This is a genomic window from Flavobacterium sp. ZB4P23, from assembly GCF_003970375.1.
Classification (GTDB): Bacteria; Bacteroidota; Bacteroidia; order Flavobacteriales; family Flavobacteriaceae; genus Flavobacterium.
Genome location: NZ_RYDK01000003.1, coordinates 1 through 350881, shown reverse-complemented (window position 1 = coordinate 350881; position 350881 = coordinate 1). Strand labels below are relative to the sequence as shown.

At 35.1% G+C, this 350881-nt stretch carries 302 protein-coding genes, 9 tRNA genes and 3 pseudogenes; 95 read left to right on the top strand and 219 right to left on the bottom strand.

Annotated features, from left to right (window positions below):
- Window positions 1-427 precede the first annotated feature (427 nt).
- The 4 genes from EKL99_RS07135 to EKL99_RS07120 form a co-directional block, all read right to left on the bottom strand.
- Window positions 428-1483: a virulence RhuM family protein gene (locus EKL99_RS07135; protein WP_126568624.1), complete on the bottom strand. Its 1056-nt coding sequence runs from the start codon at window positions 1481-1483 to the stop codon at window positions 428-430.
- Window positions 1476-3101, bottom strand: a complete 1626-nt coding sequence (locus EKL99_RS07130) for a class I SAM-dependent DNA methyltransferase (RefSeq protein WP_126568623.1) — start codon at window positions 3099-3101, stop codon at window positions 1476-1478. The genes EKL99_RS07135 and EKL99_RS07130 overlap by 8 nt, the downstream gene beginning before the upstream one ends.
- A gap of 166 nt (window positions 3102-3267) precedes the next feature.
- Entirely contained in the window at window positions 3268-3726 is a 459-nt protein-coding gene (gene tnpA, locus EKL99_RS07125) for an IS200/IS605 family transposase (RefSeq protein ID WP_126555909.1), read from the bottom strand.
- 166 nt (window positions 3727-3892) lie between these two features.
- Window positions 3893-6970, bottom strand: a complete 3078-nt coding sequence (locus tag EKL99_RS07120; RefSeq protein WP_126576653.1) for a type I restriction endonuclease subunit R — start codon at window positions 6968-6970, stop codon at window positions 3893-3895.
- Between the two features lie 697 nt (window positions 6971-7667).
- Between EKL99_RS07120 and EKL99_RS14660 the strand changes: the two genes are divergently transcribed.
- On the top strand, window positions 7668-8111 hold the full coding sequence (locus EKL99_RS14660) for an NAD(P)-dependent oxidoreductase (protein WP_231507396.1): 444 nt from the start codon (window positions 7668-7670) through the stop codon (window positions 8109-8111).
- 20 nt (window positions 8112-8131) lie between these two features.
- Window positions 8132-8533, top strand: coding sequence for an NAD(P)-dependent oxidoreductase (locus EKL99_RS14655; RefSeq protein WP_231507395.1), 402 nt, complete (start codon window positions 8132-8134; stop codon window positions 8531-8533).
- 110 nt (window positions 8534-8643) lie between these two features.
- Here EKL99_RS14655 and EKL99_RS07110 read toward each other — a convergent pair whose 3' ends face one another.
- Together EKL99_RS07110 and EKL99_RS07105 are read right to left on the bottom strand one after the other, a co-directional pair.
- On the bottom strand, window positions 8644-8871 hold the full coding sequence (locus EKL99_RS07110; RefSeq protein ID WP_126555918.1) for a CDGSH iron-sulfur domain-containing protein: 228 nt from the start codon (window positions 8869-8871) through the stop codon (window positions 8644-8646).
- A gap of 305 nt (window positions 8872-9176) precedes the next feature.
- The gene (locus EKL99_RS07105; protein WP_126576652.1) at window positions 9177-10589 is read right to left on the bottom strand and encodes a carbon starvation protein A; all 1413 of its coding nucleotides are present in this window, start codon (window positions 10587-10589) and stop codon (window positions 9177-9179) included.
- A gap of 686 nt (window positions 10590-11275) precedes the next feature.
- Here EKL99_RS07105 and EKL99_RS07100 point away from each other — a divergent pair.
- Together EKL99_RS07100 and EKL99_RS07095 are read left to right on the top strand one after the other, a co-directional pair.
- Window positions 11276-12352 carry a glycosyltransferase family 9 protein gene (locus tag EKL99_RS07100; RefSeq protein WP_126576651.1) on the top strand — a complete coding sequence of 359 codons (1077 nt, stop codon included), beginning with the start codon at window positions 11276-11278 and terminating at the stop codon, window positions 12350-12352.
- A gap of 135 nt (window positions 12353-12487) precedes the next feature.
- On the top strand, window positions 12488-12955 hold the full coding sequence (locus tag EKL99_RS07095; RefSeq protein WP_126561668.1) for a VOC family protein: 468 nt from the start codon (window positions 12488-12490) through the stop codon (window positions 12953-12955).
- Window positions 12956-13032: 77 nt separating this feature from the next.
- On the opposite strand, the gene EKL99_RS07090 is transcribed toward EKL99_RS07095, so the two are convergent.
- The 5 genes from EKL99_RS07090 to EKL99_RS07070 all read right to left on the bottom strand — a co-directional run bounded on the left by EKL99_RS07090 (window position 13033) and on the right by EKL99_RS07070 (window position 23284).
- Window positions 13033-14493 carry a peptidoglycan endopeptidase gene (locus EKL99_RS07090; RefSeq protein WP_126576650.1) on the bottom strand — a complete coding sequence of 487 codons (1461 nt, stop codon included), beginning with the start codon at window positions 14491-14493 and terminating at the stop codon, window positions 13033-13035.
- 661 nt (window positions 14494-15154) lie between these two features.
- Entirely contained in the window at window positions 15155-17422 is a 2268-nt protein-coding gene (locus EKL99_RS07085; RefSeq protein ID WP_126576649.1) for an aconitate hydratase, read from the bottom strand.
- 130 nt (window positions 17423-17552) lie between these two features.
- On the bottom strand, window positions 17553-20324 hold the full coding sequence (locus EKL99_RS07080) for a bifunctional aconitate hydratase 2/2-methylisocitrate dehydratase (RefSeq protein ID WP_126568619.1): 2772 nt from the start codon (window positions 20322-20324) through the stop codon (window positions 17553-17555).
- A 328-nt stretch (window positions 20325-20652) separates the two neighbouring features.
- Window positions 20653-21606 (bottom strand): MoxR family ATPase, encoded by a 954-nt coding sequence (locus EKL99_RS07075; RefSeq protein ID WP_126463136.1) that lies wholly within the window; start codon window positions 21604-21606, stop codon window positions 20653-20655.
- A gap of 250 nt (window positions 21607-21856) precedes the next feature.
- A complete protein-coding gene (locus EKL99_RS07070; RefSeq protein ID WP_126576648.1) occupies window positions 21857-23284 on the bottom strand; it encodes a peptidylprolyl isomerase in 1428 nt (475 codons plus the stop codon).
- Between the two features lie 771 nt (window positions 23285-24055).
- On the opposite strand from EKL99_RS07070, the gene EKL99_RS07065 reads away from it, so the two are divergent.
- The gene (locus EKL99_RS07065) at window positions 24056-25498 is read left to right on the top strand and encodes an alpha-amylase (RefSeq protein ID WP_126576647.1); all 1443 of its coding nucleotides are present in this window, start codon (window positions 24056-24058) and stop codon (window positions 25496-25498) included.
- Window positions 25499-25684: 186 nt separating this feature from the next.
- Window positions 25685-27274, top strand: a complete 1590-nt coding sequence (locus tag EKL99_RS07060) for a peptide chain release factor 3 (RefSeq protein ID WP_126463130.1) — start codon at window positions 25685-25687, stop codon at window positions 27272-27274.
- A 135-nt stretch (window positions 27275-27409) separates the two neighbouring features.
- Here the strand turns inward: EKL99_RS07060 and EKL99_RS07055 are convergent, their stop codons facing one another.
- The 20 genes from EKL99_RS07055 to EKL99_RS06960 all read right to left on the bottom strand — a co-directional run bounded on the left by EKL99_RS07055 (window position 27410) and on the right by EKL99_RS06960 (window position 45910).
- The gene (locus EKL99_RS07055) at window positions 27410-27775 is read right to left on the bottom strand and encodes a hypothetical protein (protein WP_126576646.1); all 366 of its coding nucleotides are present in this window, start codon (window positions 27773-27775) and stop codon (window positions 27410-27412) included.
- A gap of 291 nt (window positions 27776-28066) precedes the next feature.
- Window positions 28067-28378: a DUF3467 domain-containing protein gene (locus EKL99_RS07050; RefSeq protein ID WP_126455867.1), complete on the bottom strand. Its 312-nt coding sequence runs from the start codon at window positions 28376-28378 to the stop codon at window positions 28067-28069.
- A 2-nt stretch (window positions 28379-28380) separates the two neighbouring features.
- On the bottom strand, window positions 28381-32694 hold the full coding sequence (gene rpoC / locus EKL99_RS07045; protein ID WP_126561660.1) for a DNA-directed RNA polymerase subunit beta': 4314 nt from the start codon (window positions 32692-32694) through the stop codon (window positions 28381-28383).
- 326 nt (window positions 32695-33020) lie between these two features.
- Entirely contained in the window at window positions 33021-36833 is a 3813-nt protein-coding gene (gene rpoB / locus EKL99_RS07040) for a DNA-directed RNA polymerase subunit beta (protein ID WP_126463126.1), read from the bottom strand.
- Window positions 36834-37105: 272 nt separating this feature from the next.
- Window positions 37106-37474, bottom strand: coding sequence for a 50S ribosomal protein L7/L12 (gene rplL, locus EKL99_RS07035; protein ID WP_126455872.1), 369 nt, complete (start codon window positions 37472-37474; stop codon window positions 37106-37108).
- Between the two features lie 92 nt (window positions 37475-37566).
- The gene (rplJ, locus tag EKL99_RS07030) at window positions 37567-38079 is read right to left on the bottom strand and encodes a 50S ribosomal protein L10 (RefSeq protein ID WP_126455874.1); all 513 of its coding nucleotides are present in this window, start codon (window positions 38077-38079) and stop codon (window positions 37567-37569) included.
- A gap of 22 nt (window positions 38080-38101) precedes the next feature.
- Window positions 38102-38791: a 50S ribosomal protein L1 gene (rplA, locus tag EKL99_RS07025; RefSeq protein ID WP_126455876.1), complete on the bottom strand. Its 690-nt coding sequence runs from the start codon at window positions 38789-38791 to the stop codon at window positions 38102-38104.
- 3 nt (window positions 38792-38794) lie between these two features.
- Window positions 38795-39241 carry a 50S ribosomal protein L11 gene (gene rplK / locus EKL99_RS07020; RefSeq protein ID WP_126455877.1) on the bottom strand — a complete coding sequence of 149 codons (447 nt, stop codon included), beginning with the start codon at window positions 39239-39241 and terminating at the stop codon, window positions 38795-38797.
- Window positions 39242-39306: 65 nt separating this feature from the next.
- Window positions 39307-39858: a transcription termination/antitermination protein NusG gene (gene nusG, locus EKL99_RS07015; protein WP_126455879.1), complete on the bottom strand. Its 552-nt coding sequence runs from the start codon at window positions 39856-39858 to the stop codon at window positions 39307-39309.
- A gap of 10 nt (window positions 39859-39868) precedes the next feature.
- Window positions 39869-40066: a preprotein translocase subunit SecE gene (secE, locus tag EKL99_RS07010; RefSeq protein WP_126455881.1), complete on the bottom strand. Its 198-nt coding sequence runs from the start codon at window positions 40064-40066 to the stop codon at window positions 39869-39871.
- 17 nt (window positions 40067-40083) lie between these two features.
- Window positions 40084-40154, bottom strand: a tRNA-Trp gene (locus EKL99_RS07005).
- A gap of 66 nt (window positions 40155-40220) precedes the next feature.
- The gene (gene tuf, locus EKL99_RS07000) at window positions 40221-41408 is read right to left on the bottom strand and encodes an elongation factor Tu (protein ID WP_126455883.1); all 1188 of its coding nucleotides are present in this window, start codon (window positions 41406-41408) and stop codon (window positions 40221-40223) included.
- Between the two features lie 53 nt (window positions 41409-41461).
- Window positions 41462-41533 (bottom strand) — tRNA-Thr (locus EKL99_RS06995).
- Between the two features lie 51 nt (window positions 41534-41584).
- Window positions 41585-41665 (bottom strand) — tRNA-Tyr (locus tag EKL99_RS06990).
- 33 nt (window positions 41666-41698) lie between these two features.
- A tRNA-Thr gene (locus EKL99_RS06985) sits at window positions 41699-41772 on the bottom strand.
- A 90-nt stretch (window positions 41773-41862) separates the two neighbouring features.
- A complete protein-coding gene (gene hpf / locus EKL99_RS06980; RefSeq protein WP_126455885.1) occupies window positions 41863-42165 on the bottom strand; it encodes a ribosome hibernation-promoting factor, HPF/YfiA family in 303 nt (100 codons plus the stop codon).
- 31 nt (window positions 42166-42196) lie between these two features.
- On the bottom strand, window positions 42197-43093 hold the full coding sequence (locus tag EKL99_RS06975) for a tyrosine-type recombinase/integrase (protein WP_126463124.1): 897 nt from the start codon (window positions 43091-43093) through the stop codon (window positions 42197-42199).
- 68 nt (window positions 43094-43161) lie between these two features.
- Window positions 43162-43356, bottom strand: a complete 195-nt coding sequence (gene rpsU / locus EKL99_RS06970) for a 30S ribosomal protein S21 (protein WP_035670421.1) — start codon at window positions 43354-43356, stop codon at window positions 43162-43164.
- A 322-nt stretch (window positions 43357-43678) separates the two neighbouring features.
- Complete coding sequence (locus EKL99_RS06965) at window positions 43679-44848, bottom strand: acyl-CoA dehydrogenase family protein (RefSeq protein ID WP_126463122.1); 1170 nt, start codon at window positions 44846-44848, stop codon at window positions 43679-43681.
- A gap of 165 nt (window positions 44849-45013) precedes the next feature.
- Window positions 45014-45910: a helix-hairpin-helix domain-containing protein gene (locus tag EKL99_RS06960; RefSeq protein ID WP_126576645.1), complete on the bottom strand. Its 897-nt coding sequence runs from the start codon at window positions 45908-45910 to the stop codon at window positions 45014-45016.
- Window positions 45911-46169: 259 nt separating this feature from the next.
- Between EKL99_RS06960 and EKL99_RS06955 the strand changes: the two genes are divergently transcribed.
- A complete protein-coding gene (locus tag EKL99_RS06955; RefSeq protein ID WP_126554471.1) occupies window positions 46170-47648 on the top strand; it encodes an amino acid permease in 1479 nt (492 codons plus the stop codon).
- A gap of 73 nt (window positions 47649-47721) precedes the next feature.
- Here EKL99_RS06955 and EKL99_RS06950 read toward each other — a convergent pair whose 3' ends face one another.
- The 42 genes and pseudogenes from EKL99_RS06950 to recR all read right to left on the bottom strand — a co-directional run bounded on the left by EKL99_RS06950 (window position 47722) and on the right by recR (window position 95552).
- Entirely contained in the window at window positions 47722-47949 is a 228-nt protein-coding gene (locus EKL99_RS06950) for a PspC domain-containing protein (RefSeq protein WP_126451893.1), read from the bottom strand.
- Between the two features lie 89 nt (window positions 47950-48038).
- Complete coding sequence (locus tag EKL99_RS06945; RefSeq protein ID WP_126576644.1) at window positions 48039-49310, bottom strand: DUF2851 family protein; 1272 nt, start codon at window positions 49308-49310, stop codon at window positions 48039-48041.
- A gap of 118 nt (window positions 49311-49428) precedes the next feature.
- Complete coding sequence (locus EKL99_RS06940; RefSeq protein WP_126451891.1) at window positions 49429-49911, bottom strand: 3'-5' exonuclease; 483 nt, start codon at window positions 49909-49911, stop codon at window positions 49429-49431.
- 218 nt (window positions 49912-50129) lie between these two features.
- Window positions 50130-51491, bottom strand: a complete 1362-nt coding sequence (locus tag EKL99_RS06935) for a pyridoxal-phosphate dependent enzyme (RefSeq protein WP_126463118.1) — start codon at window positions 51489-51491, stop codon at window positions 50130-50132.
- A 208-nt stretch (window positions 51492-51699) separates the two neighbouring features.
- Window positions 51700-53658 carry a putative porin gene (locus EKL99_RS06930; protein ID WP_126576643.1) on the bottom strand — a complete coding sequence of 653 codons (1959 nt, stop codon included), beginning with the start codon at window positions 53656-53658 and terminating at the stop codon, window positions 51700-51702.
- A 258-nt stretch (window positions 53659-53916) separates the two neighbouring features.
- Entirely contained in the window at window positions 53917-55311 is a 1395-nt protein-coding gene (locus EKL99_RS06925) for an exopolysaccharide biosynthesis polyprenyl glycosylphosphotransferase (RefSeq protein ID WP_126561653.1), read from the bottom strand.
- 184 nt (window positions 55312-55495) lie between these two features.
- On the bottom strand, window positions 55496-56848 hold the full coding sequence (locus EKL99_RS06920; protein WP_126576642.1) for an O-antigen ligase: 1353 nt from the start codon (window positions 56846-56848) through the stop codon (window positions 55496-55498).
- Window positions 56845-57924, bottom strand: coding sequence for a glycosyltransferase (locus EKL99_RS06915; protein WP_126576641.1), 1080 nt, complete (start codon window positions 57922-57924; stop codon window positions 56845-56847). The genes EKL99_RS06920 and EKL99_RS06915 overlap by 4 nt, the downstream gene beginning before the upstream one ends.
- Window positions 57925-58005: 81 nt before the next feature.
- Window positions 58006-59124 carry a glycosyltransferase gene (locus EKL99_RS06910; protein ID WP_126576640.1) on the bottom strand — a complete coding sequence of 373 codons (1119 nt, stop codon included), beginning with the start codon at window positions 59122-59124 and terminating at the stop codon, window positions 58006-58008.
- 21 nt (window positions 59125-59145) lie between these two features.
- Window positions 59146-60138 (bottom strand): glycosyltransferase family 2 protein, encoded by a 993-nt coding sequence (locus tag EKL99_RS06905; RefSeq protein WP_126576639.1) that lies wholly within the window; start codon window positions 60136-60138, stop codon window positions 59146-59148.
- 2 nt (window positions 60139-60140) lie between these two features.
- Entirely contained in the window at window positions 60141-61688 is a 1548-nt protein-coding gene (locus EKL99_RS06900; RefSeq protein WP_197037220.1) for a glycosyltransferase family 2 protein, read from the bottom strand.
- A gap of 192 nt (window positions 61689-61880) precedes the next feature.
- A complete protein-coding gene (locus EKL99_RS06895) occupies window positions 61881-63098 on the bottom strand; it encodes a glycosyltransferase family 4 protein (RefSeq protein ID WP_126576638.1) in 1218 nt (405 codons plus the stop codon).
- Window position 63099: 1 nt separating this feature from the next.
- On the bottom strand, window positions 63100-63912 hold the full coding sequence (locus tag EKL99_RS06890; RefSeq protein WP_370453906.1) for a hypothetical protein: 813 nt from the start codon (window positions 63910-63912) through the stop codon (window positions 63100-63102).
- A gap of 218 nt (window positions 63913-64130) precedes the next feature.
- Window positions 64131-64520: an endonuclease domain-containing protein gene (locus EKL99_RS06885; protein ID WP_231507394.1), complete on the bottom strand. Its 390-nt coding sequence runs from the start codon at window positions 64518-64520 to the stop codon at window positions 64131-64133.
- 316 nt (window positions 64521-64836) lie between these two features.
- Complete coding sequence (locus tag EKL99_RS06880; protein ID WP_126561647.1) at window positions 64837-66270, bottom strand: MBOAT family protein; 1434 nt, start codon at window positions 66268-66270, stop codon at window positions 64837-64839.
- A 30-nt stretch (window positions 66271-66300) separates the two neighbouring features.
- Entirely contained in the window at window positions 66301-67392 is a 1092-nt protein-coding gene (locus EKL99_RS06875) for a glycosyltransferase family 4 protein (protein ID WP_231507393.1), read from the bottom strand.
- Window positions 67379-68782 (bottom strand): hypothetical protein, encoded by a 1404-nt coding sequence (locus tag EKL99_RS06870; protein WP_126563328.1) that lies wholly within the window; start codon window positions 68780-68782, stop codon window positions 67379-67381. Before EKL99_RS06870 ends, EKL99_RS06875 begins: the two co-directional genes overlap by 14 nt.
- 64 nt (window positions 68783-68846) lie before the next feature.
- Complete coding sequence (asnB, locus tag EKL99_RS06865) at window positions 68847-70559, bottom strand: asparagine synthase (glutamine-hydrolyzing) (RefSeq protein WP_126576637.1); 1713 nt, start codon at window positions 70557-70559, stop codon at window positions 68847-68849.
- Window positions 70559-71257, bottom strand: a complete 699-nt coding sequence (locus EKL99_RS06860) for a cytidylyltransferase domain-containing protein (protein WP_126576636.1) — start codon at window positions 71255-71257, stop codon at window positions 70559-70561. The genes asnB and EKL99_RS06860 overlap by 1 nt, the downstream gene beginning before the upstream one ends.
- Window position 71258: 1 nt before the next feature.
- Window positions 71259-72416, bottom strand: coding sequence for a UDP-N-acetylglucosamine 2-epimerase (neuC, locus tag EKL99_RS06855; protein ID WP_126576635.1), 1158 nt, complete (start codon window positions 72414-72416; stop codon window positions 71259-71261).
- 154 nt (window positions 72417-72570) lie between these two features.
- Entirely contained in the window at window positions 72571-73581 is a 1011-nt protein-coding gene (locus tag EKL99_RS06850; RefSeq protein WP_126576634.1) for an N-acetylneuraminate synthase family protein, read from the bottom strand.
- 70 nt (window positions 73582-73651) lie between these two features.
- Window positions 73652-74494 (bottom strand): annotated as a pseudogene (locus tag EKL99_RS06845) (glycosyltransferase family 2 protein); the annotation flags it as partial.
- Window positions 74488-74640, bottom strand: coding sequence for a glycosyltransferase (locus EKL99_RS14890; protein ID WP_126576632.1), 153 nt, complete (start codon window positions 74638-74640; stop codon window positions 74488-74490). The gene EKL99_RS14890 and the pseudogene EKL99_RS06845, both read right to left, overlap by 7 nt.
- 69 nt (window positions 74641-74709) lie before the next feature.
- The gene (locus EKL99_RS06835; protein ID WP_126576631.1) at window positions 74710-75594 is read right to left on the bottom strand and encodes a glycosyltransferase family 2 protein; all 885 of its coding nucleotides are present in this window, start codon (window positions 75592-75594) and stop codon (window positions 74710-74712) included.
- 7 nt (window positions 75595-75601) lie between these two features.
- Window positions 75602-76609, bottom strand: a complete 1008-nt coding sequence (locus EKL99_RS06830) for a glycosyltransferase family 2 protein (RefSeq protein ID WP_126576630.1) — start codon at window positions 76607-76609, stop codon at window positions 75602-75604.
- A 3-nt stretch (window positions 76610-76612) separates the two neighbouring features.
- Window positions 76613-77863, bottom strand: coding sequence for a UDP-glycosyltransferase (locus EKL99_RS06825; protein ID WP_126576629.1), 1251 nt, complete (start codon window positions 77861-77863; stop codon window positions 76613-76615).
- A complete protein-coding gene (gene wecB, locus EKL99_RS06820) occupies window positions 77860-78972 on the bottom strand; it encodes a non-hydrolyzing UDP-N-acetylglucosamine 2-epimerase (RefSeq protein WP_126576628.1) in 1113 nt (370 codons plus the stop codon). The genes EKL99_RS06825 and wecB overlap by 4 nt, the downstream gene beginning before the upstream one ends.
- The gene (locus EKL99_RS06815) at window positions 78893-79882 is read right to left on the bottom strand and encodes a glycosyltransferase family 2 protein (protein ID WP_231507392.1); all 990 of its coding nucleotides are present in this window, start codon (window positions 79880-79882) and stop codon (window positions 78893-78895) included. Before EKL99_RS06815 ends, wecB begins: the two co-directional genes overlap by 80 nt.
- A 20-nt stretch (window positions 79883-79902) precedes the next feature.
- Complete coding sequence (locus EKL99_RS06810) at window positions 79903-80922, bottom strand: glycosyltransferase (RefSeq protein ID WP_126576626.1); 1020 nt, start codon at window positions 80920-80922, stop codon at window positions 79903-79905.
- Entirely contained in the window at window positions 80923-82059 is a 1137-nt protein-coding gene (locus tag EKL99_RS06805; RefSeq protein WP_158616082.1) for a glycoside hydrolase family 99-like domain-containing protein, read from the bottom strand.
- Between the two features lie 22 nt (window positions 82060-82081).
- On the bottom strand, window positions 82082-82933 hold the full coding sequence (locus EKL99_RS06800; RefSeq protein WP_126576624.1) for a glycosyltransferase family A protein: 852 nt from the start codon (window positions 82931-82933) through the stop codon (window positions 82082-82084).
- Window positions 82923-83834: a glycosyltransferase family A protein gene (locus EKL99_RS06795; protein WP_126576623.1), complete on the bottom strand. Its 912-nt coding sequence runs from the start codon at window positions 83832-83834 to the stop codon at window positions 82923-82925. Before EKL99_RS06795 ends, EKL99_RS06800 begins: the two co-directional genes overlap by 11 nt.
- On the bottom strand, window positions 83828-84679 hold the full coding sequence (locus EKL99_RS06790) for a glycosyltransferase (protein ID WP_126576622.1): 852 nt from the start codon (window positions 84677-84679) through the stop codon (window positions 83828-83830). Before EKL99_RS06790 ends, EKL99_RS06795 begins: the two co-directional genes overlap by 7 nt.
- A gap of 3 nt (window positions 84680-84682) precedes the next feature.
- On the bottom strand, window positions 84683-85684 hold the full coding sequence (locus EKL99_RS06785; RefSeq protein ID WP_126576621.1) for a glycosyltransferase family A protein: 1002 nt from the start codon (window positions 85682-85684) through the stop codon (window positions 84683-84685).
- 81 nt (window positions 85685-85765) lie between these two features.
- Complete coding sequence (locus EKL99_RS06780) at window positions 85766-86563, bottom strand: FkbM family methyltransferase (protein ID WP_126576620.1); 798 nt, start codon at window positions 86561-86563, stop codon at window positions 85766-85768.
- A gap of 69 nt (window positions 86564-86632) precedes the next feature.
- The gene (locus EKL99_RS06775; RefSeq protein WP_126576619.1) at window positions 86633-87889 is read right to left on the bottom strand and encodes an ABC transporter ATP-binding protein; all 1257 of its coding nucleotides are present in this window, start codon (window positions 87887-87889) and stop codon (window positions 86633-86635) included.
- Between the two features lie 299 nt (window positions 87890-88188).
- Complete coding sequence (locus tag EKL99_RS06770) at window positions 88189-88650, bottom strand: UpxY family transcription antiterminator (protein ID WP_126458948.1); 462 nt, start codon at window positions 88648-88650, stop codon at window positions 88189-88191.
- Between the two features lie 220 nt (window positions 88651-88870).
- Window positions 88871-90262, bottom strand: a complete 1392-nt coding sequence (locus EKL99_RS06765; protein ID WP_126458943.1) for a nucleotide sugar dehydrogenase — start codon at window positions 90260-90262, stop codon at window positions 88871-88873.
- A gap of 121 nt (window positions 90263-90383) precedes the next feature.
- On the bottom strand, window positions 90384-91367 hold the full coding sequence (locus EKL99_RS06760; protein ID WP_126458940.1) for an SDR family oxidoreductase: 984 nt from the start codon (window positions 91365-91367) through the stop codon (window positions 90384-90386).
- Between the two features lie 228 nt (window positions 91368-91595).
- Complete coding sequence (locus EKL99_RS06755) at window positions 91596-94052, bottom strand: polysaccharide biosynthesis tyrosine autokinase (RefSeq protein ID WP_126576618.1); 2457 nt, start codon at window positions 94050-94052, stop codon at window positions 91596-91598.
- Window positions 94053-94067: 15 nt separating this feature from the next.
- Complete coding sequence (locus tag EKL99_RS06750) at window positions 94068-94859, bottom strand: polysaccharide biosynthesis/export family protein (RefSeq protein ID WP_126458934.1); 792 nt, start codon at window positions 94857-94859, stop codon at window positions 94068-94070.
- A 72-nt stretch (window positions 94860-94931) separates the two neighbouring features.
- Window positions 94932-95552 carry a recombination mediator RecR gene (gene recR, locus EKL99_RS06745; protein ID WP_126451855.1) on the bottom strand — a complete coding sequence of 207 codons (621 nt, stop codon included), beginning with the start codon at window positions 95550-95552 and terminating at the stop codon, window positions 94932-94934.
- Window positions 95553-96129: 577 nt separating this feature from the next.
- Here recR and EKL99_RS06740 point away from each other — a divergent pair.
- Window positions 96130-97638 carry a sodium:solute symporter gene (locus EKL99_RS06740; RefSeq protein WP_126576617.1) on the top strand — a complete coding sequence of 503 codons (1509 nt, stop codon included), beginning with the start codon at window positions 96130-96132 and terminating at the stop codon, window positions 97636-97638.
- Between the two features lie 99 nt (window positions 97639-97737).
- Here EKL99_RS06740 and EKL99_RS06735 read toward each other — a convergent pair whose 3' ends face one another.
- Window positions 97738-98106, bottom strand: coding sequence for a CoA-binding protein (locus EKL99_RS06735; protein ID WP_126458928.1), 369 nt, complete (start codon window positions 98104-98106; stop codon window positions 97738-97740).
- Window positions 98107-98248: 142 nt separating this feature from the next.
- Here EKL99_RS06735 and EKL99_RS06730 point away from each other — a divergent pair, with 142 nt between their 5' ends.
- Window positions 98249-98878 (top strand): MarC family NAAT transporter, encoded by a 630-nt coding sequence (locus EKL99_RS06730; protein WP_126451852.1) that lies wholly within the window; start codon window positions 98249-98251, stop codon window positions 98876-98878.
- Window positions 98879-98923: 45 nt separating this feature from the next.
- Here EKL99_RS06730 and ctlX read toward each other — a convergent pair whose 3' ends face one another.
- The 37 genes from ctlX to rpsL form a co-directional block, all read right to left on the bottom strand.
- Entirely contained in the window at window positions 98924-99859 is a 936-nt protein-coding gene (gene ctlX / locus EKL99_RS06725; protein ID WP_126458924.1) for a citrulline utilization hydrolase CtlX, read from the bottom strand.
- Window positions 99860-99934: 75 nt separating this feature from the next.
- On the bottom strand, window positions 99935-100849 hold the full coding sequence (locus EKL99_RS06720; protein WP_126576616.1) for a dimethylarginine dimethylaminohydrolase family protein: 915 nt from the start codon (window positions 100847-100849) through the stop codon (window positions 99935-99937).
- A gap of 61 nt (window positions 100850-100910) precedes the next feature.
- A complete protein-coding gene (locus tag EKL99_RS06715) occupies window positions 100911-102194 on the bottom strand; it encodes a citrate synthase (protein WP_126576615.1) in 1284 nt (427 codons plus the stop codon).
- 154 nt (window positions 102195-102348) lie between these two features.
- On the bottom strand, window positions 102349-103641 hold the full coding sequence (gene eno / locus EKL99_RS06710; protein WP_126458915.1) for a phosphopyruvate hydratase: 1293 nt from the start codon (window positions 103639-103641) through the stop codon (window positions 102349-102351).
- Between the two features lie 377 nt (window positions 103642-104018).
- Entirely contained in the window at window positions 104019-105119 is a 1101-nt protein-coding gene (gene carA, locus EKL99_RS06705; protein ID WP_126458912.1) for a glutamine-hydrolyzing carbamoyl-phosphate synthase small subunit, read from the bottom strand.
- Window positions 105120-105448: 329 nt separating this feature from the next.
- Window positions 105449-105940 (bottom strand): 50S ribosomal protein L17, encoded by a 492-nt coding sequence (gene rplQ / locus EKL99_RS06700; RefSeq protein WP_126576614.1) that lies wholly within the window; start codon window positions 105938-105940, stop codon window positions 105449-105451.
- A 63-nt stretch (window positions 105941-106003) separates the two neighbouring features.
- Complete coding sequence (locus EKL99_RS06695) at window positions 106004-106996, bottom strand: DNA-directed RNA polymerase subunit alpha (protein WP_126451845.1); 993 nt, start codon at window positions 106994-106996, stop codon at window positions 106004-106006.
- 21 nt (window positions 106997-107017) lie between these two features.
- Window positions 107018-107623, bottom strand: a complete 606-nt coding sequence (gene rpsD / locus EKL99_RS06690) for a 30S ribosomal protein S4 (RefSeq protein WP_073210389.1) — start codon at window positions 107621-107623, stop codon at window positions 107018-107020.
- 87 nt (window positions 107624-107710) lie between these two features.
- Window positions 107711-108094, bottom strand: a complete 384-nt coding sequence (gene rpsK / locus EKL99_RS06685; RefSeq protein ID WP_024981527.1) for a 30S ribosomal protein S11 — start codon at window positions 108092-108094, stop codon at window positions 107711-107713.
- A gap of 8 nt (window positions 108095-108102) precedes the next feature.
- Window positions 108103-108477 carry a 30S ribosomal protein S13 gene (rpsM, locus tag EKL99_RS06680; protein WP_091173715.1) on the bottom strand — a complete coding sequence of 125 codons (375 nt, stop codon included), beginning with the start codon at window positions 108475-108477 and terminating at the stop codon, window positions 108103-108105.
- Between the two features lie 2 nt (window positions 108478-108479).
- On the bottom strand, window positions 108480-108596 hold the full coding sequence (gene ykgO, locus EKL99_RS06675) for a type B 50S ribosomal protein L36 (RefSeq protein ID WP_008992256.1): 117 nt from the start codon (window positions 108594-108596) through the stop codon (window positions 108480-108482).
- Window positions 108597-108608: 12 nt separating this feature from the next.
- Window positions 108609-108824: a translation initiation factor IF-1 gene (gene infA, locus EKL99_RS06670; RefSeq protein WP_007136545.1), complete on the bottom strand. Its 216-nt coding sequence runs from the start codon at window positions 108822-108824 to the stop codon at window positions 108609-108611.
- Window positions 108825-108828: 4 nt separating this feature from the next.
- Window positions 108829-110175 (bottom strand): preprotein translocase subunit SecY, encoded by a 1347-nt coding sequence (gene secY, locus EKL99_RS06665; protein WP_126451844.1) that lies wholly within the window; start codon window positions 110173-110175, stop codon window positions 108829-108831.
- A gap of 13 nt (window positions 110176-110188) precedes the next feature.
- Window positions 110189-110641 carry a 50S ribosomal protein L15 gene (gene rplO / locus EKL99_RS06660; RefSeq protein WP_126451843.1) on the bottom strand — a complete coding sequence of 151 codons (453 nt, stop codon included), beginning with the start codon at window positions 110639-110641 and terminating at the stop codon, window positions 110189-110191.
- A gap of 11 nt (window positions 110642-110652) precedes the next feature.
- Complete coding sequence (rpmD, locus tag EKL99_RS06655) at window positions 110653-110835, bottom strand: 50S ribosomal protein L30 (RefSeq protein WP_027310825.1); 183 nt, start codon at window positions 110833-110835, stop codon at window positions 110653-110655.
- 12 nt (window positions 110836-110847) lie between these two features.
- Complete coding sequence (gene rpsE / locus EKL99_RS06650) at window positions 110848-111375, bottom strand: 30S ribosomal protein S5 (protein WP_035668102.1); 528 nt, start codon at window positions 111373-111375, stop codon at window positions 110848-110850.
- A gap of 6 nt (window positions 111376-111381) precedes the next feature.
- Entirely contained in the window at window positions 111382-111732 is a 351-nt protein-coding gene (gene rplR / locus EKL99_RS06645; RefSeq protein WP_113636694.1) for a 50S ribosomal protein L18, read from the bottom strand.
- A gap of 11 nt (window positions 111733-111743) precedes the next feature.
- Window positions 111744-112286: a 50S ribosomal protein L6 gene (rplF, locus tag EKL99_RS06640; protein ID WP_126451841.1), complete on the bottom strand. Its 543-nt coding sequence runs from the start codon at window positions 112284-112286 to the stop codon at window positions 111744-111746.
- Window positions 112287-112304: 18 nt separating this feature from the next.
- On the bottom strand, window positions 112305-112703 hold the full coding sequence (rpsH, locus tag EKL99_RS06635) for a 30S ribosomal protein S8 (protein ID WP_066081018.1): 399 nt from the start codon (window positions 112701-112703) through the stop codon (window positions 112305-112307).
- Window positions 112704-112843: 140 nt separating this feature from the next.
- Window positions 112844-113113: a 30S ribosomal protein S14 gene (rpsN, locus tag EKL99_RS06630; protein WP_007136553.1), complete on the bottom strand. Its 270-nt coding sequence runs from the start codon at window positions 113111-113113 to the stop codon at window positions 112844-112846.
- Window positions 113114-113116: 3 nt separating this feature from the next.
- On the bottom strand, window positions 113117-113668 hold the full coding sequence (gene rplE, locus EKL99_RS06625; RefSeq protein WP_126451840.1) for a 50S ribosomal protein L5: 552 nt from the start codon (window positions 113666-113668) through the stop codon (window positions 113117-113119).
- A 2-nt stretch (window positions 113669-113670) separates the two neighbouring features.
- A complete protein-coding gene (gene rplX / locus EKL99_RS06620) occupies window positions 113671-113985 on the bottom strand; it encodes a 50S ribosomal protein L24 (protein ID WP_035668111.1) in 315 nt (104 codons plus the stop codon).
- Between the two features lie 11 nt (window positions 113986-113996).
- A complete protein-coding gene (gene rplN / locus EKL99_RS06615; RefSeq protein ID WP_026717863.1) occupies window positions 113997-114365 on the bottom strand; it encodes a 50S ribosomal protein L14 in 369 nt (122 codons plus the stop codon).
- A gap of 2 nt (window positions 114366-114367) precedes the next feature.
- Window positions 114368-114628 (bottom strand): 30S ribosomal protein S17, encoded by a 261-nt coding sequence (gene rpsQ / locus EKL99_RS06610; protein WP_066081027.1) that lies wholly within the window; start codon window positions 114626-114628, stop codon window positions 114368-114370.
- A 17-nt stretch (window positions 114629-114645) separates the two neighbouring features.
- Window positions 114646-114831, bottom strand: a complete 186-nt coding sequence (gene rpmC, locus EKL99_RS06605; protein WP_091203666.1) for a 50S ribosomal protein L29 — start codon at window positions 114829-114831, stop codon at window positions 114646-114648.
- Between the two features lie 13 nt (window positions 114832-114844).
- Window positions 114845-115270 carry a 50S ribosomal protein L16 gene (gene rplP / locus EKL99_RS06600; protein ID WP_007803637.1) on the bottom strand — a complete coding sequence of 142 codons (426 nt, stop codon included), beginning with the start codon at window positions 115268-115270 and terminating at the stop codon, window positions 114845-114847.
- Window positions 115271-115289: 19 nt separating this feature from the next.
- Window positions 115290-116048: a 30S ribosomal protein S3 gene (rpsC, locus tag EKL99_RS06595; RefSeq protein WP_126451838.1), complete on the bottom strand. Its 759-nt coding sequence runs from the start codon at window positions 116046-116048 to the stop codon at window positions 115290-115292.
- 5 nt (window positions 116049-116053) lie between these two features.
- Window positions 116054-116464 (bottom strand): 50S ribosomal protein L22, encoded by a 411-nt coding sequence (gene rplV / locus EKL99_RS06590; protein ID WP_007136561.1) that lies wholly within the window; start codon window positions 116462-116464, stop codon window positions 116054-116056.
- A 6-nt stretch (window positions 116465-116470) separates the two neighbouring features.
- A complete protein-coding gene (gene rpsS, locus EKL99_RS06585; RefSeq protein WP_007136562.1) occupies window positions 116471-116749 on the bottom strand; it encodes a 30S ribosomal protein S19 in 279 nt (92 codons plus the stop codon).
- A 6-nt stretch (window positions 116750-116755) separates the two neighbouring features.
- Window positions 116756-117580 carry a 50S ribosomal protein L2 gene (rplB, locus tag EKL99_RS06580; protein ID WP_059114053.1) on the bottom strand — a complete coding sequence of 275 codons (825 nt, stop codon included), beginning with the start codon at window positions 117578-117580 and terminating at the stop codon, window positions 116756-116758.
- Window positions 117581-117589: 9 nt separating this feature from the next.
- Window positions 117590-117880: a 50S ribosomal protein L23 gene (rplW, locus tag EKL99_RS06575; RefSeq protein WP_126451837.1), complete on the bottom strand. Its 291-nt coding sequence runs from the start codon at window positions 117878-117880 to the stop codon at window positions 117590-117592.
- Between the two features lie 6 nt (window positions 117881-117886).
- The gene (rplD, locus tag EKL99_RS06570) at window positions 117887-118516 is read right to left on the bottom strand and encodes a 50S ribosomal protein L4 (protein ID WP_091173690.1); all 630 of its coding nucleotides are present in this window, start codon (window positions 118514-118516) and stop codon (window positions 117887-117889) included.
- On the bottom strand, window positions 118516-119133 hold the full coding sequence (gene rplC, locus EKL99_RS06565; RefSeq protein ID WP_126451836.1) for a 50S ribosomal protein L3: 618 nt from the start codon (window positions 119131-119133) through the stop codon (window positions 118516-118518). The genes rplD and rplC overlap by 1 nt, the downstream gene beginning before the upstream one ends.
- 155 nt (window positions 119134-119288) lie before the next feature.
- A complete protein-coding gene (gene rpsJ / locus EKL99_RS06560; RefSeq protein ID WP_011963470.1) occupies window positions 119289-119594 on the bottom strand; it encodes a 30S ribosomal protein S10 in 306 nt (101 codons plus the stop codon).
- Window positions 119595-119605: 11 nt separating this feature from the next.
- Window positions 119606-121762 (bottom strand): elongation factor G, encoded by a 2157-nt coding sequence (gene fusA / locus EKL99_RS06555; RefSeq protein WP_126451835.1) that lies wholly within the window; start codon window positions 121760-121762, stop codon window positions 119606-119608.
- 10 nt (window positions 121763-121772) lie between these two features.
- Window positions 121773-122249, bottom strand: a complete 477-nt coding sequence (rpsG, locus tag EKL99_RS06550) for a 30S ribosomal protein S7 (protein WP_035668130.1) — start codon at window positions 122247-122249, stop codon at window positions 121773-121775.
- A 73-nt stretch (window positions 122250-122322) separates the two neighbouring features.
- On the bottom strand, window positions 122323-122706 hold the full coding sequence (gene rpsL, locus EKL99_RS06545) for a 30S ribosomal protein S12 (RefSeq protein ID WP_007136570.1): 384 nt from the start codon (window positions 122704-122706) through the stop codon (window positions 122323-122325).
- Window positions 122707-122978: 272 nt separating this feature from the next.
- Between rpsL and EKL99_RS06540 the strand changes: the two genes are divergently transcribed.
- The 4 genes and pseudogenes from EKL99_RS06540 (at window position 122979) to rlmB (EKL99_RS06525) (ending at window position 130579) form a co-directional block, all read left to right on the top strand.
- Complete coding sequence (locus EKL99_RS06540; RefSeq protein WP_231507391.1) at window positions 122979-124595, top strand: hypothetical protein; 1617 nt, start codon at window positions 122979-122981, stop codon at window positions 124593-124595.
- 475 nt (window positions 124596-125070) lie between these two features.
- Window positions 125071-128328 carry a SusC/RagA family TonB-linked outer membrane protein gene (locus EKL99_RS06535; protein WP_126576612.1) on the top strand — a complete coding sequence of 1086 codons (3258 nt, stop codon included), beginning with the start codon at window positions 125071-125073 and terminating at the stop codon, window positions 128326-128328.
- 11 nt (window positions 128329-128339) lie between these two features.
- The gene (locus EKL99_RS06530; RefSeq protein WP_126458899.1) at window positions 128340-129779 is read left to right on the top strand and encodes a SusD/RagB family nutrient-binding outer membrane lipoprotein; all 1440 of its coding nucleotides are present in this window, start codon (window positions 128340-128342) and stop codon (window positions 129777-129779) included.
- 69 nt (window positions 129780-129848) lie between these two features.
- Window positions 129849-130579, top strand: a pseudogene (gene rlmB / locus EKL99_RS06525) (23S rRNA (guanosine(2251)-2'-O)-methyltransferase RlmB).
- Between the two features lie 130 nt (window positions 130580-130709).
- On the opposite strand, the gene EKL99_RS06520 reads toward rlmB (EKL99_RS06525), so the two are convergent.
- Window positions 130710-131495, bottom strand: coding sequence for a response regulator (locus EKL99_RS06520; protein WP_126458896.1), 786 nt, complete (start codon window positions 131493-131495; stop codon window positions 130710-130712).
- Window positions 131496-131802: 307 nt separating this feature from the next.
- Here EKL99_RS06520 and EKL99_RS06515 point away from each other — a divergent pair, with 307 nt between their 5' ends.
- From EKL99_RS06515 to EKL99_RS06500, 4 genes are all read left to right on the top strand, one after another.
- Window positions 131803-133800, top strand: a complete 1998-nt coding sequence (locus EKL99_RS06515; protein ID WP_126576611.1) for a PAS domain-containing sensor histidine kinase — start codon at window positions 131803-131805, stop codon at window positions 133798-133800.
- Window positions 133787-134869 (top strand): response regulator, encoded by a 1083-nt coding sequence (locus tag EKL99_RS06510; protein ID WP_126576610.1) that lies wholly within the window; start codon window positions 133787-133789, stop codon window positions 134867-134869. The genes EKL99_RS06515 and EKL99_RS06510 overlap by 14 nt, the downstream gene beginning before the upstream one ends.
- Before the next feature lie 595 nt (window positions 134870-135464).
- Window positions 135465-138584, top strand: coding sequence for a SusC/RagA family TonB-linked outer membrane protein (locus EKL99_RS06505; protein WP_126576609.1), 3120 nt, complete (start codon window positions 135465-135467; stop codon window positions 138582-138584).
- A 10-nt stretch (window positions 138585-138594) separates the two neighbouring features.
- On the top strand, window positions 138595-140166 hold the full coding sequence (locus tag EKL99_RS06500) for a SusD/RagB family nutrient-binding outer membrane lipoprotein (protein ID WP_126568127.1): 1572 nt from the start codon (window positions 138595-138597) through the stop codon (window positions 140164-140166).
- Between the two features lie 341 nt (window positions 140167-140507).
- On the opposite strand, the gene EKL99_RS06495 is transcribed toward EKL99_RS06500, so the two are convergent.
- Window positions 140508-141485 carry a polyprenyl synthetase family protein gene (locus tag EKL99_RS06495; protein WP_126576608.1) on the bottom strand — a complete coding sequence of 326 codons (978 nt, stop codon included), beginning with the start codon at window positions 141483-141485 and terminating at the stop codon, window positions 140508-140510.
- A 64-nt stretch (window positions 141486-141549) separates the two neighbouring features.
- Window positions 141550-142593, bottom strand: a complete 1044-nt coding sequence (gene rlmN, locus EKL99_RS06490) for a 23S rRNA (adenine(2503)-C(2))-methyltransferase RlmN (protein ID WP_126576607.1) — start codon at window positions 142591-142593, stop codon at window positions 141550-141552.
- Between the two features lie 80 nt (window positions 142594-142673).
- On the opposite strand from rlmN, the gene EKL99_RS06485 reads away from it, so the two are divergent.
- Entirely contained in the window at window positions 142674-143315 is a 642-nt protein-coding gene (locus EKL99_RS06485; protein ID WP_126458875.1) for an O-methyltransferase, read from the top strand.
- 128 nt (window positions 143316-143443) lie between these two features.
- On the opposite strand, the gene EKL99_RS06480 is transcribed toward EKL99_RS06485, so the two are convergent.
- The 8 genes from EKL99_RS06480 to EKL99_RS06445 all read right to left on the bottom strand — a co-directional run bounded on the left by EKL99_RS06480 (window position 143444) and on the right by EKL99_RS06445 (window position 150029).
- Window positions 143444-144019 carry a phosphatase PAP2 family protein gene (locus tag EKL99_RS06480; protein WP_126554537.1) on the bottom strand — a complete coding sequence of 192 codons (576 nt, stop codon included), beginning with the start codon at window positions 144017-144019 and terminating at the stop codon, window positions 143444-143446.
- A complete protein-coding gene (locus EKL99_RS06475; RefSeq protein WP_126451902.1) occupies window positions 144019-144420 on the bottom strand; it encodes a twin-arginine translocase TatA/TatE family subunit in 402 nt (133 codons plus the stop codon). The genes EKL99_RS06480 and EKL99_RS06475 overlap by 1 nt, the downstream gene beginning before the upstream one ends.
- 108 nt (window positions 144421-144528) lie before the next feature.
- Window positions 144529-146772 carry a M1 family metallopeptidase gene (locus EKL99_RS06470; RefSeq protein WP_126458869.1) on the bottom strand — a complete coding sequence of 748 codons (2244 nt, stop codon included), beginning with the start codon at window positions 146770-146772 and terminating at the stop codon, window positions 144529-144531.
- 59 nt (window positions 146773-146831) lie between these two features.
- Complete coding sequence (locus EKL99_RS06465) at window positions 146832-147338, bottom strand: DUF6702 family protein (RefSeq protein ID WP_126554539.1); 507 nt, start codon at window positions 147336-147338, stop codon at window positions 146832-146834.
- An 80-nt stretch (window positions 147339-147418) separates the two neighbouring features.
- Window positions 147419-148174, bottom strand: coding sequence for a hypothetical protein (locus EKL99_RS06460; protein WP_231507390.1), 756 nt, complete (start codon window positions 148172-148174; stop codon window positions 147419-147421).
- Window positions 148175-148191: 17 nt separating this feature from the next.
- Complete coding sequence (locus EKL99_RS06455; RefSeq protein ID WP_126458864.1) at window positions 148192-148440, bottom strand: hypothetical protein; 249 nt, start codon at window positions 148438-148440, stop codon at window positions 148192-148194.
- A gap of 115 nt (window positions 148441-148555) precedes the next feature.
- On the bottom strand, window positions 148556-149260 hold the full coding sequence (locus EKL99_RS06450; RefSeq protein ID WP_231507389.1) for a carboxypeptidase-like regulatory domain-containing protein: 705 nt from the start codon (window positions 149258-149260) through the stop codon (window positions 148556-148558).
- Between the two features lie 13 nt (window positions 149261-149273).
- Window positions 149274-150029 carry a hypothetical protein gene (locus tag EKL99_RS06445; RefSeq protein WP_126458858.1) on the bottom strand — a complete coding sequence of 252 codons (756 nt, stop codon included), beginning with the start codon at window positions 150027-150029 and terminating at the stop codon, window positions 149274-149276.
- Between the two features lie 148 nt (window positions 150030-150177).
- Between EKL99_RS06445 and pepE the strand changes: the two genes are divergently transcribed.
- Complete coding sequence (gene pepE / locus EKL99_RS06440; RefSeq protein WP_126576605.1) at window positions 150178-150885, top strand: dipeptidase PepE; 708 nt, start codon at window positions 150178-150180, stop codon at window positions 150883-150885.
- Window positions 150886-150940: 55 nt separating this feature from the next.
- On the opposite strand, the gene EKL99_RS06435 is transcribed toward pepE, so the two are convergent.
- The 3 genes from EKL99_RS06435 to EKL99_RS06425 form a co-directional block, all read right to left on the bottom strand.
- Window positions 150941-151013, bottom strand: a tRNA-Gly gene (locus EKL99_RS06435).
- A 45-nt stretch (window positions 151014-151058) separates the two neighbouring features.
- Window positions 151059-151131 (bottom strand) — tRNA-Gly (locus EKL99_RS06430).
- Window positions 151132-151888: 757 nt separating this feature from the next.
- Window positions 151889-152611: a murein L,D-transpeptidase catalytic domain family protein gene (locus EKL99_RS06425; protein WP_126563348.1), complete on the bottom strand. Its 723-nt coding sequence runs from the start codon at window positions 152609-152611 to the stop codon at window positions 151889-151891.
- Between the two features lie 189 nt (window positions 152612-152800).
- On the opposite strand from EKL99_RS06425, the gene EKL99_RS06420 reads away from it, so the two are divergent.
- The 18 genes from EKL99_RS06420 (at window position 152801) to rlmB (EKL99_RS06335) (ending at window position 178910) form a co-directional block, all read left to right on the top strand.
- Entirely contained in the window at window positions 152801-155194 is a 2394-nt protein-coding gene (locus EKL99_RS06420; protein ID WP_126576604.1) for a DUF5916 domain-containing protein, read from the top strand.
- 132 nt (window positions 155195-155326) lie between these two features.
- Window positions 155327-157732, top strand: coding sequence for a DUF5916 domain-containing protein (locus EKL99_RS06415; RefSeq protein WP_126576603.1), 2406 nt, complete (start codon window positions 155327-155329; stop codon window positions 157730-157732).
- Window positions 157733-157873: 141 nt separating this feature from the next.
- The gene (gene gpmI, locus EKL99_RS06410) at window positions 157874-159391 is read left to right on the top strand and encodes a 2,3-bisphosphoglycerate-independent phosphoglycerate mutase (RefSeq protein ID WP_126576602.1); all 1518 of its coding nucleotides are present in this window, start codon (window positions 157874-157876) and stop codon (window positions 159389-159391) included.
- A gap of 344 nt (window positions 159392-159735) precedes the next feature.
- Window positions 159736-160374, top strand: a complete 639-nt coding sequence (locus EKL99_RS06405) for a leucine-rich repeat domain-containing protein (protein WP_126458839.1) — start codon at window positions 159736-159738, stop codon at window positions 160372-160374.
- Between the two features lie 350 nt (window positions 160375-160724).
- Window positions 160725-161396: a TetR/AcrR family transcriptional regulator gene (locus EKL99_RS06400; protein WP_126458836.1), complete on the top strand. Its 672-nt coding sequence runs from the start codon at window positions 160725-160727 to the stop codon at window positions 161394-161396.
- Between the two features lie 29 nt (window positions 161397-161425).
- Window positions 161426-163084: a peptidase domain-containing ABC transporter gene (locus EKL99_RS06395; protein WP_126458833.1), complete on the top strand. Its 1659-nt coding sequence runs from the start codon at window positions 161426-161428 to the stop codon at window positions 163082-163084.
- A 6-nt stretch (window positions 163085-163090) separates the two neighbouring features.
- Window positions 163091-164437, top strand: a complete 1347-nt coding sequence (locus tag EKL99_RS06390; protein WP_126458830.1) for an HlyD family secretion protein — start codon at window positions 163091-163093, stop codon at window positions 164435-164437.
- Entirely contained in the window at window positions 164437-165825 is a 1389-nt protein-coding gene (locus EKL99_RS06385) for a TolC family protein (protein WP_126458827.1), read from the top strand. The genes EKL99_RS06390 and EKL99_RS06385 overlap by 1 nt, the downstream gene beginning before the upstream one ends.
- Window positions 165826-165868: 43 nt before the next feature.
- The gene (gene map / locus EKL99_RS06380; RefSeq protein WP_126568115.1) at window positions 165869-166687 is read left to right on the top strand and encodes a type I methionyl aminopeptidase; all 819 of its coding nucleotides are present in this window, start codon (window positions 165869-165871) and stop codon (window positions 166685-166687) included.
- A 77-nt stretch (window positions 166688-166764) separates the two neighbouring features.
- Window positions 166765-167139, top strand: a complete 375-nt coding sequence (locus tag EKL99_RS06375) for a GxxExxY protein (protein ID WP_126568113.1) — start codon at window positions 166765-166767, stop codon at window positions 167137-167139.
- An 84-nt stretch (window positions 167140-167223) separates the two neighbouring features.
- Window positions 167224-167988 carry a class I SAM-dependent methyltransferase gene (locus tag EKL99_RS06370; RefSeq protein WP_126568112.1) on the top strand — a complete coding sequence of 255 codons (765 nt, stop codon included), beginning with the start codon at window positions 167224-167226 and terminating at the stop codon, window positions 167986-167988.
- A gap of 252 nt (window positions 167989-168240) precedes the next feature.
- Window positions 168241-169506 carry a DUF5103 domain-containing protein gene (locus EKL99_RS06365; protein WP_370274147.1) on the top strand — a complete coding sequence of 422 codons (1266 nt, stop codon included), beginning with the start codon at window positions 168241-168243 and terminating at the stop codon, window positions 169504-169506.
- Window positions 169507-169587: 81 nt separating this feature from the next.
- Window positions 169588-169974 (top strand): Co2+/Mg2+ efflux protein ApaG, encoded by a 387-nt coding sequence (apaG, locus tag EKL99_RS06360; RefSeq protein WP_126451805.1) that lies wholly within the window; start codon window positions 169588-169590, stop codon window positions 169972-169974.
- A 164-nt stretch (window positions 169975-170138) separates the two neighbouring features.
- Entirely contained in the window at window positions 170139-171767 is a 1629-nt protein-coding gene (pruA, locus tag EKL99_RS06355; RefSeq protein ID WP_126458822.1) for an L-glutamate gamma-semialdehyde dehydrogenase, read from the top strand.
- A gap of 534 nt (window positions 171768-172301) precedes the next feature.
- Window positions 172302-175508, top strand: a complete 3207-nt coding sequence (locus EKL99_RS06350) for a SusC/RagA family TonB-linked outer membrane protein (RefSeq protein ID WP_126554566.1) — start codon at window positions 172302-172304, stop codon at window positions 175506-175508.
- A 17-nt stretch (window positions 175509-175525) separates the two neighbouring features.
- Window positions 175526-177178, top strand: a complete 1653-nt coding sequence (locus tag EKL99_RS06345; RefSeq protein WP_126458816.1) for a SusD/RagB family nutrient-binding outer membrane lipoprotein — start codon at window positions 175526-175528, stop codon at window positions 177176-177178.
- A 60-nt stretch (window positions 177179-177238) separates the two neighbouring features.
- Window positions 177239-178105, top strand: a complete 867-nt coding sequence (locus EKL99_RS06340; RefSeq protein ID WP_126458813.1) for a hypothetical protein — start codon at window positions 177239-177241, stop codon at window positions 178103-178105.
- Between the two features lie 70 nt (window positions 178106-178175).
- The gene (gene rlmB / locus EKL99_RS06335; protein ID WP_126458809.1) at window positions 178176-178910 is read left to right on the top strand and encodes a 23S rRNA (guanosine(2251)-2'-O)-methyltransferase RlmB; all 735 of its coding nucleotides are present in this window, start codon (window positions 178176-178178) and stop codon (window positions 178908-178910) included.
- Between the two features lie 54 nt (window positions 178911-178964).
- On the opposite strand, the gene EKL99_RS06330 is transcribed toward rlmB (EKL99_RS06335), so the two are convergent.
- The gene (locus EKL99_RS06330; RefSeq protein WP_126576601.1) at window positions 178965-179741 is read right to left on the bottom strand and encodes a rhomboid family intramembrane serine protease; all 777 of its coding nucleotides are present in this window, start codon (window positions 179739-179741) and stop codon (window positions 178965-178967) included.
- A gap of 236 nt (window positions 179742-179977) precedes the next feature.
- On the opposite strand from EKL99_RS06330, the gene EKL99_RS06325 reads away from it, so the two are divergent.
- A complete protein-coding gene (locus EKL99_RS06325; RefSeq protein WP_126576600.1) occupies window positions 179978-181255 on the top strand; it encodes a replication-associated recombination protein A in 1278 nt (425 codons plus the stop codon).
- Window positions 181256-181317: 62 nt separating this feature from the next.
- Here EKL99_RS06325 and EKL99_RS06320 read toward each other — a convergent pair whose 3' ends face one another.
- The 6 genes from EKL99_RS06320 to EKL99_RS06295 are packed head-to-tail and all read right to left on the bottom strand — an operon-like array spanning window position 181318 to window position 186037.
- Window positions 181318-182061 (bottom strand): hypothetical protein, encoded by a 744-nt coding sequence (locus EKL99_RS06320; protein ID WP_126576599.1) that lies wholly within the window; start codon window positions 182059-182061, stop codon window positions 181318-181320.
- 2 nt (window positions 182062-182063) lie between these two features.
- Window positions 182064-182753, bottom strand: coding sequence for a YjjG family noncanonical pyrimidine nucleotidase (locus EKL99_RS06315; protein WP_126576598.1), 690 nt, complete (start codon window positions 182751-182753; stop codon window positions 182064-182066).
- A 9-nt stretch (window positions 182754-182762) separates the two neighbouring features.
- On the bottom strand, window positions 182763-183458 hold the full coding sequence (radC, locus tag EKL99_RS06310) for a DNA repair protein RadC (RefSeq protein ID WP_126451795.1): 696 nt from the start codon (window positions 183456-183458) through the stop codon (window positions 182763-182765).
- A gap of 11 nt (window positions 183459-183469) precedes the next feature.
- Complete coding sequence (locus EKL99_RS06305) at window positions 183470-183928, bottom strand: GNAT family N-acetyltransferase (protein ID WP_126458793.1); 459 nt, start codon at window positions 183926-183928, stop codon at window positions 183470-183472.
- Window positions 183929-183936: 8 nt separating this feature from the next.
- Window positions 183937-185292 (bottom strand): UDP-N-acetylmuramate--L-alanine ligase, encoded by a 1356-nt coding sequence (murC, locus tag EKL99_RS06300; protein WP_126576597.1) that lies wholly within the window; start codon window positions 185290-185292, stop codon window positions 183937-183939.
- 37 nt (window positions 185293-185329) lie between these two features.
- Complete coding sequence (locus EKL99_RS06295) at window positions 185330-186037, bottom strand: lipopolysaccharide assembly protein LapB (protein WP_126576596.1); 708 nt, start codon at window positions 186035-186037, stop codon at window positions 185330-185332.
- A 143-nt stretch (window positions 186038-186180) separates the two neighbouring features.
- Here EKL99_RS06295 and EKL99_RS06290 point away from each other — a divergent pair, with 143 nt between their 5' ends.
- Together EKL99_RS06290 and EKL99_RS06285 are read left to right on the top strand one after the other, a co-directional pair.
- Window positions 186181-186996: a UDP-2,3-diacylglucosamine diphosphatase gene (locus EKL99_RS06290; RefSeq protein ID WP_126458781.1), complete on the top strand. Its 816-nt coding sequence runs from the start codon at window positions 186181-186183 to the stop codon at window positions 186994-186996.
- A gap of 80 nt (window positions 186997-187076) precedes the next feature.
- Complete coding sequence (locus tag EKL99_RS06285; protein WP_126458778.1) at window positions 187077-188069, top strand: glycosyltransferase family protein; 993 nt, start codon at window positions 187077-187079, stop codon at window positions 188067-188069.
- A 65-nt stretch (window positions 188070-188134) separates the two neighbouring features.
- On the opposite strand, the gene obgE is transcribed toward EKL99_RS06285, so the two are convergent.
- From obgE to hpt, 4 genes are all read right to left on the bottom strand, one after another.
- Window positions 188135-189136: a GTPase ObgE gene (obgE, locus tag EKL99_RS06280; protein ID WP_126451789.1), complete on the bottom strand. Its 1002-nt coding sequence runs from the start codon at window positions 189134-189136 to the stop codon at window positions 188135-188137.
- 82 nt (window positions 189137-189218) lie between these two features.
- Window positions 189219-190493: a hemolysin family protein gene (locus EKL99_RS06275; RefSeq protein WP_126554578.1), complete on the bottom strand. Its 1275-nt coding sequence runs from the start codon at window positions 190491-190493 to the stop codon at window positions 189219-189221.
- Between the two features lie 214 nt (window positions 190494-190707).
- On the bottom strand, window positions 190708-191280 hold the full coding sequence (locus tag EKL99_RS06270) for an adenylate kinase (protein WP_126458770.1): 573 nt from the start codon (window positions 191278-191280) through the stop codon (window positions 190708-190710).
- Window positions 191281-191293: 13 nt separating this feature from the next.
- Window positions 191294-191824, bottom strand: coding sequence for a hypoxanthine phosphoribosyltransferase (gene hpt / locus EKL99_RS06265; protein ID WP_126458767.1), 531 nt, complete (start codon window positions 191822-191824; stop codon window positions 191294-191296).
- Window positions 191825-192040: 216 nt separating this feature from the next.
- Here hpt and EKL99_RS06260 point away from each other — a divergent pair, with 216 nt between their 5' ends.
- Entirely contained in the window at window positions 192041-193192 is a 1152-nt protein-coding gene (locus tag EKL99_RS06260) for a 5-(carboxyamino)imidazole ribonucleotide synthase (RefSeq protein ID WP_126458763.1), read from the top strand.
- 107 nt (window positions 193193-193299) lie between these two features.
- Complete coding sequence (gene purE / locus EKL99_RS06255; protein WP_126458759.1) at window positions 193300-193782, top strand: 5-(carboxyamino)imidazole ribonucleotide mutase; 483 nt, start codon at window positions 193300-193302, stop codon at window positions 193780-193782.
- 50 nt (window positions 193783-193832) lie between these two features.
- On the opposite strand, the gene EKL99_RS06250 is transcribed toward purE, so the two are convergent.
- On the bottom strand, window positions 193833-194540 hold the full coding sequence (locus tag EKL99_RS06250; protein ID WP_231507387.1) for a hypothetical protein: 708 nt from the start codon (window positions 194538-194540) through the stop codon (window positions 193833-193835).
- A 190-nt stretch (window positions 194541-194730) separates the two neighbouring features.
- Here EKL99_RS06250 and EKL99_RS06245 point away from each other — a divergent pair, with 190 nt between their 5' ends.
- Both EKL99_RS06245 and EKL99_RS06240 read left to right on the top strand, forming a co-directional pair.
- On the top strand, window positions 194731-196758 hold the full coding sequence (locus EKL99_RS06245; protein ID WP_126576595.1) for a M3 family metallopeptidase: 2028 nt from the start codon (window positions 194731-194733) through the stop codon (window positions 196756-196758).
- Window positions 196759-197002: 244 nt separating this feature from the next.
- Window positions 197003-197485 (top strand): DUF2071 domain-containing protein, encoded by a 483-nt coding sequence (locus EKL99_RS06240; RefSeq protein ID WP_304984032.1) that lies wholly within the window; start codon window positions 197003-197005, stop codon window positions 197483-197485.
- Between the two features lie 256 nt (window positions 197486-197741).
- Here the strand turns inward: EKL99_RS06240 and EKL99_RS06235 are convergent, their stop codons facing one another.
- Window positions 197742-198461: a hypothetical protein gene (locus EKL99_RS06235; protein WP_370453904.1), complete on the bottom strand. Its 720-nt coding sequence runs from the start codon at window positions 198459-198461 to the stop codon at window positions 197742-197744.
- 240 nt (window positions 198462-198701) lie between these two features.
- On the opposite strand from EKL99_RS06235, the gene gcvP reads away from it, so the two are divergent.
- The 6 genes from gcvP to EKL99_RS06205 all read left to right on the top strand — a co-directional run bounded on the left by gcvP (window position 198702) and on the right by EKL99_RS06205 (window position 206173).
- On the top strand, window positions 198702-201551 hold the full coding sequence (gene gcvP / locus EKL99_RS06230) for an aminomethyl-transferring glycine dehydrogenase (RefSeq protein ID WP_126576592.1): 2850 nt from the start codon (window positions 198702-198704) through the stop codon (window positions 201549-201551).
- Window positions 201552-201828: 277 nt separating this feature from the next.
- Window positions 201829-202887, top strand: coding sequence for a 3-oxoacyl-ACP synthase III family protein (locus EKL99_RS06225; RefSeq protein ID WP_126576591.1), 1059 nt, complete (start codon window positions 201829-201831; stop codon window positions 202885-202887).
- 235 nt (window positions 202888-203122) lie between these two features.
- A complete protein-coding gene (locus EKL99_RS06220) occupies window positions 203123-203647 on the top strand; it encodes a methyltransferase (RefSeq protein ID WP_126576590.1) in 525 nt (174 codons plus the stop codon).
- Between the two features lie 90 nt (window positions 203648-203737).
- On the top strand, window positions 203738-204586 hold the full coding sequence (locus tag EKL99_RS06215) for a glycosyltransferase family 2 protein (RefSeq protein ID WP_126576589.1): 849 nt from the start codon (window positions 203738-203740) through the stop codon (window positions 204584-204586).
- Between the two features lie 79 nt (window positions 204587-204665).
- A complete protein-coding gene (locus EKL99_RS06210) occupies window positions 204666-205415 on the top strand; it encodes an ABC transporter permease (protein ID WP_126451774.1) in 750 nt (249 codons plus the stop codon).
- On the top strand, window positions 205412-206173 hold the full coding sequence (locus EKL99_RS06205) for an ABC transporter ATP-binding protein (protein ID WP_126451773.1): 762 nt from the start codon (window positions 205412-205414) through the stop codon (window positions 206171-206173). Before EKL99_RS06210 ends, EKL99_RS06205 begins: the two co-directional genes overlap by 4 nt.
- Before the next feature lie 172 nt (window positions 206174-206345).
- Here EKL99_RS06205 and EKL99_RS06200 read toward each other — a convergent pair whose 3' ends face one another.
- The 5 genes from EKL99_RS06200 to EKL99_RS06180 form a co-directional block, all read right to left on the bottom strand.
- Window positions 206346-208169, bottom strand: a complete 1824-nt coding sequence (locus EKL99_RS06200) for a S8 family serine peptidase (protein WP_126576588.1) — start codon at window positions 208167-208169, stop codon at window positions 206346-206348.
- 279 nt (window positions 208170-208448) lie between these two features.
- Window positions 208449-208760 carry a hypothetical protein gene (locus tag EKL99_RS06195; RefSeq protein ID WP_126576587.1) on the bottom strand — a complete coding sequence of 104 codons (312 nt, stop codon included), beginning with the start codon at window positions 208758-208760 and terminating at the stop codon, window positions 208449-208451.
- Window positions 208757-209164, bottom strand: a complete 408-nt coding sequence (locus EKL99_RS06190) for a hypothetical protein (protein ID WP_126576586.1) — start codon at window positions 209162-209164, stop codon at window positions 208757-208759. The genes EKL99_RS06195 and EKL99_RS06190 overlap by 4 nt, the downstream gene beginning before the upstream one ends.
- A gap of 191 nt (window positions 209165-209355) precedes the next feature.
- Window positions 209356-209955, bottom strand: coding sequence for a SprT-like domain-containing protein (locus EKL99_RS06185; RefSeq protein WP_126554893.1), 600 nt, complete (start codon window positions 209953-209955; stop codon window positions 209356-209358).
- Window positions 209956-209974: 19 nt separating this feature from the next.
- Window positions 209975-210652: an SDR family oxidoreductase gene (locus EKL99_RS06180; RefSeq protein ID WP_126515898.1), complete on the bottom strand. Its 678-nt coding sequence runs from the start codon at window positions 210650-210652 to the stop codon at window positions 209975-209977.
- Between the two features lie 131 nt (window positions 210653-210783).
- On the opposite strand from EKL99_RS06180, the gene EKL99_RS06175 reads away from it, so the two are divergent.
- Window positions 210784-211362 carry a GNAT family N-acetyltransferase gene (locus EKL99_RS06175; RefSeq protein ID WP_126576585.1) on the top strand — a complete coding sequence of 193 codons (579 nt, stop codon included), beginning with the start codon at window positions 210784-210786 and terminating at the stop codon, window positions 211360-211362.
- On the opposite strand, the gene EKL99_RS06170 is transcribed toward EKL99_RS06175, so the two are convergent.
- From EKL99_RS06170 to EKL99_RS06125, 10 genes are all read right to left on the bottom strand, one after another.
- On the bottom strand, window positions 211355-212335 hold the full coding sequence (locus EKL99_RS06170; protein ID WP_126576584.1) for a M28 family peptidase: 981 nt from the start codon (window positions 212333-212335) through the stop codon (window positions 211355-211357). The two genes, EKL99_RS06175 and EKL99_RS06170, sit on opposite strands and share 8 nt — an antisense overlap.
- An 18-nt stretch (window positions 212336-212353) precedes the next feature.
- Window positions 212354-213007, bottom strand: coding sequence for a hypothetical protein (locus EKL99_RS06165; protein ID WP_126576583.1), 654 nt, complete (start codon window positions 213005-213007; stop codon window positions 212354-212356).
- A gap of 4 nt (window positions 213008-213011) precedes the next feature.
- Window positions 213012-214061: an ATP-grasp domain-containing protein gene (locus EKL99_RS06160; protein ID WP_126458720.1), complete on the bottom strand. Its 1050-nt coding sequence runs from the start codon at window positions 214059-214061 to the stop codon at window positions 213012-213014.
- A gap of 22 nt (window positions 214062-214083) precedes the next feature.
- Entirely contained in the window at window positions 214084-214794 is a 711-nt protein-coding gene (locus EKL99_RS06155; RefSeq protein ID WP_126576582.1) for an NRDE family protein, read from the bottom strand.
- Window positions 214782-215270, bottom strand: a complete 489-nt coding sequence (locus EKL99_RS06150; protein ID WP_126458714.1) for a DinB family protein — start codon at window positions 215268-215270, stop codon at window positions 214782-214784. The genes EKL99_RS06155 and EKL99_RS06150 overlap by 13 nt, the downstream gene beginning before the upstream one ends.
- A 9-nt stretch (window positions 215271-215279) precedes the next feature.
- Window positions 215280-215486, bottom strand: coding sequence for a hypothetical protein (locus EKL99_RS14650; RefSeq protein WP_231507385.1), 207 nt, complete (start codon window positions 215484-215486; stop codon window positions 215280-215282).
- A gap of 186 nt (window positions 215487-215672) precedes the next feature.
- Entirely contained in the window at window positions 215673-216131 is a 459-nt protein-coding gene (locus EKL99_RS06140) for a YHS domain-containing (seleno)protein (RefSeq protein ID WP_126576581.1), read from the bottom strand.
- A gap of 2 nt (window positions 216132-216133) precedes the next feature.
- On the bottom strand, window positions 216134-216733 hold the full coding sequence (locus EKL99_RS06135; RefSeq protein ID WP_126458708.1) for a peroxiredoxin-like family protein: 600 nt from the start codon (window positions 216731-216733) through the stop codon (window positions 216134-216136).
- An 80-nt stretch (window positions 216734-216813) separates the two neighbouring features.
- Entirely contained in the window at window positions 216814-217491 is a 678-nt protein-coding gene (locus EKL99_RS06130; RefSeq protein ID WP_126458705.1) for a Crp/Fnr family transcriptional regulator, read from the bottom strand.
- Between the two features lie 99 nt (window positions 217492-217590).
- A complete protein-coding gene (locus EKL99_RS06125; RefSeq protein ID WP_126451761.1) occupies window positions 217591-218730 on the bottom strand; it encodes an acyl-CoA dehydrogenase family protein in 1140 nt (379 codons plus the stop codon).
- 88 nt (window positions 218731-218818) lie between these two features.
- On the opposite strand from EKL99_RS06125, the gene EKL99_RS06120 reads away from it, so the two are divergent.
- The 3 genes from EKL99_RS06120 to EKL99_RS06110 all read left to right on the top strand — a co-directional run bounded on the left by EKL99_RS06120 (window position 218819) and on the right by EKL99_RS06110 (window position 222489).
- On the top strand, window positions 218819-219889 hold the full coding sequence (locus EKL99_RS06120) for an anhydro-N-acetylmuramic acid kinase (protein ID WP_126576580.1): 1071 nt from the start codon (window positions 218819-218821) through the stop codon (window positions 219887-219889).
- 67 nt (window positions 219890-219956) lie between these two features.
- The gene (locus tag EKL99_RS06115; RefSeq protein WP_126451759.1) at window positions 219957-221183 is read left to right on the top strand and encodes a Glu/Leu/Phe/Val dehydrogenase dimerization domain-containing protein; all 1227 of its coding nucleotides are present in this window, start codon (window positions 219957-219959) and stop codon (window positions 221181-221183) included.
- Window positions 221184-221589: 406 nt separating this feature from the next.
- Entirely contained in the window at window positions 221590-222489 is a 900-nt protein-coding gene (locus tag EKL99_RS06110) for an energy transducer TonB (protein WP_126458693.1), read from the top strand.
- Window positions 222490-222707: 218 nt separating this feature from the next.
- Here EKL99_RS06110 and EKL99_RS06105 read toward each other — a convergent pair whose 3' ends face one another.
- Together EKL99_RS06105 and EKL99_RS06100 are read right to left on the bottom strand one after the other, a co-directional pair.
- On the bottom strand, window positions 222708-223103 hold the full coding sequence (locus EKL99_RS06105) for a biopolymer transporter ExbD (protein ID WP_126458690.1): 396 nt from the start codon (window positions 223101-223103) through the stop codon (window positions 222708-222710).
- A gap of 1 nt (window position 223104) precedes the next feature.
- Window positions 223105-223800, bottom strand: coding sequence for a MotA/TolQ/ExbB proton channel family protein (locus tag EKL99_RS06100; protein ID WP_126576579.1), 696 nt, complete (start codon window positions 223798-223800; stop codon window positions 223105-223107).
- Between the two features lie 129 nt (window positions 223801-223929).
- Between EKL99_RS06100 and EKL99_RS06095 the strand changes: the two genes are divergently transcribed.
- Both EKL99_RS06095 and EKL99_RS06090 read left to right on the top strand, forming a co-directional pair.
- Window positions 223930-225150, top strand: coding sequence for a folylpolyglutamate synthase/dihydrofolate synthase family protein (locus EKL99_RS06095; protein WP_126576578.1), 1221 nt, complete (start codon window positions 223930-223932; stop codon window positions 225148-225150).
- Between the two features lie 85 nt (window positions 225151-225235).
- Window positions 225236-225310 (top strand) — tRNA-Val (locus EKL99_RS06090).
- A gap of 113 nt (window positions 225311-225423) precedes the next feature.
- Here the strand turns inward: EKL99_RS06090 and EKL99_RS06085 are convergent.
- From EKL99_RS06085 to EKL99_RS06075, 4 genes are all read right to left on the bottom strand, one after another.
- Window positions 225424-226878, bottom strand: a complete 1455-nt coding sequence (locus EKL99_RS06085) for an NAD(P)/FAD-dependent oxidoreductase (RefSeq protein ID WP_126576577.1) — start codon at window positions 226876-226878, stop codon at window positions 225424-225426.
- Window positions 226879-227119: 241 nt separating this feature from the next.
- The gene (locus EKL99_RS14770) at window positions 227120-227245 is read right to left on the bottom strand and encodes a hypothetical protein (RefSeq protein ID WP_255416217.1); all 126 of its coding nucleotides are present in this window, start codon (window positions 227243-227245) and stop codon (window positions 227120-227122) included.
- Window positions 227242-228255 carry a UDP-glucose 4-epimerase GalE gene (galE, locus tag EKL99_RS06080; RefSeq protein WP_126458678.1) on the bottom strand — a complete coding sequence of 338 codons (1014 nt, stop codon included), beginning with the start codon at window positions 228253-228255 and terminating at the stop codon, window positions 227242-227244. The genes EKL99_RS14770 and galE overlap by 4 nt, the downstream gene beginning before the upstream one ends.
- Before the next feature lie 83 nt (window positions 228256-228338).
- Window positions 228339-229469: a DegT/DnrJ/EryC1/StrS aminotransferase family protein gene (locus EKL99_RS06075; RefSeq protein ID WP_126451752.1), complete on the bottom strand. Its 1131-nt coding sequence runs from the start codon at window positions 229467-229469 to the stop codon at window positions 228339-228341.
- 229 nt (window positions 229470-229698) lie between these two features.
- Here EKL99_RS06075 and EKL99_RS06070 point away from each other — a divergent pair, with 229 nt between their 5' ends.
- From EKL99_RS06070 to EKL99_RS06055, 4 genes are all read left to right on the top strand, one after another.
- On the top strand, window positions 229699-230952 hold the full coding sequence (locus EKL99_RS06070; protein ID WP_126576576.1) for a 3-deoxy-D-manno-octulosonic acid transferase: 1254 nt from the start codon (window positions 229699-229701) through the stop codon (window positions 230950-230952).
- Window positions 230945-231391 (top strand): GNAT family N-acetyltransferase, encoded by a 447-nt coding sequence (locus EKL99_RS06065; RefSeq protein WP_126562773.1) that lies wholly within the window; start codon window positions 230945-230947, stop codon window positions 231389-231391. The genes EKL99_RS06070 and EKL99_RS06065 overlap by 8 nt, the downstream gene beginning before the upstream one ends.
- Before the next feature lie 23 nt (window positions 231392-231414).
- Window positions 231415-233583: a S46 family peptidase gene (locus EKL99_RS06060; protein ID WP_126458666.1), complete on the top strand. Its 2169-nt coding sequence runs from the start codon at window positions 231415-231417 to the stop codon at window positions 233581-233583.
- A gap of 200 nt (window positions 233584-233783) precedes the next feature.
- Window positions 233784-233984 carry a hypothetical protein gene (locus tag EKL99_RS06055; protein ID WP_126576575.1) on the top strand — a complete coding sequence of 67 codons (201 nt, stop codon included), beginning with the start codon at window positions 233784-233786 and terminating at the stop codon, window positions 233982-233984.
- Window positions 233985-234146: 162 nt separating this feature from the next.
- Here the strand turns inward: EKL99_RS06055 and EKL99_RS06050 are convergent, their stop codons facing one another.
- From EKL99_RS06050 to mutS, 4 genes are all read right to left on the bottom strand, one after another.
- Window positions 234147-234494 (bottom strand): DUF1508 domain-containing protein, encoded by a 348-nt coding sequence (locus tag EKL99_RS06050; RefSeq protein ID WP_126576574.1) that lies wholly within the window; start codon window positions 234492-234494, stop codon window positions 234147-234149.
- 130 nt (window positions 234495-234624) lie between these two features.
- A tRNA-Leu gene (locus EKL99_RS06045) sits at window positions 234625-234710 on the bottom strand.
- 14 nt (window positions 234711-234724) lie between these two features.
- Window positions 234725-234797 (bottom strand) — tRNA-Gly (locus EKL99_RS06040).
- Window positions 234798-234945: 148 nt separating this feature from the next.
- Complete coding sequence (gene mutS, locus EKL99_RS06035; RefSeq protein WP_197037218.1) at window positions 234946-237582, bottom strand: DNA mismatch repair protein MutS; 2637 nt, start codon at window positions 237580-237582, stop codon at window positions 234946-234948.
- Window positions 237583-237740: 158 nt separating this feature from the next.
- Here mutS and EKL99_RS06030 point away from each other — a divergent pair, with 158 nt between their 5' ends.
- The 3 genes from EKL99_RS06030 to EKL99_RS06020 all read left to right on the top strand — a co-directional run bounded on the left by EKL99_RS06030 (window position 237741) and on the right by EKL99_RS06020 (window position 242529).
- A complete protein-coding gene (locus EKL99_RS06030; protein ID WP_126576573.1) occupies window positions 237741-238184 on the top strand; it encodes a DUF1573 domain-containing protein in 444 nt (147 codons plus the stop codon).
- A gap of 68 nt (window positions 238185-238252) precedes the next feature.
- Entirely contained in the window at window positions 238253-238789 is a 537-nt protein-coding gene (locus EKL99_RS06025; protein WP_126451746.1) for an RNA methyltransferase, read from the top strand.
- A 20-nt stretch (window positions 238790-238809) separates the two neighbouring features.
- The gene (locus EKL99_RS06020) at window positions 238810-242529 is read left to right on the top strand and encodes a T9SS type B sorting domain-containing protein (RefSeq protein WP_126576572.1); all 3720 of its coding nucleotides are present in this window, start codon (window positions 238810-238812) and stop codon (window positions 242527-242529) included.
- A gap of 10 nt (window positions 242530-242539) precedes the next feature.
- On the opposite strand, the gene folK is transcribed toward EKL99_RS06020, so the two are convergent.
- Window positions 242540-243676: a 2-amino-4-hydroxy-6-hydroxymethyldihydropteridine diphosphokinase gene (folK, locus tag EKL99_RS06015; RefSeq protein ID WP_126576571.1), complete on the bottom strand. Its 1137-nt coding sequence runs from the start codon at window positions 243674-243676 to the stop codon at window positions 242540-242542.
- A gap of 135 nt (window positions 243677-243811) precedes the next feature.
- Between folK and sppA the strand changes: the two genes are divergently transcribed.
- Entirely contained in the window at window positions 243812-245572 is a 1761-nt protein-coding gene (gene sppA / locus EKL99_RS06010) for a signal peptide peptidase SppA (protein ID WP_126576570.1), read from the top strand.
- Window positions 245573-245758: 186 nt separating this feature from the next.
- The gene (locus tag EKL99_RS06005; protein WP_126576569.1) at window positions 245759-248371 is read left to right on the top strand and encodes an AsmA-like C-terminal region-containing protein; all 2613 of its coding nucleotides are present in this window, start codon (window positions 245759-245761) and stop codon (window positions 248369-248371) included.
- A gap of 241 nt (window positions 248372-248612) precedes the next feature.
- Here EKL99_RS06005 and EKL99_RS06000 read toward each other — a convergent pair whose 3' ends face one another.
- On the bottom strand, window positions 248613-249407 hold the full coding sequence (locus EKL99_RS06000; RefSeq protein ID WP_126576568.1) for a DUF2797 domain-containing protein: 795 nt from the start codon (window positions 249405-249407) through the stop codon (window positions 248613-248615).
- 95 nt (window positions 249408-249502) lie between these two features.
- Between EKL99_RS06000 and EKL99_RS05995 the strand changes: the two genes are divergently transcribed.
- The 9 genes from EKL99_RS05995 to EKL99_RS14420 all read left to right on the top strand — a co-directional run bounded on the left by EKL99_RS05995 (window position 249503) and on the right by EKL99_RS14420 (window position 256414).
- The gene (locus EKL99_RS05995; protein ID WP_126554851.1) at window positions 249503-251026 is read left to right on the top strand and encodes a GH3 auxin-responsive promoter family protein; all 1524 of its coding nucleotides are present in this window, start codon (window positions 249503-249505) and stop codon (window positions 251024-251026) included.
- A gap of 254 nt (window positions 251027-251280) precedes the next feature.
- Window positions 251281-251952 (top strand): response regulator transcription factor, encoded by a 672-nt coding sequence (locus EKL99_RS05990; protein ID WP_126576567.1) that lies wholly within the window; start codon window positions 251281-251283, stop codon window positions 251950-251952.
- Between the two features lie 157 nt (window positions 251953-252109).
- The gene (locus tag EKL99_RS14425; protein ID WP_156063261.1) at window positions 252110-252286 is read left to right on the top strand and encodes a hypothetical protein; all 177 of its coding nucleotides are present in this window, start codon (window positions 252110-252112) and stop codon (window positions 252284-252286) included.
- Between the two features lie 12 nt (window positions 252287-252298).
- Window positions 252299-252505, top strand: coding sequence for a hypothetical protein (locus tag EKL99_RS05985; RefSeq protein ID WP_126554847.1), 207 nt, complete (start codon window positions 252299-252301; stop codon window positions 252503-252505).
- Window positions 252506-252708: 203 nt separating this feature from the next.
- Complete coding sequence (locus tag EKL99_RS05980) at window positions 252709-253350, top strand: hypothetical protein (RefSeq protein ID WP_126554845.1); 642 nt, start codon at window positions 252709-252711, stop codon at window positions 253348-253350.
- Window positions 253351-253390: 40 nt separating this feature from the next.
- Window positions 253391-253909: a redoxin domain-containing protein gene (locus EKL99_RS05975; RefSeq protein WP_126576566.1), complete on the top strand. Its 519-nt coding sequence runs from the start codon at window positions 253391-253393 to the stop codon at window positions 253907-253909.
- A 70-nt stretch (window positions 253910-253979) separates the two neighbouring features.
- Window positions 253980-254840, top strand: a complete 861-nt coding sequence (locus EKL99_RS14645) for a cysteine peptidase family C39 domain-containing protein (protein WP_255416403.1) — start codon at window positions 253980-253982, stop codon at window positions 254838-254840.
- Between the two features lie 29 nt (window positions 254841-254869).
- Window positions 254870-256129 carry a peptidase domain-containing ABC transporter gene (locus EKL99_RS14765; RefSeq protein WP_255416402.1) on the top strand — a complete coding sequence of 420 codons (1260 nt, stop codon included), beginning with the start codon at window positions 254870-254872 and terminating at the stop codon, window positions 256127-256129.
- Between the two features lie 135 nt (window positions 256130-256264).
- Window positions 256265-256414: a hypothetical protein gene (locus tag EKL99_RS14420; protein ID WP_156063259.1), complete on the top strand. Its 150-nt coding sequence runs from the start codon at window positions 256265-256267 to the stop codon at window positions 256412-256414.
- 64 nt (window positions 256415-256478) lie between these two features.
- Here EKL99_RS14420 and serB read toward each other — a convergent pair whose 3' ends face one another.
- From serB to EKL99_RS05950, 4 genes are all read right to left on the bottom strand, one after another.
- Window positions 256479-257711: a phosphoserine phosphatase SerB gene (serB, locus tag EKL99_RS05965; RefSeq protein WP_126576565.1), complete on the bottom strand. Its 1233-nt coding sequence runs from the start codon at window positions 257709-257711 to the stop codon at window positions 256479-256481.
- Between the two features lie 162 nt (window positions 257712-257873).
- Window positions 257874-259106, bottom strand: coding sequence for an ATP-dependent Clp protease ATP-binding subunit ClpX (clpX, locus tag EKL99_RS05960; protein ID WP_126515929.1), 1233 nt, complete (start codon window positions 259104-259106; stop codon window positions 257874-257876).
- A gap of 86 nt (window positions 259107-259192) precedes the next feature.
- Window positions 259193-259867, bottom strand: a complete 675-nt coding sequence (gene clpP / locus EKL99_RS05955; RefSeq protein WP_126458632.1) for an ATP-dependent Clp endopeptidase proteolytic subunit ClpP — start codon at window positions 259865-259867, stop codon at window positions 259193-259195.
- 408 nt (window positions 259868-260275) lie between these two features.
- Complete coding sequence (locus EKL99_RS05950; protein ID WP_126562747.1) at window positions 260276-261601, bottom strand: trigger factor; 1326 nt, start codon at window positions 261599-261601, stop codon at window positions 260276-260278.
- A 495-nt stretch (window positions 261602-262096) separates the two neighbouring features.
- Between EKL99_RS05950 and EKL99_RS05945 the strand changes: the two genes are divergently transcribed.
- Window positions 262097-262663: a hypothetical protein gene (locus EKL99_RS05945; protein ID WP_126568051.1), complete on the top strand. Its 567-nt coding sequence runs from the start codon at window positions 262097-262099 to the stop codon at window positions 262661-262663.
- Window positions 262664-262925: 262 nt separating this feature from the next.
- Here the strand turns inward: EKL99_RS05945 and EKL99_RS05940 are convergent.
- Window positions 262926-263459 (bottom strand): annotated as a pseudogene (locus tag EKL99_RS05940) (transposase); the annotation flags it as partial.
- A 237-nt stretch (window positions 263460-263696) separates the two neighbouring features.
- Here EKL99_RS05940 and EKL99_RS05935 point away from each other — a divergent pair.
- The 3 genes from EKL99_RS05935 (at window position 263697) to EKL99_RS05925 (ending at window position 267450) form a co-directional block, all read left to right on the top strand.
- Window positions 263697-264428 (top strand): TlpA disulfide reductase family protein, encoded by a 732-nt coding sequence (locus EKL99_RS05935; RefSeq protein ID WP_126576564.1) that lies wholly within the window; start codon window positions 263697-263699, stop codon window positions 264426-264428.
- A 341-nt stretch (window positions 264429-264769) separates the two neighbouring features.
- Window positions 264770-265309 carry a GNAT family N-acetyltransferase gene (locus tag EKL99_RS05930; RefSeq protein ID WP_126458604.1) on the top strand — a complete coding sequence of 180 codons (540 nt, stop codon included), beginning with the start codon at window positions 264770-264772 and terminating at the stop codon, window positions 265307-265309.
- 689 nt (window positions 265310-265998) lie between these two features.
- Window positions 265999-267450: an NAD(P)/FAD-dependent oxidoreductase gene (locus EKL99_RS05925; protein WP_126576563.1), complete on the top strand. Its 1452-nt coding sequence runs from the start codon at window positions 265999-266001 to the stop codon at window positions 267448-267450.
- Between the two features lie 482 nt (window positions 267451-267932).
- On the opposite strand, the gene EKL99_RS05920 is transcribed toward EKL99_RS05925, so the two are convergent.
- The 13 genes from EKL99_RS05920 to EKL99_RS05855 all read right to left on the bottom strand — a co-directional run bounded on the left by EKL99_RS05920 (window position 267933) and on the right by EKL99_RS05855 (window position 280334).
- Window positions 267933-268751: an MOSC domain-containing protein gene (locus EKL99_RS05920; protein WP_126576562.1), complete on the bottom strand. Its 819-nt coding sequence runs from the start codon at window positions 268749-268751 to the stop codon at window positions 267933-267935.
- A 45-nt stretch (window positions 268752-268796) separates the two neighbouring features.
- Complete coding sequence (locus tag EKL99_RS05915) at window positions 268797-271154, bottom strand: multicopper oxidase domain-containing protein (RefSeq protein WP_126576561.1); 2358 nt, start codon at window positions 271152-271154, stop codon at window positions 268797-268799.
- A 2-nt stretch (window positions 271155-271156) separates the two neighbouring features.
- On the bottom strand, window positions 271157-273691 hold the full coding sequence (locus EKL99_RS05910) for a heavy metal translocating P-type ATPase (protein WP_126576560.1): 2535 nt from the start codon (window positions 273689-273691) through the stop codon (window positions 271157-271159).
- Window positions 273692-273749: 58 nt separating this feature from the next.
- A complete protein-coding gene (locus EKL99_RS05905) occupies window positions 273750-273971 on the bottom strand; it encodes a hypothetical protein (RefSeq protein ID WP_126568041.1) in 222 nt (73 codons plus the stop codon).
- Between the two features lie 258 nt (window positions 273972-274229).
- Window positions 274230-274958 (bottom strand): DUF3347 domain-containing protein, encoded by a 729-nt coding sequence (locus tag EKL99_RS05895; protein ID WP_126563391.1) that lies wholly within the window; start codon window positions 274956-274958, stop codon window positions 274230-274232.
- Window positions 274959-275035: 77 nt separating this feature from the next.
- Entirely contained in the window at window positions 275036-275878 is an 843-nt protein-coding gene (locus EKL99_RS05890) for a hypothetical protein (RefSeq protein ID WP_231507384.1), read from the bottom strand.
- Window positions 275847-276374, bottom strand: a complete 528-nt coding sequence (locus EKL99_RS05885; RefSeq protein WP_126576559.1) for a heavy-metal-associated domain-containing protein — start codon at window positions 276372-276374, stop codon at window positions 275847-275849. The genes EKL99_RS05890 and EKL99_RS05885 overlap by 32 nt, the downstream gene beginning before the upstream one ends.
- 6 nt (window positions 276375-276380) lie before the next feature.
- Window positions 276381-276851: a TlpA disulfide reductase family protein gene (locus EKL99_RS05880; protein ID WP_126458574.1), complete on the bottom strand. Its 471-nt coding sequence runs from the start codon at window positions 276849-276851 to the stop codon at window positions 276381-276383.
- A 19-nt stretch (window positions 276852-276870) separates the two neighbouring features.
- Window positions 276871-277746 (bottom strand): DUF3347 domain-containing protein, encoded by an 876-nt coding sequence (locus tag EKL99_RS05875; RefSeq protein WP_126568038.1) that lies wholly within the window; start codon window positions 277744-277746, stop codon window positions 276871-276873.
- Window positions 277747-277898: 152 nt separating this feature from the next.
- Entirely contained in the window at window positions 277899-278270 is a 372-nt protein-coding gene (locus EKL99_RS05870; protein ID WP_126554815.1) for a hypothetical protein, read from the bottom strand.
- An 86-nt stretch (window positions 278271-278356) separates the two neighbouring features.
- Complete coding sequence (locus EKL99_RS05865; protein WP_126458568.1) at window positions 278357-278701, bottom strand: phage holin family protein; 345 nt, start codon at window positions 278699-278701, stop codon at window positions 278357-278359.
- Between the two features lie 54 nt (window positions 278702-278755).
- Window positions 278756-279514: an alpha/beta fold hydrolase gene (locus tag EKL99_RS05860; RefSeq protein WP_126576558.1), complete on the bottom strand. Its 759-nt coding sequence runs from the start codon at window positions 279512-279514 to the stop codon at window positions 278756-278758.
- Window positions 279515-279620: 106 nt separating this feature from the next.
- Window positions 279621-280334 (bottom strand): pyridoxine 5'-phosphate synthase, encoded by a 714-nt coding sequence (locus EKL99_RS05855; protein ID WP_126576557.1) that lies wholly within the window; start codon window positions 280332-280334, stop codon window positions 279621-279623.
- A gap of 113 nt (window positions 280335-280447) precedes the next feature.
- Here EKL99_RS05855 and EKL99_RS05850 point away from each other — a divergent pair, with 113 nt between their 5' ends.
- The 8 genes from EKL99_RS05850 to murI all read left to right on the top strand — a co-directional run bounded on the left by EKL99_RS05850 (window position 280448) and on the right by murI (window position 288792).
- Window positions 280448-281107: a CBS domain-containing protein gene (locus tag EKL99_RS05850; protein ID WP_126562596.1), complete on the top strand. Its 660-nt coding sequence runs from the start codon at window positions 280448-280450 to the stop codon at window positions 281105-281107.
- A 78-nt stretch (window positions 281108-281185) separates the two neighbouring features.
- Complete coding sequence (locus tag EKL99_RS05845) at window positions 281186-282070, top strand: NAD kinase (protein WP_126554809.1); 885 nt, start codon at window positions 281186-281188, stop codon at window positions 282068-282070.
- A 167-nt stretch (window positions 282071-282237) separates the two neighbouring features.
- Window positions 282238-282912, top strand: a complete 675-nt coding sequence (locus tag EKL99_RS05840) for a DUF6089 family protein (RefSeq protein WP_126554807.1) — start codon at window positions 282238-282240, stop codon at window positions 282910-282912.
- Window positions 282913-282916: 4 nt separating this feature from the next.
- Entirely contained in the window at window positions 282917-283657 is a 741-nt protein-coding gene (locus EKL99_RS05835; RefSeq protein ID WP_126458549.1) for an isoprenyl transferase, read from the top strand.
- Window positions 283590-286319: an outer membrane protein assembly factor gene (locus EKL99_RS05830; protein WP_126576556.1), complete on the top strand. Its 2730-nt coding sequence runs from the start codon at window positions 283590-283592 to the stop codon at window positions 286317-286319. The genes EKL99_RS05835 and EKL99_RS05830 overlap by 68 nt, the downstream gene beginning before the upstream one ends.
- Before the next feature lie 37 nt (window positions 286320-286356).
- Window positions 286357-287379, top strand: a complete 1023-nt coding sequence (locus tag EKL99_RS05825) for an OmpH family outer membrane protein (RefSeq protein WP_126554803.1) — start codon at window positions 286357-286359, stop codon at window positions 287377-287379.
- A gap of 21 nt (window positions 287380-287400) precedes the next feature.
- On the top strand, window positions 287401-287901 hold the full coding sequence (locus tag EKL99_RS05820; protein WP_126458540.1) for an OmpH family outer membrane protein: 501 nt from the start codon (window positions 287401-287403) through the stop codon (window positions 287899-287901).
- Window positions 287902-288012: 111 nt separating this feature from the next.
- Complete coding sequence (gene murI, locus EKL99_RS05815) at window positions 288013-288792, top strand: glutamate racemase (RefSeq protein ID WP_126458537.1); 780 nt, start codon at window positions 288013-288015, stop codon at window positions 288790-288792.
- 12 nt (window positions 288793-288804) lie between these two features.
- On the opposite strand, the gene EKL99_RS05810 is transcribed toward murI, so the two are convergent.
- A complete protein-coding gene (locus EKL99_RS05810) occupies window positions 288805-289320 on the bottom strand; it encodes a gamma carbonic anhydrase family protein (RefSeq protein WP_126458534.1) in 516 nt (171 codons plus the stop codon).
- Window positions 289321-289331: 11 nt separating this feature from the next.
- On the bottom strand, window positions 289332-290330 hold the full coding sequence (locus tag EKL99_RS05805) for a type IX secretion system membrane protein PorP/SprF (protein ID WP_126576555.1): 999 nt from the start codon (window positions 290328-290330) through the stop codon (window positions 289332-289334).
- 168 nt (window positions 290331-290498) lie between these two features.
- Here EKL99_RS05805 and EKL99_RS05800 point away from each other — a divergent pair, with 168 nt between their 5' ends.
- The 4 genes from EKL99_RS05800 (at window position 290499) to EKL99_RS05785 (ending at window position 293745) form a co-directional block, all read left to right on the top strand.
- Window positions 290499-291398 (top strand): NifU family protein, encoded by a 900-nt coding sequence (locus tag EKL99_RS05800; protein ID WP_126458528.1) that lies wholly within the window; start codon window positions 290499-290501, stop codon window positions 291396-291398.
- Between the two features lie 204 nt (window positions 291399-291602).
- Window positions 291603-291701 (top strand): dodecin domain-containing protein, encoded by a 99-nt coding sequence (locus EKL99_RS14885; protein ID WP_317125130.1) that lies wholly within the window; start codon window positions 291603-291605, stop codon window positions 291699-291701.
- A 511-nt stretch (window positions 291702-292212) separates the two neighbouring features.
- A complete protein-coding gene (locus EKL99_RS05790; protein ID WP_197037217.1) occupies window positions 292213-292833 on the top strand; it encodes a hypothetical protein in 621 nt (206 codons plus the stop codon).
- A gap of 66 nt (window positions 292834-292899) precedes the next feature.
- Window positions 292900-293745 (top strand): mechanosensitive ion channel family protein, encoded by an 846-nt coding sequence (locus tag EKL99_RS05785; protein ID WP_126554794.1) that lies wholly within the window; start codon window positions 292900-292902, stop codon window positions 293743-293745.
- A gap of 60 nt (window positions 293746-293805) precedes the next feature.
- Here EKL99_RS05785 and tsaB read toward each other — a convergent pair whose 3' ends face one another.
- The 4 genes from tsaB to EKL99_RS05765 all read right to left on the bottom strand — a co-directional run bounded on the left by tsaB (window position 293806) and on the right by EKL99_RS05765 (window position 298010).
- Window positions 293806-294474: a tRNA (adenosine(37)-N6)-threonylcarbamoyltransferase complex dimerization subunit type 1 TsaB gene (gene tsaB, locus EKL99_RS05780; RefSeq protein ID WP_126458522.1), complete on the bottom strand. Its 669-nt coding sequence runs from the start codon at window positions 294472-294474 to the stop codon at window positions 293806-293808.
- Window positions 294475-294571: 97 nt separating this feature from the next.
- Window positions 294572-295870 (bottom strand): efflux RND transporter periplasmic adaptor subunit, encoded by a 1299-nt coding sequence (locus EKL99_RS05775; protein ID WP_126562603.1) that lies wholly within the window; start codon window positions 295868-295870, stop codon window positions 294572-294574.
- A gap of 6 nt (window positions 295871-295876) precedes the next feature.
- Window positions 295877-297247, bottom strand: coding sequence for a TolC family protein (locus tag EKL99_RS05770; RefSeq protein WP_126562605.1), 1371 nt, complete (start codon window positions 297245-297247; stop codon window positions 295877-295879).
- A gap of 82 nt (window positions 297248-297329) precedes the next feature.
- Window positions 297330-298010, bottom strand: a complete 681-nt coding sequence (locus EKL99_RS05765; RefSeq protein ID WP_255416407.1) for an efflux RND transporter periplasmic adaptor subunit — start codon at window positions 298008-298010, stop codon at window positions 297330-297332.
- 240 nt (window positions 298011-298250) lie between these two features.
- On the opposite strand from EKL99_RS05765, the gene EKL99_RS05760 reads away from it, so the two are divergent.
- Window positions 298251-299660 carry a DUF4403 family protein gene (locus tag EKL99_RS05760; protein WP_126576553.1) on the top strand — a complete coding sequence of 470 codons (1410 nt, stop codon included), beginning with the start codon at window positions 298251-298253 and terminating at the stop codon, window positions 299658-299660.
- A gap of 33 nt (window positions 299661-299693) precedes the next feature.
- Here the strand turns inward: EKL99_RS05760 and EKL99_RS14880 are convergent, their stop codons facing one another.
- From EKL99_RS14880 to EKL99_RS05620, 28 genes are all read right to left on the bottom strand, one after another.
- Window positions 299694-299843: a hypothetical protein gene (locus tag EKL99_RS14880; protein ID WP_317125129.1), complete on the bottom strand. Its 150-nt coding sequence runs from the start codon at window positions 299841-299843 to the stop codon at window positions 299694-299696.
- 109 nt (window positions 299844-299952) lie between these two features.
- Entirely contained in the window at window positions 299953-300537 is a 585-nt protein-coding gene (locus EKL99_RS05750; RefSeq protein ID WP_126576552.1) for a DUF420 domain-containing protein, read from the bottom strand.
- The gene (locus tag EKL99_RS05745; protein ID WP_126554780.1) at window positions 300538-301224 is read right to left on the bottom strand and encodes an SCO family protein; all 687 of its coding nucleotides are present in this window, start codon (window positions 301222-301224) and stop codon (window positions 300538-300540) included. It lies immediately after the preceding gene.
- Window positions 301225-301235: 11 nt separating this feature from the next.
- Window positions 301236-301877, bottom strand: a complete 642-nt coding sequence (locus tag EKL99_RS05740; RefSeq protein ID WP_126458498.1) for a hypothetical protein — start codon at window positions 301875-301877, stop codon at window positions 301236-301238.
- 77 nt (window positions 301878-301954) lie between these two features.
- Window positions 301955-302305 carry a cytochrome C oxidase subunit IV family protein gene (locus tag EKL99_RS05735; RefSeq protein ID WP_126576551.1) on the bottom strand — a complete coding sequence of 117 codons (351 nt, stop codon included), beginning with the start codon at window positions 302303-302305 and terminating at the stop codon, window positions 301955-301957.
- A gap of 21 nt (window positions 302306-302326) precedes the next feature.
- The gene (locus EKL99_RS05730) at window positions 302327-303304 is read right to left on the bottom strand and encodes a cytochrome c oxidase subunit 3 (protein ID WP_126458495.1); all 978 of its coding nucleotides are present in this window, start codon (window positions 303302-303304) and stop codon (window positions 302327-302329) included.
- 42 nt (window positions 303305-303346) lie between these two features.
- Window positions 303347-303934, bottom strand: a complete 588-nt coding sequence (locus EKL99_RS05725; protein WP_126576550.1) for a cytochrome c oxidase subunit 3 — start codon at window positions 303932-303934, stop codon at window positions 303347-303349.
- Between the two features lie 3 nt (window positions 303935-303937).
- Entirely contained in the window at window positions 303938-304840 is a 903-nt protein-coding gene (gene cyoE / locus EKL99_RS05720; protein ID WP_126554776.1) for a heme o synthase, read from the bottom strand.
- A 105-nt stretch (window positions 304841-304945) separates the two neighbouring features.
- Window positions 304946-307099 (bottom strand): gliding motility protein RemB, encoded by a 2154-nt coding sequence (locus EKL99_RS05715; RefSeq protein ID WP_126576549.1) that lies wholly within the window; start codon window positions 307097-307099, stop codon window positions 304946-304948.
- A complete protein-coding gene (gene deoC, locus EKL99_RS05710; RefSeq protein ID WP_126554899.1) occupies window positions 307089-307832 on the bottom strand; it encodes a deoxyribose-phosphate aldolase in 744 nt (247 codons plus the stop codon). The genes EKL99_RS05715 and deoC overlap by 11 nt, the downstream gene beginning before the upstream one ends.
- Window positions 307833-308053: 221 nt before the next feature.
- Window positions 308054-308470 (bottom strand): VanZ family protein, encoded by a 417-nt coding sequence (locus EKL99_RS14875; protein ID WP_126454173.1) that lies wholly within the window; start codon window positions 308468-308470, stop codon window positions 308054-308056.
- The gene (gene gcvH, locus EKL99_RS05700; protein WP_126454175.1) at window positions 308409-308789 is read right to left on the bottom strand and encodes a glycine cleavage system protein GcvH; all 381 of its coding nucleotides are present in this window, start codon (window positions 308787-308789) and stop codon (window positions 308409-308411) included. Before gcvH ends, EKL99_RS14875 begins: the two co-directional genes overlap by 62 nt.
- 93 nt (window positions 308790-308882) lie before the next feature.
- The gene (gene sprA, locus EKL99_RS05695; protein ID WP_126576548.1) at window positions 308883-316049 is read right to left on the bottom strand and encodes a cell surface protein SprA; all 7167 of its coding nucleotides are present in this window, start codon (window positions 316047-316049) and stop codon (window positions 308883-308885) included.
- A gap of 26 nt (window positions 316050-316075) precedes the next feature.
- Window positions 316076-316657, bottom strand: a complete 582-nt coding sequence (ruvA, locus tag EKL99_RS05690; RefSeq protein WP_126458479.1) for a Holliday junction branch migration protein RuvA — start codon at window positions 316655-316657, stop codon at window positions 316076-316078.
- A gap of 101 nt (window positions 316658-316758) precedes the next feature.
- Window positions 316759-319035, bottom strand: coding sequence for an NADP-dependent malic enzyme (locus tag EKL99_RS05685; RefSeq protein WP_126554769.1), 2277 nt, complete (start codon window positions 319033-319035; stop codon window positions 316759-316761).
- 158 nt (window positions 319036-319193) lie between these two features.
- Complete coding sequence (locus EKL99_RS05680) at window positions 319194-319619, bottom strand: CBS domain-containing protein (RefSeq protein WP_126458474.1); 426 nt, start codon at window positions 319617-319619, stop codon at window positions 319194-319196.
- A gap of 72 nt (window positions 319620-319691) precedes the next feature.
- Entirely contained in the window at window positions 319692-321557 is a 1866-nt protein-coding gene (locus EKL99_RS05675) for a trehalase family glycosidase (RefSeq protein WP_126576547.1), read from the bottom strand.
- Entirely contained in the window at window positions 321554-322768 is a 1215-nt protein-coding gene (locus EKL99_RS05670; protein ID WP_126562617.1) for a sugar MFS transporter, read from the bottom strand. Before EKL99_RS05670 ends, EKL99_RS05675 begins: the two co-directional genes overlap by 4 nt.
- 39 nt (window positions 322769-322807) lie before the next feature.
- A complete protein-coding gene (locus EKL99_RS05665; RefSeq protein ID WP_126458466.1) occupies window positions 322808-323746 on the bottom strand; it encodes a carbohydrate kinase family protein in 939 nt (312 codons plus the stop codon).
- Window positions 323747-324943 carry a glycoside hydrolase 100 family protein gene (locus EKL99_RS05660; protein ID WP_231507383.1) on the bottom strand — a complete coding sequence of 399 codons (1197 nt, stop codon included), beginning with the start codon at window positions 324941-324943 and terminating at the stop codon, window positions 323747-323749.
- A complete protein-coding gene (locus EKL99_RS05655; RefSeq protein ID WP_126563410.1) occupies window positions 324927-326228 on the bottom strand; it encodes an MFS transporter in 1302 nt (433 codons plus the stop codon). Before EKL99_RS05655 ends, EKL99_RS05660 begins: the two co-directional genes overlap by 17 nt.
- 133 nt (window positions 326229-326361) lie before the next feature.
- The gene (locus EKL99_RS05650; protein ID WP_126576546.1) at window positions 326362-327276 is read right to left on the bottom strand and encodes a hypothetical protein; all 915 of its coding nucleotides are present in this window, start codon (window positions 327274-327276) and stop codon (window positions 326362-326364) included.
- A 14-nt stretch (window positions 327277-327290) separates the two neighbouring features.
- A complete protein-coding gene (locus EKL99_RS05645; RefSeq protein ID WP_126458457.1) occupies window positions 327291-328649 on the bottom strand; it encodes a vanadium-dependent haloperoxidase in 1359 nt (452 codons plus the stop codon).
- 33 nt (window positions 328650-328682) lie between these two features.
- Window positions 328683-331940, bottom strand: coding sequence for a VCBS repeat-containing protein (locus tag EKL99_RS05640; RefSeq protein WP_126576545.1), 3258 nt, complete (start codon window positions 331938-331940; stop codon window positions 328683-328685).
- Window positions 331933-335235, bottom strand: a complete 3303-nt coding sequence (locus EKL99_RS05635) for a VCBS repeat-containing protein (protein WP_126554758.1) — start codon at window positions 335233-335235, stop codon at window positions 331933-331935. Before EKL99_RS05635 ends, EKL99_RS05640 begins: the two co-directional genes overlap by 8 nt.
- Window positions 335236-335440: 205 nt before the next feature.
- Window positions 335441-336988, bottom strand: coding sequence for a RagB/SusD family nutrient uptake outer membrane protein (locus tag EKL99_RS05630; RefSeq protein WP_126458449.1), 1548 nt, complete (start codon window positions 336986-336988; stop codon window positions 335441-335443).
- Between the two features lie 11 nt (window positions 336989-336999).
- Complete coding sequence (locus tag EKL99_RS05625; RefSeq protein ID WP_126576544.1) at window positions 337000-339966, bottom strand: SusC/RagA family TonB-linked outer membrane protein; 2967 nt, start codon at window positions 339964-339966, stop codon at window positions 337000-337002.
- A gap of 724 nt (window positions 339967-340690) precedes the next feature.
- Window positions 340691-342697, bottom strand: coding sequence for a glycoside hydrolase family 65 protein (locus tag EKL99_RS05620; protein WP_126562651.1), 2007 nt, complete (start codon window positions 342695-342697; stop codon window positions 340691-340693).
- Window positions 342698-343020: 323 nt separating this feature from the next.
- Here EKL99_RS05620 and EKL99_RS05615 point away from each other — a divergent pair, with 323 nt between their 5' ends.
- The 4 genes from EKL99_RS05615 (at window position 343021) to EKL99_RS05600 (ending at window position 348457) form a co-directional block, all read left to right on the top strand.
- Complete coding sequence (locus tag EKL99_RS05615; protein WP_126562630.1) at window positions 343021-344610, top strand: glycoside hydrolase family 32 protein; 1590 nt, start codon at window positions 343021-343023, stop codon at window positions 344608-344610.
- Between the two features lie 49 nt (window positions 344611-344659).
- Window positions 344660-345988, top strand: coding sequence for a sugar porter family MFS transporter (locus EKL99_RS05610; protein ID WP_126454209.1), 1329 nt, complete (start codon window positions 344660-344662; stop codon window positions 345986-345988).
- A 2-nt stretch (window positions 345989-345990) separates the two neighbouring features.
- Window positions 345991-346878 carry a carbohydrate kinase gene (locus EKL99_RS05605; RefSeq protein WP_126562632.1) on the top strand — a complete coding sequence of 296 codons (888 nt, stop codon included), beginning with the start codon at window positions 345991-345993 and terminating at the stop codon, window positions 346876-346878.
- A gap of 550 nt (window positions 346879-347428) precedes the next feature.
- Window positions 347429-348457, top strand: a complete 1029-nt coding sequence (locus tag EKL99_RS05600) for a LacI family DNA-binding transcriptional regulator (protein WP_126458431.1) — start codon at window positions 347429-347431, stop codon at window positions 348455-348457.
- Between the two features lie 19 nt (window positions 348458-348476).
- Here EKL99_RS05600 and queG read toward each other — a convergent pair whose 3' ends face one another.
- On the bottom strand, window positions 348477-349397 hold the full coding sequence (gene queG, locus EKL99_RS05595; protein WP_126562634.1) for a tRNA epoxyqueuosine(34) reductase QueG: 921 nt from the start codon (window positions 349395-349397) through the stop codon (window positions 348477-348479).
- Between the two features lie 141 nt (window positions 349398-349538).
- Window positions 349539-350561, bottom strand: coding sequence for a Holliday junction branch migration DNA helicase RuvB (gene ruvB / locus EKL99_RS05590; RefSeq protein WP_126454217.1), 1023 nt, complete (start codon window positions 350559-350561; stop codon window positions 349539-349541).
- Window positions 350562-350881 lie beyond the last annotated feature (320 nt).

The following is a 350881-nucleotide window of genomic DNA, read 5'->3' as shown; positions in this document are numbered from 1 at the left end:
CATTTTTAATTATTTTGTTTGACCCGGAAAGGGTCGAACGTCTATAAAAAAACATACTCCAAATTGGTTCGACCCCAAAGGGGTCGGATTCTCTACAAACACTTTTGCTATAAACATTGGACTCCTTCGGAGTCGTATAAACCAATAAATTACTCATATCTCAACCCCTTCAAATTATTCTGAATTTCTACTTCTAATAAAACATTTTTAATTATTTTGTTTGACCCGGAAAGGGTCGAACGTCTATAAAAAAACATACTCCAAATTGGTTCGACCCCAAAGGGGTCGGATTCTCTACAAACACTTTTGCTATAAACATTGGACTCCTTCGGAGTCGTATAAACCAATAAATTACTCATACTTCAACCCTTTCAAATTATTCTGGATCCCTCTCCTTATTGATGCTGTTGTGCGATTATATCTTTTGTTATTCACTATCTGCATTGCCCAATTGTTTTTTAATTTCTTTGTCAAAATCGCTTTCAAAAAGGCGATCTTGAATGATTCTGTATTTTTCAAATTCGCTTTCGGCAAAAGTCTTGGCTATTTCAGCGGTTACTTTTCCTGCATCGGTAAGGATTTCGTGTTCATTAAATTGCAAAAAAGCGTCCAAACGCTTTGCCCAATCCTTCATGTACATTATTTTTTGTTTGTTGGCTTGCATTTCGGCATAATCCAGATACATGGTTACTATGCGGTTCAAACCGTCTAACTCTTCGCTATCCAAATAATTTTTGGCAATGCTTACATCTGTTTTTCTAATATAGCCGTCGGGTGCATTTTTCCAAGAAGTCAATCCCATATTTTGTTTGTTGGCATCAGCCCTGCCAGCAATAATTTCAGCTGCTGTTTTTTGAGTGATCGCCCAATGGAGTTTGTTTTGCACAACAGCAAAAAACTGTTTGGTTTCAGGACTGCTTATATCATAATCGGCACTACATTTGGCGTAGATATCTGTTATTTTTTGATAAAATCGTCTTTCACTCGACCGAATGTCTCTAATTCTAGCCAGTTGTTCTTCAAAGAAATCCTTACCAAATAATGTGTTTGGGTTTTTCAACCGTTCATCATTCATCGCAAATCCTTTGATAATGTATTCTTTGAGTACTTGTGTCGCCCAAATACGAAATTGGGTTGCTTGTGTCGAATTGACTCTGTATCCTACCGAAATTACCGCATCCAGATTGTAATATTTTACTTTTTTTTCTTGAGTTTTCCCTTCTATTGCGCCATGTGAAGTGGTATGTTCCAAAATGGAACTAACCCTATTTTCTTGTAGTTCTCCCGATTCAAAAACATTTTTAAGATGTTTAGTTACAGCAGGTCGTTGCACTCCAAACAACAGCGCCATTTTATCTTGTGTCAACCAAATGTTTTCATCCTTTAGAAAAATCTCCACTTTAACGCCTCCATTGGGCGTGTTGTAAATTAAAAACTCGGCAAAATAATTTTCTGGAACTGTTTTGATTATTTTTTTACTCATACTTCAACCCCTTTAAATTATTCTGAATTTCCATTTCCAAGATTATGCTTTCGCTGAAAAGTGTACTCAAATTGGTTTCAAAAGTTTTCATTTTGGCTTCAAATGCCGCTGGTGAAATATCGGTATATTCAATTTTTACTTCAAAATATTGTCCGGCACTCAACGAGTAGTTTTTGGCTTTGATGTCGTCATAGGAAACCACCACCGAGAAATCGTCCTTGGCTTCGTGCTGGTTAAAAGTGTCAATGATATAATCTTCTTCTTGTGGGGATAAAAGCGTTTTTTGGTTTTTGCCTTCTTTTACGGTAGTGCCCAGTTTAGAAGCATCCATTAGAACAATATCGCCTTTAGTGTTTGTTTTGTCTAGGAACAAAATAGAAACGTTGGTTCCTGTCGTGGCAAAAATATTACTCGGCATACTTACTACGCCACGCAGCATTTTTCGTTCCACCATTTGCTCGCGTATTTTGCGCTCAATACCACTTTGTGCCGTGATAAATCCAGTTGGTACTACAATCGCTGCTTTGCCTTTTGCGGTAAGCGAATACATAATGTGTTGTACAAACAACGGATAAATAGCCATACTGTCTTTCTTGGCTTTAGGAATATTGGGCATTCCTGCAAAAAAGCGTTCGTGGTTTTCTTTACTATCCAAATCCGCCACATAATCCGAGAAATCCAGCTTAAACGGGGGATTCGATACGATGTAATCAAACTGCTGCAGCCGTCCGTTTTTGTCTTTGTGGTACGGTTCGAGGATGGTGTTTCCTTTTACAATATTCGGGATGGAATGCACCAAATCGTTCAGAATTAAATTCAGTCGCAATAGGTTTGAGGACTTTTGCGAAATATCCTGAGAATACACCGTGCATTTGTCTTCACCAATCTGGTGAGCCAAGTTCATCAGCAACGTTCCGGATCCCGCCGAAGGGTCATAACAGGTTACATTGCTTACACTCTCACTAACCAAACAACGCGCCATGATTTTGGCTACGGCATGTGGTGTAAAATATTCAGCATATTTTCCGCCACTGTTGGTGTTGTAATCGCTGATTAAATATTCGAAAATCGTAGCGTAAAAATCAAACTTTTCATGAAAGATATTCTCAAAACTAAAGTTTATTAACTTGTTGATTATGGCTTTGCAAAAATCATCTCGCTTGTCCGTTACATATTTACTGATGTTTTCGAACAAGATAATTTTCTCGCCACCTTCAGTCAATACCGAGAATAATTCGCTGTTTTCTTTGGCGATATCCAGTAAGGTATTGTCAAAAATATCCGAGAAGTTGGCTTCATTTTGTCTTTCGAACAAACTGGAAATAAAATGCTTGGGTTGCAAGCGGGCGGTACTTTCGCTCATTTGCATCATCAGCATTTCGTAATCGTTGTCATTGTATGCTCTTAGAACCGCTTCCCAATTGTCGGCTTTGGCTATGTTGTCATCGAGTTGTTTTACTTCATGAACAAATTTGTCGTTCAAGAATTTATATAAAAATACTTGGGTGATAATCTTGAATTCGTTTCCGTCATTTCCCAAACCGTAATTGGCACAAACGCTTTTTAAATCGTCTATGAGGTTTTTGGTTTGCTTTTCAAACTGTATGGTGGTAGTCATTGTTATAATTATTTGAATCCTTAGGACTCGTTACTGTTTCATATTTTTACCCCGAAGGGGTTTTATGTTTGTAAAAAATAATCCGGCTGTTTGGTTCGACCCCGAAGGGGTCGTATGCATAACGCCTCATATTTTCTAAAAACATTTGACTCCGTTGGAGTCGATTCTATTCTATCCATTCAAATAGGTATTCATTTTTAAATTCAACTTGAAATTTCTCTAAAAAATCTATATATTCTTCTTTGAAACTACTTTTCCTGTGATGCTCTTTTTGATTGTTGATATATCCTATAACATTATCCAAAGAAGAATGACTATACGAAAAAGCCCCAAATCCTTCTTGCCATTCAAATTTATATCTACAAAATTCTTTTTCTTTTATAAAACTATTTGACGACTTTTTTATTTCTCTAACCAAATCGGACAAACAGCAAGTTGGCTTCATACCAATAAAAATATGAATATGATCAGGCATTCCGTTTATAGCCAACATTTTTTGGCCTTTGTTCTGAACGATTCCTGTAATGTATTTATATAATTCTTCTTCCCAAGTACTAGTAATTAATGCTTGTCTGTTTTTTACAGCAAACACAATTTGAATGTATATTTGAGAATAGGTACTCATAACTTTAAATTATTTATATTAGTTTATCCAGATACGAAATTGGGTTCCTTACAGCGATTTTACACGATAACCAACTGATAGTAAGAATATCTAAATTATAATGATTAGTAGGTTTTGTAGAAAAATCGAAAATTCCGATTTCAATAAACTCGCATTATAATTTCACTCATGATGCTGTTCTTCCATAAAACTCATTCATATATTCTTTTACTATCATTCCATTAATACGTTTGGTTGCAGTAGCATCCAGCGGGATGTTTTGTTTGTTTTTGAATTGGTCAATCACCAATCGCATCATCATTCGTTCTACAAAACTCTCGTTTTCCAGCATTTTCGAGTTTTGAATAATTTGTGCATCGACTGCTGCCTTCAATCCTTGCAAGGCTTCAAACAATTTACTTTCGCTATCCGTCAAAGGATCTTTTTCCATTAAGCGTTTGTGCAAGCGAGCGTATTTTTCGTCATTATCATACTTGGCCCGTAGCAATTGATTTTTTCGTTCTAATTCTTTGGCTTTGGTATAAATTTTTTCCAGCGCTGCAATGTTGCTTTCCATTTCTTCTTTGGTCACTTCATTCAAATTTTTCTTTTTGAATAAGCGTTCCAGTTCTTCTTTCAACGAAATAAATTCAGGTGCTTTTTGGTCGAAATTACCGCCTAACATTTCTCTGGTTTTTTGAAGAATGTTTTTGAGTTGGTCAGCCAATACCATTTCTTCCTCCTTGACTTTAACAAAAGCAAAAATAACATCTTCTAAGACAATGTTCAAAAGGTTTGAGGTATCAATATTGCTTTCTAAGGCTTCTTTTGCATTAATCAGTGCCAATCGATTATTAGCATCACGAGATAAAACGGTCAGCTTATGAAAATCAAGTTGTTCCAACAGTTCGTAATTCCCAGACAGTCGAATTAAATTATACAAACTCTTCGCATTATTCAGTACTCGTGTGATTCTTAGAATTTCACTTCGGTCATTGATTTGCGTAATTTGTTGCGAGAAAATCTCAGCGTTCATCGTATCAAAATGAAACAAGACGTCTTTAATTTCCTTTATTTCGGCATTAATTTCCTCTTGTGATTTAAAGATGTTGGAATAATGTTCCATTTCATCCCCTAATTCTGATTGCAATTCGTTGAAATAATCTTGGTTGGTCTTGTCAAATTCTTTTTGAATATCGGCAAAATCAACTACATAACCGTATCTGAACTCTTTGTAGGTTCTATTGACACGTGTTAAAGTTTGCAATAAATTGTGCGCTTTAATCACACGGCCAATGTATAATTTCTTTAATCGTGGTGCATCAAAACCCGTTAAAAGCATGTTGTATACAAACAAAAAGTCAATGGTTCCATCTTTAAATTCTTCTACTTTATTTTTGCGATCTTCTTTAGTGCCAATGTCATGAAGGATTACCGCAGCAGTGGTTACTTTGCTTTCTACTTTCTTTTTAGATCCATAACTTTCTGATGGTTCCGCAGCTTGCAACAACCCACTATTATTAGTATTATTTATAGCATATTTCGATTCGAATATTTCAAACAGCATTTTAGCTTGCTCGGAGGAATCACAAACCACCAAACCACCGATCGTATTATCGTTCATGGCAATTCTGGCTTTTTCGAAATCCTGAACAATATAGTCTAGCATCGGTTCCACAAACTTAGGATGCGCATATACAATTTTCTTGTCACCGTTACCTTTTAGGATTTCAATTTCTTCCAAGGCTTGTTTCAGTGTTAGCTTATAATTGGTTTCTATTTCTTCCCGAATTAAACGCAGCGTATATCCATCCGCTATGGAGGAATTGTAATAGTATTTATGAATGTATTCTCCAAATAAGGCTTTCGAATTGTAATCTGTACCTAATAACGGCGTTCCAGTTAAACCAATTTTAATCGCATTGGAATCCGATTCGTTAAGGTTGGCCAAGAAACTTCCTCTTGGGTTGTAGCTTCTGTGTACTTCATCTAAGAAATAAACGCGCTGTATGTTGAGTTGGTAATCCGTATTTCGAACTACATCAGGATCATCCTGAAATTTCTGGATATTAACAACCGTAATTTCCGCTTTACCAGAATTGTTATGAATTACACTGGTTGATTTAATATCTCTTGCAAATTCTTCTCTTGAGTTCACATTATGAACGACTAAGCCTCTGCTTTTAAATTCCTTTCCTGCCTGAATTAATAGATCCAGGCGATCTACGATAAAATAGAATTTTGGGATAATCTTTTTACTTTGGAAATAATCCGTTAGATATTTAACGTTGTAATATGCCAAAGCTGTTTTTCCGCTTCCTTGCGTATGCCAAATAATGCCTTTTTTCACTCCTTCTTCCAGTTTGGCTTCTATCGCTTTAGTGGCAAAAAGTTGAGGATATCGCATAATGTGTTTTTGCAAACCTTTTGATCCTTTGACATAGGCAATGGAATATTGCAGCATAAATTTCAAACGTTCTTTTTGAAACAACGATGTACAAATTCTGTTGGTGGGTGAATCTGGATTTTTATTCGTTATAAATTCAGGTGAGTTTTTAATACCAACGAGATTGTTATCCTTTAAAACTATGGTCTCATTCTCATCATCAAATGGTAAAAGAAGCGAAGCCATATCAAGTATTTTATCCTCTCTAAAATAATTAAATGATGGTTTCTCGTACGATGCTGTGGCATAAAAAGCCCCTTCAATTGGCATTGGCGAATTATCGTCATACTCCATATTATTGGAAAAAACCATCAATTGCGTACTATTGACAAACTTTCTGAATTTCTTATTTTGAAAACGTCTTTCAATACGTTTATGTTCCGCCAAAATACCATCTTGGTTATTCGGCTTTTTTACTTCGATAAAAACCAGTGGCATTCCATTAATTAACAGCGTAATATCCGGTCTAAACTCTTCGTCGTCTTTTTTGCAAGTGAGTTCCGTTACAACATTAAAAGTATTGTTCTCGAAATTCTCAAAGTCAATTAATCGAAATCCAGACCTTTGCGTAATTCTTTCGTAAAACGCTTTTCCTAAATCTTCATTATCGAGCAACAGGGAAACTTCATCTAACAATCGTTTTGCATCAGAATGCTCAATTCCAGGATTAATTTTAGAAATACTGTCTATAAAAACAGTAGTAAAAATGTTGGTGTTTTCATCCCATACTGCATTTTTCAACGAAATGTACGTATATCCCAAACGGGTTAAATGGAGTACCGTGGGTATTTTTACTCTGGAATCTTCGTTGAATGTCATTAAGGGATTGATTTTAAATTAAAATCTGATAATTCGAATGCTAAAGTATCGAATATTTAATTAAAATGAATGAGGGAAACCGTAAAGAGAACAATTTTTTAACTAAATCCAATCGCGTTTGATACGCTCTGCTTGCATTTGTGTAAATAAACGATTTTTTCATAAAACTTAACAATGCCTAAATTTGGAACTGTTGTATACTCCGAATTTTGTATTGACTCGAACAAAATAGAATTCTTTAACTCTATTTTTGGAATTGAAAGTGTTTTATTAAATGAAAAAAAATCTAAAAAATTTTCTTTTTCTGGAATTAAGATGAAATAAAACTATACGCCAAAGATTTGATATTAGAATCCTACTACAAAAAATTCAGCAAACGAGTGATCAAACTTTAAGTGAAGGAAAATGGCGTATTGCTCATGGAACAATTGGTGAAAACAAATAAAAAACAAAAACTTTTTTGGACGCTAACCAGAGCAACATCCAGAATTGCACGCTATAAACTACTGAGTTTTATATTGGAGTACCTGAATTTATAAAACCCGTTCACTTGAATGTTTATAATTATTACCGTTCCAACTGTTATTTTATGTTTCTTTCCAAAAATAAACGGTACTTTAGGGTCACTTTTCTAAGCGTATACACCCAACAATAAAGTCACATCTATAAAGAAAGATATCATTTAGCACTAATAAACATGAATAAAATACAATTAGGATGGATAGGCCTTGGCAACATGGGAAATCCAATGGTTATGAACCTACTCAAAGCCGGTTTTCAAGTATCCGTTTTCAATCGTACCAAAGAGAAAGAAGCACCGTTACTGGCCTCAGGAGCAAAATCAGCAAGCAGTTTGCACGAACTACTGCAAACATGCGACGTAGTTTTGACAATGCTGTCCAACGACGCGGCGGTAAAAGAAGTTTTTGAAGGACCAACAGGTTTATTATCTAAAGCACATCCTGGCAAAACCATCATCAATATGAGTACAGTTGCTCCGGAAACCTCGCGTTATTTGAACACCATTTGCAACCAACATCAGGTACATTTTATAGATGCTCCCGTTTCTGGCAGTGTGAAACCAGCACAAGACGGAACGTTAGTCATTCTTGTGGGGCTTCGGCTGAAGATTTCGAAATAGCCAAACCAATATTTGAGGTTTTGGGTAAAATTGCGATTCACGTAGGGGAACCTGGCGTAGCAAGTTCTGCTAAATTAGCCATCAATTACCTATTAGGATTAAATCTTCAAGGAGTAGCCGAAACTGTTTTATTTGCCGAGAAAAACGGCGTAAGCAAAGAAGACATGCTCAACATCATCAATCAAGGTGCTTGCGGCAACGGAATTACGAATATTAAAACACCTTCCATTCTGAACGATTCCTATCCTGCTGCATTTGCGTTGAAACATCTGGTCAAAGATTTAAGACTTGCCAAAGAAGCCGGACTCGATTCTCCGTTGATTCATCCTTTGTACGACAGTTATGCCGCCGCAGAGCAAGAAGGATTAGGTGATTTAGATGTGATGGCAATTATCAGTAGTTTAAAAAGTAAATCATTTTAAAACAGTAGTAAACTCAGCGAATAAATCATTGTGTATAATTCGTTTAAATAAAATCAAAAAAAGCTACACCCATAAGATGTAGCTTTTATTATTTAATTGTAAAAATGATATTACTTAATCTTCACCGGAGGCAAGTCGAATGCAGCTGATTCATGTTCAAAACCATTGCGGTGAGAACCATCACAAAAAGGCTTGTTTACCGATAGTCCGCAACGGCAAAGACCCAACGCCGTTCTTCCCTCTAATCCGTATGTTTTTCCTTCGCAGTCTGTTATTTCAAAATCGCCTTCTATTTTTATAGAACCATTGCGATTGATTGTTAATTTTGTCTTGCTCATAATGCAGTTTGATTTTTTTTGAGGCCAAAGATTGCAAAATATATGCTAACGGAGTACAAATTATCTCTCTTTTCTCAACCAAAAGACTAATTTACATTAGTTCTATATTATAAAAATCTAAGGTCCAATACGTGCCAAGTGAAAGGTATGAAAATCGTTTTACTGCTACACAAACAGCATTTGCTTAGCATAACCCGCTCTCTGTCCATACCCATTCAATATTGAATTATACCGATCCTGTTATAATTAGCATCATGCCGGGATTTACACTGCTTTCATACATCATACAACAGACTTTAAGGCAACTATAGTGTTGATTTCCTTTTTGTTAACACACTAAAAAACAATACCGTCAAAGCAATTGAGAATAAAATTCCTACTGTGTTAGAAATACTGATATCTAATCCAAAACCTATAGTAGGATCATAACAAAGGTAAGAACCAATGACAGAGCTGATGAAAAAAGCAGGCACTAGAGCTACCATATAGTTAGTTTTTCTTTGGTACAAATACACCGCACCAATCCATAGAGCAATCCCTGCAGTTACTTGATTGGCCCAAGAAAAATACCTCCACAACAATTCAAAATCCATTTTGGTTAAAATAAAGGAGATTACAAAAAGTGGAGTAGCAACCATAAAACGGTTTTTCAACAGCTTTTGATCAATTTTGAAATAATCAGCAATAATCATTCTTGCGGCTCTAAACGATGTATCACCGGAAGTAATTGGTAAAACAATCACCCCTAAAACTGCGATTGTCCCAGCAATAGTACCTAAGAACGTTACCGAAATTTTATTTACAACAGCAGCTGGACCACCGTTTTCAAGCAACAAACTAAGATCGTTTCCATGAAACAAACTCATTGCAGCTGCTGCCCAAATCATTGCAATAACCGCCTCAACAATCATCATTCCGTAGAAAATTTTCCTACCGTCTTTTTCGTTGTTTATCGTCCTAGAAATTATAGGGGACTGCGTGGCATGAAATCCGGATAAAGCACCACAGGATATAGTCAAAAATATTACCGGATAGTAGGGAATTCCTTTTGGATGCAGATTTTCTAAGGTTAGTTCAGGGATTGGATTCCCAAACATAAACATCCCGATACAAATACCCAAGGCACTTATCAATAGCAAAAAACCTAAAACCGGATATATCTTACCGATCACTTTATCAATAGGCAAAACGGTCGCAATAATATAGTACAGGAAGATTAAGAACACAATAATTAGATAAATGTCTGCATCATTTCCCACTAATTCATTAATCATTTTGGCCGGAGCCGAAACAAATACGGTACCGACTAAAACCAGTAAAAGAAGGGCAAAAAAGTTAACAACGTGACTAAAATACTTGCCCAAAAACCGAGACGCTAATTCCGGTAAATGTGCACCACCGTACCGCATAGAAATCATTCCCGTCAAGTAATCATGCACACCCCCTGCAAAAATGGATCCTAAAACGATCCAGATAAAAGCTGATGGTCCATATAGAGCTCCTAAAATAGGACCGAAAATAGGCCCCACTCCCGCAATATTTAATATTTGTATGAATGAGTTTTTGTTACTACTCATGGGAACAAAATCGATCCCATCAGTAAGTGCATTTGCCGGCGTCGTTTTGTTCTCGTCGATCTTGAAATTTCTCTCTACAAATTTACCGTAGATGATGTAACCAAAAATCAATAAAAAAATTGCAATAATAAAGGTAATCATAGTTTAAATAGTTTAGATCTTTTAAATATATGACATCAAACTTGGTATCCAAGGTAACGCACCAATAATTTAGATTTTTTTAACTAAAACAAACCTCTTTACATACTTATTCAGCTTTTTTTACGAAAAATGCAATTATAACGGCTCTTATTACGCTTTTTTAAGAATAGCTTAATTATTTTTACTCAAAAGAGAATTAAGGCCTTTCTACATCCTACATATATCCCTACTATTTCACAAAATTAAAATACACTTGCCACTCTTTGTACGAATTGATGTGGTGTGCCAATTTATAAAATACCGAGGTGATACTTATTGTTCTATTTTTACAACAATCTTCATTACAACAGAACCCCGACAAAAATCGTGTGTAATATAGTTTAGCTGGCAGACTTTGGCCAATCTGTATTTTTGTTCGAACCCATATATAAAAATACTTTTGAATTCAAAACTCATTTGAGTACCGCTTCACACATACACTTGGCTCATAGCTCATGAATTCACTGAACCAATCTATTATAATAAAGACTAGAAACAGCATTGTTTCGATCTAAATTGTACATTTGTTGCGTACCGAGTACCTTTTGAGGTGTTCCGATTGTTTACATTCCGGAACCGTACTATGCACCACTTGATTCCTTTGATAAATAATAGTAAAGTTCAATTCTAAATTCTATTTTAAACGCATGAGTATCTTAAAAAAAATAAATGCATTCCGAAGAATTGCAACACAAGGCCTAACTAAAAATATTGGTAATTCACAAAAGAATCAAAAAGTTGATTGGACTCAAAAAGTAGAGATCAAAAGAGTTTTAATTTCCAGACCCAACCACAGATTGGGAAATCTGTTGCTCATTACCCCACTTGTTCAAGATGTAATAGCTACTTTTCCGGACTGCAAGATTGATTTGTTTGTAAAAGGTGGTTTAGCACCAATTGTATTTGAAAAATATACCAATATCGATACCGTAATTGAACTTCCCAAAAAACCATTCAAAAATCTTGTTGAATATTTTAAGGTTTGGATACGAATTAAAAAACAAAAATATGACATTGTCATCAATGTGGATAAAAACTCCTCTTCGGGACGATTATCCGCTCAATTTGCAGATGCCAAATATAAATTTTTTGGAGCGCTTGATAAAGACATATCGTTAAATCATCCCGATTACGAGCATATTGCAAAATACCCGGTATATGAATTCAGAAACTTTTTGACCACTCTGGGATTCGCGGAAAACAAAAATTCAGTACCACCGCTAGATCTTAAATTGAGTCTTGCTGAACATGCTGAAGGTCAAAAAATAGTCCAAGAACTAGTCAAAAATGACAAAGAGACGATTTGCATCTTTACCTATGCAACAGATGACAAATGCTATTCAGAAACCTGGTGGGAAGAATGCTATGAAAGGTTAAAAACAGAATACCAAGAGTATAACATCATTGAGGTTTTACCCGTTGAGAATATTTCCCAAATAGGTTTTAAAGCAACTACATTTTACAGTAAAGACATTCGAGAAATTGCCTCCGTAATTGCAAATACTAAACTTTTTATTGGAGCTGATAGTGGGATCATGCATTTAGCCAGTTCAGCCCTAACACCAACAATTGGACTTTTTTCACGAGAAAATCAAAACATATATGCGCCTTATGGCACTAACAGTAGTGCAGTAAATACGAATACCAGCAGCACGCAGGAATTAATCAACGTGATAAATAGTATCTTGCTTAAACCAAATTATTCCACAAAATCAAAATTATAAAACAATTGCTTCAAGATACATCAATTGAATATAAAACGGCCTGATTCCCTTTTTTGAAGCCATTGCAGGCAGTAAACTTAGTCTACTTTGTGGACAGTCACCTAAAACTAAAACCGCTTAATTCTATTTAACACTATGAAAACCACATTTTTAGCCACACTATTATTCACTTTTGCCTGTACATCAAGTATTTATGCGCAAAACACTAATTCCTTTTCCCTGAAATTAGATCATATTGCCCTTTCCGTAAAAGACCTAGACCGATCGGTTGATTTCTACAAGAATATTTTACATCTTTCAGAAATCACAAACCTTACAAAAAAAGAAGGCATTCGTTGGGTTTCTTTAGGTGACGGAAAAGAATTACATCTCGTATCTACGATTAAAGAACCTGTAAAAATCAATAAAGCAGTCCACTTAGCCTTTAAATCTGCCAACTTTGACGCATTGATTTCGGCATTAAAAACCCTAAACATTACCTATTCAGATTGGCCGGGCACACTTGATAAAATTACTGTTCGAGCTGATGGTATCAGACAAATCTACATTCAGGATCCTGATGGATATTGGATTGAAATAAATAGTGAAGCACTTCCTAAATAATTAAGCCCTAAAAATACCAAAGCCTTTTCAGTTACCTGAAAAAGCTTTGGTATTTTATAATTTTTTTAAAAAGCGCTTTACTGCAACACTCGATTTATTTGAGTAAAGTTTTTTTCATAATATTTTTCTTTTGTAGAGGAAATGATAACACCACTGCTCACTGAGGCGTGAATGAATTTTATCTCTCCTTCACAAACCTCTACAACCATCCCTACATGATTAATTTGGCGCCTTCCATTTGTCTTAAAGAAAATCAAATCCCCTTTTTTAGCTTCTTCCGTATTAATCTTTGTTCCAAAACCGGATTGAGCTATTGATGTTCTTGGCAACTTAATATCAAATGCCTCAAAAGTAGTACACATCAAGCCAGAACAGTCAAACCCAGATTTTGTGGTTCCGCCCATGCGGTATCTGGTTCCTATATTTTCGGAGGCATGCTCAATCAATTGATCCAGAAAATCATGATTAAAAACAGGCTTGGTAAACGGGTGTAATTCCGGTTTAGTTTGCGCAATAACACCATTACCTTCAGCATTATTATTCTCTAATAGTACACGAGGAGACTGAATCATTAACTTGTACCCTATGGGAAGTTTTCTTTTCACATCTGGATTTTGTTTCTCTAATTCCTTAACCGTAATCCCATACTGTTTTGCAATGGAATACTTAGTCTCTTTAGGCATTACTTCCCGCACAATACGTTGAAAATCTTCCTTCTCTTCGCCCTCCGTTGATAGTACGGGTGCATCATTTTTTGACTGCAAAACTACGGTTGTTGTGATTTCCGGCACAACGGGACCAACAGATAAACTGGCTTTAGGTGCTGCTGTTTGCACCTTAATCTCTTCCTGCAATACTACAGCTATTTGAGTAACGGGTAACTGAGTCCAGGGAATATTGATTTTTTGTCCTACCCGAAGTGGTTTAACGCCTATTGCAGGATTGGCTTTGTCTAATTCTCCAATGGTGATTCCGTACTGTTTTGCAATGGAATATTTGGTTTCTTTTGATAAAACTTCCCGTATCAAAATTTCAGAAATTTGTTTATTAGTTGCTTCAGTGTCTAGGACTATTTCTGGTGTAAAAGTTGCTTTTTTAGATGGAGAAACAACCACTTTTGAGGTTGTAACTGCGGTTCCCGGAATGGTGATTTTTTGTCCTATTTGGAGTCCTTTAGCTTCTAGTTCAGGATTGGATTGGTTTAATTCTGCCAGAGATATTCCGTATTCCTTTGCAATTCCGTATGGAGTTTGTTTAGCAAGTACTTCGTGCTCTTTAGTAGCATATTTTAAGGGAGTATTCGTTTTTGTAGTGGTTTTTTTCAGACCTATAATTGGAATTAACAATACTGAATTAAGCTTTAAAAGATTCTTAGCTTTAGGATTTAGTTTGTAAATGGCGCTTTGTTTCACTTCATAGCGCTCAGCAATACTCGATATTGTTTCCCCTTTTACGATGGTATGTTTTATAATTTTTTCCTGTGAAAAAAGAACTATACTATTAAATAAAAAAAACGCTACAATTACTCTTACACTCATACTCTTCTCTTTCAAATTACTTATCCTATGTATTCCTCAAAAGCGATTTCGGGATATAATTATTAAATTTCGCTTTGGTTTATTTGCTTGTATTTTTTCTATTTATAAAAAAAGGGTGGAAAAACACCTTTTTTATAAAAAAAACCTGATTCTGTGTTTGTAAAATTTTGAATGATCTTATTCTAATTCATCGCAAGAACTCAAAAAGGAATCTTACAATACTATGGCACTACTGATCTAAAAAACAAGCCACTTAATGGAGTGCGAATCAGTATTACTAGCCGAAAAAAATCGATGAATTTTATTTCACAAAAAAGCTAATATAAGTCTTATAACTTAAGGACTTCTCTTTTTTTTAACTTTTAACGTCCAAAAAGAACATTTCATACCTTTTTTGTAATTTTTTAATATTTTTTTGAGTAAAATCTATTCTTTATTCAAAATAATAACACTGTTAGTTTGTCATAGCCCTGATGGAAGTGGAAAGCCTTTTGAAGTGAAATTACATTTTTTTTAGATAAAAAGAGCGACCAAAGGAAGTTCCTTTTTATCGTTAAAAAAAAGAAATTTCACGAAAAAGCTTGAAACGGAGAGCAGGAAATAGCTCCAAAAAAAAACTCCCAAGTTTCCTTGAGAGTTTTGAAATAAATTATTTAAATGCTTATGCTTTTCCGGCAGCAGCAATCAAGTTTAATGCTGAACCTGCGATGAACCAACCAATTTGTCCTGCGTTGTACGTGTGGTTTGCTAAGATAATATCTTTAGTTCCATCAGCGTGAACAAATTCTAATGTTAATGGTTTTCCTGGAGCAAAATCAATTAAGTCTGTGAAGTTGATGGTGTCATCTTCCTGGATTTTATCGTAATCCGATTCAGTAGCAAATGTCAATCCTAAAAGGCCTTGTTTTTTAAGGTTTGTTTCATGGATACGAGCAAATGATTTTACCAATACAGCTTTCACACCTAAGAAACGCGGCTCCATTGCTGCATGTTCACGAGAAGATCCTTCCCCATAGTTGTGATCGCCCACAACAATCGAAGGAACACCAGCTGCTTTGTAAGCACGCGCTACAGCCGGAACTGCATCGTAAGTACCAGTCAACTGATTTTTAACGGTATTGGGTTTTTGGTTGAATGCATTGATGGCACCAATCAACATATTATTAGAGATGTTATCTAAATGCCCACGGAAACGCAACCATGGCCCAGCCATAGAAATGTGATCTGTAGTACATTTTCCAAAAGCTTTGATCAATAATTTAGCCCCTGTAATATTTTTTCCATCCCAAGGCAAAAACGGAGCTAACAATTGCAAGCGCTCTGAAGTTTCACTCACAGAAACCTGAACTCTTGAACCATCAACAGCTGGCGCTTGAAAACCTGGATCTTCGGCATCAAATCCTTTTGGAGGTAATTCATTTCCTGTTGGCGCATCCAGCATTACTTCTTCCCCATTTTCATTAATTAAGGTATCCGTCAATGGGTTGAAACCCAGATCTCCGGCAATAGCCAAAGCGGTTACCAATTCAGGAGAGCCTACAAATGCCAAAGTGTTTGGATTTCCATCGGCACGTTTGGAGAAGTTACGATTGAAAGAGTGAACGATAGTGTTGCGCTCTTCTTTTTCAGCTCCTTCTCTATCCCACATTCCGATACACGGTCCGCAAGCGTTCGCAAAAACTGTTGCTCCCATTTTATCGAAAATATCGATAAATCCGTCACGTTCTATGGTATAACGAACTACTTCAGATCCTGGAGTAATGGTAAATTCAGATTTTATTTTTAAATTTTTATCTGTAACTTGTTTTGCCAATGAAGCAGCACGAGCGATATCTTCGTAGGAAGAGTTGGTACAAGAACCTATCAAACCTACTTCAATTTTCAAAGGCCAGTTATTTTTGATTGCTTCTTCTTTCATTTTAGAAATTGGAGTAGCTAAATCAGGGGTATAAGGACCGTTTAAATGGGGTTCTAATTCGTCTAAGTTGATTTCGATTACTTGGTCAAAATACAATTCTGGATTTGCATAAACTTCAGCATCACCTGTTAAGTACGGTGCAATTTTATCCGCTGCATCTGCTACATCAGCTCTATTAGTAGAACGCAAATAACGCCCCATGGAAGCGTCATAACCAAATGTAGAAGTAGTAGCACCAATTTCGGCACCCATATTACAGATAGTTCCTTTTCCAGTACAAGACATAGAAGTAGCACCTTCACCAAAATACTCCACGATAGCACCTGTCCCACCTTTTACAGTAAGAATACCGGCTACTTTAAGGATTACGTCTTTTGGCGCTGTCCAACCGGAAAGTTTTCCAGTTAATTTTACTCCAATTAATTTAGGAAATTTTAATTCCCAAGCCATTCCTGACATCACATCAACCGCATCAGCACCACCAACACCAATTGCTACCATTCCTAAGCCCCCTGCATTTACAGTGTGTGAATCGGTACCAATCATCATTCCGCCTGGGAATGCATAATTTTCAAGCACTACCTGGTGAATAATTCCGGCTCCTGGTTTCCAGAAACCAATTCCGTATTTATTAGATACTGAAGAAAGAAATTCAAACACTTCATTACTTTGTGTTTTTGCTCTGGCCAAATCAGTTACTGCATCCACTTTTGCCTGGATCAAGTGATCACAATGCACTGTTGTAGGAACCGCTACTTTAGTTTTACCGGCATGCATGAACTGCAATAATGCCATTTGAGCGGTTGCATCTTGACAAGCTACTCTGTCTGGAGCAAAATCAACATAATCAGCACCTCGGGTAAAAGCTTGTGAAGGCATTCCATCCCAAAGGTGATTGTACAATATTTTCTCCGTTAATGTAAGCGGATGGCCAACTATTTCGCGTGCTTTATCAACACGAGTAGTCATGTTGTCATACACTTTTTTAATCATTTCAATATCAAAAGCCATATCTAATTATTTTCTGTTATTATATTTTAGAACCACAAGGTACAAAAAAAATGAAGACCTATTAAAATAAAAAAAGCCTGAGTCTGTCGAAAGACCCAAGCTTTTTAATAGTATTAACAAAAATTAATTATTACCTAACCAATAACTTATGAGATGGTGCAAACTGCGTTAGATTTATACCTTTTACTGCAGCTTTGTATTCCTCAAGAGTTGGGGTTCTGCCTAAAATTGTAGACAACACAACAACCGGTGTTGATGAAAGTAACGATTCTCCTTTTTTACCTTCCGTATCTTCAACAACTCTTCCTTGGAAAAGGCGCGTAGATGTTGCCATTACAGTATCTCCTTTTGCTGCTTTTTCTTGGTTACCCATACATAAATTACAGCCTGGACGCTCTAGGTATAGAATATTTTCATATCCTGTACGTGCCTCGCCTTTAGGAGCATTATCATCAAATTCAAAACCAGAATACTTTTGTAAAACTTCCCAGTCTCCTTCAGCTTTAAGTTCATCTACAATATTATAAGTAGGAGGCGCAACAACAAGCGGTGCTTTAAACTCTACTTTACCGTGTTGCTCATCTATATTTTTTAGCATTTGAGAAAGAATCTTTAAATCGCCTTTGTGTACCATACAAGATCCTACAAAACCAAGATCTACTTTTTTTACACCACCGTAAAAAGAAAGTGGTCTAATGGTATCGTGCGTATAACGCTTAGAAACATCCGCGTTATTTACGTCTGGATCTGCAATCATAGGCTCAGCAACGATATCTAAATCGATTACAACTTCCGCAAAATATTTTGCATTAGCATCCGGTATCAAAGCTGGTTTATCACCTGATCTGATGGCTGCGATTCTATTATTAGCGATAGCAATTAATCCTTTAAGAACTTGGTTCTCGTTATCCATTCCTTTGTCAATCATGATCTGGATTCTGCCTTTGGCAATCTCTAATGATTCGATCAAAGTATCATCCTCAGAAATACAAATAGAAGCTTTCGCCTTCATTTCTGCAGTCCAATCTGTAAAAGTAAAGGCCTGATCAGCAGTGAGTGTTCCTAAATGAACCTCAATAATTCGTCCTTGAAATACATTCTCTCCACCAAATTGCTTCAGCATTTGAGATTGGGTAGCATGAACAACATCACGGAAATCCATATATTCTTTCATATCCCCTTTAAAGGTAACTTTTACTGATTCCGGAATTGGCATTGAAGCTTCACCCGTAGCTAGTGCAAGTGCAACTGTCCCCGAATCAGCCCCAAAGGCAACCCCTTTAGACATTCTGGTATGAGAGTCACCGCCAATAATAATCGCCCACTCATCAACAGTAATGTCATTAAGAACCTTGTGAATCACATCAGTCATTGCGTGATAGTTTCCTTTAGGGTCACGAGCTGTAATCAAACCAAAGTCATTCATGAACTTCATCAATCTTGGAATGTTTGCTTTGGATTTATTATCCCAAACTGATGCTGTATGACAACCGGATTGGTATGCACCATCAACAATTGGAGAAATCACAGTAGCAGCCATAGACTCTAATTCCTGAGAAGTCATTAAGCCTGTAGTATCTTGCGAACCTACTATGTTTACTGTAACGCGCACATCAGAACCTGCATGTAAAACTTTACCTGGTGTTGAACCAACTGCATTTTTATTAAATATTTTTTCTACAGCGGTAAGACCTTGTCCTTCAATAGAAATTTCTTTTGACGGAGCAAATACCGATACGATATCAATTCCTAAAGTCTTTGATGCAAAAGTTTGTAGTTTTTTTCCAAATACAATAGCGTAAGATCCACCCGCTTTAATAAATTCCATTTTCTGAGGCGTAAATGCCTTAGAAATATCAATTAATTCTTTATCGCCGTTATAGAGCTTCTTAGTTTTTGTATTTATGGTCAGCACTGTTCCTGTTGCAATAGAATAAACTTCTTCCAAAATAGGCTCACCATTTTCATTGCGGACTACCGTTCCATTTGCATCTGTTTTCTTAACCCAGTTTTGAAGATCCAGACCAATACCACCCGTCACATCAACAGTAGTAAGGAAAATTGGGGAAATACCGTTAGTTCCAGCAACAATTGGAGCTATGTTTATGAATGGGACATAAGGACTTGCTTTTTTACCTGTCCAAAGAGCCACATTATTCACTCCTGACATCCTTGAAGAGCCTACACCCATAGTTCCTTTTTCGGCAATCAACATAACACTTTTGTCTGGGTGTTGCGCTTGAAGCGCTTTAATTTCATCTTGAGCTTCAGGCGAAATCAAACATTTTCCGTGTAGCTCACGATCAGAGCGTGAATGCGCTTGGTTACCCGGAGAAAGTAAATCTGTCGAAATATCTCCTTCACCAGCAACATAGGTAACAACCTGAATTTCCTCAACTACCTCTGGCAGCTTCGTAAAGAATTCCGCCTTAGCGTAACTCACTAAAATTTCCTTTGCAAACGCACTACCGTTTTTAAATGCCGCCTCTAAGCGATCGGTATCAGCCTCATAAAGAAATACTTGTGTCTTTAGAACTTCTGCCGCCACTTTTGCAATTGTGATTTCATTTCCTAAAGCTAAGTCAAGCAAAACTTTGATTGAAGGACCACCTTTCATCTGTGATAATAACTCTAATGCAAAAGCTGGTGTTATTTCATTCACTACTGATTCACCAAGAACAATCTCCTTCAAAAAAGACGCTTTTACGCCAGCTGCAGGTGTTGTCCCAGGAACAGTATTATAAATAAAAAACGAAATTGAATCCTTGCGATTTGCGTTATTTGAATCTTTAATTTGCAAAATGATTTCGCTTACTAAATCAGCGCTATCAATTGGCTTTGGATTAAGTCCCTGAGTTTTTCTGTCTTCGATTTCTTTCAGATAATCGTTATAAATGTTCATAGTAAATTGTTTTCAATGTTAAAAGCTATTTATTTTAATGTACTCAAAATTAAAAGCCATGATGCGTAGTTTTTATTCACGTCGCAAATTTAGCTCTTTAAGATGATATTTAAAAAAAATTAATAGATGTGGTTTTTTCAAATGATATTATTACTAAATACTGATTTTTACCCTTTATAATTAAATAATTTTAAAAAATTTAACTATAAACTGATTAATCCCTAAAGAATTAATTACATTCTAACTAGTATCAGATCATAAAAACCATTATAACTAAGAAAACGTTGTAGTTCCTGTCTAAAAATAAGAACCGAGTACCAAAAAAAAGTCAAACCAACTTAGCAATTATCATTTCTTCGGTAATTCCTTCGGCATCTGCTTTGTAATTTTTAATAATTCGATGGCGTAAAATCCCGGTGGCTACCGCTTTCACATCTTCAATATCCGGCGAAAATTTTCCATTGAAAGCAGCGTTGGCTTTGGCTGCCAAAATCAAATTTTGAGATGCTCGGGGCCCCGCTCCCCAATCGAGATAGTTTTTTACAAACTCATTTGATAATGGATTTTCAGGACGAGTTTTACTCACTAATGTCACCGCATATTCAATTACATTATCAGCCACGGGAATTCTGCGAATCAAATGTTGAAAATCAATAATTTCTTGTGCAGTAAATAATGGATTGATCGTGTTTTTGATGTCTGATGTCGTGCGTTTTACTACTTGAACTTCCTCTGCAAAAGAAGGATATTCCAGCTTTATAGCAAACATAAACCGATCCAATTGAGCTTCAGGCAAAGGATATGTTCCTTCTTGTTCTATTGGGTTTTGCGTGGCCAAAACAAAATAAGGCAAGGCTAACTTGTAATTCTCCCCAGCAATAGTAACAGCGCGCTCCTGCATGGCTTCCAGCAAGGCTGCCTGCGTTTTGGGTGGTGTTCGGTTTATCTCATCTGCCAGAACAATATTAGAAAAAATAGGCCCTTTTATAAATTTAAATTGACGGTTCTCCTCTAATATTTCACTGCCCAAAATATCAGAGGGCATCAAATCCGGTGTAAACTGAATTCTTTTAAAATCAAGACCTAATGCTTGTGCCAGCGTATTTACCATTAATGTTTTAGCTAATCCAGGCACTCCTACTAACAAAGCATGTCCCCCAGAAAAAATACAAAGCAAAATTTGATCTACTACAGCATCCTGTCCCACTATGATTTTTGCGATTTCCTTTTTCAGCTCATTCCTTTTTTGAACTAGGTTGTGTATTGCTGCTACGTCTGACATTTATAAAAATTTAAAATTAAAAAAGAGTTAGCGTTATGAAATCATAAAACTAACTCTTTTTATTTATTTTATTGAAAAAAAAATGTTTGCGATTCCTCTCACATAAGTAAGTCGAAAGTTTAAAAGTCGTAAAGTCAAAAGAATTAACTTTAAGTAAAACAGCTTTAAATCAGATTTTTACATGATTTTATCCTGATTTTAAAATACGACATTATACCATGGTTATTACTTAATGTGTTCTTGTGGTAAATTATTTCTTTATCCAGTTGTTTGTAAAAGCACAATCTCTGTATTCTCCAATGATTTTGATATACGTTTCTTTAATTTTATCTCCAAACCATTTCCCAATAGCTGTAATTTGCTTGTCTTTCAAAGCTAAATCTTTAATTTTGATGTAATCATTTGCGTAATCAGCAGTATGCTCTTCTATTCTATTGGTCACGGTAATCAATTTGAATTTCTTTTTACCTTCTTCACCTTGGTCTAAAATGGGAAGTGAAATCTCGCCTTCTTTCAAATTTGACACTTGACTGTAAAAAGCGGGGTCCATTTTCGTCAATTCAAAACGGGTATCTTGCGTTTTTGGATTAATCAATGCGCCTCCATTGGCTCTTGTTTCTTTCTCGTCAGATAAAGTTCTTGCTGCTTCCTCAAAAGCAATTTCTTTATCTTCGATTCTTTTTCTGATCAAAGTGATTTTTTCTTTAGCTTCATTCAAAGCTTCCTCTGTTACAGTTGGACTCAATAATATGTGACGCAATTCTACTTCTTGTCCTTTTATCTTTTCTATGTAAATAATGTGAAACCCAAAATCAGTTTCAAAAGGAGCGGATATCTCTCCCTCAGCCAGACTGAAAGCTACTTCTTTAAACTCTTTTACAAAAGGGGTCTTCCTATTCATTTTATAATAGCCTCCATTTGCTCTTGAACCGGGATCTTGAGAATACAATACGGCTTTAGTTGAAAAGCTAGATCCTTCTAATATTTCTTTTTTAAACAAATTCAATCGATCAATTACCTTTTGTTTATCGGCAGCTGAAACTTTGGGAGTAATTATAATTTGTGACACTTCCATTTCTGCTCCAAAAAAAGGAAGATCAGCGGCAGGTATCTTTTTAAAGAAATTACGAACTTCTTCCGGTGTAATTTCTACTGCTTCAATAATTTTCTTCTGCATTTCTGACGTGAGCTTATTCTCTTTTAGAATATCTGAGAAATAGGTTCTGAATTCTTCTTCCGAATCTTTTTTATAATACTCCACCACTTTTTCCAGCGACCCGATTTGCTCTGTCATATAGCTCAATCGTTCTTCCATCATACCTTTTACTTCGGCATCAGTCACTACGATACTATCCTGAATGGCTTGGTGCGCATACAATTTATCTTCTAATAACTTCCCTAACATTTGGCATCTTGTAATGTCTTTTACAGAACCTCCCTGACTAGAAATTTCAAGATATGACTTGTCAATATCCGAATCTAATATAATATAATCTCCTACGGTACCAATAACCCCATCAATTTTTTGCTTCCCAGTAGATTGCGTTTTTTTAATAGGAACGATTACAGTATCCTTAATGATTTCTTGTGCCTGTAAAAGGCCACTGGAAAATAGCAAAAGAAAAAAAGGAAGAACAATTTTATTAATAATTTTCATTTGTATGTGTTTTATTGGCATTTTTCTAGTTTATTTTTATAATGAAGGATTTATATTCCCGACTTTAAAGTATGGCTTGTAAAAGCAATATTAATTTTTGCCAAATATACACTTTTAAGCTTCAGGAAATGAATTGCATTTGCATTCCTAATTACTTCCTTTTTTTTAAATTTAAAAGAGACAAAAATAACAATTCAATTATATAATACAAGTTTCCGTACTACTATTAACAAAAATTTATACACCCAATTATTCCCTGTTTGTTTCCGCTTCTAAATCCTAAAAAAGAGACTTTTAAAGACCTAAATAAAGGACTCCCTATTCCTTCATTTATGCTATCGAAACGGCAATCAATTATTTTCTTCTTTTTCCCAGCGCTTACTAATTATGAAACCTCTTTACTCGCGCATCTGCTGTTCCGTTCAAACAATCTAAAAGATAAAACTTTACCCTTTTTACTTCAAAAACAAAAATCCAGCTTTAAAAACCTCATTATAAGGATCCTTATTTAAAAAGTTCTCAACACTACAACGTTATCGCTACAAATTAAAAGCACTACTTTACGAGTCCTTTGATAATTTTTATAAATTAGCTAAAAATGATATTTATTTAAAAAATAAACTTAAAAAATATATTATCACTATTATTTAATGCTTTTTGTTTTGATTTAAATAAAATTATGATTTAAATCGCAATCTATTCTTTCATAATGAAGCAATAGACTTAAAACACATCCTAATCGATTTTAATTAAAATGTCCCAAATTTATTAACTACCTTAATTTATCATTTTATGAAAAAACCAAATTTCAAAATTTATTTATTGACCGCTTTACTTGCTGGCTTGTACTCTTGTAATTCAAATGATGATCTGGCAGACAATCCAACTGAAACGGCAACACAATTGAAAGTGGTTAATGTCACTAATCACGACGGACGGCCATTCAGCACTGGAGCATCAACTAATATACCAACTGGAAGATATGTTGCAAATCCCGGAGGTGGTGTAATGATGCAAGCTTTCTACTGGGACGTACCTGCCGGTGGAAACTGGTGGAATACTGTAAATACAAAAATAACAGATTGGTCAAATGCCGGCATTGGCTCTATCTGGCTTCCTCCGGTATCAAAAGCTCAAAATGGGCCGTTTTCTATGGGCTACGATCCTACTGACTATTTTGATTTTGGGAATTACAATCAAAATGGTACGGTAGAAACCAGATTTGGTTCCCGTGCTGAATTAGAAAGCCTGATTACAAAAGTACATTCTGAAAACATGCAGGTTTATGCGGATATGGTACTGAATCACAACAGTGGCGGACAATTAGAAAACAACCCTTTTACAGGAACACAAACCTACACAAACTTTACCGGTGTTGCTTCTGGAAAATTTCCAAGAACCAGTGCTGATTTCTATAAAAATGCGTACGGTAATAATGACGAAGGTTCCTTTGGGGGATTTCCAGATTTAGCCCATGTAGTACCAAATGTACAAGACTGGCTTTGGAAAAGAGCAGACGGAGTAGGGAAATACTATAAAAACACAATGAAATTTGATGGATGGAGATTTGATTACGTAAAAGGTTTTGCTCCGTGGGTCATAAAAGATTGGAATGCAAACGTTGGTGGTTTCTCCGTTGGTGAATTATGGGATTCTAACGTAAACATACTGAATGATTGGGCGAATAATGCCAACAGTTCCGTTTTTGATTTTGCGTGCTATTATAAAATGAACGATGCTTTCGACGGAAACAACCTAAATATTTTGAATGACGACATGATGTGGAAAAGAAACCCGCACAAAGCGGTTACTTTTGTCACCAACCATGACACTGATGAAATTTGGAAAAAAGAGCTAGCGTATGCCTACATCTTAACGCATGAAGGATACCCAACTATTTTTTACCGAGATTACGAAGAATGGCTTAATAAAACGAAAATGAATAACTTAATTTGGATTCATAACAACAAAGCTACTGGTAACACCTCTATTTTATATACTGATACTGATGAATACATCGCCCGTAGAAACGGATATAACGGCAATCCCGGATTAGTGGTTTACATCAATAATTCATCCACTTGGCAAGAACGATGGATTCAGACCAACTGGACTAATGCTCAAATCAAAGATTTTACAGGTAATTCAACTTGGCAGCCGACTACTCAAGCAGACAAATGGGTCAAAATACAGTGTCCCCCAAATGGATATTCCATCTGGTCGATAAACATGTAACCCAAACTATTTTAAAGGCTGTCTATTTTGACAGCCTTTTTTATACCTAATAGCGTCATAAGCTATCTAATAAAATTTAAAAAAATCGACTGAAATCCATTTTCAAAACCCACATCATTAATTAAGAGGATACATTTTTTTAATTGGCATTTATAAATAGTACTTTTGCACACTATTGATATAAATATGGGCTTTTTAGAAGAAATACAACGCAGAAGAACTTTTGGGATTATCTCACATCCTGATGCCGGAAAAACAACACTTACAGAAAAACTCCTCCTTTTTGGTGGTGCGATTCAAGAGGCAGGTGCTGTAAAAAACAATAAAATCAAAAAAGGCGCTACCAGTGACTTTATGGAAATTGAACGCCAGAGAGGAATTTCGGTTTCTACTTCAGTTTTGGCTTTCAATTATAAAGACAAAAAGATAAACATTCTCGATACGCCAGGTCACAAGGATTTTGCGGAGGACACTTTTAGAACCTTAACAGCTGTTGACAGCGTTATTGTTGTAATTGATGTTGCCAAAGGTGTTGAAGAACAAACAGAGAAATTAGTGGCCGTTTGTAGAATGCGAAAAATTCCAATTATCGTATTCATCAATAAATTAGACCGAGAAGGAAAAGACGCTTTTGACTTGATGGATGAAGTGGAACAAAAGCTAGGTTTAACAGTTACACCATTAAGTTTCCCGATAGGAATGGGCTATGATTTTCAAGGAATCTACAACCTTTGGGAGCAAAACATCAACTTATTTAGCGGTGACAGCCGTAAAAATATTGAAGAAACAATTGCTTTCTCCGATGTTAAAAATCCCGAATTAGAGAAAATTATCGGTCAAAAACCAGCTGACAGCTTGCGGGAAGAACTAGAGTTGATTGATGAAGTTTATCCTAAATTTGATCGTCAGGATTATTTAGACGGAAAACTACAACCTGTATTTTTTGGTTCGGCATTGAATAATTTTGGAGTTAGAGAATTATTGGACTGTTTTGTTCAAATTGCTCCATCACCAAGACCAAAAGATTCGGAAACCCGATTAGTAGATCCCAAAGAGGAAAAAATGACAGGATTTGTGTTTAAAATCCATGCCAATATGGATCCAAAACACAGAGATCGTCTGGCCTTTATAAAAATAGTATCCGGAACTTTCGAAAGAAACAAACCGTATTACCACGTGCGTCAGAAGAAAAACTTAAAATTTTCGAGTCCAAATGCTTTTTTTGCCGAAAAGAAAGAAATTGTAGACATTTCCTATCCAGGTGATATTGTTGGCTTACATGATACAGGAAATTTCAAAATTGGAGATACATTGACCGAAGGAGAAATTATGAGTTTCAAAGGAATACCGAGTTTCTCCCCGGAACATTTCCGATATATTAATAATGCTGATCCTATGAAAGCCAAACAACTGGACAAAGGAATCGATCAGTTAATGGATGAAGGTGTGGCGCAGTTATTTACTTTGGAAATGAACAACAGAAAAATCATTGGAACGGTTGGAGCCCTACAATACGAGGTGATCCAATACCGTTTAGAACACGAATATGGAGCAAAATGTACCTATGAAAATTTCCCCGTACACAAAGCATGTTGGGTAAAACCAAACGATCCAAAAAGCGAAGAGTTCAAAGAATTCAGAAGAATCAAACAAAAATTCTTGGCACATGATAAATACGGACAATTAGTATTTCTGGCTGATTCTGATTTCACAATTCAAATGACACAAAATAAATATCCAAATGTTAAGTTATTCTTTACTTCTGAATTTGAGTAATTCTTAATATAAAGTAAACCTGCCTAATGGAATTAAATGGTGGTCTTGAATAGCACAGACATAAAAAATAAAGGCATAAAAAAACGCTAATTTTAGAAATTAGCGTTTTTTTTATGTTTTAAAATCGCATTATACTCAAGCAATCATGTTTTTTAAATTTACCGCTTTTTTCAAGAAAGCCTTGATTAGCAGCCTATTTGGAGCAACTCCTGATGTGATTATTTGTTTTTTAGCGTTTATTCCTTCTATAGAAATTGTGCTATTAGGATCTTGTTTTGAACCCATAAACCACAATATAAAATGCATACTGTTAGAATTTGAAGCAGAAACTGTTGAAACATTCTCTTGTTTTGTAGTTGTACCAACTACTACTGTATTCACATCAACTAAATTTTTCTCAGTTTGTGCAAAAACAGAAATATTTATTACTAGAATAAAAACAAGCAAAAGGAAACGATTACTTCCTGCATTTTTAGTTGTTTTTAAAGATAAATAGTTCATATCCCTTACAATTTTACAATAGACAGAATGTGTTTTTTCTATCTCGAACACGAAAGTATATCATTTATAAATGAGTCGGAAATATTTTCGATGAAGTGCCATTATACCCGTTCAAAGTACAAATAGGTTCTGTAAAACACAGATTTGATGGTTGGATATACTAATTTATTCATAAAACCTACATACAAAAACAGCTAATTAACACCACGAATCAGAAATGAAATCAATAATTCTAGACTGAGAAAATAGCCTTAAATAAAAAAGGCTCCATTTCTGGAGCCTTTAAAGATATTATGCTTGTCCCGCAGGACCAAAATTAAGCGGAATCGGGGCTTGTTCAGTATCTTTTATTTCGCCATGAGCGACTTCAAAACGATGAATGTTTTCTCCGATTGCTTTCAACAATCTTTTAGCATGCTGTGGTGTCAAGACAATTCTTGCTTTTACCTTAGCCTTAGGTATGCCGGGCATGATGCTTACAAAATCTAAAACAAATTCAGAAGACGAATGATTGATTATAGCCAAATTGGAATAAATTCCTTCGGCAATTTTCTCATCCAACTCAATGTTGATTTGTTCTTGTTGTTGATTTGAATTACTCATACTTAATAAATATATTCTTCTTTATTAGCCATCATATCGTTGTAATCTTCTTTTGAACCTACAATTGTATTGTCATATTCTCTCATACCCGTTCCGGCAGGGATTCTATGTCCAACAATTACATTTTCTTTCAATCCTTCTAAGTAATCGATTTTACCTGCAACAGCAGCTTCGTTCAATACTTTAGTCGTTTCTTGGAAAGAAGCCGCTGATATAAATGATTTGGTTTGAAGAGAGGCTCTTGTAATACCTTGTAAGACTGGTGTTGCAGTTGCAGTAACGACATCACGAGCCACAACAAGATTTTTATCGGTACGTTTCAAAAGAGAATTTTCATCGCGCAACTCACGAGGCGTAATAATTTGTCCTTCTTTCAAAGCGCCAGAATCGCCAGCATCTTCCACGACTTTCATACCATATAATTTATCATTTTGAAAGATAAAGTCTTTTGTATGAATTAATTGATCTTCTAAGAACAACGTGTCACCTGGATCTTGCACTCTTACCTTACGCATCATCTGACGTATTACTACTTCAAAGTGCTTGTCGTTAATTTTCACCCCTTGCAAACGGTATACTTCTTGAATTTCGTTAACCAAATACTGTTGAACAGCGGCTGGCCCTTGGATTCTTAAAATATCATCCGGAGTAATAGCACCATCTGACAACGGTACACCTGCTCTTACAAAGTCATTTTCCTGAACTAGAATTTGGCTTGATAATTTAACCAAGTATTTTCTAATGTCACCAAATTTAGATTCGATAACTACCTCACGGTTTCCTCTTTTGATTTTTCCAAAAGAAACAACACCATCAATTTCAGAAACAACTGCTGGGTTTGAAGGATTACGAGCTTCTAACAACTCAGTAATTCTAGGCAAACCTCCTGTAATATCTCCTGATTTAGAAGAACGACGCGGAATTTTCACCAACACTTTACCGGCTTTAATTTTCTCACCATTTTCAACCATCAAGTGGGCTCCAACAGGTAAGTTATACGAACGAATCAATTCATTGTCTTTACCGTAAACCAATAAAGTAGGAATTAATTTTTTAGCTCTGGATTCAGAAATTACCTTTTCTTGGAAACCAGTTTGCTCATCAATTTCAACCATGAATGATTGACCTTGCTCTAATTCTTCATAAGCAATCTTACCGGTAAACTCAGATACGATAACCCCATTATAAGGATCCCATTTACAGATCACATCTCCTTTAACAACAGACTGGCCGTCTTTAACGAAAATACTTGAACCGTAAGGAATATTATTTGTACTTAATAAAATACCTGTTCTTTCATCGATTAATTTCAATTCAGAAGAACGAGATACTACAATATCCACTGCATTACCTTCACTATCTTCTCCTTTAACAGTTTTTAAATCTTCAATTTCCAGTTTACCGTTAAATTTAGTAACGATACTAGACTCTTCAGAAATACCACCCGCAACCCCTCCAACGTGGAAAGTACGTAATGTTAACTGTGTTCCAGGTTCTCCAATAGATTGTGCTGCAATTACACCAACAGCTTCCCCTCTTTGTGTCATTTTTCCGGTAGCAAGATTTCTACCGTAACATTTGGCACAAATACCTTTTAGTGCTTCACAAGTTAACGGAGAACGCACTTCTACTTTCTCGATAGGAGAAGCATCAATTGCTTTCATGATAACCTCTGTGATTTGCTCCCCAGAATGAACTAAAATCTCACTGGTCAAAGGGTTGATTAAGTCTTGTAAAGCGACACGCCCTAAAATTCTTTCTCCAAGTGATTCTACAATTTCTTCATTTTTCTTCAATGCTGAAACTTCAACACCTCTTAATGTACCACAGTCTTCGATGTTTACAATAACATCTTGGGATACATCATGCAATCTTCTTGTTAAATATCCTGCATCGGCTGTTTTCAAAGCCGTATCCGCAAGACCTTTACGCGCACCGTGAGTAGAAATAAAATACTCAAGGATAGAAAGACCTTCTTTAAAGTTAGAAAGAATAGGGTTTTCAATAATTTCACCACCACCAGCAGTAGATTTTTTTGGCTTAGCCATCAAACCACGCATACCGGTTAACTGACGAATTTGTTCTTTGGAACCCCTTGCTCCAGAATCAAGCATCATATACACCGAGTTGAAACCTTGTTGGTCTTCTCTAATGTTTTTCATTGCAAGCTCTGTCAATTGTGCATTCGCAGAAGTCCATACATCAATAACTTGGTTGTACCGTTCGTTATTAGTAATCAAACCCATATTATAATTAGCAGAAATACCTTGAACTTGTTCTCTGGCATCTGCAATTAATTTAGGTTTTTGATCCGGAATTCTAATATCACCAAGAGAGAATGACAAACCACCTTTGAAGGCAAATTTGTATCCCATGTCTTTCATATTATCTAAGAAGACCGCAGTTGTAGGTACATCGGTAGCGCTTAAAACGTGTCCGATAATATCTCTAAGGTTTTTCTTAGTCAATACATCATTGATATATCCTGCAGCTTCTGGTACTACTTCATTAAATAATACACGGCCTGCAGTAGTTTTAATAATTTGGAAAACTAATTCTCCTGCTTCATTAAAATGTTTTGCTCTAATTTTCACTGAAGCATTCAATTCTAATCTGCCTTCATTCAAAGCAATATTTACTTCTTCCGCAGAATAAAAAGTGATCCCTTCACCTAAAATTTTAAGCTCAGGAGTAGATAAACGTTCTTTGGTCATATAATACAGACCCAAAACCATATCCTGAGAAGGTACCGTAATTGGAGCACCATTTGCAGGATTCAAGATATTGTGAGAACCCAACATTAATAGTTGCGCTTCCAAAATAGCTTCAGGTCCTAATGGCAAGTGAACTGCCATTTGATCCCCATCAAAATCCGCATTAAATGCAGTACATACTAAAGGGTGCAATTGGATTGCTTTTCCTTCAATTAATTTTGGTTGGAATGCTTGGATACCTAAACGGTGCAAAGTAGGAGCACGATTCAGTAATATTGGGTGCCCTTTGATCACATTTTCAAGGATATCCCAAACTACAGGCTCTTTCTTATCTATTATTTTCTTAGCTGATTTAACCGTTTTTACAATTCCTCTTTCTATCAATTTACGGATAACGAAAGGTTTGTATAATTCAGCTGCCATATCTTTAGGGATACCACATTCAGACAATTTCAATTCTGGTCCAACAACAATTACCGAACGAGCAGAATAATCCACACGTTTACCTAGTAAGTTTTGACGGAAACGACCTTGTTTTCCTTTTAGGGAATCCGAAAGTGATTTCAATGGACGGTTTGATTCTGTTTTTACTGCAGATGCTTTACGCGTATTGTCAAAAAGTGAATCTACCGATTCCTGCAACATACGTTTCTCGTTTCTTAAAATAACTTCTGGAGCTTTAATCTCCATTAATCTTTTCAAACGGTTGTTACGTATAATTACACGACGGTATAAATCATTCAAATCTGAAGTTGCAAAACGACCTCCATCAAGTGGCACAAGCGGACGTAATTCTGGTGGAATAACGGGTACCACTTTCATAATCATCCATTCCGGACGGTTCTCACGGTTCAAGTTAGACTCACGGAAAGATTCCACAACTTGTAATCTTTTTAATGCTTCTGTTTTACGTTGTTTAGACGTTTCATTGTTAGCATTGTGTCTTAATTGGTAAGACAATTGATCTAAATCAATTCTTGCCAATAAGTCCATAATACATTCTGCTCCCATTTTGGCAACAAATTTATTAGGATCAAAATCATCAAGATATTGGTTGTCAGCAGGAAGCGTATCTAAAATATTTAAATATTCTTCTTCTGTCAAAAAGTCTAATCTTTGTACTGATTCACCTTCTGCATTTTTAGCGATACCTGCTTGGATTACTACGTATCTTTCGTAGTAAATAATCATATCTAATTTCTTAGATGGAAGTCCAAGGATATAACCAATTTTGTTTGGAAGAGAACGGAAATACCAGATATGAGCAATAGGCACAACCAGATTGATGTGACCTACTCTGTCTCTACGTACTTTTTTCTCCGTTACTTCTACACCACAACGGTCACAGATGATTCCTTTGTAGCGAATTCTTTTATACTTACCACAAGCACATTCAAAATCTTTTACTGGTCCAAAAATACGTTCACAGAAAAGACCATCACGCTCCGGTTTGTGCGTTCTATAATTGATAGTTTCAGGTTTCAATACTTCACCTCTTGATTCTTTCAAGATCGATTCAGGAGAAGCAAGTCCTATGGAGATTTTATTAAACCTTTTTACAGGGTTTTTATCTTTATTGTTATTATTTCTATTATTCATCATAGTTTTTACTATTGATTTATTTGCAATTAAAAAATTAATTTTATTTCAGTCTTAAAGTCAAATGTCATAAAGTTTTTAAAGCCACGGATGACTTTAGACTTTTAGACTTTCAAACTTTAGACTTAAACATTACCTCGAATTACTTCTCTAAACTTCAAATAAAAATTTTGAAGTGCTATTTATAAAACCAATTGGGTTTAAATAAAAAATCGGAACGGGTTACGGGTATAAATCCTAAAAACTCTTTTAAAAAAGTGTTCAGTATTCAGAATTTAGTGTTCAGTTTATCACTGATTACTAAATACTGAACACTGAATACTAAACTTCTATTCTTCTAGACGAATGTCAAGTCCAAGACCTTTCAATTCATGCATCAATACATTGAATGATTCCGGTAATCCTGGTTCTGGCATAGATTCACCTTTTACGATTGCTTCATACGTTTTTGCTCTACCGATAACATCATCAGACTTCACAGTCAAGATTTCTCTAAGTGTACTTGATGCTCCATAAGCCTCAAGTGCCCAAACTTCCATCTCTCCAAAACGCTGTCCTCCAAATTGAGCTTTACCTCCAAGTGGTTGTTGCGTAATCAATGAGTACGGACCTATAGAACGTGCGTGCATTTTATCGTCAACCATGTGTCCAAGTTTCAACATGTAGATAACTCCTACTGTTGCAGCTTGATGGAAACGTTCTCCTGTACCACCATCATATAAATATGTATGTCCAAAACGTGGTATTCCAGCTTCATCAGTCAATTCATTGATTTGATCAAGGGTTGCTCCGTCAAAAATTGGTGTAGCAAATTTTCTACCCAAGTTTTGTCCCGCCCAACCAAGAACTGTTTCATAAATTTGACCAATGTTCATACGTGAAGGTACACCAAGTGGGTTCAACACGATATCAACTGGCGTTCCATCTTCAAGGAAAGGCATGTCTTCATGACGAACGATACGAGCAACAATACCTTTGTTACCGTGACGTCCCGCCATTTTATCCCCAACTTTCAACTTACGTTTTTTGGCAATATATACTTTCGCTAATTTCAAGATTCCTGCTGGCAATTCATCTCCAACAGTAATAGTAAATTTCTCTCTACGTAAAGCACCTTGTAAATCGTTCAACTTAATTTTATAGTTATGAATTAAATCATTCACCATTTTATTAGTTGCATCATCAGCAACCCATTGACCTTTACTTAAGTGAGCAAAATCTTCAACAGCATAAAGCATTTTTTGAGTGTATTTTTTACCTTTTGGTAAAACTTCTTCACCCAAATCATTCATTACCCCTTGAGATGTTTTTCCGTTTACGATCAAGAAAAGTTTTTCCACTAATTTGTCTTTTAATTCAACAAATTTAACTTCAAACTCCATTTCAAGTGCTCCTAAAGCATCTTTATCTTGCGTACGTTTACGTTTATCTTTTACTGCTCTTGCAAACAGTTTTTTGTCTAAAACAACACCATGTAAAGAAGGAGAGGCTTTTAATGAAGCATCTTTTACATCCCCTGCTTTATCCCCAAAGATTGCACGAAGCAATTTCTCTTCCGGAGTAGGATCTGATTCTCCTTTTGGAGTAATTTTTCCGATAAGAATGTCACCAGGTTTAACCTCGGCTCCAATTCTGATCATACCATTTTCATCTAAATCTTTAGTAGCTTCTTCAGAAACGTTCGGTATATCGTTCGTCAATTCTTCGTTACCTAATTTAGTATCTCTAACTTCTAATGAATAATCATCCACGTGAATAGAGGTAAAAATATCGTCACGAACTACTTTTTCAGAAATTACAATCGCATCCTCAAAGTTGTACCCTTTCCATGGCATAAACGCTACTTTTAGGTTACGACCTAAAGCAAGTTCTCCATTTTGAGTGGCATAACCTTCTGACAATACTTGACCAAGAACAACTCTGTCGCCTCTTCTTACGATAGGTTTCAAGTTGATACTAGTACCTTGATTGGTTTTTCTAAATTTAATTAGATTGTATGTTTTCTCATCTGACTCAAAACTCACCATTCTTTCTTCTTCAGAACGATCGTATTTGATTGTGATAATATTAGCATCCACATATTCAACAGTTCCATCTCCTTCAGCGTTAATTAAAACTCTGGAATCCGAAGCAACTTGACGCTCTAAACCAGTTCCAACAATAGGAGCTTCAGGACGAATTAATGGTACGGCCTGACGCATCATGTTAGATCCCATCAAGGCTCTATTCGCATCATCATGTTCTAAGAAAGGAATCAAAGAGGCTGAAATAGAAGCAATTTGATTTGGAGCAACATCCGTATAATCCACTTTTGAAGGCTCAATTACTGGAAAATCACCTTCCTGACGGGCAATTACATTTTCAGCGATAATCTTACCTACTGCATCCATTTCTATGTTTGCCTGAGCAATCATCATTCCTTCTTCTTCTTCTGCACTCAAGTAAACAGGAGTAGACACTAGATCTACGACTCCGTTAGTTACTTTACGGTATGGAGTCTCAATGAAACCCATTCCGTTTACTTTAGCATAAACACCAAGAGAAGATATCAAACCAATGTTTGGTCCCTCAGGAGTTTCAATTGGACATAAACGTCCATAATGCGTATAGTGAACATCACGTACCTCAAATCCGGCTCTTTCTCTCGAAAGTCCACCTGGTCCAAGTGCAGATAATCTTCTTTTGTGCGTAATCTCGGCTAATGGATTCGTTTGATCCATAAACTGAGACAACTGGTTTGTACCAAAGAAAGAGTTGATAACAGAGGATAATGTTTTAGCATTAATCAAATCTATCGGTGTAAACACCTCGTTATCCCTAACGTTCATTCTCTCTCTAATGGTTCTGGCCATACGCGCCAAACCAACACCAAACTGTTGTGACATTTGTTCTCCAACTGTTCGTACACGACGGTTTGATAAGTGATCAATATCATCAATCTCTGCTTTAGAGTTAATTAATTCAATCAAATATTTAACAATCGTTATGATATCTTCTTTGGTCAAGACTTGCTTTTCCATTGGAGTATCCAACCCTAATTTTTTATTTATTCTATAACGACCTACTTCACCTAAGTTGTACCGTTGATCAGAAAAGAATAATTTATCGATAATACCACGAGCCGTTTCTTCATCAGGCGGTTCAGCATTACGCAATTGTCTATAGATATGCTCAACAGCCTCTTTTTCAGAGTTTGTTGGATCTTTTTGCAACGTATTATGAATAATCGCGTAATCTCCTTGATTAGCATCTTCTTTGTGAAGCAAAATAGATTTAACGTTAGAATCAATGATTTCTTCCACATTATCTTTGTCGATAATAGTGTCTCTATCAAGAATTATTTCGTTACGTTCAATAGAAACTACTTCACCAGTATCCTCATCTACAAAATCTTCATGCCATGTATTCAATACACGAGCAGCTAATTTTCTGCCGATATATTTTTTAAGTCCTGTTTTAGAAACTTTAATTTCCTCAGCAAGATCGAAAATCTCTAGGATATCCTTATCTCTTTCGAATCCAATTGCACGGAATAAAGTCGTTACAGGTAATTTTTTCTTTCTGTCAATATAAGCATACATTACGCTGTTTATATCTGTAGAAAATTCTATCCAAGAACCCTTAAAAGGAATTACTCTGGCAGAGTACAATTTTGTTCCATTTGCATGAAATGACTGCCCGAAGAAAACACCAGGAGAACGGTGTAATTGAGAAACAACTACACGCTCAGCACCATTAATAACAAAAGTACCGCTTGGCGTCATATATGGAATTGTCCCAAGATAAACATCCTGAACAATAGTCTCAAAATCTTCATGTTCTGGATCTGTACAATATAGTTTTAACCTAGCTTTTAGGGGTACACTATGCGTAAGACCTCTTTCTATACATTCTTGAATTGTGTAACGTGGCGGATCTACAAAATAATCAAGGAATTCTAATACAAAGTTATTTCTTGTATCAGTAATTGGGAAGTTTTCCATGAAGGTATTGTAAAGCCCTTCGTCGCCTCTTTCGTCAGATTTAGTTTCTAATTGAAAAAAATCCTTAAACGATTTAACCTGAACATCTAGAAAATCTGGATAATCAGGAATATTTTTTGTAGAGGCAAAATTCAATCTTTCAGTTTGATTTGTTATCATCAATGGACAAAATTTTGATTAGAAAAGTAATTTTTTTGTATAAATAGTAATTTATTTATACCTTTTTTTTTAAACCATTACATCTTTAAAAACCAATTTAAGATAACTACTTTCTTATTATCTGTTAATTTTTTTTCCTCGTAATGGATAAAATGAATCTATTTTAAAAGACTAGTATGTACTAATACAACGTAGCCTTTTGTTATACGAAAAATGGTTTAGGTCTTTGGATGACTCCAAGACCTAAACCTTATTTTCAAAACTAGAGTGAACTATTTAAGTTCAACCTCAGCTCCAGCTTCTTCCAAAGATTTTTTAAGCGCTTCTGCTTCATCTTTAGTTACACCTTCTTTAACATTGCTTGGTGCGCTGTCTACTACATCTTTAGCTTCTTTCAAACCTAAACCAGTAAGTTCTTTAACTAATTTTACAACTGCTAATTTAGAAGCACCTGCTGCTTTCAAAACCACTGTAAATTCTGTTTGAACATCTTCAGCAGCAGCTTCGCCACCACCTGAAACTACTACAGCTGCAGCAGCTGGTTCGATTCCGTACTCATCTTTTAATATTGTTGCTAATTCGTTAACTTCTTTTACCGTTAGGTTAACCAATTGTTCTGCGAATTGTTTCAAATCTGCCATTTTTTCTATCGTTTTAAAATGATTTGTAAAAAATATAATTTATTTATTGTGCGCGTTTTATGTAATAAAATTAGAGTAAAACTCTTCTTTCATTATGCCTCCACTTCCTCTGTAGCCTCTTCGCTTTTGGCAAATTGGTTTTGAAGAGCAGAAATAACTCTTTGTGCTGGTGACTGCAATAATCCAATAAGTTCGCCGATAAGCTCTTCTTTAGATTTAATAGTTGCTAATGCATCTAATTGATCGTCTCCAATATAAATTTCAGAGTTGATATAAGCTCCCTTTAATACCGGTTTAGCTGATTTTTTTCTGAAATCTTTTATTATCTTACCCGGAGCGTTTGCTATCTCAGAAATGAATATAGCACTATTACCAGTCAAAACTGAAGGTAAATCTCCATAATCATTAGCTGATGCTTCCATTGCTTTTGCAAGCAATGTATTTTTAACTACTTCTAATTTTATACCTGCTTTATAACAAGCTCTTCTTAAGTTCGTAGTTGCTTCTGCATTCATTCCAGAAATATCAGATACATAAATAATATTTGTACCAGCTAACTGTGCAGTTAAAACTTCAATCGCGATTGATTTTTCTTCTCTAGTCATACTAAAAATTTTTAACTACCAATTATACTGCCTTAGGATCCAATGCAATTGCAGGACTCATAGTGCTAGTTAGGTAAATACTTTTGATGTAAGTTCCTTTAGCCGCAGTTGGTTTAAGTTTGATTAATGTTTGAATAATTTCGTGAGCATTGTCAACAATTTGTTCAGCTCCAAAAGAGACTTTACCAATTCCTGCATGCACTATACCAGTTTTGTCAACTTTAAAGTCAATTTTACCAGCTTTTACCTCTTGAACAGCTTTTGCAACATCCATAGTTACAGTACCTGTTTTAGGGTTAGGCATTAAACCTCTAGGTCCTAAAATACGACCTAATGGACCTAATTTACCCATAACAGAAGGCATTGTGATAATTACATCAACATCTGTCCAACCGTCTTTTATCTTTTGTAAATAGTCATCAAGACCTACATAGTCAGCACCAGCTGCCAAAGCTTCCGCTTCTTTGTCCGGAGTAACCAATGCTAATACTTTAACATCTTTACCAGTACCATGAGGCAATGTTACTACACCTCTTACCATTTGATTCGCTTTTCTTGGATCTACACCCAAACGAACTGCGATATCAATAGACTCATCAAATTTTGCAGAAGCAACAACTTTTATTAATGCCGCAGCATCTTTAAGAGAATATAATTTGTTCTTTTCAATTTTTGAAGCAGCCTCTTTTTGCTTTTTTGTCAATTTTGCCATGTCTTACCCTTGTTTTAGAGGAGAATCTCCAGTTACAGTTATACCCATAGATCTAGCCGTTCCTGCGATCATGCTCATAGCAGATTCGATAGTAAATGCATTCAAATCCACCATTTTATCTTCGGCGATTGTTCTAATTACGTCCCAAGTAACGTTAGCTACTTTTTTACGATTAGGTTCACCTGAACCAGATTTTAGCTTTGCAGCTTCCAATAATTGGACAGCAGCAGGTGGTGTTTTTACAACAAAATCAAAAGATTTGTCTTTATACACTGTAATTTGCACAGGGCAAACTTTGCCGGCTTTATCTTGAGTTCTTGCATTAAATTGCTTACAGAACTCCATGATATTAACACCAGCAGCACCTAAAGCAGGTCCAACCGGTGGCGATGGATTCGCAGCACCTCCCTTAACTTGTAGTTTAACTACTTTACTAATTTCTTTAGCCATTTTTTAAAAATTTAACACTACAATCTTTGGAAGCGATTGCAATGGATATTATAGATGTAACAAAATTATACTTTTTCAACTTGCATAAAACTCAATTCTAATGGTGTTTTTCTTCCGAAAATTTTCACCATTACTTCCAGTTTACGCTTTTCTTCATTAATTTTCTCCACAGTTCCGTTAAAACCATTAAAAGGACCATCAACAACCTTAATCGTCTCACCAATATTGAAAGGAATAGAACGTGTATCGGTATTAACCGCTAATTCATCTACTTTACCTAACATTCGATTCACTTCGGAAATTCTCAAAGGAACAGGTTCCCCTCCTTTAATCTCTCCTAAAAAACCAATAACACTTGTTATTGATTTAATAATATGAGGTATTTCACCAATCAGATTAGCCTCTATCATGACGTATCCTGGAAAATAAACCTTATCTTTAATTATCTTTTTTCCCTCTTTTACAGTAACTACTTTTTCAGTAGGAACCAAAACCTGTGACACATAATCACCCATCCCAAGTCGTGCGATTTCGGTTTCGATATAAGCTTTCACTTTATTTTCTTGACCACTTACCGCCCTAACGACATACCACTTTTTAATATTATTATCTGCCATAACAAAAAAATTATGCTTTTATCCAGTTAAAAAAACCAGCCAAAGCTTTTGCGAAAATTTCATCTACTCCCCAAGTTGCCAAAGCGAATAATACTGAAAAAACAGCCACAACAATCGTTAGACGCTGAACCTCAGCCCAAACCGGCCAAGTTACATTTGACTTTAATTCCTCAAATGCCTCTGATATGTAATTAACAACTTTTGTCATTATGATTTATTTTTTTGCACGGGCGGAGGGATTCGAACCCCCATCAACGGTTTTGGAGACCGCTATTCTACCCTTGAACTACGCCCGTTCGTTAATAAAAGCCAGTAACAACTTTACGGAGTTACTGGCTTTATACTTTTTTATCCTATTTGGATTATGCTACAATTTCAGTTACCTGACCTGCACCTACAGTTCTACCACCTTCACGGATAGCAAAACGTAAACCAACACTTAATGCAATTGCACTAAGCAACACAACATCAATAGTTAAGTTATCCCCAGGCATAACCATTTCTACACCTGTAGGCAAAGTAATGATCCCTGTTACATCCGTTGTACGTACATAAAACTGTGGACGGTAGTTATTGTGAAATGGTGTGTGACGACCACCTTCTTCTTTTTTCAAGATATAAACCTCAGCTTTAAAAGTAGCATGTGGTTTAACTGAACCTGGCTTACAGATAACCATTCCTCTTTTGATGTCTTCTTTTTGAATACCTCTTAAAAGAATACCTACGTTGTCTCCAGCTTCACCTCTATCAAGGATTTTACGGAACATCTCAACTCCTGTAATAGTAGAAGTCAATTTTTCAGCTCCCATACCAATGATTTCAACTGGATCTCCTGTATTAGCAACACCTGTTTCGATACGACCTGTAGCAACAGTTCCACGACCAGTGATTGAGAACACATCTTCAACAGGCATCAAGAAAGGTTTTGCAACATCTCTTACCGGCTCTTCGATCCAAGAATCTACAGCTGCCATCAATTCAAGAATTTTTGGTACCCAAGCTGGATCATTATTCAATCCACCTAAAGCTGAACCCTGAACAACAGGACCATTATCTCCATCATATTCATAGAAAGATAACAAGTCTCTGATTTCCATCTCAACTAATTCAAGTAATTCCTCATCATCAACCATATCCACTTTATTCATGAATACAACCATTCTAGGAATACCTACCTGGCGACCTAAAAGGATATGCTCACGTGTTTGTGGCATTGGCCCATCAGTAGCAGCTACAACAAGAATAGCACCATCCATTTGAGCAGCACCTGTAACCATGTTCTTTACGTAATCCGCGTGACCTGGACAGTCAACGTGAGCGTAGTGACGATTAGCAGTTTCATACTCAACGTGAGATGTATTAATTGTAATACCTCTTTCTTTTTCTTCTGGAGCATTATCAATTTGATCAAATGATTTTGCTTGACAATACCCTGCATCAGACAATACTTTTGTAATTGCCGCAGTTAATGTCGTTTTTCCGTGATCCACATGCCCAATTGTTCCAATGTTTAAATGGGGCTTGTTACGGTTAAAATTTTCCTTTGCCATTTTACTTAATTTTAAATCTTGTTATATATTAATTTCTATTTCCTACTTACTTGAGCCAATGTCGGGAATTGAACCCGAGACCTCTTCCTTACCAAGGAAGCACTCTACCCCTGAGCTACACCGGCAGAGAATTAATTTTAAATGTTGCATTTTAAATTAATTTAAAACTTTCATCGTGGGGAGAGCAGGATTCGAACCTGCGAAGTTTACACAGCAGATTTACAGTCTGCCCTCGTTGGCCGCTTGAGTATCTCCCCTACTTTTTATATTGCCAGACCTTTACAGTCTTGAGCCGGCGGAGGGACTCGAACCCACGACCTGCTGATTACAAATCAGCTGCTCTAGCCAACTGAGCTACGCTGGCGAATCAATAAAAAAAGTCCGCTATTTCTAACGGACTGCAAATGTATAGATTTTATCTCTCAATCAAAACTTTTTTTAAAAAAAAATCATATTAAATATGCGAACTTATTTTTTCTTTCCTTTTTACCAATAATCGTTCTAAAGATTCAGCAGAAAGTTCTAAGGCTTCTTCAAAAGTTTTACATTGCTTTTTAACTAAAAAATCATCCCCAGGAACATTCATTTTTACCTCAGCAATTTTATTTTCTTTATCACTAGTCTTCTCCACTTTCAAAAAAACATCGGCGGACACCACCTTGTCATAATATTTTTCTAACTTGTCCATTCTTTCTTGAACAAAATCTACTAGCTTTTTGTCAACAGTAAAGTTAACTGCATGAACACTTACCTTCATAATCATTTTTTTTAGTTAAACATTTTACGAATCATTTACGTCCTCGAGGATGCGCCTCTTTATAAATATTTTTAATTTCTGACAAACTGCTATGGGTATAAATTTGAGTTGAAGCCAAACTAGAATGCCCTAACAATTCCTTTACTGAATTTAAATCCGCACCATTATTTAATAGATGTGTTGCAAAAGTATGCCGCAGGATATGTGGACTTTTTTTTACTTTCTCAGACACACCACTAAAGTAAGAATTTATTAGCCGATACACAAAAGAATCATTTAATTTTAATCCTTTTTTTGTGAGAAAAAAATAAGCATTATCAGCGACTATTGCCAACAAAGCTCTTTCCTTTAGGTACAAACAAAACTGAGCCGCCAGTACCGGCAAAACAGGAAGGATTCGTTCTTTACTTCGCTTGCCCAATACTTTAATTGTACTATTGGATAAGTCAATATTTGCTATTTGAAGCTGAATCAGCTCTGCGCGTCGCATTCCGGTAGTATACAACAAATCGATTATGAGTTTATTCCTCACTTCTTCAAATCCAATTGTATTTTGCATTTGATCTAAAACATTCAAAACTTCCTTTTCAGAAAAAGGAACCTGCAAAACCCTCGAAGCCTTCAATGCTTTATGCCCTGACAATGGACTAACCCGAATCTGCTTTGTTTTCAACAGGAATTTGTAAAATGCTTTTAAAGACGCTATTTTTCTATTAACAGAACCATTCGAGACCCCATCATCCACAAGTACTACAATCCAACTCCTGATTTGACTATACCCTGCCTGCTCTATGCCTTGCTCCTCAAAGTGAATTTTGTTGAATGATTCAAAAGAAGCAATATCCGCACAATATGCCGTTAGGGTATGAGGAGAATATTTTTTCTCCAACTGTAGATAATCCCGAAAAGCGTCTTTATTAGTAGTCATAAAAAAACCGTTAGCATCAAAGTTATACAATTTTGATGACTAACGGTATTTTATTTAATAGATATTGACTAACTCTCTAAGTTATCTCTCATATTTTGGATATAAGCCGCTTTTTGAATTTTGATTCTATTTGTAACTGAAGGCTTAATAAAAGCAGTACGTGCTCTTAGTTGACGAACAGTTCCTGTTTTATCAAATTTTCTTTTGTAGCGTTTTAATGCTCTATCGATATTTTCTCCGTCTTTAATTGGTATAATTAACATAATATAGACACCCCCTTTCTTTAAGTGTGCAAAAGTAAACATTATTTTGAATTGGAAGTCATTAATTATGAATTTATTTGAGCATGCTTGCAAAAAATAAATTCCGTTTCACGAATAGGCTATCATGTGCTGCCAGCTATTCGCTATAATCTTATTCATTGCGAGGTATCGGGGTAAAATTCGCAGTACTATCCTTGACATAAAAAGAAGAGTCAATTTGTGTATTGACTCTTTTTTTTATAAAATACTTACTTTATTGAATCTAAAGCATCCCGTTAAGCAAAACTTATTCGCTCCAGAAACTACCTAATCAAAGTCTAAACTACTTTACCGCTGGCACATAATTTTGATTATCAATAATTAATTTTCCTAAAATCTCTTTAAGAATTTCTGAAGTTCCTCCGCCTATTGGCCCTAAACGACTGTCCCTAAACAAACGTGCCAATGGATACTCCTCCATATACCCATAACCACCTAACATTTGTAAACAACTATAAATAGTATCATCTGCAACTTTTGTAGATTTCAGCTTAGCCATAGTGGACTCTTTTACGACGTATTCCCCTTTGTCTAAACGAGCGACAGCAGCATAGTTAAACACCTTACAGTGTTCTACCTCTGTTGCATGCTCAACAAGCGTATGTCTTAGTGCTTGAAACTTACTTATTTTTTTTCCAAATGCCTCTCTATGCGACATATAATCTATTGTATAATCTATTGCATATTCAGCTCTAGCATGTGCATTTATCGCCATGATTAAACGCTCCAAAGCAAAATGCTGCATGATGTAAGGAAATCCTTTCCCCTCTTCACCCATTAAGTTTTCTGCTGGGATCTCTACGTTGTCAAAGGCAATTTCAGCAGTATCAGATGCTCTCCAACCTAATTTATCTAGTTTGACAGCCGATATCCCTTTTAAACCAGTATCCATCAAAAAGATGCTAATCCCTTTGTTTCCAAGTTCAGGATTAGTTTTTGCTGCAACAATATAATAGTCTGCATAAACACCGTTTGTAATAAATGTTTTGGAACCATTAATAATATATTTATCTCCTTTTTTTACGGCATTAGTGCGCATCCCCGCAACATCACTACCCCCAAAAGGCTCTGAAATACATAAAGCTCCTATTTTCTTTCCAGCGATACTTGGCACTAAGTAATCTTGCTTTATCCTTTCGTCACCCTCAGCATTCAAATGGGTCATCGCTAAATACCCATGAGCCCACATGGCAGCAGCAAAACCTGATGACTTAATTTTTTGCAATTCTTCGAGAAAAATAACAGTATAAAATAAATCGAGATTCAGACCGCCATAAGCCTCTGGGTAGGCAATACCAAAGTACCCCATCTCGCCAAATTTTTCCCAAATAAAACGTTCTATTGTACCCGTTTTTTCCCACTTTTCGATATGCGGAACAACTTCTTTCTGCAGAAAATCTTTTAAACTTTCTCTAAATGCATGGTGTTCTTCCGTAAAATAAATTGAATTCATATAGTATATTTTTCTTAACAAATAGTATTAATTGAAGCATAATAAAGCAGTACTATTTCAAATTTCGTTTTTAAACGATTAAAAATAATCCGCTAATAAAAAAGTAACACCTCTATTTTAAAAGGCAATACAATTCTCTTGTCCGGGGCTTAAAATCTGACACTTCTAATTAAAGTCCAAATATAAGTCAATTATTTTTGCTTTATCAACAGGAAATCCCTTAATTTTTATTAAATCCTCAATATTATTAAAATCCCCCTTCATGCTTCTATAAGTTATAATTTCTCTGGCCAGTGCATACCTAAAATAATAAAACTGAGAAAGCTCCTTTAAAGAAGCGGTATTGACCTTGATTTTTTTAAATTGAGGCAGCGCCAAAACTTCAAAATGAGTATTCAAATTCTCAATTACTTCTGGTGACAACCCCCAAATATCCTGCATTTGATCCATAGAAACAAATCCGCCCAACGTTTCTTTTTGTTTTAAAATGCGAATAGAAATGGCCTCACCTATTCCATAAATTTTTACCAAATCTTCTTTTGTTGCCCTATTGATATCAATGACTAGGATTTTTTCTTTTTTGGCGAAAGCTGGATTTGAATATTTTTTATATGTAATAAATTTAGTTTTCTGTTTTTTAGCAAGCACCCAATCCGGGAATTTAAAATAAGGCGCTAGCACATTTAACAATGAGTCTGAAACTTTAGTCACGTTCTGAAACTCCTCAGGAGAATTTACATATTTGTTTTGTTTTCTATAAGCGAGCAAACGATCAATTTCCTGAAGAGACATTCCTAATCTATATCCTTTATAATCTGTGATAAAATTGGGATTAAAAAGATACACATTGGGCTTTTTATTTGCAGCTTCCATAGTAAGGGAATCCATTGTAGTTTGAAGAGAAAGCCATTTTTGTTTTTCAGGATACACTTTAGATACCGCTCTAAAATCAACAAAAAAATAAACCAGCTGCAGGACTACACTAATTACAAACAAAAAGAAAATACCGGTTCGTTGCTCCTTAGTGAACTTAAAATAAGTTAGAATCGTTTTAAAACTCATGGGGGTACGTATCGATTTGCTAGCATTAAAAATAATTCTAAATTTATAAATTAAATCAAGACCGTTCGCTTTCTGTAGATTTTTTTTCAAAAACAAATTAATACCCGCTACAAGCCTATTTGACAAAATAATTTCACCGGGAATCAATATTAAAAAAGACGACAAATCATTTTTTACAACTTAAAATTCAATTATTGTTTTTATTTTTTATAAAAAACAATACATTTGGAGCTTAATAACAAACAAAACCATATAACCCATGTCAATTTGGAAAACTAAACCCCTTTCGGTATTGCTAAATGAAGCATCAGAATCTGAAAAAGGATTAAAAAGAACTTTGTCTTCACGTTCATTAGTAGCGCTAGGAGTTGGAGCAATTATCGGAGCAGGATTATTTTCTTTAACAGGAATCGCAGCCGCAGATAATGCAGGACCCGCAGTAACGCTATCCTTCGTCTTAGCAGGGATAGGCTGTGCCTTTGCTGGATTGTGCTACGCTGAATTTGCCTCTATGATCCCAGTCGCAGGAAGTGCTTACACCTATTCTTATGCCACAATGGGAGAATTTGTTGCTTGGATTATTGGATGGGATTTAGTGCTTGAATATGCTCTTGGAGCCGCAACAGTAGCAGTGAGTTGGTCTCAATACGTAGATAAATTCCTCGCCAATTATGGACTCAATATTCCCCAAGAGATACTCCATGGACCATGGGATGAGAAACCAGGATTCATTAATTTACCCGCCATATTAATTATATGTGCCCTTTCTCTACTATTGATTAGAGGTACAAAAGAATCAGCTTTATTAAACAATATTTTGGTTATTTTAAAAGTAACTGTTGTTATTGTATTCATAGGTATCGGATGGGGTTTTATTGACGGAGCGAATCATACTCCATTTATCCCTGTAAATGAAGGCGAAGCCCTTTTAAGCTCAGGAAAGATGACATTTTTAAATTTCTTTAGTAGCGATTACTTTGGTCATTACGGTTGGAGTGGTATTCTAAGAGGTGCAGGAGTTGTGTTTTTTGCATTTATAGGATTTGACGCTGTTTCTACTGCTGCACAAGAGGCAAAAGATCCACAGAAAGGTATGCCAATTGGTATATTAGGGTCGCTCATAATTTGTACCGTTTTATATGTTCTATTTGCTTTTGTTTTAACTGGTTTAGAAAACTACCTTAACTTTAAAGGTGACGCAAGCCCTGTCACTACAGCGTTTGCTAAGACAGGTTATACATTCTTAAACTCAGCATTAACAATTGCGATTATTGCAGGATATACCTCTGTAATGTTAGTGATGTTGATGGGGCAAAGTAGGGTTTTCTACAGTATGAGTATTGACGGATTATTACCTAAATTTTTTAGTACATTACACGCAACAAATAGAACACCATACAAAACAAACCTACTTTTCATGGTTTTTGTTAGCATGTTTGCAGGATTTGTTCCTGTGTCAGACTTAGGTCATATGGTAAGTATAGGAACATTATTTGCGTTTGCTCTTGTATGTATTGGAGTTGTTGTAATGAGAAAAACTAATCCCGATGCAGTAAGAGGTTTTAGAGTGCCATTTGTACCAGTATTTCCAATTCTAGGAGTTATCATCTGTCTAATCTTGATGGCTGGATTACCTATTGAAAGTTGGGAAAGACTTGCCATTTGGATGATTATTGGAGTTGCTATCTATTTTGCCTACGGTAAGAAAAAAAGTAAACTAAACAATCCGGATAAATAAATTTACAGCATACAAAAAAGGGATTCTAGAATAGTTTAACTATTTTAGAATCCCTTTTTTTATTTAACTCTTTTTACAAATCAAAAACCGAAGTGCGTTTTGCACGAATTAAATCTTTCAACCGCATCCAAAAAGCCAAAGTTAAATACACGGCAAACCACAAGCCAGCTGTAACAAATGACAAGTAAATAAAAAATAGTCGGACGCTACTGGCACGCATTCCTAAGGTATCTGCTAAGCGGGAGGAAACATGAAAACCGTGTTTCTCAAAAAAGAACTTAAGCTTAATTACTGCTGACATTTTTCAGTTAGTGTATTAAATTCGTCAATCGCATATTTAAAAAACAAATTTACAACATTCTCCAGTAAACAAATCCAAAAATAATTGAATTAATTTTTTTTCAACAATTCCATTCCCACGGCACATTCTAAGCATTTACCTGCGTTGCAATACTCCATTTTTAATTGCAGTAATGATTGGGTATCAAAAGCACTTGCAGCGAGAACCCCAAAAGACTTGAATTTATCTATAATGGCATTTTTCTCCGGAGAAACTTCTTCTAACAGACGAATTAAATCCTCTGAAATTTCTTTTCCCTGACTTTTAGCAAAAGCAAATTGTAACGGAATTATGGTATTTATGACGATCAAATCGATGAAAGATTTTGAAAGCGATTTCCTTTTCTTTGGACTTTCTTTATCAAATTGGTAATGATTCAACCAATATTCAGAAGTCGAAACCTGAAACAGGTCGTAACTACTTTTTAATGAATTCAAAACACTTATTTTTGAAAATAAATGTACCTGACTGTGGTATAAATTCGCCAATTGAGAAAGACGTATCGTAGGAAAATTATCCGGGCGATGCTTAAAAAACTGGACTGGTACCTGGCCACCTTGCTCCAATTGGTATTTATGTATCAAGTAAAAATACCTAAATTTTAAATCTTTGAAATAAGTATCCTCCTTATCACAATCCAATAACCCTGCGGTTCCAAAAATTAATGCTTCCAGATTCTCAATTTCAAAACTTTCTTTTCTAAGCACCGAAAAAGGAATGTTTACTGCCATTTTAAAAAAGAGTTCTCCATTGGTATTTAATCCAAAATTTTTAGCCAAAAGGCAAAACAACACTGCTTCCCAATCGTGATTAGTTTGTTCTAACAAATCAAATATAGATTTTGCTTTTCTTTCCAGACGTTCAAAAAACAGACGTTCCTGCCAATTTTTAAAGACAAACCCATCAATTTTATTAATTTGCTTTTCGCAAAAAATCCATGATTTGGGTGCCATTAAAGATTGGTAATTTTCAAGGGTGGCCTTATCTACATATTTTTTGAGTTCCAAAACCGGAATTTCGCTGTTATTGCTTCTAAACACTTCCGTATCATGCTCCCAAACCACATGTAAAATAACGTTTTCATATCCTGAATCCTGTTCATGATGATGCACATACCAGTCTGACGATTTAAGATGAATTTCGACATTTCCTGCCCATTTTTGATTTGCAATCGTTATTTGTGCATTAAAAAAATCAGGACCGGCCAGTTCAAGATATTGGCCCACAGTAACAATTGTGATTTCCTCTCCATTGAAAGTTTTCAAATTCAAAGTATCAAATTTCTTGAATTTCCACAGGTAATGGAGGAAATCTTCTTTCATATTGAAAATATTAGATTGAAGACTAATGTAGTAAAAAAAAATAGCAAATTATCTAAAACAAAAAAAATCAGAAATTTCCCTAAAATACCGAATGCTATTTTAGTAAAATAGGATGTTTTTATTTCAACAAATACAATTTGGCACAAGCCCGAGCATCAGATAACGCTTCGTGATGATTCAAAGCGATATTCATTTCCCGGCAACAATCGCTCAATTTAGTTGGTTTTAATCCTTTGGCTTTGTATATTTTTACGGTACATTCCCAACGAGAGGCAATATTCAAATCCGCATACTCTAAATTATAAAGAGCCATTGATTTTGCCAAAACATTCCGGTCAAAACTTTCATTGTGAGCTACAACCATCCTGTTTTGCAACCGTTTTTTAATTTCAGGATATACCTGGGCAAATGACTTAGCATTCATGGTATCCCGCGGATAAATCCCATGCACTTGAATGGTAAAAGGAGAATATAAATTATTTGGTGGTTTGATTAAACTAACAAACTCATCTGTAATTATTCCATTTTCTACGGTTACAATTCCTACAGAACACGGATGGTATGCGGTTGCTGTTTCAAAGTCTATAGCGGTGAAGGTCAATTTGATTTCAGATTTAGGGTTAACGATATTTGATTTCAGATTTACAAAAATACTGTCAATTATAGAAGTTCAATGTATTTGTTACCTTTTTTTTAGATGTTCTTGCAAACTTTTAGATTCCAAAAATTTTACAGCAACAAAGTAATTAAACCAAAAAACCTTGCAGGTTTTTTGATTCTTGTTGGAGTATAATTAGGAAATAAAATCCAGTTTTAATCTTATTTTATCGACCCAATAATATCATATTTAGTTATAATATGGTGATTTCCATTCTCTAATTCAATCAAAACGGCTTCATTCTCTTTCGTGAATAATCGAGAAACTTCTTCAATAGGAGTTCCGTGTTTCACTATTGGAAAAGGTTTTCCCATTACATCTTTAATCGGTTTATCAGCTACATTTTTGTCGGCTACGTAACTTTGAAACAAATCACTTTCATCAACAGAACCTACAAATCCGGTGGTATCAATGACAGGAATTTGAGATATTTTGTATTTACGCATTCTTTCTATGGCGTGTGAAACTAATTCTTCGGTACGCACCACAATCAATGGTTTGTCGATATGATCTTTGATTACATCCTCCGCCTTTGTGATTTCTTCTTCTAGAAAACCGCGTTCCCGCATCCAGTCGTCATTGAACATTTTACCTACATAACGGCTTCCTGAATCATGAAAAAGAACCACAACTACATCTTCCGGTTTAAAATGTTCTTTGAGTTGCAACAATCCTTTGATCGCCGCACCAGCAGAATTCCCTACAAATATTCCTTCTTCAAGTGCAATTTTACGGGTATAAACCGCCGCATCTTTATCCGTTACTTTTGTAAATCCGTCAATCAAAGAAAAGTCTACATTCATGGGTAATATGTCCTCACCAATCCCTTCTGTGATATACGAATAGATTTCATTTTCATCAAAAATTCCTGTTTCATGGTATTTTTTAAATACAGAACCATAGGTATCGATTCCCCAAATTTTAATGTTTGGATTTTTCTCTTTCAAATATTTCCCAACTCCGGAAATAGTTCCTCCAGTGCCTACCCCCGATACAAAATGAGTAATTTTACCACTTGTTTGCTCCCAAATTTCCGGTCCCGTTTGCTCGTAATGCGCGATAGCGTTTGAAGGGTTGTCGTATTGATTCACATACCAGGAATTAGGCGTTTCTTTGGCCAATCGTTTAGAAACCGAATAATACGACCTTGGATCCGTAGGTTCTACATCCGTAGGACACACCACAACTTTAGCGCCTACGGCACGAAGAATATCCATTTTTTCTTTGGACTGTTTGTCTGAAATTACACAAATTAGTTTGTATCCTTTTATAATGGCGACTAATGCCAATCCCATTCCTGTATTCCCGGAAGTTCCTTCAATAATAGTTCCGCCTGGCTGTAAACGGCCATCAGCCTCCGCATCTGCAATCATTTTTACAGCCATTCTGTCTTTTACGGAATTTCCTGGATTGAACGTTTCCACCTTAGCAAGTACTAAGGCCTCTACTTCGGCAGTTACTTTATTGAGTTTCACTAATGGGGTGTTGCCTATGGTACCTAATATATTTTCTGCGTAGCGCATTGTATAATAAATTTAAGATTGTAATTTGTTGTAAATACTGCTACAAAGATAGTATTTTGTTATAAATTAATCTTGTTTACGGAATTTTGCGTTCGTGATAATAGCGACATCCTTTCCTTGTTTGCTGCCAAGCAAGGAAAGATATAGCGGATAGCGCGATAAAACGCCCAAAAAAAATGACTTAAAAAATTGAAATTTTAAAGAGCTATTAATTAAAGAAGTTCCAAATTAAACCAAATCGGATCGTGAAATCACGCGATGGATTATTGGGGGAGGCATGAAAATCATTGCCAGTGAGTGCCGAATTAAAATGTTCCGCTTTCAAATAGATCCTTGTTCTTTGAATTTTTGCATTGATAAAAAAATCAAGGTTAGGATGATTGCCGATTTGTTTGTCTTTTTGCACAAAAAATTCTCCTATGACCGGATTGTATTCATTGGCATAATAACTGGAAAAGTAATTGAGTGAAATCCCTGTTTGCAGAAATAAGGCTTTTTTAAACAAAAAATTCGAGTAGTAAAACGTATTTCGCGTTACAATTTCAGGCACGTTCAAGATGGCATCTTGTTGTTCTGTTTTTTGATATAAAACTGTATTATCTAACGCAAATTTTCCAAATTTTAATTCTCTGCTGATTTTGATCGATACATAATTTATTGTGCTATTGTATTGTGCCGGCGCAACAATTTGTGTGTTATCTGTTTTTTGCTGCGCAGTTGATGCTTCGGTAAAATACAAATGATCATTCAACACTGAAAACTGCAATTCTGCATCTAGCCAAGGAGAAATGGCATTAGCTTTTATTGTGTTTATTTTTTCATTCTTAAAATCATTAGACCAGTTGTACTGCACGTAACTGCTCTGGTGCAGATTGTAATTGTTATTGGGTAGTTTGTTTATGTTTTGATACTGAAATGCAAATTGAATTTCATCAGTGAGCTCATACTTCAATTTAGCATCTAAATTTGAAAGCGACTGGTTGGTAATAGATCTGGAATAAGAAAAAATACCGTTCCAATTGTTTTTTCGGTATTCATATTGACCTCCGGCACTATTAATGTTCTGGCTCAAGAAACTTGGGACTGTTTTCGCATCAAATATTAGGATCTGATTGTAATAATAATTAGATCTGAAATCGTCAGCAAAAAACTGAAATTTACCCAATGTTGTATTTTCATAAATCAAACCAATTCTATTGTACATCTTGTTGTAACGCGTTTGATCATTGATCCCGCTGTTTGCAAAAGAGTCCCCAAACCGGTCAACTATTGCCCCTCCTACGGCAGATGCTACTGTGGCCTGATTGTATTCAAAGAACTTATTTTCGTAATTAAACTGATGCGCGAGATACGCGTTATTGTCTCCTTTTTTTGTGTTAATTCTAAAATTGTGATCCACAAAAATTCTTTTTCCTTTCAGAAATGATTTGGCGTCATTAAGATACACTTCAAATCTTTGTCTGTTATCGTAGTTTGGATCACCACTTTCAAAATCATTAATAGTCGTAATTCCACCGTTTTCTTCATTTAAAATATCTTGATAGGTATAATGTGCATTAGCAAAATACCGTTTATTTTTAGTGTTGTAACTGGTGGTGAACCTGAAATTTCCTGTACTTGAGAGCTGATTGATGTATTCTCCTTCTGAACGTAGTCCTCTGTAGGCTATCGAAAAATTTAAATTTTTTGAGGTGTTCAGGGTAATAAAGGCATCTACTGACTGCCCCTTTTGTACGGTTGTTTTAAAATATAATTCGGTAACAGGAGTTGCTACAGAGCTGTAACGGATTTGGTTTGCCTCCAAAAAATTAAAATGCTTTGCTTTAAAACCAAATTCGGGAAATACAACTACATCCGTCAAACCGTATTGTAAGGTATTGTATGTTTGTCCATCATTTGCAAAAGGTAAAAGTCCAAAAATGTCTTTTCGCAAATAGTTGTGGCTGTATTCTTTTTGAATATTGAGAGACGTGTCAATGTAAGTGGTATCCCGTTCTAAAGTGATGAACCGATACATATCAACAGTAGCCACTTTTTGTTCTTTTTGTTTATTGACCGTATCTGACGCACTTTGGTATTTACTGGCAGTATCTGTATTAGTAATATTTTTTTGAGAAAACAGCAGCATGGGCACTGCTAAAAAACAAAATAAAAATAATATTCTCATTTGACAGGATCTAATTAGTCGGTTACGTATACAGTTTTAACTCGGCAAAGATAAATGATAAAAACCTATAAATAAAAAAACATCTGACGGAAGTATGTGTTATACAAGAAAATTACTCGCTGTCAATTTACTCTTTCGGGACAGTTTTAAAGGGACCTGCAAGCAACAAATTTTCAGAAAACACTCCTTTTTCGTAGCATTTTGCACTACAAAACGATACATTAAACAACTGTCTAATAATAATAATAATAATAATAGCTACTGTCCTCTATAAAACAACACCGTAGTGATGGTCTTGAAAGCAATGTTCAAATCCAGGTAGATGCTGCGGTGCTTGATATAATACAAGTCATACTGCAGCTTGATCAGACTATCATCAATGGTTTCCCCATACGTATAATTGACCTGTGCCCAGCCAGTAAGCCCTGGCTTGATGATGTGTCTGGTTTCATAAAAAGGCATTATTTCTGCAATTTCTTTTACAAAAATAGGACGCTCGGGACGCGGACCTATAACAGCCATATCTCCTTTTAGTATATTGATAACCTGAGGAAACTCATCGATTCTGGTTTTACGCAGAAATTTCCCAAAAAGCGTCACTCGGGAGTCATTCGTAGCGGTAAAAACGGCACCGTTCGATTCGGCATTTTTAACCATTGTCCGGAACTTTAAAATTTTAAATACCGCCCCATCTTTGCCTATCCGTTCTTGTGAATAAAACAACGACCCTTTATTTCCTATTGCATTTCCAAACAAAATAAGCGGACACAAGAACACGCCTACAACAAGTCCAGACAAGGAAACGGTTATTTCAAATATTCGCATAACAATCAAATACAATTTATTCTGATTGCTTCGGCTAAAAGGAAAAAAACGATAAAAATCCCGTGACATGTACTGCACTGGTATGCGCTGGGTTTTACTTTCATATACCTGTGTATATTCCCGTATAATATTCCCAGCCTCTAATAAATGAAGCAATTGTTGGTACAAATCTGCTGTAATACCTCCCGTTTTTTGGGAAGCAATCACAATTTCAGAAACTCCGTTTTCATTCACAAAAGAGAACAAATCCTCTCTTTTGATGTGCTGCACATAATGGTATTCTTCCATTTGTTGTTCACTGGAATCTAGATTAACAAACCCAATTATTTTATAATGCGGATCAATATTTTCAAGTCCTAAAATCAACTCCTGTACCTGCTCCTGATCACAAATCAAGATTGCTTTCTGAAAAAATCGATTAGAGGCCAAAAAGGTTACATACAACATCCTCCAGAAAAACAACGATAAGAATACGACCAGAAAAAACAATAGAATTTGAAGGCGGTTTGAGGGCAGTTCCGGAGAAAAAAACGGCGTCAGTAAATAGACTAAAACAGTTGTTGAAACGGTAATAAGAGTACTTTTTAACACCTGAAACTCGTTGCTAGCCACCTGAAGATTATACATTTCAAAAATAGCTCCAAATACATTTAGGTAAACTGCCAAAACGATTGTCCAGTAATAATTAGTAGCTGAAACTTCAAAATAATCAAAAGCAAATACCTTTCCAGTTGCATATAAAGCCGTCAAAACAAAGAGAACATCAAAAAGTCGAAGAATCATCTTTCGTTCTGATATTTCAAAATGCATTTTGTCAACTGAAAACATGATAGGTATTTATGGTACGGGTGCAAATTTAATTTTTTTGTTCCAAATTAAACTTATAGTAGCACCTCTTTTTTTTAAGAACATCCACTTTTAACAAAGTGATTTTTTTAAGAGCTGCGAATTCCCTAAAAAAACCATGAAAAATATTGAAACGAATACGCACCACTTTCTTTATGGTTCTTCTCTACTCTTCTTTTACAACACTCTTTCTTCTGGGCAATCCCAACTGCACATTGAGTAAGGACAACGAGTATACAAAGGCAGGTGCGGCGGTACGCATGGCGGCATGATTAATGGTTAAAAACCAGAAGGCAACAAAACACAATAAAAACATATTGAACTTGTTTTCCAAGTACAAAACCAAGGGTGTAAAAAACAAAATCAGCAATGCTATTATCCCTAAAGACCCATGCTCGGCCAGCATCCGGGTAATTTCGTCGTGGGACAACACTTTGATCCCCGTTTCATCCTCCCGTACTTCCACTCCTTTTCCAACTCCTACACCAAAAATAGGGTTCTTCAAAAACGTATTGATCTCATTTAGTGCCACATCTTCCCTGCCGGTAAACTGGCTCTCTTTAGCCCTTCCTGCGGCATCTTGATTGGCATAGCGCTTGTCAATAAGGCCGCCCGTCTGAAAGGAGGTGAAGGTCCAAGTGACAAACATTGCAAACACTAAGAATACGATAATATAATTCAATTTTGCCCTTCCGCCAAAATTAGATTTAAAATACAAGAACGCCAGCAACAAAACAATCATCAAGAATCCGGTAATCATTCCTCCTCGGGAGAAAGTAATGATTCCTCGATAAGTGATATTTAACGCAAGGATCAGGTTGATTATAATTTGGAATTTTGTTTTAGAATCCAATATTACTCTGGAAAAAAAAATAAACATCCCCAGTCCTAAAACCGTAGCCACCTGATTGGGGCCATACCCTCCAGAAGTTTGAAAATTAGATTCGGTTCCCGTTATGACTTCCTGTAAATCTGGTGTATAAAAAATCAGATATGCCACACAACTAATAATAGGAAGACCCATGCTCAGCAGGATTGTATTCATCTGATCCAATCCAATCTTTCGCCGAAAGGTGTACAAAGAAGCCAGTCCCAAACAAACGGGACCCGAAAGGTTAAAGGCAATCGCTTTGCGAATATTCGTGTTAAAATTCAATACAAAAGTCGAAATAATAACACCGGGGATTAGTAACAATAGAAAGATCCAATACGGAATGGCTCCTTTAGAAAAACCGCTGTAATACATCCCGATAAGAACAAAGAGTACAACCCCGTATTTGGAAATTTCATAGAGTGGATTTCCACCGGTCATTCGCAAAAAGACTTCGCTCCCTACCACATAAGCCGCAGCAATCAGTGCTTCGTTATTTCTGTTTTGTTTTTTTACGATATAATAAATTCCAAAAATAAAAATAGAATAGCCGTATATTTTTGCTGTAAAAGGCAACAAATACCCCAATGCACCCACCACCACATGGAAAAGAATTAAATAGAGATAGGATCGATCTTCGTTTTTCATTTGTAACTATTTTGCAACCAATTTAAATACTGTGCGATAACCGCTGTTTCTGAATTGTGATCCAATACTGTTTGATATAGCGCACGACCAAATTCCAGTTGCAGCCTCTCACTATCGATTAATACAACCAATGCCTCATAAAAGATAGACTCCTGTTGTGCCGCAACAAGAAAACCGTTTTTGCCATTTACAACCAGAGAAGCTATTTCTCCTACTTCAGTGACTACTACCGGTTTTTTATGCCAGCCATATTCCAAAAGCGCCACTGGTAGTCCCTCAGATTGTGACGTTAGGATCCCGATTGTCGCTTGCTGCAAAATATGGGCTACATCTTGTTGGGTACCGTAAAGGAACACCTTTTTTTCTAAACCAAAAGCACGGATTAAATTCTTAATTTTCTGGGAATAGGCATCATTAAAATCTTTTCCAACCAAATGAAACGTCCACTCAGGATGGGAAATCTTTAGTTTACAGGCGACTTCCAATACTAAGAAATGATCTTTTTGTGCTCTCAAATTAGCCAAACAAACAATCTGCTTTCCGGGAATTCCCTTCAAAAAGGTCTCTGCTTTACTCTTCTTTGCTTCCGATGGAAAATTAGGCAAATAAATGGTGTTCCTGAAATTCAATTTTTGTTCCGCCCAAAATTTTAATTTTTGATTGACGGTAACAATACCATTAAAAAATGGAGCGGTGAGTCGTAAAGCACCCAATGGTCTTTTTGATAAAAATTCACTATCGCCATAATGATCGTGCCAAATTAACTTAATCTTAGGATACGTCAATTTAAGTAATACCGCAGTAAAAAATGATGTACCGTGTGCATGTGCGATTGTAATTTTATTCTGTTTTACAAATGATTTCAATTTTAAAACTGACCTTAAGTCGAAAGTGTGTTTTTTATTTAAATACAAATAAGAAACATCCGCATCAATTTGATGGAGCAGTGGCCCTTCATTTCGGGTGACGATCAAACCTGCAAATTCAATTTTTTTCGCTAGCGCATTGGCATAACTGATCGCCATACGCTCCGCTCCACCTGCCTCGAGTGAATCTATAATTTGAATGATTCTCATGTTGTTGTTATCACTTATGTTACATATTAATCTACTCCCAATAGTAGCAAACCCACTCAAAGAGACGAGTTAAACTCAGCATCAACGTGCCAGTAATTTTTTAATTTCCGCTTCGAAAAAATCCATCGTATAGCCCCTGGACCATTCTGCTCCTCTGGTTTGTTTGTAATCAAAAAGGCTTTGGTTACTCAAAACCGATTCGATTTGCAAAATATCTTTTTCAAGATCCATTTCCAGCAAAATCCCTCTGTTCCCATAATCCAGCATAAAAGGCACACATGAAACAGCGGTTGCCAGAGGAACACAACCCCAAAACTGACCCTCGGCAATCACTTTTGGCCACCCTTCACTCTCTGAAGGCAACACTACAAAATGACTGTCCTGATAGGCTTTTTGCAGGGTTTCTTTGGATTGATTTCCTTTCAAAAAAACAATGGACTCGAGCTGATGCGCTGCAACATACTCCTCTAAGACTTTACGTTCTACTCCTTCCCCATACAGTCGCAAACGCACTAAATACCCTTTTTGATGCAAATTTTCGATCAATTGAACAGCATACAGCGGATGCTTCCCATGGACTAATGTACCTGCAAAAACAAAATCGACCACACCCTGTAACACTTTTGGAACCACTGCCAATTTATCTTTTTCAGAATAGGTAGCCGTAAAAAAAGGTTTAATATTTCCAGAACTGCCCTTCCACTCGCCATACACTAAAACCTGCATGTTTCGGGTCAAAAAAGTGTTGCTTAAAATCCATCGTTGCAGTTCGTAGGTCCAAGGGTGCTTGGATTCAGGATCCCAATTTCCGGCATATTTAGCTGTTTTTGGAGTATTCGGAAATAAAATTTGAACAAAACAACCCAACAACCCTATGTTTCCAGGACACCGTAAATGAATGTGATCAGCAGATTTCATGGCTTTAAATAAAACCCAAAGCAATCCGGGAAGTTTAAATAAAGTAAGTAAAATAGCTTGTATCGATAATAAATCAAAACTTGGAACAGGAATAAAGTGTATGTTTTGATGCTGGTAAGAACTGTCAATGGCTGTTGCTTTCCCTGAAAAAAAGGGAGCCACAATCACTACTTGTGTTACATGGTTGCCCCAAACATTCATTTCTCTTACGTAGGGAGCGTACGCATAATATAAATTATTCACTTTCGAATGCGGCACGTGGGTAATGATTACGAACTTCATATTTAAAATACTGTTTATATCTTATTTTGGTTTTCTTATCCACAAACTCCACCAACCAACGGTTCTGCCTACTGCCTCTGTAAAAGCTTCTTTTTTACTACTGCTGGTAAAGGTATTGCTAAACCGAATACCAGTCAAAAGTAATGTAATTGTGTGCCATTTTAATTGATGTTCTAATGTTGGCTTAGGATTTTTCGTTCTCCAGACATACCAACCATTTCGCACGACCATTTTACCATATTGATATTGATTGGGTCTTCCTGCGGTATCGTGATAATGATACAATCTTGCAGCAGTGCTCAAGTACAATGCCCCTATTTTAGACACTCGTAAAGAAAAGTCGGCATCCTCATACAATCCATAACCTTCAAAATAAGTAGAAAAATGCAACGTATCAAACACCTTTTTTCTGAAAGAGGAAACACCTCCCATCAACATTTCAACTTCATACGTTTTACCACTCGGAGGCAAAAATCCCACACTACGACCGTGTGAATATAAGGAAGAATAACCCGGTGGACAATCACTGTCTAATCCTAATTTTTTTCTTAACACGAATCGGCTGCCATCTTTTCTTTTCCATCCATCAAAATAAAATTCATCACTTTTGGAGTGATACTTTTCACCAACAAATTCCGTTTTAGTTTCATCAATAATGTACCCGCCAACACCTAAAGCCTGCGGATAAACCTTATACGTTTGTAACAGTTCTTCAAAATAAGTAGCCGTCAAAACAATGTCATCGTCTAAAAAACAGATTATTTCTATATCAACTGCTACTCTTTCAATTCCGTAGTTGCGTTGCTTAGTCAGACCACGATGTTGTGGTGGAACGACGAAATATTTTAAATGATCAAATCGATTATTCTCTATCATTACCGATGTATCCTGATTAGTTGACCCATCGATGATCATAATTTCATCTGGATACTTTGTTTGCTCTTTCACAGACTCTAATAGCTGTAATAAAGCTTCGGCACGCATGTACGTACAAATTAGTAATGAAAATTTCATTGTTATTGGTGTCTAATTCCTAAATTCTGCAATTTTTGTGCATAAAAAACCGACTTCTTAAATTGAATATTCTTGTAAGGAAATCGAAATAAACGATACAAAAAAGCAACTTTAGAACCCGTAAATAGATAATAGGTAAAATGTTTATACTTATACTCTCTCAATTGTTTAGGACTGTAATGCTTCATTATCCCATACATAATTGTTGGACTAGGAACCGGTTTTATGTTTTTCACAGGAGCATCCAGTTCCCAGGGCTGTGCTTTCCTTTTTTTTCCAACAATCTTAGCTTGAGTTCCCCAAAAACGATAGCCTCCGCTGGGTGGTTTTAAATGTAAATTAGCAGCAAATGGATTAGCTAAAACAGTTACTCCGATTTTACTTAACGACATTCCAAAATCACTGTCTTCGCCATAACCGCCATCAAAATTGACATCATTACCGACCAACTGATTTACAAACTCCCGTTTGACACAAGAATTCGCATTGCTAAACATTTGAGTACAGCCCGCAATAAATGGGGGTCGACTCAATTGTTCCAACTTAAGAGCCAAATCCTCTAAATTCTGTTGGTGGTGATCCGCACGGATATCCAGTCCGTTGCAGGCTCCAACCGAATAGGTTTGTAAGAACCGAATGTGGTTTTCGATGAAATCCGCAGGGATCCGAATATCATCATCCCCAAAAACAATATAATCCCCCGTGCATAGAGCAATCCCCTCATTTCTGGCCCTACAACTACCCTTTGTCTGTTGCCAAATCACTTTTAATTCAAAGGGATACTGCTTTTGTTCGTAGGCCGTTTCATCTCTGTCGCTCAAGGGAGTGGCATCTACAACAATAACCTGGGTCGGTTTATAGTTTTGATTAGACAAATCATCTAACAGTTGTAAAGTGTATTCTTGACGGAACATCGTAGGTATAATATAACTTACTGTAGGATTACCTTGAATAGCAAGAAGCACCCGAGAAGGAATTCTAGCCGTTATGTCCCTTTTTTTATAGGTATTCTTGACTCTGAACAAAGTAATCCATTCTGAAATTTTCAAGAAACCTAATCTGTAAATCATAAAAATGGCATGGCTTATTTTATAATTTTTCCTAAAAAAAAGATGACGATCTCTTCTTGAAACTATCACCTTTTCTATAGCCGCATTTGTAAATAAATTTTTTACATATAATGGAACTCCTCCCAAAAAACGGTTGCATCGAAATCCAAAATCTAAAGCCTGCATTTGAATATTTTCAAAATCGGTATCAAAACCTTTTGTGAGGTCCCAAACTGATTTACGAACTGCAAAAGCATTGGGATTAATCCTCCAACTGACACATTGATCTAATCCATCAAAATCATTCAAATACCAAAAGAATACAGCAGTCTGATAGACCAATTCAGGGAAAGCATTTTTATAGCCCTGCTCAAAAGAACTATGCCAAATATCGCCTGCTCCAGTAGACAATAGCTCCAATTGTGAAAAATCAGGAGTACCGGCATACAATAGTACTTCACCTGACGTCGTTGTATATTCTTTTAATTGTATTCTTCCCATTTATCGTTTAAACTTAAATCTACCCGTTGGGTGTAATTAATAAAAATTTCAATTAATCTTAAATAAAAAAATTGAACCACACTTCGACCCGTTAATCTCTGTTAGCATCCTACGTTTTAATAATCCTTTCTATCAGGTCGGAAGTACATATTGAGCGTAGACGAATTGTAGTCGAAGTCATGCTTTTTTAACTTAGCTGTCTGATTCTAACCTAACACAAACTTTTTTATAAAACACTACACTCTGTTGCGCCACTTTCTCCTTACTAAATTTTTCTTTCACTTTCTTTTCTGCCGCTAAACCAAACGCTTTTTGCAAAACAGCATCATCTAACAGTTGAATAATTTTTGTTGCGTATTCCAAATGATTTTTAGGATGTACTAAAAACCCATTGATACCGGCATCAATCACTTCTTGTGCCCAGCCAATATTTGAGGCTACAATAGGTTTTTGCAGCGCCATGGCCTCAATCCAAGACACGGGCAAAGCCTCGGCAAAAGTAGGAAACACGCAAATTGTTACCGTACTAATATGCTTTTTGATGTCCTGATATGGTACAGCCCCTAAATAAGTCACATTGAGCAGCGCAGCTGGAGAAAATATTCCTTGCATCATCTGCCAAGTGGAAGAATTCCCTGATATGATATCGGGAACATCTTTCCCTAACAAAATCAATTTAGCATTTGGATTTTTAGCGACCACTGCATTAAAAATAAACGGCAACTCTAACAATCCTTTTTTACGAATTAAACTCCCAAAATATAGAATCGTGTTCTTGTTTTCTTTGTTTTTATCATCCGGACTAAACGCATCAAGATCAATACCATTCGGAATAATCGTAAATTGCTTGTTTAAACCAAAGACCGCATTCGTAGTATCGGCCGTAAACTGACTTACTGAAAGCAAGCCATCTGCCTTTTTCAATGCTCTTTTTTCATGAAATTTATTAATCCACTTTACAGGCCGCCGATCCAAGTGACAAAAATAAGTATCCGAGCCATGCAACCGAATCACAACCTTACATTTTTTAGGAGAGATAAAAGAGGTGATTCCCGTCCAATCCGGAGCTTCTACCACATCAATTTTTTTATCCTCGTATAAAGTATCAATAATATTCTGCAGTTTTTTCCGGGTCAAATACCACGACAATCCCTTAAATTTGACATTCCTGATCTGCTGAATACAAATACCACTGTCATAAAAAACAGCTTCTTCTTTTTGGGCATACACTAAAACGCGTACCGAACAGCCTTCTGCCAAAAGTCCCATTGCCAGATTTTTAATACTGGTACCTATTCCGCCGGAGCTTCCTGTTTTTGGGTGTGGATATTCCGGGCTTAAAAAAGCTATTTTCCTCACCTCAACCTTCTCCAAAATAAAGGGAGCCACTGCTGAATATTCGTTTCCCATCTTATCTATTAAAAAAATCTTTTATAATTACACTGGTAAACCGTCGTGCTCCAGTATCATTCAGATGCCCGCAGGACGAAAAATACTGATCTCCTTCTACCGTATTTTCATAATTGTAAATTTCAGGATAGCATTGTTGCACTTTTTCAAAATAATTTAATCCTTTAGTATTGGTGCACATCGGGGTCATGACAGCTATCAAATTGATGTTGTTGTCCTTGCAAAGCTGTTTAATTTCTTCATAATATTTGTTCCGTAACGGTTTTAAATTAGTCAGATTGTTTTTCATGTTACCCTTTTTTTTGACTAACGGATAATATCCTAAATGAGCCAAATTTGTAGTAGGCTCTTTCGATACCGTTTTATAGAGTTCTCTAAACCCAATCTTGGAATCAAATGCAACATACCTGTAAAAAGGAATGTAATACAATTCTTTAAAATCGGCCTCTTTTAAAAAATGATTTCTGATTGTTTTAGAATCATGGATAAAGGGAAGAAAACGAGAAGAAACACCCTCATCTCGCTTTTCATTTGATAAATTCAAATCGGCCTCGAGTATCACATTTTTTATAGTATACTTTCGTTCCACCATTAATTTTAACAGTAGGGATGCTTCAAACAAATGTCCTCCGCTCATCCCAAAATTAAATGTTTTCAATCCTTTTTCTTCAAACATTGGAGCCACAAAATGATTGTTGGCTCTGGAAGATCCTAAAATTACCACATCATACTTGCGCGCTGCTGAATTGTAAACATAATCAATTTTCCCTCTATTCGACGACTGTACATAAACTGTTGTGTATAGAAAATCCAATACTACTAACAGTAAAAATAGTAGCACGAGGGTTTTGACTGTAAAAATTAAAAACTGCTTCATTGTTGTTTTGTTCTGTATTGTATTTATAGTTTTATTCTAAATAATTTCTTTTTCCGTCCCCATCCCTAAAGGGTGGGAAAAAGAAAGACTACGACCTACTAATCAAGAGCATTCTAAATTTCCGGTTCCCTTTAGGGTCACGGTAAACCGGAAATTTATCCCGCAGCAATAAACGCTTTTATTTTATCTATAACTTCCGGCAACTGCGCTAGTACTTCCTCATTTGTAAATCGGATTACTTTTAATCCTTGAAATTCAATATGCTTTGTTCTTTCTTCATCTAATAGCTGTTGTTCTTCAGTCAGATGATATCCTCCATCAATTTCAATTACTAACTTTAAGGCATGACAATAAAAATCGGCAACGTAAAAACTAAGAGGATGCTGCCTCCTAAATTTAAATCCCTCTATTTGATAGTTTTTAACTGCTAACCAAAGTTTTTCTTCCGCTTCTGTTGCATTATCTCTTAATTTCTTTGCATTTGAAAAAATTTTCGGAGATGCACCTTTCCACATATTCTCAGACTGAAGCGTTTTTTTATCCATAACTCAAACTATATTTTTATTTCAAAAACTCAAGATTCCTTTAGGGTTGGGGTAAAACGAAAATCAACCTCTCCTATTCCTTTTTCCTTCCCCATCCCTAAAGGGTGGGAAAAAGAAAGACTACGACCTACTAATCAAGAACGTCCTAAATTTTCGGCTCCCTTTAGGGTTGGGGTAAAACGGAAATCAACCTCTCCTATTCCTTTTTCTTTCCCCATCCCTAAAGGGTGGGAAAAAGAAAGACTACGACCTACTAATCAAGAGTATTCTAAATTTTCGGTTCCCTTTAGGGTTGGGGTAAAACGAAAATACCACACTAAAACTGAAAATAAATAAATTCTTTATAATCGGAATACGTTCCTAATGCCACAATTGCTGCAAGGCATAATCCCAACTTTAAATAACTGTAGCGTCCAGAAATAGGTTCCACTTGCGTTCGGCTATTCCATTCCACAACAATAAAAGCAAGTATTAAAATGATGATTTCATAATTGTATCGCTCGTTATCCAAATACTGTGATGCAAAATTTCCATTGGTAAAAATACGCCCAATATATTCAAAAGCATCTCCTATCGATTTTACCCGGAAGAAAATCCATGCCAGGCAAGTTAATGCGAATGTACTGATAATGCTAAAGAAAACTGTGACGGAGGCAAAATCCCAATGCAAGGACACTGTTTCCATATTAGATCGATTCCGCTTCAAGAGCAACAATGGCAAAAAATACAGGGCATTAATAAAACCCCAGGCAATAAAAGTCCAATTGGCACCATGCCAAAAACCACTGATTAAAAAAATAATAAAGGTATTGCGGATTTTCATTCCCATACCTCCACTGCTGCCTCCCAAAGGAATATATACGTAATCCCGAAACCACGACGAAAGAGAAATGTGCCAGCGCCGCCAGAACTCTGCGATATCACGAGAAAAATAGGGGTAGTTAAAATTGCGCAGCAAATCGATTCCAAACAATTTAGACATTCCCAAAGCCATGTCAGAATAACCCGAAAAATCCCCATAAATCTGGAAAGCAAAATAAACGGCCCCAAGAACCAACGACAAAGAATTCATGGATTCATAATTATCAAAAATCGCATTGGCGTATGTAGCGCAGGTATCCGCAATTACCACTTTTTTGACCAATCCCCAGACAAACTGAAAGATTCCTTCTTTGGCTTTTTGATAGTCAAAACTGCGTTTCACTTTCACTTGTGGTAATAAATGTGTGGCTCTTTCAATGGGTCCCGCCACAAGCAGTGGAAAATAACTGACAAACAACGAGTAATCGACAAAATTATATTCTGCCTTAATTCTTTTTAAATAAATATCAATGACGTATGATAATCCGTGAAACGTATAGAAGGAAATACCCACCGGCAAGATCACGTTGAGTAGTAAAGGACTCGTTTGTAACCCAAACCCATTCAACAACTCCGAGAAAGAATCTGCAAAAAAATTATAGTATTTAAAAATTCCCAGGAAGCCCAGATTTACACTGATACTCAGCCAAAACCAAAATTTCCGACTCCGTACCGTCTTGGCCTTTTCTATCCGAATACCGGTATAATAATCTAAAAACGTCGAGAACACCAACAGGAACAAAAAACGCCAATCCCAACAGGAATAAAAATAATAGCTGGCTATAATGAGCACTGCATTTTGAGCACTTTTGGTTTTATTACAAACAAACCAATACAACACAAATACGATTGGCAGGAAAACGGCAAAGGATAAGGAATTAAAAAACATACGTACGGGAACGGATTTGACGGTGTAAAATTAAGATTTATTCTCTAATACCAATGCTAAATGGTACTCGACCATTCTTGCCAGTGAAAAACGGTTTTCAATGAGGGTTCTGGTATTCGTTTCAATTCTTTTATGACCCAAATAAACGGCTTCAAGAATATTCTTTAGAGCCATAACATCTTTTGCTTTATAAATAAACCCATTTTCCCCGGAAACAATAACCTCCTCATTACCACCAACATTTGTTGTGACTACAGGAACATTGGCAGCTAAACTCTCTAATATCGATAAACTGAAACACTCCATGTGGGTAGGTTGCAGCATATAATCATATTCCGAAAATAACGCTTTCAGGTTAGAAATGCTGCCCATAAAAGCAAAACAATGGGTTACATCATAGTATTTCATCTTTTCAACCAAAATACTTTTATAAGGCCCATCTCCGTAAAGATCAATTTTAATTTCCTTCTGTATCGATGTAGGAAGCAGTGCGACAGCAGCAATTAAATCCTGAATCCCTTTAGATTCACGTAGGTGAGATGCCGTCAAAAAGATGGGATGCAATGTGTTTCGATTCATTCGTTGTAAAATATTTTCTAGCACAACCCCGTTATAAATAGTCAATGTCTTCTTTTTCAAATGAGAACCAAAATCATGAATAATTTCATTGACGGTATAATCAGAAACCCCTATAAAAACAGCAATATATCTGGAAAATAAAATTCCTTTGATTCTTTTCTCGATTCTCTTTTTTAAAGGATAGCCGGAAAGAGGTCTTGGATTATGATCCACGGCAATTATTTTAGCGCCGCTGAACTGCTTTATTTTATAAAAAAAAGGAGTACATAATTCGACAAAATGGGTAATGATATGCGTGTACGCTGTTGCATTGGTGGTACAAAAACTAAGAAAATGATTTTCTACGGATTGATATCCACTCTCAAAAATCGTTAAAGTAACATATTCGCCATGATCGGACTGATTCGGAAAAAACCAATCTACCTGAATATTATTTGCTGCACATTTCTTGTCAAACGCCCAAAAAAAGTAATCCATTCCGCCTACTCTTTCGGGTAATAGTTCATAATTACAAAGCACTGCTATTTTTTTATTTTCGGTCATTCCATTGTGATAAAGTTGTAGCAATACGCTGACTGGTTCCGTTTAATTTTTTGCTTATTTGTAAGTCAATCATAGCCTTTCTTTCTTTAGTTCGTGCCAAAGGATTGATTAAAGCCTCCTTGATTTGGTCAATTAATTCGGTTGGATTTTGAGCGATGGTCACGGATTGGCTCTCGACTACTTTTTTGAAATGATCATATCCTAAAAAACGTTGGTCATCATACAAACCATTTTCAGGATTTCCAAAAACAGTATTAATTACCGCTTTGTCAAATAACATAAAATCTAAACTCATTGTAGAGCACATGTTAATATTCAAATCAACATATTCCAACAAAGAACGTAAATCCATGATATCCTCCTCACTAGGAATGCGTTGAGACCAGCTTTCAGCATGATTCTCCCGAGTCAAAATCCATTTGGGCGTATTCCAGATAATTTCAGGAAACTCTTTTTGTATCGCAGCAAAACGCTCTGGTTCTTCTGCTGGAGAAGTCCGTACAACAAGTTGACATGGAATTCCTATTTTATTTTCTCGCATGGCATTGGCAATAGTCCGAATCACAACAGGATCATTCGCTCCGATACTGGCATCAGCACAACTGAAACAAATTATTTTCTGACTCTCCTTTAAATTAAATTTAGCATAAAAATCTTGTTTTTCTGTTTTGTATTTGTCCATCACATAAGGCTCAAATTGAGGTGTTCCCACCACTCTTACCTGTTCCTCTTTTACATTCGGATAAAAATACAACAGTTCCTTTTTCATTAAATCACTCCAAACCAAAAAATAATCAAAAGTCCCTAACATTCTTCCTTTGGAGGCTAAATTATCCCAACTGAAAATAAAACTGCTGACTGGTATTTGAGATTGGATAGCTGCATATAAAAAAGGGGCTAAATACGAGGGTCTTTGATGGGTGAAAAAAACATGAGTCGGTTGGTCTTCTTGCAATAATCGAAGATACCCTTTTGCTATTCTATGTTTAGAAAAAGACAAAAACTGTAATTTTTCTACAAACAGAATACTGGCAGAAGAGTGCACTCTCTGCGTAAAAAAATAAATAATTTTGACTAAAAGAGATCGGGCAGAGATTGTTTTGGGATACCCGGATTCCAGGTTGTCTTTCATACCATAAAAAGACTTATAGTGTTGTAGATGAGCTAGCTCTTTCCATTTCCTGAAAAACCAGGTCCATTTGCCTTCTACAAAAACATCCAATTCTTTTATAGTACTTGTAGACTGTAAATCCGCAGGATAAGCACTGATAGGCAACCCCGAATAAATGATAATAGTATCAAATTGGAGTCTGGCTTCTGTTAAAAAGTCACTCATTACAAAATTCCGGAATCCAACGCCATCAGTGATTACTATACCTAGTTTCTTCATTAAATTTTTTTTTATTTAATATCGTAATATCGTTTTTTATTATACCTGAAAAAAGAAATTGGAATTACTCCTTAGTTGTGCGAACCATTTCAAACAGACTAATGCACTGCCAAATATGAAAACTAGATTGGATATTACCTTCAACGTAGCGCTCTAATTCTTTCTTTAGTTCTTTTATATCAAACCATTTTGAATATTCTGAATTTTCGATCGACGCAAAACATTCGGTTACCCAATTCTTCAAATCATAAGCCAACCATTCCCTTTGTGGCGTTTGCAAAGGTCTTTTAGGTGCAAAAACCAAATCATTCACCAAATATTCTGAGGCGATTTCTCGTAACATAAATTTAGTTATTCCGTTCTTTATTTTAAAATCCAATGGTAATGAAAAAGCAAATTCTACTAATCTATAATCCAAAAAAGGTTCTCTTAATTCCGTGGAAAATAGCATCGAAATTCGATCATTAAATCGTAGCGCTCTTGGGATTTTCGTATAAAACAAATCGCGATATTGCTTATTTAACAATTCATTATCAAAAGGTTTGGGATAGTTTGGTTTTTCGGATTTTGCCAAAAAAGTATCCGAAAGCATATACCTTTTGAATGGTGAATCCGTAACTCCTTGAATGGTTGTGTCGTTTTCTTGGACGTAATAATCATAGCCCGCCCATTGTTCATCCATCCCTTGACCATCGAGTAATACCAATACGTTATCTTTTCGAGCTTGTTCGAAGATTTTGGCGTAAGCCAAGGTTGGAACTCCACCAAAAGGCTCGTCTTGTTGAAATGCTACTTTTTTAGTAAAATCGGGAACTTCATCTGCTTGAAACAGAATTTTAGTTAACGGGTTACAGGTTTTGGCTACCATTTGTTCTACCCAAGGCAATTCATCGTAGTCAGGATTATTCGTGTAAAAAGTATAACCATTAATTTTAGAATTATCCTTTTGAAGATTGACTAAAGCCAATAATACGGAACTATCCAATCCACCACTAATATTAAATCCAACAAGAACATCGGATCTAAAACGCAAATTAATACTATCTTTTAAAAGAGTAACATAATGTTCTTTGGCCTGCTCAAAAGTTAAATTCTTAGGTTGCTTTGCTACTTCTTCTTCAAAAAAGTACCATTTTTTTAGGATCAATTGCTGGTTTTGAAATTCTAAAAAATGGCCGCCGGGCAATTGCAAGATCTCCTCCCAAAAAGTTTCGTCGGGATTTCCATAAGAACCATAAGCAAAATAAGAAGCCCAGACTTTTTCGTTTGGAATTCTTGAAATACCCGCAGCGTGAAGCGCTTTTATTTCTGATGAAAAATAAAACGAGTTCTTTTCTTTACAGAAAAAAAAAGGTTTGACACCAAATCGGTCTCTTGCAGCAAATAATTTTTTGTCTTGATTATCCCAAATAGCAAAAGAAAACATACCGTTCAATTTTTGCAGGCAGTGATGCCCGTAAACAAGAAACGAAGCTAGTAAAACTTCGGTATCGGAGTCCGTTGTGAAAGTATAGTGTCCTTTCAATTCGGCTTTGAGCTCAATATAATTATAGATTTCACCATTAAAAATAAGAACATACCGACCAGAAGGATCCAAAAAAGGTTGATTGGATTCTGGGGATAAATCAATAATCGCCAATCGATTATGTCCTAAAGCAGCAAAATTCTTATCACTATATTTTCCTGTGGAGTCAGGACCTCGATGGTGTTGACTCATCAGCATGGCATCCAACTGATAGGCTTCGAAATTCCCAATTATTCCCGCAATACCGCACATTATTTTTGATTGTTTTTTATCATTTGCTCCGCCCTATCCCAATCGGTTAACGTATCAATATTTACATAAAATTCAGGAGTAGATTCGATGAATGAAATACTTTTTCCGTACAAAGAATGTTGTTGCAATAGCACTTCTGTTTTCATTATGTAAATACTTCCGTCTCTATGATAGGCATTGGGGAGTTCTTGTCTTCTGCTGATTATTTGATCTTCTCCGGTAGAGATTTTTAAATTTCCTTCGGAATTAAGTTCAAACGTCCAATGCGGATTATATTCATGTGGCACTTTTTGAACAGAAACTAGAGAATCACAATCGCTTGTAATGAATTTTTGAATAGCATCATCTAAGAATTCAACAGTTCTAATAGGACTTGTCACTTGAAGTACACAAACAGCATCAAAGGAGATGTCTTGTTTATCATACCATTCTAAAGCATGAATAATAACATCTATAGTAGGTGTTGCGTCTTGGGCTAATTCCTCTGGTCGTATAAATGGCACTTGAATTCCCAAGCTTTTAGCCACCGTAATTATTTGTTGATCATCACTGGACAAAATCACAGCAGTTAACAGCTTTGATTCCAAAGCAATTTCAGCAGTATATTGCAATAACGGTCTCCCGTTGAGCAATTTAATGTTTTTTCCTGGGACTCCTTTAGAACCTCCTCGTGCTGGGATAATACCTAAAATTCGCATTTTAATACATTATGGTTTTATGAAACTGCAAAGGTAATTTTTGTAATAATTCCGCTATTTGAACACCCGAATTCCCATCTCCATAAATAGCAGACGAGACTGATTTGCCTTTTTTTATAGCATCTAAAATAGCTACTTCTATTCGTTCTTGTGAATGTATAACATCAATACTGTTTCCGCCTCGTTCCCTTTTATTTTGACGAGACCCTATATTAACCACAGGCACCCCTAAAAAAGCACATTCCCGAATACCTGCGCTTGAATTACCAATCAAACACTCGCTGTGTCTCAGCAATTGCAAAAAATCTTTGCCTTCCATATTTTTAAAGAAATGCACATTTGGCAATTGATGCTGCTCTCTAAAAGCACGAATGCCTGTTGAAGTTCCGTCCGCTCCTGCATCCACATTGGGCCAAAACCAAAGGGTTGGTTTATTCAATTTATAAATCGCTTCGAGTGTTACTTCAATATGTTTCCGTGAATCTTGATATTCTGTCGTTACCGGATGTTGCATAACTACTAAATAACCACTCGATAAATCCGGTTTGGCACCTACGCCTCCATATTTCTCATACGGATCAAAAGGAAGTACTTTGCTCTGCAAGACCTCTTCTGCCAAATCGATTGAGGGACACCCTGTATTAAAAACCATCTCAGGATTTTCCCCTAATTTGATGACCCTTTCTTTCGCATTTTCGGATGCCACAAAATGATAATCGGCCAATTTAGTAATGGCGTGACGGACCTTTTCATCAATATTACCGGTAACTTCACCGCCCTGAATGTGCGCTAAAGGAATATTCATATAAGAAGCCGCAATGGCAGTAGCCATCGTTTCAAATCGATCGGCAACTGTTACAACAATATCCGGTTTTAAATTATCAAAAACAGTCGACAATTCCAATATTCCAATTCCGGTAGTCTTTGCAGCGGCAGTCAAATTTTCTCCTTCTAAAACATTAAATACTTTAGCGGCAATGACAAACCCATCTTTTTCAATATAATTGACAGCAGATCCGTAGCGATCCAACAGAGCGGAGGCAGCCACTATCAATTGTAATTCTAAGTCCGGATGTTGCTGAATAGCGGTCAAAACTGTTTTTACACGGCTGTAAGAGGGTCGCGCAGTAACTACTACGGCTATTTTTCGTTTTGGCATTTTAAGTATATTATTCTTCGGTTTAAAAATAAACAAAAAACAGTAAAGGTAAAAAAGTTATGGCTTTAACCTCACATCAGTTCGAGCATTTTAAAGGTAGATAAATATTTATTTTAAAAGTAAAAGATTTGTTTTAAAATAGTATATAGAACCCTTACATAAACAAATCTGTCTCATTCAAAAAATCCCATTGATTCAAATCCCGATTCAAAACCTTCCCTATTATTTCTTGAAATCGCATAGCGTCGATTCCAAACCCTTTTGGTTTTTTAGCTTCTAAGTCATCAAAAGTAACAACATGATTTTTGGGCAATTTTTTATTGACTGCCAATGATTTTTCGAAAATTTGTTTGAGTTCCGAAAAATTAGTATTGTTATTTTTATCAATAGGATGCGACAAAGCGACACTTATGTTTCGAACAGCCAAGACTAAATTCTTTGTTTCCAGAATCGTTAACGAGGCTTTGGCATCCGGACCAAAAAGTTGTCGGTCAAAAACAACATGAAACTCCAGAATACTCGCTCCCAGCGCTGTTGCGGCAATACTCGTTTCTATTTTAGCAGAATGATCTGAAAAACCAACCGGAACATCGTATCTATTTTTTAATTCCTGAATCACATTCAGCCCATATTCCTCCGGCTGTGTAGGATACGCACTAGTACATTGCAATATAGAGAAATTGACTTTTCGGTCTTTTAAAAATTGTACTGTTTGGTCTAACTCAGTATAAGAACTCATCCCGGAAGACAAAATTACTGATTTCCCTGTAAGTGCAATTTTCTCTAAGATCAAGAAATTGTTTACTTCTCCGGAACCGATTTTATAACTGTCAACTCCAATTTCTTCCAGCCAATCCACTGCTAAATTGCTAAAAGGGGAACATATAAAATCAAGCCCTGCACGGTCACAATGTTGCTTGATACCTTTCCATTGTTCCAATGAAAAACCCATTCGTTTCCAATAATCAAAACGGGTACTGTCCTCCAAAGCAAACGGCACTCGGAAAGGTTCATATACACTGCTTTCCGCTTCAGCAATGTGCATTTGAAATTTTACGGCATCAACTCCTGTTTGGGCAATTGCATCAATATAGGAATATAAAATACCCAAACTTCCCTCATGAGCTTGACCTATTTCGGCTATGATATACAATTTTGAAGACATAATTTTTATTTTTAGCTTTCTTTTTTGAATCGATTTAATGATATAAATTTCAAGAAAAAAAGAAGTTTTATTATTGAATGAGGGATTTATTTAAATAATTTATTGCTTTAAACATCCCAATATTTTTTATTCTATTAAGTTTACACCTATAAACTATAGAAAACACTTTAAAAAGTAATCTTTCTTTAAATGTAATATAATTGTACTTTACAAAGAAATTTAGCATTTCTCTCTTTTGTTGATTCACCTTCTCACTTTGTAAAATAATTTTATAAATAATTTTAACAAAACGAGAGAAATTATCTTTTAATTTCTTGTCTTGAGCTATTCTACAGTTATAATTTTTTAACAAATAACTTACACTCTCAAACATCCTATCAATGCTTTCTGTTGTATTGTTTTTCCCCCAATTTGGAATTCTATAGAAATTATCTATTTCTTTAATTCTTTTAAATTTCACATCACTATTAAATAATATTTCAATATGAAAAATAATGTCTTCCAATAAGTGTAAATCATTTCTAAATTTATTATTTTCTACATATTTTTTTTTCCAAATTGGACTCATTGTCTGCCATGGAAATTGATGCTTTAAGAATAATGACAAATAATTCTCTCTGTTTTCAATTATAGGATCTATATTGAAAACATCTTTCTTATTGAATATATTATTATCAAAAAACTGGGTAGAAAACACTAAAAAATCATTATCTGGATATTGTTTAAAATATTTGATTCGATTTTTCAAAGCATTACTTGCTAAAATATCATCTGAATCCAGAAAAATGATAAATTCTCCTTTTGAGATATCTACTCCGTAGTTTCTACAAGAACTAACACCTTTTATTAAATCAATAGGTCTTTTAACATATTTAAAACGATTATTTTTTGTTATATATTTTTCGATTAATTCATCTGTTTTGTCATCCCACCATCATCAACAACAATGCATTCCCAATTTGAGTATGTTTGATTTAAAACACTGTCAAGTGTTTCCCCAATAACATACTCTCTATTGTAAGTTGGAATTATGACAGAAACAATTGGATTACAATCCATTTAGTGTTAAATAATTAAATTAATATTTTTAAATAAAACCTAAAAAACAAATATTTTATGTCTAAGGCATTAATATTTGAGAGCTAATAAATATTGTATTTTATTTATTATAGTCTCACTTATTGGTTTTCTATATTTTAAAATTTTACGAATATTTAATAAAACTTCAAAAATTACATTAAAAAATATTTTAAAACATTTAATATCGCTTAATGCATATTTTATAAAGTTATGCCAATATAGTTTTAAAATTTTAACTACGGGAAATGGATAATAGACTAAATAATAATAAGTAGTGTTTTTTAGTTGCTTTCCAAATCTAAAGTAATTTTGTCCCATAAGTTTTCGTTCTTCTCTATCAACTCGATGATTCACTTTAATTTTATTTGAATACATAATATCAAAACCTTTAGATAAAACTTCTATAGCAACGCACGATTCCTCTCCATAAATATCAATCCAGACCGGAAAACCATTGGTAGCTTTATAAACATCTTTACGGATAGCAAACCCACAGCCTATAAATTCATTGGTTAAATATTCTTCCGTTATCGAGTTAACCTGACTCAAAGCTTCTTGATCAGATCCAAAAACACCTTTTATTTCCTGAAAGGCAACAATGCCAACAGTAGGATATCTTTTAAAAACAGTAAGAGTTCTTGTAATAAAATCGGACTGTAAAGGATGGGCATCATCATCAAAACCTATTAAAAATTGTCCTTTGGCTTTTGGATATAGTTGATGCCTGGCAGCAGAAGCTCCTATGCTTTTTTCAGAAGAAAACCATCCAACCCAACAGAATTTTTCTTCTAATATCTTAGAATTATCAATGCAACCATCAAGAAATACCAAAACTTCATTCTCAGAAAAATCAATTATCTGAGCTAAAATATTTAACGTATATTCCAATTCAGATTTTCTATTTTTAGATACAATTAATATAGATGTTTGCATAAAGTGTTTATCGGATTAGGCTTTTTATTAATTTTATTTTACTCATGAACTTCACCTCTTTTATTATTACAAACCAGATTAAAGGATTAAATCTATTTACTGTTGATCGTTTCCAATAACTTAAAATCCTTCTGGCTAATGAATACCTAAATTTCTTTCTGTCATCAGGGTCCATCTGTAACTCTTTTAAATACAAAGTATTAAATTGAATTATCAAGAATTTAATTTTCTTAATAAAATCTGCTGAAGACAATAATTTATTTCCGTAATAATATTCATACACTTCGTCAACCGAAAGTATAATATTAAAATCAGCCCAATATCTAGAAATGATTTTTGATCGTTCTTTCAAATGCGTTGTTGCTTTATGGAAAGAACGATGGTTACTGTCTTCTAAAACACGATACTTCATTAAAAAATCAGGTAAATTAGCTACTTTACACTTTTTTACTGCCCGACTCCATAAGTCCCAATCTTCACAAGTTTCAATAGTTTCATCATATCTTATATTCTGTTGCTGTAAAACAGCACTTCTAAAAACAATAGATGAATGACCAAAGGAAGCTGTAAAAAGCAAATAAACCTTAATATACTCATTGTTTAAAGGATATTCCCATTCTGTTGCAGGATTTTTAGTAATGTCTTTCAGCCAATACCCTTGTGTTCCACACAGAAGAATTTCTTGATTTCCTTCCAAAAAATTAATTTGTTTTTGAAATCTTTCAGGAAATGCCCAATCATCAGCATCCATTCTAGCTATATATTCGTAATGTGGAAGCAATTCATCCAACCCTTTATTCAATGTTTTAGCAATACCTATATTTTCTACATTTTTTTTATAAAAAACTCTACTATCATTATATCCTAAAACAATTTTCGTGGTATTATCTGTTGAGCAATCGTCATAGATATATAAATCAAAATTTGAAAAAGTTTGATCCAAAATAGAATCAATACTCGATTTGATATAAAGTTCAGTATTATATGTAGGCAATAAAACAGCTAATTTTTTCATCTTTTAAACAATATTATTATTTTCCAAATTATTAATAATTTGTTTTAAATAATTAACCGATAGATAATCCTGTAAATCAACTCTATTTAAGAGAAGCTTATCTGGATCTACTTTCCATAAATAATATAACTGTTCTATAAGTTCCGAAATTTTAAGACAATCATCTACTTCGGACCAATATTCATAATCAACACCTAATAGTCTTTTAACTTCGCTAAGATAAGGTGACAACGAAAGAATCGTTTTATTAGCTTCAACACAATGTGGAAACTTTGCGGGTAGAAATGGGCTAATTTCTGATTTCGCTTCAATAATTATATTCACGGAAGTATTTTTTTGAATATTATAAACGTCATCAAAAAGAAAACTTTTATTATAAACTATCAGTTCAGGAATGATTTTTTCATAGTTATCAAGCATTGCCGAATAGTTTGAAGAAGGCCCTAGTAAAAGAAGTCTAACCTCATCCCTAGCATCTTTGTTTTTATCAAAAAACAACAGTAACCCTTCAATCAAGCCTTCAGGAGATCGCGGTTTCATTAAATTTCCTGCATGAAGCAGATTGAATTTTAACGGATCAAAATAGGATGGAAAATCTTGATTTTGAATTTCATATCTAGCATTTTGGTGCGGAATCACAACTCCCGTTTTTAAAAAATTAGGATAAAAACTCCCCATCCACTCCAATAATAATTGACTAGGAAAAGCACTATATTTTGCTTTTTCGGAAACTTTTGCAAAGAATATCTCTTTTTGTTTGTAGCTAGATTCAACCCAGGTATAAGGTCTTGGATAAAAGTGAAACGGATAAGGATCGTGTATGTAAGCCATCCAATTACGATGTAATTCAGGACATTTTAAAACTGCATAATGTGGTCTAAAACTTCCCCCTTTGCTTAATGTAAGTACTAAATCCGGTTCAAAAGTCATTTTTTTTAAACATTTAATGATACTGCTCGTATCATTAAAGAAGGTAAAGGAAAAACCAAATATCTTCTCTAATAATGGCGCAACACTAATATTAAAACTTCTGCTCAAAATCCTTTGCAGTCGACTCAAAAAATACAGAGTACTGTACTTTATCTCTGTAATTGCAATACACTGTATTCCTTCTAATTGAATATTTTTCAAAGTATAATGAAACACGAAAACCTCGAAACCCGCCTCGGCTAAGTTATTAATCAAAGCTACATTGGCTTTTGAACCACTGCTGTCTTCTATGTTGATGGAATCAACAACTATCAGTATTTTCATTTTAATAGTGTTTTTAATAAATATGCTGCTGTTTTTTGGCAGGCATCACCGGCTCCATAAGGATTGATGGAATGCCCAAATCCCGTGAATCCGTCTAAAAAAGAACAAATAGTAGTACTGATTTTTTGCTGATCGGTACCTACTAAAATAGAAAATCCGGCAGTAACCCCTTCAGGTCTTTCTGAAACATCACGAGTAACCAAAACAGGTTTACCTAAGGAAGGGGCTTCTTCCTGAATACCACCGGAATCTGTGACAATCAACAAAGATTGTTGCATCAACCACACAAAAACGGGATAGGAAACCGGTGGTATCAAATAAATATTTTTAGTGTTGGACAATTTCTCATATACAACATCTTTCACTTTGGGATTTAAATGTACAGGATAAACTATAGTAACATCATCCCGTTCTGAAACAGATAAAAGCGCATCACACAGGTTCTCAAAACCTGCTCCAAAATTTTCTCTGCGATGCCCTGTAACCAGAACCATTTTTTTATCGGTAGGAAGCAAACGTTTCAATCGTTCAATTTCAGGATTGATGTAATCTTCTGCTCCAATTTTTTCAACGGTCCACAATAGCGCATCAATAACGGTATTTCCAGTTTCGACGATAGCAGTTGGCAGAATGCCTTCATTCAGTAAATTCTGTGTGGCTGCAGCGGTAGGGGTAAAATGAATATCGGCTATTCTGCTGGTCAACTGCCGGTTCACTTCCTCCGGAAAGGGCGCCTTTTTATTATACGTACGTAAACCAGCTTCTATATGTCCTACGGTTATGCCATTATGAAAGGCGGCCAACGCCACCATCGATGAAGTTGTTGTGTCTCCATGGACCAAAACCAAATCTGGTTTTGCATCAGCAAATACGCCATCCATCTTTAACAAAATACTAGCACTTAATCCGTTCAAGCTTTGATTGGGTTGCATCAAATCTAAATCATAATCGGGAGCAATAACAAAAAATTCCAACACTTGATCCAGCATCTCTCGATGTTGTGCCGTGACACAGACTTTTACATCAAAATTATTTTTTTTCAATTCGTGATACAGCGGTGCCATTTTTATCGCTTCCGGACGTGTGCCAAAACAAAGTAGAATTTGCATGGATTATTTTTTTATAATTCTTTTTTTTTAATTTAGTAATTTTAAACCGTAACGGCAAAACAAAATAAAATAGCCGCCATTTTAAATAATTATATTCGCTAAATTCTAATACCTTCATTAGTTTATCAAATAAACCATACTCTTGATATCCACGAGACATAGCGACAAAATAACGGATTACTGAATAGTTTATTAAGCTCATTTCTTTTAGATTCTTTATAACCAATAAAATGGCATCAATATTGGATTGTGTTCTTTTAGGATCTAATCTAAAATACTGACCAGTCATCGAATTACTATGTTTCCTTGCAAAAAACAATGTTTTCTCAATAGATATTCCTGTTACTCCAGTAGATAAAATTCTAGAATATAATTCCCATTCTTCTGCATGAAGCAAATGTTCTGTATATCTATTTTGAAAGAAACACTCTTTTTTCCAAAGAACTGCACAAGAATTAAAAGGGAGGTCTTGATTCAATAATCTAAAAACATCCTTTTTATCAATAAAAAATGTTTTGTATTCTGTTGAATAATCAAATGTATGATCAAATTTATCATAAAAAACTTCTCTTATGTATCTACAAAAAGAAACCCCATTACGAGATAATTCCAGAATACATAATTCTAAATTTTGCGGATGTACTATATCATCATCATCAAAAAATATAATATAGTCACCTTTCGCTAAGTCCAACCCGTAATTGCGTGTCCCAGGTAATCCTTTATGATAACTATCAGGACGTTTTAGATACTCAAACCGATTGTCTTTGGCTAAAATTGAAGCAATAACCTCTGCTGTATTATCAGTCCCACCATCATCAATAATCAAACATTCCCAATCCTTGAAAATTTGATTTTGTATTGAATGTAATGTTTCTTCAATAAAAGAAGCTCTATTGTATGTTGCCATAATTATGGTAACTAGTGGTCTCATTTATGTGTGTTAAAAAACGAATACTTTATTAATGTCTTGATAGAATTTTTATCTAAAAAAAACAAATATTTTTTTATTATATACAATGATTTTATAAGATAAATTTGTGAATCTTTTTGATTAATCATTATTTGAATTGTTTTATTTAAAAAAACTCTTTCTAACAATATTTTATTGATAAAATTATTATTCAATAAAAGTTGTTTCTTAAACATTTTAAGGACTAAATCATTTTTAATAATCCAATTAAATTCTATTTTTTGATGCGTCATAACATTTGTACAGAATTCAGAAAGTATTGTATTTTGCCTATCCATTATTAAAAAACAAAAATTATCATACATTTTTTTTATATTCTGCAAAAATATTTTTTCTTTTTCATCATTTATATAAATTTGATTGGTTAAACTATTTTCATGCTTTCTATAATTATAAAGTGTTTTGTTTAAATGGCTATATTTACTATGGATAATCGCCCGTAACCAAAAATCATAATCTTCAATCAAAAATAATTCTTCGTTGTAACCATTATTTCTCTCAAAGACTTCCTTCTTATAAAGAAAACATGAACCGACAAAATTACCGAAAATTATATTTTCAAAATTTAAAAAATTGACTTCTCTTACTTTTATTGCCTCATAATCAATTAATAAAACATCACTATAAACTATATCAACTTGCTTTTCTAAAAGACTTTTTAAAAGCTCTTCAATTGCATTTGCTTCATAATAATTATCATCACTTGTCCAAGTTATAAAATCACCTTTAGCTACTACATGACCCACATTTAGACTCGCAGGAAGCTTTATATTTATTGTATTATTTATGATTCTAACTCTCTTATCTTTTTCGGCAAATCTATTAATTATTCCTGATGTACCGTCAGTTGAACAATCATTAACAATAATTAACTCAATATTTTGATAAGTCTGGTTCAGACAACTTTCGATAGAGGATGCTAAATACTTTTCACCGTTATAAACAGGAAGTACAATACTAATTAAATTTATTTTCAATTATCTTACTATTATCAAATTATCCTTTACTCTTTTTACTGCCTTAAGCCAATCCAATCCATATTTTGCATCAGGTTCTAAGTGATTTCCTTCAGCCCATTCATTCCACGATTTTATAATGATAAATGGAGGATTGGTAGGTTTTTTCAGCAACTCATCTAATGCAATTTGTAAATGTTGTTGCCAAGCTTCAGGGGTTGCATTCTTAAAAATTAAAGATTTTTTACCGCTACGAGCTGAATTATCCCAATTAGGAAAAACACACGTTATATACTTATCATGAGGAAATTTTACATTAAAATGAGATACTCCTTTTTTATAATCAAACACCAACGGTTTGGTTCTTACTCCTATTTTATAAGATCGCGTTAATTTATCTTTGAGTTTATTTTCTATTTTTCCAAAAAAACTTTTTGTTTTAAAAATAGATAGCTTGGCGTATCGCATTTTAAAAAAAACATCTAAACCTACCTGACCATAAAAACTCGGGTTTTTCAAAACATAATCCGGATTTGAAATTACTGTAGAAATCAAATATATGCCATCGAATCCTGCTTGTATTGCCAATAAATTAAATGTTTCTGTAAATACCTCTAAATCGGGTATATCTTCTATTCTATAAATATGAAACATCGGCTTTTTTCCAATCTTTATATAGCGGTCATCTTTAAAAAAAGGAAGCAAATATTCGAAATAAGTTTTATATCCCATTTCTCCTTGATACGTTTGTTCTATCAGAACTTCTGGATTATCTAATCCGTGCCAAATCCCTTTCCAAGTTTCATTGGCCCAACAAAAACAAAACGGTAATGTAATATCTTTATTTTTCAACATTTGTTCAGCTGGTTGTTGCAATAACATTTTACCATCTCCAAACCAATATTGATAGTAGATAAAACCATCTACACCATATTGTTGTGCCAATTGTGCTTGTTGGAGTTGAACTTCTGGCAAACGTAAATCATAAAATCCTAAATCAGCCGGCAAAATAGGTTGCTCATGCCCTTTGAATAGCGGTTTCGCTTTCGCTACATTAGTCCACTCTGTAAAACCTTTTCCCCACCATGCATTATTCTCAGGAATAGGATGAAACTGTGGTAAGTAATACACTAAAAATTGTATTTTATCTTCGGGCATCTCAATCGGATTAAAATAATAATTAATTATTTTTTGGTTTTTTATACTTCCCAAAAATAGAAAATCCAAAAAAAACAGAACAAAAAACATCAATTGCAAATTTTTCGCTCTTTAATTTATGCTCATATTCATTTTTATTTTGAAGTAGTTCTTGTTTCATTTTTTTAAAAGACCCATAATACTTCACAAAAAAATCTGCGTGCTTCACACTCAAATAGTCCGATAAATAATCTGCATTTTTATCATTAATAGTATTCAACATAGAATTTGATTTAACTCGATAATAAAAACCAACTTCTTTAATTCTTTTAACGTTACCACCATTCTTAAGCATAGCGATCCAAAACTCCCAATCTTCCCAACCAAAAATCATATTAACATCATATCCGCCAACAAATGCCCAGTCTATCTTGCGATATAGAGCGGTACAAAAAATCAAATTGTTTTGACTCAGGTTGTACAAACTAAAATCTGGTAGTTCCCAACGTCCACTCTCATCACCAAATTTTTCTGCAAAACAATACACCACTTTAAGAGAGTTATCATTTTCAAACACTTGTATTGCGTGCGCTACGTAATCCGGACTAATTTTATCATCAGCATCTAGGGGTAAAATAAACTCTCCTTGAGCCAAAGTAATCCCTGAATTTCTTGCTGCACTAAGTCCTGAGTTTGATTTTTGAATATACTTAATTCGGTTGTCTTTTGCTGTCCAATACATTGCAACGGTTTCTGTCGCATCTTGTGAGCCATCATTAACAATAATGCATTCCCAATTCGAGTATGTTTGATTCAAAACCGAAATTAAACATTCATCCAAGTACTGTGCTTGATTGTAACAGGGTACAATAATGGAAACTTTTTTATAGCTCATCGCGTTTCAAAACAGTATTTAAAAATCTTTTTAATATTTTTTTAAAATCTTCATAACCAAACCATTTTACATAATAAACAAACAAAAAAAACCAATCTGCAGAAGTTAATTTTCTTGTTTTAAGAATATCATTCTCGTACCTCCTTAAAAAAAGTAAACGCTGGGAGTGTTCATAATAATTGAGCTTCTCTTTTATTAATTTTTTATAAAATAAGATTTGAGAATTATTTTTTAACCAAAAATTATCTGTTTTCCCAGAAATATTTGAACTTGATAAACGAATATACACCACACATTCATTTATGGTAAAAATAGACTTATTATCCGAAAAATCAAGCCACGCCTGATCATCGCTATTCCATGCCACTGGATAATTATAAAAATGATATTTATTATATGTTTTTTTAGAAAAAACATATTCTGACAAAGAACTACGAGTGAGATGATTGAATTTTCTTAAATAAGCATCAGTCGCTTTTTCCCATATAGGATGTTCAAATTTATCTGAAATTTTATTATTTTCTTGAACAACTATTTTAGAAGCAAACCTAACTACTTCAGCTTTTTTATAAAAAATATTATAATTTTCATGCCAAGAAGCAACTACCGTATTTTCTAGATAATCATCATCTCCAAGAATCATAAGCCATTCTTCATTTTTACTTAAGGCAATACATCTTTCCCATTGCTCTGTAAGTGAAATTCCTCCTAATTTTTTTTCAAACCGATGATATGTAAAATCAAATTTATCTTTATAACCACTTAATAATACCAATGGATTTTCAGGACTGGCATCATCTCCAATATATACTTTAAAGCGTTTATCTGTTTGATTAGATAGCGATTTTAGCGTTTCTTCAAAGTAAGTAAATTTATAATACGGAATAATTATAGCTAACATCTTTTTCTGTTTAATACATTTCTCCAAAATTTAATATGATATTTAATATTGGGATACAAACAAAAAAGTTTCCACCAGATTAAATAAGCAATATTAAATTTTTTAAATTTTACAGATTCTTCAATGAAATTTATTGCATTTGCAATTTCAGTCCCTTTTTTTATAGTACTTGATTCATTTTTTAAAGGCAAACTATTTTTATACTTTTTATGAATTTTGTAAGTTGATTTAACCCACTGTGCATTTATATTTCCTGTAGAATAATGCTCAATAATAACTTGATTTGTTACAACAACTTTATATCCTCGTTTTTTATATTCAAAAGAAATATTTAGATCATAATTATGGAAGCCTTTCAAAGTAGTATCAAACAAAACATGCTCATCTTTTCTCATAGCCATAAAAATACCATCAATTACTACAACCTCAACTAAAGCATCATTATCAAATCCTGATATCATTTTTTCTTCTTTCTTATCTGCATGATGTTGAATTATACAAATGACTTTCTGATCCTCTGGGCAGTTCCACCATGGTGATGGCATTTTTGTTTTTAATTTAGCTCCCGCCACTCCAATCAATCCTACTTGATTGTCATTCTTAAAAACACCCTCTATAGTATTACCCCAACCAATAGTATGAATTAAAATATCATCATGTATAAAACATAAATAATCTCCCGTGCTCTTATCAATTCCTAAATTATAAGCCTCAAAAATGGAATATGTATTCTCAGAATTATCGATAACAATCAATTCATATTCACAACCAACCGTTTTTTTGATATTATCGGATAAGTCGTTACTGATTATTTGGGTTCGGCAACAGATTATAATTGAAATCATTATTTATTTAATCCTTAATTTAAAAAATCTGTTACACTTCAATTTAAAATTCTTTTTGAAATTATATTTTTTAATAAAAATATCTATCACTGAAAATAAAATTAGTCCTCCTTTTATTTTTCTACCCTTTTTATAATAAAACATTCCCCGTTCATATTCCAATTTTTTAATAATACTTTTATTAATTTTAAAAACAGGCACGTAATTATGAGGCTTATTTATAGATAGAAAATCAAACATTTTTTTTCGCATTAAAAAATCTATCTCAATAATTGTTGCCCAATTTAATTTTTTAACTGCATTAGCAATAACACTTTGTGAATGATATCTAAAATTATTCAAAGATTTATTAATATACGATATTTTGTTATTGTTGATTAATTTAAAATAAAACAACCAATCTCCGCATGTTCTCATTCCTGGATCCATATCCAATGTACCTAATTGAACGGCACACTCTTTACTAAACAAAACTCCACTGATATTTGGAATCACATTTTTATAAATTAAAAAACGTTCTATGAATTCGTTTCCATCCATTACAAAACTTGTTAAAAACAATTCAGCATCCAAATTATCAGTATGATTTAGCCAATTTCCTGTAATCTTGCCGGTTTCATCAGCTCTATTGGATTGGCAATAAACCAACATTATTTCAGAATCTTGAAGAACGGATTGTATTAATTCTTCCAAAAAATTTAGTTCGCAAAAATCATCCGATTCAGCGATCCAAATATAATCGCCTTTAGCTAATTCTATTCCTTTGTTCCATTGTATAAAAGTATTTCCAGAATTAATTTCATTAAAAACACAATGACTTACTTTTGGATTTTTAGCATATTTTGCGAGAATTTTTCCACTGGAATCAGTGCTACAGTCATCTAATAAAATCACTTCAAAATTAAGATACGTTTGATTAAAAATACTCTTCAAACGTTGTTCCAAGTATTTATCGTGATTGTAACTAGGGACTATCACTGAGACTAGCGGTAGGCTATTTTCCATTTATTTTATTTTTTCCAGAAACGTTTTATAATAACTTGTTATAGAAAATAGCTTTGAAATTGTAAAAAAATCAACCTAAAATTATTTTTTACTTTTATAAGCAAAAATATTTATTGCCATATCAAATTTTTCACAAACAAGAACATTATCAATAAATGGTCTTTGTTGTGAAAAAGATTCTTTTAAATGATATCTAAATCCTTGTCTTTTTAAAATACTCAAAATATCTTCTAAATGTTGTTCATCCTCATAAAAACTATGATACTCTATAAAAATATTCTCAACATTGAATAATACATCCTCACAATCTTTCAAAATTAAATATTCTGCTCCTTCAATATCAATTTTAAGCATATCTATCGGTTTATCTAAAAAAGATTTTAGTCTTACCGATTTGATAATTTTGGGGGTTTGATTTTTATATTCCGTTCCGACACGACCACCTAACCCATAATCGGTATAAAAGGAAAGTTCTGTTTCCTCTGTCCATACAGCATTTTTATACAACTTAATGTTTTTGATTTCTTGTGAAATAATATTTTTATCCAAAAAAGGCAAAACTGTTTCATCAGGTTCAAATGCAATAATTTCTGCATTAGGATATTTTTTTGAAAAATACAAAATACTTAAACCCATATTAGCGCCACAATCTATAATAACTGGACACTGATTATTTGTTTTAAATTCGTAGATGTTTTTAACAAATAATTCTATATAAGTATCATAAAAAGGTCTGCCATAATGATAATAAAAAAAATTGCCATTTAATTTTATCCTACCTTCCATTTTATCAATACTACTTAAAAGATTTCTTTGAAAAGAAGAATACCAAAAATAATATTTGATATGTTTAAATATAATCTTAATTGTTTTTTTCATTTTATTTTATCAATGCTTTTAAACCAATTAGGTCTTGAGACAGAATTACAATTTATAAAAATTTTTCATCTAAAAAATAGAATCCCATTTCCCTTTTCCAAATACTTGTCCGTAATTGTATAATCCATGAATGCTCAAACTAGATTTTTCATCTAAAATCTCAAACAGACAAACTTCATTTACTTCATCAATTCTTAATTGTTGAGGGACATGTATAAACGCATTTAAAAAATACTCGCCTCTTACCAAAAATTCTGCTTCAATAGTTAATCGTATTTTTTCAGATTTAATCAGATTGGTTTCATATGAACATACTCTTTGACCATTCTTGCTGACAATTGTACAAAACATTTTGTACCGATTATTATCTTTTATTTCAAATTTTGAATTCAATTTAAAATCAATTACAATATTTTGATCATAATAAAAACGGCTTTCTAAGTTTCCTCCCTCATTATTGATATTTATTTCATCTATTACAATTTCGCTAAAGTCTTTCGAAATATCTCTTTTATAAAAAGATTCAAAATTTGAAGAAACATTATGATATAAATCAACACTCTCCTCAATCCCCCCATCAAACACTACCTTCCCATTCTCTAACACAATTCCCCTCGTACACAAGCTCTTCACCGCCGCCATATTATGACTCACAAACAAAACCGTTCTGCCGCCAGTTCTGGAAATATCCTGCATCTTGCCAATCGCTTTCTTTTGGAACTCGGCATCTCCCACGGCTAAAACCTCATCTACAATCAAAATTTCAGGCTCCAGAAATGCGGCTACAGCAAAAGCCAGTCGAACATACATTCCGCTGCTATAGCGTTTTACGGGGGTATCAATGTAGCGTTCGCAACCGGAGAAATCAATAATTTCATCAATCTTGGAGGTTATTTCTTTTTTGGTCATCCCTAAAATAGCCCCATTGAGATAAATATTTTCCCTGCCGGTCATTTCGCCATTAAATCCGGTTCCTACTTCGAGCAAGGAAGCCACACGGCCTCCAAACTTAATGCTTCCCGTTGTAGGTGCTGTAACGCGGGATAATATTTTGAGCAAAGTAGACTTTCCTGCGCCATTCTTGCCAATAATCCCAAGAATCTCTCCCCGTTCTACTTCAAAATTAATATCCTGCAATGCCCAGACATAATCACTCGTACCTTTGGTACTGCGGTCATTGGTGTCGCCAATTTTGAGATACGGATTTTCCTTGCCACGCACTTGATGCCACCAGCGGTTCAAATCATGCGCCATAGTACCCGTTCCTACCTGGCCCAGTCGGTATTGCTTGGAGATGTTTTCGGCTTTTAATATAATGTCTTTCATTTTTTGGAATCTTTTTTTTAAATGGGCCTTTTAATGAGCATTAGGTTGTACTATAAACGAACTTCACTACTCACTAATTGCCGCAATTAATTACTATAAAGATTCGTCAGTTCGAGTGGAGTAGCAATTTGCGATAGAAAATTGCGGCGAAGTATCGAGAACTCTTCCGTTTTTCAGGCTTCTCGATACAATTTAGAATAGTAAAGCATTCGCATTACTCTTCTAAATTACTCGAAGTGACGGACGAAACAGCTTATTCTTTTCTCTATTTTCTTCTCCTCACTTCGCACACTAAAAACTCATCGTTTCATTTTCAACACACATCCTAAAGATTCCAAAACCAGCACATAATGGGTATTGGTCATTTCCTGAACTGTGGCTTTTTGGTCGGCAAAAGGTCCCGATTCTAATTGTATCGTTTCCCCAATTTGATATGAGGCCACAGTGAGATCAACACAATCCGAAGTGTTGAGCCATTTCTTGATGACTTCAATTTCTTCATCACGCACAATTGCTGGTTTTCCTAACCAATACAAATAGCGGACTGCACCAACGGATTGAAACACCAAATTCCGTTTCGAATCTTCTAATTGTACAAAAACATAGGAATTAAAAAGAGGTACTTCCACTTTTTTCTTGCGGTCAGACCATTGTCGCATTTGGGTTACCAAAGGACAGTAGCATTCCACACCTATCTTTTGTAATTGTTCTGCCACTTTTTTTTCCCATTTGGGTTTTGTATACACTACATACCAATTCATCTTTTATCTTGTATTGCCATAAAATTAATTCTCCCTATCCGAATTCAGAATACACTTTTTGAATTATTTATTTAAAAACGGTTCTCAATACACGACACTTCGAGTGCGAAGCGTAGCGAGACGTTTTGTTCTATTTCATTACTTGAAAACTACTAGCAATCCGCTGAGCACAATCAGCTTTTAAATGTTTAATCGTTTAATCGTTTAACCGCTTAACCCCTCACGAACCTATCGCCTGATACACAAAACCAATCGCTTTTAATTCCGGGCCGTTCAGCAAATTTCTACCATCAAAAATAAAAGCGGGTTTTTGCATCGAATCATATATTTTTTGCCAGTCGTAGTGGATAAATTCATCCCACTCTGTCAGTATCGCAATAGCGTGTGCCTGCTGACAGGCTTCGTACGGGTCCAAAAAGGAACGCACACTGTTCGCATTCGCCTCTGCATTTCTGGTTTCCAAATAATTTAAATCCCCCAAGATCTTCTTGTTAGAAACTTTAGGATCATACACCGCAATTTTTGCGTGTTCATTGATCAAATCATCAGCTACATAAATTGCTGCTGATTCTCTGGTATCATTCGTATCTTTCTTGAATGCCCAACCCAAAAAAGTAATTTTCTTATCGGAAACCGTATTGTAAAGCGTTTGAACTATAGAATTGGAGAAACGTCTTTTTTGATGGTCATTCATGATAATAACTTGCTCCCAATAATCTGCAACGGCATTCAAACCATAGGATTTTGCAATGTACACTAAATTTAAAATGTCCTTTTGAAAGCAAGAACCTCCAAAACCAACGGAGGCTTTTAGAAATTTAGATCCAATCCTGCTGTCCATTCCAATCGCTTTAGCGACTTCATTGACATCGGCTCCCGTTTTCTCACACAGTTCTGACATGGCATTGATGGAAGAAATACGTTGTGCCAAAAAAGCATTGGCGGTAAGCTTAGACAATTCAGAAGACCAAACATTAGTGGTCAATATTTTAGCGGCAGGCACCCAATTCGAATAGACATCGACTAAGGCCTGAATCGCTTTTTTACCTTCCTCCGAAGGATCGCCTCCAATAAGAATCCGATCCGGATGCAACAAATCAGTAACAGCTGTTCCCTCTGCTAAAAACTCAGGATTTGACAGGATTTGAAACTGTACTCCATTCCCGGTATTATCAAGTATACTCTTAATTGCTTCTGCAGTTCGCACCGGTAGTGTCGATTTCTCCACTACTATTTTATTATCTTTGGCTACACGTGCAATTTGTCTGGCACAAAGCTCTATGTATTTTAAATCAGCCGCCATACCTTTTCCCTTACCATACGTTTTAGTGGGGGTATTCACGGAGATAAATATAATCTGGGCTTCGTCTATGGCTTTATCAACATTCGTAGAAAAAAACAAATTCCTTCCCCGAGCCTCGGCAACAATAACGTCCAATCCGGGTTCATATATAGGAATATTGGCCGTGTCGGTATCATTCCAAGCCGCAATGCGCTCTTCGTTCAAATCGACTACTGTAACTTGTATCTCCGGACATTTTTGAGCAATAACCGCCATCGTCGGACCACCAACATACCCAGCTCCAATGCAACAAATTTTTGTGATTTTCATCTATATATTTTTTTATTTTTTTTAATCCCAGTACAGACGCGATTTATCGCATCTCTACATTTCGCAATGCATCAAATCCGCAATGTAGATCCGATTTATCGCGTCTCTACGGTATACGGTATTACGATAAATTATCCCAATACCAGTGCACCGCCTCTTTCAATCCTTCTTGCATACCAAATTTTGGATTGTATCCCAGTAGGGCTTTTGCTTTATCAATACTAGCCAGGGAATGTGGAATATCACCCGCTCTGTTAGGACCATACACTACAGTAACGTTTGCAATTTCAGAATCGTATTTTGTTAAAAAATCTTTCAAATAGCCCACTAAATCATTCAACGTATTCCTATCGCCACACGCCGTGTTATACACCGTATTGATCGCTTCTGGATTTTGAGTTAACATCGCCAACTCATTCATTTGAATAACATTGTCAATATAAGTAAAATCGCGGGAATAATTCCCGTCACCATTTATTTTTGGGCTTTCGTGTTGCATGAATTGCATCACAAATTTCGGGATAACGGCTGCATAAGCGCCATTGGGATCTTGCTTCCGTCCAAAAACATTGAAATAACGCAGTCCTATGGTCTCTAAACCATAGGTTGTGCTAAAAATTTCGGCATACAATTCATTTACATATTTTGTTATTGCATACGGAGAAAGCGGCTTCCCAATAGTATTTTCTACTTTGGGCAACGCTTCTGAATCGCCGTAGGTAGAGGAACTTGCCGCATACACAAATCGCTTCACTTTTTCGTCTCTTGCTGCCACCAGCATGTTCAAAAATCCGGATACATTCACGTCATTCGTGGTCACCGGATCATTGATAGAACGGGGAACAGATCCCAAAGCCGCCTGGTGCAGCACATAATCTGCGCCTTTGACTGCTTTTTGACACTCTTCCGGATTCCGAATATCGCCTTCTATCAAACGAAAATCAGGATGGTTTATGCAGTCTTTTAAATTATGCAGGTGCCCGGTGGCAAAATTATCCAGGCAAACCACCTTATAGCCTTTAGACAAAAAATGGGCACACAGATTAGAGCCTATAAATCCCGCTCCTCCAGTGATTAACACTGTTTTTTTTATATCTTCTTTCATTTGATTTTTCTGTATTAAAAAAAATAAACCACTATAAACTAAAAGTTCATAGTTTTTGTTGGCAGACTTAAAGTCTACACGGTGGTATCCCTTATTTATTTGCCACGAATTTCACAAATTATCACGAATTAATTTGTGAAAATTTGTGAAATTCGTGGTAAAAGTTTTTGAATCTAAAAAGTAAATGCCCTAAAATGCATCGTTTTAACTATATCTGTAATCAATAAATTACTTTCTGGGTCTATTAAGTATTTTCTGAGCCACTCTTTCATACATACTTTTGGGTTTGTCTTCTTCGTAATAGTCATTGGTATAGGTACCGTATCCGTAGCCATACCCATACCCCGTTCCGTATTTAGCTTTATTCTCCAGACCATTCAAAATTATACTGGCATTATTTAATTCCCCTCGTTTTATACGATTATTCAACAAGGTAATCATGTCTTTTTTAGTAAAATTCTGCCTCACAATATAAAGGGTAACATCACAATATTGTGCTAATTCTAGTGCATCTGACACTAACCCTACCGGAGGTGTATCTAATATTATATAATCGTATTTTTTCTTTAATTCTTCAATCAGCTCTCCCATTCCGTCACTCATGATCATCTCCGATGGATTGGGAGGAACCGGTCCGGAGAGAATCACATCCAGAAAAGGAATGTGGGTGTGATTTATAATTTCATCAACCGTTTTTTGCTTGATCAGGTAATTTACAATCCCGGCTTCATTAGATAAATTAAATTCAGTAGCCAGTTTTGGTTTTCTTAAATCAAGGCCAATAACAACTGTTTTTTTCTCGCTCAGGGCAAATACGGTAGCGATATTTATGGAACAAAATGTTTTTCCCTCACCACTAACGGAGGAGGTTATCATCAGTGTTTTGGCACCATCTACATTTTGTTGTTTGTACAAAAACTGGAGCGAGGACCGAATGGCTCTAAAAGATTCCGACAACGATGATTTAGGCCTGTCAAACACTGCTAAATTTGTATTTTCTTTATTGACACCGACTACGCCTATCAAAGGAATTTTTGTCAACTTACTGATGTCCTCCGTATTTTGAATCGAATTATTGACAAAAAAAATGCCAAATACAAAAATCAACGGAACAAGTATTCCCAGAAATAAGGCCAATATATAATTGACGGATGTTTTAGGGCCTATTAATCCGCCGTCAATATCCTTTGCGGGATCTATAAACTGAACATCCGATAGATTCGCTGCTTTGACAATATCTGCTTCACTTCTTTTTTGAAGAAAGGTGCTGTAAATATTATCACTCAAATCATATTTTCTTTTGATTTTAACGAGCTCTTGCTGGTCTTCCGGGAGTTGTTTTATGGTACTTTCGGTTTCATTAATTTTACTGCTCACCATCGCTAAATCATATTGCAGCGAAGCTTTTGCAGTAGCTATATTTTCTAACAGTACATTTTTGACCGCCTCCATTTGATTGTCAAAATCCTTAAATATCTTCTCGCTTTTTACGGCATAGGCCATTTCGGATCTTTGGGTAGACAAGGCGATCAATTTTGAAACATTAACTACAATATTAGGATCTTCTATTCCCGCTACAGATGGCGCTGGAAGTTTTGCATAATTAGTGCTGTTTTTCAAATAAGCCTTTAACGAATTGTAATAGGACAGTTTACGGGTCACTTCATCTTTGACTACATCAAATTCCAGAATCTTATCCGAGAATTTAGCACCACCCGCTTCAATATCATAAATATTTTTATCTTTTCTAAATGTTTTTAGCTCTTTCCCGGTTTCTTTGAGCTGGGATTCCATGGCAATAAGTGTACTGTCTATAAAAGCAATCGTATTGGTAGCAAACTGGTTTTTACTATCTAACTGTCTTTTGATCAGCATTTCAACAGTCGAATTCAAATATTCGACCATTCTGGCTTTATTAGTACCCTGCATTCCCAGGGTAATTATAGAACCGCCTTTATCATCTGAGCGCAAACTGATCCCTTTATATCCAGCTACTGTTCCGTCAAAATCATTAAACCGCACAAAATATTCATTTCCTTTGTAAAAACCGGGATTGTCTTTTATTTGTAATTTCCAATTCAAAAAGGGTAATGAAACAGACTCTCCTACTTTGTATCTTTTTACAAAATCACCAATTTCGACTGCTGTATTGCCATAGGAATTATTGGAGTACGTGACGACCGAGACGTTTTGATTCCCAAATGGAATTCTGATTTCATATTCATTTTCGCTTAGAAACGTAATTCCAATTAAATTTCCTGCTAACTGCCCTTTCGATTTATCAATATTTACATAGAATGGAACTGCTCCGTAGGCATCTACCATATTGTATTCGCCCTGAACTAAGTAATCAATATAATACTGCAGTTTATCTACCACTAACTCATTGTGTGATCTGGATTGCAGTGTTGTAGAGATGGATTGAACCTGATCAGAGGTACCGCCCCAATTAAAAACCAAACTGGTATTAGAAGTAAAAAGAGGGTTACTTTCCTCCTTTATGGCAATGAGGGTCTCCATGCCATATATTTTTTCTTTACGGATGTTGACCTGATAGGCAATAGTAAAAGTGATTATTAAACTAAGTAAAAACCACTTCCAATAACTTCCGATTTTCATTAAAAATCCCTTAAAATCAAAACTGACTTGATTTTCAAAAATCGAAAAATCTTTTATATCTAACATTTTCTGAATGCTGTTTTAATTTCTTAATAGTAGAAAGGTCGTTGTGGCCAAAGACAGCAACGTAATAATAGTTCCTAAGGATTCAATTCCTGTTTTCCCGGTTCCCCAGGTTTTTTGCTTGAGCGGTTTGATATAAACATAATCATTAGGTTGTAAGTAATAATAAGGCGATTGCATCACATTGATGTCCGTCAAGTCCAGATCATGCATTTGAACTCCTGTTGGTGTTTTTCGCATGATGGTAACTGCTTTTCGGTCTCCTGTTATAGAGATATCTCCGGCATTTGCAATGGCTTCCATTATATTTACCTGCTCTTGAAATAATGTTTTTGTTCCCGTACTGCCAATTTCCCCGTTGATCGTATATCTAAACCCCGATAATTTTACGGTTACAAAAATATTAGCTTCGGCATTAAAATACTCCGCTAACAATTGCTTTTCGATTCTCACTCTGATTTCATCCAGCGTGTAACCAATAACATTTAATTCTCCTAAGACCGGAACCCTTATGTTTCCATGATCGTCTACTGTAAATCCATCAAAATACAATGCGGATTCTGATTTTCCTACAGAACCGACTTCGCTTGTAGGACTAAAAATAGCAACTAATTTAGGATCTATCGCTTTTATAGTAATACTCAACACATCATTTGTTTGCAACCGATAAGGCTTAGATCCTACCACAGCAATAGTAGATTCTTGTGCTGAGGTATCCTTTTTCTGAAGATAAATTAAATCTTTAGTAGGGATGCAGGAAAAAAGCAACACACTTATAACTAACAACAAACAGAGTACCGACTTGCTCATTTACAATATTTTTAAGCGACAAATATAACTTTTCATTTACGATTTAAAAAGCAACATTATTCATTAAACAAATTAATTATTTTTAAAAGTCTTTTCAAAAGGAACTCTTTGCAAAATACTCCTGCCCAGGGTAACTTCATCTGCATATTCCAGCTCATCTCCTACTGAAATTCCTCGGGCAATTGTTGATATAATAATCCCGCAATCCCCAATTTGTTTGTAAATATAAAAATTGGTAGTATCTCCCTCCATTGTGGAGCTTAACGCAAATATAATCTCATTGACACTACCGGATTTTACTTTTTCAACTACAGTATTGATGTTCAACTGACTGGGGCCCACGCCGTCAATAGGTGAAATTTTACCGCCCAAAACATGATAAATTCCTCTGAATTGTCCTGTATTCTCGATCGCCATAACATCACGGATATCCTCCACAATACAAACAATTTGATGATTTCTGTTTTTGTTGGCACAAATTTCACACAACGCACTGTCCGATATATTATGGCAACTCGCACAATACTTTATATCCTCCCGCATTGCCACCAAGGCTTGCGCTAGAAATCCTGTTTGCTCTTTGGGCTGTTTTAATAAATGCAACACCAGTCGCAGTGCAGTTCGCTTACCAATTCCTGGCAACTGAGACATTTCATTGACTGCCCTTTCTATTAATTTTGAAGAAAATTCCATAACTGCAAATGTAGCAATTTGTTTATTTGTTTAATCGGTTATTTCTTGAATCGATTGTATACTTTAGTTATTCGATTTTAGTCCGCCGTTTTTTCTACTATTGGGTGCAATGTCATCAAGACTGCGCTGTTTCTGCCCTCACTTCGAGTACTTTTGAATAGTAATGCGAAAGCGTTACTGATTAAAATTGTGTCGAGAAGCTATCAAAACGTTAGGATTCTTGATGCCTGGTGGAACTTTTTCCTGTCGCAAATTTTTCTCAACTCGAACTGATGAAAAAAACTTAATGCCATTTTTATCGAGTGCAGTCGATAGGCAACAAGGGTTCTCGGCTACACCCAAACTGACAAATAGAGTCGCTTGCAAAAGCCATTATATAAAAAAGAATCCTTTTTCAACAGAAGTGCTTTGGACGTAAAGCAATACTTTTAGTAGGCGATATTAAAATAAAATCGTTTATAATGTTGCATACAAACCAATTAAGCAGTAGCTATTCGTGATATGCCAAAGGGAATCCGGATCCAGAAATGACTCATTAAACAAAAAATCGTATTTTGCTGCCTGTAAACTCAAAAAAATGACACCATTCACCATTCTATCGTTAATTGTAATCTACTTCGGGATTTTATTTTTGATTTCCTATTTTGTAAGTAGAAAAGACAGTGGCAATGAGGCTTTTTTCAAAGCCAATAAAAACTCAAAATGGTATTTAGTGGCTTTCGGGATGATTGGGACTGCGCTTTCCGGGGTAACTTTTATTTCGGTGCCGGGAGAAGTGGGTGCGCCAAACGGAGAACAATTCAAGTATTTTCAATTTGTTCTGGGAAATGCCATTGGCTTTATAGTTATTGCAAAAGTGCTGTTGCCTCTATACTACCGGATGAATCTGACTTCGATTTACGGCTATATCGAGCAGCGATTGGGGTTGTATTCCTATAAAACTGCCGCAACAATTTTCCTGATCAGCCGAACAATAGGCTCTGCGTTTCGATTGTATCTTGTGGTGATCGTTTTACAGCGCTACGTTTTTGACTTTTACAACATTCCCTTTGCCTTTACCGTGCTGATTTCGCTGGCTTTAATTTTTGCATATACCTATCGTGGCGGACTCAAAACCATTATCATTACGGATACCTTACAAACTTTTTTCTTAGTGACCTCTGTTTTTATGACTCTTTTCTTTATTTGCAGAAGCTTGAATTTAAATGCTTTTGAAGCTTTTGAAACCGTAAAAAACAGTAACTATTCGAAAGTATTTTTCTTTGAGGATTTCGTGTCGAGTAAGTTCCATTTTATCAAACAAATTCTGGGAGGGATTTTTGTAACCATTGCCATGGTAGGTCTGGATCAGGATTTAATGCAAAAAAACCTGAGTTGTGCCACCATTGGTGAAGCTCAAAAAAACATGTTCACATTTACCGGAATATTTGTACTTATCAATATATTTTTCCTGAGCGTAGGTGCGCTACTGTATGTTTATGCCGCTAAAAACGGGGTTGAAATCCCCACCGATTTAAACACCGGAAAGCCCAGAACCGATTTGCTTTTCCCGGAAATTGCTTTTAATCACCTGGCTCTGATACCTTCAGTTATATTCTTATTGGGATTGACGGCCGCAACTTTTGCTACGACTGACTCTGCATTAACAGCGCTTACGACTTCGTTTTGTGTGGATTTTTTAGGAATGGACAAAGCGGAGAATCTGAACAAACCTAATGTAGTCCGAGACAGACATCTGGTTCATGTTGCGTTTTCCTTTTTGATGTTTCTGGTCATTATTTTCTTTAATTCCATAAATGACAGTTCCGTAGTAGGAATGATTTTCAGGGTGGCCTCCTACACGTATGGACCACTTTTAGGATTGTATTGTTTCGGGCTGTTTGCACAGTCAAAAACGGTCAAAGACAAACTGGTCCCGATAATTTGTTTGTTGTCTCCTGCACTCACATACCTTATCAGCGAACATTCAAAAACATTGTTTTTTGGATACGTCTTTGACAATGAGCTGATCATTGTAAACGGGCTTATTACTTTTCTTGGATTGTGGTTAATTAGCAAAAAAGCGGCTTCAGAAACACGATTTTAGTTTTAGCCCAGATGGCAGCGGCATCCTTTTCTTGTCCCGTTTTAAAAACGGGACAAGAAAAGATATAGCGAACAGCTGGAGGTAGCTCCAAAAAAAATATTAATACTGGTTAGTAGTCAATAATACTAAGGTACAGGCTATTTCTACTTTGATATCATTCAGCTTCAGCAATTGGTACAATTCTGGATTTTCAGTTCCCGGATTAAAAATAACACGTTTAGGTTTAGCCTCGACGATATAATTGTAATAATCGCGCTGACGTGCAGGGTTCAAATAAAGGGTAACGGTATCTATATTTTTTATGGGAATGGCTTTGGTCTGGATTTTCACACCGGCCACTTCACCAGCATTTTGTCCTAAAGCAAGCACCGAATGTCCTTTGTCTACCAACATAGTGATCGCTTTGAAGGCGTATTTCTCTGGTTTAGTAGTTGCTCCCAGAACTAGTGTTTTTTTATTCTTTGTCATTTTCTATAAGTATATGCAGCAAAAGTAATCAAAAAGGTTTGTCCGTTTCGGAATTTTCAAGTTTAGTTATCAATGCAATAAAAACATTTCCCTAACATTAAAAAGTAAAAAAAGAGTATTTTTACACCCTTAAATATAAAATATGGATCTTTTTATTTATCTGTTTGTCGCACTTTTCTCCGTGTTGAACCCTATTGGTACTGTTCCTATTTTTGTAGGACTTACACAACATGACACAAAAAAAGAACGTTCCAGGATTTCATTGTGGACAGCGATAAATGTGTTTATCATCTTAATTGTCTCTTTTTTTATTGGGCAATATATGCTGATTTTTTTTGGCATTAGCATCGATGCGCTTCGAATTGCCGGAGGACTTATCATAGTAAACTCGGGATTTTCATTGCTCTCGGGACAATTTAACAAAAAGAGGGGGATCACCAAAAAAGCAGAAAACGATGCTCAAAAAAGAAATGACATCGCTCTGACTCCACTAGCTATCCCTATGCTAGCCGGACCTGGATCTATTTCGCTGCTGATTGCTTTTTATCAGGAACACAATACAACTAGCGAAATTATCATTTCATCCTTTGCCATTCTTGCTATCGCAGTTGCTATTTTCATCATCTTGAAAAGTGCTCATTATTTAGCAAAAATACTTGGAGAATCCGGAATTGTAGCGATCTCCAGAATCATTGGTTTTATTGTAATTGCTATAGGAATCCAATATATTGTAAGTGCGATTATCAATATTATTAAAGGCAATTTGATCTAAGATTAAATTCAGGCAAAACGCAGTGTATTTGCCTGAATTGTACAATTATTTTCTTGGCAAAAAGATCTCAGCCATCATACATCTGGCACTGCCACCCCCACATGCTTCAATAGTATCCAGGCTCGAACTCAAAATTTCAGCATGTCGCTCCAGTTGTTCAATTTGTTTTGAAGTCAAACTCTGATGTGCAGCAGCACTCATCACTAAATATCGTTTGTCCTTTGCCCCACGAATTTCAAGCATGTTTCCTGCAAAAGTATTCATTTGGGCTTCCGTAATTAAAATGATTTCTTTCCCGTTTTCTTTTAGGCTATCCAGGACCATTTTACGTTCTTTTTTATCATCAATACACTCCGAACAAATCACAGCAAAAGTGTCCCCCAGACACATCATCACATTGGTATGGTAGATCAATTTTCGTTCCGAACCGACGGTTTGAAATGCTTCAAAAATAACTGGAGCATAGTCAAAATCCTCACAGAATTCGATAAACAACTCTTCATCAGCCCTTGGTGACAAAGCGCAATATGCTTTAGCATTAGTTCTATCCAAAAGCAAACTTCCTGTTCCTTCCAAATAGAATCCATCTTCCTCTGCCGATGTATAATCAACAATATTATGAATCACAAATCCTTTGTCTTCCAGAACATCTAAAATATCTTCGCGGCGCTCGTGACGGCGATTTTCAGCAAACATAGGATATAAAGCCACATCTCCATTCTCGTGAAAAGAAATCCAGTTGTTTGGAAAAACACTATCTGGTGTATCTGGATTCAGGGTATCATCAACAACCGTAACATCAACCCCGACTGCTGTTAGTTTTTCGACAAAAGCATCAAATTCTTGTTGTGCTTTAGCGTTTACCGTTGCAGGCAAAAGACCGTCTACTACTTTTTGGTAATAATTATTTACTGCCGTTTGTTCGTTCATTCTAAACGCTACTGGGCGAATCATCAATATCGAATTTGTTGTTTGTTTCATGGGTTTTTGTGTTTTATTTTTGTGGTAGAGACGCACTGCAGTGCGTCTCTACCACAATACGTTTTTAAAATTGAATTAATCTCGAATCAAAGGCAAGGTCGAACAGCGCAATAGCCCTTCTTGTTTTGCAATTTCGGCATAAGGAATTTCTTCTACCAGAAAACCGTTTGCTCGCAACCAATTGTTCAGTCGGGTGAAATTTCTTTCGGAAACCACAACAGTGGTATCGATAGAAAAAATATTAGAATTCATGTGATACATTTCGTCTCTAGTGACGTGAAATAAATTTTCTTTCCCAAAAAGATTAACCAGAAATAAATAATCGGCTTCTTCTCGAAATCCATTTTTGTATATAATCCCTTTATTAATTCCAACAGGCTGAAAACAACAGTCTAAATGCAAGGCATTATCCCTTGCTTCAATTTTAGACTTTACTAGGTCAAATCCCTTTACAATTTTAGTAGAAAACAGGTCTTTGATGTACTGCACACCCTGAAGATTCGTCCGTGCTGTAATATAATCCTGGTAATCACTCCCTTTATAAGTACCAACGAAGACATAGTCATTCCACAACATCACATCTCCTCCTTCTATGTGTACTTCTTCTGGGGGGCGCACTACTTTTTGAGGATCAATTTGGTCTATTACGTACTGAATCGCGTCTAATTCCCGCTCGCGATCCGGCAATATATTCGATTTTACAAAAACATCTCCAATTACAAAGCCAATATCTCTGGTAAATATTTGATTGTAATTTTCAATCATTTCAGGACGAAACACCGTTACATCATATTTTTCAAAAACCCGATTGAAGGCTTCCATTTCTCGAACCATATCTATCTCGATCGGATAAGTCCCTGCCAATATATGCTCTAACGATTTTGGATCATAGGCCTCTTCTCGTTTTGGCGTTGGCCCGTTATGTACTGCAGAACCCAAAACAACTGCCCTTAGTCTTGAAGTTTCATTATTTACATTTAATTCTAACATGTATCTTTAACTTTTAGCAAATATAAAAAAAGCTTCACAAATTTGTGAAGCTTTTTATCTTTTATCTTTTATCAGAGGTCTTGAATTCTCGCAAAGGATGTCCTGTGTAAATTTGTCTTGGTCTTCCGATAGGCTCTTTATTTTCTCGCATTTCTTTCCATTGTGCAATCCAACCCGGCAAACGCCCTATGGCAAACATAACCGTAAACATATCGGTAGGAATTCCTAGCGCTCTGTAAATAATTCCAGAGTAGAAGTCTACATTAGGATATAAATTTCTTGATTTGAAATACTCATCTTCCAAAGCCGCTGCTTCTAACTTTTTAGCAATAGCAAGAATTGGGTCTTCAACTCCTAAAGTTGCTAAAACTTCATTTGCTGCTTTTTTGATGATTTTTGCTCTTGGATCAAAGTTTTTATAGACTCTATGTCCAAAACCCATCAATCTAAAAGGATCATTTTTATCTTTGGCTTTAGCCATATATTTATCTGCATCACCGCCATTTCTATGGATTTCTTCCAGCATTTCAAGAACTGCCTGATTGGCACCTCCGTGCAAAGGACCCCAAAGAGCTGAAACTCCGGCAGATATTGATGCAAACAATCCCGCATGTGAGGAACCCACCATTCTAACGGTAGAAGTGGAACAGTTTTGCTCATGATCGCCATGAAGTATAAACAACTTGTCTAATGCATCTACTACCACAGGGTTTGGCGTATACGGCTCTGTAGGCAATTCAAACATCAAATGCATGAAATTCTCCACATACCCTTTAGTGTTATCATAATAATTCAAAGGATAACCCATACTTTTTCTGTAGGTCCAAGTGGCAATAACCAGGAATTTCCCCATGGTTTTACAAACTGCTTCATACATTTCTTTTTCATTCTCTACATTAACCGATTTAGGGTTGAACGCAGTCAATGCACTCGTCAAAGCAGCTAAAACACCCATTGGATGGGCTGTTTTTGGAAAACCATCAATGATGTTTTTCATTTCTTCATTGACCAGCGTGTATTTTCTGATATCCGTTTCAAATTGCGCCAACTGTTTAGTATTAGGCAATTCTCCAAAAATTAAAAGATAAGACACTTCAAGAAAATCAGCTTTTTCTGCTAAATCTTCAATAGCGTATCCTCTGTAGCGAAGAATTCCTAATTCTCCGTCCAGAAAAGTAATATCACTCTTACAAGAACCTGAATTTTTATAGCCCGGATCAAGAGTAATTATACCGGATAAATCACGTAATTTGTTAATATCGATGGCAACTTCATTTTCGCTACCTACTACTATAGGCAGTTCAATTTTTTTTCCGTCGATTTCTAATGTTGCTGTTTTTGACATAATATATTTGAAAATAAACTTTTAAAATAATAATTTATCAAATCTAGGGAATTAAACACTAATTAAAAAGAGAATAATACAATGAAAATGTTAAATATTACCAAAAAAAAGCCATTCACACGAAGTGAATGGCTAAAAAAGATAGTATTAGAACTTATTTTATTTTAAAAGCGTTTTTTCCCGGAAAATAAGCGGTATCGCCTAATTCTTCTTCAATTCGCAATAATTGATTGTATTTAGCCATACGGTCTGAACGAGAAGCAGAACCGGTCTTGATTTGTCCACAATTTAATGCTACTGCTAGATCTGCAATAGTATTATCCTCCGTCTCTCCGGAACGGTGTGACATTACCGAGGTAAAGCCTGCGTTTTTAGCCATATTGACCGCTGCAATAGTTTCAGTCAAAGTACCTATTTGGTTTACTTTAACCAAAATTGAATTTGCAATTCCTTTTTCGATTCCTGTTGACAATCGTTCCACATTAGTAACAAATAAATCATCCCCTACTAATTGTACTTTATTACCAATTTTATCCGTCAGGTATTTCCAACCATCCCAGTCATTTTCATCCATTCCGTCTTCGATAGAGATAATAGGGTAATTAGCTGCTAATTCAGCTAAATAATCAGCTTGCTCCTCTGAAGTTCTAATTTTACCCGTTTCGCCTTCAAATTTCGTATAATCGTATTTTCCGTTTACAAAAAATTCAGAAGCCGCACAGTCTAAAGCCACCATGATTTCGTCTCCAAAAGTATAACCAGCAGCCTCAACTGCTTTTTTGATCGTGTCCAATGCATCCTCTGTACCACCGGCAAGGTTTGGCGCAAAACCACCTTCATCACCAACAGCTGTACTTAAACCTCTATCATGTAATACTTTTTTAAGGCTATGAAAAATCTCAGTCCCCATTTGCATTGCATGCGTAAAAGAAGTTGCTTTAACTGGTATGATCATGAATTCCTGAAACGAAATTGGCGCATCAGAATGTGAACCTCCATTGATGATATTCATCATAGGAACGGGCAATGTATTCGCAGAAACGCCGCCTACATATCGATACAAAGGCAATCCTAATTCATTTGCTGCCGCTTTGGCAACAGCCAAAGACACACCCAAAATTGCATTTGCTCCCAAGTTTGATTTATTAGGCGTGCCATCTAAATCAATCATCATTTGATCAATAACATTTTGTTCAAAAACGGAAACTCCAAGAAGTTCTTCCGAAATAAGGGTATTCACATTTTTCACCGCATTCAAAACTCCTTTACCAAGAAAAGCTTTTCCTCCGTCACGTAACTCCACTGCTTCATGTTTACCGGTAGAAGCTCCAGATGGAACTGCTGCTCTTCCTAAAACACCATTGTCTGTAATTACATCTACTTCAATTGTAGGATTTCCTCTTGAATCAAAAATTTGTCTTGCGTGAATTTTGATAATTATACTCATATTTTCTAATTTTTATTTAGTAATACAAATATATTCTATCTTTTGTAATGACATTATGAAAATAATGAATGTTATTAACGAAAACGTTATAATTATTTTAGAAATAACACTTTTCTACTTTATTAAAATTTTATTTTGCAGTATCAAATTAATTTTACTTTTTTCATTATATATTCGTGAAATTATATTCACTTTTGAAAGTGCTTTTTTTCTTTAAAATTCACAGTCAAGATGCGTATTGCATCGAGACAGCGCAAAATAGGACTAAAATATCATAGATAGTAGTATAAAAATTTTTTTCGCATAAAAAAAGGCCTGACTTTATGATTAAAGTCAAACCCTTCTGTTTTAAAATTTTCACAATTAAATAACTGTCTTTATCCTTTAATATTTTCAATAAACTGATCAAATAAATACGACGAATCATGGGGCCCAGGACTTGCTTCAGGGTGGTATTGAACAGAAAAACAATTTTTGTTTTTCATGCGCATCCCTGCAACAGTTCCATCATTAAGATGAAGATGCGTAATTTCAAGATTTGGATGATTGTCCAATTCCTCTTTATTAACCGCAAAACCATGATTTTGAGAAGTTATTTCCCCTTTTCCAGTGATGATATTTTTTACAGGATGATTTATTCCTCTGTGCCCATTAAACATTTTATAAGTAGAAATTCCATTAGCAAGACCAATTATTTGGTGTCCAAGACAGATTCCAAATAAAGGTTTATCATTGTCAAGAATTTCTTTAGCCACTTGAATCGCACCCGAAAGAGGCTCAGGATCCCCAGGACCATTAGATAAGAAGTATCCATCTGGATTAAATGCAGCTAAATCCTGATACGAAGAATCAAAAGGAAATACTTTGATATAACAATCTCTTTTAGCCAGATTACGAAGGATATTCATTTTTATTCCTAAATCAAGTGCTGCGATTTTATACGTTGCCTTCTCCTCACCAAAAAAATAAGGTTCCGTAGTAGAAACTTTAGATGCTAATTCTAAACCCTTCATATCAGGGACTTTTGATAAAGCAATTTTTAGTTCTTCTACAGAGGTATCATCTGTACAAATTACAGCATTCATAGCACCGTTCTCCCGAATATAACTAACCAGGGCACGCGTATCTACATCAGATATACAGATCAAGTTTTGTTTAATAAAATAATCTTCTAGACTCCCTGAAGCATCGGAACGAGAATAATTAAAGCTAAAATTTTTACAAACCAACCCGGCAATTTTGACACTACCTGATTCTATTTCTGAATCGTTTACTCCATAATTTCCAATATGAGCGTTCGTGGCAACCATTAATTGTCCAAAATAAGAAGGGTCAGTGAATATTTCCTGATAACCTGTCATTCCGGTGTTAAAACAAACTTCCCCAAAGGTAGTTCCGCTGATTCCAATAGATTTACCATGGAATATGGTTCCGTCACTCAATAAAAGAATGGCACTTTGTCTTGTTGTATATTTCATTCGTTGCTATCTAATGTTATTTTTAATAGTCTCATGGAACTCGCAAAGCGGGTTTCATATATAGTTAAATATTGTGCAAATTTAATTGTTTAAAGCAATGGATGCAAGTTTTTGAAATTTATTGTATAATAAAAATTCTACCCTAGAGCCCTGATGACCTTGGAGCGTCTGGAGGCATCTTTTTGATTTTTCTTTAAAAGCAAAAGATACAGTGAACAGCAAGACAATTCACAATTAAATAATACGTTTTTTGTTCCGAAAAAATCAAAAAAAAAGGATAAACTATAAATAGCTTATCCTTGATTTTTATTGAATGATTATTTTCATAATTACTCAGCAGCTGTCTCTGCAGTTGGTTCACTTTCAGCAGCTGGAACTTCAGTAGCCTCATCTGCTTTTTTAGCTTTCCCACCACGACGGCTTTTTGCTTTTTTAACTTCTTTTTTACCACCATTGTAAAGTTCATTGAAATCTACTAACTCGATCATTGCCATATCAGCATTATCTCCTAAACGATTCCCAACTTTAATGATACGCGTGTATCCACCTGGACGGTCTCCTACTTTAGCAGCTACGTCTCTGAACAAGTCAGTTACCGCATATTTGCTACGTAAGTAAGCAAAAACGATACGACGATTGTGAGTCGTATCTTGTTTTGATTTTGTTATTAAAGGCTCAACGAATTGTTTAAGCGCTTTTGCTTTAGCAACAGTAGTGTTAATACGTTTGTGCTCTATAAGAGAACAAGCCATATTAGCTAACATAGATTTTCTATGTGCAGTCTGTCTGCTTAAGTGATTGAATTTTTTTCCGTGTCTCATGACGTGTTTTTTTATACTTTCATCTTGATGCTATCCATTTTGGAGATCAAAATATGAAGTAATTTATTCTTTATCTAGTTTGTATTTTGCTAAATCCATACCGAAGTTCAAATTTTTAACTGCAACAAGTTCATCAAGTTCAGTTAAAGATTTTTTACCAAAATTACGGAATTTCATTAGGTCATTTTTGTTGAACGATACTAAATCACCAAGTGTATCAACTTCAGCCGCTTTCAAACAATTTAATGCTCTTACAGAAAGATCCATATCAACAAGCTTAGTTTTAAGCAATTGTCTCATGTGTAATGACTCTTCATCATACGATTCTGTTTGTGCAATTTCGTCAGCCTCGAGTGTAATTCTTTCGTCAGAGAACAACATGAAATGGTGAATCAAAACTTTAGCAGCTTCAGTAAGGGCATCTTTTGGATTGATAGAACCATCAGTTTTAATTTCAAAAACTAATTTTTCATAATCTGTTTTTTGCTCTACACGGAAGTTTTCAATTGCATATTTTACATTTTTTACCGGAGTAAAAATTGAATCTGTAAAAATAGTTCCAATTGCAGCATTCTGTTTTTTGTTCTCTTCAGCAGGAACATATCCTCTACCTTTTTCGATCGTTAAATCGAAATTAAGTTTAATTTTAGGATCTAAATTACAGATAACTAGTTCTGGATTCAAAACTTGGAAACCTGAAATAAATTTTTGAAAATCACCAGCTGTTAATTGATCTTTACCGGAAACAGAAATAGTAACTGATTCATTATCAATATCTTCAATTTGTCGTTTGAAACGTACTTGTTTAAGATTAAGGATAATTTCGGTAACGTCCTCAACAACTCCTGAAATAGTAGAAAACTCATGATCTACACCTTCAATACGAACAGATGTAATAGCATAACCTTCTAATGCTGAAAGCAAAACTCTTCTAAGTGCATTACCAACGGTCAATCCGTAACCCGGTTCTAAAGGTCTAAATTCAAATTTACCTTCAAAATCGGTTGAATCGATCATGATAACTTTATCGGGCTTCTGAAAATTAAATATTGCCATAAATTTCGACTAAGTCAATTATTATTTGTTGTACAACTCTACGATTAATTGTTCTTTAATGTTTTCTGGGATTTGAAGTCTAGCCGGTACAGAAACGAAAGTACCTTCTTTGATATCATTATTCCAAGTAATCCATTCATAAACATGACTTGAATTAGACAAAGAACGTTCGATTGCTTCTAAAGATTTAGATTTTTCACGAACTGCAACTTTATCACCAGGTTTAAGGTGGTAAGAAGCTATATTTACAACGTCACCATTAACAGTGACATGTCTATGAGAAACAAGTTGTCTAGCTCCTCTTCTTGAAGGGGCAATACCCATTCTAAAAACAACGTTATCTAATCGTGCTTCACATAATTGTAAAAGAACTTCACCAGTAACACCTTTAGTTGCTGATGCTTTTTTGAATAAACCTCTGAATTGTTTTTCTAAAATTCCGTAAGAATATTTAGCTTTTTGTTTTTCCATTAACTGGATAGCAAATTCAGATTTTTTCCCTCTTTTTTTAGCCATCCCGTGTTGTCCGGGTGGATAATTTCTTTTTTCGAACGCTTTATCGTCTCCGAAAATTGCTTCGCCGAATTTACGGGCGATTCTTGTACTTGGACCAGTATATCTTGCCATTTTAAATTGTTTAAGATAGAGATTATGAATTCAGGTCTTATCCTTCGATAATCGGTATTCTATCTAGGTTATACTAAAAAAATATTATTAAACTCTACGTCTTTTTGGAGGACGACATCCGTTGTGAGGCATTGGAGTAACATCGATAATCTCAGTCACTTCAATTCCACCGTTATGCAAAGAACGGATCGCAGACTCACGTCCGTTTCCTGGTCCTTTAACATACACCTTAACTTTTTTAAGTCCTGCTTCAAGAGCTACTTTACTACAATCTTCTGCTGCCATTTGGGCTGCGTATGGAGTATTCTTTTTAGAACCTCTAAAACCCATTTTACCAGCTGAAGACCAAGAAATAACTTCACCTTTTTTGTTTGTCAAAGAAATGATGATATTATTGAAGGTAGCAGAAATATGAGCTTCTCCCGTTGATTCAACGATAACTTTACGTTTTTTTGCAGTTGCTTTAGCCATATTACTTATTATTTAGTTGCTTTTTTCTTGTTGGCAACAGTTTTTCTTTTACCTTTTCTTGTTCTGGAGTTATTCTTAGTTCTTTGTCCTCTTAATGGAAGACCAGTTCTGTGACGAATACCTCTGTAACACCCAATATCCATTAGACGTTTGATGTTTAAAGAAACTTCTGAACGCAATTCTCCTTCAATTTTGAAAGTGGACACTGCTTCACGAATCGCTCCGATCTCATCATCATTCCAGTCTTGAACCTTTTTATCTTGGCTTACTTGAGCTTTTTCTAAAATCTCAATAGCTCTACTATTTCCTAATCCGAAGATGTAGGTAAGTGCTATAACACCTCTCTTATTTTTTGGGATATCTACCCCTGCTATTCTTGCCATAATTATCCTTGTCTTTGTTTAAATCTAGGATTCTTTTTGTTTATTACGTACAATCTCCCTTTTCTTCGCACAATTTTGCACTCGGGACTTCTCTTTTTTACTGAAGCTCTAACTTTCATTTTGAATATCCTTTAATATCTATAAGTAATTCTTGCTTTTGACAAATCGTAAGGGCTCATTTCTAGTTTCACTTTATCACCAGGTAATAATTTGATATAATGCATACGCATTTTTCCAGATATATGTGCGATTACTATATGTCCATTCTCTAACTCTACACGAAACATTGCATTTGATAATGCTTCAATGATCGATCCGTCTTGTTCTATTGCTGATTGTTTTGCCATAAAGTTAAGCTACTGCTTTTCTATTTTTACCACTTTTCATTAAACCATCATAATGCTTATTTAGCAAATATGAATTGATTTGCTGCATTGTGTCAATGGCAACACCTACCATAATTATCAATGAAGTACCTCCGAAAAACATTGCCCAGGATTGTTGAACATCCATAACACTTACAATTATCGCCGGGAACACGGCAATCAAAGCAAGAAATAAAGATCCTGGAAAAGTTATTAAAGACATCACCTTATCAAGATAATCAGAAGTTTCAACTCCTGGTCTGATACCCGGTATAAAACCACCGCTTCTCTTTAAATCATCAGACATCTTGTTAGTAGGAACTGTGATTGCAGTATAAAAGAAAGTAAATACAATTATTAACGTTGCAAAAACTAAATTATACCAGAAACCAAACATATTACTAAAAGCGCCAACGATTGACTGCGAAGCATCTGATTTAGACAGCCCTGCCAAAGCAGCTGGAATGAACATAATTGCTTGAGCAAAAATAATTGGCATCACCCCAGAAGCATTAAGCTTTAAAGGGATCCACTGTCTATTTCCACCTAACATGTCTTGTTCAAAATCCCCTGAAGTAGTACGTCTGGCATATTGAACAGGAATTCTCCTAATCGCCATAACCAACAATACACAACAAACAATAACCAATAACCAAATGATAATTTCGATAACTAACAACATCGGACCACCGTTATTATTAGTCACTCTCGTGGTAAATTCTTGGATGAATGCCTGAGGCAATCTTGCCAAAATACCCACCATAATCAACAAAGATATACCATTTCCTATTCCCTTATCTGTAATTTTTTCTCCTAACCACATCGCAAAAATTGTACCTGTGACTAAAATAATTACTGACGAAAATAAGAATTCAAATGAATTGAATCCCAATAAAAATGCATTACTAGGTAACGTTCTATATAAATTGTAGATGTAAGTAGGACCTTGAACCAAGGTGATACCAATAGTCAACCAACGTGTAATTTGATTAATTTTTTTTCTACCGCTTTCTCCATCGCTTTGAAGTTTTTGCAAGTATGGAACCGCAATTCCCATCAACTGAACAACAATTGAAGCAGAAATGTAAGGCATTATTCCTAAGGCAAAAACAGAAGCCTGTGAAAAAGCTCCTCCAGTAAACATATCAAGAATTGAACCAATTCCTTCTTTAGTTTGTCCGGCTAAATTACCCAACTGTGTAGCATCAATACCTGGTAAGGTTACTTGAGCCCCAAAACGATACACTAAAAGCAAACCCAATGTAATTAGGATTCTATTTTTCAGTTCTTCGATTTTCCAAACATTACTAATTGACTCAATAAATTTCTTCATATTAATTGAAAAATTACATTGTTACAGCTTCTCCACCAGCAGCTTCAATAGCAGCTTTTGCAGTAGCAGTAAATTTGTGAGCGGTTACTTTTAATTTTGCTGTCAATTCACCTCTACCTAAAATCTTAACGATTTCATTTTTAGTAGCTAAACGATTAGCAACATAAACTGTCATATCAACAGTATCTTTAATAACACCATTATCAACTAATAGTTGAAGTGTATCAAGATTTACACCTTCGTAATCTTTACGATTGATGTTTGTAAAACCAAACTTAGGCACACGTCTTTGAAGCGGCATTTGTCCCCCTTCAAAACCAATCTTTTTAGAATAACCAGAACGAGATTTGGCTCCTTTGTGACCTCTTGCAGAAGTACCACCTTTTCCAGAACCTTCTCCTCTACCTAATCTTTTATTTTGATTGTGTGTAGCACCTTCAGCAGGTTGTAAGTTACTTAAATTCATAACAGTATTTGTTATTTAGCTTCTTCAACAGAAACTAAGTGTTTAACTTTATTTATCATCCCAAGGATTGTAGGGTTTGAATCATGCTCTACAACTTGTCCCATTTTACGTAGACCTAAAGCTTCCAAACCTCTCTTTTGAGTAAGAGGACAGTTGATTTTGCTTCTAACTTGTTTTACTAATAATTTAGCCATAATTTCCTTGAATTAACCTTTAAAAACTTTTTCTAAAGAAACGCCTCTTTGTTTTGCAACAGTATAAGCACTTCTCATTTGTAATAAAGCATCAAAAGTTGCTTTTACCACGTTGTGAGGATTTGAAGATCCTTGAGATTTAGATAATACATCATGAATTCCTACTGATTCAAGAACTGAACGAACAGCTCCACCAGCAATAACTCCTGTACCATGAGAGGCAGGAATTAAGAATACACGTGCACCACCAAATTTACCTTTTTGTTCGTGAGGAACTGACTGACCATTCAAAGGAATTTTTACTAAATTTTTCTTAGCATCTTCTACTGCTTTCGCAATTGCTTCAGAAACATCTTTAGATTTTCCTAATCCGTGTCCAACCACTCCGTTTTCATCACCTACAACTACAATAGCAGAAAAACCAAAAGCTCTACCACCCTTTGTAACCTTAGTAACACGATTTACACTTACCAAACGATCTTTTAATTCAAGACCACTTGGTTTTACTAACTCTACATTCTTGTATTTACTATTAGACATACTATATTAGAATTTAAGTCCAGCCGCTCTTGCGCCTTCCGCTAATGATTTAATACGTCCGTGATATAAATAACCTCCTCTATCGAAAGTTACTACGTCTATCCCAGCTTTTAAAGCTTTTTCAGCAACTAGTTTTCCAACTGCTGTAGCAACTTCAATGTTCGTACCGTTACCTATTTCTTTTTCTCTTGAAGAAGCCGCCAATATAGTAACTCCGTTTACGTCATCAATAAGTTGCGCGTAAATTTCTTTGTTACTTCTAAATACAGATAGTCTTGGATTAGTAGCAGTACCACTAATTGTTTTTCTAATTCTGAATCTAATTCGTTGTCTTCTTTCAGGTTTTGTTAATGACATAATCTTATTTTTTAAGCTGATTTACCTGCTTTTCTTCTTAATACTTCCCCTACAAACTTAACACCTTTTCCTTTATACGGCTCAGGCTTACGGAAACCTCTGATTTTCGCAGCTACTTGCCCTAAAAGTTGTTTGTCAAATGATGTTAATTTCACGATAGGGTTTTTACCTTTTTCAGATATTGTTTCTAAAGTCACTTCTGGAGCAATTTCTAAAACAATATTGTGAGAATAACCAAGTGCTAAATCTAATTTTTGTCCTTGATTTGAAGCTCTGTAACCAACTCCTACCAATTCTAATGACTTAGTAAAACCATCTGTTACACCGATAATCATGTTATTGATCAAAGATCTATACAAACCGTGTTTTGCTCTTTGGTCTTTGTGATCAGAAGATCTTTCTACTTGAACTAGATCCCCTTCAACTGTAACAGTAACGTCCGAAAACTCCTGAGTTAGTTGACCATTTTTTCCTTTTACTGTAATAATACCATTTGCAACTTCAACAGTTACACCAGCAGGGATTACAACCGGACTTTTACCTATTCTTGACATCTTATTATAGTCTTTAAATTAGTATACGTAACAAATTACTTCACCACCTACATTCAATTGCTTCGCTTTTTTTCCTGTCATCAACCCTTTAGAAGTAGATACAATAGCGATGCCTAATCCATTAAGGATTCTAGGAATGGTAGAAGAACTTGAATATTTACGTAAACCTGGTTTACTAATTCTTTGGATATCTTTAATTACGGACTCTTTAGTATCTTTATCATACTTCAAAGCAATTTTGATTGAACCCTGAACAGCGTTGTCTTCAAATTTGTAACTCAAGATATAACCTTGATCAAATAAGATCTTAGTTATTTCTTTTTTTAGATTAGATGCAGGAATCTCAACGACTTTGTGGTTTGCAGCCACAGCGTTTCTAACTCTCGTCAAATAATCTGCAATAGGATCTGTATACATGTGTATTGATTTGCGGCAACGGTTTTCGACAAAGTATTTGTCGAACCTGAAACCAATTTATAAATTTCTATAATCACAAATTTCAAATTACGAATTACTTTTTAAAAGGTAATTCATAATTTGAAATTCATAATTGAATTTTACCAAGATGCTTTTTTAACACCTGGTATCAATCCGTTATTTGCCATTTCACGAAATGTAACACGTGAAAGACCGAATTGACGCATATACCCTCTTGGTCTACCTGTTAATTTACAACGATTGTGCAAACGAACTGGTGAAGCATTTTTTGGCAACTTTTGCAAACCTACGAAATCTCCAGCTTCTAACAAAGCTTTTCTTTTCTCAGCATACTTAGCAACTGTTTTTTCTCTCTTAACCTCGCGGGCTTTCATTGATTCTTTAGCCATGTCTTAATTCTTTTTAAAAGGTAAACCTAGTTCAGCCAATAATGATTTTGCTTCCTTGTCTGTTTTTGCAGTAGTTACAAAAGAAATATCCATACCTGAAATTTTGTTAACTTTATCAATATCAATTTCCGGGAAAATGATTTGCTCCAAAACTCCAAGGTTATAATTTCCTCTTCCATCAAAACCAGTAGCTTTAATACCACTGAAATCCCTTACACGTGGTAAAGCTGAAGTAATAAGTCTATCTAAAAACTCATACATTCTTTCTCCACGCAAAGTAACTTTTGCTCCAATAGGCATCCCTTTTCTCAATTTGAATGACGCAACGTCTTTCTTTGAAATAGTAGATATTGCTTTCTGTCCAGTAATCTTTGTCAACTCATCAACCGCGTAGTCGATTAGTTTTTTATCAGATACAGCTGCACCAACTCCTTTACTTAAAACGATTTTTTCCAATTTTGGAACTTGCATTACGTTTACGTATCCGAATTCCTCTTTAAGAGCAGCAATTACTCTGCTCTTATATTCTTCTTTTAGTCTAGGTATATACTCCATTACTATAGTACTTGATTAGATTTTTTTGAAAATCTTACTTTCTTATCTCCTTCTACTCTAATACCAACTCTTGTTGTTTCCTTAGTTTTAGGATCAATTAAAGAAATATTAGATATTTGTATAGAAGCTTCCTTCTTTACGATACCACCTTGAGGGCTTTTTGCACTTGGTTTCGTATGTTTCGATACCATGTTAACACCTTCAACAATCGCTTTGTTTTTCTCACGGTAAACACGTAATACTTTACCTTCAGCACCTTTATGGTCTCCAGCAATTACTCTTACTATATCACCTGATTTTATTTTTAGCTTTATCATCTTAAAACGAATTAAAGCACTTCTGGTGCTAATGATACAATTTTCATGAATTGTTTTTCACGAAGTTCTCTTGCTACCGGACCAAAAACACGAGTTCCTCTCATTTCACCAGCAGCATTCAATAACACACATGCGTTGTCATCAAACCTAATGTATGAACCATCGGCTCTTCTTACTTCTTTTTTGGTACGTACAACAACTGCAGTCGAAACAGCTCCTTTTTTAACGCTTCCGTTGGGAGCAGTATCTTTGATAGAAACTACAATCTTGTCACCAACAGAGGCATACCTTCTTTTGGTACCTCCTAAAACACGGATAGTTAAAACTTCCTTTGCTCCAGTATTATCTGCTACTTTTAGTCTTGATTCTTGTTGTACCATAATTATTTAGCTCTTTCTAAGATTTCAACTAACCTCCAACATTTGGTTTTACTTAAAGGACGCGTTTCGCTAATCCTTACCGTATCTCCAATGTTACAGTCGTTCATTTCGTCGTGTGCGTGATACTTTTTAGTTTTCAACACGAACTTACCGTATAATGGGTGTTTTACTTTACGCACTTCTGCAACAACAATAGATTTATCCATTTTGTCCGAAGTTACAACACCAACTCTTTCTTTTCTTAAATTTCTTTTTTCTTCCATCTTTCAGCAGACTACAGTTATTGTCTTTTAGTAAGTTCAGTAGCTAATCTTGCAACTGTTCTTCTTACACTTCTAATTTGAAGTGGGTTCTCAATTGGTGAAATAGCGTGAGCCATTTTTAGATCAGCGTATGTTTTCTTAGTTTGGCTAAGCTTTTCTTGCAACTCTGCTGCAGAAAGATCTTTTATTTCTGATTGTTTCATAATATAATATAGATTATGCTTCGAAATCTCTAGCAACGACGAATTTAGTTTTTACTGGAAGCTTTTGAGCTGCAAGACGTAACGCCTCTTTAGCAACTGACAAAGGAACTCCTCCAACTTCAAACATAATCCTTCCGGGTTTAACAACGGCAGCCCAATACTCAACTGCTCCTTTACCTTTACCCATACGTACCTCAAGAGGCTTCTTAGTAATTGGTTTGTCTGGAAATATTTTGATCCATAACTGCCCTTCTCTTTTCATAAAACGAGTTGCAGCGATACGTGCAGCTTCTATTTGACGAGAAGTTAAGAACATTCCATCTTCATGTACAGATTTAATACCAAACATTCCATTAGAAAGTTCATGTCCTCTTTGAGAATTCCCTTTCATTTTACCTTTTTGTACCTTACGGTATTTTGTTCTTTTAGGCTGTAACATTTTTCTTTAATTTAAAAATTTACTTTCGTTTACGAGCGTCTGGTTTACCACCTTTATTAAAAGGCTTTCTGTCTCCTCTAGGAGAATCGCCACCTTTACCACCAGCACCAGATTGTTTTTTGTCCATTCCGGCAAGTGGAGAAAGATCTCTCTTTCCATAAACTTCACCTTTCATGATCCACACTTTGATCCCCATTCTACCATAAGTAGTATGAGCTTCTGCCAAAGCATAATCAATATCAGCTCTGAAAGTTGATAGAGGAATTCTACCTTCTTTGAAACCTTCTGAACGAGCCATCTCAGCACCATTCAAACGACCAGAAATCAAAACTTTGATACCTTCTGCGTTCATACGCATAGAGGCGGCAATTGCCATTTTGATTGCACGTCTGTAAGAAATTCTGCTTTCGATTTGACGACAGATGCTGGTAGCAACTAGATACGCGTCAAGCTCAGGTCTTTTGATTTCAAAGATGTTGATTTGAACCTCTTTGTCAGTAACTTTCTTAAGTTCTTCTTTCAACTTGTCTACCTCTTGTCCACCTTTCCCGATAATAATACCCGGTCTGGCTGTAGTGATAGTAACGGTTACAAGTTTCAAAGTTCTCTCGATGATTACTTTTGATACACTAGCTTTTGATAAACGAGCATGGATGTACTTTCTGATTTTATAATCTTCGGCAAGTTTATCACCGTAATCATTTCCACCATACCAGTTTGAGTCCCATCCTCTGATGATACCAAGTCTATTTCCAATTGGATTTGTCTTTTGTCCCATCTTTATTAAATTGCTTGTGTGTTATTAATAGATCCAAGCACGATTGTAACGTGATTAGAACGTTTTCTTATTCTGTGTGCACGACCTTGTGGAGCTGGACGAAGTCTTTTCAACATCATTCCACCATCTACTGTAATCGTTTTTACAAATAAACCTGCTTCTTCCATATTAGCGTCAGGGTTTTTTGCTTGCCAGTTGGCAATTACAGACAAAACCAATTTTTCTAATTTTCTTGAAGCTTCTTTAGAACTAAATCTTAAGATGTTCAATGCTCTTTCTACCTTCTGACCTCTTACCAAGTCCGCTACTAAGCGCATTTTTCTAGGTGAAGTGGGGCAGTTATTCAATTTTGCGAAAGCAATAGACTTATTAGCCTCTTTTCTCGCATCTGCTGTTTCTCTTTTACGAACTCCCATTGCTTCTTATTTTTTACCTTTATTTTTTGCTCCAGCATGACCTCTAAAAGATCTAGTTGGTGAAAATTCTCCTAATTTGTGACCTACCATGTTTTCTGTTACGTAAACTGGTACAAATTGACGACCGTTATGAACTGCGATAGTTTGCCCAACAAAGTCTGGAGTAATCATAGAAGCTCTAGACCATGTCTTAACAACTCCTTTGTTTCCACCTGCAATGTTTTCTTGAACTTTCTTGTCTAACTTATAATGAACGAAAGGTCCTTTTTTTAATGAACGTGCCATATCTTATTATTTCTTTCTACGTTCTACGATATACTTGTTACTCGGGTTTTTCTTAGAACGAGTTCTATAACCTTTTGCTGGTATTCCATTTCTTGAACGTGGATGTCCACCAGAAGAACGACCTTCACCACCACCCATTGGGTGATCGACAGGATTCATCGCTACAGGTCTTGTTCTAGGTCTTCTACCTAACCATCTTGTTCTACCAGCTTTTCCTGATACAACTAATTGATGGTCTGAATTAGAAACCGCTCCAATTGTAGCCGAACAAGTCAACAAGATCAATCTTGTTTCACCAGAAGGCATTTTGATTGTTGCGTATTTTCCATCTCTTGCCATTAATTGAGCAAATGTTCCAGCAGAACGAGCTATTACAGCTCCTTGACCTGGTCTCAATTCGATACAAGAAATAACAGTTCCTAATGGAATTCTACTTAAAGGTAAAGTATTACCAATTTCAGGTTGAGATTCTGGACCAGAAACTAATTTCTGACCAACTTTCAATCCGTTTTGAGCAATAACATACGTTTTCTCTCCATCAGCATACGCTAACAAAGCGATAAATGCAGTACGATTCGGATCATACTCAATTGATTTTACCGTAGCAGGAATTCCTTCTTTAGTACGTTTAAAATCAATGATACGATATCTCTGCTTGTGACCACCACCCGTATAACGCATGGTCATCTTTCCTTGACTATTTCTACCACCAGAGTTTTTTATCGGCGCTATCAAAGAGCGTTCCGGCTTATCAGTTGTAATGGCGTCATAACCATTCACAACTCTAAATCGCTGACCTGGGGTAATAGGTTTTAATTTTCTTACTGACATTTTTCTATCTTAGATATTGTTGTAAAAATCAATTGTTTCTCCTTTTTGTACTTGAACAATTGCTTTTTTAGTTGCATTCGTCTTTCCACTTATTAAACCACTTTTAGTGTATTTAGTAGTTCTATCTGGCCTTACATTCATCGTATTGACACTTAAAACAGTTACTCCATAAGCAGCCTCAACAGCTTTCTTAATTTGCACTTTGTTTGCTTTTTTATCAACAACGAATCCGAAGCGGTTTAAAACTTCACTTTCTTTGGTTACTTTTTCCGTTACTATAGGCTTAATTATGATGCTCATATCCTATTATTTACTTAAATTTTCTTCAATTATCTCCAAAGAACTCTCTAAAAGCACTAAATTATTAGCATTTAATATAGCATAAGTACTTAGCTCTAAGCTACTTACTACGCTAGAGCCTTTTAAATTGCGTGATGACAAATATACATTTTTATTTACATCACCCAACACAAACAGGGATTTTTTATTTTCTAACTCTAAAGCTTTCAAAACGTTGATGAAATTTTTAGTGTTTGGTGTTTCAAAATTAAAGTCTTCAAGAACGATAATATTCGATTCTTTAGCTTTAATAGAGAAAGCAGATTTTCTAGCCAAACGTTTCAAGCTTTTATTCAATTTAAATGAATAGCTTCTTGGTCTTGGTCCAAAAACTGTTCCACCACCTTTAAACAATGGATTCTTTGCACTACCCGCACGAGCAGTACCAGTTCCTTTTTGTTTTTTAATCTTACGCGTACTTCCCGCTACTTCAGCTCTTTCTTTAGCTTTGTGCGTTCCCTGTCTTTGATTAGCAAGATATTGCTTAACATCAAGGTATACTGCGTGATTGTTTGGTTCTATACCAAATACTGAATCAGAAAGTTGCACTTTTCTTCCAGTATCTTTTCCGTTGAAATCTAATACTTTTGCTTCCATTACTTCTGAATGATTACATAAGAGTTGTTACATCCAGGAATACATCCTTTAATAACAAGTAGGTTCTTTTCAGCCACTACTTTTAAAACTCTAAGGTTTTGAACTTTTACATTGTCTCCTCCCATACGTCCAGCCATACGCATTCCTTTGAATACTCTGGATGGATAAGAAGACGCTCCTACAGAACCCGGCGCTCTTAAACGGTTGTGTTGACCGTGAGTTGCTTGACCAACACCACCAAAACCGTGACGTTTAACAACCCCTTGAAAACCTTTACCTTTAGATACACCTTGCACATCTACAAATTCTCCTTCAGCAAAAATAGAAACATCAATAAGATCCCCTAATTTTTGTTCTGTTGCGAAATCTTGGAATTCAACGACTTTTTTCTTAGCTACAGTTCCCGCTTTTGCAAAGTGACCTAAAGCCGCTTTTGTGGAATGTTTCTCGTTTTTGTCATCGAAACCAAGTTGCAACGCTTCATACCCGTCAACACCTTTGGTTCTGACTTGGGTAACAACACATGGTCCAGCTTCGATTACTGTACAAGGAATATTCTTCCCGTTTTCGTCGAAAATGCTAGTCATGCCGATTTTTCTACCAATTAACCCAGACATAATTATTAATTATTAATTATTAAATATAAATATAGAACGCAGCTTTTAACCAAATCCTATTTTTTAAGTGGGTGCAAATGTATAACTTATTTACACACAAACCAAAAAAATAATTTTCGATTAAAAACAGCGTCCTTTTCTTACTAGTAAGCTACTTAAACTTTGATCTCTACTTCAACACCGCTAGGCAATTCCAGTTTCATCAAGGCATCAATAGTTTTTGATGAAGAGGAATAAATATCAATCAATCTCTTGTATGACATTACTTCAAATTGCTCTCTTGCTTTTTTGTTAACGTGTGGAGAACGTAATACTGTGAAAAGTTTTTTGTGAGTTGGTAATGGTATTGGACCTGTAACAACTGCTCCTGTACTTTTAACTGTTTTTACAATCTTTTCAGCAGACTTGTCTACTAACATGTGATCGTAAGATTTTAGTTTTATTCTGATTTTTTGACTCATTTTCTTAAAGATTAAGCGTTTCCTTTTGCTTTTTTGATAACTGCTTCCGAAATATTCGAAGGAGTTTCAGCGTAATGTGAAAATTCCATTGTTGATGTTGCACGACCTGAAGATAAAGTTCTTAAAGTAGTAACATAACCAAACATTTCTGATAATGGCACATCGGCTTTAATGGTTTTAGCACCCGCTCTATCACCCATATCATTTACCTGACCTCTACGACGGTTGATATCACCTACGATATCTCCCATGTTTTCTTCAGGTGTAATCACTTCCATTTTCATGATTGGCTCTAATATAACAGCACCAGCTGCTTTAGCTACCTCTCTATACCCCATTCTTGCTGCAAGCTCAAAAGAAAGTGCATCAGAATCCACAGGGTGGAAAGACCCATCCAATAAAGTTACTTTCAAACTATCTACTTGATATCCTGCTAAAGGACCAGTTTTCATAGCTTCTCTAAAACCTTTTTCTACAGATGGTATATATTCTTTAGGAACGTTACCACCTTTGACAGCATTAACGAACTGCAATCCAACAGGAGCTTTACCATCAACTTCATCAGCTGGCTCTAATCTAAATACGATATCACCGAATTTACCACGACCACCAGATTGTTTCTTGTACGTTTCTCTGTGTTGAGCAGACTTTGTAAATGCTTCTTTGTATTCAACTTGAGGCTCACCTTGGTTTACTTCAACTTTGAATTCACGTCTCATTCTATCAACTAAGATGTCCAAGTGAAGCTCACCCATACCTGAGATAATAGTTTGCCCAGAAGCTTCATCTGTTCTAACCGTAAATGTAGGATCCTCTTCAGCTAATTTAGCCAAAGCCATACCCATTTTATCTACGTCAGCCTTAGTTTTAGGTTCAATTGCAATACCAATAACCGGTGCTGGAAATTTCATAGACTCAAGAATAATTGGGTGTTTTTCATCACACAACGTATCTCCAGTTTTGATATCTTTAAATCCAACTGCCGCTCCAATATCACCCGCTTCGATATAATCGATTGGGTTTTGTTTGTTTGCATGCATTTGGTAAATACGAGAAATTCTTTCTTTATTTCCTGAACGTGTGTTCAAAACGTAAGAACCCGCATCTAAACGTCCTGAGTAAGCACGGAAGAAAGCTAAACGACCTACGAATGGGTCAGTAGCAATTTTGAAAGCTAAAGCAGCAAATGGCTCTTTAACATCGGGCTTACGCAATATTTTAGTTTGATCTTCTTCTAACAATTCAGCATCATCAGGATGAATTCCTTCAATACCATCTTTATCCATTGGAGATGGCAAATATTTACATACTGCATCTAACATGAATTGAACTCCTTTATTTTTAAAAGAAGAACCAGCAATCATAGGAATGATAGCCATATCCATTACAGCAGCTCTCAATGCAATATTGATTTCTTCCTCTGTAATAGAGTTTTCATCTTCCATGAATTTTTCAAGCAAAGTCTCATCATAATCAGCTACTGCCTCAATAAGAATCGATCTGTACTCCTTCACTTCTTCAAGCATATCCTCTGGAATAGGCACAATATCATACGTTGCTCCTAAACCTTCTTCATGCCATACTATAGCTTGATTTTTAACTAAATCCACAACACCTCTGAAATCATTTTCTTCACCAATAGGCAAAGTGATTGCAACTGCGTTTGATTTCAACATATCTCTTACTTGTTGACAAACCATCAAAAAGTTAGATCCTTGTCTATCCATTTTATTAACGAATCCAATACGTGGCACCCTGTATTGATCTGCCAATCTCCAGTTCGTTTCTGATTGTGGCTCAACACCATCAACAGCACTAAATAAGAAAACCAAACCATCAAGAACACGCAAAGAACGGTTTACTTCAACTGTAAAGTCAACGTGTCCCGGTGTATCGATAATATTGAAGTGATAAGGAGCTGTTTCAGATAAAACTTTACCTTGTTCAGTTGGAAAATTCCATTCACAAGTTGTAGCTGCAGAAGTAATTGTAATACCTCTTTCTTGCTCTTGTGCCATCCAGTCCATTGTTGCAGCACCATCGTGTACTTCACCAATTTTGTGTGATTTTCCAGTGTAGAATAATATACGCTCTGTTGTTGTTGTTTTACCAGCATCAATGTGAGCAGCAATTCCTATGTTTCTTGTATATTTTAGATCTCTAGCCATTTCTTAAGAATTAAAATCTAAAGTGAGAGAATGCTTTATTAGCTTCTGCCATTTTGTGAGTATCCATTCTTTTCTTAACAGCAGCTCCTTCTTCTTTAGCCGCAGCTAAACATTCTGAAGCTAACCTCTGAGCCATCGATTTTTCGTTTCTTCTTCTAGAATAAAGAATTAACCATTTCATCGCCATAGAAATTTTTCTGTCTGGACGAATTTGCATCGGAATTTGGAATGTAGCTCCACCTACTCTACGACTACGTACTTCTACGTGAGGCATAACATTGGTTAAGGCATCTTTCCAAATTTCTAATGATGGTTTCTCCGCATCTTGTTTTTTAGACTCAATGATGTCAATTGCATCATAAAATACTTTAAACGCTGTCGATTTTTTTCCATCCCACATTAAGTTGTTCACAAAACGTGTTACCAGTTGGTCATTAAACCTAGGATCTGGTAAAAGTGGTCTCTTCTTTGCCGCTCTTTTTCTCATGTCTTTTTTTTAATAAAACGTCATACTAATATAGTCGCGACGAATCGCGGCTTTACAAGAATAACTTTTTAAATTACTTTTTTGCTTCTTTTGGGCGTTTTGCTCCGTACTTAGATCTTCTTTGCGTTCTTCCTGCTACTCCTGACGTATCAAGGGCACCACGAACGATGTGATATCTAACTCCTGGCAAATCTTTTACCCTTCCACCCCTAACTAATACTATCGAGTGCTCTTGTAGATTGTGTCCTTCACCAGGGATGTAGGCATTTACTTCATTACCATTTGTCAAACGTACACGCGCTACTTTACGCATTGCAGAGTTTGGTTTTTTTGGTGTTGTAGTGTAAACACGCGTACAAACCCCTCTTCTTTGAGGACAAGAATCTAAAGCAACCGATTTACTCTTCTTAGTTATCTGAGTTCTTCCTGTTCTTACTAATTGTTGAATTGTTGGCATAATTAATACTAAAAATTTCTTATTATATTAAATTCCCGCTTTTTACGGGGTTGCAAATGTAGAAAATATTTTTTATTCTACAAACGTTAATCCACTAATTTTCAATAAGATTATTTTATCATTCGATTTTAATCGCAAAAAGCAGATATTTACATTCTATTTAATAAAACAAAATTCACTTGAAGCACTTCCTTATTTATATTCTCCTTTTTAATTTGGGCTTACACTGCTCTGCTCAAAGCTTTCGGGTACTCATTACAGGAAAATCAATATTGGAAACAAAGACAATCGACTCTTTAAAATATAACCCAAAACACACTAACACAAAATCAATTGAAATTGAATTAAACAGGCTGTCCGAAGATCTTTCAAGAATTGGATACATTGACAACATTACCGGACCACCAATCCAAATAAATGACTCCAGTTATCTTGCTAAAATACATTTAGGAGAAAAAATAAAAGCGATACATATATATATAGGTAGCAACAAAAAACCAAACCTTCCTATACTTTTAAAAGAAGAAGAAGATACTATTATACTACCTTACCCAGAAATAGATTTTTACTTGCGTAAAAAAATACAAGAACTAGAACAAAATGGGTTTGCATTAGCTAAACTAAAGCTGACAAACATCAAAAGAATAAATACCGTTTTGTACGCCAATTTAAAAATAGAAACCGACAAAAAAAGAATCTTAAATGCGATAACCATAAATTACGAAGACACAAATTCAACTACAAAATTCCCATCCGGACATTTTGCTCAACTAAACAGAAAATACAAAACAAGCATTTTTAACCAAAAAGTACTCGATCAGATTTACACTAATTTTGAAAATTTTGGATTCATCAGTCAAATAAAATATCCGGAAATTCTATTTACAAAAGATACCACAAAAGTATACGTATATCTTCAAAAAAGAAAATCAAACACATTTGACGGTTTCATTGGATTTTCTAACAATGAAAATCAAAAAATCACATTAAATGGGTATTTAGATGTACAACTCCAAAATATTTTAGGCACCGGCGAACAACTTTCAGTCTATTGGAAAAGCGATGGTAATAACCAAAAAACATTTAAAGCGAGTGTTGAATTGCCCTATTTGCTAAAAACTCCAATAGGCCTAAAAGCACAAATTCAGCTATTCCGACAAGACACGACCTTTCAAAACACTAAAACCGCAATAGACCTGAGCTACTTCATCAATTACAACACTCGGTTTTATTTAGGATACCAAAAAACAGAATCCAGCGCTATCCAAAATTTAAACAATAATCCAATTAGCGATTTCAATAATTCGTTCCTAACGTCAAGTTTTAATTATATCAAATTAAACGCAGCCAATTCTATTTTTTCAATAAAATCAAGTCTCACACTACAATCCGGAATAGGAAGCAGAGTTCTTTATACCCTATCCGAAAATACAACAAAAAGCAACCAGTTTTTTATAAACATTCAAGGTGTACACAACTTTAACCTGAATAAAAAAAATTCCATCTATGTAAATAGTCTAAATTATTATCTACAAAGCAATAATTATGTCACAAACGAATTATATCGTTTTGGGGGATTCAACAGCGTAAGAGGTTTTGCTGAAAATAGCCTGCAAGCCTACCTCATGACTTCACTACTCACGGAGTATCGCTATATTGTATCTCCCAATCTTTACGTTCATTCAATTTTAGATTACAGTATTTACAAAGATAAATCCGCAATAGACCAACAAGACAAAAAAGAAAACTTAATAGGCATTGGAATGGGATTGGGATTACTAACAAAAAATGGATTATTCAAATTAGCACTTGCCAGTGGGAGCTCCACAAATCAACCAATAGAAATCAACAATACAATTGTACACATCAGCTATAATGTCACTTTTTAAAACATTAGAAACAGATTACACGACTTTTGTTCTATTAAAAAAAGTCAAGATTAAAAAAATAATAATCAAAAAACATTGCGAACAGCATCTTAAATTAATTTCTAATTTACTTCAAAACTTAAATAAAAGAATTAGAAAACATTTTTTGACATGGCAAACAGTTTTCGTCTCTATTTCTTTGCATCCAGTAAGGCACAATATCCAGCCCATACTTTTTTTAACAGAACATTTACACTACAGACAAACATAGCAGTAAAAAAAAATCTAGATATCCGCAAACAATTATCTTCCTATTTAAACAATATTATGTTTTCATGAGATATCTCCTGATTTTTGTTTAAAAAAAACAAAAATATTGACTAATTAATAGTAATTATTGAAAATATTAAATTATTGTTAAATTTTAACGATAAATAATTAGGAATATTAACAAATTATTAAGAGATTTGCTAAACTAATTCAAAATATTTATAAAATGAAACTAAAGTTCAATGGATTCTTTGTACTACTTGTAGTACTTATGGCGCAGCTTACTTTTGCGCAAGAAAGATCTGTTTCAGGTGTTGTTTCTGATAATGCAGGATTGCCAATACCAGGCGTGAGTGTATTAGTGAAAGGAACAAATACTGGAACACAAACTGATTTTGATGGGAAATTTTCTATCAGAGCAACACCAAGCCAAGTCTTGGTATTTAGCTACATTGGGATGAAAACCAAAGAAGTAGCAGCTAGTTCTACAAACCTAAAGGTTAAATTAGCTAGTGAAGCCATGGAGCTTGAAGGTGTTGTTGTAACAGCTTTGGGGATTAAAAGAGAGAAAAAATCTCTAGGTTATGCTACTCAAGAAGTTAAAGGTGACGCTGTAGCCCTAGTAAAAAGTTCAAACTTTGTAAACTCGCTATCTGGTAAAGTTGCAGGTTTAGAAATTAAAACTTCAGGAAACTTAGGTGGGTCCACACAAGTAGTTATCAGAGGAAATAACTCAATACAAGGAAATAATCAAGCATTATTTGTAGTTGATGGTGTTCCAATAGATAACAGCAACTCAAACACAAGGGATCAACAAGCTGGTAGAGGTGGATATGACTACGGTAATGCTGCATCCGATATCAACCCTGATGATATTGAATCTATTAATGTTTTAAAAGGAGCTGCTGCAACTGCACTTTATGGTTCTCGTGCCTCTAATGGTGTTGTAATGATCACTACTAAAAAAGGGAAGAGTCAAAACGGTATTGGAATCACTATTAGTTCGAGTTTAACTTTAGGGAGAGCAGACAAAGAAACTTTGCCTAGATATCAAAATAAATACGGAGCTGGATATGGTCCTTATTATGACTCCGCTGATGGATATTTTGGATTGGCTGACGTTAACGGAGACGGTGTTGATGATTTAACAACTCCTTTTACTGAAGATGCTTCTTATGGAGCAGCATTTAACCCATCGTTATTAATTTACCAATGGAATTCTATTTATCCTCAATTAACTGAAACTTTCGGAAAAGCGACTCCTTGGGTTGCTGGTAAAGCAACTCCAAATTCTGTATGGGGTACTGGAAGTACTGCTGTAAACTCTGTTTCATTAGATGGCGGGGATGATAAAAGTTCTTTTAGATTAGGTTTTACCAACTTATTACAAGAAGGCAACTTACCAAACAGTGGTATTAAAAGAAATACAATCTCTTTCTCAGGAACTCATAATTTAACTGAAAAATTAAAAGCTTCTGCAAGTTTTAATTTTATCAAAACTGATGGAAAAGGGAGAAATGGTACAGGTTATTCTTCTACAAACGTAATGCAACAGTTTAGACAATGGAATCAAATGAACGTTGATTTCGACGAACAAAAAGCTGCTTATTTACTTACAAGAGAGAACATCACTTGGAATCCAAACTCTTCTACTAATTTAAAACCCATTTATTCAGATAATCCATATTGGACATTCTATGAAAATTATCAAACAGATACAAGATCAAGATACTTTGGTAATATAGCATTAGATGATAAATTAACTAATTGGTTGAGCATAATGGGTAGATTCTCTTTTGACACCTACAGTGAATTACAAGAGGAAAGAACAAATGTTGGAAGTGCAGACGTATCTAAATATTCAAGAAACAATAATAATGTATCAGAATACAACTACGATTTAATGTTAAACTTCAATAAAGATTTAACTGAAAAATTAAATTTAGAAGGCAACATAGGTTATAATGTTAGAAACAACATTAGAAACAGTATTTTTGCAACTACTAACGGAGGTTTAAACAAATCGCGTCTTTATTCACTTTCAAACAGTGTTAGTCCAATTCTTGCACCGCAAGAATATGAAGCAAGTAGTATGGTTGACGGTGCTTACATAAGAGCTAGTTTAGGTTATGATAATTTTGCTTACTTAGAAGGAAGTTACAGAAGTGACCGTTCATCAAATTTACCAAAACAAGATAACAGATACGGCTATTACTCCGTTTCTGGAAGTTTAGTTTTCTCTAAATATATTAATGTAGACTGGTTATCCTTTGGTAAATTAAGAGCTAATTACGCTGAAGTAGGTAACGACACGACACCATACAGTGTGTTCAACACATTCGATATTGGAACTCCATTTAACGGAACTGGTATTGCTTCAAATCCTGGTGCTCAAAATAATTTGGACCTTTTACCAGAGAGACAAAAAAGTTATGAATTTGGTTTAGAAATGACTTTCTTTAAAAGACGTCTTGGATTTGATGTGTCTTATTACAATGACTTAAATATCAATCAAATTACAAGTATTCCATTATCAACTGCTACAGGATATAATTCAGCAGTTTTAAATGCTGGAACAATCGAAAACAAAGGACTTGAGGTCCAGATTAATGGAACACCACTAAAAACAAATGATTTCAGATGGGATTTAAATTTGAACTGGTCTCAAAATAAGAGTTTAGTTGTTGAATTATTGAACGGTATTGAAAATTTACAATTAGCTTCATTACAAGGTGGCGTTTCTATTAATGCTACCCCTGGACAACCTTACGGAACCATCAGAGGTAGTGATTTTATTTATGCTGATAATGGCCAACCAATCGTTAACCAGACAGGAAGCGGATCTAGAATTGGTACGTATCAAAGAACAGGTGCAAATAACATAGTTATTGGAGATATCAATGCTGATTGGAAAGCAGGCCTTAACAACAGTTTCACATACAAAAATTTCAATTTAAGCTTCTTAATTGACATGCAAAAAGGTGGAGATGTTTTCTCCCTTGACACATGGTATGGTTATGCGACAGGAATGTATGATTTCTCAGCTGCCAATAATGAATTAGGCAACCCTGTTAGAGATCCAATTGTTGGAACACCAGGAAACTATGGAGCTAATAGTGGTGGATTTATTTTACCAGGTGCGGCTCCTGATGGAACACCAAATGCAGTTAGAGCTAATGGAAGTGTATATACAACAGCTTGGGGCTACGCTAGAGCCCCTAATAAACTTCATGTTTATGATGCGGGTTACGTGAAGTTACGTGAGGCAAGTTTAAGTTATAACTTTAGTACTAAAACATTAAAAAATTCTCCTTTCACTAATATTGTTGTATCGTTAATTGGAAGAAATCTATGGATTATTGATAAAAATACTCCATATTCAGATCCTGAAGCTGGTCTAAGTTCTGGAAATGTTCAAGGATACCAATCGGGAGCTTATCCATCAATAAGAGAAGTCGGAGCAAGTCTTAAACTACAGTTTTAAAAAATTAAATTATGAAAAAAATAATATTAACAACATTAACTATTATTACTTTAATGGTATCATGTCAATCTGACGACCAATATGAAGATAAAAATAGAGATCCAAAGAACCCTACTCAGGTTAGTTCAGATTTTTTATTCAATGCTGCGACCAAGAGTTTGTTCGATCAGATGACCAGCACCAATGTAAATACAAATATCTTTAGGATGTTAGGTCAACATTGGACTGAAACAACGTATGTAGATGAAGCCAATTATGATTTCAATACTCGTAATATCCCACAAAACCACTGGTCTGAAATGTACCGAGATGTTTTATTGGATTTAGCAACTGCAAAAACAAATAATGATGCAGATACTGCAATATCAGAGGCTACCAGAAAAACAAGAAATGCTCAAATTGAGATTTTGGCAATTTATACTTGGGCGCAAATGGTTGAAACTTTTGGAAACATTCCATATACTCAAGCGTTGAATGCAGGTAAATACGTATTACCCAAATATGATGACGCAGCGACAATTTACAGCGATTTGCTTACTCGTTTAACTGCTACAATTCCAAACTTATCTAACACCGGTTTTGGAGCAGCAGATAATATTTACGGAGGAAATACAGCTAAATGGAAAAAATTCGGTAATTCATTGTTATTAAGAATGGGAGTAAGAGTTGCGGATGTTTCGGCAATGACTGCTCAATCAACTGCTGCAATTAAATCGGCTGTTAGTGGTGGAGTATTCACATCAAACGCCGATAATGCTGCTTTAGCTTATTCCAGTGCTACTCCCAATACTAATCCAGTTTGGGTTGATTTAGTACAATCAGGAAGATCGGATTTTGTTATTGCTAATACATTAGTGGATAAAATGAATGATCTTAATGACCCTAGAAGACCTTTTTACTTCGATCAAAATAAAGGGGCAGGTGTTTACGAAGGCGGACCTTATGGTGATAATAATGCTTTTTCATCTTACACTCATGTAAGCGCAAGAGTAATAGACCCAACTAATCCAGCATCGTTAATAGATTATTCAGAAGTTTGCTTTTACTTAGCGGACGCAGCGGAGCGCTCTATATCAGGAACACCTGCTACAGCTGCTGATTTTTACAATAAAGGTATTACTGCATCATTTGACTATTGGGGAGCTCCAAATGCAGCTAATTATTTATTAAGTACTAAAGTAAATTATGCCACAGCACAAGGAACTTGGAGAGTAAAAATTGGCACCCAACTTTGGTTAGCTATGTATAACAGAGGTTACGAAGCATGGACTGCTTGGAGAAGTTATGATTTCCCTGGCTTTAACTTACCAGCAGTATCTGAAGATCCAGTTCCAACGAGATACACCTACCCTATTAATGAACAAAATTTAAATAACGCCAACTATACTGCTGCATCTGCCGCAATTGGAGGTGATAAACAAACAACAAAACTTTTCTGGGATAAATTCTAGTTATCACTTAATTCAATTATTAAAACCACCCCATTTTTTGGGGTGGTTTTTTTTTATATCTTTTGCATGATAGAAAAAGAACATAAAATATTTGAGATTAGAGCGATAATTGAAGCTATATAAGCGGGTGCAACAGTAGACAACGTTTATATTCAAAAGGAAGCAAGAAGCAAACTAATGTAAAACTTAATGAAAGTGATGAAGCGCAGAAACATCAACTTTTCGTGTGTTCAAGTTGAAAAACTAAACAGATTGACTCCTAACAATCATCAAGGTGCGGTGGCAACTATCCCGACAATTTCCTTTTTTGAATTAGAATCTTTGATTGAATCCGTAATAGAGAATGGAAAGAAACCTTTGTTATTAATTTTGGTAAATATCGGATGCCCATAATTTTGGTGCTATCAAAAGAACGGCCGAATGTACAGGAGTAAATGGAATCATCGTTCAAAAAGCAGGTTCAGCACCAATAAACGATGATAAGGTAAAACATCTGCAGGCGCCGTTTTTAATATTCTTATTTGTACCGTAGGACGCATCAAAGACACTATTTTTTTGTTGCAGGCTACTGGTATAAAGAACGTTGTGGCCATTGAGAAAACAGATCAATATATATGACATTTTACTTAATGAACCCGTAGCGATTATTATAGGATCTGAAGATCGTGGTGTAAATCCTTCGTTTCTTGAAATTGTTGATAAAAAAGCAAAACTTCCAATGGTTTGGAACCATTAGATCATTAAACATTTCGGTAGCCTGTGGTGCTTTCTTATGTGAAGCGACAAGACAACGATCTTAGAATTTTTATTGTAACAACCTCTTCTAAAGAAGAGTTATGACTTCGGTAAATTCATTTTTTTTACTTGTAAAAAGTCCAGACCTTTATTAATAAATTAAAAAAACACAACAATTAATTATTCCTTATTTTCTTAGTTATTCTCCAGCAATTTACTGTCATTATGGATGGATTTTATATAATCTCTGGGCGTCAGATTACTATATAACTTAAAACTAGTGGTAAAATATGAAAATGAATTAAATCCTGTTTCATGAACCAAGAACTGTATGTTTCTTTCTCCAAGATGGATCAGCTTAATGGCGTAATCCAATCGAAACTCTCTCATATATTGGCTGATGTTCTTATTTGTCAGTTTTCTGATTCTTTTATCTAAAGTTGATTTACTAATAAAAAGCTGTTTGGACAATTCATCTATATCAACATTCAATTTCAAATTATTCAACAAATGTTCATTTACACTCGTAAGAAAATCTTTTTCAGATAATTTTATAGTAACTTTTGAAAACGGATCTGGTTTGAATTTTTTTTCTATATTATTTTTGAATTCAAGTAAATTATTGACTTTAAAAATTAACTCTCTAACCTTAAAAGGCTTTACTATAAAATCATTGACTCCGTTTTCAAGTAGCTTATACTGAACGCTATCGTCTATATTAGCAGTGATTATTACAAATGGAACTGCGTTTAGTTTACCATTTTTTTTTATATTAAAATACAAATCTTCTCCATTCATATTAGGCATCATCAAGTCACTAATAATAATATCGGGTATGTGTTTGTTTAAGTATAACAGTGCATCAATACCGTCTTTGAACCAGTTCACATTAAAACCACTCAGGCTCAATAACTCCGAGATTGAGTTGCCAAGCGCTACATCATCTTCAATCAATACTATTCCGCTTTTTTGATTTATCATGCACCTAAATTAACTATTTTTATTTTAAATTATTGTTATTATTTTTTAAATCATTAGGACTAGTATTCATATAAATTAAAATTAAAATATCTTTATTTATGATTAAAGAACTACACCTCGCAAATGAAGCAATTACACCTAAAAAATCTAACAAAAGAGACCGATTGATTTACAATTATTTTTTTATCTGATAAAATAATTTTGCGCATACAACAGAAAGGCGTATGCTTTATTAGAAATAAATTAGTCTTAATAAAATTGATTTATTATATTGAAAAAATCAAATAAATAAAACCGTCTTAGATTGATGAAAAATCTCTTAATAAACATTTCTAAAGTCACTAATACTGTATTAAAAAAACACTCCATAAATGACGCCTTAGACTTATACTTAAGCGACATTGCCAAAGAACAACAAATCGACAGCTATACTATTTATAAGAACAAAACAAAAAACGGCATAATAACCTTTCATTCTGTCAATAAAAGACCAGATAATGAAATTAACAATCCTAATCAAAACGACCATAATTACGATAATTTTTCAGAACTTTATGAAATATTATCAAAAAACAAGTCTTTGCATGGTCTTGCCAGAGACAATAAAAATGTGATTTCTAAAAAATATATGGAAACAAAAGGAATAAAATCCTATTTATTTACCCCTATATTTTCGGAAACTACATTCTGGGGCTGGATCAGCTACACCATATGCAAAGAGGAAAGAAAATGGCAAGAGGAACAAATTAAAACCTTACACACAGTTACTAAAAATATTGGAGACAGGCTTTACAAAGATAAAATTAATATAAAATTAAAAAAAACTTTGGAAAGATTTGATTTTTACATGGCCGGTTCAAATCAAGCAATGTGGGAATGGAATATTAAAACTAAGAAAACAACCTACTCTCATAATTGGGAAGGAATGTTAGGATATACTGAAGAAGAAATCATACAAGATAAAGAATTATGGCAAAAAAGCATTCACTCAGAGGACATGATTCAAATTGCAATCGATTTAGAATATTTTGTTACGCAAAAATTAAATCGGTATGAAGGAACTTCAAGAATGATTCATAAAGACGGACATATAATATGGATAAAATATTCCGGAATACTTAAAAAAAATAAAAAAGGAAAGCCGACAAAAGTCATTGGAACACATACTGATATTAGTGAGATTAAAGAAAAAGAAAACCAATTAGAGTTGTCCGAAGCTAAATTTAGATTCATTGCAGAAAATACAACCGATATAATTTGTCAACAAAAAATGGACGGAAGTTATTACTATATTTCAAATTCTTCAAAAGAAATAATAGGATATACACCTGATGAATTAATAAACAAAAAAATATTTGATTACATCCATCCTGACGATCATACAGACATGTTGAATTATTATAAAGCGTTTCTTAATTGCAGTAAAAACAAAACGGTAACGTATCGTTTTAGAAAAAAAGACAATGCCTATATATGGCTGGAAACCACTTTAAAAACAATATTAAATCATGAAAACATAATCATTGGTATACAAACTTCCAGCAGAGATGTCAGCGATAGAATTAAAGCCACCGAAGAAATCAAGATAGCATTTGAAAAAGAGAAAGAACTTAACGAAATGAAATCTAGGTTTATTACAATGGCGTCTCATCAATTTAGAACCCCTTTGACGGTTATTTATTCCAATGCGGAACTCATTGAGCTTAAATTAGATCATTTTGACAAACACACACACCAATCCTTAGAAAAAATAACGTTACGAATAAAAAATGAAGTAGATCGAATGATCGAGTTAATGAACAACATATTAATTTTTGGAAAATACGAATCGGAAAAAATTCAAAAAACAATAAAAGTTCTAGATTTTAATACATTCATTAACTCCTTATTAAATCTTTATTTTAATAATCAACATCACAAACGCAAAATTCAAGTTAAAATAAAAGGTGAAAAACATTTTTTTATTACTGATGAAATCTTAATGACTCACATTCTAACGAATCTAATTAATAATGCCTTTAAATATTCCAAAGGAAAACCAGACCCTTTACTCCTTATAACCTATTTAGAAAAAGAACTAGAAATAGAGGTGATTGATTTTGGAATTGGAATTCCCGAAAATGATATTCAATATGTATTTACATCCTTTTTTAGAGCTTCAAATACAACGGCAATAACTGGTTCCGGATTAGGATTAGCAGTTGTAAAACAATTTACAGATTTTTTAAACGGTAAAATAGAACTAAAAACTCAAGAAAACATTGGAACTCGAATAAAATTAATTTTCCCTTATGAAAAAAAATAATATCCTTTTAGTTGATGATGACCCAAATATTAGAGAGACCATTGCTGAACTTCTAAGGTATGAAAATTACGAGGTAAAAGTTGCCTCTAATGGCCAAAACGCTTTAGATCTACTAGAATACTGGATTCCTGACTTAATTATATGCGATATAATGATGCCCGTAATGGACGGACATGTATTCCATAAAACAATCTCAGAAAACCAATCTTTGAGCCCCATTCCTTTTATTTTTCTGACAGCAAAAAAAGAAAATAATTTGATGAGAAAATGCCTGTTAAAAGGCGTTGATGATTTTTTATCAAAACCATTTAAAATCAAAGAGTTAATAAAAACAATAGATGTAAAAATAGAACGATTTGAAAAAATAAAGAATGCCAATAATAATTTATATATTGGCAAAAAAAATCATTTTGCACATGAAATAAACACCCCTCTTTCCGGGATTTTAGGTTCAATAGAATTGCTCATGGATGCTACAGAAAACTATAAAAAAAATGAAATCGCTACATTTTATGATTCAATAAGGGTCTCTGGAGAACGATTAAACAGAACAATGCAAAACTTAATACTCTATCAAAATCTTAAAAACAATACAATCGAGTTTGATCACCAGTCAAAAACTGAAATAGCGACGACATTTGTAAATACTACAAGCAAAATTTTTGAGATTTATGATAAAAAAAACAATACAATTAATTTCAAAATAGATGAAGCTACTATAAAAATTAGTCAAAGACACTTAAAATTCATCCTATTTGAATTAATTGATAATGCATTGAAATTTTCTAAAAAGGATCCTACAATTATTGTTTCCGGCCAAAAATATAATGAGGAATACTATGAACTGGTTATTAAAGATTTTGGCATAGGGTTTAGTTCTGCTGAATTAAATAAAATTGGTGCTGCGCAACAATTCAAAAGAGAAGAGAGAGAACAACAAGGATTAGGCATGGGCCTTTATCTAAGCAAAACAATTATAAAAAAAATAAATGGTGTTTTCAGTATTGTTTCAAAAGAGAATGAAGGCACTACCATTAAAATATTCCTTCCATTAGACTCTAATTGCTGATACACATAGCAAGCATCCTGCAGTTTCTCAACTAATAAAAGACCATTAGTATCCGCTAAATCTGTTTAAACTACCTAACCTCTTTCGTATTTTTGTTTGATTTAATACTGTATTTTTTTAGGATAAATAAAACAAGACAAAGACATCTTTAGTACTTAAAACTTCGATATTATTAAAAAAAAAAGCGCAATAAGTATCGTTACTTGCAATCTCCAAGGCAGTATGAAAATAAAGCCCTAATTATTAATTCATTAGGTATCTTCATACAAATCAGTTTTTCAATCCTAGTAATATAACTGTGCCGAATACCGTTCTTTTTCGAAGCAAAAAACTAATAATATTTAACTACTCCTTCCATTCCCATATATAATATCTAGATTAAGCATCCGCAAAAAATTATCATAATATTGAGATCAATAGGTGCTTTTTTATGATAAAAAACACAATTATACTTGATTTATTTTGAATAAAAAAATTGAATAATTAATAGTATTTGTTCAATATATTGAATTATCGTTAACATTTAATAGGTTTTAATTAGGAATGTTAAGAATTTATTAAGAATTTTGAAAATCTAATTCAAAAATATTTTAATATGAAATTAATGTTTAATAGCTTTTTGGTGCTGGCAATAGCACTGATTTCGCAAGTTACATTTGCTCAGGAAAGAATGGTTTCCGGGTTGGTTTCCGACGAAAGCGGATTACCAATTCCAGGAGTTAACATTCTGGTTAAAGGAACCACAAACGGAATTCAGACTGATTTTGACGGTAAATTTCAAATCATGGTAGCACCAGAACAAATGCTGGTTTTTTCCTACATTGGAATGATCGGTAAAGAAGTCTTAGCTTCATCAACTAATTTGACAATCAAACTGAAAGATGATGCTGTACAATTAGAAGGCGTTGTAGTTACAGCCCTTGGAATCAAAAGAGAAAAAAAATCACTAGGATATGCAACTCAGGAAGTAGGCGGTGATTTACTGTCTCAAGGTGGTCAAAACAATGCAGTATCAGCTCTTTCTGGAAATGTGGCAGGGGTTCAAGTAGTTGCACCATCAACAATGGGAGGCTCCTCAAGAATTATCATGAGAGGTATTGGATCCGTAACCGGAGAAAACAAACCTTTGATTGTGATAGATGGTATTCCTTTAGACAATGGTAATTATAACGACTCCAATACCGAAAGAGGAGCCGGAGGTAGGGATTATGGAGACGCTTCTGCGGATATTAATCCAGACGATATCGAATCCGTTACGGTATTAAAAGGAGGTCCTGCTGCCGCACTTTACGGGAATAGAGCCGGTAACGGTGCCATTTTGTACACTACAAAATCAGCTAAAAAAGGAAAAGGTGTAATCGAATTCAACAGTGGAATCACTCTCGAATCGATCAACATCATGCCAAACCTTCAAAACTCTTATGGTGGTGGTAATTCAACTACTTTTGGAACAGCTAACATAAACGGAACCACATACAACGTTCCTGATTATGGAACAGATGAAAGCTGGGGACCTAAATACGATCCCAATTTAAAATACCTTCCCTGGAATGCTTTTGATCCTGAATTTTCTAATGATTTTCTAAAAGAAAGGTCATGGGTTGCACCTGCTAACGATGTTCGTTCTTTTTTTAGAACTGGTGTAACACGCAACAACTCGATCTCTTTCATGAAAGCAACCGAAGATTCTAATATCAGAGTTTCCTATGCGAACCAAAGTACAGACGGAATCGTTCCAAATAGCAGACTGTCCAAAAACACCTTCTCTTTTAATGCGAGTACTAAAATAACGGATAAATTAAAAGTAGAAGCTATGGCTACCTATACGTTGACCAAAGGTTTTAACAGACCCGAACAAGGATATGGAGACAATAGTTTAGGACAAAAATTCTTTCAATGGGGACAAAGACAATTGGACTACAATGAATTAAAGGATTACAAACTGGCCAATGGCGACCAAAGAACTTGGAACAGAAAAGGTTTTGACGATGCTACACCTAATTATTCTGACAACGCCTATTGGACCATCAATGAAAATACATCCGAAGACAAAAGAAACCGGCTTTTTGGAAACGCTAAATTGACATATAACATCACTGATGAATTATATGTAGTAGGAAATGTGTATGCTGACACTTATACTTTTAGAGTAAGTGAAAGAGTCGCTATAGGCTCACAGGCTCAATCGAGTTATACGGATCAAACCAGAACTTTAAGTGATTTCAATTATGAAGGAAGAGTCCATTTTGACAAAAAAATAGGAAAATTTAGTGTTAATTCGTTTTTAGGTGCAAACAGAAGAAATTATTCCTTCAACTCCATTCGCGGAGAGTCTGTAGGAGGATTAGTATTGCCAGGATTGTATAACTTATCCAACAGTTCTGAACAAGCTCTAGCTACTAATGAGCAACAATTCATGACCACTAATAGTCTTTATGGTTTTGCTTCGGTGGGATATGACAACATGTTATTTCTTGAAGTTACGGATAGAAATGACTGGTTTAGTACCACTAGCAAATCCGTAAACTACGCCTCGGTAACGGGTAGTTTTATTTTTTCTGAACTGACTGATATTGATTGGTTGGATTTTGGTAAACTAAGAGCAGGTTGGGCACAAGCCGGAAACAGCACATCACCTTACCGTCTTCAAAATTATATTGACGTTTATTCTCCTTTTCAAGGTGATCCAAGATATAGTACGGCTTTAAGCTCTAATAACGCTGATCTTGTACCTGAATTGAAAACTACTAAAGAAATTGGTCTGGAATTCAGTTTATTCAAAAAAAGAGTAAATTTAGACGTATCCTATTATGACGTAATTACAACTGATTTAATTACACCGATACAATTAGAAACGAGCACAGGATTTAGCTCTAAACTGATTAACGCAGGTAAATTACAAAACAGAGGTATCGAAACTACCTTGAACATTAACCCGATACGAACTGAAGATTTCAACTGGGACATCACTTGGAACTTTGCTAAAAATGACAACAAATTAGTCGAATTATTCGAAGATGTAACGAGTTTACAATTAGCACAAGGGCCTTTTAGAGCACGTTTATTAGCTGTTGTAGGTCAAAAATACGGTCAACTCTACGGAACTGACTTTGTATATGACAACAATGGGAACAAGCTAGTGGGAGCAGATGGAAATTACGTAGCCTCTGAACAAAAATCACTCGGATCTATTATACCGGATTATAACATGGGAATAAGAAATGCTTTCCGGTATAAAAACTTTAGCTTGAGTGCTTTAATTGACATTCAAAAAGGTGGTAGTTATTTCTCTACTACTCACATGTGGGGAACTTATTCTGGAATGCTTGAAAATTCTGCAGCAAACGGAATAAGAGAAAATGGAATTGTTGTAGATGGTGTTTTGGCTGACGGAACACAAAATACACAAAATATTCCTGCAAGAACATGGGCACAAGCACATTACAACACTGTAGATGCTCAAAATGTTTTTGATGCTGATTACATCAAATTAAGAGAAGTATCTTTTGGATACAACTTGCCAATCAAAAAAGAAGGCCCTTTTAGCAGTATTAAACTATCTGTTTATGGAAGAAACTTATTTGCTTGGGGATTGGCCTGGAAAGGAATGGATCCAGAAATGGCTTCATACGGAAGTGGCAATACACAAGGTATCGAAGGAGGTTCATTGCCTTCTACCAGAACCTACGGAATGAACCTGGAATTTAAATTCTAATAAAAAAATCATGAAAAAAAGAATCATATCTGCCTTAGCATTTATTGCTATACTTGTAACCACAAGCTGCACCGCTGATTTAGAAGAAATCAACAATGACCCAAACAGACCGGTATCCGTACCTAGCTATGGAGTATTCAACTTTGCCAATAAAGCCATTATGGACGGAACCAGAGGCCCATTCTCTTCTGCTAGAATGACTTTACCATGGGTTCAATATTCGGCACAGACAAATTACACAGAAGAGGATCGTTTCCAATTCAGACAGGAAACCAATACTGCTTTATACAACTCCTATTATTTAGCTGCCAATAATTATAAGTTAGTCATAGATTTGAATGTAGATCCTGCAACAAGAGCTGAAATGTCATCTTATGGAAATAATGACAATCAAATAGCTGCGGCAAGAATAATGCTGGCGTATACTTTTTCTCAATTAGTAGACACCTATGGTGATGTCCCTTATTACTCTTACGGAAATAGTGATGCCGATTTTCAAGCTTTGCAATTAGAAAAAGGCATTCTGAAACCCAAATATGCCAGTCAGCAAAAAATATATGCTGATATTCTAAAAGAATTACAAGAAGCATCTGAAATGATTGTAGCTACTGAAGTAGTTTTTACCCGAGGGGATCAACTTTTTCAGGGAAATGCTCAAAAACTAAAAAGATTCTCTAACTCCCTGCGCTTACGAATAGCAAACAGAGTAAAAGGAGTTGTTTCTGGTGCCGAAGGTCATATTACTGATGCAATCGCTTCGGGCGTTATGCTTTCAAATTCAGATAATGTTGGCTTGACTTATCAAAATGATGCCATCAATCCTAGCCCACTCTATATTGCTTTTTTTATAAACAACAGAGATGATTTTACGATTTCTAATACTTTTGTAGACTTATTAAAAGGAACTTTAGGAAACAATGGTGCGGATCCAAGGTTGCAAAAATATGCAGCTCCAATAACTGCATCCTTAGAAGATGTGGGTAACAACTTGTATACAGAAACTGATGATTTAGCCCAATATATCGGAATGCCATATGGAATTCCTAGTGCATCAGCACCATCACAGTTACCTAATACATCGCGATTTAGTTCTAATATTCTTAAAACTAATTATACTGAATACTTTATGGAATATGCGGAAGTTGAATTTTTATTGGCCGAAAATAACAATTGGAACAATACAAATTACACCAATGGCGTAAGAGCTTCCATGGAACGTTGGGGAGTCACAGCAGCTAAAATTAGTACCTACTTAACGAACCTGGCACCACCATCAAAAGAAAATGTATTGACTCAAAAATACATAGCGCTTTACATGCAGCCTACAGAGGCCTGGTCAGAACACAGACGAACTGGATTCCCTAATACAATCTTGAAACCAGGCGGTACTTATGCCTTGAATAATCCTTTTGAAGGTGCAACAACCTATACCTTTAAAGCTTTAAACAATTTGACAGAAATGCCAAGTCGCCTTAATTATCCCGTGAACTCCCCTCAGTTAAACGGCGAAAATTATCAACAAGCATCCTCTAATATAGGTGGTGATTTACTAACCACTAAATTGATTTGGGACAAAAATTAATTCTCATTTAATTTTTTTTAAATAAAAAAATAATTTTTAAACAGTAGTAAACAAATGTTCGCTACTGTTTTTTTTTTTAAAAAGTTCCTTTGACACAGATTAAGCTTTCTATTTGAATTACGCTCCGTACTATCAAATTCGGCTCATGCCGTGCTTATGTCCTCCAATCCACTGCGTAAGTTATAAAAAAAAGACAAAGTAAGACTGTCATTTAAAAACTAAACCCTTTGCAAGTTTGAAACGCAGCAAGAGTTCTTAAAAAGAAAAACACTGCCAAAATTTTAGGTTTAAAAAAATTAATAAAATGGATAGTTAACGAGAAAAAATAATTTTAAAAAAAGTTATTTTTTTCTTTCAATGACATAATTTACCATTAAAATAAGTGCCTCTTTAAATTCAGAATTGGGATAGTTATCCAAAATCAAAAGGGCTTCTTGCTGAAATTCGATCATTTTTTGTTCCGCATAAAGCAATCCGTTATTGTTTTTCACAAAAGCAATCACTTCTTTGACGCGTTTTTTATCTTTATTATGGTTTTTTATGGAGTTGATCAACCACGTTTTTTCTTTTGAAGTACACGTATTCAGAACATGAATAAGTGGCAATGTCATCTTTTGTTCTTTGATGTCAATTCCGGTTGGTTTACCAATAGCTTCCTCCGTATAATCAAATAAATCATCTTTTATTTGAAAAGCCATGCCTATGAGTTCTCCAAACTTGCGCATGTTTTCAACCTGGACTTCATCTTCGATAACAGATCTTGCGCCCAGAGCACAACAGGCAGCAATAAGTGTAGCTGTCTTTTTCCGAATGATTTCATAATAGATATCTTCTGTAATGTCAAGTCTTCGGGCTTTTTCAATTTGGAGTAATTCCCCTTCACTCATTTCACGTACTGCTACGGAAATAATTCGGAGTAAATCGAAATCACCATTGTCTATAGAAAGCAACAATCCTTTGGACAACAAATAATCCCCAACAAGTACGGCAATTTTATTTTTCCAAAGCGCATTTAGCGAGAAAAAACCTCTTCTGCGGTTGCTGTCATCTACTACATCATCATGAACTAATGTAGCGGTATGAATAAGTTCAATAACACAAGCGCCGCGATATGTACGCTCGTTTACAACTCCTGCCGAAACCATTTTGGCCGTCAAAAAAACAAACATGGGACGCATTTGTTTTCCTTTTCTATTGACAATATAATACGTGATTCTATTCAACAAAGCCACTTGAGACGTCATCGATTCGTAGAACTTTTTTTCAAAAAGTTCCATTTCATCAAAAATGGGCTGTTTAATTTTAGAGGTCACATTCATTAGAATTCAAAGGTACATTATTAACCTGCCATTATTTTGATATTTCCATAAAAACCGAATCCTTTTACGCTTCCTTGTTTGCTAATTGTCCGCAGGCAGCATCTATATCTTTACCGCGACTTCTTCGCACTTTTACAACAATTCCGGCAGCCTCAAGCGCTTTTATGTACGCCTCTATTGATTCATCAGAGGCTTGTTGAAACTCCCCATCATCAATGGGATTATATTCAATAAGATTCACTTTGCAAGGAACATATTTACAAAACTTTACTAAGGCCTCTATCGAAGCTTTATTGTCATTTATATCTTTCCAAACAACATATTCGTAGGAAATTTTGCTTTTTGTTTTTCGGTACCAATACTCTAATGATTCCCGCAACTCTGCCAATGGAAAGTTTGCGCTAAACGGCATGATTCTGGAACGAATTTCATCGATTGCTGAATGTAGCGAAACGGCCAACTTAAACTTCACCTCATCATCCGCTAATTTCTTAATCATTTTAGGCACTCCTGAAGTAGAAACCATAATGCGTTTAGGCGACATTCCTAACCCTTCTGGAGAAATAATCATTTCAATAGCTTTCAAGACATTGTTATAGTTCATAAGAGGTTCTCCCATTCCCATGAAAACGATATTTGATAACGGATGATTGTAATACAAACGGCTTTCTTTATCAATGGCTATTACCTGATCATAAATTTCCGCTGGCTCCAGATTTCGCATTCTTTTTAATCGCGCTGTAGCGCAAAAATTACAATCCAAACTACACCCCACCTGACTGGAAACACAAGCTGTAGTCCTGGTATTAGTAGGAATCAAGACTGATTCCACCACCAACCCATCATGCAAACGTACAGCATTTTTTACCGTTCCGTCTTCACTGCGTTGCATTGTATCTACTTTGACATGGTTGATCACGAAGTGTGTTTCAAGCATAGCACGCGTTTCTTTAGACACATTAGTCATATCCTCAAAACTATGCGCGCCCTTGCTCCACAACCATTCGTAGACCTGATTTCCGCGAAAGGCTTTGTCTCCGTTAGTGATAAAAAATTCGCGTAATTGTTCTTTGGATACCGCTCGTATGTCTTTTTTCTCGATTTGCATGGTGCAAAGTTAATGACAATTTGTTGATTTGTTGATTTGATAATTTGATAACTTTGTCACAAATTGAAAAAACTCAACTAATGCATTTCATTTCCCAAGAATTAGAAGATTATATCGAGCAACATTCCGAAAAAGAGCCTGCTTTATTAGCGGCACTAAATAAAGAAACCTACCAGAAAATTTTATTGCCACGCATGTTAAGTGGTCATTTTCAAGGTCGGGTTTTGAGTATGCTATCAAAATTGATTCGACCTATGAACATTCTGGAAATTGGGACTTATACCGGGTATTCCGCTTTATGTTTGTGCGAAGGCATGCGGGAAAATGGTCAATTGCATACGATTGACATCAAAGAAGAATTAGTTGATTTCCAGCGCAAACATTTTGACAAGTCATCTTGGGGAAAGCAAATTGTACAACATTTAGGTGAAGCAACAGCCATAATCCCAACTTTAGAACTGCAATTTGATTTGGTCTTCATCGATGCTGATAAAGAAAATTATCTGAATTATTTTGAAATGATTGTTCCTAAAATGAATAAAGGCGGCGTTATCCTATCCGATAATGTTTTGTGGAGCGGAAAAGTTCTGGAACCCTTACAAACCAATGATGTGAGTACAAAAGTATTACAAGCCTACAATCAATTATTAAAAAATGACCCCCGTATAGAAACTGTTTTATTGCCTATTCGTGATGGATTGACAGTGAGCAGAGTGCTTTAGTTAGCAATCTTTTTTTGAAACCAAATGCCTTAGCCCCGGCAGGAACGACATCTCCCGATGTAGAAAAACAAGATCTTTAATCGTAGTTTTATATCGGAAATACAGTCTAGAGCAGGAAACGACTCCTGCTACTTGATAGGATTAACTGGGAAATATTTTTTCTGTGCTATTGTATATCCTTTAAACATAAGTGTTCCAAAAATAACGCCACATAAATAGCCGGATAAAATATCCAATGGATAATGCAATCCTAAATAGATTCTACTGTAGGCAAAAACTAAAGGCCATAAGAACAGAAAGGCCATATATTTAGTCGTTTTTTTGAGAACAAAGTATAAAAAAACGCAAACAGCCATTGTGTTTGAGGAGTGACCCGAGAAAAAACTAAAGGAATTGCGGACTTGCACAATACGAATAAAGGAATTGATTTCCGGATTATTACAGGGACGCAATCGTTGAAATCCGTTCTTGAATAAGTTCGTTGTCTGATCTGTAATTGTCACTAAAAGAGCTGCAAACAACAATACATATAAGGTTTGCTGTAGGCCTAATTTTTTATAAATGAAATACAACAAAAGCAAAAAAAGCGGAATCCAATTGAATTGACTGGTGATAAACAGCCAAAACCCATCATAAGTGGTCGAACCTAAACCATTCAAATAAACAAATAACTGGGTATCAAGGGATACTATTTTTTCTATCATTATACCTGACGTTTTATGGGACCTGCGGCATCTTCAATAATTTCTTTTGTTGTGTTGATCTGCGAAGTTGTTTCTTCCCGTAAACTCTCAGTAGTTTTATTAATTTCGGTCGATACGCCTTCTGTAATGTTTTTAAATTGCGAGGTATCCCCCATCAAATTGTCCTTTGCCTTATTGATTTCAGTCGTAATATTACCTCGAAAATCGCTCAAAGATTTGGTGTCAAACCCATTCGCCTCTGCTCCTTTTTGAATTTCGCTTTTTATATCGTTAGTTGCATTTTTCAATTGCGCCATTGCTTTACCCATCGTACGTGCCATTTCAGGTACTTTATCTGACCCAAAAAGCATGAGCACTATAAACATAATAAATATTAATTCTCCTCCGCCTATGCCAAACATATTTTTTGTTTTAGTTGCTACAAAGATACCTAATTTTGAAACTTTGCGTTTTAATTTTTTCATAAAAAAAGACTCTTTTTAGAGTCTTTTTTTAGCAGTACCGTTTATTTAATCAAATTTAGACTTCACTTCTTCTTTTGGCCACGTGTTATTGGTTACATCAATATCAGCTGTTTCTAATTTTGGATCTATCTGGATTTTTTTGATTGCTTTTTCAGTTGCATACACTTTCTTAGCCGTATCATTGTTTTTTCTCCAGATTTGCGCAGGATATTTGAAGGTTTCTTTTGTATCATCTTCATAGGTTAGCTCAACAATGATTGGCATTAACATACCGCCTGGCTTGTTGAAATCTACTTCATAGAAATACTTTGGCGATTTAAGTTTAGCTTTTTCATCTGCAGTAAAATTTTGATTTACATACTCCGAAAGTAAATTTACATCTGCAATTGCCAATGCTTTTTTATCTTTAGCGGACAATTCTTCACTTGTTTCTGGGACTAAATAAAGGAAGGGTCCTTTTTCTTGTCCAAAACGACCTCTTCGTACTGTGGCGTCTTTTAAATCTTTCGTGGGAGTCAGTGAAACATAATATTGTTTAACTTCCTTGATACCTATATCTACAAAATCCGTGGAGTAGAACCAACCTCTGAAAAACCAATCTAAATCTACTGCAGAAGCGTCTTCCATAGTTCTAAAAAAATCTTCTGGTGTTGGGTGCTTGAATTTCCATCGGTTTGCATATACTTTAAAAGCATGATCAAACAACTCTCTTCCCATGATAGTTTCTCTAAGGATATTTAAGCCTGTTGCTGGCTTTCCGTAGGCGTTTGCCCCAAATTGAACTATTGTCTCCGAATTAGACATAATAGGCTCCAAGAATTTTTGATCCCCGCTCATGTACGGAACGATCTTACTTGCTGGACCACGACTGGAAGGAAAATTAGTTCCCATTTCTTGCTCTGCCATATACTGCATAAAGGTATTCAATCCTTCATCCATCCAGGACCACTGACGTTCATCAGAATTTACAATCATAGGAAAGAAATTGTGTCCTACTTCATGAATTGTTACACCTATCATTCCATTTTTTATGCGATCACTAGTAACACCTTTTTCATCTGGACGTCCGTAATTCCAACAAATCATTGGATACTCCATTCCTTGATCTTCAGCAGATACTGAAACTGCTTTAGGATAAGGATAGTCAAAAGTATGCGCTGAATAACTCTTCAGCGTGTGTGCTACGGTTCTTGTTGCCGTTTCTCCCCAAAGTGGATTGGATTCTTTTGGATAAACTGAAATTGCCATTACCGTTTTATCATTCAATTTAACGGCCATTGCATCGTATATAAACTTTCTAGAAGTAGCAATACCAAAATCTCTCACGTTTTTAGCGCTAAATTTCCATGTTTTTTTCTTATCTGAAAATCCTTTTTCGCTAGCTTCCGCCTCTGCTTGCGTAACAACAACTACAGGTTTGTCGTACGTTTTTTGTGCTAACTCATATCTTTTTAGTTGCGCCGCCGTAAACACTTCACTCCTATTCATAAGATCACCCGTAGCTTCCATAATATGATCTGCAGGTACCGTGATGTTCACATCAAAATCACCAAAAGGCAACGTAAACTCTCCCGTTCCCCAAAATTGCATATTCTGCCATCCTTCAACATCATTGTATACTGCCATTCTAGGATAAAACTGCGCAATTACATATAATTTATTTCCTGATTTTTCAAATAATTCATACCCTGATCGGCCGCCTTCAGCTCTGTAATTATTGATATTATACCACCAATTGATTGCAAAAGAGAATTTCTCTCCTGGTTTCATAGGTGTCTCTAAATTAATACGCATCATGGTTTGGTTGATCGTAAAAGATAACGGATTTCCTTTCGCGTCTTTTACAAAGTCAATATTAAAACCACGCTCTAATTCTTGTTTTAAAAACTTATTTGTGAAGTTTCCCGCCGGAAAAACCTGTTCCATTCTTTGGCTTTCTGCTAAAGGGGTTTGCGAATTTTTAGCGGATTGATTTTGGTCTAGTTGTACCCACAAATATTCTAAGGTATCAGGTGAATTATTATAATACGTAATAGTTTCAGAGCCTGTTAGCTTAGAATTTTTGTCGTCTAAATCAATATTGATTTTATAATCAGCTTGTTGCTGGTAATAAGCAGGACCCGGAGCTCCTGAAGCCGTACGAAATAGGTTAGGCGTAGCTAACAAATCATACATTTGACTAAACTTATTGGTATCGTACTTTCCGGTTTGTTTTGGCGATACCGTAGTCGATTTTTCTTGCGCAACTAACAACGCAGGAAGAAATAAAAATAAAAATATTTTTTTCATAGTAAATTTATGGTTCTTTAATTGTGTGAAATTAGCATTTTAAATAGCCGTTTCAAAATTTATTCATACTTTAAAACTCCAGTTGATACAGAATCTGTAAACAGCATCGTGTTTTTAATCCCAAAAACCTTAAAATGCATGATGTTTTGCTGCTCGTTATTTCCTTCAATAAGGACTGTATTATACACTTCAAGAGTCGTTATTTTTGGAATATCTTTTATGCTCAAATAACAAATAAGCACATCGCCTTCCATTTCTTTACTCAAAAGATACATCGTGGTGGGATGTCCATTTATTTTTATGGAAAACTTTTCGGTGAAATACTTTTTCAATAAAACCAAATCCGCAGCGGTTTCTTTCTCAGAACCCAAGTTGATTTTTTTACTGTACTTTTTTCCGATAGCACTATTCAAATCATCTACAAAAATACGCGAGGTGATTTGGAGCATTTTCTTTTCGGGAGCGTAATTCACCTGATACAATGCCACGTAAAACTTGTGCATACTGAACGAAGTTAACGTCAAAAATATCAGTCCAAAAAAGGAAATTAAAATTATTTTTTTCATTCGAAGATTCTATTTGTTTTTTATCGGAAAATGGTATCGCCATTCTTCAATCTTATTTGTATTCTGGAATCATGGCGATTTCATTTTTCAAAAGTAGTAATTCTTTTAAACTCTTCGTTCTTGGTAATTAAGAAATCAATCAGCAAAAACTCATCTTCTTGTTTCAAAAGGTTTTTTGCTTTTGGATCACCCTCACAATAATCCAGAAAAAGACCTATCTCATCCTTTTTCAACCTCAATGTATTGGTAAAAAAATAAGCATCCATTCCTTTCGAGACTACATCCGAAAAATCTACATTTGGATTTAAACCTGCTTTATCTTCGGAATCTTTCTTAAATAATTTCGAAACCATTTTGAACACTCTGACAAAATCCATTCCGTTTTCTATAGTTCCGTCTGACGGCATTGTTCTATTAATAGGAGATGATTTTTCGTCATCTACAAATTCCATATCTACAATGCGCTGCGAACCTCCTACTATGGGTTTAATTTCGGCTTTTCGTTTCACAATAACTTCATTGAGCAGCGTAGTTTGCGTCTCTAAATTAATTACAAACAACGATTTTTCAAAATCTTTTTCCGCAACAACTATCTTTTTAGACTTGAATAAACTACTTGAAACAAGCAACGTATCTTTCGCTTTCGCCAAAATATCAAAAAAGCCCTGATTACTTATAAAAGTTCTGGTTTTTGAATTTAAATTAAAAACATACCCGTGATCCACTAAAGCAGATTCGTTAATAAACTGACCATGTAAAGACTTCCTGCTTTCATTTTGACCAAAAGAAAATTGGCAAAAGAAAATTAAACAAATGATTTTTATTCTTGTTTTCATTGTAATTTTTTTTAGTATTATTTTTTTAAAGACTGTTGTCTATTTTCTTTGGCAAGTATAGCTTTATATTCTTCGGCCAAAGCTACCATAAAAAAAGTAGTCTTTTGTTTGTTTTTGGAGGCTAAAACTTCCAAAAAAATTTCATTTTCTACTATAAAATATTTAAAACCAGTAACGTAATCACTTGTAATCCCCAATTGAACCGTAAAATATTCTGGATTGTACAATTCAGAAATTAATTTGATATCGTTTTCTTTTTTCTCCAAAACAACTAATTTCTTAAGCCGTTTCGTTCTCCCATTGATCTTGTTTAGCAGCTTTTCATGGTGCGTTTGTCCAAAAGAAATTTGGTTTAGTAAAAATAACATCCCCGATAAAACACTATTGATTTTCAAGGGCTATTATTTCGTTATAATTTGCAGCAAGGCTTACAATTAAATACATAACCAATGTTTTATTTTTAGCGCGCAACGCATCTGCAAAAGCTACATTATCCACACAATAATATTGAAATCCTTTGATATAATCCGAGGGTATTTTTAATGTTTGCGTATAGTACTTATCCTCAAAAAGCCCATCAATTCTCGCTAGTAACTGTTCTTTCTTCTCAATTATAATTTCTTTTTTCAACATGGCTTTTCGTCCAGAAATAGTATTGAGCAATCCATCAATTCCTCCACCGGAAGTTGCGGTGTATAATTTCCTCTCAGCAGGCGTATATTTCTTTTGACCGTAGGGAATAATCCCTAAACTCTCTGCTGAAATAGAAGATTCACCGACTACAACCTCATTCAGAACAATGCTTTTTGGGATCATTATCACTGAAAAAACCGTTTCTAATACATCTTGTTTATTAATTTTTCGGCGTAATGTTTCCAGATTAACGGCAGTAAAGACTAAAACGTCGCCTTCTTTTGCAGGTATAACAAAAAAGCCATTACCCTGTGACACGGTTGCTTTTCCTGTTGATATATTTACAATATTAATGCGGTCAACAGCAACAGAATCCGAAGTGATTTTTCCTCGAATTTCCTTTACCATTTCTACCTGTCCAAAAGTGGCTTGAACTACGAGAAAGAATAACAACTGTAAGGTATTTTTAATTTTCACTGGCAATTATTTCTTTATATTTTATAGCTAATTCCCCCATCAAGAAAGTGGTCATCGTCACATTTTTAGATTTCAGAACAGCCACAAATCGTTCGTTTTCAAGGCTGTAATATTCAAATCCTTTGACATACTCAACCGGTATTTTTAACTTACTCACAAAATAGTCAACGGCAAACAGGTTCTCTAATTGCCTCAAATAGGATTCTTTCTGCTCCACTTCAAGTTCTTTTTTCAGCATTTTTGTTCTTCCTGAAATCCAGTTCAATAACGGATCTGCTGACACGGACCCTCCCATCATGCTACCCACATTAGCACTGGCATTAAGATTGCTGGCAGTATATAATTTGCGTTCTGCAGGGGTGTAAATTTTTTGCTCTCTAGGAATTATCCCCATTGATACTGCATTGATCCCATTTCGAACAATAACTTCCCGCAATTGATTCGCAATAGGTGTCATTTTTTCAAAAAGAATCCCTTGATCAAAATGGACTTGGGTCAAAAGTATTTTGGTATCTTTGAACTGCACTGCTGAAAACAACAACGTATCACCAACGGCAGCCATAATAGAAAAGTTACCATCCTGACCCGTAATAGAAGTCTTCTCTGTTTTTTTATTTATGACATAAACCCCTTCCGGAACAGAAACATCAGCTGTCACTTTTCCGTTCAGTTGTATTCGGCTTCCTTCTTGCGACATCGCCGCTGTTGTTGCAAAAGCCAAAAACAAATACATAATTCTAATCATCGTTCTTGAAGTCCTTATTGACTTATCGTAAAAGTATCTTAATGCACTCCAAATTAATTACTAATGCCTTGGTAAAAAAATGTTAATTAAAAATTTGAAATAAAAAAGCCTGATTTAATACCTTTAGCGCAAATTATGTATCAAAAAAATGAAAAACATCCTAATTGCAAGCACATCTACTCTTGCAAACGAGAACTATCTGGACTATTTATTACCAGAATTACAAGTGCATTTTCAAAACTGTAATACAATTCTCTTTATTCCTTACGCCAGACCTGGTGGGATCTCTCATAAAGAGTATACTGCAATGGTACGCTTGGCTTTCGCCAAAATAAATAAAGAAATAATTGGAATTCATGAGTTTGAAAACACCAAATTAGCTGTAAAAAAAGCAGAAGGAATTTTCACAGGAGGTGGAAATACATTTGTTTTAGTATCACAATTATACAAAAACAACCTTATGGAAACCCTCACTGATGTGGTAAAAAACGGAACTCCGTATTTTGGAACAAGCGCAGGAAGTAACATTTGCGGATTAACGATGCAAACAACAAATGACATGCCAATAGTTTATCCCCCAAGTTTTCAAACGCTGGGATTGGTTCCTTTCAATTTGAATCCGCATTATTTAGATCCGGATACTACTTCAACACACATGGGCGAAACTCGCGAAACCCGAATTAAAGAATACCATGCATTTAATACTGTTCCGGTTTTAGGATTGAGAGAAGGAAGCTGGCTGGATATAAAAGGAGATTCAATCACCCTGAAAGGCAATCTGACCGCACGATTGTTTCGACAAAATCAAAGTCCTGAAGAACTAGAAAGCGGAACTGATTTGAGTTTTGTAAAGTAATCCTAAAATAAATGACACAAAAAAAAGCCAAAACAATTATGTTTTGGCTTGAAAGAGCGAAAGACGAGGCTCGAACTCGCGACAACCAGCTTGGAAGGCTGGAGCTCTACCAACTGAGCTACTTTCGCATGACAACAGTAAAATAAAATTTCAAACTAAAATTTGAAATTCAGAGCGAAAGACGAGGCTCGAACTCGCGACAACCAGCTTGGAAGGCTGGAGCTCTACCAACTGAGCTACTTTCGCATTAACAACGGTGCAAATATAATTAATAAGTTTGCTTCAATGCAAGTTTTTTTCTTAAAAAGTCTCAAACTTACTCCGACAGTCTTTTTTTAAAAGAGGATTCAAATCATAAAGAATTTAATATGAAAATATTATATCCTTATAGCACTCAAAAAATACTTAAAAAAAATAAAGCAAAATATCAAAAAAAGGGCTGTTTGGAGACTTTTTCAGTACAATATCCTAAATTTAGGGAGGAGAACTCGCTAGAAAACGGTCGTTTTGACGAAGATACTTGAGCAACAACTTGCCGTTTTGAATAGTATGTTGCTATAATCTCTTAAAAATAGCCCTCGTATTCAAGGCTAAAAATGATTTATTTACCAAAATAAGCAATTTCAAATATGGGTAATGACCATTCTAAAACAGGTTCAAACAAACTGGTTTAGGCAAAAAACGAATTGTTACCGGAGAAAAACGGCATCTCAAACAGAAACCAAATGTAATTTAGTTCAACGACCCAAAAGAAGTCCTTGGCTTTTACAAAAAAACAGAATATTTTACAAAGGAGTTAATAGTAACGGAATATTTACTGAACGACGGATTCAATTGGAATCTGGAATAAATCAAAGAAACGTTACAGAACGAAAGAACAAAATTTGTCAAAATCAAAAAAAAAGTCGCCTTTCATCTCTTATATTGGACTGCTTGGAGCGAGAACAATAAATTGATTTTTAAAGATGATAGCGATACTTTTGATGCTGCTTTATACGGCAAATTACAAAACTGATTTGGATCCAAATTTTGACACTCTTGAAGGATGATAAATAAAGAAACAGGATTTATCTTTGATAACACTGATAATTGCTTTAGACAAGGTTACAGGAACAGCAGGACAACCCAAACTTCTTCCTAATCTTTGATTATTTTTTATAAATGAATTAGAAACATACTCTGCTGCATGCATCACCACGCCTCTTGCTCTGGCATTATCATTTACTCCTTTTTCCAGACCATCTAATCGAAGTGACATCCCATGTTTACCAGCGTAAATTTCACCTGTCGAATAAAAGCCTAAACTACTCTTAAAGGATTCCGCAGTATTTGAAAAATTAGAAGCAAATTCATCGCCCGTATTTCTACCATGTGCAACCAAAGAATTAAATAAGACCTCACCGGTACCCAGATTAATCACCCAGAGTCTTTTAATATTAGAAGACAAACTAAAATCAATTAAGGTCAAAATTTCCTTCTTGACTAATCCTTTTTCTTTCAACAAATAGTATCCTTTTAGCGCTTCGGAGAAACTTTCTAATTTAGGCAGTGCAAATTTATTGGAATGCAAATTATTATATGCCACTGTAATATTATCGTCTAAACTCGGTTTCACAGCTTCAGCGTAAATCACTGGCGTGTGTGTCTTTGGTTCAGGAAAGTTGTTTTTGATTGGCACAAACGAAACTAGCAGCAAAAAAATAGTAAGAAATATGTTATAAATCATTGATTGTCTTTAAGTTATGGACTAATTGAGGATTGCAAACGTACGTTAAAAATCAAGCCAGAAACCACTTTTTAACAAAGTTTATTCTAACTCTAACGAAAAAAGTGACAAAATATTGAGTAATAAACTTAAAAAAAATACCATTTATATGTTAATTTTACTATTTTTGTTCAATTATCCTTCAGATTTATGTTCAAATTACTACCTATCACTTTATTATATTTCATATTCTCTAGTTTGAATGCACAAAGTCAAAAAAAAACGCTTCAGGCAAAACCCACCACAGAAAACATTATAATTGACGGAAGATTTAATGAGGAAATATGGAAAACCGCCGCAGTAGCTTCGGATTTTATCATGTTTGAGCCTGATAATGGCAAACCAATCAGTGCGGATAAAAAAACAGAGGTGAAAATATTGTATGACAATAATGCCATTTACATCTCAGCACTGCTATATGATGACGAACCTGATAAAATTCAGAAAGAAATTACGAATAGAGATATTTTTGGCGTTTCCGATCATTTTTCCGTCTACATCAACGGATTCAATGATGGCCAGCAAGATTTTCGTTTTTTTGTAAGTGCGGCAGGCGTACAAATGGACTGTATAGCAACGGAAGATTTTGAAGATTTTAGTTGGGATGCCATTTGGGACAGCCAAGTAACGCTCACTGAATTTGGCTGGACTGTAGAAATGAAGATTCCCTACGCCGCTTTACGATTTTCCAAAGCGGACAAACAAATCTGGGGGTTAAACTTTATGCGGGAAATCAAGCGCGACGTACAAAAATATACATGGAATAGGATTGATACTAAAATTGGAGCCGTAATTCCGCAAGCGGGAATCATGCAGGGAATTGAAAATATAAAGACACCGACACGACTTTTTTTGATTCCGTATTCATCGGCGTATTACCAACAAAGTGCGATAGGCTCTGGCATTACTTTAAAAGCGGGCTTGGATATCAAATACGGCATCAATGATTCCTTTACATTAGATGCTATTTTGGTACCTGACTTTGGTCAGACAAAATTTGATAATGCAATATTATATTTAGAACCATTTGAGCAACAATTAGAAGAAAACCGGCCTTTTTTTACAGAGGGAACCGATCTTTTTAACAAAGGTGGTTTGTTTTATTCCAGACGAATTGGCGGAGGATCCACTACAGAATTACTCCTTGATAATCAAGAAGAAATAACAAATTATCCCAGCACCGTAAACTTACTGAATGCCGTAAAAATATCCGGCCGAACCGAGAAAGGATTGGGAATTGGATTCCTGAATGCCGTTACGGAAAAGACTAAAGCTACTATTTTAAACAACGACACCGGCCAAATTAGAAAAGAAGTAATTGAACCTTTGACTAATTATAATCTGTTTGTAGTGGATCAACGTTTTAACCAAAACTCATCTGTTTCTTTTATAAATGCAAACACCACCAGAAATGGCGATTTCAGAGATGCAAATACCTCTGCATTGTTATTTGATTTGAATACAAAAGCCAATACCTATAGTTTGTATGGCGATTTCAAATACAGTTCCATCAAAACGACTGAAGATTACGACGGATTTAAAACAGAAATAGGATTTGCCAAAACGAGTGGGAAATATCGGTATGGATTTTCTGGAAAATACGTCTCCGAAAACTATGACATCAATGATTTAGGAATCAATTTTTATTCTAATTACCACAATGCCTATGCAAATGGAAGCTACAGAATTGTAAATCCGACAAAACTATTTAATACCTTCAGAATCAATCAATATGTCAATTTTGAAATAGACAACACCTCCGGTAAGTTACAGACTGGTGCTTTTGGAACAGAAACTAAGGCCACAACATTAAATAACGACGCTTTAGAATTTGTAGTAGAGTTTTCTCCATTGAAAACCTATGATTTTTATGAACCACGAGAATATGGCAAATATGTATTTCTCCCGGAAAAAGTTTTTGCAGCAGTAAATTTCACGTCTAACGACAACAATCCTTTTACATTAGTACTCCAGCCTTCCTTCACAAAATACAATGAAAAGAACCGAAACGTTTATGGGTTGTATATAAGTCCAAAATACCGATTTAACGACAGGCTTTCCATTACCTACATATTGGATTATTTTAATAAAACCAATGATCGTGGCTGGGTAGACTCAGGCCCTACGGGGATAATTTTTGCAGAACGCAGCAGAGAAACTGCCCAAAATGATTTTACCGGAAAATATGCGATCAACAATAGAATGACTGTAAACCTAACCGCACGCTATTATTGGTCCTATTCAAAAAATCATAAATTCCTTACCTTACAAAACTCCGGTTATTTGACTCCAAACAATACCTACGCACAAAATAAAGACAGGAATTTTAATTCTTGGAACTTCGATTTATCCTATTCCTGGTGGTTTGCTCCAGGAAGTGAAATCTCTGTTTTGTACCGGAATTTTGGTATAGAAAGAACAGATATGGTGGAAAAAGATTTGTCTGCAAATCTTAAAAATATATTCAACAGTGACCTGACCAATGTGCTTTCTATTAGCATCCGCTATTTCATAGACTACAATGTGATCAAAAATAAATTTTAATTTTTTTGAATCAAACTGTAACATTCCACTGAAAAGAAAGTCTAGTAGAATAAACTATTGTGTGAATTGGTGCATTTTCACTTTGAAACTATTTTAGTTTTTCTAATTTTGTTGCAACCATTGAACTATTTCATGAAGAATTCTTTCTTATTTTGTTTTTTAGCACTCTCTTTTATTGGCTACAGCCAAAAAAAAGTATTACACACTAAATTTATTTCGGATAAAATTACTATCGATGGAAACCTAAATGAAGCGACATGGCAATCCGCAGCAATAGCGACTGATTTTATCATGTTTGAACCTGATAACGGCAAAAAAATTCCTGACAATAAAAGAACAGAGGTTCGCATAGTGTACGATAATGATGCCCTGTATATTGGTGCTACTATGTATGATGAAAATCCTGATAAAATCCTGAGAGAAATTACCCAAAGAGATAATTTTGGCACTGCTGATCTATTTGGCGTTTTTATAAATGGTTTTAATGATGGGCAACAAGATTTTCAATTTTTTGTCAATGCAGCAGACGGTCAGGCTGATTGCATCATGACAGACACCAATGGCGAAGATTATTCCTGGGATGCCGTATGGAATAGCAAAGCAGTAATTACGAAAAAAGGCTGGATTGTAGAAATGCGAATTCCCTATGCAGCCTTGCGATTTTCGGGAGAAAAGAAACAAACTTGGGGACTTAATTTCTTTAGGGAAATACGACGAGACCGTCATAAATACACTTGGAATTTCATCGATTCTAAATTAGGCACCTTTACCCAGCAAACCGGAATTCTGGAAGGAATTGAAAATATAAAACCACCTACCCGACTCTTTCTTTTGCCGTATTCTTCCTTTTATGTAAATGCAAACAGCCAAGAAAAAACTATCGGGACACTCAAAGGCGGATTGGATTTGAAGTACGGAATAAATGATGCTTTTACTCTGGACATGATCCTTGTGCCTGATTTTGGACAAACAAAATTTGATGATAAAATTCTAAATCTCGGTCCTTTTGAACAGCAATTCAACGAAAACAGACCTTTTTTTACAGAGGGAACGGATTTGTTCAGCAAAGGCAATCTACTATATTCCAGACGGATTGGGGGAACGCCCTCCTACAAACTAAATAAAAATGAATCGTTTGCGGAAGCCCCAAATATTAGTCTTATTAATGCCTTTAAAATTTCGGGACGAACTAAAGACGGATTAGGAATAGGAATTTTGAACGCTGTTACTAAAAATACCCCAACGACTATTTTCAACAATGAAAGCAGGGCATTAAGAACTGAACTTGAACCTCTGGCTAACTATAGTGTATTGGTTTTAGACCAGCGCTTTCGCAAAAACTCCTCAGTTGCATTTGTAAACACCAATGTAACTCGGAACGGACATTTTCGTGATGGGAATGTTACGGCATTAGTTTGGGATTTGAATACAAAAAAGAACACCTACAACATTTCGGGAGATTTTAAGTACAGTTACATAAATGATACAGAAGAGAAAACAGGGATTAACTCCCAATTGAATTTCTCTGAAACCAGCGGAAAATTTCGTTACGGGCTGGGCGCTGATATCACAACTAAAAATTTCGATAACAATGATTTAGGAATCAATTTCGAGACTAATTATTATAGCATTTATGGCAATTCCAGTTATCGAATATTGAATCCAACGAAGTATTTCAACACTTTTAATGCTCGAATAAATATGTATTCCCAATTTCAAAAAGAAACTGGCAAAGTGCAGTCCAGCAACATCAGCTTTCAGATTAACTCAAATAACAAAAAAAATCATTATTTTGGAATGGGAATTGATGCCAATCCATTAGAAACATTTGATTATTATGAACCCAGATCGGCAGATCGATTTGTAATAAAACCAACCAAAATTGGTGGCTTTGTTTATCTTTCTTCAAATTATAATAATCCATTTGCAATTAATTTTAACCCTTCATTTGCAATTTTTGATGAAACCGGAAGAAACTCTTATGGGTTTTCTTTAGGTCCGAGATACCGATTTAGCGATAAATTATCTTTGAATTACAATTTCAACTTTTTGAGACAAAACAATAACAAAGGGTATGTAGACAGTGTGAATGACGACATGAATGCAACCACACCAAACACAATTGTTTTTGCCAATAGAAATGTAATTACGTATTCTAATACTCTTTCAGGGAAATATTCATTAAACAGTCAGATGACTTTTAATCTCTCAATACGTCAATACTGGTCGTATGCTGAAAACAAAAACGCATTGTCATTGCAACAAAACGGCAGATTGGCTAATTTCATGGCCTACACTAGCAATAAAAATTCCAGTTTTTACTCCTGGAATACGGATTTATCCTATTCCTGGTGGTTTGCCCCCGGTAGCCAAGTGTCCGTTCTCTATCGAAATAATGCAGCTGCATTTGAAAGAAATATTAATAAAGAATTTGGTGAGAATGTGACTAATTTATTGAACAACGAAGCACTAAGTCATGTTTTTTCGATAAGCATTCGCTATTTTATAGATTACAATGAGGTTAAGAACAAATTCTAAAATACGTTTATTTCAAAAAAGTCCCTTTTCTATAGCAAAATAATCATTATTTGCAGGTGATCCCCTTAGAATGAATAATAGTGTTTTTTATTCATTCGAACCTTTTTAGAAATGTTTTATCTTTGTTTAAAATAAATTTCCATGAACAAAAAAGTAATTCTTATGATTCTGGATGGTTGGGGAAAATCTCCTGACCCAAAAGTTTCTGCAATCGACAATGCCAATATCCCTTTTATTAATAGCCTATATAAAAATTACCCCAGTGCTCAACTACGAACTGACGGTTTAAATGTTGGACTTCCTGAAGGCCAAATGGGAAACAGTGAAGTAGGACACATGAATCTTGGCGCAGGTAGAATTGTATATCAGGATTTAGCTAAGATTAACCTTGCTGTTGCAAATGAAACTTTAGCAAAGGAGCCCGTTTTAGTTGATGCTTTTACGTATGCCAGAACACACAATAAAAAAGTACATTTTTTAGGCCTAGTTTCTGATGGTGGTGTACACTCACACACCTCTCATTTGCGCGGTTTGATTGATGCTACACAACAACACGGATTACAAAAAGTTTTCGTTCATGCTTTCACGGACGGTCGCGATGTGGATCCAAAATCCGGTACACATTACATTCAGGATTTACAGAATTATATGGCGAATACTACTGTAAAACTGGCTTCGGTTGTGGGACGCTATTATGCAATGGATCGGGACAAACGCTGGGAAAGAGTAAAATTAGCTTACGATTTATTGGTAAACGGAATTGGGACACCTACCACAAATGCAGTAGCTTCTATCCAAGAAAGCTATGAAGTCAATGTAACGGATGAATTTATTCACCCAACAGTTATGGTGGATGAACTAGGCAAACCTGTAGCAACCATAGAAGATGATGATGTGGTTATTTTCTTTAATTTCAGAACGGATAGAGGAAGAGAACTAACCGAAGTATTGACACAAATAGATTGTCATGAGCAAAACATGCACAAACTCAATTTGTATTATGTGACGCTAACCAATTATGATGAAACCTACAAAAACATAAAAGTCGTATATAACAAAGATAATATCACGGAAACCCTTGGGGAAGTTTTAGAAAAAGCCCATAAAAAGCAAATTCGTATTGCCGAAACGGAGAAATATCCTCACGTGACTTTCTTCTTTTCTGGCGGGAGAGAACAGCCTTTTCTTGGCGAAAGCCGCATCCTGAAAAACTCTCCAAAGGTAGCCACGTATGATTTACAACCGGAAATGAGTGCCTTTGAATTAACAGAATCTTTAGTTTGTGAACTAGAGAAAGAAGAGGTAGATTTTGTTTGCCTAAATTTTGCCAATGGGGATATGGTAGGACACACCGGAATTATGAGTGCTGCCATACAAGCCTGTGAAGCCGTTGATAAATGCGTAGCAAAAGTAATCACAACTGCATTAGCGCATAATTACACTACCATTGTCATTGCAGATCACGGGAACTGTGAAACGATGATCAATCCTGATGGAAGTCCAAACACCGCACATACGACTAATCCCGTTCCCATTATTTTAGTAGACAACGACTTGAAAACCATTCATGATGGAGTTCTTGGCGACATTGCTCCAACAATCTTGGAATTAATGGGAGTGGAAAAACCTGCTGTTATGACCTGTCATTCCTTACTTTAAGGATACTAAGTAAGTCGAAAGTTTAAAAGTCGTAAAGTCTAAAGAATTAACTTTAAGTAAAACCGCTTTAAATCAGATTGTTACATAATTTTATCCTGATTTTAAAATACGACATTATACCATGGTTATTACTTACATACAAATGTCCCAATAAAAAACTACTTGATTCAAGTAGTTTTTTATTACAAAAAAAAGTTAAATACTTTTATGTTTGATAGCGTTACTATTATATTTGCAAACAAGAAACAATCACTAACAAGAAAGCATGAATTCTACTGTACTTGTGTTCAATAGCAAATAAAAGATGGGTAATAACCCTACGAATCAAACTAAATTCAAACACAATGAAAATATTTTACACAATCACCCTTTTTTTAATGACCCAAATAAGTATTGGGCAAATCGTTGATTCGATTCAAATCAAAAAAGAGTTTACTAATATAGAACAGGCTTTAAAGGAGCCCGAAAAAGTGTTCCGCCTAAATTTGAGTAATCAAACCTTAAAATTGGACAGCCTTAACTGGTCAAAATTCATAAATCTTGAGTACTTAAGTTTGAAAAATGATCATTTAACGGTAATTCCAAAAGAAATAACACTACTAAAAAAACTTAAAGTACTAGAATTAAGCGGAAATGATTTTTCAGTATTGCCAGAAGATTTTTGGAAGTTAAAAAGCTTAGAAGAACTTTTTTTAAACGATGAAACAAATTTAAATTTAGAGGCGAATATAGAAATAATGAGCAAAATGAAATCTTTACGAATATTACATTTAGAAAATGACAATTTAAACAATATGCCATCATCCATCAGTAGTTTAAAAAATTTAGAATTTTTATATTTGAACAACAATCAATTTAAAGAAATTCCAAAAGAAATCAAACAATTAAAACACTTACAATTACTCGAAATAAAAGATAATAAAATTATGGTTCCAGAGCGGTCTACAGAAAATTTGAATTTTGGTTTTAGAGTAAATCTATAGAACAGGCAGAAAAAACAGAGTAGCAACCATTCACGGACTGAACGTTTTAGTATGGTGGCCGTATTAAAACGAGTAGTTGCTACATTTTTATTTGTTTTTAACAAAAGTAAAGAACTTGGGCAGTACAAAAAACGACTAGCTCTATTGCAATTTATTCAGTTCGTCTGAATGATCCTGCTAATTATGGTGCGCTAAGCATCCGCTTTAACCAAATATAGGATCTGAAATTAAAGAAATTATCCCTAGAAATTAGAGAATAAATGTATCTAAATTCAATGCTTACAATATATTTAGTAAAACACTTTTTTATAGCTGGTAATGCTACTATATTTATATAAAATTTCAATAAAATGAATACGGTTCTCTCCAATTTAAAAATACAAATCAACGAAAAAATCTATGTAAAGGATCCTGAGACATCAGCTTTAGGAAAAAAAATCATAGAGCAAAGTATCCTTTTAATCCATGAGATTGGCTTTGATAATTTTACTTTCAAGAAATTAGGAGAGAAAATCAAATCTAATGAAAGTTCCATCTATCGGTATTTTGAGAACAAACATAAATTACTGGTTTATTTATCGTCCTGGCATTGGAGTTGGATGGAATACAAGCTAGTTTTTGCAACCACAAATGTTTTGGATCCCAAAGAAAAACTCAGAAAAGCCATTACAATTGTTACTGAAAAAATAACGAATGACAATAGTGCCTTATACATTAACGAGGCCGTTCTAAATAAAATTATCATTTCAGAATTTACTAAAACGCTACATACCAAAGAAATCGATCAGGAAAACAAGGAAGGTTTTTTCTTGATTTACAAAAGAGTAATCAATAGAATTGTGGCTATTGTAAAAGAAGTAAATCCGGAATACCCCTTTTCAAAATCCCTAATTTCAACAATTGTTGAAGGAAGTTTGCACCAACATTTTTTAATGGATCATTTAAAAACCATCACAGATTGTACTGATTCTGAGAGCACCACTGATTTTTATCAAAATCTTGCAGAAAAAGTTTTAAGTTAAAAAAAAAAAAAAAAAAAAACACTCCCATTATGACTCCCTTAAAACGATTTTACAATCTACTTGAATTAGATAAAAAAGACGTCTATCAAATATTTTTTTACGCCATTTTTGCCGGACTACTCAGTTTGTCCCTTCCACTGGGAATACAGGCAATTACAAATTTTATCCAATCCGGAAGAGTTAGCGCATCATGGATTGTGCTAATCATTTTAGTCATTTTTGGTGTGGCATTAGTGGGTATTTTATCCATCATGCAATTGCGGATTACGGAAAACTTACAACAAAAAATATTTGTACGTTCCTCTTTTGAGTTTGCTGCACGACTGCCTAAAATAAAATCAAAAGAATTATACTACAGCTATCCGCCGGAGCTAGCCAATCGTTTCTTTGACACAATGATAATTCAAAAAGGGACTTCAAAGTTACTAACTGATTTCTCTGCAGCATTGTTACAAATTGTTTTCGGGATAATATTATTGTCCTTATACCATCCTTACTTTATCATATTTGGTGTTTTACTGCTTGCATTGCTGTATTTTATTTTTAAATTTTCTTTTAAATCCGGACTGGAAACGAGCTTAAAAGAATCTAAATTCAAATACAAGGTAGCGAGTTGGCTACAAGAAATAGCTCGCAATAATTTTAGTTTTAGAAACGAGCTAAATTATGATTTTGCTTTAAAAAAAACCAACATGATTGTAACCGATTACCTGGTGTATCGAGATAAACATTTTAATGTGATCAAAAAACAATTTACGCATTTGATTATTTTCAAAGTCATCATTACCGGAAGTTTACTATCCATCGGTGGATTCTTAGTTTTATCTCAACAAATGAATATTGGCCAATTTGTAGCTGCTGAAATTATTATTTTATTAGTTATCAATTCCGTCGAAAAAATAATTATTGGATTGGAAACTTTTTATGACGTACTCACATCTATTGAAAAAATTGGAGAGGTAACGGACTTAGAATTAGAAAATTCTTCCATTGTTAACAGCGACATCTGTTACAATAAAATCTCAATGGAAATAGAAAACCTTACATTCAAATTTCCAGATTCAGAAAAAGAAATTTTAAACTCTATTTCATTAAAAATAGAACAAGGAGACCGAATTGTAATAAATGGAGAAAATGGCTCTGGAAAAACAACTTTAATTAGGATATTATCCGGCTTATTGCAGCCTACCAGCGGTTCCTTTTATGTAAATGACGATACTTTTCGTAAAATAAACATAAAACAATACCTCTCGCAAATAGGAAGTGTCATTTATGGAGAGAAACCTTTTGAGGGAACCTTGCAAGAAAATATTACTTTTAACGATCCTTCCGTCAGTTCCGAAGATATAAAATGGGCGGTAGACGGAGTACAACTCACCTCTTTTATCAAATTGTTCCCTAAAGGATTAGACACCCGAATTTACCCAGAAGGACGACAATTATCCTCGTCTAACGCGCAAAAAGTACTATTAGCCAGAAGCATCATTCACAAACCCAAAATACTTTTTTACGAAGACCCAACTGACACCATGGATGAAAAAGTAGCTAATGAAATTATAGATTTTATTACATCCGATAAAAATAAATGGACGATTATCGTATCCTCAAAAAACCCGTATTGGGAAACCAAATGCAATCGAAAAATCACGATGAAAAATGGGCATATTCAACTTGATTTAAAAAAATAATTAGTCATGCTAAACATTTCAGACAACAAAATAAAACTGCAACAGCTAGACCAATACGAAGCGGTCAAAAATCTAACAAACAGGCCGCATTATAAAATTTTAAATAAAATTATAGCGGGTGTTTCCATAATTGGTATAATTGCACTTTTCTTGCCATGGACTCAAAATATTTCTGGTACTGGAGCTGTTACCACCTTAAAACCAAGTCAAAGACCACAATCTATCCAAAGTATAATCTCCGGTCGAATTGAAAAATGGTACGTTCAGGAAGGCGATTTTGTCAAGAAAGGCGACACCATACTCTTTATCTCAGAGATCAAAGAAGATTATATGGATCCAAATTTAGTGCAAAATACCAAAAGTCAGATCGATGCCAAAAAACAATCTTTGCAATCTTATGGGTCTAAAGTAAGCACGCTTTTAGAACAAATTCAAGCCATTGAAAGGGAGAAAGTCTTAAAACTAGAACAAGCACAAAACAAAATAAAACAATCGGTTTTAAAAATAGAAAGTGACAGTATGGATCTTGTTGCGGTAAAAACCCAACTAAAAATTGCAACTACACAATACAATCGATCCGTACAATTGAACAAAGAAGGCTTGAAACCGCTAACTGATATTGAAGAAAAAAGATTAAAACTGCAGGAAGTTGAAGCTAAAATCATCACTCAAGAAAACAAGTACTTAATCAGTAAAAACGAGTTGATCAATGCAAAAGTAGAAATAAACCGAATAAGTGCGGAATATACCGAAAAAGTTTCTAAAGCAAATAGTGAGAAATTCACAGCGCTCAGCAGCCAGTTTGAAACAGATGTTCAAGTCTCTAAACTGGAGAATCTATACGCAAACTACAGCATCCGTAATGGAATGTATTACATCAAAGCATCCCAAAACGGCTATATCAACAGGGCCTTGCAATCCGGCCTTGGGGAAACAGTGAAAGAAGGCACTCCAATAGCCACTATCATGCCCTCAGATTATGATATCGCTGTGGAAACATTTGTAAATCCAATCGATTTGCCATTATTAGCGAAAGGTGAAAAAGTACGCGTTTGGTTTGATGGATGGCCTACTATTGTTTTTTCAGGATGGCCTAATATGTCTTACGGAACTTTTGGAGGTGAAATTGTAGCTATTGAAAATTTCATTAGCGTCAATGGAAAATACCGAGTTTTGATTGCTCCAGATAAAAACGAAGACAAATGGCCTGTTCAATTAAGTATTGGTGCTGGTGCGCAAACAATCGCTTTATTGGACAATGTCCCTGTATGGTTCGAGCTGTGGAGAACCTTGAACGGATTTCCGCCTAATTATTACAAACCTTCGCCTACAATAACAACAGAAAAAAAATAATGAAACAGATATTTTTAGCATTTTTATTCTTCGGGCTTTCTGCGGGTGCTCAAGAAAAAATATCCAACGAACTGACCTTTACTGAATTTCTGGGGTATGTAAAAAAGTACCATCCCTTAGTGAAAAATGCCAATTTAGAGATCAGTAAATCCCAAGCTAATTTGATGATGGCCCGTGGTGGTTTTGACCCAAAAATTGAAGTTGATTTCAGTGAAAAACAATTCAAAGGCAGCGAATATTATTCCATTTTAAACAGCAGTTTCAAAATACCTACATGGTATGGCATCGAGATTAAAGCGGGCTTCGATAATAGTGAAGGCGTGTATTTGAATCCCCAAAACACGCTTCCCAATCAAGGATTAACTTCGCTAGGAGTGACCATTCCGCTTGGGCAAGGTTTGTTTATAAATCAAAGGATGGCTGATGTTCGAAAAGCCAAAATGCAAATGCAACTGAGTCTGGCAGAACGAAAACTGCAGGCCATTGTGGTTTTATATGATGCTTCATTGGCGTATTTCAATTGGAAAAAAAACTTCAACGAAGTTGCCTTGTACCAGGAATACAACCAGAATGCACAAATTCGTTTCAAAGGAATTCAATCGTTAATCATTCAAGGGGACAAACCCTCCATTGATAGTGTTGAAGCAGGAATTATTGTAAAAAACAGAAAGCTGAGCCTGGAAGATTCAAACCTAAAATTGGCTAAAGCCAAGTTAGAACTGGCAACTTTTCTTTGGCTAGAAAACAACATTCCGCTGGAATTATCCGATGCCTTAATTCCTGAAATACAATTAGAATTTACCATTCAGGAAAGTTTAAAAACCAATGCCTTATTGAATTCAGATTTCTCCATCACCAATCACCCCAAAATAAATGCATTGCAAAGCAAAATTGATATGCTGAATGTGGAACGAAAACTAAAAGCCAACATGCTTTTGCCTAAAATTGATGTGGGGTACTCTTATATTTCAGAACCCAGTTATATTGACAACTATCAATTTGAGGATTATAAAATTGGATTGGATTTCTATTTTCCTTTATTTCTTAGAAAAGAACGCGGTAGTTTGAAACTGGCAAAATACAAAGTACAGGAATCTGAATTTGTATTGGATTTGGAAAAAGTGCAGTTGACTAATAAAATCAATGCCCAAAAACTAGAAATCAAATCACTCTTAAAACAACAGGAGTTAATCAAAGATTTAGTGCAAGACAATCTCATCATGCTAAATTCAGAGGAACGTTTGTTCTCTTTTGGTGAAAGCTCGTTGTTTTTAATCAATATCCGGGAAAATAATTTAGTTACGGCACAACTTTCGAAAATAGCATTAGAAAACCGTTTTTACATCTCTAATTCGGACCTTTTTAAAATCATGGCCAATCCGGATTAAATACTTATAAAATTGTATTTTTGCAACTTGAAAAAATGAAATTATGATTATTATAAAATCCCGTGAAGAAATAGAATTAATGCGCGAAAGTGCGCTGATCGTATCAAAAACATTAGGAATGATTGCTTCTGAAATCAAAGAAGGAGTTACCACATTATACCTGGATAAATTAGCCGAAACCTTCATTCGCGACCATGGAGCTGAACCAAGTTTTCTTGGCTTATATGGTTTTCCAAACTCCCTTTGCATGAGTCCAAACGCACAAGTAGTCCATGGAATTCCAAATAACAAACCATTAGAAAGCGGGGATGTAATCTCGGTAGATTGTGGAGCTTACAAAAATGGATACCATGGCGATCATGCGTACTCTTTTGAAATTGGCGAAGTGGCTCCGGAAACTAAAAAACTATTACAGATAACCAAAGAATCCTTATATATCGGAATCCGAGAATTTAAAATAGGAAACCGCGTGGAAGATGTGGGCAATGCCATTCAAAAATATACCGAATCATATGGATACGGTGTCGTACGGGAATTAGTGGGTCATGGCGTAGGACAAAAAATGCATGAAGATCCTGAGATGCCTAATTATGGCAAAAAAGGAAGAGGCAAACTTTTTGTAGAAGGGATGGTTGTTGCCATTGAGCCGATGATTAACATGGGAACTAGAAACATCAAGCAACACAAAGACGGCTGGACAATCACGACAGCTGACGGAAAACCAAGTGCCCATTTTGAACACGACGTAGCCATTATCGATGGAAAACCAGAAATTTTATCCACTTTTGCTTATGTTTATAAATCGTTAGGAATTGTAAGTACAGAAGAAAATGAGTTTAGACGAGAGCCTTTAATATTGTAACTATTTAAATGGCAAACACGAATTTCACGGATTTACACTAATTCATATCATACTAAAGATTACTATCGTTATAAAAAATGGAAGAAATTTACCTAAAAGAAGAATCCTATAAAATCATTGGTCGCTGTATGGAAGTACATAAAATTTCAGGTAAAGGCCACAGTGAGAAAGTATACGGAGATGCTTTAGAGTATGAATTCAAGAAAAATGAAGTCCTTTTTAAACGAGAATCAAAGTATAATATAGAATACAAAGACATCATCTTACCTAGTTACTATTTTGCTGATTTTGTCATTTACGACAAAATTATTTTAGAAATAAAAGCCATACAAAGTCTTTCTAGTGGAGAAATAAAACAAACATTAAACTATTTAGCAGCTTCACAAAATAAACTTGGACTACTTGTTAATTTTGGTGAAGACAGTCTTAAATATAGAAGAATAATTCTTTAACAACCTACGATTCATAAAATTCATTTTACATCATCTTAAGTTCGTGTAAATTTGTGAAATTTGTGTTTTAATTTATTCCAAATTGTGAAAAAACTTTTCAAACTCGTACTAAATACAATTCCCCGTCCATTACTTATTCGTTTAAGCTATGTTGCTAGGCCAGTTTTGGCATTGGCTTTGAAAGGGAATTCCTTTACAGATCCAATTGACGGAAGAAGCTTTAAAACTTTTTTACCTTACGGTTACGGAACACAAAGAAATAATGTGCTTTCACCAAGTACCCTTTCATTAGAGAGACACCGTTTATTATGGTTGTACTTAAATGAAAAAACTGATTTTTTTACGTCTCCAAAAAAAGTTTTACATTTTGCACCGGAACAAGCTTTTTATAAACTGTTTCGAAACCAGAAAAATCTAGATTACACGACAACCGATTTGTTTTCACCGTTAGCAGATGTGAAAGCAGACATTTGTAATTTACCTTTTGAGGACAATCAATACGATGTTATTCTGTGCAATCATGTTTTAGAACACATTCCGGATGATACCAAAGCAATGCAGGAACTGTATCGGGTTTTGAAACCGGGCGGAATGGCAATTTTACAAATTCCACAGGATTTATCCAGAGCCACCACTTTTGCAGATGATTCTATTACGGATCAAAAAGAACGTGCTAAAATATTTGGTCAATACGATCATGTCCGTATTTATGGCCGCGATTATTTTGATAAATTACGAAGTATCGGCTTCAAAGTAATCGAAGAAGAGTATACTAATAAAATTGCACCTGAATTAGTAGAAAAATATTGTTTGGCCAAAGGGGAAATTATCCCGGTTTGTTTCAAATAATTCAAAGTATAAATTTACACCATAAAAAAACCTGCTAAAGTTACTTTTTAGCAGGTTTTTAGTTTATTAGTGCGTCAGTTTATTTTTTTCATAAGCCGTTTATTTGTAATAAAAATAATCAGTTAGTCTTTAAGACCGGAACGAATTAAAACGATTTTGACAGCTATTACTTTCGAAATAATTAATGTAAAAACTAGATGAACCAAAGACAAAAGGTAATTGCTATATTTACACAATCTTACGTTTTATAAAATGGAAAACCCTTTGCTCAAAATAGCCGCTTTTATGCTTACTGCATTTTATTCCTGCGTTTCTTTGGCACAAATAGAAAAAGAAGTTGCTCCGCCATACCACATTAAAACCATTTCATTTGTTCAAAATGACCAAACTATAATTCCAATTTTAAAACTAGGCGAAGGATTTCAATTGCAATTTGATGATCTTTTTGGCAATGAAGCCAATTATTATTACGAAATAATTCATTGCGATTACAGCTGGAATCCAACGGCAATACCTAAAAACGAATATTTAGAGGGTTTTGACAACCAAAGAATTCAGGAGTACACCAACTCTTTTAATACTTTACAAATCTATTCGCATTACAAATTAGCCATTCCAAATCAATTTACGCTCCAATTAAAAATCAGCGGAAATTACATGATAAAGGTTTTAGATGAAAATAAAGACATCCTGTTTTCGAGAAAATTTATTTTATACGAAGATCTGGTCACGGTTCCCATTCAAGTAAAACGAGCACGAACAATCAGCACTATCGAATTGAAACACAATTTAGATTTTGCGATTAAATCCAATTCCATTGTTTTCCAAACTCCGTTGCGGAATGTCAAACTGTTATTACTTCAAAACGGACAACTAAATAGCGGTATAAAAAATATAATTCCGCAGTATACGATAGGAAATGATTTGATCTACAAATACGATACTGAAACGCAGTTTTGGGCGGGAAATGAGTTTTTGTTTTTCGAAAATAAAGACATCAGAGCCGCAAACAACAACATTGGTCGGGTAGACTTTGACACCCCTATTTATGGTTCTTTTTTATACACTAATGCTGCTAGAGCCAATTTTCCGTATTCTTTTACCCAAGATGTTAATGGGGCTTTTGTAGTCAAGAATATAAGCGCTGCTGACAGCGAATTCGAAGCGGATTATGCCTGGGTCTATTTCAGTCTTTCGGCCCCCACTTTCAGAATGAATAAAAATATTTATGTTGCCGGTATGTTCAATAACTACGCATTAATCCCTGAATATAAAATGGACTATAATCCTAAAAAAGGGCTTTATGAAAAGGCTATTTTAATAAAACAAGGGTTTACAAACTTTCAATACCTTGTTGCGGATGACAAAGGAGTTCTGGATCCAGAAAATGCGATAGATGGCAATTTTTATCAAACAGAAAATGAATATACCATAGTAGTCTATTACAGAGAAAACATAGGTCGTTATGACAGGGCTGTGGGCAAAGGAATGGCAAATTCAATAAACACCATCAATTAAAAAAACTTTCATAAAATTCAACAAAACGATACCCTTTTTTTGTAAATTTGTTAGTATTAAACTCCTACACACCCATTTAATATGGTTTCTCAAATAACAAGAGGTATAAAAATTTCAGTATTGACTAGTTTTGAAGGTACGTACGTTAAGAACTACAAGCTTCATTTTGCATTTAGTTATGAAATTACTATTGAAAACCACAGTAAAGATTCCGTTCAATTGATCTCGCGTCATTGGGAAATTTATGATTCCTTAAATGATATCGAAATTGTTGATGGCGAAGGGGTAATTGGGAAAAAGCCTGTTTTAAAACCTGGCGAATTTCACACCTATAGTTCCGGTTGTCTATTATCATCCCCTTATGGTGCGATGAAAGGGTATTTTAACATGATTAATTTTACCTCAACAAAAAACTTCAAAGTCATTGTACCTACCTTCCGATTGTGTGCTCCCTTTGCTTTAAATTAATTTTTTTCGCTTAAAATATTCCTTTTTCTTATTCCTATTTTATCAATTTTAAAATTATCCTTTGTACTTTTGCAGTACAGTAATTTTTTGATAAAATATCGAGTAATTTATTTTTTAATTTTCTAATCTTAATCTCTTCAAACAGATTATCAAATTACAATATCATGCTAAAAGGATTTTTTCATGCGCCAAAAGCAGTAAACGAACCAGTAAAAGGGTATGCGCCAAATTCACCTGAAAAAGCCGCCGTACAAGCCGCTTATACTAAAATGTGGAATTCTAAAATTGACGTACCATTATATATAGGAAGCGAAGAAATTAGAACAGGGAATACCAAAACAATGTCAGCGCCTCATGACCACAAACATAGTGTAGGAACGTATCATCTTGCCGAAAAATCACATATCGAGAAAGCTATTGCAAATGCATTAGAGTCAAGAACAGCTTGGGCTAACATGGCTTGGGAACAGCGCGCAGCCATTTTCCTTAAAGCCGCTGAATTAATTGCTGGCCCTTACAGAGCCAGAATTAATGCCGCAACCATGATTGCTCAGTCTAAAAATGTTCATCAGGCCGAAATTGATGCGTCATGTGAGCTAATTGACTTTTTGCGTTTCAACGTAGAATTCATGACTCAAATATATGGAGACCAGCCGGCATCCACCTCAGATATGTGGAACCGTCTAGAGTACAGACCTCTTGAAGGATTTGTATATGCGATCACGCCTTTTAACTTTACTGCAATTGCCGCAAATCTTCCAGCAAGCGCCGCAATGATGGGGAACGTTGTAATCTGGAAACCAAGTGATAGTCAAGTTTTTTCTGCGCAAATTATAATCGAAGTGTTCAAAGAAGCTGGTGTTCCTGATGGAGTTATCAATGTAGTTTTTGGAGACCCTTTAATGATTACCGATACCATTCTGGCAAGTCGGGATTTTGCTGGAATTCACTTTACAGGTTCCACTCACGTATTCAAAGATATCTGGGCAAAAATTGGAACAAACATTCACCATTACAAAACGTACCCAAGAATCGTGGGGGAAACAGGCGGAAAAGATTTCATCATAGCGCATTCAAGCGCTAACCCTAAACAAGTTTCTACGGGAATTGTTCGAGGCGCATTTGAATTCCAAGGGCAAAAATGCTCTGCAGCCTCTAGATCTTATGTCCCACAAAGCTTATGGCCCGCTGTAAAAGAGCAAATTATTGCGGATGTAAAATCAATGAAAATGGGATCTCCAGAAGATTTTAGTAATTTTATTACTGCCGTTATTCATGAAGGCTCCTTTGATAAATTGGTCAGTTTTATAGACCAAGCCAAAAAAGATACTGATGCGGAGATTATCGTTGGTGGGAACTATGACAAATCAGTTGGATACTTTATTGAGCCAACGGTAATTGTAACGACTAATCCTCATTATACCACCATGGCAACTGAATTATTTGGACCAGTTATGACTATTTTTGTGTATGAAGATGCAAAATGGGAAGAAACACTAGAATTGGTAGATACAACGTCTGAATACGCATTAACAGGAGCCGTTTTCAGTCAGGACCGTTACGCCATTGAAGTGGCGACAGTGAAATTACAAAATGCTGCCGGTAACTTCTATATTAATGACAAACCAACGGGTGCCGTTGTAGGGCAACAACCTTTTGGCGGAGCAAGAGCTTCAGGAACCAATGACAAAGCAGGTTCTCCATTGAACTTATTGCGCTGGGCTTCTCCAAGAACAATCAAAGAAACTTTCGTTACTCCGGTAGATTACAGATACCCTTTCTTAGGAGAATAGCTATAATGAGGAATTCACCTCACCAAACAATGTATTTCATAAAAAATCCCAAGATTCAAAACAATTGAATCTTGGGATTTTTTTTAGGACTAGACGTTAACACCAAAAAAACGCTGTTATCCAATAAATACTTTTCCAAACTGATTGCCCCTTTGAAAACTATTTATAAACCACCCCAATTACATCCTTTGGATTGTTTTTGTTACTTTATTAAAAAAGCGCAATGAAACTTTAGCGATTTTTGACTTCCCTTTTATTTTTCAGACAAATCGAATTCTATCTTTTCAAGAAAACAGACTGGCCTTTATCGAAAATAATTTCAATTAATTGATTCGTCTTTGGAAAGAATTAATTAGCCCAATAAAATAAAAAACAATACTAAAATTATAATTAGTTCAATTTTTTGGCTTTAAAAAGAAACAAAAAACATTTTTTAAGGTTAATTACTATTATATAAAATAAAAAATTAAGATAAGATTAGGATTTTTAACTTAAAATTTAGATTTTTGAAGAATATAACCAAAAATCATAACTATGAAACTAAAGTTTAATGGATTCTTAGTACTACTACTAGTACTTGTGACGCAATTGACCTTTGCACAAGAACGATCTGTTTCAGGGATCGTTTCTGATAATGCAGGAATGCCTATCACGGGAGTCAGTGTATTAGTAAAAGGGACTAAATCAGGGACACAAACTGATTTTGACGGAAAATTTTCAATCAAAGCTACATCAAGCCAAATCTTGATTTTTAGCTATATTGGAATGAAAACTCAGGAAAGAGTAGCAAATTTCGAGAACTTGAAGGTTAAACTTATGGAAGACTCACAAGCTCTAGAAGAAGTCGTAATTACATCTCAAGGTATAAAAAGAGAGAAACAAGCAATTGGTTACGCAGTTAGCCAAGTTAAAGCAAAAGATCTAGAACAAAGGTCAGAAGGTGATATAGCTAGGGTTTTAAGCGGAAAGGCTTCAGGAGTGCAAATCATTAATGGTAGTGGTATTTCTGGTTCCGCAACAAACATCAACATTAGAGGTAACTACTCTGTTAGTGGATCATCTCAACCATTATTCATCGTTGATGGAGTTCCTTTTAGCTCAGACACGAATGCTAATGGTTCATTCATTAATGGTAACTCTGGTTCAAGTAGATTCTTGGATTTAGATCCGAACAACATTGAAAACGTAAGTATCCTAAAAGGATTTGCAGCTGCAACACTTTACGGAACTGAAGGTAGAAATGGTGTAATTTTAATTACTACAAAAAGTGGAAGTTTAAAAAAAGGACCTAAAAAAACAGAGATTTCTGTAAGTCAATCCCTTTTTGCTAACGAAATAGCATCTTTACCAGATTACCAAAATAAATTTGGTAACGGATTTGACCAAGCTTTTGGTAACTTCTACAGTAACTGGGGTCCTGGATTTTATCCAAATGGTATTGGTGGTTACACAAATCCAAATTCTGGAATTGCTGCTGATGGCACAATCAAACACCCATACGACAGAGCAAACTTAAATTCTGCTTTTCCAGAATATATTGGTAAAAGAGTACCTTATTCTGCAAAACCAAACAACGTTAAAGATTTTTTTAGAACAGGTATAGTTGCTAGTACTTCTGTTAATATTGCTGGAGCTTCAGCTGACGGAAAAACTAGTTTCAACTTTAACTTTGGTCATTTAGAAGATGAAGGATTTACACCTGGTAACAAATTAGGTAGAAATTCAATCTCTATTGGTGGTAAGTCTGCTTTAAGCAATAAATTTACAATTAGCGGAACTTTAAACTATTCAAATACTAATTTTAAAAGCCCACCAGTTGCTTTAAGTACAGGCTCAGGAGCTTCAGGAACAGGTTTGTCTGTGTTTTCAGATGTGTTTTACACACCTCGTAACGTAGACCTGATGGGATTACCTTTCCAAGATCCTATTACAGGAGGAAGTGTTTATTACAGAAATGATGGTGGAATTGTAAATCCAAATTGGACAGTAAACAATGCTTTCACATCACAATTAACAAATAGAGTTTTTGGTAATTCAGCTTTGAAATACGACATTAACGACAATTTGAACATAACGTATAGAGTAGGTATTGATAATTATACTGAAAGAAACGTTTCAGGAACTAATAAAGGTTCTGGAGGAGCATCTACCTCTGGACCGGTTTTAGGAGACTACAGAACATTTGATAACCTTAATACAATATGGGATCATAACATATTAGTAACCGGTCAGTACACGCTTACTGATAATTTAGGACTGAATTTCAGTGTAGGGGCAACTTCCAGATCTACTAAATATGACCGTCAGGGAGTTAATAGTGTAGAGCAATTAGGATTTGGAGTATTTAGACACTTCAACTTCAAAACACAAACGCCAATTCAGTACTCAGAAAGCCGAAATATTGCAGGTATCTATGGTCAAGTTGAACTTGATTATAATAAATGGGCTTATTTGACACTTTCTGAAAGAAAGGACTGGGTATCTAATACAAATATTAATACTTTGGATTACCCAAGTGCGAGTTTAGCGCTTATTCCAACAAAAATATTCTCTGAAATAGCATCAGATAAGGGTTTAAATTATTTGAAATTAAGAATGGGTTATGGTACCTCTGCTGGATTTGCAACAGGATATCCAGTTTCAAACAACGTAACATTAGCTCCAAGAGGAAACATAAACGATGCAGGAACTACATTTCCTATTGTATCAGCTTCAAATAACTTAGGAAATCCTAATTTGAGACCCGAACTATTGACTGAGATTGAACTTGGTTTTGATTCCAAATTTCTGAGTAATAGAGTAAGTTTAGATTTTTCTTATTTCAAAAGAAAAACAAAAGATTTAATTACCGACAGACCATTACCTCCAAGTTCTGGATTTGGATCAACAAAAACAAATATCGGTCAAATTGACGGAGAAGGTTTTGAAGTTGATTTAGGTGTAAGCGTTATAAATCACGCAAACAATGGATTTAACTGGGATGTTAGTGCTAACGTAACTAAATCTAAATCTATCGTTACTTCTTTAGGCCCTGACACAGAACAAATTGTTTATGATGGATATTCTAACTTAGGTAACGCTGCAATTCCTGGGCAACAATTTGGTATAATTGTAGGTAGTAGAATTCAAAGAGATGCTAATGGAAATAAAGTTGTAGAAAGTACTGGTTTGTATAAAATCGAACAAGGTATCTTTAACATTGGTAATCCAAACCCTGATTATATATTAAACGTTTCTAATAGTTTTTCATACAAAAATTTTAATTTTGGATTTTTAATTAATTATACAGCAGGTGGAGATATGTTTTCACAAACAATCGCAACTTTGTTAGGTAGAGGTCTTACAACTGATACAGTAGATAGATTAAATACATATATTCTTCCTGGTGTAAAAGCTGATGGATCTGTAAATGATATTCAAATCAACAATTCAGATAATTATTTCAGTAATATTATAGCTGGTGCTGACGAAATGAAAATTTATGACGCAACTGTAATTAGACTTTCTGAAATATCTTTTGGATATAACATACCACGTAAATTATTAGATAAAACCCCATTTGGAGCTCTATCTATATCTGTATCAGGTAACAACTTGTATTACAATGCTATAAATACTCCTAAAGGAATCAATTTCGACCCTAACGTAGCTGGTCTTGGAGTAGGTAATGGTAAAGGATTTGACCACTTGAATGGCCCAACGGCTAAAAGATATGGTTTTAGTATTAAAGCAAGTTTCTAAATTTAAAAATAACAATTATGAACAATACGAAAAAAATAGCAAGTGTAATAATTTTGTTCTTAGGGGCATTATTATACTCTTCTTGCGAGACAATAGACATGGATATGAAAGAGGATCCAAATGCATTATCTGTTGACAAGGCAGATGTGGATTTCTATTTAAATGGTGTTCAACGTTCTTTTGCACTTAACATGCAAGCTTATGGTAGAACAAGTATGGAAGTAACAAGGATGACTAATATGTTTGGTAGAAGTTATGAAAATGCTTATAGCCCTGCTACATTAGACTCAAAATGGGCAGTTTCTTATCAAACAGTTTTAAAGAACATCCAATTAATGAATGTTAAAGCTGCAGAAAAAGGATTGAAACGCCATATTGGTATGGGACAGGTATTAGAAGCATACACTATTGTTAACTTAGTTGACTTTTTTGGTGATGTCCCCTATACTGAAGCTTTATTAGGAGCTACTAATCTAAATGCAAAAGCAGATACTGGAGCTTCAATTTACAATGCTGCTTTAGTTTTACTAGATAAAGCAATTGTAAATTTTTCAGAAACTAGTCCAACAACAACTACTTTCAATGATTTTTATTACAATAAAGATTGGACTAAGTGGATTAAGTTAGCTAATTCTATTAAGATGAAAATCTACATTCAAAGAAGATTAGTTGACCCTTCAGCTATCGCTAGTTTTAATACTATTGTAGCAACAGGAAACTTTATGCAAACTGCTTCAGATGATTTCCAATTTGACTGGAATTCAAATGTTAACAACCCTGATGGAAGAAGTCCTTTATACAGAGACAACTATTTAACTACAGGTACTTCTGAATACCAATCAAACTGGTTTATGGATTTAATGCTAAGTGACAAGTCTATAGCTGACCCTAGAATGAAATTCTACTTCTACAGACAGTTAAACGGACAATCACCAATTGACCCTACTACATTAAAATGTTCTATTGAACCAGCTCCAGCTCACTACGTAGCCGGAGGTTATACTTACTGTACTGTAGCTAATGGATACTGGGGCAGAGATCATGGAGACAATTTTGGTATTCCACCAGATGCTGACAAGAAAACTGCTTATGGAGTTTATCCTGCAGGAGGTCGTTTTGATGATAACACATTTAAAACTGTAAATAACTTAAGTGGAGCTAAAGGAGATGGAATTACACCAATATTACTAAGTTCTACTATGGATTTCTACAGAGCTGAAGCTGCGTTATACGGAGGTATAGGAAGTGCAAAAGCATTTATTTTATCTGGAGTTCAAAAATCATTCACTAAAGTGAGAGCTTTTATATCTAGAGATGCTGGTGCTATAGTATCAACTGTACCTGCTACAACAAGAGATGTAACTTATATGAACGAAGTTGGAAATAAATTTGATGCTGCTACTTTAACAGGTCAAAGAGAAATTCTTGCGAAAGAATTGTTCATCTCGGTTTTCGGAAACGGAACAGATGCATACAACTTTTATAGAAGAACTGGATTCCCTCAAAGAATTCAACCAAATCTAGAACCAAATCCTGGGCAATTTATAAGATCATTTTTATATCCAGCAAATGAATCTTCTTCTAATTCAAATATGAAGCAAAAAACTAGCGTTTCAGCAAGAGTATTCTGGGATAACAATGCTACAACTGGATTTCCAATTGGTAACTAATAAATATTAAACATGAAAAAATATATAAAAAACTTAACGTATTGCTTACTTGCAATGGGCATGGTACTATTACAATCTTGTAGTAGTGATGAAAGTACTGCAGACAATGTACTTGCCAACACTACAAGAGGCGCAATTTTAAGAACTTTAAAAGTAAACCAATCTACTTTTAATTTCTTTGATACAACTTCTAAATGGTCAGTAAATATTGAAGAACAAGATAGTAAAAATGGAGATCTTCTATCAGAAGTTAGATTGTATGTAAAACACACTAAAAATGGAGTAACAAGTGCCGAAAAATTAGTGAAATCATATTCCGCAACAGCCTTTCCAAAAGGATCTAATAATTTACCTACAGGTGAAGTAAGTGCTACACTTGCTGAGACTCTGGCTAAATTAGGGCTTACAACCGGAGGTTACACTACATCCGATAAATTTACAATGAGATTAGAATTAGTGTTAACGGATGGTAGAACATTTACTAATACTAACTCTTCTAGTACAGTTGTAGGTGGAGTTTACTTCTCATCAGGATTTGTATATTCAGTTCAATTCTTTTGTCCATTAGCTAGTGCAGCTGCTTTCAATGGTAACTACAAAGTAACCGCTGATGCTTGGGCTGACTACGCAGTTGGAGATATAGTGCCTGTTCAATACGTATCCACTGATGGATTGTATACATTTAGAATTAGAAATACAAACAATCCATACTTAAACAATCCTTCGACATCCTATATGATAGTAACAATCAACCCTTCAAATGCAGTGGCAACTGTTACTGCTAATGAGCAGTTCGACTACACAGGCTGGATGAAGGTAACAGTGACTGGATCAGGATCTGTAGGTTCTTGTACTGGGGACATTAACTTAAGATTAAACTTCAGTGGATCGTCACAAAATCAAACTTTTACCTTAGTTAAAATTTAGATTAAATAAATTTCCATATATCTAAAACCACCATCATTACGATGGTGGTTTTTTTTTATATATTTGCACCATGGAAAAAGAACATCAAATATTTGGGATTAGAGCTATAATCGAAGCCATACAAGCAGGCGCAACAGTAGACAAAGTCTACATTCAGAAGGAAGCGAGCAGCGAACTGATGAAAGACTTAATGAAAGTGATGAAGCGCGGTAATATTAACTTTTCTTATGTTCCGGTTGAAAAACTAAATAGATTAACGCCTAATAACCATCAAGGTGCAGTGGCAACCATATCCCCTATCTCCTTTTTTGATTTAGAAACGTTGATTGAATCTGTAATTGAAAACGGGAAAAAACCATTGTTCTTAATATTAGATCAAATCTCTGATGCGCGTAATTTTGGCGCTATCATCAGAACTGCTGAATGCACCGGCGTAAACGGTATTATTGTCCAAAAAGCAGGCTCAGCTCCTGTGAATGGTGATACGGTAAAAACCTCTGCAGGAGCTGTATTCAATATTCCAATTTGCAAAGTAGAACACATCAAAGATGCTATTTTCTTATTGCAAGCAAGCGGTATCAAAACAGTTGCTGCAACTGAAAAAACAGATCAAAACATCTATGATATCTCTTTGAACGAGCCTGTTGCCATAATTATGGGATCTGAGGATCGTGGTGTAAACCCATCTGTATTGAAGATTGTTGACGAAAAAGCTAAACTTCCCATGTTTGGAACTATTGGTTCTTTAAATGTATCCGTAGCTTGTGGTGCTTTTTTATACGAAGCGGTAAGACAGAGAAGTTAATTTCCAAACCCTTCCCAAAGAATAGGGAACCAAAACAAATTCACTAAAAATGAATCAAGACTCCCGTTTTGATTCATTTTTTTTATGCGCTACAACAGTGTAACAAATCGGGAGACTACACCAATAAAAAGAAGCAAATTCCTCAGGCTCGTCTCTCGGAAGATTTACAAAATTACCGTTGGCATCAAAACGCTGCATGAATTTATCCGCCAAGGGATCATAATCCGGATGTTCCCAATCATACTTAAGGACTTTTTTATACTCTGGAGTTTTATATACTAACGTAAGAAGGAATCCAGAGAGCAACCCTCCCAGGTGACCTTCCCAAGAAATAGACTTATTACCTGGAATCTCAGGACTTGGAAAAACATACCAAACTAAACCTCCATAAACAACAATCACGGCAAGAGACAAGGCTATTAATCGATTGTACTTTGTTTGAATTCCCTTAAAAAAAATAAAACTAAACAACACATAAATCAAACCACTGGCTCCAATATGGTAATTCTCCCGACCAATAATCCACGTGATAAATCCAGACAATAGAATTCCATACCCAACAACCGCCAACGATTGTTTCGCATAGAAAAATTGTAAAGCGACCAATAATACCAATACAGGTATCGAGTTGTTGTACAAATGCTCTATATCACTATGAATAAAAGGACTGAACAAGATTCCTTGCAGACCTGAAAATGTTCGAGGGTAAATACCGTTTTGGACAAAGTCAAAATCAAATCGGATTTCGAGCCAAAAGACAAACCACAGGAATACTACAAAAAAAAGAGGCAGTCCAATAACTAAATTCGTGAATTTAAAATGTTTGTCCATGAATCCTACTTGTTTATACTATCATCTTAATTCAAAAACTTCTCCAAAAGCAATTTAATGCAATTTTGTCATAGTACAACCCAAGAGTAAAATTAAACACATGAATTCCTAGCCCAGATGGAAACGGCATCCCACGCTTTTTTGCGTGGATATAGTGTACAGCTGGAAATAGCTCCGAAAAATAAATTTGACAATCATAAATGGGCTTAGATTAAAAAAAATATTAATTTTGCACAATGGAAGCACCACTTGCAGAGCGCATACGACCACAAAAATTAGAAGAGTACATTAGTCAATCCCATTTGGTTGGACCAAATGGTTCCTTGACACAACAAATTACAAAAGGAATTATCCCTTCCTTAATTTTTTGGGGACCACCGGGCACTGGTAAAACTACTTTAGCGCAAATTATTGCACAGGAATCAAAACGACCCTTTTATATTTTGAGTGCCATCAATTCCGGTGTGAAAGACATTCGCGAGGTGATTGAAAAAGCAAAGCAAAGTGGGGGTTTGTTTACGGCTAAAAACCCTATATTATTCATTGATGAGATTCATCGTTTTAGCAAATCCCAACAAGATTCGTTATTGGCTGCGGTAGAAAAAGGGTGGATCACCCTAATTGGTGCCACAACAGAAAACCCTAGTTTTGAAGTTATTCCAGCACTATTGTCTCGATGTCAGGTGTATGTTTTGAACGCTTTTAGCAAAAAAGACTTAGAAACACTTCTGGAACGCGCCATAAAAACAGACGCTTATTTGCAGACCAAAAACATTAAACTAAGAGAAACAGAAGCCTTATTGCGCCTTTCCGGTGGCGATGGACGTAAGCTGTTGAATATTTTTGAACTTGTTGTACATGCATCCGAAGAAGACGATGTTATAATCACTAACGAACGTGTTTTTGCTTTAGTACAACAAAATACCGTTTTGTATGACAAAACTGGCGAACAACATTATGACATTGTTTCAGCTTTTATAAAATCCATTCGGGGAAGTGATCCAAATGGTGCTGTGTATTGGCTTGCCCGCATGATTGAAGGCGGTGAAGATGTTAAATTTATTGCTCGTCGAATGCTTATCCTGAGTAGTGAAGATATAGGAAATGCCAATCCAACTGCTTTTATTATGGCCAATAATACCTTTCAGGCGATTGCCACAATTGGATATCCGGAAAGCAGGATTATATTAAGCCAATGTGCCGTTTATTTAGCCACTTCCCCTAAAAGTAACGCTTCGTATCTGGCCATTGGAACTGCGCAACAACTTGTAAAACAAACTGGCGATTTACCGGTACCAATTCACTTGCGCAACGCGCCCACTAAATTAATGAAAGAATTAGGGTATGGCGAAGAATATAAATATGCACACGATTACACAAATAATTTTGCAGAACAAGAATTCCTTCCTAATGAACTGTCCAACAATCCCATTTATATTCCCGGAAATAACTCCCGAGAAAACATCACAAGAGAATTCTTAAAAAACCGCTGGAAAAATAAATATGGCTATTAAAACACAAAAAGGGATACACCGCAGTACATCCCTTTTAGAAAAATAATTAATTTATAATTGCACTAAAACTTTACCGCTATTTTTTCAGAATATAATTTGTCGTTTTCATAATACTCAAAAAACCATTGGTTGTTCTTAGCAATTAAAACACCTTTAATATCTCCTTTGAAAGCGATAAAAGATTCGGCACTAGAGGTTTTAAAAACTTTCATAACAACTTTTGGAGAACTATCAATCAACTGGAAACCGGTTGTCGTAGGCTGAGCATAAAGCAAATCCATTTCTTTTTCATCAGATACTGAGTCGCTGACTACTTTTTGAGCCAACACCACCGGAGCGGCCAAGGGCTTGGTAACTTCTGGCTCCATAGTTGTATTTATAGTACCGTTATATTTATATTGCAACTCATTAACGGATTCAAAAGCTTTGTTAAGCGCTTCGCCATACGCAGTTTCATATTGTTTCTCCTTGCTTTTCCCCACTGCAGATTGGAAAATTATTTTCCCGTAACAATCCTTAAGTGTCACAAATAACTTAGTCATCAAAAAAGCATTTTCTTTAACAACATCCATATACAACAAACTGCAACGGTCACTGTAGTCACTTGGAATGGCTTCTTTGCTGTAAAAAGCTTCAAAACCGGCTTTGTTTAGATAGAATTTAGACATTGTTGTCAGTCGATACTGATTCTCTGTTTTGAGGAAATCGTACTTAACGGGAATAATCACAGCTTTATAATCGTTTACCGATTGAGAATAGGAATAACTAACAACTAATATCAGCAGGAATACTAATGATTTTTTCATCTTTATAAATATTTTTTAAGTTCTAATAAATGGTTAATTTGTATGATGTGCTGTTCTACCTGAACTTTACTTTCATTAAAGAAAATAGCTTGCAGTCCCGCATCCAGTGCTCCTTGAACATCCGCTTCTAGACTATCACCAATCATGATACTTTTTTCTTTTTTGGCTTTGGCCAAATCTAAAGCGTAATCAAAGATAATGGGATTTGGTTTTTTTACCCCAGCCATTTCTGAATTAGTTATGGTCTGAAAATAGCTTCCAATTTTTGAATTGTTCAATTTTTTAAATTGCACTTCCGCAAAACCATTGGTTATAATATGCAAATTGTATTTAGGTTTTAAATACTCCAAAAGTTCCACTGTCCCATCAAAAAGATGATTGTTGTCCGGCAAAAACCGAATATAATCATCCGCAATAGTCTCTATTTCTTCATCTGAAATAGTATAACTCAACGCATCAAACGAGTGTTTCAATCGATTGTACCGCAATTCCTGATGGGTAATCTTATCGTATTGATAAAGTGCCCAACACGCTTGGTTAATTGGAACATATTTTTCAATAAACTCCTTGATTGCTATCGTTGGATGATTTCTGTTAAAAATAGTCTCAAAAGTGAGCTCTGAATTTTTATCAAAATCCCAAAGGGTATGATCTAAATCAAAAAAAACGTCCTTTATATGTGTTTGTTTCATTTTGTAATTTTAAAATATCCCTTCATCTGCAAAGCTGAAATAACTGGTTTCAGTTATAATAAGATGATCTAATACTTTTATTTCTAAACTATCACCTGCCAATTTCAATTTTCTTGTAATTTGTTTGTCGGCATCACTAGGAATCAAGGTTCCGGAAGGATGATTGTGACACAAGATCAATGCTGTAGCTCCGATTTCGAGTGCCGTTTTGAAAACGATTCGCACATCGACCAATGTTCCGGTGATTCCGCCTTTACTCAATTGGGATTTCGACAGTACCTTATTGGAGTTATTCATATAAATAATCCAAAATTCTTCGTGTGGTAATTCCCCAATAATAGGCTGCATGATTTCGAAAATGATTTTGCTGGAAGTAATTTTTGTCAATTCCACAACCTCTTCGCCTCTTCTGCGTCTTCCTAATTCTAAAGCAGCAATAATAGAAATGGCCTTTGCCTCTCCTATTCCTTTAAATTGCATGAGCTGAGACAGTGATAATTTTCCTAAGGCATTCAAATTAGTATCTACGCTTGCCAAAATCCGTTTACTCAAATCCACCGCTGACTCATTCCTGCTGCCGGAACCTATCAAAATAGCTATCAGTTCCGCATCACTCAAAACACTTTTACCTTTCAGCATTAGTTTTTCACGTGGTTTATCGTCTTCGGACCAATTGGTAATAGGAAAAAAGGAATTTTCAGCCATTCGCTTGTTGTTTAAATTTGTTTGCGCATGCAAATACTATTTTCTAAACCCACATAAGGCTCATAATTATCAACAATAACATATCCCGCTTTTTGATACAAAGCAATGGCTTCCTTTTGCTTGTATAATGTTTCCAAAACAGAAAATGATGATCCAGAATCCTGCGCCCAAAGTTCCAATTCTCGTAAAATAGTTTGAGCCAATCCCATTCCTCGCACCTCAGGAGAAACAAACATACGTTTTATTTCAATTGTATTTTTATCATATTTTTTAAAACAACCGCAAGCAACAGCTTCGTTTTTTAGATATACAACAATAACATTTGGGTTTAATTCCAAAATATTATTACCCCAATAGTCGGTTTTTAATTCGGGATAACGCTCCCATAAACTTTTATCTAAAGCGCTAATAAGAGCCATAAAATCAGGATTTTCGCTTGTAGTCTTAGCAATTCTTATAGAATCTTTCATAGCATTATTTACTTTACCAATTCCTTTACTTCATCAAAATTCAATCCGCCGTAATTACCGGAACTCATCAACAACAAAGCCGAATTTTCAAGGTTTAAATTAAACAAATAATCCGCGAAATCTTTTGGATTGGTATAAATAATTAAATCTTTTCTGTTAAAAGCAGTAGCAATTTGCTCGTGTGTTACTTCCTCCAATTGTTTGATTTTTACGGCATCGGGCGAATAGAAAACTACTGCTGTATCAGCATATTCAAGTGCGCCTTCATATTCTTTCAAGAATTCTGCATTCAAGCTACTATAAGTGTGAAGTTCTAAACAGGCCACTAAGGTACGATTTGGATATTGTTCTTTTACCGCCTTAGTCGTTGCCGCCACTTTACTTGGGGAATGTGCAAAATCTTTATAGGCCACTTTTGTTTTACTCTCCGCAATTTTTTCTAATCGTTTTGATGCACCTTTGAAACTGGCAATGGCTTCATAAAAATCAGCTTCATCAACACCCATATTCTGGCAAATCCATTTGGCACCAGCCAAATTATTAAGATTATGTGCTCCAAAAATTTCAATTGGCATGTCGCCTTCCGGAGTTTCCAGCAGTGTCACACCCTCATTAACAGTATATTTGGGGGTATGATAGGCTAATTTTCGGATTGGATTTGTAGCCGCTTCTGCAACACGTTTTACTTCAGTATCATCTTCATTATACACGAGAATCCCGCCATTGGTAATTTTGCCAATAAAAATTTCGAACTGCTCCACGTAATTTTCATACGTGGGAAAAACATTGATATGGTCCCAAGCAATCCCTGAAATTAGAGCAATATTCGGTTGGTATAAATGGAACTTTGGTCTTCTGTCTATCGGCGAGGACAAATATTCATCTCCTTCTAAAACGATAAAGTCATTCTCTTCCGTAAGATGCACCATTGTATCAAATCCTTCCAGTTGAGCGCCAACCATGTAATCTACAGCAATGTCATGGTAGTGCATTACATGCAAAATCATCGAAGTTATAGTTGTTTTTCCATGAGAACCACCAATAACCACACGTGTTTTATTTTTAGATTGTTCGTATAAAAACTCCGGATACGAATATATTTTGAGTCCTAATTCCTGGGCTTTCAATAATTCAGGATTATCTGCTTTGGCATGCATACCAAGAATTACAGCTTCAATAGCTGATGTTATTTTTTCAGGAAACCAGCCTAATGCTGGCGGTAAAATCCCTTTTTTGTCTAATCTAGATTTTGACGGTTCAAAAATGGCGTCGTCACTTCCCGTAACTTGATATCCTTTGTTGTGTAATGCTAAAGCCAGATTGTGCATGGCGCTACCTCCGACAGCTATAAAATGTGTACGCATTAATTGTTTTAATTTAGAGTTTTACAGTTCAAGTGAATTAAAAACTACTTTGAACCTTTTTGTTATTATAGGATTCTAAAAGAGATTTTGCCTTTTCAGTTTCATTCATTTTATCATTATATAAGCTAACCAGCTTTTGGTAACTTATTTTTGAACCACCAGCCAGAATTGCTTTTTTATACTGCTGTTCCGCACCTTTATATCGTTCGAAATATTCCTCAATATGACCTCTTGACAAATATCCATCAACAGGAGATAATCGCAATAATTCATTAGAATATTTTACTGCCTTAGTTTCACTCCCACCAATAATACCTGGCAATTGAATATACAATTCTATTAAAGCCCAACGCGCCTCTATATGTTTTGGATTCAGATTGATGGCTTTTTCAAAGGAGGCTTTAACTTCAGCAATCATCCCAAGCGCCTTAAATTTACTGCTCTCTTTAGCTCTCATTCCCATCGCACCACCATATTTATAATAATAATTGGCTTCTGATGGTTTTACTGTTTTTAGCTTTTTATAATAGGTAATTGCTTTTTCCCATGAATTATAATAACCGGCAATATCGCCTAAATACTCTATCGTCTTCAAATCTGAAGGATTCGTTTTTAGTATTGATTCAAATATTGTTTGTGCCTGCTCATACTTTTCCTCTTTGAAGAGTTTTTGCGCTTTTTCAAAATTGGATTGTGACCAAATCATAATAGGAAACAATAAAAAAACTAGTATACTATGTTTCATGCTTCAAAAATAAGGAAAATTTAAAGTATTAAACAGCTTTTTTAATCTTAAAAAAGTTAACAAATCAATATGTGTAGCGTGTAATAATAATATATACGAAACATTATCATAACACAGAGTAATTAATTTCGTCAAAACAAATTATGAAAAGAAAGAGAAAAATTCCTTTAGTCGTATTGAGCGATGTACACTTAGGAACATATGGTTGTCAGGCCAATGAATTACTACAATATTTAAAATCGATTCAGCCAAAAATGTTGGTTTTAAATGGAGACATTATTGATATGTGGAGTTTTAGCAAAAGATATTTTCCTGCCTCACACATGAATGTATTGCGACAAATCATAAAAATGTCGAATCAAGGAACTCGAGTTATTTATATTACGGGAAATCATGATGAAGCTTTAAGGAAATATTCCGATTTTATTTTAGGGAATTTTGAATTGGCAGATAAATTGATCCTGGACTTAGATGGAAAAAAAACCTGGATTTTTCACGGGGATGTTTTCGATTCTTCTACGAAAGGTTATGCTAAAATTTTAGCTAAACTTGGCGGAAAAGGCTATGATTTATTGATTTTGATAAATAGTTTTATCAATTGGGTTTTAGTGCTTTTGGGAAAAGAAAAAAGAAGCTATTCTAAAATGATTAAGGACAGTGTAAAAAAAGCCGTCTCTTTTGTGTCAAATTTTGAAACTACAGCCGCCGAAATTGCTATTCAAAAAAAATACAGTTATGTAGTTTGCGGACACATTCACAAACCCCAAATGAGGGAAGTACAAAATGAACATGGAAAGGTTATGTATTTAAACAGCGGTGATTGGGTCGAAAACCTTACCGCATTGGAATACAAAAAAGAAAAATGGAGTATTTACCAGTATAAAAAAACGGACTATATAGACCATGAGAACAAAGAAGATGCAATTATAAATGACATTGTAACCAAAATTTTATCTTAATAACCCTGAGGAAAAATCATCTTATCCTAATAAATCCATATTTAAAAGAAATCAGTTATAATCCAATCTAAATAACAAACATGAAAATATTTTATGCTATTCAAGCCACTGGCAACGGTCATATCAGTCGAGCTATGCAACTTTATCCTTATTTACAAAAATTTGGCACTGTAGATTTCTTCATGAGTGGAAATAATGCTAGCCTAAAAATTGATTTACCAGTAAAATACAAAAGCGACGGTTGCAGCTTGCACTACAGTAAATGTGGTGGCTTGAACTACTGGAATATTGCAAAAAACATTAGGCCAATACAGATGTTCAAAGATGCAAGCTCTCTACCTTTAAAAAATTATGATGTTGTAATAAATGATTTTGATTCAATTACTTCTCTTGCTTGTAAATTACAGAAAGTACATTCGGTACAATTTGGACATCAAGCTAGTTTTGCGTCAAAATTGACACCAAGACCAGAAAAAAAAAGCCTTATGGGAGAAATAATTCTAAAACATTATGCTCCTTCTCCACAGTATATTGGACTGCATTTTGAGAAATACGATTCTTTCATTCTCCCTCCAATTATTAAAGATGAAATCATACAAGCCGAACCAAAAGACTTAAAACACATAACGGTTTATTTACCGTCTTTCCAAAAAGATTGTTTAGAAAAAGCGTTTAATAAACGCTCCGAAATTAATTTTCACTGGTTTTTGAATGATGTAAAACTCAAACATACCATTGGCAACATCACGTATTATCCTGTAAATCAAAAACAGTTCAATCAAAGCTTAATCAACTGTCATGGTGTCATAACCGGTGGTGGATTTGAAACACCCGCAGAAGCATTGTATCTTAGAAAAAAAATACTCAGCATTCCTATACGAAATCATTATGAGCAGGAGTGTAATGCTGCAGCACTAAAAAAAATGGGGGTTCCAGTAGTTTATGAAGTAGGTGATAATTTTGATTTAATCATAGAAAACTGGCTTAATAAGGATACTCCTACGCCTAATATACTAGCTAATACAGTCCCTGACACATTACAGTTCTTATTTGACACCTACAACAGTAACTAATTCTTAAATTATGGCAACAAAAAAGGTGTTCTAAAAGAACACCTTTTTTGTGAAATTTATGAAAATTAGTCGTTCAACATTTTCCACAACTTGTCTTTTAATTCTGTCAAACCTTGTTGAGCCACAGAAGAAATAAACATATACGGAACATCCTTGAAAGCAACGTCTAATTCTACTTTTAGCTCTGCTTTTAACTCATCATCAAGCATATCGCATTTAGAAATCACCAGCAAACGCTCTTTGTCAAGCATTTCGGGATTGTATTTTGTCAATTCATTTACCAAAATATCATATTCCGCTTTGATATCCGGAGTATCCACTGGAACTAAGAACAATAAAGTTGAATTCCGTTCAATATGGCGCAAGAAATAATGTCCAAGACCTTTTCCTTCGGCTGCTCCTTCAATAATTCCGGGAATGTCTGCAATTACAAAAGATTGAAAATCTCTGTAGGCTACAATACCAAGATTTGGTTTCAAGGTAGTAAACGGATAATCGGCAATTTTTGGTTTTGCAGAAGTCAAAACTGACAATAATGTTGATTTTCCTGCATTAGGAAAACCTACCAAACCTACATCAGCCAGCACTTTTAATTCTAAAATAACATCCATCTCTGCTCCAGGCAATCCCGGTTGAGAATATCTGGGGGTTTGATTTGTCGAGCTTCTAAAATGCCAGTTACCTAAACCACCTTTCCCACCGCGAGAAAGAATTTGTTTTTCACCCTCATCAGTAATTTCAAATAATATTTCTCCCGTTTCTTTATCCTTTACAACAGTACCCAGCGGCACTTCGATAAATTTATCGTCACCATCTGCACCGGTACTCCTGTCTCCACTTCCATCTCCACCATTACCGGCTTTGATATGTCTGGCAAACTTTAGGTGAAACAATGTCCAAAGTGCTTTATTTCCTACCAAATATACATGGCCACCACGACCACCATCACCACCGTCAGGGCCTCCTTTTTCAATAAATTTTTCTCTGTGCAAGTGCGTAGATCCTTTTCCTCCTTTTCCGGATGAAACATATATTTTAACATAATCTACAAAATTCCCTTCAGTCATTTTTTTTTGTTTAAAAGTTTATAGTTTAAAGATTAAAGATTAGCGGCACACTAACTTTACACATTAAACTTTAAACCAAATTTTAACCCTTTAAGGCTTTCACCATCACTTTATCAATCTTGACGCCATCCATATCGATAACTTCTAACTCAAATTTTTGCCAAATTAATTTCTCTCCTTGTTTGGGTATATGAGATAGTTCCGTCATTATTAATCCACTCACCGTAGTAACTTCATAATCATTGATTAGTTCATCTAACTCAAAGTACGTCAAGAAATCGTGCAACGAATAATGTCCGTCAACCAGCCATGTTCCATCTTCTCTTTCAATTAACTGAAAATCATCTTTATAAAAATCCGAAGCATCACCAACCAGCGCTTCCAGAATATCATTCAGTGTAATAACACCCTGAAAAACACCATATTCATCAGATACAAATGCGTAATGTATTCCGGTTTTTTTAAAATTCTCTAACGCTACATACGCCGTGGTTTGCTCCATCATAAAGGGAGCTTCGGTCATAATATCAGCCAAATTGAAATTTTGGTTCTCAAAATGGGCAAAAATATTTTTTAGGTTAACAACCCCTACAATATCATCATAATTCTCACCGTAAACAGGATAAATAGAATGCAACTCTTTAAGCATAAACTCTCTAACCTGTTCTTTATCTGCATGAAAAGGTAGAAAAACTACTGATTTTCTATGTGTCATCAAAGAATTTATTTTCCGATCACCAATATGAAAAACGCGTTCCACAATATCTTGCTCTATTTCCTGAACTTCGCCTCCTTCAGTTCCTTCTTTGATAATCGCTCTAATTTCTTCTTCTGTAACTTTGCCGTCAGCTGTTGGTTTTATTTGTAAAATACTCAACAAAAATTCCGTTGAATGCGTCAACATCCAAATGAATGGAGCCATAATTACCGAAATAATTTTCATGGGTAATGCCACTGTTTTTGCAATGCTTTCCGGATGATTTAAACCAATTCTTTTTGGCAGTAATTCTCCTAAAACCATAGAAAAAAAAGTTAAAACCACTACAACAATCCCAACAGAAACAGAATGGGCATACGGTTTGAGTATCTCGAAATTATTGATGTAAGTTTCGACGTCAAATGTGATTTTATCCCCACTATAAATACCGGTTAGAATCCCTATCAAGGTAATTCCTATTTGTACGGTTGATAAAAATTTGTTTGGAGAATTGGCTAATTCCAATGCAATTTGAGCATTTTTATTCCCTTTTTTTGCAGAAGTTTCTAATCTATTTTTACGTGCCGAAATCAATGCGATTTCTGACATGGAAAAAATTCCATTAAGCAGTATTAGAAAAAATATTATTAGTATTTCCAATTTCTTAGTTGATTCGTTTGTGTATTAAAATGTGATTCCTCCATTTTTTGTTTTGAAATCGGTTGTTTGTAACCTCAATTTTATGGCCCAGATAACAGTGAAAATCCCGCAAAAAAACCTTTTTCTTGTCAAAAAAGAGCGACCTAAGGAAGCTCCTTTTTAGGACTTAGAAAAAAAAATTTCGAGGACTTACAACGTACCACTGGAACTGCTCCTATAAATGATCAATAACGTTACTTACTCTTTGGGTAATTTCTGCAATGGTACCAATTCCGTTTACTGCGTGAAATTTCCCTTGTCCCTGATAATAATCCATTAATGGCACTGTTTTTTCGTTGTATTCCTGGTAGCGATTTCTGATCTTTTCTTCGTCTTGATCGTCAATTCTGCCACTTGTTTTTCCTCTTTCTAACAATCGTTGTACCAGGATTTCGTCATCAGCTTCGAGTGCAATTGTTGCGGCAACAGTCGAACTAATTGAAACAAGAAATGCATCTAAATCTTTGGCTTGTGATAGTGTTCTTGGATATCCGTCAAATAAAATTCCGTTTGTGTCTGGATGTTTATTTACCTCATCAATCAACATTTTTGTCGTCAATTCATCCGGTACTAAATCCCCTGCATCCATATAAACTCTTGCTTGTTTGCCTAATTCTGTGTCGTTTTTTAAATTAAAACGAAATACGTCGCCCGTGGAAATATGCGTTAATTTGTACTTGTCTTTCAAAAATTCTGCTTGAGTTCCTTTTCCTGCTCCTGGTTTTCCAAATAAAACAATGTTAGTCATAATGTGTTGGTAATTATTCTTTTAGTTTATATACTTCGGATAAATTTCTTCCTAAACCATCATAATCCAAACCAAAACCTACAATAAATTTATTTGGGATTCGAATCCCAATATAATCTATTTTGATATCTTTTGTGTATGCCTCTGGTTTGAAGAAAAGTGTCGCTATTTTGAAATGCTTTACATTTTGTTTTTTGAATAATTCTTTGAGTTCCACTAAAGTATTTCCGGTATCTACAATATCCTCTAGTATGATAACGCTACGTCCAGTCAAATCCTGATTTAATCCGATTAATTGTTTTACCTCATTTGTGGTAGAAGTTCCTTCATAAGAAGCCATTTTTATAAAAGATACTTCACATGGTTTTTTATACTGTTTCATAAAATCAGAAACGACCATAAAAGCTCCGTTTAATACACCTACAAAAACTGGTATTTCATCAGCGAAATCATCTTCTATTTGCGCCACCATTTTAGCAATGGCAAAATCAATTTCTTTAGCAGAAATAAACGGAACAAATTGTTTGTCGTGAAGTTGTATCATTATTTTCGTTTTTAAAATAATGTGCAAAGATACAGAATTCGGATTTGTGAATTGATAAATGAGAATTAATTTGTAATTTTAAGTAAATTTCACATAAAAGGACCTCAAAATGTATTGAAAGCAACAAAAGTTATAATAAAAATTCCGAAGAAAATAAAATTGTGTTTTCGGATTCCATCATTATAAAGTATCTTTGCTCAAACATACAATTACACCATGAATTATTTTTCTTCTGATTTCAAATTAGGAATTCTCGGTGGCGGACAACTGGGCAAAATGCTATTGTTTGACACCCGAAAGTTCGACATACAAACCTATGTTTTGGATCCAAGTGATGAAGCACCTTGCAAAATAGCTTGTGACCAATTCTTCAAAGGGGATTTAATGGATTTTGAAACCGTATATAACTTTGGTAAAAAAGTAAGTGTTTTGACTTTTGAAATCGAATTAGTCAATCTGGAAGCTTTGGTAAAACTAGAAGAAGAAGGGTTAAAGGTATTTCCTTCGCCAAAAACGTTGAAACTCATTCAAAACAAAGGAATTCAGAAAGATTTTTACATTCAACATGCCATCCCAACCGCAAATTACAAACGATTTCACAATTTAAAAAGTCTCGTTGTTGATATTCTGGATTCGAAAACAAAACTACCGTTTGTATGGAAATGTACGGAATTTGGTTATGATGGAAATGGCGTAAAAGTGATTCGACACATTTCGGATTTGGATAATTTAGCCAATGTAGAATGCATTGCCGAAGAAATGATTCCGTTCAAAAAAGAATTAGCTGTCATCGTTTGTCGCAATCCTTCCGGTGAAATAAAAACGTATCCTGTGGTAGAAATGGAATTTCATCCCCAAGCCAACCAAGTAGAATATGTGATTTGCCCAGCTCGAATTGATGATACAGTAGCCGAAAAAGCAAGAGCTATCGCATTGAATGTTTCTAAAAAATTCAATCATGTGGGATTATTAGCCGTAGAAATGTTTCAAACCGAAGACGATGAAATCCTTGTGAACGAAGTGGCTCCACGCCCGCACAATTCAGGTCATTACTCGATTGAAGCCAGTTATACCTCGCAATTTGAAAATCATTTGCGTGCCATTCTAGATTTGCCTTTAGGGAATACAGACAGTAAAGTAGCCGGGATCATGGTAAATCTAGTGGGCGAAGAAGGTTTTTCAGGAGATGTAGTCTACGAAAACATCGAAAAAATACTGGGATGGAATGGTGTTACGCCACATATTTACGGAAAAAAACAAACGCGTCCCTTTAGAAAAATGGGACACGTAACCATCGTAAATGAAGACATCAACGAAGCCCGAAGAATTGCTGAGGATGTAAAGAATACGATTAGAGTGATAAGTTAATTAAAAGATTGAAAAAATTAAAGATTGAAAAATTCAAAAAATTAATTAAATTGAATTTCTCAAAAATCTTTAAATGCTTAAATCTTTAAATCTTTAAATAAGAAACAATGAAAGTAGCCGTAATAATGGGAAGCATCTCAGATATGCCGATCATGCAAGAAGCCATAGATATCCTAAAAGCATTTGAAATCGAAATTGAAGTCGATATCGTTTCGGCACACCGAACGCCTGAAAAATTATTTGATTTTAGCATGAACGCACATACTCGCGGTATTTCTGTGGTTATTGCCGGTGCTGGTGGCGCGGCACATTTACCCGGAATGGTCGCTTCAATGTCGCCACTTCCCGTAATTGGCGTTCCTATAAAATCCAGTAATTCAATCGATGGCTGGGACAGCGTTTTATCCATTCTGCAAATGCCAGGTGGCGTTCCCGTAGCAACCGTAGCCTTAAATGGCGCCAAGAACGCAGGTATTCTTGCCGCTCAAATCATAGGAAGTCACAACAAAAGTGTCCTAGAGAAAGTAATTAAGTACAAAACCGGATTGAAAGAAGCCGTCAATATCGCTTCCCAAAGCCTCCAAAAATAAAAAAAGCTCCATTACGGAGCTTTTTTTATGAATTCAAATAGTGAAATAATTTATTCTGCATCAACAACAATTTCAAGAACTCCTTCAAATTCTGATGCAATAATGTCCTCTCTGCTTAACCAGTATTCAGAAGTTGTAATCGTATAATTCACATTATCCGTGGTCTTAACATCCCATAAAATATCTTCCGCTTCCGAAAAAGGGACGTTTTCAGTCATTGGCAGATCGAACAATCTTTTGATCAAATTACTGCCAGACAAACCGTTGTTTAATAATTTCAGAATATTTTCTTTAGTCAATTCGCTTTCATTTTCACCTTCGACCGGGACCAAACTGCATTCAACAATCGTCGCTTTTGCATTAGGAAAAGTACCGTTGTAAGCTTTGAAAAGCAATTGATTGATATGAAACAATGTTGAATGCAATCCAATTTCGGGATATTCTTCACATACTTTATCTAAAAGCATATCGTTTGAAATTTGCTGAATTTGACCTTCATTCAAATCTTCTGATAATTTGTATTCCAATAGTATTGCAGCGGCATCTTTTGGTTCGAAATCACTTATTGCCATAAACAATAATTCCCTTAAACTGGCAGCATCCCCATCAGCAGCATCCGGATAATCAAACTTTCCCAAGAGTTTTATATAATCCTCATTTGTCCAATATTCTTCAACCTCATCAACAGTATTCGCTCTATTTATTGTAATTTGATAATTCATCTTTTCTTTTAGTTTATTATATTTTTTTCGATTCATTTTTTACAAAACCAATCATTTTTTACAATTTAAGGCTTTATTACTGCCAAATGAAATAAATAACATTTAAATAACACTTTTGAATCCGCTATTTTGGCCCAAATCAATTCCTTGGACAAACACATTTTTTTTATTAAATCCGTACCTTTGATTTCTTTAAACATCAAATTATTTTTATTACAAAATACAAATGAGCATCCTAACACACCCTTTCAATACAAAGTACAATACTGCACCTTTTTCGAAAATTAAAAATGAAGATTTCCTTCCTGCTTTTCAAAAAGGAATCGAATTGGCAAAAGCCGAAATCGATGCGATTGTACAAAATCCGATAAAACCCACTTTCGAAAACACGATTGAAGCATTAGCGTTCAGCGGCGATGTTTTGGACCGAATCTCAAGCATCTTTTTCAACTTGAATTCAGCCGAAACCAATGACGAAATTCAAAAAATCGCTCAGGAAGTTTCGCCTCTGCTCTCTGAGTTTGGCAACGATGTGCGTCTTAATCCGGATTTATTCGCACGAGTAAAAACAGTGTATGAGCAACGAGAAAAACTGAATCTCAATCCGGAGCAAACCACGCTTTTAGACAAAAAATACAAAAGCTTTTCCAGAAATGGAGCGAATTTACCGGAAGATAAAAAGAATCAATTGCGAGAAATTGATAAAGAATTATCAAAATTGAGCTTGCAGTTTGGCGAAAATGTTTTGGCCGAAACACAGGCCTATCAACTGCATATTACTAACAAAACAGATTTAGCCGGTTTGCCAGAGGGAACTATCGAAGCCGCTCGTTCATTGGCTAAAAGCCAAGAAAAAGAAGGATGGATTTTCACATTGGACTATCCTAGTTATGTTCCGTTTGTGACCTATGCCGACAATCGGGAATTACGCATGGAAATGGCAATCGCTTTTGGTGCCAAAGGTTTTCAAAATAACGAATTTGACAATCAGGAAATTGTACTAAAAATCGCCAAATTGCGTTTTGACAGAGCGCAAGTTTTAGGTTATGCTACGCACGCTCATTTTGTACTTGAAGAAAGAATGGCCGAAAGTCCGGAGAAAGTAAAAACCTTCTCGAATGATTTATTAGAAAAAGCCAAACCGGCAGCTTTGAAAGAATTTGCACAATTGACCGCTTTTGCAAAAGAGCTTCACGGAATCGAGCAACTTCAAAAATGGGATGGTGCGTATTATTCGGAGAAATTGAAGCAGCAATTATTCAATTTGGATGATGAAATTTTAAAACCGTATTTTCAATTAGAAAAAGTTTTGAACGGTGCTTTTGCAGTAGCGCAAAAATTATACGGAATTACTTTTGAAGAAGTTTACGAAGTAGATAAATACCATGAAGAAGTAACAACATACGCAGTAAAAGATGAAGACGATCAATTAGTTGCGGTGTTTTATGCTGATTTCTTTCCAAGAAAAGGCAAACGAAACGGAGCTTGGATGACTTCTTTTAAATCGCAATATGTTAAAAAAGAAATTAACGAAAGACCTCATATTTCTATTGTTTGTAATTTCACGAAACCTACCGAAACAAAACCATCCTTATTAACTTTTAACGAGGTAACAACTTTATTTCATGAATTTGGTCACGCGTTGCACGGAATGTTAGCCAACACGACATATCCAAGTTTGTCCGGTACTTCAGTATATTGGGATTTTGTGGAATTACCAAGTCAGATTCTGGAAAACTGGTGTTACGAACCGGAGGCCTTGGCGTTGTTTGCCTATCATTATGAAACCGGCGAAATGATTCCGATGGAATTAGTCCATAAAATTAAGGAAAGTGCCAGTTTCCAGGAAGGAATGGCAACGATGCGTCAATTGAGTTTTGGGTTATTAGATATGGGCTGGCATGCACAAGATCCATCTAACATCAAAGACATCAAATCTTTTGAAACCGAACAATTTGCAGCCACACAATTGTATCCTGAAGTAAAAGAAAATGCGATGAGCACTTCTTTTTCACACATATTTCAAGGCGGGTATTCCTCGGGTTATTACAGTTATAAATGGGCCGAAGTGCTGGATGCTGATGCTTTTGAATATTTCCAAGAAAAAGGTATTTTTAATAAAGAAGTGGCCACCAATTTCAAAGAAAACATACTTTCAAAAGGCGGAACAGAACACCCTATGATTTTGTACAAACGCTTCAGAGGACAGGAACCAAAACCGGAAGCTTTGTTACGAAGAGCAGGATTGGTTTAGAAACAAACTTATTGGAAATCCGAAGTAACAGGCTTCGGGTTTTTTCAATAGTATTTCACATACCTACAAAAAATTAAAACCAACAAAAAAATGAGTTTCTTATAAGCCGAGTGGAATAATTTAGCCCTGAATTAATTATATGGTCAATCCGGAAATTCTAGAGAAATATGTCCCAAAAGGAACATAAATCGATTGATGGAACGGCAAATGTTATGTTAGTTTTATTGGTTTCTTGTTCGAAAACGTGCGCGTTTTAGGAATGAAGATCCCGTTTCTTTCTGATTTTGAAGAGGTCAATCTTCGTTTTTACGTTAAGCGTTTTGAAAATGGTGTATGGAAAAGAGGTGCCGTTTTTATCAGCGAAATTGTCCCTAAACTTGCCATTTCATTTGTCGCTAATACGTTTCACAATGAGCATTACCAGACGTTACCCATGAAACATACGTTGAAAGTAAATGAAAACTCCAGAGAATTTATTTACCAATGGAAAGTAAAAAACAAATGGAATACGATTCAGGTAACAACCCAAAAAAATCCCATTGCAATTGCACCGGATTCCGAAGCTGAGTTCATTACGGAGCATTATTTTGGGTATACCAAAATCAACGAAAATGCAACTTTTGAATACGAAGTCACGCATCCCCGATGGCAACAATTTGAAGTAACGAAAAACGAGTCAGTAATTGATTTCGAAGGCGTTTACGAAAAAGAATTACTTACGGATTAATTAACTACAACGAAACGGTTACCTGGCGCGGTAAATATTTTGGTTTCTAAAAACCCCTTATTCCTTTTATCCTCGAAAGAAACAAAGTATTAAAAGCTTTGTCTGAAAATAAACAGTAAAAACCAACACACTACGTACACAAAGACCAAACTACTTCAAAAATTCTCAAAAATTATCTTTAATCAACACTAGAAAAATATCCTATTCACCAAATTAATACTATTATTAGTGAACGTACTCACCAATTAAGTGCTTTTTAAAATAATAAAAGTAACAACCACCAAACTATCGGAATGCTTTCAACACAAAAAGAAGTATAATATTTTGATCGTTTTTCATTGGCAAAAATCAAAAATAATGAAATCATCAGTACTAAAATGAAGTTTACAATCAATTGATCTTTATCTAAATTACTTTTAAAAAATTCCAATAAATAAAATGGAATCAAAAGTAACAGTCCCAATATTTTGGTACGGTTTGCTCCTATTTGTTGGGGTACGGTTTTAAGATGCGGATCGTCATGTACCATATCAATGATTTCAAAAACAAGCACCAATACAAAAATCAAGATAAAGCGTTGCATGCATTTTAGATAGAAATCTATGGTTATTGGGATGCCCGCATCTAAAATTGGGAGTCCTAGCGTGACACCCACCCAACACAATGCTACGATATAAATTTTGACACCAGCCCAATTTCTTGCATTTTTTTTATTTGGAAAAAAAGGAAGCGTATACAACAAGGTAACACTCAAAAAAACAATAGCGGTAATTTGCGTCACTCGTTCCAGCATAAAGAAATAATAGCCTACAAATAGAAGGGAGCAAAAACTAAACAAAGCAATCCCTTTTAGTTCCTTGCGCATTTTTATCTTTTTGGATCGAGCCAAAGCATCGTATTTCACAAAATTATACCCCACAATAGTTCCAAAAAAAACAAAATTAGCAACTGGTTCACCTACTGGAATGTGGAACATATAGTGCGTCATTCGGACCAAAGCATAACACGATAAACCCACGTGAATACTACTATTAATATAAAAATCGAATATTTGTTTAAAAAACCTCATTAGACAAAATTAATCAAAGTGTTAATAAGAACGGCTTTTAGTTGAAAAATTCACAGAAAATCCGATTAAAAAAGGCCATTAATAGCATATTAATATTTAATTTTACAGCCTTTTAAAACAAGAAACACACAACCTATTTTATATACAATGAAAACAGACGCTTTTGCATTAAGACACATTGGCCCTAGAGAAAATGATTTAGAACACATGTTAAAGACAATTGGGGCAGCAACGCTGGAACAATTGATTCAGGAAACGATTCCAAGTGACATTCGTTTAAAATCTGATTTAGATTTAGAACCTGCAATGACCGAATATGAGTTTGCAAATCACATTCAGAAATTAGGAAATAAAAATAAAGTTTTTCAATCCTACATTGGTTTAGGATACAATGCCGCAATTATTCCTGCAGTGATACAAAGAAATGTATTTGAAAATCCAGGATGGTATACTGCCTATACGCCGTATCAAGCCGAAATTGCGCAAGGCCGTTTAGAAGCCATTTTGAATTTCCAAACGATGGTTATCGAATTAACCGGAATGGAAATTGCGAATGCCTCTTTATTAGATGAAGGAACTGCAGCCGCAGAAGCAATGGCACTGCTTTTTGACGTTCGCTCCCGGGATCAAAAGAAAAATAACACCAATAAATTCTTCGTTTCTGAAGAAATACTACCCCAAACTTTATCCGTTTTACAAACACGTTCCACGCCAATTGGTGTCGAATTAGTACTAGGAAACCATGAAACATTCGATTTTTCATCGGACTATTTTGGAGCAATCCTTCAATATCCGGGAAAATTTGGGCAAGTACATGATTATACTGCCTTTATCGCTAAAGCAGCTGCAAACGAAATAAAAGTAGCTGTTGCCGCTGATATTTTGAGTTTGGCTAAATTGACACCACCCGGAGAAATAGGCGCTGCTGTTGTTCTTGGAACAACACAACGTTTTGGAATCCCGCTAGGATACGGTGGTCCGCACGCCGCTTATTTTGCAACAAAAGACGAATATAAAAGAAGTATGCCAGGAAGAATCATCGGCGTGACAGTTGATACGGATGGAAACCGCGCCTTGCGTATGGCGTTGCAAACCCGTGAGCAACACATCAAACGGGATAAAGCGACTTCTAACATTTGTACCGCTCAAGTATTATTATCCGTTATGGCCGGAATGTATACCGTGTATCACGGACCAAAAGGATTGCAATATATTGCTAATAAAGTACATGCTTCAGCAGCGACATTGGCAAATGCACTAGAAAAATCTGGTTTCCAGCAAATGAACACTGCTTTCTTTGACACCATTGTCGTCAAGGCTGATGCTAAAAAAGTAAAAACAATTGCAGAAGAAAACGAAATTAATTTCTATTACATTGATGATAATACGATTTCAATTTCCTTAAACGAGACGACAAGCATTGCTGATTTGAATAAAATTATTGCTGTTTTCGCTTCTGCAAATGGGACTCCGCTTACACTGATTGAAACGTTATCAAAAACCAATCATTTTCCTGAAAACGTAAACAGAACATCAACGTTTTTACAACACGATGTTTTCAATAAACATCACTCAGAAACAGCTTTGATGCGTTACATCAAAATGTTAGAAAGAAAAGATTTAGCGTTGAATCACTCGATGATTTCATTAGGGTCTTGTACCATGAAACTGAATGCCGCTTCAGAGATGTTGCCTTTAAGCATGCCACAATGGAACAATATTCACCCGTTTGCACCGCTTGATCAAGCGCAAGGATATCAGGAAATGCTCGCAAAATTAGAACAACAATTAAATGTAATCACTGGTTTTGCCGGAACAACATTACAACCTAATTCAGGTGCTCAAGGCGAATATGCCGGATTAATGGTGATTCGTGCGTACCACCAGTCAAGAGGAGATCACCACAGAAACATTGCTTTAATTCCATCATCCGCGCACGGAACAAATCCTGCATCAGCAGCGATGGCAGGAATGAAAGTAGTGGTAACTAAAACATTGGAAAACGGAAATATTGACGTAGAAGATTTACGCGAAAAAGCAGTTTTACACAAAGACAATCTTGCCTGTCTGATGGTAACCTATCCATCGACTCATGGAGTTTTTGAAAGTGCCATTAGAGAAATCACACAGTTAATACACAATAACGGAGGCCAAGTATACATGGATGGTGCGAATATGAATGCGCAAGTTGGATTGACAAATCCTGCAACTATTGGCGCTGATGTATGTCACTTGAACCTACATAAAACATTCGCGATTCCTCACGGCGGCGGCGGACCAGGAGTAGGACCTATATGCGTTGCACCACAATTAGTGCCGTTTTTACCTACTAATCCTGTAATTCCAACTGGTGGAGAAAACGCGATAACAGCAATTTCTGCCGCACCTTGGGGTTCCGCATTAGTGTGTTTGATCTCTTACGGCTATATCTGTATGCTAGGAGCCGAAGGGTTGAAACAATCTACTCAATATGCCATTTTAAACGCCAACTATATTAAAGAGAAACTAAACGGTCATTATGATACGTTGTATTCTGGAGAAATGGGTCGTGCCGCACACGAGATGATTTTAGAATGCCGCCCTTTCAAACAAAAAGGAATTGAAGTTACTGATATTGCAAAACGCTTGATGGATTACGGTTTCCATGCACCTACGGTTTCTTTCCCAGTGGCAGGAACATTAATGATTGAACCTACAGAAAGTGAAAACCTGGAAGAGTTAGATCGTTTTTGTGATGCCATGATTGCAATCCGTAAAGAAATTGAAAACGCAACATTAGAAGACAAAAACAATGTTTTGAAAAATTCGCCCCACACATTAGCCATGCTAACTACTGATATCTGGAATTTTCCTTACACTCGGGAACAAGCCGCTTTCCCATTAGATTATATTGCCGAGAATAAATTCTGGCCAACCGTACGAAGAGCAGATGATGCCTATGGAGACCGAAACTTAGTTTGTTCCTGCGCACCAATTGAAGCCTATATGGAAAGTTAAACCACTACAAAATGTCTCGAGAAATCGAGACATTTTTTTTGCGCAAAAAAATTATCTGACCAGAAGCAATCTTTTGATAAAAAAAATAAAAAAGCAGTTTTTTAACTTAAAAGAAGTAAGAAATAAAAATCGCATCAAAACATTCCTTTTACAATAAAAAATTCAATATTTTAGCCAATAAATTATTATTTCACAATTATATGCATGCATAGTAAATATTGTGACTGTACTAATTTTTTAATGATTAATTTAGCATAAATTATGGAAAATTAACGCAATGAAAATAAAAATAGCTGGAATAGGAAGTTATATTCCTGAGAAAAAAATAAGCAATACAGATTTTGGCGAACATGTTTTTTTAAACGAGGATGGAACCGCTTTTGGTTATCCAAACGAAGTAGTCATTAATAAATTTAAGGGAATTACCGGAATTGAACACCGGCGCTATGCAGAGGATCATTTAAACTCCTCCGATCTCGCTTTTTTTGCCGCTCAAAAAGCAATAAAAAATGCTGGAATTGATCCTGAAACAATAGATTACATCATCTTTGCTCATAACTTTGGCGATGTAAAATACGGCACAAGCCAGTCCGATATGCTTCCAAGTTTAGCCACACGTGTCAAACACAAGCTACAAATAAAAAACCCAAAATGTGTTGCATACGACATCCTTTTTGGCTGTCCCGGATGGATCGAAGGCGTACTTCAAGCCAATGCTTTCATCAAATCCGGTATGGCAAAACGCTGCTTGGTTATAGGTTCAGAAACGCTTTCCAGAGTAGTCGATGCGCATGACAGGGATTCCATGATCTACTCAGATGGTGCTGGCGCTTCTATCATTGAAGCTTCAGATGATGACACCGGTTTGTTAGCGTATGAAAGTGCCACCTATGCAAATGACGAAGCCAACTATTTATTCTTTGGAAAATCCTACAATCCTGATTTAGATCCGGACATTCGCTACATAAAAATGTACGGCCGTAAAATCTATGAATTTGCATTAAATCATGTCCCTGCAGCCATGAAAAGTTGTTTAGACAAAAGCGGACTAGGTATTGATGATGTCAAAAAAATTCTTATCCATCAGGCTAACGAAAAAATGGACGAAGCAATCATACAGCGTTTTTACAAATTATACGACAGAACAGTTCCTAAAGACATCATGCCCATGAGCATCCATGAACTGGGAAACAGCAGTGTTGCTACCGTTCCAACTCTTTTTGACCTGCTCATCCGAGGCAAAATAGAAAATCAGGAAATACACAAAGGAGATGTTATGATTTTTGCCTCTGTTGGAGCAGGAATGAACATCAACGCCTTTATTTACCGATATTAATTCTTTTTAGGAAATTGTAATCAGGAGCTAATCCGGCTGTCCTTTACAATTCCTCACTACAAAACTTGTTTTTCTAAGGTGCAGTAAAGCTTCTTTTAGTCGCTTTTTGCACCTTGAAAAACTACATTTTGAAGCTCCGGGATTTTCATTGCCATCCGGGCTAAAAAACAATCTTCAAAAACACATTTATTACTATATTTGTGCCTTCGTTCCCCAGCGGACAAATCAAAAAAACATGTACGAAAAAACGTTTCCCAATAAAAGATTCAAACATACTTTAGAATTTCTAAAAAAACATGTCTCCTCCTCAGAGACCATCTTAGACTTAGGCGTTGAAAACCCTTTCTCTAAAATCATGAAATCCGAAGGATTTACAATTACAAACACAACCGGAGAAGACTTAGACAAGGACCAATCCGTATTTTTAAGAGAACAAAAAGAGGTTGTAACCGCTTTCGAAATTTTTGAACATTTACTAAATCCTTTCACTATTTTAAACGAAATAAAATCGGATAAACTTTTTATTTCTATACCATTGCGACTGTGGTTTTCTCCAGCTTACCGCAGTAAAACAGACCCCTGGGATAGGCATTACCATGAATTTGAAGACTGGCAACTCGATTGGCTATTAGAAAAAACAGGCTGGAAAATAATAGACCGGCAAAAATGGACCAATCCCGTTAAAAAATTTGGAATTCGTCCCTTATTAAGAAAGTTAACCAACCGATATTATATTGTTTACGCTGAAAAAATCAAATAGATTAACGATTTCTGATTTCTGATTTCAGATTAACGACTTGCAACAAATCGTTAATCTGAAATTTAAAATCTAAAATCTAAAAAATTTTAAATGAATTATTACATTGTTATTCCGGCCCATAACGAGGAAGCATTTATTGCTTTAACGCTAAATTCTTTGATTTCGCAAACCATTTTGCCCAAAAAAGTAGTCGTAGTCAATGACAATTCTACTGATAAAACAGCCGAAATCGTTATGGCTTTTGCCAAAGAAAATCCGTTTATCACATTGGTCACTAAAACCTCCCAAGCAATTCATTTGCCGGGAAGTAAAGTTATTCAGGCCTTTCACAAAGGTTATGAAACATTAGATGAAAATTATGACGTAATCGTGAAACTGGATGCCGATTTAATTCTGCCCAACAACTATTTTGAAACTATTTTAAACATTTTCAAAAAAGATGCAACAATAGGAATGGCAGGCGGATTTGCTTATATCGAAAAAAATGGCACATGGATTCTGGAAAATCTTACTGACAAAGACCATATTCGTGGCGCATTCAAAGCCTATAGAAAAGCATGCTTCGAGCAAATAGGCAATTTAAAACCGGCAATGGGTTGGGACACCGTAGATGAATTACTATGTAAATTTTACGGATGGAAAGTCATTACGGACACTTCATTACTGGTAAAACACCTAAAACCAACTGGCGCCAATTACAATAAAACTGCACGTTACAAACAAGGCGAAGCATTTTATACTTTAGGCTACGGCTTTTTAATCACTTCCATCGCTTCGGCAAAGCTGGCAATAATGAAGAAAAAACCGCTACTATTTGTAGATTACATCAGCGGTTATTGGAAAGCTAAAGTAGCTAAAACTCCATTATTAGTTACAGAAGAACAAGCAAAATTCATTAGAAAATATCGTTTAAAAAAAATGAAGGAAAAGCTTTTTTAGCTTCCAAAATCAAAAACTGCTAAATTGAAAGATATAACTCCTTACAATTTTTGTAATTTAGCCCATATTCGCAAAACTTATGATGCTCATTCGATATATAACACAGATAGGAAGATACTTCCTAATGCTGAGAGAAATTTTTAATAAACAGACCAAATGGTCTGTGATGAGAAATTTAATTTTCAAGGAAATTGATGACCTAATCATTGACTCTCTTGGTATTGTTGCCTTTATCTCTTTTTTTGTTGGAGGTGTAGTTGCTATACAAACTGCTTTAAATCTAACTAACCCATTAATTCCAAAATATCTTATCGGTTTTGCGACACGACAATCCGTAATATTAGAATTCGCACCCACTTTTATCTCCGTGATTATGGCCGGAAAAATGGGTTCGTTTATTACCTCCAGTATAGGAACCATGAGGGTTACCGAACAAATTGATGCCTTAGAGGTGATGGGTGTAAACTCCTTAAATTACTTGGTTTTTCCTAAAATAATCGCCTTATTATTATACCCATTCTTAATAGGAATTGCTATGTTTCTGGGAGTTCTGGGAGGCTGGATGGCAGGCGTTTATGGTGGTTTTATCTCTAGTACTGAGTTTATAAATGGCACACAGATGGATTTCATCCCGTACCACATTGTTTATGCATTCATAAAGACACTGATATTTGCCATGTTACTGGCCACAATCCCCTCTTTTCATGGCTATTATATGAAGGGCGGTGCGCTTGAAGTAGGTAAAGCCAGTACCGTTTCTTTTGTTTGGACATCAGTTTCCATAATACTATTCAATTATATACTAACACAGTTGTTACTAGGATCATGATAGAAGTACAAAACATAGAAAAATCATTTGGTGGAAATAAAATTCTTAAAGGTATTTCTACGGTTTTTGAAACCGGAAAAACCAATTTAATTATTGGACAAAGTGGATCCGGAAAAACAGTTTTGCTCAAAAGTCTTTTAGGCATTCATACTCCGGAATCTGGAACAATTTCATTTGATGGCCGAATTTACTCGGAATTAACGTCTGACGAAAAACGAGAACTCCGCACTGAAATTGGAATGGTTTTTCAAGGAAGTGCTTTATTTGATTCCATGACTGTAGCTGAAAATGTTGGCTTCCCATTAAAAATGTTCACTAGAGACAATAAAGCAAAAATTCAGCAGCGCGTAGATTTTGTATTAAAAAGAGTCGATCTTACTGACGCCCATAAAAAACTCCCTTCGCAAATTTCAGGAGGAATGCAAAAACGCGTTGCTATTGCCCGCGCTATTGTAAACAACCCCAAATACCTGTTTTGTGATGAACCAAACTCGGGATTGGATCCAAATACAGCTATTTTGATTGATAATCTTATCAAAGAAATTACAGAAGAATATAACATCACAACGGTCATAAATACACATGATATGAACTCTGTCATGGAAATTGGAGAGAAAATTCTATTCCTAAAAGATGGTTTAAAAGCCTGGGAAGGAAACAAAGAAGAAATTTTTAGAACCGATAATGAGGCTGTCGTTGCCTTTGTTTATTCCTCTAATTTATTCAAAAAAGTAAGAGAAGCGTATTTGAAAGAGTGAAACAATCGTTCAATGTTATCCTTCTTTATTTTGCAATTTCTAATTGCAAAGAGACCTCATTATTGATTTTTAAAAATGAAAATCAATCAACTAAAGTACCTGATACACAAAAAAAATAGCGGTAATTAGGATTGCCCTAAAACCGCTATTATTTAGAATGAATTTATAAACTCTATTCAACAATCACCTGATGCCCTTCTATTTGCCCATCGATATTTATATTCAGGACGTAAATCCCTTTTGGTAATCCGGCAACATTTATTGTTGCAATATTATTGACAATTTCGACCTTTGCTTTTTTGTGTCCCATCAAATCATACAGTTCGGCAATGATTTTTGAGTTTGTAACAGGCTTCATACTTTGATCTCTTAACTCAATATTTACAAAATCACTTGATGGGTTAGGATATATAGTATACCATGAAGATCCTTCTGGATTAGCCATTCGTGGTATTTGACCTCCACCACCTGAGCCATGACTTACCTGTATTGTTTTTGCCCCACCACAACCACAGGCATTTTTACCCATAAATTGTACTAAACCCGCATTCTGGGTGTAACCTGTAAAAACCTGAATTGAATTTGAATCACTATAATTCGTCAATTTTTGCCAGTTCTGACCAAAATAATCAAACGTATTTACAGTATCATACGGATAAGGTAGCCACCATTCATAAGAAGTCGCCCCTTGAGAAGTACCGCCACTATAATTTACCAATGCTCCAGTAGTGACTGTGGTTGGTCCTTTTAAAAATGTTGGAAGACTAGGTTTACCCACCCAAATAGTTTTGGTTACCGTCAAACCATTTTGAAAAGTTGCTGTAACAGTGCCTTCGCTATTGAAAGATGAATTAGCAATAACACTTACTGAGTTGTTTGTTTGATTTGTGAGTGTTAAATTTGATGTAGAAGTCCAAATTGTGTTAAATCCATTTATGTAGTTTTGTATAGTGTAAGTATTGCTAGTTGACGCACATATATTTGAATTACCTACTATACTGAAATTTATAGTATTCGACACTGCCTTTAAAGCATTAATTCTACCATAACCAACTTCATTGTTCCAAGTTCCATTTGGTTGACCTGATATACTTGAAGAATAAGAATATCCATTTATTTTATCTGTTGAACTCTCTAAAATCTGACGTGCTTCAATACCTGTTAAACTTGGTTTAACAGAAAGAATTAAAGCGACAACACCGGCTACGTTTGGACATGCTGAAGAAGTGCCGTTAAAATCCGAGATATAGTCGGCCGTACCGTATCCCGAGAGACCTGATATATCGGTAGTAAAAATTTGCACTCCAGGAGCAATAACATCAATTCCAGTACCGTAATTACTACCCCACCTAGTCTCTCCGTCGCAAGATGTTGGTGTTTTTCTTTGATCACACATAGAACTAGCACCAACTGCAATAACATTAGGCAATGTTGCAGGATAACTAACAGCAGTATTCTCATTTCCTGAAGAGAACAAGACGATACAACCTTTACCATTTCTACCATTTGTAACCGCATTATTAATTGCGTTTGTAATAGTAGTCGAAGGACTACCACCACCCCAAGAATTACTTAACACATCCGCACCGTTTTGAACCGCCCAACTAATACCATTAGCAATCCAAGTGTCACTTGAAATCCATTTTCTTCTCTGATCACCGAGAGGATAACCATTTGTATATGCAATTCTCACAGGTAGAATTTTTGAATTATAAGCAATTCCTGCAACGCCAAGATTGTTGTTTCCTACAGCTGCTACAATACCTGCGCAAGCAGTTCCATGTGAATCATCAGTTGTTATATTTGGCCCACCATTGGAATTTCCACCTGTAGCATCGTATCCAAGTAATAGATTAGCCATTAAATCAGGATGATTCAAATCAACACCTTCGTCAATAATGGCAACTTTTATATCGTTGCCAGTAGTATAGCTCCATGCCTCTTCTACATCCATATCTGCGTCAATAACACCTCCATAGTAACCTTGATTATTCACTGACCATTGTGATGAGTATAATGGGTCATTAGTGTGAGGGGCAAGCAATCTGATAAAATTCGGTTCTATGTATTCAATTCTATTATCTGCTTGAAGTTTATCAATAGTTTTGAATAAGTCGTAAGTGCTTAAAGATTTTGAGGAAATTAAATAGAGATTTTCTATTAAAGAATTGGGTTCAAAACCAAAATCTAAATCCTTTATAACATCCTGAATGTTTACGTTGGGTTTTAGTTTGATGTTTGCTTCGCCTTTTGCAATTTGCTTAGTTCCATCTCTCTAAATTAAAACGGGTTCAATTCTCTCAAATTGGATTGAAATCTGAGTTTTCATTTGATTTTTTCTTGAAGTAAAATCACCCGTTAAATTTTTGAATTTCACAATTGCAGAGTTGTTGTTCAATTTTTGAAAATCGTTTTCAGATTTATTTTCAAGTAACTGTGTGTCGTTAGGTGAAAATTCCGTATAAAATTCATCTTTAGAGATTTCGAATTCTATTTTCTTACTTTTATCAGTATAGTTTATTTTTTCTTGAACTTTTATAGAAAAATTAAAGGAAAGAAAGGTTAGTATAAGTATTAGTTTTTTCATTGTACTTCAATTTTTGTTAAAACAATATTTTCATAAGTTACATCAGCAACATCAAACGTTTTTTCGCAAATTTCTTTCAGGTGTCCTGAAAATTTTATATTCAAGGTTTGACCATTGCTTTTAAGATTTAGTATTTGTTGGTTTAGAATCTCTTCGTTACAAACAATCATTTTGTGTACACAGTTAACGCAATTTTGTTCTGTATAACCTATCCAAAATTTATCGTTATAATAATTGTCGTTTTGGTCAAGTTGTTTTTTATATGATATTTTACCAATCAAGTTCGCTGATTCAGGAATTGTTGTTCTAATTTCCGAATCACACCCACAATCAGGAGTTTTATCGTCTTTACTGCAACTACTTATTGTGAATAACGTTGCAAATAGGAATAGTAGATTTTTCATGGTTTAAGCTTTTTTGTAAAGGTGGAACAACAATGTAAACGTAAGATAAAATTTACATTAAATTACCATAAAAACTAATTGATTTTACAAAAAAAAGAATGCTGCATTAATAATCAGGTTATTAATATAGCATTCCCTTGAGAGTATTCCCAATTAACACTAGACATAAAAGAAATAGTGAGTTACATTCATCAACCCGGCAACAACTCCACCTCAGCATTTGGGTTGAATAAATAGGTTCTTCCAGAACTCATTTCTAAACATTCGAAACGCTTGGTTCTGATCGCAATTTTCTTGAAAATCTTTCCGTTTTGGATTCTAAAAACACTACCGTACGGAATTTCAAACACATAATTTTTGTCATTTTGCTGGTCAAATTGTTTCAAGGCTAATGCCAAAGCAGCATCAGTATCGCTGCTGGCTGTAGGATTTTTGAAATGTCTAGCTAACAAAGGCAACAATTGATTTGGGAAAATTTCTGGTCGAATATAAGGAATCATCAGCCTTTGAAAAGAATATTTCCACTCGTTTCCATGCGGTTTAATATTTCTACCGAATTTTTCAAACGCAACCAAATGTGAAATTTCATGAATCAAGGTAATCAAAAACTTGTATTTATTGAGATTTGAATTTACCGTGATTTCATGCTTTCCGTTTAAGCCTTTTCGATAATCACCATGACGTGTCTGACGCTCGTTGACAATCTTAAGATGCACTTGATTAGCAACAATAAGTTCAAAAACGGGTTTTACCGCATGCTCTGGAATAAATCTGGCTAAGGTTTCGCTCAAAATAGACGTGAATTATAAATTAAGGATTCGTAGAAGAAACTTGCAACACTTTACCATTGAAATATTTATTTCCAGTCAAAGTAAAATCATAAATATAATTCGCCATTTCGCCCGCTGATATTGGCGCTTGATATCCCGGAAAAGCTTCTGCCAACATTTCTGTTTGCACGGAACCCAAAGCCAAAACATTGAAAGAAACCCCGCGGTCTTTATATTCTTCGGCTAATAACTCTGATAACGTAATCACGGCTCCTTTACTTGAACTATACGCCGCTAATCCGGCAAACTTTAAACTTCCCTGAATCCCACCCATAGAACTTATGGTTACTACATGGCTTCCTTTTTGCAGATAAGGCAGGCAAATTCGAGTCAAATTAGCCACTCCAAAAACATTGACCTTATAGATGTTTTCGAAATCTTCCTGAGTCGTTTCTGAGAAAGGTTTCAACAATAAACTTCCGGCGTTATGAATGACTGCATCTATTTGTTTCCAAGACTTAGAAAGGAAATCACTTACTTTCACTAATTCAGATTCATTGGACAAATCAACTGAAAGACAGATAATATTCTCGTTGCCCAATAAAGCTTGAGGAATCTTTCTGGATATGGCTAGTACTTGGTGTCCCGCATTGGCAAATTGCAATGCCAATTCAAATCCTATTCCTCTACTCGTTCCTGTGATGATAATATTTTTCATGTAGCAAAAATAAACAAAAACGACAAAAAAGTAAGGCTTTAGGCAAAGGATTGTTGTTACAATAAAAATTAAAAATTTCAGGAATTTTACTTATTTTTGACAAACCAAATTAACATCAGATTTCAAGAAAAATGACCGAAAGCATACAATTCGAAACTGCAAAAATGAGTGACATTGATGATGTATTGGTATTACAAGAATTGTATCTTGTAGTAAATTTATCCGAAGAAGAAAAAACTTCTGGATTTGTTACTACGCCATTTTCAATACTACAACTAACCGAAGTTATTCAAAAATCAGAATTATTTATTGCCAAGAAAAACAACAAAATCATTGCTTACATTTTTGCAGGAAGTTGGGAGTTTTTCCAACAATGGCCCATTTTCAATTACATGAGCTCCTTGTTTCCTGAATTACACTTTTTAGATTTTAAAATCACCACAACAAATAGTTTTCAATACGGACCCATTTGCATTCACAAGGAATACCGTGGCAGGGGATTGATCAAACCATTGTTTGAATTCATGAGAACACACATGGCACAAAAATATGCGTTGGGTTTGACATTTATCAATAAAATAAATATCCCGTCTATGAAAGCGCATACCGAAAAACTGAAATGGACCATTATTGGGGATTTTCAGTTCAATAATAATGACTATTCTATATTAGCGTATAATATGAATCAGCCGGTTTCTAAAACTATTTAAGCAATACGATTTCTTGTGTTGGCGTATTTGCCATTTGCGTTACAGCGGGTAATAATTCTTGAATAAAAGAAGTCATGTGAGGAATATCCATCGCTTTGAAATCATCCGAAACATGATGATAAAAGTCAAAATTTTCAAAATCGAATGTACTCACTGATTGGCAAGGCACATTAAAAACATCATAAAAAGAGAAGTTATCGGATCTGTAAAATAATTTATATTCGGCTTCTTTTGGAAGAAAACCTATCGTATTTTTTCCAGTATATTCATTGATTTTTCCTGCCATATTGGATTTATCAAAACCAGTAATATAAGCTAGATACGCTCTTTTCATTGGCACACCAATCATTTCAATATTGAATTGAGAATACAATTTAAAATCTTGCGCTTTCAGTTTTTTGGCTAAATGCTTAGAACCTAATAACCCTTTTTCTTCTCCTGCAAAAAATACAAAAAGAATACTTCGCTTATTGTTTTTGGTTATGCTAAAATATTTTGCCATTTCAGCAACTGCAGTTGTTCCTGAAGCGTCATCATTGGCACCATTGTTTATAAAATCTCCCTTCACTCCTTTTTTATCCAAGCCAATATGATCGTAATGTGCGCTTAGCATTATAAATTCATTTTTAAGAACCGGATCGTTCCCTTCAACAAAACCGACGATATTAAAAGCGGTTCCCTTAAAAGTGGATAATGTATCGCGATACGATTTGAAATAAGGTTTTACATTGTTGTCTTTAAAAAACTGCTCTAAATAATCCGCCGCTTTTACCATTCCTTCTTTTCCGGTTTCCCTTCCTTCCAGTTCATCCGAAGCTAAATATTTTAATGTTTTAGCAACGTCATTTTCTGATACTTTATAGTCAATATCAACTGGGTTTTTTTGCGTCTTACTAGCTGTTTGGGCAATAATAACTTGAGTTGACAGACAGCCTAAGAAAATTAAAAAAAGAGATAGGAATGCTTTTTTCATGATATTGAGATTTCTATTTTATAAAAGGGTTTTATTTCGATAATATTTCTTGTAGACTTTACCCATTTGAACAAGAGCCAAAACCACAAAAAATGACGGAATTACTACTGGCATTACATATTGATAAAAACTGGTTGTGTTTTTAGATAAGGTATTTAATATCAAAACTAAACTTAACATCCCAAAAAATGTGCCTACCAAAGTTCCTGCAATATAATACAGTTTGAGCTTATTTACAATGGAAATATAATCCCCATTTATCAAATAGAGATTCCAGCCGGTCCAAAACGGCACTTGAAGAAAATTGATACAATTCAACAATACACCAATAAGGAAAGGAGAACACATAGCATAACTCTCTAAAATCCCTTGTTCTTCCATTATTTGACTGGAATTAGCATAAAAAGAATACCCTAAAATCAACAGAAAGAGAACGGCAAAAAAATCAATAATTTTCATTAATTTTTTATTGTTTACTAATTGCTTTGCGAAAATTAAAGTGAGATAAATTACAACCATCTCTACGAAAATCACTCCTAATAAAAAGAAAACCAAGCTATTCATTCCTAGCTTTGAATAGATTTCAAAACCAATAACATTCAAATAACCCAAGGGTATCGAGCCGATAAAACTCACTAAAAAACCAACAAAAATGTTCTTTAATGCCTTCATTATTTTAGAAATTTACAATTTTATAGCTTTGTTTCAGATGCATTCTGTATTCTTTCATCCCCTCTTTATGCCCTAAATATGGAGTGCCATTTTTATGGTTTGCCACACTTATTTCGTACATGTAGGTAATGTGACGCGCAAGTTCTTTCCAGGCAAAAAACAAAGAATTTTTTGGATCATAAATGTGGGTGGGCTCACTTGCAGCTCCATTCAGCTCCACAACTGAAAAATTCAATCCTTGTTCTAATTCTTCAATAGTATTGTACATCACATCCATTCTCCCAAAGTAGAAACCAGGAATTTGCAAACACATTTCGTTAATAGTCTGTGTCAATTTTGGTGTGACCCAATGGCTTCCATCAATGAATTTTGCGCCTCGTGCATGATTCCCATACGGCACCAGATTCAATTTTTCTCCTTTTGGAAGAATCTCGAGTAGTTTTTTTCCGTATTCTTGTTTCAAAACCTTTAATTGCAGTTCGTATCGCGGATTTTCTTTGATTAATTCTTCTACGGTAGAGAATCCGGTTCCGGTAATAATCAGAAATTCTTTAGAAACAATTCCAGTAATTCTACCGGTTTTTTCATGAGGATAACGCACATAAAAAATCCCGACTTCATTGTCAAACGGAATTAAATCCTGCACTACATAATCAAAATTTGCTTTTTCAGCATATTCTTTTAAATCTTGAACATTGTTAATTTTTTTGACTCCGGAGCCTCGCAGTCCAATATCTGGTTTTGCAATCAAAGGATATTTTATTTTTGATACTTGAATCGTCTTTAAAATTTCTTCAAGAGTAGTTCCTTCTTTTATTAATTCCGTTTTTGGGTAATAGTGTTGTGGAATCAAATTGTAGATTTGTTTTTTGGACTCCATCATAAAACCGCCATTTTTTATGGTTGGATTAGACGCATTAAAGAAAAAAATAGATTTTGCCTTGATGGAATAATAGGACCAAAGAAAATAAATTGGAATATACACAATCTGGAAAGGCCAGTATTCCCAATGCGTAACTTTATAAAAAAATAGTTTGATTCGCCTGTTCGTCATAACTCGGGTCAATGTGTACGTATTAAACGGTGATAAATGAGGTCGAAAAATCCTGTTGCGCAATCAAATCGTAATGCAATATAGCAACTTTATTTTTTTCAATAACTGCTTGTGTAATGCTCAACGTTTTCATTTCGTCATTTCTATTGATAACCAAACCATTTTCATCATTTCCTTCTTCGGTGTAGCGATGAAAATCGTGCATTTTTGATTCGGAAATTTCAGGATTCTCCTTCATAAAAGTGTGAAACCACTGCAAACGTTGTTCACGCATGGCTAATGGATATAACGTTGATGAAGACCAAATATGGTTTTTACGTATGTCTAAAGATATTGTTTCTTTCTTTTTTCCGTTCCAGCGCAATTGAAAAAGAGCGTTGTTTTGAAATAAAACTAATGTAAAAGGTTCAATGTTTTCCAAATCAATTTCGCTCCAGAAATCCTTTGGAGATAAGCTACTGATCATCTCTAAAACAATCAAGCCACGGCTTTTTCGATATGGGAGCTGTACTTCATGCTTTTCATCCGCACCGTTTAAAAGCACCAAAATTACTCCGTCAGCATTAGCCACAAACCACGTTCCTCCTGCTTTTGGATCCTTTGGGAAAATAATATTTTTCCCGTTTACGGTATAACTTTTTGGAGGTATTGCACTGGGTCTTACTGTTTTTTCATCCCGATTGGAGGTAATGATAATTGTATCATTCGTTGCTACAAAACTTACTGTGCACATTGATTTCTGTATTCGATGGTAGATCGGGCAACTCCAAAATTAGGGTCAATAATTACTGTTTCACATTGTAAAATAGCTACTTTTATAAGTGCTTGATGGTGAATGCAATGTTCTAGATTATACAGTAATTCTCTGAAATAATTACTCTCAATTCGGATTTCCTCTCCATCAATAACTTGCAACAACTCGATATTTTTGTTTTTCTTGTTTAAATTTTGTTGAATCAAGACGATGTTTTCAATAGCAAAAGTCGTATCCGTTTGAATACGGGAATTTCGTTCTCTTTTGTCATAATTCACAATGCCTGAATCATATTGATTTTCTAAGCACTGAAACATTTCAAGAATATGTCTGGTATGCTCCCCAATAGTTGCATTACTTAATTCCGCACAAGAATTTGAATATTCTTTTTGCGACAATTGATTCAGCAAATCAATCAGTTCGTTTAAACTATTATTAATAGAAGGTAGTAGCATATTTACGTTTTAATTCAACAAATTCATCACTTTAGTTCTGTCATTAATAATTAAAGTAGCGCAACAAAGAAAGGCAATTAGAGCCAAAATAAAAAGTGTCCCACCATCATTTTTAACTTCAAGCCTAAGCACAAACAGATGGGCAAAAACCGCACCAACCATAATTCCGCAACCCAATACAGCGTCAAACAAGAAAGTTCTTGGTATTAAGATCAAAATTACCACAATCAACTCGGCAATTCCAGTGCCAATTCGTCCATAAGGTTCTACCCCATAGTAGAAAAAACAGAAACCGATTCTTCACTCCCCGTAAATTTGAAGTTCAGCGTTTGGACTAAAATTACTGCTGTCGTAAATCTCAGCAATCAGAAAAACAGAGATAGTTTCATGATTTCTATTTTTTTAATTCACTATTTTATTCCAATTTACATCGGCCTTCATCATCAATCCAGATTCATTCTGGTTCCAGCTTTTCAATGTATTATTAAAAAAAGCATTGTAAAACAAATACAACTTCCCATTCTTTATTTTGAAAGTCTCCGGATTTATAGACACTTTTTCATTAGAATCTCCCATCGCAAAAGCACACCAACCTCCGTACTGCGGTTCAAATTTTGAAGGATTCTTTAAGAAATAGTCTTTATTTACTGGCATCGAAAAATAATAAACCACGCCTTCATGCAATGCTGTTATTTCTTTTTTGCCTTTCACTGCTTTTCCTTGTTTGAAATAAGCCACAGGATCATATCCTTGAATAGCCACATTTTTTTCAAGATTAAAATGATCCATTCGTTTGCTGTCGTTTTGTGCAAAGCCAGAAAAAGCAAACAAAACGGTTAGAACAAACAGTACCTTTTTCATGATTATTTACTTAACGATTTTGCAACGGCTATCAACAAATCATTTGAAATTCTGTTTTTGAAATTTGGAGTAATGTACTCAAATTCAATTTCCGCATTTACATTTAAAATAAACACCGCCGGAACAGGCAAAAAAGAACTATTTACTCCTTCAGAATCTTTATTGAGAATGGCTTTATAATTTTCTGGTGCTTGAAAAGCAATCCCAACCGCCTTCGACAATTCACCTGCACTGTCTGACAATAACAAATAATTTAACTTTTCTTTATCATCTGTACCTTTCAAGCTTTTTGGAGCATCGGGACTTATTGCGATAATTTGATATCCTAAATCCAACAATTCTTTTTCGGCTTCGGCCAAAGCGGCTAAATGAGCATTACAATACGGGCACCAACCACCACGGTAAAAAACTAAAACCGTTCTTTTCTTACTGATTAATTCCGTTACATTAACATCCTTATTTTCTACAGATTTCAAAGTAAAAGTAGGAATTTTTTCTCCAATAAGCAATGGAGCGATTTCTGTGGCTAATTTTGGTAAATTATTTTGAGCGTAAGCGGATAATCCAATTGTAAATAAGGCCAGACAAATTATTTTTTTCATAGTGTTACATTTTTAAGTTGTAAAACTACTGTACTATTTCGAACTGATTTGTCGGCTATGTTACAGTTCCACTAAATTAATTATAATGCACTGATGTCCGTTATAATAATTTCTCTCCTGCTGTAAACAATAGTACCATTCGTTTCCATTTCATTCAGTAATTGTGTAGTTGTCTGCCTCGAAGTGCATATAATTTGGGCAATATCATTTTGGGTCAGGTAATTTTCAATAACTACTTTATCACCTATTTTTTTTCCTTCTTTCTCAGCCCAATCTTTCAGGAACTGAAACAATCTGGTTCTGGCGTCTTTAGAAATCAAATTAGAATAACTGTTCTTAATGCGTTTCATCTTTAATCCTACAAACTTGGTGTAAGACAACGCCAGACTTGGATTTTGCAATAATAAATTTTCAAAATCCGACATTAGAAAACTACAGATAGCCACATCATCCGAAAGTACTTTTGCATATTCATTAGAGTGGCTGTCGGCTTCCAAAGCCAGTTCCCCAAATAAATCTCCTTTTTGAATAATATCTTTAATTGTTTCATTGCCGTCTTCATCAACTGCCACAATTTTTATATTCCCTTTTTTTAGAAGAAAAATTCTTGGCAAATCCGAAGAAGAAAAATAAATAATTTCGCCTTTCTGTGCTTTTTTAAAACCGGTGATGATACACAATTCCCTGATTTGTCCAAAACTCAACGTCCGGAATAATTTATGATCGCGCAAATACCAATATTTTAAATCTTCGTACATAAAAAAAAATTTTCGTAAATGTATTGAAAAAATGATTTGAAAAATAAAACCCTTTCAAATCATAACTTGAAAGGGTTTGTAAAATAGTATGCAATATAATTATGAAACTAATGTTCTTGAAATTACAATTCGTTGTATTTCAGAAGTTCCTTCGTAAATTTGAGTAATTTTAGCATCCCGCATCATTCGCTCCACATGATATTCAGCTACATATCCATTTCCGCCGTGAATTTGAATAGCTTCAATTGTAGTATCCATTGCCGTTTGAGAAGCAAATAACTTAGCCATAGCACCCGATTGCGTAATATCTTTCCCTTCGTCTTTTTCAGAAGCTGCTTTTAGAACTAGCATTTTTGCCGCCATAATTTGAGTAGCCATATCCGCTAATTTGAAAGCGATCGCTTGATGTTTGAAAATTTCCTTTCCAAAAGATTTTCTCACTTGAGAATATTTCAATGCTAATTCGTACGCTCCGGTTGCAATCCCTAATGCTTGGGAAGCAATCCCTATTCGTCCTCCGTTTAAAACTGCCATAGCAAAATTAAACCCAAAACCATCTTCTCCAATTCGGTTTTCTTTCGGAACTTTCACATCAGAGAACATCAAAGAATGCGTATCTGAACCACGAATTCCCATTTTCTTTTCTTTAGGTCCAATATCAAAACCCGCCCAACCTTTCTCTACGATAAAAGCATTGATTCCTTTATGTCCTTTTTCAATATCTGTTTGAGCAATTACAATATAGGTTGACGCTGAAGAACCATTGGTTATCCAGTTTTTAGTCCCATTCAACAAATAATGATCCCCTTTATCTATTGCCGTTGTTTTTTGAGATGTGGCATCTGAACCCGCTTCTGGTTCTGACAAACAAAATGCTCCAATTACTTCCCCTTTTGCAAGCGGAACCAAATATTTCATTTTTTGTTCTTCATTGCAATATTTTTCAAGGCCAGCACAAACTAATGAATTATTCACCGACATAATTACTGCCGCAGAAGCGTCAACTTTTGAAATTTCGGTCATAGCCAAAACATACGAAATACTATCTAAACCGGATCCACCATATTTAGGATCCACCATCATTCCCATGAAACCCAAATCAGCCATCATTTTCACCTGTTCAGTAGGAAACTTTGAATGTTCGTCTCTTTCTATAACTCCGGCTAACAGTTCTGCATTTGCAAAATCGCGTGCCGCTTGCTGAATCATTAAATGCTCTTCGGTTAGATTAAAATCCATATTTTTATTGTAAATTAAATGTTCTTAAATTTGTCGTCAAAAGTAATTATTAAATATTAGATTTCAAACGATTTCGTAAATTTAGCCAATGTTTAAAGAAAAGTATACAATTATAGGAGTCATGTCCGGAACTTCACTGGACGGCGTAGATTTGGCATATATTGTCTTTACTGTCAAAAACAATGAATGGGACTTTCAAATCCTGGAATCCGAAACAGTTCCGTATAGCATTGATTGGTTAAACAAATTGAAAATAGCTGTCGGTTTTTCTGAAACTGCTCTCGAAAAATTAAACCAAGATTACACGCAACTTCTGGCTGCTATCATTTCTGATTTCATCGAAAAACATGAAATAAAAAATCTCGATGCCGTTTGTTCCCACGGCCATACTATTTTGCACCAACCCCAAAACGGATTCACACTTCAAATTGGAAATTTGCCGGAAATTGCCCCTTTAATTAGCCAAACGGTTGTTTGTGATTTCAGAGTTCAGGATGTGCAATTGGGAGGTCAAGGTGCCCCTTTGGTTCCTATTGGCGACCGCATTTTATTTTCTGAATACGAGTATTGCATGAATTTAGGCGGTTTTTCGAATGTGTCGTTTGAACAAAACAACAAAAGAATTGCCTTTGATATTTCACCGGTAAACACTGTTTTGAATTTTTATGCCAATCAACTGGGATTAGATTATGATGACAAAGGCCGTATTTCGAAAACAGGAATTTGCAACAAAGATTTAGTACAGGAATTAAATGCGTTGGATTTTTACCAAAAGAAACATCCTAAATCGTTGGGTTTTGAATTTGTAAAAGAAACCGTTTTACCTATTATAGAAAGCTATTCCATTCCCATAAAAGACAAATTACACACGTTCACGGAACACGTGGCGCTGCAAATTGCGGTGGCTTTACCCAATAAAAAAGGAAGCCTTTTCATAACTGGCGGTGGCGCTTACAATGATTTTCTGATGGAGCGCATTCAATGTCATTTACCGGAAATGAAAATTATTATTCCATCAACTAAAATTCTGGAATTTAAAGAAGCGTTGATTTTTGCATTACTCGGCGTTTTAAAATTACGAGGCGAAATAAATGTATTGAGCAGCGTTACAGGTGCAAAATCAGATCACAGTTCGGGAATTATTTATTCTCCAAAATAAAACTAAAAATACAGATTTCACATTATTCTATTTTTTATATTTGCCAAAATTAAATATATCGCAACAAATGAAAGATTTATTAAAGAAATTCGAAAATAAAGAACCTGAAATAGTTTTCCATTGGAAAGATGCTGAAACAGAAGCTGAAGGATGGACAGTCATCAATTCGCTACGTGGTGGCGCTGCCGGTGGCGGTACTCGTATGAGAAAAGGGCTGGATATGAATGAAGTGTTGTCTCTGGCAAAAACCATGGAAGTGAAATTTTCGGTTTCCGGGCCAGCTATTGGCGGCGCTAAATCTGGAATTAATTTTGACCCGAATGATCCAAGAAAAAAAGGCGTTTTACAACGCTGGTATAAAGCCGTTTCTCCATTATTGAAAAGCTATTACGGAACCGGTGGCGATTTGAATGTGGATGAAATTCATGAAGTAATTCCCATGACGGAAGAATGTGGCGTTTGGCATCCTCAAGAAGGCGTTTTCAACGGTCACTTCAAACCGACAGAAGCAGATAAAATCAACAGAATTGGACAATTGCGTCAGGGTGTGGTGAAAGTGATTGAAAATCCAAAATTCTCACCAGATGTTTCCAGAAAATATACTATTGCTGATATGATTACAGGTTATGGCGTTGCCGAAGCCGTTCGTAATTATTACACGATTTATGGTGGCGATGTAAAAGGAAAGAAAGCTATCGTACAAGGTTTTGGAAATGTCGGTTCAGCTGCCGCATTTTACTTAGCCGAAATGGGTGCTAAAGTAATTGGTATTATCGACAGAGATGGTGGATTAATAAAGGAAGAAGGATTCACTTTTGAAGAAATTAGAGCTTTATTTTTGGCCAAAGACGGAAACAAACTGGTGGCCGAAAACATGATTCCTTTTGAAGAAATCAATCAAAAAATATGGACAATCGGTGCTGAAATATTCACTCCATGTGCCGCCTCGCGATTAGTCACTCAATCTCAAATTGACAGCTTAATTGCAAATGGGCTTGAAGTAATTTCATGTGGTGCAAATGTTCCCTTTGCTGACACAGCAATATTTTTCGGTCCAATTATGGAAGATGTAGATCATAAAGTGAGTTTGATTCCTGATTTTATTTCTAATTGTGGTATGGCTCGTGTTTTTGCTTATTTCATGGAAAAGAAAGTACAAATGACGGATGAAGCTATTTTTCAAGACACTTCAGAAATTATTAAAAAAGCGATTGAAAAAGCGCATAATTTGAATCCAAGTAGAACAAATATTAGCGCCACTGCTTTTGAAATAGCATTGAAGCAGCTTACTTAAAATACAATCGTATTCTTTAACCCGTTGGGTGTAATTCAATTTGTTTAATTTTTTAACCACATAGAAACATAGATTTTTACTTTATGGAAGGCGTTTCACTTTTTAGTAAAAACCATGGCTAGGTGAACTCAAGAATTGGGCTATATGACTCTTTTTTTCTATGTTTCTATGTGGTTCGATTTTTTTAAAATTAATTTGAATTTTTATTAATATTACCCAACTCATTATTCTTTAATCTCGGAACTGATATTAAGAAGATTTTATAATATATTTAATCCCTTTTCTTATTTTTAGTTTTAAGCGAAAGCGATCTTATTTATATTCCGGCAGTAGCTTTTTACTCTTAACAATTTTTAGTACTTTTCAACGTTTTTTAGTAATACACTTTTTTAAATTTAAAACACAAATGAGTTTCACCATTTTATCAGATCAAAAGAAATCGTTAGCACTATCCATTCTTTTGTATGCGACAATGTTGTTAATTTTATTTTTTATCCGTTTCTGGCCTCCTGCAAACATGGATGAACTTGCTGGTGGCGGTGGTGGCGGTGGCGTTACAGTAAATTTTGGCGACAGCGATTTAGGTTCGGGTGCGAATTATAAAAGCGAAGTTTTGGAGGTAAAAAACCAAACCAGACAAACGCCTGCTAAATCAACTCCAGAGGAAGCTATTTTATCTCAGGAAAACAGCACTGAAGAAAGTGTTGTGATTCCGACAAAAGAAAAAACTAAAAAACCAACAGTAGTTATAAAAGAAGCAGCAAAACCAGTAGTTGTAAAACCTAAAGTTTCTAACAATACCAATAATGCTTTATCCAGTTTCATGAAAGGCTCCAATAAAGGCGGAGATGGCGATGACAAAGTAGCCGGAAACAAAGGAAAAGCAAACGGAAGCCTGAGTTCAAACGGTTATTATGGAACGGGTGGTTCTGGAGGAGGAACAGGCGGCGGAAACGGTACTGGAAGCGGAATAGGAACTGGCAGTGGCTATGGTTCCGGAAGCGGGGGTGGAACCGGAAGTGGCTCTGGCGGCGGAGTGGGATATTCGTTAGGAAACAGAAAAGCTGTTTCTAAACCCGCACCAAAATATACGTGTAATGAACAAGGCAAAGTTGTAGTTGAAGTATCTGTAGACAGATCCGGACGGACAGTAAATGCCGTTGCTGGTGTTAGAGGAACCACGAATACCGCAAAATGTTTATTAGACCAAGCACGAATTGCAGCAATGAGCACGAGATGGGATGCCAGCAGCGATGCCCCGGAAAAACAAGTCGGTAAAATTGTTTACAATTTCAATTTGAATTAGAGCAATTAGGAAGCGTATCTTTTTATCATTGCGAGGAATAAAGTAATGACAACTGCGTAACATCAGAGATACAACTTTGCGTAAGGGATAGTAGCAAGTACCGAAGTACTGCGGATAGCCCGACCGCAATAGAAAAAGGGGCCAATCAACACTATGCTGATTAGCCCCTTTTTCTATTGCGGTCACGCCCAAATAATCCTGTAAATAAAATGACGGTATTACTTTGGACTGGTAGCAATCACAAACTTCAAATTGTTTTTGACTCCTATTTGCAGTACATCAACTAAGTCTTGTACTTGCAAATTGAATGGAATGCGAACAATAACCGTTTGATCCTTCTCTAAATTCATCTTAGACATTAAGGTTGTTTCGAGTTCTTCAAAGGAAACCGCTTGCTTGTCTATGTAGAATTTTTTATCCTCAGTGACAGATAAACTAATGTATTGCTTATTTGTTTTCTCGTTCGCCTGAGCTTTTGGCAAGGTCATCTTGATCACATTAGGATTTGCCAACGTTGATATAATCAAGAAAAACAACAACAGGAAAAACATAATATCACTTAATGACGATGTGGCTACCTCAGCATGAAATCTTCTTTTTCGTTTTATAGACATGTTACGATCTTTGAATAATATTTACAAACTCCAGGATTTGTTTTTGAATTTTTAAAGCAAAATTATCAATCTTGCCGTTTAATATATGATATCCGCTGTAGGCAATGATACCAACGATTAAGCCCGCACCACTACTGATCATTTTTTCATACAATCCCCCGGAAATATTACCGATACTAATATTTTCAGTAACTGAAATACTATAAAATATTTTAATTACTCCAGAAATAGTTCCAACAAACCCTAACGTAGGTGCGATTCCGGCTATAAGGCCTAAGTGACCTAACTGCTTTTCCATTTCTCCTATTTCGATATCTGCAGCACGATCCATATTAGATTCAATTTCAATAATTGGTCGCCCAATAACCAGAATTCCTTCTTTTATGATATTTCCTGAAGCCGTATTATTTCGTTCTGCAATAGATCGAGCTAAATCAAGATTCCCTGAATTAAGATTATCACGTACATCGCGCATCAAAAGAGTATCAATTTTTGATGCTTTATTGATATACAAATAGCGTTCTATAATAAGATAAAAAGTGTAAAATAATAGAATCCCGATTGGGATAAGCCACACGCCCCCTTTTAAAAGGAATCCTAAAGTGGATATTTCGGCATTTGGAGCAATTTTTTCAATTACTACGTTTGAAGCAGCGTTGGTAATCGTGTCGGCCTGTAATTGTATAAAACTAAACATATAATATTATTGTATTTTAATCATTAATTCTAAAAATTATTTCAATTTTGCACTAAAGATACTTTTCGATGTACTATTAAACTAAAAAAAACGAAAAATATTTCAAACAATTACTATTTTATTACAAAAATGAACTACCAGGAAACCACCAATTGGATGTTTAACCAGCTCCCGATGTACCAACTTCAGGGCGCCTCGGCGTACAAGAAAGATTTAACCAATGCGCATTTACTCACAGCACATCTTGACAATCCTCAAGAAAAAATAAAATGCATTCATGTTGCGGGAACTAATGGAAAAGGCTCTACTTCGCACATGTTGGCATCCATACTTCAAGAAGCTGGGTATAAAGTTGGCTTGTACACTTCCCCACATTTAAAGGATTTTAGAGAACGTATAAAAATTAGTGGAAAGGATATTTCCGAGGAATTTGTTACTAATTTCATCCATGAACACAAACATTTTTTTGAATCCAATGACATGAGTTTTTTTGAAATGACCGTTGGTTTAGCCTTCGATTATTTTGCCAAAGAAAAAGTAGACATCGCTGTTATAGAAGTGGGAATGGGCGGACGATTAGACGCTACCAATATTATCACTCCATTAGTTTCGGTGATTACCAATATAGGATTGGACCACACGCAATTTTTGGGCAACACACTTGAATCAATCGCTTTTGAAAAAGCGGGAATTATCAAACCCAACCTTCCCGTGATAATAGGAGAATACACTCCTGAAACCCGACCTGTTTTTTTGGTTAAAGCCAAAGAATGCAATTCGGAAATCTATTTTGCTGCTGATTTAATTTCAGAAACCTATCCCTCTGATTTAATTGGCGATTATCAAAGGCACAATAAAAAAACAGTATTAGAAACCATCACCGTTTTAAACAATCAGAACGAATTTAAAATCACTTCTGAAAATGTAAAATCCGGCTTATTGAATGTGGTGAAAAATACCGGACTGCAGGGAAGATGGCAACAATTAAGAGAATTCCCCAAAGTTATTTGCGATACTGCACATAACAAAAATGGACTGGAAATTGTGTTGAATCAAATCCAAAAACAAACTTTTGAAGCATTACATATTGTTTTGGGAGTTGTAAATGACAAAGATTTAAATGAAATCCTGCCTTTATTTCCTAAAAAAGCAATTTATTATTTCTGCAAACCCAATATTCCTCGTGGGCTGGATGTTCTAATTCTAAAACAAAAATCGGCTAGCTTTGACCTAAAAGGGGAAATATACAATTCTGTTTCAGAAGCTTATCATACCGCACTGAAAAATTCCGGAGCAACTGATTTTATATACATTGGTGGAAGCACCTTTGTAGTAGCAGAAATTTTATAATTTTTTTGGTTTTTACTTGCAAATCTAGAAAAGTGGCGTATATTTGCACACGCAATAACGGAAACGAAAGTAACCAAGTTGTTTAGGGCGATTAGCTCAGCTGGTTCAGAGCACCTCGTTTACACCGAGGGGGTCGGGGGTTCGAACCCCTCATCGCCCACAAAAACTCCATTATTTCTAATGGAGTTTTTTTATGTTTACTACTTAACGGAACACTTCGTTTAGAATTAAAATTATTTCCGCAATACACGCAACCATCTCTGCAAGTTATATCTAAGTGTCTTTTTTCTTTAGACTCCGTCCTCTGGGCGCATTACCCTCTTGAAGCACGATATCAGAATGTAAGAACTCTGCAGCTGTAGCTGAATCCTGCACTTTGATCCCACTGCGTTCTAACATTTCCGCTTCAAACTTCGTTAACACACTTTCCCTTATTCCACCTTTTCTCCATTGAGATAAAGGACTACATCCCTTTGATATTTCACGAGCCAGCGAAAGTGCATCTAGCAAGGCTTGATTTGCCCCCTGTCCTTTGAAGGGACTCATCGGGTGAGCCGCATCACCAATCAAAGTCTCTGCCCCCCATTTCTCCATCATTTCTGACTGGAGCAATTCTCGATCATACACAGGATAGCCAGAAATCTGCGCATCCAGGGTCGCCGCTAAAATCTGAGGAATGGGATCGTGCCACTGCGTTCTACGACACGCTTCTTCCTTGAGTGCTTGAGGTCCTTGAGCGCTTAATGTCTTAGCCTCTTGTTCTGGCATTGGGAAGCTAAGTTGCCACATCACTGAGTCTGACGTATAAGGCATGATGTAGATCCGCTCATTGCCATTGGCGGTTTGAAATACAGTTGCAGAGTCTAGTAAATGGCTTGTACGATCTTCGAGACGGCTTAAAGGACAAATTCCCAATATCACAATACAACCTAGGTATCGTAATGGAGTAATATCCTCCCCAATCAGTAGCGTCCGTACCGAACTACGAATGCCATCGGCTCCAACCACAAGATCTGCTTTGTAGTTCTTTATTTTCCCGTCTATTTGAAAGCTTAAATCAACACCATCCTTACATGCCACAAACGCTACCAACTGATGCCCCCATTGTACTGCATCCTGTCCGCCGAGTTGCTCTAGTAAGGCTAAACGCATCGATTGTCGTGCAATATGTACATTGGAACGCTTGGGAGATGTTTTCGTATCTGACGGTATCCATTTTCTGACTCCCCATTCCCCAATCACTTTTCCTTCTGCAGTATGAACCAGATGTCTTGTTGAAATCACTCCTTCTTTTAAAGAAAAAATACCTAATCCCTCGATCGCTTTACTCCCTTGTTGCAAAGTAAGTCCGTAGCCCTGAGAGCGAGCATCAAAGTTACTGTCGCGTTCAAATAGCGTAAAAGGAATCCCGCGGTGCAAACAAGCCACCGCTAGAGCTACTCCTCCTATACCACCACCGATAATAGCAACGTGTGGGAAGTTTTTTTTATCCGCAACCGGGTGACTATCCGAATGAACCAAACCGGATCCGTAACAGTTCAAACAGGAGTATAAGTGACCTTTGGGATACACTGGAGCCGCTCCTTCGCCTTTTGTTTTTTCAAATAGATCAAATGCTAGTTGATAGCGGAGTCGCGCTTTCTTGCTGATCCCACGACTTTTTTTGCCACGTCCCTGACATTCCGGACAAATAGCCCAGCATGCTCCTTCATCTTCCTCTTTTTTCACTTCCTTTTTATTTCACTTGATGTTGACTCTTCGCTACACGAACACGAAGCTAATACTATTGCTGTTGGGCTATTAATAAAGTACAGAACCTGTCTTTCAATACTTTCATATAATTTAACATGAGAAATTTATATCTTCAATGTTTTACCGCTTGTGGTAGTTTTGCAACTTTAATACAAAAAGATAGCAATACAAAAGTACTTTTTCCAAATTAAACCAAAAAGGATTTCTCTGAGTCATTTTATTCAAATCCTACCTGAAATGATTCACAAACAAATCTGCAGGAACCCCAAAAATCAAAACCTTCAAGATCAAATGATTTTGAAGGTTTTTGATTTTTGGCATGAAGCGGGTGTGATTTTTTCACCTCCTAATCTTCTGTTCCCATTTCCAGGCACTTGCCATAGCTTGTTCCAGCGTGGATTGTGCTTTCCATCCCAAAATAGTATTGGCTTTATCTGTATTGGCGTAAGCTGAGGTAATGTCTCCTTCTCTGCGACCTACAATTTTATAAGGCAATTTTTTACCACTTACTTTTTCAAAAGTATGAATAACCTCTAATACTGAGCTGCCGGTTCCGGTTCCCAGATTAAAGGTTTCTACTTTAGCCGTATTTTTTTTGTTCAATAAGCGCTGTAGAGCAATTACGTGGGCTTTCGCCAAATCAACTACGTGAATGTAATCGCGTACTGCCGTTCCATCTGGAGTAGGGTAATCATCACCATAAACCGAAAGTTCTTTTCGCAATCCAAAACCGGTTTGCGTAATAAACGGCACTAAATTCTGAGGAACTCCAATAGGCAATTCTCCAATTTCAGTAGAAGGATGCGCCCCAATTGGATTAAAATAGCGTAATAATATAGCATTGATATTAGTAACTTTGGCAGTATCAGTAATGATTTCTTCTCCTATTTGTTTCGTGTTCCCATAAGGAGACATGGCGGTTTGAATAGATGCATTTTCCGTAATTGGCATGGTTTCGGCCTGACCATAAACCGTACAAGAAGAACTAAAAATGAAATTTGCTTCCGGTTTTAGCTGTAATTCCTGCAAAACATATACCAGTGTATTGATGTTATTTTCATAATACAACAACGGATTCTCAACACTTTCGCCCACTGCTTTTGAAGCTGCAAAATGAATGACCCCTGAAATATCAGGGTGCCTTTTAAAAAAATTCTGCACTTTTTCTTTTTCGCGCAAATCTAATTTTTCAAAAGCCGGAACTTTTCCCGTAATATTCTGAATTCCGTCCAAAACACTCAAGGAAGTATTCGATAAATTATCTACAACGACAACTTCAAACCCTTCGTTTTGCAATTCCACTACGGTGTGAGACCCTATGAACCCTAACCCACCTGTGACTACTATTTTCATGATTTCTAATTTTGTACAGACGCAATAAACTGCATCTAATCGTTTATAAAAAAGATGCGATGAATCGCGTCTCTACAACAATATTATTTTAAATATTGTAAAACCGAATCCGTGATGAATTTAATTTGCTCGTCATCTAATTCAGTATGCATTGGCAACGAAAGCACTTCCCTGACTAGCTGATTGGTTACCGGAAAATCTTCTTCATTGTAACGGGAATCAGCGTAGGCTTTTTGTAAATGCAACGGAATTGGGTAATAAATAGCACAAGGAATTCCTTTTTCCAATAAGTGCTGCATCAAGCCATTTCTGTCAGCATCAATGATTCGTAACGTGTACTGATGAAAAACGTGACAGTCACAAATTGAACAAATAGTTGGTGCAACGATATTTTTATGCCCTTCAAAAGCCGCAGAATATTTCCTGGCTGCATCTTGTCTGGCTCTTCCATACTCATCTAACAAAGGCAACTTTGCGTTCAAAACGGCCGCCTGAATACTGTCTAATCGGGAATTTACGCCTACTACATCATGGTGGTATCGCTCATACATTCCGTGATTTACAATTCCGCGAAGTTTGTGCGCCAAAGCATCATCATTGGTAAAAACAGCTCCGCCGTCTCCGTAACACCCAAGATTTTTTGAAGGAAAAAACGAAGTTGCTCCTACGTGTCCAATCGTTCCCGCTTTCTTTTTAGTGCCATCCGAAAATTTACAATTGGCACCAATCGCTTGCGCATTATCTTCGATAACGTATAAGTTATATTCTTTTGCAATCGCCATAATCGCTTCCATATTGGCGGCACGACCAAACAAATGTACCGGTACAATCGCTTTTGTTTTTGGCGTAATCGCTTTTTTGATTCCTTCGATAGAAATATTCATATTATATAGATCCACATCGACTAAAACCGGTATCAATTGCAACAAAGCAATTACTTCCACTGTGGCTGCAAAGGTAAAATCGGCAGTGATTACCTCATCGCCTGGTTTTAAATCCAGTCCCATCATGGCAATTTGCAACGCATCAGTTCCATTTGCACACGGAATTACGTGTTTTACATCCAGATATTCTTCTAATGATTTTTGAAATTGATGAACTTGAGGTCCATTAATATAAGTATTAGTATCTAAAACTTCCTGAATAGAAATGTTAACGGTATCTTTTATTTTTTCATATTGACTCTTTAAGTCAACCATTTGGATTTTTTTCATTACAATTTTTGTTTAATGTTCGAAAGAATACCATTTCTTAATACAGTAAATACTTTCTTAAATCGAAGAACAAAAATAGCTATTTATGAGTTGAAACCAATACAACCTACATTAAAAAAAGATATCATTCAAATGAACTAAAAATGACATTCCTAACAACCAAAATTTAAATATTGCTGTGGAAGAAATTAAAATAAAGAAACCGTATTTTAGCCCAAAAATTTTAATCATGCTTTTTCTCTATACTTTAGTGGTTCAATTTGCTGGTTTTTTATTAAAAATCACAGCACTTTTCAGTCCAAAAATGAAACTTTTCATGGATGGCAGGAAAGTAGTTTTCCCTATTTTGGAACAAAAAATAAAACGTACTGACAAAACAATTTGGTTTCATGCCGCTTCTTTGGGTGAATACGAGCAAGGTTTACCCGTGCTCGAAAAGATAAAAAAGCAGTTTCCTTTGCACAAAATCGTGCTTACTTTTTTCTCTCCTTCGGGTTATGAAGTCCGTAAAAACAATACAGTTGCTGATGTTACAGTTTATTTGCCTTTGGATACCAAGAAAAATGCACAACAATTTTTGAATCTCGTTCATCCGGATTTAGTGTTTTTCATCAAATACGAATATTGGCCCAATTATTTATTTGAACTCAAAAAATCAAATACTAAAACCTACCTGATTTCTGGAATTCTTAGAAAAAATCAACTGTTTTTCAAGTGGTACGGCGGCTTTTACAGAGAAGCGCTGGATGCCTTTACCTACTTTTTTGTTCAAAATGAAACTTCCAAAAAATTACTGCAGCAGTTAGGCAAAACAGACGTTGCTGTTTCTGGCGACACCCGATTTGATCGAGTGGCTACAATTTTAGAAAAAGACAATTCGTTGGATTTTATCTCTGATTTTAAAAACAACACACTCACTATTGTCGTGGGAAGTTCGTGGCCAAAAGATGAAGATTTAATAGTGAATTTTATAAATTCGAATACTTTCAATGTCAAATTTATTATTGCGCCACATAATATAAAGGAGGAACAAATTCAGAATTTAAAAAACAGCATTACCAAAAAAACTGTTTTATTCTCTGAAATGGAGACTGTAGGGACAAGTCGCGACTTGTCCCTACAGGATTTCGATGTTTTTATCATTGACATCATTGGTCTTTTGACAAAAATATACAGTTATGCGGATATTGCCTATGTGGGTGGCGGTTTTGGGAATCCCGGCGTTCATAATGTCTTAGAACCGGCAACTTTTGGTGTTCCAATCCTTATTGGCCCCAACTATTCGCATTTTGCAGAAGCAATTGCTTTGGTCAATATGGAAGCCTGTGTTGCCGTCAACAACCAAAAAGAATTGGACGAAGCCCTTGAAAACCTGATTCATAATGATGATATCCGACAGGAGAAAGGTCATATATCCAGCACTTTTGTACAAATGAATAAAGGCGCCACCACCATTATTTTAAACCATATTTTGAATGATTGAATTTAAACCTCTGGTTGCTACTGATATTGAAACCATTGTCTCGCTGATGCAGGAATTTTATGCCATAGATAATTATCCCATTTCTGTTGATGTGTCCAAAACTTTATTTCAAGAATTTATTTCCAATGAAAATTTAGGAAAAGCATGGCTCATTATATCCGTCAACGAAATTGTGGGCTATCTTATTCTAACCTTTGTTTTTAGTTTTGAACACCAAGGAAGAATTGCTTTTTTAGACGAATTGTATGTCACCGAAAAAGCACGTGGAAAAGGGATTGGTAACGAAGCCATTGCATTTATTACAACTGAAAGTCGTAAACTATCGTTACAGTTGCTTTATCTAGAAGTGGAACCGCACAATGAAAAAGCACAAAAATTGTATCTCGCCAGCGGTTTTGAATCGCACAACAGACAATTAATGAAGTACAAAATCATATAAAATTACACTCTAAATTTAATACTATGAAATTTTTAAAATTATTCTTAGTCCTATTTGTCATTCAGATGCAAGCCCAGCAAGGCGGCATGTGGATTCCTTCGTTGCTAAAAGGAATGAATGAAACTGAAATGAAAAATCTGGGCATGAAAATGTCCGTCAAAGACATTTATGATGTAAATCAATCCAGCATCAAGGATGCTGTACCTCATTTTAACGGTGGCTGTACCGCTGAAGTTATTTCTCCAAAAGGACTAATCCTGACCAATCATCATTGTGGATTTTCTCAAATTCAATCGCATTCTACCGTTGACCATGATTATCTGACAGATGGTTTTTGGGCATACAAAATGGAAGATGAATTACCAAATGAAGGTTTGACAGTTACTTTTATGGTAAAAATTGAGGATGTAACCACATCGATTCTGGAAGGTACTGCTTCCCTTAGTAGTGAAGCCGAAAAACAAAAGAAAATTCAAGAGAACATTACGGCATTGTCTAATTTGTTGCCAAAGGAAAATTGGCAGGAAAATAAAATTCGTACGTTTTACGAAGGCAATCAATACATGCTTTTTGTCACGGAAACCTTTACGGATGTGCGCTTGGTTGGCGCTCCACCTACTGCCATCGGAAAATTTGGTTCTGACACTGACAACTGGGTTTGGCCACGTCACACTGGTGATTTTTCTTTGTTTAGAATTTATGCCGATAAAAACAATCGTCCGGCTGCATATTCAAAAGACAACGTGCCTTACACCCCCAAACACTTCTTGCCTATTTCACTGGATGGCGTAGCCGAGGATGATTTTACATTGGTTTTTGGATACCCGGGCAAAACAAACGAATATTTACCCGCTGTTGCAATTGAGCAAATTATAACCGAACTGAATCCTGCAAAAATCGAAGTCAGAGACAAAGCCCTGAAAATAGCTGATAATTTTATGCGAAAAGACAACGCCATCAAAATTCAGTACGCCTCAAAATATGCAAGTACTGCTAATTATTGGAAAAAATGGATTGGCGAGACACAAGGATTAAAAAAATCAAATGCAGTTACTGTAAAAAGAGAATCTGAGAAAACGTTTCAACAAAAAATAACAAAAGCAGGCAAAGAAAAAGAATATGGAACAGTATTGGCTGATTTTGACAAAAACTACACAGAAATAGCTCCTTATGCGCTAGCAAGAGACTATTTTACGGAAGTAGTTCTGCGCAATACGGAATTGCTCAGTACTGGATACAAGTTATACCAATTAGAACAAGTGTATAAAGCCAAAGGAGAACAATCTTTTACAGACCGAAAAAATAATTTAATACCCGGATTGGCTAATTTTTATAAAAACTTCAATTCAACTGTAGATGAAAAAGTTTTTGAACAATTGATCGAATTGTATGCGACAAAATCTCCAAAACAATTTTTACCGCAAAGTTTGGTCAACGTTAATGCAGGGAATTTGGCCTCGGAAATATATACTAAATCCAAACTTCAAAATTATGCCGGCCTAATAGAATTGCTGTCAGGTGACGCCGGAACTGTTTTAACAAATTTAAATAACGACCCCGGATTCCTGTTAGTTAAAGAAATAGCCGATAAATACGCTAAAGAAGTAGCTCCAAAATATGACGAAATCAACGTGAAGATTACAGCACTGCAACGTACTTACATGAAAGCGCTGTTAGAATTAAACACGGATAGCAGGATTTTTCCAGATGCCAACAGTACTTTGAGAATAACCTATGGAAAAGTAAAAGGATATGAGCCTAAAGATGCTACTGTATACACTCCAATAACCTATTTAGAGGGTGTTATGGAAAAATACATTCCGGGAGATTATGAATTTGATGTTCCTGAAAAACTAGTGAACCTCTACAACACAAAAGATTATGGCCCGTACAGCGAAAATGGTAAAATGCCAGTTTGCTTTATTGGCACCAATCATACTACCGGGGGCAATTCAGGAAGCCCTGCGATTGATGCTTCCGGAAACTTAGTAGGACTTAATTTTGACCGGGTCTGGGAAGGAACAATGAGCGACCTCTATTACGACCCCAGTATCTGCAGAAATATCATGGTAGACATCCGCTATGTTTTGTTCATTATCGATAAATACGCAGGTGCAAAAAATTTAATCACCGAATTAAAATTAGTTCACCCCAAGAAAACCAACTCCTTGAAAAAGAAAAACTTAAAATAAAAATAGCAAAAAAAACGAGAGTATAGCACCAATATTAAACGTTTCTTAAATATTTACTTTGACTGGCACACTATTTGCTTTTTATCCTAGCGTGCATAAAAAATAATATTTTTTAAAAAAAAAATAAAAAAATATTTTACATATTAAAAAATTTATATCTTTGCCAAGAATTAATAATTAACCTTTTATATTAAATTAAGATGAAAAAAGTATTTTTAAGTTTAGCTGCTGTTGCTGTTTTGACTGTTGTATCATGTAAAAAAGCTGACGCTCCTGCTGAAGACGCTGCTGCTGTTGTTGATTCTGCTGCTATGGTAGTTGATTCTGCTGCTGTTGTTGTTGACTCTGCTGCTGTTGTTGTTGATTCTGCTGCAACTGCTACTGAAGCTGCAAAAAAATAATTAGAACTCAAATTCTAAAAATTTTAAAGCCATCCGCTATGCGAGATGGCTTTTTTAATTTGCAAAACCTCCTCTTTCGAGAAACAGATTTTCAAAAGCAAAAAAGAGGGTCTTGGCTATTAAACCAAGACCCTCTTTTTTGTAGATTCCTTTATTGAGAAATTAGGCTATAAAAACAAAATCATTCCCCGAAAAATCTAGTATTTCCGAAATTGAGCCATATCGAACAATTTCATCAATTCCTTTTTGCAAACGCAACGATGTGGTATATTTTCTACTTGTTGCAAAATGATTACCACTTACTATCAATTTGAAATAGAACTTCCCACCGGAAGACTTAAACTTTAAAAAGGCGGCAGTTTCAATTGCTGCTTTAAATTTTTCAATATCTTCTTCACACTCAAATTTCAGTTCATAACTCAAACTTGTAAAAACTATTTTCCCCTTTCTGGAAGTAAAAACAAATTTATATTCGTCATTATATCGTTTACTTATTACGAAAGCTCCCATAGTTTATTAAAATAACAAAAATTCAAATTATGAATCACGAAAAAGCAAGGAGTTGATATTGGTTCCAACAGATTTAGTTTTATTAAAAACCATAAAACAAAAAAAAACCGCTTCAGTTGAAGCGGTTTAGTACTCAGAGCGGGACTTGAACCCGCACGAACATTGCTGTTCACTGGATTTTAAGTCCAGCGTGTCTACCAATTTCACCATCCGAGCATTATGTGGTGTCGAGCGAAAAACGGGGCTCGAACCCGCGACCTCGACCTTGGCAAGGTCGCGCTCTACCAACTGAGCTATTTTCGCATTTTCAATTCTTAGAAAGAACCGCGATACTTGTTCTGTATTGCGGATGCAAATTTAAGACATTTATTGAATTACACAAGCCTTTTTTATGAAAAATTCACAGATTAAAGTTAACGTTCTGATAACCTAAACTTTAAAACAAATAAAATCATTTTCTAGTCAGCATTCTTTTAATTTCATTGAGTTTCATCAGCGCTTCCATAGGCGTAATGGTATTGATATCGAGATTTAGGATCTCTTCTTTGATTTCCTCCAATAAAGGATCATCCAGATTAAAGAAACTCATTTGCATTTGCTCCGCCTGTTCGCCTTTCAGGCTCGAGCCATCTTTTGCAGCTTTAATTCCGTTCAGTACATCGCTGGAATGATTCTTTTCTAATTTTTTTAAAAGCTTCTGTGCTTTCAAAATAACGATTTGAGGCATTCCGGCCATTTTTGCCACATGTATTCCAAAACTATGGGCACTTCCTCCTTTTACTAATTTTCGAATAAAAAGCACGGTATCTTTCAATTCTTTGACAGCAACATTATAATTCTGAATTCTTGGCAGTGATTCACTCATTTCATTCAACTCGTGATAATGCGTTGCAAATAATGTTTTGGGTTTTGAAGGATGTTCGTGTAAGAACTCCGCAATTGCCCAGGCGATTGAAATACCGTCATACGTACTCGTTCCTCTCCCAATTTCGTCCAAAAGGACTAAACTCCTATCCGAAATGTTATTCAAAATGGAAGCTGTTTCATTCATTTCGACCATAAAAGTAGATTCTCCCATCGAAATATTATCACTTGCTCCTACTCTAGTGAATATCTTATCGACAATTCCCATTCTCACGCTGTCTGCAGGGACAAAACTCCCCATTTGACACAAGAGTACAATCAAAGCGGTTTGACGTAAAATGGCTGACTTTCCAGACATATTTGGACCCGTAATCATAATCAGTTGTTGCGTTTCTCTATCCAAGAAAACATCATTAGCAATATAAGGCATGCCAAGTGGTAATTGTTTTTCGATAACAGGATGTCTTCCGTTTTTAATTTCCAGTTCGAATGTTTCGTCCAGTTCCGGACAAACATATTTATTTTCGATAGCCAATTGGGTAAAAGAACACAAACAATCCAGTTGCGCTACTAAATTAGCATTCATTTGAACGGGTTTTATATACGTGGCAATCCAACTCACCAATTGTTCAAATAACTCTACTTCTATCTTATGAATTTTCTCTTCGGCACCGAGTATTTTAGTTTCGTATTCTTTTAATTCTTCCGTAATATAACGCTCTGCATTAACCAAAGTTTGTTTCCGAATCCACTCCGCAGGAACTTTATCTTTGTGCATGTTCCTGACTTCGATGTAATAACCAAAAACGTTGTTGAAAGATATTTTCAACGAGGAAATTCCTGTCAACTGTGATTCGCGTTTTTCGATTCCGTCCAAAAATTCCTTTCCGGAAGTTGATATTGCCCGCAAATCATCTAACTCTGCATTGACCCCTTTGGCAATCGCATTCCCTTTGGCAATAGCCACAGGAGCATCTTGATTGAGAATCGTTTTTATCTTTTCACGCAACAATTCACAGTTGTGCAAACTATCACCAATTACTTTTACAGCTTCCTGCGGGCTTTCCAGTGCCAAGGTTTTTATTGGAATAATCGCATCTAATGATTCTTTTAGATACACAACCTCGCGAGGCGAGACTTTTCCGGCGGCAATTTTCGAAATCAAACGTTCCAAATCAGAAATTTGCTTGATTTGATTTTGGATGTTTTTCAGGACGTCCTGATTATCTTTTAAATACGAAACTACTTCATGTCTACTTTTTATTTTAGCACTGTCTTTCAGTGGCAATGCCAACCAACGTTTCAACAAACGTCCCCCCATTGGTGAAAGCGTTTTATCAATAACATCTAGCAATGTCACCGCATTGGGATTGTAACTATGGTATAATTCCAGATTGCGAATCGTAAAACGATCCATCCAGACATAAGCATCTTCGGCAATGCGTTGAATCGAGGTGATATGCTGCACCCGATTGTGCTGCGTCTCGGATAAATAATATAAAATCGCTCCTGAAGCAATAATTCCTTCTTTCAGGTCTTCGATTCCAAATCCTTTCAAAGACACCGTTTGAAAATGCTTGGTTAAGGTCTCGAATGCATAGTCTTCTTTGTAAATCCAATCCTCCAGATAAAAACTATGATAGTCGTCTCCGAAAATCTCCCGAAAATCATTTTTATTATTTTTTGGAATCAGAACCTCGCTGGGATTAAAATTATGTAAGAGTTTGTCAATATATTCCGCATTGCCTTGTGCCGTCAAAAATTCACCGGTAGACACATCCAGAAATGAAATCCCTATGGATTTATTGGCAAAAAAAACAGCTGCTAAAAAATTATTCGTTTTAGACTGTAAAACCTCATCATTCATGGAAACACCGGGAGTTACAAGTTCAGTCACGCCGCGTTTCAGGATGGTTTTAGTCAGTTTTGGATCTTCGAGCTGATCACATATCGCTACACGAAGTCCTGCTTTTACTAATTTTGGCAAATAGGTATTCAAGGAATGGTGCGGAAAACCGGCAAGAGCCGTCTCGGTTTCAGAGCCCGCTCCACGCTTGGTCAATACAATTCCTAATATTTTAGAGGCACGAACAGCATCCTCCCCAAATGTCTCATAAAAATCCCCAACACGAAACAACAAGCACGCATCCGGATACTTCCTTTTGATCTCGTTGTACTGTTTCATTAACGGAGTTTCTTTAACTTCTTTATCTTTAGATGCCAATTGTATTTGTGTTTAAAAATGAAAAAATATCAGCGAATTTATAGATTTTAAAGCAAATAAATAACCTCCTTAAAAAATTAACCTTTTTTTTAAGAAATATTTAAGGCCTAATTTATTTATTTTTTTTAGATTTGTGACTCTATTAAATTGAAACACACATGAAAAAAATAATTGCCTTCGCATTACTAGTGGCTTTAGGAATAACGACTTCTAATGCACAAGAAACATCAAAAAAGATAAAAGCGACTAGCGCCACACTTGCCAAAGTAAATGGAGCAGGAATGGTTTTTGTAACTGAAACCATTGATTATGGTACTATAGCACACAACGCTGAGGGCCGCCGTGAATTTGTATTCACTAACAACGGTAACAAGCCCTTAATCATAACTAATGCTCAAGGTTCTTGTGGTTGCACCGTGCCAACGTATCCAAAAGAGCCAATCGCCCCGGGTGCAAAAGGAGTTATTGGAGTAAAATATGATACTTCAAGAGCAGGTCAGGCATTTACAAAAACAGTTACGTTGACAACAAATGCTACTGTTCCTAATAAAACATTGACTATAAAAGGAAACGTTTTAGCAGCACAACCTGCAAAAAGCTAAAATTTTAACGAATACATTAAAAAGCTTCCATTCATTTCGGAAGCTTTTTTTTTGAATACTTTACACACATGAGAAAACTCGAAAATAGTGAACTGGATCGAAAATCCGTTGAGGGTTTTAAACAATCTGAAAAAACACCCCTTATTTTGGTATTAGATGACATTCGAAGCCTGCATAATATTGGCTCTGTTTTTAGAACTGCCGATGCCTTTTTAGTCGAGAAAATATTTTTATGTGGCATCACCGCCACACCGCCACACAAGGAAATCCATAAAACAGCCCTTGGTGCTACTGAAACAGTAACTTGGCAACATCAGGATAATGTTCTTGAAGTTATCGAAAAATTAAAAACAGAAGGCGTTATCACGCTAGCTATAGAACAGGTACAAAGTGCCGTTTTTCTTCAAAATTTTAAAGTTAAAAAAGGAGTGAAATATGCTTTGGTTTTTGGGAACGAAGTCTACGGAGTTTCACAGGAAGCGGTTGCATTATGCGATGGCTCCATCGAAATCCCACAACTAGGCACCAAACATTCTTTGAATATTTCCGTAAGTGCCGGCATTGTGGTTTGGGATTTATTTCAAAAAATGAATTGGCCAAAATAGAAAATTAGTACTTTTATAGAATGAAAACAACTGTTTTTTTTAAAATAATTCTAGCACTTTCACTTTTCATAACAAAGACAGCTTATGCAATTGATCCCCCTGTAATTAAAGCAACAGGAAATCAAATTTATTGTCCAGGAACCTCATTAAATATTGTAAAAACAATAAATATTAGTTTTGACCCCGATGAACCAACTACTGATGCTGTTACAATTCAAATTTCTTCTGGGTATACTGCTGGAGATTTATTAACGCTAACAGGTTCTCACCCATCTGTTTCATACAATTGGATTGTATCAGAAGGAATGCTGAAATTGTCAAGCACAACTGGAGGCAAAATTCCTTATGCTGATTTTGAAGCTGCAATCAAAGATATTAAATTCTACAATAACAATACTTCTCCATCAGGAAATAGGACTTTTTCAATCAGCTTAGGAACAGGACAACTTAGTTACTTGCCCAGCAATGGTCATTATTATGAATATGTTGCTTCTTCTGGCATTAATTGGACAAGAGCCCGAAATGAAGCCGCAGTCAAAAGATATTATGGCCTACAAGGTTATTTAGCCACTTTAACAGTCGCTGATGAAGCACAATTAGCCGGAGCTCAAGCACCAGGAACAGGATGGATTGGCGGAAGTGATGCCGAAACTGAAGGAACATGGAAATGGGTTACTGGACCAGAAGCAGGAACTACTTTCTGGATGGGAAAAAATAACGGAACAACAACAGCTCCTTTTTATTATGCCAATTGGAACTCACCTAACGAACCAAATGACTCCAGAAATAATGAAGATTACGCTCACATAACTTCTTCGGCAGTAGGAAACCCAGGGACTTGGAACGATCTTCCGGAACAAGGAGATCCACCAGGGAACTACTACCCTAATGGTTACATAGTTGAATACGGCGGTATGCCCGAAGATCCTGTACTTCAAATTTCAACAAGTACTACAATTACAATCGCAAAAATTACAACGACAACACCAAGCCCTATTTGTGCTTCAGCGACATGTACACTTCAAGCAAGTTCTACAACTGGAACAATAAACTGGTATGATGCTGAAACAAATGGAGTTTCTCTTGGGACTGGTAATAGTTTTACAACTCCTCCACTTTATACCACCACAACCTATTATATTGATAACGGCTGTACTCCGAGAACTCCAATTATAGTAACTGTAAATCCATTGCCGATTGCAAATCCGGTAATAATTCCTAGACAATGTGATGACAATCAAGATGGAATAATCACTTTTAATACTGCTGTTCTTGAGACAACTTTATTAGGAAATCAAACAAACATAACCGTCACTTATTTTGACCAAAATAATAATCCGCTAAAAGATTCAAACGGAAATTTGGTAACTAGTCCCTTTCCTGCTAGTTTCACAACAACATCACAAACCATAAAAGCTGTTTTGACAAACAATTATTCTTTACACTGTTCTAAAGAAACAACTATTAAATTTATCGCAGACGATTTACCCGAAGCTTTTGCCGTTCCTGCATCCTTAACCACAACTTGTGATGACGAACCAAATCCATTAAATCAAGATGGTAAATTTGCTTTTGACACTGCTACATTTGAAGCTTTCATTCTAAAAGGACAAACCGGAATGATGGTTAACTATTTTGATAAAAATGGATATCCATTATCAAGTCCACTCCCAAATCCATTTGTAACTGCAACTCAAAATATTTTAGTAACAGTAACAAATACAGCAAACACAAACTGCACCGCAACTACAACTTTGAATTTTGTTGTTAATCCTTTGCCAATTGTCAACGATGTTACAATTATTCAATGCGATACTGACTTGATTTCTGACGGAAAGACTCTTTTTAATTTGACAGTAAATAACAAACTAATTTCCGCAAATTATACCAATGAACTTTTCACTTATTATACTTCACAATCAGGAGCTAGTAGTGGTTTTTCAACCGATTTAATTTCAAATGATTTGGCTTTCGAAAACACAACAGCATCGACAATGAATGTTTGGGCGAGAGTTGCCAATAAAATTAGCGGTTGTTATAGCGTTGCCAAATTAACATTAAAAGTCCCAGCTACCAATCTTCTTTCTTCCTATAAAATCACAGTTCCTCCTGTTTGTGATGATTTTTTAGACGTTATTAACAATAATAGAGACGGAATTGCAACTTTTGATTTCTCTTGGACAAAAGCCACTATACAAACTCAACTCCCCATAAATCAAGTTTACACTATAAACTATTTTAGAAACCAAGCTGATGCCTTAGCCGAACTCAATGTGATTGCGGATATTTCAAATTACAGAAATATTGGTTATCGCGATTCTCAAGATATTTGGGTCCGGGTTGAAAGTAGTCTAGATAACGCTTGCGTTGGTTTAGGGCCTTATATTACTCTAAAAGTCGAGGCTTTACCTATTGCTAATTCTGTTGCAATTCCAAGACAATGTGATGATAACAACGATGAAATATTTTTATTCAACACTTCCTCACTTGAATCTGATTTATTAAAAGGCCAAAACAACGTAACGGTTACTTATTTCGATCAAACCAATAATCCTTTGAAAGATGCCAACGGTGATTTGATCATGAGTCCATTTCCGGTAAATTTTCTTTCCACTTCGCAATCCATTAAAGCTGTGATAACTAATAACACGCCGCAACAATGTTTTGAGAAAACTATAATAAATTTTGTCGTAGATGTTTCTCCAAAAGCATTTTCTATTTCTCCATCTTTGATAACAGCTTGCGATGACGAAGCGAACCCAATAAATCAAGATGGGAAGTTTGCCTTTGACTCCTCAACATTCGAATCCACCATTTTAGGCGGACAAACAGGAATGATTATCAAATATTATGACCAAAATAATGACCTTTTACCAAGTCCATTGCCTAATCCTTTTATAACAGGGACTCAAAATATTACAGCAACAGTAATAAATCCACTAAACACTTCTTGTACTACCACCACAACTTTAAATTTTGTTGTTAATCCAATACCAAAAATTAACTTGAATGCCAATGGTAGTGAAAATGAATTGGTTTGTTCTAATCTTCCCAGTTTTTTTGTAACTCTGGATGCTGGGATTCAGGATGGGTCTCCCACAAGCAATTACACCTACATTTGGTCAAAAGACGAAACTATCTTGATTGGTGAAATAGCCCCAATTCTTTCAGTAAACACCGAAGGAAATTATGCTGTCCAAGTAACAAATAGGTCAGGTTGCAGTAGAATTCGAGCCATAAAAGTTACCGCTTCTGATTTGGCACATATCAAAAGTATTGATATTGTAGATTTAACCGATATAAATACAGTAACCATAGAAGTAACAGGCAAAGGAAGTTATGAATACAGCATTGATGAACCCAATGGATTTTGGCAAGACTCCAACTTCTTTACCAATGTTCCAGCTGGAGTTCATATTGTTTATATTAATGACAAGAATGGATGTGGTCCTGTTTTTCAAGAAATTGTAATTGTAGGTGTGCCAAATTTTTTTACACCAAACGGTGATAGCTATAATGATTATTGGAATATAAAAGGAGTGAATGAAACTTTTAATTCAAAATCCATCATCTACATTTATGACAGATACGGAAAACTTATAAAACAATGGATTCCTTCAGTAAATCTGGGTTGGGATGGCACTTTTAACGGAATCCCTTTACCTGCAGATGATTATTGGTTCACCTTAAAACTGGAAGATGGCAGAGAAAAAAAAGGTCACTTTTCGCTAAAAAGATAATTTTCAAATTTTAAACCTTAATTTTCTTTTGGATTTCTTCTAAAATATACAAATAATCTGCTTGATTTTTTACGAAATCCCGATCAGAAACATCAATAATCAGCACATTCAAATCGGTTTGGGATTTAATGTAATCCAGATAACCACTGTTGATTTTATCCAAATATTCAGCCGGGATTTTTTGTTCGTAGCTTCTGCCACGTTTCTTAATATTTTGTAGTAGTCTTTCGGAATTTTGATACAAATAAATATACAAGTCCGGTTTTGGCATTTCTCTGTAAATGATATCAAAAAGATTGCGATACAGGCGGTATTCGTCCTCGGCCAATGTTATTTTGGCAAAAATCAACGATTTAAAGATATGATAATCGGCAACCAGAAAGTCTTTAAACAAATCAAATTGTGCTAAATCATCTGATAATTGCTGGTATCTATCTGCAAGAAATGACATTTCAAGTGGAAACGCATACCGGTTTTGATCTTTGTAAAATTTAGGTAAGAAAGGATTGTCTGCAAAACGTTCCAATACTGTTTTTGCATTAAAATCCTCAGAAATTTTAGTAGCCAAAGTTGTTTTTCCTGCTCCGATATTCCCTTCAAAAGCAACATAATTAAATTGCTCCAACGGAACATTCTGCAAAGGATTCACTAAATTCTGAACGACTGTACAAACACTTTCATCTGGAGACAAAGCCAATAATTCCGAAATATTTTTTTGAAGAATGGGATGCTTCCAATCTAAATTTAAGTCCTGCACGGGTAACAAAACAAAATTCCTGTTCTGCATTAAGGGATGTGGAATTTGGAGTTTTTCAGTAGCAATAACTTCCGAGTCGAAAGCAATCATATCTACATCAATTGTTCGTGATTGATACCCCTGCGCCTTTGTTCGCAAACGTCCCAATCGTTTTTCCACTTTTAAAATCTGTGTTAGCACTTTATGAGCCGAATTAAAAGTATGCAAAACCAATGCACAATTATAAAAAGCATCACTTTCAAAACCCCAAGCAGGAGTTTCATATAATTTAGAAACTTTGATTACCGTCCCTATTTCCTTATGTATTACTTGTAAACAATGTTCGATATTTTCCAATCGATTCCCCTGATTACTTCCTATCGATAAAATGACCTGATGCTGTGATTTCATAATTAGATGCAAATTAACTAAAGAATTTTAGAATTAGCAATATATTTGTATGCGGTGTTGCTAATCAAACTTGGGATTTTCCCCACGGCTTGTAACATTTCAATGTTTTGTACGACTTATAAAAAAAATATAATTATGAAATTTTTAGGAAATGTATTAGCGACTATTATAGGTATTTTTGTTTTCTTCATGTTATTCTTTTTTGGAATAATCCTTGTTGGAGCCATTTTTGGCGGTGAATCTGAAGGCGTTACGATAAAAGATAATACTGTTATTGAACTGAATTTAGAAGACATACAGAATGATTATGCCGGAAAATACAAAGATCCGTGGATGACTATTTTTTCAGAAAACAAAAAAGTAGGTTTATCTGATATTATCAATGCCGTTGAAGCAGCTGAAACGGATGATGATATCAAAGGAATTTCTATATTGAACAATGTTTCATCGCTAGGAATGGCTCAGAGTAAGGCCTTGAGAGATGCTTTGGAACACTTTAAAAAATCAGGAAAATTCGTCATGGCTTACGCCAACTCCTATTCGCAAAAAGAATATTACTTAAATTCTGTGTCCAGTCCCATTTATATAAATCCTGTGGGAGATATGGATTTCAAAGGACTTTCTGCTGAACTTATGTTTTTTAAAGACTTTCAGGAAAAATCAGGGCTAAAAATGGAAGTAATCCGCCATGGAAAATACAAAAGTGCTGTGGAGCCGTTTTTAGAAAATAAAATGAGTGATGCCAATAGAGAACAAACGACAGCTTTACTGAATTCTGTTTGGAACTCCATCACCACTGACATTGCTAAAAGCAGAAACATCTCTGTGGCTAAATTAAATGAAATTGCCAACGGACTTCTTGCAAGAACTCCGGAAATGGCAAAAAACCAAAAATTAGTAGATATCATTGCTTATGAAGATGTGTACCATAATGCCATACGAAAAGTGCTTAATGTAACTACAGATAAGGAATACAACAAAGTATCTGTAATTGATTATGCACAGAAAATCGCTACCACTTCCCAAAGTTCTGACAGCACGGATGAAATTGCCATTATTTATGCCCAAGGAGAAATTATGGGTGGCGAAGGAGATGTCAATGTGATTGGTGAAGGTTCAATGCGTCGCTCGTTACAAGAAGCTCGAAAAAACAAAAATGTAAAGGCAATTGTCCTTCGCATTGACAGTCCGGGCGGAAGTGCTTTGACCTCAGATTTGATCTGGAGAGAGATTGAACTGACTAAAAAAGTAAAACCCGTAGTCGTTTCTATGGGTAATTATGCGGCTTCAGGCGGGTATTATATTGCGTGTAATGCCAACACTATATTTGCTGAAGCGAACACAATCACTGGTTCCATTGGTGTTTTTGGAATATTGCCAAACTTTACGCCATTAGCCACTAAAATAGGAATATATACGGAACAGGTTAAAACACATGAAAATTCCGCCAATTACAGTCCTTTTGTTCCCATTGATGAAAACTTCAAAGCAGTTACGCTGGAAGGTGTGGAACACATTTACAAAACTTTTGTAACCCATGTGGCTGAAGGACGCAAGATGACATTTGCACAAGTAGATGCTATTGCGCAAGGTAGAGTTTGGACAGGTTCAGAAGCCTTGAAAATTGGACTCGTAGATAAAATTGGAGGATTAGACGATGCTATTGCGAAAGCGGCTTCCTTGGGGAAAACAAAAAATTACAGCACTCAAAATTATCCAGAATACGAGAAAAACTTTGATGATCTTTTAGCAAATCTTCCTTTTGCAAAATCGAAAGCAGATTTTATAAAAGAAGAAATAGGGGAAGAAAATTATCGTATTATGCAGGAAATTAAAAAAATACAAATGCAAAAAGGCGTTCAAGCCTTAATGCCGTTTGAAATTAACATGCATTAAAGAAAAAGATAAAGCTGCTATTAAATCCGTTTTTGCATTTGCTTAAACGGATTTTTTCATACAATATAGTTAAAGTATTGTTTATAAAAACACCATAAAAGTTACACTGTCCTAAAAATACTATTTTTGTAAAGGAATACAAGGCACCATTTTTGCCAAAGATATAAATCTAAAGACATTCAAATCATGCTAAAGAAAGTTTTAAAAATCATCGGAATACTCGTTATCCTGCTCGTCTTGACTTTATTTGCAGCTCCTTTTCTGTTTAAAGACCAAATAAAAGCCAAAATTTCTCAAGTCATCAATGAAAAAGTAGATGCCAAAGTCACCTTTGCGGAAGCGGACTTAAGCTTATTCAAAAATTTTCCTAATGCAAATGTAACACTGGAAAAACTAGTCATCATAAACAAAGCTCCTTTTGAAGGCGACACATTGCTATCACTGGGCGAATTGAATTTAAAAATGTCTATTAAGGAACTTTTTAAAGGCAAAAATGAAGCGATAGTTATTGACGGAATCACTTCGAAAAACGGATTAATAAATATCATTTTCAATAAAGACGGACTAGGGAATTATGACATTGCATTGAAAGAGAAAAAAACGGCAGCCGATGGAACAAGCAGTCCGTTATCCTTAAAAATCCAAGAGTATAAAATCGAAAATTTCAAGTTTCGTTATTTTGACGAAAGTTCAAAAATAAAAATGGTTGTCGACAGTTTGAACCACGAAGGAACTGGAGATTTTGCAGCCCAAAAATTAGATTTGGTAACCAAATCTACTGCAAAAATATCGCTGGATATGGAACAAGTCAATTACATGAAAAATGTTGCTTTGACTCTGGACGCCGTTTTGGGAATCGATTTAGAAAAAAGTAAATACACCTTCAAAGAAAATAAAGCGTTAATCAACCAATTGCCGCTGGAATTTGATGGATTTATTCAAATGGTGGAAGCCGGTCAACAGTATGATTTAAAATTTAAAACGCCTACTTCCTCCTTCAAAAATTTCTTGGGAATAATTCCTGCAGCCTATGCCTCACGCTTAGACAACGTAAAAACAACCGGTGATTTTACGGTGGCAGGTTTTGCAAAAGGTTTGTATTCTGACACAACAGTGCCAAAATTTAATATAGAAATCGCTTCCCATAATGCTTCCTTTAAATACCCTGACTTACCAAAAACGGTTCAAAACATCATTATTGACACAAAAATCACCAATGAAACCGGAATTTTAAATGACACGTATGTCAATATTGACCAACTTTCTTTCAAGATAGATCAAGATGTTTTTAATGCCAAAGCCAACATCAAAAACATTACTCAAAACGCACTAGTTGATGCCATGTTAAAAGGAACTATCAATTTGTCCAATCTTTCTAAAGCGTATCCTATAAAACTCGATAAGCCATTATCCGGGATTTTAAAGGCTGATGTGACTACAAAATTTGATATGCAATCAGTAGAGAAAAGTCAATATGAAAACATTAAAAATGCGGGAACCATGAGTGTATCGGGTTTTAATTATGCGGATGAAAACGGCAAAACCATGAACATCAGCAATGCCTTGATCCAATTTAATCCTAGTCAAGTCAATTTGAAAGAACTGAATGCGACTACCGGAAAAAGCGACATTAGTGTAACGGGGGTATTAGAAAACTTTTACGGATTTATATTTAGAAATCAAGAATTGAAAGGAAACTTTTATATGAATTCTAAACAATTGGCCATTAACGATTTTATGACAACTGGTGAAACGACTAAAACGGCAACTAAAAAAGCAGATGCCATGAAGATTCCTGCTTTCTTAAATTGTACGCTTACCGCAAAAGCGACTACGGTGCTATATGATAATCTGACTCTGAAAGATGTTTCGGGAAAACTGATTGTGAAAGATGAAAAAGTGACTTTAGAAAATGTAAAAACATCTATTTTTGGGGGAACTATTGCGGTGAATGGAGCTGTTTCCACAAAAGGAAAAACACCGGTTTTTAATATGGATTTAAAATTAAATCAAGTCGATATTGCGCAATCCTTCAACCAACTGGATCTGTTGAAAAAAATTGCTCCAATTTCCGGAATCATCAACGGGAAATTAAATTCAAGCATCAAATTGAACGGGAATCTTGATGCAACAGCACTGACTCCTGACTTGAAAACCCTTACTGGAGATTTACTAGGACAACTGCTTTCCACGACTGTAAACTCAACTAATTCGACTTTGCTGACCGCTTTAGGTGCTAACTTGAAATTCATTGACGTCAGTAAAATCAATTTAAATGATTTGAAAGCGGCAGTTACGTTCAAAGATGGAAAAGTAAATGTAAAACCTTTTGATATCAAGTACAAAGACATCAAGGCAACCATTGGAGGAACGCACGGTTTTGACCAAAGCATGAATTATAATTTAAAATTTGATGTTCCCGCTAAATATTTAGGTTCAGAGGCCAATGCTTTAATAGCAAAATTATCTGCTGCAGATGCGGCAAAATTAGAAAGCTTTCCGATAAATGCTGTATTGGTGGGTAATTTTACAAATCCAAAAATCACAACGGACATCAACAGTGCGGTAGCTAAATTGACCACTCAACTCGTAAACCAACAAAAAGACAGACTGGTAAAACAAGGAACGTCTGCTTTGACGGATTACATCAATAAAAACAAAAAGCCAGGAGACACGACAAAAACGGCCACTCCTAAAATTCCGGTAACTAAGGAAGAAGTAAAATCTAAGGCCGCAGCATTATTAAACGGATTTTTTAATAAGAAAAGTAAAGCAGTAGATACGACAAAAGTAAACTAAAGTAACTTTACAAAATATAATAAAGAGGATTTTAGGTGATGAAATTCCTCTTTTCTTGGCTAGCAATATTGGGTTTGTGATTTGTAATTTGTCTGCATGGTGTTTTCGTGTAGCTGTACGTGCGTAAAGGATGGTAGCGGCATCCTTTTATGAAGCGCAGCGGAGTAAAAGATACAGCGGACAGCCTGACCTTTTTTTAAAATTTTTATTTTAAAAAAGGATACGCCCAAAATTATATTACTTAAACCGCAATTGTAACCATATACCCTTCGGAACCACGGACATTAAAAACGGTTCCGTCTTCAAAAAGTAAATATTGCCCTTTTATTCCGGTAAGTTTCCCCTGAAACTGTGATATTTTATCTAAGCTCAAACTGTTTACCTTATTTGGATACTGCAAAACCGGGAAGTGCATCTCATACAAATCGTTTTTTTGCGAATAAAAATATTCCTGAACTTCGGTTGGAATAAGATTCTCAACCTTCAATCGTTCTGCGATTAAGTCAATTTGCTCCACATTGTTAGTCAGCATTTTTCTCCAATTGGTTTTATCGGCATAATAATTTTTCAATGCTACCTCCGTAATTCCTGCTAAGTATCTATTAGGGACTTCTACAATAGAAATGGCTTGGGTTGCGCCCTGATCAATCCATCGGGTTGGCACTTGCGACTTGCGGGTAACACCTACTTTGACTTCGCTGGACAAAGCCAGATACACAATATGCGGTTGCAATTGTACTTTTTCTTCATACGCTAAATCCCGATCCTGAATTCCAAGATGGGCAGTGCTTAATTCCGGTTTCATAATCCAATCGCCAACAGCTGCACTGGAATAGAAACAATCATAACAAAATCCCTGACGGAATATTTTTTTCTTCTTGCCACAATTCAAACATTGATATCCCACAAAATTGATTTCCAGTTCTTTATTCAACAACTGATTCACGTTTAAAAAACTATTCTCAAAAACCAAGTAATATTGAATTGGATTTCCAAATTCAGTTTGCATTTTTGTAAGTACACCTTCGTATGTCATTGTGATTAAAGTTTCCCGTTTAACACATCTAGTTAAACAAATTTTGTTATTTTTGGTAAAGTTATAACTCATAATTCATAATTCATAATTTAAAAATGCCACTAACCATAATCAATTCGTTTGCCTCTTGGGTTCTCAAACAAAGAATCCATCAGATCGAACTTTTCCTGAAATATCCAAACGAGGTTCAGGAAGAATTGCTCATGAATTTAATTCAGTCATCTAAAAATACTGTTTTAGGCAAACAATATGATTATGCTTCGATTCATTCCTATGCCACTTTTGCCGATAGAATTCCGATCTCTACTTACGAAGAATTACAACCATTGATTGAAAGAACCCGTAAATGTGAGCAGAATGTTTTTTGGGAAACACCGATAAAATGGTTTGCCAAATCCAGTGGAACCACAAATGCCAAAAGCAAATTCATACCCGTAAGCAACGAAGCCCTGGAAGGATGTCATTATAAAGGTACTAAGGATTTGTTGTGCTTGTATTTGAATAATAATGAAGATTCAGAACTGTTTCTTGGAAAAAGCCTGCGTCTTGGCGGAAGCTCTCAAATCTATGAAGACAACAATACGTTCTTTGGAGATTTATCTGCGATATTAATCGAAAACATGCCTATTTGGGCTGAATATAGCAGTACCCCGAGCAACAAAATTTCCTTGATGAGCGAATGGGAAACCAAAATTGCTGCGATTATAAACGAAACAAAAAACGAAAATGTAACCAGTTTTGCTGGAGTTCCTTCCTGGATGCTGGTTTTAATGAATAAAATGCTCGAAGAAACCGGAAAAGGAAATCTATTTGAAATTTGGCCAAATTTGGAAGTTTACTTTCACGGCGGCGTAAATTTTGAACCATACCGGGAACAGTACCAAAAAATACTCCCAAAAAAAGAATTTAAATATTACGAAATATACAATGCTTCCGAAGGTTTTTTTGCCATTCAGGATTTAAATAATTCCAGTGATTTATTATTGATGTTGGATTACGGAATTTTCTATGAATTCATCCCAATGGATACTTTTGGGACTCCGGATCAAAAAGTTATTCGATTAGCAGATGTGGAATTGTTCAAAAATTATGCTTTGGTCATTACCACCAATTCTGGTTTGTGGCGCTATTTGATTGGTGATACTGTTCGTTTCACCTCATTGAATCCATACCGAATTCGGGTAACGGGAAGAACCAAGCATCACATTAATGTTTTTGGTGAAGAATTGATGGTTGAAAATACCGATCAGGCTATTGCCAAAGCGTGCAAACTAACCCAAACGGAAGTGGTTGATTACACCGTTGCGCCTATATTTATGGAAGGCAAAGAAAAAGGTGCTCACGAATGGATGATTGAATTTAAAAACCCTCCTGCTGATGTATCACAATTCCAGAAAGCACTAGATGAATCCATACAATCTTTAAACTCCGATTATGAAGCGAAGCGTTACAACAACATGACATTAAATCCGCTTGTGATCAATGTAGCACGAAAAAATTTATTTTACGACTGGCTAAAAGATCGTGACAAACTAGGCGGACAACACAAAATTCCAAGACTTTCTAACCAAAGAGATTATTTAGAACAACTGAAAAGCATGCAGTTTCAAACTGTGTGAAAGTATTTATATAAAAACATCTTACGAATAAAACAATAGTCGTGACTTTAAGTCATTGTTCAATTTACCAAATTCATTATTACATTGAAATATTTTGTAAATAACTAAAAAAAATAACAATAATGCACACAAAAACGTGAGCATTATTTAAAATTATTGAGCAAATACTAAAAATAATAAAATTAAAACTCTAAAAATATTTGTAAGTATTATCTATTAAGTTAAATTAGCCTTTTTACAAAGTAAACGATTTAATGACAAGACCAAACCTACTCTTAGTTGACGACCATCCTATTACAATTGATGGATACGTCAATATCCTAACTACCAGTAAGGATCATGATACACTTATTGATTTTACTACAGCCTATTCCTGCGAAGAAGCTTATGTAAAAATCACAAAAAGGTATTTATCGCAAAAAACATTTGACCTTGCTTTTTTGGACATTAGCTTACCTCCTTATGAAATTAAAAACATTCAAAACGGCATTGACCTAGGAGCACTAATTCGTCAGTATTTCCCTAAATGCAAAATCATCTTATTGACAATGCACAGTGAACCTTTGTTAATACATAATGCCATTAAAAAAATTAACCCGGAGGGGTTTATTTTAAAAAATGATATTAATGCACTCTCCTTAGTAACGGCATATCTGTCGATAATGCAAGGACACAAATTTTATAGTGCCACCATAACCAAAGTTCTCAGTCAGGCCATTCTCAAAAAATTAAATTTTGATGCAATTGATTGTCAAATTTTGGAACTAATTTCTAGAGGAATAAAAACCAAAGATATGACGAAACACCTAAATCTTTCGCTTAGCGCCATCGAGAAAAGGAAAGCGGCTATCAAAAACAAACTGTTAAAAGACAAAAGATCTGATAAAGAACTTATCGAACACGCTATAAAAATTGGATTACTTTAAATTAATGAATAAAACCGTAAGCTGTCTTAAGATAAAGGAAGTAAGTTTGAAAAAACCTAACAAGATAAAATTAAGTGCACGTAATTAAAGATTTCGTTAGTAAACTATTATTAACCAATTAAATTATAACTTTATGAAAAAATTAGAATTAAATCAGATGGAAAGTCTGGAAGGGGGAGTTAAATGTTCTCACAAATGGGCAGGTTTTTGGGCAGGTGCAGTCACTTACAGCTGGCTGGCAGGTCCAGTGGCTGGTTTAGCAATCTCATCAGTTGCAGTTGTTGGCTGGATGGCTACAGAGATTGGATGTGGTGATGGAGGAAGTTTTAATTAAATATTTAGAATTATGAGAACTTTAGAATTAAAAGAACTAGAATTAGTATCAGGTGGAAGTTGGATAGATTTTGCAGATGGCTTTTGTATGGGTATGTCTGCTGGTGCTGGTTTAGTGAAGTTAGGAATCATAGCAGCTACAGGCACAGGAGCATCTATAGCGGGTGGAATTTTATTAGCTTGCGGAACCTATGGTGCAGTCAGGTGGGCAACTAGTTAAAATGTAATTTATCAAACAATAATCTCTTAAAAAAATAAGAGATTATTGTTATACACAAAATAATTCCAATCAAATGAAAAAAATTTATAGTATAATTATAGTTTTTATTTTAGTTTCAATATACTTTGCTAGTAAAGATAGTCTAGGAAAAAATATGTGTTTTTTAATCACTGCTTGTTTGCTTTTATTTTCATTTTTAAAATATGATGAGCAAAATAAAAAGTAAGTATATTTTTCTAATTTTAACTTTATTAACTTTATTTAGTGGATATATTTTACAATCTATTTTAAATGTTGATAAATTAATATTTTCAACTCTTGGAGAAAATTTATCTAATGCAGAATTAGAAAATTTAATGGATTTTCAAAATAAGTGGGAATGGGTATCTTATTCAATAATCCCGTTGTTTCTATTAATCAAAAGTTTATTAATCACTTCTGCACTTTATATTGGAACTTTTTTTTACGGCAAAATAAAAGTAACATTTTTGCAAATATGGGATGCAGTACTAAAATCTGAGTTTGTTTTTATATTGGTCCCTCTATTTAAAATCATCTGGCTTTATTTTTTTCAAACAACTTACACCCTTGAAGATATCCAAAATTTTTTCCCATTATCAGCATTAAACATTGTCGGTTATAAAGGATTAGAACCTTGGTTGATTTATCCTTTTCAAGTTCTTAACGTGTTTGAGTTGGCCTACTGGCTCATTCTTGCTTATTTTATTGGCAAAATTACGGAGACCAATATGGATCGTGGTTTAAAAATTGTGGCTTCTAGTTATGGTAGTGCTTTATTACTATGGGTAGTAGTGATTATGTTTTTTACTTTGAATTATTCCTAAGCCCCTACTCCCCCAAAAAGGGGAATTGATATTTTAAACTATGAAAAAATACCTTAAAATAATAATACCACTAGTATTTGTAAGCTTACTGGCTTTTATGGGTTACAAAATAGTTGCTAAAATCAACCATAAAAAAGAGATCGCAGCAAACATAAAAACCATTCCCGCTTTTCAATATCAGAATTTAAAGGGAGAATCCTTTTCTAATAAAAATTTAAAAACGGACACCCCTACAATTTTTATTTATTATAATAGTGAATGCGAGTATTGTAATGAAGAAACTAAAATGATTCAGGAAAGCGTATATAAATTTAGACCTTACCAACTTGTCTTTATTTCATTTGAGAAACCAGAATTGATAAAAACATTTGCTCAAAAACACAATCTTTTAAATTATGATAACATTCATTTTGTTTGTGATACTAAAGTTACTTTCGCTACTACCTTTGATGTTCAGTCTTTACCTTGTTTAGTTTTATATGATAAAAATCAACAACTAATTGAGAAGATAAAAGGGCAAACCAAAGTAGAAACGCTTGTAAAGAAACTTCAAAAATAAAATGCGATTCCTCCTTCGTTGGATTCGAGTAAAGCGAACAGGCAAAGCAATGACAAAAAGTGAATAAAAAATGATCCTAAAAAATATCGAAAAAACCCATACACTGCAGCTGGATCAGTCTGATTGTGGTGTTGCTTGCTTGTTGTCAATCTTAAAATTATATGGTGGCCTACAGATTATAGAAAAGTTACGCGAATTAAGTGGAACTACTAAACAAGGAACAACATTACTTGGTTTATATCAAGCTGCCAACCAATTGGGATTTGATTCTGAAGGCTGCGAGGCCGATATACAAGCGCTTATTGATCACAAACAACCGGCTATTCTTCACGTTTTGATTGAAGAAAAACTACAACATTATGTAGTTTGCTACCAGTATGATGAACAAAAAGGATTCTTGATTGGCGATCCTGGGAAAGGACTTTATTATTTATCCACTTCTGCATTAGACAAAATTTGGGTTTCAAAAAGCTGTTTAACATTAGCCCCAAATGAGAATTTCATAAAAGAAAGCGCAGTTAAAAATGATAAAAAAAAGTGGTTTTTAGATCTATTGGAACCTGATTACAAACTGCTTTGGATCAGCGTTCTGCTTGGAGTGTTTGTGGCAGGTTTAGGAATGGCAATGTCTTTATTTTCTCAAAAACTAATTGATGACATTTTGCCCTCGCACAATATCAACAAACTAATTTCCGGAATTGTATTATTGGCTATATTGCTTTTGGCACGAGTTGGAATTTCGGTGCTGAGAGAATTTTTTCTACTGCAACAATCTAAAGATTTCAACAATCGCATCAATAATCAGTTTTTTTCCTCTTTACTACATCTTCCAAAACCTTTTTTTGATACTCGAAAAATAGGAGAATTAGTAGCTCGATTAAATGATCCGCAAAGAGTTCAAAGAGTTATTAAAATGTTGGCGAGTCTTTAGTTATTGATGTTTTGGTTTCAATGATCTCCTTGATTTTCCTGTTTGGCTATTCCTGGAAAATAGGTTTAATTTCATTATTAACCATGCCGGTTTACTTTTATATTATCTATAGAAGCAACAAAGCCATTATCGATTCTCAAAAAGAAGTGATGCAAAGTTACGCCTTTAACGAGAGTAATTATATCAACACGATTCAAGGAATTTCAACTATAAAAAACGACAATAAACAAGTTGTTTTCAGTAAAACTAACGAATTGATTTTTGACAATTTTCAAGAAAAAATATTTCATTTAGGTAAAATAAACATTCGCTTATCATGGCAATCAGGACTGGCAAGTGTTTTCTTTTTGACAGGAGTTTTAATTTACACTTCGATTCAGGTTTTTAACAAAGAAATTAAATTAGGTGAGTTAATGGCGATCCTTGGTATTGTTGGCTCTTTGTTGCCATCAATTGCTAACCTAGCCTTAATTTCAATTCCTATCAATGAAGCTAAAATTGCTTTTAACAGAATGTTTGAATTTGCTTCAATTGAGAAGGAGAAGGAAGACGGAATTCAAATAGATGAAATTAAAAGTGTTTCTCTAACTAATTTGTCTTTTCGTTTTGCGGGACGAAGCGAATTATTTTCAAATGTTAACATTGCTATTGAAAAAGGAAAACTAACTGCCATTGTAGGAGAAAGTGGTAGCGGAAAAAGTACCATTGGTCAAATCTTACAGCGTTTTTATAATTTTGAAAATGGAACTATTACGATTAATAATCAGTACCAATTATCCGAAATTGAGTTAAAAAGCTACCGTAAATTGATAGGAGTTGTTCCACAAGAAATTAATATTTTTAACGGGAATGTAATTGACAATATTTTATTAGGTTCAAATGATAGTCCCGCAAACATTATCGGTTTCATTACTGAATATGGCTTTGATACTTATTTTAATCAATTACCACAAGGATTGACCACAATAGTTGGTGAAGAAGGCATTAATTTGTCAGGAGGACAAAAACAAATCATAGCCTTAGCTCGAGTCCTATATAAAAAACCGCAACTTTTGATTCTTGATGAAGCCACCTCAGCAATGGACAGGAACACTGAGAATTTCTCAATGGCATTATTAGCAAAAATAAAACCTAATTGCGCCATTTTTTTTATTTCACATCGCTTGAACACCTTGAAAAAAATTGCAGATAAAATTTATGTACTCGAGAATGGGACTCTCTCGACAAAGGGAAATCATGAAGAGTTAATGGAAACTGCTAATTTTTATAGTGATTATTGGCAAGAGTAACATTAATTGCGTATATTGATTGTCAATGAACGCCCAACCTGGGCGGACAACACAAAATTCCAAGACTTTCTAACCAAAGAGATCATTTAGAACAACTGAAAAGCATGCAGTTTCAAAGCGTATAAAAATGATGAGATGAAAAAAATTCTTTATATCCTGTTGACAGGAATTTTATTGAGTTCCTGCGGACCACATAGAATGCGTTGTGGCGCCAGAGGAATTTGTAAATCTTCCGAAAAACAAACACTGGAAAAACCTGAAAAAATATTTAGCATTAAAGTATAAAAAAAGCTATCCAAAAATCATTTTTTGGACAGCCTATTTTTATAATTATTAAAGTATTTTACTCCTAATCCATCATATCAATATGTCTGTCGTGATAGCCTAACAGGTACAAAACACCGTCGAGTCCTAAGCTGGAAATAGAACTTTCTGCTTTTTCTTTTACCGTTGGTTTGGCATGAAAAGCAATTCCTAAACCTGCCAAATTCAACATAGGCAAATCATTGGCACCATCACCTACCGCAATAGTTTGGTTGATGTGTATGCCTTCCTTATCAGCAATTGCCTGAAGGTATTCCGCTTTCTTTTTACCATCCACAATTTCACCTAAATAGTTACCTGTCAATTTTCCGTCTTTAATTTCCAATTCATTCGCATGAACATAATCAATACCTAATTCTTTTTGCAGGTACTTCCCAAAAAACGTAAAACCTCCGGACAATATAGCGGTTTTATAACCGTAATATTTCAAGGCCTTCATCAAGCGATGTGCACCTTTAGTAATAGGCAGATTCTCAGCAACTGTTTGCAGTACCTCTTCACTCAAGCCTTCAAGCAAGGCCATGCGTTGCTTGAAGCTTTCGCTAAAATCGATTTCACCATTCATGGCTGCTTCTGTGATTGCTCTAACTTGCTCTCCCACACCCGCTAACTCTGCCAGTTCATCAATTACTTCGGTTTGAATCAGCGTCGAATCCATATCAAAACACACCAAACGGCGGTTTCTTCGGTACATATTATCTTCTTGAAAAGAAATATCCACATCTAACGTTCTGGAAATTTCCATAAAACTGGCGGTCATAAACGTTTTGTCGACAATCGTTCCTGTAACCGACAATTGTATGCACGAACGAGGGAATTCTTCTTTCTCAAGAATAGATACCCTGCCGGTTAATCTTTTAATTGCATCAATATTCAAATTTTGGTTGGATAGTATTTTGGTTACTGCCGCCAATTGTACAGCCGTTAAGGTTTCTCCTAAAACATTGATGGTGTAGCGTTGTTTGCGCTGCGCTTTGACCCAAATTTCGTAATCTGCAATGGATATAGGAATAAACTTGACTTTGACACCCAATTCGTATGCTTTAAATAACAAGTCTTTTAAAACTGGACCAGACGAAGAACCCGCTTTTATTTCAAATAAAATACCTAAAGAAAGCGTATCATGAATATCCGCTTGTCCAATATCTAAAATAATAGCATCATAAGTAGCCAAGATGGATGTTAAACCAGCAGTGACTCCCGGTTTATCTTGTCCAGAAACTTTTAATAAAATTACCTCTATCTCGTCTTTTTGCATTTTATATATAATTGATTTAGAATGTACAAAAATCGACAATCTGACGTTGATAAAAAATAATAATGTTCCTTTTTTTGAACAATAACAAATAGTGTAATTTCTCCATAAAAAAACCTGTTCAAATGAATGAACAGGTTTATATTTTTAAGAAAAATGCATTTTTTACGATGCAATCTCCAAACGCTTCAATAAATTTTTATTCAACGTTTCTTTAGCATAAGTTACGTCAATTTCTAATACTTTATCATCAGAACTAGGCAATTCATACATCGCATCGGTCAAGATAGCTTCACATAACGAACGCAATCCACGAGCGCCTAATTTATATTCTAATGCTTTATCAACAATAAAATCCAGTGCTTCATTGGTAATCGTGAATTCAACATCATCCATCAAAAATAATTTCTCGTATTGTTTGATTAACGCATTTTTAGGTTGTGTCAAAATTGCACGCAAGGTTTCTCTATCTAAAGGATCCATGTGTGTCAAAACTGGCAAACGACCAATAATCTCCGGAATCAAACCAAAATCTTTGATATCCTTTGGAATAATGTATTGCAACAAATTGTCTTTGTCAATATTGTCCACATTTTTTGAAGTAGAATAACCCACCGCTTGACGGTTCAATCGTTTCGAAATTATTCTTTCGATTCCATCAAAAGCACCACCGGCAATAAACAAAATGTTTTGTGTATTTACCTCCACAAATTTTTGGTCCGGGTGCTTGCGCCCTCCTTTTGGTGGTACATTCACAACCGTTCCTTCCAATAATTTCAATAATGCTTGTTGCACCCCTTCACCAGAAACGTCACGCGTAATAGACGGATTGTCACTTTTACGTGCAATTTTATCTATTTCGTCAATGAATACAATGCCGCGTTCTGCTTTGGCCACATCATAATCAGCAGCTTGCAAAAGACGTGTCAAGATACTTTCAACATCTTCCCCAACATAACCTGCTTCAGTAAGAACTGTCGCATCAACAATCGCTAAAGGCACATCCAACATTTTTGCAATGGTTTTAGCCACCAATGTTTTTCCTGTTCCAGTTTGTCCCACCATGATGATGTTACTTTTTTCAATCTCAACCTCATCGTCTAATTGCTGTTGCATCAAACGTTTGTAGTGATTGTAAACCGCAACCGACATCACCTTTTTAGTTTGATCTTGTCCAATCACATATTGATCCAAAAACGCTCTGATTTCTTTTGGTTTCTTTAAAATCAAATCTCCAACCAGCTTTGAACTTCCACTAGATTTTATTTCTTCAAGAACAATCCCGTGCGCTTGTTCAATACATTTATCACAGATATGTGCATTGATCCCAGCAATCAATAATTGGGTTTCTGGCTTCTTTCTTCCACAAAACGAACACTCTAATACTACTTTTGCCATTTTTATAGTCTAATGTCATAAAGTCAAAAGTCGTAAAGTCTGAGCAATGCTTTTGACTTTCCAACTTTTGACTTTCGACTAATAATTTATCCTCTTACTAAAACTTCATCAATCATTCCGTATGCTTTTGCTTCTTCGGCGATCATCCAATAATCACGTTCGCTATCCGTATGAACCTTATCGAAAGTTTGTCCGGAGTGGTGAGAGATAATTTTATACAACTCATCTTTAAGTTTCAACATTTCACGTAAGTTGATTTCCATATCCGTTGCTACTCCTTGCGCTCCACCTGATGGTTGGTGAATCATTACTCTTGAATGTGGCAATGCCGAACGTTTTCCTGCTGCACCGGCGCATAAAAGCACTGCTCCCATGGAAGCTGCCATTCCGGTACATATCGTTGCTACATCTGGTTTAATGTATTGCATCGTGTCATAAATTCCTAATCCTGCGTAAACGCTTCCTCCTGGAGAGTTCAAATAAATTTGAATATCTTTAGAAGCATCGGCACTTTCAAGGAATAACAATTGTGCTTGAACGATGTTTGCAATTTGGTCGTCTATTCCTGTTCCAAGGAATATAATTCTGTCCATCATCAATCTGGAGAAAACGTCTAATTGTGAAATATTCAACTGACGTTCTTCAATGATATAGGGAGTCATATTTTTAGGAGTCATTGCGCCTACGATTTTATCGTAATACATAGAGTTTACGCCGTGGTCCTTTGTAGCAAATTTTTTAAATTCTTTACCGTAGTTCATATTTTTTTGTTCTAAGTTTTACGTTATATCTTGTCTATTTCTTTTAATGCAAAGGTCATACCTATTTACAAATGATGTCAATATGTCTTATTTGTAGCCCAGATGGGAGTAAAAAGCTTTTTGAATTCCGTTTTTAAGTTTTTTTATTCTTGCAAAGCGACTGAAAGAAGCTCTTGCAGGAATTTAAAAAACTAAAACGGAAGAAAAAACTTGTAACGTACAGCTGGATTGGCTCCCGCAACTAATTCAAACAAAAGAGCGCCAAAAAATATTTTTTCTGACGCTCAAATATACTTATTTTTTATTGTTTTGCATTTGTAACAGAATCTTAAAATTTGAAACAACTAACGAAATTGTTTCCGTCTTTTCAACTTTTGACTTTATGACATTTGACTTTACGACTAAAATTTATTCTCCGTAAGACGCTGCAATAAATTCGTCGTACGTTACTTCTTTAGTGGTAGGATTTGCTTTTTCTTTGAATAATTCCAATAATTTGTCAGCAACAACTTGGTCCGAAAGTCTTTTCACCTCGTCTTGGTTTGACAAAACTCTTGCTACAATTCCTTGAACTTCTTCGTCAGTAGGATTTGTTTGTCCGAATTGTGCCATTTGCTGACGGATGTTTTTTGTAGTGAATGTTTTCAAGTCTTCAAAAGTGATTTTGATGTCAGATTGAGCCATTGCTCTACCTTCGATCAATTGAAAACGCAATCCTTTTTCAGAACGTGCATATTCAACTTCAGCCTCCTCAGGAGATAATTTTTTCTCCCCTACAGTTTGCAACCATTTTTTAAGGAATTCAGAAGGTAAATCAAATTTGGTGCTTTCGATTAAAAACTCCGTTACATCCCCTAATAATTTTTGATCCGCTTGTTGCGCAAATTGAGTTTCGGCATCTTCTTTGATTTTCGCTTTCAATTCTTCAAGTGAAGAAACAGTTCCAGCACCAAACAATTTGTCGAACAATTCTTGGTTCAATTCTGCTAATTCAGCCGTGTTGATCGCTTCGATTGTGAAGTTCACTTCAACCTCTAATCCGTGAACGTCATCATGACTTACTTTCATCACGTCCATCAATTGGTGGTCGTCTTCAAATAAACCTTTAGTATTTACAGTCACAACATCTCCTGCTTTTTTACCGATGAATAAATCAAAAGTCGCTTTGTCTTTAAAAAGATCAGCAGCAATAGTCGTTGCGTTATTAATTCCTTTTTCTTCGTTTGTAAAAGTTCCCGTTACATCTGAATCTGCAGCAACAACTTCTTGAGGAATTGCAGTTCCAAATTGTTTTTGGATTCTTTCCAACTGGCCTTCAATCATTTTATCATCCGCTGAAACCACATATTTAACGATGTCATTTTTAGCTTCAAGATCCAATTCGAAATTAGGAACCAATCCTATTTCATATTCAAAAACCAATTCTTCAGCACTCCAGTCAAAGTCTTCGTTTACTTTAGCAAGTGGCGTTCCAAGAAGGTTTAATCTTTCTGATTGTACGAAACGCTCCAAAGCTAAATCTACCACTTTCTGAACCTCTTCCTGTTTGATTGCTTTACCGTATTGTTTTTCAACAAGATCTTTAGGCACAGCTCCTTTTCTAAATCCTTTAACCGTTGCCAAAGGCATTTTTTCGTTTATTCTTTTTGCAACTTGTCCTTTGTAATCCATGTGAACAACAGTCATTACAATTGTTTCCGTCACAGCGTCTATTGCTACTCTTTTGATATCCATCTTCTTCTTTAATTTACATAATAAAATTGGGTTGCAAAATTATAAAATTTTTGCAACCCAAACAAGTTTTTAGTCCCGAACCTTCGGGATTGAATTTTAGGCAGTTATTTGACAAAATCACAGGTTGGAAAAGGAAACTAATTTGGGCGTGTCCCTCCAGATTGCTTCGTCGTCCCTCCTCGCAACTACGGGTCAGGCTGTACGTTCCCGCTTTTTATCGCCTGCCAAAAAAAGGCAGCCCATAAAAGAGCTCCACTGCCATCCTTCACGCGGGTCGTAGGATTCAAAATTATGACGTGGGTTTGATAGTTTGTAAGAAAAAATTTTAATATATTTGAAAACAGATAAAACGAAATAAAATAGCGTAAAGCCAACCCAAATTGAATGTATAAGCGCTACTTTGTATCGGGTATATACAAGTTGGGCAATATTTACTCACAGAAAATCAGATTAACCATTTAAATTAATACAAGAAGAATCAACTAATATCTAAAAATGAAAATAAATAAAAGGAATCTATCAATCTTAATTATTACAAATATATTATTTAGTTGTTCGACACCGTCAGCTTCAATGAAAAGTGAAATGAATACTTTCTCCAAAGAAGGTATGATTACAGGAAGTTTTTCTCTTGAAAACAGAAAAACTATTTCACCAGTTTATAAAATAAACTATGTGCAAATAGAAAGCGAAACATCAACTAATATGTTTGCAGATAAATTGAATGAAAAAAAAACAAACTTTCTTTACAATCCTGGTCAAATTACTTTTGGAAGTACAAATGGCGATTTTACAGAAGATGATAAAAATGTTTACCTTTTCAACATTGTTAAAACTGCAGGAAAATATAGAATCTATGAAATCGAAGCTTTTTTAAATACTGGTTATATGCAATCAACAAAAAAAATACCTGTTGATATTAAATTTGAGATTATGGCAGGAAAAATAAAATATTTAGGAGAAATAAACTATAACGTAAAAGAGAATATCATTAAAATAATAGACAATATTGAAAGAGATCGACTAAAATTTCAGGAAATAAATCCTAATATTAAATTTTAAAACATCGCCCAACAGCTAGGGTTCGTTGCGTGCGCAGCACAAACAATGAATTATAATCACCGAATACCAACAAAAATAAATTCAATGAGGTAAACCCGGGTTGAACGGAACCGATTCCACGTCCGTCAACCTATGCACTTATCGTAAAGATTTTAGAGAGAATTACAAGAGGCAAGCGAGCCTCTTTTTTTTTGGAGTGTTTTCTGCTTGGTTTTTTTCGTGTGTTCCTTCACTTGTGAACATAAGTTCCCTTACCCGTAATTTAGTTTTTACAAGGAATGGTGTTTTGGCTACCGCCAAGATACCAAGCCGGTGGACCACGCTGGTCAAAGACTGCTATTCGGTGTAAATTCCCTGTTTTACAACACGGACACTTAGGCATAAAGGGCTTCTTTTCTACTTTTTCTAAAACTTTTACCTTAAGTTTTTCCTGTAAAAGTTTCAGCTTTTGTCGCTTCCAAGTGCTGCTCAAAAAACCGTAATGCCGGATCTTAACACCCGAGCCCAAAGGGCGAACTGACGAAGTAAAACGTTTGGGCAAAATATGCAACGCAAAACGCCTGATAAATTCATGATGCGTGAGTGTCATTTGTTTTTTCACACCCGCTACTCGGTAATCCTTATAAGTAAAAGTCACGTTTTCATTGTCAATGTTCTTGATTCGATGGTTGCTAATGGCGATTTTATGGGTGTATCTCCCCAAATATTCCACCACTGACTTTGGACTTCCAAAAGGCGTCTTAGCAAATACAACCCAAGGCTTGCGCCACAATTCTTTCCGGATTTGTTCGTATTCTGTGCAAATGGATTTATATTTTGGGATACTAAGAGCAATATTTAACCCTTTTTACGGACTGTTTTATTTTAATAATCATAAAGCGAGTTTTGCCAGAACGAGTTTTAATTGTAGTTTAAATAACATATATTTACTCACTGTTTAACCAAATACAGTTCGTTTAGAGGGTTTTAGACGAACTGACGTTAGTGGCAATCTGGCAGAATCACACACAAATTTTTAAAAATAAAATTAAATATGAAAAAACATTTTCTAACAATTTTGACATTATTAACTTTTTCAGTTCATGCGCAAAAAGCGAAGTATTACGCAAATCCAAAAGTTATTCTGAACGAAAAGGAATATTTAGCAAATAGAAATACGGTTTTAGAGCAAATGAAATCGTTTGCTAAAGACATGAAGGTTTTTGAAGAAATAGACCTAAAATATCAAAATAAAGATTCTATTGTTTATAATTATATGTGGCATTTTACGCAAGACGTTAAAGCAACAGAGAAAGAAATAAATATAAAAAAGGCATTAATAGGTAAAGTTTATCCATTTAAAAATGAAATAACAATTGATGGAAAATCAATAACTTTAAATTCCTTAAAAGGTAAACCTACATTAATTAATTTATGGTTTACGAATTGCGCACCGTGTATTGAAGAAATACCTGTGCTGAATAAAATAATGAACGACAATAAAGACAGGTTTAATTTTGTAGCAATAACCTTCGATAACAAGGAAAAAGTTAGCAAATTATTACTCAAAAGAAAATTTAATTTTACACATATTGTAAACTCACTAAAACTCACTAAAAAATTGGGCTTTGAAGGTTACCCTGTTAATATATTTTTAGACGAAAATGGAATTATTAAAGAAATTACAGGAAATGCACCAGTGATAGAAAATGAAAAAGGAGAGCAAACTATGTCTGAAGGAAAGGAGTTTATTGCAATTTTAGAAAAGTATATAGAAAAGAAATAAAGCCAGCCCCCGCTCGTGCCCGCAAACAAAAGTACGAAAAACAAAAGGACAAATTTCATAAGTGACACGAGCGGGGATTTTCACTGCCATCCTTCACGCAGGCTATGGTACACGACAATATGCGGTTGTTTTGATAGTTTGTAAGAAAAATTTTTAATGTATTTGAAAAACAGATAGGCACTGGCACTTGTCAGACAAAGCAACCCAATTTAGGTTAGATTGAGATGAATTTATTAGTGCTATATACTAATTTAAGGACAGTCGAAACAAAAATCACTCAGAAAACAAATAAAAAACTGAAGATTTCACCCAAAATTTTAAAATTAGAATAAAAACCTGAAATGAATAACTTAAATTTTAATACGGAAAGATTGAATTTGCGAACAATCGCGGAAAGTGACATTGATAACATTCACAAATTACATAGTTTGGCTGAAACTGATGAATTTAATACATTAGGAATTCCAAATAATATTAACGAAACCAAAATTATTGTCGAAAATTGGATTTTTAATAATAATTTGGAGAATAACAAGCATTTCTCTTTTGCGGTCGAATTAAATGGAGAAAAAGAATTTATCGGATTAATTGGAATAAATTTAGGAAAAGAAAAGTATAGAAATGCTGAAGTTTGGTTTAAATTTGATTCCAATTATTGGAATAAAGGTTATGCTACAGAAAGTTTAAAAAAGATAATAGCTTTTGGTTTTGAAACATTAAAACTTCACAGAATTGAGGCAGGTTGCGCGATCGGAAATATTGGCTCAATAAGTGTTTTAGAAAAAGTTGGAATGTCAAGGGAAGCGCATACAAGAAAATTGTTACCTCTAAAATCAGGTTGGTCTGATAATTATGGATATGCCATTTTATGTACTGATTAAAAATAAAAATCTCCGCTAGCGCAAGCGCAATGTCATTAAGTTAAGATTTTATACCAGCTCCGAAAAGTGTTCATTCAAAGCATAACTTTGTCGTAAAAGCTGCGTAAAAGTCTCTGACTTTGCGCCCACAATAATGAGCAAATAATAAATTGATGTAAAGTGTTACCGGCATTAATTTAAAATTAATTCAGAATAACCCGATGGCTCGGAAATACACTCAGTTTTCTCTTTAACAGAAAGCGGTTTTGCAAACCGTGCCCATTCCAATTGGTAATTATAACACTTAGTCGGTAGGTAGCCGAAGAAATAAAGCTAACAAAACCATAAAAAAACTGACATTAAAATGTAAAAGCTATGCCGTTTTAAGGATATAGCTTTTCTGACTTGTTTTATCTGCATGCGCCGGTGACCACGGTTTACAAAACCGCGCTAACCTTAGTGACGACATATCTGATAGACCTGGAAATTTTAAAAGCCAAATTACTAGTTGGACAAAAGAATGACCTCAACGCTACATCGTGTTTATTGAAAAATAAATCTGTCGTTTAATCCTAATAAAAAACCCTTCTTTTTCACTTCAAAAGGTTTTCATAGCAATTACAAACACCGTTATTTAAGAAAAAGTAATGGTGTTTTTTTATTGCTACAATTTTGTATTTTGCAACAGCATTTAATTCTAAAATAAAAACATGAATACTAATCATATCGATATTATTATAATAGGAGCGGGTTTATCCGGTATTGGCGCCGCGTGTCATTTGTCACGTAAAAATCCAGACAAAAACTATATTATTTTAGAGGCAAGAGCGGAACTTGGAGGTACCTGGAGTTTGTTTCAATACCCTGGAATCCGTTCCGATTCGGATATGTATACTTTTGGGTATTCCTTCAAAACATGGGAGGATCAAAAGTCTTTCGCCGACGGACCTTCTATATTAAAATACCTCAATGAAGCCGCAGACGAATATAAAGTGCGAGAGCATATCATCTACAATCAACGCGCTCTTTCTTATAACTTCGATACAGAAAAAAAATCATGGACGGTCACTACCGTAAATACCGTCACGGAAGAAGAAACAGTTTATAGGTGCCAGTTTATCTTTAGCTGTAGCGGCTATTATAATTATAACAAAGGGTACACTCCTGAATTTAAGGACCAATCCCGTTTTGAAGGTAAAATTGTCCATCCTCAAAAATGGCCTGAAAAATTAGATGTTGCCAATAAAAAAGTGGTTATAATTGGCAGCGGCGCCACTGCTGTGACCATCCTTCCGGAGCTTGCCGCCGAAGGTGCACAAGTTGTCATGCTGCAACGATCGCCAACCTATATTGCTGCTTTACCCAATAAAGACAAAATTGCTGCTCGCCTCAAAAGCCTGTTCCCAAAAAAAGTAGCTTATAGACTGATTCGTTATAAAAATATTTTTTACGCTATTGTCTTTTTTAATCTGTGCAAGTTCTTTCCAGAGGCAATGAAAAAATTCATTATAAAAGGGGCCGAAAAGGCTTTGGGTAACTTTCCCGTGGACCCTCATTTTATACCCAATTACAATCCATGGGAACAACGTTTTTGCATTGCGCCAAACGGAGATTTTTTTAGAGCCATCAGAAAAGGGAACGCAGCGGTAGTTACGGATCATATCGATTGTTTTTTAACAAATGGGATTTTACTAAAATCGGGGAAGACACTGGCCGCCGACATTATAATTACCGCAACTGGACTTGATTTAGTGGCGTTTGGAGGCGTAAAAATTCAACTGGATTCGCAACCTTTTGATGTTTCTAAATCTTTTGTCTATAAAGGCCTCATGTTAAGCGAACTCCCCAACTTCTTTATTTTTGTTGGCTATACCAATGCTTCGTGGACGTTGAAAAGTGACCTTACCAGCGAATATATATCTCGGGTTTTAAATTATTTGGACAAACACCATTATAAAGCGGTGCAGTCAAAAGTAGTCGAGACAAATTTAAAACCGGTTCCACTACTCAACCTGAATAGCGGCTACATTAACAGAGCAGCGAATACGCTTCCTAGTCAGGGAAACAAAGCACCTTGGCGTATTTACCAAAATTATGTGCTGGATTATAAAATGCTTCGCTTGGATGCCGTTAAAGACAAACGACTTACGTTTTTCAAATAAAAGAGGTTCAAGAGTACAGTAAAGAATTGGGTACTAATAATCCGGAAGTAAACGGTCTTCGAGCTCCAAAATCCTAATAAAACCTGAGAACGTTCAACAACATATCAATAATGCAAATTAAATAGATTGTCAAAGTATTTAAAACACGTTTGGAACAATCTAAACGCCCAATTCTTTGGCTAAAAGAAAAATCATGCTATTATTACTGCATTGATGATCGAAAGGTCAAACGGAATGAACGTGGAAGATCATATGATTAACGGAAACCAAAATCACACGGAATAAAAACATAAAAAAAATTGATTTGATTGTTTGTACATACGTTGTAACACACAAGAGATGAACAAGAATAGTATTAAAAGTCGGGTTGCTCTGCAGCGTCTCCCGACTATTAATACTATTTCAGTAAGCAATAAATTTGAGTAAAAAATCTGGAAACTTAGTCAACGGATTACCTCATATTCACGAAAAGAAAAGGCCATTTAAATAGAAATCAAAATGGTAATAGCATCACCAACAGTAACAAGACCAGTTCCAGAACCGATCAAGTTTTGTCCAAACAACACATTATTTCCCGATGTCCTGTATTTTGCCAAAGTCCGCAAAGGATCTTTTCCTGATGTCACTCCTTTTTCTTGGTCTACAGTTGTCATTACGCATCTCCCGCAAGGTTTCACTCCAAAAAAAGTCAGCTCACCTATTGTGAATTCTTTCCAAGAATCCTCTTCATAAGCGTCAACTCCTGTAACAACAAAATTAGGTCGAAACCGATTCATCGGCAGTGCTTTTTTTAAACGGGAATTCAAATCATCCAATGACGATTGACCAATCAACAAAAAAGGATAGCCATCCGAAAAAGAATTAATATCAGCTTGCGTAACGGCATATTTAGCCTCTACTTTTCGGTGACTTTCCTCAGGCATGTATACCAAACGAGCCGAAAATCCCAATATTCGAGAAAACCAATCTGAAACAACCGAATCTACTTCATACGCCTGAATGGAGTCCTCCCAGACCATCACATCAATTTTAGTTTCGGCTTCCGAAAAAGATTGCTGCAGCGGAAGTTGTATTGTTTCTAATTGCACGCGATGTGTAATCTTCAGGAAATCCCCTATAATTTCAGGTAGAAAAAGAGCTAATTCCGGATGTTCCCTTTGCGACAGAAACATTCCGTTTTCATCAATCAACAACCAACGGCGGTCGTGTTCCAAACCACGATCGGTCACTTGAGCTTTTTGCAATTTAATTCCACCTAATGATTTTACAGGATAAATCCAGATTTCTGAAAGTTGTACCATAGCACTCTATTTTTCCCAAAATTACAAAAACAAAGTATTCCGTTTTTAATAATTCAAACTCAATCCAAAACCCATTCCCATATCGCTGTCATAATGCGTGGTAATTCCAAAATTTCTCTTGACTATATACCGCAATCCCGCCATGTATTCTTTGTCCGTATTCCACATTAAATTCATGCGCAATCTTTTAGAAACCGGAATATCCATGCGTTCAAATTGCAACCTGAAATTCCCGTCGGTATACACTTCGGCTTGCGCTTTAATCAGCATTGGCATGGTATATTCGACTCCGGCACTAAAAACGGCGCGATTGTCTTTGGTATTGGTTTGCCCAAAAAGATTCTCTTCCATTGCTCCCATTTCCATTTTTCGATACCGCCAGTCAAAACCAATGAATGGCATTAGCCACTGCATTTTCCCTAAATATCGTCCAATATGCGTTTCCGTTTCATACCCGTGATGATCGGTATAACCCAAACGCCATTCGGTACCAATACTCCAACGCGTGTTTTGAATCATCAGCATTCCATCGTTCCCATTGGTGGCAAAATCATTTTCAGCCATCACATGGAAGGCTCTGTCATCGGCAAATAATTTGCGTTGCGCTAATTTTGGATTTGGAATCAAAGGATTGGGCTCTTGATTTTCATAACTAAAAACGCGACCCATTCCCGCCATCATGTGATAGAGAATGTGACAATGAAAAAACCAATCGCCTTTGACATTCGCATTAAACTCAATCGTATCGGTTTCCATCGGCATAATATCGATGATGTTTTTCATGGGAGCGAACTCTTTCTGACCATTCAGGACTCTAAAATCATGCCCGTGTAAATGCATCGGGTGGCGCATCATGGAACCATTGAAGAGTACAATTCGAACATTCTCTCCTTTTTTAATTAAAATTTTATCGGCTTCAGAAACCACTTTATTGTCCAGACTCCACACGTAGCGATTCATATTTCCTGATAATTCAAACCGCAGTTCTTTTGTCTCCCCAGTCCCCGAAGGGGGAGTTGGAAGCGTTGTTTTAGTAGGTGATTTCAGCATGGCATAATTTAAGGTAGTAATATCAGATAATGCATTACTATTATAATCTTCCTCCGTCATTTTCATACCATCCATCTTCGGAGCGGTTGCCTCCATTTTCATTTTTCCCATATCATGAGACGAATGATCCATCTCCACTTCTTGTTGTGTTCCTTCTTTAGAATCTATAGGCCCCGTGATTTCAGGATACATTACTACATTCATATCCATTTGGTTCAGTGACATTTTCATTCCCATATCATCTAAATCGCCATTCATTTTCATCATGCCGTTCATCATTTTCATTCCTTCAAAATATTTTAATTTTGGCAAAGGCGACATCAGTTGCTTGATTCCATCTCCTAAATACAACGAAGCTGATTTAGTTCTATCTTCCGAAGTAACTAAAAATTCATACGCCGTTTTATCTGCTGGAATCGTTACAACAACATCATACGTTTCAGAAACAGCTACGATTAATCGGTCGACTTCAACTGGTTCCACATCGTTTCCATCACTGGCCACCACGGTAATTTTTCCACCGGCATACGTCAGCCAAAAATAAGTAGAAGCGCCACCATTGGCAATCCGCAACCTCACTTTATCTCCCGCTTTGAACTTCCTCAACCCAGACCCCTCTCCAAAGGAAAGGGGAGAAGAAACGCCATCTATTTTACTTTCATTTTTGCCGTTGATCAAAAACTTATTGTAATACACATCGCTTACATCCATCGCATTCATTCGTTTCCATTCGTTGGTAATTTTTGTCTTAAAATGTCCTGCTTTTATGGCTTCGGCATAGCTCTGGGTAGTTCCTTTTTGAATTGCAAACCAATCGGTTGCATTGTGCAGCATCCGATGGACATTTTTTGGATTTAAATCCGTCCATTCACTCAAAATGATTGGAACGGTTGGTAAATCATCAATTCCTGCTCTAAAAGTTGGATCCTCATTTCGTTTGTTCATAACAAAGGAACCGTACATCCCAATTTGTTCCTGCAACCCCGTATGACTGTGGTACCAATGTGTTCCGTGTTGAATAATTGGAAACGTATATTTATGGGTGGTATGCGGTTTTATTGGCATTTGAGTCAAATAAGGCACGCCGTCTTCTTTATTGGGTAAAAACAATCCGTGCCAATGCAGTGAAGTATCTTCATTTAATTCATTGTGTACATAAATTTCGGCAATATCGCCTTCGGTAAACGTGAGTGTCGGCATGGGAATCTGTCCGTTTACGGCAATCGCTCTTTTGGGTGTATCGCCAAAAGTGACAATCGTATCCCGAACATATAAATCATACCGAACTACTTTTTGCGCTTCAGCATTCCAAGCAAAAAGCAAGAGTATAATTATTATGGAGTATTTTTTCATAATTAAAATTTTAAATTACGCAATCGCAACGCATTTGCAATTACTGAAACAGAGCTGAAACTCATGGCCAAAGCCGCAATCATTGGCGAAAGCAACACGCCAAAAAACGGATACAAAACACCCGCTGCAATTGGAATTCCAAGCACATTGTAGAAAAAGGCAAAGAATAAATTTTGCTTAATATTTCGCATCACCGCATGACTTAAGTTTTTGGCTTTGACTATTCCTTGCAAATCGCCTTTCACTAACGTTATTTTGGCACTTTCGATAGCCACATCTGTTCCTGTTCCCATGGCAATTCCTATGTCGGCTTGTGCCAAAGCCGGCGCATCGTTGATTCCATCACCTGCCATGGCTACAATTTTCCCTTCGGCTTGCAATCGTTTAATTTCTTTGAGCTTGTCTTCAGGCAAACAACCCGCTTTATACGAACTCAAATGCAACTCCTGAGCCACTGCTTTTGCCGTATTTTCATTATCACCGGTAAGCATGATTACCTCAACTCCCTGACGCATCAGTTCTTTTATACCTGTGATGCTTGTGGCTTTGATGGCATCTGTAATCGAGACAAATCCCACCGCAATTCCGTCAATTGAAATATAAGAAACCGTTTTTCCGAGTTTCTGTTCGGCGATAATTTTATTTTCTAATTCTTCGGAAATCGTGGCATTTACCTGCTCCATCAATTTTTTATTTCCGAGTGCCACTTTTTTATCGACTACGGTTCCAATAACTCCTTTGCCGGAAATCGCTTCAAAATCCTTGACTTCGATTAATGAAACTGCTTTCGCTTTCGCAAAATTGACTACGGCTTGCGCCAAAGGATGTTCGCTATACTGATTTAAAGAAGCAATACTTTGCAACAAAGAATCTTCTTCATTATTTAAAGAGAATACTTTTTCAACAGAAGGCTTTCCTTCCGTAATGGTTCCTGTTTTATCGGTAATCAGCACATTTACTTTATTCATATTCTCTAACGCTTCGGCATTTTTTATCAAAACTCCAGATTGCGCTCCTTTACCAACACCAACCATTACGGACATGGGCGTGGCCAATCCCAAGGCACACGGACAAGCAATAATTAATACTGCAATCGCATTGATAAATCCATACACCATTGCGGGTTCAGGACCAAATTGTGCCCAAACAAAAAAAGTGATTATGGAAACCCCAACTACAATTGGTACAAAATATTTAGCGATTCTGTCCGCTAGTTTCTGGATTGGTGCTTTAGACCTACTGGCAGTGTTGACCATTTGTATAATTTGCGAAAGCACCGTTTCCGAACCTACCTTTTCAGCAATCATCACAAAGGATTTATTGCCGTTAATGGTTCCGGAGCTAATACTATCGCCTGTTTTTTTATCTACAGGAATAGGTTCACCTGTTATCATCGATTCATCAACAGTACTTTCTCCATCGGTAATTTTTCCATCCACCGGAATTTTATCTCCCGGTTTTACCCGCAATAAATCTCCTTTTTTGATATCATGAATCGAAATCACTTTATCCCCTTCATTGCTAACCAAAACAGCTTCGGTTGGCGCTAACTTCAATAATTCTTTTATCGCTCCACTGGTTTGACTGTGCGCTCTGGCTTCGAGTAATTGCCCCAATAAAACCAAAGTTAATATCACCGTTGTAGCCTCAAAATAAAGATGAACCGCTCCGTTATCCGTTTTAAATTCATCCGGGAAAATAGCGGGAAAAAACAATCCAACCAAACTAAACAGAAAAGCGACTCCAGAACCAATTCCAATCAACGTAAACATATTGAGATTCCAAGTAACTATAGATTTCCATGCACGCTCAAAAAACATCCAACACGCATAAAAAACGACAGGAAGTGAAAATAATAATTGTACCCAATTCCATTTTTCTAAATCCATAATTTTCATTATTGGATTATTCGGAATCATATCTGACATGGCAATAATAAAAATGGGAACTGTAAAAACTACCGCTATTTTCATTTTGCGGACTAAGTCATTGTACACTTTGTTTTCTTCAGAAGCGGTGGGTTCCATTGGTACTAAATCCATTCCGCAAATGGGACAGGAACCGGGACCGTCTTTGATTACTTCGGGATGCATCGGACACGTGTACCTTGTTTTTGCAACACTCAATTCGGGAACTTTTTCCAGATTCATTCCGCACACAGGGCAACTTCCCGGTTTATCATAGACTTTTTCCCCCTCACAATGCATCGGACAATAGTATTTGCCTTGCGCAGTAGCGGGTAAAATTACGGTTGATTTCTCTTGTGGTTTATTCGAACTGCAACATGACTTCTCAATTGGTTTTTCAGTAATTCCATGAGAATCAACACCAGTATTCATTTCTATGGTGTAGTTTCCAGCGCCAGTTAAAACCTCTTGTAATTGAACTGTGGAAATGTGTTGATCCATTGTTATAGTCGCTATTGGCGGATTCAAAGTAACTCTCGCTTGAATTCCATCAATAACATTCAATGTTTTTTCTACTTTGGAACGGCAACCGTCGCAAGACATTCCAGTGACTGTATAAGTATGTTTCATAATGTTGAATTTAAAAAAAATCGGTTCTATAAAAGTATAGAACCGATTTAAAAAAACTTTAATGTTGATGATTCTCTTCTTTTGTATCACTTGCTTTTGGAGTCATCTGCATCCCACATTTTGGATATTTTACAGATTTATCACTCATTTCTTTCGGGTGCATTGAACAAGAATACATTGCTTTATGGGTTTCCTTTTGGGAAGATTTCACCACTTCTTGAGCTGATGCTATGGAATTCACTGCTAAGAATACGCTTGGTACGATAATTAATGTTTTCATTTTTTCTATTATTAAAATATTTAGCTAAACATTCATTGCTACTAAACAAAGGTACATAACCTTCTATTTTAACTTGTTGTAGAATTTTGGAAATGATTTGTAAGTTTTACAACCTATCAATTTGCAATCTGTTATTTTCTACTACTTCGACTTCTCCTAACTTCACCGAAACAGGAAAAATTCCAAGTTTTTCGAGCTCGGATTTCACAACCATTATACAGCGACCACAAACCATATTTTTGACATAGAATTTCATCGCTATTGAACGGTTCCTATTCTCCTGCCACAATTTAGCATCTCCGCACCAAAATAGGGATTAATCACGTCTTGGGTTTCACTGATCCAATACCCGTTTTTTCCTGCTCCATACATGGGACAGTAATCCTGATATACGGTTTGTTTGGTTCCAAAGGCTTTTATCAAATCAAAAACATCTTTGCTCAATAACGAAAAATACGTTCTTTGATGCTCCATTTTACCGGCATTATCCCCAATATGTTTGACATTTACTTTGGCATCCGCCACAAAAGCATTGTATTTATTTTTTAATTTGGTGTCTAATGAAGTTGCGCTGGAACTATTCAATATAGTATGCAAATCTTTTGCCGCGATGGCTGCTCCTTTTGAATCGTCTTTGGTTAATGCATTTTTAATTTTGAGATAATTAGATACAATAGCATCGGTTGGAAAAGTCATTTTATCAGCACTCTCCGTTTTGAGCACAGCACCGGATTTTGCCCTGTTTTCAACAGGAGTTAGCTCTTTTTCAGTAGGGATTGTTTGCACCACTTTCTCGGTTAATTCCATCCCGCATTCTGAACATTCTCCACCGGATGCACCAGTAACTTCCGGATGCATCGGACAGGCATATAATTCCGTAGCTTTTTCTGTTTTTTCAGAACTTGTAGCTGCTGCTTCTTTGTTTTTCTGGTCACAAGAAACCGTCATAAATACCGTTATTAAGGACAAAAGCATTATTTTTTTCATTGTGTTTTTTTTATAATTACAAATTTACTTTTATTTAAAATCAATTATTCATTGTTATAAATTTAAGCTTTATCTATTTATTTTATGATATTAAAAAAATTATATTCTAAATTTAAATAAATTCCATTGGGTGCTGTACGCATCATAGAACTCATAATTTCCCTCCGGTAAGCCAAATCCAAACGGGCTTGACTATTGAAAATAAATTGTATTGCCGGAACCACATCAAGATACGATTTTCCATTTTCATTGATCGTTTGCCCAACAAATTCAACCATCAGGTTAATATTTGTTTGTTTAAAACTGGTGTATTTTTTGGGATACATCAGTTTGCCAAAAGACAAGGTATAATTCGTGGCGTTATTGCCTAATTCACTTGGAAAAGGATAATTTGGTTTATTATCAAATGCCTTTTCAAAACTTACCGACGAACTAATTGCTACTTTTTTTATCAGTTTCGTGGCTACTAATCCGGTCTCAAAACCCGTATTGTGCCCCATTATTTCAATTTGATCCTGATGAATATCTGCGTTATTAAAACTATACCTTCCAAAAGCAGCCAAACGAAAATGACTGTTTAAATCATCTGTCGAGAAAAACCGGTATTTAGCATAAAAACCACCTCCTTCTGTAACCAATTGACTGTTTCTATTACTGACAAATGCGGTAGCCCTAACCATCAAATTTTTATTCAAACCATAGGTTACTTCCGGCATCAAATGATAGTTGTACTCTTGACTAAATTGCTCCTCAAAAAGGGATTGTGACAGTCTTACACTCAATGAATTTGCAGGGATATTACTGGCTGGGTCCGTAACAACAAATAATTCTTGGGCTTGCATTTGAGCCGATATCAGGAATAGGACAGCAAAGCGTAAATAACTCATATTAAATTGTTTTAAGGTGAAAATTATTTTCATTTTCAACCATATAACTAGGGTATTTCGACAATGTTTTAAGTGTTTTTTTATACTCTTTTTGAGTAACAAAACCTTTATCAACCACTTTTAACTTTGTTTCCCCGTTCATTGTCTTTGCTTTCACATCAACAAATATAAAGGTGTGTTGACCCTTTTTCAATGCTAGGTTGTCTTCTATTTTTAAATTATCGAAAGCCATTGTCAACACCATGGATCCCACAAAAAAACCAGCTTTTTCGACACTCGTTTTTAAAGTTTTTGGACTTATTGAATTATTTTCCTTCAAATAAACGGTAAACGTATTCGTATTTAGTTCTGTACTGACGCTGTCTACTTCAGTCATGGCCTTTAGCTGTTTGTTAATTGCATTGGAACACATGGAACACGTTAAACCCGTTGCAATTATGTCTGCTTTTGAAATTTGAGAATAGGACTTCATGCTTGCCATCAAAACCAAACAAGCAATACCAATGAATTTTATATTTATATTTTTCATCTTATTTTATTTTTTTATTTGCATTAAAATTTGTTCTTCTGTTGGATTTACAGCAACCAGTTTCCCTGTTGCATCAAAAAGATAGGCACTAGGCAACTGCTCTACGCCAAAGACTATAGCCGATGGCGCATCAAACCCTTTGGGATCAATCAACTGCTCATATTCTAATTTGTCTTTTTGAATGGCACTTATCCATTTCGCTTGATCCGTATCCAGGGATATCCCTATAATTTCGAAATTTTCTGTTTTATACTGATTGTAAAAAGGCACCAGCTTTTTATTGGCCATTCTACACGGTGCGCACCAAGAAGCCCAAAAGTCAATTAAGACGGTTTTCCCTTTTACAGAAGCCAAACTTACAGTGGCCTCTTTATTATTTTTAAGTTCAAAATCAGGTAAATTATCTCCAATTTTCATCTGGGCATTAGCCGTTGAAAAACTGATTATTACACTTACTACCAGAATTATTTTTTTCATTTTATTTTCCTTTAAATAATTATTGAAGCGTCTCTACCGTTTTTCCACAAGTCATCATTTGCGAACCGTAATACGGATTCTTAACGGCATTTTCTTTGCTCAACCAGTTGGCTCCTTTACCGCCATTTGCCATAGGACAAAACTGGAGATAAACCGGAGTCTCGTATTTAGCCACTTTTATCAATTCATACATCGATTTTGATAAATCCATGAAATGATCTCTCTGATGAGAAATATCTTTTGTATCACCAATATGCTCAGAATGTTCTTTTAAGTCATTCAAAACTTTCATCCAAACAATATGTTCTTCCGATTTTAGTGTTTCCATCTTCACGGAATTGATTGCCGTTAATAAATCCTTCGCTTTCAAGGAAGTACTGTTTCCGTCTGTTTTCACTAAAGCATCTTTTAAAAGAAAATAGCTATCAAAAACAGCTTTTAATGTAGTATCTACTTGTTGTTTTGGAACTGCATTATCTGAGTGATTGGCGTGGCCTGCATGATTTTCTGTAGTGACGGTTTCCATTTTCGTTGCTGGAGAAACGGCTACTTTTGCTTCTCTTTCATATTGGCAACAGCCATGTAGTTTGTCATAAACAGCATCTGGAGCAAGAAACTTATCACTGTCATACCCTGCTAAAGCAATGCGTTTCAGGATTTCGTCTTGACTTGTTTTAGTCGAGTCATACGTGAGTGTTGCCATTTTGGTGTCTTTATTCCACTCGACTTTCGCTGCTTTTTTCAGGTTACCTGTAGTTTCTATGGTGCTTTTACACATCTCACAGTTGCCATATATTTTTACCGTTTCTGTTGTAGCATTTTTAATTTGCGCATGGCTTATTGTGATTGAAAGCAACAGAGTAGTTGCCATCAATATTTTTTTTATTGAATTCATTTTGATATTATTTTGAAGTGAATTAGTCGCAAAACATTGAAAACAACAGCTTATTTTGCTCTGTTTTTTGAATTGTAATTGACTACGTTTATTGGTTTTTAAAGCATATACTGCTTTGAACAAGACAGTTTTTTGGCTGTCAAAAAAGAAATTTAGCTTATTTTAGGTGGAAGCCAAATAGAACGGAAATGGGATGAGATAAAGATTTCCGAGTAATAATAATTTTGTTTTTCAGTAGAAAAACTAAAAATTTGCTTGTTTAATTCCGTGTTAAATATGGATGTTAAACCCAAATGAATTGCTGTACTGCCACAAGAAATACTCTTGCAAGCACCGTTACAACCATCATGCAACCCTTTATTTGATTTTTTTTCTTTATTACAACAGTCTTTTTGCTCCGTTTTTGAAGAGAATTCTTTTTTGCAACACGATTTCTCTGCTTTTATTCCACACGCAATAGCTACGCTTGGAGTCATAAAGAACCCAAGCGTAACTAGTAACAATATGTAAAAATTTTTAGACATAGTATCGTTTAAATAAAGTACAAAGATATTGATTGATTCTTAATTTCAAATGCATTACGTCATAAATACGTGTTAAAAATAGCCTATTATTTTCCCTCGCCTAGAATTCCATTCATTATAGACTGCGATACGGATAATATAATACTAAAAAACAAGGCAGTCCAAAACGTATCTACGCGAAAACCGTCCACAATTTTTGTACACAACAAAATCATCAGTGCATTAATAACCAATAAAAACAAACCTAAAGTTAGTATCGTTACCGGCAAAGTTAGTATCACTAATATTGGCTTGATAAATATATTAAGTAATCCAAGAACAATTGCCACAATCAAAGCCGTGGCGAATCCATCTACACGCACACCCGGCATAAAGTTCGCAATAAGCAATACTAAACCAGAGGTAATAAGAATTTTGATGAGTAAATTCATAAGTTTATCTTTTTAAATTTTAATAAATGTAGTGAAAATTAGAAACCATCTCCTTTATTTTAAAAAAGAAGTGACTTTTTGATAGAACTCAGCTGGATTTTCGGCATGAAGCCAATGCCCTACATTAGGAATCGTTTCAATATTTGAATCCGGGAAATGCTGTTTTATAATTTCAAAATCGCTGTCTATAATATAATTTGATTTTCCGCCACGAATGAACAAGGCTGGTTTCTCGAAAACGGAATTCTTAGGCAACGGAATTCCTATTTCATCCATTTTTGTATTGAAAACTGCCAAATTAAATCGAAAGGCAAGTTGCCCGGGCTCTTGCCAAAACAAATTCTTCATCAAGAATTGTCTGGTTCCAAAATCAGGAACAAACTTCTCCATGATTTCTTCGACATCACTTCGACTTGGTTTTTTTGAAAAATCAACCGCATTCAATCCCGCCAAAATATCCTGATGATGCTGCGGATAAAATTTTGGTCCTATGTCCGCAACAATTAACTTATTAACTAATTCAGGATGCAACGTTGCCAGAAACATGGCTATTTTCCCGCCCATCGAGTGTCCTAAAATATTGATATTTTCTAATTTATGAGCTTGACAGTACTCGTAAACATCCTGCGCCATAATTTCGTAGGTAAAATTCTCTGAGTGCAGGCTTCGTCCGTGGTTGCGTAAATCGAGAATATGAACCTGAAAATCAGTTGCGAATTGCGTTCCGAGTGTTTTCCAGTTATCGGACATCCCTAGAAATCCGTGAAGAATTAAAAGTGGCTGTCCTGATCCTTCTATTTTTGAAAAAAGCATATAATTTTAGATTTTAACGTTACGATTTAAATTAAAAACCATTAAGAAAGTAAAGCTATTAAGCTTAAAACTTAATCCATCATAATTTCTTAATGGTTAAAAAAAACTATTTTAATTTTTGCAAATACATATTCACCACATTGTCTAATCCCAGATAAATAGCTTCGGAAATCAGCGCATGACCAATAGAAACTTCGAGTAATCCCGGGATATTTTGTTTAAAAAATTGAATATTATCCAAACTCAAATCATGACCTGCATTGATCCCTAATCCAAGCGCATTGGCTAGGATGGCAGCGTGTGTGTATGGCATAATTCCGTTTTGATTTCCTAAACTGTATTGGTGTGCGAATGCTTCGGTATACAATTCAATTCTTTCGGTTCCAATTTTTTTTGCACCTTCAATCATTTCGAGAACAGGATCTACAAAAATGGACGTTCTAATTCCGTTCCGTTGAAACTCCTGAACAATTTCAGTCAAATAAGAAGCATGCTTTATGGTATCCCAACCAGCATTAGATGTTATGGCATCTACAGCATCCGGAACTAGAGTTACCTGAGTCGGTTTTATTTCCAGAACAAGGTCGATAAAGGTTTTTTCTGGATTTCCTTCTATATTATATTCCGTAAAAACAGTCGTTTTTAAATCCCGTGCATCCTGATAGCGAATGTGGCGCTCATCCGGACGGGGATGTATGGTAATCCCTTGCGCTCCGAACTTTTGAATGTCGGCAGCTACTTTTAATAAATCAGGAACATTTCCTCCACGAGCATTACGTAAAGTAGCTATTTTATTGATGTTTACACTTAATTTTGTCATTGGAACCCTTTTTGATTAAACCAGTACTATTTCTTGAAGCAAAAATACAAAGTAAAACTTAGGAGTTTTTGCTTATTTTTGATTATTTTGCATGAAATATTTTTGCCTTATTTATGATCGGAATTACAGACTATATAACCAATGATTTTAAAGCGATTAACAACCAAGATACTATTGCGGTTGTTCAAGAATTCTTCAATGACGTCCACTTTTCACATTTCCCAATAATCGAAGAAGGGGTGTATCTGGGCAGTATTGCCCGCGAAGATCTAGAAACTTTTGACAGCACTAAAAAAGTATCTGATTTTCGCTATTCACTGGAAGGGTTTTTCACAAGAACTAATACAGTATGGCTTGATGTGCTGGAAGTTTTTGCAAAAAATCAGACTAATTTAGTTCCGGTTTTAGACGAAAACAACACCTACGTGGGTTATTATCAAATAGAAGACATCATGAAGTTTTTTCATGAAACTCCTTTTTTAAAGGAACCCGGTGGCGTTATCGTTGTCAAGAAAGCCGCTTTAGATTATTCTATGAGTCAAATTACCCAAATAGTCGAAAGCAACAATGGTAAACTTTTAGGTGTATTCGTCTCCGAATTAGATGTTGAGAGTGTTGAAGTTACCTTAAAAATAACGTTAGGTGCTATTAATGAAATAATACAGACTTTCAGAAGATATGATTATGAAATTATATCCGAGCATCAAGAAGACAATTACATCAATAATTTGAAGGAACGCTCTGATTATTTAGACAAGTACCTTAATATATAGTGCTCGTTTAACCGATTATTTGTTTAATCGATTAAATACTAAAACAAACATATCAACATTAAACGATTACACAAAAAGATGAAAGTAGCGATCTACGGCCAATATTATCAAAACAGTACCGAACCTATTATAAACGACATCTTTGTTTTTTTTAACAAAAATAATGTAGAGATGATTATTGAGTCTCATTTTTTGCTGATGCTCAACGAAAGGAAAATTGTAGAAAAAAAATACAAAACCTTCACATCCCACACTGAACTTGATTCTAGTTTTGATATGCTCATCAGCATTGGAGGAGACGGAACTATTTTAAGAGCGGCCACTTTAGTGCGGGATTCCGGAGTTCCTATTTTAGGAATAAATGCGGGAAGACTAGGTTTCCTTGCAACCGTCCAAAAAGAGAATATCGCAACATTCATGCAATTTGTCATTGACAAAAAATACACCATCTCAAAAAGAACATTACTGAGCGTAACCTGCACGCCACCAAATGAATCCATCCAAAAAATGGATTTTGCCATGAATGAAATTACGGTCAGTAGAAAAGACACTACATCGATGATTACGATAGACACGTACTTGAATAACGAATTTTTAAATTCATATTGGGCCGATGGGTTAATTATATCAACACCAACAGGATCTACGGGGTATTCTTTGAGTTGTGGCGGTCCAATCTTGACACCTGATGTAAAAAGCATCGTCATCACCCCAATTGCTCCCCACAACCTAACGGCCAGGCCTCTTGTTGTTCCGGATGAAACAGAAATTAGACTAAAAGTTTCCGGAAGAGAGGAAAATTATTTAGTGTCCTTAGACTCCAGAGTTACCTCGGTAAAGAACGAATCCATACTGACCTTAAAAAAAACCCCCTTTCAAATCAATATGGTAGAAATACCCGAAGAAACTTTTTTAAAAACCCTTCGAAGCAAATTACTTTGGGGACAAGATAAGCGTAACTAAATCATTTTAATAAATAATATACGATTCTATGTTTTTTTTTCGTTTGAATAAATAAAATACTCACTTTGCGCAATTTACTTGTCAATTAATCAAAAAAACACACATTTAACTGAATGGGTATTGAATCGTATTGATTATTATTATATTTGCACGCAATTTTTGATTGAATGAACAAGATTTTCTATTTATTGTTTTGCTTACTCCCATTTACGAACACCCAGGCTCAGATCCACGAAATTGGTGTTTTTGCAGGTGGAAGTAACTTTGTAGGCGATGTTGGTCCTACGACTTACCTTGCGCCAAACGAACCTGCTTTTGGGGTTTTATACAAATGGAATAAAAGTCCAAGACATGCTTACCGATTTTCATACATGCAGTCAAACATAAATTCAGATGATTCAGATTCAAAAGAAGCAGCAAGAAACCAAAGAGGATATCGTTTTGAAAACAATCTAAAAGAAGTCTCTTTAGGACTTGAATTCAACTTTTTTGACTTTAATCTTCACGACTCTCGAACTAAAATTACACCTTATGTGTTTTCAGGAATCAGTTATTTCCTGAGCAGGTACAAATTGACAGACACGCAAGCAGGTACAACAGCAGAAGGCAGATCAGAAAGAAGAAAATCAATAGCGATCCCGATGATTTTAGGAATCAAGTCAACGCTATCTCCCAGTTTAATATTGGGATTAGAAACCGGAGCACGGTATACGCTGACCGATGATATAGAAGGAAGTTATAATGGGAATTTTGGAAATATAAATAATAATGATTGGTATGTCTTCACAGGCGTTACGCTAACGTATACCTTTGGAAACAAACCCTGTTATTGTGCAGAATAAAAAAATGAATTTACTAGACACTATAGATGCAACGAACCTACCAAACCATTTGGCTATCATAATGGATGGTAATGGTCGTTGGGCAAAACAAAAAGGACTCTTACGAGCTTTAGGTCATGAAAGCGGGACAAAATCAGTAAAAAAAATAATTGAAGCCAGTGCTAAACTAGGGATTGATTTTCTAACACTCTATGCTTTTTCTACCGAAAACTGGAACAGGCCCAAACTGGAAGTAGAAACCTTAATGAAGGTACTCATCAACTCCTTAAAAAAGGAATTAAAAACCTTACAAGAAAACAATATAAAACTGAATGCTATTGGTAATTTAGAAAAATTACCAAAATCTGCACAAAAAGAGCTCCTCGACGTTATTAGTAAGACAAAAGACAACACGCAAATGACACTAACCCTAGCGTTAAGCTACGGTTCCAGGGAGGAAATTGTCACTGCTGTAAAAAACATTTGCAGTAAAGTTAAAAATAATATAATTTCAATAGACACTATTGACGATTCCATTATTAATGAGCATCTTTACACGCAAAATTTACCTGATGTAGATTTATTAATACGAACTAGTGGAGAGCATAGAATAAGTAACTTTTTGTTATGGCAAATTGCCTATGCAGAATTATATTTTACTGATGTATTATGGCCAGACTTTAAAGAACAAGATTTATATGAGGCTATCATTAGTTATCAAAAAAGAGAACGTAGATTTGGAAAAACAAGTGAACAAATTAAATAATTATTTAGTGTTAAATAAAAGCATCAGAATAGCCCTCACCGTTTTAATTTTAGGAAGTTTTACACAAGTTAAAGCACAAGAAAGAGTTCCTTTTGATCAAGGAAAAAAATACATCTTAGGAGATGTAACAGTTGTTGGCGATATCACTTTCAACACTCAAACTGTAGTTACTTTTGCTGGTCTGCAAAAAGGACAATCGATAACTATTCCTGGTGAACAAATAAGCAGCGCCATAAAAAAACTAGGAAAACTGGGCTTGTTCGATGAAATTTCATTTTATATCAATAGAATAGAAAATGACAGCATCTATCTTGATTTGAATATCGTGGAATTACCTAAATTGAGTGGTGTAAAATTTGTAGGTGTAAAAAAATCAAAAACGGAAGCTTTAATTAAAGACAACAGCCTTAACAAAGGGAAAGTAGTCAATGAAAATTTAATTACCACTACAAAAAACTACATCGAGAACAAGTATAAAAAAGATGGGTATTACAACACCAAAGTAAACATAAATACTGCCAAAGACACAGCTACGATAAACCAAGTCAACATGGTTATCAATGTAGACAAAGGAAATAAAGTAAAAATACAAAAAATTGATTTTGTAGGAAACACAAAAATATCCGATAAAGTATTGCGTAAAGCAATGAAGGATACCAAACAAAAAAACTTCCTGCGTGTTTTAAAAGGCTCTAAATTCATAAAAGAAAAACACAAATCGGATTTAGAAAACGTAATCGCTTCTTACAAAGAGAAAGGCTATAGAGATGCCAGAATACTTTCGGATTCTGTTACCTATGACAAAGACAAAAAAGCCTTAATGATTAAAATAAATGTTGAGGAAGGAAATAAATACTTTTTTGGAAACATTAAATTTTTAGGAAATACCGTTTATCCGGATCAATATCTAAACAGAATTTTAGGTGTCAAAAAAGGGGAAACCTACAACGGAGTACTTCTGGAGAAAAGAATTGCAGACAAATCAAAACCTGACGGAGAGGACATCACGAATTTATACCAAAACAGCGGTTATTTATTTTCTAATATCAATGCTGTAGAGGTAAGAACCGCAAATGATACCATTGACTTTGAAATCAGAGTTACTGAAGGACCAATTGCATACTTCAATAAAATTACAGTAGTAGGAAATGACAAGACCAATGACCGTGTAATTTACCGGGAATTAAGAACCAAACCAGGAGAGAAATATAGCAAAGAAGAGTTAGTACGAACCATTAGAGAGATTGGCCAATTAGGATTTTTTGATCCGGAAGCCATCGATCCAAAATTCAAGAATGTAGATTCAGGAGCAGGAACTGTAGACATTGAATACAATCTGGTGGAGAAAGGATCCAGCCAAATCGAACTTCAAGGTGGTTACGGTGGTGGTGGTTTCATTGGAACATTAGGACTTTCTTTTAATAACTTTTCAGCCAGAAACTTACTCAATAAAGAAGCCTACAAACCGCTTCCTATGGGAGATGGTCAAAAAGTATCGTTACGTTTACAGGCCAGCACCTTTTTTCAAACGTATAGCGTCTCGTTTTCCGAGCCTTGGTTTGGAGGTAAAAAACCCGTATCTTTTAGTACCTCATTGTCATACAGCAAACAATTTTTGAATAATTTTATAACACAAAGAGCCGATAAAAGTAAGAGTTTTAATATCATTACATTGTCCGTTGGCTTGTCAAAAAGATTAACGGTGCCGGATGACAACACGTATTTATCTCAATCCGTAAGTTACCAACATTATGATTTAAATAATTACAACACTGGATTATTTACTTTTGGAAACGGGTCTTCCAGAAATTTAGCGTATACTATAGGACTAACGCATACCAATAAAGGATTCAATCCTATATTTCCAACGTACGGTTCTGAATTTAGTTTAACCGCTAAATTTACACCACCCTATTCATTGTTGAATGGAATAGATTATGCCACACTAGGCGATAAAGAAGAATACAAATTAAAAAACACTGTAGACCGACAAAATGTGCCTGATGGAAATGGGAATATTGTTCAAATTGGAGATTATATTGACACCAACGGAAACAAAGTGACCGATTTTAACCTGGCGGCAACAAACATTAGTAAAGTAGATCAAGAGCGATTTAAATGGTTGGAATATTATAAAATAAAGTTTAAAGCGGACTGGTATACTAAGATTTACGGAAAATTAGTCCTTAGAACGTTGACTGAATTTGGATTTCTTGGAGCATACAATCAAGACAGAGGTTCAGTTCCGTTTGAACGATTTTATCTTGGGGGTGACGGACTGGCTAACTTTTCTATGGATGGTAGAGAAACCATTCAGTTAAGAGGGTATCCTAATAATTCATTGACACCCGTAAATAGCACAGGAGATCAAATTGGAGCTACGGTTTTTAACAAATTTTCAATGGAGTTACGCTATCCAATAACATTAAAATCATCCGCATCAATTTATGCTTTGGCATTCATGGAAGCAGGTTCGTCATTTAGTGATTTCAAGAGCTATAACCCTTTTGCCTTAAATCGTTCCGCAGGAGTTGGATTGCGTGTATTCATGCCCGCATTTGGTTTATTGGGAATTGATTTTGGCCATGGTTTTGACGCTCTGCCCGGACAAGCAGAACCAAACGGATGGGAAACTCACTTTATTATTGGACAACAATTCTAAAAAATTGATTTAAAATTTTTCTAGTACGTTACTATTTATGAGAAAACAATTTTTATATCTTTTTTTAATTTTAGCAGTTGCGCAGACTATGAAAGCGCAAACTAGAGGAACCAAACTGGGCTATATTGATATGGAATACATTTTACAGAATGTTCCAAATTATACCGAAGCAAAAGTTCAATTAGAGCAAAAAGCCCAAAAATGGAAACTAGAAATTGAAACTAAAAAAATTGAAATCAATAAATTGAAAGATGCGTTAAAAGCCGAAAAAGCACTATTAACCAAAGAACTCATTAGCGAAAGAGAAACAGAAATTAGTTTCCTCGAAAATGAAAATTTAGACTATCAACAAAAAAGATTTGGACCCAATGGCGATTTGATCCTACAAAAATCTATTTTGGTAAAACCAATACAGGATCAAATTTTTACTGCCGTTCAGGATATTGCTGAAGCAAAAAAATATGATTTCATCTTTGATAAAGCCTCTGATCTTACCATGCTGTTTGCAGCAAAAAGATTTGATATCAGTGAGCAAGTTTTACGCGTATTGAACCGTACAGAAAAAAGAGAACAACTGACAAAAAAACAACTTCAGGAAGAAGAAGCCAGAGAAAGCAAGGAAGATGCGTTAGATGAAAATCCTACCTTAGCCGATAGACAAAAAATCCTGAACGATAAAAAAATAGCCCGAGACAAATTGCTTGAAGACCGAAAATTACTTCAAGAACAAAGAAAAAAAGAATTTAACGACAAGCGAAAACAAATAATAGCTGACAGAGAAGCTAAAAAAATTGGCACGGTTTCTGCAAATGTCAAAACAATTGACACCGTTACAGCACCATCAGTAAGTGACTTAAAAAAAGAAAATGCTAAAGAAACTGTTGAATTAGCCAAACAAAAACAAGCTGATGCCAGAACTAAAACATTGGAAGATCGTAAAAAAGTCATTGAAGATCGCAGGAAAGCTTTAGAAGAAAGAAGAAAAAAAATACTGGAAGACAGAGAAGCTCTCAAAAAAGCAAAAGAGGAAAAAATAAAAGAAAATACAAACAATAATTAATTACTAAATACTTTAAAAACGATGAAACAAATCAAAACCCTATTAATTGCTGCCCTTGTTATTTTAGGAGCAAATCAAACAATTACTGCACAAACAAAAACAGCACATGTAGATGTAAGTGAAATTATGACAAAAATGCCTGCAATGTTAGATGCTCAAAAACAATTAGACAAATTGAGTACTACGTATGATGCTGATTACAAAAAAATGGTTGAAGAATACCAAGCTAAATTAAAAAAGTACGAAGCAGAAGCAGCAACAGTTACTGAAGTTATAAACACAGAACGTTCTAAAGAAGTTCAGGACATGCAAAAAAGAATTGTTGACTACAGAGACAATGCTCAAAAAGAATTGCAACAAAAAGAATCTGATATCGTAAAACCATTAATGGAAAAAGTAAGAGCTTCGATCCAAAAAGTGGGTAAAGCAAAAGGGTATCAATATGTTTTAGACGGTTCAACTCTTTTACTTGCTGATGGTCCAAACTTGACTATGGATGTAAAAAAAGATTTAGGTTTCTAAAAAAAAGAACAAAATTCAAAAAAACTGCTCACCTTATATTAGGACAGAGCAGTTTTTTTTGTTTAACAAATATTCTAGGAAATTAAAATTTCAGCGCGTAACTTTGTTTCTATGAACAACAACGATCAACCTATAGGGATTTTTGACTCAGGAATAGGTGGCACCTCCATCTGGAAAGCAATTCACAAACTACTTCCAAACGAAAAAACCATATACCTTGCCGATAGCAGGAATGCACCTTACGGACAAAAAACAAAAGAGGAAATTGTTGCATTAAGCATGAAAAATACCGAATTTCTGCTTGATATGAAATGTAAATTAATTGTAGTTGCCTGCAATACGGCAACAACTAATGCCATTCAAGAATTAAGATCTAAATATAATGTTCCTTTCATAGGAATAGAACCTGCGATAAAACCAGCAGTCACTCATTCAAAAACACAAATAATAGGAATTCTGGCTACACAAGGCACACTAAACAGTGAACTTTTCAATAAAACCACTGAAAAGTACCAAGACACTAAAATAATTGAGCAGGTGGGACATGGATTAGTGCAATTAATTGAAAATGGAGAGATCAACTCGCCCGAAATGACCACATTACTTCAAGCCTACCTGATTCCTATGATTAATGCCAATATTGATTATTTAGTATTAGGTTGCAGTCACTATCCGTATCTGATTCCTCAAATAAAAAAAATCCTTCCCAAACACATTCACATTATAGATTCCGGTGAAGCAGTTGCCAAACAAACTCAAAACATATTGCGGGAAAATATAGGTTTCGCATCATCACAAAACAACGAACCTATTTTTTATACCAACACCAATCCAAAAGTATTGACTGAAATTTTAGAAAACAAGTATACGGTAGAACAGGAAAATTTCTAAAACGGCTGAATATTACTCCTCCTTGAACCAACTGGAATACATAACATAATTATTCGAAATGCGTTCAATTTCTCCTGCAAAATCGGACTGATCTATATCCTTAACTTTTCTAGCGGGAACTCCTGCCCAGATTGTCCCTGAGCCTACAACAGTGTTCTGAGTAACAACAGCACCGGCAGCTACAATAGAATTACTTTCGATAACACAATTGTCCATTACTATCGCCCCCATTCCAATCAATACATTGTCGTGAACCTCACAACCATGCACGATTGCATTATGTCCAATAGAAACATTATTTCCTATGAGTGTAGGATGTTTTTTGTACGTACAATGAATAATAGCACCATCTTGAATATTGACTTTGTTTCCAATTTTAATACAATTAACATCGCCTCTGATAACAGCATTAAACCATACACTACAGTTGGTTCCAAAAGTAACATCCCCAATAATAGTGGCATTTTCAGCAACATAACAATCCTTCGGAATAGAAGGTGATTTACCGTTGACAGATTTTATTAGCATGATAAGATAAATTAGTTAATTGCCGGACAATTGCAATCGTATTTTACAGGTTTACAAAACAAATCAATCCCAAGGGTAATTTGGTGGTAACCACCATTATCAAATTTAACCGCTCCAGACAATTGAGAATACGTATAAGCGACCATAAATTGATCAAAATTCACACCCACAATTGGTGTTATGTATTGCAGTTTTTGTTTGGAAATTGTATTGCCATCAAGATATTCTGCACCATCAAAACTTCTTCGATAGGACAATCCACCCCAAACTCTACCAAAATCTAAATTTTTATATGCTTTCAAATTAAGGTCAATTGATTTCTCTTTTGTTTGATCCACCAATTGGAATAAAACAGAAGGCTCCCATAAAATTTGATCTGAATTACCAAAAATATACCCTGCACTGAATAAAAACTTCCTTAAGTTATCACTTTCATATTCCGTGTAAATATTCCTTCTCGTTTCAATTGCGTTTTTTACTGTCGCATGCGCGTAAAAATCTAAAAAATTATAGGATATTCCAAAGTCCACGTTAAAATAAGAATCTTTTTGCACCACGGTTCCGTCAATTATTGGATCAAAATCCCCTGACTGCAAAAAAGCGGTTTCATCTAATTGACTTTGTATCAATCCACCACTAATCCCGAAAGACAATTGATTTAAATCAATTTCGTCTCTAGAAAACATAAGGTGATACGCATACGTCAATTTTATTCCTTTTTGAGAATGATACCCGTTTTTATCATTAAAAAGTATAAAACCCGCTCCTGCTTTTTCACCTACTTTACCATTAAAACTAAGTGTTTGTAATTCAGGCGCGTCCTTCTGATCGAACCATTGCTTACGACCGGTTAACCTAATTTTAGCACAATTTGGCGCTCCGGCCATAGAAGGATGTATCAAGTAATAATTGTCTGACAGATAATCTGAGTACACCGGTATTCCTTCCTGAGAAAAGGAATAATGTGACATCAAAAAAATAATGGCTAGAAATCTAATCTTATTATACATTCAAATACTTTTTAGTAAAACGGATGCGATCAAAAAACAATATAAATTATTAAAAAAAAGCAAAAGCCGAATCAAACACGTAAATTAAAGTTAATTTATTCATTAAAAAATCAAATATAGGTATTCGTAGAAAATAACTTTAGTAAATTTGTAAAAAATTCAAAACTGATGAACAAAGTTACCATAAAAGAGACCCAAAATCCAACTATATTAAAATTTGAATTTAACGATTTCATCACTCAAAATGAAAGTTTTGAATTCAAAAATATAGACGAGGCAAAAACATCCCCTTTAGCACAACAATTATTTTACCTGCCTTTCGTAAAAACAATTTATATCTCCGGGAATTTTATTGCCGTTGAAAAATATAATATTGTTGAATGGGATGATGTCAAAGATGCTGTGGCGCAACAAATAGAAAAATTTGTAAATGATGGCGGATCAATCATTACTATAGAAGAAAATAAGTCTAAAAAACAACCGGTGACCGTGTATGGCGAAACAACTCCTAATCCGTCAGCTTTGAAATTTGTAGTTAGCAAAATACTCACTAAAAACGCTATTGAATTCAAAAATATCGATCAAACTGGCGCTTCTCCATTGGCAAAAGAACTGTTCAAATTCCCTTACGTAAAAGAAATTTTTATTGATGAAAATTACATCTCCGTAACTAAATACGAAGTCAATGAATGGCAAGAAATTACCTTAGAACTAAGAAGTTTCATCAAGCAATACATAGAAAATGGAGGAACTGTTTTAGATGAAAATTATATTGCCACGGTAACTGCAGAAGAAAAAATAAAAGTAAAAGAATTTGACACCCTGGATGTCACTTCGCAACAAATCATTAATATATTAGAAGAATATGTAAAACCCGCAGTACAAGCTGATGGTGGAAATATAGCCTTCGATTCCTATAATGAAGCCGACAAAACTGTAAAAGTGATTTTACAAGGTGCTTGTAGCGGATGTCCTTCTTCTACATTTACTTTAAAAAGCGGGATAGAAAACATGTTAAAAAGCATGTTAAATGACGAAAGCATCAAAGTAGAGGCAATAAATGCATAAAAAGGAAAAATAATTCAAAACATTGATTTAAATATAGTTACGTTAAAAAAATGTATTTTAAATTGAAAATACATTTTAATCTTTAACTTAATACCTAGAAATCAGGTCAATATTAAAAGTAATTGAAATTCTTTGCAGTTCTGAAACAAGTTGGCAAGATGGAGCTCGAAAAGAATAGCCAAAGCCTGAAAATCTGTAAAACACATGCGGTCCGTCTATGTCCATGACCAAAGCGTAACCATCAGTAATGGTGTTATAACAGAATTTAGAATAAATCTAAAATTAACTTTCGAACACGAATAGAGTAGCTAAAAAAATCAAAGCGTTTCATCAGAAGCGCTTTTTTTTAGGAGCAATTTCCCGTTATCCGTTACAATCTTTTTCTTTTTAAAGAAAAAAGAAAAAGGATTTCCACTTCTACCGGGGCTAAAAAAATTTCCATGAATAAATTCCATTTTGAAACCAGTCCCTATTTATTACAACACCCCAAAAATCCAGTAAACCGAAAACTCTGATTTCAAAATCATTGGCACCAATCCTAGAAAAAGACAAACCCAACATTATAAACACCGCTAATTTCCCAGCCATTAACAACCAACCTGTACGGCACTACTGCAGCAATAACAGGAATACAAAACTATCAAATTATCTTTTTTACAGGCACGCATCTCAAACCAAGAAAAGCTGTCATCCTTGAGTCAAAACTATACCTGTTCAATGCCAAATACTGATTATCAACAAATTATTAATGATTTAATAAAGTAATCATAGAAAAAAATCACTACTATTGTAAGACCAATCAAATAGAAATACCATGGGACTAGCATCATTTTTTAAAAAATTATTTGGCTCAGCCAAAGAAACGACTAATGAATTAGCGAACAAAGCAGAAACTAGTTTTGATCACGCCAAAAAAACAGCGGCACCTTACTTAGAAAAAGCAGAGAATTTCGTAGCAGAAACATTTGAAAAAACAAAAGAAAGCGCAACACCCTATTTTGAAAAAGCAGAACTTTTTGCTGAAGATACTTTTGAAAAAGCAAAAGAAACGGCAGCGCCAATTATAGAAAAAGCAGAACACTTTGCCAGCAATACTAGAGAAGTATTAAGCGAGTATTCAGCCAAAACCGGAGAAGCTCTTGGGGATTTAGTAAATAGTATAAAAGAAAAAACTGATGCAACTGCTGACAAAGCATCAGATATGGCCATTGAGAAAAAAACAAGCGTATCTGAAGTTATTGATACCCTAAAAGAAAAAGCAAGCGAAACTGCTGACAAAGCAGAAGACTTAGCCAGTGATGCAAAAACAACCGCTTCTGAAGTTGTTGATACCCTAAAAGAAAAGGCAAGTTCCCTTGCACATGATGGCGATGAAGAACTAAAACAGAGCAAAAAAGAAACCATAAATAAAATAGAAGAAGAAGATGCCGATTAATTTATTCGTATTTTTGTCTTTCAAACTTAACCTTCTCCTTTTGAGAAGGTTTTTTATTACATAAAAATGAATTTAGATCCAGACCAACTTTCTAGTTACGCTAATACTTTTTTAAAAGTATTGATAGATTATTCTCCAAAATTGATTTCTGCCTTTATAATTCTATTTGCTGGACTTTATATCATCCGCCTCATCAATAGATTCATAAGAAGAATAATGGTGAAAAGGAATCTAGACCCTACACTGACAAAATTTCTGGCAGATATCTTACTTTGGGTTTTGCGGATCATCTTATTTGTTTCTTTCATCTCAAAACTTGGGATTGAAACGTCTTCCTTCGTGGCTATTCTTGGCGCAATGGGACTTGCTGTAGGCTTATCTCTCCAAGGATCACTCTCCAATTTTGCAGGCGGCATGTTGATTATTCTCTTTAAACCCTTTAAGGTTGGCCATACAATTGAAGCCCAAGGGGTCATTGGAACTGTTAACGAGATACAAATATTTGTAACCAAATTAATCACAGCTAACAATCAAACTATTTTTATACCCAATGGATCTTTATCAAATGGAAATATCATAAATTATTCTTTACAAAGGATCAGAAGAGCTGATTTGACAATTGCTATTTCTTATGATACGGATATTAAAAAAGCACGCGAAATGATCACGGCAGTTCTAAAGAACAATCCAAAAGTGCTTGAAACACCTGCTGCTGAAGTATCCGTAAAAAACCTCACCGACAGCGCCATCCAAATAGCGGTAAGACCTTGGGCTACAAATGAAGATTTTTGGGGTGTTTATGCCGATACATTGGAAAACTGCAAACAAGCGTTTGATACTGCTGGAATTATTATTCAGCCTTATGTTAAGGAGTCGTCAAAAAAGAATAACACGGAGAGTAATGAAATATAATAATAAAGGCAGAAGTTACGACACTATTATTTTAAAACCCAGATTCCACAAAAGCAATAACTATTTTTTTGAAGTCGTAATCAAAAAATCTTTCAAATAATAAGGCTCAAAGTACGCAACATCAACGGTGTCACTTACTTTGAATTTCTCATAACTCAAAGCGCTCATTTCTTTGGCAGAAGGATATTTAATCTCCTCTAAAAAAATATGATTTTTTTTAGTTAAAACCAGCTTGCATTTCTCGGCACAATCTCCAACAAAATAGATGGATTCCTGCAAATCTTCAAATGAATTCTCCGTAATTATTTCGGCAAGAACTTCTCGTTTTTTTTCTAAATTCGGGTTAAAAACAGCACTATATACTTCCATTCTTCGCGCATCAATCATGGGAATAATCAATCCGCTGGAAACTGTAACCTGCGATGCCAACGCTTGCAAAGTATCAATAGCAATCAATGGGATGTTCAGTGCATAGCAAAGCCCTTTTGCTGCCGAAACCCCAATTCGCAAGCCAGTATATGAACCCGGTCCCTGACTTACGGCAACAGCGGATAAATCCTGAAGCGTAATTCCGGCTTCTTTGATAATTTCCTCAATAAAAACATGCAATCGTTCCGCGTGGGAATATCCTTCTTCTGCTATTTCTTTGCAGAGAATCGTTTTTCCTCCTTTTGCAAGAGCTACCGAGCAATTTTTAGTGGCGGTTTCAATATTTAATAAGTAAGACAAGCCGTTTAAAGTTTAAAGTTTAAAGTTCCTCTCGAAACCTTTAATTTGTTTTATTTTTGAATTACAAAATTCGCATTATTTATCCTGTTTTTCGCTTTTATTTTTTCTTAATTTCCTTATCTTTTTTCAGCATCACTTTATCTCCTGAATTCAGTTCCTTAGCGACTGTAGAGTATGGCCCAGTAATGACCACATCACCTTTTTTAAGACCTGTCAAAACTTCAATATTAGTATCATCCTGAATTCCGGTTTTAATAACTCTAATTTTTGCTTTATCCCCTACTTTTACAAACACACATTCGTATTTTTTATCACTTTTAGGCGCTGCTCCTTTTTGTTCTTCAGCTGGATCTGCCACTTTAATCTCTTTGACTGAAGCCGTATCTGACTTTATAACAACAGCACTTATAGGCACTGTCAGTATATTTATTTTTGTATCGGTAATAATATCAACCGTTGCGGTCATTCCTGGTCTAAAAGGGGAATATGTTTCTGGTCTCCCTTTAAGTAAATCTTGATAAGATTCCTTCAAAATTCTAACTTTTACTTTAAAATTAGTGACCTGATCAGCTGTCAAGGCGGAACTGGCTGAATTAGAAATACTAGTTACCGTCCCTTTAAATTGTTTTTTTAAATAGGCATCTACCTCCACATTTGCTTCGTCTCCTACTTTAATTTTTACAATATCATTTTCATTGACATCCACTTCCACTTCCATATTATTTAAATTGGCCACTCTTAAAATCTCCGTTCCGGTCATTTGTTGCGTACCCAAAACGCGCTCGCCCAGCTCTACATTCAGTACTGAAATGGTTCCGTCAGCGGGTGCATAAATGGTGGTACGCCCTAGATTATCTTTAGCCTCATTTACGGTTGCCGCAGCACTTTGAACATTAAAGTAAGCCGTTTGTTTTGATGCTTTAGCAACTTCATAAGAAGCAACTGCTTTATCCCAATCTGATTTTGAGATAATGCCTTTTTCAAATAATATTTTGTTTCTCTCGTAATTTGATTTGGATTCTTTAAAAGAGGCCTCCGCCTGACTCAAAGCAGCTCGTGTGCCTGATAAATTAGAAACGGAACGATTGTATCCTGAAGTATACAAATCCGGATTTATCTTGACCAATAAATCGCCTTTTTTAACGGCCTGTCCTTCTTTTACATTCAAAGAAATAATTTCGCCTGAAACCTCCGATGAAATTTTAACTTCAATTTCTGGTTGAATTTTCCCGGTAGCCGATACGGTTTCAATAATAGTTGAGGGATTGACCTGGGCGATTTCAATTTCTGTTCCCTCATCTTTATTTCCTATAACACCTGCTTTTGAAAGCGTTACTAACAATACAATAGCTGCTACTGAAACACCTAATACAATATAAATTGTTTTTTTTGACATGATAAATTAGTATTTGATAATTGGAATTCCAAAATAGAATTCTAGTATTTTGATTTTAAAAATATAATCGTATTTGGTTCTAATAATTTCTGATTGTGCATTCGTCAGTAAGGTTTGTGATTGATTAAAATCAAATGAATTCATCAAACCTACATCATATTTTTCTTTGGCATAATCGTAAGCGCCTTGTCTCGCCTCAAGTGCCACAACTGAGGATTCATAGGCATTTAGTGCGCCTTTAGCATCTGTAAAGGCAGTAAAAACATTACGCTGCAAATCTAAATCCTGCTGTTCCACTGCAATTTTTGACCGTTCTAAACTTACTTTTGAACGTTCTACATTGTTCCTCACCGAAAACCCATTGAATATCGGAATCGACAATTGTGCTCCAAAAGACTGTCCTTTATTACTATTAAACTGTTCGAAAAACGGAGCTGAATTTTTAGTGCCAATTAGATTCCTCATACTATCAAAGAAAGGGACATCAGCATAAGAAACTCTGCTATTAAAGCTGTAAAAACCTTGTAAAGTAGGTTGAAAAGCTCCTTTGGCAATCTCCAGATCTTTCTGTGCAATCTCCAGATTTGTTCTGGCAATTTTCAGTTCAGTTCTGTTTTCCAATGCTTTGTCATAAATAGCAGCTGGAGTTTGTACCATTATATTATTTTTATCTCTAATGTCAGTATCATCTACTACATCAAAATCTTCAAACTCTTTTAATTGCAACAACTGCGCTAAACTTAATTTAGAAATTAATAAAGCATTATCTGCAGCAATAACATTTTGATTGTTCAATGCTACTGTAGCTTTGATATCTAATAAATCCCCACGAGGAATTGAACCTGCTTTAACTAATTCTTCAGAGCGTACATATTGTTTTTCATTAATTTCCAACTGTTCTTTTTGTACTTTTAGATTTTCTTTATTAAAAAGAATCTGTAAGAAAGCGTTGGCAACATTCAGGGCAATATCCTCCTGCATTTTGAGCAATTGGTATTTAGCCGCCACAATTGAAAGATTAGCTCTTCGAAGTGTATTTTGATTTTGCAGTCCTTTATAAATATCCACTCCAACATTGGCTCCAGCCGAAGTAAACTGCGTCGTTTGGTTCTGCAAAAGCCCTGTTGTAATATCCTGATTCAAACCAATGTTCCAGGAATGTGATGCATTTGCATTTAAAGACGGCAGAAAATTTCCGATGGCTCCTTTTTTATCAATAAGAGCTGTTTTACTATCTAATTCAGATTGCTTGATGGAAATATTGTTTTGAATGGCATATTTCACGCATTCCTCGAGGGTCCATTTTTTGGATTGCGCCTGAATAGACAAACTGAACAGCGTGATAAAAACGAAACTGATATAACTATTTTTTTTCATATATTTTAGATGAAAGTGTAACAAAGGTACTACACATATTTAACATTTTTTAAAAAACTGAATTTCTTTTTTAAGTACAGATTTAGGGTTTCACTTCTTCGCTTTTTAAGACTTGATTCCAAACTTTAATCGTATCGGAAGCTTTAATTCCACTTTTGATTTCGACATAAATACCATCGCTGATACCCAAGATTAACTCCTTTCTTATAAATTCCTGCGTCCCCGTTTGAATCTCTACGTATGGTTTTTGTGTCTTCTTATCAAATTGAATCAGCGCCTCTTTCAGTGCCAATACCTTATCCACTTTTTCAAGTATAATTGACACATTTACTCTCAAACCAGCGCGAATAAAAGTGTTCTCACTATTGGCTAATGATGCTTTGATTTCAAATTGGATGGCACCATTTTCAGTTTTACCTTTTGGAGCAATGTATTGCAATACGGCGTCAAATTTTTTGTTCTCGATAGCGCCAATGGTAATTTCGATGGGTAATTTTTCTTTTATTTCGCCCACTTCTGACTCGTCAATTTTTCCCACAAATATCATTCGGCCTACATCTGCAACACTTGCAATTGCTGTCCCTTCATTGAAGTTATTACTTTCAACAACCTGATTCCCTACTTTTACGGGAACAGTATCTAAATTGTAATTCCCGGAATCTGCCTCATCCAGAATTCCAAGTATGTTTAATCGTGTTAATTTCCCTGAACCAGGGGAACCCATAATGGCCACTAGCTCGCCTTCCTTGATATTGAAATTAATCCCTTTTAAAACATGTAGATCAGAACTTCATATTTTATACGATTTGTACAGGTCTTTAATTTCAATCATAATCTGGCAATTTTAAAACACTATTTAATTAGTTTCAACAGTAAATTATACGGAAATAAAAAGAATGACTTCAAGGATTTTAACCATAAGACTTCGTTGCAGATAAAATGTTACACTTTAATCTTAAAAAAGAATAGTTTTATTAATTTTACCGCTTTAAACCCGAATTAAATGCCAAAAACGCTATCAACCCTGCTTACACTCTGTTCTATAATTTTATTTTTTAGCTGTTCGTCAACAAATCAAATTGAAGCTTTGAAACCTGAGCCTGACGACGCAACACCATTAGTCTATGAAAATACTCCGTCCTTTATCAACTTGCCCATCAGTATCAAACTGAAAGAAATTCAAAACCAAACCAACACTCTAATGAACGGCTTGATTTACGAAGACAACAACATTGACGATGATGGCATTGAAATGAAAGTTTGGAAATTGGAACCAATAAGTATCGTGAATGACCCGGAGAACTCAGGAGAAAAAATAAAAACTATTTTACCCTTAAAAGCGGTTGTGAAATACCGAATTGGCACTAAAAAAATGGGTATTGAATTGTATGATACGCGGGAATTCAACCTGAATGGCGTGATCACTTTAGTAAGCGAAATTAGCTTAACCAATTGGAAACTGAATACCACAACCCAACTGCAATCATTGGACTGGAATGAAAGCCCAACGATGCGTGTTTTTGGAAAAAATGTTCCAGTTACCTATTTAATCAATCCTGCTATCCAATTATTTAAATCCAAAATCGAAAATAAAATTGATGCCGCGATTGCGAAATCAATGGATTTCAAGCCGAATGTGTTGACCGCTTTAGAAAAAATTTGCATCCCTTTTCAAATGAGTACAACTTACAACAGTTGGCTTCGTATTGTTCCTATTGAAATTTATTCTACAAATGCCCAACTAAAAAAAGACACTTTTGTGTTGCAAATGGGGATGAAATGCAACATGGAAACCATAATAGGACAAGAACCTGATTCTAAATTTGATGGTTCAAAAATTATTTTAAAACCAGTTACTAAAATTCCAGAAGCCATCACTGCAAATATCATTGCTGTTTCGACCTATCAGGAGGCTTCAAAAATAATGACCAGGAATTTTGCAGGCCAAGAATTTAGCTCAGGACCAAAGAAAGTAAAAGTGCAAAATGTAGCAATTTGGCACAAAACCGGAAAAATGATTATTGCGCTAGAAATAACAGGATCTGTAAACGGAACACTCTATTTGTCCGGATTACCCAAATATAATGAACAAACAAAAGAGATCTATTTTGATCAATTGACCTATGCTTTGGATACCAAAAATAAATTGATGCGCACTGCTAGTTGGCTTGCACAAGGATTTGTATTGCGAAAAATGGAACAATCTTGCCGATATTCCTTGATACCAAATCTTGAAGAGGGTCAAAAAAATATACTGCCTTATCTAAAAAATTATTCTCCAATGCAAGGCGTGTTCATCAATGGAAAAATGGAAAACATTCAATTTCAAAGAATCCAATTGACAAATCAAGCCATCTTAGCCTTTATAAAAGTAAAAGGAACCATCAATGTCGCTATAAACGGCCTGAAATAATTTTTCCATTTTAAAAAAAATAAAAAGTGCAGTTTAACTGGATTTGTTTTTTTTCATTCGATAAATAGCGTAACCAATCCCTGCAACCAGAAGATAAGGAATTACCATTAAATATACAATTCCGTCATTAACCGCCGCTGCTGTAGTGGTATTTCCTTCACTCGTCAATGCCGCGCGACACATCGCACATTGAGCCTTTACAGAAGACGAAAAAAGAAAACAAATTAGTACAAATATAGATACAGACCACTTTCTGATTATACTCTTGGTTTTTGAAATCTGACTTTTACTTTTAATATACATAATAAGGGGAAATCATTAAATAAACAATTACTCCGGTAACGGCGACATACAACCAGATTGGGAAAGTAATTTTGGAGATCTTTTTATGACTTTCAAAATTTTGTGCTAATGCTCTAACGTACGTAATTAAAACCATTGGAATAATCGCAATCGATAAAATAATATGCGTGATTAAAATCAATAAATAAACGATTCGTAATGATCCTATAGCTACTCTTTCAGAATCCTCTAATATAAGATTATGGTTAGAATCTCCAAAAACAGCAGAAACGGACGTCATGTGATAGGCAACATACATTACCAAGAAGGCAATAGACAATGCAATAGCGCCTGTCATCAACCTTTCGTGTAATTTTCTTTTTCCGTTTTTAATTGCTACTACGGCTGCTACTAACAAAATCGCAGTAACCCCATTAGTGGCAGCATAAATGGGTGGCAAAAAAGAAAGAGGCGCTACATTATATCCCAAATCTTTTAATTTGACCCCAAAGAGTATAGCCACAACTACTGGTATTAGTACCGATACCGCTATAATTAGCGTATTGTATTTTTTTTCTAAAGAACTGTTTTCCATTTACTCTTTTAATAAAATATTAATATCCTGTTGGATGTTCCTTACTCCTTTTTTATCTAAACCATCGTAATATAAAATTGGATTCCCAAAATCATCTTTTCTACAACGAATATTTCCATTCTTATCAATCAAGGCAAACAATCCTGAATGCTCGAATCCACCTGCTGCTTTATTATTTTCCCCAGCATAAAGATTAAATCCCTTATTGGCCAGATTAAAAATGTAGGCTTTATCCCCGGTCAAAAAATTCCAATTCGTAGATTTTACTCCTAAAAAGTCTGCATGCTCTTTTAATACTTCTGCAGTATCGTGCTCTGGATCTATAGTAATAGAAACGATCCCAAAATTAGGATTTCCGAAAAAACTTTTTTCAATAAGAAGCATACTTTCATTCATCTTTGGACAAATAGTAGGACAAGTTGAAAAGAAAAACTCTAAAACATAGACCTTTCCTTTGTAGGTTTCATTCGTTATTTTTTTATTGTCTTGATTTGTCAATTCGAATTGTGGGGCTGGACCAATTTTAGTTAGCTTCTCACCTTCTATAACTGCTGGCCTCACACTGTCAAGACGGTCGCCCTGAACCACTTTGTCATTTTTAATTCTATCTACAATTTTTGGAATCGCATAGATGCCAAAAATCAAAATAATAAACGAAATACCGATATATGATTTATTCTTAAACATAAACTATAAATTTAAATTTTTCTACTGGCATTCTTATTTTTCTTCAGAGCAGCGCGATATTCATACAAAATGACTTTAAAATCATCCAGCATTTCATTGCTTAACTCAGCGGGGTGAAACGTATTATACCCCTCTTTGGTATCTTTTACTAATTTCCTCCCTCGAAGATTGCGTTCTTTATCGATGATATACACTTTGGGAGTCCCTAACTTTTGGTCAAGGTTCTCGATCAGTTTTAATTGCTTGTGATACGCTTGAATTTCTTCAGCTGAGGCAAACACAAAACGCCATTGTGCCATATCTGTAAAAGCGGACAAGGCATCAACTACTTTCTTCGCATCTTTCTCAGTCCCTATAGGGCAAATTACTACGAACTGGACATCTTTAAACTTATGATACGTTTGATAAATTTTCTGATTTAGGTTAAAAAGGTTGCCTCGGTTTATCAAAAGATCTGTCCCTGAAAACCCCAGAACGGTAACCTTATCATTTAAACTGATTTTTCCTCCGTCTAAAGTAGACCAATCTCCAAAATCAGCTGTTTTAGGGGTTACAATAGGAAGTTTTGTAAAACTGTTTACACCAGAAGCAAAAAAGAGGTACGCAACGATGGGTAAAATAAAAAGAACAAAAAGAACACTATTTTTTTTCATTGTGACAATGCTATTTATTAAAGTACAAAAATAAAAAAAGGCACGCAATGCGCACCCTTTTTTGAATTAATATCGTGTTAAAAATTCCATTTAATCGTGGAATTTTTAAAAACATCATGAATATAATCTCCTTCTGTCAAAAGAATGAAAAGCAGGTAAATGATCAAGAAAATTAAAGGCAAAACAACTGCACTTCTTAAACTACTTTTTTCACCCTCCATGTGCATGAAGGCCCAAACTATATAGTACGCCTTATAAATTGTAAGGCCATAAAATATCCAGTTAAGCAAATTCATACCCATAAAATTATTCATGTGAAGAACTTCAGGTTTCAAAATCCCAAGAATAACTTCTATTATGGTAACGGCAGATAATATTCCGAAAACTTTCCAGATTCTACCTATGTTAGATACGTGTACGTGTGACATGATAATTACTTTTTTTGAAAATTAAACAAGATAGAAAACGGTGAATACAAACACCCAAACTAAATCGACAAAATGCCAATAGAGCCCCACTTTTTCTACCATTTCGTAGCTACCTCTTTTTTCATAGGTTCCAATTAATACATTAAAAAATATAATAATATTAATTATTATTCCTGAAATAACGTGAAAACCGTGAAAACCAGTGATAAAGAAAAAGAAATCAGCAAATAATTTACTTCCATATTCATTTCTGACCAGATTTGCGCCTTCCACAACATAATGTGCCTGACCCAATCTAGATACGGATTCTTCTCTAGAAAGAATTGTTTTCTGTTTGGTTGCGGTCATCACTTCTGTTCGAATCAAAAGTTCAGGATGTGCTTTGAAACCGGCTTGAACCTCGGCTACAGAATAGGAAGGCAATGATGGCTCACTCATAAACCATTTGGCTTTATTTGGAGTCAATTGCTCTCTTTCTTCGTGCAGATTGGCAGCAAAATCAGCCAAAGCTACACGATTTCCGTCTTTATCAACAAACTGAAGCAAACTACCTCCTTTTGTTTCAATAGCGCCGTATTCGCCTTTGATGAAATTTTTCCATTCCCAAGCTTGAGACCCTACGAAAATCAAACCTCCAATAATAGTTAAAAACATATAAAGGATTACTTTATTTTTTTTCATTTGATGCCCTGCGTCAACGGCCAAAACCATAGTCACAGATGAAAAGATCAAAATAAAAGTCATTAATGCTACATAATACATCGGAGCAGATACCCCGTGCATAAATGGAAAGTGTGTAAACACTTCATCAGCCAACGGCCATGTCTCAATAAATTTAAATCTAGAAAAACCATACGCGGCTAAAAATCCAGAGAACGTTAAAGCATCCGATACGATAAAAAACCACATCATCAATTTGCCATAACTTGCCCTCATTGGCTCATTGCCGCCTCCCCAAGTTTTCTCTTCACTATTTGCAGTAGTAACTGTCGCTTCCATAAAAATTATTCGTTAAAAAGTTCCCAAATTTACGTTTTTTTCTTATTTAAAGAAATATAAAAACAAAAACAAATAAACCCATAATAGATCCAAAAAGTGCCAGTACATTGCACCTAGTTCTATACCAAGGGTTTGAGATGAATTGTATTTTTGTTTAAAATGATTATAAATTATAATTAGTAGTGAAATCACACCGCCAGCAAGGTGAATCAGGTGTACAACCGTTACAACATATAAAAAAGTAGTCGTTATTGAGCTTCCACTTCCCGTGAAATAATACCCGCTTTCGACTATTTCTCCAAAACCTGCAAACTGCAAAAAAACAAACAATATTCCTAATGCTAAAGTAGCTAAAAGAAACATTGTAGTTCGTGTTTGATTGTCTTTTTGAATCGCTTTTTTGGCTAGGTAAAAAGTCACACTACACCCTATAATTGCCGCAGTGCTATAGTAAAAAGCAATTGGCAATTGAAAATTCTTCAACCAGTCGGCTCTTGATTTACTCACTACAAAAGCACTCGTTAGTCCTGCAAACATCATAGTCATACTCACCATAGCAAACAACAAAATCAATTTATAGGATCTTGCCGTTCTTGATTTTTGCTCGGCTGCTGTCATTATCATTTCCATAATTTATCTTAAAAATTTATCAAATATATAGACTAATTGTAACAAAGTAATATAGGCTACACTAACTAACATCAAAGTTTTAGCCGCTTTTGCGGTTCGTAATTTATACAATCGAACGGCATAAAAAAGCATCCAAATACCCAGTAAAAATACAACAATTGCTGCAATTGGCGTGATAAAAAAACGTCCCGTATACCCTAAAACCGGCAATAAGGAAGCCAAAATAAGCCACACTGTATATAGAATAACCTGCAAAGCGGTTCCTTTGTCTTTCTTTCCCGTTGGTAACATAAAGAACCCTGCTTTTTCATAATCTTCGTATAGAAACCAACCAATAGCCCAAAAATGTGGAAATTGCCAAAAAAACTGAATCAAAAACAAGGTTCCTGCCTCTATTCCAAATTCTCCCGTTGCCGCTACCCACCCCAACATAAAAGGAATTGCACCCGGAAATGCCCCCACAAAAACGGACAATGAAGTCATTGTTTTTAATGGCGTATAAACACTTGTGTATAAAAATATGGAAATAGCACCAAACATGGCCGTCTTCGGGTTGATCGTATAAAGCATCGCAATTCCTATAACGGTAAGCAAACTTGCTACCAGCAATGCAGTGCGTTGAGACATTCTTCCCGTTGGAACCGGACGATTTTTGGTCCTGTCCATCAAAGCATCTAAATCTTTTTCAATTACCTGATTAAAGACATTCGAAGCGCCCACCATACAATACCCGCCTACAGCTAATTTGAACAACACCGCCCAATCTAAAGAGTGCAAATCATAAATCCCAAGCATAAATCCTGCAATAGATGAAAATACGACACTAACGGCTAAACGAGCCTTAGTGATTTCGCGGAAATCGATATAAATAGATTTTAATGAAAGGGTACTTTGTGTTGTGCTCAATGCTAAAGATGATTTGCTTTGTAAAAACTTTTGCAAAAGTAGGGTATCAAAAGGGATTTGACAAAAAACAATTCATAAAAAACTTTTTTAAAATGAAAATGAAAACTAATAGTCAAAATACCAGTTAAAAATATCAGCTCTTAATCCTAAAGTTAGCCAATTAGTGCTCTGATTGAAAGTTGTTGCCGTATTTTTTGAAGGGTCGAAACTCCTGTAAATATAGCTTCCAAAAAACTTCAGGTTGGTTGCCGGATTGACTAAATATCCCCCTTGAAAGTCCGCAATAAAAACAGCTGTTTTATTTCCTTGACCCACTTTTACACCACTGTCAAACGGCCTGTTTTCATCATAATCCTTGTAAATATTTCCTCCATAATTAAAAACATCTTCTGTTGTACCAAAATCCAGGCCTCGAGTTCCCATAGTAACTTTTGCGTCAGCAAAACACCTTCCTTTGTGGTATCGGGCAATTGCAATAAATTCCTTAAAATTTCCGCCCCACTGATGTCCTATACTTTGATTATTATGTCCATAATTTGTGATTGGAGCACTATGAGAATATACATACGGACGAACATGATTGTACTCTAACTGCAATAGTAAATTATCTACTTTGAAAGCATCAAAATATTTAATTCCAAGTTGGTATCCGTATTTATTTTTCCAGCTGTTATCCCGTTTTTTTACATCACCAAGCGAAAATTCATCGAGAACAAACTGTCCGTATAAGTTAATCTGGTTGCTCCATTTGTATTTATAAGTCAATCCTAAAAGCGCATTTCCGGTTCTTGCTGACGAAGCAAATTCGACCGCACGATAAAAAATTATGGGATTCACAAAACTCATGTCAAATCCTCTCTCATTGGTATTTGTCCAAATCACAGATTCGAAGAAACCTAGATTCAGCCTGTTCGAAACATTCCAACTCAAATAATGGTTGGCCATAAACTTCGTAGCGTAGGTTCTTTCCAGCGTAGCGTCCGGGCGAACGTCTTTAAGCCACATATAAGTATTGGTATATTTTATTTTCCAAAAATTAGTATTCAATTTAAAATAAGGATAGGGACTGGCGCCATCACTTTCTAACAAAGAGCGATAACCATCCCCAATAAAATTTCTTCCGTAACCCAATTGCATATCAATATGTTTGCTGGGCGCAAAAGTCAAATTGGCTTCGGCCAAAGGAAAATCATACGAATCCGTTTTGAAATCTTTTGCAATTCCGATTCCCGGAATAATCGCAGGATTACCTCCATCCGGTTTGATTGACTCAGCATACCGATTGTAATAATCCGCAAAACGACCCTGACTTTCAAAAATGGTTGTGGTAAAATTGAGTTGTTTTCCTATACCACCACGAAAATTTATCCCCCGTGTATTTACATAAGTATAAGAAGCCTCCGTTTGGGTAGCCTTCCCAAGCTGCAGGTCAAAAATAGGATTAACTGTAAACCAATAGCCTTCCCCTTGAATTGCAACTGTACTCTCATTCCATAGTTTTCTGGCCCACCAGCCGGAAACATTCTTTTTCAGCTTTTCATTGGCTCCTTTTAAGTCATAATATTTTGACACCTCCGTGTATGTATATGGTTTTGATGCCGTATGATTATTGCTCCCCACTTGATTTAACGAAGCATCAAATTGCGCATAATAACTGTGTGAAAAGGGCACATTCAAATGGCTATCAAATTCAGGGTTATTAAATTTTTTATACACGATGCTATCCAGTTCTGTTACCTTTTTATTGCTACTAGGCAGGAATTCGGCTTTCGCCAAAGCTTCAGCAACAACTTCTTCCCTGTTTTTTAAAGGAATTGCAATCGTCATTGTAAACTTATTATAGGTGGGGTTGCCGTTGTAGGTTGAGGGTTGAATTTTAGGCAATTTTGCAAAAACTCTTTTGGTTTCCTTTATCAGGTCTTGCGCTATGGCATCTACATAAATCACTTTAAATACCCCCGTATTATCTACTTCAAAGAGCACTTTTACCGCTCCTTGAAAATCATTTTGGACTAGGTGCTCTGGAATTTCAAAGTTTTGAAAAACAAAATCCTGAACCTGATTATAGAAACACGTTTCTAATGTTTTGGATTGCAAGTTTACACAATCTGGAAAAACAGGAAATCGTTCGGCTGAATTTCCTGACTCTTGCAGTAAACTATTAATCTGCTGAGCGTTTGTATAGAAAGAAGACAGGAACAAAAGCATTACAAACACTGTTTTTTTTACCTCAATTTCCTTTATAAATCTAATATTCATTGTGTGAATTTTGACCGTTAGCAATCATTTTAGCTCCCGAAGTTCCTATTCGTCTTACGCCTAATCGGATCATTTCAACAGCTTCCTCATACGTCCGCACTCCTCCGGCAGCTTTTACCGGTAAAGGCGACGCATTTTCGAGCATCATTTTTATAGCAGGAATCGTAGCGCCATTGGGCAGATTATTTTCCGTTTTATAAAATCCGGTTGAAGACTTCACAAAAATCGTAGCGAACAACTCTTGCTGAAAATTAGAAACAATAACATTTTTAATCAAACTTGATAATTGGATGATTTCTTTATCATTGAGCGCTGCAACTTCAATAATCCACTTTACAACTTTCTTTTTGGCCAATCCCAATTGCGTGCACTTTAGAATTTCATCTTTGACCAAGTCAATTTCACCATTTTTGAAGGCTTCATAATTACAAACAAAATCCAGATCATCAGCCCCATTATCTATAGCCTGTCCGGCCTCAATCAACTTCTGTTCAATTGAAGATTTGCCCTGCGGAAAATCAATTACAGTTCCTATTTCCAGATTTGAATGTGCCGAAAGAATCATTTTTCTAGCTAAAGGAACCATCTCGGGACGTATCATAATGAGTTTAAAGCGTTCCTCAATGGCTTCCTGAATAAATCCCTGAGCCACAAGCGTATTTTCTTCATGACTGAGACCCGCTTGTACCGCAGTTTTCAAATAGGTTGAGTCTAAATATTGCTTGATATCCATAGCGATTTTGATTTCATAATTATAGTGAACTCTGACTGACAAAAATACATTTTATATGCACATGAGCTTAGTGCTAGATCGTACAATTTAATTATTTTTGATACTACAACTGATACTTTCACTACCTTAAAAATAGTAAAAATCCTGTTCCGTAAAACCGCAACTCTTCTAGTGCCTAAAACATAAAATCCCACAAGAAGTGGGACTTTATCTTTATGTTTTTATTTCTTAAACAGCACCGCGATTGCTACTGCCAGCACCGCTCCGGATGTATTTGCTGAAACATCATATATGTCTGCATGTCTGGAAAGGGTAAACAACTCTTGTGAAATCTCGATTACTATTCCAAAAAAAAAGGAAAACAAAAAAGAAAACACTAACGGTTTTAAACTATTCGAACTGCTTATCTGTTTTTTTAAAAACAAATAACAAAATGACGTTAGTACAAAATGAAAAAAAGCATGGACATATTTATCTATATTTGACACATTCCCAAGAGGGACATTGTTCAATTGTATTAAACAAAAAAAGGCAATAATTCCAGCCCATACAATAGCTGCCCACAAAAATAGTTGCTTATGCACCAATAATTTCTTTATACGAATCACTCGAAAGAAGCGAATCAAATTCAGCAACATTAGTTACTTTAATTTTTACCATCCATCCGGCGCCATAAGGATCTGAGTTGACACTTTCCGGAGTGTTCTCTAGTGCGTCATTAAAAGCGATAATTTCTCCTGAGAGAGGAAGAAACAAATCAGAAACCGTTTTAACCGCTTCCACAGTCCCAAAAACCTCATCTTTCTCTAAAGTCTGATCTAAAGTTTCCACCTCAACATACACGATATCACCTAATTCTTTTTGCGCAAAATCAGTGATTCCTACTGTTGCAATATCCCCTTCAAGGCTTACCCATTCGTGATCTTTTGTGTACTTTAAATTTGCTGGTATGTTCATATTATTGTAATTGATAATTATTAAATGATAATTTGAATTTTATGTGACAAATGTAGCAATCTCAATTCAAATCTGGTTTAGATTTAAAGAAAATTAATTCCCAAAATTATACCGAAGTGTAAACCCGGAACGAACATTTGTCAGTGGAAAAGAAGTCGAGATTACTGCTTTAGAAAAAGAATGATCGTAATAGAAAATAGCCGTAAGGTTTTTACTAAAGGAATAATCAGCTTTTACGGTAAGTGACCACAAATTTTGACCGCCTGCCAGCTGATTGTTGTTATAATCCAAGTACCTTACAATGGTTTGATTGTTCCGATAGGACAAATCTGCTTTCAAATTAATATCGCTTTTTATTATTCCTGTGGGATTATCTGCGAGTCTGGAAGAAAAAATAACATCTTTGAAACGGTAGCCTAGCCCAACCACATATTCAATTCCTTTGACTTCGGTCAATAAATTATTATCAAAACTCATGGATAACGCTCTGTCTTTTTTGATTTCGGCCAATACTTTCAAGGAACTTTTCAGTTCAAAATCCATTCGCAACAACGGATTAAATTGCTCTACTAAATTGATATTAGACATGATGGTTTGATTAAAAAAATTACCACTTGCATCGATTCCTTCTGGTGTTTTGTCGTATTCAAAATTTGATCTGAATGCATTTATCGTATATGAAGCCCTGTAATTATGCTGCAGGGAGAATCGTTTGAAATTCTTTTTAAAAACTTCATAACGCATCAGTCCATTATATTTCACAGCCCAGTTTGGGATTGGAAAATTTCTAAAAATTCCCAGCGAAACAGCGGAAGCATCTCCCCCGGAATAAGCAGCTAAAAACGCTGGTAACAATACGGCCTGATTATTTTTTCCATAACCCAAAGGGAATCCTTCCGGATCCAGGTTACTCGGATTATTAATGTCGATGCCGCGCTGTGTTGCCAGTCTATTTGCCACAGTAAGCCTGTTTGATCTAAAGTCATCAAATGCAGCTGATATATTTTCATCACTACCCGAAAAGGAAGTTTTTATCAGAACGGTCGATATCGAGAAAATCCCGGCAGTGTAGGGAGATCTTGCGTTATAAACGCCATCGGTAACGTCATATTGTTCCGAAAAATTTTCAGAGTAGGCCCGGTCTAAAGTCAAATCAATTTTTAAATCCGGCAGTAAATCTACATTTGCTGTAGCTTTAAATAATTTATTTGTCACTCGGGAAAAATTTTGGTTGAAATCCGGATAATTGGTCAGCCATCCATTTTTTGCTGCTTCAAAGCGAACATCATCCTGACTTCCAAAAATAAATCCTAACGATGGTCTTGAAGAACCCAGAAACCCCACGCTTGGTGTGTATCCCGGCAAAACGGTACCGCTATTGTGTGTATAGGTCATCTGAATGTTTTTGACACTAGTCAACATCCCAATCAAACCATCTACAAATGGATTGTTTTTTGGAGCTTGGTTTGCATTCCTATTTACTATTTTTTCTCCCGGTTTTGGAGCAGTCATTCTAGGTTTAGATACTGTCTTAGTACTGTTTTTGGCAAGTCCTAAATATTTATACAACAAATCCATATTGAATGTTGCATTCAAATTATTGGAATTTGCATTTTGAACGGTATTTCCCAGATTATAATTAGCGCCTTCAATTTGTATTTCTGACAAAGCATTAGAAGTACGCTGCCAGCTGTAATCACCGGTATAAGAATACGTTGCTTTTACAAAACTGAACAACGGAATTTTATTAATTGGAATTTCATAATTCAAAACCAGTTGTTGCATGTGTTGATTTGGATCTCCCATGTCCCAATAACTATCCCAAATTGTAAACGTATCAATAGGCTCATTATTCTCGTTCAAATAGCTTTTTACAATATTGCTGGATGAAGCGGTATAGTTTAATTTCAGTGATTTTGTCAAATTATAATTAAATCCATATTGGTAATTAAAAGCAAAATTTCTACGATACAACGGATCAAGTCCTATGCCTTCTACCTCAACCTGTCTGAATTGCTGACGGTTGTATTGTCTAATAATATTGCTGTTAAACGAAATATTTGAAGGCAAATAATTAAAATTAAAATCACTCAGTAACTTCCAATAATTACTGTTTTTCATGAACTTAGTTTTCTTGAACGGCTCCACTGATTTAGGCTGAAATGTGTACGCATAATCTACAGAAGAGTTTACCTGTTGATCCACATAATCTTCGATTTCAAAATCATGTCTTTCTACTTCATTAAAAGATTGCGAAAAAGTAAAGTTTTCCGGGTCGTAAACATGCTGTTTTTGTTCCGGACCACGTTCTTTTCTAACCCCGATAAAGTTTATGCTTTTGCGTTTTGTATAATCAATAGCTCTACTGGCAATATTATCTCTTTGATTTTGATCCGTGGTTTTATCCAGTAACTGTTTTAGTTTTATATCTTGATTAAAAGGATCGTATTCCGGCGTTATTGTTTCTTCGCCTATAGCGTAATTAAAAGGCAGGTTAATCTGCCATTTTGGAGGCAGTAATTTTCCTAAATTCACATTAGCAACAATAGTATACTGTTGCGTATCTTCTCTGCTTCTTTCATTTGGGCCTTGCTCCAATGCTCCAAAACCAATAGTGCTTTTTCTACCGGAAGCTGAAACAGTGGCGAAATCAGCTAAATTTGAATCAATATTCAACACTGCGGCCATTCCGCCTTTGTTATCCATATCGGCCAGGCGAAGTTCATTAAACCAAACTTCTCCTTTAATATCGTTGCGGGCATCATTGTTTTTTACCCCAACCATTAAGGTTCGCACTAACCCAAAATTAGGATTCCCCTTAACTCCTATTCTTAATTTATTTATTTTATTGCCCAGGGAGGAATCCAATTCATCTTCATTTTGATAATAAATCCCATCTAATGGCAGTGTGGCAGGATCGATACTCATAGCCAGAATCTTCAATTGCGTTAATAAAGCAAGTGACAAATCAATTTCATTCTCTGCGGGCCAAACTGTTTCGGCACTCAAAGGTGAGCAATCAGAATTAGATGCTGATGATGGCGTGGTGACTTTTAAAGGAATTTCAATTTGGTAAAAATTCTGGGTAAAATCATTTCCAAAACGAATGAAACCTACCATTTGATTTTCTTGAAGTGCAATTTCGTTTGGTAAAGATTCTGCATGCAAAAACATTTTTAATTTCTTGAATTGGCGCATATCAATACTAACGTTTTTAAAAACGGCTCTGGAGTCTAATGGTTCCAGTCCGTTTCCGGATACCCGCAAGGCTAATGATTGTTCGTTTTGATTAATTACCGTGTTGTTATTAAACAGTTGTTCACGCGTTACGCCCGGTGGAGTAATGTAATTAACAGGACATCTTTGGTTGTTTTCCTGAACATTTACGGCTAAAACATCTAAATTAGTATTGTCATCGTCTATGTTAGTATCATTAAAATCAAGGGTATTGGTATAGCGTCTCCATTCTCCTCGAACTAAATCCAAGGCTCCAAAACGAACCGTTACTTGATCTTCAAAACCGGTCATAAACATTCTCATGAAACGAATAGATCTAAAATCGGAAATATTTCCTATTGTGTTTTCAGGTTGCGAAACCGGAATTTTAAACTGCAGCCATCGGGCCTCTGTATTTGAACCATCGGGCAAGGTCACTTGCGTATTTCTAATATCCGTAATGTAATTTTGTCCCACGGCCATATTGGGCTGGACAGTAATGCTGTATTCATAATACGCATTAATGGTATTCATCGTATTATCCTTATTGATATCCTCGACATCAGGAAGAGTGGTAGACCCTCTGTTAGGATCATTGATATCTACTGTTGAGTTGCCATCAGTACCGTTGTACATTTTGTATCGATCAATAATGCCGCCTGATGCATTCAAGTAAAAAGTATAGTCATCTGCCGCTGGATCCAGCTCAGAAGCAAAATTAGTATATACTGATCCTTCATTAGCATTAGACAAACCATCTAAACCAATGTCTTGATTTTTTCTATTATCAACATTTGTGTCAAAAGCATAAATCAATGATTGAGAAGCCGGGACATCGCCCCATATTGGCTGTGGATTTGCCACTATCTGATCCGGTCCTAATCCGTTTTCATATTGTTTTCTTCCATCTTTCAGGACATCCTCTGATATCTCTCCTAAGTTGAAGTATATTTTACCCGTATTTGTTTGTGCTGCCTGACCATTTCCTACATACGGATCTAAAATCCAAAACTGGATGTATTCCACATTTCCTTGTTCGAAATTAGTCGAATTTAATGCTCGCATGATTCCACCAAAATTGTCTTTGGCATTTGCACCAACATTTAGGCTGTTGTTATATGGCCCCCGTTCTAAAGGATAATAACTTAAATCTAATGTGTTTATCACTTGTGATTGTCCTTGGGCGATATCTGTCAGGGGATACAATTCCTGACTAAAGATTCTTCGGGTAGAATTAAATGAAAGGTCTTCATTAGAAACACCGGATGGTTTTTGTGTATAAAATATCGGATCTATAGAATACCATGATAATTTGGCTCTTTTAAACCCGTAACTTAAGTCATTGGCACTGGCATTAAAGTCATACGCACTAGTTGTGTTTTTTTCTGGGGTTGATGCAAGACTCCAAGAATATGGGCTTCGCATATCAATAGTAGATTGAGTTCCTTCAAAATCATCTACATAAATCGTAGATTCACCCTGAAATTGATCTGCTTTAGGCGAATCCGGTTTCAAGAAAGCAACTTCGCCTCGTATAGAAAGATTAGAAGGCACATCCGTATCCAGATTGGGTAATTTATTTACCAATCGAGTCAAGAATGGCACTTCGGTTGAAAAATTAGTATTAAATCCAAAAATAGTATTGTTGACCGATTCCTGTCCAAAACTCGATTTTTGAGTAAATGGCCTTTCGCTCATTTTCAAAAAAGTGGCTCCAACCACAAAATTATCAGCAATTTTATGCTCTACATTTACACCCATAAACCGCCTGGTTTGCTGGCCAAAAACAGAGTTGTTTTCCAATGACACCTCAATAGGCGTATTAGAGGCTTGAAGTGAAGCATCTAAAATCTGTACGCGACCCAATTGATAATTGACACTGTAGTCAATTCCTTCTACCAGAACCCTTCCTGCTGCGGTCACTACAACAGAACCTCTAGGAACATTAAAAGCGCCAATTGGTATTCCATCACCACCTGTAGATTTGTATTTCCCTCTTAATAAGAACTTATTTTTCTCACTATCCTGCAAAGCCCCTGATTGGGTGTTGCGGTACATATTGCGGAACACATATTTTTTCTGATTCTCATTATAAGAACTTACATTGTTATAATTTTCTATTAAAGCGGGGTTTGCTAATTTAGAAAACAATAATTCTCCAAACGGTTCTTTTGTGGTAAAAATAATTCTTCCGTTTTGAGCATCTATAGTCAGCCCTGGCATAAAGTCAAAAAAACCATCACCTCCGGCTTGCGGATCATTATTGAAATTTAATTTGTCTAAATTAAAGACTTTCAACAATGGTGTGCTGGTAACAGTATAATCTTTTGGAGGAATTTCATTTTTATTGTTAGCATCCGGAAAAGGACTTCCGGATACTTCCGTAATATAGTTTAGAGGCGAAGGATCCGTGTAGAGAATATTAAATCTGAAATCTTCTTGTTTCAATTGATAGCCCCCTTGAATCTGATAGATATTTTTCATCATCAGGTTCCAAATAGGGTTTCTAACGTTAGTCAAATTACTTTTCAGCATTTTCAATATCAAACTTTGCGAGATAACCGCTTGATTTGAGGAACCATTCCCCGTAACCACCGTTGCATCTACTCCATCATTACCAAATTCCCCCACTTGATAGACCTGATCGCCTATGGTATATTGATACGCCACTGCCAGAACCTCATCATTTGCCAGTCGTTGTTGCAATGAAATATATCCTAATTGTGAATTAAAAGTATATTCATTTGGATTCAGTTTTCGAGCATTTTCTAGTTTAGAATAATCCTGTGCTTCACTTACTGTCACATTAAAACCGGAGTTTGCCGTTACAATTTCACGTATATTGGGATTCAGCAAACCTCCTCCTGTAGTAATTTGTGCAGGATCATAATCATTATTTGAATTGTCAGCAGGAGAATCTAAGGGATTATTAAAAATACCTGTTGATGGATCTAAAACAACTACTTCGTTGTCTGCCAAACCCGATAATTGTCCTTCCCCTAAATCCTGAAGTGCAATAATATTTCTAAGGTTATTATTCGTGGTCGTGACACGGTTTTGCTTATTGGTTACCCAAATTTCGATTCGGGAGATCTGAACTCTACTGTCAATAAAAGGATAATTTGCCAGGGATTTATCATACCTGTTTCTGAAATATTGGGATAAGAAAAAATGCCTGTCACTATCATAATCTAAGGCAAACATCTCAAAATCTTCAATTGTGCCTCCACCTTGAGCGATTAAACTTTTAGTCTGCGATTTTTGTTCCGAAAAAACACCGGTGACTGTTGTTTTCCCAAACTGTAATTGTGTTTTTACACCAAATAGACTTTGTGCTCCACGGATCAAGGAACTATTCAATGGCATGCTGACATTACCCACTTCAATTTTTTGAATAATATCGTCCTCTGATGGTGCATATTCCAGCTTGATCAGGTTTTGAAAAGCAAATGTTGACTGCGTATCATAATTTACATTTACATTGAGCCGAGTCCCTACCTTTCCCATCAAGCTCATGCTAATTCTTTGATCAAAATCAAATGAAGTAGTAGTCCTGTTTCTCGGGGAAAATGAGGGATTGTCTTGTTTGGTATACCGCATTCCTAAATCCATTTCAACAGATCCGGTAGGTTTTACATCAATGGTATTGCTACCAAAAACAGATTCAAAAAGCCCTGATTTTACGTAATATCGAGGTAATAAATCTCTTTTAGCAATTTCACTTCCTTCCTTTTTTCCGTCAATAGCGTCTACTTTTTTCTTGAAATAATCCCGCATGGATTCCTTCAAAACAAGATTTTCATACTCTTTTGGTGTTAAAATAATAGGGTAATTAATAGAAAAACCATCCACGGAATTTGTATAGATGTACCTGTCAGTTACAGGATCATAGGTATATGCCGAAAGGACACTTTGAGGATTTTTTAACTGTACCTTCCCTATAGAAAATCCGGTTTTTACGGTATCCTGAACTGCCTGAGTTACTTGTGCATTTGACATAAAACCACAAAATAAAACAAGTGAAAAAATACAAATTTTATGCATACAACTCGTGTTTCTTGAATCCCTTTTTATAGATTTTTCAATGCTTTTTTGATGATTGTTTCCACTGTGGCGTCCGGATCTTCTTTAACAATTTTTTCTATAATTTTTTCCGAAGTTTTTCGTACAAAACCTAAAACTTCCAAAGCTGATAACGCTTCATCTCGATTTGTATTGTTCTGTGACATAGAAACTTCATCTAAGTCGTATAATTTTAATACTTTCTCTTTTAGATCCAGTATGACTCTTTGTGCTGTTTTACTTCCAATTCCTTTTATAGACTGAACAGTAATTACATCCGCAGTCGCAATTGCTTGTATGATTTGTTTAGGATCTAGCGAGGAAAGCATTGTTCTTGCTATGCTCGCTCCTATTCCTGAAACGGACAATAACATTTTGAATATTTCTCTTTCTGACTTTTCCATAAAACCAAAAAGTGTATGCGCATCTTCTTTTATCTGAAGATACGTATACACTTTTATAAAATCTGTACTAGGAAGTAACGAATAGGTATGTAAGGAAATATTTACGTGGTAACCTACGCCACCACAATCAATAATTATGTGAGTGGGTGATTTCTCAACTAGTTTCCCTTGTAAGTGTGCTATCATGAATTAACAATATGTTAACAAATATAACAAAATTAGCATACTATTTTAGTAAATTCATTAATTTAACTTTGTTAGCTTCTTGACGCTTTTCTGAATTTAATTTATTTTTTCTTTTGTTTTTCCTGAGCATCAATCACAGCAATAGCTGCCATGTTTACCATTTCCTCAACACTGGCTCCCAATTGAAATATGTGAACAGGTTTTCCCATCCCTAACATGATTGGCCCAATAGAATCTACTTTATTTAGTTCTTTCAACAGTTTATAGGTGATATTAGCCGATTCCAAATTGGGAAAAATAAGGGTGTTTACTTTTTTGCCTGCCAATTTAGAAAACGGAAATTTCTCTTTCAGCATTTCTGGATTAAGGGCAAAATCAGCCTGAAGTTCTCCATCAATAATCATTTCCGGATGATTTTCATGCAAATAAGCAACCGCTTGTCTTACTTTAGTGGCACTTTCATTTGAGGAAGATCCAAAATTAGAATAGGAAATCATGGCAATGACTGGCTCTACTCCAAACATTCTGGCGGTTTTAGCTGTCATAACTGCAATTTTTGCCAAATCATCTGCTGATGGATTAATATTTATAGCCGTATCAGATAAAAACATTGGCCCACGAGCCGTCATCATCATATTAGTAGTAGCCACCAGCGAAGCACCAGGTGCTTTCTCGATAAGCTGTAAAATAGGTTTTACCACCGTAGGATAGCTTCTGGAATATCCTGTTACCAATGCATCAGCTTCGCCTTCATTGACCATCATAGCCGCAAAATAATTTCTTTCGCGCATCAGCTTCTGAGCATCTAATAATGAGATTCCTCGTCTTTGTCTGGAGGTCCAGTATGTCGTGGCAAACTTATTTCTTCGACCTTCTTCTTCAGTGATTTTCGGATCAATAATTTCAACATCGGCATCAAAGCCAATTTCTGCTTTCAATTCTAAAATAATTTCTTTATTCCCCAATAAAACTGGAAAACCTATTCCTTCTTCCAATACTATCTGGGCTGCTTTCAAAACATCTAAGTGATCTGCTTCGGCAAAAACGATTTTTTTAGGATCCATTTTAGCTCTATTGGTAATCAATCGAACCATTTTATTATCATTCCCTAAACGCTCTAAAAGTTCCTCTTCATACTTGACCCAATCCGTTATAGGATTCAATGCAACCCCAGAATCCATTGCTGCTTTAGCTACCGCCGGAGCAACAACTATAATCAATCTTGGGTCAAAAGGAGAAGGTATAATATAATCCCGTCCAAATGTTAACTTTTTAGCCCCGTAAGCGATATTCACTTGTTCAGGAACGGACTCTTTCGCTAAAGCTGCCAGCGCTTTGACTGCAGCCATTTTCATGGCTTCATTTATTTTGGTCGCACGCACGTCTAAGGCACCCCTAAAAATATAAGGGAATCCAAGAACATTATTCACTTGATTAGGATAATCAGACCTTCCAGTAGCCATAATCACATCTTTTCGAGTTGCAATGGCTAAATTATAATCAATCTCCGGATCTGGATTTGCCATAGCGAAAACGATAGGATTTACAGCCATTCCCTGTAACATTTTAGGGGTCATAATATCTCCTGATGATAACCCTAAAAAGACATCAGCACCAACTAAAGCTTCTTCAAGACTGATAGGTAAAATGTCTTTGGCATATTTTAATTGTAAATCAGACAATTTCGGATTGTCTTTGGTCAACAATCCTTTGCTGTTATACATTAGGATATTTTCTAGTTTTACACCCAGTAAAATATATAAATTTGCACAAGCAAGAGCGGCTGAACCTGCTCCTGAAACTACCAATTTTACATCTTCTACATTTTTGCCGGCCAGCTCAAGGGCATTTAGCAATGCTGCCGAAGAAATGATGGCTGTACCATGCTGATCATCGTGCATCACGGGTATATTAAGCTCTTCTACAAGCCGTCTTTCTATTTCGAAAGATTCCGGTGCTTTGATATCTTCCAGATTAATACCCCCAAAAGTTGGCGCTATGTTCTTTACCGTCTGGATGAATTCTTCTATATCTTTTGTCCCAATTTCAATATCAAATACGTCGATATTGGCGAAAATTTTAAACAACAATCCTTTTCCTTCCATTACTGGTTTTGACGCTTCCGGACCAATGTCTCCCAATCCTAAAACTGCAGTTCCATTAGTAATCACTGCAACTAAATTTCCTTTTGCAGTATATTTATAAACATTGTTTACGTCTTTAGCAATTTCTAAACACGGCTCAGCTACACCAGGAGAATAGGCCAAAGATAAATCTCTTTGTGTTGCATATTTCTTGGTGGGAACTACTTGAATTTTACCAGGAGTCGGCTTTGCGTGGTATAATAATGCTTCTCTTCTTTTGCTATTCTTTTCCATTGTTTTTAGATTTTATTCTAGCGCGTAAAGATAGGGGTCTAGATTTAAAAAGAGAGGACTTTTCTCCCATTTTTTTGCATAAAAAGGTCTGATTTGATTCCAAAAAAAAAGCTACACGTAATGCAGCTTTAAATAATTATTATTTTTTTGAATCTTTTTTATTGGGTAATGTAGGAGTTTAAATGTTGAATAGTCTCTTTTTGGATCTCGATTATAGCCTTTACCACATCACTTATTGAGATAATTCCAATTACAATTTCATTTTCCAAAACGGGCAGGTGACGCACTCTTTTGGCACTCATCAACTCCATGCAGTACTCCAAATTATCCGATGGACTTACTGTAACCACATCCGTCTCCATGATTTCATAAACAAAGGCTTTTTTTGAAGATTTTGCTTTCAGAACAATTTTCCGAGCATAATCTCTTTCAGACAGCACACCTTTCAAAATCGTATCTTCAATAATAAGAATTGCTCCGATGTTTTTTTCACTCATCACTGACAATGCTTCGTAAACAGTGTTAGTGGAAAGTATGGAATACACTTCCTTCCCTTTAGTACTTAAAATTTGATTAACTGTCATAATTGATTCATTTAGTGAATCATAAAGTTAAAAAAAATATGCATTCAAACAACAAAAACTTTTTTTTAAGCTCTAAAATATAGCATCAGGAGAAACCAACGCTCCTAATTTAGCTTTTAATTCTTCATTCAAAATTTGTAATCCATATTGATAGGACGCATTCACCCAGCCAAAACCTTCCTTTGCGATGTAATCAAATTCAGTCCCTACATTACCATATTCGGCAAAAACTTTATGGGAACTGATTTCCAAATCAAATTTTTCCGGGATTGTTCCATTATAATCCACTGCATTTCTAGTAATCAACCACAACCATCGGTACACCATTTCTTGTGCTTTATCTAGATAATTATAGTTAATCAATCCTTCCCACAGCAACATTTGGTGCGGTGCCCAACCAAAAGGATAATCCCATTGTCGTTGCGGCACCTCTTTTGAAGCATTAGCAATACTAGCCTTAGTGCTTCCTGTAATTCCACCTGTTTTCACAAATTGCGGCAAAGCAATTTCCACTAATTTTTTGGCCTGATTTTCATCACATAACCCAGCCCACAGAGGAAAAAATGTTGTCGCCGCTTCAAACGGGAACTGCTTATGGCTCACAAAATCATAATCAAAATACATACCTGCGTCCTCGTTCCAGCACAATTCATTCATTTTATCTTTACGGGAAAGTGCTTTTTGCTCCCATTCTTCTGAAGTGTAAAGGATCTCGCCACTTTGAAAAGCATTACTAAAATATTCTTTTATCAAGTAAGCGACATCTTTTTCATATTTGTAAAGAAAACTATTGACATCTACTGAATTCAAATTAGTACACGTATTTATCAGGCGGTTTGTTGTATCATGCCCGCTTTCTCTCATGCTTCGATCATGAACAAAATAAATGTCCAGTTCGTCATCAACAAGCGTTCGCTGTAAATATTGTTTTTCAAATTCTCGAATAGGTAAATTGTATTTTTTAGCATACGGCTCTAAAACATCATCAAAATGCCCCGGTTCTACTTCAAATGGCATTCCAATTCCATCAGCTTTATACCTGTTTAAACCTGTTGGGGTCAAGCGATTTCCTTGCACCATCCAAACTGTATTGTACTCCAAAATGACCGTTTCCAAATGACTTGTTAACCAGTCTACACTTGGTGTTTTCTTTTTTGCAATTTCGATTAGCAAAGAAGAATACAAAGGCGGTTGTGTTCTGGTCAAATAATAACTTCTATTCGCATTCAGAATTTTACCATACTGTATAATTTGGTATTTAAAATTTTCAGCAATTGCGATTGCTTTGTCTAATTGACCATCTATTAACAAGCCAACGCCAATAAAATAGCTGTCCCAACCATACATTTCGTTGAATCTTCCACCAGGAACAACAAAAGGCACACCTTGCAGACTGTATATTTTTTGTTCCAAAGCCAAAGCCAGAATTCCTGGTTTTTCATTTAAAGTTTCCACATATTCCACCGAATAATTCTCAGGCAGAATTTCAACTTTAAAATTTGGCAATTCTTTTTCTAATTCTTGAAAATAAGCAACTCCCGTTTTGTCTTTGGCAGCAACATAAAGTGTTGCCACATCACTGGACGTTTTTTCATCTTCAATAATTTGTTTCAACCCTTTTTTATCAATGGTACGAGTCAGTTCCTCCCAATAATCATCCTTGATTTTTCTTGAAATTCGGTGAACTGGATTCTCTTGAATGCGACTCAAATCGACTTCACCCAATACTGAATTCGCTTCCTTAAGCTGCGCTAATTCCTGTAATAAATTGGACAAATGATATGTACCTATGATAGCCACTTCCTGTTTGGTGTTTTCGTCAACCAAAACAAATTTTTTAGGCCCATTGTCGTCTTTCGTGATTTTTTTATCCTGATCTGTATCCTCTTGAAGCAATAGTTCTTGGAATACTTTGTCTATATTGAGTATGAATTTCATTGTTTAGCGGTAAGTTTTTTTAAAATAAAGAAAGAAACAAGCAGTAATGACATTGGAATTAAAGTGTAATAAAAGGCGTTTTCAGGGCCTTCATTTTTAAATAAGTAACCAATAACTCTAGAGCCCAAAGTGCCACCAAGTGCTGAGAAAACCACAATTAAACCAGTCATAGAACTGTGTAATTTTTTTGGCAAGGCACTTAAAACTACTGAATTTAAAAGCGGATAAATCGGTGCAATAAAAAGTCCTACTAACGGAAATGCAAATCCTATCAAAGGAATATCGCTTAATGAATTGATTTCTTTGACATTCAATCCAACTGTTTTAGGAAGTACAAAAATCACAATGAGCATAGCTGCTATAATACAAAAACTGAGTACCCAAATCCAATTGACTCTTTTAGTAATTACCCCAGCAACAAGTCGGCCTACAGCCAATGAAATAGCCAAAATACTCGCCATCATGATACTGATATTCTCCGGAAGATGCAACACCTTATTATTGAAAGTAGGCAACCAAGACATAATTCCCTGCTCAATCATTACAAATAGGAATGCGCTGATTACAAAAACGATGGTTAACAGTTTCGCAAATAATTTGAACATTTGTTTGAAGTCATCAGCTAGATCAACGCCCGGAATTTCAATTTTATTTTCGAATTTAGTAAAAAATAAAAAACCAAAAGACAATAACGAAATACCGGCCAATAACCAATACACGTTCAACCAAGCATCTGGATTCGCATCTGAATTAAAAGCCGGAAACAAGAAATACGCTAATGCAATCCCTATCATAAACACGCCTTCAATGCTACTCATCAAACTATTGTGTTCGTGTTGATTGGTTGTTATGGTTCCAATAAGTGAATACACCGATACTTTTATCAATGCAAAAGAAACGCCCACGGTAGCAAAAAGCAATTTGGCCGTTCCAAAAGAATTTCCATAATACATACTGACGCAAGCTGCTGAAACCAAAGCCAAACCAATAAGCATAGCTTTCTTATATCCAATTCTGGGTAAAAACGAAGCGATTAAAAACGAAACTATAGCAATGGGCAAATCCTTGTATGCTTCCAGAACACTGGCTTGAAATTCATCTACACCATAATTTTTTTGCGCCTTTAATATCACAATTCCCACGCTGTTCAGCAGAATTGCAAATACAAAGTAGTTGAGATACATAGCTAATTTTATAGTGCTTTTTTTCATGTTTTATCTATTATAACAATTAATTTTTATTCAAAGACATTACAAATCGGAATTTAAATATTCCTGAATATCTATTCCTTCTGGCAATCTGCCTACATTCTGAAGTTTCAATACTGCCAGTTTCTGTGCAATAGTTATTGTTTCTTCAAAGTTTTTATTCAACAATTGTGCATATAAAAAACCCGTCCAGAAAGCGTCTCCTGCTCCTGTGGTGTCTTTAATATCTTCTACCGGCAATGCTTTTTGATGAAACCTTCCATAGTCAACATTAGACAATACTACGCCATCTTTCCCTTTTGTCAAACAAATCGTTGAAGCGCCCAAGCTATGAAAATAATCAAAAATAAAATTTTCGGTTTTTTCTTCCGCAAAAAGACGGTAACAGTCATCTTCGCTTAATTTTACCAAAGGATTTGTTGACAAATAATCCTTTAAAACCTCACTTGCCTCTTCCCGATCAGGCCAAATTCTCTCCGAAAAATTAATATCAATACTCGTTTGTAATCCTAATGCTTTCGCTCGTTTGGCACTTTCCACAATAGTGGTCCGAGCTGGATTTTTGCTTAAAGCAAAACAAGTCGTATGGAAAATTTTAGCACTTTCCAGTAAATCATTCGGTATTTGACTTTGCTCAATCTGACAATCTGCTTCTCTGTACGGAATAAAATCCGGCGTACTTGTCGATTTTGAAACAAATATTACAGACGTCGGATGACTTTCTGATATTCTAATTTGTGACGTAATGACATGATTTGCTTTTAACTTTCGAACAATATATTCGCCTAAACCATCTTCTCCACAGGTGGCCACTAATACTGATTTCAGACCCAAACGCGCAGCATTTACGGCCAAATTTGTTGGCGAACCGCCCAGAAAACGATGGTAATCTTTGGTTCTATTTATAGACGTATTCATTTCATGACCAATAAAATCAATCAAAACTTCGCCTGCACATAATATGTCTATTGACTTTTTCACTTAAACTAAAAATTTAAAATTTGTATGTACACTTTGGTGCAACAGCACCGTTGCTGCGCCACTCCAAGCGCAAAAAGGAACGCCGTTTGGCTCTTTGGTTTCGCTATTAAAATTTTCGTAGAAACTAAAATTTTCAATAGCGTTGGCTTCATTTATAGCCGTTAAAAGCGCCTCTGCTTCCTTATTATTTCCTTTCGAAAGCAAAGCCAGACCATAAAAGCCATTGACCATGGACCAACTTCCACCGTTATGAAACTCATTAGGGTAATTTCTGAACTCGTATTTGCAATTGTTTTTAAGCAAATTCCAGTCTAAATCAGTTTCTTGTATTGGTGGCCAAAAAGCAGGTAACAACTGCAATTTCATTTCGTTTTTGAGTGCAATTGAATATTCTAAAATTGAATTTTGAAAATCTTCGGAACCAATGTTTAAGTACAAAGCCAGCGAATTTGCAAAAGCATCAAACTGTGTTTTGTAACCAGCCGGTGAAAAAGAACACGGCATGTATTTTTGGAAGTTCAATTCATTATATGCACGTTCGTGGTATTTTTCACCAACTGAATTTGGAGTGAAATTAATTTCTAGTTGCGCTGTTATTGTTTCAATCTTTACGGTAATATCCTCGTCATGTGCAAAATGATTGTAACTTTTTAAGGCCCAAATTCGGAGTAATTGATCATACAAAACATAGCCGTCCGTAATATATTCATCCGCCCAATTTCCTGATAATGGCACATACAAAAGGCCTTTATTGTTAAATTCCCAGGATTCCAGGAGCGCAAAACACTTTTCAATTTCAGTATCGTATTTTGCTACAAAAGTAATGTCCTTTGTATAATACGCATATTGGCAGATCCCAATTACAAACCAAGTCACGGCGTCGACTCTTCCTGCCAATCCGCCATAACTAACCTCAACTTGCTCGCCAATTGTCATCACGTTAGACGGAATAGTGCCATTTTGATGTTGATTACTAGCTAATGTTTCTAATGTGTTACGGAATGTTTCGATCAATTTTTTATCTCCCGAGGCCAAAGCCGCCAATCCACAAATCACTCCATCTCGGGCCCAGACTCTTTTATAGTTGGAAATATTTTGAGCACTGGCTAGAAATCCTTCAGAAGAAGACACTTTCTCAAGCAACTCCATTGCTTTTGTATAATTCAAATCACTGTTCATATTATTGTCTTGAAACATTTTTACTTTTAATCAAAAGAGTACAAAAAGCACCGATTAGCATCAGAACACCAGCAAAAGTAATGGCTTGGCGAGCATCATTGTCTAAGAAATTCTTTAAAATATAACCAAAAGAGAGATTTTGGATAATCATTGGAATAACAATCATCATATTAATAATACCCATGTACACTCCATAGCGCTCTTTTGGAATAACAGCAACGACCATCAAATATGGTATTCCCATCATACTGGCCCAAGCAATTCCGTAACCAATAATTACTGCAAAAAATATGTATTGATTTTGCACCATTGGAAACCATAAAAAAGAAACGGCTCCAAATAAAAGACAGACAAAATGAATCATTTTTGCACCGTATTTTTTAGCTAATATTGCCAAATAAAAGGCAATTGAAAAAGTAACTATAAATCCAAAAGCACCAATTAATCCGTTCCATTCTACCGCTTTTTCATAGCCCATTGTATTCATCGGAGTTACATTCCACACGGACAAAGCAATACTTTTCGAATTATTTTGCCAATAGCACATCATGGCATACCATTGAAACAAATACACCAGAAACAGTTGCCACATGACCGTTGGCATTTCTAAAACTGCTTTGTAAATATCGATAAAAGGCGAAAAAATATTTAGAGGTTCTGCTTTTAAGATAGCTAATTCTTCTGCTGTTGGCGGGATTTCTGTAGTTTTACCCATACTCCACCAAATGGAAGTTACTGAAAGAATTGCTCCTAAAAAAAAGGAGGCATAAATCCACGTTGGTAGCGATCCTGTATATCCTACAAAAATAATTGGAAACAGAAAAAGGGAAATATAAGCCAAAAACTGTCCGAAACCAGTAAAAAAACTTTGCGCCTGAAAACCTGTTGGTTGTTGTTCTTCATCCAGCGTATCCGCAATAAAAGCCCGGTACGGTTCCATAGCAGTATTGTTACCAACATCCAGAATCCAAAGCAAACCTGCAGCCATCCATAAGGAACTGCTAAATGGGAATAGAAATAAGGCGATACTACAAATTATGGCTCCGATAAAAAAGTACGGTTTGCGCCTTCCCCACCTTGGATGCCACGTTTTATCACTCATTGCGCCAATAATGGGTTGAATCAATAAGCCCGTTAAGGGTCCGGCAAGATTTAAAATAGGAATTTGATCCGGACTTGCATGTAAAAAATCATAAATAGGATTTACGGCACTTTGTTGCAAGCCGAAACTGTATTGTATGCCGAAAAAACCAACATTCATATTGATTATCTGCCAAAATTTTAATTTTACTTTAAAGCTCATTTTGGTTGGTTGATTTATTAATTTTATCTAAAAATAATTTTAATATTGCCAATTAAAAACAGATTAAAAACAAAAACGTTTTCGGAAGACCCGAAAACGTTTTCGATTATTTTAAATCAACGACAATCAACCTTTATTTTGAAGCAAAAGGAATGATGATTTTTGTTTCCCATTCTGATTCTACACCCCCATTAAAAGGATTTGAAAGAAAATGCTCTAATGGTTTATTCTCTAATTTATAGCCATGTAGTTTCGCATAATCCAACAACGTAAACCAAGATCTGTCTGAAGTTCTGAAATTACCAAAATATGTTACCTGAAGACCCTTTAACGCCGGTATAATTTTAAATTTGACATCACTATCCGGAACATATTTTGTATTTTTGGAAATCGGAAAACAATAATTAAAACTAATAATTTCTTTATCTTGATTCCAATCAGTAACTTCCAAATAAGGACGATAACCGATTATTTTTATTTTATTTTTATCTAAATAACCTACAATTTTAGCATCAAATTCAATCATAGTCTGTGCTTTTTCTTGCAAAATACTTTTTAAAGAAATGTAAGCTACATATATTTCTTCAGATGATCTTTTACCGTCTATTCTTATTTTAAAATCGTCAATATGATCTTCAAGTCCCATTTTAAAAGATTTTATTTTCTCTATTTGTTCCGTCCTAAACTTGGTTGAAACAAAGGGAGCTGTTAATCTATTGTAAAAGGAATGATTTAAATCTTTTATTCCAACAGTAATACTGGTCATAGAATCGTTTACTGATTTCATATTCCAAGTGTATTCCATTTCTTTATTTCCTTTTTTCATCTGATGTTTGATGAAATCAAAATTTCTTTTTTCTAAAACAGTATAAAATTCATTTTGATTTTTAGTCTGTGTTGTTGTCCACTCTATAATTCCTTGAGAAATAGTTCCTGTTGCAGCATTAACTTTAAAAGTAATAGTATAATCCGATTGCTTTAATAAAAAATACCATCCTAAAAAAGAAAATAAAACGACAGCCGATAACCACTTTAACTTATTATTCATTGTATGAATTTGATTTATTTAGATTTGAAAAATTTGATTTTACTATTAATATATGTCCCTAGGTTTGTACCTTGAACTACCCCATTTTCAATTGCGGCTCTATAATGAATGCCTCCATACAACCTACTAATAGAAGCTTCTGCTGCAGCTTGCTTAAACGATTTAAAAGGTCTTTTAGGCAACCCAAAAGAAACTTCTGAGTCATCGATATAACTAAAATTATCTCCAAAAATAGAGGTTAGAATAATTGCCGAACACGACGAAACTACAGAGTGTCCACTTACATATTCCGGAAAAGGAGGTGTTTGTAATTGTGGTCTCCAGTTTTCATCAATGTTTTGATTGATATACGTTTCAGGACGCACAACATTACTCCTATACTTTTCATCCCAACAACTAATGAAGCTCTCAAAAATTCCGATAGATGTTATAGTGTAAGCAAAAACAGTAGTTTCAAAATCTGATTTCGATTTTTTTAAGGCTATTTTAGTGATATTAATCCAATGTGCATCCGGTGTATTTTTCTTCTTTGCAAACATCATGTGTCCCTGTATGACTGTAGCATAGGGATTACAATCCCAAAAGGAAGCTATAGCCGATTCCTCAGGAATTGGTTTGCTTGGATTTTTTTCGACTTCAATTAATTTTTCAGAAATTAAATTTCCGACATCATAGGTTTCTTTTGCCTCTTTATAAAAAGCAGAATTTTTATCCGTAGAATAAGGATGAGGTGGGATGGCTTTAAATTGAGAGGCTGAATCCATAACCAAAGTTCTTATTTCGCCCCAATGAGGCTCCACACCATCCATATAAGAGGGCGGCGTTGGTTGCCATCGGCCGGGTTGATCTGCATACACTGAAAACTTAGGAAAAGTACGCGTTTGTTTATAATTATCTTTCCCCATCCACATTTTTATTCTGTCTACCACTCTTAAAGCGTACGCTTTGGAAACATCAAATTCTTTTTGATTTTCAGCGCTCCATTTTTCATACAAACTGTCTCTATATTTTTCTATAGCTTCCTCAGAAAAAATCAATTCTTTACTCACTTCAATATGGGCAATAAGCGCTGCCAAATTTTTATTCACTCCACTTTTCGGATCTAGTTTAGGAATAGAATCCAGTCCTTTTAACTGCCCTTGTAAACTTTCGTATTTCGTGCTATTTTGTGCCATAATCTCGTAAGCTGCAACATTGGGATAAACATAAATTCTACTCGCTACTGGAGGAGAAAATATGTCATGAACCATAATTCCTGTTACTGTATCTACTGCAGCACAAAAATCAGCTGATGACACTTTAATTGGCATCTCTTTGCCACAAGAGGTCAAAAAGAGCATTATAAGTCCTAGAAGATAAATTTTAGAGTTCATTTTATAGGGTTTAAGTGAGTTGTTTTCATTAAATTAGTTCTTAGCTGAAGGCATTTCGTACAGCTCTGCCTTTTTATTATTGATGGTAATTAGCAGGTATTTTTTGCCTTTAAAATTGATAATCCCCAGATGCTTAACTGCTTTTTGAGTCAGATCAATTCCAATTTGATGCCCTAACAAGATGGTTTTTTCATTCTTGATTAAAGCACCGGAAAACCCATCAAATCTACTGTGATATGGAGTCACTCCAAAGTAATTTCCCGCAGCAAAAACTTCTTCCCTAGCATCTGAATCAAAATTAGATTTCACAAAACTGGTGATAGGCGCTACTTGCATTTTATTGGAAAATGGAACAAAAATAAATTTACCCTTGTCATTTCTTAAATACCCCGATTTTAAATTATGAACTTCATACAATTTTGCTTTGTCTAACATTTTGGGATCAAAAACTTCCTCTAGTGTTTTTCCAGCAAAGGATTTATAGCTATTGAATTTCTTTTTCAACATTCCACTGAATTCTTCAGCTAATTCATCTAAACCTATTGTAGTATAGTATTTTCCGTTTTTTTCGATCGCAACAATTGTTTCAAAAGTGTCATTCGTATCAAAATCATCGTAATACATTTTCATAGGGAATTCCGGAGAGGCTTTGAATTTTGAATTCATTCCCCAGTTTCCAACCAAATAGTCTTGATCACCATCATGGTCAATATCAAATGCACAAATAGACTGCCATAACCCATTCTGATTTCCTGGTAAAAGACTTTCTGTAACCTCTTTAAAGCTTCCTTTTATATTGGCAAAAAATTTAGGTTTCATCCATTCCCCTACTACAATCAAATCTAAGTTTCCATCATTATTAAAATCAGTAACCAACGCATCAGTAACCATTCCAATTCCTGCGAAAATTTTACTTTGAACTATCGAAAACACACCTTTATTATTATTTAACAAGTAACAATCTGGCATTCGCCCGAAACTATTATATTTAGAATTATTTCCGACAAACAAATCTAAATCGCCATCTTTATCATAATCAATTGTTTTAATAACAGAAGCATTCATTGCCTTTGTATCTGGAAAAGCACTTTTAATTAGCGTATTTCCCAAATACAATCTATGAATTAGATCAGCAGCATATTGTCCACTTCCAGAAGCAACTATTAAATCATTTTGCTTATCCCCATTGAAATCAGCAATCACCGCCGAGGCATCTTCATAAATGGAATCTAAGTAAATTGAATTGAATACTTTTTTTGAAAATCCTTTTCCATTTTGAAGGTAAATTTCGGCTAACTTCCCTTGTGATCCTCCAAAGAAAACATCTTCTTTACCATCATTATTCAAATCTCCAACAACAGTTGCCGGTCCACGATCAGAACGTTGATATGGTATTAATTTTTGAGCTGTAAAATCAACAAAGTCATTTTCTAGATGTGTAAAATCGATTCCTAAATTGATTTCTGATTTTTTAAAAATAGGCAAAATAGCTGGATGTAATTTTGCATAATTAAATACTTTACGCCCCGAATTAGCTTGGATTGTAAGCGTCTGATTCGTTTTTACATTTTTCAGGGTTTGGATCGTTTTATCCGGCCAAATTACCTGAATAGAATCTACTTGCTTTATTTTTCCGTAACCAAAATGAATTATGGGTTCTGAACTCGATTGAAAACCACGTGTAGTCTGAATTTCTTTAAATTGTTTTTTGCCTTTTACAAACGAAATCACTTTACTTCCTATTCCGAAAGTATTCTTTCCTCCAAAACGCAATTTTAATTTTAAATAATTGGCTTTATTATTAGTCCTGTTAATATAAATGGAAGCCACACTATTCAAATTATTGGTTACAACATCCAAATCACCATCATTATCTAAATCGGCATAAGCACCACCATTTGAAATAATGGAATCGTTTTCTATCCATTCATTAGATTTGTTTTTAAATTGCAAATCTTTAGCTCCTTGAAACACATAATTGGTTACATTGCCTTTAGGCATTTTCTTTAGCGCTTGTTTATCCAATAACTTAGTTGTATTAAGTTTGGTTTTTACATGATCATTTGAAAAATACTTTATGTAATCCAAATCATTTGGCCGTTTCGGAATTCCATTACAAATAAAAATATCTTGTTCACCATCTTGATCATAATCAGCAAATAAGGAGCTCCAACTCCAATCTGTTGCCGCTACCCCACTCAACAAAGCTGTTTCTGTAAAATGTTTCCCTCCCTGATTAATTTGCAACATATTTCTGGTATATTGATAATGATACCCTAATTTTTCTGTTCTAACCTTCAACATTTGAGGATTATCGTCACCCGATGAAGATTTTAAGACTTTTTCATCCTCAGGCAACATATCCAATGTAATTATGTCCGGAAAACCATCGTGATTGATATCAGCGACATCTATTCCCATCGAAAATCGACTAATATGACCAAAATAATTCTTCATACTTTCTGTAAATGTCCCATCTCCATTATTTAAGTAATAATAATCATCTTCATGAAAATCGTTACAAACATAAATGTCTGGATTGCCATCCAAATTAAAATCAGAAATCGCTATTCCTAAACCATAGCCATTAGCACCTCCAAAAATACCCGCTTGTGCGCTTACATCAACAAATTCGCCATCATCATTTCTAAATAGTTTATCTCCACTTTCATAATTTCTTTTATTTCGAATATCAGCTTTGCCATAAGAAGCTTCCGAATGAATCGCATGATTTAACAAATACATGTCTAAATCACCATCGCCGTCGTAATCAAAAAACGCTGCCGAAGAACTGTAATTATCAAGATCTAATCCGTATTCTGAAGCACTTTCAGTGAAGGTATTATTTTTATTATTAATAAATAATTCATTATGACCTTCAAATCCATTGATTCCTACCACTGCACAAACATAGATATCTAAATACCCATCGCCATTGACATCGGCCATAATAGAACCCGTTTTCCAATCACTTTCCCCCTCTATGCCAGCTTTCACAGAAATATCCTCGAATTTATTGTCGCCCTTATTGAGATACAACTTGTTTTTCCCTTGATTGGACGTAAAATAAATATCTACTAAACCATCATTATTAATATCACCCAGAGCGACCCCGCCTCCATTATAATAATAGAGATAATCTAAAATCGAAATATTTTTTGATTGATCTAATTGATTATTAAACTTTACATTACTTTCTTCGGGCGATAGTTTTTCAAATAATAGATTTTCATTCTTTGAACAACTAATAAATAGCAATGACGCTAGACCTATTTTAAAAAAATTATTCATTACTTATAAATAGTTTTGGAGTATTATTATTGAGTACTGCTAAAATAGCTATCGTATTATTTTTGTTTTTAACTATTTTAATCTTTTGCACTTCTCCAGTTAAAAAGAAACCAGAATTAGCATAAGGAAGCCAAGTAAAATCACCTTTTTTACTCCCTAACAAAACACTTCCATGATTGGCATCTAATCGCCCAAATTGCGGTTTAAATTCATATTGATTTCCCCCAAGTATGATATCTAAAATTCCGTCCTTATTAACATCCACGACACAAGTAGTATTTACAGATGAAAATTGCACTTCTTTTGGTAATATTTTTATTTCAAACTGACCATTACCCTTATTAATAGCAACAACACTTTCCTGAATCACAGCCGTTTTTTGTAAAGAATTGCCGACTACATCTTGAGCAAATATTTCTTGAACTGATTTGTTCGCATAATCAGCATAACTTAAATTTTTCTTTTTAATAGATGGAATCTGTTTTGCCAATTCTTGTTTTAAATGAATTGGCATATCTTTTCCTTCAATAGTACGAGTAGTAATTTGTTCAATAGTTCCATTATTGTCAAAATCATTGACAAATAATTTCATAGGATTTTTAGCAGAAGCTTTATAAGTTGTATTAGTTCCTTTATTCCCAAAAATAAAATCTTTTTTACCGTCATTATTCAAATCCACACAATTTATTGAATTCCAAAAACCTGAATAACCAGTCAAATTTGATTTAAAAATAGCCAAACGTCTTCCTGTATTTTTAAAGATTTGTGGAGCCATCCAATCGCCTACTACAATCAAATCTTTCTTAGAATCATTATCAATGTCTTCCCAAACCGCATCAGTAATCATTCCAGTCGAGTTGAGTTTGAAGGCTTTTTTATCGATAATATTTGTAAAATTTCCTTTGCCATCATTTTCTAATAATAAATGTTTTGGGTCAATACCATAGACTCCTGGAACACTTCTACTCCCCACAAAAACATCTACATCCCCATCACTATCAAAATCACAAGGTGCAATAACTGATACATTATTAGTTGTTGGAATGGTAGTTTTACTTTTTATGAAAATCCCTTTGCCATTATTCAAATACAAACGGTTTTTATAATTGGCTTGATCCGATTTCTCATTTCCGCCTGAACCTACAAATAAATCTAGGTCTCCATCATTATCAGCATCAAAGAAGCTAGCCGCTGTATCTTCAAAATCAGCATCTACATCCAAATCTTTTTGAACTGTGACGCCAAAACTATTGTCTCCTTTGTTCAAATAAATTTTTCCTGATTGTCCTTTAGCACCTCCAATAAACACATCATCATTCCCATCACCATTAATATCTCCTACGGCAAGTGAAGGTCCCTCTTGTGATAGCATTCTAGAGATTAATCCTTCATAATCAAAATCGATGTAATCATTTTCCTTATGAGTAATAAAGTTTGACTTCACCTCTTTAAACAAGGCTTTTGACTGTGTTTTTTTAAAGATATACTCTTTTTTAGCATTACCAATTGATAAATTAATAGTTGAATTGAGAATTACTTTTTTTATCGTTTGCGATTTTCCATTTGGCCAAATTACCTGTAATGAATCTATTTTTTTAGTTCCAATACCAAACGTCATTACATAATCAATAGAAGATTGAAATCCTCTTGAAGGAATTAACTCTTGTCTTATAATTTCCTTACCTGAATATAATTCAACTACACTACCGATAGCAAATTTATTTTGATTATCTCCTTTCAATTTTACCTTAACAAAATGATTTGCTTTGTTTTTCTCTGAATTATTTCTGTAAACAAAGGATTCCATATTTACATTATTCACTACTAAATCTAAGTCACCATCATTATCTAAATCACCATAAGCCGCACCATTAGAGAAACTTGGCGTATCCAAACCCCAATTTATCGCATTATTTGTAAACGTCAGATTATGATTGTTTTTATAAGCGTAATTTGAGATAGGCGTGCTTGGCATCTTGGCTATAATGGTTTCAATATCTTCTTTTTTACCTGTAACTACCATTTTCTGCAAAAATTCATTTGCAAAAAAGTCCATAAAATCTTGATTTGTCAAGTCATGATAGATCCCATTACAAACATAAATATCTTTATACCCATCATTATCCATGTCAAACAACAAGGCTCCCCAACTCCAATCCGTTTTAGCCACGCCTGCATAATTAGCTATTTCAATAAATTTATTATTGTCATCATTAATCTGTAAAGTATTGGACATATATTGATTAAAAAAATCTAAATTCAATTTTCTAGTCAATAAATCATAGTTATCAAAACTAGTTGTTGTTTTTAAACGGGCATCCCCTTCTGGCAACATATCAGTTGTAAAAACATCAGATTTACCATCATTATTAACATCCGCTAAATCTGCCCCCATAGAAGATTGACTTATATGGGTTGCCCAACCTTGAATTTGTTCGGTAAACGTTCCGTTTTTATTATTGATGTATAAATAATCTCTTTCATAAAAATCATTTGAGATATAAATGTCTGGATATAAATCGCCGTTAACATCCCCCACAGTCACTCCTAAACCAAAACCAATCAAACTACTAAAAATACCCGCTGATTCACTAACATCAACAAATTTCCCATTGTCATTACGCATCAATTTATCACCACCTCCTTTAAGGATTTCAGCAACATCCCAGTCTTTATCTCGTAATTCTCTTTTATTAGAATAATTTAAGGTCCCAACCGGAATAAAGCTGTTATTCAAAATATAACAATCTAAATCCCCATCCTTGTCATAGTCAAAAAAGGCCGCATGGGTTGTAATTCCAGTATCCGCAAGATTGTATTCTGCCGCTTTTTCTGTGAAAGTAGTATTCCCGTTATTTATATACAACTGACTTTTTCTTATAGCATCAATATTACTTCCTGCATCACAAACATAAATATCTAGCAAACCATCACCATTGACATCCACCATTACTACACCCGTTGACCACGCTTTTTCACCTTCAATCCCTGATTTTGTTGAAATGTCTTCAAATTTAAAATTGCCTTTATTCAAATACAACTTATTTGTGCCTTGATTAGAAGTAAAAAAGACATCCGCCAAACCATCATTATTGATATCACCAATTGCTACACCGCCACCGTTATAGAAATTACGATATTTAAAGATATTCATATTCTTACCATTTTTCACCTCATTCTGAAAACTAATACCCGTTTCAGAAGCGTCTAATTTAGTAAACAAGGAATCCGAATTTCCTTTAGAACAACTTATAAAAATTATAAATAGAAAAAAACTCGCAATACACTTCAACATCTTAAAAATGAATTAATTTAAATAAATATAAGCACGCAATTTATGTTTTTTTCAGTTTATAAAAAAATTAAAAAGAGCCAAAAAAAGTGTGAAATAAAACAAAAAAAGAGCTTCATAAGAAGCTCTCAATTATAAAAAATTAAGAGAGCAATAAATCGCCCTCTTAATAACTAACTCCAAATATAATTAACAGTAAACAATACTTTTAATATCCAGGATTTTGTTTAATATTAGGATTCAACAAAGCTGTTGTTGGTACGGGTAACAATACTCTATACGCATCAGTATTCTTCATTGTAGCTCTAGCAGTAGTATAAGTTCCAAAACGAATCATATCATTTCTTCTCCAACCTTCTTCCCACAATTCTGTAGCTCTAGCTTTATCAATGTTAGCCAAAGTCGACAAATTAATTACAGTGGTAATTCCTTGACGAGCTTGTAATTGAGCAGCAATAGAAACAACAGTACTTGTGCTTGAACCACCTCTTGTTATAGCCTCCGCTTTCATCAATAAAGCATCCGCGTAACGGAATAACACATAGTCATTTTCCGGTTTATCCATATTAGACACATCTGGAATGTATTTTTGTGGACGAATACCCCATCTTTCTAACCAGCTTTGAGAAATGATTCTACCATCTGCTGGCAAATTTGCCAAATCACTTTGAAAATTTAAAGGTAATGAACCATTTTGAGCTCTTGTTGTTAGAGGAGTAACTCCTCCTTTATCATATTGCAGTCCTTTACGCAGTCCTAGAGGGCTCCCGAAAGCGGCAATAATAGCCGGATCATTATTATTAATACGTCTATCTGACGGATCAAATTTATCGTAATACTCCTGCAATACAGAAAATCCGTTCCAACCACTTGGAACTTGATTGTAATGGTTTCCCATATACCACCTTGTTCTAATAGCGCCCATATCAACACCATTAATATTTTTGGCTGTAAAAATTAACTCCGGACTAGTATGATTTGCTGGTTTAAAGTTATCCCAGTAATCCGAAGCTAAAGTAGTAGCGCTAGAAATAGCATCAACGTATTGAATTACTTTATTCATATTAGCCACATTGTTCGCATTAAATCCTGTATGACTTGGCGAATCAAATACCGCTTTATTCAAATAAATTTTAGCTAACAAAAAGTTTGCTGCATCTTTACTTGCAATTGAAGGATCAGAAGTGTTTTTTGCAGGAAGATTAGGCAACGCTTCTACAAGCAATGCAATAATTTTAGCTGTCGCTTCAGGAGAAGTCCAAACCTTAGGAAAATCATCTGGAGAACTACCTGCTTCTCTGTATGGAACTTGACCAAACATATCAATAGCATTGTAATAATAATAAGCTTTCAAAAATTGAGCTTGCGCTTTCTTGTCAGCCGGAATTCCCTGTATAGCTAATGCTAAGTCACAATTATAAACACTTGATAGCATCTGTCTCCAAGAAGTATTTATTTCTCTACTATTTGCGTCCCATGTATGAAAATGATCTTGCAACCACGCTCCACCGTCACCCCAGTCACCTGCACGTGTTGGCACAATAACAAAATCTGTAGAAACCTCTTGTATTGCAAATACTCCGTCTTGTCCCTCAAATTGTCGCAATCCATTATAAGCTGAAGTCAAAACTGCATCAGGATCCGCTTTTGAAATTTCAGTTGCATCAGGGATTTGTTCATCTAAATTAGTACAACTAACGCCAAGAACTAATGCTCCAGCAAAAATACCGTACTTTATAAAATTATTTTTTTTCATTTTTATTCTAATTAAAATGTTACGTTAAGACCTACTGACAAAGTTCTAGCTCTCGGATAAGATAAATAATCTATACCTGCAGAAGGGACACCATTTAAAGATTTGTTAGTATCAACTTCCGGATCAAAACCTGAATATTTAGTAATTATAAATAAGTTAGAACCGTTTACATATAAACGAGCAGACTTCACTTTAAAACGCTCTAAAACATCTCCTTTAACAGTATAACCTAGTGTTAAATTACCCATTCTAATAAAGTCCCCTTTTTCAAGGTATTTAGTAGATGGTGTATTAGCATCAGATCTTGATTGAACTGAATTTGCAACTTCTGGAGTTACGTTTTTACCTCCCAATTGATTTTGATAGAAAAGGGCTACATTAGTGTTGTTGAATAAATAATTACCGAAATTTCCATATAATGATGTTGAGAAATCAAAACCTTTGTAGGCCAAACTTGATGAAAAGCCTGCAGTCATTTTAGGTAAAGGCTGCTTATCTAACAATTTTACAGCGCCTCCATCTGCATATTGAGAAATTCCATTTGCATCATATCCTGTGAATGTTGGAAGATAATAGGTATACAATGGATGTCCATCTTGAATTCTTTGAACATATGCATCACTCAGACCTTGCCCGTGAATGGCCCCAACGTTGTACACGTTTGCGGCACCCAGATTTTCAATAGTATTTGACAAGAATGCCACGTTACCAGAAATATCCCAAGTTAAATCATCTGTATCAATTACCTTGTATGACAACGAAACCTCGACTCCTTTGTTTATTAAGTTAGCTGGTAAATTAGTATATTTGATACCTTGAGGTGAAGGCTGCCCTGAAGTTGAAGGGATACCAACAATTAAATCAGTAGTATTTTTGTTGAAATAATCAACAGATCCTGTTAACTTATTATTAAGCAAAGCAAAGTCTGTCCCTACTCCGTAAGAAGTTGTAGTCTCCCAAGTTAATTGAGAATTCGCATTGTTTACAACATTAAATTGATTTGGACCATTGTATTCAATTATACCTACAGAAGAGTTTCTTGGAAATTCAGTATTACCTGTTTTACCAATATTTCCTCTTAATTTAAAATCATTAACTAACCCGTCTTTTCCATCAACTAGTTTGTAAGCCAAACCTAAAGAAGGGAAATTTCCGTATTTTTTACCCGCTGCTGTTTTAGAAGAACCATCACGTCTTACCGTTAAATCTAAATTCAATTTATTATAGAATGCTAATGATGCTCTGGCAAAAACAGATTGCATATCAACTAATCCTTTATAAGAACCAACTCTTGTTTCTGTTGGGATTCCACCTTCCATATTTTCTAATAAATTAGTTTGTGTAGCAGCAAAACCTTTTGCAGATACATAAGTACCATTAGATGCATAGTTATAGTACGAATATCCAACAATTGCATTCAAGTTAATATTTTTTGTAATATCTTTTGTGAATGTTAAATTGTGTTCAATAGTTTTGTTTACTCTTTGATCATTAGAAACTGTCGCTTGTCCTCTGTACGTTTTCAAATCCGCAGGATTAGTAGCCGTTGCAAAATCTTGAATATTTAAATCCGGAGTAGCTTGTTGCTTTACAGAAGAATTAGATGTCTCAATACCAACAACCATGTTGTATTTCAAACTATTAGTTAATTTCACAGTAGTGGTTAGACTACCTAATAATTTAGACAAATCACCATTATTAGAGAACGAATTCATCAAATGAACAGGATTAAGATAATCACCACTCACTCTTGTGTAACCGCCTGACTGTGCTGGGTCATAAACTGAACGCGTTGGGTTCCAATACAATGCAGCACTTAATAAGTTACCAATATATCCTGTATCGTTAGTAATCAAACCTCTACGATCTTTGATATTAGAATAAGCGATACGAGTTTCTAATATCACTTTACCATCAAAGAAATCATTTGAGTTGTAAAAACTTGCAGAAATTTTATCTAAACCAGTATTTCTTACGATACCGTCAGTATTAGCCATACCTAGAGAAACTCTAGTACTAGAATTGTCTGTTCCACTTGAGAAAGACAGGTCATGATTTACAGTATTACCTGTTTGCAATACTTGTTTTTTCCAATCGAATGCTCCGCCAAAATGATTTGCTGTCTGACCTGGAGTTGCCGCAATAAATTCATCAGTAGATAAAACATCGAATTTTGAAGCATAAGAAGAAGTAGTGTAAGAAGTAGAATAAGTTAATTCTGGCACTTTAGACTTTCCTTTCTTAGTTGTAATAATAATTACCCCATTAGCCCCTCTAGCTCCATAAATCGCTGTTGAAGAGGCATCTTTCAAAATTGACATACTTTCGATATCATTTTGATTAATGAAACTCAATGGATCTTTGGCGCTCATAGAGCCTAAATTCATATTAGCACCACCTGCTGATACGTCACCTCCGGCTAAAGGCACCCCATCTACAACAATAAGCGGTCCGTTACCCCCGCGTAAAGTACCATTACCACGAATTCTTATTGAATTTGCAGCACCTGGCTCTCCACTTGAAGAAGTAATTTGAACACCTGCAACTTTACCTCTCAAAAGTTCAGCTGGATTGATAGCAGCAACATTATCAAATTTTTTAGAGCTAATTTGATCTACAGCACCCGTTGCATCTTTCTTTTTAACCGTACCGTAGCCAATAACTACTACTTCTTTCAGTTCTGCAGAATCTTCTTTTAAGACTACACTAATAGTACTCTTACCTGCTACATTTACCTCTTGAGATTTAAGACCAATGTAACTAAAAACTAAAACTGCATTTGAGCCTACATTTTTGATCGTAAATTTTCCATCGAAATCAGTTTGTGCTCCATTTGTTGTTCCTTTAACTAAGACAGAAGCCCCTGGAAGCGGACCGCTGCCATCAGATACTGTACCAGACACATCTTGCGAATATGTCAAGCTTGTACACAGCATCGTTAGAAACACCATCAAGCCTTTAATTAGACTATTTTTCATACGTAATAAATAAGTTGGTTAATAATTTTTTTTAATGGTTTGTTTAAATATTAACACCAAACATAATTATAAATTTATGATAATATTAAGATATTACTAAACTATAACGTTTTCGTTATGCCGAAAACGTTTTCGATTTTAAAATTAATACTTTAAAAAATTAATACTAAAATTATACTAAACACAAAAAAAAGATACTAAAAAACATATTATTATAATTTAGTGGCTTTTCCACTTCAAATCAATTGTATATTACTCAATAGAAAAGCTTTTTACAAACTAAGATTACGAATTACTCATCATAATGAAGTTTTTTATACCAAATCGATAATCCAAAATAAGCCGCGTCAAATGTCTAAAAATAGTACGCCATACCTATCAATACTTCGTTTTTTACTCCGTGTTTCAACGGCTAAAAAAATCACATTTACTAAACGTATGAAAATGTAATTGCCTTTAAAATATAAATTCGGAATAAATTACATAATTAAACCATTTATCACTTCATCCTATTTATTTTATCTAAATAATCAGTCCTAAAATAGTAAAAGCAATCATGCAGCTTTTTCTGTCGAAAATTTAAATTGAATAAAACCCAATGGCTTCTAAAAACAAAAAAACCACGAATACTATAACAATCTTCAAAATAGATTGCTTGTATATTCGCGGCAAAAATTATTTAAAGTAACCCGTTGGGTGTAATTACACCCAACGGGTTACTGTATTATTTGATAACAATTGTTTTATTATCCACTCCCAGTCCAATAATCTTAAGTGATTTCCATTGTTTTGGCAGCAGTCCCTTGTTGTATTTCAATCCCATATCCGTTTGTTCCACTCCGCCAAAACCATAAATAACGGCTTGAAGCATTGCTCCGGCTCCAGTAGCAAAATAAGGGTTATTACTATTGGCTGATTCCGAAAATACGCCAAAAGGAGGCCGACTGTTAGGTAAATACGATTTCACAAAATAACTATAGGCTTTATCTCTATCTCCCAATCGAGCATATAGAACCGATAAAACTCCGGAAGCCATAGCTGGACCATCTTTTTTATCAATTTTTTCGGCGTAATATTCCAAATCTCTTTTTATTTGTTCTTTGTCTGTGATTGTATGCAAAGGATATGCTAATAAGTTGACATCTGCCTGTTTGATCATTTGTCCTTGATATCCTTTATAATTTTGAGTAATCCCATCCTTTTTATGAATCACTAATTTCTCTGATACTGCTATCCATTCTGGATTGATCGGCTCATTTAAAAGTGTCGCTGCTTTAATCGTATTTTTCAAAGACTCGATCGCTGATGCATTGGTAAAAGCATTGTCATCTACATGTTGCGCATACTCATCGGCACCAACTACATTCAAAATAGAAAAACTTGCGTCTTGATTTTTAACTACTCTGCTTACCCAGAAATCGGCTGTTTCTTTAAGAACCGCCCATTCTTTTTTCAACCAAGAAGTGTCTTGTGTATAGGCGTAATAATTCCAAAAAGCTATCGAAACATCTGCTGTGATGTGCTGTTCAAAAATACCTGTCAAGGCCCAAGTTGGTGTTGCTTCTTCTCCTGTATCATCAGATTCCCAAGGATACATTGCTCCTTTGTACCCATAAATAAAGGCTTTTTGTTTTGCTTTTTGCAAACGATCTGAGCGATAATCCAAACATGATTTTGCCATATCAGGTTGCAGTGCCAAGAGCGTTGGATACATCCAAAGTTCCGTATCCCAAAAAATATGTCCGTTATAGCCTTGAGACGACAACCCCATAGGCGCAATACTTTGTCTGGTTCCTGGACGTATATAAGAATACAAGTTATACAACGCGAAACGCACCCGTTGTTGCGCATCCAGATCGCCTTCAATTTGTATGTCACCCGTTTTCCATAATTCAGCCCAAGCTTGTTTGTGACGGTTCAATAATTCATCAATTCCTTCCTGCAGCGCATAAATAGGTTGTCTTTCGGATTCGTTCAAAGGATCCGTAACATCCTTGGAAGTGCAAATTCCTCCTGCAACCGCAAAACGGTATTTTTGGCCTTTGATCAATTTTTTAATAAACCCAACTTCATTTCCGGTTTGTTTTAAGGTTTCGCTTTCATCATCAAAAAGAAAAGTTGTTGAAGCGGCCACTGTATATTTACCGGTTAGCGTTTTAGCTGTAGTACCAAAAACCGGCATTAAATACTGATTGTCCTTTAAGACCCGAAACTGACTTTTTGCCTCTTTCAGTTCATCAGGAACAACCATGTAATTGTTAGCGGTAATTTCTATATCCTTAATAGGAGTAATTTCGACAATTGCCATCGCTGAAAAAGGAACAGCTCTATTAGCCAAAATCGTGTAATTAATTGTGGCTAAATCTTTAAACGAAAAGGAAGTGGTACTCATTCCTTCTTTCATTGAAACCACTTGACTCCAATTATCGATATTGTCTGATTTGATTTCTTGCCTATTGATATTCAAATGCAGATTCAAAAACTCTATTCCGCGTACTATTCTGCTGATCCCATTTTCAGGACTTCCGTCATACACGCCATTCAGGATAATTTCTTTTGTTTTGAGAGGTGTGTCGTCAGTCACGATTCCTATTTGACCATTGGCCATGGCAACTCCAAAATAATTCTCTCTGGAATTAGCATATAAGTGCCATTCGTCTGATTGGGCTTGACCACAAACCCCAGTACTAACTAAAATCATGAAAACCAATATTTTAACTGTTGAATTCATCATATAATATTTTAATAATATTTTCAAACATATATAAATTATTCGTTAAAAATGTACATCGATCCAGATAGTAGGTGAAATACAAATCGAAAACGTTTTCGACTCATCAAAAACGTTTTTGGTCGATTCCAAATCAACAATTACAAATTATAATTCTATTTTTATGAAGATAAGTAATAACCATGGTATAATATCGTATTTTAAAATCAGGATAAAATTATGTAACAATATGATTTAAAGCTGTTTTACTTAAAGTTAATTCTTTTGACTTTACGACTTTTAAACTTTCGACTTACTTACTATACTAATTAATCCTTTTTTTAATGAAGTTCACAAATAAAATCACCTATTTTTTTATACTATTGGGAGTCTCTTTATCCTTGTTTTCCTGTAAAAAAGAAACTAAAAATGATGTTATCACCATTGATGCTTCTGGAAAATTAGCAGTAGATTCCTCTAAAAAATACAAAGAACCTTTTAGACCGCAATTTCATTTTTCTCCGGAAAAAAAATGGATGAATGATCCTAACGGAATGGTTTTCTATAAAGGGATTTATCATTTATTTTACCAATATTACCCAGATGATATCGTTTGGGGACCAATGCATTGGGGACACGCCACAAGTACAGATTTAATCCATTGGACACACCAAAAAATCGCTTTGTTTCCTGACAAATTAGGAATGATATTTTCAGGAAGTGCCGTTGTAGATTTAAAAAATACTTCTGGTTTGGGAACAAAAGAAAATCCACCAATGATTGCCATTTTTACCTATCACGACATGGCAGGCGAAAAAGCGGGCAAAAGAAATTATCAAACGCAAGGATTGGCATATAGCTTAGACGAAGGCGAAACTTGGCTCAAATACAATGGAAATCCAATCATAGGAAATGTTGATCAGAAAGATTTTAGAGATCCTAAAATGTTCTGGAATACCGAAACTAATCTTTGGAATATGGTATTAGTAGCAGGAGATCATGCACAATTTTATACTTCCAAAAATTTAATTAATTGGAAATTTGAAAGTGAATTTGGTAAAAATATAGGAGCTCATGGCGGTGTTTGGGAATGTCCTGATCTTTTCAAATTAAAAATTGCCGGTTCCAATGAAGAAAAATGGGTTCTACTCATTAGCATCAATCCCGGTGCACCACTTGGTGGTTCAGGAACACAATATTTCATTGGTGATTTTGATGGAAAAAGTTTTAAAACCACCCAAAAAAACATCAAATGGATTGACAATGGTACTGATAACTATGCCGGAGTCACGTACAATAATACGCCAGAAAACAAACGGATATTCATAGGCTGGATGAGCAATTGGCTGTATGCCAGAAATACGCCTACCAAAAACTGGAGAAGCGCCATGACGTTGCCAAGAGAACTTTCGCTTGCAAAAATCAATGGCGATTATGTCCTAAAAAACGTTCCTGTGGAACAATTCAAAAAACAAGAGACCATAGCCTTTTCTAAAGATGAAATTATCCTAAAAGCGAATCAAAAAACTACATTTAATTACCAATATTTAAATCAATCAGCAGTACAATTTAATGCTAAAAATAAAAATTTAAAATTGGTTTTTTCCAATGATGTAAAGGATTCTTTGGTCATGAATTACGATGCGAAACGAAAGACTTTTTCTGTTGACAGAAGACATTCCGGCGTAGTCAATTTTGAAAAAAGTTTTGGAGAAGAAATACACAACACCAAAATTCCAAATATAATTTCTGAGGCTATTGATTATCAAATCATAGTAGATTGGTCCTCAATAGAAATTTTCCTCAACGGTGGCGTTTACAGTTTCACAGAACAAATTTTCCCTAACAAACCATATACCAAACTAACCATTCAATCCGATGAAAATCAAGAAATTAAAAATTTTAGTATTGCTGAAATAAAAGGAATCTGGTAATAAAATTCATTTATAATAACCAAAACCACTAACTAAAAAAAACAGAATAATGAATAACAAAAAAATACTCTATTGGTCCATTATCGTTGCCTTTGCAGGATTTCTATTTGGATTTGACACCGTCGTAATTTCAGGAGCAGATAAACAATTGCAACAACTATGGGGTTCTTCTGATTTGTTTCATGGATTAGTAGTGATGTCATCCGCATTATGGGGAACGGTTATTGGCGCTATTTTTGGTGCGTTTCCAACGAATATTTTAGGTCGGAAAAAGACTCTAATAATTATAGGATTACTGTTTTTGGTTTCTTCCATTGGAACTGCATTCGCAAATGATCCCATTTTCTTTTCCGTTTTTAGATTTCTTGGCGGAATTGGTATTGGCGCTTCAACCATTGCTGCTCCAACCTATGTTTCTGAAATTGCTCCTGCAAAAGACCGTGGAAAACTGGTTGCTTTGTACCAATTCAATATTGTTTTTGGGATTTTAATCGCCTTTACATCCAACTACTATTTGCAAGATATAGGAGAAAATGCCTGGCGATGGATGTTAGGAATACAAGCGTTTCCATCTTTCATTTACACACTTCTGGTATTTGGAATCCCGGAAAGTCCGCGTTGGATTTTAGAATACAAAAAAGACAGACAAAAAGCAGTCGCTATTTTGAAACAAATCAATAGTGACGCAGCAGTAGAAGCGGAAATTGCTGCTATAGAAAAAGAAACTGTTCAGGAGGGGAAAAACGAATCTATTTTCATGGCTAAATATAGAAAACCATTGCTCTTAGCGTTTTTTATTGCCTTTTTCAATCAGCTCTCCGGAATTAATGCTTTTTTATATTATGCGCCTCGAATTTTTGAATTGGCAGGATTAGAAAAATCTGCCTCTTTTTTGAGTAGTATCGGAATTGGGATAATCAATTTAATATTTACCATGATTGGAATCTCGCTAATAGATAAATATGGTCGAAAAACGCTCATGTATTTGGGTTCGGTAGGATACATTATTTCTCTAGGATTAGTGACAACCGCCTTTTATTTTGAATGGAAAGGAATGGCTGTTCCGTTATTTTTCTTTTTGTTTATAGCCTCACACGCCATAGGTCAAGGAGCCGTCATTTGGGTATTTATCTCTGAATTGTTCCCGAATAAACTTCGAGCTGCCGGAACCTCTTTTGGCACTTCTGTACATTGGATTTTAGCAGCATTAATCCCATCATTCATTCCGTTTTTGTTTAAAGAGATTGGAACAACAACCGTTTTTGCCGTCTTCTGCATAATGATGGTTTTCCAATTGCTTTGGGTATTTACAAAAATGCCGGAAACCAAAGGGAGAACATTAGAAGAACTATCTGAAAGTTTGTCAAAAAAAGAATAATTATGACCAAAAAAATAATCTGTTTCGGGGAAGTTTTATTTGACGTTTTCCCAACGCACCAAAAAATCGGAGGAGCGCCATTGAACGTGGCGCTGCGTTTAGCATCACTTGGTATTGATGCTCAAATAATAAGCCGGGTAGGAAATGATGAAATCGGAAAAAAACTCCTTGCCTTTGTTAAAAAAAATGGAGTTGTTACCGATACGATTCAAGTTGATAAAAACGCTTCTACCGGACAAGTTATTGTTCAATTAAATGAGAAAGGAGCTGCTTCATACACAATCAATTATCCGGTTGCTTGGGACAAAATTATATGTATTCCGGAAGACGAAATAATGGTCAAGAAAGCAGATGCACTAGTTTTTGGGAGTCTTGCATGTAGAGATTCTGTTTCGCACGATTCCTTATTAGAAATAATTAACTATGCAAAATATGCCGTTTTCGATGTTAATTTACGTGCTCCTTTTTACACTAAGGAACTACTGATTAATTTGATGATGCAGTCAGATTTTATAAAATTTAATGATGAGGAATTGTATGAAATAAGTGCTTTTATGAATTCACCATACCATTCATTAGAGCAAAATATTCTATTTATTGCTACACAAACGAATACAAAACACATTTGCGTTACAAAAGGAAATCATGGTGCGGTGTTGTATTACAATGAAAAAATGTACTACAATAGTGGCTATAAAATAGATGTTGTAGATACCGTGGGTTCCGGAGATTCTTTTTTAGCCGGATTGCTTTCTAAACTATTAAAGGATGCCGATCCCCAAGAAGCAATTGATTTCGCTTGTGCAATAGGAGCCATTGTAGCCAAAAATGAAGGAGCCAATCCCAAAATTTCAAATAATGAAATTAGTGCCTTTATGAATCCATGCTAGTTTAGCGAAACTGATTTTTAACAATTACAACAACCCAAAAAAAACCCATGCATCTGTAAATCAATCATGAAAAGATTGATTTACAGAAATTTTTTAGGATAACAAAAAAGTTATTGTTCTTTTTTTTAGGGTTTTAAACAAAAGTATTGAACTTTGAAAAATCCCATTATCAACGAAATAGCCACTCAATTACGGATTTCTAAAACCCACGTTTCAGAGTCATTGAAGGAATGCCGAAATCTATTAAAGAAAACAATTCCCTTCTGGTTTTAAGTACATTAAGATCGGAACACGTATAAATGAAAGAACGTCAACCTAGGATGTTCCCGCCTTTACTAAAAATGGCAGATCCAATTAGTTTATGTAACGAATGTGTAATAATTTGTTTTATTATTAAAAAATTACAGAAATAAGATAAAAATCAATACCTTGGTAAGGAATATTTGAACTTATAGTCTTTTTTATACCTATGTCAAAGACTGAAAAAGGACGCACAGCAAAGTTACTATAAACACCTTTTCTTAAAATTAAATACGTAGAAATTCGATTCATGAAAGACATTACTCTTAAGGAAATTGCAACAAAACTGGGAATTTCAATAACGACTGTTTCAAAAGCGCTTAAAAATTACCCTGATGTTAGTGAAAAAACTAAAAAAGCAGTAATTGAACTTGCCCAGCAATTACACTACACTCCTAATAGTTTTGCTGTAAATTTAAGAACAAAAGAATCAAAAACCATTGGTCTAATTATTCCTGAAGTTGTACATCATTTCTTTTCGAATGTGGTCAATGCTATCATCAACGAAGCTGAAAAAAACGGCTATTTAGTAATCATTTTACAATCAAATGAGACACTGGCTTTAGAAAAAAAACAAGTAGAACTGCTTATAAACAAAAGAGTTGACGGAATCATCATGTCCTTATCAAATGAGTCCAATAATGATGATCATATAAAAGAAATAATGAATAGAAATATTCCTTTTGTTATGTTTGACAAAATAGCAAAGCTTTCTAAATGCTCGAAAGTAATAATTGATGACCAAAAAGCGGCCTTTAATGCAGTGCAACACTTAATCGACACTGGTTGTAGAAAAATAGCACACATTAGAGGGCCATTGAATCCACAAAATTCAATAGATCGGTATATTGGATATAAAAAAGCATTAGAGAAAAATAACATTCCTTTTGACACAAAATTAGTTTTTGCATGTGAAAATGTGACTTTTGAAGAAGGAAGATATTTTGCTAAACAGATTATTCAAGAGCATGCTGATATAGACGGCATTTTTGCTATAACAGATCTGGTAGCAGTGGGAGTATTAGACTATTTTAATGAAAACAAAATCAATGTCCCGGAACAAGTAGCGGTAATTGGTTTTAGCAATTGGTTTATATCGCAAGTACTGACTCCAAAACTTAGTACTGTAGATCAGCCAAGCCATGAAATGGGAATTGAATCTTTTAACTTATTGTTAGAAGAAATGAATTGTCATAAAGAAGGAATTCCTTTTACTCCAAGAACTGTTGAATTAGAAACAAGCATTATTGTTAGAGAATCTTCTACAAAATTCAAATAAATTAAGTTTCAAAATTTCGTTACTGTAAAAAATCAATATTCCTTTTTAATCCTTGAAACTTGGCTCTTTTAATTGGTGAGTTTTTAAAAACAGCTTTAAATGTTTCTTCAGTAATTTCTATCCAATCTTTTTTGGACAAGGACAGTAATTCTGGATTTGGGTTAAATAAAGGTTCATTATGTGCTTTTGAAAACTTGTTCCAAGGACAAACATCCTGACACACATCGCATCCAAAAGCCCATTCATCAAATTTACCTTTCATCTCCTGAGGGATATTTTCTTTTAATTCAATTGTAAAATAGGAAATGCATTTGCTGCCATCTACTACATAAGGCGCAACTATTGCCGCTGTAGGGCACGCATCTATACAAGCTGTACACGTACCACAATGATCGGTTGTAGGATTGTCATAGTCTAAATCTAAATCGATAATGAGTTCCGCGATAAAGTAAAAAGAACCTACTTTTTGTGTCAATAAATTACTGTTTTTGCCTATCCAACCCAAACCACTTTTGGCAGCCCAAGCTTTGTCAAGGACTGGAGCAGAATCTACAAAGGCCCGACCAGAAACATCTCCGATTGTAGATTGAATAGAAAATAAAAATTCTTTGAGTTTTTCCTTGATCACAAAATGATAATCCTGACCGTACGCATATTTTGAAATCTTATAAGAATCTGTATTTTGCAGGTCTTCTGGATAATAATTTAACAACAGTGAAACTACACTTTTAGCATCCTCAACGAGTAAAGTTGGATTTAAACGCTTGTCAAAATGGTTTTCCATATAGTACATTTGGCCATTTCTATTGTTCTCCAACCAGTTTTCTAACCGCGGTGCTTCTTGTTCCAAGAAACCAGCTTTAGCTATTCCACAGGATAAAAATCCGAGACGTTTCGCTTCAGATTTGATAAATTGCGTGTATGTCGCTTTTGTATTAATATAGTTAAAAAATAGAAGTTAATAAACGGGATTCCAAGACCTGATAGCATCGGCGTCTCCCGATTAACAAAAACTACGGCTGAAAAAGCCTTGTTTTCTATATCGGAAATACAGCGGAAAGCGGGAAACAGCTCCTAAAAATCAGAATAAACCGCCTTGATTGTTTGTTTTTAATTTCCCTAAATGTTGATATGCTTTATCGGTAACTTCTCTACCTCTTGGCGTACGCATAATAAAACCTTCCTGAATCAAAAATGGTTCATAGACTTCCTCGATTGTTTCACTGCTTTCAGATACGGCTGTCGCCAAAGTAGATAAACCTACAGGTCCGCCTTTGAATTTATCGATAATTGTATTTAGTATTTTATTATCCATCTCGTCCAGGCCATGAGCATCTACATTAAGTGCTTTTAAGGCGTAACGGGCAATTTCTATATCGATAGTGCCATTCCCTTTTATCTGGGCAAAATCACGCACACGCCGTAACAATGCGTTCGCGATGCGAGGAGTTCCACGACTACGACCAGCTATTTCTATAGCTGCCTCCATGGATATAGGCATTTTAAATATAGTAGCACTTCTTTCTACGATTGTGGTGAGTAACTCAGTGGTATAATATTGTAAGCGGGAAGAAATTCCAAAACGCGCTCTCATAGGAGCGGTTAATAAACCAGAACGCGTGGTGGCTCCAATTAAGGTAAATGGATTTAGATTGATTTGGACGGTTCTTGCATTAGGTCCAGATTCAATCATGATATCAATCTTAAAATCCTCCATAGCAGAATACAAATATTCTTCTACTATTGGACTCAAACGATGAATTTCATCAATAAATAAAACGTCTCTTTCTTCTAGATTAGTCAGTAAACCGGCTAAATCTCCAGGTTTGTCTAAAACCGGACCGGAAGTAATTTTGATTCCCACTTGCAATTCATTGGCAAGAATATTGGCTAATGTTGTTTTTCCTAAGCCAGGTGGACCATGAAACAGCGTGTGATCAAGTGCTTCATTTCGTTGATTTGCAGCCTGAACAAAAACTTTCAGATTTTCTAATATTTGGTCTTGTCCTGCAAAATCATCAAAAGAAAGTGGTCTCAATTTTTTTTCAAGATCTAGCTCTTCTGAATTGTAACCATTTGCTGTTGGGTCTAAATTTTCATTCATATAACAAAGATAGCAAAGCAATATTGAATTATAAATTTAAATTTCAAATGCTATAAATAAAAAAGCAATACTATCAAGCAATCTATTTCAGTATGTTATTTTTTTATTCATTCAAACAAAATCCAGACACCACAATGGTTATAGAATGCACTGCATTGACAATTGAACTCTTCTATAAATACAGTGATTACACACTTACAAAAGGGATGAAAATTGAGTAATGTCCTAAAAAAAAGCCTCAACTGGACATGCCCCAAAAAGTTAGACACTATTTGGGGCATTTTTTATGGAAAAAAAAGTAAAATATGATTATGCATTTA

What these genes read in the sequence shown, in the direction of transcription:
- EKL99_RS05835 (WP_126458549.1), top strand. Translation starts at nt 282,917, where the DNA reads ATGAATTTACTAGACACTATAGATGCAACGAACCTACCAAACCATTTG.
- EKL99_RS06415 (WP_126576603.1), top strand. Translation starts at nt 155,327, where the DNA reads ATGAAGAATTCTTTCTTATTTTGTTTTTTAGCACTCTCTTTTATTGGC.
- EKL99_RS06070 (WP_126576576.1), top strand. Translation starts at nt 229,699, where the DNA reads ATGCTTTTTCTCTATACTTTAGTGGTTCAATTTGCTGGTTTTTTATTA.
- EKL99_RS06920 (WP_126576642.1), bottom strand. Translation starts at nt 56,848, where the DNA reads ATGAAAAACGAAGATCGATCCTATCTCTATTTAATTCTTTTCCATGTG.
- EKL99_RS05910 (WP_126576560.1), bottom strand. Translation starts at nt 273,691, where the DNA reads ATGAAACATACTTATACAGTCACTGGAATGTCTTGCGACGGTTGCCGT.
- rpsJ (WP_011963470.1), bottom strand. Translation starts at nt 119,594, where the DNA reads ATGAGTCAAAAAATCAGAATAAAACTAAAATCTTACGATCACATGTTA.
- EKL99_RS14880 (WP_317125129.1), bottom strand. Translation starts at nt 299,843, where the DNA reads ATGTGTCGCGCGGCATTGACGAGTGAAGGAAATACCACTACAGCAGCG.
- EKL99_RS06340 (WP_126458813.1), top strand. Translation starts at nt 177,239, where the DNA reads ATGGTACTATTACAATCTTGTAGTAGTGATGAAAGTACTGCAGACAAT.
- EKL99_RS06215 (WP_126576589.1), top strand. Translation starts at nt 203,738, where the DNA reads ATGAATTATTACATTGTTATTCCGGCCCATAACGAGGAAGCATTTATT.
- EKL99_RS06075 (WP_126451752.1), bottom strand. Translation starts at nt 229,469, where the DNA reads ATGAAAAAAATCCAAATGGTTGACTTAAAGAGTCAATATGAAAAAATA.
- map (WP_126568115.1), top strand. Translation starts at nt 165,869, where the DNA reads ATGATTATTATAAAATCCCGTGAAGAAATAGAATTAATGCGCGAAAGT.
- gpmI (WP_126576602.1), top strand. Translation starts at nt 157,874, where the DNA reads ATGAACAAAAAAGTAATTCTTATGATTCTGGATGGTTGGGGAAAATCT.
- EKL99_RS06205 (WP_126451773.1), top strand. Translation starts at nt 205,412, where the DNA reads ATGATAGAAGTACAAAACATAGAAAAATCATTTGGTGGAAATAAAATT.
- EKL99_RS06170 (WP_126576584.1), bottom strand. Translation starts at nt 212,335, where the DNA reads ATGAAAAAAGCATTCCTATCTCTTTTTTTAATTTTCTTAGGCTGTCTG.
- EKL99_RS06125 (WP_126451761.1), bottom strand. Translation starts at nt 218,730, where the DNA reads ATGGATTTTAATCTAACCGAAGAGCATTTAATGATTCAGCAAGCGGCA.
- EKL99_RS06420 (WP_126576604.1), top strand. Translation starts at nt 152,801, where the DNA reads ATGTTCAAATTACTACCTATCACTTTATTATATTTCATATTCTCTAGT.
- EKL99_RS06050 (WP_126576574.1), bottom strand. Translation starts at nt 234,494, where the DNA reads ATGGGAGCTTTCGTAATAAGTAAACGATATAATGACGAATATAAATTT.
- EKL99_RS06320 (WP_126576599.1), bottom strand. Translation starts at nt 182,061, where the DNA reads ATGAAAAAATCATTAGTATTCCTGCTGATATTAGTTGTTAGTTATTCC.
- wecB (WP_126576628.1), bottom strand. Translation starts at nt 78,972, where the DNA reads ATGCAAATTCTACTTTGTTTTGGCACACGTCCGGAAGCGATAAAAATG.
- EKL99_RS07135 (WP_126568624.1), bottom strand. Translation starts at nt 1,483, where the DNA reads ATGAGTAAAAAAATAATCAAAACAGTTCCAGAAAATTATTTTGCCGAG.
- EKL99_RS06905 (WP_126576639.1), bottom strand. Translation starts at nt 60,138, where the DNA reads ATGAAATTTTCATTACTAATTTGTACGTACATGCGTGCCGAAGCTTTA.
- EKL99_RS05675 (WP_126576547.1), bottom strand. Translation starts at nt 321,557, where the DNA reads ATGAAATTCATACTCAATATAGACAAAGTATTCCAAGAACTATTGCTT.
- EKL99_RS07110 (WP_126555918.1), bottom strand. Translation starts at nt 8,871, where the DNA reads ATGAGCAAGACAAAATTAACAATCAATCGCAATGGTTCTATAAAAATA.
- EKL99_RS06505 (WP_126576609.1), top strand. Translation starts at nt 135,465, where the DNA reads ATGAAATTAATGTTTAATAGCTTTTTGGTGCTGGCAATAGCACTGATT.
- rpsN (WP_007136553.1), bottom strand. Translation starts at nt 113,113, where the DNA reads ATGGCTAAAGAATCAATGAAAGCCCGCGAGGTTAAGAGAGAAAAAACA.
- EKL99_RS06895 (WP_126576638.1), bottom strand. Translation starts at nt 63,098, where the DNA reads ATGGGAAACGAATATTCAGCAGTGGCTCCCTTTATTTTGGAGAAGGTT.
- rpmC (WP_091203666.1), bottom strand. Translation starts at nt 114,831, where the DNA reads ATGAAACAATCAGAAATAAAAGATCTTTCTGCAGCAGAGTTGCAAGAA.
- EKL99_RS06065 (WP_126562773.1), top strand. Translation starts at nt 230,945, where the DNA reads ATGATTGAATTTAAACCTCTGGTTGCTACTGATATTGAAACCATTGTC.
- EKL99_RS06915 (WP_126576641.1), bottom strand. Translation starts at nt 57,924, where the DNA reads ATGAGAATCATTCAAATTATAGATTCACTCGAGGCAGGTGGAGCGGAG.
- EKL99_RS05925 (WP_126576563.1), top strand. Translation starts at nt 265,999, where the DNA reads ATGAATACTAATCATATCGATATTATTATAATAGGAGCGGGTTTATCC.
- EKL99_RS06925 (WP_126561653.1), bottom strand. Translation starts at nt 55,311, where the DNA reads ATGTTTTCAGTTGACAAAATGCATTTTGAAATATCAGAACGAAAGATG.
- EKL99_RS06785 (WP_126576621.1), bottom strand. Translation starts at nt 85,684, where the DNA reads ATGGAAAATAGCCTACCGCTAGTCTCAGTGATAGTCCCTAGTTACAAT.
- EKL99_RS06835 (WP_126576631.1), bottom strand. Translation starts at nt 75,594, where the DNA reads ATGCAAACATCTATATTAATTGTATCTAAAAATAGAAAATCTGAATTG.
- EKL99_RS05860 (WP_126576558.1), bottom strand. Translation starts at nt 279,514, where the DNA reads ATGCTTTTTTCAAAAATAGAAGGATCAGGACAGCCACTTTTAATTCTT.
- EKL99_RS06825 (WP_126576629.1), bottom strand. Translation starts at nt 77,863, where the DNA reads ATGAAAATACTGATAGTTGTTGATTCCATCAACATAGAAGACAGCAGT.
- EKL99_RS14645 (WP_255416403.1), top strand. Translation starts at nt 253,980, where the DNA reads ATGATCCTAAAAAATATCGAAAAAACCCATACACTGCAGCTGGATCAG.
- sprA (WP_126576548.1), bottom strand. Translation starts at nt 316,049, where the DNA reads ATGCATAAAATTTGTATTTTTTCACTTGTTTTATTTTGTGGTTTTATG.
- EKL99_RS06150 (WP_126458714.1), bottom strand. Translation starts at nt 215,270, where the DNA reads ATGCTACTACCTTCTATTAATAATAGTTTAAACGAACTGATTGATTTG.
- EKL99_RS06800 (WP_126576624.1), bottom strand. Translation starts at nt 82,933, where the DNA reads ATGAGCTATAAAAAAGTTTCCATTATTGTACCCTGTTACAATCAAGCA.
- EKL99_RS05760 (WP_126576553.1), top strand. Translation starts at nt 298,251, where the DNA reads ATGCCAAAAACGCTATCAACCCTGCTTACACTCTGTTCTATAATTTTA.
- rpsK (WP_024981527.1), bottom strand. Translation starts at nt 108,094, where the DNA reads ATGGCTAAAGCAACTGCAAAAAAACGTAAAGTTATCGTTGAATCAACG.
- EKL99_RS06765 (WP_126458943.1), bottom strand. Translation starts at nt 90,262, where the DNA reads ATGAAAATCACAAAAATTTGTTGCATTGGAGCTGGGTATGTTGGTGGT.
- EKL99_RS06460 (WP_231507390.1), bottom strand. Translation starts at nt 148,174, where the DNA reads ATGAAAACAAGAATAAAAATCATTTGTTTAATTTTCTTTTGCCAATTT.
- EKL99_RS07070 (WP_126576648.1), bottom strand. Translation starts at nt 23,284, where the DNA reads ATGCCAATAAAACACATACAAATGAAAATTATTAATAAAATTGTTCTT.
- EKL99_RS06325 (WP_126576600.1), top strand. Translation starts at nt 179,978, where the DNA reads ATGGAAGCACCACTTGCAGAGCGCATACGACCACAAAAATTAGAAGAG.
- EKL99_RS06740 (WP_126576617.1), top strand. Translation starts at nt 96,130, where the DNA reads ATGACACCATTCACCATTCTATCGTTAATTGTAATCTACTTCGGGATT.
- EKL99_RS06330 (WP_126576601.1), bottom strand. Translation starts at nt 179,741, where the DNA reads ATGGACAAACATTTTAAATTCACGAATTTAGTTATTGGACTGCCTCTT.
- EKL99_RS06465 (WP_126554539.1), bottom strand. Translation starts at nt 147,338, where the DNA reads ATGAAAAAAATAATTTTAATTTCCTTTTTTGGACTGATATTTTTGACG.
- EKL99_RS05650 (WP_126576546.1), bottom strand. Translation starts at nt 327,276, where the DNA reads ATGAATAATAAGTTAAAGTGGTTATCGGCTGTCGTTTTATTTTCTTTT.
- EKL99_RS06210 (WP_126451774.1), top strand. Translation starts at nt 204,666, where the DNA reads ATGATGCTCATTCGATATATAACACAGATAGGAAGATACTTCCTAATG.
- EKL99_RS05895 (WP_126563391.1), bottom strand. Translation starts at nt 274,958, where the DNA reads ATGAAAAAAATAATGCTTTTGTCCTTAATAACGGTATTTATGACGGTT.
- EKL99_RS06120 (WP_126576580.1), top strand. Translation starts at nt 218,819, where the DNA reads ATGTTTAAAGAAAAGTATACAATTATAGGAGTCATGTCCGGAACTTCA.
- EKL99_RS05735 (WP_126576551.1), bottom strand. Translation starts at nt 302,305, where the DNA reads ATGTCACACGTACACGTATCTAACATAGGTAGAATCTGGAAAGTTTTC.
- EKL99_RS06180 (WP_126515898.1), bottom strand. Translation starts at nt 210,652, where the DNA reads ATGAAAAATATTATCATCACAGGAACGAGTAGAGGAATAGGATTTGAA.
- EKL99_RS06365 (WP_370274147.1), top strand. Translation starts at nt 168,241, where the DNA reads ATGGAAAACCCTTTGCTCAAAATAGCCGCTTTTATGCTTACTGCATTT.
- EKL99_RS06955 (WP_126554471.1), top strand. Translation starts at nt 46,170, where the DNA reads ATGTCAATTTGGAAAACTAAACCCCTTTCGGTATTGCTAAATGAAGCA.
- rplO (WP_126451843.1), bottom strand. Translation starts at nt 110,641, where the DNA reads ATGAATTTAAGTAACTTACAACCTGCTGAAGGTGCTACACACAATCAA.
- EKL99_RS05610 (WP_126454209.1), top strand. Translation starts at nt 344,660, where the DNA reads ATGAATAACAAAAAAATACTCTATTGGTCCATTATCGTTGCCTTTGCA.
- EKL99_RS06390 (WP_126458830.1), top strand. Translation starts at nt 163,091, where the DNA reads ATGCTAAACATTTCAGACAACAAAATAAAACTGCAACAGCTAGACCAA.
- EKL99_RS07080 (WP_126568619.1), bottom strand. Translation starts at nt 20,324, where the DNA reads ATGAACATTTATAACGATTATCTGAAAGAAATCGAAGACAGAAAAACT.
- rplF (WP_126451841.1), bottom strand. Translation starts at nt 112,286, where the DNA reads ATGTCAAGAATAGGTAAAAGTCCGGTTGTAATCCCTGCTGGTGTAACT.
- EKL99_RS06770 (WP_126458948.1), bottom strand. Translation starts at nt 88,650, where the DNA reads ATGAATTGGTATGTAGTGTATACAAAACCCAAATGGGAAAAAAAAGTG.
- EKL99_RS06530 (WP_126458899.1), top strand. Translation starts at nt 128,340, where the DNA reads ATGAAAAAAATAATATTAACAACATTAACTATTATTACTTTAATGGTA.
- EKL99_RS06160 (WP_126458720.1), bottom strand. Translation starts at nt 214,061, where the DNA reads ATGACGAACAGGCGAATCAAACTATTTTTTTATAAAGTTACGCATTGG.
- EKL99_RS06220 (WP_126576590.1), top strand. Translation starts at nt 203,123, where the DNA reads ATGTACGAAAAAACGTTTCCCAATAAAAGATTCAAACATACTTTAGAA.
- rplN (WP_026717863.1), bottom strand. Translation starts at nt 114,365, where the DNA reads ATGGTACAACAAGAATCAAGACTAAAAGTAGCAGATAATACTGGAGCA.
- rpsC (WP_126451838.1), bottom strand. Translation starts at nt 116,048, where the DNA reads ATGGGACAAAAGACAAATCCAATTGGAAATAGACTTGGTATCATCAGA.
- ctlX (WP_126458924.1), bottom strand. Translation starts at nt 99,859, where the DNA reads ATGAAACAAACAACAAATTCGATATTGATGATTCGCCCAGTAGCGTTT.
- rpsQ (WP_066081027.1), bottom strand. Translation starts at nt 114,628, where the DNA reads ATGGAAGAAAAAAGAAATTTAAGAAAAGAAAGAGTTGGTGTTGTAACT.
- EKL99_RS05840 (WP_126554807.1), top strand. Translation starts at nt 282,238, where the DNA reads ATGAACAAGATTTTCTATTTATTGTTTTGCTTACTCCCATTTACGAAC.
- secY (WP_126451844.1), bottom strand. Translation starts at nt 110,175, where the DNA reads ATGAAGAAATTTATTGAGTCAATTAGTAATGTTTGGAAAATCGAAGAA.
- EKL99_RS06000 (WP_126576568.1), bottom strand. Translation starts at nt 249,407, where the DNA reads ATGACATACGAAGGTGTACTTACAAAAATGCAAACTGAATTTGGAAAT.
- EKL99_RS06290 (WP_126458781.1), top strand. Translation starts at nt 186,181, where the DNA reads ATGAAAAGAAAGAGAAAAATTCCTTTAGTCGTATTGAGCGATGTACAC.
- EKL99_RS06305 (WP_126458793.1), bottom strand. Translation starts at nt 183,928, where the DNA reads ATGAAAGATTCTATAAGAATTGCTAAGACTACAAGCGAAAATCCTGAT.
- clpP (WP_126458632.1), bottom strand. Translation starts at nt 259,867, where the DNA reads ATGAACTACGGTAAAGAATTTAAAAAATTTGCTACAAAGGACCACGGC.
- EKL99_RS05830 (WP_126576556.1), top strand. Translation starts at nt 283,590, where the DNA reads ATGAGGCTATCATTAGTTATCAAAAAAGAGAACGTAGATTTGGAAAAA.
- hpt (WP_126458767.1), bottom strand. Translation starts at nt 191,824, where the DNA reads ATGATACAACTTCACGACAAACAATTTGTTCCGTTTATTTCTGCTAAA.
- EKL99_RS06445 (WP_126458858.1), bottom strand. Translation starts at nt 150,029, where the DNA reads ATGATTAGAATTATGTATTTGTTTTTGGCTTTTGCAACAACAGCGGCG.
- EKL99_RS05825 (WP_126554803.1), top strand. Translation starts at nt 286,357, where the DNA reads ATGAGAAAACAATTTTTATATCTTTTTTTAATTTTAGCAGTTGCGCAG.
- sppA (WP_126576570.1), top strand. Translation starts at nt 243,812, where the DNA reads ATGAAATTTTTAGGAAATGTATTAGCGACTATTATAGGTATTTTTGTT.
- murI (WP_126458537.1), top strand. Translation starts at nt 288,013, where the DNA reads ATGAACAACAACGATCAACCTATAGGGATTTTTGACTCAGGAATAGGT.
- EKL99_RS07050 (WP_126455867.1), bottom strand. Translation starts at nt 28,378, where the DNA reads ATGAGTAATTCAAATCAACAACAAGAACAAATCAACATTGAGTTGGAT.
- EKL99_RS05800 (WP_126458528.1), top strand. Translation starts at nt 290,499, where the DNA reads ATGAACAAAGTTACCATAAAAGAGACCCAAAATCCAACTATATTAAAA.
- EKL99_RS06860 (WP_126576636.1), bottom strand. Translation starts at nt 71,257, where the DNA reads ATGCGAATTTTAGGTATTATCCCAGCACGAGGAGGTTCTAAAGGAGTC.
- carA (WP_126458912.1), bottom strand. Translation starts at nt 105,119, where the DNA reads ATGAAATATACAACAAGACAAAGTGCCATTCTTTTATTGAGTGACGGA.
- EKL99_RS06350 (WP_126554566.1), top strand. Translation starts at nt 172,302, where the DNA reads ATGAAACTAAAGTTTAATGGATTCTTAGTACTACTACTAGTACTTGTG.
- EKL99_RS05855 (WP_126576557.1), bottom strand. Translation starts at nt 280,334, where the DNA reads ATGACAAAATTAAGTGTAAACATCAATAAAATAGCTACTTTACGTAAT.
- hpf (WP_126455885.1), bottom strand. Translation starts at nt 42,165, where the DNA reads ATGAAGGTAAGTGTTCATGCAGTTAACTTTACTGTTGACAAAAAGCTA.
- EKL99_RS06790 (WP_126576622.1), bottom strand. Translation starts at nt 84,679, where the DNA reads ATGATTTCAATTATAATCTGTTGCCGAACCCAAATAATCAGTAACGAC.
- EKL99_RS06155 (WP_126576582.1), bottom strand. Translation starts at nt 214,794, where the DNA reads ATGTGCACAGTAAGTTTTGTAGCAACGAATGATACAATTATCATTACC.
- serB (WP_126576565.1), bottom strand. Translation starts at nt 257,711, where the DNA reads ATGCAAAAAGACGAGATAGAGGTAATTTTATTAAAAGTTTCTGGACAA.
- rpsL (WP_007136570.1), bottom strand. Translation starts at nt 122,706, where the DNA reads ATGCCAACAATTCAACAATTAGTAAGAACAGGAAGAACTCAGATAACT.
- EKL99_RS06195 (WP_126576587.1), bottom strand. Translation starts at nt 208,760, where the DNA reads ATGAAAAAACTAATACTTATACTAACCTTTCTTTCCTTTAATTTTTCT.
- rplJ (WP_126455874.1), bottom strand. Translation starts at nt 38,079, where the DNA reads ATGACTAGAGAAGAAAAATCAATCGCGATTGAAGTTTTAACTGCACAG.
- EKL99_RS05790 (WP_197037217.1), top strand. Translation starts at nt 292,213, where the DNA reads ATGGGACTAGCATCATTTTTTAAAAAATTATTTGGCTCAGCCAAAGAA.
- EKL99_RS06385 (WP_126458827.1), top strand. Translation starts at nt 164,437, where the DNA reads ATGAAACAGATATTTTTAGCATTTTTATTCTTCGGGCTTTCTGCGGGT.
- EKL99_RS06110 (WP_126458693.1), top strand. Translation starts at nt 221,590, where the DNA reads ATGAGTTTCACCATTTTATCAGATCAAAAGAAATCGTTAGCACTATCC.
- gcvP (WP_126576592.1), top strand. Translation starts at nt 198,702, where the DNA reads ATGAAAACAGACGCTTTTGCATTAAGACACATTGGCCCTAGAGAAAAT.
- EKL99_RS06900 (WP_197037220.1), bottom strand. Translation starts at nt 61,688, where the DNA reads ATGGGAAGAATACAATTAAAAGAATATACAACGACGTCAGGTGAAGTA.
- EKL99_RS07100 (WP_126576651.1), top strand. Translation starts at nt 11,276, where the DNA reads ATGAGTATCTTAAAAAAAATAAATGCATTCCGAAGAATTGCAACACAA.
- EKL99_RS06880 (WP_126561647.1), bottom strand. Translation starts at nt 66,270, where the DNA reads ATGTTTTTTAATTCCTTATCCTTTGCCGTTTTCCTGCCAATCGTATTT.
- EKL99_RS05685 (WP_126554769.1), bottom strand. Translation starts at nt 319,035, where the DNA reads ATGGAAAAGAATAGCAAAAGAAGAGAAGCATTATTATACCACGCAAAG.
- rpsG (WP_035668130.1), bottom strand. Translation starts at nt 122,249, where the DNA reads ATGAGAAAAAGAGCGGCAAAGAAGAGACCACTTTTACCAGATCCTAGG.
- EKL99_RS06975 (WP_126463124.1), bottom strand. Translation starts at nt 43,093, where the DNA reads ATGACTACTAATAAAGACGCTTTTCGGGATTATCTACAGTTGGAGAAA.
- rplP (WP_007803637.1), bottom strand. Translation starts at nt 115,270, where the DNA reads ATGTTACAGCCTAAAAGAACAAAATACCGTAAGGTACAAAAAGGTAAA.
- EKL99_RS07090 (WP_126576650.1), bottom strand. Translation starts at nt 14,493, where the DNA reads ATGAGTGTAAGAGTAATTGTAGCGTTTTTTTTATTTAATAGTATAGTT.
- rplB (WP_059114053.1), bottom strand. Translation starts at nt 117,580, where the DNA reads ATGTCAGTAAGAAAATTAAAACCTATTACCCCAGGTCAGCGATTTAGA.
- EKL99_RS06965 (WP_126463122.1), bottom strand. Translation starts at nt 44,848, where the DNA reads ATGAATTCAATTTATTTTACGGAAGAACACCATGCATTTAGAGAAAGT.
- EKL99_RS06910 (WP_126576640.1), bottom strand. Translation starts at nt 59,124, where the DNA reads ATGAAGTTCGTAATCATTACCCACGTGCCGCATTCGAAAGTGAATAAT.
- EKL99_RS07130 (WP_126568623.1), bottom strand. Translation starts at nt 3,101, where the DNA reads ATGACTACCACCATACAGTTTGAAAAGCAAACCAAAAACCTCATAGAC.
- EKL99_RS06815 (WP_231507392.1), bottom strand. Translation starts at nt 79,882, where the DNA reads ATGGCAACATACAATAGAGCTTCTTTTATTGAAGAAACATTACATTCA.
- EKL99_RS05620 (WP_126562651.1), bottom strand. Translation starts at nt 342,697, where the DNA reads ATGAATTCAACAGTTAAAATATTGGTTTTCATGATTTTAGTTAGTACT.
- EKL99_RS06130 (WP_126458705.1), bottom strand. Translation starts at nt 217,491, where the DNA reads ATGTACGAAGATTTAAAATATTGGTATTTGCGCGATCATAAATTATTC.
- galE (WP_126458678.1), bottom strand. Translation starts at nt 228,255, where the DNA reads ATGAAAATAGTAGTCACAGGTGGGTTAGGGTTCATAGGGTCTCACACC.
- rplD (WP_091173690.1), bottom strand. Translation starts at nt 118,516, where the DNA reads ATGGAAGCAAAAGTATTAGATTTCAACGGAAAAGATACTGGAAGAAAA.
- EKL99_RS06100 (WP_126576579.1), bottom strand. Translation starts at nt 223,800, where the DNA reads ATGTTTAGTTTTATACAATTACAGGCCGACACGATTACCAACGCTGCT.
- ruvB (WP_126454217.1), bottom strand. Translation starts at nt 350,561, where the DNA reads ATGAATGAAAATTTAGACCCAACAGCAAATGGTTACAATTCAGAAGAG.
- rpsE (WP_035668102.1), bottom strand. Translation starts at nt 111,375, where the DNA reads ATGTCTAATAGTAAATACAAGAATGTAGAGTTAGTAAAACCAAGTGGT.
- EKL99_RS07060 (WP_126463130.1), top strand. Translation starts at nt 25,685, where the DNA reads ATGGGCTTTTTAGAAGAAATACAACGCAGAAGAACTTTTGGGATTATC.
- EKL99_RS06850 (WP_126576634.1), bottom strand. Translation starts at nt 73,581, where the DNA reads ATGTCTTCAAAATTGTATATCATAGCCGAAATAGGTCAAGCTCATGAG.
- infA (WP_007136545.1), bottom strand. Translation starts at nt 108,824, where the DNA reads ATGGCAAAACAATCAGCAATAGAACAAGACGGATCGATCATTGAAGCA.
- EKL99_RS05870 (WP_126554815.1), bottom strand. Translation starts at nt 278,270, where the DNA reads ATGTCTAAAAATTTTTACATATTGTTACTAGTTACGCTTGGGTTCTTT.
- EKL99_RS05750 (WP_126576552.1), bottom strand. Translation starts at nt 300,537, where the DNA reads ATGGAAAACAGTTCTTTAGAAAAAAAATACAATACGCTAATTATAGCG.
- deoC (WP_126554899.1), bottom strand. Translation starts at nt 307,832, where the DNA reads ATGGATATCAAGCAATATTTAGACTCAACCTATTTGAAAACTGCGGTA.
- rpsH (WP_066081018.1), bottom strand. Translation starts at nt 112,703, where the DNA reads ATGTATACAGATCCTATTGCAGATTATTTGACGAGAGTTAGAAACGCT.
- EKL99_RS06805 (WP_158616082.1), bottom strand. Translation starts at nt 82,059, where the DNA reads ATGCCCGAAGATAAAATACAATTTTTAGTGTATTACTTACCACAGTTT.
- EKL99_RS06375 (WP_126568113.1), top strand. Translation starts at nt 166,765, where the DNA reads ATGGAAGAAATTTACCTAAAAGAAGAATCCTATAAAATCATTGGTCGC.
- EKL99_RS07105 (WP_126576652.1), bottom strand. Translation starts at nt 10,589, where the DNA reads ATGATTACCTTTATTATTGCAATTTTTTTATTGATTTTTGGTTACATC.
- EKL99_RS06730 (WP_126451852.1), top strand. Translation starts at nt 98,249, where the DNA reads ATGGATCTTTTTATTTATCTGTTTGTCGCACTTTTCTCCGTGTTGAAC.
- obgE (WP_126451789.1), bottom strand. Translation starts at nt 189,136, where the DNA reads ATGACTGAAGGGAATTTTGTAGATTATGTTAAAATATATGTTTCATCC.
- EKL99_RS14885 (WP_317125130.1), top strand. Translation starts at nt 291,603, where the DNA reads ATGCGGTCCGTCTATGTCCATGACCAAAGCGTAACCATCAGTAATGGT.
- EKL99_RS05985 (WP_126554847.1), top strand. Translation starts at nt 252,299, where the DNA reads ATGAGAACTTTAGAATTAAAAGAACTAGAATTAGTATCAGGTGGAAGT.
- eno (WP_126458915.1), bottom strand. Translation starts at nt 103,641, where the DNA reads ATGAGTATAATTATCAAAATTCACGCAAGACAAATTTTTGATTCAAGA.
- EKL99_RS05630 (WP_126458449.1), bottom strand. Translation starts at nt 336,988, where the DNA reads ATGAAAAAAAATAATTTTATAAAGTACGGTATTTTTGCTGGAGCATTA.
- EKL99_RS06470 (WP_126458869.1), bottom strand. Translation starts at nt 146,772, where the DNA reads ATGAAAAAAATATTTTTATTTTTATTTCTTCCTGCGTTGTTAGTTGCG.
- EKL99_RS06225 (WP_126576591.1), top strand. Translation starts at nt 201,829, where the DNA reads ATGAAAATAAAAATAGCTGGAATAGGAAGTTATATTCCTGAGAAAAAA.
- EKL99_RS06175 (WP_126576585.1), top strand. Translation starts at nt 210,784, where the DNA reads ATGACCGAAAGCATACAATTCGAAACTGCAAAAATGAGTGACATTGAT.
- EKL99_RS05865 (WP_126458568.1), bottom strand. Translation starts at nt 278,701, where the DNA reads ATGAATTTACTCATCAAAATTCTTATTACCTCTGGTTTAGTATTGCTT.
- EKL99_RS05715 (WP_126576549.1), bottom strand. Translation starts at nt 307,099, where the DNA reads ATGAATATTAGATTTATAAAGGAAATTGAGGTAAAAAAAACAGTGTTT.
- EKL99_RS06405 (WP_126458839.1), top strand. Translation starts at nt 159,736, where the DNA reads ATGAAAATATTTTACACAATCACCCTTTTTTTAATGACCCAAATAAGT.
- EKL99_RS06830 (WP_126576630.1), bottom strand. Translation starts at nt 76,609, where the DNA reads ATGAAAAAATTAGCTGTTTTATTGCCTACATATAATACTGAACTTTAT.
- EKL99_RS05920 (WP_126576562.1), bottom strand. Translation starts at nt 268,751, where the DNA reads ATGGTACAACTTTCAGAAATCTGGATTTATCCTGTAAAATCATTAGGT.
- EKL99_RS05745 (WP_126554780.1), bottom strand. Translation starts at nt 301,224, where the DNA reads ATGTTTAAGAATAAATCATATATCGGTATTTCGTTTATTATTTTGATT.
- rlmN (WP_126576607.1), bottom strand. Translation starts at nt 142,593, where the DNA reads ATGCAAATCGAGAAAAAAGACATACGAGCGGTATCCAAAGAACAATTA.
- EKL99_RS06935 (WP_126463118.1), bottom strand. Translation starts at nt 51,491, where the DNA reads ATGCGCTACGCAGAAAATATATTAGGTACCATAGGCAACACCCCATTA.
- EKL99_RS06235 (WP_370453904.1), bottom strand. Translation starts at nt 198,461, where the DNA reads ATGTTCCACATTCCAGTAGGTGAACCAGTTGCTAATTTTGTTTTTTTT.
- EKL99_RS05680 (WP_126458474.1), bottom strand. Translation starts at nt 319,619, where the DNA reads ATGACAGTTAATCAAATTTTAAGTACTAAAGGGAAGGAAGTGTATTCC.
- rpsD (WP_073210389.1), bottom strand. Translation starts at nt 107,623, where the DNA reads ATGGCAAGATATACTGGTCCAAGTACAAGAATCGCCCGTAAATTCGGC.
- rplR (WP_113636694.1), bottom strand. Translation starts at nt 111,732, where the DNA reads ATGTCATTAACAAAACCTGAAAGAAGACAACGAATTAGATTCAGAATT.
- EKL99_RS06875 (WP_231507393.1), bottom strand. Translation starts at nt 67,392, where the DNA reads ATGACCGAAAATAAAAAAATAGCAGTGCTTTGTAATTATGAACTATTA.
- EKL99_RS14660 (WP_231507396.1), top strand. Translation starts at nt 7,668, where the DNA reads ATGAATAAAATACAATTAGGATGGATAGGCCTTGGCAACATGGGAAAT.
- EKL99_RS06695 (WP_126451845.1), bottom strand. Translation starts at nt 106,996, where the DNA reads ATGGCAATATTTAATTTTCAGAAGCCCGATAAAGTTATCATGATCGAT.
- EKL99_RS05785 (WP_126554794.1), top strand. Translation starts at nt 292,900, where the DNA reads ATGAATTTAGATCCAGACCAACTTTCTAGTTACGCTAATACTTTTTTA.
- EKL99_RS05775 (WP_126562603.1), bottom strand. Translation starts at nt 295,870, where the DNA reads ATGTCAAAAAAAACAATTTATATTGTATTAGGTGTTTCAGTAGCAGCT.
- EKL99_RS06345 (WP_126458816.1), top strand. Translation starts at nt 175,526, where the DNA reads ATGAACAATACGAAAAAAATAGCAAGTGTAATAATTTTGTTCTTAGGG.
- rplA (WP_126455876.1), bottom strand. Translation starts at nt 38,791, where the DNA reads ATGGCAAAATTGACAAAAAAGCAAAAAGAGGCTGCTTCAAAAATTGAA.
- EKL99_RS06515 (WP_126576611.1), top strand. Translation starts at nt 131,803, where the DNA reads ATGAAAAATCTCTTAATAAACATTTCTAAAGTCACTAATACTGTATTA.
- EKL99_RS06140 (WP_126576581.1), bottom strand. Translation starts at nt 216,131, where the DNA reads ATGAAAAAGGTACTGTTTGTTCTAACCGTTTTGTTTGCTTTTTCTGGC.
- rplE (WP_126451840.1), bottom strand. Translation starts at nt 113,668, where the DNA reads ATGGAGTATATACCTAGACTAAAAGAAGAATATAAGAGCAGAGTAATT.
- EKL99_RS05670 (WP_126562617.1), bottom strand. Translation starts at nt 322,768, where the DNA reads ATGAAAAAAAGCACTATAAAATTAGCTATGTATCTCAACTACTTTGTA.
- EKL99_RS05975 (WP_126576566.1), top strand. Translation starts at nt 253,391, where the DNA reads ATGAAAAAATACCTTAAAATAATAATACCACTAGTATTTGTAAGCTTA.
- EKL99_RS06025 (WP_126451746.1), top strand. Translation starts at nt 238,253, where the DNA reads ATGAGAAAACTCGAAAATAGTGAACTGGATCGAAAATCCGTTGAGGGT.
- EKL99_RS05810 (WP_126458534.1), bottom strand. Translation starts at nt 289,320, where the DNA reads ATGCTAATAAAATCTGTCAACGGTAAATCACCTTCTATTCCGAAGGAT.
- EKL99_RS07120 (WP_126576653.1), bottom strand. Translation starts at nt 6,970, where the DNA reads ATGACATTCAACGAAGATTCCAGAGTAAAAATACCCACGGTACTCCAT.
- EKL99_RS06795 (WP_126576623.1), bottom strand. Translation starts at nt 83,834, where the DNA reads ATGTTAGCTATAATTATTCCGTATTATAAATTTACTTACTTTGAAGAA.
- rpsM (WP_091173715.1), bottom strand. Translation starts at nt 108,477, where the DNA reads ATGGCAAGAATAGCAGGGGTAGATATCCCAAAAAATAAGAGAGGTGTT.
- EKL99_RS05915 (WP_126576561.1), bottom strand. Translation starts at nt 271,154, where the DNA reads ATGAAAAAATACTCCATAATAATTATACTCTTGCTTTTTGCTTGGAAT.
- EKL99_RS05875 (WP_126568038.1), bottom strand. Translation starts at nt 277,746, where the DNA reads ATGAATTCAATAAAAAAAATATTGATGGCAACTACTCTGTTGCTTTCA.
- neuC (WP_126576635.1), bottom strand. Translation starts at nt 72,416, where the DNA reads ATGCCAAAACGAAAAATAGCCGTAGTAGTTACTGCGCGACCCTCTTAC.
- EKL99_RS07095 (WP_126561668.1), top strand. Translation starts at nt 12,488, where the DNA reads ATGAAAACCACATTTTTAGCCACACTATTATTCACTTTTGCCTGTACA.
- EKL99_RS06735 (WP_126458928.1), bottom strand. Translation starts at nt 98,106, where the DNA reads ATGACAAAGAATAAAAAAACACTAGTTCTGGGAGCAACTACTAAACCA.
- EKL99_RS07055 (WP_126576646.1), bottom strand. Translation starts at nt 27,775, where the DNA reads ATGAACTATTTATCTTTAAAAACAACTAAAAATGCAGGAAGTAATCGT.
- tnpA (WP_126555909.1), bottom strand. Translation starts at nt 3,726, where the DNA reads ATGAGTACCTATTCTCAAATATACATTCAAATTGTGTTTGCTGTAAAA.
- tuf (WP_126455883.1), bottom strand. Translation starts at nt 41,408, where the DNA reads ATGGCAAAGGAAAATTTTAACCGTAACAAGCCCCATTTAAACATTGGA.
- EKL99_RS05645 (WP_126458457.1), bottom strand. Translation starts at nt 328,649, where the DNA reads ATGAACTCTAAAATTTATCTTCTAGGACTTATAATGCTCTTTTTGACC.
- purE (WP_126458759.1), top strand. Translation starts at nt 193,300, where the DNA reads ATGAAAGTAGCCGTAATAATGGGAAGCATCTCAGATATGCCGATCATG.
- EKL99_RS06945 (WP_126576644.1), bottom strand. Translation starts at nt 49,310, where the DNA reads ATGAAAGAAGATTTCCTCCATTACCTGTGGAAATTCAAGAAATTTGAT.
- EKL99_RS05740 (WP_126458498.1), bottom strand. Translation starts at nt 301,877, where the DNA reads ATGAAAAAAAATAGTGTTCTTTTTGTTCTTTTTATTTTACCCATCGTT.
- EKL99_RS05850 (WP_126562596.1), top strand. Translation starts at nt 280,448, where the DNA reads ATGATCGGAATTACAGACTATATAACCAATGATTTTAAAGCGATTAAC.
- EKL99_RS06285 (WP_126458778.1), top strand. Translation starts at nt 187,077, where the DNA reads ATGAAAATATTTTATGCTATTCAAGCCACTGGCAACGGTCATATCAGT.
- EKL99_RS05980 (WP_126554845.1), top strand. Translation starts at nt 252,709, where the DNA reads ATGATGAGCAAAATAAAAAGTAAGTATATTTTTCTAATTTTAACTTTA.
- rplL (WP_126455872.1), bottom strand. Translation starts at nt 37,474, where the DNA reads ATGGCAGATTTGAAACAATTCGCAGAACAATTGGTTAACCTAACGGTA.
- EKL99_RS05625 (WP_126576544.1), bottom strand. Translation starts at nt 339,966, where the DNA reads ATGAAAAATAGTCTAATTAAAGGCTTGATGGTGTTTCTAACGATGCTG.
- asnB (WP_126576637.1), bottom strand. Translation starts at nt 70,559, where the DNA reads ATGTGCGGTATTGCGGGAATAATTGGGAATTTCGAAGCCTATCAGTTG.
- radC (WP_126451795.1), bottom strand. Translation starts at nt 183,458, where the DNA reads ATGGCTGAAAATTCCTTTTTTCCTATTACCAATTGGTCCGAAGACGAT.
- EKL99_RS06780 (WP_126576620.1), bottom strand. Translation starts at nt 86,563, where the DNA reads ATGAAAAAAACAATTAAGATTATATTTAAACATATCAAATATTATTTT.
- EKL99_RS06250 (WP_231507387.1), bottom strand. Translation starts at nt 194,540, where the DNA reads ATGAATCGAAAAAAATATAATAAACTAAAAGAAAAGATGAATTATCAA.
- rpoC (WP_126561660.1), bottom strand. Translation starts at nt 32,694, where the DNA reads ATGATGAATAATAGAAATAATAACAATAAAGATAAAAACCCTGTAAAA.
- EKL99_RS06485 (WP_126458875.1), top strand. Translation starts at nt 142,674, where the DNA reads ATGCATTTCATTTCCCAAGAATTAGAAGATTATATCGAGCAACATTCC.
- nusG (WP_126455879.1), bottom strand. Translation starts at nt 39,858, where the DNA reads ATGGCAGATAATAATATTAAAAAGTGGTATGTCGTTAGGGCGGTAAGT.
- EKL99_RS05885 (WP_126576559.1), bottom strand. Translation starts at nt 276,374, where the DNA reads ATGAAAAATATAAATATAAAATTCATTGGTATTGCTTGTTTGGTTTTG.
- rplV (WP_007136561.1), bottom strand. Translation starts at nt 116,464, where the DNA reads ATGGGAGTTCGTAAAAGAGAAACAGCAGATGCGAGAAAAGAGGCTAAT.
- EKL99_RS06960 (WP_126576645.1), bottom strand. Translation starts at nt 45,910, where the DNA reads ATGAGTTTTAAAACGATTCTAACTTATTTTAAGTTCACTAAGGAGCAA.
- EKL99_RS06750 (WP_126458934.1), bottom strand. Translation starts at nt 94,859, where the DNA reads ATGAGCAAGTCGGTACTCTGTTTGTTGTTAGTTATAAGTGTGTTGCTT.
- EKL99_RS06520 (WP_126458896.1), bottom strand. Translation starts at nt 131,495, where the DNA reads ATGATAAATCAAAAAAGCGGAATAGTATTGATTGAAGATGATGTAGCG.
- pepE (WP_126576605.1), top strand. Translation starts at nt 150,178, where the DNA reads ATGAAAAACATCCTAATTGCAAGCACATCTACTCTTGCAAACGAGAAC.
- EKL99_RS05890 (WP_231507384.1), bottom strand. Translation starts at nt 275,878, where the DNA reads ATGAAAATAATTTTCACCTTAAAACAATTTAATATGAGTTATTTACGC.
- EKL99_RS06535 (WP_126576612.1), top strand. Translation starts at nt 125,071, where the DNA reads ATGAAACTAAAGTTCAATGGATTCTTTGTACTACTTGTAGTACTTATG.
- EKL99_RS06020 (WP_126576572.1), top strand. Translation starts at nt 238,810, where the DNA reads ATGAAAACAACTGTTTTTTTTAAAATAATTCTAGCACTTTCACTTTTC.
- rplK (WP_126455877.1), bottom strand. Translation starts at nt 39,241, where the DNA reads ATGGCTAAAGAAATTAGTAAAGTAGTTAAACTACAAGTTAAGGGAGGT.
- EKL99_RS05615 (WP_126562630.1), top strand. Translation starts at nt 343,021, where the DNA reads ATGAAGTTCACAAATAAAATCACCTATTTTTTTATACTATTGGGAGTC.
- EKL99_RS06475 (WP_126451902.1), bottom strand. Translation starts at nt 144,420, where the DNA reads ATGTTTGGCATAGGCGGAGGAGAATTAATATTTATTATGTTTATAGTG.
- EKL99_RS06425 (WP_126563348.1), bottom strand. Translation starts at nt 152,611, where the DNA reads ATGATTTATAACATATTTCTTACTATTTTTTTGCTGCTAGTTTCGTTT.
- murC (WP_126576597.1), bottom strand. Translation starts at nt 185,292, where the DNA reads ATGCGTACACATTTTATAGCTGTCGGAGGTAGCGCCATGCACAATCTG.
- EKL99_RS06005 (WP_126576569.1), top strand. Translation starts at nt 245,759, where the DNA reads ATGCTAAAGAAAGTTTTAAAAATCATCGGAATACTCGTTATCCTGCTC.
- EKL99_RS06295 (WP_126576596.1), bottom strand. Translation starts at nt 186,037, where the DNA reads ATGAAACATAGTATACTAGTTTTTTTATTGTTTCCTATTATGATTTGG.
- EKL99_RS06775 (WP_126576619.1), bottom strand. Translation starts at nt 87,889, where the DNA reads ATGAAAGACATTATATTAAAAGCCGAAAACATCTCCAAGCAATACCGA.
- EKL99_RS05820 (WP_126458540.1), top strand. Translation starts at nt 287,401, where the DNA reads ATGAAACAAATCAAAACCCTATTAATTGCTGCCCTTGTTATTTTAGGA.
- EKL99_RS06030 (WP_126576573.1), top strand. Translation starts at nt 237,741, where the DNA reads ATGAAAAAAATAATTGCCTTCGCATTACTAGTGGCTTTAGGAATAACG.
- EKL99_RS06395 (WP_126458833.1), top strand. Translation starts at nt 161,426, where the DNA reads ATGACTCCCTTAAAACGATTTTACAATCTACTTGAATTAGATAAAAAA.
- EKL99_RS06500 (WP_126568127.1), top strand. Translation starts at nt 138,595, where the DNA reads ATGAAAAAAAGAATCATATCTGCCTTAGCATTTATTGCTATACTTGTA.
- EKL99_RS06245 (WP_126576595.1), top strand. Translation starts at nt 194,731, where the DNA reads ATGAGCATCCTAACACACCCTTTCAATACAAAGTACAATACTGCACCT.
- EKL99_RS06105 (WP_126458690.1), bottom strand. Translation starts at nt 223,103, where the DNA reads ATGTCTATAAAACGAAAAAGAAGATTTCATGCTGAGGTAGCCACATCG.
- rpsU (WP_035670421.1), bottom strand. Translation starts at nt 43,356, where the DNA reads ATGTTAATTATACCAATTAAAGACGGAGAAAATATCGATAGAGCATTA.
- EKL99_RS05805 (WP_126576555.1), bottom strand. Translation starts at nt 290,330, where the DNA reads ATGTATAATAAGATTAGATTTCTAGCCATTATTTTTTTGATGTCACAT.
- EKL99_RS05600 (WP_126458431.1), top strand. Translation starts at nt 347,429, where the DNA reads ATGAAAGACATTACTCTTAAGGAAATTGCAACAAAACTGGGAATTTCA.
- EKL99_RS05935 (WP_126576564.1), top strand. Translation starts at nt 263,697, where the DNA reads ATGAAAAAACATTTTCTAACAATTTTGACATTATTAACTTTTTCAGTT.
- EKL99_RS05605 (WP_126562632.1), top strand. Translation starts at nt 345,991, where the DNA reads ATGACCAAAAAAATAATCTGTTTCGGGGAAGTTTTATTTGACGTTTTC.
- apaG (WP_126451805.1), top strand. Translation starts at nt 169,588, where the DNA reads ATGGTTTCTCAAATAACAAGAGGTATAAAAATTTCAGTATTGACTAGT.
- EKL99_RS05660 (WP_231507383.1), bottom strand. Translation starts at nt 324,943, where the DNA reads ATGTTTCAAGACAATAATATGAACAGTGATTTGAATTATACAAAAGCA.
- EKL99_RS05635 (WP_126554758.1), bottom strand. Translation starts at nt 335,235, where the DNA reads ATGTTGAAGTGTATTGCGAGTTTTTTTCTATTTATAATTTTTATAAGT.
- fusA (WP_126451835.1), bottom strand. Translation starts at nt 121,762, where the DNA reads ATGGCTAGAGATCTAAAATATACAAGAAACATAGGAATTGCTGCTCAC.
- rplC (WP_126451836.1), bottom strand. Translation starts at nt 119,133, where the DNA reads ATGTCTGGGTTAATTGGTAGAAAAATCGGCATGACTAGCATTTTCGAC.
- secE (WP_126455881.1), bottom strand. Translation starts at nt 40,066, where the DNA reads ATGACAAAAGTTGTTAATTACATATCAGAGGCATTTGAGGAATTAAAG.
- EKL99_RS06885 (WP_231507394.1), bottom strand. Translation starts at nt 64,520, where the DNA reads ATGGATAAAAAAACGCTTCAGTCTGAGAATATGTGGAAAGGTGCATCT.
- rpoB (WP_126463126.1), bottom strand. Translation starts at nt 36,833, where the DNA reads ATGATAACAAATCAAACTGAAAGATTGAATTTTGCCTCTACAAAAAAT.
- EKL99_RS05880 (WP_126458574.1), bottom strand. Translation starts at nt 276,851, where the DNA reads ATGAAAAAAATAATTCTGGTAGTAAGTGTAATAATCAGTTTTTCAACG.
- ruvA (WP_126458479.1), bottom strand. Translation starts at nt 316,657, where the DNA reads ATGATAGCACACTTACAAGGGAAACTAGTTGAGAAATCACCCACTCAC.
- recR (WP_126451855.1), bottom strand. Translation starts at nt 95,552, where the DNA reads ATGGAATTTTCTTCAAAATTAATAGAAAGGGCAGTCAATGAAATGTCT.
- EKL99_RS06060 (WP_126458666.1), top strand. Translation starts at nt 231,415, where the DNA reads ATGAAATTTTTAAAATTATTCTTAGTCCTATTTGTCATTCAGATGCAA.
- rplW (WP_126451837.1), bottom strand. Translation starts at nt 117,880, where the DNA reads ATGAGCATCATAATTAAGCCTATAGTAACGGAAAAAGTAACCAAAGAA.
- EKL99_RS05945 (WP_126568051.1), top strand. Translation starts at nt 262,097, where the DNA reads ATGAAAATAAATAAAAGGAATCTATCAATCTTAATTATTACAAATATA.
- EKL99_RS05950 (WP_126562747.1), bottom strand. Translation starts at nt 261,601, where the DNA reads ATGGATATCAAAAGAGTAGCAATAGACGCTGTGACGGAAACAATTGTA.
- EKL99_RS05770 (WP_126562605.1), bottom strand. Translation starts at nt 297,247, where the DNA reads ATGAAAAAAAATAGTTATATCAGTTTCGTTTTTATCACGCTGTTCAGT.
- EKL99_RS14875 (WP_126454173.1), bottom strand. Translation starts at nt 308,470, where the DNA reads ATGTTGCTGAATTTGATTCGCTTCTTTCGAGTGATTCGTATAAAGAAA.
- rplX (WP_035668111.1), bottom strand. Translation starts at nt 113,985, where the DNA reads ATGATAAAGCTAAAAATAAAATCAGGTGATATAGTAAGAGTAATTGCT.
- clpX (WP_126515929.1), bottom strand. Translation starts at nt 259,106, where the DNA reads ATGGCAAAAGTAGTATTAGAGTGTTCGTTTTGTGGAAGAAAGAAGCCA.
- EKL99_RS07085 (WP_126576649.1), bottom strand. Translation starts at nt 17,422, where the DNA reads ATGGCTTTTGATATTGAAATGATTAAAAAAGTGTATGACAACATGACT.
- EKL99_RS05905 (WP_126568041.1), bottom strand. Translation starts at nt 273,971, where the DNA reads ATGAAAACATTAATTATCGTACCAAGCGTATTCTTAGCAGTGAATTCC.
- rlmB (WP_126458809.1), top strand. Translation starts at nt 178,176, where the DNA reads ATGGAAAAAGAACATCAAATATTTGGGATTAGAGCTATAATCGAAGCC.
- EKL99_RS06055 (WP_126576575.1), top strand. Translation starts at nt 233,784, where the DNA reads ATGAAAAAAGTATTTTTAAGTTTAGCTGCTGTTGCTGTTTTGACTGTT.
- EKL99_RS05930 (WP_126458604.1), top strand. Translation starts at nt 264,770, where the DNA reads ATGAATAACTTAAATTTTAATACGGAAAGATTGAATTTGCGAACAATC.
- EKL99_RS05730 (WP_126458495.1), bottom strand. Translation starts at nt 303,304, where the DNA reads ATGGAAGCGACAGTTACTACTGCAAATAGTGAAGAGAAAACTTGGGGA.
- folK (WP_126576571.1), bottom strand. Translation starts at nt 243,676, where the DNA reads ATGAAATCACAGCATCAGGTCATTTTATCGATAGGAAGTAATCAGGGG.
- rplQ (WP_126576614.1), bottom strand. Translation starts at nt 105,940, where the DNA reads ATGAGACACGGAAAAAAATTCAATCACTTAAGCAGACAGACTGCACAT.
- EKL99_RS06480 (WP_126554537.1), bottom strand. Translation starts at nt 144,019, where the DNA reads ATGATAGAAAAAATAGTATCCCTTGATACCCAGTTATTTGTTTATTTG.
- EKL99_RS05640 (WP_126576545.1), bottom strand. Translation starts at nt 331,940, where the DNA reads ATGAATAATTTTTTTAAAATAGGTCTAGCGTCATTGCTATTTATTAGT.
- EKL99_RS05845 (WP_126554809.1), top strand. Translation starts at nt 281,186, where the DNA reads ATGAAAGTAGCGATCTACGGCCAATATTATCAAAACAGTACCGAACCT.
- ykgO (WP_008992256.1), bottom strand. Translation starts at nt 108,596, where the DNA reads ATGAAAGTTAGAGCTTCAGTAAAAAAGAGAAGTCCCGAGTGCAAAATT.
- EKL99_RS06115 (WP_126451759.1), top strand. Translation starts at nt 219,957, where the DNA reads ATGAAAGATTTATTAAAGAAATTCGAAAATAAAGAACCTGAAATAGTT.
- EKL99_RS06400 (WP_126458836.1), top strand. Translation starts at nt 160,725, where the DNA reads ATGAATACGGTTCTCTCCAATTTAAAAATACAAATCAACGAAAAAATC.
- rpmD (WP_027310825.1), bottom strand. Translation starts at nt 110,835, where the DNA reads ATGGCTAAATTATTAGTAAAACAAGTTAGAAGCAAAATCAACTGTCCT.
- EKL99_RS06190 (WP_126576586.1), bottom strand. Translation starts at nt 209,164, where the DNA reads ATGAAAAATCTACTATTCCTATTTGCAACGTTATTCACAATAAGTAGT.
- EKL99_RS06095 (WP_126576578.1), top strand. Translation starts at nt 223,930, where the DNA reads ATGAACTACCAGGAAACCACCAATTGGATGTTTAACCAGCTCCCGATG.
- EKL99_RS06870 (WP_126563328.1), bottom strand. Translation starts at nt 68,782, where the DNA reads ATGAAGAAACTAGGTATAGTAATCACTGATGGCGTTGGATTCCGGAAT.
- EKL99_RS05990 (WP_126576567.1), top strand. Translation starts at nt 251,281, where the DNA reads ATGACAAGACCAAACCTACTCTTAGTTGACGACCATCCTATTACAATT.
- EKL99_RS06755 (WP_126576618.1), bottom strand. Translation starts at nt 94,052, where the DNA reads ATGTTAGATATAAAAGATTTTTCGATTTTTGAAAATCAAGTCAGTTTT.
- EKL99_RS06930 (WP_126576643.1), bottom strand. Translation starts at nt 53,658, where the DNA reads ATGAGAATATTATTTTTATTTTGTTTTTTAGCAGTGCCCATGCTGCTG.
- EKL99_RS14425 (WP_156063261.1), top strand. Translation starts at nt 252,110, where the DNA reads ATGGAAAGTCTGGAAGGGGGAGTTAAATGTTCTCACAAATGGGCAGGT.
- EKL99_RS06510 (WP_126576610.1), top strand. Translation starts at nt 133,787, where the DNA reads ATGAAAAAAAATAATATCCTTTTAGTTGATGATGACCCAAATATTAGA.
- EKL99_RS06760 (WP_126458940.1), bottom strand. Translation starts at nt 91,367, where the DNA reads ATGAAAGAAGATATAAAAAAAACAGTGTTAATCACTGGAGGAGCGGGA.
- EKL99_RS14420 (WP_156063259.1), top strand. Translation starts at nt 256,265, where the DNA reads ATGAAAAAAATTCTTTATATCCTGTTGACAGGAATTTTATTGAGTTCC.
- gcvH (WP_126454175.1), bottom strand. Translation starts at nt 308,789, where the DNA reads ATGAACATACCAGCAAATTTAAAGTACACAAAAGATCACGAATGGGTA.
- EKL99_RS06135 (WP_126458708.1), bottom strand. Translation starts at nt 216,733, where the DNA reads ATGAAAAAAATAATTTGTCTGGCCTTATTTACAATTGGATTATCCGCT.
- EKL99_RS07075 (WP_126463136.1), bottom strand. Translation starts at nt 21,606, where the DNA reads ATGTCAGACGTAGCAGCAATACACAACCTAGTTCAAAAAAGGAATGAG.
- EKL99_RS05725 (WP_126576550.1), bottom strand. Translation starts at nt 303,934, where the DNA reads ATGGAAATGATAATGACAGCAGCCGAGCAAAAATCAAGAACGGCAAGA.
- EKL99_RS06165 (WP_126576583.1), bottom strand. Translation starts at nt 213,007, where the DNA reads ATGAAGGCATTAAAGAACATTTTTGTTGGTTTTTTAGTGAGTTTTATC.
- EKL99_RS05995 (WP_126554851.1), top strand. Translation starts at nt 249,503, where the DNA reads ATGCCACTAACCATAATCAATTCGTTTGCCTCTTGGGTTCTCAAACAA.
- EKL99_RS07065 (WP_126576647.1), top strand. Translation starts at nt 24,056, where the DNA reads ATGAAAAAACCAAATTTCAAAATTTATTTATTGACCGCTTTACTTGCT.
- pruA (WP_126458822.1), top strand. Translation starts at nt 170,139, where the DNA reads ATGCTAAAAGGATTTTTTCATGCGCCAAAAGCAGTAAACGAACCAGTA.
- EKL99_RS06315 (WP_126576598.1), bottom strand. Translation starts at nt 182,753, where the DNA reads ATGAAACAAACACATATAAAGGACGTTTTTTTTGATTTAGATCATACC.
- rpsS (WP_007136562.1), bottom strand. Translation starts at nt 116,749, where the DNA reads ATGGCACGTTCATTAAAAAAAGGACCTTTCGTTCATTATAAGTTAGAC.
- EKL99_RS14890 (WP_126576632.1), bottom strand. Translation starts at nt 74,640, where the DNA reads ATGGATTGTAATCCAATTGTTTCTGTCATAATTCCAACTTACAATAGA.
- EKL99_RS05655 (WP_126563410.1), bottom strand. Translation starts at nt 326,228, where the DNA reads ATGAGCTTTAAAGTAAAATTAAAATTTTGGCAGATAATCAATATGAAT.
- EKL99_RS06260 (WP_126458763.1), top strand. Translation starts at nt 192,041, where the DNA reads ATGAATTATTTTTCTTCTGATTTCAAATTAGGAATTCTCGGTGGCGGA.
- EKL99_RS06715 (WP_126576615.1), bottom strand. Translation starts at nt 102,194, where the DNA reads ATGTCAAAAACAGCAACATTAGAAATCGACGGAAAAAAAATTGAACTG.
- EKL99_RS06495 (WP_126576608.1), bottom strand. Translation starts at nt 141,485, where the DNA reads ATGAATGTGACCTCTAAAATTAAACAGCCCATTTTTGATGAAATGGAA.
- EKL99_RS06720 (WP_126576616.1), bottom strand. Translation starts at nt 100,849, where the DNA reads ATGTTAGAATTAAATGTAAATAATGAAACTTCAAGACTAAGGGCAGTT.
- EKL99_RS06270 (WP_126458770.1), bottom strand. Translation starts at nt 191,280, where the DNA reads ATGACTAACATTGTTTTATTTGGAAAACCAGGAGCAGGAAAAGGAACT.
- EKL99_RS06950 (WP_126451893.1), bottom strand. Translation starts at nt 47,949, where the DNA reads ATGTCAGCAGTAATTAAGCTTAAGTTCTTTTTTGAGAAACACGGTTTT.